Origin of the sequence: Streptomyces tritici (assembly GCF_048500665.1) — a bacterium.
In the GTDB taxonomy this organism is placed as follows: domain Bacteria; phylum Actinomycetota; class Actinomycetes; order Streptomycetales; family Streptomycetaceae; genus Streptomyces; species Streptomyces tritici.
Genome location: NZ_CP183183.1, coordinates 3,393,190 through 3,842,707, shown reverse-complemented (window position 1 = coordinate 3,842,707; position 449,518 = coordinate 3,393,190). Strand labels below are relative to the sequence as shown.

Here is a 449,518-nt window from a genome sequence, read left to right as displayed (position 1 = left end):
CCCTGGACGGCCCGGAAGCCGATGAGCTGGCCCATGTCCTGGGCCATGCCGCTGAGCGCGGAGCCGATCAGGAAGATCACGATGGAGGTCAGGAAGACGCCCTTGCGGCCGTACATGTCGCCGAGCTTGCCCCAGAGGGGCGTGGAGGCGGCGGTGGCCAGGGTGTAGGCGGTGACGACCCAGGAGAGGTGCGCCAGGCCGCCGAGTTCGCCGACGATCGTCGGCATCGCCGTACCGATGATCATGTTGTCCAGCATCGCGAGCAGCATCGCGATCATCAGCGCGAGCAGGACGACGCGGACGCTGCGCGCCGGCGGCTCCTGCTCCGGTGGTGCGGCCGGCTCCCCGGAGGGTGCCTGTTTCACGGTCTCGGTGCTCATCGTCATCCCCTGGTCCCGCGCCCGTCCCCACGGACGCGCACTTACTTGCCGCCCGGCTAGTTACTACACTGGGGACGGTAGACGCGGCACTAGCCGGGCGTCAAGTAAGTTTCGTAGGAGCCGGGAGCACACCGTGGCCAGAGGCAACACCCGCCAGCGCATCCAGGACGTCGCGCTCGAGCTCTTCGCGGAGCAGGGGTACGAGAAGACCTCGCTCCGGGAGATCGCGGAGCGGCTCGACGTCACGAAGGCGGCGCTCTACTACCACTTCAAGACCAAGGAAGACATCCTCATCGGGCTCTTCGAGGACCTCACCCGGCCCATGGACGAGCTGATCGCCTGGGCCCAGGAGCAGCCGCGCACCCTGGAGACCCGGCAGGAGGTCCTGCGCCGCTACCAGGTGGCCCTCGTCCACGCGGCCCCGCTGTACCGCTTCATGCAGGAGAACCAGGCGACGGTCCGCGAGCTGAGCGTCGGCCTGACGTTCAAGGAGAGGATGCTGACGCTGACCGAGCTCATCCAGGAGCCGGACTTCGCACTCAAGGACAAGGTCCGCTGCATCAGCGCCATGTTCACCATGCACGCGGGGATGTTCTTCCTGCAGAACGTCGAGGGCGACCCCGAGGAGAAGCACGAAGCCGTCCTCGAGGTCGCCCTCGATCTGCTCGCCCAGGCCCACGGGGCCTGACGGTCGGGTCGGGTCAGATGGTGACGCCGACGGAGCGCAGGAACGCCGCCGGGTTCAGCGCCGAGCCGTAGTTCGGGGTGGTGCGGATCTCGAAGTGCAGGTGCGGGCCGGACGAGTTGCCGGTGTTGCCCGACAGCGCGATGCGCTGACCGGCGCCGACCTTCTGGCCGACGTGCACGTTGATCTTCGACAGGTGGGCGTACTGCGAGTACTTGCCGTTGGCGTGCTTGATCACGACGGCGTTGCCGTACGCGGGGCCGTCGCCGCCGCCGTACGGGCCGGCCTTGACGACGGTGCCGGCGCCGGCGGCCTTGACCGGGGTGCCGACCGGGACGGCGAAGTCCTGGCCGGAGTGCTTGTGGGCCCACATGGCGCCGCCCTGGTTGTAGCTGGCGGTCAGGGTGTAGCCGTTGACCGGCTTGACCCAGGCGGCCTTCTTCTTCGCGGCCTTCTTCGCCGGCTTCACGGCCTTCGCCTTGGCGACGGCCTTCTTCACGGCGGCGGCCGTCTTCGCGGCGGCCTGCGCCTGGGCGTCGGCCTGGGCGGCGACGGCGGCGGACGCGGGCGCCGCGGCGAGGGCGCGGACCGGAGCCTGACCCTCGGCGGCGAAGGCGGACCCGGCTCCGGCCACCACAGACGCTCCCAGTCCCGCAGCGGCGAGGGCGACGGCGACGGTACGGGTGGGGTTCATGACGCGCTTCGACATACGGGGGAAAACCTCCGGACAGAACGATCCCGACGCGAGCGGTGCGTCGGGCTGGCTGTTCCTTGGTAACCCGCACCCCAGCCCATCCCAAAACGCCCCATCTACGACATCGCGTCGTAGCGGACGGAGGAGCGAATCGACTCTTGACGGGGTCGCAGGGGCGCTTGAAAAACGGACAAAAGCTGCCGAACGAATCGGTTTAACCCCATGTGGGGACCGGTCGGATCCGACCGAAATGCGGGGTGGGACCCCACCCGCGACCCCTCGGGACCAAAGTCCCGCCCGGCTTGCACGGAACGTCCCGATCGGGGCGGAAAGAACACCACTATTCCGGCTAGTACCCCCGAAAACGCCTGTGCGCCTTGTCACGAACGCCCGCCCCCGATTGCGACCTGGGTCACGCGACCGGGCCGGTCCGGGCGCCCTCCGCCGCTAGGCTGATCCGCAGTGATCAGCGCGCGCCGCACGCTCCGGGGGGACATGTGGATCCAGCAGTCATCGGCACCCGACTGGCCTCGGCGGCGATCGGGCCGCTGCTGAAGAAACTCCTGGTCCAGGAGACGCCGGGTGCCGGTCTCGCGGGCAGAGCCCCGGTCCGCCTGTCCCGCCTGGTCTCCTTCCGCGGCGAGAAGCGCACCCTGACGGAGGCCGACGTCCGCAGGCTCGCGGGGGCGCTGGTCCGCGAGGCCGTCGCCGCTCCCGGGGAGCCGCCGTTCCCGGCGGACGAGACCGAGGCCGTGAAGGACGCCCTGGCCCGGTCCCTGGTGGCCCTCGGCGACCTCGACATGGACGACGTCCAGGCGGTCCGGCTCGGGCACTGGGAACTGGCCCGCCGTCTGAAGGAGGCGGCGGGCGGACCCCCGGCCGGGCTCTCGGCGGACTCCGCCTACTTCCTGGACTCCCTGACGGAATGGGCCTGCCTGCACATCCTGGATTTCTTCACCCGGCGCTCCACCTTCGTGGCCCGCACCCTGGTCGAGCAGGCCCGGGACCAGCAGGAGCTGATCGCGAAGATCGACGAGCTGATCCGCCGCGTCCCCCGGCAGGACGGCCGGGACATGGAGTTCGAGCGCCGCTACCGCGCGTACGTGGCGAAGAAGTACGGCCGCCTCACCATCTACGGCATCGACCTGCACCACTCGGCCGAACAGTGGCCGCTGGACGTGGCGTACCTGTCGCTGGAGGCGACGGCATCCCCACCGCGCCTGCACTTCGTGGGGACCCTGGCGAGCGAGGTGGAACGTGCGGCGCTCGACCCGGACGTACGCGCGGCGGCCGTTATCGCCACGGGCGCCGACGCAGCCCGCGCGCTCGCCGCAGAGCGCGAGTCCGCGATCTTCGATGCGGTCGCCGAAGGCGAAGCCGACACACAGCTTTTCGCCCGCCTCTTCAACGACCCTCGGGCCTATCAGCAGGCGATGGCGGATGCTCACGTCCTGGCGCGGAGATACCTGCATCGCCACTTCGACGGCCCCGCCCGCGCCGACCTCGCCCTCGCGCGCCACGACAAGGTCCTGCTGCGCGGGCTCGCCGGGTCCGGGAAGACGACCCTCGTCCAGTGGCTGGCCGTGTCCGCCGTGCGCGACGACCTGCCCGAGGACATGGCGTACCTGCGGGACCGCATCCCCTTCGTGCTGCCCCTGCGCGCCCTCACCCGGCACGGCGAGCGGCTGCCCGAGCCCGACCGGTTCCTGTCCGCCGCCGGCTGCCCGCTCGCGCCGCCGGAGGGCTGGACGGACCGGGTGCTGACGGCCGGGCGCGGCCTGGTCCTCGTCGACGGGATCGACGAGATCCCCGAGGCCGAGCGCGACCGCGCCCGCCGCTGGCTGCGGGACCTGCTCGACACGTACGACGGCGACAACCGCTGGCTCGTCACCTCCCGCCCCACCGCCGTGGGGGACGACTGGCTGGGCCAGGACGGCTTCGCGGAGCTGACCCTCTCCCCCATGTCGGCCGCCGAGGTCACCACCTTCGTCGAGCGCTGGCACCGGGCCGCGGGCCCGGAGGCGCAGCCGTACGAACAGCCGCTCCTCGACGCCCTGCGGACCACCCCCGACGTCGCGGCGCTCGCCACCAACCCGCTCATGTGCGGGCTGATCTGCGCCCTGCACCGCGACCGCCGCGGCTTCCTGCCGCGCGGCCGCAAGGCGCTGTACGACGCGGCGCTGTCGATGCTGCTGCTGCGCCGCGACCGCGAGCGGGACATGGGCAACCCGTACGGGATCGAGCTCGGCGAGGCCGCGCAGATCCAGCTGATCCAGCGCCTGGCGTACTGGCTGACGCTCAACGGGCGGACGCAGATGGACCGTTCGCACGCGCAGCAGGTCGTACGGTCCGCGGTGCCGGCCGTGCCGGAGGCGGCGGCGTACGGCGACCCCGACGCGGTCTTCACGCACCTGCTGCACCGCAGCGGACTGCTGCGCGAACCGACCGCGGACACCGTGGACTTCGTCCACCGCACCTTCCAGGACTACCTGGCCGCGAAGGCCCTGGTCGACCAGTGGGACATCGGCGTCCTCGTCGCGCACGCGGCCGACGACCAGTGGGAGGACGTCGTCCGCATGGCCGTCGCCCACGCGCGGCCGCGCGAATGCGCGGAGATCTTCCGCGAGTTGCTGAACGCGGCGGACGCGGCGCCGGACCGGCGCACCCGGCTGCGGATCGTCGTGGTGGCGGCCACGGCCCTGGACCACGCGACGGAGGTCGCGCCGGACGTCCGGGAGCGGATCCTGGGCCGGACGGCAGCCGTCATCCCGCCGAGCGCCCCGGACGAAGCCCGGGAACTGGCCTCGGTGGGCCGCGCGGTCCTGGACCTGCTGCCGGGCCCGGAGGGGCTGGACGACGCGGCGGCCCGGGGCGTCGTGGTCACCGCCACGTACGTCACCGACGATGCGGCGCTTCCCTACCTGGCGAGATTCACGGACCACGCCGACCTGAGCGTCCGTTCCCAGCTGATGTGGGGCTGGTCGCGGTTCGAGACGAGGCGGTACGCGGAGGAGATCATCGCCCGGCTGGACCTGGAGCTGATCCACGCCACGCTCCAGTCCGACGAGCAAGCCCTCGAAGTCGCGAGGCTCGGCCTGTTCCCCAGGCATCTGGACATCCGCGCCGGAGTGACCGATCAGGGAATGGCCGCTCTGCGCGCCCAGCTCGGCGCGGCGACGAGCCTGCACTTCGTGGACCGGGACACCCCGCCCCTGGCGTCCGTACCTCCGGACAACCGCCTGCAGGCTCTCTCGCTGCTCCACGCGCCCCAGGAAGGATGGGCGGCCCTGCGCCGCCTCCCCTCCCTGGCCCACCTGATTCTGCACCGCCCGGACGAACTCGCTCGGGAGCAGTGGCTGGACCTGGCCTCGCTCGGACAGCTCGTCAGCCTGTCCCTGCCCGCCGTGCCCGCCGCCCCCGGCGGCCTCCCGGAAGGGCTCCGGCTGCCCCAGCTGGACCGGCTCGAGCTGTACGCCGAGAACAGCCCCCGCCCGTTCGGCGAGATCGCCCGGTGCTTCCCCGGCCTGCGCACCCTGCTCGTCGACGGCGACCCCGTCGAGCCCTACGACCTCGCCCCGCTGGCGCGGCTCGCGAACCTCGAACTCGTCGATGTCGCAGGCCACTCGGTAATCGGCACCGAACATCTCCCGCCCGCCCTCCGACTCCTCACCTGAGCCGATACCTTCGCGATCATGACCACGAACGACATCGAACTCGCCGACGCCATCGCATCCGTCCGCGACCAGCTGATAGCGGCCGCCTCCCGGGCCACCGGGCAGGACGTCGCCTTCGAAGTGGGCGACATCGAGATGGAGTTCACCATCGAGCTGCGCAAGGAGGTGAAGGGCGGCACCAAGGTGAAGGCCTGGGTCGTCGAGGCCGGCGCGGACGCGGGCCGGACCAGGGGCGAGACGCACCGGGTCTCGTTCACGCTCAAGCCGCGCAACGCCACGACCGGCGGCGCCTGGCTCGTCGGGAACGACGAGGCCGCCGACCTGTCCGGTCTCGGCGGAGGGAGCGAGGCGCCGTGACCTCCGGCCGCCAGGTATTCGCTGTCCTCGGGCAGCAGCAGGGCAGCGGCGTGCTGCTCACCCCGCACCTGATCCTGACCAGCGCCCATGTCGTCGGCGGACGCGACACCGCCGAGGTCGCCGCCGCCGGCGGGGGCGGACCGGCCGCGTTACGCGTCATCCGCTCCGACGACGAGCTCGACTTCGCCCTCCTGCACAGCGAGGACCCCCTCGGCCCCGCCCCCGGCCTCGGCGCCCTCGCCACCGACCGGCCCGTGCCCGGCTGCGAGATCCTCGGCTTCCCGCGGGTCCAGCGGTACGAGGGCCGGAAGCTCGACCTCGACCAGTACACCGGCACCGTCCTGCCCATGGCCGGTCTCGTGCGCCGGACGCTCACCGTCGAGCTCGACCACCCGCCGGCCGAGCCCGGCGACGACGCGCCCTCGCCGCTCGCGGGGCTGTCCGGCGCGCCCGTCTACGCCGACGGCGGGCTCATCGGCATCGTGCGGGCCGTGCCGCGCGGCCGCGGCCACGGACGCCTGGAGTGCGTGCCGCTCACCGCCGTCCTCGGCCACCCGGACGTCCGCCGGCTCCTGCCCCGCGACTTCACCCCGCCGGCGCCGGTCGTCCGGACCCACCCCGAGGACCGGCCGTACGAGGCGGAGTACGCCGAGGCCCTCGGCGCCGCCTACCGCCGCACCAAGATCTTCGGCCTGGACGAGCTGGACCGCCGGGCCTCCGAATGGGACCTCGACACCGCCTACCTGTCGCTGGAGGCCGCCGCCAAGGGCCGCGGCGGCGACACCGCGTCCGTGCCGCAGCGCATCGACGACCTGCTCGCCTCCCGCCCCCGCGTGCTGATCCGGGGCGACGCCGGCGCGGGCAAGACCACGCTCGTGTGGTGGCTGGCCGCGCACGCCGCCGCCGGCACCCTCGGGCCGAACCTCGCCGAGCTGAACGGCCTGGTCCCCTTCGTCGTCCCCCTGCGCACCCTGCGCGCCCGCGGCGAGGGCTTCCCCGGCCTCGCCGGGCTCCCGGGCGTCGCCGGGCTCGTGGTGGACCCCGCCCCGGACGGCTGGGCCGGCCGGGTGCTCGCCGCCGGCCGCGGGCTGCTGCTGGTCGACGGGCTCGACGAGGTGCCGCAGGAGGAGCGGGAGGCCGCCCACGCCTGGCTGTCCGGGCTGCTCGCCCGCTACCCGCGCACCCGCTGCGTGGCGACCGTACGGCCGCTGGCGGTCGACCCGGACTGGCTCGGCGCGGAGCGGTTCGAGGAACTGACGCTGCTGCCGATGCGCGACGCGGACATCCAGGCGTTCGTCGCCGCCTGGCACGAAGCGGCCCGGCTCGACGACGTCGACCCGGCCGGACTCGACGTGCTCGAACGGGACCTGGCCCTGCAGTTCCGCCACAACCCGGTGCTCGCCGACCTCGCCCGCACCCCGCTGCTGTGCGCGGTGATCTGCGCGCTGCACCGGCTGCGGGAGGGCTTCCTGCCGGAGACCCGCTGGGCGCTGTACCAGTCGGCACTGCAGCTGCTGCTCGGCGACCGCGACAAGCGCCGCCGGATCGACGCCCCGGACGGCATCCGCATGTCCGTGGAGGAGCACCAGCAGCTGCTGCAGCGGATCGCGGCCTGGCTGGTGCGCGGCGGGCAGACGGAGTTCACCCGGCAGCAGGCGCTGCACCAGCTGACCCGCGCCCTGCCGGGGATGCCGCGGGTCGCCGCCCAGGGCACTCCGGCGGAGATCCTGACGCACCTGCTCAACCGCAGCGGGCTGCTGCAGGAACGCGCGGACGACGTCTTCCAGTTCGCCCACCGCACCTTCCAGGACTTCCTGGCCGCCAAGGAGTTCGTCGAGGACGACCTCGTGTCCGAGCTGCTGCGGCACGTCCGGGAGCACCAGTGGCACGACGTGCTGCTGCTCGCGGCCGGGCACTGCTCCCGCCGCGAACTGCCGGTCCTGGTGGAGGGGGTGCTCGCCGCGGGCTCGGCGGTCCGGGACCGGGGCCGGAAGACGACGCTGTACGTGCTGGCGGCGCGCTGCGCCCAGCACGCCGCCTGGCTGGCGGAACCGCTGCACGCGCGCGTGCGCAAGGCGGTGAAGTCGGTGCTGCCGCCGCGGAACGCCACCCAGCTCACCGAGCTGGCGAGCCTCGGCCCGTACGTGCTGCCGCTGCTGCCGCACCCGCAGAAGGTCGCCGAGGACGCCGTGCACCAGGTCGTGTCGCTGATCTGCGAGGTCGGCGGGTCGGAGGCCGTCCCGTACGCCCGGGAGTTCGCGGGGACGGCGGCCACGACGGTCGCGCTGACCACGGACTGGGCGAGGTTCCCGACGGAGGTCTACGCCCGGGAGGTGCTGGCGCGGCTCGATCTGTCGCAGCATCTGCTCACCGTGACCGAGCCCGGTCAGCTGCCACTGCTGCGGACGCTGCCGCACGCCCGGCACTTCGCCTTCCGCGGCGACTTCACGGCCGGTGCGCTGGCGGAGGCGCTCGACGGGCTCACCGTGCACACGGTGGTGATCTCCGACAACGACGTGCTCGACGACCTCGGGTTCCTGCATGTCTGCGGGGCGGAGCTGCGGCGCGTACGGGTCAGCCGCCCGCCGACGGGCTGTCTCGGCGCGCTCGCGGGACTCGACGCGCTGGAGGAGCTGGAACTGGTCCTGCCGCAGCTGGACGCCGGGGACCTGCGGGCCGTCGCCGAGCTGCCCGGCCTCGGCCTGCTGAGCCTGGGGCGGCCCCGGCCGTGCGACGAGGGGCTGGACCTGACGCCCCTGCACCAGGCGTCCCGCACCCTGCAGGTCCGCGTCACGGGCCTCCCCGAGCGCCGGATCACCGGCCGCGCGGCCCTCGGCTCGCGGCTGACGGTGGAGAAGTAGCGAAAGGGGCGGCCCCCGGAACCCTGTCGGTTCCGGGGGCCGCCCCTTCGGCGTTCAGGAAACGCCTCACGCCTCCTTGGAGAGGTTCGGGCCGGCCGAGCCGCCCGTCGCCTGCTCGATCGGCGGGACGTCGGGCAGCGCCGACTTCTCCTCGCCGCGGAAGGTGAACTTCTGCTCCGCGCCCTCGCCCTCGGTCTCCACGACCACGATGTGACCGGGGCGCAGCTCGCCGAAGAGGATCTTCTCGGAGAGCGTGTCCTCGATCTCGCGCTGGATCGTCCGGCGCAGCGGCCGGGCGCCCAGGACCGGGTCGTAGCCCTTCTTCGCGAGGAGCTCCTTCGCGGACTGGGAGAGCTCGATGCCCATGTCCCGGTCCTTCAGGCGCTCGTCCACGCGGCCGATCATCAGGTCGACGATCTTGAGGATGTCGTCCTGGGTCAGCTGCGGGAAGACGATGATGTCGTCCACACGGTTGAGGAACTCCGGGCGGAAGTGCTGCTTCAGCTCGTCGCTGACCTTCGCCTTCATCCGCTCGTAGTTGGACTTCGTGTCGCCCTGGGCCGCGAAGCCGAGGTTGAAGCCCTTCGAGATGTCCCTGGTCCCGAGGTTGGTCGTCATGATGATGACCGTGTTCTTGAAGTCCACGACCCGGCCCTGGGAGTCGGTCAGGCGACCGTCCTCCAGGATCTGGAGAAGGGAATTGAAGATATCGGGGTGGGCCTTCTCGACCTCGTCGAAGAGGACCACGGAGAACGGCTTGCGGCGCACCTTCTCGGTGAGCTGGCCGCCCTCTTCGTAGCCGACGTATCCCGGCGGGGAGCCGAAGAGCCGCGAGACGGTGTGCTTCTCGCTGAACTCCGACATGTCGAGGGAGATCATCGCGTCCTCGTCGCCGAAGAGGAATTCGGCGAGCGCCTTGGACAGCTCGGTCTTACCGACACCGGACGGGCCGGCGAAGATGAACGAGCCACCGGGGCGCTTCGGGTCCTTCAGACCCGCACGGGTGCGGCGGATCGCCCGGGAGAGACCGATGACGGCGTCGTTCTGCCCGATGACGCGCTTGTGGAGCTCCTCCTCCATGCGGAGCAGGCGGCTCGACTCCTCCTCGGTCAGCTTGAAGACCGGGATGCCGGTGGCGGTCGCGAGGACCTCGGCGATCAGCTCGCCGTCGACCTCGGCGACGACGTCCATGTCGCCGGCCTTCCACTCCTTCTCCCGCTTGGCCTTGGCGGCGAGGAGCTGCTTCTCCTTGTCGCGCAGGGAGGCGGCCTTCTCGAAGTCCTGCGAGTCGATCGCGGACTCCTTGTCCCGGCGGACGGCGGCGATCTTCTCGTCGAACTCGCGGAGGTCCGGCGGCGCGGTCATCCGGCGGATGCGCATCCGGGAGCCGGCCTCGTCGATCAGGTCGATCGCCTTGTCCGGCAGGAAGCGGTCCGAGATGTACCGGTCGGCCAGGGTCGCGGCCTGGACGAGGGCCTCGTCGGTGATGGAGACCCGGTGGTGGGCCTCGTACCGGTCGCGCAGACCCTTGAGGATCTCGATCGTGTGCGGCAGCGACGGCTCGGCGACCTGGATGGGCTGGAAGCGGCGCTCGAGGGCCGCGTCCTTCTCCAGGTACTTGCGGTACTCGTCGAGCGTGGTGGCACCGATGGTCTGCAGCTCGCCGCGGGCCAGCATCGGCTTGAGGATGCTGGCGGCGTCGATCGCGCCCTCGGCGGCGCCCGCACCGACCAGGGTGTGGAGCTCGTCGATGAACAGGATGATGTCGCCGCGGGTGCGGATCTCCTTGAGGACCTTCTTCAGGCGCTCCTCGAAGTCACCGCGGTAGCGGGAGCCGGCGACCAGCGCGCCGAGGTCGAGGGTGTAGAGGTGCTTGTCCTTGAGGGTCTCGGGCACCTCGCCCTTGACGATGGCCTGCGCCAGGCCCTCGACGACGGCGGTCTTGCCGACGCCGGGCTCGCCGATGAGGACCGGGTTGTTCTTGGTGCGGCGGGACAGCACCTGCATGACCCGCTCGATCTCCTTCTCGCGCCCGATGACCGGGTCGAGCTTGGACTCGCGGGCCGCCTGGGTGAGGTTCCGGCCGAACTGGTCGAGGACCAGGGACGTCGAGGGCGTGCCCTCCGCAGGGCCGCCGGCCGTGGCGGCTTCCTTGCCCTGGTAGCCGGAGAGCAGCTGGATCACCTGCTGCCGGACCCGGTTGAGATCGGCGCCCAGCTTCACGAGGACCTGGGCGGCGACGCCCTCGCCCTCGCGGATCAGGCCGAGCAGGATGTGCTCGGTGCCGATGTAGTTGTGGCCGAGCTGGAGCGCCTCGCGGAGCGACAGCTCCAGCACCTTCTTGGCGCGAGGGGTGAAGGGAATGTGCCCGGACGGGGCCTGCTGGCCCTGACCGATGATCTCCTCCACCTGCTGGCGGACCGCCTCGAGCGAAATCCCGAGGCTCTCCAGGGCCTTAGCGGCGACACCCTCACCCTCGTGGATAAGGCCCAGAAGGATGTGCTCGGTGCCGATGTAGTTGTGGTTGAGCATCCGGGCTTCTTCCTGAGCCAGGACGACAACCCGCCGCGCGCGGTCGGTGAACCTCTCGAACATCGTTAATCGCTCCTCAGAGCGGTCAGTCAGTTAGGGGTCGATCCCCTCCCTGTCCTTCCGCAGCTTAGTCCCGCAAGCGGGGACCGCTCATTCCAACTGCCGACACCCGTACTTGGCCTCCTGACCCCGAACGCCGACAACCGTCCTAACCCGATGGTGCGAGACGATGTTCCCGCAGGCCAGGCAGTTACCCGTGCCACCAGTACGCCGATGGCGAACGGGAGCCGCCGAAGACCGCGTGTCGTCCCTTCCCACAAGGAATGTCTTACCCGTAAGCACTGACACTCCATGCGGCACACCCGGGTTCCCTCCGCTATGGGCGAACACCCTTGCGTCATCGAATGCGCCCGCACACCGCCGTGCGGACACGGTGTGCGATCGGACGGGGACGCGGTGTCACCGCTGGCGTAACCATTCGGCAGCCTCGGGAGTTCCCCGGGCATGGCACTGACGGTTCCGCTCCCCCGCACGCCGTCCGAGGAGGGCGTCGCGCGGTGGTACGAGCAGGCGCTCGGCTGGGCTACGGCCCCCGGTCCCCCGGTGCTGCTGCCGACCGGGCTCCGGTTCGACGTGCTCGAACTGCCCGCGGCGGCCGGTCACGCCGTGCTGCGGAGGGTGGGCGGCACGGGCCCGGTGGCCCTCATGGGGCGCCGGATGCGGCTGCTCGTGGCGGCCGGGAGCGCCGAGGAGCTGCCGGGGCTGCTCGACTGGCTGGAGTGGGGCGGGATCGCCCTGGACCTCGCCGGCATCGGCCCCGGCGGCCGGATCACCGCTCCCGTTCCCCCAGGATGGCGCGGTTCCGGCCGGCCGGGCGCCGCCGTGTGGCTGCGGCCCCCCATGCCCGGCCGCGAGGTCGAGTCGTCGCTGCCGGCGCTGCCGGCGGTCACGGGTCCGGGGGACGCCCCGGGCCTCGTACGACTGGTGGAGGCGGCGGCGACGGAGTGCCACCGGCTCCGGCTGACGCGTGGCCGTCAGCCGTTGGCCTTCTCGTAGGCCTCGCGCACCGTGGCCGGGACGCGGCCGCGGTCGTTGACCTCGTAGCCGTTCGCCTTCGCCCAGGCGCGGATCTCCGCGGTGTCCTTGTTGCCGCCCGCGGCGACGCGGCCCTTTCCTCGGCCGGAAGCAGCGCGGCCGCCGGTGCGCCGGCCGTTCTTGGTGTACGGCTCGAGCAGGCCGCGGAGCTTGTCCGCATTGGCGGTGGTGAGGTCGATCTCGTAGGACTTGCCGTCCAGCGCGAACGTCACGGTCTCGTCCGCCTCGCCGCCGTCGAGGTCGTCGACAAGAAGGACCTGAACCTTCTGTGCCACCGGATTTCCTTTCATCGAAAATGCAGTACGCGGAAAGGAAACCGCTTTTCCGGGAAAAACACAAACCCCTGGGAGAGGTTCAGAAGCCCGGCGGTGCGGGAAACGTGCGCGATTCGGACATAGGGATCCGCGGAGCGCTTACGCTCACAGGTGCAGAAGCATCCGGCTGTTGCCCAAGGTGTTCGGCTTCACTCGTTCGAGACCGAGGAACTCCGCGACGCCCTCGTCATAGGAACGCAGGAGCTCGCTGTAGACATCTCCGTCGACCGGCGTCTCACCGATCTCGACGAAGCCGTGCTTCGCGAAGAAGTCCACTTCGAAGGTGAGGCAGAAAACCCGCCGGACACCGAGCCATCGGGCGGTGTGCAGCAACTTGTCCAGCACCTGGTGTCCCACGCCGGCGCCCTTGAAGTCGGGATCCACGGCGAGAGTGCGCACTTCCGCGAGGTCTTCCCACATCACGTGCAGGGCGCCGCAGCCGACGACGACTCCGTCGGTGTCGCGTTCCGCGACCCAGAACTCCTGGATGTCCTCGTAAAGGGTCACCGTGGCTTTGTCGAGCAGGATGCCGCGGCGCACGTACGGGTCCACGAGGCGGCGGACCGCGGCGACATCGGAGGTGCGGGCGCGGCGTACGGTGACGGCTTTCGGCGCGGTGGCGGGGACGGAGGCGGAGGACGTCGACATGGAGGGACGTTATCGCCCCGGACCGGCGGCGCCGGAGTCGCCCTCGGCCGGGCCCTCGGCGAGGCTCTCGGGGGGATTCGGGGTGTCGCGCTGGACGATCCGCACGGCGTCGTCGAGGGCTTCGCGCTGCTCGGCGGACATCATCCCGAAGAAGGCGACGAGTGCGGCGGCGGGGTTGTCGCTCTGCGACCAGGCCTCGTTCATGAGCGCGGCGGAGTAGGCGGCCCGGGTGGAGACCGCCGTATATCGATAGGCCCGGCCCTCGACTTCCCGTCGCACCCAGCCCTTCTGATGGAGATTGTCCATTACGGTCATGACGGTGGTGTAGGCGATGGACCGTTCCTGCTGGAGATCCTCCAGGACTTCCCGGACGGTCACCGGGCGGTTCCATTGCCAGACGCGCGTCATGACGGCGTCTTCGAGCTCTCCCAATTGACGGGGCACATGGCCACCTTAGTCCGCTTTGTCGGAATGGCCGGTCATTGACGTACAAAAAGGGCGTACGACCGCGACACGGTCGTACGCCCCTCGGGGTGCGACGGAGCGGGGCCCGGGAGCCCCGGACGGGCCCTAGCGGGCGCCGCCCTCCGTCTGTGCCTGGCGGGTGGCCTCCGCGCGGGCCAGCGCGGCGTCCACGGCCGCGTCCTCCTTGGCCTTGTTCGGGCCGCCCTGGCTCTTCACGATCGTCACGACGAGGCCGATGAAGAACGCGGCCATCACGACGGGGGGCAGGAGCGCGGATACGTATTCCATGGCGTCCAGAGTAGCTATCCGGCGGCGCGTTCCTCGGGCGGGGGCGGCGGGACGGGCCGCCGGCGCGGCGGGAACACCTCGGACGGCTTGGGCACCGGCCGCTCGCCGGGCTTCGGCGCGGGCGCGGGCTTCGGCTTGGGCTCCTCGGCGGAGCGCCCGCCCGGCAGCGCGAGCAGCCGCGTCCGGGGCGCGGGCGCGGTCACCGCGGCGAGGCGGGCGCGCAGCGACCGCTCGGCGAGCACCGCGCACCGCGCGAGGAGCGCGGCGGCCACCGGCCGGTCGCGCAGCGAGCGCAGCGCCGCCAGGTCCTCGGGGCGGGGGTCGTAGCCGGCGGCCAGGGCGTCCTGGAGCAGCTCCAGGTAGCCGGGGGCGGAGCCGGGGAGGGCAGCGCGGTAGCGGCCGAGGTCGGCGAGCAGGAAGGCGCGCAGCCGCCCGGCCTCGCGGGCGGCCTCGTCGAGTGCGTCCGCGAGGCGCAGGCATTCCTGCACGTCCTCGTCGTCGAGAGGGGCCGGGCACAGGGCGCCGGCGAGCGCGCGGCGCAGCACGCGCAGCTCGTCGGCGCCGAAGGCCAGGCCGCCGCGGGATCCGTATGGCGTGGGCATGCGGCGACGATACGCGCTAATCAGACAAACTTCGCGAAACCCGACACGCGCGGCGCGCCGGTGCTCCCGTGGGCGCGGCCCGGGTCCTCAGAGGCGGCTGACGTTCCGCTCGTAGACCAGGCGCAGGCCGATCAGGGTGAGCCAGGGCTCGTGGACGTCGATCTCCGACGACTCGCCCAGCACCATCGGCGCCAGCCCGCCCGTCGCGATCACCGTGACGTCCGAGGGGTCGCCGGAGCCCGCCAGCTCGCGCTTCATCCGCGCCACCACGCCGTCGACCTGGCCGGCGAAGCCGAACACGATGCCGGACTGCATGCACTCGACGGTGTTCTTGCCGATCACGCTGCGCGGCCGGGCCAGCTCGATCTTGCGGAGCTGGGCGCCCCGGACGCCCAGCGCCTCCACCGAGATCTCGATGCCCGGGGCGATCGCGCCGCCCGCGTACTCGCCGCGGGCGGTGATCGCGTCGTACGTCGTCGCCGTCCCGAAGTCGACGACGATCGCCGGACCCCCGTACAGCTCGACCGCGCCGACCGTGTTGATGATGCGGTCCGCGCCGACCTCCTTGGGGTTGTCCGCGAGGACCGGCACGCCCGTCTTCACGCCGGGCTCGACCAGGACCGCCGGGACGTCCCCGTAGTACCGCCGCGTCACCTCGCGCAGCTCGTGCAGCACCGCCGGCACCGTCGAGCAGATCGCGATGCCCTCGATGCCGTCGCCCAGCTCCTCGCCGAGGAGCGGATGCATGCCCATCAGTCCCTGCAGCAGGACCGCCAACTCGTCGGCCGTGCGCCGCGGGTCCGTGGAGATCCGCCAGTGCTCGACGATCTCCTCGCCGTCGAAGAGGCCGAGGGTCGTCTGGGTGTTGCCGACGTCGATGGTGAGCAGCATCAGACGGCCGCCTCGCGCAGGTCGAGGCCGATGTCCAGGATCGGGGAGGAGTGGGTGAGCCCGCCGACGGCCAGGAAGTCCACGCCGGTCTCGGCGTACGCCCGCGCGTTCTCCAGCGTCAGCCGCCCGGAGGACTCCAGGATCGCCCGGCCGGCGACCAGGGTGACCGCCTCCTCCGTCTCGGCGGGGGTGAAGTTGTCGAGCAGGATCAGGTCCGCGCCCGCGTCCAGGACCTCGCGGACCTGGTGCAGGGTGTCGACCTCGACCTCGATCGGGACCTCGGGGAACTGCTCGCGCACCGCCTCGAAGGCCTGCTTCACGCCGCCGGCGGCGACCACGTGGTTATCCTTGACCAGCGCCGCGTCCGACAGGGACATGCGGTGGTTGACGCCCCCGCCGCAGCGCACCGCGTACTTCTCCAGGGCGCGCAGGCCCGGGGTGGTCTTGCGGGTGTCGCGGACCTTGGCCTTCGTGCCCTCCAGGGCGTCGGCCCAGCGACGGGTGGCGGTCGCGATGCCGGACAGCCGGCACAGGATGTTCAGCGCGCTGCGCTCGCCGGTCAGCAGGTCGCGGGTGCGGCTGGTGACGGACAGCAGCTTCTGCCCGGCCTCGACCCGCTCGCCGTCCTCGACGTGCCGCTCGACCTCGAACTCCTCGGTGCACACGATCGAGAGGACCGCCTCGGCCACCCGCAGACCGGCGACCACGCCCGCCTCGCGGGCGGTGAAGTCGGCGGTGGCCACCGCCTCCTCGGGGACGGTCGCCACGGTGGTGACGTCCACGCCGCCGTCCAGGTCCTCGGCGATCGCGAGATGGGCGACGTCCTCGACCTGGATCGGGTCGAGGCCCGCCTCGGCCAGCAGCTCCGCGAGCGCCGGGTCGAGCCCGCACTCGTACACCTCGTCGCCGCCGGCGCAGCCGCAGCCGTCGCCGCAGCCGCCGGCCTCGGCAGGGGCGTTGATGTGGATCAGGGGCACGTCCACGGGCTCCGGACGTGCTTCTTCGGGCGTGCTCACGACTGCGGCTCCCTGGTTGCTTCGGGGGTTACGGGCGGAAAGTCTGCGCTGGCGGTGGGGGTGACGGCCAGTCCCCCGGCGGTCTGCCGCACGATCAGGTGGCGTTGCCAGGTTCCGTCGTCGCGGCCGGGGAAGTCCTCGCGCCAGTGGCAGCCACGGGTCTCCTCCCGCTCCCGCGCGGCGGCGACCAGGGCCTGGGCGACGGCAAGGAGGTTGGCGGTCTCCCAGGACTCGGTGCCGGGCACGGCCGGCTTGTCGCCGAGGGACGCCACGGTCGCGTCCAGGCTCAGCTCGTCCAGGGCTTCGGCTGCGGCGCGCAGGCTCTCCGCGGAGCGCAGCACTCCGGCGTGCGTGCTCATGACGCGCTGGATCTCCGCGCGCCGGTCGGGGTCGACGGCCGGCATCACGTGCGGGACGGACGGCGCGGCCGGCGCGCCCGCGCGGTGCGGGCCGTGCGCCGCGATGTCCTCGGCGATGCGCTCGGCGAAGACCAGGCCCTCCAGGAGGGAGTTCGAGGCGAGCCGGTTCGCTCCGTGGACGCCCGTGCAGGCGACCTCGCCGCAGGCGTACAGGCCCGGCACGGTGGTCCGGCCGTGCAGGTCGGTGCGGATGCCGCCGGAGGCGTAGTGCGCGGCCGGGGCGACCGGGATCGGCTCGGTCACCGGGTCGATGCCGTGCGCCCGGCAGGCGGCCAGGATCGTCGGGAAGCGGTGCTCCCACATCTCGGCGCCGAAGTGCCGGGCGTCGAGGTACATGTGGCGCGCGCCCTGCTCCTGCATCCGGCGCATGATGCCCTTGGCGACGATGTCGCGGGGCGCCAGCTCGGCCAGCTCGTGCTGGCCGGCCATGAACCGGACGCCGTCCGCGTCGACCAGGTGGGCGCCCTCGCCGCGTACCGCCTCGGAGACCAGCGGCTGCTGGCCCCGCGAGTCCGCGCCGAGGAACAGCACGGTCGGGTGGAACTGGACGAACTCCAGGTCGGACAGCTCGGCCCCGGCGCGCAGCGCGAGGGCGACGCCGTCGCCGGTGGAGACGGCCGGGTTGGTGGTGGCGGAGAAGACCTGGCCCATGCCGCCGGTGGCGAGGACCACGGCCGGGGCGTGGACGGCGCCGACGCCGTCGTGCTGCCCCTCGCCCATGACGTGCAGGGTGACGCCGGCCGTGCGGCCCTCGGCGTCGGTCAGGAGGTCCAGGACGAGGGCGTGCTCGACGGTGCGCACGCCCCGCTCGCGTATCGCCTCGACCAGGGCCCGGGAGATCTCCGCGCCGGTCGCGTCGCCGCCGGCGTGCGCGATCCGGCGGCGGTGGTGGCCGCCCTCGCGGGTCAGCGCGATCGTGCCGTCGGCGGTCCGGTCGAAGTCCGCGCCGGTGGCCATGAGCCGGCGCACGGCGTCCGGGCCCTCGGTGACCAGGGCGCGCACGGCCCGCTCGTCGCAGAGCCCGGCGCCGGCGACGAGGGTGTCGTCGAGGTGCTGCTCGGGGGTGTCGCCCTCGCCGAGCGCGGCGGCGATGCCGCCCTGCGCCCAGCGGGTGGAGCCGTCGTCCAGGTTGGCCTTGGTGACGACGACGGTGCGCAGCCCGGCTGCGGTGCAGCGCAGGGCGGCGGTCAGGCCGGCGACGCCGGAGCCGACGACCACGACGTCGGCCTCGACGGCCCAGCCGGGAGCGGGGGCGTCGAGGCGTATGCCGGACGCCGGGGCGCCGGCGTCGGCCGGGCTGCCGGTCGCGGGGCTTCCGGTCACTGGGCGGCTCCGAAGTTCAGGGGGAGGTTGTCGATCAGCCGCGTGGTCCCCACCCGCGCGGCGACGGCGAGGATCGCCTCGCCGTCGTGGTCGTCGGCGACCTCGGTGAAGTCGGCCGGGTCGACGAGGGCCAGGTAGTCCAGGGTCAGCGGCGGGTGCGCCTCGGCCGCCTCGTTCAGCACGGCGCGGGCCGCGGCCCGTACGGCGTCGGCGCCGCCGCCCTCGCCTGCCTGCGCGACCGCGTGCGCGTCGGCGGCGGCGCGGGCCTCGCCGATCTGCGACAGCGCCTCGGCTCGGGTCTCGGAGGCGGGCAGCGAGGCCGCGCGGGCCCGCAGCGCCTGCTGGGCGCCGAGCCGGTCGCGGGCGGCGAACAGGGCCCGCGACAGGGCGAGCGCGGTGCGCCGCTCGGCGGGCGAGAGGTAGCGGTTGCGGCTGGACAGGGCCAGGCCGTCGGCCTCGCGGACGGTCGGCACGCCGACGACCTCGACCGGGAAGTTCAGGTCGCGGACCATCCGCCGGATCAGGGCCAGCTGCTGGGCGTCCTTCTGGCCGAAGAAGGCCGCGTCCGGACGGGTCAGGTTCAGCAGCTTGGCGACGACGGTGAGCATGCCGTCGAAGTGGCCGGGCCGGGACGCGCCCTCGAGCAGCTCGCCCATGGGGCCGGCGGTGATCCGGACCTGCGGCTGTCCGCCGGGGTAGACCTCGTCGGCGGACGGGGCGAACACGGCGTCCGCGCCGGCCTCCTCGGCGACCTTCAGGTCGGCGTCGAGGGTGCGCGGGTAGCGGTCGAGGTCCTCGCCCGCGCCGAACTGGAGCGGGTTGACGAAGACGGTGACGAGGACGTAGCCGTCCTTGCCGACGTGGGCGCGGGCGGTGCGGACCAGCGTCGCGTGGCCCTCGTGGAGGGCGCCCATGGTCATGACGACGGCGGTGCGGCCGCGGGGGGCGAAGTGCTCCAGGACGTAACCGAGGTCGTCGGTCGTGGGGACGAGTTCGAAGTCGCGCTTGCGGCTCATCGGCGGCTGTCTCCTTCGGGTCCCGCCGCGGGCGGGTCGGCGGCCTGCGGTCCGGTGGCGAGGACGCCCAGCAGGTCCTCGGCGAATTCGGGCTTGAGCAGTCCGTGGGCGAGGGCCCGGTCGGCGGTGGCGCGGGCCATGGCCAGGTAGCCGGCGACCGTGCCGGGGGCGTGCTTGCGCAGCTCGGTGACGTGGGCGGCGACCGTGCCCGCGTCGCCGCGGGCGACCGGGCCGGTCAGGGCGGCGTCGCCGGAGCGCAGCGCGTTGTCGAGGGCGGCGCCGAGGAGCGGGCCGAGCATCCGGTCGGGGGCGGCCACTCCGGCCGTGCGGAGCAGCTCCATCGACTGGGCCACCAGGGTGACGAGGTGGTTCGCGCCGAGGGCGAGGGCCGCGTGGTAGAGCGGCCGGTTCGCCTCGGCGATCCACTCGGGCTCGCCGCCCATCTCGATCACCAGGGCCTCGGCGGCCAGCCGCAGCTCCTCGGGCGCGGTCACCCCGAAGGAGCAGCCGGCCAGCCGCTGGACGTCGACGGGGGTGCCGGTGAACGTCATGGCGGGGTGCAGCGCGAGCGGGAGCGCGCCGGCCCGGCGGGCCGGGTCGAGGACCTGGACGCCGTACCGCCCGGAGGTGTGCACGATGAGCTGCCCGGGCCGTACGGCTCCGGTCTCGGCGAGGCCCTGGACGAGGCCCGGCAGGGCGTCGTCGGGCACGGTCAGCAGGACCAGCTCGGCGCGGGCCAGCACCTCGGCGGGCGGCACCATCGGCACGTCCGGCAGCAGGGCGGCGGCGCGGCGGCGGGAGGCGTCGGAGACCCCGGAGACGGCGACCGGGCGGTGCCCGGCGAGCTGCAGGGACGCCGCGAGCGCGGGTCCGACGCGGCCGGCGCCGACCACGCCGACGGCGAGCCGGGCGGGGCGGTCCTCGGCTCGGGTTTCTGGTGCTGCGTTCACGCTGACGGCGGCCTTCCGTTCCAGTCCGCGGGGGGTACCGGACGATTTCTGGCCATGCTACGCCAGCGTTTCGCCCTCTCCAGCGACCATCCACAGGCTGTGGGCGGCAGTGTGATGATCAGCGCATGGACGATGACGATGCGCAGCAGAGAGCGGAGCTCGTACGGATCTGGGGCGGCGCGCGCCGCCGGCTCGGGAGCTCGTCGGCGGACGGCGCCGTCGGCCCCCGGCTGCGGGAGCTGGCCGCGTGGGCGGAGTCCTCGCCGTACGGGGACGAGGCGCTCGACCTGTACGGCGACGGGGTCGTGGCCGCGCTGGAGCGGCGGGTGGCGGAGCTGCTGGGCTTCCCGGAGGCCGTGTACTTCCCGACCGGGACGATGGCGCAGCAGGTGGCGCTGCGCTGCTGGGCCGGGCGGACCGGCAGCGACGTGGTCGCGCTGCACCCGCTGGCCCATCCGGAGGTGCACGAGGAGGGCGCGCTCGGCGCGGTGAGCGGACTGCGCACGGTCCACCCGACGACCGCGCCCCGGCTGCCGACGGCCCAGGAGGTCCGGGACCTGCCGGAGCCGTTCGGCACGCTGATGCTGGAGCTGCCCCTGCGGGACGCGGGCTTCGTGCTGCCGTCGTGGGAGGAGCTGGTGGAGACGGTCGACGCGGCGCGGGAGCGGGACGCGGTGGTCCACTTCGACGGGGCGCGGCTGTGGGAGTGCGGCCCGCACTTCGGCGGCCGGGATCCGCGGGAGATCGCCGGCCTCGCGGACAGCGTGTACGTCTCGTTCTACAAGTCGCTGGGCGGGATGGCGGGCGCGGCGCTGGCCGGCCCGGAGGACGTGACGGCCGAGGCGAGGACCTGGCGCCACCGCTACGGCGGCCTGGTGTTCCAGCAGTACCCGGCGGCCCTGTCGGCCCTGCGCGGCCTGGAGGAGGAGCTGCCGAGGCTGCCGTCGTACGTCGCGCACGCGCGGGTGGTGGCGCAGGCCCTGCGGGAGGCGCTGGAGGAGTCACCGGCGCCCTGGTTCCGGATCCACCCGGAGGTCCCGCACACCCACCAGTTCCAGGTGTGGTTGCCGTACGAGCCGGAGGCGCTGACGGCCGCGTCGGTCCGTCTGGTGGAGGAGACGGGCACGCTGCTCTTCCGCCGCTGGTTCCCCGGCCCGGCGGGCGGCCCGCCGGGCGTGGCGACGACGGAGGTGACGGTCGCGGCGCCGGGCCTGGAGTGGACGCCGGAGGACGTCCGCGAGGCGGTCCGGGGGTTCCTGGCCGGCCTGTGATCCGGGCGGCCGGCCTGTGAACCCGGCCGGCCTTCCGGGGGGCGGCGCGCGGCTCGGCCCGGGGCGAGCCGCGCGCCGCTCAGCCCGCGCCCCCGCCCGCCCGGACCAGGCCCGTCTCGTAGGCGAGCACGACGACCTGGACGCGGTCGCGCAGGGCGAGCTTGGTGAGGATGCGGCCCACGTGCGTCTTGACGGTGGCCTCCGACAGGACCAGGCGGGCGGCGATCTCGCCGTTCGACAGGCCCTGGGCGACCAGCATCATCACCTCGCGCTCGCGGTCCGTCAGCTTCTCCAGCTCCTTGTGCTGCGGCTCCTTGCCGGAGGACGGGAGCATCGGGGAGAAGCGGTCGAGGAGCCGGCGGGTGGTCGACGGGGCGACCACCGCGTCGCCGCTGTGCACGGAGCGGATCGCGCCGAGCAGCTCGCCCGGCGGCACGTCCTTGAGCATGAAGCCGCTCGCGCCCGCCTTCAGACCGGAGAAGGCGTACTCGTCGAGGTCGAAGGTGGTCAGGATGATCACCTTCGGCGGGTTCGGCCCGGCGCAGATCCGCCGGGTCGCCTCGACCCCGTCGAGTTTCGGCATCCGGACGTCCATCAGCACGACGTCCACCTCCGTGCCGGCCAGGGTCTCGATCGCCTCCGCGCCGTCGCCCGCCTCGGCGACCACGTCCATGTCCGGCTGGGCGGCCAGGACCATGCGGAAGCCGGTGCGCAGCAGCACCTGGTCGTCGACGAGCATCACGCGGATGGACATGGGGTTTCCTTTTCGTAGCGGCTTCGGCAGCCTCAGCGGCTTCAGGCGGTTTTCAGAGGGAGCAGGGCGCTGATCCTGAAGCCGCCCCCCGGCCGCGGGCCCGCGTCCAGGGTGCCGCCGACCATGCCGACCCGCTCCCGCATGCCGATCAGACCGTGGCCCCGCCCGTCGGCGCCGCCGTCCTCGTACATCTCCTGCGGCGCGCCCCGGCCGTCGTCCTCGACGAGCAGGCCGAGGCCGTCGTCGAAGTAGACCAGGCGCACGCTGGCCCCGGCCTCGGGGCCGCCGTGCTTGCGGGTGTTGGTGAGCGCTTCCTGCACGATCCGGTACGCGGTGAGCTCCACGCCGCTGGGCAGCGGCCGGGGCGAGCCCTCGATCTTGAAGTCGACGGTCAGCCCGGCCTGCCGGACCTGCTCCACCAGCTCCTCGATCTGCTGGACGTCCGGCTGCGGCACGTACTCGCCGGCCTCCTGGTGCTCGCCGGTGCGCAGCACCCCCAGCAGCCGGCGCATCTCGGCGAGCGCCTGCCGGCCGGTGCCCGCGATGGTCTCCAGGGCCTGCCGGGCCTGGTCCGGGGAGCTGTCGAGCACATAGGCGGCGCCGTCCGCCTGGACGACCATCACGGACACGTTGTGCGCGACGACGTCGTGCAGTTCGCGGGCGATCCGCGCCCGCTCGGCGGCGACCGCGACCTTGGCCTGCGCCTCGCGCTCCTTCTCCAGGCGCGAGGCCCGCTCCTCCAGCTGCGCGAAGTAGGCGCGGCGGGTGCGGATCGAGTCGCCGAGCACCCACGCGAGCGCGAACGGCACCGTCATGATCACGGTGAAGAAGACGTGCGCGGCCGTCGACCCCGGGCCCTCCGTCGGCCATCTGAGCTGCGCGAGCGTCGCCGCGCTCAGTCCGCCGGCCAGCGCGAGCCGGGACGCCCAGCGCGGCCCGTCGTGCGCGGCGACCGTGTAGATGATCACCAGCATCGCGAAGTCGGCGAGGAACGGCATCAGGCCGAGCACCAGCTGCGCCACGCCCAGTGCGACCGCGAGCAGCAGCATCCGCTCCGGCATTCTGCGCCGCAGCCCCACGACGACCGCGAACAGCGCGCCGACCACCCCGTACGCGAGCGGCAGTTCCACCGTCGGGTAACTCGTGGCGACCCACAGCACGGAGAACCCGAACAGGACGACGGCCCAGAAGCCGTCGACACCCGTCGGGTGTCCGCGGAGGAAGTCGTAGACGCGCTGCACGTGCCCCAGCGTAGGGAAGGGCGACAGGTGCAGGGGTCAACCGGAGGGCCGATCCTTGCCGTGAGCACCGTACTCCGCAAGGTGGAGACTGGGCGCGTGACGGATGAGACGTGTCAGCGGGAACGGTGGAGCGGATGGCGGCTCGCCGCCGAGCGGGCGCTGTACGGGCCCGGCGGCTTCTATCTGCGGCCCGAGGGCCCGGCCGGCCACTTCCGCACGTCGGTGCACGCCTCGCCGCTGTTCGCGGGCGCGGTGGCCCGGCTGCTGACGGAGGTCGCGGACCGGCTGGGGACGGGCGAGGTGGACCTCGTCGACGTCGGCGCGGGGCGGGGCGAGCTGCTGGCCGGGGTGCTGGCGGCGGTCCCCGAGGGGCTCGCGGTCCGCGCGTACGGCGTGGAGCGCGCGCCCCGGCCGGCGGGGCTGGACGCCCGGATCACGTGGACGGACCGGGTGCCGGAGGGCGTGCGCGGGCTGCTGTTCGCGAACGAGTGGCTGGACAACGTGCCGGTGGACGTCGCGCAGCCGGACGAGGCCGGGGCCGTCCGGTACGTGGAGGTGCGGGCGGACGGCGCGGAGCGGCCGGGCGCGGAGGTGACCGGCGCGGACGCGCGGTGGCTTGAGCGGTGGTGGCCGCCGCTCGCGCCCGGGGAGCGGGCGGAGCTGGGGCGGCCGCGCGACGAGGCGTGGGCGGCGGCCGTCTCCTGCCTGGCCGCCGGGACGGCGGTGGCGGTGGACTACGGGCACGTGCGCGCCTCCCGGCCGCCGTTCGGGACGCTGACCGGCTTCCGGGACGGGCGCGAGGTCGCGCCGGTGCCGGACGGCTCCTGCGACGTCACGGCGCATGTGGCGATGGACGCGTGCGGGGCCGCCGCCGGGGGCGGCTCGCTGGTGACGCAACGGGAGGCACTGCGGGGGCTGGGGGTGACCGGGGAGCGGCCGCCGCTGTCGCTGGCGTCGGCCGACCCGGGGGCGTACGTGCGGGCGCTGGCCTCGGCGGGCGAGGCGGCGGAGCTGACCGCGCGCGGCGGGCTCGGGGACTTTCTCTGGCTGCGGCACGACGTGTGACGCGCCTAGGGACGGTCGCCTCCGGCTCCACGTGAACGGCCCCGGCCAGGAGCCCCGCACCTGGCCGCCCGTCCGGGTCCCGGAACGGGTGGCCGTCCCCCCGGCCCCGGCGGGGATACTGTCCCCATGACGGAGACGACCATCGGTATCGGCGGGGCGGCGGAGAGCACCGACATGGTGCTGAACATCGGGCCGCAGCATCCCTCGACCCACGGTGTGCTCCGTCTGCGGCTCGTGCTCGACGGCGAGGTCGTGCGGCAGGCCGAGCCGGTCGTCGGGTACATGCACCGCGGCGCGGAGAAGCTGTTCGAGGCGCGTGACTACCGGCAGATCGTGATGCTGGCCAACCGCCACGACTGGCTGTCGGCGTTCTCCAACGAGCTCGGCGTCGTCATGGCCGTCGAGCGGATGCTCGGCATGGAGGTGCCCGAGCGCGCGGTCTGGACGCGGACGCTGCTCGCCGAGCTGAACCGGGTGCTCAACCACCTGATGTTCCTCGGCTCGTACCCGCTCGAACTCGGCGGCATCACCCCGATCTTCCACGCCTTCCGGGAGCGGGAGGAGCTGCAGGCCGTCATGGAGGAGGTCTCCGGCGGCCGGATGCACTACATGTTCAACCGGGTCGGCGGCCTGAAGGAGGACCTGCCGGCCGGCTGGCTCGGCCGGGTCCGCACCGCGGTCGCGGACGCGCGGGCGCGGATGGACGTGTACGACCGCCTGGTCCTCGGCAACGAGATCTTCCGCGGCCGCACCCGCGGCGTCGGCACGCTGTCCGCGGAGTCGGTGCACGCCTTCGGCGTGACCGGGCCGATCGCCCGCGCCTCCGGCGTCGACTTCGACCTGCGGCGCGACGAGCCGTACCTCGCGTACGGGGAGCTGCGGGACACGCTGAAGGTGGTCACCCGCGAGGAGGGCGACTGCCTGGCCCGCTTCGAGTGCCTCCTGGAGCAGACGCACAACTCCCTGGACCTGGCCGACGCCTGCCTGGACCGGATCGCCGAGCTGCCGCCCGGGCCGATCAACCAGCGGCTGCCGAAGGTCCTGAAGGCCCCGGAGGGCCACACGTACGCCTGGACCGAGAACCCGCTCGGCGTGAACGGCTACTACCTGGTGTCCAAGGGCGAGAAGACGCCGTACCGGCTCAAGCTCCGCTCGGCCTCGTACAACAACATCCAGGCGCTGACCGTGCTGCTGCCGGGGACGCTGGTCGCGGACATGGTCGCGATCCTCGGCTCGCTGTTCTTCGTCGTGGGCGACATCGACAAGTAGGCGCGCCCCGGTTGGTCCCCGGACACGCGAAACGGCCGCCGGTCCGCTGCTGCGGACCGGCGGCCTTCGCGTGTCGTCAGGAGTTGACGGCGCCGCGGAGCTCGGCCACGTCGAGCTGCTCGGTCTCGTCGTGCGCGGTCAGGTCGATGACCTGGCCGATGACCCGCTGCGGCGCGGGCCGGGCGGTGTCCGCCTCGGCGAGGACCTCCTCGCCCACCACGTCGGCGAGGTCCTCGTGCTGCACGGCCTCGATGGCGGCCACGGCCTTCTGCTGGCCGCTCTGCAGGGCCCTGGCGCTCTGCCCCGGCTGCACCGGCCTCCCGGCCGGCGGGACCGGCTTGGCGCCCTGGGTGCCGAAGAAGTCGAAGCTGCCCTCGGGGCGCGGGGCGGGACGGCGGGCGTGGTACGGGACGACGGCGGCCGCGGCCGGGACGGTACGGACGGCCGGAACGGCCGCGGGCGCGGCCGCGGTCGGCGCGCCGGCCGTACGCGCGTGCTGCTCGGTCCCGGCGGCGGCCGCGTGCTTCCCCTGCGGCTCCTCCGCCTCCCGGGCCCGCTCGGCCAGGTCGCGGCTGCGGGCGGCCTCGGCGGTGCGCCGGGCCTCCTGGGCCGCGGCGTTGCGGGCGAGGTCACGCAGGGCCTCGGCGGCCTGGCGGTACGCCTCCGGGGTCGGCGAGGACCCGGCGGCGGGCAGCTCCTTGGCCGGGGCGGACGCCTCGAGGGCGAGCCGGCGACGGCCCTCCAGGGCGCTGGCGCGGGCGGTCTCCGCGGTGGCGTACCGGCGCAGCAGCTCGGCGTGCTCGTTGCGCAGGCCCGCCAGTTCGACGCGCTTGGCGCGCAGCTTGGTCTCCAGGCGGACCCGCAGCTCGCGCGACTCCTCCAGGTCGGACTCCAGCTCGGCGATCCGCTCCTCGGACTTCCACTGGTCGGCGGTGCGGGCCCGGCCCAGCTCGGCGACCTTGCGGCCGGCGCTCCGGTCCCAGCTGCGCATGAGGACGGAGCCGGTGACCGCGGCGCCGGCGGCGGCCGCCACGAGCAGGCGCAGGACCAGCGGATCGGTGAACAGCCAGGCGCCTACCGCACAGACAGCGGAAGCGCCGGCGACCGCGGAGGGCGGCAGGAGCTTGTGCAGGGGCGGGGAATGACGGTGGCGTCCACGTGGCATGGCCTGAAATTTACCGTGCGTAGGCGGCCCGTGGGGGGCCGCCCCCGCAAACTCTTCGGCCTTCTCTGCCGAGCCTGTCGGAATGACCGATTCCCTTTGCTCCGGCGTTACTTCCCGAGCAGCCCCTTCGACTCCAGATAGGCCTTCGCGACGTCCTCGGGCTTGGCCCGCTCGGCGTCCACCTTGCGGTTCAACTCGGCGAGATCGGCAGTGGTGAGGACCTTGGTGATCTTGTCGAGCGCGGCGGCGATCTCCGGCGCGCCGGCGTCCTTCGCATTGAGCACCGGCAGCACATTGTCGGCGTTCTGCAGCTTCTTGTCGTCGGCGAGAAGGACGAGGCCGAAGGAGTCGATCGTGGCGTCGGTCGTGGTCGTCAGGACCAACTGGTCCACGCCGTCCTTCACGGCCTGCTTGGCCTGCGGGGTGCCCACGCCCTTGGGGTCGACTCCGGCGACGTCGATGCCGTACACCGACTTCAGGCCCGGCGCGCAGAAGGGCCGTACCGCGCATTCGTCGCCCGCCGCGATCTTCACCTTCAGCTTGGCGCGGCCGAGATCGGAAAGGCTGGTCAGCTTGTTCTTCTCGGCGAATTCCCGGCTCACCGCGAAGGCGTTCTGGTCGACCGCCTCCCCGTGCGCCCCGACCTTCAGTCCGCGCGGTTCGGCGAGCTTCTTCAGCGCCGCCACCGTCGCCGCCGCGTCGCCCGAGGCGACCGGCTTCTCCTCGGGCGCCTTCGGGCCGTTCACCTTGGCGTTCAGGAATTCCGCGAGCGTCGCCGCGTATTCCGGAACGACGTCGATCTCGCCCTTCTCCAGGGCGGGTTCGTACAGTTCGCGGTTCTTCACCGTGGTCACCGAGGCGTCGTAGCCGGCGTCGTCGAGGAGCTGCGCGTACAGCTCCGCCAGCACCTTCGACTCGGTGAAGGCGGCGGCGCCGACGACCAGCGTGCCCTTCTTCCCGCCGCCGGCCGCGCCGGTGCCGCCCGTGCCGCCGGCCTGCTCCAGGCTGTCGCCGCCGCAGGCGGCCAGCCCGCCGGTCAGCGCCAGGGCGGCCAGCGCCGCTCCGGCGGCGCGCGAGGTCCTGCTCACGAGATCACCCATTCCGTTCGTCGATCGGTCGTCGGCCCAGCAGCCGGTCCGCGGCCACCAGCGCCGCCTCCACCAGCAGCGCGAGCAGCGCCACGAGGAGCGCGCCCGCCACCACCTGAGCGGTGTCGTACGTGGCGAAGCCGGCCGTGATGATCCGGCCCAGGCCGCCCTGGCCGACCATCGCGGCGATGGTCGCCGTGGCGATGACCTGCACGGCCGCCGAGCGCAGACCCGTCATCAGCTGCCCGCGCGCGAGGGGCAGTTCCACCCGCCGGAACAGCTGCCCGCCGGACATCCCCATCCCGCGCGCCGCCTCCACCACCGCCCGGTCCACCTCCCGCACCCCCACGTAGGCGTGGGTGAGCAGCGGCGGCACCGCGAACAGCACCAGCGCGGTCACGGTCGGCACGTAGCCGGCGTTGCGCAGCGGCGACACCATGAACAGGGCCAGCACCGCGAACACCGGAACCGCCCGGCCCACGTTGGACACGTTGATCGCGAGCGTGCCGCCCCGGCCCCGGTGGCCCAGCCACAGCCCGAGCGGCAGCGCCAGCGCACCGGCCAGCAGCAGCGCCAGCCCGCTCACGTACAGATGCTCGCCGAGCCGCTGCCAGACCCCGTCGGCCCCCGCCCAGTGGGCGCCGTCGGCGAGCCAGGCCCAGGCCCCGGACACGGCGCTCACGCGACCGCCCCCCGGGCCGTGCGTATCCGCGTCCAGGGCGTCAGCAGCCGCTGGACGCCCAGCAGCGTCAGGTCGGCGGCCACCGCGAGCAGCACGCACAGCACGGACGCGGCCAGCACCTGCGCCTTGAAGAACGTCGGCAGCGCGTCCTCGATCAGATTGCCCAGCCCGCCGCGCCCGACGATCGACCCGACCGTCGTCAGCGCGATCGTGGACACCGTCGCCATCCGCACCCCGGCCATCACCGACGGCAGCGCCAGGGGCAGTTCGACCTCCCACAGCAGCCGGCCCGGACCGTACCCCATGCCGCGCGCGGCCTCCCGCGTCCCGGCCGGCACCGCCTCCAGGCCGGCCAGGATGTTCCGCACGAGGATCGTCAGCGAGTACAGCACCAGACCGGTCACCACGAGCGAGGCCGAAAGGCCGAAGAACGGCAGCAGCAGCGAGAACATCGCGAGCGACGGGACCGTGTACAGCAGCGTGGTCAGGCCCAGCACCGGCGCGGCCAGCCGGGGCCTGGCCCGCACCAGCAGGGCGAGCGGGAAGGCGACCAGCAGGCCGAGCAGCACGGAGGCGGCGGTGATGCCGACGTGCTGGAGCGTGGCCTCGGTCAACTCGCCGCCCCGGGTGCGCAGATACTCGCCGCAGATCCAGTCGTTCGTGACCAGGCAGTTCGTCGTGCTCATGCGCCTCCCCCCGGTCGCCCCGGCCCTCCGAACATCAGTGCTTGCGACCCTAACCCCGGCCACCGACAATCACCGAGGACCGCCACGAGGCGGCAACACGCCCTTCACACGCTCCCCCGGGCGAGCGGCCACAATGGGGCGCATGATCCGGTTCGAGCACGTGACCAAGCGGTACGCCGACGGCACCACGGCGGTCGACGACCTCTCCTTCGAGGTCGCCGAGGGCGAAGTGGTCACGCTGGTGGGGCCGTCCGGCTGCGGCAAGACGACCACCATGAAGATGGTCAACCGGCTGATCGAACCCACGGCGGGCCGGATCCTGCTCGACGGCGAGGACGTCGCCGGCGTCGACCCGGTCGCCCTGCGCCGCCGCATCGGCTACGTCATCCAGCAGGTCGGCCTCTTCCCGCACCGCACCGTCCTGGACAACACCGCGACCGTGCCCGCCCTGCTCGGCTGGAAGAAGAAGCACGCCCGGGAGCGCGCCGCCGAACTCCTCGACCTGGTCGGCCTGGACCCGGGCACGTACGGCCACCGCTACCCGGAGCAGCTCTCCGGCGGCCAGCGCCAGCGCGTCGGCGTGGCCCGCGCCCTCGCCGCCGACCCGCCGGTGCTCCTGATGGACGAGCCGTTCGGCGCGGTCGACCCGGTGGTCCGCGAGCGGCTGCAGAACGAGTTCCTGAACCTCCAGGCCACCGTCCGCAAGACCGTCCTGCTCGTCACCCACGACCTGGAGGAGGCGGTCCGCCTCGGCGACCGCATCGCCGTCTACGGCCAGGGCCGCATCGAGCAGTACGACACCCCCGCCGCCGTGCTCGGCGCTCCGGCCACCGCGTACGTCGCCGACTTCGTCGGCCGGGACCGCGGCCTCAAGCGGCTCGCCGTCACCCCGATCACCCGTCAGGACCTGGAGGAGCGCGGGAAGTCCGGGCCGGGCGCCCCCGCCGTCCCCCTCGGCGCGCCGCTCAAGGACGCCCTGTCCGCGCTCCTGCTCCACGACGCGGACCACGTCGCGGTCACCGACCCGGAGCAGGACGGCCGCGAGCTGGGCGTGCTCACCGCGGCCGCCCTGCACCGGGCCCTGCGCCGCTCCGTGGGCGCCGGGGCCGTCAGCTCGCGCTGAGGCGGCCGCTCATCCACACCAGGGTCGGCGGGATCTCGCGGTTCCAGGTGTTGAAGTTGTGGCCGCCGCTGTCCAGCATGATCGAGGAGACCCGCGCCGGGGCCTTGACCCGCTTGATGAACTCCAGCGTCCCCTTGAGGTTCCCCTCGCCCTCCCGCGACGAGGTCACCAGGAACGAGGAGCGGCCCTGCGGCCGGTGGTTCAGGCTCCACAGCAGGTTGGCCCGCTTGCGGGCGCGCTCGTCGCCGTGGAACAGATCGCCCGTCGTCACGTCCTCGGCCGCCTTGTAGTACGCCGACAGGCCGGCGCCCGCCGCGTACCGCTCCGGGTGGTGCAGGGCGATCTTCAGCGCGCAGTAGCCGCCGGTCGAGTTGCCGATGAAGCCCCAGTTCCGCGCCTTCGTGCCGACCCGGTACGTCGCCGAGACGGCCGTCGGCAGGTCCTGGGCGAAGAAGGTCTCGGTCTTCGGGCCGCCCTTGATGTCCACGCACTCGGTGTCGCGCGGCGGGGCGACCGTCGGCCGCAGCATGACCAGGACCATCGGCCGCATCTTCCCGTCCTTCACCTGCTGGTAGGCGGTCCGCGGGTACTTCAGGCCCTTCAGCAGGTTCTCCGCCGTGCCCGGATAACCCGTCAGGACGACCGAGGCCGGAAAGGTGGCCTTCGCGTACGCCGGCTGGAAGTACTCCGGCGGCAGGTACACGTACGCGGGGCTGGTGATCCCCGACTTCGCGCCGGTCACCACGACCTTCTGGATCTGGCCGCCGACCGCGGGCCGCTGCCCGCCGGGCACGTCCAGCCGCTGGGTGCCGACCACCTTCACGCCGTTCTTCCCCGCCCCGTGGTCGACGACCACGCCGAGCTCCTGCTCCTGGCCGAACAGGTCCGCCCAGGAGCCGTAGAACAGGAAGGACTTGTTGGCCGCGAGCCCGACGGAGGCGAACAGCATCAGCTGGGTCGCGAGCAGCAGGCCGACCCGGCCGAGCACGGCGCGCCAGTTCCGGCGCGAGAGCCGCGGCCACAGCCAGACCGTGGCGACGAAGCACACCACGGCCAGCGTGACCGCCAGCGCCAGGACCTTGTTGCTGGTGAGACCCATGAGGCGATCGAACTTTCTTCGTGAGATTTTCCTGTGAGCGAGTGAACCCGCCTCCGCGAAGCGCCGTCCTAGAGGGCGCAACTCCTCCGGCAGGGCCCGCTGGCCGCCGGAGCCACAAACTCTCGCGGAGCCACGGGAAGCGATGTCTGTCACGGTAGATGGGGACAAATCACGATCGGTTCCGCTTTGGGTACGACGGATCCTCAGCGGACCGCGACCCGAGGCGGTGCCGTCCCTCGTCGGCACGGCCTGCTCGGTCATCGGTCTGATCGACATCGCCGCCGGGGTCTTCCCCCGGTTCCGGGCCAGCCGCATGCACGCCCTCGCCGAGGTGCTGCCCGGCACCCTCGGCCCGCTGTCCGCCGCGCTCTCCCTCAGCGCCGGCGTCCTGCTCCTGCTGCTCGCCCACGGCCTCAAGCGCAACAAGCGCCGCGCCTGGCGGGCCGCGGTCGTGCTCCTCCCGGTGGGCGCCGCCGCCCAGTTCACCTGGCGGCACTCCGTCCTGGGCGCGCTGCTGTCCCTCGCGCTGCTGGTCCTGCTGCTGCGCCACCGCGACCAGTTCGCCGCCCTGCCCGACCCACGCAGCCGCTGGAAGGCGCTGGCCAACTTCGTCCTCATGGGCGCCGGCTCCCTCGCCCTCGGTCTCGTCGTCGTCAGCGCGCACCCGCGCCGCATCATCGGCAGCCCGGGCCTGACCGACCGCCTGGAGCACGTCCTGTACGGACTCGTCGGCATCGAGGGCCCCATCGGCTACACCGGCAACGCCGACTGGGTCGTCGGCTACTCGCTCGGCGCGCTCGGCATGCTCACCGCCCTCACCACCGTCTACCTCGCCTTCCGGCCCGAGCACCCGGCCGCCCGGCTCACCGAGGACGACGAGGCCCGGCTGCGCGCCCTGCTCGCCAAGCACGGCGGCCGCGACTCCCTCGGCCACTTCGCGCTCCGCCGCGACAAGGGCGTCGTCTTCTCCCCCAGCGGCAAGGCCGCCGTCTGCTACCGCGTCGTCTCCGGCGTGATGCTCGCCAGCGGCGACCCCATCGGCGACGTCGAGGCCTGGCCGGGCGCCATCGAGCGCTTCATGGACGAGGCCAAGGCCCACTCCTGGACCCCTGCCGTCATGGGCTGCTCCGAGACCGGCGGCGAGGTCTGGACCCGCGAAACCGGCCTCGACGCCCTCGAACTCGGCGACGAGGCGGTGGTGGACGTCAAGGATTTCTCCCTCTCCGGACGGGCCATGCGCAACGTCCGGCAGATGGTGAAGCGCATCGAACGGAACGGTTACACCACCCGCGTCCGCCGCGCCCGTGACCTCGACGAGGACGAGCTCGACCGCATCCGCCGCGCCGCCGCCGACTGGCGCGGCACCGACACCGAGCGCGGCTTCTCCATGGCCCTGGGCCGCATAGGCGACCCGGCGGACGGCGACGCCGTCATCGCCACCGCGCACAGGGCGGACTCCGCCGAGGAAGCAGACTCCCCGTACGGGGACCTGAAGGCGATCATCCACTTCGTGCCCTGGGGCCCCGACGGCATGTCCCTGGAACTCATGCGCCGCGACCGCTCCGCCGACCCCGGCATGAACGAACTCCTCATCGTCGCCGCCCTGCAGGAGTCCCCGCGCCTCGGCATCGAGCGGGTCTCCCTCAACTTCGCCATGTTCCGCGCCGCCCTCGCCCGCGGCGAGAAGATCGGCGCGGGCCCGGTGCTCCGCGTCTGGCGCGGCCTGCTGGTCTTCCTCTCCCGCTGGTTCCAGATCGAGTCGCTGTACAAGTTCAACGCCAAGTTCCAGCCCCGCTGGGAACCGCGCTTCGTCGTCTACCGCAAGAGCCGCGACCTGCCCCGCATCGGCTTCGCCGCCATGCAGGCCGAGGGCTTCGTCACCCTCGCCCTGCCCCGCCCCTTCGCCCGCCGCCGCCCCGCACCGGCGCCCCGGCCCTGCGCCCACATCGGCCGGGCCGTCGCCGAGCAGGAGGCGCGCGCGGCGTGACCGTACGCCCGGTCGGGGGGCCGGGCGTGCAACGGCCCGTGGGGCCCGTCCGAAGGGCGGGCCCTACGCTGGACGTATGAGTACGTTGCGCGGACGGGGCACGGCCTGGGGCCTGCCGGAGTGGGACCGCTGTGCGGTCATGGGCGTCGTCAATGTGACGCCGGACTCCTTCTCCGACGGCGGCCGCTGGTTCGACACCACGGCAGCCGTCAAACGCGGCCTCGACCTGGTCGCCGAGGGCGCCGACCTCGTCGACGTCGGCGGCGAGTCCACCCGTCCCGGCGCCACCCGCGTCGACGAGGAGGAAGAGCTGCGCCGGGTCGTCCCCGTCGTCCGCGGCCTCGCCGCCGAAGGCGTCACCGTCTCCGTCGACACCATGCGCGCCACCGTCGCCGCCCGTGCCGTCGAGGCCGGCGCCACCCTCGTCAACGACGTCAGCGGCGGCCTGGCCGACCCGCGGATGGTGCCCGCCGTCGCCGCCGCCGAGGTCCCCTTCGTCGTCATGCACTGGCGCGGCTTCAGCGAGAACATGAACGACCTCGCCGTCTACGAGGACGTCGTCGGCGAGGTCCTGGCCGAACTGCGCGCCCGCATGGAGGCCGTCGTCGACGGCGGCGTCGCCCCCGAGCGCGTCGTCCTCGACCCGGGCCTCGGCTTCGCGAAGCTCGCCCCGCACGACTTGGCCCTCGTGGCGCACCTGCGGGACTTCCGGGCACTGGGCCGGCCGCTCCTGGTCGCCGCCTCCCGCAAGCGCTTCCTCGGCGCCGTGCTCGCCGGGCCGGACGGCGCACCGCCGCCCGCCCGGGAGCGCGACGCGGCCACCGCCGCCGTCTCCGCGATAGCCGCCCACGAGGGCGCCTGGGCCGTCCGCGTCCACGAGGTCCGGGCCACCGCCGACGCCGTCCGGGTCGCCCGCGCCGTCGAGGGAGCACGGTGACCCACGAGACCGAGACCGAGGCGGTCACGGCCGCCAACACCGCCTTCTACGAGGCCATGGAGCGGGGCGACCTGGAGACGGTCTCCGCCCTCTGGATCTCCGACGCGGACGGCCCCCCGTACTCCGGGATCTCCTGCGTCCACCCCGGCTGGCCGATGCTCTTCGGCCGGGGCCAGGTGCTCCGCTCGTACGCGGTGATCATGGCGAACACCGAGTACATCCAGTTCTTCCTGACCGACGTCCGCGTCTCCCTCGCCGGCGACGTGGCCGTCGTCACCTGCACCGAGAACATCCTCAGCGGCGGCCCCGCCGAGGACGAGGGCGAACTCGGCCCGCTCGTGGGACAGCTCGTCGTCGCCACGAATGTGTTCCGCCGCACAGCCGACGGCTGGAAGCTCTGGTCCCACCACGCCTCCCCGGTGCTCACCGAGGACGAGGACGAGACCCCCTCCGAAGGCGGCTCCTGAGCAGGTCGTACGGCCCTCCGGAGCAACCCGGGGATTGGAATCGCAGGCGTGGGGTAGGCGCGACCTTCAACCTCCGCGGCCCTCGGCCACGCCCCCATGGGACAACGCTGTCGGACCCCGCAGGTAGATTCGAAGTGGACACCCGGCCGTCCGCACCCGGCCGGTGTGTGCACCGACCTACGACAGCAGGAGTGATTCGCGTGGATCGTGTCGCGCTGCGCGGCCTCAAGGCCCGAGGGCACCACGGCGTCTTCCCCAAGGAGCGCGAGGAGGGCCAGACCTTCATCGTGGACCTGGTCCTCGGCCTGGACACCCGCCCCGCCGCGGCCGACGACGACCTCACCAAGACGGTGCACTACGGCGTCGTCGCCGAGGAGGTCGTCGACGTGGTGCAGGGCGAGCCGGTCGACCTGATCGAGACGCTCGCCGAGCGGATCGCCCAGCAGTGCCTCAAGCACCCCGGCGTCCAGGAGGTGGAGGTCGTCGTGCACAAGCCCGACGCCCCCATCACCGTGCCCTTCGACGACGTGACCGTCACCATCACCCGGAGCCGCGTATGAACGCCACGCACAGCGACCCGACCGTGCAGCCCGTACCGGCCTCCGTGGTCGCGACCGTCGACGCCGCGGACAGCACCCTGTCCAACCCCAAACGGGCCGTCCTCGCCCTCGGCGCCAACCTCGGCAACCGCCTGGAGACCCTCCAGGGGGCCGTCGACGCCCTGGAGGACACCCCCGGCGTCCGGGTCAAGGCCGTCTCCCCCGTGTACGAGACCGAGCCCTGGGGCGTCGAGCCCGGCAGCCAGCCCTCCTACCTCAACGCGGTCGTCGTCGTGAAGACGACCCTGCCGCCGTCCTCGCTCCTGGAGCGCGCCCACGCCGTCGAGGAGGCCTTCCACCGCGTCCGCGAGGAGCGCTGGGGCGCCCGCACCATCGACGTCGACATCGTCGCGTACGCCGACGTGGTCTCCGACGACCCCGTCCTCACCCTGCCGCACCCCCGCGCCCACCAGCGCGCCTTCGTGCTGGCCCCCTGGCACGACGTGGACCCCGAGGCGCGGCTCGCCGGCCACGGCCCCGTCGCCGAGCTCCTGGCCGCCGTCGGCCGGGCCGGCGTCGAAGCCCGCCCGGACCTGGAACTCCGACTGCCCGAGTAGCCGTTACGCTCAGCGAGAGCTGAGCCGACGACCGACCACGAAGGGCACCCGGTGAAACAACTACGGCTGAAGGTCCTCGCCGGGCTGTTCCTCGGGGCCGGGATCCTCTCCTGGGGCGCGGCCCGCCTCTGGGACTCCTTCGGCACCCTGCCGAGCGTCCCGCTCGCCGCGCCCATCGTGCTCGCGGCCATCGCGGCGGTCCTGTCCGCCACGGCCCTGTCGATCCGCTCCCGCCTGAAGGCCCAGCGGGACCGCCGTCCGGGCGCCAAGGGCGTCGAGCCCCTGATGGCGGCCCGTGCGGTGGTCTTCGGCCAGGCCAGCGCCCTGGTGGCCGCCCTGGTCTCGGGCATGTACGGCGGCGCCGGCGTCTTCCTGCTCGGCTCCCTCGACATCCCGGCCCGCCGCGACCAGGCCGTCTACGCCGGCTTCTCGGTCGTGGCGGGCATCGCGGTCATCGCGGCGGCCCTGTTCCTGGAGCGCGTCTGCCGCCTCCCCGAGGACGAGAACGGCACGGGCGGCGGCACGGCCACGTCGGCGTCGTAGCGGCCCGCCTACCACGGCTCCCGCACAAGGTGCCCGTTCACCAGGAACGTGGGGTGCGGTGCAAGCCGGTAGCTGTAGAACGTGAAGGGCTTGGCCCCGAGTGCGGGGCGGGGGCGGACTTCGCGGACTTGGACCCACGAGGACTCGGGCGGGTCGAGGGGGTGATGCTCAGGCACGAAGGTGCCGCGGCTCTGCCAGCGGTTCGACACGTAGAGCTGCGATGCCAGGCCTCGCTTCGACGGCGTGAACCGCGCTCCGATGATCCGTGCCAGCTCGACCAGGAACGGAACATTGGCGCTCGTGATCATGCGGCCCCAGCCATGCTTGATGTCGCAGCCGTCACCATCAATGTATCCGTCCAGGAACCCCTGGAAGGTCGTGATGTCCCTCAGCACTACCCGAGGGAAGCCCTGCCGCATGTGGTGGGCGTCACCACCCACGTAGGACCGCATGGCGTCCGAGAGGTACGAGGAGACCATCCGGACGCGGAAGCCCGGCAGATCGCGCTTGAGGAAGCCAGACGGACGCGTCACCGCCTCCAGGCGCGCGGGCAGGCCAGTACAGGCAGTCAGCGCGGCCGCGTACCGCGACGCGAACCACTCCTCGTTAACGATCAGCGACACGTAGTTCTTCCCGACCGTGCCGTCCGCACACGTGGCGCCCACGAAGTAGCCGAACTCGTACCCCGGCCAGATCGTCAACCGCTCCCGGCACAGCTTCCTCGCATGCGTCCAGGCGACAGTCGTCCCCGCCGCATCTGCGGCGTGTGTCCAGCCGTCCGGCGTGGCCAGTAGCACATCGGGGCTGGCCTGAAACGCTGTATGGTCCGTGACCACCTCAACGGCCTCGCGCCCCTTGACCGCCGTCACGTCCGCGACGGTGGTCTGCACCGTCCGGTCACCGTCCAGTGTCCACAGCACACTGCCGGAAGCCACGTTCTTCGCCTGAGCCCAGCCGTCTACCAAGTTCACCAGCATCTTGCTGGTCAGCCCGTACCCCATACCGACCCCCTTGATCAGCGATCAACTCCACTGATCGAGGACGGTATGGAGCAAGACGGACGACTGTCCCCTAACGGGCCAATATCAGGGACATGGCCTCAGCTCGTGTAGTAGCGTCACGAAGTTGCCCTCGCACCGCCGAGGTCGTCGTCTTCGCGCCCGGCTTACGGATGCCACGGAGCGACATGCACATGTGCTCGGCCTCGATGACGACGATCGCACCCCGCGCCTCAAGGATTCGCATCAGCGAATCAGCGATTTGCGTTGTAAGCCGCTCCTGCACCTGGGGGCGGCGGGCGAAAACGTCGACCAGTCGGGCCAGCTTGGAAAGGCCTGTGATTTTGCCGGTCTCGGCCGGGATGTAGCCCACGTGAGCAACGCCATGGAACGCCAGCAAATGATGTTCGCAGAAGCTAACGAATTCGATGTCCTTCACGAGGACCATCTCGTCGTGCCCCAGGTCGAACGTCGTGGTCAGGACGTCCTCGGGCTCCATGTGCATCCCCGCGAGAAGCTCTCTGTACGCCCGCGCCACCCGCGCCGGCGTCTCGCGCAGCCCCTCGCGGTCCGGGTCCTCGCCGACCGCGATGAGGAGCTCCCGTACGGCGTTCTCGGCGCGCTTCTCGTCGAACTCGCCGATCCTGCCCTCGCCGTCCAGCGTCACCGGGTCGGTCATCTGTGCCTCGTTCCGTCTGTCTGACTTGGCGCGAAAAGAGCCGCGCCCCCACAGGCTAGAACCTGTGGGGGCGCGGCTTCCATTCCGGGTCCGGGGGCGCTACGCCTCCGGGGTCTCCTCCGGGGCGACCTCGATCGCCTTGGTGGTGTCGACCGTGGCCGCGGGGGTCGCGCCGTTCGTCAGGGCCAGCTCCTTGGGGGAGAGGACCGGCGGACGGGTCGAGGGGGTGCGGCGGGCGGAGCCGGTCCACGCGGGGCGGGCCGGGCGCTTCACGATCGGGGCGAAGATCTCGGCGATCTCCTCCTTGCCGAGGGTCTCCTTCTCGAGGAGCGCGAGGACCAGGTTGTCCAGGACGTCGCGGTTCTCGACCAGGATCTCCCAGGCCTCGTTGTGCGCGGTCTCGATGAGCTTCTTGACCTCTTCGTCGACGAGCGCGGCGACCTCTTCCGAGTAGTCGCGCTGGTGCGCCATCTCCCGGCCGAGGAACGGCTCGGTGTTGTCGCCGCCGAACTTGATCGCGCCGAGGCGCTCGGTCATGCCGTACTGGGTGACCATCGCGCGGGCCGTGGCGGTGGCCTTCTCGATGTCGTTCGCGGCGCCCGTGGTCGGGTCGTGGAAGACCAGTTCCTCGGCCGCGCGACCGCCCAGCATGTAGGCCAGCTGGTCGAGCATCTCGTTGCGGGTGGTCGAGTACTTGTCCTCGTCGGGCAGGACCATGGTGTAGCCCAGGGCCCGGCCGCGGGACAGGATGGTGATCTTGTGGACCGGGTCGGAGTTCGGCGAGGCCGCCGCGACCAGGGCGTGACCGCCCTCGTGGTACGCGGTGATCTTCTTCTCCTTGTCCGACATGATCCGGGTCCGCTTCTGCGGGCCCGCGACCACGCGGTCGATCGCCTCGTCCAGCGCCTTGTTGTCGATCAGCTTCTGATCGCTGCGGGCGGTGAGCAGCGCCGCCTCGTTGAGCACGTTGGACAGGTCCGCGCCGGTGAAGCCGGGGGTGCGGCGGGCGACCGCGCCCAGGTCGACGTCCGGGGCGACCGGCTTGCCCTTCTGGTGGACCTTGAGAATCTCCAGACGGCCCTGCATGTCCGGGCGGTCGACGGCGATCTGCCGGTCGAAGCGGCCGGGGCGCAGGAGGGCCGGGTCGAGGATGTCGGGCCGGTTGGTGGCGGCGATCAGGATGACGCCGCCCTTGACGTCGAAGCCGTCCATCTCGACGAGCAGCTGGTTCAGCGTCTGCTCGCGCTCGTCGTGGCCGCCGCCGAGGCCCGCGCCGCGGTGCCGGCCGACGGCGTCGATCTCGTCGACGAAGACGATGGCCGGGGCGTTCGCCTTGGCCTGCTCGAACAGGTCGCGGACGCGGCTGGCGCCGACACCCACGAACATCTCGACGAAGTCGGAGCCGGAGATCGAGTAGAAGGGCACACCGGCCTCGCCGGCGACGGCGCGCGCGAGGAGCGTCTTGCCGGTGCCGGGCGGGCCGTACAGCAGCACGCCCTTGGGGATCTTGGCGCCGACGGCCTGGAACTTCGCCGGCTCCTGGAGGAACTCCTTGATCTCCTGGAGCTCCTCGACGGCCTCGTCCGAGCCCGCGACGTCGGCGAAGGTCGTCTTCGGGGTGTCCTTGGTGATGAGCTTGGCCTTGGACTTCCCGAAGTTCATGACCCGGGAGCCGCCGCCCTGCATCTGGTTCATCAGGAACAGGAAGACGACCACGATGAGGACGAAGGGCAGCAGAGAGAGCAGCACCGAGACGAAGGGCGACTGCTTGGAGGGCGAGACGGTGTAGCCGTTCTCGATCTCACCGGCCGCGTACTTCTTCTGCAGGGTGGCGGCGAGGTCGGCGCCCTGGGTGCCGATGTAGCTCGCCTGGATCTTCTCGCTGCCGCCGTACTTGTTCTTGTCGGCGCCGTTCTTGAGTTCGACCTTGATGATCTGATCGTCGCCGGTGGTCAGCTTGACCTGGTCGACCTGGTTGTCGTCGATCGCCTGGACGACCTTGGCGGTGTCCACCGTCTTGTAGCCGCCGGACGAGCCGACGACCTGCATCAACACGACCACGGCGAGGACGGCCAGCACGATCCACATGACCGGCCCACGGAAGTATCGCTTCACGTCCATCCATACGGAGCGAAATCGCTCCGTCCCTCCTGCCCGTAGGTAAATGCTGCTCTGAGAAAAAGCCTATGAGAAAAGCTGTCCTTCGGACGGTACCTCAGCAGGGGCACCCGCGACCGCCTTCGTCCGGTTCAACGGCGGGAGGGCGGCGCGGGTTCCCGTGCGGCGTCCGTGGCGGGCCGAGTCGCCTCAGCCGCCGTAGACGTGCGGGGCGAGCGTGCCCACGAAGGGGAGGTTGCGGTACTTCTCCGCGTAGTCGAGGCCGTATCCCACGACGAATTCGTTGGGGATGTCGAAGCCGATCCACTTCACGTCGATCGCGACCTTCGCGGCGTCCGGCTTGCGCAGCAGGGTGCAGACCTCCAGGGAGGCCGGCTCGCGCGAGCCGAGGTTCGACAGCAGCCACGACAGGGTCAGGCCGGAGTCGATGATGTCCTCGACGATCAGGACGTGCTTGCCCTTGATGTCGGTGTCGAGGTCCTTGAGGATGCGCACCACACCGGAGGACTGGGTGCCGGCGCCGTACGACGAGACGGCCATCCAGTCCATGGTGACGGGGGTGGACAGCGCGCGCGCCAGGTCCGCCATCACCATCACGGCGCCCTTGAGGACGCCCACGATGAGCAGGTCCTTGCCCGCGTACTCCGCGTCGATCTTCGCGGCCAGCTCGGCCAGCTTCGCGTCGATCTCTTCCTTGGTGATGAGCACCGACTTGAGGTCGGTGCCCATGTCCTTCTCGTTCACCCGGGTCACTTTCGTTGCAGCTTGCGTCAGCCTTGCCGGATGACCAGTCTGCCACCCTGGCGTCGTGCCTCGACGCGTCCGGGCAGATTGATGGCGCCCTGGCCGCGCCATCCGGTGATCAGCCGGTCGACTTCCTCGATGTGCCGGGCGAACAGCGAGCCGGCCGGTGCGCCCTCGGCGATGACGGCGCGGCGCAGGACGCGGCGGCGCACGGCGGGGGGCAGGCCGAAGAGTTTGGCGCACTCGAGGAACCCGGTCTCGTCGCGGACGGCGGCCTCCGCGTCGGCGGCCCAGGTGTCGAGGGCGTCGGCGTCGTCGCGGGAGAGCTGGGCCGTCCGGGCGAGGGCCTCGACGACGCCCTTGCCGAGGGCCTTCTCCAGGGCGGGCAGGCCCTCGTGGCGGAGCCGGGAGCGGGTGTAGGCGGGGTCCGTGTTGTGGGGGTCGTCCCAGACGGCGAGTTCCTGGGCGACGCACGCCTTGCGGACGGTCTGCCGGTCGAGCTGGAGGAAGGGGCGGCGGTAGCGCCCGTCGGCGCCGCTGACGGCGGCCATGCCGGACAGGGAGCGGATGCCGGAGCCGCGGGCGAGGCCCAGCAGGACGGTTTCGGCCTGGTCGTCGCGGGTGTGGCCGAGGAGCACGGCGGCGGCTCCGTACCGGTCGGCGGCGGCGTCGAGGGCGGCGTACCGGGCGTCCCGGGCGGCGGCCTCCGGGCCCCCTTCGCGGCCGACGGTCACGGCGACGGATTCGACGGGGTCGAGGCCGAGCGCGGTCATGCGGACGCAGACCTCGGCGGCGCGCAGGGCGGAGCCCTCCTGGAGGCCGTGGTCGACGGTGATGCCGCCGGCGCGGACGGCCAGCTTGCGGGCCTCGAAGGCGAGCGCGGAGGCGAGCGCCATGGAGTCGGCGCCCCCGGAGCAGGCCACGAGCACGAGCGGGGGCTGCTGCCCGGGCCGATGGGGCTGCTGGGGGTGGGCGGCCGGGTGTGCCGCCTGGTGTTCGGTGATGACGTCGTGGAGTACGCGGCGGACCGCCAGGCGTATCGCCGCGACCGCAGGATGGGGACCCATGTCCGGTGCCCTTCGTGGAGAGGGGAGGGGTTGCTCGGTCGGAGTCTTAACGGTCGGAAGTCGGGGTTCGGTCACTCAGAGTGCGTCGATGGTGACAGAACTCGGCCGTTACCCGAGCATTGCACGCCTTACCCCTCGCCTACGGTCCCTCGGATGGGTGATGGCCCGCGCTTTCTTCCGTCATCGGCCTCACCAGACTCACGAGTCTGCCTTACGGTGCACCCTCGCCACCCAGTCCGCGGGTTCGGCGATCTCCGCCTTGGTGGGCAGGGTGTTCGGCGAGGTCCAGATCCGGTTGAAGCCGTCCATGCCGACCTGCTCGACGACCGCGCGGACGAAGCGCTCGCCGTCGCGGTACTGGCGGAGCTTGGCGTCGAGGCCGAGCAGCCGGCGCAGGGCGAGGTCGAGGCGGGAGGCTCCACGGGCCCGGCGCTGCTGGAACTTCTCGCGGATCTCCTGGACGGAGGGCACGACCTGGGGTCCGACGCCGTCCATCACGTAGTCGGCGTGGCCTTCGAGCAGGGACATCACGGCGGTGAGCCGGCCGAGGATCTCGCGCTGCTCGGGGGTCTGGACGATCTCGACGAGGGACTGGGTCGGCTCGCCCTCCTCGCCCTCGGGCCGGCCGCCGACGAAGGCCTGGGCGGCCTGCCGGAGCCGTTCGAGGACGGTGGCGGGGTCGACGTCGGTGGCGGCGAGGAAGGCCTGGATCTCGCCCTGCAGGTGGTCGCGCAGCCAGGGCACGGCGGTGAACTGGGTGCGGTGGGTCTCCTCGTGCAGGCAGACCCAGAGCCGGAAGTCGTGCGGGGCGACGGCGAGTTCGCGTTCGACGTGGACGATGTTGGGGGCGACCAGGAGCAGCCGGCCGCCGCCGTCGGAGGCGGGCAGGTCCCGGCCGGCGGGGGCGAAGGTCTCGTACTGGCCGAGGACGCGGGAGGCGAGGAACGACAGGAGCATCCCGAGCTCCACGCCGGTCACCTTGCCGCCGACCGCGCCGAGCACGGCGCCGCCCGGGGTTCCGGCGCGGCGTTCCTGCATCTTGCCCAGGAGCGGGGAGAGCAGTTCGCGGAAGCCGGCGACGTTGGCGCGGATCCAGCCGGCCCGGTCGACGACGAGGACGGGCGTGTCCTCCGGCTCGTGGCCCTCGGGGATCATGCGGGTGAAGGCCCGTACGTGCTCCTCGGACGCCTTGGCGTGCCGGCGGAGTTCGGCGACGACCGCGCGGGCCTCGTCGCGGCTCACCTCCGGGCCCGGGCGCACCAGCCGGGTCGCGGTCGCGACCGCGAGGTTCCAGTCGACCATCTCGGCACCACCGATGCTCGTCATGCGTCAACCGTACGTTCTCGGGGCGCGTTCGGTGAGGGTTCGCGCCGGTCGGCCGCCGGGGCGCGGTCCGGTCAGCCGTTCGGAGCCAGCGCGGCGGCGAGCCGGTCGAGGGCGGGCTGGGCGGTGTACGGGGACGCGGTGCGGCCGGCGAGGAAGGCGAAGGCGAGGAGCCGGCCGTCGGCGGTGACGACGGTGCCGGCGAGGGTGTTCACACCGGTGAGGGTGCCGGTCTTGGCGCGGACGGCGCCGGCGCCGGGGGCGGTGCCGGGCTCGTCGTAGCGGCCGGTGAGGGTGCCGGTGAAGCCGCCGACGGGCAGTCCGGTGAGGACGGGCCGCAGCTCGGGGCGGGCCGGGTCGGCCGCGCGGGTGAGCACGGCGGTGAGGGCGGCGGCGGAGAGCCGGTCGGTGCGGTCGAGGCCGCTGCCGTCGGCGAGACGGGCCCCGGCGAGGGGGACGCCGAGCGCCTTCAGGCGGGCGCGGACGGCCTGCTCGGCCCCGGCGAAGCTCGCGGGCTTCCCGGCCGCGACGGCGGTCTGGCGGGCGAGGGCCTCGGCGAGGTCGTTGTCGCTGTTCGTGAGCGTCCGCTCGACGAGGGCGGCGAGCGGACGCGAGTACGTCCTGGCCACGACGGCCGACTTCGCGGGGGCGCGGCCGGGGGCCGGGGCGCCGTGGACGGTGACGCCGGCCCGGGTGAGCAGGTCGGCGAAGGCGGCGGCCGCGTCGCGGGCGGGGTCGGCGCTGCGCGGCGCGGGCCCGCTGGTGGAGCCGTCGGTGCGGCCCTCGTCGAGCATGAGGGCGCTGACCGGGGCGAGGTTCTCGTTGGGGCCGATGCGGTGCACGGCGGGGCCTGCGTAGAGGGAGGCGTCGTACGTGAGGGTGACGCGGGTACTGCCGCGGTCGCGCAGGGCGCGGGCGGTGCCGGCGGCCAGCGCGCGCAGGCCGGCGCGGTCGAGGGTCGGGTCGCCGCCGCCGACGAGGGTGACCCGGCGGCCGTCGGGGGCGGCGGCGACGGTGGTGGGGATGCGGTGGCCGGGGCCGAGGGCGCTGAGCGCGGCGGCCGCGGTGGCGATCTTGATGGTGGAGGCGGGCGTCATCGGGGTGGCGGCGCCCTGCCCGTACAGCTGCCGGCCGGTGGTCACGTCGACGACGGAGGCGGTGCGCAGCGGGCCGAGGCCGGGGTCGCCGAGCAGCGGTACGAGGACGGCGGCGAGGTCCTTGGGGCGGCCGGCGGCCGCGGGCGCCGGGTCGCCGGGTCCGAGCGCGGCAAGGACGGCCGGGGCGCTGGGGGCGGGCTCCGGAGCGGGCGGCAGGCCCTTCGCGGCGCGGGCGGCGGCGTGATGTGCGCCACCTGTCGGTTCCACGGCGGCTGCCCTGGCGCGCTCGGCCTTACGCTGACCGTTGTCCCAGGGACCGGCCGCGGCCACCGCTCCGGCGGCCAGGACGAGCCCCAGGACGGCCGAGCCGGCCGTGAGCTGCCACAGTCTCGGCTCCGGCATGGCTGACCAGCCCCTTTCGCGATCACACACCTGCGTGAGGGACACTTAATCACCGCGCGCCGTCGCGAGCATGGACATGTGTTGATTCAGGAGGAGCCACCCGTGGAGTTCGACGTTCTCATCGAGATCCCCAAGGGGTCCCGCAACAAGTACGAGGTCGACCACGAGACCGGCCGCATCCGCCTCGACCGCCGCCTCTTCACGTCGACCGCCTACCCGACGGACTACGGCTTCGTCGAGAACACCCTCGGCGAGGACGGCGACCCGCTGGACGCGCTGGTGATCCTCGACGAGCCCACCTTCCCGGGCTGCCTGATCAAGTGCCGCGCCGTCGGCATGTTCCGCATGACCGACGAGGCCGGCGGCGACGACAAGCTGCTGTGCGTCCCGGCGACGGACCCGCGCATGGAGCACCTGCGCGACATCCACCACGTGCCGGAGTTCGACCGCCTGGAGATCCAGCACTTCTTCGAGGTCTACAAGGACCTGGAGCCGGGCAAGTCGGTCGAGGGCGCCGACTGGGTCGGCCGCACCGAGGCCGAGGCCGAGGTCGAGAAGTCGTACAAGCGCTTCCAGGAGCAGGGCGGCCACTGAGCCCGTCCCCTTCCGCTGTCCGTGACGGGCGGCGCACCCGCGTCGGGTGCGCCGCCCGTCGCGCGTTCATACTGGGACCGACCGAGGCCGGGCGGACCGGGTGCCGGACAGGGAGTGAAGGCGGAGCGAGTGGTGGCGAGTCCGGAGGGCCCCGAGGGCCCGGACGAGACCGCGGAGGACCGCAAGCCGCGGTCGGACGAGGCGCACAGCGCGTTCACGCCGCCCGCAGGGGTCGAGCAGCCTCCTCCGCCGGAGGAGGACCACCCGACCTCCGAGTTCGCGGTGCCGGAGGGCGTGGCGGCCCCGGAGCCGGAGCCCGCCCCCGAGCAGGAGGGGTCGGCCTTCGCCACTCCGTCGGGGTACACGGCGAAGAGCACCCCGCCGGCGTTCACCCCGGCGCAGGGTTTCCCGATGGTGCGGCTGTCGAAGGACGCGCCGTGGCAGGACCGGATGCGGACCATGCTGCGGCTGCCGGCCGCGGAACGTCCCGAGCCGGAGCAGGCGGCGGCCGAGGGCGGTTCGGGGCCGAACGTGCCGCGCGTGCTGGACCTGACGCTGCGCATCGGCGAGCTGCTGCTGGCCGGCGGCGAGGGCGCGGAGGACGTCGAGGCGGCGATGCTGGCCATCTGCCGCAGCTACGGGCTCGACCGCTGCGAGCCGGGCGTGACGTTCACGCTGCTGTCGATCACGTACCAGCCGTCGCTGGTGGACGCCCCGGTGACGGCGAACCGCACGGTGCGCCGGCGCGGCACGGACTACACGCGCCTGGAAGCGGTGTACCACCTGCTCGCCGACATCAACGCGCCGGACCACGACGTCTCGCCGGAGGAGGCGTACCGGCGGCTCGCGGTGATCCGCCGCAACCGGCACCCGTACCCGGGCTGGGTGCTGACGCTGGCGGCGGGTGTGCTGGCGGGGGCGGCGTCGGTGCTGCTGGGCGGCGATCTGACGGTGTTCCTGGTGGCGGCGCTCGGCGCGATCCTCGGCGACCGGCTGGCGTGGCTGTGCGCGGGGCGCGGGCTGCCGGAGTTCTACCAGTTCCTGGTGGCGGCGATGCCGCCGGCGACGCTGGGGGCGCTGCTCACGCTGCTGCACGCGGATCTGCGGCCCTCGGCGGTGATCACCGGCGGTCTGTTCGCGCTGATCCCGGGGCGGGCGCTGGTCTCGGCGGTGCAGGACGGCCTGACCGGTTTCTACATCACGGCCTCGGCGCGGCTGCTGGAGGTCGGGTACTTCTTCGTGGCGATCGTGGTGGGCGTGCTGTCGGTGCTGTACGTGGCCGTGCAGTTCGACGCCAATCTGAACCCGGAGGGGGCGCTGCAGCCGGTCGAGCGGCCGGTGGTGCAGATCGCGGCGGCGATGCTGCTGTGCCTGACGTTCGCGATCCTGTTGCAGCAGAGCCGGGCGACGGTGTGGTTCGCGACGCTGAACGGGGGCGTGGCCTGGGTGGTGTACGCCTCGATCGCGGTGACGGCGAACGGTTCGTCGGTGATGGCGACGGCGGTGGCGGCCGGCCTGGTGGGTCTGTTCGGCCAGCTGATCGCCCGGTACGAGCACACGTCCTCGCTGCCGTACGTGACGGCGGCGATCGGGCCGCTGCTGCCGGGTTCGGCGACGTACTTCGGTGTCCTTGCGATCGCGCAGAACAACCTGGACCAGGGCTTCACCTCGCTGGCGAAGGCGGCGGCGCTGGCCCTGGCGATCGCGATCGGGGTGAACCTGGGCGGCGAGCTGGCCCGCATGTTCATGCGGGCCCCGGGCTTCGGCGGGGTGCGCCGCGCGGCGAAGCGCACGCGCGGCTTCTAGAGGGTCCGGACGCGGGCCCCGGCTCCGCGGGGCCCGTACCCGTATGCGACGGCTACCGCTTGGCGTGGCGGCCGCGCTGGGCGCCCTCGGCCGCCTCGGCCTTCTTGGCCTGGGAACGGGCCCGCAGGACCTCGATCACGATCGGGATCACGGAGATCAGCACGATGAGGATGAGGATGGCCTCGATGTGGTCGTGCACGAACTGGATCTTGCCGAGGGAGGCGCCGAGCAGCGTCACGCCGGCGCCCCAGAGCACGCCGCCGATGATGTTGAACGTGATGAACGAGCGGTAGTTCATGCGGCTCACACCGGCGATGATCGGCGTGAACGTGCGCACGATCGGCACGAAGCGGGCCAGGATCAGCGACTTCGGGCCGTGCTTCTCGAAGAAGACGTGCGCCTTCTCCACGTTCTCCTGCTTGAACAGCTTGGAGTCGGGGCGCTTGAACAGGGCGGGGCCGACCTTGCGGCCGAAGAGGTAGCCGACCTGGTCGCCGATGATCGCGGCGGCGACGATGAGGGTGCACACCAGCCACAGCGGGGTGTCCAGCTTGCCGGTGGTGACCAGCAGGCCGGTGGTGAACAGCAGCGAGTCGCCGGGCAGGAAGAAGCCGATCAGGAGTCCGGACTCGGCGAAGACGATGACCAGGACGCCGATCAGACCGAAGGTCTGGATCAGATAGTCGGGGTCCAGCCAGCTCGGGCCGAGGGCAAGCGTGTTCACGGGTTGCGGGCTCCAGACTCGCGTGCGGGGGCGGGGACGGCCGCCCCAAGGTACCAACGCTTGCCGAACGGCCCGGGTTCCACGGGTGGCCCCGGGGTTCCCGGCCGGTCACGCCCGGATGCGGCGCGCACGCTCCGGGGCGAGTCTGTCGCCATGAGTATCGACGAGTACGGCGGCGGTCAGGGCCCGCACTCCGACGTCCTGGTGGTCACGACGAACGACGTCCCGGGCCACGAGGTCCGCCAGGTGATCGGCGAGGTCTTCGGCCTGACCGTCCGGTCCCGGCACCTCGGCAGCCAGATCGGCGCGGGTCTGAAGTCCATGATCGGCGGCGAGCTGAAGGGCCTGACGAAGACCCTGGTGCAGACCCGCAACCAGGCGATGGAGCGCCTCGTGGAGCAGGCGCGGGCCCGCGGGGCGAACGCGGTGCTGATGTTCCGCTTCGACGTGACGGAGGCCGCGGACGTGGGCACGGAGGTGTGCGCGTACGGCACGGCCGTGGTGATCGAGCCGAAGGGCTGAGCCGTGCGGGGGCGGCGCGCCGGCTGCGCCGTCCCCCGCACGGACTAGCCGGCCTCCGGGGTGTGCCCGTTGCGCCGCGCGTTGGCGTGGATCGCGTCGCGCAGGTGGGCGGCCATGCCGGGGCGGATGGCGTCGTAGAACGCCGTGAAGCGCTCGTCCGCCACGTACATGTCGCCCAGGCACGTGTGCATCCGGTGGTCGCACGGATAGAACCAGTCGTGGATGTGCCGCCGGTGCTCCTCGGCGAGGTCCATGGCGCGCTCGCCGTCCGCGGGCTCGCCCTCGGACATGAGCGCGTCGTAGCGGCGGCCCCAGTCGGCGTTCTGGTCCTGCATGCGCTGCCAGTCCGCCTTGGTGTAGCGGGCCGCGCGGCGCTGCGACTCCTTGTACGCGTCGGTGTCGCCCCAGCGGGCCTCGGTCTCCTCCGCGTACTGCTCGGGGTCGTTGTCCCCGAAGACCTCGAACCTCTCCTCGGGCGTGAGGTTGATGCCCATCTTCTTCGCCTCCATGGCGTGCTCGACGGCCTCGGCCATCTTCTGGAGCTCGGCGATCCGCGAGGTGAGCAGTTCGTGCTGGCGCCGCAGGTGTTCCCGCGGGTCCGTCTCGGGATCGTCGAGCAGGGTCGCGACCTGGTCCAGCGGGAAGCCGAGCTCCCGGTAGAACAGGATCTGCTGCAGCCGGTCGAGGTCGCCGTCGTCGTAGCGCCGGTGTCCCGCGTGGCTGCGCGCGCTCGGGGAGAGCAGTCCGATCTCGTCGTAGTGGTGCAGCGTGCGCACCGTGATCCCGGCGAAACCGGCGACCTGTCCCACGGAGTAACTCACTGTCTCCCGCTCCCTTCGCGCGTTCGAGATCCAGCGTGCCGCCTCACGCGGCGTGAGGTTCAAGCCCGAATTCTCGGGATGTTATGCCGGATTCGCCCCTTTATGGTGGGGCGGTGGTCCCTGACAGCCCCTCAGCCGCCCCGGGGGACGCCGCCGCCCCGGCCGCGTCCCCCGCCCACGCCCGTCCGGCGACGCCGGCACGCGTCCTGCTCCGGCTGCTGCTGCCCGCGATCGTGGTCGGCGTCCTGGCGAGCCTGCTGTTCCTGACGGTCAGCGGCCTCGCCGAGAGCCTCCGGGACGTGCTCTGGGAGACGGTGCCGGACGCCCTGGGCATCGGCCGGTACTCCTCCCTCTGGATGATCACGATGCTCACCGCCACCGGCATCGCGGTCGGCCTGATCGTCTGGAAGGGGTACGGGCACGCCGGCGCCGACCCCGCGACCACCGGGCTCGGCGGCCCGCCCGCCCCGCCCGGCACCGTGCCCGGCCTGCTGGCGGCCACCATGCTCGCCCTCGCCGGCGGCGTGAGCCTCGGCCCCGAGAACCCCATCATCGCCGCCAACATCGCCCTCGCCTACTGGCTCGGCCGCCGCGCCGCGCCCGCCGTGCCGGGGGCCCTGTGGGTCGCGCTGGCCTCCGCCGCCACCATCGGCGCCCTGTTCGGCACCCCGGTCGCGGCCGCCCTGGTGATCTCCGAGGCGCTCACCCAGCAGCCCGGACCCGGGCGCGCCTCGCTGTGGGACCGGCTGTTCGCGCCGCTGGCCGCCGCCGGGGCCGGGGCGATGACCACCACCCTCGTGGCACACCCCACCTTCGCCATGGACCTGCCGGTCCTCACCCACCCGGGCTGGGGCGACCTGCTGGCCTCCCTGGTGATCGCGACCCTCGCGGCGCTGTTCGGGCTCGTCGGCTGCTACGCCTTCCCGCCGCTCCACGCCGCCTTCCGGCGGCTGCGCCACCCGATGGTCATGCTGCCGCTCGGCGGCCTGCTGCTGGGGCTTCTGGGCGCCCTCGGCGGCCGTCTGACGCTCTTCAAGGGCCTGGACGAGGTCCGGGAGCTGACCTCCGACGTGGACGCCTGGTCCGCCGGGGAGCTGGCGAAACTGACCGTGGTCAAACTCGCCGCGCTGCTGATCGCCGCCGCCTGCGGCTTCCGGGGCGGCCGGATCTTCCCCGCCGTCTTCGTGGGCTCCGCCTTCGGCCTCCTCGCGCACGCCCTCGTACCGGAGGTCCACCCGGCGGTCGCGCTGGCCTCCGGCGTCCTCGGCGTGCTGCTCGCGACCACCCGGCAGGGCTGGGTGAGCCTGTTCACCGCCGCCGTGCTCGCCGCCTCCCCCGCCATGCTCGCGCTGCTCTGCCTGGCCACCCTGCCCGCCTGGCTGGTCGTCACCGGCCGGCCGCAGCTCGAACTCGACGACGCCGGACACAGCCTGCACTGACCCCGCCCTTCCGAGGAGTTCCCCATGCCGCTGCACCAGGGCCCCCAGGGCCCGTACCGCCGCCCTTCCCTCAATCCGTTCTTCGGCCAGGCCGACCCGGTCGGCGGCATGACCGAGGCCCCGCCGCAGCACCGGCTGCCCGACGGCCCGCTGCCGCCGGAGAGCGCGTACCGGCTGGTGCACGACGAACTGATGCTGGACGGCAACGCGCGGCTCAACCTCGCCACCTTCGTCACCACCTGGATGGAGCCCCAGGCCGGGGTGCTGATGTCCGAGTGCCGCGACAAGAACATGATCGACAAGGACGAGTACCCGCGCACCGCCGAGCTGGAGCGCCGCTGCGTCGCCATGCTCGCCGACCTCTGGCACGCGCCCGACCCCGCCGCCGGCATCGGCTGCTCCACCACCGGCTCCAGCGAGGCCTGCATGCTCGCCGGCATGGCCCTCAAGCGCCGCTGGGCCGCCCGCAACAAGGACCGCTATCCGAGCAGCGCCCGGCCCAACCTGGTCATGGGGATCAACGTGCAGGTCTGCTGGGAGAAGTTCTGCAACTTCTGGGAGGTGGAGGCCCGCCAGGTGCCGATGTCCGGCGACCGCTTCCACCTCGACCCGCAGGCCGCCGCCGACCTCTGCGACGAGAACACCATCGGCGTGGTCGCCGTGCTGGGCTCCACCTACGACGGCTCGTACGAGCCCGTCGCCGAGATCTGCGCCGCCCTGGACGCCCTCCAGGAGCGCACCGGCCTCGACATCCCCGTCCACGTCGACGGGGCCTCCGGCGCGATGGTCGCGCCCTTCCTCGACGAGGACCTGGTCTGGGACTTCCGGCTCCCCCGCGTCTCCTCGATCAACACCTCCGGCCACAAGTACGGCCTGGTCTACCCGGGCGTCGGCTGGGCCCTGTGGCGCACGGCCGCCGACCTGCCCGAGGAGCTGGTGTTCCGGGTGAACTACCTGGGCGGCGACATGCCGACCTTCGCGCTGAACTTCTCCCGGCCCGGCGCCCAGGTCGTCGCGCAGTACTACACGTTCCTGCGGCTCGGCCGGAAGGGCTACCGCCTGGTCCAGCAGACCAGCCGGGACGTCGCCCGGGGACTCGCCGAACGGATCGAGGCCCTGGGCGACTTCCGGCTGCTCACCCGCGGCGACCAGCTGCCGGTGTTCGCCTTCACGACCACCGACGACGTCACCGCGTACGACGTCTTCGACGTCTCCCGCCGGCTGCGGGAGCGCGGCTGGCTGGTGCCCGCGTACACCTTCCCCGCCGACCGGCAGGACCTGTCGGTGCTGCGGGTGGTCTGCCGCAACGGCTTCTCGACGGACCTGGCGGGGCTGCTGCTCGACGACCTGAACCGGCTGCTGCCCGAACTGCGCCGCCAGCCGCATCCGTTCACCGCGGACCGGCAGGCGGCGACGTCGTTCCACCACTGACGGCGGGCGGCCGGGCGCTGTTACGGGCGGGGCCGCTCGCCTCGCGCTAGCGGCTCAGGCGGGTGAACCGCCGGACCGCGAGCGGGAAGAACACCGCGAGCAGCGCCAGCGGCCACAGCACCGCCGCGGCGGTCCAGCCCGGCTCGCCGCCCGGGTTGCCGAACAGCTCGCGGACCGCCGTCGCCGTCGCCGACAGCGGGTTCCACTCCACGAACGCGCCCAGCCAGCCCGGCATCGTCTCCGGCAGTGCGATGGCGTTGGAGAGGAACCCGACCGGCCACACCAGGATCTGCACCGTCTGCACCAGCTCCGGCCGCCCCGCGACCAGGCCCAGCCAGATGCCGATCCAGAGCATCGCGAACCGCAGCAGGAGCAGCAGCCCCAGCGCCCCCAGGAAGGCGCCGGGCCCGGCGGAGGTCCGCCAGCCCATCGCGTACCCGGCTCCGAGCATCAGCAGCAGGCCCGCCGCGGACTGCGCCATGTCGGCCGCCGACCGCCCCACCAGGACCGCGCCGTCGGCCATGGGCATCGCGCGGAACCGGTCGACCACACCCTTGTTCAGGTCCTGGGTGACCGCGGTCAGCGTGCCCTCCAGGCCGAACACCATGGTCAGCGCGAGCATCCCCGGGACCAGGAAGTCCACGTACGCGCCCTCGACGCCCCGGCCGCCGCCGATCAGATAGCCGAACATCAGCAGCGTCATCACCGGGAACACCAGGCCGACCACGACCTGCACCGGCTGCCGCGCCCAGCGCGCGAACTCCCGCCGGGTCATCGTCCAGCAGTCGCTCACCACGTACGCCGCGCTCATGCGGCCACCTCGCTCTCCTCGTGCTTCTCGCCCGTCAACCGCAGGAAGACCTCGTCGAGCGTGGGCCGCCGCAGCGCCAGGTCCTCCACCTCGATCCCGGCCGCCTCCAGGGCCCGTACGGTCTCGGCGAGCGCGGCCGTCCGGTCGGTCACCGGCGCGCCGACCCGCCGCCGGTCCGGGTCCACCGTCACCTCGTCGGGCGGGACGGGCAGCAGCCCGGCCGCCTCGGCGAGCCGGTCCGCGTCCCGGACGACCACGTCGATCCGGTCCTGCCCGACCCGTGCCTTCAGCTGGTCCGGCGTGCCGTCGGCGACCACCCGGCCGCGGTCCACCACCGCGATCCGGTCGGCCAGCCGGTCAGCCTCCTCCAGGTACTGCGTGGTCAGCAGCACCGTCGTGCCGCCGCCGACGAGGGAGCGCACCGACTCCCACACCTCCGCGCGGCCGCGCGGGTCGAGCCCGGTGGTGGGCTCGTCCAGGAACAGCACCTCCGGCTCGGTGATCAGCGAGGCCGCCAGGTCGAGCCGGCGCCGCATGCCGCCGCTGTACCGCCCGACGGGCCTGCGCCCGGTGTCGGTCAGCCCGAACCGTTCGAGCAGTTCGTCGGCCCGCCGGCCGGCCCGCTTCGCGCCCAGGTGGTACAGCCGGCCGAACATCTCCAGGTTCTGCCGTCCGCCCAGTTCCTCGTCGAGCGCCGCGTGCTGGCCGAGCAGGCCGATGCGCCGCCGCACCTCGGCCGCCTCGGTCCGCACGTCGTGGCCGGCCACCCGGACCACGCCCTCGTCGTGCCGGAGCAGGGTCGCCAGGATCCGCACCGTCGTGGTCTTCCCCGCCCCGTTCGGGCCGAGAACCCCTTGGACCGTGCCGCGCCGCACGGTCAGGTCGAGTCCGTCGAGCGCCTGCTTGTCGCCGTACCGCTTCCGTACGCCCTCGACGACGATCGCGTCTGTCGTCCCACCAGTCATACCGCCCACCTCCCAGCAGGTAGTCAAATTTGATCACCGGAGGAAGGTAATGCCCGCCAGTCGATTGGTCAAACTTGATTAGTCGGTTTCCTCGCCCGTCGCGTACGGGTTCTCCTGGCCCTCGGCCAGCACGCCGACGAAGGGATCGCCCTCGCCCGCGAACACGTACGCCCCGCCCTCGATCCGCTCGATCAGGCCCAGCGTCCACGCCTTGCCCGCGTCGGCGGTGGCCACCCAGTAGTGCATGATCTCGCCGATGTGCCCGAGCTGCCCGGGCCCGCCCTCCGGCGTGTAGTACTCCGTCACCGAGGCGCGCCACTCGTCGAGCGCCCGCACCCGGCGGCGCAGCAGCTCCACGGCCTCCGCCCGCGGCAGGTCGACGATGAAGCCGATGCCGGCCGAGAGCACGTCCATCTTCTGGTCGTAGGTGGTCAGGGCCTCGCGCAGCAGCGCGAGGTACTCCTCCCCGCCGCGCTCGGTGAGCTCGTACTCGACGCGCGGCGGGCCGCCGGCCGTGCTCGGCGCGATCTCGTACGCGTGCAGCAGGCCCTGCTTGGCCATCTGCTTGAGCGCGTGGTAGATCGAGCCGGGCTTGGCGTTGGACCACTCGTGCGCGCCCCAGTACTCCAGGTCGTTGCGGACCTGGTAGCCGTGCGCCCGTCCGTGCTGCTTGACCGCGCCCAGGACGAGGAGCCGGATCGCCGACATCGCCTGCACCTCCCTACTCAACTTTGACTAGGGTAGAGGCACAGGTTCGGCCCTGCTGCAAGCCCTGCTGCTCCCGGGCCTCAGCCCTGCTGCTCGCGCGCGATCAGCTCGAAGGAGGTCGCCCCGTCCAGCGACTCGCGGACGATGTCCGCGTGCCCCGCGTGCCGGCCCATCTCCTGCACCAGGTGCAGCAGCATCCAGCGGATGCTGACCCGTCCGTCCTTGGGGAACCAGGGCGCGGTCGGGAGCGGGAAGGTCTCGTCCAGGCTCGGCACCGTCCGGACGAACTCCTCGGTCTGCTTCGCCACGTCGTCCCAGAAGGCCAGGATCTCCGGGATCGTCTCGCCGTCGACCAGCCGGAACGCCTCGTTCCAGGTCTCCTGGGTGCGCTGCTTCTCGTTCGGCCTCTGCTGGGCCAGCCGCAGCCAGTTCAGCTCCACCTCGGCGACGTGCTTGATCAGCCCGGAGAGGCTGAGCTCGCTGGCGCTCGGGCGGCTCGCCGCCTGCTCCTCGGTCAGACCGAGGGCCGCCCGGCGCAGGGCGGCGCGCTGGACCTCGACGAAGTTCAGGAACGCACCGCGCTCGTCGCCGGGCGCCTCTGCGGGAACAAGAGCCACCATGGGAACCACCTTCCGTTCGGGGAGGGCCTCCCAGGCCCTCCCTCTCGACACCACTCACGTTAGGAGCCCTTGCGGACAGGTACGGTCCTCAATGGCCCTGAGGGCTCCGTGCCGTCACACAGGGGGCGCGACGGATCAGAACGGGAAGCGGCTGCGGCCGTGCTGCACCGAGATCCACTTCTGGGTGGTGAACGCCTCGACCATCGCCTCGCCGTTGAGCCGCCCGACGCCCGAGTGCTTCTCGCCCCCGAAGGGCACGATCGCCTCGTCGTGCACGGTGCCGTCGTTGATGTGGATCATGCCGGTGTGGATGCGCCGGGCGATCCGTACGCCCCGCTCCACGTCGCCGGTGTGCACGGCGCCGCTGAGCCCGTACGGGGTGTCGTTGGCGATCCGCACGGCCTCGTCCTCGCCGTCGAACGGCAGGATCAGCGCGACCGGGCCGAAGATCTCCTGGCTCAGGACGGGCGCGTCGGCCGGGATGCCGGTCAGCACGGACGGGGAGACCACGTTGCCGTCGGCGGAGCCGTGCAGCAGGGCCGTCGCCCCGGCGGCCACGGTCTGCTCGACGGTCGAGGAGACGGCCGCCGCCTGCTGGGAGTTGATCAGCGGGCCTATGAGCGTCGCCGGGTCCTCCGGGTCGCCGACCGGCAGCCCCTTCACCCGGCCGACGAACTTCTCGGTGAACTCCTCCTCCAGCCTGCGGTCCACCAGGATGCGGTTGGCCGCCATGCAGACCTGGCCCTGGTGCACGAAGCGGCTGAAGACCGCCGCGTCGACCGCGTAGTCCACGTCCGCGTCGTCGAGCACGATCAGGGCGTTGTTGCCGCCGAGTTCGAGGATCGCGTGCTTGAAGTGGGAGGCGCAGACCGTCGCCACGTGCCGGCCGATCCGGTCGGAGCCGGTGAAGGAGATGACCTTGGGGACCGGGTGCTCGATCAGCGCGTCGCCGATCTCGGCGATGTCGGTCACCACCACGTTGAGCAGCCCGGGCGGCAGCCCCGCGTCCTCGAAGATCTTCGCGACCAGCGTGCCGCCGGTGATCGGGGTGTTCTGGTGCGGTTTGAGGACGACGGCGTTGCCGAGGGCGAGCGCCGGCGCGACCGACTTCAGCGACAGCAGGAAGGGCACGTTGAACGGGCTGATCACTCCGACGACGCCGACCGGCACCCGGTAGACCCGGTTCTCCTTGCCGTCCACCGGCGAGGGCAGGATCCGCCCCTCGGGGCGCAGCGAGAGCTGAACGGCCTCCCGCAGGAACTCTTTGGCGAGGTACAACTCGAAGGCGGCCTTCCCGCGGGTGGCGCCCTGCTCCGCCACCATCGTCTCGGCTATCTGCTCCTCGCGCTCCTCGACGATCCGCAGCGCGCGCTCGAACACCGCCCGGCGCGCGTACGGGTTGGTCTCCGCCCAGGCGGCCTGGGCGCGCTCGGCGGCCCGGTACGCGCGGTCGACCTCGTCGACGGTGGCGATGGTGATCGAGGCCAGTTTCTCCCCGTTGTACGGGTTGAAGTCGATGATGTCCCAGGAGCCGCTGCCCGGCTTCCACTCCCCGTCGATGTACTGGAGCGCGAGCTCGGTGAAGTAGGACATTCGACGAGACCCCCTGACCGCGGTGGCGGACATCGGAAACACGACTGCGCTGATGTCACGTCATCGTACTTATGTATCAGGAGAGTTGAAGGAGACCTCGGAGAAGATCGCGCGAACCTTCGGGATCGGGGCTGTCCTTCTGCAGCCGTTCCATCACCCGCTCGTACTGGGCGACCTCCTCGCGCTTGTCCAGGTACAGGGCGCCGGTCAGCTGCTCCAGATAGACCACGTCCGACAGGTCCGACTCGGGGAAGCTCAGCATGGTGAACGCCCCGCTCTCGCCGGCGTGCCCGCCGAAGCTGAAGGGCATCACCTGGAGCGTGACGTTGGGGTGCTCGGAGATCTCGATCAGATGCCGCAGCTGCCCCTGCATGACCGTGCGGTCGCCGTACGGGCGGCGCAGCGCCGCCTCGTCGAGCACCGCGTGGAAGTGCGGGGCGTTCTCCGCGACGAGCACCTTCTGGCGCTCCAGGCGCAGCGCGACCCGGCGCTCGATCTCGGCGTGCGGGGCGCCGGGCATGCCGCGGGTGACGACGGCGTGCGCGTACGCCTCGGTCTGCAACAGGCCGTGGACGAACTGGACTTCGTAGGTCCGGATGAGGGAGGCCGCGCCCTCCAGGCCGATGTACGTCTGGAACCAGCCGGGCAGCACGTCGCCGTAGCTGTGCCACCAGCCCGCCACGTTCGCCTCGCGGGCGAGTCCGAGCAGCGCGCCGCGTTCGAGCTCGTCGCTGACCCCGTAGAGGGTGAGGAGGTCCTCGATGTCCCTGGCCTTGAAGCTCACCCTTCCCAACTCCATACGACTGATCTTCGATTCGGATGCGCGGATCGCGTAGCCGGCCGCCTCGCGCGTGATGCCCCGCGACTCGCGCAGCCGCCTGAGCTGTGATCCCAGCAGGATGCGTCGCACGACGCTCCCGCTCGTCCCGCCGGTTTCGCCTGCGGTCACGGCTCCGGCCTCCCCTTCGCGTCGGTTGGTGTTCTCTCCCGGGAGCACCCCCGAGCTCTCCGAGCCCCGGATTCTGCCACCAAAACGCTTCACCCCGTACACATTCGATTACGGAAAGAGGGCCTCTTCGGCCGACGCACGAAAGTGGTCCGCAGAAGATATGCACAACAAACGGCACGGGGACGGACGGGTCGGGCGCGTGCACGTGCATCTGCCCTTGCATCCGTAGGTCGCTTTCGGAACCATGGTGCTCGCGCACCTGCGTGCTCGTTCGTGTTGTAGCGCCACCGCCGCGATTCCCGGGAGTGCCTCGCATGGGGACGAATGGATCGACCATGCTCGAGCCGTTACGGCAGGGGCTTCCGCCGATCGATCCCGCGACCGTCTCCAGCTCCGCCTCCTGCGCCCTTCCGCCCCGCTACGAAGCGGTGCGCGGGGCCCGGAAGTTCACCCGGTCGACGCTCGACCAATGGGATCTCCACGACCGTTTCGACGACGTCGCCCTGGTCGTCTCCGAACTCGTCACCAACGCGCTGCGCCACGCACTCCCGGCCGACGCCCCGCACGAGGACGGCCAGGCCACGGCGGTACGGCTGCACCTGATGCGCTGGACGGGGCGGCTCGTCTGCGCGGTGCGCGACCCGAGCCGGCAGAGCCCGGAGGCCCGCTCCGGCGGCGAGGACTTCGCCGCCGAGTCGGGCCGCGGACTGTTCCTGGTGGACTCGTTCAGCGACAGCTGGGGGTGGCACCCGCTGGCCGGGACGCTGCAGGGCAAGGTGGTCTGGGCGCTGTTCCGGCTGGGGTCGCCGGAGTAGGAGCGGCGCGCCGGGCCGGTGCGGCGCGGAAACGGCCGGGAAGGGCCGTCGGCGCGCGCCGAATGTGTCAGGTTCTGCGGGGAGGGCCCCGGTGACCGCGGTCACCGGGGCCTGATTCGTACGCGGGGAGGGGTCGGGGACTCGTCGGCTGCTGCTGGCTGCTGCGCGTTGCTGCACGTGCATATGCCACGTGCACGACCGCCTCTTGGGGACCGCGATTCAGACGAGGTGGTCGAACTCCCCGTCCTTGACGCCGAGCAGCATCGCCTCGATCTCGGCCCTCGTGTAGACCAGTGCCGGCCCGTCGGGGTAGCGGGAATTGCGCACGGCGACGTTCCCGCCCGGCAACTTCGCGAACTCGACGCAGGACCCCTGCGAGTTGCTGTGCCTGCTCTTCTGCCAGACGACACCCTGCAGCTCCGTGGCCGCCATGCCGTTGTACGCGTGGTTCGCGTGATGCACTGGTAGCTCCCCGAGACGGTTGGTGCAGATGTCAACTGTCTCGGATCATAGCTGCGTTCGCTCGAGCCGTGCATGAGCAGACGCACGAGCAGATGCACGTGCACGAGGCGTCGCGTGGCGACTACGCCACCCTCTGTTCCTGCGTGCTTTCCCGCGTGCTTTCCCGCGTGCCTTCCCGTGTGGTGCCGCCTTGTGGGACGCGTCCGGGGGCTCGCGGGTTCCTCTCCCCGCCACGGGCTACTCCTTGGTAGCTTGGCGCGATGTCGTCCAGGTACCGGAGCACCGTCGCGGCGAGCGTGGCCGCCGCGACGCTCGTCGTCCTGACCGGGTGCAGCGGGGAGGGCAAGCCCGGCGCGGCGGGGCCGGAGGGCCCGACCGCCTCCACGTCGGCGTCCCCGTCCGCGTCCTCCTCCCCCAGCCCCTCCGCGCCGCCCGCGCTGGAGGGCTCCTGGGCGGGCATCACCGACGGGAAGCCCGTCGGGCTGTCCATCGGGCAGCGGCACGCGGTGGTCATCGCCGGCGCGCAGATCTGCCAGGGCAAGCTGACCGACGCGGTCACCCTCCGCCTGACCTGCACCGACGGCGCGACGCAGCGCACCGAGGGGACCGTCGAGTCGAACGACGGGACGACCCTGGTGGTCGCCTGGAAGGGCGGCCCGAAGGACACCCTGAAGGAGGCGGACCCGGGCCCGTCCGGGTCACCGACGGGGTCCCCGTCCGGATCCCCCTCGGGCTCGCCCTGACGCTCAGCCCCGGGCCCGTCCGGAGGGCGGGACCTCGGGGCGGCGCGGGTGCAGGGCGGCGGCGTCGGCGGCGGAGGTGCCGTGCGACCAGCCCGCCTCGTCCCAGGCGGCGCGCACCCGCGTCGTACGGGTCTGCGGGAACATGGCGTCGGCCCGCTCCGTCACCGCGACCTCGCGGGAGGCGAGGGCCGGGAGCAGTGTCGGCTCGGCGGCGGCGACCCGCCGCGAGGTCGCGGCCAGCCGGGCGCCGAGCCGGTTCGCGTACGCGAGCAGGAACGACTGCCGGAAGGACTTGGTGCGCTTGCGCCCGCCGGCCCGCTGCTCGGCCTCGGCGCGCGTCATGGCGGCGGTGCCCTGCACGAGCAGGGAGGTGTAGAGGAGTTCGACGGGTTCGAGGTCGGCCTCGAAGCCGACGACCGTGGAGAAGCCGTACGCCTCGTTCCACACGGCCCGGCAGTGGTTGGCGCCCGCGACCGCGTCGAGCAGGATCGCCTTGGCCGTCTCGTACGGGGCGTCCACCCCGATCCGCACCGCGCCCGGCGTCTCGCGCGCGGCCTCGGGGCGGCGGGCGGCGAGCGCGGCCTCGTCCAGGCTGTGCCGGGCCATCAGCTCCTGCGCCTTGGCGGTCAGCGCCTCCGCCTCGTCGGGGAACGTGGTGGCCTCGGCCTTGGCGAGCAGCGCGCGCACGCGGGTGAGCATGCGCGGCTCGCCGGCGGTGGGCGGCGGCAGGAGCGAGTCGCCGGGGACGGGCCCGACGGGCTCCAGGGCGGGCAGCCGGACGAGGAGCCGGTACAGCTCCAGGACGGCGGTCGCGTACGAGAACCGGTCCGCCCGCCAGGGCTGGGCGTCCAGCTCCGCGAGCTGCGCGTCCCAGCGGGGCGGCAGGGCGGCGTACCGGCGGGTCTCGGCGCGCACCAGCCCGGCGAGCAGCCGCGCGTGGTGCGGCTCCGGCAGCTCGCGCCGCACGAACCGCGCGAGGTCCGCGGGCTGCCACCCCCGCTCCCACGCGGCCCGCACGAACTCCTCGCCGCGCCGCGCGAGTTCCGCGTCGGCCGCGGGGGCCGCGGCGAGCAGCGACGCGGCCGTGTCCAGCGCCGCGTCCCCCTCCGCGTACAGAGCCTCGAACGCCTTCTGAACCGTGCCGCTCACGTCACCCCTCGATCGTGGAAACCCCTCTCATGGTCTCCCAGGCCGCCTCCTGCTGTCGCGCGCACCTGGAAGTCCTTCGCCGCCATCAAGTAGCGCGGCACGACCCTGGGGGTAGGGCCAGGCCTACCCCCAGGACGCCCTCCAGGGGTCGTGAACGCGGGCGTCGGCGGCGGTTGGCTGGGGGCATGACCTCAGCAGCAGCAACCGCCGTACGTCTCACCGGACTCCGTCGCCATTACGGCAACCTGCGCGCCCTCGACGGCGTCGATCTCGCCTTCCCCGCCGGGTCCTTCACCGCCGTCATGGGGCCGTCCGGCTCGGGGAAGTCGACCCTGCTCCAGTGCGCCGCCGGGCTCGACCGGCCGACCGCCGGGCGGGTCGAGGTGGGCGGGGTCGCCCTGGAGGGCCTGAGCGAGCGGCGGCTGACGCTGCTGCGCCGGGACCGGATCGGTTTCGTCTTCCAGTCCTTCAACCTGCTGCCGTCGCTGACCGCCGCCCAGAACGTCGCGCTCCCGCTGCGGCTCGCCGGCCGCCAGCCCTCGCGGGCCGAGGTGCGGGGCGCGCTGGAGCGGGTGGGGCTCGGCGCGCGGGCCGGGCACCGGCCCGGCGAACTGTCCGGCGGCCAGCAGCAGCGCGTCGCCCTCGCCCGCGCCCTGATCACCCGGCCCGCCGTCCTGTTCGGCGACGAGCCGACCGGCGCCCTGGACACGGCGACCAGCCGCGACGTCCTCGCGATGCTCCGCGAACTGGTCGACCGCGACGGTCAGACGATCGTCATGGTCACCCACGACCCCGTCGCCGCCTCGTACGCGGACCGGGTGGTCTTCCTGGTCGACGGCCGCGTCCACGGCGAACTGACGTCGCCGACGGCGCAGGAGGTGGCGACGCGGATGGCGCGGCTGGAGACGGCGCCGGAGGCGGCCTTCGGTGCGGCCGCCCCCGATGCGGCCTCGGGTGCGGCGCCGCGCGCTGCCTCCGGTGCCGCGCCGGGCGCTGCCTCCGACGCGGCCCGTGCCTCGGAGCTCTCCGGTGCGGCGCAGGCCGGAGGTGTCGCGTGCTGACCGTCGTGCTCTCCGGCCTCCGCACCCGCTGGTCGGCGTTCGCCGGCAGCTTCGTGGCGCTGGCGCTCGGCGTCGGGCTCGTCGCCACCATGGGGCTGGGACTGGCCTCCAGCCTCGACGCGCCCCAGCGGCAGCCGGAACGCTTCGGCACCGCGCCCGTGGTCGTACGGGGTCAGGACACCGTCACCGTCGACGTACGGCGCGGTCCGGACACCGCCCGCGTGTCCCGGCCGCTCGACCGTCCACACCCTGTGGACACCGCACTGCTGCGCGAACTGCGCGCCCACTGGCCGGTCACCGTCGCCGGCGGCCCCGACGCCGTCGGCGTGCACGGCCCCGCCGACGCGGTCCGCGCCCTGGTCGGCGCGCGCGCCCAGGTGCTCACCGGGGACGCCCGGCGGCTCGCGGACCCCCGCACCGAGCGCGACGCCCAGGCACTGATCGCGCTGAACTCGCTGCTCGGCACCGCCGGCGGCGTCACGTCCTTCGTGTCCGTCTTCGTCGTCGCGTCCACGTTCGCCTTCGCCGTCGCGCTGCGCCGCCGCGAGTTCGGCCTGCTCCGCACCGCCGGCGCGACCCCCGGACAGGTCCGCGGACTGCTGCTCGCGGAGGCCGCCGGCGTCGGCGTCCTCGCGTCCGCCGCGGGCTGCGCGCTCGGCGCATGGGCCGCGCCGCGGCTGGCCCGGCTGCTCGTGGACCACGAGCTGGCCCCCGCGTGGTTCGCGATCGGCGAGGCCCGCTGGCCGTACCACGCGGCGTTCTGGACGGGCGTGACCGTCGCCGTCGCCGGCGCGGTCGCCGCCTCCCGCCGGGCCGGCCGCATCGGCCCGACCGCCGCGCTGCGCGAGGCCGACGTCGACAGCGGCGTCCTGCCGGCCGGCCGCCGCCTGCTGGGTGCGGCGCTGCTGCTGACGGGGGCCGGGCTCCTCGTGTGGACGTTCCTGGACGACCCGTACGCGCTGCTGAAGCGCAAGACGTACACGACGCAGCCCATGCTGCTGATCACCGGCGTGGCCCTGCTCGCGCCGCTGCTCGTCCGGCCCGTCGCCCGGCTGCTGCCGCTGCCCGGCGCCACGGGACTGCTGGTGCGCGCCAACACCGCCGCCGCGCTGCGCCGCACCTCGGCCGTGGCCGCGCCCGTCCTGGTCACGGTCGCGCTGGCCGGCACGCTGTTCGGCTCCGCCGTCGGCGTGACGACGGCGAAGGGCGCGGAGGCGCGGGAGCAGACCGCCGCGCGGTACGTGATCACGCCGGGCGGCGGGGACGGGCAGGGCGGCGGGGGCCATCCGGACAGCCGGGGCCGCAGTGAGCTGGACGCGCGGGGGCTGCGGGCCGTGGCCGGCGCCACCGTGTCCCCGACCGGGGACACCTCCGTCTTCGTCCGGGACGGCGAGTCCGCGCTGGTGAAGTACCGGGCGCGGGCCGTCTCCGACCCGGCCGCCTTCGCGGACCTCGCCCGGCTCCCGGTGCTCGCCGGGGACATCCGGGACCTCGACGACCGCTCGATCGTCGTGAACGAGGAGTGGGAGCGGCGGCGCGTCGGGGAGCGCGTCCAGGTGTGGCTGGCGGACGGCCGGACGGTCACGCTGCGGGTCGCGGCGGTCCTCGCGCCCGGCACCGGTGACAACGGACCGTACGTGACCATGGCGAACGCCCCGGGCGCGGTCCCGGACCGGATCGACGTCGGCACGGCTCCTGAGGCGGGCGGCGCGGCGCTGGACCGGGCCATGGCCGCCACCGGGGGCACCGTCCGGACCGCCGACGCCTGGGCCGCCGAGACGCACCCGCCACTCAGCCGCACGACACGGCTCGGACTGCTGCTCGTGCTCGGCATCGCCTTGGTCTACACGGTGATCGCGCTGGCGAACACGCTGGTCATGGCCACTTCGGTCCGGGGTGCGGAACTGGGCGCGCTGCGCCTCGCGGGGGCGACGCGGGCGCAGGTCCTGCGGGTGGTGACGGGCGAGGCGCTGCTCGCGGTGGCGATCGGCGCGCTGCTCGGGGCGGCGGTGGCGGCGGTCTGCCTGGGCGGGCTCGCGGCGGCACTGGCCGCGCTGTCCGCGCCGGTGGCGGTGGCCGTGCCGTGGGGCGTGGCCGGTGTGGCATCAGGGGCCTGCGCGGTCGTCGCGGCGGCGGCCGCGCTGCTCCCCGCGTGGCGGCTGACGCGCTGAGCGGGGATCGTGGACGGAGCGGGGCGGAGGGCCGGGGTCGGAGCCGGGCCCTCCGCCCCGACCCGTGGGGGCTGGGGCCGGGGTGCTCGGGCCGGGGTGCTGGGGCGGCCGGGGCGCTGGGGCCGGGCGCATTATTCGCACTAATGTCCGGTACTCGCCATCCGTGCGTACGGCTGTCCGACCCCCGGGTAGATCACCTGCGACTCGGTGAACCACGGGAGGGGACGGGACGATGGGCGAGAACAAGCGGCGGATGCTCGCCGGAGAGTGGTACCTGCCGGACGACCCGGAGCTGGCCGCCGAAGCGCGGCACGCGGCCCGGCTGTGCGCCGCGTACAACGCGACGGGCGACGCGTACGCGGATCCGGAGGCCCGGCCGAAGATGCTGGCGGAGCTGCTGGGCTCGGTGGGCGAGGGGGTGAAGGTCCGGCCGCCGTTCCACTGCGACTTCGGGCGGTACATCAGCATCGGCGACGGCACGTTCGTGAACTTCGACGCGGTCTTCCTCGACACCGCGCCCATCACGATCGGCGCGGACGTGCAGATCGGCCCCCATGTGCAGCTGCTGACCCCGACGCACGAGCTCGACGCGGAGCGGCGGCGAGCCGGCTGGGAGAAGGGCATACCGATCACCATCGGGGACAACGTGTGGCTCGGCGGCGGGGTGATCGTCTGCCCCGGCGTGACGATCGGGGCGAACACGGTGGTCGGCGCGGGCTCCGTCGTCGTCAAGGACCTGCCCGAGGGGGTGCTCGCGGTCGGCAACCCGGCCCGCGTGGTGCGCACGCTGCACTGAGGCGGCGGACACGGCCCGGGGCGGCGGACGGGCGACGGACTGGGCCGCGGACGGGGCAACGGACCGGGCGGGGCCGGGACGGACCGGGCCGGGGCAGGGCCGGGGCGACGGACACGAACGGCCGAGGGACGCGGACCCCGGGGCGGGGGACGCGGTCGGGGCGGCGGACACGGCCCGGGGGCGGCGGACGCGGCCGCGGCTCCCCGCGCTTGTCAGTGCCGGGTGCGAGACTCGCACCCATGAACGAACGGTGGGCGCTCGCGCCGGACGCGGAGGGGGAGGGCGCGCGGCTCGTCCCCCTCGGTCCCGAGGGCACGCCCGCCGGGGAGGTGCGGCACGAACCGGACCTCGTGGCGGCCGTGCGCGCCCGGCCCGAGGTGACCCGCTGGGTGTGGCGGTCCACCGCCGAGGTGTACCCGCGGCTGCTGGCCGCAGGGGTCCGGGTCGAGCGCTGCTACGACGTCGAGGACGCCGAGCTGCTGCTGCTCGGCCACGAGGGGCGGCTCGGCGAGCCCCGGTCCGCGGCCGCCGCCTGGGCCCGGCTGCACCGCGCCCCCGTACCGCCGGACCCGCCCGCCCGCACCGCCGAACCGGGCTCGCAGGACTCGCTGTTCGAGCCGCGCCCCACGGCCCGGCTGCCGTTCGAGGCCCTGCTGGAGGTGTACGCGGAGCAGCAGCGCCGGCACGACGCGGCCGAGCACCCCGGCCGCATGCGGCTGCTCACCGCCGCCGAGTCCGCCGGCATGCTGGTCGCCGCGGAGATGCACCGCGCCGGGCTGCCCTGGCGGGCCGACGTGCACCGCGAGCTGCTGCGGGGGCTGCTGGGCGAGCGGTACGCGGGCGGCGGGGAGCCGCGCCGGCTGGCCGAGCTGGCCGACGAGGTGTCCGCCGCGTTCGGCCGCCGGGTCCGGCCCGACCTGCCGGCGGACGTGCTGCGCGCCTTCGCGCAGGCCGGGATCCGGCTGCGGTCCACCCGGCGCTGGGAGCTGGCCGAGATCGACCACCCCGCGGTGGAGCCGCTGCTCGCGTACAAGAAGCTGTACCGGATCTGGACGGCGCACGGCTGGAGCTGGCTGCAGGACTGGGTGCGCGACGGCCGGTTCCGGCCCGAGTACGTGCCCGGCGGCACGGTCAGCGGCCGCTGGACGACCAACGGCGGCGGCGCGCTGCAGATCCCGAAGGTGATCCGGCAGGCCGTCGTCGCCGACGAGGGCTGGCGGCTGGTCGTCGCCGACGCCGACCAGATGGAGCCCCGGGTGCTGGCCGCCATCTCCCGCGACCCCGGCCTGATGGAGGTCGCCGGTCACCACGACGACCTGTACACGCGCCTGTCCGACCGGGCCTTCTCCGGCGACCGCGAGCACGCGAAGCTGGCGTTGCTGGGTGCGATCTACGGCCAGACCAGCGGCGACGGGCTGAAGAACCTGGCCGCGCTGCGCCGCCGCTTCCCCCGCGCGGTGGCGTACGTCGACGAGGCGGCGAAGGCCGGCGAGGAGGGCCGGCTGGTCCGCACCTGGCTCGGCCGCACCAGCCCGCGTGCCGCGGGTGCGGCGGACGCCGACGAGGCCGGCATCCCGCAGGACCAGGAGCCGGAGTCCGGCGCCGAAACGGCGGGCGGGGAGGGCGGGTTCGTCCCCGGGTACGCCTCCGGCGACGCCCGGGCCCGGGGCCGCTTCACGCGGAACTTCGTGGTCCAGGGCAGCGCCGCCGACTGGGCGCTGCTGATGCTCGCCGCGCTGCGCCGCGCGACCGCGGGGCTGCGGGCCGAGCTGGTCTTCTTCCAGCACGACGAGGTGATCGTGCACTGCCCGGCCGAGGAGGCCGAGGCGGTGGCGGAGGCGATCCGCGCGGCCGGGAACGAGGCCGGACGGATCGCCTTCGGCGAGACGCCGGTCCGCTTCCCGTTCACGATCGCGGTGGTCGAGCGGTACTCGGACGCGAAATGAGCCGGTCCCCGGCGGCACGCATCGCACCGCCGGGAACCGGCGTCCCCCGTCACCTCTGGGTGGGCAGCGCCTTCCACTTCGGGCTGAGCGCCATGGCCTTCAGCTGCTCCAGCGTCAGCGCCGGCTCCTCGCGCGTCGCCCGCTCGTGCTGCGCCGCCGTGTTGAACGCGGAGATCACGACCCGGAACCCGTCCGTGCGCATGGTGTCGGCCGACCACCAGACGACGTTCTTGCCGCCCTTCTCGCCCGGCTTCTTCTCCAGGGAGACCAGCGTCCCGTCGGGCAGGGTCTCCACGCCGTCACCGGCGTAGAGCTGGTGCGCCACGTCCCGCATGTCCGGCTGCACATTGACCTGGACGAGGCTCGGGCCGCGCCCGTCGTCGACGACCAGGTAGCCGTACCCGTCGTCGGCGTTCGTGCGGACGACCTTCAGCCCCTTCGGCAGCAGTGAGCGCAGCGTCGCCTGGATGTCCGCTCCGGACGGCTCGGCCGGCGGCTGCTTCGGGACGGCCGAGCCGGCGCGCTGGGGCTTCGTCAGCGGCGGCAGCTGCTGGAGCAGCGGGCGCCAGCCGCTCGCGGTGACCAGGGTCTTGAGCTGCGCCGGGGTGAACGGCGGGTCGGTGCGGCTGACGGGAGCGCCCTTCTCCGCCGCCGCGTTGTGCTCGCTCGCGTCGATCAGGAAGCCGTCCTGGGTGAGCAGCACCGCCCGCCAGACCTTCGTGTCGACGCGCCGGTCCGGGTACTCGTAGCCCTGGAGAACCATCAGGCGCCCGACGCCGGGCAGCTTGGTGCTGGTGCAGGCGTCGTACGCGAGCTGTGCCTTGTCCGGGCAGACGACCTGGCCGCGCCCGGCCTCCTCGCTCCTGCCGGCCCGGTACAGGCCGACAGAGACGTTCGCCTCGCCCTTGCCGTCGTCGTACACGCCGCGGACGGACTGGCCCTTGCCGTCGAGGTCGTCGATCGCCCAGTCGCCGGCGGGGGTGTTCGCTCGCAGGACCGCGGCCAGGTCCTTCACCGGGATCTGCGCCGGCGGCCCGGGCTCCTCGCCCCGGCCGTCGGGCGCGGCCTCGCCGACCGAGGCCGGCGCGGGGACGTCGGCGGGACCGCCTCCGCCGAGCAGGCCCGCGCTGTACGCGCCGCCCGTGCCGACCAGGGCGAGCGCCAGCACGCTGCCGCCCACGGCGGCGGCGCGGCGGCGCGCCAGCCGGCGGCGGCCGCGGCTCAGGCCGGCGGACGCGAGGTCCGGCAGGGCGGCGGCGCTGAAACCGGCGCCCGTGCGGTGGAGCACCGCTCCGAGCTCCTCCTCGAACGGGTTCGGGTTCGAGTCCTGTTCCTGGGGCATGCCGAATCAACTCCGGTCGGTGCGTCGGTGATGTGGTCGTGTGGGCGGGTCCGGGTCCGGGTCCGGGTCCGGGTCCGGAGGCGGTACCGCAACCGAGGTGCCGTGCAGGATCCGGGCGTCAGCGGCTCGCGTACTCCGCGATGCTGCCGCCGAGCCGTTCCCTGAGCTTCGCCAGGGCCCGCACCGACCGGGTGCGGACCGCGGCGGAGCTGACGTGCAGGGCGTCGGCGGTCTCCTCGATGCTGCGGTCCTCCCAGTACCGCAGCACCACGACCGCCCGGTCCTTCGGCGCCAGCGCGGCCAGCGCGTCGAGGAGGGCGACCCGCAACGCCGGATCGTCCCCATGGTCCGTGCCCCGGTCCGGCAGCTCGCCCAGCGGCCGCTCGGTCGCGGAACGCCGACGCCGATGGCTGAGAAACGTCCGCACCAGCACGGTGTGGGCGTAACCCGCGGGGTTGCCGATCCGGCTGACGCGCCCCCACAGCGCGTACATCCGGCCCAGCGTCTCCTGTACGAGGTCCTCGGCCAGATGGACGTCCCCGCTGGTCAGCAGGCACGCCGAGCGGAAGAGGTGCCCGGACCGGGCGGAGGCGAACTCCATGAACTCGTCCGTGCGGGACCTTCTCATGCGTCGCGCTCCCCCGTCGTCGTCGGCCTTCCACCTCACTGACGCGATGGCCCACCCGGAATGTTTCAGACGGATCCGGAAAGGCGCGACGACGGCGGTGAGCAGGACTGACCCGCAACCGAACCGGGTATTTGTCAGGGTATGAACGCATTTGCCCTGCACTCCGCAGACATGATGCCGCTCGCCGGGGTCTGGCAGTCGGGACTCGGACAGGTCCTGGGCGGTCTGATCCTCGTCGCCGTCCTGCTCGGCGCCTTCGCCTGGGGGTGGTACCTCCGCAAGCGTGAGTCCCGTACCCCGAAGCCGCAGGAGCAGCCGCATCGGCCGCCGACGGAGCGGCTGCCCGGAGAGATGTCCGAGTACCGCCGGCCCGCCGAGATGCCGAAGACGGACGGGGAGCACCGGCTCATGCCCTACCAGCTCAACGACTCGGGCACCTCGGGCACCGAGACCTCCCCGGAGCCGCCGAGCGAGGAGAAGCGGCGCTGGGGCGGCATCTCCAGCGGCGGATTCGGCAGCGGCGGCCCCGGTCACGGCGACTGAGCCGCGCCGGAGCGGACCATGCTGTCGCAGGAGACGGCGCCCGCCGCGTTCGAGGAGCACCGCCCGCGGCTGCGGGCGGTGGCGTACCGGATGCTCGGTTCGTTCGCGCAGGCGGACGAGGCGGTACGGGAGGCCTTGCGGCGCCTCGACCGTACGGCCGGCCTCGATCGTACGGACGGCCCCGACCGTACGGACTACGGGGCGGCCGGCGATCCGGGCCGACGGCTGATCACGGCCGTCGGCCGGGTGTCGCTCGACATGCTGCGCGCCCGGCCGACGCGGAGCGAGCCGCAGGAGCCCGAGAACGGGGACCTCGGCCCCGAGGAGCGCGCGCTGCTGGCCGACACGGCGGATCACGCCGTGGTGGAGGTCCTGGACACGCTCACACCGGCCGAGCGTCTTGCCTTCGTGCTGCACGACCTCTTCTCCGTACCCATCGACGAGATCGCGCCGCTCGTCGACCGCACCCCGGCGGCCACCCGTCAGCTCGCCGCGCGGGCCCGTCGCCGTACGCAGGGGCTGGACGATCTGCCGGAACCCGACCCGGAGCAGCAGCGGGAGGTCGTGACCGCGTTCCTCGCGGCCGCCCGCGGCGGCGACGTCGAGGCGCTGACCGGCCTCCTGGACCCGGACGCGGTCCTGCGCACCGACGAGACGGCCACCGCCCACGGCGCGCAGCCGGTCGCCCGGGCCCTCGCCGAGCGGGCGGCGGCAGCGGTCCCGGCGCTGGTGAACGGCGTCACGGGGCTGGTGCTTCCGGCGGAGGAGCGGCCGAGGACGGAGGGGCAGCCCCCGACCGAGGAGCAGCCCGAAACCGCAGGGCAACCCCGGACCGTCCTCGCGTTCACCGTCCTGGACGGCCGGATCACCGCCGTCGACCTCATCGAGGCAGAGCCTCATCGGGCCCGCGTGACCCTGGCCCCGATGCCGGACGCTCCTGGGACCGCGTGACGACGCCGGGACCTTCGGCGGGCAGCTCGCGCCGGGTCCGTACCGGCGACAGCAGCACCGGGACGAACGAGGCGGCGATCAGGACGCCGCCGGCCCACAGGGCGGCCCGCAGTCCGGCGAGCTCACCGAGCAGGCCGGAGGCGGCGGCGCCGACGGCGAGCGCACCGGTCAGCAGGAAACGGAAGGTCGCGTTCATGCGGCCGAGGAGGGCGTCGGGGGTCATCCGCTGACGCAGGCTGACGGCGACGACGTTGTTCGTACCGATCTTGAACATGGTGAGCAGCCAGCCCGCCCCAGCGACCCACAACCACCCGCCCCGGCCGATCAGAGGGACGAGCAGCCCCGCCGGGGCCAGGACGAGCCCGACAACGGCGAGGGACCGCCCGTACCCGAGGCGCGTCGCGAACCACCCCGCGCACCGCGACCCGAGCAGGACGCCCACCCCGCCGACCGCCCAGAACGCCCCCAGGACGCCTGCCGACAGGCCGAGTTCGCGGACGAACAGCACGGGCAGCATCGTGTTGACGATCTGCAGGCCGAAGTTGACCAGCGTGGCGGACAGGGCGAGCGCCCGCAGCTCGCGGTTGCCGAGCACGTGCCGCAGCCCCTCGGCGATCTGCGCCCCGAGCCCGCCGCCCGCCTTCCCGGCCGTCGGGCCGGGGCAGCTGCCGTGCCGCACTCCGGCGAGCCGGACCGCGGAGCCGAGGTGGCTGAGCGCGGTCCAGACGAGGGCGAAGGGCGCGGTCAGCCACTCCACGAGCGCGCCGCCCGCACCCCGGCCGGCGACGTTCCCGGCGGCCTGGAGGCCGACCATGGCGGAGTTCGCCGCCACGAGCCTTTCGCGGCCGACGAGTCGGGGCAGCACACTCTGCGAGGTGACGTCGAAGAACACGGTCGCACAGCCGTTGAGGAAGACGACGGCATACAGGTGGCCGAGGGTGAGCACGTCCAGCCACCAGGCGAGCGGTACGGACGCGAAGAGCAGCGCGCGGGCGAGGTCCGCGGCGATCAGCACCCGCCGCTGCCGCATCCGGTCCACCCAGGCGCCGGCGGGCAGTCCGATCAGCAGGAACGCCACCGTGCTCAGCGTGGCCAGCGCCCCCACCTCCCCGGGCCCGGCGTCCAGCGAGGAGACGGCGACGAGCGGCACGGCGACGTATCCGACGTTGGTCCCGAGGTTGCTGAGCACGGAGGCCGTGAACAGGGCCCGGAAGTCGGCCACGTGCCAAGGCGATTCAGAGCGCATGTATCCGACGCTGCCGGAGAAGACCGGTCAGCACAATCAAATAGTCCTCCGACGACCCTTAAGCAATGCTGAATCACCGAACCCCAGGTCAGAAGCATCTGACCTGGGGTTCGGAGGGGAGAGACTTTTCCGACCGCTCAGCTGCACGCCTCGATGGGCATGAAGGACCTGGTCCCCTGGGCGCCCGCCGGGGCTCCCATGAACTCGGCCTTCTGGAGCTTCGCCGTCTCCGACTCCTGCTTCGTGGTGTAGCCGAGCGAGAGGCCGGCCTTCAGCTCGAAGCCGCCCTCCGTGCTGTCGACGTCCACGAGGTGGGTCGTCTTGGTGCTGATGGCGGAGTCGTGAAGGAGTCGGGCGTACGGGTTCTTGCTCGCGCTGAGCGGGGTTCCCGGCTTGTCGGGCGAGGTCGCCGGAGGCGTGTCGGTCATCATTCCCGTCAGCGTCTGGCCGTCCACGTTCGGCTTGCCCTCGGAGTCGCCGACGATGTCGTTGTTGCCCTCGCCGATGGCCTTCTCCACCATCTCCCGCTGCTCGCGCTGCTCGGGCGTGATCTCCGTCTCCGGGGGGAAGGCGAGGGTCGTGGTGGTGGTCTCCACTTCCTTCAGGCCGTCCTTGTTCCCGCCCTTGACGGTGCCCTTGGGGTCGGCGTCCTTCCGGTGCTTGCCCTTGCGGTGCTTGCCCGTGCCGGGCTTCGCCTCCTTCGACTGGTCGATGGTCGTGGCGAGGCTGCCCTCCTTGGTGACGGTCTTGACCACGTCGATCCGGGCCAGCTTTCCCTTGTTCGGACCGTCGGTGTAGCGCGTGACCGTGATGGAGCCGTTGAACGTGCCGCCGGCCTCGCCCTTGAGCTTGCCGCCCAGCGGTTTCGAACCCCAGCCGGCCTTGCCCTTGGCGCTGACCTCGAAGTCGCGCGTGGTGGAGACGACCGGCGGGTTCAGCCAGTTGTTGACCTGCGTGCGCTTCATACCGCTCGCGTCGACGGCTCCCGAGATCCCGTAAGCGGCGTTCTTGCGCTCGCCTTCGAGCCCGAGTTCGGCCTTTCCTTTGACCTTCGTCTCTTCGGTGGTGATGTGGTTGTCCTTGTAGTCCTTGCTGAAGTTCTTCCGCTCGTCCTTGTCCAGGTCGACTCCGAAGACGCGCAGGAATCCCTTGCCGAGCTCCTTCGGAGCGGAGTCCTGAAGGTCCTTGACCCTCTTCTGGAACTCGTCGGCCTCCTTCGGGTCGGAGAAGACCCAGGTGTCCCCGTCCTTCACCTCGACCCCGGCACCGAGTTCGAGGACCTTCGCCTTGTTGCTCCCGAGCTTCCCCTTGAGCCCGGTTTCGAGGCCGGCCTCACCGCTCCCCTGGACGGTGATCATGATGCGCTTTCCGGTGCCCGGCGAGCCGTCCGGAAGTTTCTCGGACGTGTCCGTGAACTCCTCGCGCTTCATGGTGAACTTGCTGCCCAGCTTGACGACGGCGACCTTGAGCTCCTGCCCGGAGTCGCTCTGCTCGTTCTTCGTGTTGCACAGCGCGGGCCGGTAGGCCTTGTCCCTGTCCAGGCTGTTCGGGCCCTTGGCGCTGATGGAGACGATGTCGCAGTTCGATCCGCCCATCGCCCTGCATATCTGGGCCTGGAAGGTCGCCGCGAGATCGCCCCCGACGTTGGTGGCCAACAATCCCGTGACGACCGCGGCGGCCACGACCACGACGCCCACGTAGTCAAGTGCGCCTTGTCCGGTGTCGGTTGACATCCTGTCCGCAACCGACCGCGACCCCTCTAAGGGTCCCATTCCCCTGCCCCTCTCCCCCGTGGGCATGCCGCACCGCACGGTGATGACGTTCTCCCAGAACGGATGAATTGCCCCGCCGGGCATGCGGCCGGCGGGGGCCGGCCTCACTCGGACTCGATGACCTGGACGCTCTCCGCGACCTTCTCCAGCTCGTCGGCGCTCAGAGCGGACGCGGCGGCGTTGATGCGCACGAGAAACGTCTCGCCCCTCTTGTCCGTGGCCACGACGTCGACCCCGTTGACGAGCTCGCCCTGGGGAGGAGTCGTCCCGCTTCCCGTGGACTTGAAGGCGTAGTCGATGCGCTGGCCGTCGTCCGCACCGCCGACGGGGAAGTCCTTGAACCCCTTGATCTGCGCCTGCAGTTCGTGGTCGCCGAGAGCGGAGGCCGCCGCCTTCTCGGCGTCACGGGTGTCGTCGTACTCGAGCACGACCGCGATCTTCCCGAGCTGGCGTCCGCCCTGCTCCAGCACGACCGCCCCGTCGGCGAGCTCGGGCCGCTCCGCCTCGGACTGGACCTTCCACCCCTGGGGGAAGTCCACGGTGACGTGGGGCGTCTTGAGGCGCTCGTAGCCCTGGGGCACCGGCTCGTCCGCAGCGCCGCCGCCCCCACAGCCGGCCAGCAGCAGCATCGCGACCGCCGCACCGCCCGTCGCCCAGGCGCGCGTCGCCGTGGGGCGCGTCACCGTGGGGCGCGTCGCCGTGGGGCGCGTCACCGTGGGGCGCATCGCCTCGCCGCTCCGCCGGAGTCCGCGTTCTCGCCTTCGCGCCGCTCCGTCTGCCGGTCCGCGGTGCTCCATGCTGGTGGTTCCTTCCGTACGGCGTGCTCCGTGCGCGGGGACGGGTCTCCTGGGACAGCTGTGACCCGTGAGGTAGTTGGTGTCCGAGAATCGTGTCAGAGCACGACCGGTCGACGCATGGGCCCACGGGCCCAATTCGCCTCTGCGTACGAAGACTTACCGCTCCGGCGTGCAGGTCTGCCTGGGCCTCACGCCGAAGCCGCGACCGAGACCGCGCTGACGCGGCCGTCCGCGAGCACGTACACCCTGCCGTCGGCGATCAGGGGGACGCCCTCCGCACCCGGCTCGCCCTTCGCGCGCCAGCGCGCCGCTCCCGTACGGGCGTCGTAGGCCCACACCTCCGAGGACTGGCCCACCAGGACGAACGCACTCCCCGCCGCCGCGGGCGCCGAGGTGCAGCCGTCGGACGGCGTACGCCACAGTCGCCGGCCGTCCGACGCGGCTCGTGCGCTGACGTAGCCGCCGGGCTCCGTCCTCCCGTCCGAGAAGGGGTTCTGGAAGCCGGAGTCGACGGAGTGCGCGCCCCGGTAACCGTCGCTCGTCGCCAGGAAGACGGCGGACCCGCCCGACGCGGCCTCGGGAGTCGACGGCGAATCGACCGTGGCGCGCCAGCGCCGGTCGCCCGTCGCGGCGTCGTAGGCGTACACGGCCCCGGTCCCGCCCTCGCAGGCGTACACCGTGCGCCCGTCGGCGGAGACGGTGATCCGCGCGCCCGACCCCTCCGCCCTCTCCTTCGGAGGTGCGGGGGCCTTCCAGCGCCGCTCCCCGGTGGAAAGGTCGTACGCGGCCAGCTCGTTGGCCTTCCCCGACCCGATGGCGTACATCAGCTTCGTATCCGTCGCCGGCACGACACTGTCCTGCTTCGGCAGCGACCAGCGCTCGTCCCCCGAACCCGCGTCGAGCGCGACGATCCGTTCGCCGTCCCGGGTGTCCGCGATCACCTGTCCGCGCGAGGGGTCCCCGAGCAGCAGGCGGTTCACCTCGGTCCGCCACGTGACGCGCCCCGTGGCCGTGTCCAGCCCGCACAGCACGCCCTCGACCAGGGTGCGGGTGGAACCGGCCTCGTCCGCCGCCTTCTCCGTCCCCGTCAGCACGCACACCGTGGAGCCGATCACCACCGGCGCCGCGGGAGGACCGCCGCCCAGCGGCGCACTCGCCCAGCGGCGGCTGCCGTCCTCGTCCGAGAAGGCGCTGACGTGCCCGCCCTCGACCGCCGCATAGACGGTTCCGCCGGCGACGGCGACCGGCCCGAGCACCGCGTCCCCCTGGGTGCCGCCGTTCACCTCGGCCACCCACCGCCCGCGCCCGGTCCGGGCGTTCACCGCGTGCACGGACAGCGGGCCGGCGGTGGCGACGTAGAGGGAGCCGCCCGCGCTGCTCAGCCAACTCACCCCGGCGGCAGCAGCGTTCATCGCGTACGTCCAGACGGGCTGCCGCTCGGGCGGCGCCGGAATGCCCGCGTCCTCATCCCCGCCGAAGACCTTCCACGCCGCGAAGGCTCCGACGCCCACGACCCCGGCCCCGAGCACTGCCCGGCGACCGACGTGCCGCCCCTGCCGTCCGCCGTGCCCCCGTGCGTTCATTGCTTCACCTTTCGCGTCGCGCGACTTCGGATGGTCACACGATCGACTGAGATAGCGTGTGCGGCTCCGAGGAAGGGAGACGTACAAGATGTACGGCACGCGCAGCAACCAACCCTGGACGCCAGCACATCACATGCAGGCACGGGGGATCCAGGGCCGCAAGCGGTTCTTCGCGCTGACCCGCTCGTGGGCCGTCGGCCTGGTGACCCTGACGCTGTTGAGCTTCGCGGTGGGCTATGCCGTCCAGGGCGTCTTCGACTCCCGCCTCTACTCGTTCGGCTGGCGGCTCGCCCTCGTCTATCTCCCCAACGTGCTGACGATGACCGCCTGCGCCCTGGCCGCCGCCCGCGTCCACCGCGCCCCGCACCGCGACTCCCTCCCCGGCCATCTCGCGGCGACCCTGGGCGTCCCGGTCTTCACCCTGATCGTCTCGCTGATCAACGGCTGGGGCGCCCTCGGCGCGGAGGTCGGCTCGATGATGGTCGCCGCGGTGCTGCTGGGGAGCGTCCTGGCGCTCGTCCTGGACCGGCTCCTGGAGAGCCGCCGCTGAACTCCTGGCGACCGGCACCCCGCCGCTGAACCACAAAACCCCAGGTCAGAAGCTTCTGACCTGGGGTTCCAGTGGAGCCGCCTTCGGGATTCGAACCCGAGACCTACGCATTACGAGTGCGTTGCTCTGGCCAACTGAGCTAAGGCGGCGCGGCCTGCGTTCCCATGGTGGGTGCAGCAGCCTCGCCAAGTCTACACAGTTAATCGGGGTGCTCCGACCAACCCCCGGAGCGGCTCATGAGCAGCGCTTTCCGGCCGGCGGGGGTGTGCCCTCCAGGAGGTAGGCGTTGATGGCGGTGTCGATGCAGTCGCTGCCGCGGCCGTAGGCGGTGTGGCCGTCGCCGTCGTAGGTGAGCAGGACGCCGGAGGAGAGCTGGGCGGCGAGGGAGCGGGCCCACTTGTAGGGGGTGGCCGGGTCGCGGGTGGTGCCGACGACCAGCAGCGGGGGCGCGCCCTCGGCGGTGATGCGGTGGGGGCGGCCGGTGGCGGGGGCGGGCCAGTACGTGCAGGTCAGCGCCGCCCAGGCCAGGCCCCGGCCGAACACCGGGGAGGCCTTCTCGAAGGACGGCACCGCCTTCTGCGCCTCCGCCGGACCGGCGAAGGCGGGCGGGAGGTCCAGGCAGTTCACGGCCGCGTTCGCGTACATGAGGTTCGAGTACGTGCCGTCCGCCTCGCGCTCGTAGTAGCTGTCGGCCAGTGCCAGCAGCGCCGCGCCCTCGCCGTCCATGGCCCGGGTGAGCGCCTCCCGCAGCTGGGGCCAGGCGGCCTCGTCGTACATCGCGGCGATCACCCCGGTCGTGGCCAGCGCCTCGCCCAGCTCGCGGCCCTCCCCCGTCGGCACCGGCTTCGCGTCGAGCTCGCGGAAGAAGGCCCGCATCCGGGCCGTGGCCGCCTGCGGCGACCCCGTGCCGAGGGGGCAGTCCGCGACCTCCACGCAGTCCGCCGCGAACGCCTGGAACGCCGTCTCGAAACCGGCCGTCTGGTCCCGGTTCAGCTCGGCCGCCGGCAGCGACGGGTCCATCGCCCCGTCCAGGACCAGCCGCCCCGTCCGCTTCGGGAACAGCTCGGCGTACGTCGCGCCGAGGAACGTCCCGTACGAGGCCCCCACGTACGTGAGCCGCTCGTCGCCGAGCACCGCGCGCAGGATGTCCATGTCCCGCGCCGCCTCCACCGTCGAGACGTGCGGCAGCACCTTCCCGGCCCGTTTCGCGCACCCGTCCGCGAAGGTCCGGAACGAGGCGGCGAGGGCCGACGTCTCCCCGGCGTCGTCCGGCGTCGTGTCGACCTGCGTGTACGCGTCCATCTGCGGCCCGGTCAGGCACTCCACCGGCTCGCTGCGCGCCACGCCCCGCGGGTCGACGGCCACGATGTCGTACCGCGCCCGCACCGGAGCCGGGTAGCCGATGCCCGCGTACCCCTGGAGGTAGCCGACGGCGGAGCCGCCGGGCCCGCCCGGATTGACCAGCAGCGAACCGAGCCGCTTCCCCGGGCCGGTCGCCCGCACCCGGGAGACCGCCAGCTTCACGTCGCCGCCGCCCGGCTTCGCGTAGTCCAGGGGCGCCCGCAGCGTCGCGCACTGGAACTCCGGCACACCGCAGTCCCGCCAGCTCAGCTTCTGCGCGTAGTAGCGCTCCAGACCCGCCGTACCTGAGAGCGAGGGCGCGCCGGCCCTCGGCGCGGCCCCGTCACCGCCGGCCGAGCAGCCCGAGGCGAGGAGCCCGGCCACGGCCAGGGCGAGGGCGGAGGTGCGGAGCAGGCGGCTGGACATCATGTCCGGAGCGTATCGGGGCCGGTACGCAACGTGTCCAATCCGGTACCTCCGGTACCTCCCGCACCGCTCAGCCGCGCAGCTCCATCGCCATCGCCTCGACGGCGAGCAGCGGCGCGACGTTGCTGTCCAGCGCCTCGCGACAGGCCAGGACCGCCTCGATGCGGCGCAGGGTCCGCTCGGGGGTGGTCTCGCGGGCGATCCGGTCCAGCGCGTCCCGTACGTCCTCGTTGGCGAGGGGCGTACGGGCGCCGAGCTGGAGCGCGAGCACGTCGCGGTAGAAGCCGGTGAGGTCGGTGAGGGCGAGGTCGAGGCTGTCGCGCTGCGTCCGCGTTCTTCGCCGCTTCTGCTTCTCCTCCAGCTCCTTCATCACGCCCGCCGTCCCGCGCGGCATCCGGCCGCCCTGGGCCGCGCCGAGCGCCGCCTTCAGCTCCTCGGTCTCCTTGACGTCGATCTCCTCCGCGACCTGCGCCGCGTCCTCCGCCGCCGCGTCGATCAGCTCCTGCGCGGCGCGCAGCCCGCCGCCCACGTCCGCGACCCGCAGCGGCAGCTTCAGGACCGTCGCGCGACGGGCCCGGGCCCGCTCGTCGGTGGCGAGCCGGCGCGCCCGGTCGATGTGGCCCTGGGTGGCGCGGGCCGCCGCGTGCGCCGCCTCGGGCTCGATGCCGTCGCGCCGTACGAGCACGTCGGCGACGGCCGACACCGGCGGCGTACGGAGCGAGACGTGCCGGCAGCGCGAACGGATCGTCGGGAGCACGTCCTCCAGGGACGGCGCGCACAGCAGCCAGACCGTGCGCGGCGCGGGCTCCTCGACGGCCTTCAGGAGCACGTTGCCCGCGCCCTCGGTGAGCCGGTCCGCGTCCTCCAGGACAATGACCTGCCAGCGGCCGCCGGCCGGGGAGAGCTGGGCCCGGCGGACGAGCTCGCGGGTCTCCTTCACGCCGATCGAGAGCAGGTCGGTCCGGACGACCTCCACGTCGGCGTGCGTGCCGACCAGCGCGGTGTGGCAACCGTCGCAGAACCCGCAGCCCGGCGCCCCGCCGAGCGCCCGGTCGGGGCTGACGCACTGCAGCGCCGCGGCGAACGCCCGCGCGGCCGTCGCCCGGCCCGAGCCGGGCGGGCCGGTGAACAGCCAGGCGTGCGTCATCTTGGACGCGTCGGGACCGGGCTCGCCGGCGGCCTGGGCGGTCACGAGCGCGTCGGCGTCGCGCGCGGCCGCGGCCAGCTGCTCCTCCAACCGCTCCTGTCCGACCAGGTCGTCCCACACGGCCATGTCCGCCCCGCCTCCTCAGGCCTCAGGTACGCCCTCCATTGTGGGGCACCCCGCTGACAACGCCGGACAGCGCCGGCGACGCGGACCGGCCGCACCCCAGGCGCGGGGTGCGGCCGGTCCGGTGGCCGTGGGCGGACGGTCAGCGCCGGCGGCGCCGGCCGGCGTCGTCCTCGTCGTCGTGCGGCCCGAGCAGTTCGTCGGCGAGGCTCGGCAGGTCGTCCAGCGGGGTCTCCTCCGCCCAGTCCGAGCGGCGCCGCGGCCGGCCCTGCTCGTCCACCTGCGGCAGCTCGGCGGTCCGGTCGTCGGCGCCGGCCGACGCCTGGTCGCGCGGCTCCTGCTCGTCGCGGAAGTAGCCGGGCGGCACCCGGTCGGCCGGGGCGTCGTCGCGTACGGGCGGCAGCACCGCGGTCTCGTCGGCGGCGCGCGGGTCGCGCACCGGCGGCAGCACGGCCGTCTCGTCGGCCGCGGGGACCTGCGGCAGGACCGTGGTCTCCTCCTCCGGCCGCACCACCGGCGTCGGGACGGTCTGCGTCACGTCGTCCGGCTGGACGACCGGCGTCGGCACGGTGATCTCGTTCGGGGAGACGACCGGCGTCGGGACGGTCACCTCGTTGGGGGACACGGTCGCGGCCGCCTCCGCCTCCGCGGCGGCCTTGCGCGCGGCCTCCACGGCGCGCGCCCGCTCCTCGGCCTCGGCCACCGCACGAGCCTCAGCGGCCGCCTTCGCTTCGGCCGCCGCCTTCGCCTCCGCAGCAGCACGGGCCTCTGCTGCCGCCTTCGCCTCAGCCGCGGCCTTCGCCGCCGCCTCCGCCTCCGCGGCCCTGCGGGCCTCCTCGGCGCGGCGCAGCGCCTCCTCGGCCTTCCGCTGCTTCTCCAGCCGGCGCGCCTCGGCCTCGGCCCGCAGCCGGGCCTCCTCCTCGGCCTGCTTGCGCAGCCGCTCCTGCTCCTCCCGGTGCGCCTTCTCCTCGGCCTCGCGCCGCCGGCGCTCCTCCTCGGCGGCCTTCCGCGCCTCCTCGGCCCGCAGACGGGCCTCCTCCGCCTGGCGCTCGGCCTCGCGACGGCGGGCCTCTTCCTCCTCGGCCTGGCGGCGGGCCTCCTCCTCGGCGCGCAGCTTGGCGAGCTGCTCCTGGCGCTCACGCTCCAGGCGCTCCTCCTCCGCCTTGCGCGCGGCCTCCTCCTCGGCCTTCCGGCGGGCCTCCTCCTCGGCCTTGCGCCGCGCCTCCTCCTGGGCCTTCACCTCGGCCTCGGACAGCGGCAGCATCTGGTCGAGCCGGTGCCGGACGACGGTGGTCACGGACTCCGGGTCCTGGCCGGCGTCGACGACGAGGTACCGGGCGGGGTCGGCGGCCGCGAGGGCCAGGAACCCGGCCCGCACCCGGGCGTGGAACTCGGGCGGCTCGGACTCCAGCCGGTCCGGGGCCTCGGTGAACCGTTCCCGCGCGGTCTCCGGGGAGACGTCGAGCAGCACGGTGAGGTGCGGGACGAGACCGCCGGTGGCCCAGCGGTTGATCCGCGCGACCTCGGTCGGGGACAGGTCGCGGCCGGCGCCCTGGTAGGCCACGGACGAGTCGATGTACCGGTCGGAGATCACGATCGCGCCGCGCTCCAGGGCCGGCTTGACCAGCGAGTCGACGTGCTCGGCGCGGTCGGCGGCGTACAGCAGCGCCTCGGCGCGGTGGGACAGCCCGGCGCTCGACACGTCGAGCAGGATCGAGCGCAGCCGCTTGCCGATCGGGGTCGCGCCCGGCTCGCGGGTGACGACGACCTCGTGGCCCTTGGCGCGGATCCAGTCCGCGAGCGCCTCGACCTGCGTGGACTTGCCGGCGCCGTCGCCGCCCTCCAGGGCGATGAAGAAGCCGGTGGCCGCCGGAGCCTGGACCGGGTCGGCGCCGCGCACCGCGTCGCGCAGGTCGCGGCGGAGCGGGACGCCGGCGCGGTCGTCGGTCTTGGCGAGGACGATCACGGCGACGGGCAGCAGCAGCGCGCCGACCAGCATCAGCGTGAAGGCCGCCCCGCCGTGCGCGAAGACGAAGTCGCCGGAGGCCAGGCGGTGCGGGCCGATCGCGGCCGCGAGCAGCGGCGCGGCGACCGCGCCGAGCGCGATGGCGACGCGGACGACGGCCTGCAGGTGCTCGGTGACCCGGGCCCGGCGGAACTCCTCGGTCTCCTGGTCGATCAGGGTGTGCCCGGTATTGGCGGCGACGCCCGCGGCGAACCCGGCGAGCGCGGCGATCCCGAGGACGGTCGCGGTGTCGGGCACCAGCCCCATCGCGAGCAGCGCGACGCCGGTCAGCGCGATGGCGAGGGCCAGCAGCCGGCGGCGCGACAGCACCCTGAGGACGGACGGCGCGGTGCGGATGCCGACGCCGACCGCGCCGGTCAGCGCGAGGATCAGCAGCGCGTACGTGACGGGGCCGCCGTCGAGGTCGAAGGCGTGCAGCGCGGCGACGGCCGCGGCGGAGGCGATCGCTCCGGCGACGGTGGCGCAGGCGAGCACGAGCAGCGGCACCGCGCCGGTGCGGCCCTTGTCGGGGCCGTCGCCGGTGGTCGGGCGGCGCAGGCCCTCCAGCGGGGAGCGGGGGCGCGGCGTCTGCGCGTCGGGCAGTTCGACGAAGTACAGGACGGACAGCGAGGCGGAGAACAGCCCGGCCGCGACGTACGAGCCCAGCGCGGCCTGGTGCTGGGCGAACCAGTCGACCGCGGTGGCGAGCAGGTTGCCGATCAGGGTGGCGACGAGCAGGGCCGCCGCCGCGGCCGGGACGACGAGGAAGCTCGTCCGCAGCGAGAGCCGGCGCAGCGCGTCGAGATGGTCCGGCAGCGGCCGCACGGCCGCGCCCTCCAGCGGCGGCGCGGGCAGCAGCGCGGGCGCGACGCTCTCCTTGGCGATCGTCCAGAGCCGCTCGGCGAGGCCGAGCACGAAGACGGTGCCGAGCAGGAACCAGACGGCCCGCCCCGGCACCCAGTCGATCCACAGCGGCGCGACGACGAGCAGCGCGAGCCGCAGCCCGTCCGCGACGATCATGGTCCAGCGCCGGTCGAGCGGGCCGCCGGTCCGGGTCAGCGCGGTGAGCGGGCCGAGGAGCACGGCGCCGAACAGCACGGTCGCCGCCAGCCGCGCCCCGAGCACGGCGGCGACGCCGAAGGCGAGCCCGCGGTACCCGCCGCCGAAGGCGTCCTCGGTGGCGGTGGCCTGCAGGACGAGAAGGACGGTGACGAGCAGCGCGAGGGCGTCGGCCGTGCCGCCGACGAGCTGCGCGCTCCACAGCCGGCGCAGCGGCTGATGGCGCAACAGCGCCCGTACGGCGCGCTCTCGGGAGTCCGCGACGAGTGCGGCGTCGAAGTCTGGCTGCTCGGCTCGCGTCATCCGCCCAGCCTATCCGGAGCGCCCAGCTCCCCGGGCTCCCCACCCGAACATTTGCCTGGCCCGCCGGGACGACCGGGGCGTGGCCCGTGGCGGGGTGTGCGAAAGGTCCGGAGGCCGACCGCGGCCTCCGGACCCTCCGGTCACGCCTACTCGTCCGCCGACGCCTGCGCCGCCGCCGTCTTCTTGGCGGTCGTCTTCTTCGCCGTCGTCGTCTTCTTCGCGGTCGTGGTCTTCTTCGCCGCGGTCTTCTTGGCAGCCGTCGTCTTCTTCGCGGCCGTCTTCTTGGCGGCGGTCTTCTTCGCCGGCGCCTTCTTGGCCGTCTTCTTCGCCGGCCCCTTGGCCCGCTTCTCGGCGAGCAGCTCGTAGCCGCGCTCCGGCGTGATGTCCTCCACCGAGTCGCCGGTCCGCAGGGTGGCGTTCGTCTCGCCGTCCGTCACGTACGGGCCGAACCGGCCGTCCTTGACCACGACGGGACGCTCGCTGACCGGGTCGGTGCCCAGCTCCTTCAGCGGCGGCTTGGCCGCCGCCCGGCCGCGCTGCTTGGGCTGGGCGTAGATCGCCAGCGCCTCTTCCAGCGTGATCGTGAAGAGCTGGTCCTCGCTGGTCAGCGACCGGGAGTCGGTGCCCTTCTTCAGGTACGGGCCGTAGCGGCCGTTCTGCGCGGTGATCTCCACGCCCTCGGCGTCCGTGCCGACGACGCGCGGCAGCGACATCAGCCGCAGCGCGTCCTCCAGCGTCACCGTGTCCAGGGACATCGACTTGAAGAGCGAGGCGGTCCGCGGCTTCACCGCGTTCTTGCCGGTCTTCGGCGTGCCCTCGGGCAGGATCTCGGTCACGTACGGGCCGTAGCGGCCGTTCTTCGCGACGATCTGGTTGCCGGTGACCGGGTCCGCGCCCAGCTCGTAGTCGCCGCTCGGCGCCGCGAGCAGCTCCTCCGCGTACTCGACCGTCAGCTCGTCCGGCGCGAGGTCGCTCGGCACGTCGGCGCGCTGGTGGCCCTCCGCGTCCTTCTCGCCGCGCTCGATGTACGGGCCGAAGCGGCCGACGCGCAGCACGATCCCGTTGCCGACGGGGAACGAGGAGATCTCCCGGGCGTCGATCGCGCCCAGGTCGGTCACCAGCTCCTTCAGGCCGCCGAGGTGGTCGCCGTCGCCGTTGCCGGCGTCGGCCGCGGCCCCGGTGCCGGAGCCCTCGCCGAAGTAGAAACGCTTCAGCCACGGCACGGACTGGGCCTCGCCGCGCGCGATGCGGTCGAGGTCGTCCTCCATCCGGGCGGTGAAGTCGTAGTCGACGAGCCGGCCGAAGTGCTTCTCCAGCAGGTTGACCACGGCGAAGCTCAGGAAGGACGGCACGAGCGCCGTGCCCTTCTTGAACACGTAGCCGCGGTCGAGGATCGTGCCGATGATCGACGCGTACGTCGACGGGCGGCCGATCTCCCGCTCCTCCAGCTCCTTGACCAGCGTCGCCTCGGTGTAGCGGGCCGGCGGCTTGGTGGCGTGGCCCTCGGGGGTGATCTCCTCGGCGCGCAGCGCGTCGCCCTCGGCGACCTGCGGCAGCCGACGCTCGCGGTCGTCGAGCTCGGCGTTGGGGTCGTCGGCGCCCTCCACATAGGCCTTCATGAAGCCGTGGAAGGTGATCGTCTTGCCGGACGCGGAGAACTCGACGTCCCGGCCGTCGGCGGAGACGCCGCCGATCTTCACGGTGACGGAGTTGCCGGTCGCGTCCTTCATCTGGGAGGCGACGGTCCGCTTCCAGATCAGCTCGTAGAGCCGGAACTGGTCGCCGGTCAGACCGGTCTCGGCGGGGGTGCGGAAACGGTCGCCCGAGGGGCGGATCGCCTCGTGCGCCTCCTGCGCGTTCTTGACCTTGCCGGCGTACAGGCGCGGCTTGTCCGGCAGGTAGTCGGCGCCGTACAGCTGCGTGACCTGCGCCCGGGCCGCCGCGACGGCGGTGTCCGAGAGCGTCGTGGAGTCGGTACGCATGTAGGTGATGAAGCCGTTCTCGTACAGCTTCTGCGCCACCTGCATGGTCGCCTTCGCGCCGAAGCCCAGCTTGCGCGAGGCCTCCTGCTGGAGCGTGGTGGTACGGAACGGGGCGTACGGCGAGCGGCGGTACGGCTTGGACTCGACCGAGCGCACCGCGAACGCGGAGTCGGCGAGTCCCGCCGCCAGCGCGCGGGCGTTCGCCTCGTCGAGGTGCAGCACCTGGCCGGGGCTCTTGAGCTGCCCGTCCGCGCCGAAGTCGCGGCCCTGCGCGACGCGCTTGCCGTCGACCGTGTTCAGCCGCGCGACCAGCGACGACGGGTCGGAGGGGTCGCCTGCGCGGCCGGTGGAGAAGGTGCCGGTGAGGTCCCAGTACTCGGCGGAGCGGAAGGCGATGCGCTCGCGCTCGCGCTCGACGACGAGGCGGGTCGCGACGGACTGCACGCGGCCGGCGGACAGCCGGGGCATGACCTTCTTCCACAGGACCGGCGAGACCTCGTAGCCGTAGAGGCGGTCGAGGATGCGGCGGGTCTCCTGCGCGTCGACCATGCGCTTGTTCAGCTCGCGCGGGTTGCGCACGGCGTCCTGGATCGCGTCCTTGGTGATCTCGTGGAAGACCATCCGGTGGACGGGGACCTTGGGCTTCAGGACCTCCAGGAGGTGCCACGCGATGGCCTCGCCCTCGCGGTCCTCATCGGTGGCGAGGAAGAGCTCGTCCGACTCGGCAAGCTGCTCCTTGAGTTTCCTGACCTGCGCCTTCTTGTCCGCGTTCACCACGTAGATCGGCTGGAAGTCGTGCTCGACGTCCACGCCGAGCCGGCGCACCTCGCCGGTGTACTTCTCCGGCACCTCGGCGGCGCCGTTGGGGAGGTCACGGATGTGCCCGACGCTCGCCTCGACGACATAGCCGGGGCCGAGGTAACCCTTGATCGTCTTCGCCTTGGCAGGCGACTCGACGATGACGAGTCGGCGGCCGCCCTGTGCGGTCTCGCTGGTCGGGGACAACTTCGCTCTTCTCTCGGGTCGACGCTCGGTGAACGTACGGCGCAGGGTGCGTGGCGCGTGCGTGGCCGCGGCGTGGCACCTGCTGTCGCTGCGGAGTGTGACGGTACAACCCGCACCCGTGTCAAACGGCAAAAGCCCACAACGGCCACTCGAACGGTAACCCGACTCCGGGCATTCCTGCCGCCCGGACCCTGCGTGACATCGAGCGGATCTTGTTCGACCCCCCGGCCGGGGGTGCCGGTCCGGTTCCGGGCCGGGACGGTTCCGGGTCGGTTCCGGCTCGCTGCCCGATCGGTTCAGGTTCGGTTCCGCTTCCGGGGCCGGAACCCCACGGGTCCTGTTCCGCTTCCGGCCGCGTTCCGTCAGACCCGGCTGAAGCACCACACCCCGAGAGCGAGGAAGATCACGCCGGAGACGGTGGTGAAGGCCACGGCCGCGACCGGCCCGACGCCGTGGGCCACCGGCGCGCGGTGCAGCAGGCGCGCCCCCGTCCAGACCAGCAGCGCGGCCCCGAACAGCGCGAACGCCGCTCCGGCGAAGATCGCAGGTCCGCTCTCCATGCCCGTACCCCGTTCCGTGTCCCGTCGCCGACGGCCGCGGCGGTCTGCGCGGGTGGCGGCCGCCGGGTGTCCCCGGCCCCGAGGCTGGCACCTCCGGGCGTCGTGGACGCGAATTCCGGGTGAACGACGCGGGCCTTCTCGGACGAGTTCACGAAGATGGCCGGTACTGAACGCAACCTTCCGGGCACCGGGCGACCGAACGACCGGGCCGCCCGGCTCGACGGCGGTGTGGCCGGACGCCGGTGCGGCGGTGTGGCCGGGCGCCGGTGCGGCGGTGCGGCCGGAGGCCGGTGCGGCGGTGCGGCCGGACGCCGGTGCGCCGGTGCGGCCGGACGCCGGTGCGCCGGTGCGGCCGGACGCCGGTGCGCCGGTGCGGCCGGACGCCGGTGCGCCGGTGCGGCCGGACGCCGGTGCGCCGGTGCGGCCGGACGCCGGTGCGCCGGTGCGGCCGGACGCCGGTGCGCCGGTGCGGCGGGATCGCCCGGCCCGTACGGGCGGTGCGGACGCGCCCGTACGGGCGGTCAGTCCGCCGCCGGCTCCAGGAAGCCCTCCTCCACCAGCAGCCGGATCGCCTGCGGGGTGCGGTCCCGCAGCATCACCGGGTCCTCGCCGGTCAGCTGCCCGATCGCGTCGAGGATCCGGCCCGCGCTGAGCGTGCCGTCGCACACCCCCGCGAACCCGGCCCCGACGTGGTCGACCCGGGTGGCCCGCCGCATCCCGCGGTTCTGCCGCAGCACCACGTGCTCCGGGTCCTCGGCGCCGGGCAGTCCGACCTGCTCCTGCACGACCTCGGGCACCAGCCGGAACGCGTCGGCGAGCAGCGCCGCGTCGTCACGGGTGCGCAGGTAGTCCTGGCGGTCGAAGTGGGCCCGCACCGCGTCCCCGAGCGGCTGCTCGACCGGATGCGGCCACTCCTCGATCACGATCGACGGCTCGACCTCGCCGGCCTCGACCGCCGCCGATCTGCGCAGCGTGATCCAGCCGAAGCCGACCGCCTTCGTGCTGCGGGCCTCGAACTCCTCCAGCCAGCCCTCGTACCGCCGGGCGTACGCCTCGGGGTCCTCGCGGTGGTCGCCGCTGTCCCGCAGCCACAGCTCCGCGTACTGGGTGATGTCCTGCACCTCGCGCTGCACGATCCAGGCGTCGCAGCCGCGCGGCACCCAGGACCGCAGCCGGTCCTGCCACGGCTCGCCCTCGACGTGCTGCCAGTTGGCGAGGAACTGCGCGTAACCGCCGTCGTTCAGCCGGGCGCCGGCCTGCTGGACCAGCGTGCGGCACAGGTCGTCGCCGCCCATGCCGCCGTCGCGGTAGGTCAGACGGGCGCCGGGGGAGATGACGAACGGCGGGTTGGAGACGATCAGGTCGAAGGTCTCGCCGTCGACCGGCTCGAACAGCGAGCCCTCCAGGAGTCTCGCCTCGTGCGCCCCGGAGAGCGCGAGGGTCAGCCGGGTGAAGCCGAGGGCCCGCGGGTTGAGGTCGGTGGCGGTGAGCCGGGTGGCGTGCTGGGAGGCGTGCAGCGCCTGGATGCCGGAGCCCGTGCCGATGTCGAGCGCCGAGGCCACCGGCGTACGGACCGTGATGCCGGCGAGCGTGGTGGAGGCCCCGCCGACGCCGAGCACGACCCCTTCGTCCTTCTTCCCGATGCCGCCGGCTCCGCCGACCGCGCAGCCGAGGTCGGAGACGATGAACCAGTCCTGCCCCTCGGGCCCGCCGTACGGCCGTACGTCCACGGCCGCGGCGACCTCCTCGCCGGCCGCGCCGGGGGCCCGGACCAGCCAGCCGTCGGCGAGGGCCTCCTCCAGCGGCAGCGCGGCGGAGGCCCGTTCGACGGGGACGGAACGCTGCAGCAGGAAGAGCCGGACGAGGCTCTCCAGCGGGCTGTCGCCGCGAGTGGCGCGCAGCGCGGGCACGGTCTCGCTGCGGGCCAGCGCGGCGTAGGCGGGGGCGCCGAGCAGCTCGAGCAGGCCGTCGGCGGTGAAGTCGGCGGCGAGGAGCGCGTCACGGAGGCGGCCGGCCCGCTCGGGCGCGGGGAGGCCGGGGATCTGACCGGGGGTCTGGCTGGTCGTACTCACCACCCCATTGTGACCGCCGCCACCGACAATCCCGCCAGGCGGGACCGCCGGTGGCGGCGACGCACGACCTACGGCGTACGGCTTCGGCCTACGGCTCGGGCGTACGCCTTCGACTTGCGGCGTGGGCGTACGCCTTCGGCTGTGACTTCCGCTCAGGACTTCGGCTTCGCCGACGCCGAGGCCGACGCGGACGCGGAGGGCTTCGAGGACGCCGGCGCGCCGGGCTTGGCGCTCGGGGAGCCGGACGGCTGGGGCGCGGCCGACGGCGTCACCTTCTGGCAGCCCGGCTGCTTGGCCATGGCGGTGCCGAGTTCGCCGGACTGCAGCTTGGCCAGCGCGTCCTGGTCCATCTTCTCGATCTTCTTCAGACCGTCGGCGACGCCCTGCAGCCCGTCCGCGAACTTCTGCTGGTTGTTCGGGTCGAGCGCGTCGACCTGCTTCTTCAGGTTCTCGTACGCGAGGGCGGTGGCGTTGAGTTCCTTCACCGCTTCCTGCTGGAGCTTGTCGCCGTTCTCGACCGGCGGTGCGCCGGCGCCCTGAACGGCCTTGGCCAGCGCGCGGTCGGCGTCGGCGATGTCCTGGAAGGCCTTCGAGTCGGCGGCCTGGATGTCGGCGGGCTTGCCGTCCGCCGCGGTCGAGATGATGACCTGCTGGGCGTTGGCGCGCTTCTGCAACTGGGGCTTGGCCTGGTCGCACACCGTCTTGGCCCAGGCGTTCACCTTGTCCGCGTCGCCGTCGTCGCTGCAGCCCGACAGCGCCAGCATCAGTACCGCACCACCGGACAGCGCGGCCGCAAGCTTCTTGTTCACGATCGGTCCCTTCCAAGGCTCTCGGCCCGGAACATACACGCCGATCGGGGGACATCCACCTTTCGTGGGACCGGTCTCTCCCTCATTGCAGCCATTTGCACCAGGCGCGAGGGGGCGGACGACACGTCAGAACGCGTCGCCCGCCCACTGTCTGACCAGGTGTTACGACACCACCGCGGGATCGGCCGCGCCGGAGCCGCGTTCGGCGGTGTTGTCCTCGTCACCCATGGCCACCGTGCGGCGCTTGGAGACGTACACCGCGGCGACGATGACGAGCCCCGCGAGCACGGCGATCGTCGCCCGCAGTGCCGGGCTCGCGTCGTCGCCGTAGCTGAACTGCACCACGGCGGGCGCGATCAGCAGCGCGACCAGGTTCATGACCTTGAGCAGCGGGTTGATGGCCGGGCCCGCCGTGTCCTTGAACGGGTCGCCGACCGTGTCGCCGATCACCGTCGCGGCGTGGGCGTCGCTGCCCTTGCCGCCGTGGTGACCGTCCTCGACCAGCTTCTTCGCGTTGTCCCACGCGCCGCCGGAGTTGGCGAGGAAGACGGCCATCAGCGTGCCGGTGCCGATCGCGCCCGCGAGGTACGAGCCGAGGGCGCCGACGCCCAGCGTGAAGCCGACCGCGATCGGGGCCATCACGGCGAGCAGGCCCGGGGTGGCGAGTTCGCGCAGCGCGTCCTTGGTGCAGATGTCGACGACGCGGCCGTACTCGGGCTTCTCGCTGTAGTCCATGATCCCGGGGTGCTCGCGGAACTGGCGGCGCACCTCGAAGACCACGGCGCCGGCCGACCGCGAGACCGCGTTGATCGCCAGGCCGGAGAAGAGGAACACCACCGCCGCGCCGAGGACCAGGCCGACGAGGTTGTTGGGCTGGGAGATGTCCATCGACAGGTTCATTCCGGAGGCCCTCGCGCCGACGTCCGCGACCGCCGAGGCGATCGCGTCCCGGTACGAGCCGAAGAGCGCCGCCGCCGCCAGGACGGCGGTGGCGATGGCGATGCCCTTGGTGATGGCCTTGGTGGTGTTGCCGACGGCGTCGAGGTCGGTGAGGACCTGCGCCCCGGCGCCCTCGACGTCCCCGGACATCTCGGCGATGCCCTGGGCGTTGTCGGAGACCGGGCCGAAGGTGTCCATGGCGACGATGACGCCGACCGTGGTGAGCAGGCCGGTGCCGGCCAGCGCCACCGCGAACAGCGCCAGCATGATCGACACGCCGCCGAGCAGGAACGCGCCGTAGACGGCCAGGCCGATGAGCAGCGCGGTGTAGACGGCGGACTCCAGGCCGATGGAGATGCCGGCGAGGACGACGGTGGCGGGGCCGGTGAGCGAGGACTTGCCGATGTCCCGGACGGGGCGCCGGCTGGTCTCGGTGAAGTAGCCGGTGAGCTGCTGGATCAGGGCGGCGAGGACGATGCCGATGGCGACGGCGACCAGGGCGAGGATCCGCGGGTCGCCGTCGTGCGCGAGGACGCTCCGGTCGGTGACGCCGTCGAGGTCCGCGTACGAGGACGGCAGGTAGGCGAAGACCGCCGCGGCGACGAGGACGAGCGAGATCACCGCGGAGATGAAGAAGCCGCGGTTGATCGCGGACATGCCGCTGCGGTCGGCGCGCCGCGGGGCGACCGCGAAGATGCCGATCATCGCGGTGACCACGCCGATCGCCGGGACGATCAGCGGGAACGCGAGCCCCAGATCGCCGAAGGCTGCCTTGCCGAGGATGAGCGCCGCGACGAGCGTCACGGCGTACGACTCGAAGAGGTCGGCGGCCATGCCGGCGCAGTCGCCGACGTTGTCGCCCACGTTGTCCGCGATGGTGGCGGCGTTGCGCGGGTCGTCCTCGGGGATGCCCTGCTCGACCTTGCCGACCAGGTCGGCGCCGACGTCGGCGGCCTTGGTGAAGATGCCGCCGCCGACGCGCATGAACATCGCGATCAGCGCGGCTCCGAGGCCGAAGCCCTCCAGGACCTTGGGTGCGTCGGCGGCGTAGACCAGGACGACGCAGGAGGCGCCGAGCAGGCCGAGGCCGACGGTGAACATGCCGACGACACCGCCGGTGCGGAAAGCGATCTTCATCGCCTTGTGGGCGACGGCCGTCAGATCCTTTTCCGGTCCGTCCTCCGCCGGAGTCGCCTCGCGGGCGGCGGCGGCCACCCGCACATTCGCCCGTACGGCGAGCCGCATGCCGATGTATCCGGTGGCCGCCGAGAAAAGCGCGCCCACCAGGAAGAACAGCGAGCGGCCGAGCCGCTGCGACCAGTTGTCGGCCGGCAACAGCATCAACAGGAAGAACACGACGACGGCGAAGATCCCGAGCGTACGCAGCTGCCGGGCCAGATACGCGTTCGCGCCTTCCTGCACGGCGGCCGCGATCTTCTTCATCTTGTCCGTGCCCTCGCCGGCGGCCAGGACCTGGCGCACCAGCAGCTGGGCGACGAACAGGGCCGCCAGGGCGACGGCCGCGATGACGATCACGATGATCCGGTTCTCGTCCGTGAGTACCGCCGCGGCGAGAGGGGGGTGGTGGTCGATCAGTGAGGGAGAGAAGAGCCCCGTCATTCGTCCTCCTTGACGCTCAGAGCTCAAGATGTGGACGGATTGTAGGGAGCGGAACCCGATCAAAACAGGGCGCCGCAAAACTCATCGGGCACTACCTGCACTTACCCATCAAAAGTAGTAATGGTGCTGAACCATTTGACACCGGTCGACGAACGGGAGAAACGACCAACGGGAGAAACGAAAAGAGGCCCTGCGCGGGCAGGGCCTCTTTTTCGGATCTTCCGTCGGGCGGGTCGGGCGGGTCGGGCGGGTCGGGCGGGTCGGCTCAGGGCATCGCGATCGCCGGGTTCGTCGGCCAGCTCATCCGAATGACCCCGCCCAGTTCGCCCGCGCGCACCTCGACGTCGTCGACGAGCCCGCTGATCACGGCGAGCCCCATCGAGTCCTCACCGTCCGCGTCGTCGTACTCCTCGGCCGGAGCCGAGGACCGGGCCCCGGGCACCCCCGCCGCATCGGCGGCGGCGACGCCCGCGCCCGGCACCTCGTCGCCGACCTCGATGGAGAACGACTTCTCCTCCTCGGTCAGCACGACGTGGATCGGAGCGGCCACACCGTTGCTGCGGTGCAGCCCGACGGCGCGCGAGCACGCCTCGCCGACGGCGAGCCTGACCTCGTCGAGGACCGCCTCGTCCACCCCGGCCCGGCGCGCCACCGCGGCCGCCACGAGACGGGCGGTGCGGACGTGCTCGGGCTGGGCGCTGAAGCGGAGTTCAACGGTGGCCATGCAAGTCCCCCTCGGCGAGGTCAGTCGGTGGCGTTGACGGCCTCGTCGACCGAGGTGTGGATCGGGAACACCTTGGTGAGGCCGGTGATCCGGAAGATCTTGAGAATGCGCTCCTGGTTGCAGACGAGACGGAGCGAGCCCTCGTGGGCACGCACGCGCTTCAGGCCGCCCACGAGCACGCCGAGACCGGTGGAGTCGAGGAAGTCCACGCCCTCCATGTCGACGACCAAGTGGTAGCTGCCGTCGTTCACCAACTCGACCAACTGCTCGCGCAGCTTGGGCGCGGTATACACATCAATCTCGCCGCCGACCTCGACGACCGTACGGTCGCCGGTGGGTCCAGGCACGGTTCGAGTCGACAGGGACAGGTCCACGGATCCTCCAGCACCTTGCTATCGAGCGGTCGCCCCATGGGGCTCCCCGGCGGAGCCAGGGGACAGATCGCCAGCCGCGATGGCATTCAATCACTTACCAGCAGCCATGCACGACGCCTTGGGAGCATTGTCCGTCACGCCAGTGACACACTCGGTGCCGATGGCCAGGAATCACCGCCCCAGCAGGCGCGCGGAGATCGGGGGAACACGCCCCTCTCCCCGCGCGGTCCTCGACCGGCTCACCGCTACGGAGAGCCGGGCCGCGCGCATCACTCATACGGAGCACTTGCCCCCGAGAGCGGGTCGTCATGCAGTCTGGCCGCACCGCATCCGCCCGGAAGTGATCCGCGCCGTCCAGGACGCCGGGATCGAGCACCCCTGGGCCCACCAGGCCGAGGCAGCCGAGCTCGCCCTCGACGGCACGTCCGTCGTGATCGCCACCGGCACCGCGTCCGGAAAGTCCCTGGCGTATCTCGCGCCCGTCCTGTCCACCCTGCTCGACGGCTCCGAGGCCGCGAACGGCCGCGGGACCACCGCGCTCTACCTCGCCCCCACCAAGGCCCTCGCCGCCGACCAGCGCCGCTCCGTGCGGCAGCTGGCCGCCCCGCTCGGCAACCGGATCCGGCCCGCCGTCTACGACGGCGACACGCCGGTCGAGGAGCGCGAATGGGTCCGGCAGTACGCGAACTACGTGCTGACCAACCCGGACATGCTGCACCGCGGCATCCTGCCCTCCCACCCCAAGTGGTCCTCCTTCCTGCGCTCGCTGCGCTACGTCGTCATCGACGAGTGCCACACCTACCGGGGCGTCTTCGGCTCGCACGTCGCCCAGGTGCTGCGCCGGCTGCGCCGCGTCTGCGCCCGGTACGGCGCCGACCCCGTGTTCCTGCTCGCCTCCGCCACCGCCGCCGAGCCCGCCCTGGCCGCGGGCCGGCTGACCGGGCTGCCCGTGTCCGAGGTCGCCGACGACGCCTCCCCACGCGGCGAACTGGTCTTCGCCCTGTGGGAGCCGCCGCTCACCGAGCTGCACGGCGAGCACGGCGCCCCGGTCCGCCGCACCGCCACCGCCGAGACCGCCGACCTCCTCACCGATCTGACCGTGCAGGGCATCCGCTCGGTCGCCTTCGTCCGCTCCCGGCGCGGAGCGGAGCTCATCTCCGTGATCGCCCAGGAGCGCCTCGCCGAGGTCGACCGCTCCCTGGCCCGGCGGGTCGCCGCCTACCGGGGCGGCTACCTCCCCGAGGAGCGCCGCGCCCTGGAGCAGGCACTGCACTCGGGCGAGCTCCTGGGCCTGGCCGCCACCACCGCCCTGGAGCTGGGCATCGACGTGTCGGGCCTGGACGCCGTGGTCATCGCCGGCTACCCGGGCACCCGGGCCTCGCTGTGGCAGCAGGCCGGCCGGGCGGGCCGCTCCGGCGAGGGCGCCCTCGCCGTCCTGGTCGCCCGCGACGACCCGCTGGACACGTATCTCGTCCACCATCCCGAGGCCCTGTTCCGGCGGCCGGTCGAGTCGACCGTCCTGGACCCCGACAACCCGTACGTCCTCGCCCCCCATCTGTGCGCCGCGGCCGCCGAGCTGCCGCTCACCAAGGCCGACCTGACCCTGTTCGGGCCCGCCGCGGCCGGGCTGATGCCCCAGCTGGAGGCCGCGGGCCTGCTGCGCCGGCGCGCCGGCGGCTGGTACTGGACCCGGCGCGAGCGGGCCGCCGACCTCGCCGACATCCGGGGCGGCGGCGGCAGTCCGGTACGGATCGTCGAGGCGGGCACCGGCCGGCTGCTCGGCACCGTCGACGAGGCCGCCTCGCACGCCTCCGTCCACGAGGGGGCCGTCCACCTCCACCAGGGCCGTACGTACCTGGTGAGGGAGCTGGACCTGGAGGAGTCCGTGGCCCTGGTCGAGGAGGCGAACCCGCCGTACTCCACCGTCGCCCGCGACACCACCTCCATCTCCGTGCTGGACACCGACGTCGAGATCCCCTGGGGCGCCGGCCGGCTCTGCTACGGCTCCGTCGAGGTCACCAACCAGGTGGTCTCCTTCCTCCGCCGCCGGCTGATCACCGGCGAGGTGCTCGGCGAGGCCAAGCTCGATCTGCCGCCGCGCACCCTGCGCACGCGCGCCGTGTGGTGGACGGTCACCGAGGACCAGCTCGACGCCGCCCGGATCACCCCGGAGATCCTCGGCGGCGCGCTGCACGCCGCCGAGCACGCGTCCATCGGCATGCTGCCGCTGTTCGCCACCTGCGACCGCTGGGACATCGGCGGGGTCTCCGTCCCGCTCCACCCGGACACCCTGCTGCCGACGGTCTTCGTGTACGACGGCCATCCGGGGGGTGCGGGCTTCGCCGAGCGGGCCTTCCACACCGCCCGCGCCTGGCTGGCGGCCACGCGCGAGGCCATCGCGTCCTGCGAGTGCGAGGCGGGCTGCCCCTCCTGCATCCAGTCCCCCAAGTGCGGCAACGGCAACGACCCCCTCCACAAGCGCGGCGCGGTCCGGCTCCTCACGGAACTCCTCCGGGGCGCTCCGGAGGACGAGGAGTCCCCAGAGGAGCCGGAGGTCCCGGAGCGCGCCCCGGAGGCTCCCGCGGCCCTGGAGGCTCCGCCGAGGGAGGACCCGCGGCAGGAGGGCCCGAGGCCGGAGGAACCGCGGCCGGAGGGCCCGGAATGGGGAGGCCCGGGTGCGGGGCCGCCGTCGGAGGCCCCGCCCGGGCCCTGACCTCCGGCGCGTACGGCCCGAAGCGCGCCCGGGCGGTCACGTCCGCGACGTCGCCGCGCACCGAGCACCGCACGACCTCCGCCTCCTGACCGGCGGCCACCCGTGCCGCCGCGGCGCAGGCGTCGGCCTCGCCCCACAGCGCCCGGTCCGCGGCGGCCAGCGCCGCCAGGTCGGCGGCCCCGCCCGCGCGGTGCCGTGCGGCGACGGCCTGCACGAGCAGCAGCACGGCGCCGAACACCGCGCACAGCGCGCAGGCCGCGAACGCCGTCCAGACGGTCGCCAGGCCCCGGTCGCCCCTCATGGCTCCACCCCCACGGTGTCCTCGGCGAGCGCGGCGGCCTCGGCGCTCAGGGTGAGTCCGAGACCGCCCGGTCCGGGCGCCGGCGCCCGGACCGTCACCCGCCACAGCTCCCCGGCCCGGATGACCGACACCGCGGCCCCTTCGGGCGCCGCCTGCCGGGCGACGGCCTCCGCGGCCGCCACCGGCTCCGAGCGGGCCGCGGCCCGGGCGCCGGCCCGTGCCGCGTCCACGCACTGGATCTGCGCGGCGGCCGCGCCCAGCGCCCAGAGCAGGGCGGCGGCGAAGGCCACGAGCGCGGGCAGCGCCGTCGCCGCCTCCGCGGTCACCGACCCTCTGTCAGAACTGCGCATCGAGCGCCTTCCCGATCACCGCTTCGAGGGCCTTCGAGACGGGCCCGCTCGTGACGATCTTGTAGAGCACCGTCCCGAACATGGCCGTGGCGATGGTGCCCATCGCGTACTCGGCCGTCGTCATCCCTCGGTCCTGCCGCCGCCGGAGCGCCTCCAGCCGGCGCTTCGACCACTTCCGGATCGACCACTTCCAGTCTCGTGCGTACACACCAACCCCCTTGTCACGTATGTCTTTTGCGTCTCATGCCATGCTTTATGGCTCTTGCCATGTGCTGTGCGCGGTCAGCCGCGCAGGAGCCCGCCCAGGAGCCCGATGACCACCGGGGCCACGCCCAGCGCCAGGAAGGCGGGCAGGAAGCAGAGCCCGACCGGCGCGGTGATCAGCACCTGGGCCCGCTGAGCGCGGGCCTCGGCCTCACGGGCGCGGGCGTTCCGCAGCCCGGAGGCGAGCCGCGCGACCGCGTCGGCGGCAGGCGCTCCCGAGGACCCGGCCCGCTCCAGACAGCGGGCGAGACCCTCGGCTCCCGGTATCGCGCCGAACCTCCGCCACACGTCGGTCGGTTCGCCGCCGAGTCTCAGCTCGGCGGCCGTGCGCAGCAGCGCCGCGCCCACCGGCCCGTCCAGCGAGCGTCCGACCGCCTCGGCCGCCTGCCCCGGCCCCGCGCCCGCCGAGACGCACGCGGCCAACAGATCTGCCGCGAGGGGAAGTTGCCGAACCGCGTCCTCACCGCGATCCGCCGGGGGCCGACGGGCCCGCCAGTGCCGCAGCCCGTATCCGGCGGCGACGCCCACCAGGCATCCCGCGAGTCCGCCGATGACCACCCAGCAGGCGAGCAGGGCGCCGAGGGGCGCGAGCCAGGACCGCGGCCACTCAGGACAGCCCGGTCGCCACCGTCCGCGGCGGTACTCGGCGACGAGCAGTTCCGCGACCCGTTGCCGGGTCCGCCGTTCGCGGCGGCGGCGCGCCACCGCCGTCACGGCCCACCACAGCCCGGCCAGGACGGCGGCCGCCGTCCCCAGCCTGTGGACGAGCTCGACCGGCCATGCGCTCATGCCGCCTCCCCCTTGCGCACGATCCACGTCGCCCACCGCAGCCCCGCGCACTGCAGCAACACCCCGATCACGAGGCACGCGAGGCCGGCGGGTGTGTGCAGCAGCACCCGCAGCGGGTTGGCGCCCATCGCCGTCCCCAACAGCAGTCCCACCGCGGGCAGCGCCGCGAGCACCGCGACGGTGGCCCAGGTCCCGGCCAGCTGGGCGCGCAGCCGCTCTCTGCGGTCGCGGGCACCGCACAGCGCGGACTCCAGCCGGTCGACGCCCGAGGCCAGGCCCGCGCCGCCGTCCACCGCCACCTGCCAGCACGCCGCGAGCCCGGCCAGCCCCTCGGCTCCTTCCCGGTTCGCCGCCCGCCGCAGCGCTTCGGGCACGTCCCCGCCGAACCTGGCCGCGGCCAGGACCTCCGCCTCGTCCGGGCCCAGCCCGCCGGTCGAGGCGGCCGCGAAGCAGAGCGCCGGTCCGGGCTGCCGGCCCGCGCGCAGTTCGCCCGCGAGCGTCCCGCAGAGGGCGGCCACCGCGTCCTGGCGCGCCTCGTGCTCCTTCCTGAGCCGTGCCGCGCGCAGCCGGCGCCGCGCGAGCGGCACGGCGAGGGCCCCGGCCACCAGCGGCACCGGCGACCCGCCGAGGACGGCGAGCACCCCCGCCGCCACGAGGCAGAACCATTCCGGCCGCGTCCTGAGCGCCGCCCACCACCGCAGCACGCTCCCGGCCCACCGGGGCGCGTCGTGCGGCAGGCCGCCCTCGGCGCCCCCGCCCGCCAGCACCAGCCTGGCCCTGCGCAGCCCGCGCCGCCGCCCGTCCACGACGAGCCAGGCGGCCACGACCGCGCACCCGAGCGCCGCGCTCATGGCGGGGGCCGGCTGCCCGGTCAGCACGCCGCACCTCCCGCGGTCAGCGACCGCAGCCGCTCCCACCCGCGTTCCCGTACGAAGCCGTCCTCGGCCCACCTCAGGGCCGGCACGGTCAGCACCAGGCCGGCCGCGTCCCGTTCCAGTACGTGCACCTCGGCGATCCGCCGGCGCCCCGCCGCGTCGCGGACCAGGTGGAGCACGACGGACAGCGCCGCGCCCAGCTGACTGTGCAGGGCGGCGCGGTCGAGTCCGGCGGCCGTCCCGAGCGCTTCGAGGCGGGCGGGCACGTCCGCGGCGGTGTTGGCGTGCACCGTGCCGCAGCCGCTGTGCCCCGTGTTCAGCGCGGCCAGCAGATCCACCGCCTCGCCGCCGCGGACCTCGCCGACGACGAGCCGGTCCGGCCGCATCCGCAGCGCCTGCCGTACGAGGTCCCGCAGGGTCACCAGGCCCGCGCCCTCCTGGTTGGCGGGCCGGGCCTCCAGCCGGACCACGTGCGGGTGGTCAGGCCGCAGTTCGGCCGAGTCCTCGGCGAGCACGATGCGCTCGCGCGCGCCGACCAGGCCGAGCAGCGCCGCCAGGAGCGTCGTCTTCCCCGAGCCCGTACCGCCGCTGATCAGGAACGAGACCCGCCCCTCGACCAGGGCGCGCAGTACCCGCTCGCCGCCGGGCGGCACGGTGCCCGCCGCGGCCAGTTCGGCCAGCGTGAACGCCCGGGGCCGCACGACGCGCAGGGACAGGCAGGCCGAGCCCACCGCGACGGGAGGCAGCACCGCGTGCATCCGTGTGCCGTCCGGGAGCCGGGCGTCCACCCAGGGCCGCGCGTCGTCCAGCCGCCGTCCGGCGACCGCGGCGAGCCGCTGGGCCAGCCGGCGTACCGCCTCGGCGTCGGCGAAGCGGACGTCGGCCGGTTCGAGTCCGGAGCCCCGGTCCACCCACACCGCGTCGGGCGCGGACACCAGCACGTCGGTCACCGACGGGTCGGCGAGCAGCGGCTCCAGCGGTCCCGTGCCGACCAGTTCGCAGCGCAGCTCCTCGGCCGCGCCGAGCACTTCCGCGTCGCCCAGCAGCCGACCCTGCGCGCGCAGAGCGGCGGCCACCCGCGCCGGTGTCGGTTCGGCGCCGCTCTCCGCGAGCCTGCGCCGGACCGCGTCGAGCAGTCGCGCCCCGCTCTGGGGCCCCGCGACCGCCGCCGCGCTCATGAGACACCGTCCGGGACCAGGGCCTGCTCCCAGAAGGCCGCGCAGAACCGGGCCAGCGGACCGCGGGCCGCCGCTCCGGGCGGCAGACCGGCGTCCAGCGCCGCCGCCAGCCCGGGGTCCAGCGGCAGTTCACCGGCGAGGGGCAGGCGCAGCGCCTGCGCGACCCACTGCTCGTCGAGCCCCGCCGCGTACGGGCCGCGGACCACCACGCGGAGGTCCCGCAGCACCATGCCGACCAGCGAGGAGACCCGGCCCGCCGCCGCGACCGCGCGCAGTTCGCCGGGGACGACCAGCAGGCCGAGGTCGAGCTGGGCCAGCGCCTCCGCCGCCGCCTCGTCGACCCGGCGCGGCAGGTCCACGACGACCACGCCGCCGCGCCTGCGCGCCGCCGCGAGGACGGACCGCATCGCGTCGGGCGGCACGGCCACCGAGTCGCCGCGGTCCCAGCTGAGCACTCGCAGTCCGCGCACCGCGGGCAGCGACTCCTCCAGCGCACCGCCGGCCACCCGCCCCTTCGAGGCGGCGAAGTCCGGCCAGCGCCGGCCCTCGGCGCGCTCGCCGCCGAGCAGCACGTCCAGGCCGCCGCCGAGCGGATCGCCGTCGACGAGGAGTGTCCGCCGCCCGGCGCGTGCGGCGGCCAGCGCCAGGCCGCAGGCCAGCGTCGAGGCGCCCGCCCCGCCGCTGCCGCCGATCACACCGACGGTCAGGGCCTGCCGCCCCACGCCCTCGGCGACGTCGGCGATCCGGTCGACCAGCCACCCCTCGGAATCCGGGAGCCGCAGCACTCCGTCCGCTCCCAGTTCCACCGCCTGCCGCCACACGTCGGGCCGGGGCTGCTCGCGGCCGACCAGCAGGACGCCCGAGCGGCGGGCGGCTCCCCGACAGCGCGCCGCCGCGTCGTCGCCGATCAGGACGAGCGGCGCGTCGTCCCAGCTCGTGCGGCGCTCGGGCACCGCGTGGTGGACCTCGGGCTCGGCGCCCGCGGCGGCGCACAACCGCAGCAGATCGTCGAGAAGGACCAGGTCCTCCGTCACGATCAGCGGTCCGGCCCGCCGTCCCTCGCCGGCCCGCGCCCGCTCGGCAGCGATGGTTCCGGTCATCGTCCACGCCCCTCTCCCCCGTGATCCCTTCCGCGCTTCGGTCGCGCGGGGCGAGATCCGTGATTCCTGTCGTCCGCGAACTTCGCGACAGGAATCACGATGGAGCGATCCCGGAAATAAAGTGGATCTTGCTCAAAAACTGTGGATAACTCGCCGGTTGTGAATATCCGCACCGCCCAAACAGGCGACTTCCGGAGCGCAGCCCATCGACTACGCTGAGTGATGCAGGCAGAACCGCGGATCGTCGCCGACGTGCGGCGGAGGGGAGGGCGTCATGGGCGGCTACGAGGCCGGAAAACGCGTCCGGACATGCGACGACCCCCGCCGGGGGGGAGAGCGGGGGTCGTCTCTCCGGCCGACTCGGGGGGGGAGGAGCCGGACCGGGTTAGCACGGTCGCGAACGATCCGTGACTTCCATGGTGTACCCGAGAGCCTTCTCAGGCAAACCCACGCGCCTCAGCGTACGCCGAATGGCTGCACCTATGCTCTGGCTCGTGGAAAACCACTCGTTGCCGCGCACAGCTGCCTTCTTTGACCTGGACAAGACGGTCATTGCGAAGTCGTCGACGCTGACCTTCAGCAAGTCCTTCTACCAAGGCGGGCTGATCAACCGCCGCGCCGTCCTGCGGACGGCCTACATCCAGTTCGTCTTCCTCGTGGGCGGCGCCGACCACGACCAGATGGAGCGGATGCGCCAATATCTCTCGGCGCTCTGCAAGGGCTGGAACGTCGCGCAGGTCAAGGAGCTCGTCGCCGAGACCCTGCACGACCTGATCGACCCGATCATCTACGACGAGGCCGCCTCCCTCATCGAGGAGCACCACGCCGCCGGCCGGGACGTGGTGATCGTCTCCACCTCCGGCGCCGAGGTCGTGGAGCCGATCGGCGAGATGCTCGGCGCCGACCGGGTCGTCGCCACCCGCATGGTCGTCGGCGACGACGGCTGCTTCACCGGGGAGGTGGAGTACTACGCCTACGGCCCCACGAAGGCGGAGGCGGTCCGGGAGCTCGCGGAGTCGGAGGGGTACGACCTCTCGCGCTGCTACGCGTACAGCGACTCGGCGACCGACATCCCCATGCTGGAGGCCGTCGGCCATCCGTACGCCGTCAACCCGGACCGGGCCCTGCGCCGCGAGGCGACCGCCCGGGACTGGCCGATCCTGGTCTTCAGCCGACCCGTCCGGCTCAAGCAGCGGCTGCCGGAGTTCAGGATGCCGCCGCGGCCCACCCTGCTGGCCGCCGCGGCCGTGGGCGCGGCCGTCGCCACGGCGGGTCTCGTCTGGTACGCCAGCCGCCGGCGCCAGGCCAGAAAGGCGAGCCTGCCCATGTGACCGCTTTGCCCGGACATAGGGCCAATGGCAAAGAAGTGGAACTTAGGGCTTCCGCTTCCCATTCGGGAGAGGTACAAAGGAATCAGGCCCGCGAGACCTAGGACATCCGAGAGGATCACCTGTTGAGCATGAAGGCCCCACGGACCTGAGCACAGAAGTCCGGCACCCACGCGACGTCGACCCGTCGATTACGGGCCAGCCGCACCAGGCACAGGGCAAAGATCCCCGCCTGATGGGCACTTATCGAGGACGCTTGGTAACTGGGCAGACGTGCCAGCGGCGGTACCGAAGGACCGGTACCGCCGCAACCCTTTCCGGGGAGATGTCAGGCCGCGCCGCGCTGCAGCGCCTCGCAGACCGCGGTCGACTCCCGGACGCCCAGCTCGACCGAGCGCCCGCAGTGCGCGATCCAGGACGCCATGCCCTCGGCGGTCCCTGAGAGATAGCCCTCGAAAGCCTTCAGGTACGCCTCCGCACCCTGCTCCGCGTGCCCCACCTCCGCCGGGCAGATCGCCTTCGGGTCCAGGCCGCTGCCGATCAGCACGATCCGCTCCGCCGTCCGCGCGATCAGCCCGTTGTACGAGGTGAAGGGACGCAGCGCCAGCAGCTCGCCGTGCACCACCGCCGCCGTCACCAGCGCGGGAGCGTCCCCGCCCGCGATGATCAGCCGCGAGAGGCCGTCCAGCCGGCCCTCGACCTCCGCCGCGCCCGGCAGCGGGGCCTCGACCAGCGGCTCCTCCACCGCCTCGCCGTCCCGGCGCGGGCGGCCGGTCGAGTCGGTCGGCTCACCGGAGGCGACCAGGTGCAGCCGGGCCAGCACCCGCAGCGGCGACTGCCGCCAGATCGAGAGCAGCTGACCGGCCTCGGAGCCCAGGCGCAGCGCGGCGCCGACGACCCTGGCCTCCGCGTCTCCGCTGAAGTCGGTGCGCCGGCGGACCTCCTCCAGCGCCCAGTCGGCGCCGGACAGCGCGGCCGAGCCGCGAGCCCCGCGCAGCGCCGCCTCCGCGGTGATCTCGGTGCTGCGGCGCCGCATGATGCGGTGCCCGTAGACGCGGTCGACGGCCTTGCGTACGGAGTCCACCGAGTCGGCGACGCCCGGCAGGGAGGCGAGGGCGGCCAGGGGGTCAGAGGCGTGCGTACTCATAGGTAGCGAGGCTACGCGCCCGGGGGCCGCACCCCACCTTGGAGTGGTCTTCTTCACGCACTTCGACCACCCACAGCGATGGAGGAGCTACCGTAGGTGAACATGAAGATCGCTTTCGTAGGGAAGGGCGGCAGCGGCAAGACCACGCTGTCCTCGCTCTTCATCCGTCATCTCGCCGCGAACGAGGCGCCGGTCGTGGCGGTGGACGCGGACATCAACCAGCATCTCGGCGCCGCGCTCGGCCTCGACGAGGCGGAGGCTGCCGCCCTGCCCGCGATGGGCGCGCAGCTGCCGCTGATCAAGGAGTACCTGCGGGGGGACAACCCCCGGATCGCCTCCGCCGACACGATGATCAAGACGACCCCGCCGGGCCGGGGCTCGCGGCTGCTGCGGGTCCGCGAGGACAACCCGGTCTACGAGGCCTGCGCCCGGCCCGTACGGCTCGACGACGCCGAGGTCCGGCTGATGGCCACGGGCCCGTTCACCGAGTCCGATCTCGGGGTGGCCTGCTACCACTCGAAGGTCGGCGCGGTGGAACTGTGCCTGAACCATCTGGTGGACGGGCCCGACGAGTACGTCGTGGTCGACATGACAGCCGGCTCGGACTCGTTCGCCTCCGGCATGTTCACCCGCTTCGACATGACCTTCCTGGTGGCCGAACCGACCCGCAAGGGCGTGTCCGTGTACCGCCAGTACAAGGAGTACGCCCGGGACTTCGGCGTCGCGCTGAAGGTCGTCGGCAACAAGGTGCAGGGCCCGGACGACCTGGACTTCCTGCGCGAGGAGGTCGGCGACGACCTGCTGGTGACCGTGGGCCACTCGGACTGGGTGCGGGCGATGGAGAAGGGCCGGCCGACCCGGTTCGAGCTCTTGGAGGCGGACAACCGGATGGCGCTGCAGAGCCTGCAGAACGCGGCGGACGACTCGTACGCCCACCGTGACTGGGAGCGCTACACCCGCCAGATGGTCCACTTCCACCTGCGGAACGCCGAGAGCTGGGGCAACGCGAAGACGGGGGCCGACCTGGCGGCCCAGGTCGACCCCGACTTCGTGCTCGGCGAGGGGCTCAGCGCTCCTCAGCCCGCTTGACGGCTGGCGCGGGCGCCGCCGGCGGGCCGGCTGCGAGGAAGGACTTCCAGCCGCCCGCCGGCGCCTGACCGACCTTCAGGGTGCGGAGCTTGGCCAGGACCTGCGGGTCCTGGGCGTCCAGCCAGTCGGCGAGCTGGCGGAAGGTGACGCAGTGGACCTCCTGCTTCACGCAGACGGTCGCGATCGTCTCCTCGATGGCGCGCATGTACGTGCCGCCGTTCCAGGACTCGAAGTGGTTGCCGATGATCAGCGGGGCCCGGTTGCCGTTGTAGGCGCGCTCGAAGGCCTGGACGAGGCCGTCGCGCATCTGGTTGCCCCAGTACTGGTGCATGGACCGGGCGCCCTGGGTGGTCTTGCCGGACTGGTTGACCATGAAGTTGTAGTCCATCGACAGCGTCTCGAAGGCGCGGCCGGGGACCGGGACGAGCTGCATCGACAGGTCCCACAGGCCCTGGTCCTTCTTGGGCCAGATCTGGTTGTTGACGCCGCTGGTGTCGTAGCGGAAGCCGAGCCGGCTCGCCGCCTGGACGAAGTTCTTGCGCCCCTCCAGGCAGGGGGTGCGCGCCCCGATGAGCTCCTTGTCGTAGTCGAACGGCAGCGGCGCCTCGGCCGTCAGGCCGGTGTTCGTCCGCCAGTTCTTCACGAAGGACTTGGCCTGGGCGATCTCGCTCATCCAGTCCTCCACCGACCAGTTGCCGACACCGCTCTCCGGGCCGCAGAAGTGGCCGTTGAAGTGCGTGCCGACCTCGTTGCCCTCCTGCCAGGCGCCGCGCAGCTCGCGGACGGTGGCGCGGATGCCCTCGGTGTCGTTGAAGCCGATGTCCGAGCTGCCGGGAGCGTGCTGCGGCGGCTTGTAGAGCTGCGACTTCCCCTCGGGGAGCAGGTAGACCCCGCTGAGGAAGTACGTCATCTTCGCGTTGTACTTCTTGCCCACGGTCCGGAAGTGCGAGAACAGCTTCTGGCTGTCCTCGCCGGCGCCGTCCCAGGAGAAGACCACGAACTGCGGCGGCTTCTCGCCGGGCTTGAGGCGCTTCCAGGTCGGCTGGTGCGGCTGGGCCCCGGTGTACGCCGTGGAGCCGTCGCCGATCAGGCGCACCGGGCTCTTCTTCGGCGCCGCACCGGCCGCGCCCTTCTCGGGGGTCTGCCCGGCGGGGCCCTCCTTCACGGGCGCCGCGCCGTCGGAGCCGGAGCAGCCGGCGAGGCCGACGGCCAGCGCCACGGCGAGCGCGCCGGCGGCGAGCGTTCTCCTGCGGACCGTGTTCCTTGTCCCGGCGACTGTCATCGCCCACCTCTCCTCGGTTCCGTGGTAGCGGCGTCAACGTCGCACCACGGCCGCCGGAACGATGAAACGACAAGCGGCACAAAGTCCGGCAATCACCGGAATCGGTGAATCATTGCCCTGTTTGCCCCGAAAATAATGCCGGAGACTTTACTCTGCATTACGATCCATTTACTGAGCGTAGAGATTCGGTCGAACGGGCCCGCCGCCCGGACCGAGTACGACGCGCAGCATCCCGCCACCGCACACCGTGACCCACGGCCGCGCCCCACGCTCGCCCTCGCGAGCCGCGACCGCGCTGCCCCGGAGGAAAGACGGGACATGACTCTCTGCACGCCGAACCGCACGACCACCCGACCCCGCTCGCAGCGGCCGCACAGCCCACCGGGCGGCGGCCGCCGCTTCCGCATCGCCGGCGCGGACCTCTCCGCGTCCGTCACCGTGTTCCTCATCGCCCTGCCGCTCTCCCTCGGCATCGCCCTCGCCACCGGCGCCCCGCTCCAGGCCGGCCTGGTGGCCGCCGCCGTCGGCGGCATCGTCGCCGGACGCCTCGGCGGCTCCCCCCTCCAGGTCAGCGGCCCCGCTGCCGGACTGACCGTCGTCACCGCCGAGCTGATCCAGCAGTACGGCTGGCGCACCACCTGCGCGATCACCGTGCTCGCCGGCTTCGCCCAGCTCGCTCTGGCCGCCGCCCGCGTCGCCCGCTCGGCGCTCGCCGTCTCCCCGGCCATCGTGCACGGCATGCTGGCCGGCATCGGCGTCACCATCGCCCTCGCGCAGCTCCACATCGTCCTCGGCGGGACGCCGCAGAGCTCCGCCGTCGCCAACGTCCTCGGGCTGCCCGCCCAGCTGGCCGCGGCGCACCCCGCGGCGCTCTCCGTCAGCGGGCTGACCGTCGCCCTCCTGCTGCTGTGGCCCAGACTCCCCGGCAGGACCGGGGCCTACGCGAGAAAGCTGCCCGCCGCGCTCGCGGCCGTGGCGGCCGCGACGGCGCTCGCCACGTTCGCCGGCCTCCGGGTCCCCCGCGTCGACCTCGGGTCCTGGCGCAGCCACGCCCTGCCCGGACTGCCCGAGGGGCCGGTGCTCGGCCTGCTGGCCGCGGTCCTCACGATCACCCTGGTCACGAGCGTGCAGTCGCTGCTCTCGGCGGTCGCCGTCGACAAGCTGGTGGCGGCCCGCGCCGACCACGGCCACGGCGTGCCCCGCTCGCGGCTCGACCGCGAACTCGCCGGTCAGGGCGCCGCCAACATCGTCTCCGGAGCCCTCGGCGGGCTTCCGGTCGCGGGCGTCGCCGTCCGCAGCGTCGCCAATGTCACCGCGGGCGCGATCAGCAGGAACTCCACGATGCTGCACGGCCTGTGGGTCGTCCTCGCCGCGCTGATCCTCGTTCCCGTGATCGACCTGATCCCGCTGCCCGCCCTGGCCGCCCTGGTGATGGTGGTCGGCATCCAGATGGTCAGCATCACCCACATCCGCACGGTCACCCGGCACCGCGAAGTCCTCGTCTACGCCGTCACATTGAGCGGCACGGTCCTGATCGGCGTCCTGGAGGGCGTGGCTCTCGGCATCGCCGTCGCCGTCGCCGTCGCGCTGCACCGGCTCACCCGCACCCGGATCACCCACGAGGAGCGCGGCGACTTCCATCTGGTCCGGGTACGCGGCCAGTTGACCTTCCTCGCCGTACCCCGGCTCAGCCGGGTGCTGCATCAACTGCCGCCGGGCGGCCACGTCGTGGTGGAGCTGGACGGCTCGTTCATGGACCACGCCGCGTACGAGTCACTGACCGAGTGGCAGGCCACGTACGTACGGCACGGCGGCACGGTCGACACCACCGGCCCCGCCGGCGGACGGATCGCCGAACCGGCCTCAGAGGCGCACACCTGCTGCCGCCCCTGGACGCCCTGGCGCAACCACCACTGCGGCGAGCAGCAGCCGGCCGAGGGGACCGAGCGCACCAACGGACAGCAACTGGCCAGCGGTATCGGCAAGTTCCAGCGGAACACGGCCCCGCTCGTCCGCGACGAACTGGCCCGGCTCGCCCGCGAGGGCCAGAGACCGTCCCAGCTCTTCCTCACCTGCGCCGATTCGCGCCTGGTCACGAGCATGATCACGGCCAGCGGTCCCGGCGACCTGTTCACCGTGCGCAACGTCGGGAACCTGGTGCCGCCGCCCGGCACGGAAAGCGGCGACGACTCGGTCGCGGCCGCCATCGAGTACGCCGTGGACGTGCTCCGCGTCGAGTCGATCACGGTCTGCGGGCACTCCGGCTGTGGAGCCATGCAGGCACTGCTCTCCGCGAGCCCGGACGGCCCGCAGACTCCGCTGCGCCGCTGGCTGCGGTACGGACTGCCCAGCCTCGAGCGGATGGCGAGCCGGGATCACGCGCAGGCTCGGATCTCCGGCAGACCCGCGGCCGACGCCGTGGAGCAGCTGTGCCTCACGAACGTGGTGCAGCAGCTGGAGCATCTGAGGGCGTACGAGCCGGTGGCGCGGCGCATCGCCGAGGGCACCCTGCAACTGCAGGGCATGTACTTCCACGTCGGCGAGGCACAGGCGTACCTGCTCACGGACCCGGCCGATCCGGCGGAAGCCGCCCAGGCCGTACCCACCAGAGCCGCCGGCCCCTCCGCCACCGCAGAGCGGGCCGCCACATCCGGCACCTCCCGCCACGGCGACGTCTTCGCCCTCGTCCCGCCCCTGGAACGAGCCGGAGCCTGACGCCGGAACGGTCAGACACGACGCCCTGACCTGCGCCTTTCCGCGCGTCCTGAACCTTTCCCCACCCCGCTCCGTGAGACGGTGTGGCCCCCTCTCCCTGCCGCTCGGGGAGTCGGGGCCACCCGTACCGCGCCCAGTTCGCTCACAGGTCTAAACCAATTCCCGGGAGGCTCTTGTCACCCGGGCATCTGGCTGATGAGCTATGACCTGGGACACAGAGGCACATAAGACGCCCTGGGAAAGGGAGATGTCGTGAGCAACGAAAGCCTGGCCAACCTCCTCAAAGAGGAACGGCGGTTCGCCCCGCCGGCCGAGCTGGCCGCGCACGCCAACGTGACGGCGGCGGCGTACGAGCAGGCCGCTTCGGACAGGCTTGGCTTCTGGGCCGAGCAGGCGAGGCGGCTCACCTGGGCCACCGAGCCGACCGAGACCCTCGACTGGTCGAACCCGCCGTTCGCCAAGTGGTTCGCCGACGGGAAGCTCAACGTCGCGTACAACTGCGTCGACCGGCACGTCGAGGCGGGCAACGGCGACCGGGTGGCCATCCACTTCGAGGGCGAGCCCGGCGACAGCCGCGCGCTCACCTACGCCGAACTCAAGGACGAGGTCTCCCGCGCCGCCAACGCGCTCACCGAACTCGGCGTCACCAAGGGCGACCGCGTCGCGATCTACCTGCCGATGATCCCCGAGGCGGTCGTCTCGATGCTGGCCTGTGCCCGGATCGGCGCGGCGCACTCGGTGGTCTTCGGCGGCTTCTCCGCCGACGCCATCGCCACCCGCATCGAGGACGCCGACGCCAGGCTGGTCATCACCGCGGACGGCGGCTACCGCCGGGGCAAGCCCTCCGCCCTCAAGCCGGCCGTCGACGAGGCCCTGTCCCGCGTCGACCGCGTGAACAAGGTGCTGGTCGTCCGCCGCACCGGCCAGGACGTCGCCTGGACCGAGGGCCGCGACGTGTGGTGGGACGACATCGTCGCCCGCCAGTCCGCCGAGCACACCCCCGAGGCGTTCGAGGCGGAGCACCCGCTCTTCATCCTCTACACCTCCGGCACCACCGGAAAGCCGAAGGGCATCCTGCACACCTCCGGCGGCTACCTGACCCAGGCGGCCTACACCCACCACGCCGTCTTCGACCTCAAGCCGGAGACCGACGTCTACTGGTGCACCGCCGACATCGGCTGGGTCACCGGCCACTCGTACATCACCTACGGCCCGCTGGCCAACGGCGCGACGCAGGTCATGTACGAGGGCACCCCGGACACCCCGCACCAGGGCCGGTTCTGGGAGATCGTCCAGAAGTACGGCGTCACGATCCTGTACACCGCGCCCACGGCGATCCGCACGTTCATGAAGTGGGGCGACGACATCCCCGCGAAGTTCGACCTGTCGAGCCTGCGGGTCCTCGGCTCGGTCGGGGAGCCGATCAACCCCGAGGCATGGGTCTGGTACCGCGAGCACATCGGCGGCAACAGGACCCCGATCGTCGACACCTGGTGGCAGACCGAGACCGGCGCGATGATGATCTCGCCGCTGCCCGGCGTCACCGAGACCAAGCCGGGCTCCGCCCAGCGTCCGCTGCCCGGCATCTCCGCCACCGTAGTGGACGACGAGGCCAACGAGGTGCCGAACGGAGGCGGCGGTTACCTGGTGCTGACCGAGCCGTGGCCGTCGATGCTCCGCACCATCTGGGGCGACGACCAGCGCTTCCTCGACACCTACTGGTCCCGCTTCGAGGGCAAGTACTTCGCGGGCGACGGCGCGAAGAAGGACGAGGACGGCGACATCTGGCTGCTCGGCCGGGTCGACGACGTCATGCTCGTCTCCGGGCACAACATCTCCACCACCGAGGTCGAGTCGGCGCTCGTCTCCCACCCGGCGGTCGCCGAGGCGGCGGTCGTCGGCGCGGCCGACGAGACGACCGGCCAGGCCATCGTGGCGTTCGTGATCCTGCGCGGCGCCGCCGGCGAGGCAGCGGCATCAACCGCTGACGCGGAGGGGGACCTCGTCGCGGAGCTGCGCAACCACGTCGGGACGACGCTCGGCCCGATCGCCAAGCCGAAGCGCGTCCTGCCGGTGGCTGAGCTGCCGAAGACCCGCTCCGGCAAGATCATGCGCCGGCTGCTGCGCGACGTCGCGGAGAACCGCGAGCTCGGCGACGTCACGACGCTGACGGACTCCTCGGTCATGGACCTCATCCAGTCCAAGCTGCCCGCCGCGCCGAGCGAGGACTGACCCGGCCGAACACCCCCCACAGCGGCGCCCGCCCCGGACCTCCGACGGACCTCCGGGACGGGCGCTGCTTCCGTTATGCACCTAAAGTGACACTTCGCCGGACGCCACCGCGCATCTTTAGGTAGGGTAAGAATCGCGTCAGCAACGCGACAAGAACACCAAGGTGCGCCGGGAAGTCTGGTCGGCATGTGCTCAGTCCTGCCCACCCGACCGGAGGTTCCCCATCGTGGCCGCGCCCGCCCCCACCCGCCGCAGGATTCTCGGACGACTCCCGCTGCCCGAGCGGCGCTTCGTGGCCGACGCCCTGCGCACCGAGACCGTCGGCGGCGTCCTCCTGCTGCTCGCCGCCATCGCCGCCCTCGTCTGGGCCAACACACCGCTGCACGAGAGCTACCAGACGGTCCGAGACTTCCACATCGGCCCGGCGGCCCTCGGCCTCGACCTCTCGATCCAGCACTGGGCCGCCGACGGCCTGCTCGCGGTCTTCTTCTTCGTCGCCGGCATCGAGCTCAAGCGCGAACTCGTCGCCGGTGAACTGCGCGACCCCAAGGCCGCCGCCCTGCCCGTCGTCGCCGCCCTGTGCGGCATGGCCGTGCCCGCGCTCGTCTACACGCTCGTCAACGTCGCCGGCGACGGCTCCCTGGCCGGCTGGGCCGTGCCGACGGCCACCGACATCGCCTTCGCGCTGGCCGTGCTCGCCGTCATCGGCACCTCGCTGCCGTCCGCCCTGCGCGCCTTCCTCCTGACCCTGGCCGTCGTCGACGACCTCTTCGCCATCCTGATCATCGCGGTCTTCTTCACCGGCGACCTGAACTTCCTCGCCCTGGGCGGCGCCTTCGCCGGACTGGCCCTCTTCTGGCTGCTGCTGCGCCTCGGCGTGAAGGGCTGGTACGTGTACGTGCCGCTCGCCCTGGTCGTCTGGGGCCTGATGTACAACAGCGGCGTCCACGCCACCATCGCCGGTGTCGCCATGGGCCTGATGCTGCGCTGCACGCGGCGCGAGGACGAGGAGCACTCCCCCGGCGAGCACATCGAGCACCTGGTCCGGCCGCTGTCCGCCGGGCTCGCCGTCCCGCTGTTCGCGCTGTTCTCCGCCGGGGTCGCCGTCTCCGGCGAGGCCCTCGGCGACGTGTTCACCCAGCCGGTCACCCTCGGCGTCGTCCTCGGCCTCGTCGTCGGCAAGACGATCGGCGTCTTCGGCGGCACCTGGCTCACGGCCCGGTTCACCCGAGCGGAGCTGAACGAGGACCTCTCCTGGCCGGACGTCCTCGCCGTCGCCTCCCTCGCCGGCATCGGCTTCACCGTCTCGCTGCTCATCGGCGAGTTGGCCTTCGAGGGCGACGCCGCGCTCACGGAAGAGGTCAAGGCCGCGGTCCTGGCCGGCTCCCTTATCGCCGCGCTGCTGGCCGGCGTCCTGCTCAAGCTCCGGGTGCGGAAGTACGCGGCCCTGTGCGCCGACGAGGAGCGCGACGAGGACGAGGACGGGATCCCCGACATCTACGAGGAGGGCGACCCGGACTACCACCTGCGCATGGCCGCGATCCACGAGCGGAAGGCCGCCGAACACCGGGCGAAGGCCGAGGCCGCCCGGGACCGCGCGGACGTGTAACTGGCGGGGGCACCGCGCGACGACGGCGACAGTCCGGCATGATCTGTGTTCGGACCGTAGAAGACAAGAGGGAGCAGCGATGAGCGAGCCGTTCGACGGAACCGAGCGCAGCCTCGGTCAGCTGGTCGCCTCGGCGACCGCCGAGATGTCCGCACTGGTGCACGACGAGATCGCCCTGGCGAAGGCCGAGATCCGCCAGGACGTGAAGCGGGGCGTGATGGGCGGTGCCGCCGGAATCGCGGCGGCCACCGTGCTGCTCTTCTCGCTGCCGATGCTCAGCTTCGCCCTGGCGTACGGCATCCAGGCGTGGACCGGCGGCCACAACGGCGAGGGCGGCTGGAACCTGGGCTGGTGCTTCCTGCTGTCGTTCGCGGCGAACGTGCTGCTCGCCGGGCTGCTGGGGCTCGTGGCCTACGCCAAGTTCCGCAAGGTGAAGCCGCCGGAGAAGTCCATCGCCTCCGCCAAGGAGACGGCCGCGATGCTGCAGAACGTCAAGCCGCATCCGCGTCCCGCCGGCACGGCCGCCCTCACGTCCGGGGACAGGGCCCCCATTGTGGCACGCTCGTCCGCATGACCGTACCGGAGAGCAGCAACGGCAACGGCGGAGGGCCCGTACGGATCGACGGTCCCTGGACCCACCGCGACGTGGCCGCCAACGGCGCCCGTTTCCACATCGCCGAGATGGGCGACGGGCCGCTGGTCCTGCTGCTGCACGGCTTCCCGCAGTTCTGGTGGACCTGGCGGCACCAGCTGCCGGCGCTCGCCGACGCGGGGTTCCGTGCGGTGGCGATGGACCTGCGCGGGGTCGGCGGCAGCGACCGCACCCCGCGGGGTTACGACCCCGCCAACCTCGCGCTCGACATCACCGGCGTGATCCGCTCGCTCGGCGAGCCGGACGCGGCGCTCGTCGGGCACGACCTCGGCGGCTATCTCGCCTGGACGGCGGCCGTGATGCGGCCGAAGCTGGTCCGCCGGCTGGCCGTCTCCTCGATGCCGCATCCGCGCCGCTGGCGCTCGGCGATGGTCTCCGACTTCGCCCAGTCGCGGGCCGGTTCGCACGTGTGGGGCTTCCAGCGGCCCTGGCTGCCGGAGCGTCAGCTCGTCGCGGACGACGGGGCGCTGGTCGGCCGGCTGATCCACGACTGGTCCGGGCCGCGGATCCCGGACGAGGAGGCGATCGAGGTGTACCGGCGGGCCATGTGCATCCCGTCGACGGCGCACTGCTCGATCGAGCCGTACCGGTGGATGGTGCGCTCGCTGGCCCGCCCCGACGGCATCCAGTTCAACCGGCGCATGAAGCGCCCGGTGCGGGTGCCGACGCTGCACCTGCACGGTTCGCTGGATCCGGTGATGCGCACGCGCAGCGCGGCCGGCTCGGGCGAGTACGTGGAGGCCCCGTATCGCTGGCGCCTGTTCGACGGCCTCGGGCACTTCCCTCATGAGGAGGACCCGGTGGCCTTCACGACGGAGCTCGTCAACTGGCTGAAGGACCCGGAACCGGACCGGTAGACCCGGCGGTCTCCGAACCTCCGTTCAGGAACCGGCCATGTGCCCGGCGCATACTCCAATTGGCGGGCCTCCGGGCGGTTACCGACCTTGGGCCCCGGGCAGACGTCGGGGTATGGGCTGGACGCACGACTACGGTGACGCCGCACGCAACCGCCGCTCGGCCACGGGGCCGATGACCCAGGAGAGGGGCGGCCCGCAGGACGAGAGCCATGCGGGCTCCGCGCAGGGGATCGGGATCCCCCGCATCCTGCGCCGCAGAGCGCGGTGGGTCTCGGCGCGGCTGAGGCACACCCGCGACTGAGACGCGCTCGGTGCGCCGGCGTGTCCCGCCGGCGCACCCCATCACAGCGCGCAGCCCTGGCTGTCGACCTGCTGGGTGGCCGTCGCACCGCGCACGATGTCCTCGCGGATCTCGTCCGCCGTCAGCGCGTAGCCGGTGTTCGCGTCGTCGAGGGACCGCGCGAAGATCACGCCGTACACCTGGCCGTCCGCCGTGAGCAGCGGGCCGCCGGAGTTGCCCTGACGGACCGTCGCGTACAGCGAGTACACGTCACGGCGCACCTCACCCCGGTGGTAGATGTCCGGGCCGTCGGCGTTGATCCGGCCGCGCACGCGCGCCGATCGGACGTCGTACGCGCCGTTCTCCGGGAAGCCCGCGACGATCGCGCTGTCGCCGCTGCGGGCGTCCCCCGCCGTGAAGCGGAGGGGCTGGGCGTCGAGTTCCGGCACGTCCAGGACGGCGATGTCGCGCTGCCAGTCGTAGAGCACGACCTTCGCGTCGTAGAGCCGGCCCTCGCCGCCGATCTGCACGGTCGGCTCGTCGACGCCGCCGACGACGTGCGCGTTGGTCATGACGCGGCGGTCGGCGAAGACGAAGCCGGTGCCTTCGAGGACCTTGCCGCAGCTCGGCGCGGTGCCGACGACCTTCACGATCGACCGCTGGGCGCGCGCCGCGACCGGACTGTTCACCAGGGCGGGGTCCGGCGGCCGGACCTCCTTGATGGGCTCGTCGGCGAACGGGCTGAAGACCTGCGGGAAGCCGCTCTGCGCCAGCACGGAGGAGAAGTCGGTGAACCAGGTGGATGCCTGAGCCGGCATCACCCGTGAGACGCCGAGCAGCACCTTCGAGGTGCGGACCTCCTTGCCGAGCGTCGGCAGGGACGTTCCGGCGAGCGCGGAGCCGATCAGCCAGGCCACGAGCAGCATCGCGACGACGTTCACCAGCGCGCCGCCGGTGGCGTCCAGGGCGCGCGCCGGCGACCAGGTGATGTGCCGGCGCAGCTTGTTGCCGAGGTGCGTGGTGAACGCCTGCCCCACCGAGGCGCAGACGATCACGGCCACGACGAAGACGATCACCGCGGTCATCGACGCCTGCGAGCCGTCGGTCAGCAGATCCCAGAGCAGCGGCAGCAGATAGACGGCGACGAGACCGCCGCCGAGGAAGCCGATCACCGACAGGATGCCGACGACGAATCCCTGGCGGTAGCCGACGATCGCGAACCACACGGCGGCGAGCAGCAGCAGGATGTCCAGCACGTTCACCGTCAATAGCCTCGCAGATTCGTCTTCGGTCGACCCCGGTCAGGGTGTCATGAGCGCCAGTCCAGCGGGACCTGCCTGGAGCGGTCCCAGGGGCGCTCCCAGCCCGCGTAGTGGAGGATCCGGTCGATCACTCCCGCGGTGAAACCCCAGACCAGAGCGGATGCGACCAGGAAGGCGGGGCCCTGGTGACCGCTCGGGTGAACGGACATGGCGCGGTTGGCCGGGTCCGTGAGATCCGCCACGGGGACCGTGAAGACCCGGGCGGTCTCCGCCGGGTCCACCACGCCGACCGGTGACGGGGTCCGCCACCAGCCGAGTACGGGCGTGACGACGAAATGACTCACCGGGATGTAGAGCCGGGGCAGGACGCCGAAGATCTGGACGCCGGAGGGGTCGAGGCCGGTCTCCTCCTGCGCCTCGCGCAGCGCCGCCCGAAGGGGCCCGTCGCGCTCCGGGTCCCCGTCCTCGGGGTCGAGGGCGCCGCCGGGGAAGGACGGCTGGCCGGCGTGCGAGCGGAGGCTGCCGGAGCGCTCCATGAGCAGGAGCTCCGGGCCCCGCTCGCCCTCGCCGAAGAGGACCAGCACGGCGGACTGGCGGCCGGCGCCGCCGGCGGGCGGCAGGAAGCGGCTCATCTGCTCGGGCGCGACGGTGCGCGCGGCCCGGTCTACGGGCTCCAGCCAGTCGGGCAGGCCCTCGCTCGTCACGGCGATCCCGCCGTCGTACGTCTCTGTCTCTCCAGCGCGCGTCATAGGCACCCCCGTCCGTCCTGTGCAACGCCCACGGCGCCCGGGATCGTTCCGGGGTCCGTGCCGGTCCCCCGGAGGTGGCGTGGATACGCCACGAAGCCGCACGCCGCCGGACCGTACGCCTCGGGGCTGTACGCCTCGGGCCCCTGCGCCACCGGGGCGTACGCCCCGCGACCGGCCGTCACGCGGCGCCCAGCGGAGGCGCGGGCAGGCCCGGGTAGTCCGGCGGCGGGTTCAGCCGCTGGCCCGGGTAGCCGCCCTTCTCGTACTTGAGCAGCTTCCTGGCCTTCTCCGGGTCCGTCTCGCCCTCTCCGTAGGCGGGGCAGAGGTGCGTGATCGGGCAGGCGCCGCAGGCGGGCTTGCGGGCGTGGCAGATGCGGCGGCCGTGGAAGATCACGCGGTGCGAGAGCATCGTCCAGTCGCTCTTGGGGAAGATCGTCGCGACCTCGGCCTCGATCTTCACCGGGTCGTCCGACTCGGTCCACCTCCAGCGCCGCGCCAGCCGCATGAAGTGCGTGTCGACGGTGATGCCGGGCACGCCGAAGGCGTTGCCGAGGACGACGAAGGCGGTCTTGCGGCCCACGCCCGGGAGTTTCACGAGGTCGTCCAGGCGGCCGGGCACCTCGCCGCCGAAGTCGTCCCGCAGGGCCGCCGCGAGGCCCATGATCGACTTGGTCTTGGCCCGGAAGAAGCCGGTCGGCCGGATCAGCTCCTCGACCTCCTCCGGGTTCGCCCCGGCCAGGTCCTCGGGCGTGGGGTACTTCGCGAACAGCGCGGGCGTCGTCTGGTTGACCCTCAGGTCCGTGGTCTGGGCGGAGAGCACCGTGGCGACGAGCAGCTCGAAGGGGTTGCGGAAGTCCAGTTCGGGGTGCGCGTAGGGGTAGACCTCGGCGAGCTCCCGGTTGATCCGGCGGGCCCGGCGCACCATCGCGAGCCGCGACTCGGGCTTGGCGGGCCTGGCGGCCGGCTTCACGGTCGCCTTCTTCGGCTTGGCCGTCGCCTTCTGCGGCTTCGCCGTCGTGACGTTGCTCTCTGCCATGCCTGAAGGCTACGCCGGGACGCGGACGGCGATCGCGAGTCGGGCTATTCACCCGTTTTGCTCTACTTTCGACTACTCTGAAGGCCGATGTTCGCCCACGGCTGAATTCCGCGTTCCGGAAGGGCCCCGGCCTGCGTGCCACCCCCTCAACCCGCCCCCGCCGAGGCGGATCAGCACACGAATCCGGCCCTCGGGCACTGTCCGGGTCGCCGGTACGTCAGACTTGTGGTGGATCCTTGTGATCGATCGCACTGTTTTGCGGTGCGGCATCATGGGGACCTACGCCCCCTGAGCAGGTCGACAAGGAGAGAACTCGTGGACGACGTTCTGCGGCGCGCCCCGCTCTTCGCGGCGCTCGACGACGAGCAGGCCGCGGAGCTGCGCGCCTCGATGAGTGAGGCGACGCTCGCCCGTGGGGACGCGCTCTTCCACGAGGGCGACCCCGGCGACCGCCTCTACGTGGTCACCGAGGGCAAGGTGAAGCTCCACCGCACCTCCCCCGACGGCCGGGAGAACATGCTGGCCGTGCTCGGCCCCGGTGAGCTCATCGGCGAGCTGTCCCTGTTCGACCCGGGCCCGCGCACCGCGACCGCGACCGCGCTGACCGAGGTCAAGCTGCTGGGCCTCGGCCACGGCGACCTCCAGCCCTGGCTGAACGCGCGGCCCGAGGTGGCCTCCGCGCTGCTGCGCGCCGTCGCCCGCCGCCTGCGGAAGACCAACGACCAGATGTCCGACCTGGTCTTCTCCGACGTCCCGGGCCGTGTCGCCCGTGCGCTCCTCGACCTGTCGCGCCGCTTCGGCGTGCAGTCGGAGGAGGGCATCCACGTGGTGCACGACCTCACCCAGGAGGAGCTGGCCCAGCTGGTCGGCGCCTCCCGCGAGACGGTCAACAAGGCGCTCGCCGACTTCGCCCAGCGCGGCTGGCTCCGCCTGGAGGCCCGCGCCGTGATCCTGCTGGACGTGGAGCGCCTCGCGAAGCGCTCCCGCTGAGCCTCCCCCGCCGCGTACGTGAAAGGCCGCCCCGGTCCGACCGGGGCGGCCTTCCGCGTGTCCGTGCGGGTTACCTCTTCGAGTCGACGATCACCGGGGTGCCGCTGCCGCTGCCGCAGGGCACCGCGTACACCGGGTTCTTCGCCGCCGCCTCCTTGTAGGCCTCGATGCACTGGTTCATCAGGACCTTGTCGGTCAGCGAGTTGTTGATGATCTTGTTGGCGCGGGCGATGCCCTCGGCCTCGATTCGGCGCCGGTCCGCCTCGGCCTTGGCCGTCCGGGCGGCCTCGGTGGCCCGCTCGGTGGCCTGCTGCTGCTGGATCTTGCTGTCGATCTGGTCCTGCAGCTTCTCGGACGGCTTCACGTTGCGCAGGTTGACGGCGGTGACGTCGATGCCGCGGGGAGCCAGCCGCTCCTTGATGAGGCTCGCGAGCTCCGCGTTGATCTTCTCGCGGTCGGTCGCGTAGCCCTGCTCGCTGGTGTAGCGGGCGAAGACGTTGCGGACGATCTCACGGCTGTCCGGGTAGACCAGGCGCTGCTGGATGGCCTCCTCGTTGCCCGCGAGCTTGTAGAGCTCGACCGCCTTCGACGGGGTCACCGCCCACTTCACGGTCACCTCCGCGTACATGACGCCGCCCTGCGAGGAGCGGACCTCGATCACGTCCTTGTCGGAGAGGTTGAGGTCGACCGGGCGGGTCGAGAACGTCGTGACGTCCGTGAACGGCGACTTGAAGTGCATGCCCGAGGTCATCGGCGAACCGACCTTGCCGAAGGCGACCGGGACGCCGACCTCGTAGGCGCTCACGACGTACAGCGTGCTGCCGAGCAGCGAGAACACGCCGGCCAGCAGGGCGCCGAGGGAGCCGAGCTTCAGACCGCGGCTGTCGTTGCCGCGGCCCACGAAGAACAGCACCACCGCGGCGATGAGCAGCAGGATGGATATGACGAACACCGGGCTTCCCCCCGAGAAGTAAGGCCAGAAGTAAGCGGAGCGTAAAGCACGGCCGGAAAGATCCACTTCTCGGGGTTTGAAACGGACGCCGCCTCAGATGAGGCCGTGCTCCTTCAGGTACTCCAGTTGCGCCCGCACCGACAGCTGCGCCGCCGGCCACAGGGACCGGTCCACGTCCGCGTAGACGTGCGCCACGACCTCGGCGGCCGTGGTGTGGCCGTTCTCGACCGCCGTCTCCACCTGGGCCAGCCGGCCCGCGCGGTGCGCCAGGTAGAACTCCACGGCCCCCTGCGCGTCCTCCAGGACCGGACCGTGGCCCGGCAGGACCGTGTGGACCCCGTCGTCGACCGTCAGCGAGCGCAGCCGCCGCAGCGAGTCGAGGTAGTCCCCGAGCCGGCCGTCCGGATGCGCCACGATCGTCGTGCCGCGCCCGAGGACGGTGTCCCCCGTCAGGACCGCCCGGTCGGCGGGCAGGTGGAAGCTGAGCGAGTCCGAGGTGTGCCCCGGCGTCGGCACGACACGCAGTTCCAAACCACCCGTCGTGATGACGTCGCCCGCCGCGAGCCCCTCGTCGCCCAGCCGCAGCGCCGGATCCAGCGCCCGCACATGAGTCTTCGTCAGCTCGGCGAACCGGCCCGCGCCCTCCGCATGGTCGGGGTGGCCGTGCGTGAGCAGGGTCAGTGCGATCCGCTTGCCCAGCTCCTCGGCCGTCCGGACCACGTTCCGCAGATGGGCGTCGTCCAGCGGACCCGGGTCGATCACCACGGCGAGGTCGGAGTCCGGCTCGGACACGATCCAGGTGTTCGTGCCGTCCAGGGTCATCGCGGACGGGTTCGGCGCCAGGACGTTGACCGCGCGGGCGGTCGCGGGCCCGGAGACCACGGCGCCGCGCGGCTGGCCCGGCAGGGCAGCTGCGTCGCTCATGCGGCGCCTCCCTCCGCGCGGGACGGGATGTGCTTGGTGAACTCGTCGTGCCCCGGCCAGCTCAGGACCAGCTCCTCGCCGTCCATCCGCGCCTGTGCCAGCACCGGCGTCAGGTCCTGCTCCCGCGCCGCCCCCAGCGCCTCCGCGGCGCTGCCGAAGCGCTCCAGGCCGCGCAGCGTCGAGATGGTCGGCGGCATCATCGTCAGCTCGCCGCGGTCGTAGCCGGCCGCCGCGTCCGCCGGACGGATCCAGACCGTGCGGTCCGCCTCCGACGAGGTGTCGCGGGTCCGCTGCCCGGCCGGCAGCGCGGCCACGAAGAACCAGGTGTCGTACCGCCGCGGCTCGAACTCCGGCGTGATCCAGCGCGCCCACGCGCCCAGCAGGTCCGAGCGGAGCACCAGACCGCGCCGGTCCAGGAACTCGGCGAAGGGCAGCTCGCGGGCGATCAGGGCCTCCCGGTCCCGCTCCCAGTCCTCGCCCGTGGTGTCGCCGACGACCGTGTCCGCGGTCTCGCCGGCGAGCAGCACGCCCGCCTCCTCGTACGTCTCGCGGACCGCGGCGCAGACGATCGCCTGGGCCTCCGCCTCGCCCGTTACGCCGAGCCGCCCGGCCCACTCCTTCAGGGAGGGCCCGGCCCAGTGCACCGGCTGCTCGTCGCGCGGGTCGACGCCGCCGCCGGGATAGGCGTACGCGCCGCCCGCGAACGCCATGGAGGCGCGGCGGCGCAACATGTGGACGCTGGGCCCGCCGGCCCCGTCCCGCAGCAGCAGGACGGTCGCGGCCCGCTTCGGCACCGCGGGCTCCAGCTCGCCGGCGGCGAGGGCGCGGATGCGGTCGGGCCATTCCGGGGGGTACCACTGACCATTCGCCATGGGCGGATGGTATGCGGTGCGGAGCGGTTGTTCGAGGGCCGATCCCGGTGCGCGGCGCCCGGCCCGCCGGTACCCGTGCGCAGGCAGCCGGGTGACGAGTACGCCGTATCCCGGGCACGCGTACGGCCCCGCACGCGAGGTTTCGCGCACGGGGCCGTGACGTAAGGCAGTGGCCGTCAGCCCTGCTCGAGCTCCACCTGGATCTCGACCTCGACCGGGGCGTCCAGAGGCAGCACCGTGACGCCCACGGCGCTGCGCGCGTGCACGCCCTTGTCGCCGAGCACGGCGCCGAGCAGCTCGCTCGCGCCGTTGAGGACGGCCGGCTGGCCGGTGAAGTCGGAGGCCGAGGCGACGAAGCCGACGACCTTGACGACGCGCTTGATCCGGTCCAGATCACCCGCGACCGACTTGACCGCCGCCAGCGCGTTCAGCGCGCAGGTCCGGGCCAGGTCCTTGGCCTCCTCGGGCGTGACCTCCGCGCCGACCTTGCCGGTCACCGGAAGCTTGCCCGCCACCATCGGGAGCTGGCCCGCGGTGTACACGTACGGGCCCGACTGCACGGCCGGCTGGTACGCGGCCAGCGGCGGCACGACCTCCGGAAGGGTCAGCCCCAGTTCGGCGAGCTTCGCCTCGACGGCCCCGCTCACGGCTTCGGCCGCTTCAGGTAGGCCACGAGCTGCTCGGGGTTCGGCCCGGGGACGACCTGGACGAGCTCCCAGCCGTCCTCGCCCCAGGTGTCCAGAATCTGCTTCGTCGCGTGCACGAGGAGGGGCACGGTCGCGTATTCCCACTTGGTCATGGAGCCGACTGTAGCCGCTGCCACAGGCAGCCTCCTGCTTGGACCGCCCTGGCAGTGGTTAGGCTCGATGACGTGAGCAGGCTCCAGGTCGTCAGCGGCAAGGGCGGTACCGGTAAGACGACGGTCGCCGCCGCCCTCGCGCTCGCCCTCGCGACCGAGGGCAAGCGGACCCTCCTCGTCGAGGTCGAGGGCAGACAGGGCATCGCGCAGGTCTTCGAGACGGAGGCCCTGCCGTACGAGGAACGCAAGATCGCCGTCGCTCCGGGCGGCGGCGAGGTGTACGCGCTGGCGATCGACGCCGAGCTGGCGCTTCTGGACTACCTCCAGATGTTCTACAAACTGGGCGGCGCGGGCCGGGCGCTGAAGAAGCTCGGCGCGATCGACTTCGCGACGACCATAGCGCCGGGCGTCCGGGACGTGCTGCTGACCGGCAAGGCGTGCGAGGCGGTGCGCAGGCGCGAGAAGAGCGGCGGGTTCACCTACGACTACGTCGTCATGGACGCGCCGCCGACTGGCCGCATCACCCGCTTCCTGAACGTCAACGACGAGGTGGCCGGGCTGGCCAGGATCGGCCCGATACACAACCAGGCGCAGGCGGTGATGCGCTTCCTCAAGTCCCCGGACACGGCGGTGCATCTGGTCACGCTCCTTGAGGAGATGCCGGTCCAGGAGACCGCGGACGGCATCGCCGAGCTGCGCGAGGCCGAACTGCCCGTCGGCCAGGTCATCGTGAACATGGTGCGCCCGCACGTCCTGGACGAGGACGCGGTACGGGCCGCCGCCGGCGACCGCCGCGAGGGCATCGCGGCCGCACTGGCGGCCGCGGGCGTCGCGGGCGGCACGACCCTGGTCGAGCCGCTCCTGGAGCAGGCGGCGGAGCACGCACAGCGGGTCGCCCTGGAGCGGGAGCAGCGGACCGTCCTGGCGGGCCTGGACGTGCCGACGTACGAACTGCCCTTCCTCGGGGAGGGTGCGGACATCGCCGGGCTGTACCGGCTGGCCAAGGAACTGCGGAAGCTGGGGGTCGGCGCGTGACGGAGGGGTTTGAGGCGGCGGGAGGCACAGAAGGACCGGGGATCGGCTCCGCGCCCGTCCTCGCCCTGGACCCGATCATCGACGACCGGGGCACCCGGATCATCGTCTGCTGCGGCGCCGGCGGCGTCGGCAAGACCACCACGGCGGCGGCCCTGGGGGTCCGCGCGGCCGAACGGGGGCGGCGGGTCGTCGTGCTGACCATCGACCCGGCCAAGCGGCTGGCGCAGTCGATGGGCATCGACTCGCTCGACAACGTCCCCCGCAAGGTGGAGGGCATCAAGGGCTCCGACGGCGGCGAGCTGCACGCCATGATGCTCGACATGAAGCGCACCTTCGACGAGATCGTCGAGGCGCACGCGGACGCCGACCGGGCACGGGCGATCCTGGAGAACCCCTTCTACCAGTCCCTGTCGGCGGGTTTCGCCGGTACGCAGGAGTACATGGCGATGGAGAAGCTCGGCCAGCTGCGCGCGAAGGACGAGTGGGACCTGATCATCGTCGACACGCCGCCCTCGCGCTCGGCCCTGGACTTCCTGGACGCGCCGAAGCGGCTCGGCTCGTTCCTGGACGGCAAGTTCATCAAGCTGCTGATGGCGCCGGCGAAGGTGGGCGGCCGGGCGGGGATGAAGTTCCTCAACGTCGGCATGTCGATGATGACGGGCACGCTGGGGAAGCTGCTGGGCGGTCAGTTCCTGAAGGACGTCCAGACGTTCGTCGCCGCGATGGACACGATGTTCGGCGGCTTCCGGACGCGCGCCGACGCCACGTACAAGCTGCTGCAGGCGCCCGGTACGGCCTTCCTCGTGGTCGCCACGCCCGAGCGGGACGCGCTGCGGGAGGCGGCGTACTTCGTGGAACGGCTGGCGGCGGAGCGCATGCCGCTGGCCGGTCTGATCCTCAACCGGGTGCACGGCAGCGGGGCCGCGCGGCTGTCCGCCGAGCGGGCGCGGGCCGCCGCGGAAAATCTTGACGAGGACCGCATTGTGGATCAGGGGGCCGGGAAGACTGACGGGCGTGGCCCTGATGCCCCCGGGGCCGCCTCTCCCGAACCGTCCGCGTCTGCCGCCATGTCCACCGCGTCCTCAACGGGCCCCACTGTCGAGGAGTTGACCGCGGGTCTGCTCCGGCTGCATGCCGAGCAAATGCAGGTGATCGCGCGTGAACAGCGCACGCGGGATCGCTTCACCGCGCTGCACCCCGAGGTTGCGGTGACCGAAGTGGCCGCGCTTCCCGGTGACGTGCACGATCTCGCCGGCCTCCGGGCCGTGGGAGATCGCCTCACGGCCGGACCGCTGTCCGGCCGTACGACGGGGGCCTGACCGGCCCACCGCGGCGTACCAGTGCCTGGCAGGGGGCCCAGCGGGGCCTAGCCCACCGCGGCGTACGCCTCGTACGTCTCGTCGTCGTTCATGGCGACCGGCAGCAGGCCCGCGCCGCGCTCGTACTCGGTCCGCGCGGTCTCCAGGAGCCGGCGCCACGAGGTGACGGTCGGCCGACGGCGCAGCAGCGCACGCCGCTCGCGCTCCGTCATCCCGCCCCACACGCCGAACTCGACGCGGTTGTCCAGCGCGTCGGCCAGGCACTCGGTCCGCACCGGGCAGCCGGTGCACACCGCCTTGGCCCTGTTCTGCGCCGCACCCTGCACGAAAAGTTCATCCGGATCGGTAGTGCGGCAGGCCGCCTGCGCACTCCAGTCAGCTACCCAGCCCATACCGGCGCCGTCCTCTCCCGAATCGAGGCTCCCCCACGGCGGCAGCGGCATATTCACCGCTGCCAGTTGAGGACGTTACGGAAGGCACGCACAGCGCAACACCCCCTTCGGGCCCAATCTTGAATGGTCCGAACGGACTATGCGTACGCGGCAGATCACCCAGGGGAGTGACCGCAGGACATAAAAGACTTCCCGCTTGAATTCCGGGCATAAAGCCCGGCCAGGAAAGGGCGATCCATGACACAAGCAGCGGAATCGGGCACGCCGACCCGCGTTTCGGGATACGGGTCGGCGCTGATAGCGGTGTCGCCACCGGGGTCTTGATGCAGAACCACACAGCTGTGACAGTTGAGAGCAGCTTAGGCCAAGGCATATACGCGTGTCCGGCGAATGAGAACGTAGGCTGCCCTCATGGCAAAGAAGCGCTCGGGCGGTGGTCTGACCGGGACCCAGCAGGCCGCCAAGTTCCTCGGTGTCAGTGTGCTCGCGGGAGCGGTGCTGGCGGGAATCGCCCTGCCCGCGGCCGGCGCGCTGGGGCTCGCGGCCAAGGGAACGGTCGAGGGGTTCGACGAGATCCCGGCGAATCTGAAGACGCCGCCGCTCAGTCAGCGCACCACCATTCTCGACGCGCAGGGCGGCAAGATCGCCACGGTCTACTCGCGTGACCGCACGGTCGTCCCGCTGGAGAAGATCTCGCCGTTCATGCAGAAGGCGATCATCTCGATCGAGGACTCGCGCTTCTACGAGCACGGCGCGATCGACCTCAAGGGCGTGCTGCGCGCGATCAACCGCAACGCCCAGTCCGGCGGCGTCGCCCAGGGCGCCTCCACGCTGACCCAGCAGTACGTGAAGAACGTCTTCGTCGAGGAGGCCGGCGACGACCCCGACAAGGTCGCACAGGCCACCCAGCAGACCATCGGCCGCAAGGTCCGCGAGCTCAAGTACGCGATCCAGGTCGAGGAAGAGCTGGGCAAGAAGAAGATCCTGGAGAACTACCTCAACATCACGTTCTTCGGGCAGCAGGCGTACGGCATCGAATCGGCCTCGCAGCGGTACTTCTCCAAGCACGCCTCCGAGCTGACCGTCGAAGAGGCGGCAATGCTCGCCGGCATCGTCCAGTCGCCGAGCCGCTACGACCCCGTGAACGACGCGCAGGAGGCGACCAAGCGCCGCAACGTCGTCCTGCAGCGCATGGCCGACCTGAAGCACATCACCCAGGCGGAGGCGGACCGCGCGAAGGCCAGCCCGCTGAAGCTGAAGGTGTCCAAGCCGAAGAACGGCTGCATCACCGCCGTCAGCGGCGCCGGCTTCTTCTGCGACTACGTCAAGCAGGTCTTCCTCTCCGACCCGGTCTTCGGCAAGACCCGCGAGGAGCGCGCCAAGATCTGGAACCAGGGCGGCCTGACCGTCCGGACCACCCTGGACCCGCAGGCCCAGGAGGCGGCCCAGCAGTCGCTGAAGGACCACGTGAACCAGGACGACAAGGTCGCCGCCGCGGTGACCATGGTCGAGCCGGGCACCGGCAAGGTCCTGGCGATGGGCCAGTCGAAGCCGTACGGCTTCGGCGAGCACGAGACCACGATCAACTACTCGGTCAACAAGAAGCAGGGCGGCTCGAACTTCGGCTTCCCGGTCGGTTCGACCTTCAAGCCGTTCCTCGCCGCCGCCGCCCTGGAGCAGGGCCGGCCGCCGACGCAGGTGTACTCGGCGCCGTACGAGATGCCGTACCCGGCGTCCATCCCGACCTGCTCCGGCAACCCGTGGGTGAACGACGGCGGCTACCGGCTGGAGAACGAGAACGAGTCCGAGGTCGGCCCGTACGCGCTGAAGGAGGCGATGGCCAAGTCGGTCAACACCTACTTCGTGCAGATGATCCAGGACATCGGCCTCTGCCCCGTCGTCGACGTGACCGACAAGATGGGCGTGGTGCAGGGCAACGGCAAGAAGCTGCCGGTCTCCCCCTCCGCGCTGACCCTGGGCTCCACCGGTATCTCGCCGCTGACGATGGCCACGGCCTACGCGGCCTTCGCCAACCGCGGCACGTACTGCACGCCGACCGCGATCGAGTCGATCAAGACGGCGGACGGCAGGAAGCTCGACGTGCCGCAGTCCAGCTGCAGCAAGGCGATGACCGAGCGCACCGCCGACACGATCAACTCGCTGCTGCGCGGTGTGGTCGACTCCGGTACGGGCCAGCAGGCCGGTCTGACCGGCCGTGACAACGCGGGCAAGACCGGTACGACGGACGAGCGGAAGAACGCCTGGTTCGTCGGCTACACGCCGAACCTGTCGGGCGCGGTCTGGGTCGGCAGCGCCAGCCAGCAGGTCTCCATGGAGAACATCACCATCGGCGGCGTCTACCACGCCAAGGTCTTCGGCGGTCAGGTCCCGGGCCCGATCTGGAAGGACGCGATGACGGGCGCGCTGGACGGCAAGCCGGCCGGCCAGTTCGTACGCGTCGACATCCCGGACGCACAGCCGAAGGACCCGAAGGACCGGGACCGCGGCCGCGACCGGGACCGGCGCGGCGACGACAAGCCCGACGACGACGGCAACATCTTCCCGGACATCCAGCTTCCGCCGGACCTGATCGGCGGCCAGCGCGGCGGCCAGGGCAACGGCGGCCGCGGGCGCTGACGCGGCGGGCCGGAGGACGACGGATGGGGCGCTCCCTTTATGGGGGGGCGCCCCATCTGCGTACGGTCTCGGGATGTGCGGCCGGGTCAGCTGTGGGCCGGTTGGGCTGTGGGCGGCGGTCGTCGGCTGCCGGCGTCGGCCGTCAGCCGGTCGGCTGTGGGGGCTGTGGGCCGTGGGCCGTGGGCCGCGGGTCAGCCGGCGAGGAGCTTCTTCACGGTGGCGGCCACGCGGCCGCCCTCGGCGCGCCCGGCGACCTTCGGGTTCACCAGCTTCATGACGGCGCCCATCGCGCGCGGGCCCTCGGCCCCGCCCTCGCGGGCCTCGGCCACCGCCTCGGCGACGATCTGCTCCAGCTCCGCGTCGCTCAGCTGCTGCGGCAGGTACGCGTCGAGGACACCGCCCTCCGCCTTCTCACGCTCCGCCTGCTCGGCGCGGCCGCCCTGCTCGAAGGCCTCGGCCGCCTCCCGGCGCTTCTTGGCCTCCTTCGCGATGACCTTCTGCACCTCGTCGTCGGAGAGCTCGCGCTTCTCCTTGCCCGCGACCTCCTCCTTCTGGACGGCGGCCAGGGTCAGCCTGAGCGTGGACGAACGCAGCTCGTCACGCTCCTTGATGGCGGCGTTGAGGTCTGCCTGCAGCTTGGACTTGAGCGTGGTCATGGCTACTTCTTAGCCCTTTTCTCAGGACCCGGTCAAAGACCTTTCGGCTCCGCCGGCGCCCGGCGAGGGCCGGCGGATGCGCGAATGACGTCCTCGGCGACGCCGGGCGGGCCCTGTGCCGTTCACCGGTCCCCCGCGGTCTGCGACGATGGGACGCATGCGCGCACGCTACGGAATTCCCCTGAAAATCACGGCCGGTGTGGCGGCGACGGCCGCCGCGGGCCTGATCTACTCGGCCGGCTTCGAGGCCCGTTCGTTCCGGCTGCGCCGGATCACCGTGCCCGTGCTGCCGCGCGGGATGCGGGACCTGCGGGTGCTGCAGGTGTCGGACGTCCACATGGTGTGCGGGCAGCGCAAGAAGCAGCGGTGGCTGCAGTCGCTCGCGGGCCTGCGGCCCGACTTCGTCGTGAACACCGGGGACAACCTCTCCGACACGGAGGCGGTGCCGGAGCTGCTCGACGCGCTCGGCCCGCTGATGGAGTTCCCGGGCGTGTACGTCTTCGGCTCCAACGACTACTACGGGCCGCGGCTGCGCAACCCCGCCCGGTACCTGATGGAGAAGGCCCAGGGCCGGCACGGCCTGAACGGCAACGCTCCGGTCGTCGGCGCCGTGCACAACCCGTGGGAGGGCATGCGCGACGCGTTCGACGAGGCGGGCTGGCTGAACCTCACGAACACCCGCGGCCGGCTGAAGCTCAACGGCGTCGAGCTCGCCTTCACCGGTCTGGACGACCCGCACATCAAGCGGGACCGGTACGAGCGGGTGGCCGGCGGCCCCGACGACTCGGCCGACTTCTCCATGGGCGTGGTGCACGCCCCGTACCTGCGCAGCCTGGACGCGTTCACGGCGGACGGGTACCCGCTGATCCTGGCCGGGCACACGCACGGCGGCCAGCTGTGCATCCCCTTCTACGGGGCGCTCGTGACCAACTGCGACCTGGACACGGACCGGGTGAAGGGCCTGTCGACGCACACCGTCGGGAACCGGACCTCGTACCTCCACGTCTCGGCGGGCTGCGGCACGAACCGGTTCACGCCGGTGCGCTTCGCCTGCCCGCCGGAGGCGACGCTGCTCACCCTCACCGCGCGGAGCTGAGGGGCCCGTACGGCACCGGGCCCGTACGTCCCCGTGCCGGGCTACGCCGGCGTCCTCACCAACGCCCTGGTCCTGGGCGCCGCCTTCTGGCCCTGGGCCTGGCCCTCGTCGCCCTGGACCGCGTCCGACCTGCCCGGAGGCCCGTCGAAAACCGGATTTCGTCCTGACGCGCGCGTGGGCTAAAGTAATCGATGTCGCCGCGACGAGCAGATCAGAGCAGCGACATCGGGGTGTAGCGCAGCTTGGCAGCGCGCTTCGTTCGGGACGAAGAGGTCGTGGGTTCAAATCCCGCCACCCCGACAGCCGAAACACCAGGTGAGGCACCTAGGAACGTTCCTAGGTGCCTCACCTGTTTTCGCTTGCGTGTCCACGGCCGGGGCGGGGCCGTTCAGCCGTGGGTCGGGCCGGTGAGGCCTTGGCGGCGACCGCGGAGGGCCTCCAGGAGTGCTCCCAGGGCAAGGGAGTGGATCAAGGCGCTGATGACGAACACGACAGCCAAGATCCAGACGGGTGCGTCCAGGCCCCAGACAGCCTCGACGCCCGCTGCTCCCAGCAGGGAGGTGGGGGCGGTGAGAAGGAACGGCCATATCCCGACGATTCCCGGGTCCCCGAACAGCGCGGCCGCCACCTCGAACACGACGGCCGCACCGACGAGTCCCAGGTAGGCAGCGGAAGCGGCATTGGCAAAGGTCAGACGGAGCAAGGTGCGAGCGTTCATCGATACCCCCGGAGATGTGGTGCTCCCCATGCTCCTGGCCAGCCATGACGCCGGCGTGAGTATCCGTACTCAATTCGACTCGGCTCGACCCCATGGGGCGTGAACGACCGCTCCTGAGCGTGCAGTTGTGCCAGATGTCGAGCACCCACTCGGTGCCCTGCCCGTGGAGCCTCCCGTGACGCAACCGCCGGGCGGTGAGCGCTGCCGTCAGGACTGGATGTGTTTGGCTTCGAAGCGGCCGGGGCCGAGGACGAGGACGAAAGAGACCTGCTGCCCCTCGGAGAGGGTGCGGGGGTCGGATTCGATGTCGTCGGCGGTGAAGAAGACCGGCTCCTGCGAGCCGACGGGGAGTACGAAGCCGTAGCCGTGACGGCGGTCGAACGACTTCACGAAACCGATGCTTCTGTCTTCCATGGCGGCCTCCTCCCTCTATCTGTACCCCGTGCGCCGGAGGGCGGTCAGGGCCGTACGGACGGTGCGGTGGAGTTCGGCGAGGGGCGCGCCGGCGCGGGAGCGGAGGTTCACGCCGTACGCGAGGAGGCCCAGGACCTCCGCGGCCGCGCGAGGGTCCGCGGCGGGGGCCGGGGCCAGGTCGCCCAGGCGGTTCGCCGTGCGGAGGGCCTGTTCCAGGGCCTCGGTCAGGCTGCGGTACTGGCCGTCGGTGACCGCGGCCACCTCTGGGTCGCCGGTCTCGCCCGCCGCGACCGCGTTGGTGAGCATGCAGCCCCAGCCGGCGTAGTCGCCGGTGCAGCGCAGCTCGACGAGGGCGTCGAAGAACTCCTCCACGGCGGGCAGACCGCGCTCGTCCTCGGCGAGGGGGCGGAACGCCGCCTCGGCGCGCTGCTCGGCGTAGCGGCGCAGGGCGGACAGGTAGAGCTGCTGCTTGCCGCCGAAGGTGGCGTAGAGGCTGGAGCGGTTGAGGCCGGTGGCGGTGACGACGTCCTGGATGCCCGTCGCGGCGGCCCCGCGCCGCCAGAACAGGCGCATGGCCGTCTCCAGCGCCGCGTCAGGGTCGAAGTGCTTGATGTCCGGCATGGTCCACCTGCGGAAACGGTCAAGTTGGAATGAGGGTTTCAAGATTATGCCGTCGAGAGGTGGTGCGGCGACCTTCCCGCGTCTATCTTGAAACGGTCGTTTCAAGATTGGGGAGGGAACGTCCTATGGATCTCGACGCTCAGTTGCGTGCGGTGTTCGATCTGCGTCACACCCGTATCGCCGCCGACGATCTGGCCGTCATGGAGCGGGCTGCCGAGCAGCTCGCGCGGTCGGGGCTCGCCGAGGGGGCGCTCGCGGTGGGGGCCACCGCCCCGGGCTTCACGCTGCCGTCCGCGAGCGGATCCGCCGTCTCGCTCGACGCGCTGCTGGCCGAGGGGCCCGTGGTGCTGACCTTCTATCGCGGCGCCTGGTGCCCGTTCTGCAACCTCGCGCTGCGCGCGCTGCAGGAACGGCTCGGTGAGATCACCGCGCGCGGGGCGCGGCTGGTGGCCGTCTCGCCGCAGGTGCCGGACGAGTCGCTGTCCCTCAGCGAGAAGCACGGCCTGGCGTTCGACGTGCTCAGCGACCTCGGCTCCGGCGTCGCGAAGCAGTACGGGCTCGCCTTCGACCTGCCGGAGGAGCTGGCCGAGGTGTACGGGCGGCTCGGCTTCGATCTCCAGCGGGTCAACGGCGGCCACGCGCGGACGCTCCCGCTGCCGGCGACGTACGTCATCGACCGCGACGGCACGATCCGCTGGGCGTTCGTGAACAGCGACTACGTGCGGCGGGCGGAGCCGGACGACATCCTCGCCGCGCTGGATTCCCTGGATGCCCTGGATGCTCTACGCCGCGAGTGACTCCCGGAGTTATCCACAGATTTCTTTCGGGGAGATCGACGGGGCTCGGCGCGGAGCATCATGAACTCATGACCGAGAGCAACCAGAACCCCACCGCCGTACCCGTCTGGGAGCAGCGCTTCCGCGCGCCGCGGGTGTCCCTGCCCGAATGGGCCGAGGAGGCCCCGGAGCGATCGCTGTTCGTGTCGAACGCGACGGGGACGTACGAACTGTACGCGTGGGACCGGGCCACCGGCATACAGCGACAGGTGACGGACCGGCCCAACGGCACCACGGACGGCGCGCTGCCGCCGGACGGGCGCTGGATCTGGTGGTTCGCGGACACGGACGGCGACGAGTTCGGAGTGTGGATGCGCCAGCCCTTCGAGGGCGGCGCGGACGAGCCGGCCGTTCCCGGGCTCGGGCCGTCCTATCCGGCGGGGCTGGCGCTGGGCCGGGACGGCACGGTGGTCGTGGGGCGGTCGACGGACGAGGACGGCTCGACGGTGCACGTGGTGCGCCCGGGACGCCCGGAGCCGGTGGAGATCTACCGGCACCGGGAGTCCGCCGGGGTCGGCGACCTCTCGTACGACGCCTCGCTGATCGCGATCGAGCACACCGAGCACGGCGACTCGATGCACGCCTCGCTGCGGGTGGTCCGCGCCGAGGACGGTTCGACCGTGGCGGAGCTGGACGACAGCAAGGGCGGCACGCAGGAGCTGGGCCTGTCCGTGTGGGGCTTCGCCCCGGTCGCCGGTGACACGCGGCTGCTCGTGGGGCACCAGCGGCGCGGCCGGTGGGAGCCGCTGCTGTGGGACGTGGCGACGGGCGAGGAGACCGATCTCGCCCTGGAGCTGCCGGGTGACGTCTCCGCGGAGTGGTACCCGGACGGTTCCGGGCTGCTGGTGGCGCACGATCACGAGGCACGCAGCGACCTGTGGCGGTACGAGATCGGCACCGGCGCCCTGGTGAAGGTCGACACGCCCGTGGGCTCGGTGTCGGGCGCGACGGCCCGGCCCGACGGTTCGGTGGAGTACCTGTGGTCGTCGGCGGCGCGGCCGGCGGTGCTGCGGTCGACGGCCGGGGGCGTGGTGCTCGAGCCTCCGGGGCCGAAGGCCCCTGGCTCGGTGCCGGTGGAGGACGTGTGGGTCGAGGGGCCCGGCGGGCGGATCCACGCCCTGGTGCAGCGGCCCGAGGCCGGCGAGGGCCCGTACCCGACGGTCTTCGAGGTGCACGGCGGACCGGCCTGGCACGACAGCGACTCCTTCGCGGCCGGCCCGGCGGCCTGGGTGGACCACGGTTTCGCGGTGGTGCGGGTCAACTACCGCGGGTCGACGGGCTACGGGCGGGAGTGGACGGACGCGCTCAAGCACCGGGTCGGGCTGATCGAGCTGGAGGACATAGCGGCCGTACGGGCCTGGGCAGTGGACTCCGGGCTCGCCGACCCCCAGCGGCTGGTGCTCTCGGGCGGTTCCTGGGGCGGCTACCTGACGCTGCTGGGCCTGGGGACGCAGCCGGACGACTGGTCGCTGGGGCTCGCCGCGGTGCCCGTCGCCGACTACGTGACGGCGTACCACGACGAGATGGAGGCCCTGAAGGCGCTGGACCGCACGCTGTTGGGCGGTTCGCCGGAGGAGGTGCCCGAGCGGTACGAGGCGTCCTCGCCGCTGACGTACGTGGACGCGGTGAAGGCACCGGTGCACATCTCGGCCGGGGTCAACGACCCGCGCTGCCCGATCCGGCAGGTGGAGAACTACGTGGACCGGCTTGCCGCCCGGGGCGCGGTGCACGAGGTGTACCGGTACGACGCGGGGCACGGCTCGCTGGTGGTGGAGGAGCGGATCAAGCAGGTGCGCCTGGACCTGGACTTCGTACGCAGACACCTCGGGGTCCCGTCGGAGGTCCAGGGCGGGAACGCGGCGGGGGCCGCGGCAGACGCTCCCGCGGACGGCGCTCCGGCGGGGACCCCGGCGGAGGGGAGGTGAGGGCGCTGCGTACCGTGGAGGGGTGTACCGGTTCCTGAGAACGCCCCGCTGGTGGGGGATCAACGTCTTCGTCCTGCTGGCGATCCCGTTCTGCGTGTTCATGGGGACCTGGCAGCTGGGGAAGTTCGAGGAACGCGTCGACACCCATGAGGCGGCCTCGCAGCGTCCGGACCCCGCCGACCGGAAGGCGGTGCCGCTGGACTCCCTGCTCCCGGTGGACAAGGAGACCTCGGGCCGGATCGCGCAGGCCACGGGCCGGTACGGCGAGCAGTTCCTCGTACCGGACCGGCAGCTCGACGAGCGGGACGGGTCGTACGTGCTCACGCTGCTGAAGACGGACGGCGGCCGGTCGCTGCCGGTGGTGCGGGGCTGGCTGCCGGCCGGCGCGAAGGCCCCGGCCCCGCCGTCCGGAGAGGTCACGGTCACCGGGGCGCTGCAGGCCTCGGAGAGCGCGGGCAAGGGCGCGCGCGTGGCGGGCGGGCTGCCGCAGGGCCAGCTGGCGGTGATCAGCGCGGCGGCGCTGGTGAACGTCGTCGACGACGAGGTGTACGACGCCTGGGTGACCCAGACGGACTCCCCCGCCGGTCTGACGCCGGTGCCGCCGAAGGCGGCGGCCGGGACGGGGCTGGACGTCAAGGCGTTCCAGAACCTCGGCTACACCGCCGAGTGGTTCGTCTTCGCCGGGTTCGTGGTCTTCATGTGGTTCCGGCTGTTCCGCCGGGAGGCCGAGGCCTCCCGCGACGCGGCCCTCGGCCTCACCGGCTGAGCCTGTCCTGACGGGCCCTCGGACCGGGCCTCACGGGCGGGCCGGCTGCCCGGACCCCGACCGCAACGCCTCGCCCTCGCCCTCGCCCTCGCCTTCAGGATCGCCCGGCCTCACGGCCCCGTCCGACCAGCGCCCCCGTCCGAGCCAGCCCCCGTCCGACCAGCGCCCCCGCCCCAGCACGGCCGGTGGTGCCGCTCGCCTCCGGGGGTCAGGAGGGGAGGATGCCGGTGCGGTAGATGGTGCCGGCGCAGGCGTTGGTGATGGTGGTCATGGCGAAGGCGCCGCCCGACTCGGCGGTGTGGGTCACCGAGACGCTGCCCTCGGCGAGGCCGCCGTCCTCCGCGACCAGCTGGGGCTGCTCGCCGGTGGTGCCGTCCGTGCCGGTGGAACCGGTGGAGCCGGTCCCGCCGTCCGTGGCCGGGGGCGTCGGGGTCGGCGAGGTGTCGGTGGTCGGACAGGTCTCCGAGGGGACCCAGGCGAACTGCACCTCGTACGTCGCGTCCGGCTTCAGCACCAGCGACGGGGACTCCTGCGCGGGGTCCGGCAGACCGCCGGCCGCGTCGCCCGCGTGGTGGGTGACGACCGAGATCTTGCCCGGGTCGGCCGCGCCCGAGGTCTGGAAGCCGACGCTGCCCGCGCCGGTGACGGCGCAGGTGCGGCCGGAGACGTTGGAGACCCGGAAGGTCCCGTAGACCCTGCCCTCCGAGTCCGGCGCGCCGGTGTACGCGGAGGCGACGCCGAGCTGGTCGGCCCGGCAGGACGGGGCGGAGACGGGAACGGAGTCCGGGACCTGCTCGCCGGTGCCGTCGTCCCAGCCGCCGCCGGTGCGCGGACCGTTCCGGCGGGGCTTCTCGGACGCCGGGTCGTCGCGGGTGGGCGAGGCGGAGGCGCTCGGGGCGTCGCTGCCCTTGCCGCCGCCCTCGACGCCGGTCTCGCTGCCGGTGCCGCCCTGCGCCTGCTCGCCGTGGCCGGCGTTGATGGCGCTGGCGTCGGTGACCCCGTCCGAGTTCGCGACGTGCACGAAGGCGGGGACCGCCGTACCGATCAGCACCGCGGCGGCCGCCATGCCGACGAGGGCCTGCCGCTTGCGGGCGCGCCGCGCGGGCACCGCCCGGCGCAGGTGGTCCAGGGCTCCGTCGGAGGGCTCCAGATCGCTGACCGCGGTGGCGAACAGCCGCCGCAGCGCCTCCTCGTCCCCGCGCTGACTCTTCCCGAAGCCGGCGCCCAGCAGGTCGCCCAGCTCCGTCTCCGGCCGCGGACCGTCGTTCACGATGTCGTCGTTCCCACTCAGCTTGTCCTGCTCGCTGTTCAGCTTGTCGTGCCCGCTGTTCAGCGGTTCGTGCTCGTCGTCCCGGGGGCCGGTCATGTCGTGGCCTCCATGGCGACCCGCAGCGCCGCGATGCCGCGCGAGCCGTACGCCTTGACCGACCCCAGGGATATCCCAAGCGTCTCGGCGACCTGCGCCTCGGTCATGTCGGCGAAGTACCGCAGCACCAGCACCTCGCGCTGTCGCCGCTGCAGCCCGCGCATCGCCTTGATCAGCGCGTCCCGCTCCAGCTGGTCGTACGCGCCCTCCTCGGCGCTCGCCATGTCGGGCATGGGCTTCGACAGCAGCTTCAGGCCGAGGATCCGGCGGCGCAGGGCGGACCGGGACAGGTTCACCACGGTCTGCCGCAGGTACGCCAGCGTCTTCTGGGGGTCACGGACCCGCGAGCGCGCCGAGTGCACGCGGATGAACGCCTCTTGGACCACGTCCTCGCAGGCCGCGGTGTCGTCCAGGAGCAGGGCGGCGAGACCGAGCAGCGACCGGTAGTGGGCGCGGTAGGTCTCGGTGAGGTGGTCGACGGTGGTCCCGGCGGCGGCACCGGCGGCAGCGCCGGACGTCCCGGCGGCACCGGCCGTCTCGGTGGTTCCCGCGGTCATCGTGTCGTCAGCGCCCTCGCGCGGCGACGGGATGCCGGTCGTACGGGTGGGTGGCATGGGAGCGATCACCGGCATGCCGCCGGCCGGCCGCGGCCGCCGGAGCGGGCGCACCACGGCTCCGCCTGCGGGAGCGCCGACCGGGCCCCGGACGGGGACCAGCGGTTCGCCGCGCACCGGGACCAGCGCCTCGCCGCGCCCCGGAACGCGCGGTTCGCCCCGGACCGGGGCGAGCGCCGTGCCCCGTGCGGGGGCGAGGGCCGCGCCGCGGAGCGGGACCACCGCAGTGATGTCGAGTACCTCTGCCACGCCTGTTGGACACGTTCCCCCCCGTCAGGGTTGTACGCGTACGCCACCGTTTTTGGCGGTGCGTCGTTCGTCCTCATGCGTACCCGATCTTCCCCACTACCCCGTTCGTACCGTCGCCGTCGGCCACCCCGGGGGTGCCCACAGAGACGCCCCCGTCCGGCCGGCGGTTGCCGACAGGGGGAAGAGCATCGTCGGACATGACAACGCCGCAGTTCAAGAGGCATTTACTCGTGAACGTACGACGACCTGCCCACAGCCGGTGCACCGATCCTACAAAGCGGAAACGACGGCTTCCGCGATCTGGACGACATTCAGGGCGGCCCCCTTGCGCAGGTTGTCGCCGCAGACGAAGAACTCCAGCGCCCGTTCGTCGTCCGGCGCGCGGCGCACCCGGCCCACCCAGGTCGGGTCCGTGCCCACGACGTCGGCCGGCGTCGGGAAGTCCCCGGCGCCCGGTTCGTCGTAGAGGACGACGCCCGGCGAGGTGGCGAGGATCTCGTGGGCCCGCTCCACCGTCACCGGGTGCTCGAAGCGGGCGTGCACGGACAGCGAGTGCGCGGTGAGCACCGGCACCCGGACGCAGGTGGCGACGAGCGGCAGCGCCGGCAGGTCCAGGATCTTGCGGGTCTCGGCCCGCAGCCCGGACTCCTCGGAGGACCAGCCGCCCTCCTCGGGCGCGCCGGACCAGGGCACCACGTTCAGCGCGACCGGCGCGGCGAACGGACCGGTGTCCTCGCCGACGGCCCGCCGTACGTCGCCGGGGTGCACGCCCAGTTCCGTGCCGGCGACCAGGGAGAGCTGCGAGCGCAGCGCGGCCACGCCCTCCTGGCCGGCGCCGCTGACCGCCTGCAGGGCGGTGACGACGACCTCGCCGACGCCGAACTCGGCGTGCAGCGCGCCCAGGGCCACGATCAGCGCCAGGGTGGTGTCCCCGGGGCTCGCGACGATCCCGCGCGGTCGGACGCGTACGGCGTGCGGGTTGATCTCGGGCACGACCAGCGGCACGTCCGGGTCCAGCCGGAACGCCGCCGAGTTGTCCACGACCACCGCGCCCTTGGCGGCGGCGATCGGCGCCCAGTGCGCCGCCACGTCCTGCGGGACGAGGAAGAGGGCGACGTCCACCCCCTCCAGTACCTCCTCGGAGAGGGCGACGACCTCGGTCTCCTCGCCGCGCACGGCCAGCTTGGCGCCGGCCGAGCGCGGGGAGGCGACGAGTCGGATCTCGCCCCAGACGTCCGCGTGCTGCGAGAGCAGCTGGAGCATCACGGCGCCGACGGCTCCGGTCGCACCGACGACCGCGAGCGTCGGCCCGCGGTTCATCGGCCGGTGCCTCCATAGACCACGGCCTCGTCGGAGTCGCTGTCCAGGCCGAAGGCCGTGTGGACGGCGCGGACCGCCTCGTTGACGTCGTCCTGGCGGGTGACGACCGAGATGCGGATCTCGGAGGTCGAGATCAGCTCGATGTTCACGCCCGCGTCGGACAGCGCCTTGAAGAAGTCGGCGGTGACGCCCGGGTTGGTCTTCATACCCGCGCCGACCAGGGAGATCTTGCCGATCTGGTCGTCGTAGCGGAGCGAGTCGAAGCCGATCGCGGCCTTCGTCTTCTCCAGGGCCTCGATGGCCTTGGGGCCCTCGGTCTTGGGGAGGGTGAAGGAGATGTCCGTCAGGGCGGTGGCCGCGGCGGACACGTTCTGCACGATCATGTCGATGTTGATCTCGGCGTCCGCGATGGCGCGGAAGATCGCCGCGGCCTCGCCCGGCTTGTCCGGGACGCCGACGACCGTGATCTTGGCTTCGGAGACGTCGTGGGCGACTCCGGAGATGATGGCGTGCTCCACCTGCTCGTCCCCATTCGGCTTTTCGTTGCTGACCCACGTGCCCGGCAGCCCCGAGAAGGAGGACCGCACGTGGATCGGGATGTTGTAACGGCGCGCGTACTCGACGCAGCGGTGCAGCAGCACCTTGGAGCCGGAGGCGGCGAGCTCCAGCATGTCCTCGGAGGAGATCCAGTCGATCTTCCGGGCCTTCTTCACCACGCGCGGGTCGGCGGTGAAGACGCCGTCCACGTCGGTGTAGATCTCGCAGACCTCGGCGTCCAGCGCCGCCGCGAGGGCGACGGCGGTGGTGTCCGAGCCGCCGCGGCCGAGGGTGGTGATGTCCTTCGAGTCCGCCGAGACGCCCTGGAAACCGGCGACGATGGCGATGTTGCCGCCGTCGAGCGCGGTACGGATCCGGCCCGGCGTGACATCGATGATGCGCGCTTTGTTGTGGACCGAGTCGGTGATGACGCCTGCCTGGCTGCCGGTGAACGACTGGGCCTCGTGGCCCAGGTTTTTGATCGCCATGGCCAGCAGCGCCATGGAGATCCGCTCTCCGGCGGTCAGCAGCATGTCGAACTCACGCCCGGCAGGCATCGGGGAAACCTGCTCGGCGAGATCGATCAGCTCGTCCGTCGTGTCGCCCATCGCGGACACCACGACGACGACCTGATGGCCGGCCTTCTTGGCATCCACGATCCGCTTGGCGACGCGCTTGATGCCTTCGGCATCGGCAACGGAGGAACCTCCGTACTTCTGCACGACAAGGCCCACGTGCGCTCCTCGCTCAGTCCCTGCCGCAGTCATCACTGCGGTCCGCGCCAGTTTATCGACCGGTACCGATTCACCCATGGGGTACCACATGCTGAGATGTACTGATCAAAGCTTGGGCGGACCCGGCCCGGGGCCCCAGCCCGCGGCTCAGCGCTTGAGCGGGCGCAGGCCCAGCGGCCCCGCGATCTCCTGCACCATCACCCGGCCGGCCTCCTCCGCGAGGTCGTCCTCGGCCAGGTCCTCGTCCGTGTCCAGCCCGTCGAGCTCCGCCAGCGGCTGGTCCAGGCGGACGTGCGCGACCAGCGACTGCAGCGCCCGGAGGGTCGCCGAGGCGGTCGGGCCCCAGTTGGAGAAGTACGAGAACTGCCACCACCACAGCGCCTCGGTGGTCCGCCCGGCCCGGTAGTGGGCGAGGCCGTGCCGCAGGTCGGTGACGATGTCGGCCAGGCTGTCGGAGATCCGCGAGGGGACCGGCGCCTTGCGCGGCTCGTACGGGTCGAAGACCTCGGAGAACACGTCCACCGGGTCGAGCATCACCGCGAACCGCTCGCGCAGCTCGTCGACGTCCGGCTCCGGGCCCGTGTCCGGCTCGTAGCGCTCCTCCGGGAGGATGTCCTCGTGGGCGCCGAGCCGCCCGCCGGCCAGCAGCAGCTGGGAGACCTCCAGGAGGAGGAAGGGGACCGCGCTGTCCGGCTCGTCGCCCTTGGCCACCTCGGTGACCGCGACGATGAAGGACTCGATCGAGTCCGCGATCTGGACGGCGAAGTCGTCCGGGTCCTGCGTGATCGAGTGCAGCGTGGCGTCAGACATCGAGGGTGCCTCCCTTGGGCGCGGGGTGCGCGCGTGCCCTGTCGTCATACATCTAGCAGGCGCCGCCCCTCGAAGGCACGGCCCAGCGTGACCTCGTCGGCGTACTCGAGATCGCCGCCGACGGGGAGCCCGCTCGCGAGCCGCGTCACCTTCAGTCCCATGGGCTTGATCATCCGCGCCAGGTACGTCGCGGTGGCCTCGCCCTCCAGATTGGGATCGGTGGCCAGGATCAGCTCGGTGACCGTGCCGTCCGCGAGCCGGGCGAGCAGCTCGCGGATCCGCAGGTCGTCCGGGCCGACGCCCTCGATGGGGCTGATGGCGCCGCCGAGCACGTGGTAGCGGCCGCGGAACTCGCGGGTCCGCTCGATCGCCACGACGTCCTTCGGCTCCTCGACCACACAGATCACCGCGGGGTCCCGGCGCGGGTCACGGCAGATGTTGCACTGCTCCTGCTGGGCCACGTTGCCGCAGACCGCGCAGAACCGGACCTTCTCCTTGACCTCGAGCAGGGCGTGCGCCAGCCGGCGCACGTCGGTCGGCTCGGCCTGGAGGATGTGGAAGGCGATCCGCTGCGCGCTCTTGGGACCGACGCCGGGCAGCCTGCCCAGTTCGTCGATGAGGTCCTGAACCACGCCTTCGTACAACGGAACGCCCTTCTGGGGAGTGCTTGTTTCTTACGGTAGTGGGCGGGACTGTCAGAAGCCCATGGGCGGGACTGTCAGAAGCCCAGGCCCGGCATCCCGCCGAGGCCCTGCGCGAGCGGGCCGAGCTTGGCCTGCTGGAGCGCCTGGGCGTTGTCGTTGGCGGCCTTGACCGCGGCGACGACCAGGTCGGCCAGGGTCTCGGTGTCCTCGGGGTCCACCGCCTTCGGGTCGATCACGAGGGCGCGCAGCTCGCCGGAACCGGTCACGGTCGCCTTGACGAGGCCGCCGCCGGCCTGGCCGTCGACCTCGGTCTCGGCGAGCTCCTGCTGGGCGCGCGCGAGGTCCTGCTGCATCTTCTGCGCCTGCTGGAGCAGCTGCTGCATGTTGGGCTGGCCACCACCGGGGATCACGTTCACTCACTCCTGCGGGTCACTGCGGACGACTCGTCGGTATCGCTTCGGTACGCCGAGCCTACGTGGTCCAGGCCCCCGCTGCCGCCCAACTCTTTCGAGTGAGAAACTCGGGGCTCCTCTACCTGATCAAGGCCCTCTTGCGGGCGGAAATCCCGGGAATGCGGGCCCACAGCCCACCATTCGGCGGTAGGAAGGGCAGGCACCACGTGCACCGCACGTCACGCTCGACGCATCGCACGACGTATCGGACGCATCGCACGACGTTTCGCACGACGCAACCATGCAGAGGAGTGCCCCGGTGAGCCAGCAGCCGGACATGCAGCCGCCGGAGATGCAGCCGGAGCAGCCGGAGCAGTCCGGGCAGTCCGGGCAGCCCGGCGAGGCCCGGGACGGCCGGCCCGATCTGACGGGCGCGCCGTTCCCGCACGGCGACTGGGGCGAGCCCGCGGAGCGTCTCGACGAGCTGTACCGCTGGGTGGAGTCCAACGCGCTGCGGACCGCGGAGTGGTACCTGTCCGACCGGGTCCGCAAGCGACGTGCCGCGGTGACGCTGCGCGTCGGGACGGCCGTCGGGGTCGTCGCGGGCGCCGCGCTGCCGCTGCTCGACCTCACGGGCGTGGCGGCGGACGGGGCGGCCGGCTGGGGGTACCTGTCGCTGCTGCTGGGGGCGGCGTGCGTGGGCTGCGACCGGTTCTTCGGGCTCACGTCGGGCTGGATAAGGAACGTGGCCACGGCCCAGGCGATCCAGCGGCGGCTGCAGGCGCTGCAGTTCGACTGGGCGTCGGAGAGCGTCCGGGAGGTGCTCGGCCCGACGGAGGGCACGGCGAGCGAGGCGGCGGAACGCTGCCTGGGGATTCTGCGGCGGTTCTCGGAGGACGTGACGGAGCTGGTGCGGGCGGAGACGGCGGACTGGATGGTGGAGTTCCGGTCCGGGCCCGCGCCGCTGGTGATGCAGTCGGTGGGGGCGCCGGGGGTGCGGGCGGAGTCGGCGCATCCGTCGGCGCGGTTTCCGCTGCCGCCGGGGACTCGGCCGAACATGCCGCGGCAGCGGCCGCCTGAGCCTCGCTGAGGCTGCGTGGGGAGGGCGGTGAGCCCGTGCGGGTGCGGGGGGGGGTGTTGCGCGGTTCCCCGCGCCCCTAGTCCGGTGCGGTCGGCTTTTGCCTGCGGGTGCGTTGTGTGTCTCGCGCGGTTCCCCGCGCCCCTGTCGGGTGCGGTCGGCCTTTCCCTGCGGATGCGTTGTGGTTTGTCGCGCAGTTCCCCGCGCCCCTAGTCGGCTGCTCCCCGCTCTCACCTGCGGGTGCGTGGTGGGTTCTTGCGCAGTTCCCCGCGCCCCTGGTCGGCTGCTCCCCGCTCTCACCTGCGGGTGCGTGGTGCGTTTCGCGCGGTTCCCCGCGCCCCTGTCGGGCGCGGGGTGCTTCCCGTCAGCTGAAGATGATCATGGAGCCTTGGCTGAGGCTTCGGGTGGCGGCGGCGTGGAGGCCCAGCCAGACGTGGCGTTCGCGGGCGAAGGGGCTGTCGTCGTACGGGACCGGGCCGGCCGGCTCCTCCAGGGCCGTGGGGCGCTCCGGGGGGAGCGGGGCGGCCGGGGGGTTCGCCGGGTCGATGCCGATCGCCGGGGCGACGAACTGCAGCTCCCGCAGCAGCCCGTGCGAGGAGCCGAGCGGTCCGCCGCCCTCCAGGAGCTCGTCGTTGGAGAGCGGGGCGGCGAAGTCCACGGGCACGTACGCGCCGGCGTGGTCGTAGTGCCAGACGAGGTGGGACTGCTGCGCGGCCGACTCGAACATCTCCAGGAGCTGTTCGTAGTCCCCGCCCAGCTCGCCGACCGGCTCGACCGGCAGCCCGCACAGCTGGAGCAGGTAGGCGCGGCGCAGGAAGTGCAGCGCGTCGTAGTCGAAACCGGCCACGGGCGCGACGTCGCCGGAGAGGCCCGGCATGTACGCGAAGACGGGCACGGTGGGCAGACCGGCCTCGGTCAGGGCCTTGTCGTAGGCGGCGATCTCTTCGGCGAAGGGATTGTCGGGGCTGTGGCACAGCACGTCGACGAGGGGGACCAGCCACAGGTCACAGGCCAAGGCGGGGCTCGCTCTCCGTTGTCTGTCGTCGTCACGCGTCGGGTCGGGACAGCGTAGTGGCCTCCGTACCCTCCGCACAGGCCGGGTACGCGTCGCTCCCGCGAAGCGCGGCCGCCGCGGTCAGCGCGCGAGCCGGTCCGCCCACTGCAGGGCGTGCGCGTTGTACGCCTCCACGACGGCGAGCGCGGCCGTCGCGTCGCCCAGGGTGATCGCGTCCACGAGGTCGGTGTGCCCGCCCCACAGCCAGTCGACCAGCTCGTCGTCGGCGCGCAGGTACGGCACGGCGAACACCCAGGCGTGCACGCGCAGCCGGTGCAGGAAGTCGGCGACGTAGTCGTTGGCGGCGACCAGCCGGCTCAGCTCGCGCCAGAAGCGGATGTCGTAGCCGACGAGGACGTCCAGGTCGCCGGTGCGGGCGGCGCGCGCGGCGGCCTCGGCGCGGCGGCGCACGGAGGCGAGGGCCACGCCGAAGCGCACGTCCGGCTCGCCGTTCGGGAGGGCGGGGTGGGGTTCGGCGAGGGCGGAGAGGTGGCGGCGGAATATGCCGTCCACGATCATCATGCGGGCCTCGACCATGCCCCGGTAGTCCTCGACCGTGAAGCGGTGGACGCAGAAGCCGCGGTGGTGGTCGGAGTCGAGCAGCCCCTGCGCGGAGAGGTCGACGAGGGCCTCGCGCACGGGCGTCGCCGAGACGCCGTACTGCTCGGCGATCTGTTTGACGGTGAACGTGTCACCCGGACGCAGACGCCCCGCGAGGATCTCGTCACGCAGCGCGTCCGCGATCTGCTGTCGCAGGGTGCTCCGCGTCACGCTCGCGTTCGTGGCCATGGTTCGGCCCCCTCCGTCCGGCTCCGGGACACAGTAGTCCAGGCGGAGGGGGCGCCATGATCGTCGCGGGCGTCAGACCGTGTGCTCGTCCGCGACCGAGAGGGCGGCGTCGAGGGCGGCCAGGCCCTCCTTCGCCTCGGCCTCGGAGACGTTGCAGGCCGGGACGGCGTGGGTGCGGTTCATGTTGATGAACGGCCACAGGCCGTGCTTCTTCGCCGCCGCGCCGAAGGCCGCCATGGGGGCGTTGGCCTCGCCGGACGCGTTGTACGGGACGAGCGGCTCGCGGGTCTCCTTGTTCCTGACCAGGTCCAGCGCCCAGAACGCGCCCATGCCGCGCACCTCGCCGACGGACGGGTGGCGCTCGGCCAGCTCGCGCAGGCCGGGGCCGAGGACGGTCTCGCCGATGCGGGCGGCGTGCTCGACGACCTTCTCGTCCTCCATCACCTGGATCGTGGCGACGGCGGCGGCGCAGGCGAGCGGGTGGCCGGAGTACGTGAGGCCGCCGGGGTACGGGCGGGTGGCGAAGGTCGCGGCGATCTCCTCGCTGATCGCGACGCCGCCGAGCGGCACGTACCCGGAGTTCACGCCCTTGGCAAAGGTCATCAGGTCGGGGACGACGTCGAAGTGCTCGGCGGCGAACCACTTCCCCGTGCGGCCGAAGCCGGCCATGACCTCGTCGAGGACGAAGACGATGCCGTACCGGTCGCAGATCGCGCGCACGCCCGCGAGGTAGCCGGGCGGCGGGACCATGATGCCGGCGGTGCCGGGGACGGTCTCCAGGACGATCGCGGCGATGGTGGCCGGGCCCTCGAAGGCGATGGTGTCCTCGAGGTGCTGGAGGGCGCGCTCGCACTCCTGCTGCTCGGTCTCGGCGTAGAACGGCGAGCGGTACAGGAACGGCGCCCAGAAGCGGACGACGCCCGCGGAGCCCGTGTCGGAGGCCCAGCGGCGCGGGTCGCCGGTGAGGTTGATCGCGGTGGAGGTCGCACCGTGGTACGAGCGGAAGGCCGAGAGCACCTTGTGGCGGCCCGTGTGCAGACGGGCCATCCGGACGGCGTTCTCGACGGCCTCGGCGCCGCCGTTGGTGAAGAAGATCTTGTTCAGGTCGCCGGGGGTGCGCTCGGCGATGAGGCGGGCGGCCTCGGAGCGCACGTCGATGGCGAAGGCGGGCGCGAAGGTGGTGAGCTTCGCGGCCTGCTCCTGGATGGCGGCGACCACGCGGGGGTGCTGGTAGCCGATGTTGGTGTAGACGAGGCCGCTGGTGAAGTCGAGGTAGCGGTTGCCGTCGTAGTCCCAGAAGTACGAACCCTCCGCGCCGGCGACGGCGAGCGGGTCGATCAGGCCCTGGGCGGACCAGGAATGGAACACGTGCGCACGGTCGGCGGCCTTCACGGCCGCCCCTGCCTGCGGGTCGGGTTCGACATGAGGGGTCATGCGGCCAGGGTAAGGACGCGCAGGTCGGAGCGGCCATGACCATCTTGTCCACCGAGACCCGGGGCGACGCGACACCTTGCTGCGCGTACGGAGCGCGGCGCCGCCACCGGCCCGCCCCGCCCCTCACCGCAGCGGCGCGACCACCGCCCGGGCCAGGGCCTCGGCGCGGGCGCGCGGGGCGGCCTCCGCGTCCGGGCCCCCGGCGTAGTACCGCAGGAACGCCTCCTGGAAGCAGGCGCCGATCAGCAGCGCGGCGGACGCCTCCGGGTCCGCGTCGGCGGCGATGCGCCCGAGCTCCTGCTCGGCGCGCAGGTACGCGGCGAAGCCGGCGACCGGCCGGTCCGGGCCGCCGCCGTGCCGGCTCATGGCCACGCGGTGCGCCGCCATGCGCTGCGGGTCGGCCAGCAGGGCGCCCAGCATGGGGAAGGAGCGCTGGTAGAAGACGAGCGCCGCGTGGGCCAGCTCGGCGAGGTTCGCCTCGACGTCGCCCGCTCCGGGCCGGACGTCGACCTGCGACAGGCCGGGCACCCGCTCCTCCAGGACGGCGAGCAGCAGCCGCTCCTTGTCGCCGAAGTACTTGTACAGCGTGGGCTCCGAGACGCCGGTGGCCTGCGCGATCTCCTTGGTCGTCGCGCTGACGACGCCCCGGGCGCGCAGGATCTCCGCGGCCGCGTCGAGGATCCGCTCCCGTGTGCTCATCGCCGTCCTGCCCCTCTTCGCCGAGCTCCGTCCCTTGACAGGTTAGTGAACACTAGCGCAGCCTGGGGCTAGTGTTCACTAACCCCGTGAGCCCTGGCGAAACCCCGCGGAACCCCGTTGATCTGGAGGGCCAGCATGCGCATCACCGTTTTCGGAGCGACCGGCGGCACGGGAGAGCACCTGGTGCGCCTGGCGCTGGAGGCCGGGCATCACGTCACCGCCGTCGTCCGCGACCCGGCCCGGGTCCGGCAGGCCGGGCACCCCGCGCTCGATGTCGTCCGGGCCGACGTCATGGACCCCGCGGCGATCACCGAGGCGGTGACGGGCCGGGACGGCGTCGTCTCGGCCCTGGGCCCGCGCGGCACGGGCGAGACCACCGTCTGCAGCGACGGCGCGCGGTCGATCATCACCGCGCTGCGGGCGGCCGGCGGACGCCGACTGGTCGTCGTCACCGCGTCGGGTCACGTCGTGGACGAGGGCGACGGCCCGTTCACCCGGAGCGTCGTCAAGCCGGTGGTGGGCCGCTTCCTGCGGCACGCCTTCGCGGACTTCGTCCGCACCGAGGCGGCCGTCCGCGCGAGCGGCCTGGACTGGACGCTGATGCGCCCGCCCCGCCTCACCGACGGCCGGCCCCGCGCCTACCGCACCGCCACCGACCGCAATGTGCGCGGCGGCCACTTCCTGTCCCGCGCCGACCTCGCCCGTGCGTCCCTGGACGCGCTCGCGAACCCGAGGACGGTCGGCCACACCGTCGGACTGGGGTACTGACCGTGGGCCGCGTCCTCACGGGGCGGTCGCGGGCGCCCTGCTCCTCGCCCTCCTGACCGCCGCGGGCACGGTCGGGTACCTGACGTTCCCGACGTTCCTGCGCGCCCCCGCCGGCGCGCCCGCCGCGGCCCGCGCCGAGGGCCGGCCGGCGGGCGACGGCCCGGTGGTCGTCGCCGCCGGGGCGAGGATGACGCGCGGCAACGGCCTCGACCTGACCGTCGACCACATCCACCTCAGCGACCGCGGCGCGGCGCTGCTCGCGGGCGCCGCGGCGGACTGGCTCCGCGGCGGACTGGCTCCGCGGCGTCGAGGACAGTGAGCGCCGAGGCGACCATTGACAGCACGCTGCCAACATGACAGTCTGCTGTCATACACCGGACACCGCAGGAGGCCCGCCATGACCGGCACCGTGCACCTCGCCGTCTACGACACCCTCGCCGACTGGGAGACCGGCCACGCCACCGCGTGGCTCGCCCGCAGCGGCCGCACCGTGAAGACCGTCGGCCTCGTCGCCGACCGCCCCGTCACCACGATCGCCGGGATCCGGATCGTCCCGGACCTCGCCCTCGCCGACCTCCGCCCCGAGGACAGCGAGCTGCTGATCCTGCCGGGCGCCGACCTGTGGGACACGGGCGACGAGCTCGCGCCCTTCGCCGCGAAGGCCCGCGCGTTCCTCGACGCGAAGGTCCCCGTCGCCGCCATCTGCGGCGCCACCGCCGGCCTCGCCCGCGAGGGCCTGCTCGACGACCGCGCCCACACCAGCGCCGTGAGCTTCTACCTCGCCGCGACCGGCTACCGGGGCGGCGACCGGTACGTCGACGCCGACGCGGTCACCGACGGCGAGCTGATCACCGCCGGCCCCACCGAGCCGGTCGCCTTCGCCCGCGAGATCCTGGGGAAGCTCGGGGCCTTCGAGGGCTCCCGGCTGGACGCCTGGTACCGCCTCTTCCACGACTCGGACCCGGCGGCGTACGAGGAACTGAACGCGGACGACGAGGAGTAGACGACCCATGACCCGGGCGCAGCAGGACGCGCTGTCGCAGACCGCGCTGGCCGTGTTCCGGCTGAACGGCCAGTTCCTCTCCGTCTCGGAGAGACTGGCCGAGCCGGCCGGCCTCACCGCCGCGTGGTGGCAGGTCCTCGGAGCCGTCCTGCCGGAACCGCTCCCCGTCGCCGGGATCGCCCGCGTCATGGGCATCACCCGCCAGAGCGTCCAGCGCATCGCGGACCTCCTGGTCCGCGAGGGCCTCGCCGCGTACGAGCCCAACCCGGCGCACCGCCGCGCCAAGCTCCTCGCCCCCACCGCCGAGGGCCGCGCCGCCATCCGCCGCATCGACCCCGGCCACGCCGAACTGGCGGCCCGCCTGATGCGCGAACTCGGAGGCCAGGACGCCTTCGACGAGACCGTGCGCGTCCTCCACCGCCTCTCCGCGGCCCTGGACGCGATCGAGTCGGAGCCGACCGGCGAGTGACCTGGGGGACTCCCCCGGACACCCCCTAGGGGGTGTCTTTTCGATCAGGCCGGATCAGCGAGCGGCGTCCGGTGCCGTGCATCGCAAGGCGGAGGAGGGAGGCTACGCAGCGCGTCGGCGACCGACGACAACCCGGCTGGGGGTCCCCCCGCGCCTTTCGGGCAGCGGGGGAGCGGCACCAGGCGCCGGGAGCCCGGCATGATCGACGAGACACCCCCTAGGCGAGCGCGTCCATCACCCCCGTACCGAACGCCGCGAGGACAAGGCCCAGGAACAGCCCGAGCAGCAACAGGATCCACCGCTTGCGGGCCGTACCGTTCCCGCCGACAGGGTTGAGGCGCATGGTCCGCACCCTCTCACCCCGGCAGGACCCCGCCGCGCGACTCAGCCGCCGATCACGTCGACCTTGCACCGAATGCCGGAGGCGCGCGCCAGCCGGCCGTCCGTGGTCACCAACGCGCACCCGTACGCCTCCGCCGCCGCCACATAGGCGGCGTCGTACACAGTGAGGTTCCCGCGCAGCTCCCAGACCCGCGGCAGCAGCACCTTGGACCGGGGAACGACCGGCTCCAGCTCCGCCAGCGCGGCGACGGCGTCGTCCGCGTGCGCCTTGGAGATCTTGCCGCCGAGCAGGTTCCCCCGGATCACGGACATGACCTCGATCGTCCAGTGCTCCGGAGCGATCCACCTGCTGTCGGCCATGAGGGCAGCTCTGCACCGTCCGCCCATTGCCCCCTCGTCGAGCAGCGAGAACGCGAACACGGAGGCGTCGACGACGATCACTCCTCGGCTCCGGGCACACCGAGCGAGGTGTCCCGCTCCTGACGGCCGGCCCGCAGCACGTCCAGCACGTCGGCGGTGCCGAGGGCGGTCCCGTGGCGCCCCCGGGAGAACCTCTCCAGGACGGCCAGGTTGTCCCGCCGCCGCACCTCGTCCGTGAGCACGTCGAAGAGATACGCCTGAAGCGACTGACCACGCTCTCCCGCTATGGCCGCCAGCCGGTCCCGCATCTCCTCGGGTACGTCACGAATCTGCAGTGCCACCATGCATGCATTTTCGCATGCATGCACCGGACGGGGCAACGCGTCACCCCAGCAGCACCGTCGCCACGCTCCGCAGCAGCAGCGCGTGCACGTACCGGCCCGGCCGCGTCGGCGGGAACCGCCACGACAGCGGCCACGTCCGCCCCTGGAGCGCCGGCACCGGCACGTACCCCACATGGGTGGGCCCCGCGTTCAGCCGCGTGACGCCTCGGGGCCAGGCCCGGTGCGTCGTCGTCCCCGGCGGGACGAGGAAGTACACCGCGCGCCGCCCGTTCGCCTCCACCACCACGGGCCCCGGGTCCCCGCCCGTCAGCCGCTCCATGTGGTCCGCGAGCTCCCTGCCCTCGTCGCCGTCGACCCGCACGGCGTCGAATTGCACGCCGGCCTTGCGGAGTTGGAATCCGGAAACTGGAATCCAATCCATGTTTTCTTCCCGATTCGCTGCTTTCACGGAGACAGGATCCCGTGTCGTCGCTAGCGTTTTCCAGGACTGACGAGGGCGCGTCGGAAACCCCTTGACCTGCATGAACGCGCCTTGCAGGCAGTCGAATTCGGCGGGGAGCAGTTGAGACCGGTTGAGTCCGGTCGAGTCCGAATGGGGATCGCGGATGGCGCGGGCGGAGAACAAGGAATCGGCGGGCCCGGCGGCCCGCATGGCAGCGAGCATCGCGAAGCGATTGCGCCTGCGGAGGGGGCTCACGCAGGAGCAGCTGGGCCAGATGATGGGCTACTCCGGCGCGGCGATCAGCGCGATGGAGACGCTGGCCCAGCCGGTGAGCGACGAGATGCTGGTGAAGCTGGAGGAGGTGTTGGGCGGCGGGACGGGAGTGTTCGAGGATCTGCGGCTGTGGGTGCGGCTGGAACGGTTGCCGGTGTTGTTCCGGGAGTACGCCCTCATCGAGCAGCAGGCGGCCACCCTGAGCCTGTTCTCCGTGCAGAACGTGCACGGCCTGTTCCAGACGGAGGCATACGCGCGTGCGCAGATCGCAGGCGGCTACCCGCCCGTGAGCGACGAGCGCGTCGAGGAACTGGTGGTCGCGCGCGTGGCGCGCAAGGCCCTGTTCGACAAGCAGCCGCTGTGCCTGATCGAGCTGATCCTGGACGAGTCGGCATTGCACCGTAAGTTCGGCAGCGAGAAGGTCATGCGTGGGCAGTACCGCTGCCTTGCGGAGTACGCACGGCGCAAGAACGTGACCCTGCAGATCCTGCCTCTGGACGTCGGGCTGCGCGGCGAGAACGCTGGTGACCGAGGCGGTATGACTTTCATCGAGACGTGCGACGGCGACCGTCTCGTCTACCTGGAGATCGGGGACGAGAGCGTGCTGATCACCGACCAGACAAAGGTGCGTACGTACGCCCAGCGTTATGCGAAGATCCGGGCACAGGCCCTGGACCCTCGCGAATCACTGGGGCTCATCGAGCAGTTGGCGGGAGAAGGAACATGAGCGAGACCCTGCACTGGTTCAAGTCGAGCTACAGCAGCAGCGCCGGCGGGGAGTGCATCGAGGTCGCCTTCGGCGACGAAGTCGCCGCCCCCCACTCCGTCCACCTCCGTGACTCCAAAGTCCCCCACGGCCCCACCTTCGCCGTCGCGCCCGACGCGTGGTCGGCGTTCGTGGCGTGGCAGGGCTGAGGGGGACCGGGGAGCGTCGGGTCAGCAGTACAGGTTCGCGCCCGTCGGGACGCCGAGGAGCGTCGTGAACTGGCGGTACTTGCTGACCCGGCTCTCGACCTGCGCCGGGTTCTTCCCGTCGCACTCCAGCGCGCCGTTGATGGAGCGGATCGTCTGGCCGAAGCCCGCGCCGTTGACCATGGCGTTGTGGCCGGTCATCGTGCCGGGGCCGTTCTGGGTGTTCCAGTACCAGAGGCCCGTCTTCCAGGCGACGGCCGCGTCGCGCTCGACGCGGTACGGGTCGTTCAGCAGGTTGATGCCGAGCGCGTCACCCGCCGCCTTGTAGTTGAAGTTCCAGCTCAACTGGATCGGCCCGCGGCCGTAGTACGCGGCCTGGCCGGCCGGGCAGCCGTAGGACTGGCTCCAGTCGCAGTAGTGCGGGTAGTTCGCGGTGTTCTGCTCGACGATGTGGACCAGCCCGCCCGTCTCGTGGCTGACGTTGGCGAGGAAGGCCGCGGCCTCCTGCTTCTTCACGGTGTCGCTGCCGGTGTTCGCGAAGGCGGGGTACGCGGAGAGCGCCGCCTTGAGGCCCGCGTACGTGTAGAAGGAGTTCCGGCTCGGGAACATCTGGTTGAACTGGGCCTCGGAGACCACGAAGCCGGAGGACGGCGGCGGTGTCGTGCCGCCGCCGTCGCCGCAGACGCCCTCGTCGCGCCAGACGTCGGCGGTGCCGGGGCGTTCGTTCTGGGTCCACCACTTCGCGTACCAGTTGTGGCCGTTGTACGAGGCGGTCATGCCGCCGGTGTAGACGCCGGTCGAGTTCCAGGGGGCCGCGCACGCCGCCGCGGCGGCGCCGGTCGCGGTGGCGGCGGGCAGGAGTACGGCGACGGCAACGGCCGTACAGAGGGCGGACATGAGGGTGAGCAGGCGTCGCAGCATGCGCTCCGTCCTTCCGTGTGGGGGAAGGCCAGAGAACCGAGATTGGTCTGTACCTGTCAAGGTCTGGACCAAGGTTGTGACAGTCGGCGTTCCGCGTGCGGTGCGACCCATGACGAAAAGGAGACCGCCGGTCCTCCCGGCGGTCTCCCTCCTCAGGAAACTGGCGTCACATCACGAGCACGATGCGGCCCAGCCGGCCGCCGCCCTCCGCGCGGCGGTGGGCCTCGGCGGCCTCCTCCAGGGGGAGGACGTCGGCCACGCGGGTGGTGAGCCGGCGTTCGGCCAGGCGCTCCAGCATCTCCTTCAGCCGCGCGCCGTCGGGGGCGGTCGAGAACGTGTGGGCCCTGATGTCGCGCTCCGCGACCGGCACGGAGGACTCGTGGCCCGCGATGAAGACGCCGCCGTCCCTGACCACGCGCATCAGCGGGTCGGCCATGCGCGCCGGGTCGAAGACGCCGTGCACGCCCTCCGGCGTGTGCCGCAGCACCTCCGTGACGACGGCCTCCGGCTCGTCGCGGCGGACGACGTGCTCCGCGCCGAGCACCTTCAGTTCGTGCTCGCCGCCCTCGTGGGAGAGCGCGATGACGCGCAGCCCGCGCTCGGCGGCGTGCTGGACGGCGAACCGTCCGACGACACCGCTCGCGCCGGAGATGAAGACCGTCGAGCCCTCCGGCAGCGCCAGGTGCTCCAGGGCCTGGTGCGCGGTCAGGGAGCTGAACGGGAGGGAGGCCGCGTCGACCGCGTCCACCGCGTCGGGGACGGGGGCCACCCAGGCGGGGTCGACGGTGACGACCTCCGCGTACGTGCCCCGGCCGGGCCGCTGGAACCAGGGGACGAAGCCGGCGACGCGCTGGCCCTCGGACAGCCCGGGGGCCGGGTCGAGGAGCCGGCCGACGAAGTCGAAGCCCAGCACGAACGGGAGCCGGAGGTCGGGCATGACGTCGGCGAACGCGCCCGCGCGGATCGCGAGGTCGGCCTTGTTGACCGTGGTGGCCTTGAGCCGGACGCGTACCTCGCCGGGCACCTCGCCGGTCTCCGGCTCGGGGCGGTGGGCCATCCGCAGCACTTCCGGACCGCCGTAGGCGGAGACTTCGACCACGCGCATCGGGGTTCCTCTCGGACGGACTCGGACCGCTCGTACTGATTCCGGCTGATTAGTGCGGAATGTTCCCTCCCGGGCCATTGAACCCAGCGCCCGCACCCCCGGCAACGCGTGTGCGCCGGACGAACGAGGGCCGAACACGGGTCCCGCGGCGACAACAGGAACACCTTCTGGGGCACCGCGGGCGTCTGGCATGCTCTTTCGACGTGGACCCCTTGCATCCCGAAGACCCGCCCGCCATCGGACCGTTCCGCCTGCTCGGCCGGCTCGGCGTGGGCGGCATGGGCCGGGTGTTCCTCGCCCGTTCGGAGGGCGGGCGGACCGTGGCGGTGAAGGTCGTGCACGCCGAGCTGGCGGAGCAGGACGAGTTCCGGCGGCGGTTCGCCCGGGAGGTCGCGGCCCTGGAGCGGGTCGGCGGCACGGGCACCACGCCCGTGCTCGGCTCGGACACCTCGGCACACGCGCCTTGGGTGGCGATCGGGTACGTGCCGGGGCCGTCGCTGCGGACGGTCGTGGCGGACGAGTACGGGCCGCTGCCGCCGGCCTCCGTACGGGCGCTGGGCGCGGGACTCGCGCGGGCGCTCGGCCACGTGCACGCGGCGGGGCTCGTCCACCGGGACCTGAAGCCGTCCAACGTGCTGCTGACGGTCGACGGGCCGCAGATCATCGACTTCGGCATCGCGCGCGCCGTCGACACCATCACGGACGGCGGGCTGACGAGCACCGGCGCGGTCGTCGGCTCGCCGGGGTTCATGTCGCCCGAGCAGGTGCGCGGGGAGAAGCTGACGCCGGCGTCGGACGTGTTCTGCCTCGGTTCGGTGCTGGTGTACGCGGCGACCGGGCGCGCGCCGTTCGGGACCGTGGACAGCGGGGTGCACGCCACGATGTTCCGGATCGCGCACGACGAGCCGGATCTGACCGGGCTTCCGGCGGAGCTGGCGGGCCTCGCGCGGGCCTGTCTGGCCAAGGAGCCGGCGGACCGGCCGACGGCCGTGGAACTGGCCGAGGCGCTGCCCGTCGCCGAGCCGTGGCTCCCGGCGGACGTGCTCGCCGGGCTCGGGCGGCACGCGGCGCGGGTCCTGGAGGCGGAGGCGGCCGCGGCGGCCTCCCCGGCCGCCGAGCCCGCGCCCCCGGAGCCGACGCCGCCTTCGGCGCCCCCGGCCCGCCGCCGGCGCAGGGGCCCGGTCGCGCTGCTGGCCGCGCTGGTGGTGGCCGCGGCGGCCACCGTCACGTACGTGCTCTGGCCCGATCCGGAGACCGGGACCGACGCGCAGAAGAACCTTCCCTCCGGCACGACCGACGGGGTGGCGGCCCGCCCGGCGGGCGTCGTCCCGGCGGCGCTCATCGGCGCCTGGGAGGGCGTGCTGCGGGGCTCGGCGGACGCCCCGTACGAGACCGCGCGGGTCGAGATCACGCAGGGCGCGGTGGGCGCGAAGGCCGCCGTCCACGTGCAGGTCTCCGGGGACCGGCTGTGCATGGGGCGGTCGGTGCTGGTCTCGGCGGACGAGGACAAGGTGGTCCTCGGGGACTCCGACGTGACGACCAGCGTGCCCGCCGGGCGCTGCACGGCGGTGGCGCAGCAGACGCTCACGCTGCGCGGCTCGAACGTGGCGGAATGGACCTCGGGCGCGGTGAAGGCCACCTTCCGCAAGGCCCGGACGGGCCAGGACGTCGTCCCGGCCGCCTTCGTCGGGAACTGGCGGGAGCTGCCGTTCCCGAACCTGCCCGAGGGGGAGACGGTGCCGGGCGCCGACCGCTACGAGCGGCGGCTGATCATCACGCAGGGCCCGGTCGGCGCGCCCCTCGTCCGGTACGAGCAGACGTACCCGCGCACCGACAACGAAGGCAACCTGAGCGACGAGACGTACAGCTGCACCGCCACCGCCGTCCTCGGCGGCACGGCCCCGTACCTGGTGCTGGGGCCGGAGGTGCGCGATCCGGAGGTCTGGGACCCGAAGGACTGCGCGGAGAACGGCTCGGCGACGTTGCACCTCCAGCGGCGCAAGGGCAAGGAGCAGCTGCTCGTCTACGGCATGTCGGCGGACGGCGAGCCGGGGGTCTTCGTCCGCCCGTGATCCGCCGGCGGCCGGCGAGCCGGGGGTCTTCGTCCGCCCGTGATCCCGCCGGTTCGTGACGCAGGCCGACGGGGCGACTGTGATGCAGCTCACGTACACGGCTGTCACAGGACGGTGAGGGCGCTTGTCCTATGGGCGTCACCGGCACGGAGGCCGGTGCCCGACCCAGGGAGACCGAAATGACCAACGCCCACGGCCACCACGTCGTCGTCCTCGGCGGCGGTTACACGGGCATGTTCACCGCGATCCGGCTGGCGCACCGCACCCGCCGCACCGGCGTGCGCATCACCTTGGTCAACCCCTCGGGCCGGTTCGTGGAGCGGCTGCGGATGCACCAGACCGCCGCCGGGCAGGAGCTGCCCGTCCACCGGATCCCCGACCTGCTGGCCGGCACCGGCGTGCAGTTCGTCCAGGGCGCGGCCACCGCCATCGACCCCGAGGCCCGCCGGATCACCCTCGACGGCTCCCTGACCGTCGGGTACGACACCCTCGTCTACGCGCTGGGCAGCGCGACCGACACCGGGAACGTCCCCGGCGCCGACGCGCACGCGTGCACGCTGAACGGCCCGCGGGCCGCCGGCCGGTTCGCCGCGCGGCTCACCGAGCTCGCCGCGACCGGCGGCACGGTCACCGTCTGCGGCGGCGGCCTGACCGGCATCGAGGCCGCCACCGAGGTCGCGGAGGCGCACCCGGGCCTGAACGTGACCCTGGTCAGCACGGAGGAGCCCGGCGCGATGATGGGCCCGAAGGCCCGCGCGTACCTGCACCGCTCGCTCGCCCGCCTCGGCGTCGCGCTGGAGACAGGGGTGCGGGTCGCGAAGGTGCTGCCGGACGGCGTGGAGCTCGCCGACGGGCGGATCCTGCGCTCCGACGCCTGCCTGTGGACCGCCGGCGTGAAGGTGTCGCCGCTGGCCGCCGAGGCGGGGATCGCCACCGACGACCGGGGGCTGGTCCTGACCGACGGCACGCTGCGGTCGGTGTCCCACCCCGAGATCCACGCGGTCGGCGACGCGGCCGCCGTCCGCATGGACTACGGGCTGCTCCACGGCTCCTGCCAGAGCGGGCTGCCGACGGCCCAGTACACCGCCGACACGATCGCGCGGCTGGTGCGCGGCAAGGCCGTCAAGCCGTTCCGCTTCGGCTACTTCCACCAGCCGGTGAGCCTGGGCCGGCGGGACGCCGTCATCCAGTTCACCCGGGCGGACTTCACCCCGATCGACCGGCTGCGCCTGACGGGGCGCGCGGCGGTCCGGTACAAGGAGTTCGTCAGCGGCAGCCCGCTCATGACCTTCCGCTGCAGCAAGCGCATGAACGTCAGCACCGTCGTCTCCCGGGGCGGCCGAGCGGCCGCCGCGCCGAAGCCGGCGGTATGAGGGGCCGGCGGGCCGGCCTCACTCGCCGAGGAAGCGCCGACGAAGCGCGCAGGAGACGCGAAGGAAACGCGAAGGGCCCGCACGGCGGCGCGTGCGGGCCCTCGGTGTGCGCGGGCCGCCCCGGGGAGACGGGATCGGGAGCGCGGGTCTCCTACAGGAAGGAGTTGATCTCGATGGTCTCGTCGCGGCCGGGGCCGACGCCGATGGCGGAGATCGGGGCGCCGGACATCTCCTCCAGCGCCTTCACGTAGCCCTGCGCGTTCTTCGGCAGGTCGGAGAAGGTCTTGGCCTTGGTGATGTCCTCCGACCAGCCCGGCAGCATCTCGTAGATCGGCTTCGCGTGGTGGAAGTCCGTCTGCGAGTACGGCAGCTCCTCGACGCGCTTGCCGTCGATCTCGTACGCGACGCAGACCGGGATCTGCTCCCAGCCGGTGAGCACGTCGAGCTTGGTGAGGAAGAAGTCCGTCAGGCCGTTGACGCGGGTCGCGTAGCGGGCGATGACCGCGTCGAACCAGCCGCAGCGGCGGTCGCGGCCGGTGGTGACGCCCCGCTCGCCGCCGATGCGGCGCAGCGCCTCGCCGTCCTCGTCGAACAGCTCCGTCGGGAACGGGCCGGCGCCGACACGGGTGGTGTACGCCTTCAGGATGCCGATGACGCGGCTGATCTTCGTCGGGCCCACGCCCGCGCCGGTGCAGGCGCCGCCGGCGGTCGGGTTCGAGGAGGTGACGAAGGGGTACGTGCCGTGGTCGACGTCGAGCAGGGTGCCCTGGCCGCCCTCGAAGAGCACGACCTTGCCCTCGTCGATGGCGTTGTTCAGGATCAGGGTGGTGTCGGCGACGAACGGGCGGATCTGGTCCGCGTACTGGAGCATCTCCTCGACGATCCGGCCGGACTCGATCGCGCGGCGGTTGAAGACCTTGGCGAGCAGCTGGTTCTTCTGCTCCAGGGCCGCCTCGACCTTCTGGGTGAGGATCGACTCGTCGTACAGGTCCTGGACCCGGATGCCGACGCGGTTGATCTTGTCCGCGTAGGTCGGGCCGATGCCGCGGCCGGTGGTGCCGATCTTGCGCTTCCCGAGGAACCGTTCCGTCACCTTGTCGAGGGTGACGTTGTACGGGGTGATCAGGTGCGCGTTGCCGCTGATGAGGAGCTTGGACGTGTCGACGCCGCGGTCGTTCAGCCCGCTCAGCTCGGAGAGCAGGACCGCCGGGTCGACGACGACACCGTTGCCGATGACCGGGGTGCACCCCGGCGAGAGGATTCCGGAAGGGAGAAGGTGCAGCGCGTACTTCTGGTCGCCGACGACGACCGTGTGGCCGGCGTTGTTGCCGCCCTGGTAGCGCACCACATAATCGACGGATCCACCGAGGAGATCGGTGGCCTTTCCCTTGCCCTCGTCACCCCACTGAGCACCGAGCAGCACAAGTGCGGGCACAGGCGTACACCCCTTCCGGGCGGGGCATGTCCAAGGTCAGGGGCGTACGCCGCCTCACCGGTGTGCCCCGGAATAGACGAAGCCCCTGGCGCAATAGCGCAAGGGGCTCTTGCACAAAGATGCTACCCGAGGAAGGACCGAGGTGTCGGATACCGACCAGCTGCTGGTCATCGTCGACCCGGTCGCCCGCCGAAGCGACGGCGAGTCCGTGCGGATCGCGAAGGATGTTCTGTCCGCGGCGGCGGAAACGAAAATCTGCCTGCCGGACAGTCCCGAGGAATTCGCCCGGGCCCTGGCCCGGCGGGGCTCGCGCCGCCCCGTGGTGGTCGGTGACGACCGGGCGCTGCTGCGGACCGTGACCCTGCTGCACCGGGAGCGTGCGCTGGCGCACGGGGCGCTGTCGGTGGTCCCGATCGGCGCTCCGGGATCACTCGAACTGGCCAGGGCGCTCGGCGTGCCGCAGAGCGCGGTGGCGGCGGCTCGGGCGGTGGTGGACGGCGTGGCGCGGCGGTGCGACCTGCTGGTGGACGACGGGGACGGGGTGGTGCTCGGGGGCGTGCGGATCGGGACCGCGGCGCCCGTGCCGTCGCCCGCGCCGGCGACGGTCTGGAACACCTGCCGCACGCTGGTCCGGACGCTGGCCCGCGTCCCGGCGCAGGGCGGCCTGCGCACGCACCGGCTCCGGGTGGAGGCGGACGGGGTGCTGCTGCGGGACCTGGACGAGCCGGTGGAGTCGGTGACGGTCCGCTCCCTCGGCGGCGTCGCGGAGGTCGTCCTCCGCCCCCCGCAGGCCCCTCCCCTCCGCACGGAGGCCCGCACCCTCACGATCTCCGGCCCCGACTTCCGCTACCACGCCGACTCCCACACCTCCCCCCCGGTCCGCCGCCGCACCTGGACGGCCCGCGCGGGCGCCTGGAGCCTGACCCTGCCGGGTCAGCCGGAGGCTTCCGCGGCGGACTGAGCGGTGCGGTGGGTGTGCCAGCGGGTGAGCATGGCTTGCAGTTCGTGCTGGATGAACTCGAAGAACTCGGCCGTTTCGGCGACGCGGGCGCCTGCGGGCGTGTCCGGGCCGAGGATCTCGGCGCCGTCGCGCAGGACCTTCTCCCAGCGGGTCAGGATCTGGTCGCGGCGGGTGAAGGTCTCGTACCAGAGCTCGTGGTGCAGGACGTAGCGGTCGCGGCGGGTGCCGGGGTCGCGTTCGCGGCCGACCATGCCGACCTGGGTGAGGTAGCGGATCGCGCCGGAGACCGCCGCGGGGCTGATCCGGAGCTGTTCGGCCAGCTCGGCCGAGGTCAGTGAGCCCGACTCCGAGGCGAGCAGCGCCGCGAAGACGCGGGAGGCCATGCGCTGCATGCCCGCCTCGGTCATCTCGGCGGCGAAGCGCTCGACGAAGCGCGCGACGTCCTCTTGCTGCTTGCTGCTGGTCATGCGGTCATCGTCTCCCTCGCTCACCCTGGCGCCTCGACTTTATACGCTTTCTTAACTTCACAACTTTGTGAAAGTAGCGTACGTTCTGAAGCATGACGAAGGCAATCAGCGTCGCCGGACTGCACAAGTCGTTCGGCCGGACGCACGCGCTGGACGGCCTCGACCTCACCGTCGAGACCGGCGAGGTCCACGGCTTCCTGGGCCCCAACGGGGCCGGGAAGTCCACCACCATCCGGGTCCTGCTCGGGCTCCTGCGCGCCGACTCCGGCGCGGCGCGGCTCCTCGGCCGCGACCCGTGGCAGGACGCCGTCGCACTGCACCGCCGGATCGCCTACGTCCCCGGAGACGTCACCCTGTGGCGCAACCTCTCCGGCGGCGAGGTCATCGACCTCTTCGGCCGACTGCGCGGCGGCCTGGACAAGGCGCGGCGCGCCGCGCTGATCGAACGGTTCGAGCTCGACCCCACGAAGAAGGGGCGGACGTACTCCAAGGGCAACCGGCAGAAGGTCGCCCTGGTCGCCGCCTTCGCCTCCGACGTCGACCTGCTGATCCTCGACGAACCCACCAGCGGGCTCGACCCGCTGATGGAGGGCGTCTTCCAGGAGTGCGTCGCGGAGGCGCGGGAGCGCGGGGCGACCGTCCTGCTGTCGTCCCACATCCTCAGCGAGGTCGAGACCCTCTGCGACCGGGTCAGCATCATCCGCAAGGGCCGCACGGTGGAGAGCGGTTCGCTCGCGGACCTGCGCCACCTCACCCGTACGAGCGTCAGCGCGGAGCTGGCCGGCGCGCCGAACGGGCTCGCGCACCTGCCCGGCGTGCACGGCCTGGACGTCCAGGGCCGGCGCGTCCGGCTCCAGGTCGACACCGACAAGCTGGACGCGGTGCTCCGGTCGCTGACCGAGTCCGGGGTGCGCTCGCTGACCAGCACCCCGCCCACCCTGGAGGAGCTGTTCCTCCGTCACTACGCTGACGACGAGGCGATGGCGCGATGAGCACGCTCACGGTTCCCCTGGCCGGGACCTTCGGCCTCGCGCGGCTCGCGCTGCGGCGCGACCGGCTGATGATGCCGCTGTGGGTGCTGGTCGTCGGCGGGATCGTGGCCGGCGGGGTCGGCTCCCTGGAGAGCCTGTACGGCACCGAGGCGACACGGGAGCAGCTCGCGGCCTCGATGAACGCCAACAGCTCGCTCCGGTCCCTGTACGGGCCGGTGTTCTCGGACTCGCTCGGCGGGCTCGCCGCCTGGCGGTTCGGGGTCCTCGCGGCGACGCTCGCGGCGGTGATGAGCCTGCTCGTCGTCGTCCGGCACACCCGCGAGGAGGAGGAGACGGGCCGTCAGGAACTGCTCTCCGCCGGGGCAGTGGGGCGGCGCGCCCCGCTGACGGCGGCGCTGCTGGCGGCGCTGCTCGCCAACACGGCCGTCGCGCTGATCGTGACCGCCGGCCTCGCCCGCCTGGGCGCGGGCGGGGCGCTCGCCCTGGGGCTCGCGGTGGGCGGCACCGGCATGCTGTTCGCCGCCACGGCCGCGATCGTCGCCCAGCTCACCGAGAGCGCGCGGCTCGCGAAGGGCCTCACGGGCGCGGTGCTGGGCCTGGCCTTCGTGCTGCGGGCGGCGGGGGACGCGGGGACGGCCGGGGGTTCGTCGGCGCTGACCTGGCTGTCGCCGGTCGGGTGGGCGGAGCACGTCCGGGCGTACGGCGGCGAGCGCTGGTGGGTGCTGCTGCTGATCGCCGGGGCCGTGCTCGCGCAGACCGGGCTCGCGTACGTGCTGACCGGGCGGCGTGACGTCGGCATGAGCTTCCTCCCGGCCCGCCCCGGCCCGGCGGAGGGACGGCTCGCCACCGCCGGCGGGCTCGCGTGGCGGCTCCAGCGGGGCGGTCTGCTGGGCTGGTCGCTCGGGTTCCTGGTGGTGGGGCTGGTCTTCGGCGGGATGGTCGAGGGCGCGGCGGACATCGTCGGGGACAACGCGCAGGCGCAGCAGATCTTCGAGCGGATGGGCGGACAGAGCGCCCTCACGGACGCCTTCCTCGCCACGATGGTGGGCCTGTTCGGGATGATGGCCGGCCTGTTCGTGGTCGGCTCGGTGCTGCGGCTGCACAGCGAGGAGACCTCGGGGCGCGCCGAACCGCTGCTCGCCAACGCCCTCGGCCGGCTGCGCTGGGCCTCCGGACACCTGGCCGTCGCCTTCGGCGGCGCGGTGCTGATCATGGCCCTGGCGGCGGTGGGGCTCTCCGCCTCGTACGGCCGGGACTTCGCCGGCATCCTCGGCGCGGCGCTGGCCCAGCTCCCGGCGGTCTGGGTCCTCGGCGGCCTGGCGGTCCTGCTCTGGGGCGCGTACCCGAAGGCCGCGCCGGCGGCCTGGGGCGCGGCGGGCCTGACGCTGCTCCTCGGCTGGATCGGCCCGGCCCTGAACCTCCCGCAGGCGGTGCTGGACCTCTCCCCCTTCAGCCACCTCCCGAAGCTCCCGGGCCCGGACATGTCCTGGACGCCGCTGGCCGTCCTGACGGGCCTCGCGACGGCCCTGACCACGGCCGGCCTGTGGCGCCTCCGCCGCCGGGACGTGGCCTGCTGAGGCCGCGGCCCACGGGATGGCCGGTGCTCGTGACGCGCACCGGCCATCAGGCGCATCGCGCAGTCCGTCAGACCTCCACCAGCAGCTTCTCCACGCCTCTGATCACGTAGCCGTCCTTCCGGCGGGGTTCCTCGGTCAGGTGGAGGGTGGGGGCCTGGTGGAGGAGTTCGGTGAAGAGGGCCGTCAGTTCGAGGCGGGCCAGGGGGGCGCCGAGGCAGTAGTGGATGCCGGCGCCGAAGGTGATGTGGGGATTCTCGGCGCGGGAGAGGTCCAGGACGTCGGCCGTGGGGCCGAAGCGGGCGGGGTCGCGGTTCGCGGAGCCGAAGAGGAGGGCCACCTCGGAGCCGCGGGGGATCACCTGGCCGCCGACCTCGATGTCGTCGAGAACCCAGCGCTCGAACATCTGCAGCGGGGTGTCGTAGCGGAGGAGTTCCTCCACGGCGGTGGACAGCAGTCCGTCCGGGTCGGCGCGCAGGGCCGCCAGCCGGTCCGGGTGCCGCAGCAGCGTCCACCAGCCGTTCACGGTGGTGTTGACGGTCGCCTCGTGGCCCGCGTTCAACAGGAGCACGCAGGTGGAGATCATCTCCTGTTCCGTCAGGCGTTCGCCTTCGTCGTGCGCCTCGATCAGCGCCGAGATCAGGTCCTCGCCGGGGTCGGTGCGGCGGCGGGCGATCAGTTCGCGGAGGTAGTCGGAGAACTCCAGCGACGCCCGCACCGCCCGGCGCGCCGTCTCCTCCGTCGGGTTCAGCTCGAACATCCCGCAGATGTCCGCCGACCACGGCCGCAGCCGGGCCCGTTCCTCGTCGTCCTCCGGGATGCCGAGCAGCTCCGCGATCACCGCCACCGGCAGCGGCTCCGCCACGTCCGCGAGCAGGTCGCCGCCGCCGCGCGCCACGAGTCCGCCGACCAGGTCCGCGGCCAGCCGGCGCACCGTCGGCGCCAGGTTCTCCACCGTCCGCGGGGTGAACGCCTTCGACACCAGCCGGCGGATCCGGGTGTGGTCCGCGCCCTCCAGGTCCAGCAGCCCGTGGTCGTTCAGCGTGTGGAACGGCTCGTGCGCGGCGGGCGGGGCCGTGCGGCCGAACTCCTCGTGGGTGAAGCGGTGCCGGTACGTACGGCCCAGGCGCCGGTCCCGCAGCAGCGCCGAGACGTCCGCGTGGTGCGGGATCAGCCACTGCCGCGTCGGCGCGTACCAGTGCGCCCGCCCGCGCGCCCGCAGCTCCGCGTACGCGGGGTACGGGTCGGCGACGAAGTCCGGGGAGTACGGGGCGAAAAGCTGCTCGACGGAAGACTGCGCGGTGTCCATGACCGGACGTTACCCGCCGACCCGCGCCGGACGTCACCCGCCGACCTGCACCAGCCGCGCCTCGTAGGCGAAGACCGCCGCCTGCGTGCGGTCCCGCAGGCCCAGCTTCACCAGGATCCGGCTCACATGCGTCTTGATCGTCGACTCGGCCACCACCAGCCGGTCGGCGATCTCCGCGTTCGACAGGCCCTGCGCGATCAGCACCAGCACCTCCGTCTCGCGCTCCGTCAGCTCCCCGAACTGGGCCAGCGCCGGCATCCGCGGAGTCTCCGCCGCCTTCGCGAACTCGGTGATCAGCCGCTTCGTCACGGTCGGCGCGAGCAGCGCCTCCCCCGCCGCGACCACCCGCACGCCCTCGGCGAGCTGCCGCGCCGAGGCGTCCTTGAGCAGGAAGCCCGAGGCCCCGGCGCGCAGCGCCTGGTACACGTACTCGTCGAGGTCGAAGGTGGTCAGGACCAGCACCTTCGCGTCCGGGTCGGCGGCGACGATCTCGCGGGTCGCCTCGATGCCGTTCAGCTCGGGCATGCGGATGTCCATGAGGACCACGTCCGGGCGGAGCACCGCCGCCTGCGCGACGGCCTCGCGGCCGTCGACCGCCTCGCCGACGACCTCGATGTCCGGCATGGCGCCGAGCAGCACGGAGAAGCCCTCGCGGACCATCATCTGGTCGTCGACGATCAGCACCCTGATCACTGCCCCTCCCCCTCCTCGCGCGGCACGGGGATGAACGCGGTGACCTCGTAGCCGCCGTCGGCGGTCGGACCGGCGTGCATCTCGCCGCCCAGCATCGCCACCCGCTCCCGCATGCCGGTGATCCCGTGCCCCGCGCCCGGCGAGGGCGCGGTGGACGGCGCGGCCGGGCGGCCGTTGACCACGCGCAGCCCGAGGCCGCCGAGGACGTGGCTGATCTCGACCTTCGCGGGCGCGTCCTTGGCGTGCCGGAGGGCGTTGCTCAGGGCCTCCTGCACGATCCGGTACGCGGACAGCTCGACGCCCTGCGGGAGTTCCCGTACAGCGCCGGTCACCGTGGTCTCGACGGCGAGCCCGGCCTCGCGGACGTTGCGGATCAGGGCGTCGAGGTCGGCGAGCGTCGGCTGCGGGGCCTCGGGGGCCTCGTAGTCCTCCGCGCGGACGACGCCAAGGACGCGGCGCAGCTCGGTCAGGGCCGCCACGGCGTTCTCCCGGATCGTGGCGAAGGCCTGCTCCAGCTCGGGCGGCGGGTTCTCGACGCGGTACGGGGCTGCCTCCGCCTGGATGGCGACCACGGACATGTGGTGGGCGACGACGTCGTGCAGCTCGCGGGCGATCGTGGTGCGCTCCTCCAGCAGGGTCCGCTTCGACCGCTCCACCGCGGTCACGGTCTGCTGCGCGGTGACCTCGGCCACGGCCTGACGGCGCACGTGCACGACGGTGACGGCGAGCAGCGAGAGCGCCGCGAGGAACAGCAGCGGGACGGAGACGCCGGCCCCGCCGATGCCGAGGAACCCCTCGGCGAACACCGCGTACCCGGCGGTCACCGCCCACATCCAGGCGCCGGTGCGGGGCCCGGTGCGGGCCGCGACGACGGTCAGCACGACCAGGTGCGCGGCGAAGACGTTCGGCGGCCAGGGCCCGTCGCCCAGCGAGGCGACGACCGCGAAGACCGGGGCCAGGAGGAGCGAGGCCCAGAACGCGAGCACCGGCCGGACGAGCGTGAGCAGCACGGCCGCGGCCGGCAGGCCGGCGAACAGCAGCCCGAACAGGCCACCGCCGCCGGTCGTGGCCATCCCGAGCAGGAACACCAGGAAGGCGCAGCCGCCGACGACGGCGTGCGGGAAGTGGCCGGTGTACGCGCGTATGCGCTCCGGAAGGTGGCGGGTGGGGGCCCGGTCCACGTCCATCCGCCGCAGCGGCCGGTACGCGAACGCGTCCTCGAACAGATCCTGGCGCAGCCCCCGGAGCGCGCCCATCACCAGGCGCGCTTCGGGACTGCGGCTCTTGCCCTGCGGCATGTGCGTCGTCTCGGTCACGCCAGCCAAGGTACGGCCGGCGGGGGGCCCGGGGCGTCCGGCGCAGTACGGATCCCGCGGTGTCCGTCGCAGGTACTACGCGGGCCGGGCGCCCCCTAGTAGCCGGCCGGGCGGACGAGGCCCGTCTCGTAGGCGAAGACGGCGGCCTGGGTGCGGTCGCGCAGGCCGAGTTTCACCAGGATGCGGCCCACGTGCGTCTTCACGGTCTGCTCGGCGACGACCAGCTCGCCGGCGATCTCCGCGTTCGACATGCCCTGCGCGATCAGCGAGAGCACCTCCGTCTCGCGCTCGGTGAGCTCGCCCACCCGCCGCATCAGCGGCCGGCGGGGCGCCTCGCCGCTGAGCCGGGAGAACTCGGCGATGAGCCGCCGGGTGATCCCGGGGGACAGCAGCGCGTCCCCGGCCGCGACGATCCGGACCGCCTCCGCCAGCTCGTCCGCGGAGGCGTCCTTGAGCAGGAAGCCGGACGCGCCGGCGCGCAGCGCCTCGTACACGTACTCGTCCAGGTCGAAGGTGGTCAGCACCAGGACCCGGATGTCCGGATGCGCGGCGGTGATGCGGCGCGTCGCCTCGATGCCGCCGAGCTCCGGCATCCGGATGTCCATGAGGACCACGTCCGGCAGCGTCGCGGCGACCCGCGCGACCGCGTCGAGGCCGTCCACCGCCTGGCCGACGACCTCCAGGTCCGGTTCGGCGTTCAGCAGCACGGTGAAGCCCTGCCGCACCATCATCTGGTCGTCGGCGATCAGTATCCGGATCGTCATGCGTCCCCCTCCGTCGGCGTCATGCGTCCCCCTCCGTCGGCAGGAACGCCGACACCTCGAAACCGCCGTCGGGCGTCGGCCCGGCGGCCAGGTCGCCGCCCAGCATGGCGGTCCGCTCCCGCATCCCGAGCAGCCCGTGCCCCGCGCCGGGGCCCGCCGGACGGGCCCGGCGGCCCGCCCGCGGCGCCGAGTTGACGACCCGGACGCGCAACCCCGGTGCGGTGTACGCGAGTTCCACGCGGGTCGCCGCGCCGGGGGCGTGCCGGAGAACATTACTCAGGGCCTCCTGGACGATCCGGTACGCCGACAGCTCCACGCCGGGCGTGGACGCCCGCTGCTCGCCGACGATCCGGCAGGTCACGTCCAGGCCGGCCGCGCGGGCGTTGTCGAGCAGCGCGTCGAGCCGGCCGAGGGTCGGCAGCGGGGCGTGCGGCGCGGCCTCGCCGCCCTGCTCCTCCGCGCGCAGCACCCCCAGCACGCGGCGCAGTTCGGTCAGCGCGTCGAGCGCGTTCTGCCGGATGCCCGCCAGGTTCTCCCGCAGCTCCTCCGGCGGGTCGGGCACGAGGTGCGGGGCGACCTGCGCCTGGATGGATATCACCGACATGTGGTGGGCGACGACGTCGTGCAGCTCGCGCGCGATGCGGCTGCGCTCCTCCAGGAGTGTGCGCCGGGCGCGTTCCTCCGCCGTCAGCACCTCCTGCGCGACGAGCCGGGCGCCGGCCTCCCGCCGGCCGCGCAGCGACACGCCGACGACGACCACGACCACGAACACCAGGGACGCCGGGGCCGTCGTCGGCACGTGCGGGTGGTCCCCCGTCGCCGCTTCGAGCAGCGGGCCGAGGAGCAGGCTGAGCAGCAGCGCCTCGGCGGCGACGCGGACGCGGACCCGGAGCGCGAGGAGCAGCAGGACGAGCGCGTGCGCCAGCATGCCGCCGACCTGCCACGGCCAGGGCCCGTCCCTGAGCCACGGCCAGATCGCGTAGAAGACCGTCTCGTCCACGCCGTACGACTTGGCCGTCACGGCGGTCACCAGCGCGAGCGTCAGCGCCAGCCAGAACGCGTTCAGCGGACGGCGCAGCGCGAGCAGCACGCAGCCGGCCTGGGCGAGGGCCAGGACCGCCGCCACCGCGGCGCTCACCCCGAGCCGGGAGGTCAACTCCTTGAACTCGTACGTGGCGAGAGCGGCCGCGAGCAGCACGACGAGGCCGTGCGGCAGCCACCGCACCCAGCGCACGGCCCACGGTCCGCGCGGCCCGCCGAACGGGGGCAGCGGGTCGGGCCCGGTCGCGCCGAGGTCGGCGCGCAGGGCCCGTCCGATCCTGGCGGCGCTGGTCACGGCGTCCACCTTAGGCATGCGACGCCTCCCTCCTCCGGGGGACGGCGGCCGGAGCCGTCCGCCCCGCGCCGCGCTCCCCCGTCTCGTACGTCCGGAACGCCGTCCAGCACACCGCCAGCGCGAGCGCGAACACCGGCAGCCAGGCGAGCCGCGCGAGGATCCAGTCGGGGCCGTCCGGCGCGGTGTGCAGCCCGGCGAGCGGCCGGCCGGCCAGCAGCCCGGCGGCGGTGACCGCCATCAACGCCGTCTGGTGCCAGAGGAACACCGTCATCGCGGACAGGTTGAGCAGCGCGATCGCCGCCCAGACCGCCGGCCGGCGCATCGCCCGGCGCAGCGGCCCGAGCAGCATCAGGGCCAGGCCGCACTGGGCGAGGCCGAAGGCGACGGCCGCGAGGGTCGGCGGGTTGAGGTTCGACACGGGGGCGCCCGGTACGCCGACCATCGAGGCCGGGTACCCCGCCCAGGCGACCAGCGCGGCCGTCGCGGCGCCGCCGGCGATCAGCAGGGTCCGGCCCGCGCGGGGGCCCAGTCCGCCGCGCGCCCACAGGGCGCCGAGCGTGTACGGGACGAGCCAGCCCGCCGCGACGTTCAGCCAGCCGAGCTCCTGCGGTCCGCCGAAGCCGAAGCGGATCAGGTCCACGTGCGCGACGACCGCCAGCGGCCACAGCGGGTGCAGCCGCGCGACCAGGGGCGTCGCGGCGGTCAGCGCGGCGAACACCAGCAGGAACCACAGCGGGGACAGGACGAGTTTCCCCAGGGTGTGGACGGTCCGGAGCTCCGCCCCGGAGACCAGGAGCAGGCCCGCGGCCACCGTCCACAGGACCAGCACCGCGGGCACCGGCCGGAACAGCCGCGCGGTGCGGGCCGCCAGCCAGGTCCGGTACGCGGTGCCGCGGGCCTGCGCGGCGAGGTGGCTCTTCACGGCGACGTGTCCGCCGACCAGGAAGAACACCGCCAGGGTCTGGAAGACCCAGGAGACCGGGACGAGTTCGGGCCGGTGCCGGAGCGGGCTCGCGGTCCGCAGGGTGCCGGTGTCGGCGACGAGGGCGGTGACCAGCCAGTGGCCGAGGACGACGCCGAGGATCGCCAGCGCGCGCAGCGCGTCGACCGCGCGGTCCCGGTCCGGCGGGGTCGACGCCTCGACGCGGCGGACGAGGGCGCGGACGCTCATGCCGCCTCCACCAGCGCGGCGATGGCGCGCAGCCCGGCGCCGCCGGGCTCCAGATAGTCGCCGTGGCCGCCGTCGCCCACGGCGAACCGGCGTGCCCCGAAGGCCGGTTCGGCCGGGTCGGGGCCGAGGCCGAGCGTGGTCCCGAACAGCTCGACCCGCGCGTGCGGCAGCCGCGCCACCCAGTCGCCGGAGGCCCGCCCGGCCCACACCCGGGCGCCGGTCCCGAGCTGCGCGGCGGTGTCGGCGCCGGTGCCGGGGCTGCCGTACAGGACGAGGTCGGTGACGTCGAGGCCGCGCGCGGCGCGCCCGCAGACCACCGCGCCGTACGAGTGGCAGAGCGCCGCGACCGGCGCGTCCGCGTTGAACGCGCGCAACAGGCCCACGAAGGCGCGGAGTCCGGGCGCGGCTTCCTCGGCGCGGCCGGGGGTGAGCACCTCGGGGCCGGCGGTGTCGGGGGTGTCGTAGCCGAGCCAGGTCACCACGGCCGCGTCCGGGCCGAGCCGCGCGCTCAGCGCCGCCGCCCCGCGCCGGAAGCGGCCGCCGTACGTGTCGAGGCGGACGTCGGAGCCGGGGACGAGCACCGCGATCCGCCGGGCCCGCTCCAGGTCTCCGAAGACCTCGGCGATCCGGCCCCGGCCGCGTCCGTCGAAGGCGAGCAGCCGGCCGCCGGCGAGTGCGCGCAGGTTCGTGGCGCGGCGCCGGTCGCCGTGGGCGGCGGCGAGCCGGGCGGCCTCGGCGAGGGCGGTCCGGTTCGCGGCGTACCGCTCGGCGGGCCGGTCGGCCGCCGTGAACGCGAGCGCGGCGGGCGCGGGGACGGCCGCGCGGGTCGCCGCCCCGGACAGCGGCACGGCGACGGCGGCGACGAGGAGGGAGGCGAGCAGCGTGCGTCGGAGCCGGTGCGTCTTCATGGTGCCGACGCTAGGAAGGACCCTTCGTCGCGGGCGTCACACCAGGGGGGACACTCGCCGGGTAGTCCCCAGGTATGACGGGTACGACGGAGTGTCACCCGACCGTGTCACCAGGCGAGTTGGGCCAGTTCCTCCGCCACGACCGCGCAGGCGTCCGCCGCCGGGTCGATCAGCGGGAAGTGGCCGGCCTCCTCCAGGAGCGTCAGGCCCACCGTCTCGCCGGCCTTCGCCGCCGCGTCGGCGTACGCCTCGGCGACCTGAGCCGGGACCACGATGTCGTCGCGGCCCTGGACCAGGGTCGTGGCGATGCCGGTGGGCAGCAGGGCGGCGGGGTCCGCGTACGGGACGCGGGCGTCGAACTCCGCCGGGCCGCCGAGGAGTTGCTCCACCGCGCCGCCGCACACGCCGAGCTCGACGGAGCGGGCGAAGTGGGCGATGGGCGCCAGGGCGACGACGCCGCGCAGGGCCGGCGGTGCGGGCAGGCGCCAGGGGGCGTCCTGCGGCAGACAGTGCCGGGCGGCGGCCCAGAGGGCCAGATGGCCGCCCGCGGAGTGACCCGTCAGCACGATGCGCCGCGGGTCCGCCTGCGGCAGGTGCGCCGCCGCCAGGCCGGGCAGCGCGTCCATCGCGGCGGCCACGTCGTCGAAGGTCTCCGGCCAGCGGCCGGCCACCGGGGCGGCGGCGCCCTGCCGGGGGATGTCGCTGCCGCGCCGGTACTCGACGTTGGCGACGGCGAAGCCGCGCCGCGCCAGATAGTCCACGAACGGGGTCAGGTGCTGCCGGTCGTACGGGGCCCGCCACGCGCCGCCGTGCAGGGCGACGACCAGCGGGGCCTGCCGCCGCCCGTCGCGCGGGGCGTAGAAGTCGACGACCTGGTCCGGGTGTCCGCCGTACGGGGCGGACGCGTCGGGGGCGACGGCCGGGTGCGAGAAGGCCGAGGCTTCTTCGGCGGCGTCGCGCGCGGCAGGGTCGGGCATGGCGGTTCCAACCTCTCGTGGACGGGGCCGAATCGGCCTGACCTGCGGGGACGGTACCAAAAGCCCGCCCCCGCGGATCAGCCGATCATCAGACCGTCCGACCGCCGCCGGACGCCTCGTCCCGAGCCCCGCCCAGGACCTCGGCGACGACCTCCGCCAGCACCCGCGCCGCCCGCTCCGCGTCCGCGAAGCCGACGTACAGCGGCGTGAAGCCGAAGCGCAGCACGTCGGGCCGGCGCAGATCGCCGACGACGCCGCGGGCGATCAGCTCCGCCATCACCGCGGGCGCGGCGTCGCAGCGCAGCGCGACCTGGCTGCCGCGCTCCGCGTGCGCCTCGGGCGTCAGGGACTCCACGGCGCCCTCGGGCACGTACGCGCGCACGCACCGGAGGAAGAAGTCCGTCAGCGCGAGCGACTTGGCGCGCACGTCCTCGATCGAGACCCCGTCCCACACGTCGAGCGCCGACTCCAGGGCCAGCATCGACAGGATGTCGGGGGTGCCGACCCGGCCGCGCAGCGCGCCCTCGGCCGCCGTGTAGCCGGGGGTCATGCCGAACGGGTCGGCATGCGAGTTCCAGCCGGGCAGCGGCGAGTCGAAGGCCGCCTGATGGCGCTCGGCGACGTACAGGTACGCCGGCGCGCCGGGTCCGCCGTTGAGGTACTTGTACGTGCAGCCGACCGCGAGGTCGACGCCGTGCGCGTCCAGGCCGACCGGCAGGGCGCCCGCGCTGTGGCACAGGTCCCAGACCGCCAGCGCGCCCGCCGCCCGCAGGGCCTCGGTGATGCCGGGCAGGTCGTGCAGCCGGCCGGTGCGGTAGTCGACGTGGTTGACCAGCGCGGCGGCCGTACGGGGGCCCGCCGCCGCGGCGACCTCGTGCGGCGCGACCGGCACCAGCCGCCGGCCCGTCATCCGGGCCGCGGACTGCGCGATGTACCCGTCCGTGGGAAAGGTCGTCGCGTCGACGAGGATCTCGTCCCGGTCGTCCCCGGCGAGCCGGGCCGCCGCGACGACCGCCTTGAAGACGTTCACGCTCGTCGAGTCGCCGACGACGATCTGCCCGGGGGCCGCCCCCACGAGCGGGGCGATCCGGTCGCCGATCCGCTCCGGGGCGGTCCACCAGCCCGACTCGTCCCACGAGCGGATGCGCAGCCGCCCCCACTCGCGGGCGATGACGTCGGCCATCCGGTCCGGGACGTGCGCGGGCAGCGCGCCCAGCGAGTTGCCGTCCAGGTAGACGGCCTCGTCCAGGGCGAACAGCTCCCGCCGCTTGGCCAGCGGGTCCTCGGAGTCGAGCCGCAGCGCGGTCTCGCGCAGAGTGGTCTCAGACATGGCTGCGCGCCGTCCACAGCTCGGGGAACACGTTCTTCTGCGCCCGCTTCTCCAGCCAGGCCACGCCCGCGGAGCCGCCGGTGCCGGTCTTCGAGCCCATGGCCCGGCGGGTGGCGACCAGGTGGTCGTTGCGCCAGCGCCAGACCAGCTCGGCGACGTCGCTCAGCGCCTCGCCGAGCCGCACCAGCTCCGCGTTCTGGTCGGGGTCGGCGTAGATGCCGGCCCAGACCCGCTCGACCTCGGGCGACGGCTCGTACCGCAGCGACGGATCACGGCGGAGGACGGCCTCCGGCACCGGCAGTCCGCGCCGCGCGAGCAGCCGCAGCACCTCGTCGTACAGGCTCGGCTCCTGCAGCGCCTTCTCCAGCTCCGCGTGCACCCGCGGGGCGCCGCGGTGCGGCACCAGCATGGACGCGGACTTCTCGCCGAGCAGGAACTCCATCCGCCGGTACATCGCCGACTGGAAGCCGGAGCCCTCGCCGAGGGCGCCGCGGTAGGAGTTGAACTGCGCCGGCGTGAGGTGGGCCAGCGGACGCCAGGAGTGGTTCAGCGCCTCCAGCTCGCGCACGGAGCGCTTGAGCGCGTCCATCGCGACGGGCACGCGGTCCTCGCGCAGCGCCCGGCCGGCGGTCTCCCACTCGTGGACGATGACCGTGAACCACAGCTCCATGACCTGGGTGGTGACCAGGAAGACCATCTCGCCCGGATCGTCGGAGCGAGGGTGCTGGAGATGGGTGAGGACGTCCGCCCGGACATAGTCCTCGTACGGCGTCGTGCCCGCGAAGTCGAGGTTCGGGTCGTCGACCGAACCGGCTCCGGAGGCATCGGGGAAAGTAGACATTTCTGTCTCCTCGATACGTACTACCGGGTAGCGGTCCGCTCCTTCCGTGTGGTGATGGAGCCCCGGTCCCCTCGGGGCGCGAACGACGTCGTACGCGCCCCACGCGCATCATGGCACGACTGGCCCCGTGATGTAGCTACCGTCTTCGTCATACGGATACGCGTTCGAACGGCAGCCGTTCAGGCCCTTGATCTGCTGCATCATGACCGGCGCGAGCTTGCCCGGTCCCGGGCAGCTCATGTGCATCCGAATGCCGATCTCGTGCCCGACCTCGTGGTTGATGATCAGGTGCCGGTACTCCTCGGGCGGCCCGGAGAACGTCGGCGAGCCCAGCATCCAGCGCTTGAGGTTCACCACCACGCCCTGGGTGGTCTCGCAGTTCAGCTCGCCGCGGGTGTTCAGGCCCTGGGCCAGGCAGAGGCGGTCGGCGGTGTCCGGGGTGGCGATCCGGATGACGAAGTCGGCGTTCTCCGACACCAGCTGGAAGCGACCGCGGCCGTGCGCGGCCCAGCCGCGCGGATGCGCCAGGATCTCCTGGATCTCGGCGGCCGCCTCGCGCGCCGAGATGTCGACGCCGTCCTCGACCTGCACCCGGTAGCGGCGCAGCGTGCCGCCCGTGCCGACCGCGTCGCCGGAGGACCGGGCTGTGGTGAAGGTGCCCCGGCCCGACTGCGGCACGGTCGTCCTCTTCGGCTTCGGCGAGGGCTTCGGGGTCGGCGTGGGGCTCGGACTCGGCTTCGGGCTGAGCACCGGCTTCGGCGTGGGCGTCGAGCTCGGCGCCGGCCCGGCCGACACGTCCCGCTCCTGCGCCTTCTTCCAGTACGCCAGCGCCACCCCGCCGCCGAGCGTCACCCCGGCCAGGACGGCCACGAACAGCAGCAGCCGCGCCACGGGACGGCGTCTGCTGCGGGCCCGACGGCGCCCCTGCGCCCGTCTGCGCCCACGACTGCCGGCACCCCGCTTGCCCACGACAGTTTCCCCCCTGCGCCGGCCGGGTGGGCCGGTTGGTCCAATCGATGGTGTGTGCGATCGTACCGGCCGCCCCTGTCACCCCCGACGGCCCGTCACGACGGACCGGGGGCCCGGAGTCCGCTCCGAGCCCCCGGCCTGCGGCATTGCCCCCGCGGTCAGTTGAGGGTGTCGGCGGCCGTGGCCGAGGAGTCGCGCAGGAACGTCGAGCAGCGCTCGTACTCCTCCTGCTCGCCGATCGCCTGCGCGGCCCGGGCCAGCGCGTGCAGCGCGCGCAGGAAGCCGCGGTTCGGCTCGTGCTCCCACGGCACGGGGCCGTGGCCCTTCCAGCCGGCGCGGCGCAGCGCGTCCAGGCCGCGGTGGTAACCGGTGCGGGCGTACGCGTACGACTCGACGACGCGACCGCCCTCGTACGCCTCGTCGGCGAGCCGGGCCCACGCCAGCGAGGACGTCGGGTACTTCGCCGCGACGTCCGCGGGCGCGGTGCCCTCGGCGAGCAGCTCGCGCGGCTCGGGGTCGTCGGGCAGGTGGGTGGGGGGCGGTCCCCCCAGCAGGTTCTCGTGGATGGCCATGGGGCCAGTCTGCCTCAGGCGGCCGCGGGGCCCCGCTTCCCGGGTTCCTCCTGGCCCGCGCCCGGCTCCAGCGGCGGGGCGGACACCCCGCAGTGGACCTTGCAGCCGGGATGGCAGCCGGCCGGTTCGGGCGTGCGGATCGTCAGCCACGCCAGCAGCGCGCCCGCCACCAGCAGCCCGGCGCACATCGGCATCGCCCGCTCGAAGGTCGCGCCGAACTCCTCGGCCGAGCGGTACGCCGTCGGGCCCATGCCCGTCAGCAGCGGCAGCGCGGCCACCGCGAGCAGGCCCGCGGCCCGCGCGGCGGCGTTGTTGATGCCGCTGGCCAGGCCCGCCCGGGACACGTCCACGGAGGACAGCACCGTCGCGGTCAGCGGGGCGACCAGCGTGGTCATGCCGAGCCCGAGCACCACCATCGCCGGCAGCACGTCCCCGACGTACGAGGCGTCCTCGCCGACCCGCAGCATCAGCAGCATCCCCACCGCGCACAGCAGCGGCCCGACCGTCAGCGGGATGCGCGGCCCGATCCGCTCCCCCAGCTCCCCGGCCCGCGCGGAGAGCAGCAGCATCAGCACCGTCGTCGGCAGCAGTGCCGTGCCTGCCTCCAGCGCCGAGTACCCGGAGACCACCTGGAGCTGGAGCGCGGCCAGGAAGAAGAAGCCGCCGAAGACCGCGTACACGCACAGGGTGACCAGGTTGACCGCGGTGAACAGCCGGGAGCGGAAGATCGACAGCGGCAGCATGGGCTGCGGGGAGCGCCGCTCCTGGAGCACGAACGCGACGCCCACGGCCACCCCGGCCACGCCCGCGGGCCAGCTCTCGCCGATGAGGGCGTAGGTGACCAGGCCCAGCGAGGCCGCGCCGAGCAGGGCGCCGAGCACGTCGAAGCGCCCCCGGCCCGCCTGCTCGTCACGGGTCTCCGGGACGTGCCGCAGCGCGATCGGCACGCAGAGCGCGGCCAGCGGCACGTTCAGCAGGAAGACCCAGCGCCAGCCGGGGCCGTCGACGAGCCAGCCGCCCACGAACGGCCCCACCGCCGCGCCCACCCCGCCGAAACCGGACCACAGGCCGACCGCCCGCGCCCGGTCGTCGGGATGGAAGCTGGCCTGGAGGATCGCCAGCGAGCCGGGGGTGAGCAGCGCGCCGCCGACGCCCTGCAGGGCGCGGGCGGCGATCAGGATCTCCGCGTTCGGCGCCAGGCCGCAGAGCAGCGAGGCCAGCGCGAACCAGACCACGCCCAGGACGAAGACCTTCCGCCGCCCGTAGCGGTCGCCGAGCGCCCCGCCGAGGAGGATCAGCCCCGCGAGGGTGAGCATGTAGGCGTTGACGGTCCACTGGAGGGCCGCGAGGTCCGTGCCGAGGTCCTCGCCGATGTGCGGCAGGGCGACGTTGACGACGGTGGAGTCGAGCAGCACCATCCCGGAGCCCAGCACCGTGACGACGACGACCCAGCGCCCCGCCGGGGACCGCAGCCGCATGTCCGTTCCGGCCATACCCGCCATCCTCGCGTACGCGGACGGGCCCGGCACGCCGCGAGGCGCACCGGGCCCGTCGAGCCCCTACGGGGTCACTTCACGTGCGTACCGGCGGAGCGCAGCGCCTCGCAGGCCTCGACGACGCGCTTGGCCATGCCGGCCTCGGCCAGCTTGCCCCAGGTGCGCGGGTCGTAGGTGGACTTCTTGCCGACCTCGCCGTCGACCTTCAGGACGCCGTCGTAGTTCTTGAACATGTGGTCCGCGACCGGACGGGTGAAGGCGTACTGGGTGTCGGTGTCGAGGTTCATCTTGACGACGCCGTTCTCCAGCGCGGTGGCGATCTCCTCCTGCGTGGAGCCGGAGCCGCCGTGGAAGACGAAGTCGAACGGGCTGGCCTTGCCGAACTTCTCGGCGACACCGGCCTGCAGGTCCTTCAGCAGCTCGGGGCGGAGCACGACGTTGCCCGGCTTGTAGACGCCGTGCACGTTGCCGAAGGAGGCGGCCAGCAGGTAGCGGCCCTTCTCGCCCAGGCCGAGGGCCTCGGCGGTGCGGACGGCGTCCTCGACGGTGGTGTACAGCTCGTCGTTGATCTCGTGGCTGACGCCGTCCTCCTCGCCGCCGGTCGGGGTGATCTCGACCTCGAGGATGATGTTCGCGGCGGCGGCCTTCGCGAGCAGCTCCTGGCCGATGGCCAGGTTGTCGGCGAGGGTCTCGGCCGAGCCGTCCCACATGTGCGACTGGAACAGCGGGTTCTCGCCGCGGGCCACGCGCTCGGCGGAGATCTCCAGCAGCGGGCGGACGTAGCCGTCCAGCTTGTCCTTGGGGCAGTGGTCGGTGTGCAGCGCGATGTTGATGTCGTACTTCGCGGCGACGATGTGCGCGAACTCGGCCAGGGCGACGGCGCCGGTGACCATGTCCTTGTTGTGCTGGCCGCCCAGGAACTCGGCGCCACCGGTCGAGATCTGGATGATGCCGTCGCTGTTGGCCTCGGCGAAACCGCGCAGGGCAGCGTGCAGCGTCTGGGACGAGGTGACATTGATGGCCGGGTAGGCGAACTTGCCAGCCTTCGCCCGGTCGAGCATCTCGTTGTAGACCTCGGGGGTTGCGATGGGCATTCGTCCGCTCCTTGTGATGTGCGGGTGAGTGTGGTGCTAGCCCTGACCTGGGGTCGACGTCATCGTCGGTGGGGCCATCTTTCCAGACTCTTGACCTCCGCCTACAGGTCAGGGCGGAGCGTTTCACGTGAAACGCTCCGCCCTGACCGAAAACTGCAGGTCACACCTTGATCAGGTGGTTCGGTTACTCGCCGGTTCAGCCGAGGCCGAGCTCGTCGAGCGCGTAGGCGTACAGGTAGGGCACGCCCGCCGTACCGCTGATCTTCTCGCCGGCGCCGGTGGCCCGGTCCACGATCGTCGCCACCGCGACGACCTCGGCGCCGGCCGCGCGGGCCGCCTCGACGGCGGTGAGCGGCGAGCCGCCGGTGGTGGAGGTGTCCTCGACGATCAGGACCCGGCGGCCCTTGATGTCCGGGCCCTCGACCTGGCGCTGCATGCCGTGCGCCTTGGCGGCCTTGCGGACGACGAAGGCGTCCAGGCGGCGGCCGGCGGCCGCGGCGGCGTGCAGCATCGAGGTGGCGACCGGGTCGGCGCCGAGGGTGAGGCCGCCGACCGCGTCGAAGTCCAGCTCGGAGGTCAGGTCGAGCATGACCTGACCCACCAGGGGCGCCGCGGAGCCGTCCAGCGTGATCCGGCGCAGGTCCACGTAGTAGTCGGCTTCCAGACCCGAGGAGAGGGTCACCTTGCCGTGCACCACGGCCTTGTCCTTGATCTGCTGGAGCAGCTCAGCGCGTACGTCAGTCATGCTCATGAGCTTAAAGGCGTCGCCAGGCGAAGGTCGCCTCGATCTCCAGGGGGTCGATCGGGGTGACGAGCCGGGGGTGGGTGTTGAGCCCGTTCGGCGGACCGGACTGCGGTTCGACGCAGACCGCGGCCTCCTGCTCGTCGTAGATCACCACCCACTCGGCGCGGGAGCTCACCGTCAGCTCCAGCCGCTCCGGCCAGGTCAGCGTCACGGACACGCCGTCGGGCATCCCGAAGCAGTCGTCCCACGGGCCCGGGAGGGGCTCGATCCGGCGCCCGGTGGGCAGGTGGTCGTCGCCGCGCTCCTCCTGCCAGGCCGCGGTGAAGTCGAGCCGCACGGGCTCCGAGGCGCCCTGCGGGCCGTCGAGGACCCGGAGGAACCAGGGGTGCCAGCCGGCCTGTGCCGGGAACGAGACGTCGGCCGCCTCGACGCCCATGCGCAGGGTGAGCGCGTCCTCGGTGAGCTCGAAGACCTGGGTGACCCGGCCGGCGTAGGGCCACGGGTCGCCGAGCTCGCAGGTGAAGCTCGCGCTGCGCTCGTCGACGGCGGCGGTGCGCCAGGCGCCGTCGCGCACGGTGCCGTGGATGGCGTGCGGCGGGGAGTTCAGAGGCAGTTGGTGCTTGTCGCCGCCGTTGCGGAACTCGCCGTGGGCGGTCCGGCCGCACCACGGGGCCATGGGGAAGCTGCCGTACTTCGCTCCCTGGCGCAGGAGTTCGGTGCCGCCGATGCGGAGGCCGGCGAGGCGGCAGCCGTTCTCGGGGTCGATGGTCACCTCGGCGTCGCCCGCCGTCAGTCGCGTCTGCATGCTCACGGACCCGACCTTAGGCGCTGTCAGCGCCGGCGACGCAGTGCACGCCCGACGACCACGGCGGACGCGATCGCCAGCGCGGCGGCGGGCGCCACCCAGCGCAGGGCCGCCCCGGCCCGTGCGGCCTCCGGCGCGGGCACCGGGGCGTACCGGCCGCGCGGCGGCGCGTGGTCCACCTCCTCGGCGCTCCGCCCGATCATCGTCCGCCGCGCGTGCGCCGCCTCGGCGGGCGGCTCGGCGTCGAACTCGTCGTCGAGCAGCGGCTCCAGCGAGGAGGGCGGCACGGGCACCTCGAACACGGAGGCGGGCTCGGGGGCGTCGGAGGCGGGGACCTCGGGGGAGACGTCGGCGTCCGAGGCGTCGTCGGCGTCCGCCGCGCGGGGGCCGGTCGTCTCGTCGGCGTCGGGGTCGGCTTCGGCTTCGGCGGCCGGGCCACCGTCGTCCTCCGCGCGCGCCTCCGGCACCGCGCCGGACGGAGCCCCATCGGCCGTACCGGCGTCGGCAGGGCCCGCCTCCACATCCGCCTCCGTGCGGCCTGCCTCCTCCGCCAAGGCGGAGGCGAGGCGGTCGAGGAGGCGGTGGGCGGCTGTGGTGGCGGTGTCCGGGGGGACGTCCGCGAGGCGGCCGTCGGCCGTTGCGGTGCCGGTGACGGTGAGCGTGGTGCCGCCCTCGGCCGGGGTCAGGCGGAGGCTCAGGGTGAGTTTCACCCCGCCCGGCCCGCGGGCCTCGTTCCCCTCGCCCTCCACCGTCCAGGTGTCGTCCGTCCCCGTGAGGCGCAGCGCGCCGCGGTACGTGATGGTGTGGCCGCCCACGCGGACCCTCAGCCGGCCGGCGAGCGGGCCGGCGGCCGCGTCGGCGTCCTGCTGGAGGCCGGGCACGCAGCGCGCCACCCGTGCGGGGTCCGCCAGCGTCTGGCGGAGCAGTTCGGGCGTGACCGGAACGAACACCTCATGCTCCATAAAAACCGAGCCTACTCAGCCCGTCCGCCCCCGTCTGCGCTTTGGACCCGCCGCGCTCACTCCGCGTACCGCGGGTGCACCAGCGTGGAGGCGGGCAGCCCCCCGCGCACGCGGGTCCGCTCGACGCGCGCCGAACCGGCCGCCAGGGCCTCCGGCGTCAGGAAGCGCAGCCCCGGGACGTCCTTTGGCAGGGCCGGGCGGGGCGCCGGGCCGCGCGCGGCGAGCAGGTACCCGCAGTCGGGTCCCGTGACGGCCGCCCCGTACGGGCGCGTCGTGAAGCCGGCCGCCCGGAGCGTCGCGTCGACGGTCCAGTACGCGGCCGGCCGCTCCGCCGGGGAGCCGGCGTGCACCGCCGTCCGGCCGCCGGGGGCAAGGACCCGCGCCGCGAGCCCGTAGAACTCCTCGGAGTACAACTTGGCGCTCGCGGCGGCCCCGGGTCCGGGCAGGTCCGAGACGACCACGTCGTACGCGCCGGGCTCGCGCAGCGCCTCCTCGCGCAGCCAGCGGAACGGGTCCGCGATCTCCACCCGCACCCGCGGGTCGCGCAGCGCGCCGTCGTTGAGCGCGGTCAGCTCGGGCCGGACGCGGGCGAGCCGGACGATGCCCGGGTCGAGCTCGACCACGGTGACCGAGACGACGTCCGGGTACTTCAGCACCTCGCGCGCCGCGAGACCGTCGCCGCCGCCGAGGACCAGGACCCGGGTCCGGGGGCCGTCCATCGCGGGGTGCACGAGGGCCTCGTGGTGCAGGCGCTCCTCCGCGCCGCCCCCGCGCAGCCGGCCGGCCACGAACAGGGCCGACGGCCCCTCGGGGGCGCCGGTGACCACGACCTCCTGGAGGCCGGTCCGCACGGCGACGCGCACGTCCTCGCCGTACACGGCCCGCCGCGCGGCCCGCTCGAAGTCGTCGACGAGCACCGTGGCGGTGGCGAGCAGCGCGAGCACGCCCACGGTGACGGCGAGCAGCAGCGCCCGGGTCCGCCGGGTGAGGTCGCGCCGGAACAGCCAGAGCACCAGCGCCCCGCCCGCGACCGCGTTGACCGCGCCGGTCACCAGCGCGCCGGTGAGCTGGCCGAGCCAGGGCAGCAGGAGGAACGGGAAGGCCAGCCCGCCGACCAGCGCGCCCACGTAGTCCGCGGCGAACAGGTCGGCGACGGTGCCGGCCGGGTCGTCCGCCCCGCCCGCCGAGCGCCGCCGGGCCCCGCGCACCCGCTCGCGGGCGCCGCCGCCCGGCGCCGGGTCGTCTCCGCTGGTCGCGGCGCGCTGGATCAGCGCCATCAGCAGGGGGATCTCGGCGCCGATCAGCACCCCGGTCGCCAGCGAGAACGCCACCAGCACGTACCGCGCCTCGCCGAACCAGGCGAACGCCGCGTACAGCACGAGCGCCGAACAGCCGCCGATGAGCGCGAGGCCCGCCTCGACCAGGCCGAAGCCGACGGCCGCGCGGCACCGCAGCCGCTTGGCGAGCAGCGAGCCGACGCCCATCGCGAAGACCATGACGGACAGCACGACGGACGCGTGGGTGACCGAGTCCCCGATCAAGTACGAGGCGAGCGCCACGAGTTCGAGCTCGTAGACCAGCCCGCAGGCGGCGCAGACGAAGACGACCGCGAGCACCGGGTACCGCACCGCGGCGGCCGGCCGCACGGGCGGCGCGGCCGGCCGCTGCCTCCGCCGCTGCCGCTGTCGCTCCGCGGGCTCGGTCAGCCGGTCCGCGGGTGGGGGCGACAGGAACAGGGGCGGGTCGATCATGTTCGTAACGCTACGTCACATATGCGGAGCGCCCTGTCACCCACACGAGTGCAATGGGCGACCCTCCGGCACCGCGGCCCGCCCTACAGGGCGGCGGGCGTCCGTGCGCCGATGCGGGTGCGCGTCACCACCAGCTGGCCTTCCTCCGGGTAGGCGTGCCAGGTGCGCCAGCGCACCTGGCCGTCGTGCTTCTGCGCCAGCATGGCGGTGAACGCGTACGGCGAGCCCGGGAACATGCCGGCCAGGCCGTTCGGGTGGTCGGCGACCAGGGCGAGCAGCTCCTGGGCGCGGCCGGCGAACGAGCCCTGCGACAGGTTCTCGACGCGGGCGGCGAACTCGTACTCCCACTCCCCCACCCGCTTGGAGACGCCGAGCGGCAGGGGTGTGCTGCTGCCGGGCATACAGGCGACGGTCTCGGAGCAGTTGCCCTGCTCGTCCTCCAGGAGCACCTGGTGGGAGGCGCCGAGGAGGCGCAACTGGAGCTTCGCTCCGGTCAGTTCGAGATCGAGCACGGCGAGGGCCGGCAGCGGTTCGCGCCCCAGGGCCCAGGCCAGGTCGGCCGCGCACGTGTCGGTATAGGTGGTCTTCAGGGTTTTGAGCATGGGTCGGCTCCGCAAACACGGTTTGACGGGTGGGCCGGGGGCGCCCCGGAGAAGGATTCAACGGGAGTGGGGGATCGCCGTCTCGGGTCCACACACGGTCCGAGGGCTGGATGTTCTCAACAGCGAGGGAACCATGAAGTCCGGTAACCGTGCAGCGTTTTTGCCCAACTTGGCGTGGTTTCCATCCCCTCGGGGGCCCCTGGGTTCAATTGTTCAATCAGAACCGATCGCCGGATCCCACAAGAAAGGACGCATCTGGCCCAACAGAAGGGCCCCCGGCGGTCATTGAGTCCACCGGCCACAGGGCCGGCGGGACCGCCGGGGGCCGTGCCGCCGGCGGCGGACCGACTGCCCCGTGTCAGTCGCCTCCGCCGCCGCCCCCGCAGCCGCCGCCCCCGCAGGACGAGGAGCCGCACGAGCTCCCGCCGCCGCAGGAGCTGCCGCCCCCACCGTCCCACCAGCTGCGCCGCCGGCCGCTCCGCCGGCGCCGCCGGTTGCCGACCGCGGACGCGAGGCCCCCGAGGACGAACAGAAGCGCCACCGCGATCACCAGTACTTCCATGTCGGTCTCCCCCGTCTTGTGCGTGTGGGGGAGATGCCCCCGCCGCTTCGCGCCCCAACAGGACTTGAGCAACTCCAGAGCTTCAGCTGCAGGAGGAGGAACTCGACGAGCAGGAGGAGGAGCAGGACGAGCTCGAACACGACGAGGTCGAGCAGGACGAGGAGCTCGTCGAGCACGACGACGAGGAGGCCCCGTAGGACGAGGACCGGGTGGAGGACGACGAGGAGGACGACGCCCCGGCCCACCAGCTGCCGGCGGACCCCGGCCCGGACCCGAGCGAGGGCTTCCGCAGCCCGAGCCACAGGACCCACACGACGGTCGCGAGGACGGCCGCCAGCGCGGCCACGAAGAGGAGGACTGCTGTCATGCCGCGGAGATCCCCCCGCCGCGCTCACGCCAAAGCGCTCTTGAGGAACTCCAGAGCTTCGGCCCAGGATGACCGTCATGACACGACCGCTGCTCAATCGCCGGCTCGCGGAGTTCGGCACGACGATCTTCGCCGAGATGTCCGCCCTCGCCGTGCGGACCGGGTCGATCAACCTGGGCCAGGGCTTCCCCGACACCGACGGCCCCGAGGAGGTGCGCGAGGCCGCGGTGCGCGCGCTGCGGGACGGGCGCGGCAACCAGTACCCGCCCGGCCCCGGGGTCCCCGAGCTGCGCCTGGCCGTCGCCGAGCACCAGCTGAAGCGGTACGGACTGTCCTTCGACCCCGACACGGAGGTCCTGGTCACCGCGGGTGCGACGGAGGCGATCGCCGCCACGCTGCTCGCCCTGCTCGAACCGGGCGACGAGGTGGTGGCCCTGGAGCCGTACTACGACTCGTACGCCGCCTGCATCGCGATGGCCGGCGCGACCCGCGTCCCGGTCACCCTCCGCCCGCACGACGGGGCGTACCGGCTCGACCTCGACGAGCTGCGCGCCGCGGTCACCGACCGCACGCGGCTGCTCCTGCTCAACACCCCGCACAACCCGACCGGCACGGTGCTCACCCGCGAGGAGCTCACCGCGATCGCGGAACTCGCGGTCGAGCGCGATCTGCTGGTCGTCACGGACGAGGTGTACGAGCACCTGGTGTTCGACGGCGCCGCGCACGTGCCGATCGCCACCCTCCCCGGCATGCGCGAGCGGACCGTCACCATCTCCTCCGCCGGCAAGACCTTCTCCTTCACCGGCTGGAAGGTCGGCTGGATCACCGCCCCGCCGGAGCTGACGAGCGCGGTCCGGTCGGCGAAGCAGTTCCTCACGTACGTGTCGTCCGGGCCCTTCCAGTACGCCATCGCCGAGGCGCTGCGGCTGCCGGAGACGTACTTCGACGGGCTGCGGGCCGATCTGGGCGCCAAGCGTGACCTGCTGAGCGACGGGCTCGAACAGGCCGGGTTCACGGTGTACCGGCCGGCCGGCACGTACTTCGTCACCACCGACATCCGGCCCCTGGGCGAGACCGACGGCTTCGCCTTCTGCCGCGCGCTGCCGGAGCGCTGCGGGGTGGTCGCCATTCCGAACGCGGTCTTCTACGACCACCGCGAGGAGGGGGCGCCGTTCGTCCGCTTCGCGTTCTGCAAGAGGGCGGACGTGCTCGAGGAGGCGGTGGGCCGGCTCCGCGGGCTGCGGTGATCCTCGGCGCGCCCCCTCCGTGCCTCACGGATCGTCGGGTAGACCGATTTGTCGGATAGACCCGATTGATTCGTTTCGCGTGTCCGGAGGTGCGCCCTGTCCGCCGAAACCCTCGAACGCGCGGCCCCCACGGCCGCGGGCGCCGTCGTCCGGGCGCTGCCGCGCCCGCGGGCGGCGCTGCGGCGGGCCGTGCCCGCGCTCGGGCTGTTCGCCGCGGCGCGGCTGACGGGGATGCTGGTGCTGGCCCTGTGGGCCTGGCACATCGACCGGTCCCCCCGCGCGCTGCTCGCCACCTCCCTGGACTCCGAGTGGTACGCCGGGATCGCCGCCCACGGCTACGGCCGCACGCTGCACCTGCCGGGCGGGGCCGTCCACTCGGACCTGGCGTTCTTCCCGCTGTACCCGGGGCTGCTGCGCGCCGTCTGCACCGTCCTGCCGGTCACCGGCGGCACCGCCGGGCTGCTGGTGTCCTGGACCGCGGCCGGCGCCGCGGCCTGGGGCGTGTACCTGGTCGCCGAGCGCACCGCCGGGCGGACCACGGCGACCTGGCTGGTGCTGCTGTGGGGCCTGCTGCCGCACTCGATCGTGCTGTCCATGGCGTACACCGAGCCGCTGATGACGGCGCTGGCCGCCTGGTCGCTGTACGCCCTGCTCACCCGTCGCTGGCTCTGGGCCGGCACGCTCGCCGCGCTCGCCGGGCTGTCCCGGCCGAGCGGGATCGCGGTCGCGGCGGCGGTGCTCGCGGCGGCCGCCTGGGAGGTGTGGCGGCGGCGGGGCCGGGCCCGGCCGCGGGTGTGGGCCGCCGCGGCCGTCGCGCCGGCGGGCTGGCTGGCGTACGTGCTGTGGGTGGGGGTCCGTCAGAAGGACCTGCTCGGCGGCTACTTCACCGTCCAGGAGGGCTGGACCTCCCGCTTCGACTTCGCCCGGGGCGCGCTGCGCGTCGTCCGGGACATGCTGCTGCGGCCCACCCAGTTCGGCTTCGCGATGGCGCTGGTGATCACGGCGGCCGGGGTGCTGCTGTTCGCGCTGCTCCTGCTGGGCGAGCCCGGGCAGCGGCCCCCGCTGCCGGTGCTCGTCTACACCGGCGTGCTGGTGCTGATCACCGTCGGCGGCTCCGGCTTCTTCGAGTCGAAGCCGCGTTTCCTGCTGCCGGCCTTCCCGCTGCTGCTGCCGCTCGCGGCCGCACTGACGAGAGCCCGGCCACGGGCGGCGATCACGGTCGCCGTCGCCCTGGCCGGGCTCTCGTTCTGCTACGGGGCGTACGCGCTGACGCTCGCCCAGATGGCGCTGTGAGCGCCCGGCGGGGCCTCGGCCGCGTCCGGTGTCACTCGGCGTCGGACGCGCCCGGCTCGCCGCCGTCCTTGTCCTCCGGGGACGCCAGGCCGAACTGGTCCACCAGCCACTTGTCGAACTCGATCGACGCGCGGACCCAGCTGACCGTGGACGACACGAAGTGCTCCAGGGAGACGCCGGTGCCGATCAGCATCTGCGCCTCGCCGATGAGCCGGAGGGTGGCGGAGCCGTCCTCCTCCTCGTGCAGGTGCGTGTAGATCTTGGGCCACAGGGTGCGGCGGTTCCAGTCGTCGATCGCGTCCAGGACCTTGACGCGGTCGTCGGCGGAGTGGGGGCGGTCGTAGAAGGTCCGCACGGAGAAGACCTGCTGCTCGCCCTCACCGCGGAACATGAAGTACGTGCGGAAGTCCTCCCACGGGGCGGCGAGGTCACCCTCGTCGTCCACGACGTACTTCAGCTCCATCTGTTCGAGGAGCTGCTTGACCAGGTCCTGGTCGGGGACGACGGGGCCCGCCGGTCCTGCGGCCTGAGGCTGGGGCTGGGCCCCGAAAGACGGAATCGAGGACGGGTCGATGCTCACCGAGGAATTTCCCTTCGTACGGATGTGGTCATCCTCTCCCATGCGGGGCGGGGGGTGGCAAGCCCACTGGGCCGTATCGGCGGCCGTATCCGCTGCGAGCTGACATGATCTCCTGCCATGGGGGAGACACGGCGGCGCGGCCGCAGGCGGCTCTGGATCGCGCTCGGCGTGTCGACCGTGCTGTGCGGGCTTCCCGTCGGCTTCGTCGTGTGGACCGCGGCCTCGTTCGAGCGGGCCGGTGAGCCGCAGCCCGTCGACTGCGCCGAGGCCATGGCCTGGGCCGGGGCCACCCTGCCGAAGAGCGCCGAGGGCGCGCGCTGCTCGGGGACGAGCTGGCTCGACACCCACCTGAGCGCGGAGTTCCGGATGCCGCGCGACGAGGTCGCGGGCTGGCTGGCCGGCACCTGGCCGTCGGGCGAGCAGCGGACCGAGTTCTGCGCCGGCGACGCCGACCTGTGCGTCGCCGTGGAGCGCGAGCAGCTGCCGCCGGACCCGGCGGGGCCCGCCGCCGTGAACGTCCGGGTGCGGTGGGAGGGCGCCGACACGGCCTTCGTCGACGTCAGCGCCTTCACGGTCTGAGGGCCCGCACAGCCGTCAGCCGCACAGCCGTAGGGCCGCAGCCGTAAAGCCGTACGGCCCCGGGACCCGGCCCGTCACCGCCGGGCCCCGGGAAGCGCGCCGTCACTGCGCGGCGCCGACGATCAGGCCGTCCTCGAAGCGGTCGACCCGCACCGTGTCGCCGTCGCGGACCTCGCCCGCGAGGATCTCCTTGGCGAGCCGGTCGCCGATGGCCGTCTGGATCAGACGGCGCAGCGGCCGGGCTCCGTACGCCGGGTCGTTGCCCTCGTCGGCCAGCCACTCCAGGGCGGCCGGGGTGACGTCGAGGGTGAGCCGGCGCTCGGCGAGCCGCTTGGCGAGCCGGTCGATCTGGAGCCGCGCGATCCGGCCCAGCTCGGTCTTGTCCAGCGCGGAGAAGACCACCAGGTCGTCCAGCCGGTTGAGGAACTCGGGCTTGAAGCTCGCCCGGACCACCTCCAGGACCTGCTGCTTCTTCTCCTCCGCACTGGTCAGGGGCTCCATCAGGAACTGGCTGCCCAGGTTGGACGTCAGGATCAGGATCGTGTTGCGGAAGTCGACCGTGCGGCCCTGGCCGTCGGTGAGCCGGCCGTCGTCGAGGACCTGGAGCAGGATGTCGAAGACCTCCGGGTGCGCCTTCTCCACCTCGTCCAGCAGCACGACGCTGTACGGCCTGCGGCGCACCGCCTCGGTGAGCTGGCCGCCCTCCTCGTAGCCGACGTAGCCGGGGGGCGCGCCGACGAGCCGGGCGACGGAGTGCTTCTCGGAGTACTCCGACATGTCGATGCGGACCATCGCCCGCTCGTCGTCGAAGAGGAAGTCCGCGAGCGCCTTCGCCAGCTCGGTCTTGCCGACGCCGGTCGGGCCGAGGAAGAGGAACGAGCCGGTCGGCCGGTCCGGGTCGGCGATCCCGGCGCGGGTGCGGCGCACGGCGTCGGAGACGGCGCGGACGGCCTCGGTCTGGCCGATGAGCCGCTTGCCGAGCTCGTCCTCCATCCGCAGCAGCTTCTGCGTCTCGCCCTCCAGGAGCCGGCCGGCGGGGATGCCGGTCCAGGCGCCGACCACGTCCGCGATGTCGTCCGGGCCGACCTCCTCCTTCACCATCGTGTTCTTCGACGCCTCCTGCTGGGCCTCGGCCTCGCTCGCGGCCTCCAGCTCGCGCTCCAGCGCGGGGATCTCCCCGTACAGCAGCTTGGAGGCGGTGTCGAAGTCGCCGTCGCGCTGGGCGCGCTCGGCGCGGCCGCGCAACCCGTCGAGCTGCTCCTTCAGCTCGCCGAGCCGGTTGAGGGACTGCTTCTCCTTCTCCCAGCGGGCGGTCAGTCCGCGCAGCTCCTCCTCGCGGTCGGCGAGGTCGCGGCGGAGCTTGTCCAGGCGCTGCTTGCTCGCCTCGTCGGTCTCCTTGGAGAGCGCGAGCTCCTCCATCTTCAGCCGGTCGACGGTGCGCTGGAGCTCATCGATCTCGACGGGCGAGGAGTCGATCTCCATGCGGAGCCGCGAGGCGGCCTCGTCGACGAGGTCGATGGCCTTGTCCGGCAGGAAGCGGGAGGTGATGTACCGGTCGGACAGGGTGGCGGCGGCGACCAGCGCGGAGTCGTTGATCTGGACCTTGTGGTGGGCCTCGTACCGGCCCTTGAGGCCGCGCAGGATCGCGATGGTGTCCTCGACGGTCGGCTCGGCGACCAGGACCTGCTGGAAGCGGCGCTCCAGGGCGGGGTCCTTCTCGATCCGCTCGCGGTACTCGTCGAGGGTCGTCGCGCCGACCATGCGCAGTTCGCCGCGGGCCAGCATCGGCTTGAGCATGTTGCCGGCGTCCATGGCGGAGTCGCCGCCGGCGCCCGCGCCGACGACGGTGTGCAGTTCGTCGATGAAGGTGATGATCTGGCCGTCGCTGGACTTGATCTCGGCGAGGACGGTCTTCAGCCGCTCCTCGAACTCGCCGCGGTACTTCGCGCCGGCGACCATCGCGCCGAGGTCCAGGGCGACCAGCCGCTTGTCCTTCAGGGACTCGGGGACGTCGCCCTTGACGATGCGCTGGGCCAGGCCCTCGACGACGGCGGTCTTGCCGACGCCGGGCTCGCCGATGAGGACCGGGTTGTTCTTGGTGCGGCGGGAGAGCACCTGCACGACGCGCCGGATCTCGTGGTCGCGGCCGATGACGGGGTCGAGCCGGCCCTCGCGGGCGGCCGCGGTGAAGTCGGTGCCGAACTTCTCCAGGGCCTTGTACGAGCCCTCGGGGTCGGCGTTCGTGACGCGGCGGGCGCCCCGGGACTTCTCGAAGGCCTCCTGGAGGCGGCGGGCGCCGGCGCCCTGCTGGTCGAGCAGCCGGCCGGCCTTGCCGCCCTTGGCGGCGACGCCCATGAGCAGGTGCTCCGTGGACACGTACTCGTCGCCGAGCCTGCGCGCGCGCTCGGTGGCGTCCGCGACCACGGCGAGCAGCTCGCGGTCGGGCTGCGGCGGGGCGACCGTGGACCCGGTGACGCTCGGCAGCGCGGCGAGCAGCCGCTCCGCGCCGGAGCGCACGGCGGCCTGGTCGGCCTCGACGGCGGCGAGCAGATCGGTGATGTTCTCGTTGTCCTGACCGGCGAGCAGCGCGAGGAGCAGGTGCGCGGGGGTCAGGTCCGGGTGCCCCTGGGACACGGCGCGGCTGGTGGCCGCGTTCAGCGCGTCCCGGCTCTTGTTGGTCAGTTCGGCGTCCACGTACGTCGTCTCCTCCTCGGGGTGCGGGCCGGCGCCCGGCTCAGACTGCTATGACTTCTCTGACTCATCCAACATACACAAAGTTGAGTCCATTCCGCTCAAGGTGTCGGAGGGGGCGGTGCGGCGGGTAGCTTCCGGGCATGGCGATTGACCCGAGCAACCCCGGCGACTCGTATCTCGGCTTCTGGCGCGAGTACCACATGTCCACCCTGACCACCCCGCGGCCGGACGGCACGCCGCACGTGGTGGCGGTGGGCGTCACGTACGACCCCGAGGGCGGCGAGCGGGGCATCGCGCGTGTGATCACGAACAAGCACAGTCACAAGGTCGCCAACGTCCTGGCGGCGGGCCCGGAGGGCGCGCGCGTGGCGGTGTGCCAGGTGGACAAGGGCCGCTGGGCGACGCTGGAGGGCGTGGCGCGGATCCGCACGGAGGCGGACGTCGTCGCGGACGCGGTGGCGCGCTACGCGGAGCGGTACGGGCGGACGCCGGCGCCGAACCCGGACCGCGTGGTCATCGAGATCGCGCTGACCCGCGCGATGGGCCGGGCCTAAGGGGGACACCCCAGGGATCGCGGGACGGGAAAAGCACAGCGGCGCCATCGTGTTTCAGGTCCACGATGGCGCCGCTGTGTGGGGGAAGCACCTGAGCGATCTGGAACGACGGGGGAACCGCTCAGGCACTGCGGGGGGTGGCGGTGATGGTCTCCGGTTCGACCAGCTGGTGGTCGCGCTGGTCGAGGTTGACGAAAATCATGCCGTACCGAATGGCACAGCGGACGGGCTGCGGAGCGCCGCGGGGCCGCCGCAGACAGCGGTACGCGCGGACGTCCTCGTCCTGTTCGCGAGCGACGACGATCGGTTCTCCGAAGAGGGTGACCATCAACGAATCGCCACGGTGGGGGATGGCCGTGACGAGGTCGATGAAATGCCACCCCGAGCGGTAGGCCGAGGCCATCTCCCGTCGGAAGACCCGGTCGTCCGGCGGCACGGTCATGCGCCCGAACCTGCCGGAGCGGAGTCCCACGTCGGCTCGCCGTCCGCGGTGGCCGGCGTCGAGTCCCACGTCGGCTCACCGTTCACGACGGCCGAAGCGAAGTCCCACGTCGGCTCGCCCAGCGGCGCCATGTCCCACGTGGGCTCGCGCTCGGCCGTCGGAGCGAAGTCCCACGTCGGCTCGCCCGGAGCGGCGACGACGTCGCCCGCGGGCGGCGTGTCCCACGTCGGCTCACCGTTCGCGGCGAAGACGCCGAGAGCAGCCGCCGCGGCAAAAGCTATGGCACCAAGTGCTCGAACCATCCTGGTCATGGCCGATCTCCACCTCTTTTGATCACAACCTCCTCCCCCGCGATTAAGACGATGGCTCACTCCGAACCCTTCCACCAGCAGGGCCAGGCATCATGTTCCTGTAATTCAGGACCCTGAGGGGGGTGCAAATGGAGCCTAATCAGATCGAATCGGGCGACGGGCACGGTCCTGGCGAGCTGTGCGACGACGGAAAGCGTCTCTATGCCGCCGCGTTGAAGAACGGGCGCATCGCCCGCGCCGACGTGGAATCGACCCCGTGCCTGCTCGAACTGGCCCTGCTGCACCCGGATCCCGACGAGCCCACGTGGCTGCGCCCGGTGCCGCCGTCGATCGCCCTGAACAAGCTGATCCACCCGATCGAGCAGGAGATCCAGCAGCGCCGGCAGCTGGCCATCACGCTCGCGGACACGTTCGAGCCATTCATGACGATCAACGCCCCCGATCCGGCGGGCACGCAGGCGATCACCGTCATCGAGGGCCTCAGTCTCATCAACGCCACGCTCGACCGCGTCATCAACGAGTGCACCGAGGAGCTGCTCACCATCCAGCCGGGCAGCGGCCGCAAGCCCGAGGTGGTGCAGGCGGGCCTGCGCCGCGTGGAGCCGCTGCTCGAACGCGGCATCCGCATGCGGACGTTGTACCAGCACACGGCCCGGCACCACTCCGCCACGATGGGGTACGTCGAGCGCATCGGCCCGTACGGGCTCGAGGTGCGCACCCTCGAGGAGATCATCGACCGGCTGATCATCGTCGACCGCCGGGTCGCCTTCATCCCCGCCCGGCGCGACCGCCGGGTGGCGCTCGAACTGCGCCACGAGGGCCTCGTGCAGTACCTGGTGGGCGTCTTCGACCAGTTCTGGCTCCACGGGGTGCCCTGGGAGGACGAAGTGCCGTACAGCCCCGCCGTGGACGGCGTGGGCGGCGTCCAGCGCTCCATCGCCAAGCTGCTCGTCGAGGGACACGTCGACGAGGCCATCGCGCGGCGGCTCGGGATGAACGTGCGGACCTGCCGGGCGCACATCGCCAAGCTCGCCTCCGCGCTCGGCAGCGGCAGCCGGGCCCAACTCGGCTACCTCATCGCCCAGTCGGGCATTCTGGAGCAGGACCAGTGACCGTACTTTCACCGCGCGTAGACCTCGACACCGCCGCCGGTCTCGTACGCGTCGGCGGCGAGGGGCTGCCCGAGGTCGTCGTCACGCGCACGGGCGAGGGCGAGACCGACGACGCGATTCCCGTCGGCACCCGCGACCCCGCCCGGCTCCGGCTCACCGTCGACGGCCGGGAGGCGGAACTCCGGCCCGCCAAGGGGCGGTTGTCCCGCCGGTCCTTCCGCGTCGACGCGGTCGTGGACGGCGTCGCGTACCGGCTCGTGCCCTGCTCGTACGCCGAGAGCCGGCTCAGCCGCGACGGCCGGGTCCTCGGGCGGCTCGACTGCACGGGGGACGGCCGCGTCGGCGCCGAGTGGGACACGGAGCCCGGTCCGGCGGACCTCGCGATCGGCACGGCCCTCGCCGCCGCCTTCGGCACCGGCGCCGCGCCCTGGTGGGAGATCCTGGCCCAGATGCTCGCCGAGCTCATCCCCTGACCGGCCGCGGACGTCAGAAGGCCCCCTCGGACGGCCGAGGGGGCCTTCTGACGGACAGGAGGAGCTACTCCGGGCGCTTCGGGCGCCAGACCACGAGCGCGCTCGTCTGCTGGACGTCCTGGTACGGGACCAGGTCGCGCCGGTACGAGGCGTGCACCTGGGCCTCGCGCTGGCGCAGCGTCGCCGCCGCGCCCTCGACCGCGGACTGCAGCTCGGCGACCCGCGCCTGCAGCGCCGCGACCTGGTTCTCCAGCTCGATGATGCGCTTGATGCCGGCCAGGTTGATGCCCTCGTCCTGCGACAACTGCTGCACCTGGCGGAGCAGTTCGATGTCGCGGGCCGAGTAGCGCCGGCCCCGGCCGGCCGTGCGGTCCGGAGAGACCAGGCCGAGCCGGTCGTACTGCCGCAGGGTCTGCGGGTGCAGGCCGGAGAGCTGGGCCGCCACCGAGATGACGTACACCGGCGTCTCGTCGGTCAGTTCGTACGGGTTACGGCTCCGTCCCGGACGGCTCTCCATGTCCTCATGCTCCCTTCGCGGCCTGGAACAGCTCTGCCCGCGGGTCCACGTCCGCGGTCGCCTCGCGGTACGTCTCCAGGGCCTCGCGCGCCTTGTCGGTCAGGTCCTTCGGGACCTGGACCTCCACGGTCACCAGCAGGTCGCCGCGCGTGCCGTCCTTGCGGACCGCGCCCTTGCCGCGGGCCCGCATCGTCCGGCCGTTGGGCGTGCCCGCCGGCAGCTTCAGGGTGACCGGGGGACCGCCCAGCGTCGGGACCTTGATCTCGCCGCCGAGCGCCGCCTCGTCGAAGCTGACGGGGACGGTCACGGTCAGGTTGTCGTCCTTGCGGCCGAACACCGGGTGGGCGTCGACGTGCACGACGACGTACAGGTCGCCGCTCGGTCCGCCGCGCTCGCCCGGCGCGCCCTTGCCGCGCAGCCGGATCCGCTGGCCGTCAAAGACACCCGCGGGGATCCGGACCTGCATCGTCCGGGACGACTTGGCCCGGCCGCTGCCGTGGCAGACCTCGCAGGGGTGCTCCGCGATCAGGCCGCGGCCCTTGCAGTCCACGCACGGGTCGGTGAGCGAGAAACCGCCGCCCGAGCCGCGCGAGACCTGGCCGGTGCCGACGCAGGTCGGGCACACCCGCGGCGTGCCGTTCTTGTCGCCGGTGCCGGAGCAGGCCTTGCAGGGCTGCTGGCTGGACATCCGCAGCGGGACCGTGGCCCCGTCGACCGCCTCGGTGAAGCTGAGCGTCACCTCGGACTCGACGTCCTGCCCGCGCCGCGGCTGGGTGCGCGTGCCCGCGCCGCCCGCGCCGCGGTTGAACAGGCCGCCGAAGACGTCCCCGAGGCCACCGCCGCCGAAGCCGCCGGCCCCGCCCTGGGCGCCGCCTCCGAAGAGGTCGCCCAGGTCGAAGTTGAAGGAGCCGCCGGGGCCGCCGGCGCGGAAGCCGCCGTTGCCGAACAGGGCGCGGGCGTCGTCGTACTCCTTGCGCTTCTTGGGGTCGCCGAGGACGTCGTTCGCCTCGGAGATCTCCTTGAAGCGCTCCTCCGCCTTGGCGTCCCCCTTGTTGGCGTCCGGGTGGTTCTCGCGGGCGAGCTTCCGGTACGCCTTCTTGATCTCGGCGTCGGTGGCGTCCTTGGGGACGCCGAGAACCTTGTAGTAGTCCTTCTCGACGAAGTCCTTCGTGCTCACCGGCGTCCCTCCTCTCGGACGATCCTCGCGTCAGCCCTCCTGGGGGCCACCGCTCTCCTCGTCGGCCTGCTTCTTCTCGTCCTTCGCGGCCGGCGCCGCCCCCGGCTGGGGCTCCGCCACCGCGACGCGCGCGGGCCGGATGGTCCGCTCGCCGATGCGATACCCGGGCTGCAGGATCGCCACGCAGGTCGTCTCGGTGACGTCCGGCGCGTACGAGTGCATCAGGGCCTCGTGGATCGTCGGGTCGAAGGGCTCGCCCTCCTTGCCGAACTGCTGCAGGCCCATCTTGGCGACGACCGTCTCCAGCGATTCGGCCACCGACTTGAACCCGCCCACGAGCTCGCCGTGGTCCCGGGCCCGGCCGATGTCGTCGAGCACCGGCAGGAGGTCCGACAGGAGGCCCGCGACGGCGATCTCCTTGACGGTGATCCGGTCGCGCTCCACCCGGCGGCGGTAGTTCTGGTACTCGGCCTGGAGCCGCTGGAGGTCCTGGGTGCGCTCGTTGAGCGCGGTGCGGACCTGGTCCAGCTCGGCCGTCAGACCGGCGGTCTTGTTCGCGTCCCCGGCCCGGGGCGCCGAACCCTCCTCCGTGGAGGGGGACTCGGCGGCCTCGGCGGCGTCGTCAGGGCCGGCGCCGGAGGGGACGTCGGGCTTCTCCTCGAAGCCCGGGGTCTCCTCCGTCATCAGGCAGCGCCGCCCTTCGGCTTCTCGTCGTCGACGATCTCGGCGTCCACCACGTCGTCGTCGGCCTTCGGGGCCTCGGCGCCCGCGGCGCCGGCGGCCTGCGCGTCGGCGTACAGGGCCTGGCCGAGCTTCTGGGAGACGGCCGCGACCTTCTCGGTGGCGGTGCGGATCTCCGCGGTGTCCTCGCCCTTCAGCTTCTCCTTGAGCTCGGCCACCGCCGTCTCGACCTCGGTCTTGACGTCGCCCGGGACCTTGTCCTCGTTGTCCTTGAGGAACTTCTCGGTCTGGTAGACGAGCTGCTCGCCCTGGTTGCGGGTCTCGGCGGCCTCGCGGCGCTTGTGGTCCTCGTCCGCGTAGCGCTCGGCCTCCTCGCGCATGCGGTCGACCTCGTCCTTCGGCAGCGAGGAGCCGCCGGTGACGGTCATCTTCTGCTCCTTGCCCGTGCCCAGGTCCTTCGCGGTCACGTGCATGATGCCGTTGGCGTCGATGTCGAAGGAGACCTCGATCTGCGGGACGCCGCGCGGGGCCGGCGGAAGGCCGGTCAGCTCGAACATGCCGAGCTTCTTGTTGTACGCCGCGATCTCGCGCTCGCCCTGGTAGACCTGGATCTGCACGGACGGCTGGTTGTCCTCGGCCGTGGTGAAGATCTCGGACCGCTTGGTCGGGATCGTGGTGTTGCGCTCGATGAGCTTGGTCATGATGCCGCCCTTGGTCTCGATGCCGAGGGACAGCGGGGTCACGTCGAGGAGCAGGACGTCCTTGACCTCACCCTTGAGGACACCGGCCTGGAGCGAGGCGCCGATGGCGACGACCTCGTCCGGGTTCACACCCTTGTTGGCCTCCTTGCCGCCGGTCAGCTCCTTGACGAGCTCGGCGACGGCCGGCATACGGGTGGAGCCGCCGACGAGAACGACGTGGTCGATCTCGGAGAGCTGGATGCCCGCGTCCTTGATGACGTTGTGGAACGGCACCTTGCAGCGCTCGAGCAGGTCCGCGGTCAGCTGCTGGAACTGGGCGCGGGTGAGCTTCTCGTCCAGGTGCAGCGGGCCCTCGGCGGACGCCGTGATGTACGGCAGGTTGATCGTGGTCTCCGTGGAGGAGGACAGCTCGATCTTCGCCTTCTCGGCGGCCTCGCGCAGACGCTGCAGCGCCATCTTGTCCTTGGACAGGTCGACGCCGTGGCCGTTGGCGAACTGCTTCACCAGGTAGTCGACGACGCGCTGGTCCCAGTCGTCACCACCGAGGTGGTTGTCACCGTTGGTGGCCTTCACCTCGACGACGCCGTCGCCGATCTCCAGGAGGGACACGTCGAAGGTGCCGCCACCGAGGTCGAAGACGAGGATCGTCTGGTCGTCCTTGTCGAGGCCGTAGGCCAGGGCGGCCGCGGTCGGCTCGTTGACGATGCGCAGGACGTTGAGGCCCGCGATCTCACCGGCCTCCTTGGTGGCCTGGCGCTCGGAGTCGTTGAAGTACGCGGGGACGGTGATGACCGCGTCGGTCACCTTCTCGCCCAGGTACGCCTCGGCGTCGCGCTTCAGCTTCTGGAGGATGAAGGCGGAGATCTGCTGCGGGTTGAAGTTCTTCCCGTCGAGCTCGATCTTCCAGTCGGTGCCCATGTGGCGCTTCACGGACCGGATGGTCCGGTCGACGTTGGTGACCGCCTGACGCTTGGCGACCTCGCCGACGAGCACCTCGCCGTTCTTCGCGAAGGCGACGACGGACGGCGTGGTCCTGGCGCCCTCGGCGTTGGTGATGACGGTGGGCTCGCCGCCTTCCAGAACGCTGACGACGGAGTTAGTCGTGCCCAGGTCGATGCCGACCGCACGTGCCATTTCGATTCCTCCAGCTGACCTGACTTGAGTGGAACTGACTCAAGGATGCACCACCCGTCCCATCGAGTCAACAGACCTGAGCGGGGGCGACTCAACTCTTCATCGGGCAGGCGGCTCAGGAAGGCTCGGGGAGCGGTGTGGCGGCCGGGGAATCTGCGGCCGGCCGTGAGAGAGTCGGGGCATTCGACGCCCCAAAGCCGGACATATACCGAGAAGGACCGCGACGGCTCTCTCGCAGGATCCCATGAACCGGCATGAAGCGGAGGTAAGGGCATGGCGAAGGGCCCGGACGCCAAGCGCGCACTCGACCTCACCGCCGCCCTGATCCTGCTGGCCCTGCTCTCCCCCGTCCTGCTCGCCGTCGCGGCGGCGCTCGCGCTCGGCGCGCTCGGCCCCCTGGAGCCTCCCGGCGGGGTGCTGCGCCGCGAGGTGCGGGCGGGGCTCGGCGGACGCCCGTACGAGCTGCTGAGCTTCCGGCGGGGCGGCCGGCTGGTCACCCGGCTGCCGCAGCTGCTGCACGTGGTGCGCGGCGAGATGTCGTTCGTCGGACCCGTGCCCCTGGCGCCGGACGACGAGGAGTGCCGGGGCGACGGCGTCCGGCGGCTGGCGGTCCGGCCCGGGCTGACCGGGCTGTGGCAGGTCAGCGGCCGCTCGGAACTGCCCTGGGAGGAGATGACCCTGCTGGATCTCCACTATGTGGACCACCACTGGCTGGGCATGGATCTGGCGATCCTGGGACGTACGATTCGAGCCTGGGCAAGGGTCGCCTGAGCGACACAGATCACCGCCGGCTCAACTACAGCAGGGCGGAATATCTGGGTACCCTCAAACGGACCTCAATAAGTTACCGCTTAGTACGTTCTACAGCCTCCGCCTCGCAGGCCCGCCCGAGGAGCCCGTCATGCAACTCGCCGCGATCATCGTGTCGATCGCCATCACGGTGGTGGCCGTCGCGCTGTTCGGCCGCGCCATCGCGCAGATCTACCGCTTCGTACGGCTCGGCCAGCCCGTGCCCGCCGGCACGCGCACCGGGGACCCGAAGCAGCGCACCATCACCCTGGCCAAGGAGTTCTTCGGCCACACCCGCATGAACCGCTGGGGCATCGTCGGCATCGCCCACTGGTTCGTGGCCATCGGCTTCTTCGCCCTGCTGCTGACGATCGTCAACGCCTTCGGCCAGCTCTTCCAGGCCGACTGGCTGATCCCGATCATCGGCGACTGGCTGCCGTACGAGATCTTCACCGAGTTCCTCGGCCTGATGACCGTGCTCGGCATCGTCACGCTCATCGTGATCCGCCAGCTCAGCAAGCCGACCAAGGCGGGCCGCAAGTCCCGCTTCGCGGGTTCCAAGACGGGCCAGGCGTACTTCGTCGAGGGCGTCATCCTCATCGTCGGCGTCTGCATCATGATGCTGCGCGCGCTCGAGGGCGCCCTGCACCACGTGGACGGCTGGGAGCCGGGCTTCTTCGCCTCGTACCCGGTGATCGCGCTGCTCGACGGCGCGGACGTGAGCACGCTGCAGAACCTCACGTACTTCTTCGCGGCGCTGAAGATCGTCACCTCCTTCACCTGGATGATCACGGTCTCGCTCAACACCAACATGGGTGTGGCCTGGCACCGCTTCCTCGGCTTCCCGAACATCTGGTTCAAGCGCAACGCCGACGGCTCCACCGCCCTCGGCCCGCTGCAGCCGATGACCACGGGCGGCAAGGAGATCGACTGGGAGGACCCGGCCGACGACGCGGTCTTCGGCGTCTCCCAGGTCGAGCAGTTCTCCTGGAAGGGCATCCTCGACTTCTCCACCTGCACCGAGTGCGGCCGCTGCCAGTCGCAGTGCCCCGCCTGGAACACGGGCAAGCCGCTCTCCCCGAAGCTCCTCATCATGTCGCTGCGCGACCACGCGCACGCCAAGGCGCCGTACCTGCTCGCGGGCGGCGGCAAGACGATGGAGGGCGAGGAGAAGGCCACCGAGGAGCAGCTCAAGGACGTGCCCGCGGCCGCGCTGGCCGAGGCCGAGCGCCCGCTGATCGGCACCGCCGAGGAGAACGGCGTCATCGACCCGGACGTGCTGTGGTCCTGCACCACCTGCGGCGCCTGCGTCGAGCAGTGCCCGGTCGACATCGAGCACATCGACCACATCGTCGACATGCGCCGCTACCAGGTGATGATCGAGTCCGCGTTCCCGTCCGAGGCGGGCACGATGCTCAAGAACCTGGAGAAGAAGGGCAACCCCTGGGGCCTGGCCAAGAAGCAGCGGGTCGAGTGGACCAAGGAGGTCGACTTCGAGGTCCCGATCGTCGGCAAGGACGTCGAGGACCTGTCGGAGTTCGACTACCTGTACTGGGTCGGCTGCGCCGGCGCCCTGGAGGACCGCGCCAAGAAGACCACCAAGGCCTTCGCGGAGCTGCTGCACATGGCGGACGTCAAGTTCGCGATCATGGGCGGCGAGGAGAAGTGCACGGGTGACTCCCCGCGCCGCCTGGGCAACGAGCCGCTGTTCCAGCAGCTCGGCCAGGAGAACGTCGCGATGCTGAACATGGCGTTCGGCGAGGACGACGAGGACGAGGCGACGAAGAAGCCGAAGTCGGCGAAGAAGATCGTCACGACCTGCCCGCACTGCTTCAACACCATCGCGAACGAGTACCCGCAGCTCGGCGGCGAGTACGAGGTCATCCACCACACCCAGCTGCTGCAGCACCTCATCGACGAGGGCCGCCTGCTGCCGGTGACCCCGGTCGACGGCCTGATCACCTACCACGACCCGTGCTACCTGGGCCGGCACAACAAGGTCTACACGCCGCCGCGCGAGATCATGTCCGCCGTCCCCGGCCTGCGCCAGCAGGAGATGCACCGCCACAAGGAGCGCGGCTTCTGCTGCGGCGCCGGCGGCGCGCGGATGTGGATGGAGGAGCGCATCGGCAAGCGCATCAACAACGAGCGCGTCGACGAGGCGCTGTCCCTCAACCCGGACATCGTCTCCACCGCCTGCCCGTTCTGCCTCGTCATGCTCACGGACTCCGTGAACGGCAAGAAGAACGACGGCAAGGCCAAGGAGAGCGTCCAGGTCGTGGACGTCGCCCAGCTGCTGCTGGAGTCGGTGAAGAAGCCGGTCGAGGAGCTGCCGGCGGAGGCCGAGGCCGAGCCGGAGCCCGCGCAGTAGGACAGCAGGACGCGGTACGTGGAAGGGGCCGCCCCCGAGGAGGGGGCCGGCCCCTTCGGCGTCCCCGGGCGCGTACCCGGCCGGGGCCCGGGCGCGTACCCGGCCGGGCCCCGGGCGCGTGCCCCCTAGGGGATGTCACAGGTCGGCCGCAAAGGCCCCCGTATCCCCCCGCGTGTGCACCGCGCACAGCGGGAACGGGTACGTTCGAGGACGTGGCTGGATTCAGGATCGGACGCGGCCGGGACAACCGCACCCCGCAACAACACCCGCAGCAGGCCCCGCAGTACGGGCGGCCGGCGGCCCCGCCGCCGTACCCGCAGCAGCAGTGGCAGCAGCCCCCGCAGCCGTACGGGGAGCCGGAGTACTTCGGGGACCCGTACCCGCAGCAGGCCCCGCAGGGCCACCCGCAGCAGGGTCACCCCCAGCAGGGGCACGGCCGGCCGGGCCACCCCCAGCAGGGTTACGCGGCGAACAACCCGGGCCACACCCGCGCGTTCAGCATCCACGACGACCCGTACAACGACGGGTCCGCCTACCAGGCGGCCCCGGTCGCCCCGGCCGGCCCCCGGCTGCCGTGGAAGGCCCTGCTGAGCGGCATGGTGCTGCGGCCCGGCCCGACGTTCCTGCAGATGCGGGACTACGCGGTGTGGGGCCCGGCGCTGGTCGTCACCTTCCTCTACGGCCTGCTGGCGATCTTCGGCTTCGACCAGGCGCGCGAGGAGGCGATCAACGCGACGCTGTCGAAGGCCATCCCGTACGCCCTGATGACGGGCGCGGGCTTCGTCGTCGGCGGTCTGATCCTCGGCGCGGTGACGCACACCCTGGCCCGTCAGCTGGGCGGCGACGGGGCCTGGCAGCCCACCGTCGGCCTGTCCATGCTGATCATGTCCATCACGGACGCGCCCCGGCTGGTCTTCGCCCTGTTCCTGGGCGGCGAGAACCCCCTGGTGCAGGTGCTCGGCTGGGTGACATGGCTGGCGGCGGGCGCGCTGTTCACCTCGATGGTGAGCAAGTCCCACGACCTGCCGTGGCCGAAGGCGCTGGGCGCCTCGGCGATCCAGCTGATCGCGCTGCTGTCGCTGATCAAGCTCGGCACGATCTAGAGAGACGCGTGGCACGAGGCCGCCGCCGGCTGTCCCCGACAGCCTGCGGCGGCCTTCGTCGTACGCGGCGCTCCACGCGCCTCGCGCGGTTACAGGGTCGAGGTCTGCAGCAGCAGGTTCGGGGAGCCCTTCGAGACGCTCAGGACGTCCGGCACCGCGTGCCCGACGACCCAGTCCTGGACCTCGGCCGCGCTCGCCGAGGGGTTGGCCTGCTTGTACAGGGCCGCGACGCCCGCCACGTGCGGCGCCGCCATGGAGGTGCCGTTCAGCGCCTCGCTGCCGCCGCCGAGGCGGGCCGAGACGATCTGCGCGCCGGGGGCGTAGATGCCCAGGCAGGGGCCGAAGTTGGAGAAGTCCGTCTCCAGGTCACGGTGGTCGGTGGCCCCGACGGTCAGGACGCGCTCGGCGCTCGCCGGCGAGACCTCGCAGGCGTCGACGGAGCTGTTGCCCGCGGCGATCACGGGCAGGATGCCCTTGGCCGCCACGGCGTCGGCCGCGTCGTTGACGGCCTGGCTGCGGCCGCCGCCGAGGGAGGCGTTGAGGACGCCGACGACGCCCTCGTCGGCCTGCCGGCCGACGTAGTCGAAGCCCGCGATGATGCCCGACCACGAGCCGCTGCCCTCGCAGTTCAGCACGCGGACGCTGACCAGGTCGGCGGAGCGGGCCACGCCGAAGGTGTCGCCTCCGACGGTGCCCGCCACGTGGGTGCCGTGCCCGTTGCAGTCGGCGCCCTCGCGGCCGTCGCCGATCGCGTCGTAGCCGAAGTAGGTGCGGCCGTCGTACTCCGTGTGGTCGTAGTCGATGCCGGTGTCCAGGACGAAGACGCTGACGCCGCGGCCGTCCGATGCGGCGTCGAAGCGGTTGTCGAGCGGCAGGTACGGCTGGTCGATGCGGTCGAGCCCCCAGCTCGCCGCGTCGGCCTTCTTGGTCCGCGGGGCCACGGGCGCGACCGAGACCGTCGCGTCCTCCTCGACGGCCGCGACGCCCGGGGTCCGGCGCACGGCGTCCACCTGGGCGGGCGTCAGCCTCGCGGCGAAGCCGTTGAGCACGGAGGCGTACTGGTACAGCGGCTTCACGCCCGGCAGCCGGCCCGCGAAGGCGGTCGCGTCCTGGCCGCGCTCGAGGGTGACGATGTACTGCCCCGGGATCGCGTTCGCCGAGGTGCGCAGCGGGGCGGGGCTGGGGGCGCCGCTCTCGCCGGCCGAGGACGGCGCGGCGGCGAGCAACGGGAGGGCGACCAGAAGGGCTGCGGACGTGGCCAGCGCAGGCAGGCGCATGGGGGAGTGCTCCGTTCGGGAGAGAACCGCGCGCCCCGGCCGGTTCCGGGGCGCGTATCACAGCGCTGCCAAGCAAGCACGGCACGGACGCGCGAAAACGTTCACTCGCGGCGCGACATCACGACTCCCGGGACGAGAACCCGGATGCCGCGCCCGCCCGAGTGAGCCACTCCCCCACCCGGCCGACGCCCCCCGCACACGACGAGGCCGCCGCTCCCGGGTGGGTGCGGCGGCCTCGGCCGGGGCTCCGCTCAGCCGTAGCGGCGGGGCGTCCAGGTGAGGGTGCGGCCGTCGGGGCGTTCCACCGCTCGGGTCTGGGAGGAGCCGATGAGGAGGAGGGTGCGCATGTCGACCTCGGAGGGTTCCAGGGTCTTCAGGGTGACCACGCGGACCGACTCCTCCGGGCCGCCGACGTCGCGGGCGACGACGACCGGGGTGTCGGGGGAGCGCAGTTCCAGGAGCAGGTCGCGGGCCGCGGCGACCTGGTGGGTGCGGGACTTGGAGCCCGGGTTGTACAGGGCGAGGACGAGGTCCGCGCGCGCGGCGGCGCGCAGGCGCGCGGCGATGACGTCCCACGGCTTGAGCCGGTCGGAGAGGGAGATCGTCGCGTAGTCGTGGCCGAGCGGCGCGCCCGCCGCCGCGGCCGCCGCGTTCGCGGCCGTCACGCCCGGCACCACGCGCACCGGCACGTCCGCGTACGCGGGCTCCGCGGCGACCTCCAGGACCGCCGTGGCCATGGCGAACACGCCCGGGTCGCCGCCGGAGACCACCGCGACGCGGCGGCCCCGCCGGGCCAGGTCGAGCGCGAACTCGGCGCGCTCCGACTCGACCTTGTTGTCCGAGCCGTGCCGCCGCTGACCGGGCCGCAGCACCGGCACCCGGTCCAGGTAGGTGGTGTAGCCGACCAGGTCGTCCGCGTTCTGCAGCACGCCCCGGGACTCCGGGGTCAGCCAGCGCGCCCCGGCCGGGCCGGTGCCGACGACCACGACCTCGCCGGGCGTCTCCCGGGACTCCGGGACCTCCGCGTCGATCCGGGACGGCAGCACGGCCACCGAGAAGTACGGCACCGACTCCGGGTCCACGTCCGCGAGCCGCCCGGTCCGCTCGCCCGCCATCGTGGCGCGCTCCACGTACCGCGCGTCCTCCAGCCGGCCCGCCCGCTCCAGGGCCCGCTTCACGGCGGGGAAGGTCCGGCCGAGCTTCATCACGACCGCGGAGTCCGTACCCGCCAGACGGGCCGTCAGCTCCTCCTCCGGCAGCGTGCCGGGGACGATCGTCAGCACCTCCTCGGCCTCGCACAGCGGCTCGCCGAGCCGGGCGGCCGCCGCGCTGACGGAGGTGACGCCGGGGATGACCTCGGTGTCGTAGCGGTGCGCGAGCCGCTTGTGCATGTGCTGGTACGAGCCGTAGAACAGCGGGTCGCCCTCGGCGAGCACGGCGACCGTGCGGCCCGCGTCGAGGTGGGCGGCGAGCCGCGCCGACGCCTCCTCGTAGAAGTCGTTCAACGCCCCCCGGTAGCCGCCGGGATGGTCGGTGGTCTCCACGGTGAGCGGGTACATCAGCCGCTCCTCGACGTGGTCCTCGCGGATGTGCTCGGCCGCGATCGACCGGGCGATGGACCGGCCGTGCCGGGCGGAGTGGTACGCGATCACGTCGGCGGCCGCGATGGCCTTCACCGCGGCCACGGTCATCAGGTTCGGGTCGCCGGGGCCGAGGCCGACGCCGTACAGCTTGCCGCGCTGCTCGCTCATGCCTGGATCTCCGCTTCGTGCGCGAGGGCGTTGAGCGCCGCCGCCGTCATGGCGCTGCCGCCACGCCGGCCCCGTACGACCAGGTACTCCAGCCCGAGTCCGTTCGCCGCGAGGGCGTCCTTCGACTCGGCGGCGCCGATGAAGCCGACCGGGATGCCGAGCACGGCGGCGGGCCGGCCGGCGCCCTTCGCGATCATCTCCAGGAGGTGGAACAGCGCGGTGGGCGCGTTGCCTATGGCGACGACCGAGCCTTCGAGCCGGTCGCGGAGCACCTCGAACGCGGCGGCGCTGCGGGTGGTCCCCAGCTGCGCGGCCAGCTCCGGCACCGACGGGTCCGACAGGGCGCAGAGCACCTCGTTGTCGGCGGGCAGCCGCCTGCGGGTGACGCCGCTGGCGACCATCTGCGCGTCGCACAGGATCGGCGCGCCGGCCTGCAGCGCCGTCCGGGCGGCGGTGACGACGCCGGGCGAGTACGCGAGATCGCGGACGAGGTCCGTCATGCCGCAGGCGTGGATCATCCGTACCGCGACCTGGCTCACGTCGGCGGGCAGACCCGCGAGATCCGCCTCGGCGCGGATCGTGGCAAAGGACTGGCGGTAGATCTCCGCCCCGTCCTTCTCGTAGTCGAACATCCTGTTGCTCTCGCTCATCTCGTCGTACGGGCCGTGGCGACGGCTTCGGGCAGGGAGGTACGGGGGACGGGAACGCCGTTCACCAGGTAGTCGTCCTCGCCGGTGGCGACGACGTCGGCCCAGGTGCCCTGGGGGTGCCCGCAGCGGCGCTCGCAGCCGGAGAAGTACACGGGGAGCAGCCCGGCCGTGCCGGCGCTCGCGCGGGCGGTGCGCAGCGCGTCGGCCCGGACGTCCGCCAGCGACTTGGCGCAGCCCGGGCGGCCGGTGCACGCGCCGACCCCCACCCAGGGCGAGTCGGGGCTCGTGATCAGGCCGTACGCGGCCAGCGTGGGCAGCCGCTCGGCGCCCGCGCCGGTCACGACCACCCCGCGCCAGGGCGTGAACCGCACGGGACCGGTGGCCGCGAGCGCCCGCAGCTGCGCGGAGGTGAGCCGCCCGAGCGGCGCGAGCACGTACAGCCCGCGCTCGCCGAGCTCCCCGAGCGCGGGCGGCGCGCCCTGCGGCAGCGGCGGCGGGACGGGGACGGGCTCGGCGGCCACGTCCGCGCGGGCGAGCGCGGCGGCGAGGTCGGGCGCCCCGCCGTCGGGCAGCTCACGGACGCGCCAGGCGCCGCTGTCGCGCGCCGCGCGCAGGAACGCGTCCGCGGCGGCGAGGGCCGCGCGCGGCGCGTCGGCGGCGGCGACGCGGTACGCCGCACCGCCGACGTACAGCAGGGCGCCGCCCCCGGGCTCTGCGATCAAGGTCACATCGCCGCCGAGGCCCGCCACGTCGCCGCGGCCGTCGTCCAGGACGAACAGGAAACGGCCCGAAAGGGACGTCGTCCACTCCTGTGCGCACAGCAGCGCGTCCAGCTCCCGCGCCCACAACTGCACGTCGGCGTGGCCGAGTCCGTCCAGGCCGGCGGCCGGGGAGGCGACGATGTTGCGGATCCGTTCGTGCGCCGCCGACGGCAGCAGGCCGGCCCCCGCCAGCAGCTCCGCCAGCTCCGCCCCGCAGCCCTCGCCGAGGCCCCGCAGCTCCGCGTTGCCGCGCGAGGTGACGGACACCTGCCCGTCGCCGAGCCGGAGCGCCGCGTCGGCCAGGACCTCCGCCTGACGCTCCGTCAACACACCTGCGGGCAGGCGCAGTCGGGCGAGACGCCCGTCGTCGGCGGGGTGCAGGCGCAGCGCCCCCGGGCAGGCGTCGCCTCGGTCCCGTACGAGCGGTTCGCCCGGCTCGGGCGAGGTGGGTGGGGTGGGCGGCATGGCGGCGAGCATACCCACGGGAAACCGGCCTTCCACGAGGTGTGATCCGGTCGACTCCCCGGCCCCGCCCGGCCCGGCGCGGCCAGGATCTACTATGCAGACGGCATGGGGTCGAAGGACCCCGGGGAGGAAGCCCGGTGAGATTCCGGCGCGGTCCCGCCACTGTGAGCCGGCCCCGGCGACGGGGACGGTGAGTCAGGAACTCCTTGCCGTCCACACGACCACCCGGGGCGCGGACAACCCCGAGGAAGGCCTGCGCTCGCATGCGAATTCTGTTGCTGTCGCACTCCGACACCGACCTGCTCAGCGCCCGCGCGGCCGGCGGTCCGGTCGCGTACCGGTACGCCAACCCCTCCCGGCTCCCCCTGGACGACCTGCCCGGTCTGCTCGACGGCGCCGACCTGGTCGTCGTCCGGCTCCTCGGCGGCATCCGCGCCTGGCAGGAGGGCCTCGACGTTCTCCTCGCCGCGCAGAAGCCGGTCGTCGTGCTCACCGGCGAACAGGCCCCCGACGCCCAGCTCATGGCCACCTCCACCGTGCCGATCGGCGTGGCCACCGAGGCGCACGCCTACCTGGCGCACGGCGGCCCGGCCAACCTGGAGCAGCTGGCCCGCTTCCTGTCCGACACCGTGCTGCTCACCGGCCACGGCTTCGAGGCCCCGGCCGCCGCCCCCACCTGGGGCCCGCTGGAGCGCACCCCGCGCCACGAGACCGGCCCCACCATCGCCGTGCTCTACTACCGCGCCCACCACATGAGCGGGAACACCGCCTTCGTCGACGCCCTGTGCGCGGCGATCGAGGACGCCGGCGCGCAGGCCCTGCCGCTGTACGTGGCGTCCCTGCGCGCCCCCGAGCCGGAGCTGCTCGACCGGCTGAGGACCGCGGACGCGATCGTGACCACCGTCCTCGCCGCCGGCGGCACCAAGCCCGCCGAGGCGCAGGCCGGCGGCGACGAGGAGTCCTGGGACGCGGGCGCGCTGGCCGCGCTCGACGTGCCCGTGCTGCAGGCGCTGTGCCTGACCGGCTCGCGCGCCGCCTGGGAGGAGAACGACGAGGGCCTGTCGCCGCTGGACGCGGCCAGCCAGGTCGCCGTCCCCGAGTTCGACGGCCGCCTGATCACCGTCCCGTTCTCCTTCAAGGAGATCGACGAGGACGGCCTGCCCGCGTACGTCGCCGACGCCGAGCGCGCCGCCCGCGTCGCCGGCATCGCCGTTCGCCACGCCCGCCTGCGGCACATCCCGAACGCCGAGAAGAAGCTGGCGCTCGTCCTGTCCGCGTACCCGACCAAGCACTCCCGCATCGGCAACGCGGTCGGCCTGGACACCCCCGCCTCCGCGGTGGCGCTGCTCGACCGCCTGATCGCCGAGGGCTACGACTTCGGCCCCAGGGCCGAGATCCCCGGCCTGGTCTCCGGCGACGGCGACGAGCTGATCTACGCGCTGATCGAGGCCGGCGGCCACGACCAGGACTGGCTCACCGAGGAACAGCTCGCGCGGAACCCGGTCCGCATCCCGGCCGCCGACTACAAGCGCTGGTACGCGCAGCTGCCCGAGGAGCTGCGCGCCGAGGTCGAGGAGCACTGGGGCCCGCCGCCCGGCGAGATGTTCCTCGACCGCTCGCGCAACCCCGAGGGCGACATCGTCCTCGCCGCCCTGCGCCGCGGGAACCTGCTGATCCTCATCCAGCCGCCGCGCGGCTTCGGCGAGAACCCGATCGCGATCTACCACGACCCCGATCTGCCGCCCTCGCACCACTACCTGGCCGCCTACCGCTGGATCGCCGCCCGCGCCGAGGACGGCGGCTTCGGCGCCGACGCGATGGTGCACCTCGGCAAGCACGGCAACCTCGAATGGCTGCCCGGAAAGAACGCCGGCCTGTCCGCGGCCTGCGGCCCGGACGCGGCGCTCGGCGACCTCCCGCTCGTCTACCCGTTCCTGGTCAACGACCCGGGCGAGGGCACCCAGGCCAAGCGGCGCGTCCACGCCACGCTCGTCGACCACCTCGTGCCGCCGATGGCCCGCGCCGACAGCTACGGCGACATCGCCCGCCTGGAGCAGCTGCTCGACGAGTACGCGCAGATCAGCAGCATGGACCCGGCGAAGCTGCCGGCGATCCGGGCGCAGATCTGGACGCTGATCCAGGCCGCGAAGCTCGACCACGACCTCGGCATGGAGGAGCGGCCCGACGACGACGGCTTCGACGACTTCCTGCTGCACGTCGACGGCTGGCTGTGCGAGGTCAAGGACGCCCAGATCCGCGACGGCCTGCACGTCCTCGGCGGCGCGCCGGCCGGCGAGGCCCGGGTCAACCTGGTCCTCTCCATCCTGCGGGCCCGTCAGATCTGGGGCGGCACGCAGGCGCTGCCCGGACTGCGCGAGGCCCTCGGCCTGGACGAGTCCGCCGCCACCCGCACCACCGCCGACGAGGCCGAGGCGCGGGCCCGCGAGCTGGTCGAGGCCATGGAATACGCCGACTGGTCCGTGGACGCCATCCCCGACGCGTACGGCCCCGAGGTCGCGGCGGTCCTCCGCTTCGCCTGCGAGCAGGTCGTGCCGCGGCTGGCCGCGACGACGGACGAGCTCGACCACGCCGTGCACGCCCTCAACGGCGGCTTCGTGCCGGCCGGCCCCTCCGGCTCGCCGCTGCGCGGTCTGGTCAACGTGCTGCCGACGGGCCGGAACTTCTACTCCGTCGACCCCAAGGCCGTGCCCTCGCGGCTCGCCTGGGAGACCGGCCAGGCGCTGGCCGACTCGCTCCTGGAGCGGTACCGCACCGACAACGGCGAGTGGCCGACCTCGGTGGGCCTGTCGCTGTGGGGCACGAGCGCGATGCGCACCGCCGGCGACGACGTCGCCGAGGCCCTGGCGCTGCTCGGCGTCCGCCCCGTGTGGGACGAGGCGTCGCGCCGGGTGAAGGGCCTGGAGGCCGTGCCGCTCGCCGAGCTGGGCCGGCCCCGGATCGACGTGACCCTGCGCATCTCCGGCTTCTTCCGGGACGCGTTCCCGCACGTCATCGGGCTGCTCGACGACGCGGTCCGGCTGGTGGCCGGGCTCGACGAGCCCGCCGAGCAGAACCACGTCCGGGCGCACGCCCAGGCCGACCTGGCCGCGCACGGCGACGAACGCCGCGCCACCACGCGCATCTTCGGCTCCCGGCCGGGCACGTACGGCGCGGGCCTGCTCCAGCTGATCGACTCCCGCGACTGGCGCACCGACGCCGACCTCGCCGAGGTGTACACGGTGTGGGGCGGCTACGCGTACGGCCGCGGCCTCGACGGCCGCCCGGCGCGCGAGGAGATGGAGACCGCGTACAAGCGGATCGCGGTGGCCGCGAAGAACACCGACACCCGCGAGCACGACATCGCCGACTCCGACGACTACTTCCAGTACCACGGCGGCATGGTGGCGACCGTGCGCGCGCTGCGGGGCACCGCCCCGGAGGCGTACATCGGCGACTCGACCCGGCCGGAGACCGTGCGCACCCGCACGCTGGTCGAGGAGACCAGCCGGGTCTTCCGCGCCCGCGTCGTCAACCCGCGCTGGATCGAGGCGATGCGCCGGCACGGCTACAAGGGCGCGTTCGAGCTGGCGGCGACGGTCGACTACCTCTTCGGCTACGACGCCACGACCGGGGTGGTCGCCGACTGGATGTACGACAAGCTCACGCAGGAGTACGTCCTCGACCCGGAGAACCAGGCCTTCCTGAAGGAGGCCAACCCGTGGGCGCTGCACGGCATCGCCGAGCGTCTCCTGGAGGCCGAGTCCCGGGGCATGTGGGAGAAGCCGGACGCCGAGACCCTGGCCGCCCTCCGCCAGGTGTTCCTGGAGACGGAGGGCGACCTCGAAGGGGCTGCGGACTCCGACGACTAGCGGGTGTACGCGCCCGCCGGGGCCGTCAGTTCCAGACGGCGGCCCCGGAAGCCCGCGCGGATCCTCCGGTCGTGGGTGACGATCACCAGCGTGCCGGCGTAGGGCGCGACGGCCGCCTCCAGTTCCTCCACCAGGCCGGGCGCCAGGTGGTTGGTCGGCTCGTCGAGCAGCAGCAGGTCGAGCGGGCGGGTCACCAGCCGGGCCAGCTCCAGCTTGCGGCGCTGCCCGGTGGACAGCTCCCGCACCGGCGTGGCCAGGTCGGCGGCGGCGAACAGCCCGAGCCGCAGCAGCTCCTCCGCCCGCTCCGCGCCGTACGCGACGGCGAGCGGGCGCGGGTCGTCCGGCGGGGCGGTGTCCTGCCGGAGCAGGCCGACGCGTTCGGGGGGCGGCGCGGTCACCGTGCCGTCGTCCGGGGCGAGTTCGCCGGCGAGGACCTTGAGCAGGGTGCTCTTGCCGGCGCCGTTCGCCCCGGTGACGAGCAGCCGCTCCCCCGGCTCCAGCCGCAACTCGTCCAGCGCGAGCCGGCCCCCGACCCGCAGGCCGGTCGCGGCGACGGCCGCGCCCGTGCCGGCGACGCGGGCCGTGAACCGCAGCGGCTCGGGCGGCGCCGGGACCGGGTGCCCGGCGAGCCGGCGCTGCCGCTCCCGGGCCGCGCGGATGCGGCTCATCGCACCGTGCGCCCGTGACCGGGCCCGGAAGGCGCCCGCGCCGCTGAAGGACGCCGGGGCCTTGCGGGGGATGGCGGTGAAGCGGTCGATGTTCGTGTCGGCGAGCGCGGAGTACCGGGCGTGGCGCGCCTTCCACTCCTCGTACTCCCGCTCCCAGCGGGCCCGGGCCGCGGCGCGGCCGGCGAGGTAGCCGGCGTATCCGTTGCCGTACCGGCGGACGGTGCGCCGCTCGTGGTCCACCTCCAGGACGGCGGTGGTGACCCGGTCGAGGAACGTCCGGTCGTGGCTGACGGCGACGACCGTGCCCCGGTGGGCGCGCAGCCGTTCCTCCAGCCAGGCCACGGCCTCGTCGTCGAGGTCGTTGGTCGGCTCGTCGAGCAGCAGCAGCTCGGGGTCGGCGGCGAGGACGGCCGCGAGCGCGAGCCGGGAGCGCTGCCCTCCGGAGAGCGTGGCGAGCGGGCGGTTCCGGTCGAGCGCGGTCCGCTCGCCGAGCCGCCGCAGGGTCGTTCCGACCCGCCGGTCGGCGTCGGCGCCGCCGCGCGCCTCGTACGCGGCGAGCAGCGCGGCGTATCCGTCGAGGTCCCCGGTCGCGTCCAGCGCCGCCTCGGCCTCCCGGATGCGCCGCTCCAGCCGGCGCACGTCGGCGAGGGCGACGTCGATCGCCTCGCCGACGGACGCGGTGCCGGGCAGGTCCAGGGTCTGGGCCAGGTGGCCCGTGCCCCCGGGGGAGACGACGGCCACGGCTCCGTCGTCCGGCCGCTCCAGGCCGGCGAGCAGCCGGAGCAGCGTGGACTTGCCGGAGCCGTTGTCGCCGACGACGCCGACGCGCTCGCCGGAGCGGACGGAGACGGTGACCCGGTCGAGCACGGGCCGGGTGTCGTAGCGCTTGGTGACGTCGGTGAGATGAACGCGGAACAAGGGCGCCTCCGTTGGCCGTCGATCAACGAGACGGGACGTCTCGTATCGACGACCGTACGGCAGTCGCGGCGCGTTCGCAAGACGTTCCGTCTCGCGAGTTCGAAGATCAGGCGGAGAGCAGCCGCAGGGCGAGCGCCGCCACCGCGAGAAGGGTGAGCACGACGACCGGCGCGACCGCGTAGTCCTTCTTGCGCAGGTGGGTGATCAGAGCGCCGACGAAGTACAGGACGACGCCCACCGCCGCCGCGCCGCCGAGCAGCGGGACCGCGAGTCCGGCGAGCAGGCCGAGGGCGCCGGCGAGCTTGGCGGTGGCCAGCCACGGCAGCCAGGTCTCGGGCACGTCGAGCTTGGTCATGCTGCCCACGATCTGCGGGTTCCTGGTGAAGGTCAGGAAGGCGGAGGCGGACAGGGCGAAGGCCAGCAGGGCGGCGACGGCCGCGTAGCCGATGAACATGGGGATACTCCAACTGTCTCAATGGTCTGGGGACGAAAACCATTGACGACTATAAATGATTTCCTCGGCTCCACAATGGGCCCGCCGCTACGATGGGGCCATGGCAGCAGCTGACTCGACCGACCGCCTCGGCTTCCTCCTCTCGTACCGGGGGGAGCTCACCGGCGCCCGCATCCGCGCGGCGCTGGCCGTCGCGGGGCTGCACCCCAGGAACGCCATGACGCTGATGCAGCTCGCGCCCGGGGCCATGAGCCAGCGGGACCTGGCCGCCGCTCTGGAGGTCGACCCCAGCCAGCTGGTCGCGATCCTCAACGACCTGGAGAGCGCCGGCCTCTGCGAGCGGCGGCGCGACCCGGCGGACCGGCGCCGGCACATCGTGGAGCTGACGGACGCGGGCTCGGCCGCGCTCGACCAGGTGGACGCGGCGGTCGGCGAGGCCGAGCGCGAGCTGTTCGCCGATCTGACGGCCGAGGAGCAGGACGTCCTGCGCCGCCTGCTGGACCGCGTGGTCGTGGAGCGCGGCGACCACGAGTGCGGGGCGGAGTAGAACCCGGACCCCGGATCACGGACCCCGGATCAGGAAGACCGGATCAGGAAGAAGTGACGTCCGTGGCCTCCCTGTCAGGCCATTGTTCTAGTAGAGTGCGAACAACTCGAACTATGAACCATGAATGGGGGGCCGACCATGACGTCCGACCCGAGGCACACGAGCCGCCGCGGCCGCGTCCGGCCGCTGGCCGCACTGCCGTTCCTGCTCGCCCTCGCGGCGTACGCGACGGTGCTCGTCCTCTGGTGGGGGCGGCTGCCGGACCCGCTGGCCACACACTTCTCGGCAGCGGGCGGCCGCGCGGACGGCTGGACGTCCCGCACCGGAGCGGCCGTGACCGGCGCGGTCCTGCTGGGCGCGGCCGGCGCCGCCTGGACCGCTCTGGCCGAACGGCGGTCGCCGGCCGGTGCGTGGGCGACCGCCGGGTTCCTCGGTGGCCTGCTGGTGCTGATGCTGCACGGCAACCTGGACGCCGCCGATCCGCGGACCGTCGCCGCGCCGCCGAGCCACCTCGCCGTGGCGGCCGCCGTCGCGGGGCTCGCGGCGCTCGCCGGATGGGCGGCGAGCCGTCTCGTACCCGAGGAGGAGCGGCCGGCGGCGGCGGGCGGGGAGCCGTACGAGCGGCTGCCGCTGGGGCCGGGCGAGGTGGCCGGCTGGTCCCGGGACACCGGCTCCGGAGTGCTGACCGCGCTCGGCGCGGGCCTGCTGCTCGGCGGCCTGGTCGCGCTGGTCCTCGCGCCGTGGCCGGTGGCGCTCGCCCTGCTCGCGGTCGGCGTGCCGGGGCTCGCGCTCGCGCGGGTGCGGGTCACCGCCGACCGGCGCGGGCTGACCGTGGCGCCGGCACCGGCCGGCCGGCCCCGGATCCGGGTGCCGCTGGACGAGATCGAGAGCGCGAGCGTGTGCGAGGTGCGGGCCGTGACAGACTTCGGGGGCTGGGGCTACCGGGTCCGCGCCCACCGCACCGGCCTGGTCCTCCGCTCCGGCGAGGCCCTGGTCGTACGGCGGTCCGACGGCCGGGAGTTCGCGGTCACCGTCGCCGACGCGCGGACCGCGGCGGCCCTGCTCAACACGCTGGTCGCGCGCCGGGAAGGGGACTGACCGTGCTGTTCCGGGTGGATCCCGCCTCCGCCGTCCCGCTGGGCGACCAGATCGCCGCCTGTGTACGGGCCGCGCTCGCCGACGGCGCCGCCGAACCCGGCGAACGCCTGCCGGCGGCCCGCCAGTTGGCCGACTCCCTCGGCGTCAACGTGCACACCGTCCTGCGCGGCTACCAGCGGCTGCGCGAGGAGGGCCTCATCGAGCTCCGCCGTGGCCGCGGCGCCGTCATCGTCCCCGGCGTCACCGCTCCCGCCCGGGCCCGCCTGGTGGACCGGGTAAGGGAAGTCGTCGCCGAGGCACGGGAGTTGGGCGTCTCGGAGGACGAGCTGCTGACCCTCGTGCGGACGGAGCTCACGGCGCCGTAGGCGCGATCGGCCCGCCGGGCGGCACTCGCACGGGTGCGGTGGTCGAGTCGCCGGGCGCAGGGTGCGCTCTTAGACTGGCCGAGCCCGTACATGTACGACAAAGGGAGACAAACCCCATGTCCAAGCGAGGCAACAAGCGACGCGCGCGCAAGGGCAAGAAGGCGAACCACGGCAAGCGTCCCAACGCCTGACGACGCCTGACGGCACCAGACGCCCCGGGCCCCCGGCCCGGGGCCGGCCGCTGCCGGTGAGGAGGGTCCGCGATGGCCGCCGCCATAGCCGTGCACAGCGCCCGCCTGGGCGACGGCCGCCCCACCCTCCCGTACGCGGAGGCCGGCGGCCCCGACGGCATCCCGGTCGTCCTCGTCCACGGCTACGTGGACTCCTGGTGGACGTTCGAGCCGATGCTGCGCCGCATGCCGTCCGCCCTGCACGCCTACGCCCCCACGCAGCGCGGCCACGGCGACGCGGACAAACCGCCGGACGGGTACCTCCCCGAGGACTTCGCCGACGACCTCGTCGCCTTCCTCGACGCCCTCGGCCTGGACCGGGTGGTCCTCGTGGGCGGGTCGAGCGGCGGGGTGCAGGCGCGGATCACGGCCGGCCGGCGCCCGGACCGGGTGGCGGGGCTGGTCCTGCTCGGCACCCCGGCGGTGCTCGCGGACAAGCCGGGCGTGCGGGAGGTCTGGGAGACCGTGCGCACGCTGGAGGACCCCGTGGACCGCGCGTTCGCGGAGGACTTCGCCCGGGGACTGACGGCGGCGCCGGTGGGCCGCGGCTTCCTGGAGACCGTGATCGACGAGAACCTCAAGGCCCCGGCCCGTGTCTGGCGCGCGGCCCTGCGCGGCCTCCTGGAGACCGACCTGAGGGCGACGCTGACCGGCATCCTCGTCCCGACGCTGGTCGTCTGGGGCGACCGGGACCCCCTGCTGCCCCGCACGGACCAGCAGACGATCCTCGACACCGTCCCCGACTCCCGCCTGACGGTGTACGAGGGCGTCGGCCACGTCGCGTACTGGGAGGCCCCCGACCGCGTACTCCGCGACGTGACCGCCTTCGCCACGGCCGTTACGCTCCCCCGGTGAACGACGACACGCCCGCCGCCCTCCCCTGCTTCTGCCTGCTCTGCGCCCCCACGGAGTGGGGTGGACCGGTCCACGAGGAGCGCGACCGCCGCGTCATGCGGAGCGTGACGGACTTCGGCTGGCACGTCATGGGTGTCTTCGGCGACGACGCCCCCGGCGACTGGGGGTACTCCATCGGCCTCTGGCACAGCCTGCGCAGCCCCGAGATCAGCGTCTTCGGACTGCCCCAGGAGACCGCGATGCGCGTCGTGAACGCGGCGGGAGCGGCGGTCCGCGACGGCGCGCCCCTCGCCCTCGGCGAGCGCCGCGACGACGTCCTGAACGGCTACGAGGTCGTCGTCCACCCGGTGCATCCGAGCTGGTACCACGCCTTCTTCGGCGCGGGCATCGACTTCTACCAGACCCCGCCGCTGCCGATCGCCCAGCTCTTCTGGCCCGACCGGGCCGGCCGCTTCCCCTGGGACGACGACGCGGACGAGCAGTGCCGGACGCTGCAGCCCCTGCTGTGGCTGCCGAAGGAGGAGTCCCGTGGCCCGTGGGCGCAGGTCACGCCGTAGCGGGCGGGACGGACGGCGGACCGGCGGCGGGAACTCCCCGTTCCGCCGGGCGACTTCGACCGGTCAGGATCGGAGAAGCGAAGACGGTCCGTCAGAACTAACGTGAGCTGCATGGACATCACGATTCACACCACGGTCCTCCCGCACGAGGACCCGGACGCCTCCGTCGCCTTCTACCGCGACGTCCTCGGCTTCGAGGTCCGCAGCGACGTCGGCCAGGGCAAGATGCGCTGGATCACCGTGGGCCCGGCCGGCCAGCCCGGTACGTCGATCCTGCTGGCCCCGCCAGCCGCCGACCCCGGCATCACCGAGGCCGAGCGCCGCACCATCACCGAGATGATGGCCAAGGGCACGTACGGCTGGATCCTGCTGGCCACGCCGGACCTCGACGGCGTCTTCGACAAGGTCCAGGCCCGTGACGCCGAGGTCGTCCAGGAGCCCACCGAGCAGCCGTACGGCGTCCGCGACTGCGCGTTCCGCGACCCGGCCGGCAACCTCGTCCGCATCCAGGAAGTCCGCTGACGCATGTGCCGACCCGGCTGGGCCAGGGCCCGCACCGAGGCGCGGCGCCTCGCGGAGTACGCGCGGCTGCGCCGCGTCCGCGACCGGATCGACCGCGAGTACGCCCGCCCGCTGGACGTCGAGGCCCTGGCCCGGGCCGCGGGCATGGCGCCGAGGCCGCTGAGCAGCTCGTTCCGCGAGGCGTACGGGCTGTCGCCCTACGCGTACGTGACGGCGCGGCGCGCGGAGCGCGCGCGGGCGCCGCGACCGAACCACGACAGGAGAGTCCGATGACGACCACGAACCGCGGCAAGAGCGGCACCACCGACGGGAAGTCCTACGACGGCTTCACGGAGGAGGAGCGGGCGGCGATGAAGGAGCGGGCCAAGGAGCTGAAGGCCCCGGCCCGTCGCGGCGCGCGCGCCAAGGCCGACCCGGAGCCCGAGGTCCTCGCGAAGATCGCCGAGATGCCGGAGGCGGACCGCGTCCTGGCGGAGCGCGTCCACGCGCTCGTCCGGGAGGCGGCCCCGCAGCTGACGCCGAAGCTCTGGTACGGAATGCCGGCCTACGCCAGGGACGGCAAGGTCGTCGTCTTCTTCCAGAGCGCCGACAAGTTCAAGGCCCGCTACGCCACCCTCGGCTTCAACGACGCCGCCCGGCTCGACGAGGGCACGATGTGGCCGACCGCCTTCGCCCTCACGACCCTGACCACGGAGGACGAGGCCCTGATCAGCACCCTGGTGAAGAGGGCGGCGGGCTAGGGGGTGTCCGGAAAGTAGCGTCGTCTGCCCGAAGGGCAGGGCTCGCGGCGTCCGGTGCGTGTCATCGCAAGGCGGAGGAGGGAGCCATGGCGTGCCATGGCGACCGACGACAACGCCGCGAGGACGCGTGCCGGACGCCGCGAGCCAGGCGGGACTTTCCGGACACCCCCTAGGACCGGTCACGCCGCCGGCGGACGGGGCCGGCCCCAGGGCCGGGGCCGACGCGGCGGGCGGCGGCCCGGAGTCGACGCGGGGCGTCGCACGGGGCCGGCCGAGCGGGCCCGGCGCACGGGCCCGCAGGCACGGGGCCCGCAGGCACGGGCCCGCAGGCACGCGGCCGCGTGCGTCACGCGGCCGAGCCGGACGTGGCGGCGAGGGCGGTGAGGCCGGTGGCGCAGTCGGCGTACCGGGGGGTCCAGCCGAGTTCCGCGCGCGCCTTGGCGTTGGAGACGCGCAGGCTCGTGGTGCCGACCCGGTGCGCGTACGACAGGGGCCGCATCAGCCAGGCCGGCACCGTCCTCGGCCGCGGCGTGCCGAACGCCGCGGCGACCGCGCGGACGTGCGCCCCGAAGCCGGTCGGGGTGTCGTCCGCGATGTTGTACGCCTCCCCGGCGCGGCCGCGCTCGACCGCGAGGACCACCGCCCGCGCCGCGTCGCCCAGTTCGACCCACGACAGGACGCGCCCCCGGTCCGCCACCGCCGGCAGCTTCCGCCGGCGCAGCAGCTCCACGAGCCCCTCGGTGCCGCCCGCCCCGTAGAACAGTCCGAAGCGCAGCGCGACGCCCTCGATCCCGTCGGCGCCGAGCATCAGTTCCTCCTTGATGCGCACCGCGTCCATGTGCGCCTGGGCGTGCCGGTCGGAGCCGGGGGGCCCGAAGGGGTCGTTCTCGCCGAGCACCCGGTCGCCGAAGTCCCGGTACCCGTACCCGAAGACCATCGACTCGGCGATCATCCGCCGCGCCCCCACCGCCCGCGCCGCATCGACGAGATGCGCGGTGCCCCGGATCCGCAGGGCGTCGGTGGCGGCCAGGTCCCGGTGCCTCATCGGGGCCTCGCGCAGCGCGGTCGCCGCGTGGACGACGGTGTCGACCTGCCGTCCGTCGACGGCCCGCAGCAGGGCGTCGCGGTCCATCAGATCGGCGACGAGGTCGTTGCCGGGGCCCCGCCCCAGGCTCAGCACGCGATACCCCGTGCGGGTCAGCTCCGCGGCGACGTGACGCCCGAAGACCCCACTCGCCCCTGCCAGCAGCACGTTCTTGGTGTCCGTCATGCCCATCGGACACCGGGGCCGCGCCGGACGTGACATCCGCCGGTGTGACCCGCCCCACCCGCCGCCCTCCGCGACCTCGGACGGCCGGCCGTCAGGGAGCCGCCTCGACGGCCGGCGCGGCCTCGGAGGCGTCCTCCTCCGGTTCCCAGCGCAGGAGGTCTCCGGGCTGGCAGTCGAGCACCTCGCACAGCGCGGCGAGCGTGGTGAAGCGGACCGCCTTGGCCCGCCCGTTCTTGAGCACGGCGAGATTCGCGGGGGTGATGCCGACCCGTTCGGCGAGCTCGCCCACCGACATCTTGCGCCGGGCCAGCAGGACGTCGATGTCCACGACGATCGGCATCAGATCACCTCGTCGAGCTCGGCCCGCATCCGCGTGGCCTCGCCGTCGCGGGCGACCGCCTGGGCGAGCAGCATCCGCAGGACGAGGACGACGAGGGCGACGCCGAACACCGCGAGGCTCGCCCCGCAGATCAGCAGGACGACGCCCGGGGCGACGGCCTCGCCGGGGGCGAGGAGGACGGCGAACGCGAAGACGACGAGGGCGCCCGCCGCGAACGCCCCGGTGATGACGTCCACGTAGCGGAAGGCGGCGTGGGAGAACACCGTGCCCCGGCGCACCATCGTGACCAGCCGCCACACGCACACCAACACGACCTGGGCGGTCACCACACCCAGGACGACGATCACGAGCAGCGGCGTCCGCAGGTACGCGTACTCCGCCGCCAGCCCGTCGAGGTCGGCCGCCAGCAGCGGCACCATCACCGCCTCGACGAACACCGACCCCGCGAGCAACACCCCGAGCACGGCCCGCAGCGCGAGCACCGTCAGCTTCCCCATCCCCGCCTCCACGCACCGATGAGCTGTCAACTATCGACTGTCGACATGAATCTATCGATATTCGATAGACGAGGCAAGGTGGCGGGGACCGGGGGCCCTGCGCCTCAGCCCACCCACACCCCGTCCCGCATCAGATCGCGCCCCCGCAGTTCGTTCGCCTCGCGCCACGCCTGGACGCGGTGCGGGCGGATCAGGAAGTACTGGTAGGCGTCGAGGTCGCGCGGGTCGAACCCGGTCCGGTCGCGGAACCGGTCGCCGGTCCCGGCGGGGAGGCCGGCCAGGTCCACCGCCTCGGCGGTGCCGTCGACCACGACGACGTCGCGGGTGTGCCCGAGGCTGAGCCGCACCCGGCCGTCGGCGAGCAGGTTGCGGCCGGTGACGGAGGCGCGCGGCGTGGACACGAGGAACGCGTCGCCGTCCCAGAGGAACGAGAGCGGGACGAGGTACGCCCCGTCCGGGCCGGCGCTCGCGAGCCAGAGGTCGATGTCGTTCTCCAGCCGCTCGCGGGTGTCCCGCAGCCTCTCCGCGAGGGCGCGCGGCGCGGCGGCGGTCACGCCGTCGCCCCGGCGGCAGCGGCGACGGCCTCCCAGGCGAACCCGTCCGGGTCGGCGAAGGGCTCGACGGCCTCGCCGCCGATGGCCAGCCGGCGCGCGCCCGAGCCCTCGGGGCCGACGCCGAGGTCCTTGGCGAGGGCGCGGCGCCGGTAGAGGGCGAGCCTGACGGGGCCGGTCCCGGCGGCGAACTCGGCGTAGACGCGCCCGAAGCTCTTGTCGACGGTCATGCCGCGCTCCACGTAGAACCGCCGGCTCGCGGCCACGTCGGCGACCCCGAGCAGCAGCACGAACGCGTCGATCCGGCCGGTGGCGGGCCCGGTGTCCTTCCTGGCGGAGGTCGCGACCTTCCAGATGGTCCCGTCCGGGGCGCGGAAGACGCCGCCGTACCCCCACAGCGACTTCGCCGCAGGCTTCAGCGAGGTGGCGCCGGCGGCGAGGGCCGCGCCGAGCAGCAGATCGACGTCGGCGGGCTGCGCGACGGTCAGCGCCAGGGTGTACCCGCGGAACCCCTCCGACGGCTCCTCCGAGCCCCGCAGGCGCACGAGGCCGGTCAGACCGGCCTCGTCGTAGAAACGTCCGGCGGCCTCGACGTCGGCCACTTCCAGGGTGAGACACGCGATGTTCGTCATGCCCCGAACGCTACAAACGGCCGGCGCCCTCGGGCTTCTCGATTCCTGACCGACTGCCCGGGGCGCGCTCCTCCGCCGTGGCGAGCCAGAAGTAGAGCGGGGGGAGGGCGAGTTCGAGGACCGTCAGGAAGATCTGGAAGCCGTGCGGGCGACCCTCGGCGGCGAGGGAGAGCAGGCGGCCGATGCCGCCCAGGAGGAAGACGGCGGCCAGCCAACGCACCGCGTACGCCGGGATCGGGCGCTGCCGGGCGGCCCACAGCCAGGCCAGCCCGTACCCGGCGAACGCGGCGCCCATGAAGCGGCCCCAGCTGTCGACGGTGGGGCCCGCCTCGGCGGCGCCGGGGAGCGCCGCGTTGCCGAGGGCCACGTGGGCCAGGCCGATCGCCACGCAGGCCCAGCCCATCAGGAGTGTCAGTACGCGCAGAGCCTTGGCCACGGTGCCTCCCGGCGGTCCCGGCGGAGCTTGGTCGACGTGTGTCTACTTACACAGTGGCGCTGCTAGTAGACGTGTGTCAACTAGACTGGGCGGGTGCCTCCCCGCCAGCGGCTCTCCCCCGCCGACCGTCGCGCCCAGCTCCTCTCCGTCGGCGCGCGGCTCTTCGCCGCGCACCCGTACGACGACGTGCGGATGGAGGAGGTCGCCGCGCAGGCGGGCGTGTCCCGCGCGCTGCTCTACCGCCACTTCCCCAGCAAGCACGCGCTGTTCGCCGCCGTCTACCAGCAGGCCGCCGACCGGCTGCTCGCCGAGACGCGGCTCGATCCGGCCGACTCCCTGGCGGAGCAGCTCGCCCAGGGCATGGACGTCCACCTCGACTACTTCGTGGCGAACCGCAACGCCGTCCTCGCCGCGAACCGGGTCCTCGCGGGCGACCCGGTGGTCCAGACGATCATGACGAACGAGCTGGACGCGCTCCGCACGCGGCTGCTCACCGTCCTCCCGCTCGCGGACGACGGCGCCCACGACGCCGTCTCCGGCGTCCTGAAGAGCTGGCTCGTCTTCGTCCGGGTCCTCTGCGTCGACTGGCTCACCCACGAGACCTGCCCCCGTGACCAGCTGCGTGACGTCTGCGTCGGCGCCGCCCTCGGCGCCCTCCGCTCCCTCCTCGCCGAGGACCCGGACGGGCGGATCGGTGAGCTTCCCGGCGCGTAGCGCTCGTAGGAAGACACGAACCTCGGCGCTGAGGCCGCTCAAGTTTCATGTTTTCAACGCCTGCCTGAAACAGGCCAGTTGACGATCTACTCGACGGACAAGCCGAACCAACGAACGGGAAAAGCCTTGTCCGAGAAGCTGCCCGGCCGTCAGGTCGAGATCTCCTGGCCCGACCTCGGCATCACGGTCGCCGCCGACCTCGACGACCGCAACCCGGCGCTCGCCGACGCCCTCTGGGAGTCCCTGCCCTACCAGAGCCTCCAGGGACACGCCCTCATCGCGGGCGAGCACCTCTACCACGTGGCGCCGATACCGAGTCTGCTCCACACGCCCCACACCACCCGCATCCCCGACCGGCGCGACGCCCCCGACGGCACCGTGTTCTGCTCGGGTCTGCAGCACCTCGGCATCAAGTACGGCACCCTGACCGAGCCGATGCCCGCCACGCCCGTCGGGCGGATCCGCGAGGCGGACATGTCCGCCCTGCGGGAGGCCGGCGCCGCGGTCTGGGACGCCGTCTACTCCACGAAGAAGCAGATCCTCGTCGAGGTCCGCCGCGCCGGCGGACCGAGCGGCCACCGCATCCCGCGGCTGCACGCGTCCCACGCGGACGCCGGGCGCCTGATCGCCGACATCGTCGCCGAGACCGAACGGATCTGGCTCGCGCCGCCCGCCGAGCTGGACGACCTGCACCGGGGCGTCATCCCCTCCGGCGCGGGCAACTTCGGCACCGTCCTGCCCACCCTGCTGTTCGTCAACGGCGAGACCAGGCCACTGGGTTACGCGTCGTACGGCGGTCTCGTCCGCGCCGCCGTCCAGGGCATGCCGATGGACTCGCTCGTCCACATGACCCGCCTGCTCGTCGGCGTACCGGCCGAGTTCCTGGGCTACTGCGGGCTGGAGAAGCTCTGGGCGTTCACGCAGCGCTTCCTCGACGTCCTGGACGTCCTCGACCGTGACGACTTCTACGCCGTCACCAGCCAGATGGCCCTCTACATCAACTGCCTCGGCGGCTGGAACCTGCAGCTGTACCCGTGGGAGACCGGGGACCACCTGCGCCGGCAGGACGTGCGGGTGGAGGCGTGAGCGCGCTGCCCGCCCGCGCCGACGCCGTCGTCATCGGCGGCGGGGTCGTCGGCACCTCGGCCGCGTTCCACCTCGCCGAAGCCGGCGTGGACACCGTCCTGCTGGAGCGCGGCGGCCTCGGCGGCGGGGCCTCCGCGCACACCGCCGGCATGGTCCGCACGTACTTCCCCGGCGCCCCCGCCACCGGGCGGCGGGCCGTGCGCAGCCTGGAGGCGTACCGCGCCTTCGCCCGCCGCACCGGGGCCCCGCTCGCCCTCGGGCGGCTCGGGTTCCTGGTGCTGTTCACCGACGAGCGGCAGATCGCCGACTTCGAGGCCGACCAGGAGGCGCAGCGGGCCGCCGGCGTGGAGGTCGGCCTGATCGGCGCCCGCGAGGCGGCCGGGCTCAACCCGCTGGTCGGGGAACGCGCCGTGCTGGCCGCCGCCTGGTCCCCCGAGGCGTACCACGTGGACGGCCTCGACATCGTGCGCGGCTACGCCGCCGGCGCCCGCGGCCACGGCGCCCGCCTGTACACCCACACCCCCGTCGTCCGCATCGACGACGACAACACCGTCCACACCCCGCGGGGCAGCGTCAGGGCGGACACCATCGTGTGCGCGGCCGGGCCCTGGGCCGGCGAGGTGGCGTCGCTGGCGTCGGTCGACCTGCCGCTGGCGCCGCACGCGATGGAGATGCTGTTCACCGACGTCCCGCCCGCGCCGCACCCCGAGCTGCCGATGACCCTGGACGCCGGCTCCGGCCTGCGGATCCGCTCGTGGCGGGACCGCATCCTGCTCGCCATGGGCGCGCCGAAGGCCGACGAGACGCGCGACGCCTGGCTCGGCCGCGTCTCCGGCCGGCTCGGCGCGCTCTTCCCCGCCCTGGACGGCATCGGCCTGCACCGCGCGTGGAGCGGCGACTTCGACGCCAGTCCCGGCAACACCGCCTTCATCGGCGCCCACCCCACCCGCCGCTTCCTGTACGCGGCCGGGTTCACCGGCGCGGGCCTGTGCCAGGCGCCCGCGGCCGGGGAGCAGCTCCGCGACCTGCTGATCGCCGCGTAGCCCCGCGCAGCCGCACGTCGCCGCACATAGCGGCACGTCGCCACGCGAGCAGCCCCAGTCCCCGACAGGAAAGAATGCCGTGATCGTTCTCGGATGTAATGGTTTCACCCGGGTGTCGGAGTTCTTCTCCGAACGCCTCGGTGCGACCGGCATCAACAAGCACTACCTCCTGGGCCACGACGCCGCCGCCGCGCTCCTGATCGACGGCCGCCTCGTCGCCGCGGTGGAGGAGGAACGCCTCAACCGGGAGAAGAAGACCACCGACTTCCCCGCGCACGCGATCGACTGGTGCCTGAAGGAAGCCGGCATCACGTTCGACGACGTCGACCTCTTCGCCTTCCCCTGGAACTGGACGCCGCAGGTCCTGGACGAGATCCGGGACGGCATCCGCGCCTCCGCGCTGCCGGAGGCCGCGAAGACCCGCCTCGTCGGCGACATGGCCGACCTGTACGACCAGGTCGTCGGCCACGAGGCGATCCTCGCGGACTTCGAGGCCCGTACCGGACACCGCCCCGACCGGGCCAAGGTCCGCTTCGTCCCGCACCACCTGGCCCACGCCACGACCGGCTACTACCTCGCCGGCATGAAGGACGCCGCGTTCCTCGTCAGCGACGGCCGCGCCGAGCGCTACTCGACCCTGGCGGGCGAGATCCGCGACGGCCGGATCACCGTCTTCGACGACACGGTCACCGGCGCCCAGTACTCCATGGGCACCCTGTTCTCCTCCCTCACCCGCTTCCTCGGCTTCGTCCCCAACAACGACGAGTACAAGGTGATGGGCCTGGCCGGGTACACCGAGCCGCCGGTGCCGAACCCGTTGGTCGAGCGTCTCCTGCGGCTGCACGACGACGGCCGCTACAGCTTCACCCAGCCGCTGCGGACCGACGACCTGCACAGCCACGACGCCCTGTTCGAGGAGTACTTCGGGCCCTTCTCGGACAGCCTCGCGTACAAGGCCCGCGTCGCCGCGGCCGCGCAGCAGATGCTGAACGTCGCCACCGCCCACCAGGTCCGCCACCTGGAGAAGCGGACGGACCTCGACCGGCTCCTCTTCGAGGGCGGCGTCGCCCTCAACTGCCTCAACAACACACCGCTGTTCGAGGGCTCCCGCTTCACGGACATGCAGGTCAGCTTCGGCGCGTCCGACACCGGCATCACCATCGGCGCGGCGGCCCACGCCTGGCTCGACGACCCCGGCACCGGCCCCGAGGACATCCTCGCCGCCGCCTCCGCCCCTGTCACGCCCTACCTGGGCCCGGCGTACGACGAGGCCGCGATCGAGGAGGCCCTGGAGGGCTTCGCCGGGCGCGTCACCGTCTCGCGCCTGGACGACGACGAGATCGTCGAGCAGGTGGCACGACTGCTCACGCGGAAGGTCGTCATCGGCTGGTTCGAGGGCCGCGTCGAGCACGGACCGCGCGCGCTGGGGCACCGCAGCATCCTCGCCAATCCCGGCTTCGGCGACATCAAGGACATCATCAACACCCGGGTGAAGCACCGGGAGCCGTTCCGCCCGTTCGCCCCTCTGGTCCTCGAAGAGCGAGCACCGGAGATCTTCGAGATGGGCCGCAAGACCAGCTCCCCGTACATGACGTTCGTGTTCCCCGTCCGCGAGGAGTGGCGGGACCGCATCCCCGGCGCGGTGCACGTGGACGGCACCTCACGCGTCCAGACGCTGACGGACGAGGGGACCCCGCGGCTGACGGCGCTGCTGCGCAGGTTCACCGAACTCACCGGCACGCCCTGCCTGATCAACACCTCGTTCAACGTCGCCGGCGAACCCATCGTCTGCAGCCCCACCGACGCCCTGAACTGCTTCCTCGGCACCGAGATCGACCACCTGATCCTCGGCAACCACCTGATCACCAAGAACTAGGAGCACCCCATGCCCGACCGGATCCAGATCCAGCGCAAGCACACCATGTACCACTCCACGATCCTGGACGCCGACCCGGACACCGTGTGGGCGACCATCCGCGACGCCATGCAGATCCTGGAGATCGTCTCCCCCGGCGACCTGGACGTCCACCGGGACGTCAGCTGGGTGGAGGGCGGCTCGGTCGAAACGGTGCCGGCCCGCTACGACTTCAAACTCACGCTCAGCGACAAGGTCGTCCAGCAGGAGATCGCCGCCCGCGACGAAATCAACCGGACCCAGTCGTACCGCGCCGTCGCCCCCACCAGCGGGGTCGCGAACTACGAGGCCACCATCCGCGTCTTCCCCATCACCAACGACCCGGCCCGCAGCTTCTTCGACTGGTCGCGGACGCTGGAGATCGCCGAGGACGCCGACCTGGGCGTCGTCGAGGGCATCATCGGCATCATGGAGAAGCAGACCGACGCCGTACGCGACCACTTCGCGCGGACGGTTCGGTGAGCGACGTGACGACGCTCGTGCTGCTGCGGCACGGCGAGACCCTGCTCACGCCCGAGCGGCGGCTCTCCGGCAGCGGGGGCTCCAACCCGGGGCTCTCGCCGGAGGGCCGCCGCCAGGCTCAGGCGGCGGCGGACGCCCTCGCGCGCCGCGGCGGCATCGACGCGGTCGTCACGTCCCCGATGCGGCGCTGCGCGGAGACCGCGCGCGCCGCGGCCGCCCGCCTGGGCCTGGGCGTCCGGGCCGAACCGGACCTGCGGGAGGCGGACTTCGGCGCCTGGGAGGGCCTGACCTTCGCCGAGGTCCGCGCCCGCCACCCGGAGGACCTGGACGCCTGGCTCGCCTCCTCCGAGCACCGCCCCACGGGCGGGGGCGAGACCATGCAGGAGGTCACCCGCCGGGTCGCCGCCGTACGCGACGGCCTCCTGTCCCGCCACGCCGGCGCCACGGTGCTGGTCGTCTCCCACGTCGGCCCCCTCCGCACGCTGATCCGCCTCGCCCTCCAGGCCCCGCCCCACACCCTCTTCCGCCTGGACCTCGGGGCAGCCTCCCTGACGACCCTCACCTACACCCCCTCCGGCACCGCCACCCTCCACACCCTCAACGACACCCACCACCTGCCGACGGCGCCGTAGCCGAGCGCGGTCAGACCGCGTCGAGCAGCCTCCTGGCCGCGGCCGGCGTCCCGTCGGTGCGGGTCAGACCGGCCACGGCCCGTGCGCGGTCGCGGGTCCCGGGCGTCAGGACCGCCTGCAGGGCCTCCGAGAGGGACTCCGCGGTCGGTACCGGACCGTCATGTGCCGCACCGATGCCCAGTTCCGCCACGCGGCCGGCCCAGTAGGGCTGGTCCGCCCCCTGCGGCACCACGACCTGGGGCGCGCCGGCGCGGGCGGCCGTGGCCGTGGTGCCGGCGCTGCCGTGGTGCACGACCGCCGCCACCCGGGCGAAGAGGGCCTGATGGTTGACCTCGTCGACGGCGAAGCAGTCCTCGTCCCCGTCGACCGGGTCGAGTCCGGCCCAGCCGCGGGACAGGACCACGCGTCGCCCCAGCGCCCGGGCCGCCGCCACGGCGGCACGGGCGACGGCCACGGGCTCTCGCAGCGGCGTGCTGCCGAAGCCCACGTACACCGGCGGCTCCCCGGCTTCCAGGAACGCCACGAGTCCGGGCGCGAGCGGGCGCTCGTCCCGCCGTATCCACGTGCCGGTCTGCACCACGTCGAGGTCCGTCGGCGGACAGGGGCTCAGCACCGGGTCCGTCGCCAGCCACGGACTGCCCGTGAAGGCGTAGTCGCGTACGTGCGCGACCGGCGGCAGACCGGCCGCCGCCCGGCGGGCGTTCAGCGCCGCTCCGAACATCTCGTTCGCGTTGCGGGCGTCCAGCTCCCACAGGGCGCGGTTGTCCTTCACGCCCGGGGGCAGCGGCCGGCCCCGCCGCGCCGGCGGCGGCTGGTGCGGCGACGGCAGGATGACGGGCGTGTGGCTCGCGTGCACGTAGCGGGCGCCCAGCTTCTCGGCCACCGACCGTGCACTGGCCGTGACCGGCAACGGCCCGGTCGCCACCAGGACGTCGCATCCCTCGGCCACCGCGGCCATCGTGCCGAACTGCGCGTCCATCAGGTCGGCCATGCGTCGGGCCAGACCCGCCGCCGACCCCGGCACCACCGTCGTCACCAACGGGCGCACCGGCGCGCCGACCGGTACCAGCGGCACACCGGCGCCGGCCGACAGCTCCGCGAACTCCTCGTCCGGCGGCGCGCACATCCGCACCTCGGCGCCCAGCTCCCGCAGCCGCACCGCGAGCCCCACCATCGGCTCGACGCTGCCCCGCGCCCCGTACATCGACAACAACACACGCACCGCGCGCCCCCCATGCCCCGTGTTCCGGCTCAGGTCCGTGATTCTGCGCGATCACCGGCACCTTGCCGCAAGCCCCCCTGCCCGCTGTACGGTGATCATGGAGCAGGCCGCGACGGAGGCCCGGGCGCGTTCGGGGGTCCGTGGGCGCCAGGCTCTCGGGCGCGGGTCGCGGTGTGCGGTCAGGTGGCGTCGGAGGGCGGAGTTTCGGAGGCGGCGCGGCGGTATTGCTCGTTGATGCGCTGGGCTTCTTCGAGCTGGTCCTCGAGGACGATGATGCGGCAGGCGGCCTCGATGGGGGTGCCCTGGTCGACGAGTTCCCGGGCGCGGGCCGCGATGCGCAGCTGGTAGCGGGAGTAGCGGCGGTGGCCGCCCTCGGAACGCAGCGGAGTGATCAGCCGGGCGTCTCCCAGCGCACGCAGGAAGCCGGGCGTCGTACCGATCATCTCGGCGGCCCGGCCCATCGTGTAGGCGGGGTAGTCGTCGTCGTCGAGCCGGCCGAGCGGATCCTCTGCTGTCATTCTCACCTCTCCGTCGAACACTCCGGTGGACGCGTCGGCGCTCCGGCACGTTCACCGAGGGTAATGCTGCCATCCGCCACCCAGGACACGAGAAGGCCCGACCGGTGTGCACCGGTCGGGCCTTCTCGGGTCGGGCGTCGTGTCCGCCCGTCGGGCGTCAGGCCGCGGGAGGCGCGCCCAGCAGCGCGGAGGCCTGCCGGACGGGGTCGTAGGCGGCCGAGGGGGCGACCGTCGGGCGGGTGCCGCAGGTGAAGCCGAGCCGGGTCATGGCCCGCAGCACCTCGTCGGCGCCGAAGTCACGGCGGTCCTGGCGCGTGATGACCGCGCCGACCTGCTTGGGCGGGTAGTCCCGGCGTCCGATGGTCACGAACGCACCGGTCACCGGTTCGGGCTTGACGCCCTTCATCGCCTCCAGGACACCGCTCTTCGTCAGTTCGAACGGGAAGCGGGCGATCACGCAGCGCATGGGACCTCACAGGGTGATGAGAAAGGGCCGGGAAGGGGGGTCCGAGCGGCGGGCGGTCGTCCGCGGCTCGCGTGGTGCAGGAGGAGGGTTCAGGCGCGGGGCGCGGCGCCCGCGGGGCAGAGTTCGCTCAGCCGTACCCGGTCGGTGTACGCGGCGCTGGCGCGGAAGCCGGCGAGCTGGTCCCGGGTGACGAGGCCGGTGCGCCGGCCGTCGCCGTCGCGGATGACCAGGTGCCCGGTACGGGCTCCGCTCATCACCGCGAGGGCCACTTCGACGGTCATGTCCGCCCAGACGTGTGGTTCGGCGGCGGCCTGGCTGTGGATCGGTGTCACAAGCGGCTCCAGGGGTCTGGTGGCTAGGAGGCCCGGGCGGGCGGTACGTGCGGCGGGGCGGCCGCGGGTCGCGGGCCCCGGGAAGGGCGGCCGTGACGCCCGGGGTCGGGCGGCTCCGTCGCGAGGACGGGGACGCCCGACGGCGTGCGGGCGCCGGTGATGCGGTTCAGCTCCGCCTCCCCGGGGCGGACCCGGGTGATCCGCGGCTGGACGCCCGCCTCGGACATGACGCGGGCGGCGCTGCGCCGCTGGTTCGGCGTGACCAGGGTGACGACGCTGCCGGGGTTCCCGGCCCTGGCGGTGCGGCCGCTGCGGTGCAGATATTCCTTGGCGTCGGTGGGCGGATCGACGTTGACGACGAGGTCGAGCCCGTCGACGTGGATCCCGCGGGCGGCGATGCTCGTCGCGACGAGCACCGGCACCTGACCGCTCCTGAACCGTGCGAGCGCCCGGGTGCGCTGGCCCTGCGGCCGGCCGCCGTGCAGCGCGGCGGCGAGCACCCCGCAGGCCAGCAGCTCGCCGGTGAGCCGGTCGACGGCGTCCTTGGTGCCCAGGAACATGATCACGCGGCCCGTCCGGGCGGCGATCGCGGCGGTCGCGGCCTGCTTGTCGTCGGCGTGGACGTGCAGCACGTGGTGTTCCATCGTGGCGACGGCCCCGGCGGCGGGGTCCACGGAGTGCACGACCGGGTCGGACAGGTACCGGTCGACCAGCCGGTCGACGGTCCGGTCCAGGGTGGCGGAGAAGAGCAGCCGCTGACCCCCCGCGGGCACCTGGTCGAGCAGCTCGGTGATCTGCGGGGTGAAGCCCATGTCGGTCATCTGGTCCGCCTCGTCCAGGACGGTGACGGCGACCCGGTCCAGCAGGCAGTCGCCGCGTACGACGAGGTCCATGAGCCGGCCGGGGGTGGCGACGACGAGGTCCGTGCCCTTCCGGAGGGCGTACGTCTGCCGGCTGAGCGGCGCGCCGCCGACGACGGTGGTCAGCCGCGACCCGACGGCGCGGGCGTACGGCGCGAGCGCGTCGGTCACCTGCTGCGCCAGCTCGCGCGTGGGCACGAGGACGAGGCCGCGGGGCCGCCGGGGCTGGGCGCGCGGACCGGCCGTGCGGGCCACCAGGGCCAGGCCGAAGGCCAGCGTCTTGCCGGATCCGGTACGGCCCCGCCCCAGGACGTCCCGGCCGGCGAGAGCGCTCGGCAGGGTCGCGGCCTGGATGGGGAACGGCGCGGTGACGCCCTGCGCGGCGAGCGCGGCGAGCAGCCGGTCGGGGAGGTCCAGCTCGGCGAACGCCTCGACGGCCGGCAGCGCGGGGGCGGCCCCCTCGCCCGGGGCGGAAAGAAGGCCGGTCGGTGGTGTCCTGTTCATGCGGGACCTTCCTCGGCACGGGGCGCAGCAAGGAATTTCCGCGACGAACGAGCGGAATGGAGAATTTCCCGACGGCTTCGAATGGGGGCGTGAAAGCGTGAGCGGTTCCCTGGGGCATATGCAGCCGGGGCCCGCACCCCGAAGGATGCGGGCCCCGGCTACGTCGTGTGCGTCAGGCTCAGACGGAGACGATGTTCTCGGCCGTCGGGCCCTTCTGGCCCTGCGCGATGTCGAAGCTGACCTTCTGGCCTTCACGCAGCTCGCGGAAGCCCTGCGAGGCGATGTTCGAGTAGTGGGCGAACACGTCGGGGCCGCCACCGTCCTGCTCGATGAAGCCGAAGCCCTTTTCCGCGTTGAACCACTTCACGGTACCCGTGGTGCTCATGTGTATCTCCTTTGAGGCTCATCGGCGTCCGCACCGTGCGAAGGCCGTGTCGCCGCGATGATTACCCCGCCGGAGAGTCCGGAGATGAAAAAGTGCTCCCCTCGCCCCGGGGACGAGTGAGGGCACTTGAAGTTCGGGAACCACAACTGCAACTGAAATCGACAGTAGCACGGCACCGCACGGAAAACGGGTCGGAATATCCCGCTCTTTTTCCGCGCCACAAATCCTCACCGCGTCGCCGGCCGAATCCTCAGCGCGCCGCCCACCGAATTCTCATTCCGCCGCGACAGATACGGCGCCCGCGCCCGTCCCCGTCGCGGCCTCGTACGGAGGAGCGCGCGGAGGGCGTGCGTACGGGAGCCGGGGGTACCGTGAAATCACGGCACAGTCGCACCGCCCGCGGCCCGGCGCCCGCCGGGTGTCGCGCGACGGCCGCGGCAGCTCACCCGTAGACGGGCGGACCCATCATGGCCGACTCCGAAACCCCGCACCCGCCCCCGCTGCTCCTGCCGGACGCGATCCACCAGGCGGTCCGCCCCGGCACGGCGCTGCTCCGGCTGGAGACGACACGTTCCCGGCAGGGCGTCCTCGACGGGGCGTGGTGGCCGCGCACCCGCGAGGTGGAGCGGGAGCTCCCCGCGCTGGTGTCGGTCCTGACGGAGCATCTCGGCCCCATCACGCGGGTGGGCCTGGACGCCTCGGCCTGGGACGCGATCCCGACCCGTCTGGTCGTCGACGAACGGGTCGTCCACCTCGACTCGTTCCCCGTCGGCGACGACACCGTGCTGATCAGCCGTGGCGACAAGGACCACTTCGTGCTGATGGTGGTGCCGCCGGACACCGAGCCGGAGGCCGCACGGGCAGCCATGGCCCGCGCGGTCCGCGCCGACAACGTCACGCGGGCCGCGGAGCTCCTCGTCGCCCCGATTCCCCCACCGACGAGCGAACGGGAGGAGCCGGCATGATCCGGACGGCGGACATCCGCGAGTGGCGTTCCCAGGACGTGGTGGACCCGCGCGGCAAGAGAATCGGGGAGCTGGAGGCCGTCTACGTCGACACGCGCACCGACGAACCGGCCATGGCCACCGTCCGGGTCGGCCTGCCCACCCGGCACCGCCTCGTGTTCGTCCCCCTGGAGGGCGCGACGGTGGGGCCCGGATACGTACAGGTCGCCCATGACAAGGCGCTGGTCAAACGCGGCCCCTCGATCGGCACCGACGACGTCCTGCCTTTCGAGGACGAGGAAGCCGTCTTCCGTCACTACGGCCTCGCCTACGAGCCCGGGGCGAGGGGCGAACGTCAACTGGCCCGACGCTGAGCCGAGGAGCCCGCCCCATGTCACTCTTCCTCGCCCTGATCATCGTCGCGATCGTGCTGGGCCTCATCGGCGCCGTCGCCGACGGACTGCTCTTCCTCCTCTTCATCGGCATCGCGGTGCTCGCGGCGGACCTCGTCTACCTCACCCTGCGCACCCGCCGCTCCATCCGCCGCCGCCCGGCCCGCTGACCCGGGGACGGACGGCCGGCCGTGGTCATCGGGTGGGCCGGTAATAGGCCGCCACGGGGGCGCGCGCCTCGTCGTGGAGGGCCGGGCCGTCGTGCGGCACCGTCGGCCAGGCGCCCGACGCGGGGTTGAGCGCGACCAGTTGCTCGGTCGACAGCGCGTAGACGACCCGTCCGAGGCCGGAGCGGGCGATGCCTCCGTCGCACATGCCGCACGGCTGGCAGCTGGTGTAGAGGGTGGTACGGGCGGCCGTCTCCGGGTCGAGTTCGCGGGCCGCCCAGCGGGCGAGCTTCAGCTCCGGGTGGGCGGTGATGTCGTCGTCCCGCCGGACCGTGTTGTGGGCCTCCGCTAGCACGGTGCCGTCCGGTCCGGCCAGGAGGGAACCGTACGGCGCGTCGCCCAGGGCGACCGCGTGGGCGGCGACGGCGATGGCGCGCCGCAGAAGGGCCTCGTCGGCCGGGGTGATCATGATCGAGTGCTCCAGTGGGTGGCCACGAGGGTGAGCGCCCGCCATGCCGCGTCCGGCCGACGGGTCTCCTCCGGATCTCCGTGGTAGGGGTCGAGTACGACCGTGTCCGCGCCCAGCAGGCGCAGCTGGTCGAGATCGTCCAGGATCTGTTCGACGCTGCCGACGCCGGCGAGCCGGTCGGGGGCGTCGACCGGTGCGTCGGTGACGCGCAGGGCGATGCGGGGCGCGAACCCCGGCAGCGCGTGCCGCCGCAGGACGGCGCGCATGTCGGGGACGGAGAGCCGCAGCGGGTGCCAGGCGTCGCCGAACCTCACGGCACGCCGCAGGGCCGCCTCGCTGTGGCCGCCGATCCAGAGCGGGACGTCGCCCTCCGGGCGCCCCGCGTCCCGGGCCTCGCGGAGGACGCCGAGACACTCGTCCGTCAGCCGGCCACGGGCGGTGAACGGGACGCCCAGCGCCTCGAATTCCTGCCGGGCCCAGCCGACGCCCACGCCCAGGACGAAGCGGCCTCCGCTCAGTTCGTGGAGGTTGGCGGCCATCCGGGCCACCAGCAGGGGATGCCGGTACGGCAGGACGAGCACGGTCGTGCCCAGCCGCACGGTGCTGGTGAGACCGGCCAGCCAGGACAGCGTGGTGAACGGCTCGTAGAACGGCTCCGGATACCGCTCGGCCACGTCCGGGGTGACGGCCACGTGGTCCGACACCATGAGGACGCCGAGGCCGAGATCCTCCGCGAGCCGCGCCCCTTCGCGCAGGACGCCGGGATCGGTCCCCGGGCCGAAATTCGGTACGTTGACGCCGAGTTGCATGGCCCGAGGCTATCCCGGTGATCACGGACCAAGGAACCGGAAGCTCCCTGCGTATACGCCGTTTCTCCGTGGAATTGCTGGTACTTTCATCGGATGGCCGGGAATCTTGACGACGTCGACTGGGCGATCATCGAACAGCTGCAACAGGAAGCCCGCATCTCGCTCAGCGAGCTGGGCCGGCGCGTGAACCTCAGCCCGTCGGCCACCACCGAACGCGTCCGCAGCCTGGAGACCCAGGGCGTCATCACCGGCTACCGCGCCGAGATCGACCTGGCCAAGGTCGGCTACCCCGTCCTCGCCGTCGTCCGCCTCAAATATCCGGGCAACCGCCACGAACCGCTGCGCCGCCTCCTCGCCGAACGCCGGGAGATCCTGGAATGCCTGCGCACCACCGGCGACGACTGCTACACCCTGAAGGTGGCCGCGACCTCCATGGAACACCTGGAGACCCTCATGGACGAACTCGCCGGCTTCGGCAGCACCACCACGAGCGTCGTCTACAGCCGGACCCTCCCCTACCGGGGCCCCATCGCCCCGAACCGGACACGCGAGACCCCATAGGCCCGGACGACCCCGGACGACGACGGAGGTGCTGCAGCCGCACCGGGGGCGTCCCGGCAGCCCTCCAGCTTCCGGCAGTCCTACAACTTGCTCATCCTGGCGTAGGGACTCACGATCCGCTCTTGCGTCGAACCGAAATCCACGACCGCCGCGATCCCGTCCTCGACGCCGATGACCCGGCCGAGGCCGTGCACGTCGTGGGTGACCTGGTCGCCTATGGCGAACTGCTTGGGAGGCAGTGTGACCGGGGGCTTGAAGGGGCTGGTGGGCAAATGGCGCTTCGGTGCATGTGGCTTTGTCATTGACGCCAGTATGCGCCCCCTCGCGCCCGTCCACTGTGGCCGCGCACACGTCCGCAGCGCGAGGTGGCCGAGACCCCGACCGATACCGGAGGGGCCGTACTCGCCTCAGGCCTGCACCGGGGGCGTGCCGGATTCGGCGGCGCGGCGGTACTCGGCGTTGATGCGCTGGGCCTCCTCGAGCTGGTCCTCGAGGATGATGATGCGGCAGGCCGCCTCGATCGGCGTGCCCTGGTCGACGAGCTCGCGGGCACGGGCGGCGATGCGGAGCTGGTAGCGGGAGTAGCGGCGGTGGCCGCCCTCGGAACGCAGCGGAGTGATCAGGCGGGCTTCGCCGATGGCCCGGAGGAAGCCCTGGGTGGTGCCGATCAGCTCGGCGGCTCTGCCCATGGTGTAGGCAGGGTAGTCGTCGTCGTCGAGACGGTCGTACGAGTCGTCTGCTGTCATTTGCACCTCTCCGTGACACACATAGAGGGGCCCTGGTGCCAGTACTGGCACCAGGGCCCACGAGGAACTTCTACACCACCTGCCGGCCCTGATGAAGCGCCGGCGTTCTGTGTCCGCTCACCCGGCCTGACTGCTGCCGGGAGCGCGGGGATCGCGGTTGCTTGACCGGAGACCACCTCGCTGTCGATGTGCTGCGGTACCCGGGCTCCAGACTTCCGCCCGGGCGATCCCGATGGCGCCGTGTTCCTCCGTTCTCTCTCGCTGATCAACCTCTTGCCTTGCGGGACTGCGTCTGCCAAGACCGCGGTCCCGCTCTCGGCGGCCCCTGATCACTGCGGGCCGCCCGGTCCAGCCGCCAGTTTCGTCACCGTCCTGCGAAAGCCCTGGCTCCGAAACTCCGCCGCCGCACCGTCCTGCTCAAGGGGACTACCTGTCCTGCTTGCCGGCAGTTCGTCTCTGCCAGGCCCTGCTGTCTCTTCTGGTTACGAGAGAAAACATAACCCGAGGACTTTCCAAAGTCTACTGCGGCCGACATAGATTTTTGTGTCACGGGCGGGCGGACGACACCGGCACCCGCGCGCCCGGTCGTCCTTCCCACCCGGCAGGACGACCTGTGAACGGGGCGGAGCGGCCCGTAGGATCGGCTTTCATGTCGAAGATTGACGAGCTGCTCATCGACGTCGCCAGGCTGGTGGAGTCGGGGCAGAGCAACCAGATGTCGCTGACCGTGGTCACCGGGGGCGCTGTCATCACAGGCCGGCTGGCACCCGAAGCGGTGTGGCGACAGCGGGTCTCGGAGGTCCTGGCGGACTCCGACCGGCTGGCCGAGTTCTCCGCCGTCTTCTCCGCCGCGGCGAAGAAGGACGGGCCGCCCACCCACCTCCACTTCCACCTGGCCCGGATCCTCCAGGGCCCGGTCGCGATCCCGGAGACGGGAGGGATGTACCGCGTCTCGATCGCGGACATCAGCGCCTGGACCATGGGCGACGTCAGCTACTCCGAGCACTGACCGCCTCCGCGGAGGATCCACCCGTCGGCACACGAGAAGACCCGACCGGCACGTGCCGGTCGGGCAGTTCCGGACAACGACGAAGCCCCGGGTCACTGACCCGGGGCTTCGTGGAAGAACGGGTGACGGGAATCGAACCCGCGCCACAAGCTCGGGAATCACCGCCGCTGTTGTTGCCGACAAGCCCCCTCAGTACGCCGGCCCGCGCTCCGGCACCGGCACCGTGGCCTCCTGCGGCACGGCCGGCGGAGCGATCACCGAGCTCATCGTCGCGGCCGGGTTGAGGTTCTTGTGCACGGCGCGCGCGACACGCTGGATGGTGTCGACGCCATAGTTCATCGTCGTGCTGTCGTGGGTCAGGACGGTGATCGTGTAGTTCTTCGTACTGCTGGTGAAGGCCCCGATGCTGTGCACCCGCCAGCCGTGGGTGGCCCGCGACAGCCAGCCGTTCTTGACGTGGACCTTCAGCGTGCTGGGCGCGCCGGCCGGGGTGCCCCAGCGCTGGGCCGGGACGACCGCGTTCATCAGCTGCAGGATGTACGTTCGCGAGGCGTCCGTCAGCAGGCTGTTCTTCACCGTGATGCGCGACAGCAGCTTCTGCTGGTCATAGGCGGTGATCTGGGTGAGCCCCCAGTAGCCGCCGGAGCCCGGGACGGTGTTGGTCAGCCCGGCGGCCCGGAGGAAGTTCTGGATCTTGGTCACGCCGAGCTGGCGCCACAGGGCACTGGTCGCGGTGTTGTCCGACTGGGTGATCATGGCATGGGCGCGGGACTTCTCGGTGGCCGTCAGCGCCCGGCCGGTCCTCTGCGCGTCCCACAGGAGGGTGGCGAGCACGATCACCTTGACCACGCTGGCGGAGTCGAACTTCTGGTCCTTCCGCAGCGAGCAGCTCGTCCCGGTGACCCGGTCGTTGACGAAGACGGCGGTCGTCGAAGCGCGGCCCGCCAGGGCGGCGTTGACGTCCGCGGTGAGCTTGGCGGCGAGGCCCGGCGTGAGCGACGTGCAGGTCGCGGCAGGGGTCGCGGCGGTGGCAGGCGTCGCCGACAGGGCGGTCGGCGCGAGCACTCCCACGGCGAGGGCCGCACCGAGAGCGCCGCGTCCGCGGCGGCGGGTTATGGAGTCGTGAGTCACGCAACGGAAGACGCACCGACGGCCGAACGGTTGCACGGAAAACGAGCACGATTTCCTCCGCCCAAGGGCCACGGCTCCCACGACCCTGGACAACGACGAAGGCCCAGGTCTCTGACCTGGGCCTTCACAGAAGAGCGGATGACGGGAATCGAACCCGCGCTATAAGCTTGGGAATCACCGTCGCCTTGGCCGCCCACATGGCCTCTGACCTGCGGGCAAGCATCTTCGCAGGGTGCTCCGAGGGGTTCCGCCCGCACCCCTGGTGACCGCTGTTCACCGCCGTGAAGGGCACGGATGGGGCACGCGACGGGTCTCCAGCAGGGTGCCCGGGGAGACGCTCCCCCTCGCAGCCGCTCCCACTCGGGGCTCGGTCGCGGCGATTCCGGAGGACAGCGGTCGCGTCATGGGCGTCCGCCTGCCTCGTTCGGGTGGAAACTTTCCCCTTGCCGGGGATCGGGGCTGGTCACTTGGGGTGAAAGGGTCGCGTGGCTCGTTCCCCGGTCCCGGGCGGGAGGCGTTGATGGGGATGTGAGTACTTCAAGCACCGCACCGATACTGTCCGCCGCTCTCGCCACCCCCGCTCCTCCCGTCGTGCAAGACTCGGGCGCGGACACCGCGCCCGGCGTCATAGTCGTCGACTCCTGCACCACCCTCGGCACCACCCTCGTCCTCCGCCTCGCCGGAGAGATCGACCACTTCAGCGCCGCCCCGCTGCGGGCACTGCTGGCCTCGGCGGCCGACGAGGGCTGCACCGGGCTCGTCCTGGACACCTCGCGGGTCACCTTCTGCGACTCCGGCTTCCTGGCCGTCCTCGACTGGTGGCCCCAGCGGGGACGCCGTCTCAGACTCGCGAACCCTTCACGGGCCGTTCAGCACCTTCTGGACGCCGTTGCACCAGCACGACGGCAGCGGGCCCATGGCGGCTCCCTGACGGCGGCAGGCAGGTCATGACGTTCCTGCTCCTGACCTGCCTCCCGATGCCCGCAGCGGTTCTCCTTGCCCACGGGGACCGCGCGAACCAGGGCACCGCCGTCCCGCCCCACCTCAGCGCCCCGCACCTCGCAGGACCCTGATCCACTGCCGCCTGACGCCCCCGCTCCACTGCGCCATGCAATAGACGACGGAAGGGGTCGGGGCCCGCGACAGCGCGCGGGCCCCGACGGCGGATCTCCGGGCCCGGCGCTGACTGGCGTCGCGAGGGACGACGGGCGCCGACGTACCGGCCGGTGCCACGTCCGAGACGCCGGGTGCGCGGGCCTGGCGGCGGTCGTCACAACGGCCCCGGCGCATTCACTCCGCCGGGGCCGCCCTTCCGGATCGTCACACGTGAGCGTGCTCGATCCGTGTTCAATCGTACGACTTCTCGGCCGGGCGGGCCGGGCGAGAGCGGGACGTCGGGGTGGTCCGGCTCAGCCGCGCTCTTGTTCTTCGGCCTCCATACGGCGGATTCCCTGGTGGGTGAGGGAGACCATCGCGGGTGTGTTGCCCGGTTCCCAGTCGACGGTGATCAGGCCCTCGCCGGCGAGGTAGGCGCAGGCGGCGGCCAGGTCTTCCTCCGGGATGCGCAGGTCGTTGCGCAGCTTCCGTCCCGTGATGCCGAGGAGCCGGTTGCCTTCGGTGGCTTCGTAGAGGGCGGTCAGGACCCGCTCGCGGTAGAGCTGTCGCTCGTGGAGTGTGGCCATGACCGGGTCCTTTCGTCGTGTGAAGGTCCGATTCCGCTCAGACTTCGTCGACGTGGGTGCCGGTGAGAGGGGACGATCTGCTGGTGGTGAGCCAGGAGCGGGCGGGCTCTGCGGCGGTTTCGGTGTCGACGGTGAGGTGGAGCCGGGTGCCGCCGTCGAGGACGGGGTAGCTGCGCTGTTCCGTCCCGGCGAACGAGCGGCGGATCACCTCGGCGACCGCGCGGGCGGCTTCGGGGGTGGCGGCGACGATGCGGATCTCGGCCTGTCCGGCCGAGGGCAGGGCCGCGGTGTCGGTGCGGTACAAGGGGCGTGGTCCCTTCACGGGTGAGCGAGAGGCCGGCGGGTGGGTTGTCCCGGATGTCGGGTGCCCCACCCGCGGCCTTCGGTCGGCGGAGTGGTCTCTGGAGCGGTCAGGGCCAGGTGCCCATGGCCCTGCGGCGGGCTGCTTGCTCTGTCGGCGTGCGGGGGCTGTGACCGGGCGGTCGGAAGATGGCCGGGAAGGGGTCGCTGTAGTGGCGGGCGGCGATGCGTGCGTCGTGCTGGGCGTTGAGCCGGTGGACGATGCGCGTGCCGAGTGTGATCAGCACAGCGGCGGCCACGAGCGCGATCAGGGTCTCCATGTCGTCACCACCGCGTGTTCTTCGGCAGCGGAATCATCCGCGCGCCGACGACCGGGTGCCGGAGGGGCGGCAGGGCGGCTCCTCCGTCCGTCTCCCAGGCGTCCTCGCTGCTGCGGGCGTCGCGCATGCGGCGGCCGGTCGCGGCTTCGTCGGACATCAGGGCACCAGCGGTGAGGACGCTGCCGGGGACGGCGGCGGCCGCCATGAGCCGGGTGGCCGCGGCGGGTTCGGTCTCGGGCGGTATCACCAGCAGGTCGACGCGGCCGACGGTGTAGGAGAGCAGGATCATCTTGTCGGGATCCTGTTCGGTGAACCAGCCGACGTGCACGGTGTGCCCGGTGACGGCGACCTTGTGCGGGACGACGGGCCAGCGGGTGGGGTTCACCGTGACCCGTGTGATGCGTCCGAAGCGCTCTTCCAGCGCGTCGACCAGGGGCGGAAGCTCAGCGGCGAGGTCACGCGAGCGAGGCCACCAGGCGCCGTCCAGGAGACCGGCGAGTGTGGTCTCCGGTGTCAGCGAAAGGCGCGCCGAATGCGAGGGTGCGAGGGTGGTGGTCATGATCGCGGACCCGTCTCCGGGCCGCCCTGCAGGGCGGCCCAGTGTCTTGATCGCCGGAAACGACGTCCGCGTGGGAGCGGGTGTTCGACTTACTCCCGGTACCTTCAGCCTACTCCGCGCCGGGGGCGGACGAGTGGTGTCCGTCCAGCCGATTTCCCGGGCCGGGAGCATCCGCCCGGTCGGCGTCGGTGACCTCACCTCGCGGCACGTCCCTCCGTCACCCGCGCCACTCGACCAGGAGGAGCGTGGCGTCGTCCGAAGTGGCCTCGCCACGTGCCCGCTTGAGGGTGTGGGACAGGTCCCGCGCCACCGCGTGCACCTCCCGGTCCGCCCTGTCCAGCTGGTTCACCCAGTTGATCAGCTGTTCCTCGCCGAACTCCTGCTGACCGCTCTCGTGTTCTTCGATCAGGCCGTCGGTGAAGCAGAGGATCCGGTCCCCGGGTTCGAGCGCCACCTCGCTGACCTGCGGCTGGTCTCCGCCGAAGCCGACGGGGAGGGTGGTGGGGCTGTCGAGGCGGCGTACGACGCGGTGGTGGCGGATCAGCATGGGGGCGGGGTGTCCGGCGTTGACCCACTGGAGGCGGCCGGTGCCGGTGTCGAGCCGCAGCATCTGCGCGGTGACGAAGTGGTCGGGGGCGAACTGCTCGGCGACGGCCCGGTCCATGAAGAGGTAGATCTCGGAGAGCTCGACGCTGGTGCGGCGGGCGTGCCGGTACGCGCCGATGGTGACGGTCGCCATGGTCGCCGCGTCCAGGCCGTGGCCCATGGCGTCGATCATGGCGAGGTGGAGGACGTCGCCGTTCAGGGCGTAGTCGAAGCTGTCGCCGGCCACGTCGTAGGCGGGTTCCAGGACTCCGGCGACGGCGACGCGGGGCATCGTCATGGCGAGGGGTGGCAGGAGCGACCACTGGATCTCGGCGGCGACGCTCATCGCTTCGCCGCGGCGGGTGCGGAAGAAGAGGTCGGTGTAGCCGTTTTTGGTCCGGATGATGTCGGAGCCCAGGGCCGCGAGCCTGCGCAGGAGGCGGCGGGCGTCGTCGTCGACCGCGTCCAGCGTGACGGCCAGGACGCCGGCCTGGTCGCCGCCGTCGAGGAGCGGGACGTGGACCCGCACCCCCTCGACCACCGGCACCTCGACCGGACGCGAGGTGAGGAAGCAGCGACCGGCCGCCGAACCGTCGATGGGCACGGGATCGCCGTCCGCCAGTCCGTCCCCGGCGAGGGGGACCAGATTCCGCTGGCCGTAGTCCTGGAGCAGGATCCGCACCTCGCGGCCCCCGATCTGTACGATCGCGTCGGTGAGGGCCGATCCGACCCGGTCGGGCGGCAGCGTGTGGGCGTGGTCCAGGAGCCCGCCCAGCAGCATCTCCCCGAAGCTCTCCGAGCGACCGGGATCCCCGTCCTCGTACCGTCCGACGGTCATCCGGGGCCTCCAGGCGAGCGGCGGGGCGACACTGTGGACCGGTGCCGACGGGCCGATCCGACGGCATCGCGGTGCGGCTTCCAGGATGCTTCGCGGAGGCCGGGGCCGCCACGCGCATCCGCCGAATCCGGCTGCCCGGTCGGGGTTCCTCGGCGTGGGGCCCGGTGCCCCGCTGGGGACGGCCGGTGGCCAGTCAGGCCCGGCCCGGCGGTGCGGGTGGTGTCGACGGTGGGACGCAGGCGGGTGCCCTTGCCCGGGGCGGGTCAGCCGCACCGCTGACCGTCGGCGAGACGGTGGCGCAGGGTGTCGGCCACTCTGCGGGCGGCGTCCGTGGAGGCGGAGACGATCCGGACTTCGGCGTCCCCGGCGGCGACGGGGCTCCGGCGTCCGGCTCGTTGCGGTCCAGGACGGCACAGTCCTTCCCCCGGGGCCTGCCCGGGCGACCGAAGTGAGGCGGGTACGCCCCCATACGTCCACGGCACGTCCGGAGCCCGGGCGCCGATCGGTTCCCCGACGGAGAGCTGCGCGTCCGCGCGTCCTCCCGGAGTACGGTGAAAGTGCGGGGCCGTCGCCCCGCCCGCCGGCCCGGCGTCCGCTGCGGCACCGACCCGGGCGGAAGCGGCACCACCCGTGGACGGGCGGACCACCATGACCGACGCAAACGTTTCCCCCCACCAAGCCCCCGCGCCCCCGCGCCTCCTGCCGGACGAGATCCACCGCTCGGTCGAACCGGGCACCGCGCTGCTCCGGATGGAGACGACCGGGTCCCGGCAGAGCCTTCTGGACGGCGCGTGGTGGCCGCGCTCGCGTGACGTCGAGCGGGAACTCCCGCCGCTGATCACCGCCCTGACCGAGTACCTCGGGCCCGTCACCCGGGTCGGCCTGGACGCCTCCGCCTGGAACGCCATCCCGACCCGCCTGGTGGTCGACGGCCGGGTCGTGCACCTCGACTCCTTCCCCGTCGGCGACGACACCGTCCTGGTCACCCGCGGCGACAACGACCACTTCTCCCTGATGGTCGTCCCGCCGGACACACCACCGGAGGCCGCCCGCGAGGCCATGGCCCGCGCCGTCGACGCCGACAACGCCACGCAGGCCGCCGAGATCCTCCTCGCCGGGCCGCCCGGGTCGGCGGGCCCGCCGCGGGAGTCGGCCTGATCAGAGGGTAAAACTCAGACGAAGCCGGAGGCGCCGCGGGTCCGTCGAGCCCGGCGGGTCCGCGATGCGCCTCGACCAGTGCGCGGAGGAAGGTGGGGTCTCCCCGAAGCCCACCTGGGAGACATCGAGCAGGATTCGCTTGGCGTCGTCCCGGCGGGCATCGCCGAGTGCCTCGCGCAGGCAAGCGACGGTGTTGGTGTCGAACTCGCCCGCTGCGCGGAGAAACCACGTCGAGGGTGCCTCGTTGCCCCCATGCTCGACGCGTGCGTATCCGTTAACCGCTCGGTAGACGCGCCGCGCGGAGTGGAGGGAGACACCCGGCGCCTCGCTGCTCGGGATTCGTGGGTCGTTCGCTTCCACCACCATTCGACCCCCTCGCCTGTGCGTGCTGGCTTGAGGATCCTTCGGCTGTTTTTCCAGTGTGCGTCCCCGCGTCATCGTCTGTCAGCGGGGTAGGTCGATCCGGGCATGGACGGTCTTGCCGCTCCCGTGGCACATCACGGTCAGCTCGCTGGTCAGACGGGCGATGATGCCCCAGCCGTATCCGCCGTCCCCGTCAGGGCTGGGGCTCCTGGGATGCGGTGGTTCGCGGCTTTGATCGCTCACGTCGATGTCCATGGCGTCCGGTCGCAGGGTGAGGTCCACGGAGCATCCGCCTCCGGCATGACGGACGGCGTTGGTCACCAGTTCGCTGACCACCAGCATCGCGTCGGCCTCGGTCACCTCACCGACCGCCTTGCCCGCCAGGAGGGCATCGGCCACGAGGCCGCGCATCTCGCGACGTGCCTCGGCGGCGGCCCACGGGCCTCGGATGGTGCGGTGCCGTCGAATCGAGGCCACCATGTCGGTCCTCTCCGCGAGCGAGTGCGCCGGCTCTTAACAGGCCGTCTGCCCACATCCGGGCCGCCGATGCGCAGCCCTGCCGGGAGACGGCGGTTCCCGGACGGCTTTCCGGGGGACGACGCGAAGGCCCTGATCGTGCCGTTCGTGGACGTCCTGCACCGGGTGTCGTTGCGGATCGTCACCATGCCCCTCCAGTCCCAGGGGATCATCACCCGCGAGTCAGCGTCGACGTCTCCGCGGTCGCCTACTACCGCGTCGTCGACGCCGTGAAGTCCGTCATCGCCGTCGAGAACGTCGGCGCGGCCATCAACCAGATCGTGCAGACCACCCTGCGCAAGGTCGTCGGGCAGCACACCCTCGACGAGACCCTCTCGGAGACCGACAGCATCAACATCGACATCCGCGAGATCCTCGACTTCACCACCGCCGACTGGGGCGTCGAGGTCACCCTGGTCGAGCTGAAGGACATCCAGCTGCCCGAGAGCATGAAGCGCGCCATGGCGCGCCAGGCGGAGGCCGAGCGGGAGAAGAGGGCGAAGATCATCAGCGCGGAGGGCGAATCGATGGCCGCAGCGGCGAACCACGGCGCCTCCGTCCGTCCAGCCCCGCAGGGCCCTGATCCCCTGCCACTTGGCGACCCCGCTCCTCTGCTCCACGGAATAGACGAGAAAGCCGTTGGGGCTCGCGCCGTACCGCGGGTTCTCCAGGCTGGCGCTGTTCGGTTTCGCGAGGCAGGCTGAGAAGGGCACCGGCTCGGGCGCCGCCATCGTGTGAAGGGAGTCCGGGGATGTTTCGAACCGCGGATATCCGTGAGTGGCGGACGTACGACGTCGTCGACGTGGGCGGCCACAAGATCGGTGTGCTGGAAGCCGTCTATGTGGATACCAGTACCGATGAGCCGGCCATGGCTACCGTTCGCGTCGGTCTGCCCACCCGTCGCCAGTTGGTCTTCGTTCCGCTGACCGACGCGATCTTGGGGCCGAGCTACGTCAAGGTGGACTACGACAAGTCGCTGGTGAAGAGGTGCCCGGCGATCGGCACGGACGACGTGCTACCCGCCGAGGACGAGGCCGCGGTCTTCGCGCACTACGGCCTGCCCTACCAGCCCGGCGCGGACGGTGAGCGGCAGCTCGCCCGCCGCTGACCGGCCCATCGAGGAGGTGCTCAGCCGTGACGCTGTTCCTGATCCTCGTCATTGCCGCGATCGTGCTGGGCATCATCGGCGCGGTCGCCGAGGGACTGTTCTACTTGCTGGTCATCGGCATCGTCGTGCTCGCTGCGGCCTTGGTGTACCTGGGGATGCACCTGCGGCGCTCCGGCGGCCAACGCACACTCCGCTGAGCCGGGGGTCCCGGAAAAGGCAGGTGGCGTTGTACCCGGCGTGACGACGATGCGGCTCATGCCGCCCGCGTGCCCCTGGAGCGAGCCACTGTGGCCGATCGTCTGCGCTCCACCTGCCCGTGCGGCAGATCAGGGAGGTCAGAACCTCATCTTCGCCGTTTCAGGGCATGCGCCAGGCGGGGGAGTCCCTCGTGGAGGAGACGGCCGGTCAGTGCGCCGCCGAAGAAGACGACGCCGACGCCGACCAGCCAGGACTGGATGACCAGGACGGTTCCGATCGGTCCGTAGGTGACGGCGCTGGATGCGATCAGTGGTGAGAAGACGAGCCGGGAGAAGACTCGCAGGCCGAGCAGCCCGGCCATGGTGGTCACCGCACCGGGCAGCAGGGCGGGCCAGGGAACCCGGCCGCCGAGCAGCATCCGCTGGGACCACCAGAAGAACAGGACGCCGCTCAGCAGAGTGATCACCCCGCGGGCCGGTGCCGCGCGCCACAGCGGCGTGACCGCGGACAGGAAGAGGACCCCGATCAGGACGGCGAGCCACACCACATGCCGCCACCTGGCCCACCAGCGGGCCGGAGGCAGATCCCACACCTTCTCGTAGCCGCTCTGCACCGTCGCGCCGAACGACACCCCGAACACGGCGAGCACCGCGAGGCCGAACGCCGTCGTGGTCCGCAGCGTCTGGCCCGGCAGAGCGAACAACCGCTCGATGTCCCCCCTGGCAGCCTCCGATACGCCCAGCCCGTCTCCCAGCCACTGCGCGAACCCCCGCCCGCTCCCCGGATCCGCAGCGGACACGACGATCAGCAGGGGTACCAGGGTCAGGAAACCGAGGGCGGCGAAGCCCAGCGAGCGCTGCCACAGCTCGAGCTCGACGACCTGCCCCCACCGGTGCCCGGCCCGCACACGGCGGATCGCGCGGCGCAACCGTCCGAACGGAGACGAACGGCCCGCTCCGTCGGACGAGTTCCCCTTGTCAGGGTGCACCGGGGCGTGCTCCCGGGTCCGCGGCCCCGGTCGGCTGTTCCGCCGGAGTCCCGTGCTCGGCGGCCTTGCGCCAGCGGGCTTCGCAGAACGAGTACAGGCCGAACAGCAGGAGGCCCACGGCGGCGGCGATCAGCAGGGCGGGCCCTGCGGGCGTGGCGGCGAACGAACGCAACGTCTCGTCCAGGCCCTTCGCCTGGTCGGGGTCGTACCGCACGGCGGCCAGCAGGACGGACAGGCCGGCCCCGGCCGCGACCACGCCGCACGCCGCGCCGCCGACGATGCCCAGTATCGCGACGACCCGCCGCGTCGCCGGGCGCATCTCGTCCGTCCGGAGATTCTTCTCGAACTTCCGCATCAGGCTGCGCACCAGGATCACCACGCCCACGACGATCAGGACGACCCCGAACACGCCGACGATCACCCGGCCGCCCGGCCAGTCCAGCACCCTGGCGGTGTACTCCTTCGACGTCTCGTCGCCGGGGCGGCCCCCGGCGGATCCGCCGACCAGCGCCGTCTGCACCACGCCGATGCAGATCACCGCGTAGAACACCGCCATGCCCAAGGAGCCCAGACGCCGGCTCCATTTGTCGCCGCCCTCCACCGTCTGACCGAACGCCGCCTCGGACAGACGCCACAGCGCCATCGCCGCCAGCCCCACCACCAGCGCCCACAGCAGAGCCCGGCCGAACGGCTGCTCGCCGAGGGTTCCCACCGCGCCGGACCGGTCGGCCTCCTGGCCGCTGTCGCTGCCGAGGCCGATCCGCACGGCCAGAATCCCCACCAGCACGTAGATCACTCCCCGGGCGCAGAGCCCGACCCTGGACGCGACCTCCACCGCACGACTGTCGGCCACACGCCGCCCCCGCGACTTGGGCTGAGCCGCAATGTCCTGACCGTGCTCCATATTCGGCACCTCCATGTGCCGGGCCCCACCGGACGGCGCACCGTCGGTCGGGAGGGGCGTGGCGGGTCAGAGCCAGGGTCCGAAGGTGTCCCCGACGTGCCCGCTGTCCACGGACCGCGACGCCACGACGGTCGATGTCACGGCCAGGTCCGGGTCTCCGAGGCTGACCGGCATGACACCACCCCGGGTCTGTTCCCCGTCTTTCCACGGTAGGGCTGTCCCCTATCGGAAGTCACGACCCACATGCGGACCGTCCTGCACAGGGATCTGGAATCGCTCCGGGGGATCGGAGCACGTCTACGGGTGTCCTCGAAGCCATCCTGCGGGGCGACGGCTACGTGGCCGGCTTCGCTCCCCTGCGGACCGTCGGGATCAACCTGGGTCGCGAAACGCGCCCCCCACCGGTTCCCTGAGTACCGATGGCCCGCGCAACACCGACGGCGCTCGGGGGCCCGCCCCATCCGCACTGCCGCGGTCCCGGTCGTCGGCAGGCAACCGGGTACGGATTCGTACGGTGCCTAAAACGACTACGCGCGATGAGCTGGGCTTCTGGGGCTCCTGTTACGGTCAGGTTCCCAGCATGTGCGCATGGTCTCCCGTGATACCCAGCAGTCAGATTCGGGAGGGGCAGTGACCCGAGAAGACGTCGAATCCCGCAGTGCCGGCCTTTCCTCGGAACCACCGCGTGACGAGGCAGCCGACGGTTCCCGCCCGGTGGCCGAGCTGGTCGATCGGGCGGCCGACCTGGTGGACCCGATCAAGCCGAGGCTGCGTGGCTGGCTCCACGCCGGCATGGTCCCCACGTCGCTGGCAATGGGCATCGTCCTCATCTGCCTGGCGGGGACGCCACAGGCCGTGCTGGCCTGCACCGTGTACTCCGTCACGGCCTGGCTGCTGTTCGGGACGAGCGCCGTCTACCACCTCGGCACCTGGGGACCACTCGGTGAGGCCGTTCTGCGCCGCCTCGACCACGCCAACATCTTCCTGATCATCGCCGGCACGTGCACCCCGCTCGCCGTGCTCCTGCTCTCCCCGGACCAGTGGTCCGTCCTGCTGTGGATCGTGTGGACGGGCGCGCTGGTCGGCATCGCCTTCCGTGTCCTGTGGGTGAGAGCTCCCCGCTGGCTGTGCACCCCCTGCTACCTGGCCCTGGGCTGGGCGCCCGTGCGCTACCTGCCCGACTTCCTGCACAGCGGCGGCGTGGCCGTGGTCTCCCTCATCGTGACCGGCGGGCTTCTCTACAGCGCGGGCGCGGTCGTCTACGCTCTCCAGCGCCCCGACCCCTCGCCCCGCTGGTTCGGCTTCCACGAGGTCTTCCACGCGCTGACAGTGGCGGCCTTCACCGCCCACTACATCGCCATCTTTCTCGCCTCTCACTGAGCGGTCGAGGTGTGGGCCGCCGCACCCACTCGCCGGCCATCCGGAGGGCCCCGCGAGGCTGGTCCCCACCGTCAGAACGCGGTGGGCCTGCCCCGGCGCGAGCGCAGTATCGAGCGCACCAGCAGGTACAGCACGGCGACGACGAGAAGCAGCACCCCGGTGGAGAGCAGGTAGAGCATCCCGTCCACGACAGCGCCGATGACGATCAGTGTGATGGCACCGCTGAGCAGGATCAGGAAGAAGACCATGGCGCTGCGCCTCCCTGAGGCGGGACGGCCTGGTGAAGACTGGACCACGGGTGCTGCGTCGGCTCGGGGCCGAGCCGACTACCAGTAATGACGGCGTCCGCCGACCGCGTGACCGACCGCCCCGAGAATCCACAGGATGAGGCCGATCACGACCAGGACGATCCCGATCGTCCACAAGATGGAAATGCCGGCCACGAACCCGATGACGAGCAGGATCACTCCGAGAATGATCATGATGACCTCCGACCTCTCGGATACCTCAACTTCAGAGTAGGCGCAACCCGCCGAGGTGGCCTGTCAGGCTGTCACACTTCTGCCGCTTCCAGCGGGCAGGAACAGAAGCCGTCCGACCAGCAAGCCGATCAGGCGCGATGTGACGGCCGCAGCGACCGGGAGCCAGCGGGTGGGATTCCGTCCCTGGACACGGCGGAGAATTCTCCGTCGACCCGACGGGCTCCCATGGAAGTCGCCCGGGCCGTCCGGGACGCCGTGACCGTCGCGGCCACGCGTGACGTCCGGGTCCCGACGACCGCTGCCGTTCTCATCACAGGGACCGCGGCGTACCCTCATCGACGTTGAGGGTCCTCAGGCGGGGCGGCCTTCTGCAGCCGTTCGGAGTGCTGCGGCGGGGAGTCGGTGGAGCAGCCGCTGTTCAGTCGAAGGCGAGCTCGCGGAACGCGTTGCGGACGTCGGTCAGCGGTTGGCGGTCGCGGGTGTAGTAGAGCTTGTTGGTCAGCAGTACCGCCCACCAGTCCTGGGTGGGGGAGATCCACATGCCGGTGCCGGTGAAGCCGTAGTGGACCCAGACGTCCTGCTCCTCGGTGGTGCCTGGGGCCGGGTGCCAGAACAGGCCGCGCTCGGGCTGGAGGCCGCCGGTCTGCGCGGTGAGGGAGTGGGCGCTCCACTCGGCGCCGAAGCCGGCTCCGGCGGGGGCGGTGGTGTGGTCGAGCATGTAGCGCAGGAAGACGGCCAGGTCGTCGAGGACGGTGAAGGTGCCGGCGATGCCGCACACGCCGCCGAGGAGCCGGGCGGAGAAGTCGTGGGCGGTGCCCTTGAGGTGGGTGCCGGTGTCCTGGGCGAGTTCGGTGGGAGCACATCGGGCAGCCAGGTGGGCGGGCAGGGGGCCGAAGTGGGTGGTGTTCATGCCGAGCGGGTGCCAGGTCCTCGTCTCGGAGAGCTGGTCGAGGGGCTGGCCGGAGAGGTGCTCGGCGAGGTAGCCGAGGATGAGGGCGGCGCGGTCGGTGTACTCGACGGCTTCGCCGGGCGGTCGGTTGAGGGCTTCGTGCAGGACTCCGCGGCGGATGCCGTCGGGGCCGGTGCCGTAGAGGTTCTTCAGCTGGGCCCGGAGGGGGAGGCCGGCGGTGTGGGTCAGGAGCTGGCGGGCGGTCACGGCGCTGAGGGGGTGGCCGGTGACCTCGTCCCAGAACGTGCCGAGTGGGGCGTCGAGGTCGAGGACGTTGTCCTCCCACAGGGCTCCGATGGAGGCCCAGACCGCGAGGATCTTGGTGAGGCTGGCGGCGTCGAAGACGGTGTCCGGCCGCATCCTCACGTCCGGTTCGTCGGGGTCCAGGACGCCCGTGGCACCCGTCGCCCGGACACCGGCGGAGTCGCCGACGGCCCACACCGCACCCGGGTAGACCTTGTCGCGGACGCCTTCGTCCAGCAGGGCTTCGATGCGGTCGGTCATGATCTCCCTGTTCGCCGGAGGGCTTCCCGGCGGCCAGCGTATTGACGTGGCTGGGCGCAGCCGAGCAGCAGCGTGTCGAACGAGTTAGCAAGTGCTCCGCGTTCGGGTCATGAGCTTGGCCGTTCTGCCGCCCGGCTAGACCGGGGCGGTAGGTCTTGGAAGAAGAAGGCCGGTCCGACGAGGAAGCCCTGATTGACCAGCCGGGTGGGCCGCCCGCGGGTTGGCCGATCCGCTACTTCCAGCCGTCGAGTGACACCTGTTGTCCGTTGGCAAGGTAGTGGTGGAGCGCGCTGGCTGTGGTGTCCACGAACGCCTCGGGGATGGCGTCGGTGTTGACCCAGCGGACCTGGGCGTGCTTGCGGGGTTCGCGGTTCTCGGGTTCGCCGGTCCATTCGTGGGCGGCGAAGACGACCGTAAGGAAGCCGTTGGGGGCTTCGACGCCCCAGGCGCCGTGGATGATGTGGGCGACCTTGAGGGACTCGGGCTTCACGGTGAGGCCGGTCTCCTCGTAGAGCTCGCGGACCGCGGTCTCGGTGATGGGCTCGCCCGGTTCGCTCTTGCCGACGGGGAGGTCCCACAGGCCCTGGGCGAACTTGGCGTTCTCACTGCGCTGGAGGAGGACGACGCGGTTGGTGGCCTTGTCGTGGACGATGACGGCGGCGACCAGCAGGGTCATCGAGTCGAGCGCCGGCTTGAGGGCTTGGGAGCGTTCGTCGGTCTGCTGGGCCACGGGGTTCCCTTCGTCGGGCGGGTTGTTGGGCATGTTAGGCGAGGGCTTCGCGTGCGCGGCGGGCGAGATCGGCGGCGCCGGGAACGCGGCGGCGCTGGTAGACCGCGAGGGTGGAGCGGATCGAGGAGATGGCCTTGCGGGTGCGATCTGAGGTCATGCCCTCCATGAGGACCAGGGCCTGGGTCCAGGCGGCGACCGCTTCGTCGGCGCGAGCCTGGGCAGCGAGGCTGTCGCCAAGGTCGGCGTGGGTGAGGGCGTGGACGCGCTTGTACTTCTCGGGGTCCCAGCGGGTGAGGGCGTCGCGGTGCTGCTGCTCGGTGCCGATGTGGTCGGCGAGGTCGGTCAGGGTGCGGGCGGTGTGGCTGGCCACGGTGCCGGCGGCGGACCCGCTGACGCGGGAGTAGCTGGGTTGGGGGCCGTCGTCTCGTAGGAGGGCGTCCTCAGCGGCGAGTAGGGCGCGTGCGGCCGAGGGGCTTTCGTTCACGGCGGCGTAGGCGCGGGCGTGGGTGATGTGGAGGAGGGCCTCGGTCTGGCCGTCGACGTGGCCGAGTCCAGCCCGGAGGGCGCGTTCGACGAGGTCGACGCAGTGGTGGGGTTGCTTGAGGCTGAGGGCCTGGTGGGCGAGTGCGCGCATCATCCAGGCGGCGTGGCCGTGGGGGTCGGCTTCGCAGGCGAGTTGGTAGCCGACCTGGTAGTAGCGCTGTGCGGCGCCTTCGTGGCCGAGGTCGTGGTGCTTCCAGCCTGCGAGGTAGGCGAGCTCGGCGACGGCTCCGAAGGCGGCTCGGCGTAACGCTTCGCTGGGGAAGCGTCCGCGGAGCATCGGGGCGGCGGTGTCGGCGAGGTAGGCCGTGACCGTGGTCAGGCCGTGCCCGCCGCCGAGGCGCTCGTCGGCCGCGCTGAAGGCCGCCGTGATCTGCCGTACGACGTCCACGTCCTCCGCGCCGATTAGGGACGTGCCGGTGCGGGCGCGGAGCATGCGGGTGGTGGCTTCGTGGTCGTATCCGAGCGGCATGGCGACGCCGGCGGTGGTGAAGGCCGCGATGGAGAGGAAGCGGCGGCGCTCGACGTCGGCCCGGCCCAGGTCGGTGACGGCGAGGACGGGGTCGGATTCCGCCTGCTGTTCGGCCTCGCCGGAGCGGAGGCCGATCTCGGTCTGGGTGATCGTGCGTCCCGCTCGGCGGGACAGTGCTTCGGCGAGGTACTGGCCTACCCGGCCCGACGGGGCACGGGTGCCGTTCACCCAGTGCGAGATGGCCGACTTGTTGGTCTGGAGGATCTCGCCGTTCTCGGCGGCGATACGCCGCACGTCTCTGGCGAGGGCCTCGTAGGTGCAGCCGGCCGCGTCGATGGCGTCGCGCAGACGGGAGTTGGGTTCTCTCTGCGTCGCCACGATCGCCTCCACTCCGGAGCTGTAAACCGCGTATACCGCTTCAACTTCCTTCCACCGTACCCACTGAGCGTGACCACCGGTTCACTTATCAGCAGCCGCCCGGAACGGCACGACCGTGATCCAGGCTCCCCCTTGGTCCGGGCGGCAACCCGAAGTTCCGTACGCCCACACCGGGGTTCGGGCATTCCTGTGCCCGAATCCGGCCGATCAGAGACGGAGATACGGTGACCACCATCGACACCAAGGCCATCACGGTCGAGCTGCCCGAGGCGTTCGACCCGCGATGGAGCCGCCTGCCCGGCGTTCAGGTCGACGGCCGGCGCATCACCATCGACCCGGCCGAGTACTTCTTCCGCTTCGAGTCGAACACGTGGCTCGTCGCCGACTGGGAGCTGGTCAAGGCCCAGCTCCTGGACGTGGACGAGACGACCGAGAGCGCGGTCGAGCAGCTCGCGTTGGACTTCATCAAGCAGCACGGAGAGTCCACCTCCGACGCGGCCCGCGTCCTGGTCACCGCGTACGAGGTGTACGAGTACCTCTTCCGGGAGGAGCACCTGGCCGGCCTCGGCCTGCCGCAGATCACCGCCGACCACCTGCGGATGCTCCGCGAGGCCGCGACGCTCATGGCGCTCAACAAGGTGGAGCTGGACGGGCACATCTCCAACGTCGGCCCGTGCTGGTTCTTCCCCGCCGCCACCTCCGTCGTTTTCGACCTGGACGACGAGATAGGCGGCATGCTCGACGAGGTCTACCACGGTGGCTGGTTCAACGAGCACCGCCGGATCGAGTCCATCAAGGCCCACACGGCGCTCGGCGGCCGGCTCGTGCACGGCTGCCAGTCCGTGCCGGACCAGACCGGCGGCGTCGTCGCGCCCTACGGTGCCTCGATGGCCAACTTCCGCGACGACCTCGCCGCGTTCAAGGCGGGCTGGATCGAGCAGGTCTACGCCCACCGCGTAAACCCCGCCGCGTAACCCCACCCACCAGGCTCCGGGGCGGGCCGGCGTCACCCGCCCGCCCCGGACGCCGCAACATCCCCGGAGCCCTCACGTGACCGCGAACCCCAGCGCCGAACTCCTCGACAGCCTGCTCACCGCGACTGGCCAGACCACCGCCGTACGGGAGGAGGTGCGCGTGTGGTCCATGTCCGGCGTCGAGCGCGTGACCTTCCCCGACGGTGCCACGGCCATCTTCAAGTACGCCAAGAGGCCCTTCGACAACGAGGGCCAGGCCCTCCGCCTGGCCCGCACCCTCGGTGTCCCCGTCCCCCAGGTCCACGCCTCCGCCGTCCTGGACGGCTGGCTCGGCATGCTCATGGATGACCTCGGCCCCACCGTCCGCGAGGCCGACGACCTCGACGGAGTCGCCGCGGCCGTGGTCCTGCACGGCGCCCGTACGGCTCCCGCGCTTCCCGTACTCGACCAGGAGCGCTTGCGCACGCTGCCGGCCCGTGCGCTGGAGCATCTCGAACGGCTGCGTAAGGCCGAGCGGTGGCAGGACGCCGACGACGTCGAGGACGCACTCGACCGAATCGCCCAGGCAGCCGAGAGCCGCTCGGCCGGAGCGACGATGGGGCCGTTCGGCTGGGTGCACTCCGAGTTCCACCCCACCAGCCTCCACATCGGGCAACAGGGCTGGATGCTGCTCGACTTCGCCCGCGCCTTCACCGGTCCCGGCCTGCTCGACCTCGCCAGCTGGCACGGCACCATCGAACCTCCGCACTCCGTGCGTCTTCGCGTCTTCCTGGAGCAGTACGTCACCGCCGGCGGGACCCCCGACGCCCTCTCCCGACGCGGCGGACTCACCGCCGAGAACTGGGCTCTCGGCTGGCACCGCATGTGGGCCGTCGAGTGGTTCATGGAGCAGTCCATCCGCTGGATCGACGACCCGGCCACCGACCCCGCCTACATCAAGACCGTCCGCCGCCACCTCACCGACGTCCTCCACCACCTGGAGATCTGACGTGCTCGCCCAGGCATCCCCATGGCACGCCCACGCCCTCCAGCGCACAGCCGCCGGGCTGGCCGAACCCCTGTCCGCGCCTTCGCGGATGGAATGGACCACGAGGCCCGGCCAGGGTCCCGGGGCAGAGATCCTCGGTCCCGACCTGCGCGGCAAGCGACTCCTGGAACTCGGCTGCGGCCCCGGCCACAACGCCGCCCACCTCGCCACTCGCCACGGCGCTCACATCACCGGCGTCGACCTCGTCGGCCTCCAGATCCGCCGCGCCCGCTCCCACTACGGACGGCTGAACAACCTCACCTTCGTCGCCGGCCACGCCCTGCACTACCTCCAAGCCTCCGACGAGCAGTTCGACGCGATCTACTCCGTCTTCGGCGCCGTCGGACTCGTCGCCCCCGAACTCCTGCTCCCGGCCATCGCCCAGCACCTCACGCCCGGCCGGGTGCTCGCCTTCTCCGTCCCCCACCCGCAACGCGGCGGCCGCAGCCCCTCCAGCGACGACCGACCCCGCCGCGACCACGTCACCCTGCCCGACCGCACACGGCTCCCCATCGCCCGCTGGGAGTTCGATACCGACCGCTGGGAGAAGCACCTCAGCCAGGCCGGCTTCTGGCTCACCTCGGCCCAGGAATTCCACGACCCCCGCATGGGCCACTGGCCCGTCACCCTGCTGATCCGCGCTCGCAAGCTCTGACCGCCGCCCTCGCCCTGGCCCCTGGAGGACCGATGCGCTCGCCCTACCTGCTCCTCGACATCGACGGCGTCCTCATACCCTTCCCTGATGCCGACGGGACCACCCCGGCCACCCACGCCCGCCACGACGTAGTCCCCACCGGCCGCAGCGCCGACAACCCCGTCACCATCTGGCTCAACCCCGACCACGGCCACCTGCTCATGGACGTCATCCGCACCGGCCTGGTCACCCCGGTCTGGTGCACCAGCTGGCGCCAGGACGCAGCCACGCTGGTCGGACCGCTCCTCGGCCTCCCCGTCCTGCCGTACGTCGACCTCCCCCGCCCGCAGATCACCACCAGCCACCCCGACGGCTACCTGTGGAAGCGCGACCACGTCGACACCTGGCTGGGCGATGCACCCGCCATCTGGATCGACGACGACTTCACCCGCCTCGACCACGGCTGGGCCGCAGCCCGTACGGCCCGAGGTGCGGCGACCCTCCTCGTCCAGCCCGACCCCCACATCGGGCTCCAGCCCGAGCACCTGGCCCAGGTCACCACGTGGGCAGCCCAGGTACCCGCCATCCGAGCCGCGTGACGCCCGATGCCCTCACTGCCACGAGCAGCGAGGGCATCGGCGCAGCCGGCCGAAGGCGATCAGCGCCGCCGTGCCTGCGGCGGCGGCTGCACAACGGCTGGCGTGCCTGCCGTCGTGTGGATGAGAGCGTTGGGGCGTCGTGTGGTGCTGCGGGCCATGGCTGCCTGGGCGCGGGGTCCGGGTGTGTGGCGTTGCCCGAGGCGGTGGATGCGCCAGGTCAGGGCGCGGGCGGGGTTGCGGGCGTCGTCGAGGGTGCGCTGGCCGAGAGCCTGGTCGAGGACGGTGGCCGCGTTGTGGCCGGTGGCTTCCGCCTGGGCGAGGACGGCGGCGAGGGCATCCCAGGCGGGGTCCTGCAGGATGCTTTCGGCGTGCTCAGGGACGGCCTGCTGGAGGTGGCGGGCGTAGCGGTCCCTGGTCTGGATGCCGGGGGTGCGGCGGGCGAGGCCGTCCAGGACAGGGACGGCGACCTGGGCGTATGCGGTCTGGAGGTGGACGAGGGTCTGCTGCGCTGCCGCCTCCTGCTGGGCGTGCTGACGAGTGCGGTGCCAGTGCCTCGCGAAAGCTACGGCGATGAGGGCGGCGTCCAGCAGCATCGCCAGCCCGGCCCCGTCGCCTGTCGCGGTGGGGGTGCGCAGGATCGTCTGGACGCTGCGACGCAGGACGCGGGTGCTGTCGAGGTCGGCGGTGATGCGGGAGCGGGTGGCGCGCTCGAAAGCGGCGGCGGCCCGTTCGAGTTCGGTCCTTGCTGCGGCTGGTGCGGTGAGTGGCAGCAGGTCGAGGGCTCCGCCGAGCACGACGAGCTGGCCTTGGGCGATGTGGTCGCTGCTGCGCGTGAGATGGTCGGGGATGCGTTCGGTGGCGGCGGTGGCCTGGTGCCAGGGGTCGGCCGGGCGGGCGGTGGCCGGTTCGGGGGCGGTGTCGGTGAGGCGTTGGCGGATCTTGGGCAGGGAGAGGTCGCCGGCGAGGGTGGAGCCGGAGAACCAGACGGGTTCGCCGTGTTTGTTGAGGTCGCCCGGTAGGGCGACGCTGTAGCCGAGGACGTCGCCGGACGGTCCGGTCTTGGGGCGCACGTTTACGCCGGTCGCGTTCAGGAGTGCGAAGAGCTCGGTCTCGGTGGAGGCGGCGGCCACGGCACGGCGGACGCGCATGCGCAAGATCTCGCGGGTTGTGGTGTCCTGGCCCTGGCGCTTGGCCTTGAAGTGTTCCTTGCTGGTGGGGCGTTTGGCGGCGGTGCCGTCGCCGGGGTTGAGGCGGCGCAGGCCGAGGTCGGCTTCGATCTTGCGGGCTTCGCGCTGGACGGCGCGGATGTCATGGTCGCGGCGGGGGCGGCGGCCGTCCTGGCGTACGAGGGTGGCGGCGATGTGGATGTGGTCGTCGGCGTGGCGGACCGCAACCCAGCGGCAGGCTTCCTCGTCGCCTTCGGGGGCGATGCCGGCGGCGGCCACGATCCGGCGGGCGATGTCCGCCCACTGCGCGTCGGTCAGGATCGGATCCTCCGGGGCGGCACGGACCGGGCAGTGCCACACCGTGGTCGTCGGGGCCTCGTCGCCGAGCATCTTCACGGGCTGGTCGAGCTGCGCGGCGAGCTGGTCCTCGACGTCCCTGGGGTTGCGGCGGGGGCTGCGGCCGGGGTCGGGAGCGAAGCCGTTCCAGGACGCCACCAGGTGGGGGTCGATGTGCTCGTTGGCGGAGCCCGGGCCGTAGAGGTAGCCGATGAGGCGGCGGGTGGCACGGGCGCCCTTGCCGAGGATGATCTTCGGTATCACGTGGTCACCGCCCCGAGATCACCTGGGCGACGGCCAGGTCCACATCGTCGACCGATGCCTCGACCCGGTCCAGCAGCCGCGCCACGATGTCCGACGCGGGCCACGCGCCGTCCTTGTTGAGGTGCCAGGCGAGCTGGTTGAGGTTGTTGCCGATCAGTGCGAGCTGGCGATTGGCGCCCATCAGCGCCTTGACCATGGCTCGGTAGTCGGCGACCGCGGCGGTGGGGTCGTCGGAGCGGGCGGCAGCGAGCGAGGTCTCGGCGACGTAGCCGCCGACCGACATGCGGCTGAGGTGGGCGGCTGTCGCGAGGAGGGCGAACTCATCGTGGCTGTAGCGCGGGTGGACGCGCTTCTCACGCAGCGTGGGTTCGCGAAGACGGCGGCGCGGCGCGGACGGCTGTGTGGCTTCTCCCCGAGTCGGCTCCCCCGGGCCGGCCGACACCGGTGCCCCCTCGGCGCCGGACGCCTCCGCCTCCCCTGGGGCGGAGGCCGGGTAAGGACTCCTTACCCGACAACTTGCTGCGCGGTCGAGGCCGGCAGTCGTCTCCTGCTGGGTGGTGGGGAGTTCGTGGTTCGGGTCGTGCATGGGCCGGTTCTCCGTGGGTGCTTGGCTGTGTGCGGCCCCGTGGCCCCGTGCTCGGCTGCACGGGGACACGGGATGCGTTGGAGGGCGGGTCAGGGCGCTGTGAGGGTCAGCCGGTGCCGACGGGGGAGGCGGCTTCGTTCAGTCCGCCGAGTGGTCCGGCCTCGAAGCCGTCGTCCGTGGCGTGCTGGGCCTGGCCGGTCCGCTCGGCCTGCAGTCGGTCGCGCAGGGTGCGGGCCCGGGGCAGGCCGATCCGTAGTTCGCGGCGCAGACCCTCGGCGGTCAGCTGGTCGTCGGTCCAGTCGGCGGTCAGGAGTCGGGCTTTGTCGAGGAGGTCGGCGTCGGTGCGGGTGCGGTCGGCGGTCGACTTGGCGGCGTCGGGGACCCGACCGGTCGCTCGGCGCGGTGTGGCTCCGGTCGACTGCGCCACCGTGGCCGACCGAGGCGGTCGGGTGTCGGGAGCCGCTTCGGTTCCTTCGGTCGGCCCCGTGGCAGGTGCCTTGGTGACCCCCACGGGGGCCGACTCGGTCAGCTGCTCCGAGGCCGATTCGGGCCGGTCAGGCGTCGACCGTAGGGCCTGGTCGCCGACCGACCGGGCAGAGGCCGCTTCGGGGGAGTCGGCTGACTCGGGGTTGTGGTGCAGCACCTTGGCCACGAGGTCGGATCCGAAGTAGATCGACCCGACCGGGAGTGAGGTCGCCAGCAGGACGAGGGCCCAGTTCGCGTAGTCCAGGTCGGTCAGTCGGCCCCACTGGATCGAGTCGGTGTGCAGGGCCGGTACGAGGCCGTGCACGTAGTTCAGCAGGAGGCTCGCGATCGTGTAGGTCGCCAGGACCCGCAGCGCGAACGTCCGATCGGCACCGGTCAGCACGAGCGTGGCGATCAGGGCGAGGGCCATCAGGCCGTCGACGACGATCGGGTAGAGGAAGGCGGCGGTGGAGTCGGCGCCGATGGCGCGGGCCACGTCGGACAGCGCGTTCCACGAGACCCGGAAGGCCATGAGGACGACGGCCACCAGGCCGATGACGAGGGCGATGCGTCCCGTGCGGTTCACACGCCGACCCCCCGCGGATGCGGGTGCTCGGCGAGCGTCGCCAGAGTCATCGCGCTGCCTGAGGTCGTCGTTCGTGGCACCGAAGGTGAGACGCGCGATGCCGGCGCAGATGGCTGCTGGGGCGCTTGGGGCAGGGAAGTGCAAGGGGGCGGTCTCCAGGGTGGGGAAAGGGCGCTTGCGTAGGGCTGGGTGCGGTCATCCCAGCGTGGGCGGCCGTGGGCGGTGGGTACTCGTCCCACTCGTCCCATCGCTGGTCAGGGCAGGTACGGGTGGGTCGGTGATGTCGAGTCGACTCGTTGCGGGTCGGTGACTCGTCCCCGCGCTGACCTGCGCGGGGACGAGTGGGACGAGTCGGGGAGGGTCAGGCGCCCGGGTCGACGGGGAGGGTGGCGGCTGCCTCGGGCGGGCAGTAGCGGGTCCAGGCGTCGGTGAACTGGGCGCGGGTGAAGCCCTTGGCCTGGGTGCCGCCGGGGAAGCGACGGTTGGCCGACTTGATGCCGTAGTCCTGGAGCAGAATCTGCAGGCCGCGCGGGGTGAGCCCGTTGGAGCTGTGCTCGGCCCAGGGCGCCTCGGGGTCGGCGTTGAGGATCTCCAGGAGGCGGCCGGTGCGGATCGCCGGTTGGTCCCCTTCGGAGGCGAAGGCGCGGCGGATGTCGGCGAGGATGCGGATCTTGAGCCCGCCGTCCTCGTCGCGCCCGGCCTCGTAGTCGGTCATGGCCGTGCACGCGGTGCGGGCCAGGACGGGCCAGTGCCCGCCAGCGAGGTCGGCGACGCTGACCAGCGGCGCCCAGGTGTCGGCGGCGCGGTCCTCGACCGGCATCTTCGGCTCCAGGGCGAGTGCCTGCTCGCGTACGGAGGCCAGCCAGGCCGCCAGCCGCGTGCGGAGCTCGCGGACCGCCAGGTCGTCACGGCCGTAGCGCCAGAAGCTGACCTTCTCGGTCTCGGCCCGGCGGCGCATGCGGATGACGACCGACCGGTCCATGATCGTGTCGGGGAGGTCGCCGATTCCGGCGAGGGCGGCCATGGCGAAGGTGTCGAACTTGACCACCTCGTGGTTGGGGCCGGTGACGCGCAGGGTGGGCCGGTTGCGCTGGTGGCCGGCGTTGAGCAGGCCGCGCATCTCCTCGTTCTTCTCCGCGACCTTCGCGCTGCCGAAGATGGTGTCGACCTCGTCCACGAGGAGCGTGGGCGGGTCGCCCTCGCCGATCGACCGGAAGATCGCGGCGGCGGAGGCGTTGACCGTGATCAGCGGCTCGTGGACCGCCTCGATCAGGACTTCGAGCAGCCGCGACTTCCCGCAGCGCTTGGCAGGTCCGACCACCGCCAGGCGCGGCGCGTGCTGCCACACCGTCTGCAGGTGGGTCGCCGCCGCCCACAGCGTGGTCGCGGTCAGGGCCTCGTCGCTCGGCATCACGACGTAGCGCCGGATCGCGTCCCGGAGCAGGTCCAGGACCTCTATGCCCTCGGAGTGCGCGTCGGGCGGCGGGGCGGTCGGCTGGCCGGGGACGGCGGTCGGCGGCCACTCGACGGGAAGCGATGGCGTGTTCGGGGTGGCTTCGTCCATACTGGACATGGAGCTCCTCAATCTGCGGCCATATGGGACGGCAATCCCGGCTCTGCAGGTAGTCGTTCAGGGATGGGCGGCGTGAGGTTTGCGCTTTGAGCCCCTCGGTGTCGCAAGCACTGGGGGGCTTTTTGCATGTCTGGATAGGTGCTGGCGGTCTCCTGCGGACAGCAGCGGTCCAGTACAACAACCATGCTACATGCAGAGCAGCTATGCAAACAGCAGAACGTGGTGTACTGTTTAGGTTGCTGCAAATTGCAGGGACATGATGCGAGAGGAAGGAGGGGTCGATGCCCGACGACAACGGCGAGGACGCATCCGAGGGTGTCCTGCTCAAGGGCGAGGACAACGCCGCCAAGCGGATCAAGGCCGAGCGCGAGAACCGTGGCTGGAGCACCACCACGCTCTCCGACCGCCTCAACGAGGCCGGCTATGAGATGAACCCGTCGGCGGTCTGGCGGATCGAGAACGGCAAGCGCCGCATCAACCTCGACGAGGCCATCGGCTTCGCCGAGGTCTTCGGGGTGTCGCTGTCCAACCTCGTCGGCCCGCCGGCCCTGGCCGCCGCCGGCCGCGCCATGGAGCTGATCGACACCGTCGTGGCCGCCAGCGCGGCCGCCCAGCGCGCCCAGCACGCGTACCGCCGGGTCAACGCCGAACTCATCGCCTACCTCGAAGAGCACCCGGACATCCGCGAGGAGGCCAATGCGGTGGTCAGCAACGCCATCGCCGAGAGCACCATGAAGATCAACCAGGAGGAGTTCGGCCTGCCGCCCCAGCCGTAGTCCGCTCCTTTGGCCGCCCTGGCCCGCAAACCCCAGGGACCCCGGCCGCATCACACGCCCATCCCATCCCATCCCTGAACGACACGGCCCGGCCGGGGTTGCCGCCCCATCAGCCGAGGCCAGGAGAGGACCCCGCTTGCGCCACACGGCAATACCCCACACCTCCGCCCAGCCCCGCACGGCGAAGGAGGTGAACAACAACGACCGTCTGCTCACGGTCGACGAGGCCGCCGAACGCCTCGGCACCGGAGTCCGCTTCATCCGCCGGCTCATCCAGGAACGCCGGATCCGCTACGTGAAGCTCGGCAAGCACGTCCGGATCGCCGACAGCGTGCTGACCGCGTACGTCGAGGAGCGCACGGTCCCCACGCTTCGCGACGCGCGCTCCCGCTTCGGGAAGGCGGCCTGATGGCGGGCCGCAAGCCGCAGAGGCGGCGCGAGTTCGGCACGGTGCGTCAGCTGCCTTCGGGGCGCTGGCAGGTGCGCTACTGGGCGCCGGACGGGTCCCGGCGTACCGCGCCGGAGACCTTCGAGACGAGGACCGACGCCCAGGACTGGCTCACCCTCACCAAGGCGGACATCCAGCGCAACGTCTGGGTGGACCCGGAGGCCGGGGCGGTCAACTTCCAGGAGTACGCCTTGAAGTGGGTGGCCGAGCGCGGCCTGTCCGCCACGACGGACGAGCTGTACCGCCGCCTCCTGCGGCTGCACCTCCTGCCCTTCTTCGGCGAGGTGGACCTCGATGAGATCACCCCGCCGACCGTGCGGACCTGGCGGACCGAGCGCTTGGCCGCCACCGGGGCCACGACCGTCGCCAAGTCCTACCGCCTGCTCAAGGCGATCATGGAGACGGCGGCGGACGACGAGTTGATCCGCCGCAACCCGTGCCGTATCAGGGGCGCCGGCAGCGAGAAGGCGAAGGAGCGCACGACGGCCACCGTCGAGCAGGTCGACGCCCTCGCCGAGGCCATCGGGATCCGCTGGCGCCTGATGGTGTACCTCGGCGCGTACGGCCCGATGCGCCCGGAGGAGCTGGCGGCCCTGCGCCGGACCTCCGTCACCCTCGACCCGCTCGCCGTGCGGGTCACGGAGGCTGCTCCGGAGCTGAACACCGGCCGCCGTGTCGAGGGCGACACCAAGTCCGTGGCCGGCGTCCGCACCATCCACTTGCCGGCCTTCCTCTATGTCGAGGTCGAGCGGCACCTGGACTGGTTCGCGGAGAAGGAGTCCGACGGGCTGTTGTTCGTGGGGGAGAAGGGAGCGCCGTTCCGGCGGACCACCTTCGGGCGGAAGTGGGCGAAGGCCCGCGCAGCGGTCGGCCTGCCGAAGGACTTCCGCTTCTACGACCTCCGGCACACGGGCCACACGCTCTCCACCCAGTCCGGCGCCACGCTCAAGGACACGATGGTCCGCGCCGGCCAGTCCTCGGAGAAGGCCGCGATGATCTACCAGCACTCCAATGACGAACGTCAGCAGGAGGTCGCGGGGGGTATCGACGCCAAGGTTCGCGAGTTGCGCGGACGTGAGACTGGCGGCGAGTTCGCCTGAGATCCGTTACGTCCCCGGTCAGAGCAGTTCACGACCAGCTCTGACCGGGGATGGTCAAGCCCTGACGGTCTGCTGACCAGCAGGGCTTCTTGATTTTCGCCCTCGAATGAGGGAGGATTTCCGGAAATCGCACTCCGTGGTCAGGGGCTGAATATGGCAGTCATGCACGTTGAGGACTCACGCGGTCAGAGCCGTCTCGCAGACCTGGGGCTCTCGGCCGAAGCCATCGAGAACGTGCTGCGGCGCGCCGAGGCAGAACGCAACTTCTGCACGCCCCTCGACCCGGTCTCGCTCCCAGGCAACATCTTCTGGGGCAGGACCATCCGCTTCCTGCGCGAGGCGTACATCCCTGACGGGTGGCGGAGCGTGAGCCCTCAGAACGTCTCGCTCCTGCTGTCACCGGAGGAGGACTTCGCCATCACCGCCTCCAGCGGCAACAAAGCCACCGGCTACGCCGCGCTCACCCCTGCCACCCGCTACGCGAAGGGCACGGCGGTCATCCGCCGGGTTGAGACCAACCGACAGCTGGTGTTCCCTGGCTACGAGGCCGATCCCGAGCCTCAGGGGGTCGGGGAGGGGATCCCGACCTGGTTCCTCCTGTACCAGCACGTGAACACCCTGACGGGTACGCGGCTCTACTACGAGCTGTCACTGCCGACCAACCCGGGGAGCCGTGGCAAGATCGACAGCTGGCACGAGCGGATCATCTTCCCCTACATCGACTTCGAGGGCTTCAACCCGTTCCCGAACGACGACGACGGCGAGGGCGGCATCGACATCCCGATCGAGCGTCTGGGCTGATCGTCCACCCCACAACCATTGGCACTCCCATGACCACCGCATCCCGGCTCGTCCTGGCGCGCAAGCGCCGCGGGCTCACCGTCACCCGTCTCGCCCAGATGGTCGGACTCACCGCCCGCCGGCTGTCCGACTACGAGAACGGCCGGGCCTACCCTCCCCCGGCCTCCCTGGCCAGCCTTGCTGAGGCTCTGGAGTTCCCTGAGTCCTTCTTCGTTGCCGAAGAGGTTGCCGACCTGCCCGTCGAATCGGTCAGCTTCAGGGCGCTGAGCAAGATGACGGCCTCACAACGGGACATCGCCCTGAGCAGTGGTCGCCTCGCCCGGATCTTGCAGGACTGGATCCGGGCTCGCTTCAAGCTGCCGGCGCCAGACCTTCCGTCCTTGACCTCGTTCAGCCGTCTCGGTAGCGACAACGAACCGGTGTTTCCGGGCGAGGCTGGCGCCGAGAACTGCCCCGCCGAGCGCGCAGCCGAACTGGTCCGCACTCGATGGGGGTTGGGGGTCACCCCGATCCCCAACATGGTTCACCTGCTCGAAGCGCACGGCGTGCGCGTGTTCTCGCTGTCCCGGGACTGCCCGGAAGTGGACGCCTTCTCCTTCTGGGACCGCGGGATCCCGTTCGTGCTGCTGAACACCGAGAAGACCGCCGAGCGCGGACGCTTCGACGCCGCACATGAGCTGGGGCATCTGGTTCTGCATGGCGAGGAACAGGTCCCCCATGGACCTCAGGCCGAAGGGGAAGCGCACCGCTTCGCTGCCGCCCTGCTCATGCCAGCCGCAGACGTCTTGGCGCATGCCCCTCGCAACCCGAGCACCACCTGGATCCTGCAGGCGAAGCGCCGGTGGAAGGTCGCCGCCATGGCACTCGCCCACCGCCTGCACGAACTCAACCTCACCACCGAATGGCAGTACCGCACACACTGCGTCGAGCTCAGTCGCATGGGCTATCGGAAGTCTGAACCCCAGAGCACACTCACCCGGGAGACCTCCCAGGTGTTGGGCAAGGTCTTCGCCGCCCTTCGAGCGGAAGGCACGCCACTGGCGGAAGTCGCCCGCGACCTCGACCTGCGAGCAGCCGACCTCAGTGACTTGATCTTCGGCCTGGTGGTCATGGCCCAGGAGGGCGGGCGCGGTGGTGCCCGTGGTGCGGCCGCCTCCCACAGGCCGCAACTCTCCGTCGTGCGTTGACGCTTGCATTTGCGCCTACGGAGGAACGTTCCCTCGGTCGGAAGTGGTGCGGATCACAGAGCTACCCGCCCGCATATTGAGACGGCGCTGCCCCCGCACCACCTAAATGGTGCGGGGGCAGCGCCATGGGCAGGGCATAAAGCCGAGTTGGGGCACGCGGAGGGCACGACAGCCCCCAATAGGTCTAGACAACAAAGAAGGCCCAGGTCTCTGACCTGGGCCTTCTTTCAAGAGCGGATGACGGGAATCGAACCCGCGCTATAAGCTTGGGAAGCTCATGTTCTACCATTAAACTACATCCGCACAACGGTCCGGTGATCCGTACCGTAGCGTCACACACTGTACCTCATTCCGGGCTCCCGACGTATCGCGTCGTGGGGTCCTTCGTGTTTCCGGGAGGAGGAGTTGGCGTGCGGGCGGGGGAAGTTGGGGCGTAGCGTGGGGGGCGGAGTGCCGGATGGAGCGGCGTCCCCTTTATCCCCTAATGTGGCAGTCTCGTCCATGCTGGTTGGGGAAGGGACTTGATGGGTTCCATGGAGCGCACCGTCGTCCGTTGTGCCGAGGGGCACGTGTTCAGTACCGCGACGTTCCCGCTGCAGCAGCTCGGGGCCGGGCGGATCGGGCCCGGGCGGCTCGTTCGGTGTCCCCGGTGCGCGCGGCTGCGGCACGCCGTCCCGGTGGAGCTCGAGCAGCGCTGAGACGGTGGGCGGTGGGCGCGGGGCCTCTCGAATTGGGGCGCCCGCGCCCTCTGCGTATCGTGGGGGCGTGCTTCTCTCAGACAAGGACATCCGCGCCGAGATCGACTCCGGCCGGGTGCGCATCGACCCGTACGACGAATCCATGGTGCAGCCCTCGAGCATCGACGTGCGGCTCGACCGCTTCTTCCGCGTGTTCGAGAACCACCGGTACCCCCACATCGACCCCGCCGTCGAGCAGCTGGACCTCACCCGCGAGGTCGAGCCGGAGGGCGACGAGGCGTTCATCCTGCACCCCGGCGAGTTCGTTCTGGCCTCGACGTACGAGGTCATCACCCTGCCGGACGACATCGCCTCCCGGCTGGAGGGGAAGTCCTCCCTCGGGCGGCTCGGGCTCGTCACCCACTCCACCGCCGGGTTCATCGACCCCGGGTTCTCCGGGCACGTGACCCTGGAGCTGTCGAACCTCGCCACCCTGCCGATCAAGCTCTGGCCGGGCATGAAGATCGGCCAGCTGTGCATGTTCCGGCTCAGCTCTCCGGCCGAGTACCCGTACGGCAGCGAGCGCTACGGCTCCCGGTACCAGGGCCAGCGGGGGCCGACCGCCTCCCGCTCGTATCAGAACTTCCATCGGACGCAGGTGTGAGCAGCATGAGTGACGTACGGGAGAACCTGACCTACGAGGGCTTCGGGCGCGCGATCCGCGAGCTCGCCCAGACCATCGCCGACGACGGCTACGAGCCCGACATCGTGCTCTCCATCGCCCGCGGCGGCGTCTTCGTCGCCGGCGGTCTGGCCTACGCGCTCGACTGCAAGAACATCCACCTGGTCAACGTGGAGTTCTACACCGGCGTCGGCACCACGCTCGAGATGCCCGTCATGCTCGCGCCCGTCCCGAACGCGATCGACTTCTCCGACAAGAAGGTCCTCATCGCGGACGACGTCGCCGACACCGGCAAGACCCTCAAGCTGGTCCACGACTTCTGCGTCGACCACGTCGCCGAGGTCCGCTCCGCGGTCATCTACGAGAAGTCGCACTCCCTCGTGAAGTGCGAGTACGTGTGGAAGAAGACGGACGACTGGATCAACTTCCCCTGGTCCGTCTTGCCTCCAGTAAGTAAGTCGGGCGAGCCGATCAAGGAGAACAAGGAGGCTCTCTAGGAAGGAGAGCCTTTGGTGCCGACACTCGTGCCCGCCGAGTGTCGGTGCCGACAGATATGCTTCTGCCGTCCACTTCCGGTCCATCCCGATCTTCGGACCTAAGAGCCGAAGACCCCGTCAGGGGTTAGCACGACCGGACTGGGAGTGTGACATGGCAGATCTGCGTAAGCCGGACGAGCCGGACCGTGATCATCGTCGGAGCCTCACGAGGGCCGAGTTGGTGATCGCGATCCTCGCGGCAATTTCGGCGGTCGCAGGCTGTGTGGAGCAGTTCGCGCGATAGGGCGCGATGGTAGGGGAGCCGGACGATAGGGCCCAAGAGAAACGGGCCCGACCGTTTGTTGGTCGGCCGGACCCGCTTCTGTAACTCCACGCACGAGCCCGGTTCTGGTCTTGCCCACCAGAGCCGGGCCTTCGTGCCGGAGGATCTAGGCACAGGGCGCGCTCGCGAAGATCGCTGGGCCAAGGCGCTTGGCCAACCCTGTCGTGCCTAGTCACTATAGCTGTCTCGCCCATAGCTAGCCTTAGATGGCCCGAGCTAGCCCTGCGGGCAGCTAACAACGCCTAACCACAAATGTGGTCCCAAACCGATGTTTGCGCTGGTCAGAGGCTCGGCGTGACCGATTTTCCGGTCGGAGCGAATGCGCCTCCAAGCCCCGCCAAATGTGCTATGGGTGATGCACGTGAGCGAGCGCCGCGCACCTGGCAGTCCCACCCCTCACCCCGAACTCCCATCCCGTCTGCCGTCGACCCACACACCGTGGAGCAGGCGCGGTGCCGGGCGTCCAGGTGGAGCGCGCCACTGTACGAACGACCTGGACGCCCGGCACCGCGTCTGCTCGGCTTTGCCTGGGTCGATGGCAGGCGGGATGGGAGTTCCCCGCCTCAGCCCTCCACGGCCGGCACCCGCGTACGGGCTCCCGCCATCCCGGAGCCTGAGGCCCCCGCCGGAGGCATGTCGGTGACGGATGGCAACCGCGGCGCCGGTTGGGGCTCGACTCATGCCCTCGGGCCTATCCCACTCGCAGGGGCGGGCGTCGGCGCAGCGCGCGCGGAGCGGGCCGAAGGCAGGAGCGTCGCGCGGAGCGGAGCCGGGAAGCCCGCCCGGCGGAGCGGTAGCGGAGCCGGGTGCTTGATGAGGTAGAGAAACCTGTAACAGCTCGCTGCTAGAAGCGGGCGAAGACCACCGTGGCATCGTCATGCCCCTTGGAGCGGGGCCATCGCTTCCGGTCGGGGTCGCTCAGCTCGGCTTCGCGGACCTGGCTGATGAGTGAGGCTGTGCCGTGGTGCTCCAGGACGTCGAGGAAGTCTGCCCAGTCGCCAAGCCCGAAGGTGTCGACGTACCGGGCGGAGCCGTCGGTGAGGAGCGCTGCTCGCTTCAGGTGGGCGATCGGGGTGCTGCCCGTCAGGGCCTCGGCTGCGGCTTCAGGATCGGCAGCGGCCACCCAGAATCCGCCCTGCCGGTTGCGCAGTGCCCGCTCTTCCTCGACCAACGCGGTATGCACCGCTCGTTCCTCAGGTGACCCCGGCTCGGCCGCGCGCAAGGCGGCTCGCTTCTCGCCGGCCACCGCCTTCAAGCGTTGATCGGAGACGACCGAGGGCTCTTGCCCCTCGTCGAGGACGAGGGTGCCGTCACCCAGTACCAGCCACTCGGCTTGCTCGTCCCGGACCCGAAGCATCGCGACCATCGCTGACGGCGAGAACGGGCTGTCCACCTCGCAGGTGTCCCGGTGGAGATCCGCTGTCCGATCGATGGCGGTGGCCAGGCAGTGGGCCAAGTCCTGCTGGCTCTCGGTGGCTTCTCTGTGCAGCGAGTTGCCCAGCCGCCGGACGTACCAAGCCACGCCGTGCTCGCAGCCGGTGGGCAGACCCTTCGGCATGCCGGCCCCGTCCAGCACCACGACACACTCGGCGCTGCCAATGGCGAAGTCTTCGTTGGGTCCGCCAGGTCGAGGAGTGCTGGACAGGGCGAAATCCACGTCAGCTCACCTCGTGCGGAAGCAGCTCGCTGAGCGCGCGGCTGTCGGCGATCGTCTTGGTCCCCGGCTCGTAGTCGCAGCCGATGACCATGGAGAACTCGGCCGTTCCGGCCTGCTGGTACAGCTCGGCCAGGTGCTCCGTGAGGAAGTGCGCGACTCCCAGAGAGCCGACCGCGTGCACACCGGCGATCAGCAGGAACGTGCCCTGCCCGTCGGGCCTCGGGAGCCGGCCCAAGTACGCGACATCCGACGATGCGGGGCTGTCGGGGTCATCGCTCGGAGACGTGTACGTCTGCCCGCTGTCCCGCTCGATCAGGGCCCAACGACCGTCCGGCAGAGTCTCGAACGAGAGACGGGGGTCGGCCTGGAGAGCGGCCGCGGTCACCGGAGACGTCTTGGGGCCGCAGACCACGATGAGATCGTCGCGGTTCAGGTCGATCTCGCCCGACGTCGGGATGTACCCCAGGTCTCCTTCGAGCTGGAGCTGATGAGCCAAAGCCAAGAGCTTCTGGCCCGTGGAGCTGTCTTCGAGCGCCACGTACTCGCGCTCGCCCGGCCGCATGGGCACGAGTACCTGAACGGCTCCGGTCCCGATGAACGCTCGTTCCGGCGGGGGGCCGGCGTCACGCAGCTGCGCGACTCGCGCCCGGCTGACTCCCATCAGCTTCGCCACGTCGGCCATCGAGTGCCCGTGATCGCGAAGCCAAGCGATGCTTTCCTTGCGCATCCGTGAGGTCTCCACGACGGCGGCTTGGAGCTCCCCCATCAGGTCCACAGCGGCTTTCACGCGAAGCGCGTGATCTTGCATGGCGGCGACGCGTCGCACCTCTTCAATCACGGCGAACACCTCGCGGGACCGGACGGAGAACTGTCTTCATACCCAGCATGCTAAGGGGGGCTTGACACCTCGCACCAGTCGCGTGCATCTTGGGCTGGTAACCCCCCCTTAACGGAGTCGGGGTTCCGCGCCTGGGGTGTTAAGCCCCCCTTACCGGGAGAGTGGACATGCCGTCCTTCAAGATCGACCTTTCGACCGCAGTCGTCTTCGTCGCCACCGCTCCGACGCCCAAGCTCGTCAGCAAGCAGACCGGGGAGCGCGCCATGGACCGGGAGACCGGTGCCGGGCTGTCCACGGTGGGCCTCCTCATCTCCGACGAGGGTGAGGGCAACCTCTACCAGGTGACCGTCCCGGAGACCGGGCTCCCCGAGGGCCTGGCACCCGGAACTCCCGTCTCGGTGATCGGCCTCAAGGCGCGCGACTGGGAGAACACGTTCAACGGCCAGACCCGTCACGGCATCTCGTTCCGCGCCGTCGCCGTGACGCCGATGGGGGCCTGACCGTGGCTGACCTGTCGCTGCTCTGGGAGGTCGGACTCCCCATGGCCGGTGCGGGTGGTCTCGGCCTCGCGAAGGTCCGCGCTCCGCGCGTGTTCTGGTCGCTGGTCGGACTGCCGGTCACGCAGATGCGGTTCACGATGACGTACCGCTCCACGATGGACGTGTGCGGGCTGACGGTGCAGCCGTCCCGCCTGAGGGCGTTCATGGTCCGCACGGTCGCCCGCCGCAGTGACGTCCAGCCCGTGCCGCCGAAGATCCGTCGGGTACGGGGTTCCTCGACGGGGATGCGGGTCACGCTCCGCCTCCCTGCCGGGCTGGAGCCCGCCGACGTGGTCGCCGCCTCCGAGCGACTGCGGCACGCCTGGGGCGTCCACTCGGTCAACGTGGTGGAGATCAAGCCGGGATTCGTCGAGCTGCGTATGACGGGCTACGACGTGCTGCGGCGGGTGAAGTTGCCTCGTCGCGTCCCCACCGGGCCGATGACGGTCCCCGTGGCTCTGCGGGAGGACGGGACCGCGTTCGTCCGGGACTACCTGAAGGTGCCGCACGCGCTGACGCTCGGTGCCAACCAGTCGGGCAAGTCCATGTATCAGCGCAACTTGATCGCCGGACTCGCACGGCTCCCGGTCGCCCTGGTGGGGATCGACTGCAAGCGGGGCGTCGAGCAGCGGGGATACGCGCCGCGACTCTCGGCGCTGGCCGTCACGCCCGAGGAAGCAGCCGGGGTCCTGGACGCGCTCGTGGGCGAGATGGAGGACCGCTTCGACCTGCTCAGCGAGCACGGAGCCTCCGACATCTGGGCACTGCCCGAGGACGTTCGCCCTGTGCCCATCGTGGTCCTGGTGGACGAGGTCGCGGAGCTCTTCCTCGTCGCGGGCAAGAAGGACGAGGAACGCCGGGACCGGATGGTCACCCAGATGATCCGACTCGGGCAGATGGCCCGCGCGGCCGGCATGTATCTGGAGGTCTGCGGCCAGCGGTTCGGAGCCGACCTCGGCAAGGGCGCGACCACCCTTCGCGCCCAGCTCACCGGCCGCGTCGTGCACCGCGTCAACGACAAGCAGACCGCCGACATGGGCCTGGGCGACATCGCCCCGGACGCCGTGGTGGCCGTGACGACGATCCCGCCCGACCGGCCCGGTGTCGCGGTGGCCGGCGACTCGTCCGGCGGCTGGTCCCGCATACGAACACCCGAGTTGAGCGCGGCCAAGGCCGCTGCGATCTGCGCCGAGCACGCACACCTCACCCCGGACATTCCCCGGCTCGCGCCGTACCGGCCGGCGATGCCCGCCCCGGTCACGGACGCCGAGCCCGTCCCGCTGGTCAAGCCGATCCCGACGACGGACCAGTGACGTCCCCGCCCGAAAGAAGGTGACCACGTGTTCCGCACCTTCCGCCTCGACGCTGTGCTCGTCCAGGCCGTCATCGCCGGTGCCCTGTCCTTCGCCCACCTGCACGACCTGGCTGCCGCAGCGGGGCAGGACGGCTGGAAGGCGTGGGCCTATCCGGTGAGCGTCGACCTGCTGTTGGTCGCCGCCTGGCGCCGCATGCGTACGGACTCGGGAAACCGAGACGCGTGGCTGTGGTTCGCCATCTCCCTCACGGCGTCGCTCGGCGCCAACGTCGCCACCGCCGGACTGCTCGACATGCAGCACGTCCCGGACTGGCTGCGCATCCTCGTCGCCGGATGGCCGGCCCTGGCCTTCCTCGGCGGCACGCTCCTCGCCCACGCACCCGCTCCGGTGCCGAAGGCGGAGCCCGTGCAGGAGGAGAAGCCCGACGTCGTACCCACGCAGGCCGTGACGGTCGAGCGCACTCCGGAACCGGCGCCCGAGCTGCCGCCTGCTGAGCCCGAGCCGCAGGACACCCAGCCGGAGCCTGCCTCATCCGTACCCGCCGTGCCCGTCCCGCCGGCGCTGCTCGATCACGCCCGCAAGCTCGCGGAAGCCCACCGCGCTCAGACCGGGACCCCCATCGACGCGGCGACCCTCCGAAGCCGCCTCGGTGTCCCCGCCGCCCTGGCGGACTCGATCGCAGTCCAACTCGCCTGAGACGAAAGGAGACCGAACGATGCGCCCGAACCGCTTCTACAACGTCGCCCGCTTCGGCCCGGTACAGGTCGGCACCCACTGCGACGGCCGGGGCCGCACCAAGCACACCGCCGTGTGCACCGCGCCCGGCTGCGACTTCTCCGCCGACTACCTCACCCGTGCCGCCGCCGAACTGGCCGCCCGTACCCACCGCTGCAAGGCCTGAGAGGAGAACGCCCGTGTTCACCCCGAAGTACCCGGCACCCGATACCTACACCCCGGTCCACCACACGGTCCCGAACCAGTCGGCCGCCCCCGTGCCCACCACCCCGGCACCGGCACCGGTCGCCCTGGCCCGCTCGACGATCCAGCTCACCCCCGGCAGCGCGCTCGCCCTCGCGGCCGGCGGCGGGGCTGTGGTCCTGGTCGTCGGCGCGGTGCTCGTGTCGCTGCTCCTGGCGGTCGCGATCGCCGGTGTGTCCGTCGCCGTGGTGGCGGTGGTGCTGCGCCTGCTCGTCACGGACATGCAGAAGGGCCGGTGACCACCGTGGACACGTACACGATGGCAGCCGCGGGCTTACCGGCCCTGGGCTGGGCCCTGCACGGCAGCCTGCTGCTGCGCCGCCTGTCCAACGCCCGCCGCGACCCCTTGACCGGCCTGCACACCCGCGCCGGTTGGACCGCCCGCGCCGAACACCTCATGGCGAAGCACGCGAACGCGCTCGTGCTCCTGGTCGACCTGGACGACTTCAAGGCCGTCAACGACACCCACGGCCACGCCGCCGGCGACACCGTCCTCACCGCGACTGCCCGCCGTCTGTCCGGCTGGTGCGGACGCCACGGCATCGCCGCCCGCCTCGGCGGCGACGAGTTCGCGGCCATCGTCACCGACCCCGCCCGCACCGCCGGCCTCCAGGCCCTGCGGGCCGCGCTGGACGAACCGGTCACCCATCACGGGATCGAGCTGCCGGTCTCGGCATCGGTCGGCCACTGCCACCGCGACGAACTGCAGTTCCCGGCCCTGACCGACGCACTGTCCGCCGCCGACGTCTCGATGTACGCGGCCAAGGGCCACGGCAGGCGCAACACACGCTGAGCGGCCCCCGGAGCGGCCTCGGTCGCCAAACTTCCGCCGCCCCGGGCGCCTGAACCCCTCCAGATCCAACGGACCCGAAAGGGACAGCCCATGATGCCCGAGACCAACCCGCTCCGGCGTGTCTGCCGCGCCTGCGACGGCTTCGCCACCGTCACGATCACCACGGGCCTTCAGGCCGCCGATGGCACCCGAGACACCGTCCGCGTCCACTGCCCGACCTGCCGGGGCCTCGGTCACACCACCCCCGTGGCCTTCGCCCGGACGGGGAAGTGACCGCATTGACCGACGCCGCCACCCTGGCGGGCCTGGACCCGGCCACCCTGAGCGACCTGCTCCGGGTGGCCGGGGCCCCCGGCTTCGACCGCCTCACCGAACAGATCCGCCGTACGGGAGGATGCGCCGCCCCCATCCGGCTCGCCGGCGGAACCAAGCTCCTCGACCCGAGCACGCGGACCGTGCTCCACGCGTACAGCACCGAGGGCGAACCCGGCGGCGTCCTGCGCGTCGCCTGCGGAAACCGCCGTGCCTCCCGCTGCCCCTCCTGCGCCTGGACGTACGCCGGAGACACCTACCACCTCATCCGCGCCGGACTCGTCGGTGACCCCGACAAGGGCACTCCGCACACGATCCGCGACCACCCCCGCGTCTTCGCCACCCTCACCGCGCCCTCCTTCGGAGCGGTCCACAACCGTCCCGGCACCCGGCCCTGCCGCTGCGGCGTCCACCACCAGGAGGACGCGCCCGAACTCGGCACCCCGCTCGACCCGGCCACGTACGACTACGCGGCGGCGGTGCTCTGGAACAACCACGCCTCCGAGCTGTGGCGGTACTTCACGATCTACCTGCGCCGGGAGATCGCTCGTCGCGCCGGGCTGACGCAGAAAGCGGCTCGGGAACAGTCACGCGTCTCGTTCGGCAAGGTCGCCGAGTACCAGAAGCGCGGAGCGGTGCACTTCCACGCCGTGATCCGCTTCGACGGACCGGACGGCCCCGACACCCCGCCCCCGGCCTGGGCCACCCTCGACCTGCTCACCGACGCCATCCGCGCCGCCGCCGCTCGCGTGCGCGTCGTGGTGTCGGCCAACGCGGACCACGGCTTCGTGAAGGACTGGACCCTGCGGTGGGGCGACCAGCTCGACATCCAGCCCATCGGCGCGTTCGGCGCCGGAGAGGACCTGACGGAACAGGCCGTCGCGGCCTACGTCGCCAAGTACGCGACCAAGGCCGCCGAGACCACGGGCACCGTGGACCACCCCGTGGGCAACAAGGAAGCGCTCGTCCTCCTGGGCGTCCCGGACCACCCGCGACGGCTCATGGAAGCCTGCATGGACCTCGATGCGGCCTACCCGGACCGACGGCTCAGAGCCTGGGCCCACATGCTCGGCTTCCGCGGCCACTTCTCCACGAAGTCCCGCCGCTACTCCACCACGCTCGGGGCACTCCGCCAGGTCCGCGCCGACTACCGCGCCGCCCAGCAACGCACCGCCCTCGGCCTGCCCGACCCCGACGACCACCCGGAAGCCACCGTCCTCGTCGTCGCCCACTGGGCGTACGCCGGCCACGGCTCCACTCCCGGCGAGTCCTGGCTCGCCGCCAACATCCGCCGCGACATCCAACAGAACCGCGAACTTGCACGCGAGGAAAGCGGAGGGGGCGAGTTGGATGCCGACGAGCGCTGATCCCAAGGAGCGTCCCAAAGTCATGTCCACTGAAGAATGGCTCCGGAAACACCTTCGGCGTGCACCGGCCCGGGACGAGGAGTGGGTCCGCCGTGCTCGCCTGCTCCACGGGTGCCCGTAGGCCTACCGCCAGACAGGGTCGACCAGAGAGGGATCAAAAATCCGCCGGCCGCGCCCTGCGGGATGAATGATCACAGCCGACAGGCTGTGCAACACGATCTCCTGTTGACGCTCGATCGGGAGATCGAAGAACTCGGCCAAGGACAGGGCGCCCGCCGCTTCTTGGGCTGCGGCCTGCTTCTGATCCTTGTAGAAGCGCGCTCGCTCCAACTTGAGCTCGTCGCGCTCCCGCTCTTTAGCCGGGAGGAGCTGTAGCAGCGTGGAGACTGTGATCTGCTTCGACCTCTCGGCCTGAAGCAGTTGGCCGATGTCAGCCTGGATGGCCTCCAGCTCTGCTTCTCGCGGCCACTGTTGCTCGACCGGTACGCCTCGTGCGGCTGCCTTCTCGCGCTGCTCTTCGAGGACGAGTTCCGCGATCAGCCTATCCACGGGCTCACCGGTGCGTCCGACCTTGCCGCACCCGCCGTTGACCACGGAACACTGATACGTGAACTTTGCAGCCTTCGAATCAGGCTTCCAACGGGCATTGACCTGCCCCCTGATCTTGGTCTTGCAGAGACCGCACCGCGCGATCCCCGAAAGCAGATACTTGCGAGCCAGGGACTTCCCCTGCCGCTCCTGCTTTCGCTCGGCGATCGCGGCGCACACTGCCTCCCATTCCGCGACGGTGTTGAGCGGCTCCCAAACACCCTTGACGGGCTCCCCGTTGCTGTCGGTAAGGATCTCTCCGTGGTACGTCCGGTAGCCGACCAATCGTGGGTTGGTCAGGATGTGCTCGACGTGGTGGTGAGCCATGCGCTTTGTGCCCGCGCGAGGGTTGCCCAACCCCTGTTCCTGCCATCGCGTACGGATGGTGCCGATGCGCACCCCGGCCAAGATCTCCTGTTGAGCCTCTCGGATCGCTCGTGCGGCCTCTGGGTCGACCTTTGTCCGGTCGTCCTTGCGCCAGCCGTAAGGTGCCGGCCCCCCGCTGTCCTTGCCCTGCTGGGCCAGCTCCAGATGCTTGCGCTTCGTGCGACGGGACGCGTCATGGGAGGCCTTGTTGGCGAACGCGACCATGATGCGGGCCATCGTCCGCCCGTCCGGTGTCCCCAGGTTCACGTCGTTCGTGACGGTGGCGAACTCTGACCGCGGCCGCTCGTCGAAGATCTCGATCAGCCGCTCCAGGTCGCGCGGCTGACGGGCAAGGCGGTCCAGGTCGTACGCCACAACGCCATCGATCAGGCCGGCGCGGAGATCCTTCAGCATGAGCTCAAACTCGTCGCGCACGACGTTCCGCTTGAACGCCGAGACGTCGTTGTCCTCGTAGACCTTCACGACCTGCCACGACCGGAGATCGGCCAAGCGCTCGCAGTCCTGCTGCTGACGAGCAACGCCGAGCGCGTCCCCCTCGTCGTCCCGTGAGATTCGGGTGTAAATCCCCACTTTGCGCGCCACGGTGAACGCCTCCCCTGCGTCTCGGAGCAGGGCAAGGCTACTACCGTCATCGAGTCAAGTCAGCCTGGTCCGTCGAGCCGCCGGTCGTGCAGCGCGCCGGGCAGGTCCTCGACGCCTGAGGCGCCGGGTCTCAGGGCTTCGTCGTCGAGGCCGGGAGTTTGTCGTGGCCCCGGGGGTTCTCCCCGAGGGCCACGAACCATGTGCGGCCGTGGCGGGTGAGCGTCAGGCGCTCGCCGTACCGCTGTCCGTGCCGGTCCGTGGCCGCCAGCGCCGCCGTGGCGACGTCGGGGCCGAAGTCGTGCGCGATGTCGACCTTCGTCACCTCCAGGGCCCGGCCGCCGCTCGCGCGGACGCGGGCCTCGGCCTCCGCGTCCGCCTCGTTGCCGGGCGGGGCGAGGGCCGCCAGTGCGGCGGGGTCGCTCGCGTTGAGCGCGGCGACGTAGGCGTCCACCGCACCGCGCTCGTCCACCGCGCCGCCGGCCCCCGGGCCCGTGCCGTCGTCACAGGCGGCCGGCAGAGCGAGCGCGAGCAGTGCTCCGGCCGAGCCCGTCATCAGGCGGGATTTCTTCACGCGGTCCTCCTGCGCAGTACGAGGGGAAAATCCGTGCGGGACGAGAGCAACCCTGCCCCCTCCTCGTGAGTCTCACTGGCATTACTACGCAACACGTGTTTCACGTCGGTCCGGAAAGGGCCCTCTGTCTGTGATGACTCGCTCCCGGCTGAGCGCACTGGCCGTCACGGCCGCGCTCGCCGCCTCCGGCGGCCTGATCACCGCCGCCCCCGCCTCCGCCGTCACCTGCACCTCCCCGGTATGGACGGCCCAGTACTACGCCAACACCAGCTTCAGCGGCACCCCGAAGCTCACCGCCTGCGACTCGGCCATCGCCGAGAACATGGGCAGCGGCGACCCCGCCGGCGTCACCCTGCCCAACGACAACTTCTCCATCCGCTGGTCCCTGACCCGCGACTTCGGCTCCGGCGGACCCTTCCGCCTCAACGCCGCCACCCAGGACGGCATGCGCGTCTACGTCGACGGCGTCCGCAAGATCGACATGTGGAGCAACGTCTCCACCACCGCCCGCAGGACGGTCGACCTGACCATTCCCGCCGGGCGGCACACCATCCGCGTCGACTACGTCGCCTGGACCGGCTACGCCTACGCCGCGTTCACGTACGCCCCGCGCACCGAGGCCACCGTCGACACGGTCAAGCCGCTCGCCCCGACCGGCCTGAGCGCCACGTACGACACCACCACCGCCAAGACCACCCTGCGCTGGGCCGCCAACAAGGAGATGGACCTCGCCGGGTACCGCGTCTACCGGCGCCTGAGCGCCACCAGCTGGGCCAAGGTCAGCGGCACGTCCCTGCTGACCGCCCGCTCCTACGTCGACGCGCCGCCCGCCACCGGACAGACCTACCTCTACGAGGTCCGCGCCGTCGACAAGGCCGGACGCGAGTCCACCGGCAGCCTGGACGTGACGGCGACGTCCGTCGACCGCACCGGGCCGGCCGCCCCCGCCGGGCTCACCGTCTCCACCGGCGACGCGTGGTTCGACACCCTGAACTGGACGGGCGTCGCCGACGCGGCGAAGTACGAGGTGTACGCCTCCTCGGCGGCCGCCGGGCCGTTCCAGCTGCGCGGCACGACGACCACGACGTCGTACCGGACCAGCGGCGTCCCGAACACGCCCACGTACTACCGGGTCCGGGCCCTCGACGCGGCCGGCAACCCCGGGGCGTACGCGACGGTCGCCAGCGACGGCGTCGACCGGATGGCGCCGCAGCCCCCGACCGGTCTCAACGGCTTCGCCGAGGTCGATTACGTCCACGTGGCCTGGACGGCCCCCGAGCGCTTCTACGAGGACTACGACAACGGCGGCACGTTCCGCGTGTACCGCTCACCGGGCAAGACCTTCGACCCGGCGACGGCCACCCCGGTCGTCTGCGACGACGAGCACAGCGACTTCAGCAGCTCCCGCGGCCACTGCCGCGACCTGGACGCGCCGACCCACACGTACGTGACGTACGCCGTCACGGCGGTCGACCCGTACGGCAACGAGTCGGCGTACTCCGCGCCGCTCGTCGTCCGCACCGGCGACAAGGTCGCCCCCGGCCCGGTCACCGGCGTGAAGGTCACCCCGCGCGGCGACGGCATGCTCGTCAGCTGGGCCGCGTCGCCCGAGGACGACATCGAGGACTACGTGGTGTGGGCCGGCGTCCGGCAGGCCGACGGCACGGTCACGTGGGCGCCCGAGCGCTGCTGGGACAGCTCCGCCAACCCGTTGGCGATCCTCTGCGGCGACCTGCCGGACGGCGAGACCCGCGTGTACGCGGTCATCGCCCACGACCGCTGGGGCAACAAGCTGCACCCGACCGCCCCCGGCGTCACCGTCGTCGAGGCCACCGAGCTCGACGTCCGGCCGTCCGTCACCGTCACGCGGGACTGGACGATCGGCACCGTGAGCCACAACCCGACGGACGCCCGCCCGTCCGTGTACTGGCAGTGCACCGACACGGCCCGCTGCGCCACGGTCACCGGCTACCGGGTGAGCCGGTGGAACCCGGCGACCCAGGCGTACGAGCCCCAGCACGAGGGTCTGCTCCCGGCCGACACCCGGACGTGGATGGACATGACGGGGACGAAGGGGAACACGTACTTCTACACGCTGGAGGCCGTGACGGCCGACGGCGGCGTGGTGGGCACGTACCCCTGGTACACCATCTTCCAGGACCGCGTCTAAAGCCCGGTCCGACCGAGCGCCCAAGCGGCCGCCTCCTCCGGGGAGGCGGCCGTTTCCACGCCCGCCGGGACCGGGGGGCGGCGGACCACGACGACCGGGACGCCGGCCTCGCGGGCGGCGGTCAGTTTCGCGGCGGTCGCCGCCGCGCCGCTGTCCTTCGTCACGAGGACGTCGATCCGGTGCCGGGCCAGCAGCGCGCGCTCGCCGTCGAGGGTGAACGGGCCCCGGTCGAGGAGGACTTCCGTCCGGGGCGGCATCGGGGGCTCCGGGGCGTCCACGGAACGGACGAGGAACCACTCGGGGCGGTCCGCGAAGGCGGCGAGGCCCATGCGGCCGGTGGTCAGGAACACGCGGTCGCCGAGGCCGTCCAGCGCGGCCGCCGCCTCCTCCAGGGAGGCCACGTCGCGCCAGTCGTCCCCCTCCACGGGGACCCAGCCGGGGCGGCGCAGGGCGAGCAGGGGAACATGGGCGGTGGCGGCCGCCCGGGCCGCGTTGAAGCTGATCCGCTCGGCGAAGGGGTGCGTGGCGTCGATGACCCGGTCCACACCGTGCTCGGCGATCCACCGCGCCAGCCCGTCCGGGCCGCCGAACCCGCCGATCCGCACCTCGCCCTCGGGCAGCCGGGGGTTCGCCACCCGGCCGGCCAGCGAACTGGTCACCCGCAGCCGCGGGGCGAGCAGTCCGGCGAGGGCGCGGGCCTCGGCGGTGCCGCCGAGAATGAGTACGTGCACGGGAGTCCCTTCATGAGTCCAGACGCCGGGGGTCACGGCGGTACGAGTCCGGGCGGCGGGCGCGACGCCCAACTCAAGCACACCGGTCTGCGGCCGGGCTGGACGACCGGGGCGTGCGCGACGGCGGCGACCACGGCCGCGTACACGGCGCTGCTCTCCGGGGAGTTCCCGGACCCGGTGACCATCACCCTGCCCAAGGGGCAGACGCCGTCCTTCGCGCTCGCCGCGGAGTCCCTGACGGGCGACGCGGCCATGGCGGGCATCGTCAAGGACGCGGGCGACGACCCGGACGTGACGCACGGGGCGCTGGTCCGGGCGACGGTGCGGCTGCTGCCGCCCGGGTCCGGGGTGGTGTTCCGGGCCGGACCGGGCGTGGGCACGGTGACGCTGCCGGGGCTGCCGCTGGAGGTGGGCGAGCCGGCGATCAACCCGGTGCCGCGGCAGATGATGCGGGACCACGTGGCGCGGGTCGCCGCGGCACACGGCGGCACGGGCGACGTCGAGATCACGGTGTCCGTGGACCATGGGGAGGAGCTGGCCCGTTCCACGTGGAACCCGCGGATCGGCATCCTGGGCGGGCTGTCCATCCTGGGCACGACGGGGATCGTGGTCCCGTACTCCTGCTCGGCGTGGATCGACTCCATCCGGCGGGGCGTGGACGTGGCCCGCGCGGGCGGGCTGACGCACGTCGCAGGGTGCACCGGCTCCACGTCCGAGCGGACGGTGACGGAGCTGTACGAGCTGCCCGAGATCGCCCTGCTGGACATGGGCGACTTCGCGGGCGCGGTGCTGAAGTACGTACGGCAGCACCCGGTGGACCGGCTGACGCTGTGCGGCGGCTTCGCCAAGCTGTCGAAGCTGGCCGCCGGTCATCTGGACCTGCACTCGGCCCGTTCGCAGGTGGACAAGCCCTTCCTGGCCGAACTGGCGCGGGCCGCGGGCGCCTCGGAGTCCCTGGCGGCGGAGATCGCCGCCGCGAACACCGGCCTGGCCGCGCTGCGCCTGTGCGAGGCCGCCGGCGTCCCCCTCGGCGACGCGGTCGCCGCCCGTGCCCGCGACGAGGCCCTGGCGGTCCTGCGCGGCGCGCCCGTCACCGTCGACGTGGTCTGCATCGACCGCGCGGGCACGGTGGTGGGCCGCTCGGCGCCGAAGGGGCCGTAGCCCGGGACAGGGGGCCGCTCAGTCCCACTGCTGGTCGGCGAGGGACTCGACCGGCTTCGGCTTGCCGATGAGCGCCAGGGCGATGAAGAAGTTGATCTGGCCGATCGCGACGGTGAGGGTGGCCATCGCCTTCCCGTCGTAGTGCTTCGCCGCCTCCGCGTAGATCTCGTCGGTGACGCGCTCCCGGCCGTGCGGCGCGGGCTGGAGGGTGGCCTCCAGCGGATGTGACCGCGACCGTGAAGTTTTTTCCGGAGGAGTTCCGGAAGGAGCCGCCGCGGACCAGGGCGAGGGCCGTGACCAGGGCCGATGCGCCCGCCGCGCAGCTCAGGACGAAGGCCGCCCGGTGACCGCCCGCCTGGGCGAACCGGCCCGCGGCGAGGGCCGCGACGCCCTGGCCGGCGATCAGCGCGCTGCCGAGGAGCGCCATCGCCTCGCTGAGCGGGAGGCGTGCCCTTGAGCGGGCGGCCGTCGCGTCCGCGTCAGCAGACGTGGCGCTCGCGGGCCGGGTCGTAGAGGTGGCTGTCGCGGAACTGGGAGGCGGCGAGGGTGCGGCCGACGATGATGACGGCCGTCTTCGTGATGCCCGCGTCCTTCGTCTGCGCCGCGATGTCGTCGAGCGTGCCGCGCAGGACCACCTCGTCGGGCCGGCTGGCCATCGCCACGACCGCGGCGGGGCAGTCCGCGCCGTAGTGCGGGAGCAGTTCGGCGACGACGCGGTCGACGTACCGGGCCGCGAGGTGCAGCACCAGCAGCGCGCCGCTGCGGCCCAGGGTGGCGAGGTCCTCGCCCTCCGGCATGGGCGTGGCCTGCTGGGCGATGCGGGTGAGGATGACGGTCTGGCCGACGGTCGGCACCGTCAGCTCGCGCTTCAGCGCCGCCGCGGCCGCGGCGAACGCCGGGACGCCGGGGACGACCTCGTACGGGACGCCCGCCGCGTCGAGCCGTCGCATCTGCTCGGCGACCGCGCTGAAGACGGACGGGTCGCCGGAGTGCAGCCGGGCCACGTCGTGGCCCTCCTCGTGGGCGCGGACGATCTCGGCGACGATCCGGTCGAGGTCGAGGTTCGCCGTGTCGACCAGCCGGGCGTCCGGCGGGCACTCGGCGAGCAGTTCGCGCGGGACGAGGGAGCCCGCGTACAGGCAGACCCCGCAGGACGCGAGGGTGCGCGCGCCGCGCACGGTGATCAGGTCGGCCGCGCCGGGGCCCGCTCCGATGAAGTAGACGGTCATCCCTGTTCAGTACCTTTCGTTACGGACCACTGCGTCACCGGCATCGCCTGCCGCCAGCCGGTGAAGCCGCCCACGGGGACGGCCTGGGCGACCGCCAGGCGGATCAGCTCGCCGCCGTGCCGGGCGTACCACTGGGCCAGCAGCGCCTCGGACTCCAGCGTGACGGTGTTGGCGACGAGCCGGCCGCCGGGCGGCAGCGCGGCCCAGCAGGCGTCGAGCAGGCCGGGGGCGGTGAGCCCGCCGCCGATGAAGACCGCGTCGGGGGTGGGCAGCCCGGCCAGGGCCTCGGGGGCGGGGCCGGTCACGATGCGAAGCTTGGGGACGCCGAGGGCCAGCGTGTTGCGGGCGATGCGGTCGGCGCGCTCGGGGTGCTTCTCGACGGCGATCGCCCGGCAGGTGCGGTGCGCGCGCATCCACTCGATGCCGATGGAGCCGGAGCCGCCGCCGACGTCCCAGAGGAGTTCGCCGGGGGCGGGGGCGAGCGCGGCGAGGGTGGCGGCGCGCACGTACCGCTTGGTGAGCTGGCCGTCGTGCTCGTACGCCTCGTCCGGCAGGCCCGGCACCGCGCCGAGGCGCAGCGCGTCCGGGTCGCGGACGCAGTCGACGGCGACGACGTTCAGGGCGTCGAGGCGTACGGCGTCGTCCCAGGTGGCGGCGGTGCCGTCGACGATCCGCTCGTAGGGGCCGCCGAGCTGTTCGAGGACCCGCATCCGGCTGCCGCCGTAGCCCTTCTCCCGCAGCAGTTCCGCCACCCGCCCCGGGGTGTGCCGGTTCGCGCTGAGGACGAGGAGCCGGCGCCGGTCGTGCAGGGCGGCGGTGAGGGAGGCGAGCGGCCGGCCGACGAGGGTGACGGTCTCGACGTCCTCCAGCGGCCAGGACAGGCGGGCGCAGGCGTAGGAGACGGAGGAGGGGTGCGGCAGGACGTGGATCCGGTCGGCGCCGATCGTCTCGGCGAGCGTGCGGCCGATGCCGTGGAACATGGGGTCGCCGCTGGCGAGCACCGCGATCCGGCGGCCCTCGTGGGCGGCGATCAGTCCGGGGACGGACTCGCGCAGTCTGTGGGGCCAGGTGACGCGGGCGCCGAGGCAGGTGTCCGTGGGCACCAGCCACAGCTGCCGGTCCCCGCCGATCAGGACCTCGGCCTCGCGCAGAACCCGGCGGGAGGCTTCGGGGAGTCCGTCCCAGCCGTCCGCGCCGATGCCGACGACCGAGACGGGGGGCGCGGGAGCGGGGGCGGGCGGGGGTACGGAGCTCACGCCCGGAACTCTACGTGACCGGAACATGACCTCCGAGGTGAGTCGGATCACCCGCCGGGGAGGCCGGGAAAGGCCGGGGACCGGCCTCCGGGACGGCCGGGAATAGGGGCGCGAGGTCCGCCGTTGAGCGAGTCAGTTCAACTTTCAACTACCATGGTGAGAGCTGGACGAGCTGGACGAACGAACGACAGGCAACGAAAGGCGAGAGGTGAGCACGATGCAGTTCGGCATCTTCACCGTCGGCGACGTGACGACCGACCCCACCACCGGCCGCACCCCCACCGAGTACGAGCGCATCAAGAACACCGTCGCCATCGCGCGGAAGGCGGAGGAGGTCGGCCTCGACGTCTTCGCGACCGGCGAGCACCACAACCCGCCGTTCGTGCCGTCGTCCCCCACGACGCTGCTCGGGCACATCGCGGCCCGCACGGAGAACCTGATCCTCTCCACGTCGACGACGCTGATCACCACCAACGACCCGGTGAAGATCGCCGAGGACTACGCGTACCTCCAGCATCTGGCCGACGGCCGCGTCGACCTGATGATGGGCCGCGGCAACACCGGCCCGGTGTACCCCTGGTTCGGCCAGGACATCCGGCAGGGCATCCCGCTCGCCATCGAGAACTACGCGCTCCTCCACAGGCTGTGGAGGGAGGACGTCGTCGACTGGGAGGGCAAGTTCCGGAGCGCGCTCCAGGGCTTCACCTCGACCCCGCGCCCGCTGGACGGCGTGCCGCCGTTCGTCTGGCACGGCTCGATCCGCTCGCCGGAGATCGCCGAGCAGGCCGCGTACTACGGAGACGGCTTCTTCGCCAACCACATCTTCTGGCCCAAGCAGCACACCGAGAAGATGGTCCGGCTGTACCGCCAGCGGTACGCGCACTACGGCCACGGCACGCCGGAGCAGGCCATCGTCGGCCTCGGCGGGCAGGTCTTCCTGCGCAAGAACTCGCAGGACGCGGTACGGGAGTTCCGCCCGTACTTCGACAACGCGCCGGTCTACGGCCACGGTCCGTCGCTGGAGGAGTTCACCCAGCAGACGCCGCTGACCGTCGGCTCGCCGCAGGAGGTCATCGAACGGACCCTGTCCTTCCGGGAATACGTCGGCGACTACCAGCGTCAGCTGTTCCTGGTGGACCACGCGGGACTGCCGCTGAAGACCGTCCTGGAGCAGCTCGACCTCCTGGGCGAGGAGGTCGTCCCGGTGCTCCGCAAGGAGTTCGACAACCTGCGCCCGGCGGACGTCCCGTCCACGGCGCCGCTGCACCCCGCCGTACTGAAGCAGCAGGAGGCGTAAGTCCCATGCAGACCCTGAAGCTCGTCGCCGTCTCGGCCGGTCTCAGCTCGCCGTCCTCGACCCGGCTGCTCGCCGACCGCCTGCTCCAGGCGGCCCGGTACGAGCTGGCCGAGCAGGAGTACGCGGTCGACGCCGAGGTGATCGAACTGCGCGACCTGGCCGTGGACATCGCGAACAACTTCGTCACCGGCTTCCCCTCGGAGAAGCTGCAGGCGGCGATCGACGCGGTGACCGGGGCGGACGGGGTCGTGGCGGTCACGCCCGTCTTCACCGCCTCGTACAGCGGCCTGTTCAAGTCCTTCTTCGACCTGATCGACCCGGCGGCGCTGACCGGGACGCCGGTGCTGGTCGCCGCGACCGGCGGCACCGCCCGCCACTCCCTGGTCCTCGACCACGCCCTGCGGCCGCTCTTCGCCTACCTGCGCGCCCAGGTCGTGCCGACGGCCGTGTACGCGGCCTCGGAGGACTGGGGCTCGGGCGGCGACGAGTACACCGAGGGCCTCCCGGCCCGGATCGGCCGGGCCGGGAAGGAACTCGCCGCGGCGGTCGCGGCCCGCCCCGCCCCGAAGCGGGACGACGAGGAGGTCGTCCCCTTCGAACGGCAGCTGGCGGACCTGCGGCTGGACTGAGCGGGACGGCTCCGCCCCGGCCGTGACGACGGCCGGGGCGCGGCCGTGCCCGTCCGCTACGCCGCCGCCGTGACGTCGGCGACGACGCAGGTCAGGTTGTCCGGGGCGCCCAGGCCGCGGGCCAGGGCGCCCAGGGCGTCGGCGGTGGGCTCCGGCTCGCCGCCGTGCGCCAGCGCGCGCCGGATCTCGTCCTCCGGCACCAGCGCCGACAGGCCGTCCGTGCACAGCAGCAGCCGGTCCCCCGCCCGGACCTCGCGCACCCCCACCTCCGGCTCGGGCGGCACGTCCGCGCGGATCGCGCGCGCCGCGGCCGAGGGGTCCGTCTCGTACAGCGCGCAGACCCGGCCGACCTCGGCGAGCGGCATCCCGATCCGCCGCAGCCAGCGCACCAGACGGGCCCGTTCCAGCTGCGCCTCGGCGTAGTACCGGTAGCCGGTGAACGGATCCACCCGGGCGGGCGGCAGCAGGCCGAGCTCGTCGTAACGGCGCAGCGCCTTGGCGGAGAGACGGGACGCGCGGGCGAAGTCCCCGATGGTCAGCAGCACCGTTCCACCCTCGCGCATCTCCGCTCCCCTCCCCGTACCGGGCCCTTCGCCCGGCCCCGCCGATGCTGGGCCTTCCCCGCGGGGGAAGGTCAACGGCCGGCCGTGTCGGCGCGCGAACGGGTCGGACCGCGGCGGATGATGGCCGGTATGGACATCAAGCTCGAGCTCATCGGCGTTCCCGTCTCCGACGTCGACCGCGCCAAGGCCTTCTACGAGCAGGTCGGGTTCCACGCCGACCACGACGTGACCGTCAGCGACTCCATCCGGTTCGTGCAGATGACGCCGCCGGGCTCGGCCTGCTCGATCGCGTTCGGGAAGGGGATCACCGAGATGACGCCGGGGTCGCTGGACAACATGCAGGTCGTCGTCGCCGACATCGAGGAGGCGCACGCCGAGCTGAGCCGGCGGGGCATCGACGTCAGCCCCATCGACGACCAGCCGTGGGGCTCGTTCACCTACTTCGCCGACCCCGACGGCAACCGCTGGGCCGTGCAGCAGACCACCCCGCGCGGCGCCTGAGCCGCGTGCGGCGGGACCCGGCGCGGGCTACTTGCGGTTGTACAGGCGCATCGTCGCCGTGCCGAAGAGGGCCGTGAGCAGGAGCGACCAGCCCAGGGACCAGGCGATCTCCGTCGCCGGCCAGTGGCCGGCCATCAGCTCGCGGACGGCCGTGGCCACGTGGGTGACCGGGTTGTTGTTGACGAACGCCTGGAGCCAGCCGGGCATCGTGCTCGGGTCGACGAAGACGTTGGAGAGGAAGGTGACCGGGAAGATGACCATCATCGAGACGCCCATCACCGACTTCTCGCTGCGCAGCAGCAGGCCGAACATCGTCCAGATCCACGAGAAGCCGAACGAGAACACCATCAGCAGCGCCACCCCGAGCGCCACGCCCGCCACGCCGCCGTCCGGGCGGTAACCGATGATCAGGCCCACCGACAGCATGACCACCGAGGCGATCAGGTAGCGCACCACGTCGCCGAGCAGATAGCCGACCATCGGCGCCGGGCGCCAGATCGGCAGGGTGCGGAAGCGGTCGAAGACGCCCTTGTCGATGTCGTTGTTGACCGACACCCCCGTGTACATCGTGATCATCACGACGCTCATCACGAGGATGCCCGGCAGCAGGAACTGGATGTACTCCGCGACCGAGCCGGCCAGCGCGCCCCCGAAGAGGTACGTGTACATCAGCACCATCATGATCGGGAACGCGGTCACGTCGAAGAGCTGCTCGGGCACATGCTTGATCTTCAGCATGGCCCGCCACCCGAAGGTGAGCGACGCCGACAGCGCGCTCGGCCGCTTCGGGCGCTCGTGCCCGACGAGCAGCGCGGCCAGCTCGTCGGCCTTCGGCGCGACGAAGTCGAGGGCCGCGGGGTCCTTGTCCTTGCCCTGGTCCGTGGTGACGGTGGTCATGCCGCCGGTCCCTTCCGTCCCTCCGCGCGCCCGTCCGTGAGCGCCAGGAACACCTCGTCGAGGCTGGGCTGCCCGAGCGCGAAGTTGTCGACCGTGATCCCGGCCCGGGCCAGCTCCGACAGCGCCCGCGCCGCCTGCTGCGCCGCGCCCAGCTCCGTACCGTGGCCGTTCACCGTCGCGGTCAGCGCCACCGGGTCCGGGTCGAGCTGGACCGACGCACGCAGCTCGGTCGCGAGGACCCGCTCCGCGTCCGGGCGCTGCGCCGCGTCCCGCAGCCGTACGTGCACCGAACCGGAGCCCACGGACGCCTTCAGCTCGCCCTTCGTGCCCTCGGCGATGACCCGGCCGTGGTCGATCACGGCGATCCGCGACGCCAGCTGGTCCGCCTCGTCCAGGTACTGCGTGGTGAGCAGCACGGTCGTGCCCTGCGCGACGACGGCCCGCACGATGTCCCAGACCTGGTTGCGGCTGCGCGGGTCGAGGCCGGTGGTCGGCTCGTCGAGGAACAGCAGGTCGGGCACGTTCAGCAGGGAGGCCGCGATGTCGATGCGCCGCCGCATGCCGCCGGAGTAGTTCTTCACCTGCCGGTCCGCCGCCCCCGCGAGACCGAACGCGGCGAGCAGCTGCGCCGAGCGTTCCTTCGCGGCGGGGCGGGTCATGCCCAGCAGCCGGCCCAGCAGGACGAGGTTCTCGGCACCGGTGAGGTCCTCGTCGACGGAGGCGTACTGGCCGATGAAGCCGACCCGGTCGCGTACGGCGTCGGCCTCCCGCACCACGTCCCGGCCGAAGACGCGGGCGCTGCCGCCGTCCGGGCGGAGCAGCGTCGCGAGCATCTTCACGGCCGTTGTCTTGCCGGCCCCGTTGGGGCCGAGCACCCCGTAGACCGTGCCGGCCGGGACACGGAGGTCGACGCCGTCGACGGCGCGGTTGGCGCCGAAGACCTTGACGAGTCCGTCGGTCTCGATGGCGAGCTCGGACATGCGTTTCCTCCGGGCCTGGGCGTCTTCGGGTCGCTTGTCCCAGTACCCCAGTCTCCATCCCACCGCGCCGGCGTGCCAGACGGCCCGCCCGTCGGAACGGGCGGGCCGGGCGTGGACAAGAAGGGCGTCGCGGACTAGGCGCGGCGGACGCTGTGGGACGGCAGGGAGCGGCTGACGCGGTGCGGCTCGGGCGGGGAGGGGCGGGTCGGGTCGATCCGGCGGCCCTCGGCGTCCTCGTGCGTGTAGAACAGGTAGAACGCGCCCATGGCCGTCCCCGCGGCGATGATCAGCCCGAGGACAGACGACGACAGGACGCTCTTGCCGGACAGGCTGAGCAGGAAGCCGATCGCGCCGCCCGCGAGGGCGCCGACGGCGGCCGCGCGCGGCTCGCGCGGCAGGACGCGCCCGTACCTGCGCAGTGCGTACACCGCGCCCGCGAGCAGCGCCCCGGAGATCAGGCCGAGCCAGAACTGGCCCCAGGACCAGCCGCCGCCGGAGCGGGCGACGGCCGAGGCGTAGAGGCCGTAGACGACGCCCAGCGTGAGGGGCATCGCCAAGCCGTGCGGTGCCGCGTGCCGACGGCGTTGGCGCCGGACCGGCGCTGCTTGTGCGGCCATGGCAGGAGCTCCTTCACTCTCGCCCCCCGGTGGACCTCACCCTCCAGGGCACACCCCGGGCCCCGGCCCCGCAACCCGGAGCGGTCGCCCACCCGTTCGGCTCAGCAGAAAGTTCGTTCGGGAACGAAGGCCCCGACGATGAGGCCATGAGCCAGAACACCGCACCCACTCCCGCGCCCACCCCTCCCCAGGGGCGGGCGGACACGTCCGGCGCCTGGGCGGCCGGCGGCACCGTCTTCGCCGGCACGCTGATGATGGTCACCGGCATCGTGGACATCTTCCAGGGCATCGCCGGCATCGCCGAGGACAAGACGTACGCCCGCGTCGGCGACTACGTCTACCGGTTCGACCTCACCACCTGGGGCTGGATCCACCTGATCCTCGGCATCGTCATCGCCGTCACCGGCTTCGGCATCCTGCGCGGCGCGGGGTGGGGCCGGTTCGCCGGCATCGCGCTCGCCTCGCTCAACATCGTGGCGCAGTTCCTGTTCCTGCCGTACCAGCCGTGGTGGGCGCTGTTCTCCATGGCCGTCTCCGTCTTCGTGATCTGGGCGCTGGCGTCGGACGAGTCGTACGGCCGAAATCCGATGATGTGAGCCCGCACGGCGCCCGGGCGAGCTCGACCTGCACGCCGGCGGCTGATTTGTCACCCTTGTGACATGAGCGCCATGAGCAACGAGCAGATCCTGGAGAACATCGGGCAGCTCGTCGAGGAGGAACGCTCCCTGCGGCAGCGGGCCGGCGGGCTGCTCCCCGACGAGCTGACCCGGCTCGCGGAGCTGGAGGTGCAGCTGGACCAGGCGTGGGACCTGCTGCGACAGCGGCGTGCCAAGGCGGAGTTCGGCGAGGACCCGGACACCGCGGCGCTCCGCCCCGCCGCCGAGGTGGAGGGCTACCGCAGCTGACCCGCCCCCGCTCCCGACCGCGCACGCGGCCCGGAACGGAGGCGGCCCCTAGGGTGGGGCGCATGGGTCGGCTCGGTCAGATCTCCCCGCCCGCGTGGCTCACCGAGGGCCTGCGGCCGCAGCCCGCGCCCGTGCCGTGGGCGGCCGTGGTCCGCGCGTCCGTCGCGCTGTCCGCGCCGCTCGCCGTCGGGATGGCGGCCGACCGGCCGGTGTACGGCGCGCTCGTCTCCATGGGCGCGCTGTCCGGCGTCATCGGCGACACCGCCGACGCCTACCGCATGCGGCTGCTCAACATCGCCGTCCCCCAGGTGTTCGGCGCCCTCGGCGTCACCCTCGGCGCGCTGGTCTTCGGCCACGGCTGGGTCGCCGTCGGCGTGGTCACCCTGGTCGCCCTCGTCTCCGGGATGATCTCCTCCATCGGGGCCATCGCCTCCGTGTCCGGGCTCCTCCTGCTCCTGAACACCGTCGTCGGGGCCGGTCTGCCGATGCCCGACCCGTGGTGGCTGCCCGCCGTCCTCCTCGGCCTCGGCGGGGTCGTGGTCCTCGCGCTGACCCTGCTCGGCTGGCCGCTGCGCCGCGGCGCCCCCGAGCGGGCCTCGGTGGCCGCCGCGTACCGGACCGTCGCCGACCTGCTGGAGGCGGCGGGCACCGACGCGTACGAGGAGCGGCGGCGCGCCGTGACGCAGGCCCTCAACCAGTCGTACGACCTGGTGCTCGGCCGCCGCGCCCGCGAGCACGGCCGGGCGCCCGTCCTGATCCGGCTGCTCGCCCAGCTCAACGCCCTGATCCCGCTGGTCGAGGCCGCGCCCGCGGCGAACCTGAAGGCCCGGCGCACCGGCCCGCCGCCGCCCGCCGTCCCCGCGGCCGTCCGCGCGCTCGCCGACGCCGTCGAGCAGGGGCGGACCGGCGACCCCGTGCTCGACCTGCCGGCGCCCGAACTGCCCTCCGAGCGCGCCGTCGACCACGCCCTGCGCTACGCCGCCACCGTCGTCCACAAGGCCGAACCCAACCCGTACAACGTCGACGACCGCCTCGGCCGGCCCGCCGCGCTGCGCGTCCGCGTCCGCCGCACCGCCCGCGGCGTGCTGTTCTCCGGCGACTCCTGGCGCTACGGGCTGCGGCTCGCCCTGTGCATCGGGCTCGCGCAGGCCCTGGTCTCGCTCATCGCGGTGCCGCGCTCGTACTGGGTCGCGCTCACCGTCACCTTCGTGATGAAGCCGGACTTCGGCTCGGTGTTCTCGCGCGCCGTGCTGCGCGCCTTCGGCACCGCCCTCGGCCTGGTCACGGCCGCGATCGTGCTCGCCGAGGTGCCGCGCGGCTGGTGGGACGTGCCCGTGATGGTCGTGCTCGCCGCGCTGATCCCCGCCTTCTCCGCGAAGGGCTACGCCTTCCAGACCGCGGCGATCACGCCGGTGATCCTGCTGCTCTCGGACCTGATCAACCGCCAGGGCTTCGACCTGATCCTGCCCCGCCTCTACGACTCGCTCATCGGCTGCGCGATCTCGCTGATCGCCGGCTATCTGCTGTGGCCGGAGTCCTGGCACACCCGCATCGGCGACCGGCTCGCCGACGCCGTCGCCGACGCCGCCGCGTACGTGGCCCTGGCGTTCTCCCCGAAGGGGGACACCGGGGACCAGGCCGCCCGCGTTCGCTCGCGCCGCAAGCTGTACCGCGATCTGTCCTCCGTGCGCGCCGAGTTCCAGCGGGCCCTGACCGAGCCGCCGCCGACCGGCGCCCGCGCCGCCGCCTGGTGGCCGCTGCTCGTCGCCGTCGAGCGGATCGTCGACGCCACCACCGCCGCCCGCGTCCGCGTCGACCACGGAGCCCCGCCGCCCGACCGCGCCGAGGCCGCCGCGATCGAACGCGAACTGCGCGAACTCGCCTCCGGACTCCGCGAGTCGGAGATCCTCGTCGAGGTCCGCGCCGAACTGACCGGGCCCGACGACAGTGTGCTCAGACCCGTGCGCGAGGAGGTCCGTGCCGCCCGCGCGATCGCCACGCCGAACCCCCCGTAGCGGGCCCCGGAAGGCCGTCCGTCCCAGGGAGCGGAATCCCCGCCACCGCCGTCACCACCGACCGGCCGGTACGACTACGATGCGCCCCATCACGCGCACACCGGAAGGCACCCGCACCAGGCGGCCAACGGCGCCGGAGGCGCGCACCCTTCGGCACGCACCCACCCCTCCGCACGCACGCTCCCGTCCCCGCGCCCCCGGCTCCGTACCCGCACGTCCATCGCTCCGTACCCCGCTCCGTATCCCGTCCTGCACCACCTCCGGACCTCCGGCTCCCCCGGTCACACAAGGACATCCGCCATGCGCAGCTCCCCCGGCAGAGGGCTCCAGCCCAACGTCCTCGGCACGTTCGACACCGTGGTCATGGCGGTCGCCGGCAGCGCCCCGGCGTACTCGCTCGCCGCCACCACCGCCGTGCTGTTCGGCGCGGTCGGCCTGGCCGGGCCCGCCGCCCTGCTGTACTGCGCGCTGCCCATGCTCGGCATCGTCCTCGCGTACGCCCGGCTGGGCCGCATCGACGTCAACGCGGGCGCGGCGTACTCGTGGGTGGGCCGCACCCTGCACCCGTTCCTCGGCTTCCTGTCCGGCTGGGCGCTCGTGGTGTCGGCGACCGTGTTCATGGTGGCCGGTTCGCTGCCCGCCGGGGTGCTGACGCTCTCCCTGATCGACCCGGCCCTCGCCGGGAACACCCCGCTCGCCGCCGCCGTCGGCGCGGGCTGGTTCCTGATGATGCTGCTCGTGGTGCTCGGCGGCACCCGGCTCACCGTCCGCGCCCAACTCCTCCTCACCGGCGTCGAGCTGGTGATCCTCGTCGTCTTCCTGCTGGCCGCCCTGCTGCACCGGGGCGCGGCGACCGCCTTCGACTGGTCCTGGTTCGGGTTCGGCGGCTTCGACGGCACCGCCGGTTTCGCGTCCGGCGCGCTGATCGCCGCGTTCTACTACTGGGGCTGGGACGTCACCGGCAACCTCAGCGAGGAGACCCGCGACAGCCGCCGCACCGCCGGCCGGGCCGCGCTGATCGGCTTCGCCGTCGTGTTCCTGCTCTTCGAGGCGGTCACGGTGACCGTGAACGTGCTGCTGAGCGCCGAGCGGATCGAGGCGAGCGGCGCGAACCTGCTGGCCGTCCTCGGCCAGGAGATCTGGCCCGGCGTGGGCGGGAAACTGCTGGTCGCGGCCGTCCTGCTGTCGACCGTCGCCACCCTGGAGACCACGCTCATCCAGGTCACCCGCTCGCTGTTCGCGATGGGCCGGGACCGCGCGCTGCCGGAGCGGCTCGGGGCGGTGCACCGCCGCTGGAACACCCCGTGGGTGGCGATCACCACCGTCGGCGGGGCCGCGCTGGTGCTGTTCGGCGCGGCGGCCGCGGCCGGCTCGGTGCAGTCGGTGCTGCGGGACGCGGTCGCCGCGATCGGGCTGCTGATCGCGTTCTACTACGCCCTCGCCGGCCTCGCCGCCGTCGTCGCCTACCGGGGCCTGCTGCGGGCGTCCGTACGGGACTTCGTGCTCGGCGGGGTCTGGCCGCTGCTCGGTTCGGCCTTCATGCTCTGGGTGTTCGCCGAGTCGCTGGGCGCGCTGTCCGGCACCTCGCTCACCATCGGCCTCGGCGGGCTGCTCCTCGGCCTCGTGCCGATGGTCGTGTACTGGCGCAGGGGCAGCGCGTACTACCGCCCCGCCGCCCTGGACGCGGCCCGCTGTCTCGCCGCCGACCCGCCGGGCACGGCACGGGGCCTGCGGCGGCCGGCGAGGGACAACGGCGTACCGGCCACGGACTTCTGACCCGCGACGCGCGCCGGGCGCCCCGACGCTCACCGCGCCCGCCCCGATCGCCCGACCGACCGCCCCGCTCGCCCGCCCCAACCGCCCGACCGACCGCCCCGCTCGCCAGATTGACCGCCTGTTCACCCGCCCCGATCACCGATCGACCGCCCACTCGCCTGCCCCGACCGCCCGCTCGCCCCGCTCAGCCCACTCCCCACCCGCCCGCACCCGCCGCGCCCGCCGGAAGGAGACCCGATGGCCGCCCGCCGCCGCCCCGCCCGCTTCGTACCGGACTTCGACCCCGACCACGGGGACCGGCCGCTCACCGCCGCGCGTCAGGACATGGTCATCGGCCGCTGGCAGGGCGTCCGCGACCTGCTGCGGGCCACCGGGACGGACTGGCCGCGCCGCACCCACCGGCTGCGGCTGCTGTCGCACGCCGCCGCCGACAGCTCCGCCGTGGAGTCCTGGCGGGCCGCCGAGCCGGACGACCCGGACGCGGCCGTGCTGCGGGCGGCGACCGTGGTCGTCCGGGCCTTCAACGAGGCCATCGCCATCGGACGCGGCACCGCCGTCGACCGCGGACGCCTGGACGCGGCGGTGGAGACCTGTCTGCAGGCGGCCGAGGCCGCGCCCGCCGACCCGATGCCGTGGGTGTCGCTGCTGACGGTGGCGCGGCTGTACGAGGGCGGGGTGGCGCGCGGCGAACTGCGGCACTGGTTCGACGAGCTGCGCCGCCGCGACCCGTACAACCTGGAGGGCCACGCGCAGGTCATGCGCTACTGGTCGGCCCGCTGGCACGGCACGCACGGCGCGATGTACGACTTCGCCCGCAACGCCGCCGGGATCGCCCCGCCCGGTTCGCCGCTGCCGGTGCTGGTGCAGGTGGCGCGGGTCGAGGAGTACCGCTACATCGCGGACGCGGCGCGCGGCCGGGGCCCGGTGCGGGGCTTCGACCAGCACTGGAAGCACGAGCTGGCGGTGACGGAGCTGCGGCGCACCGCCGAGCGCTGGATCGGCGGCCGGGACCCGGCCCGTCCGGTGGCCCCGGAAGAGGTCGCCGACCTCAACTATCTGGCGCACGCCGCCTGTTACGCGGGCGAGACGGAGGTGGCCCGGCGAGTGCTCGGGATGCTCGGGGCGCGGGCGGCGTGGGTGCCGTGGGCGTACACCGGGGACCCGGAGGAGCAGTTCACCCGCTTCCGGCAGGGCCTGGACGTCACCTGACGGCGAGGGGCGCGGGCCGAGGACCCGCGCCCCTCGCGTCGTGCACGGCGGTGGCCCGGCTCAGACGCCGATGTCGCGGCCGTCCGTGCGGTAGACCGCGACGACCGACGGGCGGACCAGCGTGCCGGGGCCGTCGGGCCAGACGGACGCCGGGTTCTCGACGGTCGCGCCGTCGATCTCGCCCGGGTGCTGGACCGCGACCAGGACGCGGCGGTCCTGGATGATCGGGCCGCAGGTCTCGGCGCCCTTGGGCACGGTCAGGAACTGCTTCAGCTCACCGCGGCGCTCGCCGTGCGTGGCGACGCCGAACAGGCCGTCGTGCGAGCCGAGCTGGTTGCCGTCCGTGGAGATCCACAGGTTGCCGTACGGGTCGAACGCCACGTTGTCCGGGCAGGAGATCGGCGACACCCGGTCCTTGGGGAAGCCCGCGAAGTACGTGGCCGGGTCGTTCGGGTCGCCGGCGACGAGGAACAGGCGCCAGGCGAAGCCGTCGGAGGCCGGGTCGTCCCAGTGCTCGGCGAGCTCCAGGATCTGGCCGTGCTTGTTGAGGTTGCGCGGGTTGGCCTCGTCCGCGCCCGGGTTGGTTCCCTTGCCGCGGTTGGAGTTGTTGGTCAGCGCGACGTACACGCGGCCGGTGCGCGGGGACGGCTCGACGTCCTCGGGGCGGTCCATCTTGGTGGCGCCGACCTTGTCCCCGGCGACGCGGGTGAAGACGAACACCTCCTCGGCGGTCATCCCGGGCACGTGCGAGACCGCGCCGTCCGGGCCGGCCGTGGCCAGCGGGATCCACACGCCGGAACCGTCGAACTCGCCGTCGTTCGGGAGCTTGCCGGTGCCGTCGATCTCGGCGGCCGGGGAGTCGCCGGACAGCTTGGCGACGTACAGGGTGCCCTCGTCGAGCAGGGTCAGGTTGTACGCGCGGGCGGCCCGCGAGGAGCCCTTCTTCATCCGCTTGCTCGACACGAACTTGTAGAAGTAGTCGAAGCGCTCGTCGTCGCCCATGTAGACGACCGGGCGGCCGTCCTCGGTCAGGCGCGGCTGCGCGGCCTCGTGCTTGAAGCGGCCGAGAGCGGTGCGCTTGCGGGGCGTCGACTCCGGGTCGTACGGGTCGAGCTCGACGACCCAGCCGAAGCGGTGGACCTCGTTGGGCTCCTGCTTGAGGTCGAAGCGCTTGTCAAAGCGCTCCCACTTGCGCTCGGTGGCGCCGGTGCCGACGCCGTAGCGCTTGTCGGTGGCGGAGGAGCCGTTGGCGAAGTACTGGTTGAAGTTCTCCTCGCCGTGGAGCGTGGTGCCCCAGGGGGTGGTGCCGCCGGCGCAGTTGTTGAGCGTGCCGAGGACGGTGCGGCCGGCCGGGTCCGCGGAGGTCCTCACGAGGGCGTGGCCGGCGACCGGGCCGGTCAGCTCGAACGCGGACGAGGTGTGCAGACGGCGGTTGAGCGGGTGCCGGCGGACCGGGGTGAGCTTGCCGCTGCGGTGCTCCTCCTGGACGACGACGACCGACAGGCCGTGCGCGGCCCAGGCGATCTCGACCTGCTCGCGGGTCGGGTTCTCCGGGTCGTAGCCGCGGAACATCAGGACCTCATCGGTGTACTCGTGGTTCGCCACGAGCACCTGACGGCCGTGCTCGCCGCGGAGCGGGAGCAGGGAGAGGAAGTCGTTGTTGTAGCCGAACTGACCGGCCTGGGCGGCGGCGGTCTGCTTCTCGGCGTCGAAGGCCGGGGCGCCGCGGAGGATCGGCTCGCCCCAGCGGATCACCACGTTCTGGCTGTAGCCGGCCGGGACGGTGACCTGGTCGGCGGTGTTGGGGGCGACCGGCTCGAAGCGGAGGCCGCGGGCGCCGTCCTTGCGGCCCGGCCGGTACGCGGCGGCCTCGGCGGCGACAGCGGGGCCGGCCGCGCCCTGGGCGACGACCGCGCCGCCGGCGGCGGTGGCCACGGTGACGACGGCGGCGGCGCGCATCATCGAACGGCGCGAGAACGCACCGGCGATGACGTCGCCGACGTACTCGTTGTCGCTGGTGTTCGGCACCTCGTGGAAGCAGGCGTCGCCGCAGCGGTAGCGGCAGGTGAGCGCGGAACGTCCGCCCCCGTGGGGGTTGGTGCTCAGCAGCGGCAGCAGTTTGCGCACGAGGTCCTCCTTCGGCGCACGCCTGCGCCGACACGGTGTCGGGAATGTGTTCGGCGGCGACGCTATGCGCGCAGATCTGCACGCGAGCGGCCGTGGAATGAACGCCCGATGAACCCGGAGCGACCGGGCGCGGCGAAGGGCCGACCGGGGCGCGGTCGGCGACACGGCAGGCCGCTAACCTTACGTGTCCGCCCTGGCCAGGGATGATTCCCCCCAGTACGGACATAGACGGCACCCCACTCATGCGAAAGGCCTCGCCCATGGGCATCCGGAGTTTGCTGCGCAAGGTGTTCGGACGCGACCGCGCGGAGCAGAGCGAGTCGCCGGCAACCTCCGTCCCGCCCCAGACGGAACCGTCACCCACGACCGGGACCACGACGAAGACGACGACGAAGACGACGTCGAAGACGTCGACGTCGACCACGGCAACGGCCACCGCCACGGACCAGGCCCCGACGGTCCCGGCCCAGTCCCAGGCCGAGAAGGCCGCGCAGGCCCTGGTGGCCGCCGCCTTCGACAACCCGAAGCCCAAGGTCCCCGAAGCCCGTACCGAACAGCCCACCTCTGCGGCAACGGACTCCCAGCAGCAGCCGGTTGCCGAGGAGCCGACCGAACCCCCGGTGACGGTCGAGGAGTTGACCGCCCTGGTGGACACGGCGGGCGTGGACCCGTCGGGCCCGGACACCGAGGCGAAGGCCGGGGCCGAGACGAAGGCCGAGGCTGAGCCGGAGGCCGAGGGCGAGGCGAAGGCCGAGGCGGACGTCGAGGCGGACGTCGAGGCCGGGGCCGAGGGCGAGGCGAAGGCCGACGAGCCGAAGGCCGAGACCGCCGCCGAGGCGAAGCCGGAGGCTGAGGCCGAGGTCGTCGCCGAGGCTGACGAGGACCGGTCCGCCGAGGCGGAGACGCCGGCCGAGCCGGTCGTCCCCGAGACCGCGGCGGAGCCGCAGGCCGAGGACGAGGCGGCCGAGGTCGTCGCCGAGACCGAGACCGCCGTCGCCGCCGAGCAGGAGGCCCCGGTGGCCGAGGCGGAGCCGGCAACGTCGGCCGAGCCCGCCGTCGCCGAGACCGAGACGAAGCCGAAGTCCGAGGACGAGGCGGCCGAGGACGCCCCGGCGCAGGCCGAGGTTGTCGCCGAGACCGAGGCGGCCCCGGCCGCCGAGCCGGAGACGTCGGCCGAGGCGGTCGTCGCCGAGACCGCGGCGGAGCCGCAGGCTCAGGCGGAGCCGGAGGGCGAGGCTGCCGCCGCGTCCCAGGAGCCGCAGGCCCAGGACGAGGCCGGCGACGAGCCGGAGGCCCCGGCCGAGACGCCGGCGGAGCCGGAGGCCGTCACGACGGCGGACGCCGAGCCGGTCACCGAAGCCACCGAGGCCGAGGCCCAGGTCGAGCCGGCCGCCGAGCCGACCGCCGCTGAGACCGAGGCCGAGGCCGTCGCCGAGACGGCCACCGCAGCCGACGGCGCCCCGGCCGCCGCCGAGCCCGCCGTCGCCCAGCCCGAGGCGCAGCCCGAGCCCGTCGCCGCCGCTGCCGGCACCGACGAGTCCGCTGCCGACGCCGACGAGCCGGTCGTCATCGCCGACGACGCCGACGAGTCGGCCGTCCCGGCCCCCCTCGGGTCCGCTCTCGGTGTCGCCGAGGTCAAGGGGCGGGCCGTGGGTGAGGTGCTCGCGGCGTACAAGGCGGCCGGGCGGGTGCTGGAGGCGCAGGGGCTGGGAGGGGCGCGGGCCGCGGTGTACCTCGTGCTCGACCGGTCGCTGTCCATGCGGGGCTACTACAAGGACGGCTCCGTCCAGCGCCTCGCCGAGCAGACGCTCGCGCTCGCCGCGCACCTGGACGAGGCGGCGACCGTGCCGGTCGTCTTCTTCTCCACCGAGGTCGACGGCACCGGCGACCTCACCCTCGACAACGCCGACGGCCGCATCGCCGAGCTGCACGAGTCCCTCGGCCGCATGGGCCGCACGAACTACGACCGCGCGATCGCCGAGGTCCTGGCCCACCACGAGAAGGCCGACGCCGCCCGCCCCGCGTTCGTCGTGTTCCAGACGGACGGCGCCCCCGAGTCCCGTACCGCCGCGACGAAGGCGCTCGCCTCCGCCGCCGACCGCCCGATCCACTGGCGGTTCGTCGCCTTCGGCGACGAGGACGCCAAGGGCTTCGACTACCTGCGCAAGCTGGACGTCCCGAACGCCGCGTTCTTCCACGCCGGCCCCACCCCGGCCGAGACCCCGCACCCGGCCTTCTTCAAGGGCCTGCTGGACGGCTACGCGCTCTGACCGGCCGGCACGTCACCGCCACCGCGAGCCCCGCCCCCTCGAAGGGGGCGGGGCTCCGCCGTCTCGCCCGCGTCCGCCCGGACGTAATCGCGGTGAGTGGATCTTCGGCGGGCCGATAGGATTTCGACCATGGCGGCCACTGGATCCGAGAAGCAGGGGGCGAAGGCGTACTACGTCTCGACCCCCATCTACTACGTCAACGACGCTCCTCACCTGGGCCACGCCTACACGACCGTCGCAGGCGACGTGCTCACGCGCTGGCACCGTCAGCGCGGCGAGAAGGTGTGGTACCTCACCGGCACGGACGAGCACGGTCAGAAGATCATGCGCACCGCGGAGGCGAACGGCGTCACCCCGCAGGAGTGGTGCGACAAGCTCGTCTCCGAGGCGTGGAAGCCCCTCTGGGAGCACCTGAACATCGCGAACGACGACTTCATCCGGACGACGGAGAAGCGGCACACGGACCGTGTGCAGGAGTTCGTGCAGGACCTGTACGACAAGGGCGAGATCTACAAGGGCGGGTACGAGGGCCCGTACTGCGTGGGCTGTGAGGAGTACAAGCTCCCCGGCGACCTCATCGAGGCCGAGGACGGCACGAAGCTGTGCGCCGTCCACAAGAAGCCGGTGGAGATCCTCAAGGAGGAGAACTACTTCTTCAAGCTCAGCGAGTACGGCCCGAAGCTGCTCGAGTTCTACGAGGCGAACCCGGGCTTCATCCAGCCCGAGTCGGCCCGCAACGAGGTCGTGAACTTCGTGAAGCAGGGCCTGGAGGACCTCTCGATCTCCCGGTCCACGTTCGACTGGGGCGTCAAGGTCCCGTGGGACGACCAGCACGTCATCTACGTGTGGATCGACGCCCTGCTGAACTACGCCACGGCGGTCGGCTACAACGAGAACCCGGAGAAGTTCGCGTCGACCTTCCCGGCGAACGTGCACCTGATCGGCAAGGACATCCTCCGCTTCCACGCGGTGATCTGGCCCGCCATGCTGATGGCGCAGGGTCTGCCCGTCCCCGGCCGGGTCGCCGCGAACGGCTGGCTGATGGTCGGCGGCGAGAAGATGTCGAAGTCGAACCTGACCGGCATCAAGCCGCAGGACCTGACCTCGCACTTCGGCGTGGACGCGTACCGCTGGTACTTCCTGCGCGCGATCGCGTTCGGCCAGGACGGTTCGTTCTCCTGGGAGGACTTCACCGCCCGCTACACCTCCGAGCTCGCCAACGACTACGGCAACCTCGCCTCGCGCGTGGCGGCGATGGTCGGCAAGTACTTCGGCGGGGAGCTGCCGGCCGCGACTTCCGATGGCGACGCGGAGAAGGCCGTCCACGAGGGCCTGGCCAAGGCGGTCGCCGAGGCGGACCGGAAGATCGGCGAGGAGCTGGACTTCCAGGGCGGCATCCTGGCGATCTTCGACTTCGTGAAGCAGGTCAACGGCTACATCACGGAGCAGGAGCCGTGGAAGGTCGCCAAGGACGAGTCGGAGGAGGGCCGGGCCCGTCTCGCGACGATCCTGTACACGGCCGCCGAGTCGCTGCGCGCGGTCGCGGTCCTGCTGAACCCGGTCATGCCGGAGACCTCCCAGAAGCTCTGGGACTCCCTCGGCGCGGACGCCGCCCTCGGCGCCCTCGCCGACCAGTCCGTCACCGAGGCCGGCACCTGGGGCCGGCTGCCCGCCGGCGCGACGGTCACCAAGGGCGCGGTGCTCTTCCCGCGCCTTGAGGAGCCGAAGAAGGACTGACGCCCGTCCCCGCAGCACCCGCGAAGGCCGCCGCCCCCTGTTGTGGGGCGGCGGCCTTCGCCTTTCGGGGCGGCTAGGGGCGCACGACGTCCCTGACGTACAGGAGGGCGTCCGCGGCGGGCAGGTGGGACGGGTCGTACGGGGCGTAGCCGAACCAGGGGGAGACGCGGGGAGCCGGGAGCTCGGGGCCGAGCACCTCGGCCAGGCGGCGGGCGTCCACGAGGCAGCGGTCCTCCGGCAGGGCGTACAGGGCGCCCTCCAGGGTGTGCGGCTCCGGCGTGCCGACGCCCTCGTGGCGGAGGGTGCCGAGGGCCATGGGAACGAAGCGGTACTCGTCGCCGAGCACGGCGTGCGCCAGCGCGCCGGCGCTCCACCAGTGCAGCGGCGCGCCGCCCATCCGCATCGTGCTCCGCTCGCGCTGCAGATGGCCGTTGTGGGCGTACACGAGGACGGGGCCGCGGGCGGCGAGGGCCAGGAGGTTGTCGGCCATCATCCGGTCCCGGACGCCGACCAGCCGGGTCAGGCGGGACGGGGAGGCGTCGGCCATCGCGTGGTGGTAGCGCAGCAGGCCGGTGGCGGTGCGGGCGTACAGGCGGGCCCGGTCCCAGTCGTCGCGGGAGGTCGCCGTGAGCAGGTGCGGGGTCTGCTCGTCGAGCACGGCGGTGAGTTCGTCGGCGAGCAGCCGCAGCTCCGCGGCCTCGGCCGACCGGCCCACGGAGCGGGACGGGTCCCGCATCGCCGCCGGCTCCGTCCACCGGCCGTCGGGGCCGAGCAGCGCGTCGAGGCGGGCTGCGGTGCAGGGCAGCAGGTCCGCGTCGCCGTGGGCGGCGAGGTACGCGTGGAGGGCGGTGAGGGCCTCGCGGGGACTCTCGGCGGCGGTGATCTCCAAGGGGCCGTCGAAGCCGGCGAAGCGGACCTGTTCGGCGGCGGGCCGGCCCTCGTTGAAGGCGCGCATCCAGCGGACCAGTTCGCGGTTGGCGGGCAGCTGACCCCAGTCGTGGCTGAAGCCGTGCGCCACGACCTCGTCCAGGGTGCCGGCGCCCGTGGTGACGTACGCGTCCACGAGCAGGCCGTTCAGGCAGTCGGTCTCGATCGCCAGCGTCCGCCGGCCTTCCTCGGCCAGCTGCCGGAAGAGCTCGTTGCGCAGGTCGAGCAAAGAGTTCTCGCGGTGCGTGGGCTCGCCGAGGGCGAGCACCCGCGGCCGGTCCGGGAGCAGCCCCAGCAGGGCCGCCGCGTCGACGGGGTACGTAGTGTCCTTGATGTCGGTCGCCATGCCTTCGACGCTATCGTTGAACTTTCGGTGGAGACCTGGGCCGTGACATGGCCCGGAAAGTCGGGGGTCGTGCCGGATAACCTTCAAACCGGGGTGCGGCTGCGGCCCGTCGATCTGGCGCGCGCCCACGGACTGTCCACGCAGGCGGTCCGCAACTACGAGGAGGCCGGCATCCTGCCCGCCGCCGCCCGCACCCCGAGCGGTCACCGCCGCTACACCCCGCTGCACGCGGCCGCCCTGCGGGCGTTCCTCGCGCTGCTGCCGGGCCACGGGCACGCGACGGCGACGGCGATCATGCGGGCGGTGCACGACGGCGCGGCCGAGGAGGCGTTCCGGCTCGTCGACGAGAGCCACGCCCAGCTCCTCGACGACCGGCGCACCCTGCGGGCCGTGGAGGGCGCCCTGCGGGACCTGGAGCCGGTGCCGGAGCCCGAGGCGGGCGGCGTGTTCATCGGGCCGCTGGCGCACCGGCTGGGCGTCCGCCCGGCGACGCTGCGCAAGTGGGAGGCGGCCGGTCTGGTGAGCCCGCGCCGCGACCGGGTGACCGGCTACCGGATGTACGACGAGGCCGCCGTACGGGACGCGCGGCTGGCCCACCAGCTCCGGCGGGGCGGCTACCCGTTGGCGCGGATCGCCCCGCTGATCGCGCAGGTGCGGGCGGCCGGGGGGCTCGCGCCGCTGGAGGCCGCGCTCGGCGACTGGCGCGGCCGGCTGACGGCCCGCGGGCGGGCGCTGCTCGCGGGGGCCGCCGCACTGGACGCGTACCTCCGCGCCCGCGGCTGAGACGCGGAAGGGGCCCGGGATCGTCGTGATCCCGGGCCCCTTCCGCAGACGTGCGGCCTAGCGGCCGGCCTCCGGGTGGACCGCGTCGGTCACCGGGCGGCCGTCCGCGGGCTTCTCCTTGGCGACCGGCTTGCGGAGCTGGATGTTCAGCTCCTTCAGGCGGGCCTCGTCGAGCTCCGTCGGGGCGCCCATCAGCAGGTCCTGCGCGTTGCCGTTGAGCGGGAACGCGATGGTCTCGCGGATGTTGGGCTCGTCGGCGAGCAGCATGACGATGCGGTCGACGCCCGGGGCGATGCCGCCGTGCGGCGGGGCGCCGTACTCGAAGGCGCGGAGCATGCCGGCGAACTCGTTCTCGACGGTCTCGCGGCTGTAGCCGGCGATCTCGAACGCCTTGAACATGATCTCGGGCTCGTGGTTCCGGATCGCGCCGGAGGACAGCTCGATGCCGTTGCAGACGATGTCGTACTGCCAGCCGAGGATGTCCAGCGGGTCCTGGGTCTCCAGGGCCTCCAGGCCGCCCTGCGGCATGGAGAACGGGTTGTGCGAGAAGTCGATCTTGCCGGTCTCCTCGTCCCGCTCGTACATCGGGAAGTCGACGATCCAGGCGAAGCGGAAGACGTTCTCCTCGAACTGGCCGGCGCGCTTGGCGGCCTCGACCCGGACCGGGCCCATGATCTTGGAGACCTCGTCGAACTCGCCGGCGCCGAAGAACACCGCGTGGCCCGGCTTCAGGCCGAGGCGCTCGGTGAGGACCTTGACGTTCTCCTCGGTGAGGAACTTGGCGATCGGGCCGGTCAGGGCGCCCTCCTCGCCCACGCGGATCCAGGCCAGGCCCTTCGCGCCGAGCGAGATCGCGTACTCGCCGAGGCCGTCGAAGAACTTGCGCGGCTGGTCGGCGGTGTCCGGCACGGCGAGGGCGCGGACGTGCTTGCCGGCGAAGGCCTTGAACTCCGAGTTCTCGAACACGTCGGTGATGTCGACGAGTTCGAGCGAGGTGCGCAGGTCCGGCTTGTCGTTGCCGTACTTCAGCATCGACTCGCGGAACGGGATCCGCGGGAACGGGGAGCTGACGTGGCGGCCGCCGCCGAACTCCTCGAACAGCTCGGTCATCAGCTTCTCGACCGGCCGGAAGACGTCCTCCTGCTCGACGAAGCTCATCTCGATGTCGAGCTGGTAGAACTCGCCCGGCGAGCGGTCGGCGCGGGCGTCCTCGTCGCGGAAGCAGGGCGCGATCTGGAAGTAGCGGTCGAAGCCGGAGATCATCAGCAGCTGCTTGAACTGCTGGGGCGCCTGCGGCAGCGCGTAGAACTTGCCCGGGTTGAGGCGGGACGGGACGACGAAGTCGCGGGCGCCCTCGGGGGAGGTCGCGGCGAGGATCGGGGTCGCCATCTCGTTGAAGCCGAGGGCGGTCATCTTCTGCCGGATCGCGGCGATCACGGCCGTGCGCAGCATGATGTTGCGGTGCATGCGCTCGCGGCGCAGGTCGAGGAAGCGGTACTCCAGGCGCCGCTCCTCGTTGACGCCGTCGTCGGCGTTGATGGTGAACGGGATCTGCTTGGCCGCGCCGAGGATCTCGACCTCGGAGACCTCGATCTCGATCTCGCCGGTGGCGAGCTCCGGGTTGACGTTCTCCGCGCCGCGGGAGACGACCTTGCCGTCCACGCGGACGACGGTCTCCTTGGTCAGCTTGTCGAGCACCTCGGCGGCCTTGGTGCCGGGGCGGGCGACCAGCTGGGTGATGCCGTAGTGGTCGCGGAGATCGATGAAGAGGATGCCGCCCAGGTCGCGCCGATTGTGCAGCCAGCCGCTCAGCCGGACGTCGGTGCCGACGTCAGAGGCGCGGAGCTCGCCGCAGGTGTGGGACCTGTACCGATGCATCGTCGTTCATCCAGTCTTCGGAATCGGTGGGTGGGCCCGGATACATCCAGGCCCGTCAAGGGTACCGGGCGGGCCACGATCGATCGTCGGACCGTCTCAGTGGCACGCTGCGGTCCGATATTCATAAAGTGGGGCAATGCGCACCGAGGATGTGCTGGCCGCGATCGCGACCGGTCTGTGGCGCTGGGACAACGCGACCGGGACCGTCTCGCTCGACGCCGAGGCGGCCCGGCTGCTCGGGCTGCCCGCCGAACCCGCCCGGCTGACCGAGGCGGCGGTGCGTGCCCGTTTTCATCCCGTCGACTGGAACGAGAACGGCGGGGTCGTCGGCCTCGCCCGCGCGGAGGGCACCCTCGCCGAGTCGCGGCTGCGGGTCGTGGGCCCCGACGGCCGGGTGATCCGCACCGTCCGCAGCCGCGCCAAACCGCTGGCCGAGGAGCTCGGCCACCCGCTCGTCGGCAGCATCCAGGAGGTCGCCGAACCCGCCCCGGGCACGGCCGCCCGCAGCCCCGTCACCGGCGACTGGCGGCGCTCCCGGGAGGCGTTCCTGCTGGACGCCGGACGCGCCCTCGCGGAGGCCCGGTCCACCGCCGAGGTGCTGCGGGTGGCCGCCTCCCTGTCCATGCCGGGCTTCTCGCCGGACGGGCTCGCCGTCTTCGGCGTGGCCGGCGACCGGCTCACCGTCACCGGGCACCACGGGCACAGCGACGGCGACGAGGGCCCGTTCACCGAGATGCCGCTCGACACCGACTACCCGGCGGCCGAGGCGGCCCGCACCGGGCGGGCGATCTACCTGCCGTCGCCGGAGGAGTACAAGCGCCGCTTCCCGCTGACCTGGCCGCTGGCGCAGCGGTTCGGCCGGCAGTCGTGGGCCTTCCTGCCGCTGATCGTCGCCGGGCGGACGATGGGCGCGTGGATGGCCGCGTTCAAGCACCCGGTGGCCTTCACCCCCGACGAGCGGTCCGTGCTCACCACCGTCGCCCGGATGCTCGCCCAGGCCCTCGCCCGGGCCGGCGTCGCCGAGTCCGAACGGGAGCTGTCGCTGGGGCTGCAGCGCACGATGATGCCCGCGCTCGGGCCCGGCATCCCCGGCCTCGCGGTGGCCGGCCGGTACGTGCCGACCGGCGGCGGCCTGGAGATCGGCGGCGACTGGTACGACATGATCCAGCTGCCCGGGGGCCGGATCGCGCTGGTCATCGGCGACGTCCAGGGCCACGACGTCCGGGCCGCCGGGCTGATGGGCCAGCTGCGGATCGCGCTGCGCGCCTACGCCTCCGAGGGCCACCGCCCCGACGCGGTGCTCTCGCGGGCCTCCCGCTTCCTGCACGGGATCACCGACGGCTCCGACGACCCCGGCGGCCCGCGCTTCGCGACCTGCCTGTACCTGGAGGTCGACCCGGAGACCGGGAGCCTGGACATCGCCCGGGCCGGGCACCCCGAGCCGGCGGTGCGCACCGCCGACGGCACGGTCCTGCAGCAGCCGACCGCGGGCGGGCTGCCGCTGGGCGTCGACCCGGACAGCGACTACCCGACGACCCGGCTGCGCCTGGAGCCCGGCGAGACGCTGATGGTGTGCACCGACGGGCTCCTGGAGACCGGCGGGCACGACCTGGACAGCGGCTGGAACCGCGTCCGCGCGCTCCTGGAGCGGCACGAGGGCGACTCCCTGGAGGAGCTCGCGGACCGGCTCGTCGAGGCCGTCCACGGCCCCGGCTCGCACCACACCACCGGCCCGCTCGCCGACCGCCGCGAGGACGACATAGCGGTGCTGCTGCTCTCCCGCACCGGCGACCGCACGGCCGTGCCCGCCCCGCGCCGCGCCGTCATGACCGTCGCCCAGGCCGAGCCGGAGCGGATCGCCGACGCGCGCCGGCAGCTGCGCCAGCTGCTGCACGACTGGACGGACGAGGACCAGGTCGACTCGGCGGTCCTGATGGTCTCCGAGATGGTCACCAACGTGCTCATCCACACCGACGGCGACGCGCTGCTGGTCGCCGAGGTGGTCTGCGGCGACCGCACCCGGCGGGTGCGCGTGGAGGTCTCGGACGCAAGCGACGACCTGCCGCACAAGCGCCACCCGGGCGAACTCGCCTCCAGCGGCCGGGGGCTGCTGCTGATGGAGATGCTCGCCGACGCCTGGGGCGTCGACCCGCGCGGCGAGGGCAAGTGCATCTGGTTCGAACTCCACGAACCGTCCTCGGGGCGGGGCTGCTGCCAGTAGGACGCGCGCGGGGCGGGGACGCGGCGCAGACTGGTGGGGTACGGCCGCCCGGGGGGACCACGGAGCACCGTCATGGACACGCACAAGGTGGGCAGTGACACCACCGTCATCGCAGACAGCCTGGAGATTCCGGGGATGGGGCACATCCCCGTCAACGCGTACGTGCTCACGTCCCGCGAACCGGTCGTCGTCGACACCGGTCTGTCCGTCTCCGACCGGGACTTCGTGGCCGCGCTCCGCGAGGTGATCGACCCGGCCGACGTCCGCTGGATCTGGCTCACCCACCCCGACCGCGACCACACCGGCGGGATCTTCGACCTGCTGATCGCGGCCCCCGAGGCACGCGTCGTGACGACGTTCCTGGGCGCCGGGATCATGACCACGGAACGGCCGCTGCCGATGGACCGGGTGTACTTCCTCAACCCCGGGCAGTCCCTGGACGTCGGCGACCGGATGCTGCGGGCGTTCCGGCCGCCGCTGTTCGACAGCCCGGCGACCGTCGGCTTCTACGACGACCGCACCCGCATCTGCTTCAGCTCGGACTGCTTCGGCGGGCCCATGCCCTCCGCCGAACTGGCCGAGAGCGGCCACGCCAACGACCTGAAGCCGGAGGAGCTGCGGGGCGCCCAGCTGATCTGGGCGACGCTGGACAGCCCCTGGGTGCATGTCGTCGACCCGGCGAAGTACCGGGCCACCATCCAGCCGCTGCGGTCGCTGAACCCCGAGATCGTGCTGTGCACGCATCTGCCGCCTGCGGTGCGGATGACCTCGCAGATGATCGACACGATCTCGATGGCGCCGGACGCCGACCCGTTCGTCGGCCCGGATCAGGCGGCCCTGGAGGCCATGCTGAAGTCCTTCGAGCCGGGCAGCACACCGGCCGCGGCGACCTAGGGGATGTCGGGGGGCCGGGCCTCGGGCGGCCCGGTCTCCCGGGCCCCCGCGTCCGGGGGCGCGTACCGGCTGCGGAGTTCGCCGACGACGCCGAAGGCCGCCGCGGCGACGGGCACGGCGAGGAGCATGCCGAGGATCCCGGCGACGGAGGCGCCGGCGGTGATCGCCAGCAGCACCACGGCCGGGTGCATCTGGACGGTCCGGCTCTGCACCAGCGGCTGGAGCACGTTCCCCTCCAGGACCTGCACGGCCAGCACCACCCCCAGCACCCACAGCGCGATCACGAAGCCCCGGTCGGCCAGGGCCACCAGCACCGCGACCGCGCCGGACAGGAACGCGCCGAGGTACGGGATGTACGCGGTCACGAAGACGAGCGCGGCCAGCCCGACCGCGCCCGGGACGTCGAGCACGAGCAGCCCGACGCCGATCAGCACCGCGTCCACGAGCGCGACGAACGTCGTCCCGCGCATGAACCCCTCGACCGCCTCGAACGCCCGCCGGGCCATCGCCTCCAGGGCGTCGCCGGCGGACCGGGGGGCCAGGGAGCGCAGGGACGCGGCGGCCCGGTCGGAGTCCCGCAGGAAGAAGAAGATCAGCAGCAGCGCCAGCACGGCCGTGGCCAGCATCTGACCGACGACGCTCAGCCCCGAGATCACCCCGGACGCCGCCGTCCCGCCGAACTTCTGCAGCAGCTCCCGGGCGTTGCGCGCGAGGTCGTCGAGCGAGGTGCCGGCGGCGCCGAGATGTTCGGTGATGTCCGACGAGGCGCGGCGCACGGAGGCGACGATCTGGTCGCCGCTGTCGATCAGCGCCGCGACGACGATGTACGTGGCCCCGCCGACGACCACGAGGACGGCGACGCAGGTCAGGGCGGCGGCCAGGGAGCGCTGCACCTTCAGCCGCAGGAGCCGCCGGTGCAGCGGCCCGAGCAGCGCGGCGCCGAGCACCGCGAGCAGGACCGGCGTGACGACGGTCCTGAAGACGACGCAGAGCCAGATCCCGACGGCGGCCACCGCCGCGAGCAGCAGCAGGACCACGCACCAGGCGGCGGTCCGCCGGGCGGCCTCGGGAAGGAGCGGTCGCGTCGTCTGCACCCCTCCACCGGACCACCCCGCCCGGCGCGCCGTCCTGCGCTGCGGGTCCGCCCGGGTGACGCGACGTCAGCCCGGGCGGTCCCTTCGTACGGGTACGCGGTGCTACTCGCCCATGCCGTGGACGGCCGGGATGGTGCCCAGCCGGCCCGCCTGGAAGTCCTCGAACGCCTGGCGGAGTTCGGCCTGGGTGTTCATCACGAACGGGCCGTAGTGCGCCATCGGCTCGCGGATCGGGCGGCCGCCGAGGAGCACGACCTCCAGGTCCGGCGTGTGCCCGTCCTGCTTCTCGTCCGCGCGGACCGTCAGCGAGGCCCCGTCCCCGAAGACCGCGGTCTGGCCCATGTGGACGGGCCGGCGGTCGGCGCCGACCGTGCCGCGTCCGGCGAGGACGTACGCGAGGCCGTTGAAGTCCTCGCGCCAGGGCAGCGTCACCTCGGCGCCCGGCCTGAGGGTCGCGTGGACCATCGTGATCGGGGTGTGGGTGATGCCCGGTCCGGCGTGCCCGTCGAGCTCGCCGGCGATGACGCGGAACAGCGCGCCGCCGTCGGGGGAGGTGAGCAGCTGGACCTGGCCGCCGCGGATGTCCTGGTAGCGGGGGGCCATCATCTTGTCGCTCGCGGGCAGGTTCACCCACAGCTGCAGCCCGTGGAACAGGCCGCCGCTGACGACCAGCGACTCCGGCGGGGCCTCGATGTGCAGCAGGCCGGAGCCGGCCGTCATCCACTGGGTGTCGCCGTTGGTGATGGTGCCGCCGCCGCCGTTGGAGTCCTGGTGGTCGAAGACGCCGTCGATGATGTACGTGACGGTCTCGAAGCCGCGGTGGGGGTGCCAGGGGGTGCCCTTGGGCTCGCCCGGGGCGTACTCCACCTCGCCCATCTGGTCCATCATGATGAACGGGTCGAGGTACCGGTAATTGATCCCGGCGAACGCGCGGCGCACCGGGAAGCCCTCCCCCTCGAAGCCGGAGGGCGCCGTGGTCACGGCGAGGACCGGACGCGGCGCGGCATCGGCCGGCGCGGCGACCCGGGGCAGGGCGAGGGGATTCTCGACAGTCACAGCCGGCATGGCGGACCTCCTTGGGTGCGACGTACGTCCAGTTTAGTTGAACACTGAACTTCTTGCCACCCGGAACGCGGAACGCCCGGGAGGAATTCCTCCCGGGCGCTCTCCCTTGCCTTCCAGCCTGCGTCAGCCGTACATCCGGCGCATCGCGAAGTCCACCATCTGCTCCACGGCCTTCGCGTCGAAGACCATCCGGTGGTCGCCCTCCATGTCGAGCACGAAGCCGTAGCCGGTCGGCAGCAGGTCGATCACCTCGGCCCCGGTGATCACGAAGTACTTGGACTCCTTGCCGGCGTACCGGCGCAGCTCCTTGAGCGAGGTGAACATGGGGATCACCGGCTGCTGCGTGTTGTGCAGCGCCAGGAAGCCGGGGGTGTCGCCGCGCGGGCAGTACACCTTGGACGTCGCGAAGATCTGCTGGAAGTCCTCCGCGGCCATCGATCCGGTGGTGAAGGCGCGAACCGCGTCGGCCAGCGTCGGCGGCGAGGGCTCGGGGTACAGCGGCGGCTGCTGCGCGTACCCGCCGCCCGCCATGCCGGCCTGCATCCCGGGCTGCATGCCGGGCTGACCCTGGGGGTCGTACGGCGCTTGCGGAGGCGGCGCGTACTGCTGCTGGGCACCCGGATTCTGCTCGTAGCCGTACATGGGGGCGAGCCTACTGCGTCACACCGTCCGGGTTTGGGGTTGCTCTTATTACCGGTGGGTAGCATCATCGGAGAGAGCGTTTTGCTACTAGCCGGTACGTGTACGAGGAACCTCCCTCCCCGAGCCTTACGGAGCCGTCGCCATGGGGCACTACAAGTCGAATCTCCGCGACATCGAGTTCAACCTCTTCGAGGTCCTCGGCCGCGACAAGGTGTACGGCACCGGTCCGTTCGAGGAGATGGACGTCGACACCGCCAAGAGCATCCTCGACGAGATCCGCCGCCTCGCCGAGAACGAGCTCGCGGAGTCCTTCGCCGACGCCGACCGCAACCCGCCGGTCTTCGACCCGGAGACCAACACGGCCCCGGTCCCGGCGTCCTTCAAGAAGTCGTACAACGCCTTCATGGAGTCCGAGTACTGGCGTCTGGGCATCCCCGAGGAGATCGGCGGCACCGTCTCCCCGCGCTCCCTGATCTGGGCCTACGCGGAGCTGCTGCTCGGCTCGAACCCGGCCGTCTGGATGTACTCCTCCGGCCCGGCCTTCGCCGGCATCCTCTTCACCGAGGGCAACGAGGCGCAGAAGAAGGTCGCCAAGATCGCCGTCGAGAAGCGCTGGGGCTCCACCATGGTGCTCACCGAGCCCGACGCGGGCTCCGACGTCGGCGCCGGCCGCACCAAGGCCATCCAGCAGGAGGACGGCTCCTGGCACATCGAGGGCGTGAAGCGCTTCATCACCTCCGGTGAGCACGACATGGAGGAGAACATCCTCCACTACGTCCTCGCCCGCCCCGAGGGCGCCGGCCCCGGCACCAAGGGCCTGTCCCTCTTCCTCGTCCCGAAGTACGAGTTCGACTGGGAGACCGGCGAGCTCGGCGCCCGCAACGGCGTCTACGCCACCAACGTCGAGCACAAGATGGGCCTCAAGGCGTCCAACACGTGCGAGATGACCTTCGGCGACAAGCACCCCGCCAAGGGCTGGCTGATCGGCGACAAGCACGACGGCATCCGCCAGATGTTCCTCATCATCGAGTTCGCCCGCATGATGGTCGGCACGAAGGCGATCTCCACCCTCTCCACGGGCTACCTCAACGCCCTGGAGTACGCCAAGGAGCGCGTCCAGGGCACCGACCTGGCGAACTTCATGGACAAGGCCGCCCCGAAGGTCACCATCACCCACCACCCCGACGTCCGCCGCTCGCTGATGACGCAGAAGGCGTACGCCGAGGGCATGCGCTCCCTCGTCCTCTACACGGCCGCCGTGCAGGACGAGATCGCGATCAAGGAGACCGCCGGCGAGGACGCGAAGGCCCTGCACGGCCTGAACGACCTGCTGCTGCCGATCGTCAAGGGCTACGGCTCCGAGAAGGGCTACGAGCAGCTCGCCCAGTCGCTGCAGACCTTCGGCGGCTCCGGCTTCCTGCAGGAGTACCCGATCGAGCAGTACATCCGGGACGCCAAGATCGACACCCTCTACGAGGGCACCACCGCCATCCAGGGCCAGGACTTCTTCTTCCGCAAGATCGTCCGCGACCAGGGCGCGTCCCTGAACGCCCTCGCCGAGGAGATCAAGAAGTTCCTCGCGGCCGGCACCGGCGGCGACGACCTGGCCCCGGCCCGCGACGCGCTCGCCAAGGCCGCCGTCGACCTCGAGGGCATCGTCGGCAAGATGCTCACCGACCTCACCGCCACCGGCGAGGACGTCAAGAACATCTACAAGGTCGGCCTCAACACCACCCGCCTGCTGATGGCCTCCGGCGACGTCGTCGTCGGCTACCTGCTCCTCAGGGGCGCCGCCGTCGCCGCGGAGAAGCTGGCCGCCGGCGCCTCCGGCAAGGACGTCGCCTTCTACCAGGGCAAGATCGCGGCCGCGAAGTTCTTCGCCGCCAACGTCCTGCCGGGCGTCAGCACCGAGCGCGCGCTCGCCGAGGCGGTCGACGGCTCGCTGATGGACCTCGACGAGGCCGCGTTCTAAGCGGCGCGCCCGTCCACCATGCTGGAACGGCTCGCTCCCGGGGAGGGGGGCGGGCCGTTCCGTGTTCCCGGGGCGGCAGGGGGTTCCGGGTTCCGGGGCGGCAGCCGGTTCCGGCCGTCCCGGCGCGGATTCCCCGGCCCCCGTCCGCATGTCGAGACCTGCGTAAGGTGAAGGCCATGAGTAGCGCACCCTCCAGCCCGGCGACGGCACCCTTCGACCGCGGGCACACCGATGACCTCATGACCTTCCTCGCGGCGTCCCCGTCGCCGTACCACGCCGTGGCGAACGCCGCCGAGCGGCTGGAGAAGGCCGGCTTCGCCCGCGTCGAGGAGACCGCCGCCTGGGACGGGACCAAGGGCGGCAAGTACGTCGTCCGCGGCGGCGCGATCATCGCCTGGTACGTGCCCGAGGGCGCCACCCCCCACACGCCCTTCCGCATCGTCGGCGCGCACACCGACTCCCCCAACCTGCGGGTCAAGCCGCGCCCCGACATGGGCCGGGAGGGCTGGCGGCAGGTCGCCGTCGAGATCTACGGCGGACCGCTGCTCAACAGCTGGCTCGACCGCGACCTGGGCCTCGCCGGCCGGCTGACCCTCCGGGACGGCAGCCACCACCTGGTGAACGTCGACCGCCCGCTGCTGCGCGTCCCGCAGCTCGCCATCCACCTCGACCGGCAGGTCAACGAGGGCATGAAGCTGGAGCGCCAGCGCCACATGCAGCCCATCTGGGGCCTCGGCGACGCCCACGACGGCGACCTGCTCGCCTTCGTCGCCGAGGAGGCCGGCGTCGACGCCGAGGACGTGGCCGGCTGGGACCTCATGGTCACCGCCACCGAAGCCCCCGCGTACCTCGGCCGCGACCGCGAACTGCTCGCCGGCCCGCGCATGGACAACCTCATCTCCGTGCACGCCTGCACCGCCGCCCTCGCCGCCGTCGCCGGCCGGGAGGACCTCCCGTACATCCCGGTCCTCGCCGCCTTCGACCACGAGGAGAACGGCTCCGAGGCCGACACCGGCGCCCACGGCCCGCTCCTCGGCAACGTGCTGGAACGTTCGGTCTACGCCCGCGGCGGCGGCTACGAGGACAAGGCCCGCGCCTTCGCCGGCTCGGTCTGCCTCTCCTCCGACGTCGGCCACGCCGTCCACCCCAACTACAGCGAACGGCACGACCCCACGCACCACCCCCGCCCCAACGGCGGCCCGATCCTCAAGGTCAACGTCAACCAGCGCTACGCCACCGACGGCACCGGCCGCGCCGTGTTCGCCGCGGCCTGCGAGCGGGCGGGCGTGCCGTGGCAGTCGTTCGTCTCCAACAACGACCTGCCCTGCGGCACCACCATCGGCCCGATCACCGCGGCCCGCCACGGCATCAGCACCGTCGACATCGGCGTCGCCTGCCTGTCCATGCACAGCGCCCGCGAACTCTGCGGCTCCGACGACCCGTACCTCCTGGCCAACGCCCTGGTGGCCTTCCTGGAGGGCTGAGCCCGGACACGGAGACGGCCCGCCCGACGGAGGTCGGAGCGGGCCGTCGGCGTCCTCGGGCTCAGCCCGCGTCCATCCCCGCGAGGATCAGCGGCAGCCGGGAGGCGCCCTCGGAGGTGATCCGGACCGGAACACCCCAGTCCTGCTGGTGGACATGGCAGGCCGGGTACTCGTTGGCCGGGTCGTCGTCGCAGGACGCGGCCATCGCGGAGACGTGCAGGACGCCCTCGGTGACGTCCGGGTTCAGTTCCAGCTCGCGGAACAGGTCCGTGCCCGTGCCCTCGCCGGAGAGCAGCAGCTCGGGCGGGGTGGAGGAGACCAGGAGCCGCGTGGACGGCCCGTACCGGTCGTCCAGCTTCTGGCCCGTCGGCGCCTGGAAGACCACGTCGAGCCGGAGCCGCCCCGGGGCCACCTCGGTCGCCTCGCGCTGGGTGCGGTGCGCCACCGACTCGACCTGCACGGCCTCCTCCGGCAGCCGCAGCCGGGTCAGCCGGTGCCGGGCGGACTCCACGACCGCGATCTCGTCGCCGACCAGCACCGCGTCGCTGGGCTCGCGCAGATCGGTGGCGAGCGTGGTGACCTCGCCGGTCGCCGGGTCGTAGCGGCGCAGGGCGTGGTTGTACGTGTCGCTGACCGCCACCGAGCCGTCGGGCAGCGCGGTCACGCCCAGCGGGTGCTGGAACAGCGCCTGGCCGGCCGCGCCGTCGCGGTGCCCGAAGTCGAACAGGCCCGTGCCGACGGCGGTGTGCACGACCCCGTCCGGGTCGATCCACCGCAGCGCGCTGGTCTCGGAGTCGGCGATCCACAGCCGGTCCTCGGTGGCGGCGAGCCCGGAGGGCTGCGCGAACCACGCCTCGGCGGCGGGCCCGTCGACCAGGCCCTCGTTGGTCGTGCCGGCGGCGACCTCGACGGTCCGCGTGGCGGGGTCGTACGTCCACAGCTGGTGGACACCGGCCATGGCGATCCACACCTTGCCCTGCCACCAGGCCACGTCCCACGGCGACGACAGGTCGACGTCGAGGGCGGGCCCGGAGGTGGGCGACCCCTGCCACCACTGACGCCCGGTCCCGGCGATCAGCTCGACGGCGCCGGTCTGCGGGTCGAAGGTCCGCAGCGCGTGATTCACGGTGTCGGCGACGACGACCTTGCCGTCCGGCAGCAGCGCGAGCCCCTGCGGCTCGCGGAACTCGCCGTCCCCGATGCGCCGCACGACGCTCTCGCCGTCGGCGGCCAGCTCGACGAGCTGGTGCCGGGTGGTGTCGGAGACCAGGAAGTTCCCGGACGGCAGCAGCACGGCCTTCCCCGGGAACCGCAGATCCGTCGCGACCGGCTCCGGCGCCACGTACGGCCCGTCCCCGCGCCGCAGCGTCCCCTTCGCCTCGTGCTCGGCCTCCAGCTCCTCCACCAGCGTCCGGATCGCGTTGGCGTGCCCCTCACCGGCGTGCTGCGCGACGACGTACCCCTCCGGGTCGATCACCACCAGCGTCGGCCAGGCCCGCACGGCGTACTGCTTCCACGTCGCCAGCTCGGGATCGTCCAGCACGGGGTGCTTCACCTCGTACCGCTCCACGGCGTCCACCACGGCCTGGTGCTCCGCCTCGTGCACGAACTTCGGCGAATGCACCCCGACGATCACCAGCGTGTCCCGATGCTTCTCCTCCAGCTCCCGCAGCTCGTCGAGGACGTGCAGGCAGTTGATGCAGCAGAAGGTCCAGAAGTCGAGGACGACGATCTTTCCGCGCAGGTCGGAGAGCGTCAGGCTCTCGCCGCCCGTGTTCAGCCAGCCGCCCTTGCCGATCAGCTCGGGGGCACGGACACGGGCACGACGGGCGGGCTTGGGCGCGGGGGTGGGCGCCGGGACGGCATCGTTCATGGTTAAAGCTTGCCAGGGCCCCGGGGGAAGGTTCGGGTCGGGGATTGACCTCGGGAGGGTGAAAGAGGGCGGGCGGGTGGTGGGGTGGGCGTGTCTTGACGGTGGCATGTGTCGGCGGGCTGGTGAGCATGACTGAGTGATCATCGGATCAACGCCGAGGGGTGCCATGAACGGTCGACGCGTGGCGGGGCCGCTGCTGGCGGCGCTGTTGCTGGGGGTGGTGCCCGTCGCCGGGGCCGGTGGCGGCGACGCCGTGGCCGGCGGGGTGGGGGACGGGGCGCTGCGGCTGGGGGTCACCGTCAACGGGCGGGGCGGGGTGCCTCTGGTGCGCGTCGGGAGTCCGGTCGTCAAGCGGTACCGGGTCGTGAACCGGAGCGAGGCGCATCTGTACGGGGTGCGGGTCGTCGATCCCTCGGCCGGCGGCCGCGTGCGGTGTCCCTCGCGGACGCTCGCCGCGCTGGCGGCGATGGAGTGCACGGCGCGGTTCGCCGCGCGGCCCGGGCGGTACGCGGGGACGGCGACCGCGACGGGCGACGTGCCGTCGCTGCGGCGCCGGCTGACGGCCGCCGCGCGCTCCGGGTACGAGGGCGTGGGCGGCGCGCTGGCGCTCGCGGAGACCGTACGGGTGCGGCCGCCCCGCTCGGCCGTCGTCGCGTACACGGTGACCAATCGCGGCAACCGCGCCGTGCACGCCGTACGGCTCACCGACGCGGCCCTCCGGCCGGGCCGGATCGACTGCGGCGCCGGGCGGGCCGGGGGCGTGCCCGTCCTGCCGCCGGGCGGCTCGGTGCGGTGCACGGCCACCGTGCAGCGGCCGCCGGGGGTCCACCGGAGCACGGGGCTGGCGACCGGCGGCGACCGCCTCGCCACGGTGGCGCCCGGCGGGCGGCGGGCCGCGGCGCCGCTGCTCGTGGCGCGGGCGGCGGCGGGGTTCAGGGTGGCGGCCGTGCCGACGCCGGCGCCTGGGGCTACGCCGCCGCCGGTGGCCCGGGGGCCGGTGCGGCCGCCTTCGCCGACTGTGTCGCCCGCGTCGCCCGCCTCACCTGTGTCGCCTGTGCCTCCTGCTCCTTCTGCTGCCTCTGCTCCCTCTGCTGCGGCTTCTGTTCCGGCTGGTGCGGCCGGTGCCGCTGCGCCCGCTCCCGGGGCCTCGGCCGGTGCTCCTCCGCCTCCGCCGTTGTTCCTCCCGTCCGTGCCCGCCGCCGGGCCCGTGGGGCCGCTCGCCGTGCCGGGTGCGGCGGCCGGGGCGGCAGCCGGTACCGGGGCCGGTGCGGGTTCGGCTGCCGGTGCCGGGGCCGGGGCCGGAGCCGCTGCCGGGGAGGCCGGAGCCGCGGCGGCCGGTGCGGGAGCCGCCGCCGGAGAGGCCGGGGCGGGGGCCGCGGCCGCTGGGACCGGGGCCGTGGCGGGCGCGGCCGCCGGAGCCGTACCGCCTGGTGCCGCCGGAGCCGTACCGCCCGGAGCCGCCGGAGCCGTACCCCCCGGCACCGCCGCCGTGCCGCCCGCCGCGCGGCCCCTCGCCCCGCCCCCCGCGCAGTCGCAGGCGCAGACCCCGCCCGAGCGGCCCGTCGCGGGCGACGACGAGGGCGGGCTCCTCTCCCGGGTCCGGCGGCGCTCCTCCGAACTCGCCGACATGGGCGTGGCCCTGACGCTCCTCCTGATCCTGATCCCCGCCGCCGTCGCCGCCGCCCTGCTGGGCTCCCGCCGCCCCTGACCCGCCCGGAGCCGGAACCCATGCCCCACCTGCTGGAAACCCTCGGCATCGTCCTCGCCGTCGGACTCCTCGCCGCCGCCGTCGTCCTGCTCAAGGACCGCTTCGCGCCGGTCTCGGAGGCGGCCGAGCAGCGCGAGGACGTGGCCGAGTACATCGCCATGATGGTCTCCGTCCTGTACGCCCTCGTGCTCGGCCTGTGCATGGTGTCCGTCTGGGAGAACCGCTCCGCCGCCGGCGACCACGTCCAGGCCGAGGCCAGCGCCCTGCACCAGACGTACCTGCTCGCCGCCTCCCTCCCGGAGGCGCAGCGCGAGCCGGTGCGCGCGACGGCGCGCTCGTACGCCGCGCATGTCGTCGACGTCGAGTGGCCGCGCATGGCCGCCCACGAGGAGCTCCGGAACGAGGGCTGGACGCTGCTCGACCGACTCCGTGTCGTCAGCGAGGTCGACGACTCCGCCACCGACGCGCAGAAGATCGCCGCGCAGGAGGTCCTGGCCCAGATCGGCTACGTCGACGACGCCCGGCGCGGCCGCGAGGCGGCGGCGCAGGAGACCCTGTCGCCGGTGCTGTGGACGGGCCTGCTCCTCGGCGGCGTGCTCACGCTCGCGTTCATGTTCCTCTTCGGGGTCAACCGCAGCGGCGGCCACGTGTTCATGGTCATGGGCCTGGCCGGCTTCATCGCGTTCACGGTGCTGCTGGTCCACCAGCTCGACTCGCCCTTCGGGGGTATGTTCGGCGCCCCCGCCGACCCCTTCATCCGCTACTTCGCGTTGGAACGGTCATGAAATACCTCGTGCGGGACAAGATCTTCGCGATCGGCGACGACTACTGGATCGAGGACGAGCAGGGCCGGCACGCCTTCCTCGTCGACGGCAAGGCGCTGCGGCTGCGCGACACCCTGGAGCTGAAGGACCCGGCCGGGCGGGTGCAGATCGTGCTGCGGCAGAAGATGTTCAGCCTGCGCGACACGATGACGGTCGAGCGGGACGAGAAGGTGCTCGCCACCGTCCGCCGCAAGCGGCTGTCGCTGCTGCGCAACCACTACCGGATCACGCTCGTCGACGGCACCGAACTGGACGTCAGCGGACGCATCCTGGACCGGGAGTTCACCGTCGAGTACGACGGCGAACTCCTCGCCCACATCTCGCGCCAGTGGTTCCGGGTGCGGGACACGTACGCGGTGAACGTCGTCCGGGACGACGCCGACCCGGCGCTGATGATCGCCGTCGCGGTGTGCGTGATCCGCATGGCGGAACGGGAACGGGAGGACTGAGCCCGCGCCCCCGCCGACGAGCCCGGTCCGGCCACGGCCCGGGCCCGTCGGGGCCGGCCCGGCCCCGGTCGCTCGCCCCGGCCCTCGGCCCCGGTCTAGGTCTAGCCCTTCCCCGCCCGCTCCAGCGCCTGCTCCAGGTCCGCCCACAGGTCCTCGACGTGCTCGACGCCGACCGACAGCCGGACCGTGCCCGGCCCGATGCCCGCCCGCTCCAGCGCGGCGGCGTCGAGCTGGCGGTGGGAGGTGGAGGCCGGGTGCATGATCAGGGTCTTCACGTCCCCGAGCGAGACGCTCAGCGCGGCCACCCGGACCGCCTCCATCAGCGTCCGCCCGGCCTCCCGGCCGCCGGCGAGGTCGAAGGAGATCACCCCGCCGCCGCCCGCCGGCAGCAGCCGGGCGGCGACGGCGTGGTCGGGGTGGCTCGGCAGCGACGGGTGACGCACGGCCGCCACGGCGGGGTGGTCCTCCAGGCGGCGCGCCAGTTCGGCGGCGTTGGCGCAGTGCCGCTCCATGCGCAGCGGCAGCGTCTGCATCCCGCGCAGGGTCAGCCAGGCGGCGAACGGGTCGGTGATCGCGCCCTGTTCGACGCGGGCGTGGCGGACCCGGTGGTACAGCTCCTCGTCCTTGAAGACGGCGACCCCGCCGAGGACGTCGGCGTGGCCGGCGAGGTACTTGGTCGCCGAGTGGACGACGACGTCCGCGCCGAGTTCGAGGGGGCGGCAGAGCAGCGGGGAGGCGAAGGTGTTGTCGACGGCGGTCGGCACCCCGGCCTCGGCGGCGACGGCGGCGAGGCCGGCGAGGTCGGAGACCCGGGCGGTCGGGTTGGCGATGGTCTCCAGGTACAGCAGCCGGGTCTCGGGGCGCAGGGCCGCCCGCACCTCGTCGGGGTCGGTGCCGGAGACGTACGTGACCTCGACGCCCCAGCGCGCGGCGAGGTCGGTGAGCAGGGCGTACGTGCCGCCGTACACGCAGGTCTGGGCGACGACGTGCGCCCCGGAGCCGAGCAGGGTGAGCAGGACGCCGCTGATCGCGCCCATGCCGGAGGCGTACGAGAGGGCGGCGGCGCCGCCCTCCAGGCGGGCGACGGCCTGCTCCAGGGCGTGGACGGTGGGGTTGCCGACGCGGCTGTAGAGGTAGGTGTCGGTGCGCTCGAAGGCCTCGGCGAGGGCGTCGGCGCTGTCGAAGGCGAAGACGTGGCCCTGGTGGAGCGGGACGCCGAGGGGGCGGCTGCCGGTGATCTCGGGGACGGGCGGGTGGACGGCGACGGTCTCGGGGCGGAGGGGCCGGATGGGGCGGGAGGGATCGGCCGGCTGGGCGCTGTGGTCGGTCATGTCCTCCAGTGAACGGCTCAATCCCTTTGCCCCACAGGGCCAATCACCGGCAGATTGGTCTGCCGATGGAGCCGGTGAACCTTTCTGACGACGACGCCCTGGTGACGCGGCTCGGCCGCTGGTCGGCCGGGCGCGGGCCGCTGTACCTGCTGCTGGCCGCGCGGCTGGGCCGGCTGATCGACGAGGGGCTGCTGCCGCCCGACGCCCCTCTGCCGCCGGACCGGCGGTTCGCCGCGGCGCTGTCGGTGGGGCGGTCGACGGTGGTCGCGGCGTACGAGACGCTGCGTCAGGAGGGGCGGGTGGTGCGGCGGCAGGGCAGCGGGACGCGGGTGGCTCCTGCGGCGGCGCTGCTGCCGGGGCCGCGGGTGCGGGAGACGTCGAACCCGCTGTTCCTGAACCTGCTGGAGCCGTCGGACGGCGTGATCCTGCTGAGCTGCGCGGCTCCGCTCGCGCCGCCGCCCGCGCTGGCGGAGGCGTACCGCTCGCTGGTGCTGCCGCAGGACGACCTGGGCTACCACCCGGCGGGCCTGCCGGCGCTGCGCGCGGCGCTGGCCGAGCGGTACGCGCGGCGGGGCGTGCCGACGGATCCGGGGCAGATCCTGGTCACCACGGGCGCCCAGCAGGGGCTCTCGCTGCTGACCCGGCTGCTGCTGGCGCCGGGGGACGGGGTGCTGGTGGAGGCTCCGACGTACTCGGGGGCGCTGGACCTGTTCCGGGAGGCGGCGGCGGTGCCGCGTCCGGTGGCGGTCGGGCCGGACGGGGTGGACGTGGCGGAGGCGGTGCGGGTGATGGAGCGTCACCGGCCGGCGCTGGCGTACGTGATCTCCCGCTTCCACAATCCGACGGGCGCGGTGCTGCCGCCGCTGGCCGGGCGGCGGCTCGTGGAGGCGGCGAACGCGCTGGGGGTGCCGCTGGTCGACGACGAGGCGCGCGCGGATCTGGGTTTCGAGACCGATGCGGCGCAGAGGGACGCCGGGGCGGGTGCGGCGCAGAAGGAGTGGGCGACGCTGTGCGCGTACGGCGAGGTCTTCTCCGTGGGTTCGCTCAGCAAACCCGTGTGGGGCGGGCTGCGGATCGGCTGGATCCGCGGGCCGGCGCCGGCGGTCGCGCGCCTGGCCCGCCTGAAGGCCATCCACGACCTCGGTTCGGACGTGCCGGGGCAGTTGGCGGCGGTGCGGCTGCTGACGGGGTACGGGCCGGTGCTGCGGGAGCGGGTGCGGTCGATGCGCGCGGGCCACGACCACCTCGTGGCGGAGCTCGCGCGGCGGCTCCCGTCCTGGACGCCCGCCCCCACGGCCGGCGGCCAGACGCTGTGGGTGCGGCTCCCGTACGGCGACGGGGTCTCCTTCGCGCAGGTGGCGCTGCGGCACGGGGTGGCGGTGCTGCCGGGGTCCACGATGGACGCCCTGGGCGGCAGCACCCGCTGCCTGCGGCTGCACTTCCTGCTGCCGGACGACGTCCTGTCGGAGGCCGTCCGGCGCCTGGCCGCGGCCTGGCACGCGTACGCGCCGGAGACCGCCCGCCCCGAGCGGCCCCTCGCGGCGTGACCGTCGGCCGGTGCCAGGGCCCGGCTCGGGCGTCCGGTGACCGGCGGCCCGTGTCAGGCGGCCCGTGTCAGGCGGCCGGTGTCAGGCGGCCCGTGTCAGCCGTGCCGCGGCGGCCGGGGCAGGCCCAGGACGCGGTCCTTCAGGGCCGGGAACTGCTCGCGGGTGGCCGTCACCTTCTCCGGGTCCAGCTCCACCCGCAGGACCTCCTCGTCCGGGCCCGCCTCCGCGAGGACCTCGCCCCAGGGATCGACGACGATCGAGTGGCCGGCCTGCTCCACGCCGGCGTGGGTGCCCGCGGTGCCGCAGGCCAGCACGTACGCCTGGTTCTCCACCGCCCGCGCCTGCGCGAGCAGCGTCCAGTGCGCCCGCCTGCGGGCCGGCCAGCCCGCGGGAACGACCAGCGCCTGCGCGCCCGCGTCGACCAGGCCCCGGAACAGCTCGGGGAACCGCAGGTCGTAGCAGGTGGCGACGCCCAGGGTCAGTCCGGGCAGCGGCACGGTCACCAGTTCCTCGCCGGCCGCCATCATGACCGCCTCGCCCCGGTCGAAGCCGAAGCGGTGGATCTTGCGGTACGCGGCCGCGCGGGTGCCGTCGGGGCCGTAGACGAGCGAGGTGTTGTACAGGTCGTCGCCCGCCGCCTCCACGACCGAGCCGGCGTGCAGCCAGACGCCCGCGTCGCGCGCCGCCGCGGCCATCGCCTCGTGCGTGGGGCCGTCCAGCGGCTCCGCCTCCGCCGCGAACGACTCGTACGCGAACGCGCCCACGGTCCACAGTTCCGGCAGGACGACGAGATCCGCGTCCCGTTCCGCCCGTACCAGCTCCGCCACGCGCTCCCGGCGCGTCTTGACCGGTTCGTCCTGGTCTACTGCGATCTGGATCAGCGAGGCGTGCACACTACCACCGTCCTGGCATTCGAGCCGTCAACACGGGCCTACGATCGTCACACGAAAGCACTGCCGGGGTGCCTTCGGGCAGCGTAACTTAGCGTCCGAACCTCCCACGCCGACTTGTTTTCAGCCCGCGCACCAGCAGAACCGCCGAGGGGTCCCGTGACCGTCCATCCCAGCCTTCAGACCTACGCCGACGCCTGGACCCACTCCATCGAAGCGATATCCGAGCTGGTGCAGCCGCTCGTGGAAGGCGAATGGAACCGGGCGACGCCCTGCCCGGGCTGGTCGGTGCGCGACATCGTGTCCCATGTCATCGGCATGGAGTGCGAGATGCTCGGCGACCCGCGGCCCATCCACAGCCTGCCGCGCGATCTCTACCACGTGCGCAGCGACTTCGCGCGCTACATGGAGATGCAGGTCGACGTGCGCCGGCACCACACCGCGCCGGAGATGACGGCCGAGCTGGAGTACGTGCTGATCCGCCGGGCCCGTCAGCTGCGCAACGAGAACCGCTCGCCCGACCACAAGGTGCGGGCCCCGCTCGGCGCGGAGCAGACCCTGGAACTGGCGTACCGGATGCGCGCCTTCGACGTCTGGGTGCACGAGCAGGACCTGCGGCTCACGCTGAACCAGCCGGGCAACCTGGACTCGCCGGGCGCGCTGGTGACCCGCGACGTGCTCCTGGAGGCGCTGCCGAAGGTGGTCGCGAAGGACGCGGGCGCGCCGACGAGTTCGGCGGTCGTGTTCGACGTGAGCGGTCCGGTGGAGTTCCTGCGGACGGTGCGGGTGGACGCGGACGGCCGCGGTTCGGTGGACGGCGCGCCGTCGCTGGGGCCGGCGGTCACGCTCGCGCTGGACTGGGAGACGTACGTGCGGCTGGCCTGCGGCCGGGTGCGGCCGGCGGCGGTCGCGGACCGGATCAAGGTCGAGGGCGACGCGGCGCTGGCGCAGGCGATCCTGGACAACTTCGCGGTCACCCCGTGACGGCGGGGCGGACTCCGCCCCGCCCTCGGGTCCCCCAGGGACGCCGGCGTCACACCGGGACGTGCACCGCCTCGACGCGGCTGGCGACCAGCCGTTCGCGTTCCCGGCGCGCGGTCCGGCCGCGCAGCCGCAGGATCTGGACGAGGCCCAGGGCCTGCAGCACGAACACGGACGCGAACGCGATCCGGTAGTCGTCGCCGGTCGCGTCGAGCAGGACGCCCACGGCCAGGAGCGTCGTCATCGAGGCGACGAAACCGCCCATGTTGACGATTCCGGAGGCGGTGCCCTGACGCTCGGGCGGGTTGGCCGGGCGGGCGAAGTCGAAGCCGATCATCGACGCGGGCCCGCAGGCCCCGAGCACCACGCACAGCGTGACCAGGAGCCACATCGGGGCCCGGTCGCCGGGGTACAGGAGCGTGGCGCCCCACAGCAGCGCGGTCGCGGCGACGGTGCCGAGCGCGAGCGGGGCGCGGGCGCTGTGGTGCCGGGCGATGATCTGCCCGTACGCGAGGCCCACGCCCATGTTGGACAGCACGACGAGGGTGAGCAGTTCGCCGGCGGTGCCGCGGGACAGCCCCTGGTCCTCGACGAGGAACGGCAGCCCCCACAGCAACAGGAAGACCATCGCGGGGAACTGCGTGGTGAAGTGCACCCACATGCCGAGCCGGGTGCCCGGCTCGCGCCAGGACTCGGCGATCTGCCGGCGGACGAAGGCGGCGCCCGCGTGCGTGGCCGGGGCCGGCTCGTGTCCCTCGGGGTGGTCCTTCAGGAAGAGCAGGAGCAGCACGAGCACCAGCACACCGGCCATCGCGCTGCCGGCGAAGGTGGTCGTCCAGCCCAGGCCGTGCAGGAGCCGGGAGATCACGATGGTGGAGACGAGGTTGCCGGCCATCCCGAAGAGCGCGGCGACCTGGGCGATCAGCGGGCCGCGGCGGGCGGGGAACCAGCGGGAGCCGAGGCGCAGCACGCTGATGAAGGTCATCGCGTCGCCGCAGCCGAGCAGCGCGCGGGCGGCGAGCGCCATCCCGTACGAGGGGGAGAGCGCGAAGCCGAGCTGCCCTGCGGTGAACAGGACCACGCCGAGCGTGAGGACCTTCTTGGTGCCGAGCCGGTCGACCATGAGGCCGACGGGTATCTGCATGCCCGCGTAGACCAGCAGCTGCAGGATCGAGAAGGTGGACAGCGCGGAGGCGTTGACGTCGAAGCGGTCGGCGGCGTCGAGTCCGGCGACGCCCAGCGAGGTGCGGAAGATGACGGCGACGAAGTACACCGCGACGCCGACGCCCCAGACGAGGGCGGCGCGCCGGCCGCCGGGCGGGTCGCCGGGCAGGGCGGCGGAGGAGCCGCTCACCTGTCCTCACCCCGCACCAGCACCTTGACCCAGCTCAGGTGCCGGCGCACGCACTGGGCGGCGCCCTCGGCGTCCTCGGCCTCGATCCGTTCGAGGATCTCGGCGTGCTCGGCGATGTTCTTGGCGATGCGGTCGGGGTGGGACTGCATGACGGCCACGCCCATCCGCAGCTGGCGGTCCCGGAGCTGGTCGTAGAGGCGGGCGAGGATCTGGTTGCCGGCGTGCTGGACGATCTCGGCGTGGAAGCAGCGGTCGGTGACGGCCACCTCGGCGAGGTCGCCGGCCTCGGCGCGCCGCTTCTGCTCCTCCAGGAGCTCCTTGAGCCGGGCGATCAGCGCGGGCGGGGCGGGGACGGCGCGGCGGACCGCGAACTCCTCGACGAGCAGCCGGGTCTCGACGACGTCGCGGATCTCCTGAGCGGAGACCGCGAGCACGAGGGCGCCTTTCTTGGGGTAGAGCTTGAGCAGCCCCTCCATCTCCAGCTTCAGCAGCGCCTCGCGCACGGGGGTGCGGGAGACCCCCACGGCCTCGGCCAGTTCGCCCTCGGTGAGCAGGGTCCCGCCCTCGTAGCGGCGGTCGAGCACGGCCTGTTTGACATGCGTGTAGACCCGGTCGGCGGCGGGTGGCCGCCTGACGGGGCCGGCGGGCGCTGATGGCATGCGCACAGCATAGATACAAGCAGTGTTCAACAAACAGGCCCGTCCGCATGACGGACGGGCCTGTTCTCACGACTGGGCCTGTTCTCACGAACAGGCCCGTCTCAGGGACGGGCCTGTTTCACGTGAAACGTGGCGAGCCGGGCATCACGCCCAGGTCATCAGGCGCTTCGGCTGCTCCAGGACGGCGGCGATGTCGGCCAGGAACTTGGAGCCGAGCTCGCCGTCGATCAGGCGGTGGTCGAAGGACAGCGCCAGCGTCGTGACGTGACGCGGCTTCACCTTCCCCTTGTGGACCCAGGGCTGGAGCCTGATCGCGCCGACCGCGAGGATCGCGGACTCGCCCGGGTTGATGATCGGGGTGCCGGTGTCGACGCCGAAGACGCCGACGTTGGTGATGGTGAAGGTGCCGCCCTGCATGGCCGCCGGGGTCGTCTTGCCCTCGCGGGCCGTGGCGACCAGCTCGCTCAGGGAGCCGGACAGCTCGGCCAGGGTCTTGGCCTGCGCGTCCTTGATGTTCGGCACGATCAGACCCCGCGGGGTGGCCGCGGCGATGCCCAGGTTCACGTAGTGCTTGAGCACGATCTCCTGGTTCGCCTCGTCCCAGGCCGCGTTGACCTCCGGGTTGCGCTTGATGGCGACCAGGACGGCCTTGGCGATGAGCAGCAGCGGGTTGACCCGCAGACCGGCCATGTCCGGGTTGGCCTTGAGCTCGTCGACCAGCTTCATCGTGCGCGTGATGTCGAAGGTGATGAACTCGGTGACGTGCGGCGCGGTGAAGGCCGAGCCGACCATCGCCGCCGCCGTCGCCTTGCGCACGCCCTTGATCGGGACCCGGGTCTCCCGAGCACCCGGCTCCACGGCCGGCGCCGCGACCACGGGGGCCGGAGCCGGGGCGGCGGGCGCCGCGGTCTCCACCGCGGGGGCGGCGGGGGCCTCAGCCGGAGCGGCGGCCTTGTGCACGTCCTCGCGGGTGATGATGCCGTCCGGGCCGGTCGGGACGACCGTGGCCAGGTCGACGCCGAGGTCCTTCGCCAGCTTGCGCACCGGCGGCTTGGCCAGCGGGCGCGCGAGGGTGGCCGTACCGGCGGCGGCGTGGCCGTTCGCGCCGCCGTGGCCGTTCAGCTCGCCCTGGATCGCGGCGGCGGCCTGGGCGGGCACACCGGCGTCCTTGCGCGCGCGGCGCTTGGTGGAGCTGGCGGCGACGCCGTAGCCGACGAGGACCGGCTGGCGGCCCTCCGGCTCGGCCTCGGCGGCCGGCTCGGCGGGGGCCTGCGCCGGGACCGGCTCGGCGGGCGCGGCGGCCTGCTCGGGGGCCTCGGCGGGCGCGGCGCCGCCGACGTTCACCGAGATGATGACCTCGCCGACGTCCACCGTGGTGCCCTCGGGGAAGCGCAGCTCGTGCACGGTGCCGTCGAACGGGATCGGCAGCTCGACGGCCGCCTTCGCCGTCTCGACCTCGCAGACGACCTGGCCGTCGGTGACCGTGTCACCGGGCTGGACGTACCACTTGAGGATCTCGGCCTCGGTGAGGCCCTCGCCCACGTCGGGCATCTTGAATTCGCGGATGGTCACGGGGGCTCTCCTCAGTACGCCAGCGAGCGGTCGACGGCGTCGAGCACCCGGTCCAGGCCCGGCAGGTACTCCTCCTCCAGGCGCGCCGGCGGGTACGGCGCGTGGTAGCCGCCGACCCGCAGGACCGGGGCCTCCAGGTGGTAGAAGCAGCGCTCGGTGATCCGGGCGGCGATCTCCGCGCCGGAGCCGAAGAACACCGGGGCCTCGTGGACGACGACCAGCCGGCCGGTCTTCTCGACCGACGCCTGGATGGTGTCGAAGTCGATCGGGGAGATCGAGCGCAGGTCCACGACCTCGACCGACTTGCCCTCCTCGGCGGCGGCCGCGGCGGCCTCCAGGCAGGTCTTCACCATCGGGCCGTACGCGGCGAGGGTGAGGTCCGTGCCCTCGCGGGCGACGCGGGCCTTGTGCAGCTCGCCGGGGATGGCCTCGGTGTCGACCTCGCCCTTGTCCCAGTAGCGGCGCTTGGGCTCGAAGAAGATGACCGGGTCGTCGCTCTGGATCGCCTGCTGGAGCATCCAGTACGCGTCGGAGGGGGTCGCCGGGGTGACGACCTTGAGGCCCGCGACGTGCGCGAAGAGCGCCTCGGGGGACTCGGAGTGGTGCTCGACGGCGCCGATGCCGCCGCCGTACGGGATGCGGATGACGACCGGCATCTTGACCGTGCCGAGCGAGCGGGCCCGCATCTTGGCCAGCTGGGTGACGATCTGGTCGTACGCCGGGAAGACGAAGCCGTCGAACTGGATCTCCACGACCGGCCGGTAGCCGCGCAGCGCGAGACCGATGGCGGTGCCGACGATGCCGGACTCGGCGAGCGGGGTGTCGACGACCCGGTCCTCGCCGAAGTCCTTCTGCAGGCCGTCGGTGATCCGGAAGACACCGCCGAGCTTGCCGACGTCCAGGCCCATGATGACGACCTTCGGGTCGGTCTCCAGGGCCTTGCGGAGCGACTCGTTGAGCGCCTTCGCGAGGGGAAGCTTCTGCACAGCCATGATTACTCGGCCTCTCCGCCCGCGAAGGACGCCTGGTAGGCGGCGAACTGCGCGCGCTCCTCGTCGACGAGCGCGTGCCCGTCCGCGTACACGTTGTCGAAGATCGCCATGTGCTCCGGGACGGGCATGGCGCGGACGACCTCGCGGACGTGCTTGCCGAGCGCCTCGCTCTCCGCCTCGAGCTCCTCGAAGAAGGCCGCGTCGGCGTGGCCCTCGTTCACCATGTACGTCTTCAGGCGCTGGATCGGGTCCTTCGCCTCCCACGCCTCGCGCTCCGCGTCCCGGCGGTAGCGGGTGGGGTCGTCGGAGGTGGTGTGGGCCGCCATCCGGTAGGTGAACGCCTCGACGAACGTCGGGCCCTCGCCGCGGCGGGCGCGCTCCAGGGCCGAGCGGGTGACCGCCAGGCAGGCGAGGACGTCGTTGCCGTCCACGCGAACGCCGGGGAAGCCGAAGCCGCGGGCGCGCTGGTACAGCGGGACGCGGGTCTGCCGCTCGATGGGCTCGGAGATGGCCCACTGGTTGTTCTGGCAGAAGAACACGACCGGGGCGTTGTAGACCGCGGAGAACACGAACGACTCGTTGACGTCGCCCTGGCTGGAGGCGCCGTCGCCGAAGTACGCGAGCACGGCGGAGTCCGCGCCGTCCTTGGCGATGCCCATGGCGTAGCCGGTGGCGTGCAGGGTCTGCGAGCCGAGGACGATCGTGTACAGGTGGAAGTTGTTGCTGTTGGGGTCCCAGCCGCCGTTGTTCACGCCGCGGAACATGCCCAGCAGGTTCGTGGGGTCGACCCCGCGGCACCAGGCGACACCGTGCTCGCGGTAGGTCGGGAAGACGTAGTCGTCGTCGCGCAGGGCGCGGCCCGAGCCGATCTGCGCGGCCTCCTGGCCGAGCAGCGAGGCCCACAGGCCCAGCTCGCCCTGCCGCTGCAGCGCGGTGGCCTCGGCGTCGAAGCGGCGGGTCAGGACCATGTCCCGGTAGAGCCCGCGCAGCTCCTCGGCGCTCAGGTCGATGTCGTACTCGGGGTGCTGGACGCGCTCCCCTTCGGGCGTCAGCAGCTGAACGAGCTCGGGCTCGGCGTTCTGCTCGGCCTGAGCCTTCTTCGCGCTCGCGCTGGTGGTGCGCTTGGTGCCGCTGCTGCGTCGCGTCGTCTTGCGCGCGGCAGTGCTTTCCACGGTCACGTGCGTGCTCCTCCGTCGGTCCGGCCCCCGGGTTCGCCGGGCAAGGCCAGTGCGGCTCGCCTTATCCGTGCCCGCGCACGGGGTGGGTGCGACGCGGCCGGGGTCGGGCGTGACAGGTGCCCCGGCGAGCGCCCTGTCATAGGCACGTTACCCAGAGTCCCGCATTACTGCGAAACCCCATTTGACCTGCGATTTTGCTTGGATTTCCAAGTAAATCGAGAAATCACTGGTAACAGCCTTGCAGGCCGCCGGAACACGGGCACGTTATCCCGCGCACCCCGGGCGCGGGAAGAGCCAATATGTGAGACTGGGCCCGTGCCCGAAGAAGGAAAAATCACGGTATTTCTGCTGGATGACCACGAAGTCGTCCGGCGCGGCGTCCACGAGCTGCTGTCCGGGGAATCCGACATCGAGGTGGTCGGCGAGGCCGGTACCGCCGAGGACGCGCTGGTCAGGATCCCTGCGACGCGCCCCGACGTGGCCGTGCTCGACGTGCGGCTGCCGGACGGCAGCGGCGTGGAGGTCTGCCGCGAGGTCCGCTCGCGGGACGAGTCCGTCAAATGTCTGATGCTCACCTCGTACGCCGACGACGAGGCCCTCTTCGACGCGATCATGGCCGGTGCCTCCGGGTACGTCCTCAAGGCCATCCGCGGCAGCGAGCTGCTCACGGCGGTCCGGGAGGTCGCGGCCGGCAAGTCGCTGCTCGACCCGGTGGCCACCGCCCGGGTCCTGGAGCGGCTGCGCGACGGCGGCGCGAAGCGCGACGACAAGCTGGCCGGCCTGACCGACCAGGAGCGGCGGATCCTCGACCTGATCGGCGAGGGGCTGACGAACCGGGCCATCGGCGAGCGGCTGCACCTCGCCGAGAAGACCATCAAGAACTACGTCTCCAGCCTGCTGTCCAAGCTGGGCATGGAGCGCCGCTCCCAGGCCGCCGCGTACGTGGCCCGACTGCAGGCCGAGCGGGGCTGAGGGGGCGGGCGGGCCACGGGCGGGCGGCTTCGGGCCGTCGTCCCCGGCGGCGGTACGGGCCGTCGCGGCAGGCGGTTCGGGCCGGCGGCCGCGGGCCGTCACGACCACCGGTTCCGGCCGGGGTACGGGCCGTCGCGGCCACCGTTTCCGGCCGGCGGTTCGGGACCTAAGTCCCGGAGAACCGGGGCGGCGGCCCCTTATGCCGGCCCCCCGGGCGGCGCAGAGTGGAGAACATGCCCTCCGACGCCTCCGCCGACGACCGGCACGCCCCCGACGCGCGACCCGCTCCCCCGTCCGCCGACGAGCAGCGGCGCGCCATCGAGCTGCTGGCCCGGGTGGCCTACGGCCGGGTCGCCACCAGCATGCGGGCGCTGCCCTTCGTCGCCCCCGCCCGGCACGTCGTCGACGACGGCCGGCCCCTGCTGCGGCTGCACCGCTGCCTCGGCTACCACGAGGCCTGCGACGGCAGCGTCGTCGCGTACGAGGCGGACAACCTCGGCTCCGGCGCCCGCGACGCCTGGTCCGTGCAGTTCACCGGCACCGCGTCGCTGGTCGACCCCACCCCCGCCCAGCTCGCCGCCTTCGGGCCGCCTCCGATGTCCGCGGACGGCGATCCCGAGGAGACGGTCTACCTCCGGATCGAACCCCGGTTCGCGACCGTGCACCGGCTCTCCGAAGAGCGACGGAACCACCACTCCGGGTGATCTAACATCTGACGGGTGCCGCGCTCATCTGCAACACTGGCTCCGCCCTCCGCACCACTGGCTCCGCCCTCCGCACCACTGGCTCCGCCCTCCGCACCACTCGCTCCGCCCTCCGCACCACCGGCTCCGCCCGTCGGCGCGCTCCTGCGGCGCTACCGCGAGGCCGGCGAACCGCTCTCCTGCGTCCCCGTCACCCAAGGACTGCTCAACCGCGGCTACCGCCTCGCCACCACGCGCGGCGCGTACTTCCTCAAGCAGCACGTCGACGCCCCCACCGCCGACCGCGCCACCATCACCCGCCAGCACCAGGCCACCCAGCGGCTGCACGCCCTCGGCCTGCCCGTCGCCCCGCCGCTCGCCGACTCCGCCGGCCGCACCGTCGCCGTCGTCGACGGCCACTGCTACGCCCTGCACCCCTGGGTCGAGGGCCGGCACCGCGACGGCGCCCAGCTCACCGCCTCCGGCTCGCACCGCCTCGGCGCCCTGCTCGGCCACGTCCACACCTGCCTGGCCCAGGTGATGGAGACCCCGCCGCCCGGCGGCGCGTACGAGAGCGCCGACCCCGAGCGCACCGTCCGGGTCGTCGACGACCTGCTCCGGCTCGCCCGCGCCCACCGGCCCCGCGACGGCTTCGACGAACTCGCCGAACACCGGCTCACCGAACGCCGCGCCCTGCTCGCCGAGCACGCCCACCGCCGGCCACCGCCCGCCTCGGCGGGCGGCTGGGTGCACGGCGACTTCCACCCGCTGAACCTGCTCTACCGGGGCGCGAAACCGGCCGCGATCGTCGACTGGGACCGGCTCGGCGTGCAGCCGCGGGCCGAGGAGGCGGTCCGGGCCGCCGCGATCTTCTTCGTCGGCCCCACCGGCCGCCTCCCGCTGGCGAAGGTCCGGGCGTACGCGCGGGCGTACCGGCGGGCCGCCGGCGCCGACGCGGCCGAACTCGCCGCGGCGGTGCACCGGGTGTGGTGGGAGCGGCTCAACGACTTCTGGATACTGCGCTGGCGCTACCAGCTGCACGACCGAAGGGCCGACCCGCAGTTCCCCGCGGTGTCGGCCCTGGCGGTGTGGTGGACGAAGGAGTACGAGGCGGTGCGCGACGCGTTCACGGGGTGACGCGCCCGCCGGCTCACCGGGTGACGGCGTGCCAGGAGCCCATCACGGCGTCGTCCCGCCCGAGTTGGTCTCCCCGCCGTCGGACTGGCCTCCGTCGTTGCCCGTCGACGTGCCCTGGTCGGTGCCGGGGTCGGTGTCGCCGCCGTTGTCCCCGCCGTCGGTGGGCTGCCCGGTGTTCGTCGGCTGGCCCGTCGGCTCGCCCGTACCGCCCTGGTCGGCGCTGCCCTCGGACGTTCCCGTCCCGTCGGTGGGGGACGGCTCGCCGGTCGGCGAGGGCGTCCAGCTGGGCTTCGGCGGCGGCACGTACGTCGGGGAGTTCCAGTTGCCCTGGTCGCCGCCCGTGGAGTCGTCCGGCTCGCCCGTGTCCTGGCTCTGGTCGTCCGACGGCGAGGGGGAGTTCTGCGGCGTGGACGGGGCGGTGGTGGCCGGCGGGTTCTCCGTCTTGGTGCCGTTGCTGTCGTTCGCCTTGTCGATCGCGTACACCACGCCCGCCACGATCGCGATCAGTGCGAACGCGACGAACAGCAGCACCTTGCCGCGCCCGCCGCCGTTCCCGCCGTGCGGGCCGTAGCCGCCGGTGTCGTACCCGCCGACGCCGCCGTCGTCCGGGTTCATCGGCGGCAGGATCGGGCGCTGCGAGGTGGTGCCGTGCACCGGGTGGCCGAGCGCGGCCGTGGGCGCCGTGCCACCGCTGGGGGTGTGCGGGCCCTCGTGCATCGCGACCGGGCCGGTGTTCCACCCGCCCGAGTGACCGCCCTGCTGCTCGAGCATCTGCAGGGCGTACTGGACCAGTCCGCGCATCTCCTCGGCGCTCTGGAACCGGTCGTCCGGGTCCTTCGCGAGGGAGCGCATGACCAGGCCGTCGAGCTCCGGCGGCGCCCCGTCGGCGACCTCGGACGGCGGGATCGGCGCGTCCTGGACGTGCTGGTAGACCACCGACAGCGGCGTCTCGCCGGTGAACGGGGGCCGCGAGGCGAGGAGTTCGTAGAGCAGGCAGCCCGTGGCGTACAGGTCGGAGCGGTGGTCGACGGCCTTGCCGAGCGCCTGCTCCGGGGACAGGTACTGCGGCGTGCCCATGACCATGCCGGTCTGCGTCATCGTCGTGGACGCGCCGTGCAGGGCGCGGGCGATGCCGAAGTCCATCACCTTCACCGCCCCGTTGTGGGTGATGATGACGTTGGCCGGCTTGATGTCGCGGTGCACGATGCCGTGCTGGTGCGAGTACGCCAGCGCCTCCAGGACGCCGGAGACGATGATCAGCGCCTGCTCGGGACCGGGCGCCTCGGCGCTGATCAGCAGGTCGCGGATGGTGCGGCCCTCGACCAGCTCCATGACGATGTACGGCACGGACTGGCCGCCGACGAAGTCCTCGCCGGAGTCGTACACGGCGACGATCGCATGGTGGTTGAGGCCCGCGACGGACTGTGCCTCGCGCGTGAACCGGGCCTTGGAGACCGGGTCCTCGGCGAGGTCGGCGCGGAGCAGCTTGACGGCGACCGTGCGGCCGAGACGGACGTCCTCCGCCGCGAACACCTCGGCCATGCCGCCTCGTCCGAGACGGTGCGTCAGCCGGTAGCGGCCGTCACCGACCAGACCGCCGACGCCCCATGACTCCGCGGCGGCGTCCGGCACTCCGTTGCCGCCTGCTTCGGGTTCGGGTGCCATCAGTCCTCGCCGTCGTGTGTTGCCGTGTGTCGCCGTGACGTTCTCTGTCCCGTCACGCTACAGGCTTCCTCGGACACCTCGGTCCGAGATGGACCGGCCATCCAACCGCTTTCGCATACACCGATGCAAATTCGGTGCCGTTCCGGTAACGCTTCCGAGACGCTTCTTGTGCTGAGTGTCACGGAACGGGCACCCGGCTTGACGTGTCCGAGCCCTCGGGCAGACTTGGCCAGTAAATTCCGGATCATCGCGCGCCGCGCGCGTACGGGGGAGATCAGACAATGAGCCAGGACGGCGCACAGGGCCGCTACGCGGGCGGTTCGGTAGCGGGCGGCCGTTACCAGCTCCGCGATCTGCTCGGCGAGGGCGGGATGGCGTCGGTCTACCTGGCGTACGACTCCGCCCTGGACCGCCAGGTCGCCATCAAGACCCTTCACACGGAACTCGGTCGCGAACAGTCGTTCCGCGAGCGGTTCCGGCGCGAGGCCCAGGCTGTGGCGAAGTTGTCGCACACCAACATCGTCTCCGTCTTCGACACCGGCGAGGACTCCCTCGACGGCGCGCTCATGCCGTACATCGTCATGGAGTACGTGGAGGGCCAGCCGCTCGGCTCGGTGCTCGCCGCGGACGTCCGGCAGTACGGTGCGATGCCCGCCGACAAGGCGCTGAAGGTCACCGCGGACGTGCTCGCCGCGCTGGAGACCAGCCACGAGATGGGCCTGGTCCACCGCGACATCAAGCCCGGCAACGTGATGATGACCAAGCGCGGCGTGGTCAAGGTGATGGACTTCGGCATCGCCCGCGCGATGCAGTCCGGCGTCACCTCCATGACGCAGACCGGCATGGTCGTCGGCACCCCGCAGTACCTCTCCCCCGAGCAGGCGCTCGGGCGCGGCGTGGACGCCCGCTCGGACCTGTATTCGGTCGGCATCATGCTCTTCCAGCTGCTGACGGGCCGGCTGCCGTTCGACGCGGACTCGCCGCTGGCGATCGCGTACGCGCACGTGCAGGAGGAGCCGGTCGCGCCGTCCTCCATCAACCGCTCCGTGACCCCGGCGATGGACGCGCTCGTCGCGCGGGCGCTGAAGAAGAACCCGAACGAGCGCTTCCCGAGCGCCGCCGCCATGCGCGACGAGTGCCTGCGGGTGCTGTCGGCGGGGCAGACCGGCGCGCCGGTGATCGTCGCGGGCGGCCCGGTGGCCAGCGGCTCGGGCGTGGGCTCCGCGGTGTTCCCGCCGGTCGGCCAGCAGACCCCGGCGCCGCAGAGCGTGCAGCAGCCGTACCAGGCCCCGCACACCCCGCAGCCCGGCCCGTACGGCCCCCCGACGCCCGCCCCCTCCTACGGCTACCCGCAGCAGGCCGCGACCCCGGCCCCGTCGTACCCGACCCCGCAGCCCTACACGACGGCCCCGACCCCGGCCCCCACCACGACCGGCGGCGACAAGAAGAACCTGCCGGTCATCGTCGGCGCGATCGCGGTGGCCCTGGTCGCCATCGGCGGCGTGATCACCGCCATCCAGCTCAGCGGCGACGACGACCCCGGCACCACCGGCGGCTCCACAGGCGCCCAGAGCGCCCCACCGGTCCCGGGGCACAAGGGTCCGGACCTGAGCAAGACGATCGACAAGAAGGAATGCACGGAGCCGAACGAGTCGAGCGACGACCCCGAGAAGATCGAGCTGCCCGACTTCCGCTACAAGAACATCCTGTCGGTGAAGGCCTGTGTGCAGGCCGCCGGCTGGAAGATCATGAAGCAGCTGGACTACCAGGAGAACGCGTACGGCGAGGGCACGGTCATGAGCCAGTTCCCGCCCGCCGGCAGCGAGGTGAAGGACGACGAGGTCGAGCTGACGCTCGAGATCTCCACCGGCAACCCGCAGCAGTAGTCCGGACGGTTTGTCCGGGATGCCGGGTGCGGCCCGTCATGTGACGCTGAGTTGAACGACTCGGCGGCTCGGTACGGGAGGGGGACACCCGGTGACTCCAGCACTCCGCAGGGCGCGGACCTGGGCGGTCTGCGGGCCCGTGGCGGCCGGTGCGCTGCTGATGACGGGCCTCGCGCCGACCGCGTACGCGGACCGGGGGCCGTACGGCGAGGGGCGCGGGCAGGCGTTCGTGCGCGGGCCGGGGTCCGGCCTCGCGCCTTGGGCGGCGGCGCACGGGCTTCGGCGAGGGTACGCGCCGGGGCCGTCGGGGGAGGCGTCGGGGCAGCCCGGTGGGGCGCACCACGGAGCGCCTGCCGCTCCCACCGTCGCGCCGCCCTTCGTCGTACCGCCGTCCGCTCCGCCCCCGGGTGCCCCGTCCGCCCTGCCGTCCGCCGGGCCGTCGGTCGGTGTGCCGTCCGTTGCGGCCTCCGGAGTCGCCGAGCCGGTCGGGCGGTCCGAGGCGGTGCAGCCGCGGCCCACGCCGACGCTGGCCGGGCGGCCCGCGGGGGAGGGGCGCGAGCGGCCGGGGCGGCCCACCGGTTCGGGCAGGCCCTCGGCCGACGGGAGCGACGCCGCGCCGAGCCCCTCGCGTACCAGAACGGCAACAGAGCCCGCGCCCGGTGAGGTCGAGCCGGAGCGCGAGGAGGTACCTGCGGAGGAGCCCGCCCCGGCGTCGTCCTCCCCCGCCGCCACGCCCGCCGCGGCCGTCCGGCTGCCCGGCCCGCACACCTCCGTCACCGTCGCCGACCAGCGGATTCCCGTACTGACGCTGGGAGTCGGGCTGGCCCTCGTGGGGCTCGGGATCGGCTTCCTCGGGGTGCGGATCCGTCGCCGCTGAGCCCGCCCGCCTCCGTCCTCCGCACCGCCGTCCTCCTTGAGTCGGACGGCGCGGTTCCGTCTCAGGTCGCTTGTGGACGGCTCGACATACTCGGTATACATACTGAGTATGTCGATCCGCCACGGGCTCCTCGCCCTTCTCGAACGCGGCCCGCGCTACGGGTCCCAGCTCCGCACGGAGTTCGAGTCCCGCACCGGCCAGACCTGGCCGCTCAACGTCGGGCAGGTCTACACGACCCTGAACCGCCTGGAGCGCGACGGACTGGTCGCGCAGGGCGGTGAGGACGACGCGGGCCACGCGCTCTGGACGATCACGGAGTCCGGCCGGGGCGAGCTGCGGACCTGGTTCGAGCGGCCCGTCGACCGGACCAGCCCGGCCCGGGACGAGCTGGCCATCAAGCTCGCCATGGCCGTCGGCGCGCCCGGCGTCGACATCCGGGCCGTCATCCAGTCGCAGCGCCGGCACACCGTGAAGGCCATGCAGGACTACACGCGGCTCAAGCGCCAGGCCGTCGAGGCCGTGGAGCGCGGCGGGACGGGGGAGCGGGACGACGTCGCGTGGCTGCTCGTCCTGGAGCAGCTGATCTTCCAGACCGAGGCCGAGGCCCGCTGGCTGGACCACTGCGAGGCGCGGCTGATCCGTCTCTCGCACGCGGAGGCGAGGGACCCGGGCCCCGGCCCGGGCTCCGAACCTCCGGACCCCGGCCCGTCGGCCACCCGCACCACCGCCGCGCCGTCCGTCCGCGGGACGGCCTGAGCACCACCACCCGCGCGCCGGGCCCACGCACGTAGGGCGCATGGCCGTAGGGCGCATGGCCGTAGGGCGCACGCCCGTACGGCCCGTCGCCGGCGGCCGTAACCCACCGCACGACTCTCCGCCGGTCCTACCGGCCCCAAGGCCCGAGGGCCGTCCCGACCAGTCGGCCCACGAGCCGTTCCGTTCCACATGGCGTCCACCGCTCCGGACGCCCCATCCGCCGCGTACGCGCCTTCGCCCGTACGCCCGAGGGGGGAACCCACCCATGTCCGCAACCACACCGGACCGCTCGGCGCAGCCCGTGCTGCAGCTGCAGAGCCTGACCCGGGTCCACGGCTCAGGAGCCACCGAGGTGCACGCCCTGCGCAGCATCGACCTCGACGTCCACGCCGGCGAACTCGTCGCCGTCATGGGCCCGTCGGGCTCCGGCAAGTCCACGCTGCTGACCCTCGCGGGCGGGCTCGACGCACCCACCTCCGGCCGGGTCCTGGTCGAAGGCCAGGACATCACCGCCGCCGACCGCAAGCAGCTCGCCGCCCTGCGCCGCCGCAGCATCGGCTACGTCTTCCAGGACTACAACCTGATCCCGGCGCTCACCGCCGCCGAGAACATCGCCCTGCCCCGCGAGCTGGACGGCGTCTCCGCGCGCAAGGCCCGCGTCGAGGCGGTCGCGGCGCTGGAGGAGATGGAGCTGGCGCACCTCGCCGACCGGTTCCCGGACGAGATGTCCGGCGGTCAGCAGCAGCGCATCGCGCTCGCCCGGGCCCTCGTCGGCGACCGCCGCCTGGTGCTGGCCGACGAGCCCACCGGCGCGCTGGACTCCGAGACCGGCGAGGCCGTGCTCGCCCTGCTGCGCAGCCGCTGCGACGCCGGCGCCGCCGGCATCCTCGTCACCCACGAGCCGCGGTTCGCCGCCTGGGCCGACCGCGTGGTCTTCCTCCGCGACGGCGCGGTCGTCGACCAGACCGTCCGCAGCGACGCCGACTCGCTCCTCAGCGGCCGGGCGGGCCGACCGTGACGCACTGGTTCCACTCCTGGCGCGCCGCGGTGCGCATCGCCCGCCGCGACGCCTGGCGCGCCAAGGGACGCAGCCTGCTCGTCCTCGCCATGATCGCCCTGCCGATCCTCGGCGTCAGCGCCGCCGACCTCACCCTGCGCAGCGCCGAGCTCTCCACCGAGGAGTCGCTGTCCCGCTCCATCGGCACCGCCGACGCCCGGCTCCGGGACTCCGGCTACGGCGGCGTGCCGATCTACCAGGACCCGCCCGGCGAAATGAGCACGCCGGTGGCCGACGAGGACGACAAGGTCTCCTCGCCGGGCCCCAAGCCCGGCGCGGCCCCGCTCGCTTCCGTCCTCCCGGCCGGCGTCACGACCCTCTCCGACAGCTCCGGCAACGCCAAGCTCACCACCGAGCACGGCCTGCTGCAGACCGAGGTCCGGGAGCTGAAGGCGGCCGACCCGATGGCCAACGGGCTGCTGACGCTGCTCGACGGCCGGTACCCACAGCGGGCGGACGAAGTCGCCGTCACCGAGCACTTCCTCGACACGAGCGGTCTGAAGGTCGGTTCGTCCGTGGGCGTGCGCGGCTTCGACCGTACGTACCGGATCGTCGGCGTGTACGAGCTGCCGGGCGAGCTGACGACGCTGCAGGTCAACGCCCTGCCGGGCGCGTTCCTCGCCCCGTACGCCAAGGCCGCCGAGAAGGCGGGCCTGCAGCCGGTCGACATCCAGGCCACCCAACTGGTCCAGGTGCCCGGTGGTTTCACGTGGAACATGGTCAAGGCGGCCAACGAGAAGGGCGTCGTGGTCATCTCGCGAGCCGTCGCGCTCGATCCGCCGGCCCGCTCCGAGGTCCCGCTCTACCAGAAGGACGGCTGGACTCCCTGGGAGCAGAGCCTGGCCGCTCAGGCCGGGGTGCTCGTCATGGTCGCCACCGTCGTCGGCCTGGCGATGCTGGAGATCTGCCTGCTGGCGGGCCCCGCGTTCGCCGTCGGCGCCCGGCGCTCGCGCCGGCAGCTCGGCCTGGTCGGCGCCAACGGCGGCGACCGGCGGCACATCCGCGCCATCGTCCTCTCCGGCGGTCTGGTCATCGGCGCGGCCGCGGCCGTCGTCGGCACCGGCCTCGGTCTGGTGCTCACCTACGCCCTGCGGCCCGTCCTCGAGGGGTACATCGGCCGCCGGTTCGGCAGCTTCGACGTCCGCCCGCTGGAGCTGCTCGGCATCGCCCTGCTCGCCGTCCTGACCGGCCTGTTCGCGGCGATCGTGCCGGCGATCACCTCCTCCCGGCAGTCCGTGCTGGCCTCGCTCACCGGCCGCCGCGGAGTGCGCCGCAGCAACCGCGTGCTGCCGCTGGTCGGCCTCGGCGCGGTCCTGCTCGGCGCGGCGATCGCCCTGTACGGGGCTGTGATCTCCGACCACTTCGCGGTCGTCGCGGGCGGCAGCGCCCTCGCCGAACTGGGCGTGGTCGCCATGACCCCGGCGCTGGTCGGCCTGTTCGGCCGCGTCGGCCGCTGGCTGCCGCTGTCACCGCGCCTCGCGCTGCGGGACGCGGTGCGCAACCGGGGCCGTACGGCCCCCGCCGTCGCCGCCGTGCTCGCTGCGGTCGCGGGCACCGTCGCCGTCGCCACGTACACGGCCAGCGACGAGAGGCAGCAGCGGGCCGAGTACACGGCGGTGCTGCCGCACGGCGCGGTCTCGGCGCTGGTCGCCGAGGAGGGCGGCCGCGACGCCCCGGCGGCCCGGGAGGCCGTACAGCGCCTGTTCCCCGTGGACGTGCGCGCCGACCTCGAACGGGTCTCCGTCGGCCGGGCCGACTGCTCGATGCACGACGGCAGCGAGGGCTGCGGCCGCTCCGAGGTGGTCGTCCCCAAGGCGAACGAGTGCCCCCTGTGGGTCTCCACGAAGGAGCACCCGGACCCGGCGCAGCGGTTCAGCCGCGAGGAGGCCCGCAAGCTCGCCAAGGACTGGCGCTGCAAGGAGTACGACGACTACGGGATCAACGTCGAGGGCGGACTGCTCGTCGCTGACGCCAAGGTCCTGAAGGTGCTCGGCATCGAGGACGCCGGCGCCGCGCAGGCGCTCGCCGCGGGCAAGGTCGTCACCTTTCGCAAGCCCATGGTCGACGCGTCCGGCAAGGTCGGCATCCGCCTGATCACCGACATCCCGGCGGCCGACGAGGCCCAGATGGAGGGCAAGGAGCCCCCGGGGCGGGTCGTGTCCCTGCCCGCGCATCTCGTGGACGACGGCCGGCGCAGCTACGGCGTGACGGCGCTCGTCAGCCCCGCGACCGCCAAGGCGGCCGGGCTGACCACGGTCCCGCTGGGCGCCCTGTTCAGCACCGAGCGGATGCCCGACTCCGAGCAGCGCCAGAAGCTCGACGCGGCACTCGCCAAGATCGGCAGCGACGTCGAACTCCATCTGGAGGAGGGCTACGTCTCGCAGAACGACATCGTGCTGCTGGCGCTCGCCGTGTTCGCGGGGCTCGTCACCATCGGCGCCGCCGGCATCGCCACCGGTCTGGCCCAGGCCGACGCCGAGGCCGATCTGAAGACGCTCGCCGCGGTCGGCGCCCCGCCCCGGGTCCGCCGCACCCTGAGCGGCTTCCAGTGCGGGGTGGTCGCCACCATGGGCGTGGTCCTGGGCTCCGCGATGGGCGTGCTACCGGCGATCGGGCTCCGGCTCACCGAGGCACGCCAGCAGCAGAAGTGGTACGAGCAGGCCTTGGAGGAGAACCCGGCGGGCGCGGCGTTCCTCGGCGATCCCCCGTACGTGCCGATCGTCATCCCGTGGGAGACCCTCGGGGCGCTCCTGGTGCTCGTCCCGCTCGGCGCGGCGGTCCTGGCCGCCCTGGTCACCCGCTCCCGCGGCGCGCTGGCCCGTCGCGCGGCGACCTGACGGCCGTCACGGGCCCGTTGCACGACTGTGCCCCCGGAGGAGGGTGGATCACCCCGCTCCGGGGGCACACCGTCTCGTGAGGTTGGTGTGCGAGAGAATGGGCGGCATGGAGATGCCGAGGAGTGAACGGTCGCAGGAGAGCCCCCAGGTCCTGGTGGTAGGCCAGGACGGAATGGCGATCGGCGGCGCGGACGACGAGTCGCGCGAGGTTCCCGTGACGGACATGGTTGAACAACCGGCGAAGGTCATGCGGATCGGCAGCATGATCAAGCAGCTCCTTGAGGAGGTCCGCGCGGCCCCTCTGGACGAGGCGAGCCGGGTCAGGCTCAAGGACATCCACGCGAGTTCCGTGAAGGAGCTGGAGGACGGGCTGGCTCCTGAGCTGGTCGAGGAACTGGAGCGGCTCTCCCTGCCGTTCACCGACGAGGCGATCCCCTCGGAGGCGGAACTGCGCATCGCGCAGGCCCAGTTGGTCGGCTGGCTGGAGGGCCTGTTCCACGGCATCCAGACCGCGCTGTTCGCCCAGCAGATGGCGGCCCGGGCCCAGTTGGAGCAGATGCGCCGCGCCCTTCCCCCGGGCGGCGCCCCGCACGACGACGAGCAGGAGCGCGGCGGCCACGGCGGCGCCCGCTCGGGTCCCTACCTGTAGGAACGCGTCCCGCGGCCGCGCGGGGGCATGGACCGTACGGCGAAGGCCCGGCACCTGGTGGTGCCGGGCCTTCGCCGTACGGTCGTCCTCCGGTGCGTCAGAGCGCCTTCGGGGCCAGCAGCAGCACCTTGCCGACGTGGCTGCCGGAGTCGAGCGCCCGGTGGCCCTCGGCGGCCTCCTCCATCGGCACCGTCGTGTGGATCACCGGGCGGACCGTGCCGGCCGAGATCAGCGGCCAGACGTGCTCCCGCACGGCGGCCACGATCGCCGCCTTCTCCTGCAGCGGCCGGCTGCGCAGCGTCGTCGCCGTGATCGCGGCCCGCTTGCCCAGCAGCGCCGCCAGGTTCAACTCGCCCTTCACACCGCCCTGCAGGCCGATGATCGCGAGCCGGCCGTTGACCGCGAGCGCCTGCACGTTGCGCTGCAGGTACTTCGCCCCGACGATGTCGAGGATCACGTCCGCGCCCGCGCCGTCGGTGGCCTTGCGCAGCTCCTCGACGAAGTCCTGGCGCCGGTAGTCGATCAGGATGTCCGCGCCCAGCTCGGCACACCGCTCCAGCTTCTCCGGGCCGCCCGCGGTGACCGCGACCTTCGCCCCGACCGCCTTCGCCAGCTGGATCGCCGTGGTGCCGATGCCGCTCGCACCGCCGTGCACCAACAGCGTCTCGCCCGGCCGGAGATGGGCGATCATGAACACGTTCGACCAGACCGTGCAGACGGCTTCGGGCAGCGCCGCCGCCGTCACCAGGTCCACGCCCTCCGGCACGGGCAGCAGCTGACCGACGGGGACGACGACCTTCTCCGCGTACCCGCCGCCGACCAGCAGCGCGCACACCTCGTCGCCGACGGACCAGCCCGAGACCCCGGGCCCGAGGGCCGCGATCCGGCCGGAGCACTCCAGGCCGGGGTAGCGGGACGAGCCGGGCGGGGGGTCGTAGAAGCCCTGGCGCTGCAGCAGGTCGGCGCGGTTGACCGCGCTCGCCACCACCTCGACGAGCACCTCGCCCTCGGCGGGCACGGGTTCGAGCACCTCGGCCCAGACGAGGGCCTCGGGGCCGCCGGGTTCCGGAATCGTGATCGCATGCATGGCGGCGAGGCTACTCCGGCTGCGGAGCGGTCAGCGGGGTGACGGGGGCGGCCCGCACGATCGTGATCACCCGGTCCGTCAACTGCAGCGGACTGGCCTTCGGATCGTCGTAACCGAGCAGCCGGTGGCCGCGCAGCACGCTCACCACCAGGTCCTCGGTCTCGCGGACGTTCTTGCCCACCTCGGCCTTGGTGACCGGCCGTTCGACCAGATCGAGGCCGGAGCCCTGCTGGATCAGATCCTCCATGACCGTGCCGGCGCTGGGGCTGAGCACGGAGAGCCCGAGCAGCCGGCCGGCGGCGCTAGCGCTGGTGATCACGGCGTCGGCGCCGGACTGGCGCAGCAGCGGCGCGTTCTCCTCCTCGCGGACCGCGGCCACGATCTTCGCTCCCCGGTTCATCTGGCGGGCCGTCAGCGTCACCAGGACGGCCGTGTCGTCCCGCTGGGTGGCGACGATGATCTGACGGGCCTTCTGCACCTCGGCCCGGAGCAGGACGTCGCTGCGGGTGGCATCGCCTATCACGCCGACGAAGCCGTCCGCGTTCGCCGCCTCGATGACCTTGCTCGACGGGTCGACGACGACGATCTGGTCCTTGGCCAGGCCCGTCGCGTACAGCGTCTGGATCGCGGACCGTCCCTTGGTCCCGAAGCCGACGATGACGGTGTGGTCGCGCAAGTGGGTCCTCCAGCGGTTCAGCCGCCACTCCTCCCGGGTCCGTTCGGTGAGGACCTCGAGAGTGGTGCCGACCAGGATGATCAGGAACAGCACGCGCAGCGGCGTGATCAGCAGAATGTTGGTGAGCCGGGCGCTGTCGCTGTGCGGCACGATGTCGCCGTACCCGGTGGTGGAGAGGGTCACCGTCGAGTAGTAGGCCGCGTCGAGGAAGTCGACGCTGCTGTCGGCGTTGTCGTGGTAGCCCGCGCGGTCGATGTAGACGATGACCACCGTCAGCACCAGCACGCCCAGGGCCATCAGCAGGCGTTTGGCGACCTGGCGCAGCGGCTGCTCGACGACCCGGCGGGGCAGTTTCACCCGCGCGTTCTCGTCGGCCCGCCGGGCCATGGCGTCCTGTCCGGGAAGTTTCACGTGAAACACGCTCCTCTGGCGGCGGTGCCCGCCGCAGCGGACAGCGCCTGAGGCGCCGACCAGGGCAGATCGAGTACGTCGAGAGTGTCACCGGGCCGCGCCCCGCCCGGTGGGACCACGGCCATGCCGGCCGCGGCGGCGATGCCGCGGAGCATGGCGGGCCCGTTGTAGTGCAACGGCACAAGGTGGTCGCCCCGGTGGACGACGGGGACCAGGCGGGTGTCCTGGGGATGGCCCTGCACCTCGTCGCGGACAGGTCCGCGATACGGCTCGGAGGCCGGGCGCCCCGACCGGGCGCGCAGCAGCGGTTCGGCGAGGGTCAGCAGCCCGGAGACGGCCGCGAGCGGGTTGCCGGGCAGCCCGACGAGATGACGACCCTCCCCCAGGCGGGCCAGCAGCATCGGATGACCCGGGCGCACCTTCACCCCGTCCACCAGCAGCTCCGCGCCGGCCTTCGCCAGGACGGGGTGGACGTGGTCGACGGGGCCGGCCGCGGTGCCGCCCGTCGTGATCACCAGATGCGCGGGGGAGCCGGTGACGGCGGCGTACAGGGCGTCGGCGTCGTCCCCGATGCGGTGGGTGCCGAGGACGTCCGCGCCGAGGGCCTCCAGCCAGGGTCCGAGCATGGGGCCGAGGGCGTCGCGGATCAGACCCTCGTGGGGGAGTCCCGAGGTGAGCAGCTCGTCGCCGAGCACCAGGACCTCGACGGTGGGACGGGGCAGGACGAGCAGCTCGTCGTACCCGGCGGCCGCGGCCAGTCCCAGCACGGCCGGGCTGACCGGCGTCCCGGCGGGCAGCAGCGGGTCGCCGGTACGGCACTCCTGGCCGCGCGGGCGGATGTCCTGGCCCGGGACGACCTCGCGTTCGGCGTACAGCCGCCCGCCGGTGCCGGTGCGGGCGTGCTCGCTGCGGATCACGGCCGTGGCGCCGGGCGGCACCCGGGCACCGGTGGCGATGCGTACGGCGGTGCCGTCGTCCAGGGCGGCGGCGGGCGCGTGTCCGGCGAGGACGGCGCCGTCCTCGTCGACGCGCCACGGGCCGGGACCGGCGACGGCCCAGCCGTCCATGGCGGAGCTGTCGAAGGACGGCAGGTCGGTGAGCGCGGTCAGCGTCTCGCCGAGCAGCCTCCCGAGCGCCTCGCCGAGCGGTACGGAGCGGGGCGCGGGCCCTACGGCCGCCCCGGCCTTCCGCGCCGCTTCCCTGGCCTCCGGCCAGGGCGTGGCGCGATGGCGCTCCGGGGGCGCGGGGGCGGATTCGGGCGGGGGCGGCGACGCCGGGGCGGGGGCCTGGAGGGCCAGGGCGTCGTCGAGAGCACCGTCGAGGGCGTCCGGGACGCCGCCGGAGACCTCGCCAGGGTCGCTCGTGCCCGCCGTGCCGCTGTCGGCCGCGGGGTCCTGCGGGGTCATTCGGCCTCGTCCTGCGCCGCCTCCGCGGCCCAGCGTCCGGCGAGTGCGGCCGCCTTGCGGGCCGCCTCGGCGACGGCCTCCGGGCCGCCGTTCGCCTGCGCCGCCGCGTAACCGACCAGGAAGGTGGTCAGCGGGGCGGCCGGTCGGGCCACTCCGTGGGCGGCGTCGCGCGCCAGGTCGAGCAGGACGCCGGTGTCGACGTCGAGTTCGATGCCCAGTTCGGCCTTGACTGCGGTGATCCATTCTTCCAGCACGTTCCCATGCTCCCTGATCCGTGCCCGGGCCGCGGCAAGGTCCTCCCAGGTGTCGCAGTCGAAGGAGGCCAGGGGGTCCGCGGCGAGCCGGGCGAGCCGGAGTCCCCGGGTCAGCCGTCGCAGCGGCAGCCCGGCGAGCCCGCCGTGCTCCTCGGCGACGGAGTCGAGCAACTGCCGCACGGGCGCACTCCGGTACGCGGCCACGAGCGGCTGGTCACGGCCGTCGGCGTCGACGGCCAGGACGGCGTCGGCTCCCGGGTCGCCGGCCAGGGCGTCCACGAGCCGTCGCACCATCGCCTCGTCGAGGAACGGCAGGTCCGCGGAGAGCACCAGCACGAGGTCGGCGCCGCTCCGCCGCAGCCCCGCGTCGAGCGCGGCCAACGGGCCGCCGCCCGGCGGCTCCTCGCGCGCCCAGTCCACCGGCCGGACGGTGGGACGGGGCTCGCCGACGACGACGGTCCGCCCGGCGGTCCGGCATCCGGCGAGCACGCGGTCGAGCAGCGCGCGCCCGCCGACGCTCAGCGCGGGCTTGTCCGCCCCGCCGAGCCGCGTGGCCGCGCCCCCGGCGAGCACGATGGCGTCATACGAGGTCGTCACCCCAGCAGTATGAGCCGCCGCCCCGAACGGCGACGCCCGGGCCGAGGCAGGGGAAGGTGCCTCGGCCCGGGCGTCCGGGCGGAATCGGTCGAACGGACCGGTCTGTTCGAGCACGGACCTGTCCGGTCGAGCACGGACCGGTCGAGCAGGGTCCAGTCGTGCACGGACCGGTCGTGCCCGGACCGGTCGGTCTTCGCCGACCGGCTGGGCGCGGTCCGGCCGTCAGAGCGTGCGGAGCAGCACCGCCGGGTTCTCCACGCAGTCGGCCACGTAGCGCAGGAAGCCGCCCGCGGTGCCCCCGTCGCAGACGCGGTGGTCGAACGTGAGCGACAGCTGCACGACCTGGCGGACCGCCAGCTCGCCCTGGTGCACCCACGGCTTGGGCATGATCCGCCCGACCCCCAGCATCGCGGCCTCGGGGTGGTTGATGATCGGCGTGGAGCCGTCGACCCCGAACACCCCGTAGTTGTTCAGGGTGAACGTGCCGCCGGTGAGGTCCGCCGGGGTCAGCGTGCCCTGCCGGGCGGACTCCGTCAGCCGCGCGAACTCGGCCGTCAGCGACTCCGCCGACCGCGTGTGCGCGTCGCGGACCACCGGCACGACAAGCCCGCGGTCGGTCTGCGCGGCGAAGCCGAGGTGCACGGACGGCAGCCGGACGATCTCCCGCGCGGCCGTGTCCACCGTCGAGTTCAGCTCCGGGAACCGGGCGAGCCCGGCCGTGCAGATCCGGGCCAGCAGCGCCAGCACGGAGATCTTCGGGCCGCCCGCCGCGTTCATCGCGGCGCGGGCCGCCATCAGCTCCGTCGCGTCCGCGTCGACCCAGCAGGTCGCGTCCGGGATCTCCGTCCGGCTGCGGGACAGCTTGTCCGCGACCGCGCCCCGGATCCCGCGCAGCGGAACCCGCTCGCCGGCGGCCGCGACCGCCGGGGCGGGAGCGGCGGCCGGAGCGGGCACGGCGGCGGTGGGAGCCTCCGCGTCGCGGATCGCGCGCTCCACGTCGGCCCGCAGGATCAGACCCTCGGGGCCCGAGCCGCGCAGCGACCGCAGGTCGAGGCCCTTCTCCCGGGCCAGCTTGCGCACCAGCGGCGAGATGACCGGCACCGGCCCGTCGACCGCGTCGGGCGCCGCGGCCACAGGGGCCACGGGAGCCGCGGTCGCCGCCGGAACCGCGGCGACCGGAGCCGCCGGGCTCTCCCGGCGGACCCGGCGGCGGCGTGCCGCGGGACCTGCCGTGCCGTAGCCGACCAGCACGTTCCCGGAGTACTCCGAGGACTCCGCGTCCTTCGCCTCGGCCTTCGGCGCGGCGGAGGCCGCCGGCGCGGCCGGGGCCGCCCCGTCGCCGTCGGAGGGCTCCCCCACGGCGACCGTCAGCAGCGGGGCGCCGACGGGCAGTTCGGTCCCTTCCTCGCCGAACCGGGCGGTGACCACACCGCCGTACGGGCAGGGCACCTCGACCATCGCCTTGGCCGTCTCGACCTCGACCACCGGCTGGTCGATGGCGACGACGTCGCCGACGGAGACCAGCCAGCGCACGATCTCCGCCTCGGTCAGCCCCTCGCCGAGGTCGGGCAGCTTGAACTCGAGCACCTGGGCCATCAGCTCTCCGCCTCCCACTGCAGCCGCGCCACCGCGTCCAGGACCCGGTCCACGCCCGGCAGGTGGTGCCGCTCCAGCATCGGCGGCGGGTACGGGATGTCGAAGCCGGCGACCCGCAGCACCGGGGCCTCCAGGTGGTGGAAGCACCGCTCGGTCACCCGGGCGGCGATCTCCCCGCCGGGCCCGGCGAAACCGGGCGACTCGTGGACCACGACCGCCCGGCCGGTGCGCCGCACGGACGCGCAGACCGTCTCGTCGTCGAACGGCACCAGCGAGCGCAGGTCCACGACCTCCAGGTCCCAGCCCTCCGCAGCGGCGGCCTCGGCCGCCTCCAGGCAGACCGGCACGGACGGGCCGTACGTGATCAGGGTGGCGCTGGTGCCGGGGCGGCGCACGACCGCCTTGCCGAGCGGCTCGACCGCGGCCGGCGACTCCGGCGACCAGTCGGACTTCGACCAGTAGAGCCGCTTGGGCTCCAGGAAGACCACCGGGTCGTCGGAGGCGATCGCCGCCCGCAGCAGCCCGTACGCGTCCTCGACCGTGGCCGGGGTGACGACGTGCAGGCCGGGGGTGGCGATGTAGTACGCCTCGGACGAGTCGCTGTGGTGCTCGACGCCGCCGATGCCACCGCCGTACGGCACGCGCACCACCAGCGGCATCGGCATCGCGCCGCGGGTCCGGTTGCGCATCCGGGAGACATGGCTGATCAGCTGCTCGAACGCCGGGTAGGCGAAGGCGTCGAACTGCATCTCGACGACCGGCCGCAGCCCGTACATCGCCATGCCCACGGCCGTGCCGAGGATGCCGGCCTCCGCGAGCGGGGTGTCCGTGACGCGGTCCTCGCCGAACTCCTTCTGCAGCCCGTCGGTGACCCGGAAGACACCGCCGAGCGTGCCGACGTCCTCGCCGAGGACGTGCACCGTCGGGTCCTCGGCCATCGCGTCGCGCATGGCGCGCTGCAGCGCCTGCGCCATGGTCGCCGGACGGGGCTTGGCCGCCACGGTCTTCGCGACCGTCGTCGCCCTGGTCATCACGCCTCGCTCTCGGCGTCGAGCTCGGCCCGCAGCTGCGCCGCCTGCTCCCGCAGCTGTGCGGTCTGCTCCGCGTACACATGGGCGAACAGGTCCATCGGGTCGAGGACCGGGTCCGCGTTCATGCGCTCGCGCAGCCGCGCCGCCATCGTCTCCGCGGCCTCGGCCGCCTCCCGGACGCCGTCCTCGTCGAGCACTCCGCGCTCCGTCAGGTCCCGCTCCAGAATCCGGATCGGATCGTGCGCCCGCCACGCCTCGACCTCGCTCTCGCCGCGGTAGCGGGTGGCGTCGTCGGCGTTGGTGTGGGCGTCGATCCGGTAGGTGACCGCCTCGACGAGGGTCGGGCCGCCGCCGCGCCGGGCACGGGCCACCGCCTCGGTGAGCACCTGGTGCACCGCCACCGCGTCGTTGCCGTCGACCAGCCGGCCCGGCATGCCGTAGCCGACCGCCTTGTGGGCCAGCGACGGCGCCGCGGTCTGCTTGGCGAGCGGCACGGAGATGGCGAAGCCGTTGTTCTGCACGAGGAAGACCACCGGGGCCTGCCAGACCGCCGCGAAGTTCAGCGCCTCGTGGAAGTCGCCCTCGCTGGTGCCGCCGTCGCCGACCATGGCCAGGGCGACCACGTCGTCGCCCTTGAGGCGGGCGGCGTGCGCCAGGCCCACGGCGTGCGGCAGCTGCGTGGCCAGCGGCGTGCTGAGCGGGGCGATGCGGTGCTCGCGCGGGTCGTAGCCGGTGTGCCAGTCACCGCGCAGCAGCGTCAGGGCCTGCACGGGGTCCAGGCCGCGCGCGACGGCGGCGAGGGTGTCCCGGTACGAGGGGAAGAGCCAGTCCTGCTCCTGCAGGGCCAGCGCGGCCGCGACCTCGCTGGCCTCCTGGCCCGTGGTGGAGGGGTAGACGGCGAGCCGGCCCTGCTTGGTGAGGGCCGTGGCCTGCGCGTTGTACCGGCGGCCGCGGACCAGCTCGGCGTACAGCCGGAGCAGCAGCTCCCGGTCGACGTCGGCCATCGCGTCCGTGCCGATCACCCGGAAGGGCGAGGCGTCCGGCAGCAGCGGCGCGGGGTCGGTGCGCGGCTGCCAGGCGGGCGGTGGGGTGGGCCGGTACGCGACGGCAGCCGGCGGCGCTTGGACTGTCGAACTGCGCTGTTGCAACGAGTCCACCTCCTCGTGGGAGCGGGCACTAGACCCGAGGGCAGGGGGCGGCGCGAGTGTGGCGCGCCTCACCTACCGATTGTTCGGTCGTGGACGCATTTTGGCTACAGGCGGCCCGAGCCTGTGGACAATCGGTTCTCCACAGCCTGGGATAGAGGCAGGTCGTCCATGCGAGAGAGGCGGGGGGACATGGCGGATGAACAAATGGCCGACGGCGGGGAGGACGCGCTCGCGCCGCGTCCGCTGGACGCGGTCGACAAGGCGATCCTGCGCATCCTGCAGACGGACGGGCGCGCCTCGATACGGTCGGTGGCCGAGCGGGTGCACGTCTCCCGGGCGAACGCCTACGCCCGGATCAACCGGCTGATCGACGACGGGGTGATCCGCGGCTTCAGCGCGCGGCTGAACCACGAACGGGCCGGCCAGGGCGCGTCCGCGTACATCACTCTCAAGATCGTGCAGAACTCCTGGCGCACCGTGCGGGAAAAGCTCCAGGAGCTGCCGGGAGCCGCGCACATCGCTCTGGTCAGCGGGGACTTCGACGTCCTGCTGCTCGTGCACACGCCGGACAACCGCACCCTGCGCGAGCTCGTCCTGACGCGGATCCAGGCCATCCCCGAGGTGCTCTCGACGCGCACGCTGCTGGTGTTCGAGGAGACGGACCTGGACCCCGACGGGCCGTAGACCCGCCGGGGAACGACCGGGCGCGCTCGGGGACGCCCCCGGCGCGCCGGCCTCCACAGGGCCTCTTCAGCGCGCTCAGCTCGCCGTGCGCAGCCCGTCGAACGCCAGATGCACCACGGTGTCGGCGAGCTGGGCGCGGTCCGCCTCGCCGCCCGGACCCGTGTGCGGGCGGTACCACTCGACCAGCGAGTTCACCATGCCGAACAGCAGCCGCGTGGCGAGCCGGATGTCCACATCGGCCCTCAGGTCCCCGTCGGCGACGGCCGCCTTCAGCAGCTCCGCCACCCGCTGGTCGAACTCCCGGCGCCGCTCCAGCGCCCACCGCTCCGTCGTCGTGTTGCCGCGCACCCGCAGCAGCAGGGTCACGTACGGCAGTTCCGCCGTCAGCACCTCGACGGTCCGCCGGGTCACGTACTCGACCCGCTCCACGGCCCGGCCCTGCTGCGCCCCGGCCTCGTCGAGGATCGCGAACAGCCCGTCGAGCGCCCGGCTCACCGCCCGCCGCAGCAGCTCCTCCTTGCCCGCCACGTGGTGGTAGATCGAGGACTTGGAGATGCCGGCGGCCTTGGAGAGGTGCTCCATGGAGGTGCCGTCGTAGCCGCGCTCGTTGAAGACCCGCACCGCCACGGAGAGCAGCGTCTCGGGGGTGTAGGTGTCACGCTTGGGCGTCGCCACGGTCACTCGCCCCCCTCGGCGTAGGCGCGGCGGTAGAGGGCCAGGGAGGGCTGGTAGCGGCCGCCGGGGATCCGTGCGTTCAGCTCCCCGAGCAGGTCGTGCGCCCAGCCGGCGCCGAGCCGGCGGCCCCATTCGACGGGTCCGAGGGGGTAGTTGACGCCCAGGCGCATGGCCGTGTCGATGTCCTCGGCGGAGGCGACGCCCTTCGCGACGGCGTCGGTGGCCAGGTCGATCAGCATCGCCACCGTGCGGGCGACGATCATGCCGGGGACGTCCTCGATGACGCTGACCTTCTTGCCGAGGGCCTGGAACAGGCCTATCGCCTCGCGCAGCGTCTCCCAGGGGGTGTCCTCCGAGGCGGACAGCGCGATCCGGGTGGCCGTGCGGTAGTCGAGCGCCAGGTCGTAGAAGACGACGTCGCGGAACTCGATCGCGGTCTGGCCGTCCGCGAGCGCCAGCTGCCCGCCGCTCGGCAGCACGATGCGGCTGCCGCGGTCCTCCTCGACCTCGTGGACGGTGATCCCGGCCTCCCGGGCCATCGCGACCAGCTCCTGCGCCGGCCCGAGGTCGCCGCCCTCGACGGTGATCTCCGCGGGAGGCTCGGTCAGCGGGGCGGTGTGCGGCTCGGGGGCGGCGGCGCCCTCCCTGTACGCGTACCAGCCCTGGCCCGTCTTACGGCCGAGCCGGCCCGACTCGACGAGCCGGCGCTGGGCGAGCGAGGGGGTGAACTTCGGGTCCTGGTGGAAGGACTCCCAGACCGAGCGGGTGACCGCCTCGTTCACGTCCTGGCCGATCAGGTCGGTCAGCTCGAACGGGCCCATCCTGAAGCCGCCGCACTCGCGCAGCACCGCGTCGATGGTGGCGGGGTCCGCACCGCGCTCCTCGTGGATCCTCAGCGCCTCGGCGTAGAAGGGGCGGGCGATCCGGTTCACGATGAAGCCGGGGGTGTCGGCGCAGCGCACCGGCGTCTTCCCCCAGCCCTTGGCCGTGTCGTACGCGGTCGTCGCCGCGGCCTCGTCCGTGGCGTGCCCGCTGACCACCTCGACCAGCGGCAGCAGGGGCGCCGGGTTGAAGAAGTGCAGTCCGACGAAACGCTCCGGCAGGCGCAGCGCCCCGGCGACGGCGGTGACGGACAGCGAGGAGGTGTTGGTCGCGAGCAGGCAGTCGTCCGCGACGACCTTCTCCAGCTCGGCGAACAGCTCCTGCTTGACGTCCAGACGCTCGACCACGGCCTCGACCACGAGGGCGCTGTCGGCCAGGTCGGCGAGCTGCCCGGCCGGGTGCAGACGGGCGACGGCGGCGGTGCGCGCGTCCGCGTCCAGCCGACCCTTCTCGACCAGGCGGTCCAGCCGGGCGGCGATCGCCGCGACGGCGGCCTCGGCCCGTCCGGGAACGGTGTCGTGGAGCCGGACCGGGTGGCCCGCGACCAGCGCGACCTGGGCGATTCCCTGGCCCATGGTGCCGGCGCCGACGACGGAGACGGTTCGGCTGTGCTCGATGGCGGTCATGTCGGTGATCCTCCCCTACTCGGTTATCCACAGGTTCTGCGGACCCCCTTGTACCGACCGATCGTTCGGTTACTCTAGCCCTGTCCGCACATTCCTGCCCACCCGTCCTCCACCACCACCCGTCGAGGGGCGCCCCGCGCGCCGCATCGGATTGAGCTCACCGAGGAGTTGGTCCTTGATGGCCGCCGCTCAGCTGACCACCGACACCCTGGCCGACAGGCACCGGCCGACGCTCGACCAGGCGCTCGAGACCATTCGCACGCGCGCCTACTGGTCCCCGCACCCCGAGCACCCCAAGGCCTACGGGGAGAACGGCTCGCTGAGCGCCGCCGAGGGCCTGGCCGCGTACCAGGCGCTGCTCGACGGCCGCTTCGAGCTCGACCAGCCCGGCACGGACGGCTGGACCGGCGGCGAGATCTCGCCCTACGGCCCCGTCCTCGGCGTCGAGTACCCGCACGCCGACATCGACGTGCTGCTGCCGGCGATGCGCGCCGGCATGGCCGCCTGGCGCGAGGCCGGGCCCGAGACGCGCGCCCTGGTCTGCCTGGAGATCCTCGCCCGGATCTCCGCCCGCACGCACGAGTTCGCGCACGCGGTCATGCACACCAGCGGCCAGGCGTTCATGATGGCGTTCCAGGCCGGCGGCCCGCACGCCCAGGACCGCGGCCTGGAGGCGGTGGCGTACGCGTACGCCGAGCAGACCCGCACGCCGTCCGGCGCGGCCGCCTGGTCGAAGCCGCAGGGCAAGCGGGACCCGCTGGAGCTGAGCAAGCAGTTCACCCCGGTCGCCCGCGGCATCGCGCTGATGATCGGCTGCAACACCTTCCCGACGTGGAACGGCTACCCGGGCCTGTTCGCCTCCCTCGCCACCGGCAACCCGGTCCTGGTCAAGCCGCACCCGCGGGCCGTGCTGCCGCTGGCGCTGACCGTGCGGGTGGCGCGCGAGGTGCTCGCCGAGGCCGGTTTCGACCCGAACCTGGTCGCGCTGGCCGTCGAGCGGCCCGGCGAGGGCATCGCCAAGACGCTGGCCGTCCGCCCCGAGATCAAGATCATCGACTACACGGGTTCGACCGCCTTCGGCGACTGGCTGGAGGAGCACGCCCGCCAGGCCCAGGTGTACACGGAGAAGGCCGGCGTCAACACGGTGGTCGTCGACTCCACCGACGACTACAAGGGCATGCTCTCCAACCTGGCCTTCTCGCTGTCGCTGTACAGCGGCCAGATGTGCACCACCCCGCAGAACCTGCTGATCCCGCGCGACGGCATCACCACGGACGCCGGCCCCAAGTCGTACGACGAGGTCGTCGCCGACCTCGCGGCCGCGGTCGGCGGGCTGCTCGGCGACGACGCCCGGGCCAACGCGCTGCTCGGCGCCCTGGTCAACCCCGATGTGAAGGCCCGCCTGGAGGCGGCCGCGGGGCTCGGCGAGGTCGCCCTGGAGTCGCGCGAGGTGGAGAACCCGGACTTCCCCGGCGCGGTCGTCCGCACCCCGGTGATCGTGAAGCTGGACGGCGGCAAGCCCGAGGCGCAGGCCGCGTACTTCTCCGAGTGCTTCGGCCCGGTCTCCTTCGCGGTCCGCGTGGACTCCACCGACGACGCCCTGGAGCTGCTGCGGCGCACGATCCGCGAGAAGGGCGCGATGACCGTCGGCGCGTACACGACGTCCCCGGACGTCGAGCGGGCCGTCGAAGAGGTCTGCCTGGACGAGTCGGCGCAGCTCTCGCTGAACCTGACCGGCGGGGTGTACGTCAACCAGACCGCGGCGTTCTCCGACTTCCACGGCTCCGGCGGCAACCCGGCGGCCAACGCGGCCCTGTGCGACGGCGCGTTCGTCGCCAACCGCTTCCGCGTCGTCGAGGTCCGTCGCCAGGCCTGACCACGCCGAAAGGGCCCGTCCGCGTGCCGGACGGGCCCTTTCGCACGGGCGTCACACAGCGCCGGGCGCGTCCGTGATCTCGGCGTACCGCTGGACCCAGGCGTGCATGGCGATCGCCGCCGCCGCGCCCGCGTTGATCGAGCGGGTCGAGCCGAACTGCGCGATCGAGCACACCATCGCGGCGTGCGTGCGGGCCTCCTCGGTCAGGCCCGGCCCCTCCTGCCCGAACAGCAGCACACAGCGGCGCGGCAGCACCGTCCGCTCCAGCGGCACCGCGCCCGGCAGATTGTCGATCCCGATGATCGGCAGGTCCTCGGCCGCGGCCCAGGCCGTCAGCGCCTCCGTGTCGGGGTGGTGGCGGACGTGCTGGTACCGGTCGGTGACCATCGCCCCGCGCCGGTTCCAGCGGCGCCGGCCCACGATGTGGATCTCCTTCGCCAGGAACGCGTTCGCGGTCCGCACCACCGAGCCGATGTTGAAGTCGTGGCCCCAGTTCTCCACCGCCACGTGGAAGTCGTGCCGCCGGGTGTCCAGGTCGGCGACGATCGCCTCCCGCGTCCAGTACCGGTACCGGTCCACGACGTTGCGCCGGTCGCCGTCGGCCAGCAGCTCCGGGTCGTAGCGCTCGTCCTGAGGCCAGGGCTCCGGGTGCGGTCCGACGCCGACCTCCTGCCCGAACCCCTCGTCGTACTGGAGGGGCTCGTCGGGACGGTTCGGCTGTTCGGCGGTACTGGTGCTCACCCGACGAGGGTACGGGCAGCGGGCTCCTCCTCGGGGTCCCGCTGCCGCGGCACAGCGCCCCGGCCCAGCCGCGCCAGCGCCCGGTCCCGGCCCCGCGCGGCCCGCGCGCCGAGCCACACGAGGAAGGCGGTGGGCAGGAAGACGGCGTCCGCGGCGATCATCGCCATCGAGAAGAACGGCAGCCCGAGCAGCACCGCGATGCCCGCGTGCTCCAGCATCATCGCGACCAGCAGGACGTTCTTGACCTTGCGGTTGAACAGCGTGAACGGGAACGCGACCTGGACCAGGACCGTTCCATAGGTGAGCAGCATCACCATCACGCCGCCGGAGGCCAGCAGGTCCGAGAGCGCCGGCCAGGGCGTGAAGTAGTCGAGCTTGAGGGGGTAGTACAGGGCGGTGCCGTCCTGCCAGCGCGAGCCCTGGATCTTGTACCAGCCCGCCGTGGCGTAGATCAGACAGACCTCCGCCATGATCACGACGAGTGCGCCGTTGTGCACGAGGTTGGCGATCACGTCGAGCAGCGTGCGCGGCTCGCCCGGCCCGTACCGGCAGGCCAGCCACCACAGCGCCTGGCCGAGCCAGAGCAGCCACAGCAGCGTCAGGAACCAGATCTCGCCGGTCCGGTCGGAGAAGTACGTGGCCGCGAGGAGGAAACCGCCGAGCACCGTCCACAGCAGCGGACCCACGAGGTCCCGGCGGCGCTCTTCCTCCGCCGTCCGCGCGGTGCGGGCGGCGCGCCGGGCGTCGAGCGACCAGACCTGCCCGCAGCGGGTCAGGACGAGGTAGAGCGCCATGAGATGGATGACGTTGTCGCCGCCGTCGCCCATGAAGACGGAGCGATTCTGCAGCGACAGCACCCCGGCCATGAAGACCACGGACATGGCCCGGGTGCGCCAGCCGACCAGCAGCAGGGCGCTGGAGAGCACGGCGAGCACGTAGACGAGCTCGAACCACAGGTGGCTGTCCGACCACATCAGGGCCGTGAAGGAGCCGTTGTCGGCGATCAGCCGGCGCCCCATCTCCCAGGACCAGGGGCCGTCGGGACCGTAGAGCTCATGGCGGTGGGGCAGCTCGCGCAGCAGGAAGAGCAGCCAGGTCAGCGAGAAGCCGATGCGGACGATCGCGGTCTGGTACGGGCCGAGGGCGCCGGCCGTGACGCGCTGCACCGCGCGGGCGAGCCGGCGGTCGGGGGCGGTGTGCGGTGTTCCGGTCACCGGGCTGCCTCCGTCCCGGCACGGCCAGGGGCGGGGTCCTGGGCGAGGAGCCCGGCGCGGTCCTGGCGCGCGCCGTCGGGCCGGTCCGCGGCGGTCACCGTCCACCACGGCAGGGTGCGGTACTCGGTCGCGCGGCGGCTCTTGTCCGTGCTCCACGGCGGCCTGGCGACCCAGCGGGTCTCCGAGCGCACCTGGATCCGTTCGACGCGGCCGCCGACCCGGTCCTCGCCGAGGCGGAGCATCACCATGCGGCGGACGTACTGCTCGGAGAGCCGGCCGCGCATGCCGTTGGGCTCGTTGTCGGCGTTGTGGGTGTTCACGAAGAAGTCCCAGCCGCGGCGGAGCTCGTTCTGGAAGGCGTGGCTCGGCAGCGGGTTGCCGCGTATGTGCTCGGCGTCCTGGGCGGAGAGGTCGATCCAGCCGGTGGTGCGCCGCCCGCCGTCACCGGTGGCGACGACCGCCCGGACCTGGACGGCGATGTTGGTCTGCAGCGGGTTGGGGGCGAAGAGCTTCCAGTTCTGTTCGAACTCGGGGTAGACCCACTCGTCCACCGCCTCGCCGTTCTGCTTGGTCAGCGTGTTCGACGGCGCGACGTGCAGGAACACCATCGACAGGTGCCAGCAGGCGAGGACCGCGACCACCGCGAGCGTCACGGCGGCGACGACCTGGTACGGCAGGGACAGGGCGGCCATGCCGCCGCGGGCACCGCCTCCGCGCGCGGTCCCGTCGTCGTACGAGTCCATCCCCGCCCCGATCCCGATCGGCCCCGTCAGTTATCCACAGGGTTGACACCTTACGGGCCGCCGACCCACCATTGAAGTCATTCAACCGAACGATCGGTCGGTAGGGGGTCCGATGACCACAGGGACGTCAGCGGCAGAGGCGACGATGGACGCGTCCGCCCTCGAGGCGGTGTTCGACGCCGCCGTCGCGGCCGACGAGCGCATCGAGCCGCGCGACTGGATGCCGGACGCCTACCGGGCCACGCTCGTCCGCCAGATCGCCCAGCACGCGCACTCCGAGATCATCGGCATGCAGCCCGAGGCCAACTGGATCACCCGCGCCCCTTCGCTGCGGCGCAAGGCGATCCTCATGGCCAAGGTGCAGGACGAGGCCGGCCACGGCCTGTACCTGTACAGCGCCGCCGAAACCCTCGGCACCAGCCGCGACGAGCTCCTCGACAAGCTCCACGCCGGCCGCCAGAAGTACTCCTCGATCTTCAACTACCCGACGCTGACCTGGGCCGACGTCGGCGCCATCGGCTGGCTCGTGGACGGCGCGGCGATCACCAACCAGGTCCCGCTGTGCCGCTGCTCCTACGGGCCCTACGCCCGCGCCATGGTCCGGATCTGCAAGGAGGAGTCCTTCCACCAGCGCCAGGGGTACGAGGCCCTGCTCGCCCTCTCCCAGGGCACGCCCGAGCAGCACGCCATGGCGCAGGACGCGGTCGACCGCTGGTGGTGGCCCTCGCTGATGATGTTCGGCCCGCCCGACGACGAGTCGTCCCACTCCGCCCAGTCCATGGCCTGGAAGATCAAGCGGCACTCCAACGACGAACTGCGCCAGCGCTTCGTCGACATCGCCGCCCCGCAGGCCGAGGCCCTCGGCCTCACCCTCCCCGACCCCGACCTGCGGTGGAACGAGGAGCGCGGGCACTACGACTTCGGGGCGATCGACTGGACCGAGTTCTGGGAGGTCCTCAAGGGCAACGGCCCCTGCAACGAGCAGCGGCTGAGCAAGCGGCGCCAGGCCCACGAGGACGGCGCCTGGGTCAGGGAAGCAGCGGCGGCATACGCCGGGAAGCACGGGGAGGCGCAGCGATGAGCACCGACGGATGGCCGCTGTGGGAGGTGTTCGTGCGCTCGCGCCGCGGACTGTCCCACACGCACGCGGGAAGCCTGCACGCGCCGGACGCCGAGATGGCCCTGCGCAACGCCCGCGACCTGTACACCCGGCGCAACGAGGGCGTCTCGATCTGGGTGGTCCCGTCCACGGCGATCACCGCCTCCTCGCCCGACGAGCGGGACCCGTTCTTCGAGCCCTCGGCCGACAAGCCCTACCGGCACCCGACCTTCTACGAGATCCCCGAGGGGGTGAAGCACCTGTGACCGCCGAGACCACCACGACCGGAACGCCCGCCACCGAGTCCGCCGTGCCCGCCGCGGCCGCGCTGGCGCTCGGCGACGACGCCCTCGTGCTCGCCCAGCGCCTGGGGGAGTGGGCCGGCAACGCGCCCGTCCTGGAGGAGGACGTCGCCCTCGCCAACATCGCGCTCGACCTCCTCGGCCAGGCCCGCGTCCTGCTCACCCTCGTCGGCGACGAGGACGAACTGGCCTACCTCCGCGAGGAACGCGCCTTCCGCAACGTGCAGCTCGTCGAACAGCCCAACGGCGACTTCGCGCACACCATCGCCCGGCAGCTGTACTTCTCCACCTACCAGCGCCTGCTGTACACGGAGCTGGCCGCCGGGAACAGCCCGCTGGCCGGCCTCGCCGCCAAGGCCGTCAAGGAAGTCGCCTACCACCAGGACCACGCCGAGCAGTGGACCCTCCGCCTCGGCGACGGCACCGACGAGAGCCACGCCCGCATGCAGCGCGCCGTGAACGCCCTGTGGCGCTACACCGGCGAGCCGTTCCAGCCCGTCGAGGGCCTCGACGTCGACCGCACCGCCATGGAAGCCGCCTGGCTGGAGTCCGTCTCCTCCGTACTGCGGCGCGCCACCCTGACCGTGCCCGAGGGGCCGCGGCTCGGCGCCTGGAGCGCCGGAGCCGGCCGCCAGGGCCTGCACACCGAGTCCTTCGGCCGGATGCTCGCCGAGATGCAGCACCTGCACCGCAGCCACCCGGGGGCGACATGGTGACCATGACGGCGCTCGAACAGGAACTGAGCCGCATCGCCGGCGCCGTTCCCGACCCCGAGCTGCCCGTCCTCACCCTGGAGGAGCTCGGCGTCCTGCGCGGCGTGCACTACGTCGGCCCCGGCAGCGTCGAGGTCGAACTCACCCCCACCTACACCGGCTGCCCCGCCATCGAGGCCATGTCCTGCGACATCGAGCGCGCCCTGCACGAACACGGCGTCCCCGAAGTCAGCGTGAAGACCGTCCTCTCCCCCGCCTGGTCGACGGACGACATCACCGAGGAAGGCCGCCGCAAGCTCGCCGAGTTCGGCATAGCCCCGCCCCGCCCGCAGGCGGCCACCGCCGGCGGACCCGTACCGCTGAGCCTGGCGATCCGCTGCCCCCACTGCGGCTCCACCGACACCGAGCTGCTCAGCCGCTTCTCCTCCACCGCGTGCAAGGCCCTGCGCCGCTGCGTGACCTGCCGCGAACCGTTCGACCACTTCAAGGAGTTGTAGATGCAGACCCCCCGCTCCGGACGGGCTGAGTTCCATCCGCTCCGGGTGAGCGCGGTCGAACGGCTCACGGACGACGCGGTGGCCGTGACCTTCGAGGTCCCGCCCGAACTGCACGACGCCTACCGCCACGCCCCCGGCCAGCACCTCGCGCTGCGCCGCACCGCCCGGACCGGCGAGGAGATCCGGCGCACCTACTCGATCTGCGCCCCCGCCGTGCCGGCCGGCCGGGCGCCGGTGCTGCGGGTGGGCATCCGCCTGGTCGACGGCGGCGAGTTCTCCACCTACGCGCTCAAGGAACTGGCCGTCGGCGACACGGTCGAGGTCATGGAACCCATGGGCCGGTTCGTCCTCGAACCGCGGCCCGGGCACTTCGCCGCCGTCGTCGGCGGCAGCGGCATCACGCCCGTGCTGTCCATGGCGGCGACCCTGCTGGAGCGGGAACCGGACGCCCGGTTCTGCCTGATACGGAGCGACCGCACAGCGGCCTCCACCATGTTCCTGGACGAGGTCGCGGACCTGAAGGACCGCTACCCCGACCGCTTCCAGCTGGTAACCGCGCTCTCCCGCGAGGAACAGCAGGCGGGCCTGCCCTCCGGCCGGCTCGACGAGGAACGGCTCACCACGCTCCTCCCGACCCTGCTGCCCGTCGACGCGATCGACGGCTGGTTCCTGTGCGGCCCGTACGGACTGGTCACGGGCACGGAGCGGGCCCTGCGCACGCTCGGCGTACCGCGCGGCCGGGTCCACCAGGAGATCTTCCACGTCGACGACGGCTCCGCCCCCAAGCCCGCCCCGATGGCCGGCGCACCCGTGCACGCGACCCTGACCGCGACCCTGCACGGCCGCTCCGGCAACTGGCCGGTGCAGGAGGGCGAGACGCTCCTCGACACGGTGCTCCGCGCCCGCGCCGACGCGCCGTACGCCTGCAAGGGCGGCGTGTGCGGCACGTGCCGGGCGTTCCTGGTGCAGGGCGAGGTGCGGATGGACCGGAACTTCGCACTGGAACCCGAGGAGACCGAGGCCGGCTATGTGCTGGCCTGCCAGTCCCATCCGGCCACGGCCGACGTGGAGCTGGACTTCGACCGCTGAGCCACGGCCATTCCCTTCCCCTAGAACCTGTTCTATCTTGACGCTCCGTCAGCGGCAGCGTCAGGACGGCAACAGGAGGGCACGGCTGTGGACTTCACCTTCACCGAGGAGCAGCAGGCAGCCGTCGAGGCGGCCCGAGGCGTCTTCGCCGACGTCCCGCCCGACGGCGTCCCCAGCCCGGCGCTCACACCAGGCGCCGTGTCCGACACGTACGACCGACCCCTGTGGTCCCGCCTCGCCGACGCCGACCTCCTCGGACTCGTCCTCGACCCGCGGCACGGCGGCGCCGGCCTGGACCTGCTCGCCCTCTGCCTCGTCCTGCGCGAATCCGCCCGCGTCCTGGCCCGCGTCCCGCTCCTGGAGCACTGCGCCGTCGCCATGACCGTCGAACGGTACGGCAGCCCCGCCCTCGCCGACGCCCTCCTGCCCGACGCCGGACGCGGCACCCCCGTACTCACCGCCGGCGCCCACGGCCGCACCGGCCACGAACCCGCCGAACTCGCCGCCACCGCCCGCCACGACGGCGACACCTGGACCGTCGACGGCCTCCACTCGACCATCCCCTGGGCCCACTCCGCCGACCTGATCGCCCTGCCCGCGCACACCCCCGAAGGCCGCGCCGTCATCGCCCTGATCCCCCGCGGCCACGACGGCCTGACCCTGTCCGAGCAGTACTCAACCAACGGCGAACTGCTAGCCGAAGCCCGGCTCGACGCGGTACGCCTCGACGCCGACCGCATCATCGACGCCGACGGCGCCTGGAACTGGCTCCGCGACGTCCTCGCCACCGGCACCTGCGCACTCGCCCTCGGACTCGGCGAGCGCGTCCTCGACATGACCGCCCGGTACACCGGCACCCGCGAACAGTTCGGCTTCCCCGTCGCCACCTTCCAGGCCGTCGCGATGCAGGCCGCCGACCGCTACATCGACCTGCGCGCCATGGAGGTCACCCTCTGGCAGGCGGCCTGGCGGCTCGCCGGCGGCACGAACGGGGCACTCCCCATCGCCGCGGACATCGCCGTGGCAAAAATCTGGGCCGCGGAAGGAGTGCGCCGCGTCGTCCAGACCGCGCAGCACCTCCACGGCGGCTTCGGCGCCGACACCGACTATCCGCTGCACCGCTACCACGCCTCAGCCAAGCATCTGGAACTCTCGCTCGGCCCCGCCGCCGCCCACGAGGAGACCCTGGGCGCCCTCCTGGCCGCCCACCCGCTCAGCTGACGAGCGCCGCCGCTACAGGACGAACGGTGCGCTGCCGTTCTCGCTGACCATCGGCCGTTCCGCGCCGTCCCAGGCGAGCATGCCTCCGTCGACGTTCACCGCGTCGATGCCCTGCTGCGTCAGGTACTGGGTGACCTGCGCGGAGCGCCCGCCGACCTTGCACATCACATACGCGCGGCGACCGTCGGCCACGGCCTCGGTCACCTCGCCGAAACGCGCCACGAATTGGCTCATCGGCACGTGCAGCGCGCCGTCGACGTGTCCGGCCGCCCACTCGTCGTCCTCACGGACGTCGATCACCAGGGCATCCGCCGGCACGGAGGCGACGTCCACCGAGGGAAGCGGGGCGAAGTTCATGGGTCAGGCCTTCTCTCGTCGGGGAGGGATACCGAAAACCTACTCCACCGGCTGCGTCAGCGCGGAAAGCTCGGCCTCGCGCTCGGCGACCTGGGCGAGCAGCTGCTCGGCGATCTCCTCCAGCAGCCGGTCCGGGTCGTCCGGGGCCATCTTCAGCATCTGCCCGATGGCACTGTCCTCCAGGTCCCTGGCGACCACCGTGAGCAGCTCCTTGCGGCGCGACAGCCACTCCAGGCGCGCGTACAGCTCCTCGCTCCCGGACTGCTCGCTCTTCGGCGCCGGGCCCGCCGCCCACTCCTCCGCCAGCTCCTGCAGCAGGGCGACGTCACCCCGCCCGTAGGCGGTGTTGACGCGGGTGATGAACTCCTCGCGGCGGACCCGCTCCGCCTCGTCGCGGGCGAGGTCGGGGTGGGCCTTGCGGGCGAGCTCGCGGTAGAGCTTGCGGGCCTCCTCGCTGGGCCGCACGCGCTTCGGCGGCTGCACGGGCCGGCCGGTGAGCATGGCGGCGGCCTCCGGGGACAGCCCGTCGGAGTCCAGCCAGTCGTGGAAGAGCTCCTCGACGCCAGGCATCGGCATGACCGCGGCCCGCGCCTCCCGCGCCTTGCGCAGGTCCTCCGGGTCACCGCTCCGCTCGGCCCTGGCCTCGGCGATCAGCGCGTCCAGCTCGTCGAGCCGGGTGTACATCGGCCCCAGCTTCTGGTGATGCAGCCGGGAGAAGTTCTCGACCTCGACCTTGAACGTCTCGACCGCGATCTCGAACTCGATCAGCGCCTGCTCGGCGGCTCGCACGGCCCGCTCCAGCCGCGCCTCGGGCCGCTCCTCGTTCACACCGCTCACGTCCCCGCCATCACTCACCACCACGTCACCCCCCACCCTACGGCCGGGGGAGGGGCCCCCTCCCCCTCCCCTCCCCACCCACCCCGCCCCTCGTTGGCCTAGACGCCCAGCTCGGCCGGCATGCGGCCGGTGCGGACGGCTGTCAGCAGGTCCGCGTGGTCGGCCTCCGTGCGGTCGGCGTAGGCGACGGCGAAGGAGGCGACGGCCTCGTCGAACTCCTCGTTCTTGCCGCAGTAGCCGGCCAGCAGCCGGGGGTCGACGCTGTGGGCGTGTGCGCGGGCCAGCAGCGCGCCGGTCATACGGCCGTAGTCGTCGAGCTGGTCGGCGGTGAGCGCCGCCGGGTCCACGCTTCCCTTCCGGTTGCGGAACTGCCGCACCTGGTACGGCCGACCCTCGACCGTCGTCCAGCCGAGCAGGATGTCGCTGACGACCTGCATCCGCTTCTGTCCCAGCACCACGCGCCGGCCCTCGTGGCCGACCTGCGGTATCTCGAAGCCGACCGCGGGGAGGTGCGGAAGCAGCGCCGACGGCCGGGCCTCCTTCACCTGCAGCACCAGCGGCTCGCCCCGGTGGTCGAGCAGCAGCACCACGTACGACCGGGTGCCCACGCTGCCGGTGCCGACGACCCGGAACGCCACGTCGTGGATCGCGTACCGGGCGAGCAGCGGCAGCCGGTCCTCCGAGACCGTCTCCAGATACGCGCCCAGCGAGCCGGCGACGGCCGCCGCCTCCGCGTCGGACACCCGCCGCAGCACCGGCGGCGCGTCGACGAAGCGCCGGCCGACCGTGCCGGCGGCGTCCGTCAGCGTCTCCGTCGACTTGGCGGCGAACCGGGCGCTGGTGTTGTTCCGTGCCTTCTCCGCCACCCGCTCCAGGGTGCCCAGCAGGTCGCGCGCGTCGGTGTGCGAGACCAGTTCCTCGTCGGCGATCGCGTTCCAGGCGTCGAGCGCCGGGAGTTTCGCCAGCAGCCGCATCGTCCGCCGGTACGCGCCGACGGCGTCGAACGCCGCCGCCCGGCAGGTGTCCTCGTCGGCCCCGGCCTCGCGCCCGGCGAGGACGAGGGAGGCGGCGAGCCGCTTGACGTCCCACTCCCACGGCCCGACGACCGTCTCGTCGAAGTCGTTGAGGTCGATGACGAGCCGGCCGCGCGCGTCTCCGTACAGGCCGAAGTTGGCCGCGTGGGCGTCGCCGCAGATCTGCGCGGGTATGCCGGTCACCGGCGAGCCGGCGAGGTCGTGGGCCATCAGTCCGGCGCTGCCGCGCAGGAACGCGAAGGGACTGGCGGCCATGCGGCCGACGCGTATCGGCGCGAGTTCCGGCACGCGGCCGCGGCTGGACTCCTCGACGGCGCGCACCGCGTCGGGCCGGTCGTCGGCGAGGACCAGCGCCGCGTGGTCGGAGCGCGGGACGCGCTCGCGCAGCAGTTTGCCGAGCCCCCTGGGGGAGTCCGTCGCTCCCGCCGCCGCGCGTCGCGCGAACCCGGGCACGAACGGAACGCGCTCGTCTCCCCCGGCACTTCGCTGTTCCGGCACCGCCACCAGGACCTCGTCCATGGGACGCCCTCCCCGCTCTCGTACAGTGCCGCGACGCGGCCGCTGAACATCAACTGCGAAGACGGTACCCGCGCCGCCGAACAGGCGTCTGCCCCTGTGGACAGCGGGTTCTCCTGGGGAAAACTCCGTCACTCAGACGGGGACGACCTCCTCGAGTTCCTCCTCGATCTCGTCGTGGGCCGGGCGCTCGACCGGGGCGTCCGTCCGCCGCCGGGCCGACTCCGTGCGCCCCGCGACGGCCATCAGCACAAGACCTGCCAGCAGCCAGCAGACGAGGACGGCCACGTTCCGGCCGAGGCCCTGGCCGTCGAAGTAGACATGGCCGCGCAGTCCTTCGACGAAGCCCGCGCCGTTCCAGAACGCGTGGAGGGAGCCGAAGAAGCCCGGTTGCAGCTCGGGCCGGTAGATGCCGCCGGAGCTGGTGAAGTTGAGCATCACGAACAGCACCATCACGCCGAGCGTCGTCCACCGCTTGAGGAAGGTGTGCAGTCCGACGCCGATCAGCAGCACGCCGGCCGCGTAGAGCCAGGACAGCGCCCACAGGCCGCCCAGTCCCCGGTCGACGAGGTGGAACACGGGCCCGGCGAAGGCGGTGCCGATCAGGCTGACGACGAACGAGGTGCCGACCGCCAGCAGGGCCCTGATCCGCAGCGGCAGCGCGGCCCCCGCGCCGCCGATCACGGCGACGGAGGCGTACGACCCGATGCTCACCGCGACGAGCAGGAAGAAGAGGCCCTGTCCGGTGGGGTCGCCCTCCGAGACGGGCGCGACGTCCGTGACCTTCAGCGGGGCGCCCTGGCCCGCCGCGACTTTGGTGAACACCTTCTCGACCGCCATGGCGCTGGTGTCGGAGGAGGCGGAGGCGACCAGCAGTTCGGGCCGCTCCCCGGGCAGGTAGGCACCGAAGCTGGAGCGGTCCCGCAGCGCCGCCACGGCCGCGTCCCGGTCGGGCTCGGTCCGTACGTCGAGGGCTCCGGCGCCCTTGTCGTGCAAGGTCTGGGCGAGCACCTGCGCGGAGGGTCCGGAGCCGACGACGTCGACCCGCAGGTCGTGGGGTTCGGGGGCGTGGAAGGCGCCGAGGTAGGCCAGTCCCATGCCGAGGCACATCAGCAGGGGCGTGATCAGGTGCGTGAGCACGTGCCGAAGCGGTGGCGGCGTCGGTGTCATCGGTGCCGTCGGTGTCCCTGCCGACATGGGAGACCTCCATAGTGGTTGGCTTTTACAACTGAACAACCGTTGCACGATACATTCAACTCGTTGTGTTATACAACTGAGGAGTCGGGTCGCAGGCCGGCCGCGGCTCAGCGAAGTGGGAAGAAGGTACGTCCATGTCGGGTGCGCGTGACGCCTCCGTCGACATCATCCAGCGCGAGCTGACCGCGTTCGCCCGCCGTGCCCGCGCTGCCGCCGCCCGCGTCCACCCCGAGCTGTCGCTCGTCTCCTACACCCTGCTCTCGCACATCGCAGACCAGCAGGGCTGTCGGGCCACGGACCTCGCCGCCCATTACCTGCTGGACAAGTCGACGGTCAGCCGGCAGATCGGGGCCCTGGAGAAGCTCGGCCTGGTGGAACGCCGCCCCCACGCCGACGACCACCGCGTCCAGGTCCTGCACACCACCGAGAAGGGCAGCGCCATGCTCGCCGCCGCGCAGGCCAGCCGGCTCGCCGCGTACCAGGAGCGGCTCAAGGACTGGTCCTCCGACGACCTCGCCCGCTTCGCCGACCTGCTCCTGCGCTACAACGCCGCCGGCACCACGGTCACCGCGCCACCCGCCCCCTAGCCCACCCGCCCCTGGGCCGCCCGGTCCCGTCCGCCGCCGGCCTACGCGCCCTCCAGGCCCGCGTCACGTGCCAGCAGCGCGGCCTGGACCCGGTTCTCGCAGCCGAGCTTGGCGAGGATGCGGCTCACGTACGTCTTCACCGTGCCCTCGCTCATGTGCAGCCGCCGGCCGGCGTCCGCGTTGGACAGGCCCTCGCCGAGCAGCGCGAGCACCGCACGCTCCCGTTCGCTCAGCGCCTCGACCCGGCCGCGCGCCTCCTCCGCCCGGGCCGCCTCCCGGCCCGAGGCCAGCCGGTCCACCACGTGCCGGGTCGCCGCGGGGGAGAGATAGGCGTCTCCCGCCGCGGTCGCGCGTACCGCCCGGATCAGTTCGGCGGGTGCCGTGTCCTTCAGCAGGAAGCCGACGCTGCCGTGCTCCAGTGCCCGCAGCACGTTGTCCCGCTCGCCGAACGTGGTCAGCACGACCACCCGTGCCGTCGGCACGGCCCGGCGCAGCTCCGGCAGCGCCGCGAGCCCGTCGAGTACCGGCATCTGGATGTCGAGCAGCACCACGTCCGCCGCGTGGGCCCGGGCGGCGTCGACCGCCTCCCGGCCGTTCGCGGCCTCCGCGACCACCTCGATCTCCGGGTCGGAGGTGAGGATCATCCGGATCCCGGCTCTGATCAGCGGCTCGTCGTCGGCGACCACGACCCTGATGCGCCGCCCCGTCACGGCCTCCCCCTTCCCGGCGGCCTCCCGGGGATGCCCCCGGCGTCCCGGCCGCTACCGCCTGACGTCGTACGCCTTCTTCTCGATCAGCTTGCCGTCCTTGAAGCAGAACCGGAAAACCGGCTCCGTCTCGACGGTGATGTCCTCCGGCACGTCGGACGACATCAGCACCAGGCACCGCGACCCCTCGGGCTCCTTCGGTCCCTTGCCGCGCAGCCCCGACATGGCCACCGAGTCCCCGCTGGGCAGCCGGTCGCGGACCTCCTGCTCGCTCGCGCCGACCGATATCGCGTCGTACTCCGCCGGGTCGATCATCGAGTTTCCCACCGCCCGCACGAGGAAGAACGCCCCGAAGCCGACCGCGAGGACCAGCAGCACCACCGCCGCGGCCGCGATGCCGCAGCCCAGCGCGACCCCGCTGCCCCTGCTCCTCGTCCTGTTCTCGCGCAGCGCCATCGTCAGCTCCCGTTCCGTGCGGCTCAGGTCGGCCCACGGGTCCGACCTCCAGTCCATGACGGGTTCAGAGTGGCTCCGCGGAAGGGTCGTCGACTGCTGCCGGAAGTCGTCGGCCGCATCCACCAAAGGCGCGGCCTGGGGAAGGCTCTCGCCCCCGCCGCCGTACGGAAGGACGCCCGCGACGCGGAAGCCGCCGCCGTCCACCGGCCCGGCGTGCACCATGCCACCGACGAGGCGGGCCCGTTCGTGCAGGCCGGTGAGGCCCTGCCCGCCGCTGATCACCTCGCCGGCGGGCCGCGCCGGGGCCGCGTTCACGACCTCCACGACGAAGGCGTCGGGCTCGTACCGCAGCTCCACCTCGATCGCCGCGCCCGGCGCGTGCTTGTACGCGTTCGTCAACGCCTCCTGGACGATCCGGTACGCGGCATGGCCCGCGGCCGCCATCAGCGGCGGTCCGTCGCCGGTCCGCTTCAGCGCGACGGTGTTCCCCGCCGCCCGCCCGGCCTCCACCAGCGCCTCGATGCCGGCCGTCCCGCGCCGCGACTCGTCCGGCGCGCCCGCGCCGCCAGTCCCCGCGTCGACCGGTGCCTCCGTCCCGTCGCGCAGGATGCCGACGACCTCCCGCAGCTCGTGCATGGCCGTCACCGAGGCGTTGCGCAGCACGCCCACGACCTCGCGCTGGCGGTCGGTCAGTTCCGGGTCGACCTCCAGCGCGCCCGTGTGCACGGAGATCAGCGCCAGCTGGTGGCCGAGGCTGTCGTGCATGTCCTGCGCGATCCGCTGCCGTTCCCGCAGCCGCGCCTGCAGCGCGACCATCGACCGCTCCCGCAGCAGCCGGCGGTTGCGGTCCTGCAGCGCGTGCAGCAGCGTCCGGCGCTGCGCCCAGTAGCGGCGGGCGAGTCCGGGAACGACCGTGGTGGCCAGGAAGTAGATGGTGCTGACGAACGCCAGGCGCAGGGCTCCCTGCCAGTCCCAGGCGTCCAGCAGGGTCGTCGCCATGTAGAGCACGTACGCGCCCGCGAGCGCCGCGAGTGCCCGGCCGGCGTCGGAGATGTGCCGGCCCGCCGACCAGCCGACCAGCATGAGCAGCACCACATAGCCCGGCAGCACGGGCGCGAGGGCGCCCGTGACGACGAGCACAGTGGCGGGGAATCTGCGGCGCAGCAGGGACAGCACCATGGCGCTCGCCGCGACGGCGGCCGGCCGCCAGCCGTCCCCGCCGATGATCTCCTCGGTGCCGGCCGCCAGGACCGCCATCAGCAGGGCGAGGACGGCCTCCCCCGCGGTCCTCCGCCGGGTCCACCGCTCCGGGCCCGCCAGCCACCGCCACGCGGCCACCGCCGCACCCCTGAACTCCGTAGCCGCTTCCACGCCCGCACCCTAGGCACCGGGCCGCCCCTGCGGCGTCCCACTTTCGTCCCCGCCCGCGACGACGAAGGTCTCGACCGATACCGACGACCGGCCGACCTGACCAGCGACCAGACCGCCGACCGTCCGCCCGACGCGGCGACCCGCACAACGCAGAAGCCCCGTAGGTCTTTCGACCTACGGGGCTTCCGTCTGGTGCGCGAGGGGGGAGTTGAACCCCCACGCCCTTGCGGGCACTGGAACCTGAATCCAGCGCGTCTGCCTATTCCGCCACCCGCGCATTGGGTGTGTCCCCTGTGCTTCCCGGTTTTTTCGGCCGGTCTGCCTGGCGACATCTGAAGATTAGCACGTCGCCGGCCGTGGATTCACATCCGTTTGTTTGGACCCCGTCTCCGGCGAACAGGACCAGCGGCGGGAGGGGCTGCGGGACACTGTCCCGAGGCCGCCTCTACGATCCGTGTGAGAGGTGACACTCGTCCACAGGGCAGAGAAGGGGAACCAGCCGATTTCCCGACGCGTGGATACGATCAGTAAGCAGTACCAGGACGGCGACGACGGAGGAGGTGCCCCATGGGAGTCCTGAAGCGGTTCGAACAGCGACTCGAAGGTCTGGTCAACGGCACCTTCGCCAAGGTCTTCAAGTCCGAGGTCCAGCCCGTCGAGATCGCCGGCGCCCTCCAGCGCGAGTGCGACAACAACGCGACGATCTGGAACCGCGAGCGGACGGTCGTCCCGAACGACTTCATCGTGGAGCTGAGCGCCCCGGACTACGAGCGCCTCAGCCCCTACTCCGGCCAGCTCGGCGACGAGCTCTCCGGCCTGGTCCGCGACTACGCCAAGCAGCAGCGGTACACCTTCATGGGCCCGATCAAGGTCCACCTGGAGAAGGCCGAAGACCTCGACACCGGTCTGTACCGGGTGCGCAGCCGGACCCTGGCGTCCAGCACCTCGCAGCCGCAGCCGGCGGGCGGCCCGGGCCCCGGCCAGGCGCCGCTCGGCCAGCAGCCGCCGCGCCCCGGCTACGGCTACCCGCCGGCCGCACCGCCGATGCCGGCGGGCCCGCCGCCGGGCGCCCGCCCGGCCGCTCCCGGCCCCGGCTCGCTCCCCGGCGCGCAGGTGCGCCGCTGGATCGAGATCAACGGCACCCGCCACCAGATCTCCCGCCCGACGATGGTGCTCGGCCGCAGCACCGACGCCGACGTGCGGATCGACGACCCCGGCGTCTCCCGCCGGCACTGCGAGATCCGGACCGGGACGCCCTCGACGATCCAGGACCTCGGATCGACCAACGGCATCGTGGTGGACGGGCAGCACACCACCCGCGCTACGCTCCGCGACGGCTCGCGGATCGTCGTGGGCAGCACCACCATCGTTTACCGGCAAGCCGAAGGGTGAAGCGGGGGCAATGTCAGAGCTGACCCTCACGGTCATGCGGCTGGGTTTCCTGGCCGTACTGTGGCTGTTCGTGATCGTGGCCGTGCAGGTCATCCGTAGCGACCTGTTCGGCACGCGTGTCACGCAGCGCGGCTCCCGCAGGGGAGAGGCGCGGCCGCAGCAGGCCGCCGCCCGCCAGGCCGCCGCGCCGCCGCCGCAGCGCGGCCAGCAGGCCGCCGGCCGGCAGCGCCGTGGCGCCCCGACGAAGCTGGTCGTGTCCGAAGGCACCCTCACCGGCACCACCGTCGCGCTCCAGGGGCAGACCATCACCCTGGGCCGCGCGCACGACTCCACGATCGTGCTGGACGACGACTACGCCTCCAGCCGGCACGCCAGGATCTACCCGGACCGGGACGGCCAGTGGATCGTCGAGGATCTCGGGTCCACCAACGGCACGTATCTCGACCGGACCCGCCTCACCACTCCCACGCCGATTCCGCTGGGCGCGCCGATCCGCATCGGCAAGACCGTCATCGAGCTGCGGAAGTAGTGCTACATCATGATTAGGCGCGAGCGGAGCGAGCGGGACGGGCTCCCGACCGGAGGGTGGGCAGTGTGGCTCGAGACCGGCTGTACCCCGAGGCAGCAGCGACAGGGCAGGTCGGCATGACACTGTCTCTGCGTTTCGCCGCGGGCTCGCACAAGGGCATGATCCGCGAGGGCAACGAGGACTCCGGCTACGCCGGTCCGCGGCTGCTCGCCATCGCCGACGGCATGGGCGGCCAGGCCGCCGGCGAGGTCGCCTCGTCCGAGGTGATCTCGACGCTGGTCCAGCTCGACGACGACATCCCCGGCTCCGACATCCTCACGTCCCTCGGCGCCGCGGTGCAGCGCGCCAACGACCAGCTGCGCATGATGGTCGAGGAGGACCCGCAGCTGGAGGGCATGGGCACCACGCTCACCGCCCTGCTGTGGACCGGTCAGCGCCTCGGCCTGGTCCACGTCGGCGACTCGCGCGCGTACCTGCTGCGCGACGGCGTCCTCACGCAGATCACGCAGGACCACACCTGGGTGCAGCGGCTCGTCGACGAGGGCCGGATCACCGAGGAGGAGGCGACCACCCACCCGCAGCGCTCGCTCCTGATGCGCGCGCTCGGCAGCGGCGACCACGTCGAGCCAGACCTGTCGATCCGCGAGGTGCGGGCCGGCGACCGGTACCTGGTCTGCTCCGACGGTCTGTCCGGCGTCGTGTCGCACCAGACGCTGGAGGACACCCTCGCCAGCTACCAGGGCCCGCAGGAGACCGTGCAGGAGCTGATCCAGCTCGCGCTGCGCGGCGGCGGCCCCGACAACATCACCTGCATCGTCGCCGACGTGCTGGACACCGACTCCGGCGACACCCTCGCCGGCCGGCTCAGCGACACCCCGGTGGTCGTCGGCGCGGTCGCCGAGAACCAGGTGCAGCTGGGCGACGGCGGCGCCATGCAGACCCCGGCCGGCCGCGCCTCCGGCCTCGGCCGCCCGCAGGCCGCCGAGCCGCCCGCCGGCGGCTTCGGCCCGCCCGGCAGCGGCGACCACGGCTACGGCGGCATGCCGCCGCAGGGTTCCTTCGGCGCGTACACCGACGACGACTTCACCAAGCCCCGCACCGGCCGCAAGTGGCTCAAGCGCTCGTTCCTGTTCGTCCTCACGCTGGGCGTGGTGGGCGGCGCGCTGTACGGGGGCTGGCGCTGGACCCAGACGCAGTACTACGTCGGCTCCAAGGACGAGCACGTGGCGCTGTACCGGGGCATCAGCCAGGACCTGGCCTGGGTGAAACTGTCGGAGGTCGAGAAGGACCACCCCGAGATCGAACTCAAGTACCTGCCGCCGTACCAGCGCAAGCAGGTCGAGGAGACCATCGCGGGCGGCACCCTCGGCAAGGCGCAGACCAAGATCCAGCAGCTGGCGACGCAGGCCTCGGCCTGCAAGAAGCAGGAGCAGCGCAAGGCCGCCGCCGACGGCGCGGCCGACAAGGCTCCGCCGCCCGCCAAGGGCACCGCCACCCCCGACTCCAAGCCCACCACAGCCGCTCCCTCCCCGGGCCCCACCCTCTCCGAGGAGGAGCAGAAGCTGGCCTCGAACTGCGGCAAGCAGTAACCGGCCCGTAGGGGGGCCTTCCACCACCATGAGCGTTGTCACCAACACGACCACCATCGGCGCCATCGAGGCGCCGAGCCGCCGCAACACCGAGCTGTGGCTGCTCGGCTTCGCCGTCGCCATCCCGGTGTTCGCCTACCTCAACGTCGGCCTGGCCATCGACGGCGCCGTGCCGGCGGGCATGCTCGGCTACGGGGCGGGCCTGACCCTGCTGGCGGGCGTGGCCCACCTCGTGGTGCGCAAGTGGGCGCCGTACGCGGACCCGCTGCTGCTGCCGCTGGCCACACTGCTGAACGGCCTCGGTCTGGTGCTGATCTGGCGGCTGGACCAGTCGCCGCGGATCATCGCCCGGTACGACACGTTCACGCCGGACGCGCCGAAGCAGATGATGTACTCGGCGATCGGCATCGCGATGCTGGTCGGCGTGCTGCTGCTGCTCAAGGACCACCGCGTCCTGCAGCGCTACACGTACATCTCCATGGCCGCGGCGCTCGTGCTGCTGCTGCTGCCGCTGGTGCCGGGCCTCGGCGCGGACGTCTTCGGCGCGAAGATCTGGATCAACATCGGCGGCTTCTCGATCCAGCCGGGTGAGTTCGCCAAGCTGGTCCTTGCCGTGTTCTTCTCCGGCTATCTGATGGTGAAACGCGATGCGCTGGCGCTGGCCAGCCGCCGTTTCATGGGGCTCTACCTGCCGCGTGGCCGTGACCTCGGCCCGATCCTGACCATCTGGGCGATCAGCCTGCTCATCCTGGTCTTCGAGAACGACCTCGGTACCTCGCTGCTGTTCTTCGGCATGTTCGTGATCATGCTGTACGTGGCCACCGAGCGGACCAGCTGGGTCGTCATGGGTCTGCTGATGTCCACCGCGGGCGCGGTCGTCGTCGGCTCGACCGCGACCCACGTCCAGTCCCGTGTGGCCGCCTGGCTCGACCCGTTCGGCTGTCTGGAGACGGCCCCCGAGGGGTCGAACATGCTGGCCGCCTGCGACCAGATGACGCAGGTGCTGATGTCGTTCGGCTCCGGCGGCATCCTCGGCACCGGCCTCGGCCAGGGCAACTCGGACCTGATCGGCTTCGCCGCCAACTCCGACTTCATCTTCGCCACGGTCGGCGAGGAGCTCGGTCTGGCCGGCGTGATGGCGTTCCTGCTGCTGTACGGGCTGATCATCGAGCGCGGTGTGCGCACGGCGCTGGCCGCCCGCGACCCGTTCGGCAAGCTGCTGGCCATGGGCCTGTCCGGCGCCTTCGCGCTGCAGATCTTCGTCGTCGCCGGCGGCGTCATGGGCCTGATCCCGCTGACCGGTATGACGATGCCGTTCCTCGCGTACGGCGGTTCCTCCGTGATCGCGAACTGGGCCCTGATCGGTGTGCTGATCCGGATCAGCGACACCGCGCGCCGCCCGGCGCCCGCCCCCGCCCCGTCCCCCGACGCCGAGATGACCCAGGTGGTCCGACCGTGAACAAGCCCCTGCGCCGGGTCGCGATCTTCTGCGGCCTGCTGGTCCTCGCCCTGCTCATCCGCGACAACTGGCTCCAGTACGTCCGCGCCGACGAGCTGAACTCGCACCCGAAGAACAAGCGGGTCACGATCGAGCGGTACGCCCACGAGCGCGGCAACATCATCGTGGACGGCAAGCCGATCACCGGCTCCGTCGACACCAAGGACCCGTACTACGCGTTCAAGCGCACGTACGTGAACGGCCCCATGTGGGCGCCCGTCACGGGCTTCGCCTCGCAGGCGTTCGGCGCCACGCAGATCGAGTCGATCGAGGACGGCATCCTCACCGGCAACGACGACCGGCTGTTCTTCGACCGCACCCTGTCGATGTTCACCGGCGAGAAGAAGACCGGCGGCGACGTCATCACCACCCTGAGCGGCGCGGCCCAGAAGGCCGCGTTCGAGGGGCTCGGCGACAAGAAGGGCTCGGTCGTCGCGATCGAGCCGGCGACCGGCAAGATCCTCGCGCTGGCGTCCACGCCCTCGTACGACCCGTCGACCTTCGCCGGCTACCACAACGCGGACGCCAAGGCGTGGCAGGCGCTGGAGAAGGACCCGGACAAGCCGAAGCTGAACCGCGCGCTGCGCGAGATCTACCCGCCCGGCTCCGTGTTCAAGGTCGTCACCGCCGCCGCCGCGCTGGAGAACGGCAAGGTCACGAACATCGACGCGGCGACGGACACCCCGGAGCCGTACAAGATCCCGCTGTCCACCAGGAACATGAAGAACCACGCCCAGGGCTGCGAGAACGCCAGTCTGAAGCGGGCTCTGGAGGTCTCCTGCAACTCGGTCTTCGCCAAGCTCGGCGACGAGGTGGGCCGGGACAAGATGGTCGAGATGGCGGAGAAGTTCGGCTTCAACAAGGAGCAGTTCGTCCCGGTGCGCGCCGTGGCCTCCGTGTACGACAAGAACATGGACCGCGGTGGCAACGCGCTGTCGTCCATCGGCCAGTTCAACACCGCCACCACGCCGCTGCAAATGGCCATGGTCGCGGCAGCGGTCGCCAACGACGGCAAGCTGATGAAGCCGTACATGATCGACGAGCTGCGTGCCCCGAATGTGGACCTCGTCACCAAGACCGAGCCGGAGGAGCTGAGCCGCCCGGTCTCGCAGGAGAACGCGCAGCTGCTGCAGACGATGATGGAGGCCGTCGTCAGCGACGGCACCGGCGGCAGGGCCGACGTGAACATGCAGGGCGTGCGGGTCGGCGGCAAGACCGGCACCGCGCAGCACGGCGAGAAGAACAAGGCCCGCCCCTACGCGTGGTTCATCTCCTACGCGAAGACCGACCAGGGCTCCCCCGTGGCCGTCGCCGTGATCGTCGAGGACGACGCCGGCACCAACCGCGAGGACATCAGCGGTGGCGGTCTGGCCGCCCCGATCGCCCGGGACGTCATGAAGGCGGTCCTGAAGAGCAGGAGCTAGGCGTCCCCTGAACCCCGACCGGCCGGGCACAGTCGGATACCGGTCCTGTATCAGGTACCGGTCACGGGCGGAACGCCTTCCCGAGGCCGGTACCGTATGCGCGAACAGCTATACCGCCGGACCACGCACGGGTGCGGTCGGGACAGACGGAGAGGGCTGGTAAAGGCTATGGAAGAGCCGCGTCGCCTCGGCGGCCGGTACGAGCTGGGCTCGGTGCTCGGCCGTGGTGGCATGGCGGAGGTCTACCTCGCGCATGACACCAGGCTCGGCCGCACCGTTGCCGTGAAGACGCTGCGGGCGGATCTCGCCCGTGATCCGTCCTTCCAGGCCCGGTTCCGCCGGGAGGCCCAGTCCGCCGCCTCGCTCAACCACCCGGCGATCGTCGCCGTCTACGACACCGGCGAGGACTACGTCGACGGGGTCTCCATCCCGTACATCGTGATGGAGTATGTCGACGGCTCCACCCTCCGTGAGCTTCTTCACAGCGGCCGCAAGCTGCTGCCCGAGCGCACCCTCGAGATGACCGTCGGCATCCTGCAGGCGCTGGAGTACTCGCACCGCGCCGGCATCGTGCACCGCGACATCAAGCCGGCGAACGTCATGCTGACGCGTACCGGCCAGGTCAAGGTCATGGACTTCGGCATCGCCCGCGCCATGGGCGACGCCGGCATGACCATGACGCAGACCGCCGCGGTGATCGGCACGGCCCAGTACCTCTCCCCGGAGCAGGCCAAGGGCGAGCAGGTCGACGCCCGCTCCGACCTGTACTCCACGGGCTGCCTGCTGTACGAGCTGCTGACCGTCCGGCCGCCGTTCATCGGCGACTCGCCGGTCGCGGTCGCGTACCAGCACGTGCGCGAGGAGCCGCAGCCGCCGAGCACCTTCGACCCCGAGATCACGCCCGAGATGGACGCCATCGTCCTGAAGGCGCTGGTCAAGGACCCCGACTACCGCTACCAGTCCGCCGACGAGATGCGCGCGGACATCGAGGCCTGCCTCGACGGCCAGCCGGTCGCCGCCACCGCGGCGATGGGCGCGGCCGCGTACGGCGCCGCCGGGTACGGCGGCTACGGCCCGGACGACCAGCCGACGACGGCGCTGCGGCCGACGGACCCGGCCGGGCAGACCTCCATGCTCCCGCCGATGAACCCGGACGACGGCGGCTACGGCTACGACGACCGCCCCGGCGGCCGTCGCGGGAACCGGCCTCCGAAGAAGTCGAACACCTCGACGATATTGCTGGCCGTGGCGGGCGTTCTCGTGCTCGTCGGCGCGATCCTGATCGGCCAGGCCCTGTTCGACCAGGACAACGGCTCGAACGAGGTCCCGGTGCCGCAGCTCGTCGGCAAGACGCTGCAGGAGGCGCAGACCAGCGCCACGAACGTGGGCGTGAAGGTCCAGCAGAGCGGCACGGCCCGCTGCGAGCAGCCGAAGGGCGCGATCTGCACCCAGGACCCGGCGGCGACCGAAGGTGCCCAGATGGCCAAGGGCGCCACGATCACCGTCCAGGTCTCCGAGGGCGCCCCGCTCCAGGAGGTCCCGGACGTCCTGGAGAAGTCCCAGCAGCGCGCGCAGGAGCTGCTGGAGAACAAGGGCTTCAAGGTGAAGGTCGAGGAGAAGGAGTCCGACGAGGAGCCGGGCACGGTCATCGACCAGAACCCGAAGGGCGGCTCCCAGGCGGAGAAGAACTCCGAGGTCACGATCACGGTCGCGAAGAAGTCCCTCAAGACGGTGCCGCCCGTCGTGGGCAACCAGTTCGACCAGGCCAAGGCACAGCTCGAGACGCTGGGCTTCACCGTCGCCCGGGTCGACGTCGACTCGAACCAGCCGGCCGGCACGGTGACCGAGCAGGACCCGAAGGGCAACTCGAAGGCCGGCGAAGGCTCGCAGATCACCCTGAAGGTCTCCAAGGGCCCCGCCCAGCAGCAGACCATCCCCGGTGACATCCAGGGCAAGAAGGTCAAGGACGTGAAGGCGCAGCTGGAGGGCATGGGCCTGGTCGTCCAGTTCGCCCCGGGCTCGTCCGACCGGGACAACGCCACGGTCCTGAACAGCAACCCGGGCCCCGGGCAGCCGGTCACGCCGGGCCAGACGGTCACCCTGTGGACCGTCGGCGGCAGTGACGGCGGCGACGGGGACAACGACAACGGCGGCTTCTTCGGCGGCACCAACGGCTAGCCGAAGGCCACGACGCAGAAGGGCCCGCCTCCCGGAGGAGGCGGGCCCTTCTGCGTGTGACGAAAGTCAGCGCAGTTCCGCCGGCGGGGTGCGCTGGTTGTCGACCTTCTCGGTGCGCTCCAGTTCGCCCCAGACGATGAAGCGGTAGTCGGAGGTGTACATCGGCGTGCAGGTCGTCAGGGTGATGTAGCGGCCGGGCTTCTGCTTGCCGGACTGCTTGGGGACCGGCTGCAGGACCTCGACGTTGTACTTCGTCGTCTGCGGCAGGGTCTTGAAGACCTTGTAGACGTACCAGGTGTCCTTGGACTCGAAGACGATCGAGTCGCCGGTCTTCAGCTTGTGGATGTTGTGGAACTTCGCGCCGTGGCCGTCGCGGTGCGCGGCCAGGGTGAAGTTGCCCTGCTTGTCCTGCGGCAGCGCGGACTTGACCGGGTCGGTGTAGTAGCCGGCGACGCCGTTGTTCAGGGTCTTGCTGTCGGTGCCCTGCTTGACGAGTATCTCGCCGTTCCCCATGGCGGGTACGTGCAGGAAGCCGATGCCGTCCTTGGTGTCCAGGGCCCCCGGGCCGCCGGCCCAGCGGTCGCGGACCTGGTCGCCCTCCTTCGCCGCCGCCTGGTCGGCGAGGACGTTCGTCCACCACAGGGAGTAGACGACGAACAGTCCGAGCAGGACGCCTGCCGTGATGAGCAGTTCGCCGAAGACGCTGACCGCGGTGGCGATCCGCTCGCGCGCACGTGACACTGTGTCGGTTTCCTCTCAGCCTACGAGCGCGTCCGGTTTCCCCTTGCTGCGCGGGCGTTCCTCGACCATCTTCCCCCACACGATCATCCGGTAGGTGCTCGTGAACTCGGGGGTGCAGGTGGTCAGTGTGATGTATCGGCCGGGCCGAGTGAACCCCGACCCCTTCGGAACGGGCTCGATGACGGAGACGTTCGACGGGTGGGTCTGCGGCAGGATGCTCGCCATCTCGTACGTGTAGTACGCGTCGGCGGTCTCGACGACGATCGGGTCGCCGGGCTTCAGCTGGTTGATGTACCGGAACGGTTCGCCGTGGGTGTTGCGGTGGCCGGCCACCGCGAAGTTGCCCTGCTTGTCCTGCGGCATGGCGGTCTTCAGCTTGCCCTCGCCGTAGTGGCCGACCATGCCGCGGTCGAGGACCTTGGGCTTGCTGATGCCTTCGGCGATCGGCACGACCACGTCCAGCTTCGGGATGTACATGATCGCGAAGCCCTGGCCGGGTTCGAAGGCGTCGGGCTTGCGGCCCTTGGCCCACTCCTCGGCGATCTGCTCCTTCGCCGTGTTCGCCTCCTGGCCGGCCCGGACGTTCGTCCACCAGAGCTGGTACGCGACGAACAGCAGCATGACGACGCCGAAGCTGATGAACAGCTCGCCCACCACCCGGCTCGCGACCACGCCCACGCTCTCCTTGCGGGCGCGGGCGGCCCTGCGGGCCTCCACGCGGGACAGGGGCCGGGAGTCGTCGCGTTCGGGCGCGGAAGGGGCCGTGGGGGCCCCTCTGCGGCCCCGGGCCTTCGCCGCCCGGCGGCGTTCCGCCCGGCCCGGTCCGGGGACGGACGGGGCGGCGGGCGGGGCGACGGTCCGCAGGGCCATCGTCTCGTCGTGGCGCACCGGCGCGTCCGCCTCGGGGTCCACCTCGGGTATCGGCTCGTACACCGCAGTCGGCTCCGGCTCGTACGGGGCGGGAGGGTCGTACGGGGCGGGAGGGTCGTAGGCGCCGGGGGCTTCGTACGCGGCGGGGGGCTCGTACGGAGCGGGCGGTTCCGGGGCGTACGCGTCCGGGGGCTCCGGGGCGTACGCGGCGCCCGGCTCCGGCTCGTAGGCCGCCGGGGGCTCGTACGGGGCGGCCTGGGGCTCCGGCTCGTAGGCGTACGCCGCGGGCTGCCGGTCCTCGTGCCCGTACGGCTCCGGCCGCTGCCGCTCCTCCGGGTCCGGCGCGTTCGCCGCCCGGAACCAGGGCGACCCCGCCGTCACGCGACGGCCTTGCCCACCACCGGCGCGAGGCCCGTCGAACGGGCCACCGCGCCCGTGTCGCCGCACTGTTCCAGCCAGTTGGCGAGCATCAGGTGACCGTGCTCGGTCAGCACCGACTCGGGGTGGAACTGCACGCCCTCCACCGCGAACTCCCGGTGCCGCAGGCCCATGATGATGCCGTCCTCGGTGCGCGCGGTGACCTCCAGTTCGTCCGGCAGCTCGGCGGGCTCCGCGGCCAGCGAGTGGTACCGGGTCGCGGTGAACGGCGAGGGCAGGCCGGCGAAGACGCCCTTGCCCTCGTGCGTCACCAGGGAGGTCTTGCCGTGCAGCAGCTCGGGGGCGCGGTCCACCACACCGCCGTAGGCGACGGCCATCGACTGCATGCCGAGGCAGACGCCGAAGACGGGCACGCCCGTGGCCGCGCAGTGCTTCACCATGTCGATGCAGACGCCGGCCTGTTCGGGGGCGCCGGGGCCCGGGGAGAGCAGGACGCCGTCGAAGCCGTCCTGGGCGTGCCCCAGGGCCACCTCGTCGTTCCGCAGGACCTCGCACTCGGCGCCGAGCTGGTACAGGTACTGGACGAGGTTGAAGACGAAGCTGTCGTAGTTGTCGACGACGAGAATGCGCGCGCTCACTGACCGTCCACCGTCACATCGTTGAACGGAAGCAGCGGCTCCGCCCAGGGGAACACGTACTGGAAGAGCACGTAGACGACAGCGACGATCAGCACGAGCGAGATGAGCGCCCGCACCCAGGTGTTGCCCGGCAGATGCCGCCAGATCCAGCCGTACATGACGTCTGCCGGTCCTTCTCTCTCGACTGTGTCCCGATGCCCGTCGGGACCAGGGTAAGGGGCGGAGGTGTCGGCGTGGGTCAGCTGTTCAAAGCTGCGGGCCTGCCCTTCGTCACAGGCTGGGTGGCGTCCAGCCGTGCCCAGACGATCAGCCGGTGGCTGCTGCCCCACTCGGGCTCGCAGGTGGTCAGGGTCAGATAGCGCCCGGGGCCGGCGAATCCGGACTTGCGCGGCACCGGGTCGACCACGCCGGTGTCGCCGGGCACGGTCCGGTACGGCTTCCTGGTGATGCGGTACGTGTACCAGGTCGTCCCGTCGGTCAGGACGACCGCGTCCCCGGGGCGGAGCCTCGGCACGTCCTTGAACGGGTCGCCGTAGGTGCGGCGGTGGCCGGCGACGGCGAAGTTGCCGGTGGCGCCGAGGCGGGCGGAGCCGGCGTAGTGGCCGAGGCCCTTCTTGAGCGTGCCGGTCCTCGTGCCCTCCAGGACCGGCCAGTCCCATGCGGGCCCGAAGCGGGGGATGTACATGACGGCGATGCCCTTGCCGTCCCGGTACGGGGGCGGGGGCGGCGGCTCCGTGGCCGGCTGCGCGGAGGGCGCTGCGGACGGCTCCTGGGCGGGCGGGGCCGCCTGGGCGACCCATTCGTCCTGGAGGAGCCGGAGCTCGCCGTCCGTGGCGGCCTCGGCCTTCACGCCGGTCCAGAACATCAGGTAGCCGACGAAGAGGACGATGACCGCGCCTATGGTGATGCACAGCTCGCTGAAGGTCCTCACGACCAGTCGTACCGACAGCACCACCGAACCCCCTCGGGCCGCCGGGCGCCCCTCAGCCGCTCGGCTCGGCGTAGTGGAGATCCACTGTGCCGGAGTACCCCGGCAGAGTCACCGTCTCGTGCTCGTCGACTTTCCAGCCGAGGCCGTACGCCTTCACGTAGAGCTGGTAGTTCTGCAGCGCCGGGGAGGCGGCCAGGGCCTTGTTGAGCGCGCCCCGGTCGCCCACGGCGGTGATCCTGTAGGGCGGCGAGTAGACCCGGCCCTGGAGGATCAGGGTGTTGCCGACGCAGCGGACGGCGCTGGTGGAGATCAGTCGCTGGTCCATGACCTTGATGCCGGTCGCGCCGCCCTTCCACAGGGCGTTGACGACGGCCTGGAGGTCCTGCTGGTGGATGACGAGGTCGTTGGCCTGCGGCTCGGGGTAGCCGGGCGCGGCCTGGGCGTCGGGCGGGGCGTCGTTGAGGGTGACGGTGAGGCCCTGGCCGGTGACCTTCGTGGTGCCGGCGGCGGCCTCCAGGGCGCGCAGTTCGGCGTCCTCGGCCTTGGTGGAGCCGTCGTCGCGGCGGGCGAGGGTGTCCACCTGGTCGCGTACGGCCGCGGTCGACTCGTCCAGCTGCGCGTTCTTCTGGCTCCGTGCCTGGATCAGGTCGGAGAGGCGCAGCAGGGAGTCGTCGGTGCGGATGTTGGTGCCCTTGGCGGTGTTGAAACTCGTGACGAAGATCAACCCGGCGAGCGCGAAGACGGCAGCCGTGAGTACCCGGACCGGGCTGAAGCGGGCGCGCCGCCCCGGTCCGGCGGCGGAGTCGGCAGAATTGCTCAACGTACCCTGATCCCCTTCGGTGCCGCGGAAGCACTACGCTAACGGACGCCCCGGAGGGCCGGTGGTGCTCCCACCCCGTCCGGTGCCAGCCCAAGTTCCCTGCGCGGTCACGCAGCGCATCGACAGGAGAGTCCCTCGTGCCGAAGTCACGGATCCGCAAGAAGGCCGACTACACGCCGCCGCCGGCGAAGCAGGCGACCAACATCAAGCTGACCAGCAGCAGCTGGGTGGCCCCGGTGATGCTGGCGCTCTTCCTCATCGGCCTGGTGTGGATCGTGGTCTTCTACGTCACCGACGGCACCCTGCCCATCAAGTCGCTGGCGAACTGGAACATCGTCGTCGGCTTCGGCTTCATCGCGGCCGGGTTCGGCGTCTCCACGCAGTGGAAGTAGCGTCCCGACGCCTCCGGGACCGGCTCGCCCACCGTCGGGACAAGCTCACCCCAAAACTTATCCACATACTTGTCCACAACACTGGGGACAAAGTTACGACGATCTGTGGATAACTCACATGAGGTTGACGCCGATGTGACTGGTGAGAGCTCGGCAGCTTCCTCGCACGCCCCTCGCCTCGCTTGGGAAACCCCAGGTCAGAGGCGAGGGGCGTGGGCGTTTGGCACGCCGTGCACAAGATCCGGTACACGCTGTGGACAACTCTGGGGAAAGCTTGCACGGGCGGTGTCCGCCCGGTAGGAGCGCCGGGCCGGTACGCGGGCCCGGCGGCCCGGTCTCGGACCCGCGCGGACCCCGTCGCGGAGCCGCGCGGCCGGTCTCAGACCAGCGCGGCCGACCGGGCCAGCACGATCCCCAGGTCCACGGCGAGCAGCAGCCCGCAGGCCCCGTACTGCACCAGCCGGCGCCGCTCGCGCGGCGCGTACACCATCACCAGGGCCACCAGCGCACCGCCGATCAGACCGCCCACATGGCCCTCCCAGGAGATGTTCTCCCGGGTGAAGGTCAGCAGCAGCGACAGACCGACGAAGAGCGCCACCGGCCGCATGTCGTGCCGGCGCCGCTTGGCCAGCACCGCGTACGCGCCGATCAGGCCGAAGACGATGCCGGAGGCGCCCAGCGAGGGCTGGTTCGCCGCGGACACGAGATAGATCAGCACCGAGCCCGAGAGCCCGGAGAGCAGGCACAGCAGCGCGTAGCGGGTGCGGCCGAGCTCGGGCTCGACACTGCCTCCGATGATCCACAGGCCCAGCATGTTGAAGAGGAAGTGCGGGATCTCCTGGTGCAGCACCGTGGAGGTGAGCAGCCGGTACCACTCGCCGTCCGCGACCCCGACCAGTTCGCCGAGCGCCGGGTCGTACGCGTACCCGATCATCCACAGCTCGTCGACGAGCCGGTCGCCGGCCACCAGGACCGCGATGAAGACGGCCAGGTTGATCCCGATGAGGATCTTGGTGACGAAGCGGCCGTCGGCCGCGACCCGGCCGCCCGCGATCGTCCGCGGCTGGTTGGCGCCGGGCGCGTGGCCCGTGCCGGAGCCGTTGCGCACGCAGTCCGGGCACTGGAAGCCCACGGAGGCGCTGACCATGCACTCCGGGCAGATCGGCTTCTCGCACCGGGTGCAGCGGATGCCGGTCTCCGCCTCCGGGTGGCGGTAGCAGTGCGACAGACCGGACTCCATCGGAGGTCCCTCCCAGGGTGGTGGGCGACGACGAGGGCAAGACACCGCCCCGCCCATCCATACGGACGGGCGGGGCGAAAAGGTTCCCCGTTCGGGGTCGCGCCCCGGCGGGCGCGGAGCGCCGGGGTCAGCGCTTCTCGATCACCACGGACTGGATGATCACGTCGTTGACCGGACGGTCGGTGCGCGGGTTGGTGTCGGTGGTGGCGATGGCGTCCACGACCTTCTTGCCCGCCTCGGTGGCGACCTCGCCGAAGATGGTGTGCTTGCCGGTCAGCCAGGTGGTCGGCGCGACGGTGATGAAGAACTGCGAACCGTTCGTGCCCGGGCCGGCGTTGGCCATGGCCAGCAGGTACGGCTTGGTGAACGAGAGCTCCGGGTGGAACTCGTCCGCGAACTTGTAGCCCGGGCCGCCGGTGCCGTTGCCCAGCGGGTCACCGCCCTGGATCATGAAGCCCTCGATGACCCGGTGGAAGACCGTGCCGTCGTAGAGGGGGGCCGTGGACTTCTGACCCGTGGCCGGGTTGGTCCACTCGCGCTCGCCCGTGGCGAGCTCGACGAAGTTCTTGACCGTCTTCGGGGCGTGGTTCGGGAAGAGCTCGATCTCGATGTCGCCCTGGTTGGTCTTGAGGGTGGCGTAAAGCTTCTCGGCCACGATGTGCCTTCCGTGAGTCTGCGCTTGCGTCCACCGATCCTCGCACGGAAGGCGCACGGGGGCAGAAGCATGACCCGGATGGCTGCCCCGCATGCCGTGCGGGGAATCTGCGGGCATGATTTCGCGAAGGGCGGATATGCGAACTGTGCCCTGTTCGGGACGTGCCGTTCGGCTGCGTCCCGGAGCTCGTGAAAACGCCACCGAGGAGGAGGATCCCGTGACCCGCATGGACAGCGTGCGCGCCGCGACCGGTTCGGCGAAGGACAGCGTGCGTCACGCCGCGGACGTGGTGGCGCCCTACGCAGACACGGCCAGGGAACAGGCCGCGCTCTATGCGCACGAGGCACGCGCCAAACTCGTGCCGAAGGTCTCCAAGGCCGCTCATCAGGCCCGTGCCCAGGCCCGTACGCAGTACAGGGCGCATCTCGCCCCGCACGTACCGCCGCGGGTGGACGCTGCCGCCCAGGCCGCCGCGGACCGTACCCGCAAGGCCGCCCGTGTGGCGGCCGACTACACCGTTCCCCGCGTCGAGCAGGCGGTCGCCGCGACCGGGCCCGTCCTGGAGGAGGCCGGTCAGCGTTCCACCGCCGCCTGGGCCGCGCTGCGCGGTCAGGTGACGCCGAAGGAGATCCGGAAGCTGGTCAGGAAGCACGAGCGCCGGGCCAGGGCCGGACGCGCCGCCAAGGGGGTGCTGATCCTCGGGGTGCTGTTCGGCGGGGCCGTCGCCGCGTGGAAGTGGTGGGACAAGCAGGCCAATCCCGACTGGCTGGTCGAGCCGCCCGCGCCCACCGAAGTCTCGGAGGGTTCTGCGAGGACCGAAGGGTCCGAGGGGTCCGGTCGTTCCCCGTTGTCGTCCGTGGACGGCAGTGGCTCCCTCGATGCCGAGGTGGAGGCCAAGCAGGCCGAGTCCGATGCCGCCGATCGTGACGACCGCCGCTGAGCACTGACAGGTGCTCGGACGGGTAGGCGCTCAGGCGCAAAGGCGCTTGGGACGCGTGGGCCGGATGACCGGTCCGGACGCCGGGAGTCTGTGCGCTCCCGGCGTCTAGGCCGTCGCGGCGCTGCCGGCGAGGGCCTCGGCCCGCTCGTCCCGCTCGTCCCGTCCCTCGCGCTCCGTGCGCTCCGTGCGCTCCACCGGGTCCGTCCCCAGGGCGGCGTCGGCGGGCAGATGGCGGACCGAGGGCGTGGCGTTGTGCGCCTCGGCGCGGATGCGCTGCTTGATGGTGGGCGGCAGGGCCCTGGTGCGCACCACCGGGGCCGACGGGGCGAACGTCGCTCTCCGGTCCGTCTGCGCCGGCACCGTCGCGAGCACGCGGCGGGCGGCGGCGTCCGAGGCGGCCGGCTCCTCCGGGCGGCTGACGGCCGGCTGCTGGGCGGCGGTGGCGGGGGTCGCGAATCCGAGGGCGCCCAGGAGGGCGACGAGTACGGAGACGAAGGCGGTCCAGAACTGCTTGACCTTGGCGGTGGCCATGGCTCCTCGCTTTCGACGGTGCGCCGGGGTCCGGCGCGTCATTCGGACGGGTCTGCGGTGATTCATTTCGGGTTGCGCGATCTACATACCTTTCTCATGATGTGTACGCCGCCCGGTAAAGCCGGGAGCGACGCCGCAGCCGCGCAGTTATTCCGATGAACACCACCCGTGCGGCTCAACCCGCCGCCGCGAGCTCCCGCTCCGCCGTGGTCTCCCGCCGGGCCGCGGCCGCCTCGGCCCACCGCACCGCGGGCCCCGTCGCGAGCGCCGCGACCAGGAAGATCCCGCCCAGCACGAACCAGCCCGGCACGCCCCAGGTCATGAGCAGCGCCGTCACCAGCAGGGGCCCCGCCGTACGGGCGACGGGCACGCCGGTGCCGAAGAAGCCCTGGTACTGGCCGACCCGGCCGGCCGGAGCGAGGTCGAAGGACAGCTGCCAGGAACCGGCGGAGTGCCGCAGTTCCCCCGCCACCTGGAGCACCGCGCCGGCGACGAGCACCGCGAGCGCCGCCCCGACCGGCAGGGCGAGCGCCGACAGCGCGAACACGGCGCAGGAGACGAGCATCAGCGCGCCGGAGGTCCGTACCGCGCGGGTGGCCGACGCCAGGTCCGTCACCGAGCGGGCGACGCGCACCTGAAAGAGCATCACGGCGGCGGTGTTGAGCACGAACAGCGCCGAGACCGTCCAGCCCGGCGCGCCCGTCCGGGCCGGGATCCACAGCGGCAGCGCCAGGCTCAGCAGCGGCAGCCGCAGCAGCAGGACGGCGTTGAGCAGGCCGACCACCGCGTACGGCCGGTCCCTGAGCACCGCGAACCCGGGCCCGGCGTCCGCCGGGGCGGGGGCGGCGGTGACCTGCGGCAGCCCGGCCAGGACCAGCGCGCAGACCAGGAAGGCCGCCACGTCCAGCGCCAACACCGCCAGGAACGCCTCCCGGGTGCCCAGGTGCAGGGCGAGCCCGCCGAGGCCCGCGCCGACCGCGAGGCCCGCGTTGAGCGTGGACTGCAGCCGGGCCATCACGCCGGTGCGCTCCTCCTTGTCCACCAGGCCGGCGAGCAGCGCCTGCCGCGCCGCGGCCAGGCCGCACTGGGCGGTGGCGTACACGGCGGCCGCGGCGAGGAACGGCCCGTACGAGCGGATGAAGAGGAACGCCGCGACGGCGCCTGCGGTCAGCAGCGCGAGGACCACCGCGGTGCCGCGCGCCCCGCGCCGGTCGGCCAGGTGGCCCAGCGGGACCCCGGCGAGGGAGCCGACGGCCCAGGCGAGCGTGAGGGCGAGGCCGATCTGGCCCGCGGACAGCCCGACGATCCGGGAGAAGTACAGCGCGGAGCAGACGTAGAAGGCGCCGTCGCCGACGGAGTTGCTCAGCTGCGCGGCGGCGAGCGCGCGGGGCGCTCCGGGCGGGGGCAGGAGTCTGAGGGCCATGTCCATGACGGTAGGGCGGCACTGGCCCGCCGACCTGGTCCACTCGGCGGCCCGGAGACTGGGCCACTCAAGGGCCGGGCGAAGCCGCTCCCGTCCCGTTCCCCGGGCGCTCCCACCGCCTCTCACAGGGCGAAATGCATAATGACCGTCCCCCACGGAGAGCGTCTCTGCGAACACCGTCCCCCGACGAGAGAGCTGCCATGACCATCGAGTGGCGTTACACCATCCAGCCGGACCTGGGCGTGCTGTCCCTGGCCGGGTTCCTCGGCACGGACGCCGTGGGCCGCTTCGCGGGCGCGGTGGGCTGGGCGGTGGCCCGCGGCACCGGGCCGGTCATCCTCGACCTGACCAGCCTGCGGGGCTGGTCCGACGGCGGCCGCGCCGCGGTCGCCGAGGCGGCGGCCCGGCTGGCGGCGCAGGGGCGGAGCCTGGAGCTGGCCGCGGCGCCCGACGGCGGCTGCCCGCCGATACCGGGGCACCCCGATCTGCCGGCCGCGCTCGCCGCGCACCGGGGCGGCGGCGAGGAGCAGCGCGCCTGGAGCACCGGCGACTGGCCCGCCGCGGAACGGCCCGTTTGAAGTGACGTGAGTCACAAAAAGTCACAGACATGACCCGACCGGTGTCTTGATGCCGAACCCCCTGGGAGACGGACCCAGAGGCGACGGAGGAGACACACCATGGCCGAGCACACGGACGTCGTCGTGATCGGCGGCGGATACGCCGGAGTCATGGCCGCCAATCGCCTGACGCAGCGCGCCGACGTGACGGTGACCGTGATCAACCCGCGCCGGACCTTCGTCCCGCGCCTGCGCCTGCACCAGCTGGTCGCCGGGACCCACGAGGCCGTCGTCGACTACGCCGCGGTCCTGGCGGACGACGTCCGCCTCGTCGTGGACACCGTGACCCGCATCGACGCGGCCGGACGGCGCGTCACCCTCTCGAACGGCGACGCCCTCGCGTACGACTACCTGATCTACGCGGCCGGCAGCGGCAGCACCGCTCCCCAGGTGCCCGGCGCCGGCAAGCCGGGTTCGCACTCCTGGCTCCGGGACGACAAGCACCGCCGTACGCTGCTGGCCGCCCGCGGCGCGGCGCCGGCCGCCCCGACCGAGGCCGTGGCGGACGCCGGGGCCGCCGAGCGCGCGGCCTGACGGCCGCCGAGGAAGGGGGAGAGCCATGACCGACCGGGCCACCGACCGGGCGACCGACATGTTCGTCGAGCACCGCAATCTGCTCTTCACCGTCGCGTACGAGGTACTGGGCTCCGCGGCCGACGCGGAGGACGTCCTGCAGGAGACCTGGCTGCGCTGGGTCAAGGTCGACCCGGACCAGGTCACCGACGACCGCGCCTACCTGGTCCGCATCACGACCCGTCAGGCGCTCAACCGGCTGCGCACCCTGAAGCGCCGCAGGGAGGCGTACGTGGGGCAGTGGCTGCCGGAGCCGATGCTCACCGCGCCCGACGTCGCCGAGGACGTCGAGCTGGTGGAGAGCGTGTCGATGGCGATGATGCTGGTCCTGGAGAGCCTCTCCCCGACCGAGCGGGCCGTCTTCGTGCTCCGGGAGGTCTTCGAGACCGACTACGACGAGATCGCCGAGGCCGTCGGCAAGACCCCGGCGGCCGTCCGGCAGATCGCCCACCGCGCCCGCCGGCACGTCGACGCCCGCCGCCCCCGCCGCACCGCCTCCCCGAGCGTGGCCCGGGCGGCGCTCGACTCCTTCCGCCGCGCCCTGGAGACGGGCGACCCGCAGGAGCTCCTCGACGTGCTCGCCCCGCAGGTCGTGCTGGTCAGCGACGGCGGCGGGGTGAAGCGGGCCGCGCTGCGGCCCGTCGTCGGCGCGGAGAAGGTGGTCCGCTTCTACCTCGGCGGCACCGCCAAGCACGGCGTCACGATCACCACCGAGCCGACGGAGGTCAACGGCGGCCCGGCGCTCACCGTCCACGTGAACGGCGAGCTGGACGGCGTGATGGCCCTGCGCGTCGAGGACGCCCGCATCACCGGCCTGTATTACGTCCGCAACCCCGAGAAGCTCACCCACGTGGGCTCCGAGACACCGCTCACCCTGCGCTGAGGTCCACGGCGCCCAGGGCTGAGCCCGCAGACACGCACACATGCCCTCTGATCCGCGTTTTCGCAGATCAGAGGGCATGTGAGGAAGTGGAGCCTAGGGGAGTCGAACCCCTGACATCTGCCATGCAAAGACAGCGCTCTACCAACTGAGCTAAGGCCCCGAAAGACGTCGGCGACCGGTCCTCACCGGAACCGGGCCGCGCCGCAGACCAGACTACCGGGTCACCCCCCCGATCCGGCAAAAACATTGGGGCTCCCGGTGCGCGAGCACTCTCCGTAAGATGCTTGGCGAGGTTCGCAGTGGCGAACCGCAGGGATGGGGAGAAGCAATGGATGCAGCGCAGCAGGAAGCCACGGCAAGAGCCAGAGAGCTTCAGCGCAGTTGGTACGGAGAGCCGCTGGGGGCGCTCTTCCGCCGGCTGATCGACGATCTGGGGCTCAACCAGGCCCGGCTCGCGGCCGTACTCGGCCTGTCCGCGCCCATGCTGTCCCAGTTGATGAGCGGCCAGCGGGCCAAGATCGGCAACCCGGCGGTCGTCCAGCGCGTCCAGGCGCTCCAGGAGCTGGCGAGCCAGGTCGCCGACGGCAGCGTCAGCGCCGCCGAGGCCACCGACCGCATGGAGGAGATCAAGAAGTCGCAAGGCGGCTCGGTCCTCACCGCCACCAGCCAGACGACGAACAGCTCGGGCGCGCCGACCGTCCGCCGGGTGGTCCGCGAGATCCAGTCGCTGCTGCGCTCGGTCGCGGCGGCCGGCGACATCATCGACGCGGCGGACTCCCTCGCCCCGACGCATCCGGAGCTGGCAGAGTTCCTCCGGGTGTACGGCGCGGGCCGTACCTCCGACGCGGTCTCGCACTACGAGTCGCACCAGAACTGACGCCGACACGGCACGACGGGAGCGGGCGCAGCGCAATGGGTGAGGTCTTCGCGGGCCGGTACGAACTGGTCGACCCGATCGGACGCGGCGGCGTGGGCGCGGTGTGGCGCGCCTGGGACCACCGCCGGCGGCGCTACGTGGCCGCGAAGGTGCTCCAGCAGAGCGACGCGCACACCTTGCTGCGTTTCGTCCGCGAGCAGGCACTGAGGATCGACCACCCGCACGTCCTGGCCCCGGCCAGCTGGGCGGCCGACGACGACAAGGTGCTGTTCACCATGGACCTGGTGAGCGGCGGCTCGCTGGCGCACCTCATCGGCGACTACGGCCCGCTTCCGCCGCGCTTCGTCTGCGTCCTGCTCGACCAGCTGCTGTCCGGTCTGGCCGCGGTGCACGCGGAGGGGGTCGTGCACCGCGACATCAAGCCGGCGAACGTGCTGCTGGAGGCCACCGGAACCGGGCGGCCGCATCTGCGGCTGTCCGACTTCGGCATCTCCATGCGCAAGGGCGAGCCGCGGCTCACCGAGACGAACTACGTCGTGGGGACGCCCGGTTACTTCGCGCCGGAGCAGCTGATGGGCGCGGAGCCCGACTTCACCGCCGACCTGTTCGCGGTCGGCCTGGTGGCGCTGTACCTGTTGCAGGGCACCAAGCCCGACGCGCAGGCCCTCGTCGACCACTTCACCGCGCACGGCACGCCCGGGGCCCCGCAGGGCATCCCGGAGCCGCTGTGGCGGGTGCTCGCGGGGCTGCTGCAGCCGGACCCGCAGGCCCGGTTCCGGTCCGCGACCGGCGCGCGCAAGGCGCTGGCCACGGAGGTGGAGCTGCTGCCCGAGCCCGGTCCGGACGAGGAGCCGGTCGAGGTCTTCGACCAACTCGGCCCGCTGCCGGCCGGTTTCGGCCCGAACGGGCCGGAGGCCGCCGCTCCGGCGCGCGCCGCCGCGCCGCCGGAGGCCCCGTCCGCCGCGAGCACGTCCGAGACCGGCGGCTTCCACCTGCCCCCGCCTCCCGCACAGGCCGCCCAGCCTCAGGCCCAGGCACCGGCTCCCGCGCCGTACCAGGCGTCCCCCACCCCGCCGGCGCACCCCCTGGCCGCCCACGCGCACCCGCCGGCCCCGGTGCCCTCGCACCCGGCCGCCCCCCACCCCGCCGCCGCGGCGGAGTACGGCCCGACGGCCGGCGCCGCGGCGGACTTCGCCCAGGCCCCCACTTCCGCCGTGCCGTACGACCAGCCGGCGACCCGTCAGTACACGGCGCACGCCCCCGTGCAGGGCCCCACGGCCGCCGTGCCCGCGCAGCCCCGCCCGGCCGCGCCACCGGCCCCGCGCACACGACCGGGACCGCCCCCGAAGGTGGCGGTCCCGGTGCTGATCGTCGCGCTGCTGTGCCTGGCGGTCGGCGTCTGGGCCCTCACCCAGGTCTGAGCCGGCCGCCCCACGGGCCTACCAGGCCGGCGGCGGCCCGTACTGCGTCGGCCCCTGGGCCGTCCGTGCCGCGGCCGCCTCCTGGGCCGCGCGCCGCCGGGCGGCCAGCGTCCAGCCGCCGAGCCCGAGCAGCAGCACGGCGCCCGCGCCGATCCCCGTCGCCGCGACCACCTTCATCGTCCCGCTCGTCGCCTCGGCCTCCGCGCCGCTCTGCCCGCTGGCGGCCGCGTCCCGGTCGTCGTCGGTGACCGCGAACGGGCCGGGGTCGCCGACGTACCCGGGCCCGTTGTTCGCCTTGCCGACCACGTTCACCCGCAGCGTCAGCGGCACCGGCTTGTCGCCGTACTCCGCCGCCAGGTCCGGGTTCAGCGTCGCCGACAGGTAGTACCAGCCGGCGAACCGGACGGCGCTGACGCTGTTGTCGGAGTCGAACCGGTTCGCGTAGGCGACCGGCGGATTCGGGTCGAGGGCGAGCGTCGCCTGCTTGCCGTTGTACGAGAGCGTGTTGTCGTCGACGTGGCCGCCGGCCGGGTTGTCCAGCGACAGCACCAGCGCGTTGCTCACGTACTCGTCGCCGGTCGGGCTGCTGCCCAGCTCGGCCGTGGCGAACAGCTGCTGCCCCCAGTTGACCGGCACCCGGTAGAACAGCGTCTCGCCGGGCTTGATGTCGTCGCGCCACTCGCCCTCGGTCACGCTGGCGGCGTCGTGGAAGCTCGTCCCGCCCTTCCGTTTCTGCGGGCCGCCGCCGGGCGGCTGCGGGGAGGCGGACGGCCAGTCCTCGGGCGCCTCGGTCGGGCCGGCCGTCTTCACCTCCGGCTCGGTGACGTGCCGGATCTCCAGGCCCCAGTCCTCGGGCGTGGCAGCCGACTTGCTGGTCCGCTCGACGAGCACGTAGTACGCGCCGGGGGACTGGCAGCTGCCGCCGTCGTGGCCGGGCTCGACCTCCCGGACGGCGTACGCGGTGAGGGGCCGTGTGTAGCCCGCCGGCCCGAACTGGGTCTCCTGGGCCCCGCACTGGGAGCCGGAGCCGTCCTGCAGGCTGACCTTGATCCCGTCGCTGTAGTCGGTCTTGGCGCCCGGCGGCGGCACGGCCACGACCGAGACGTACGCGTGGTGCACCCCGTCCAGGTCGACCCGGTAGTAGAGCTTGCCGTCCCGCGCGATGCTGTCGCGGTAGACCGAACCGGCCTTCAGCCGCGGCGAGTCCGTCGTCGTCGCCGCGCCCTTGACCCGCTGCGCGGCGCTGTCGTACGCGTACGGGGCCTCACCGGCCGCCCAGGCCGGCCCGGGCAGTGCGGCCACCGCGCAGAGCGCCGCCACCGCGGCCGCGGTCGCACGGCCCGTGCCGCGCACTGTCCGGTTGCGCTGCGTCGTCACGCGCTTCTCCTCGTCGTCTCCGTGGTGCCGGTCCATCCTGCCCCGCCCGCTCCCGTGCTGTCTGCGCGCCCCGGCGAACTCACTTGACCGTGACCACGCAACTTTGCCCTTGCAAGCTAATGATTTGCGTGGGCGAACTCAAGACGGTGGCCGTCACGGTCCTGGAACAGCGAGAAGCCCCGGCCGCTTCGAGCGACCAGGGCTTCATCGACAGACTGTGCGCGTCTCACACACCCGAACCTGCGGGCACGGAGTCGGTCGCCTCCGTCCACAGATCCTGCTCGGCGCGATCCGCCTGGATCTGGCGGTACACGAGGAGCCCGCCGATGGCGGCCAGTGCGACCAGGAGAAGCTTCTTCACCGCGCGACCTCGTCTTTCCTTGACGTATGAGGACTTCTGGCGCCCGACTATACACACCGATCGATACCGATCGGTGACCTGCCTCGAGGTATCCATCACCTCGCGGCCCCGGGCCTCACGGCATAAAACGATCGGCCCGGGCGGGAAGTTCCGTCCGGGCCGATCGATCTGTGGGGCTAACAGGATTTGAACCTGTGGCCTCATCCTTATCAGGGATGCGCTCTAACCAACTGAGCTATAGCCCCGCCGCGCTCTGCGGTGTGTGTCCCGCGCGCTGACTCCTGAAGATTAGCGCACGTGGGGGCCAGTCCCAAAATCGGTTGTCCGCGGCCCCCCGAGGAGCTGCGGGCCGGCCCCTGCGCAGGTCACTCGTCCTCGGCCAGCGTCAGCTCGACACCGCCGACGAAACCCGCGGCCAGGTTGTAGATGAACGCGCCGAGGGTCGCCAGGGCGGTCATCAGGACGACGTCGATGACCGCGATCACCGAGGTGAACATCAGGACGCGCGGCAGCGACAGGAAGGACTGCAGGTCGAAGCCGTTGGACTCGTTGGAGCCGGTCGCCTCGCTGATCGTCCCGCCGACGGTCGAGAAGACGCCCATGGCGTCCATGACCATCCACAGCACCGCCGCCGCGACGACCGTGCAGATGCCCAGCGCGATGGAGAGCAGGAAGCTCACCTTCATCACCGACCACGGGTCGGCCTTCGCCACCCGCAGCCGCGCCTTGCGCGTGCGGGGCGTCGTCCGGGCCCCCGTACGCGGCCGCCGCACCGCCGCGCCGGCGGCCGGGGCCTGCTGGCCCGGGTACGCCTGCGGCGGGTGGTACGGCTGCGCCGCCTGAGCGCCCCCGGGGCGCTCACCGGGCAGCGGACCGTTGTCTCCGTATGACACGCCCACCCCCTGGGAGTCCGTGGCGGGGCCACGGGCACCGTTCGCTCCAGCAGCAGCTCCAGCAGCGGCCGATCCGGCGCCCATGGCTCCACTCACGCTCTACTCCTCGTGCTCCCCGGCCGAGGACTCCGTGTCCCCGGCCGTCTCGACCGTGGCAGCCGCCTCGGCACCGTCGCCGGCCACGACGCCCTCCGCGTCCTCGCCGTCGACCTCCGCGGCCTCGCTGCCCGCCTCGGCGTTCCGCGCGATGCCGACGACGGCATCCCGCTTCCCCAGATTGATCAGCTGGACGCCCATGGTGTCACGGCCGGTCTCCCTGACTTCATTGACGCGCGTGCGAATCACACCGCCGGACAGCGTGATGGCGAGGATCTCGTCGGTCTCCTCGACCACCAGCGCGCCCACGAGCGAACCGCGGTCCTCCACGATCTTGGCGGCCTTGATGCCGAGGCCGCCGCGACCCTGGACGCGGTACTCGTCGACGGCGGTCCGCTTCGCGTACCCGCCGTCGGTGGCGGTGAAGACGAACGTACCGGGCCGGACGACGTTCATCGAGAGCAGCTCGTCGTCCTCGCGGAAACTCATGCCCTTGACACCGGAGGTGGCACGGCCCATGGGGCGCAGCGCGTCGTCCGAGGCGGTGAACCGGATCGACTGCGCCTTCTTGCTGATGAGCAGCAGGTCGTCCTCGGCGGACACCAGCTCCGCGCCGATCAGCTCGTCGTCGCTGCCGTCCTCCCGCTCGCGCAGGTTGATGGCGATGACGCCGCCGGAGCGGGGCGAGTCGTAGTCCTTCAGCGCGGTCTTCTTCACCAGACCGGCCTTGGTGGCGAGCACCAGGTACGGCGCGGCCTCGTAGTCGCGGATCGCGAGGATCTCGGCGATCTGCTCGTCCGGCTGGAAGGCCAGCAGGTTCGCCACGTGCTGGCCGCGGGCGTCGCGGCCGGCGTCCGGCAGCTCGTACGCCTTGGCCCGGTACACGCGGCCCTTGTTGGTGAAGAACAGCAGCCAGTTGTGCGTGGTGGTGACGAAGAAGTGGTCGACGATGTCGTCCTGCTTCAGCTTCGTGCCGCGCACGCCCTTGCCGCCGCGCTTCTGCGAGCGGTAGTCCTCGGTCTTGGTCCGCTTCACATAGCCGCCGCGCGTGATCGTGACGACGATGTCCTCCTCGGCGATCAGGTCCTCGATGGACATGTCGCCGTCGAACGGCACCAGCTTGGACCGGCGGTCGTCGCCGAACTTCTCGACCAGCGCCGCCAGCTCCTCGCTGACGATGCTGCGCTGCTTCTCCGGCGAGGCCAGGATCGCGTTGTACTCGTTGATCTTCGCCTGGAGCTCGTCGTGCTCCGCGACGATCTTCTGGCGCTCCAGGGCGGCGAGCCGGCGGAGCTGCATCTCCAGGATCGCGTTGGCCTGGATCTCGTCGATCTCCAGCAGGCCCATCAGGCCCTCGCGGGCGACGTCGACCGTGTCGCTGCGCCGGATGAGCGCGATGACCTCGTCGATCGCGTCCAGCGCCTTGAGCAGACCGCGCAGGATGTGGGCGCGCTCCTCGGCCTTGCGCAGCCGGAAGCGGGTCCGGCGCACGATGACCTCGATCTGGTGCGTCACCCAGTGGCGGATGAACGCGTCGAGGGAGAGGGTGCGCGGCACGCCGTCGACGAGCGCCAGCATGTTGGCGCCGAAGTTCGTCTGCAGGTCGGTGTGCTTGTACAGGTTGTTGAGGACGACCTTGGCGACCGCGTCGCGCTTGAGCACGATGACCAGGCGCTGGCCGGTCCGGGAGGAGGTCTCGTCGCGGACGTCGGCGATGCCGCCGATCCTGCCGTCCTTCACCAGGTCGGCGATCTTCTGCGCGAGGTTGTCCGGGTTGACCTGGTACGGAAGCTCCGTGACCACCAGGCACTGGCGGTTCTGGATCTCCTCGACCTCGACCACGGCGCGCATCGTGATGGAGCCGCGGCCGGTGCGGTACGCCTCCTCGATGCCCTTGCGGCCGACGACGAGCGCGCCGGTCGGGAAGTCGGGGCCCTTGATCCGCTCGATGAGCGCGTCGAGGAGCTCCTCGTGGCCGGCCTCGGGGTGGGCCAGGTACCACTGGGCGCCCTCGGCGACCTCGCGCAGGTTGTGCGGCGGGATGTTGGTGGCCATGCCGACCGCGATACCGGCGGAGCCGTTGACCAGCAGGTTCGGGAACCGGGCCGGCAGGACGGTCGGCTCCTGGTTGCGGCCGTCGTAGTTGTCCTGGAAGTCGACGGTCTCCTCGTCGATGTCCCGGACCATCTCCATCGACAGCGGCGCCATCTTGCACTCGGTGTAGCGCATGGCGGCGGCCGGGTCGTTGCCCGGGGAGCCGAAGTTGCCGTTGGAGTCGACCAGCGGCATCCGCATCGACCAGGGCTGGGCGAGCCGGACGAGGGCGTCGTAGATCGAGGTGTCGCCGTGCGGGTGGTACGTGCCCATGACGTCGCCGACGACGCGGGCGCACTTGTAGAAGCCCTTCTCGGGCCGGTAGCCCCCGTCGTACATCGCGTACAGCACGCGCCGGTGGACCGGCTTCAGACCGTCCCGGACGTCGGGCAGCGCGCGGGACACGATGACGGACATCGCGTAGTCGAGGTACGAGCGCTGCATCTCGGTCTCGAGCCCGACGGGCTCGATCCGCAGCTCCGGACCCTCTTCTTCTTCGGTGGTCACAGGGGTGTTTTCGTCGGCCATTGCTGGTCGTCAGTCCTTTCGTACGGTCAGCTGAGACCGACTCAGATGTCGAGGAAGCGAACGTCCTTGGCGTTGCGCTGGATGAACGAGCGGCGTGCCTCGACGTCCTCGCCCATCAGCACCGAGAACAGGTCGTCGGCCTGCGCGGCGTCGTCCAGGGTGACCTGGCCGAGCACGCGGTGCTCGACGTCCATGGTGGTGACGCGCAGCTCCTCGGCGTTCATCTCGCCGAGACCCTTGAAGCGCTGGATCGAGTCTTCCCTGATCCGCTTGCCGTTCTGCTTGCCCAGCTCGACCAGGGCGTCGCGCTCGCGGTCCGAGTACGCGTACTCGAAGTCGTCCTTGCCCCACTTGATCTTGTAGAGCGGCGGGCGGGAGAGGAAGACGTGCCCGTGCTCGATCAGCGGCCGCATGAAGCGGAAGAGGAAGGTGAGCAGCAGGGTGTTGATGTGCTGACCGTCGACGTCGGCGTCCGCCATCAGGATGATCTTGTGATAGCGGAGCTTCTCGATGTCGAAGTCCTCGTGCACACCGGTGCCGAAGGCGGAGATCAGCGCCTGGACCTCGGCGTTCTGCAGGATCTTGTCGACCCTGGCCTTCTCGACGTTCAGGATCTTGCCTCGGATCGGCAGGATGGCCTGGTACATCGGGTTGCGGCCGGACTTGGCGGAGCCGCCTGCGGAGTCACCCTCGACGATGAAGATCTCGCACTTGACCGGGTCGTTCGACTGGCAGTCGGACAGCTTGCCCGGCAGGGACGCCGACTCCAGCAGGCCCTTGCGGCGGGTCAGGTCGCGCGCCTTGCGGGCGGCCACCCGGGCGGTGGCGGCCTGGATGCCCTTGCGGACGATGTCCGCGGCCTCGTTCGGGTTCCGGTCGAACCAGTCGGTGAGGTGCTCGAAGACGACCTTCTGCACGAAGGTCTTGGCCTCGGTGTTGCCGAGCTTGGTCTTCGTCTGGCCCTCGAACTGCGGCTCGCCCAGCTTGACCGAGATGATCGCGGTCAGACCCTCGCGGATGTCGTCGCCGGTGAGGTTGTCGTCCTTCTCGCGGAGCAGCTTCTTGTCGCGCGCGTACTTGTTGACGAGCGTCGTCAGCGCGGCGCGGAAGCCCTCCTCGTGCGTACCGCCCTCATGGGTGTGGATCGTGTTCGCGAAGGAGTACACGCCCTCGGTGTAGGACGAGTTCCACTGCATCGCGATCTCGACCGAGAGCATGCGCTCCTTGTCCTCGGCCTCGATGTCGATGACGGTGGGGTTGATCAGCTCGCCCTTGCGCGAGTTGAGGTACTTCACGAAGTCGACGATGCCGCCCTCGTAGTGGTACTTCACCGTGCGCGCGGCCGGCTCGGCGGCGGCCTCCGCGTCCGGGTCGTCGGCGCCGACCGTGGCCTTCGCGGACTCGCGCTCGTCGGTGAGCGTGATGGTGAGGCCCTTGTTGAGGAAGGCCATCTCCTGGAAGCGGCGCGAGAGCGTCTCGAAGGAGTACTCGGTCGTCTCGAAGATGTCCGGGTCGGCCCAGAAGGTGACCGAGGTGCCGGTCTCGTCGGTCGCCTCGTGCTTCGCGAGGGGCGCGGTCGGGGCGCCCATCTTGTAGTCCTGCGTCCAGCGGTGGCCGTCGGTCCTGACCTCGACGGCGACCTTCGTGGACAGGGCGTTCACGACGGACACGCCGACGCCGTGCAGACCGCCGGAGACCGCGTAGCCGCCGCCGCCGAACTTGCCGCCCGCGTGCAGCACGGTCAACACGACCTCGACGGCCGGCTTGCCCTCGGACGGGACGATGCCGACCGGGATGCCGCGGCCGTTGTCGACGACGCGTACGCCGCCGTCGGCCAGGATCGTGACGTCGATGGTGTCCGCGTGCCCGGCCAGGGCTTCGTCGACCGAGTTGTCGACGACCTCCTGCACCATGTGGTGCAGGCCGCGCTCTCCGGTCGAGCCGATGTACATGCCAGGGCGCTTGCGCACCGCATCCAGACCCTCGAGGACCTGGATGTTGCTGGCGGTGTACTGGTTGTTCTCGTTGGGGTTGCCGGAATCGGCCACGAAGCGCCCTTTCTGGCACAGCACAGGCCGTCTCCTGGCATGCGGGAGCGGCTGCGTCGTTCGACATGTTCCGCAGGGTGGCGGGATTGTCTTCCAGTCTACCGGTACCACTGACACTCATGGGGGTTTGCCGGTACCTGAATGCTCATGTGCCGCCCTGAGCGGGAGCGAGACGACTCCCCATATACGGACAGGGGCTCCAGAGGGCTCTGACGGCCACCCAGCGCTTCGAGCGGTGACACCTTGCTGTGGGGGTAGCGCCGCATTTTCGCGGGACCGGTCCTGGCCCGCCGCGGGCAGTCGCTTCCGCCCTGGAGGAGGAGGTGGATCCTCCCGGGAGAAAGGGGTGGGCATAACCGGGCGGCACCCTTCGCGGGCGTGCTCCGCACCTGTACGTGACCCGCACCGCAGGAGCGGCTAGCCGTACGTGTCCCCCGGGCCCACCGACCCCGGCGCCCGCAGCGACCCGTACCGCCGGGGCCCCGCGGAGGGCCCCAGCACCTTGATCACCCGCACCGTCCCGTGTCCCAGGTCCTCGTTCAGCCGGGCCACCAGCCGGGGTGCCAGCAGCCGCAGCTGCGTGGCCCACGCCGTGGAGTCGCACTGCACCGTCAGCACCCGGGCGTCGGGCTCCTCGTCGTACCGGAGCGGCACACAGTGCTTCGCCAGGTCCTCGCCCACGATCTGCGGCCAGCGCCCCATCACCCCGCCCACCGCCGCCGGCGTCTCCCAGCCGCGCTCGGTGATCAGCCGGTTGATCGCCGCGCCGAGCGCCATCGGGTCACGCCCGTCCGCGTGCGCGCCCGACCGCAGCCCGCCCCCGCGCCGCGCCTGCTTCTTCTGCTGCGCCGCCGCGCCCCGCGCCCGCGCCTGCTCCTTCGCCGCGCGCAGCGCGACCCGGGCGAGATCCACACCCGAGGGCTCGGGAGTCACAGACTTGTCCCCAGCCTGGGGACGACGCTCCTCGCTCATACCCGCCGTACCTCTCCGCCGGACACCTCGTACCGCGCCCCGGCCAGAACCCCCGGCACGTCGTCGTCCACCGCCGCCGTGACCAGCACCTGCTCGCCCGGCGCGACCAGCTCCGCCAGCCGCTCCCGGCGCCGCGCGTCCAGCTCCGCGAACACGTCGTCGAGCACCAGCACCGGTTCGTTGCCCTCGGAGCGCAGCAGGTCGTACGAGGCGAGCCGCAGCGCCAGCGCGTACGACCAGGACTCGCCGTGGCTCGCGTACCCCTTCGCCGGCAGCTCGCCCAGCTTGAGCAGCAGCTCGTCGCGGTGCGGGCCCACCAGCGTGACGCCGCGCTCGATCTCCTGCTTGCGCACGTCCGCCAGCGCGGCGATCAGCTGGCCGTACAGCTCCTCACGGGTGTGACCGGCGCCCGGCGCGGAGGGCCGGTACTCCAGCTGGACCGGTCCGCCGCCCGGCGCCAGCTGCTCGTACGCCTTGTCCGCCAGCGGCTGCAGCGTGGCGATCAGGTCCAGCCGCTGGGCCAGCAGTTCCGCGCCCGCCCGGGCGAGGTGCTGGTCCCACACGTCGAGGGTGGACAGGTCCATGGACCGTCCGCCGTGCCGCCGGGCCATCGCCGCGGACTTCAGCAGCGTGTTGCGCTGCTTGAGCACCCGCTCGTAGTCGGACCGCACGCCCGCCATCCGCGGGGAGCGCGCCGTGATCAGCTCGTCCAGGAACCGCCGGCGCTCCCCGGGGTCGCCCTTCACCAGCGCCAGGTCCTCCGGCGCGAAGAGCACCGTCCGCACGATCCCCAGCACGTCCCGCGGCTTGACCTGCGAGGACCTGTTGATGCGGGCCCGGTTGGCCCGCCCGGGGTTGAGCTCCAGCTCCACCAGCTGGGAGCGCTCGCCCTGCGTCACCGCGGCCCGGATGATCGCCCGCTCGGCGCCCATCCGCACCAGGGGCGCGTCCGAGGCGACGCGGTGGCTGCCGAGGGTGGCGAGATAGCCGACCGCCTCGACGAGATTGGTCTTGCCCTGGCCGTTCGCCCCCACGAACGCGGTGACGCCCGGATCGAGGGGCACCTCGACCCGGGCGTAGGAGCGGAAGTCGGCCAGCGACAGATGCGTGACGTGCATGGTGTGCGCCGACCTTCCCCCGGCTGCTGTGCACCGCCGGGTGCACAGCCTGTGGATTACTTCTTCGTCTCGACCGCGTGGCCGCCGAACTGGTTGCGCAGCGCGGCGATCATCTTCATCTGCGGGGAGTCGTCCTGACGCGAGGCGAACCGCGCGAACAGCGAGGCGGTGATCGCCGGCAGCGGCACCGCGTTGTCGATGGCGGCCTCGACCGTCCACCGGCCCTCGCCGGAGTCCTCGGCGTAACCGCGCAGCTTGTCGAGGTGCTCGTCCTCGTCCAGCGCGTTGACCGCCAGGTCGAGCAGCCACGAGCGGATGACCGTGCCCTCCTGCCACGACCGGAAGACCTCGCGGACGTCGGTGACCGAGTCGACCTTCTCCAGGAGCTCCCAGCCCTCGGCGTAGGCCTGCATCATCGCGTACTCGATGCCGTTGTGGACCATCTTCGCGAAGTGGCCGGCGCCGACCTTGCCCGCGTGGACCGAGCCGTACGGGCCCTCGGGCTTCAGCGCGTCGAAGACCGGCTGGACGCGGGCCACGTGCTCGGCGTCGCCGCCGTACATCAGCGCGTAGCCGTTCTCCAGGCCCCAGACGCCGCCGGAGACGCCGCAGTCGACGAAGCCGATGCCCTTCTCGGCGAGCTCCTTCGCGTGCTTCTCGTCGTCGGTCCAGCGCGAGTTGCCGCCGTCGACGACGACGTCGCCGGGCGAGAGCAGCTCGGCCAGCTCGTCGATGGTCGACTGGGTCGCCTGGCCCGCGGGGACCATGACCCACACGACGCGCGGGCCCTTGAGCTTGCCCACAAGCTCCTCGAGGCTGTGGACATCCGCGAGGTCCGGGTTGCGGTCGTATCCGATGACGGTGTGGCCTGCGCGGCGGATGCGCTCACGCATGTTGCCGCCCATCTTGCCGAGACCGACGAGACCGAGCTCCATCAGAGATTCCTTAAGCGTCGTGTGCGGTTGTACCCGGGTCCGAGCCTACGCCCGGACCCGCGTGCACACCTGTGGGGTCAGCCGCTCAGTCGACGCGACCTCCGGACCCCCGGCAGAGGGCGTCAGCCGCTCAGCCGCACCGGCATGATCAGGTACTTGTACGCCTCGTCCGCCTCCGCGTCGAGTGCCGGCTTGCCGCTCAGCAGCGCGGGCTTGGTGGACGTGGTGAACGAGAGCTGGGCCACCGGGGAGTCGATGGCGCTCAGGCCGTCCAGCAGGAAGGTCGGGTTGAAGGCGATCGAGATGTCGTCGCCCTCCAGTTGCGCGTCCAGACGTTCCACAGCCTGTGCGTCGTCGCTGGAGCCGGCCTCCAGGATCAGCACGCCCTGCTCGAAGCTGAGCCGCACCGGGGTGTTCCGCTCGGCGACCAGGGCCACACGCTTGACGGCCTCGACGAACGGGGCGGTCTCGATCACGGCGACGGAGTTGAACTCGGTCGGGAAGAGCGTGCGGTACTTGGGCAGGTCACCCTCGAGCAGACGCGTGGTGGTCCGTCGGCCCGCGCCCTCGAAACCGATCAGGCCCTCGCCCGCGCCGGAGCCGGAGAGCGCCAGGGTGACGGTGTCGCCGCTGGTCAGCGACTTGGCCGTGTCCAGCAGCGTCTTCGCGGGCACCAGGGCGACGGCGGAGGCGTCCGGGGACTCCGGCTTCCACAGGAACTCGCGGACCGCGAAGCGGTAGCGGTCGGTGGAGGCCAGGGTGACCGTGTCGCCCTCGATCTCGATGCGCACACCGGTCAGCACCGGCAGGGTGTCGTCACGGCCGGCGGCGATGGCCACCTGGGCGGCGGCCGCGGCGAAGACCTCGCCGGGGACGGTGCCGGTCGCGGTCGGCATCTGCGGCAGCGCCGGGTACTCCTCCACAGGCAGGGTGTGGAGGGTGAAGCGGGAGGAGCCGCAGACCACGGTCGCCCGTACACCGTCTGTGGAGATCTCGACGGGGCGGTTGGGGAGGGCGCGGCAGATGTCGGCGAGCAGGCGGCCGGAGACCAGGACCGTGCCGTCCTCCTCGACCTCGGCCTCGACCGATACCCGCGCCGAGACCTCGTAGTCGAAGCTGGAGAAGCTCAGCGCGCCGTCCTCGGCCTTCAGCAGAAGGCCCGCGAGCACGGGCGCCGGCGGACGGGCCGGGAGGCTCCGGGCCACCCAGGCCACCGCCTCCGCGAGTACATCGCGCTCCACCCGGATCTTCACCGGAACCGCCTCCTGCTGTTGCTGGCTCTTCGTCGACTGGCAGGGATCCAGTCTGACGTACGCCACCGACACTCGGTGCGGCTCGGGGTCAAGTCGTGACGAGCCGCGCCTGGCGGTCCGGCCTCGAGTTGTGCACAGCACCGACTTCGAAGCGGATTCCCCGGTAACTCTGAGTGGGAGTAGTAGTAGGCCTTGTGGAAACCGTGGATAACGGGATCCGTGCAGGTCAGGCCTCGTTTTTTGTCCACCGGTCCTGTGGGCGGCAGCCGTGGACAACCCGGGGTTTCTGTGGACACCCGAAAGTTCTGCACACCCCATGCACAGGCGGCAGTGACTTCTCCCCAGTGCTGTCCCCAGCTTTCCCCACGTTCCCCACAGCCAAACCCTCGGCTTCGGTGTGACGCCTTTCACTCGACCCGGTGAGGCGGGGTGTTTCCTTGCCGAACAGTGGACAGGGATGTGGGAAACCTGGGGACAACCGGCTCGGGCCTGTGGGCTGCCCGTGGACAACTTCGCGGGCCTCCTGTGGACGGCAGATTCATCCACAGTCTGTGGAACCCGGTTGATCACAAATCCACAGCCGCGTGACCTGCTGAGATGATCATTCCCCCAGCCGTGCTGTGGACACAAACTGGACAACTCGGTGGTCCCCAGGCTGTGGACGGAAGATCTTCCCCACTTCTGTGGAGAACCCGGTCCGACCAGCTGGTATTCGAACAGCGCAGGTCCGTACAGGGGTCCGCGCGCCGGTGTGCACAGACGGGCGCACCGGCGCCCACAGACGCGAAAGCGCCCCGGGACGGTGTCCCGAGGCGCTGTGACGGCCGCGCCGGCGGCCCGCGTCAGCCGTTCTTGATGCGGTTGGTGAGCTCCGTGACCTGGTTGTAGATGGAGCGCCGCTCCGCCATCAGGGCGCGGATCTTCCGGTCCGCGTGCATCACGGTCGTGTGGTCCCGCCCGCCGAACTGGGCGCCGATCTTCGGCAGCGACAGGTCCGTCAGCTCCCGGCACAGGTACATGGCGATCTGGCGGGCCGTCACCAGGACCCGGCTGCGCGAGGATCCGCAGAGGTCCTCCACCGTCAGCCCGAAGTAGTCGGCCGTCGACGCCATGATGGCGGGGGCGGTGATCTCCGGAGCGGAGTCCTCGCCGCCCGGGATCAGGTCCTTGAGCACGATCTCGGTGAGCCCGAGGTCCACCGGCTGCCGGTTGAGCGAGGCGAACGCCGTCACCCGGATCAGCGCGCCCTCCAGTTCGCGGATGTTCCGCGAGATCCGCGAGGCGATGAACTCCAGGACCTCCGGCGGGGCGTTGAGCTGTTCCTGCACGGCCTTCTTGCGGAGGATCGCGATCCGCGTCTCCAGCTCCGGCGGCTGCACGTCGGTGGTCAGACCCCACTCGAAGCGGTTGCGCAGCCGGTCCTCCAGGGTCATCAGCTGCTTCGGCGGCCGGTCCGAGGAGAGCACGATCTGCTTGTTCGCGTTGTGCAGGGTGTTGAAGGTGTGGAAGAACTCCTCCTGCGTCGACTCCTTGCTCGCGAGGAACTGGATGTCGTCGACGAGCAGGATGTCCACATCCCGGTAGCGCTTGCGGAACGCGTCGCCCTTGCCGTCGCGGATCGAGTTGATGAACTCGTTGGTGAACTCCTCGGAGCTCACGTACCGCACCCGGGTGCCCGGGTAGAGGCTGCGCGCGTAGTGCCCGATGGCGTGCAGCAGGTGCGTCTTGCCGAGGCCCGACTCCCCGTAGATGAACAGCGGGTTGTACGCCTTGGCGGGCGCCTCGGCCACGGCGACCGCGGCCGCGTGCGCGAACCGGTTCGACGAGCCGATGACGAAGGTGTCGAAGAGGTACTTGGGGTTCAGCCGGGCGTGCGGCTCGCCGGGGCCGCCGGCCTGCTGCCCGCCGCCGGAGGAGTGCCGGGGCCCGGGGCCGGACTGGGAGGCGGAGGGCCCGGGGCCGATCTGCGGCTCGGGCAGCTCGGCGCGCTCCGGCCGGCCCGGCTCGTACGGCGCGGGGCGCTCGTCGTAGCGCGGGGCGGAGGGCTGCCGGTCGCGGCCGCCGTACGGCTCGTGCCACTGCTCGGCCGGAGCCTCGCGCTCCTGGTAGCCGCCGAGCCGCGGCTGCTGCCAGGACAGCTCCTCCTGGGTGTGCGGCCAGACGCCCGGGTCGGGGCGCTGCTGCTGGTACTCGGGGTAGGCGGGGCGCACCGACGGCAGGTCGTCGCCGCCCGGACGGTGCCCGTAGCCGCCGGCGTCGTACTTGTCGTACGCGTCGGAGGGGCCGCGGTCGTCGTAGCGGGGGTGCTGCGGCTGCGGGGCCGGGGGCGCCGGAGGCCCCGCGGGCTCGCCGGCGGAGTCGTCGACCGTGATCGCGATCCGGATCGGCCGGCCGCACTCACGGCTGAGGGTGTCGCTGATCAGCGGGGCGAGCCGGCCCTCCAGGACGCGCTTGCCCCACTCGTTGGGGACGGCGAGGAGTGCGGTGTCGGCCACCAGTGCGAGAGGCTGGCAGCGCTCGATCCACTGCTTGTCCTTGGGCTCGATGCCCTGCTGGCCTTCTCCGAGGAGCTGCTCGAGCACGCGTGGCCACACTGCGGCAAGATCAGCAGGTACGTCAGCCACGGGGCACGCTTCCTCATTGGTCCCACGAATGTGTGGTTCTCGGGACGGTCGGTCGGGTCCGTCCGGTGCCCGTCAGGACAGGTAAGGACAGAACGGAAAAAGATTCAGGAGTTCAGCCACGGTAGTCGGGGCGGCTGACGTGGTTCAAGTTGTTGTCCACAGCCTGTGCATATCGGGCCCTCCTGTGGGGCCGGTTTGACCGGATGGCGTAGCCGCGCGTACCGTAACCAGGTCGAGTTGTCGATGGCTGCTGCCGCCTGCCTCCGATGGGCAAAGATCATTTCACGTGATCGTTCAGCGGTGCACTCGGGCGTATTGCGAGCTACTCGTGGGCGCACGGTGACAGCCAGGCGATGCCCCGCCACCCCACGATTCATTACTGGAGCCCCCGAGTGAGCAAGCGCACCTTCCAGCCGAACAACCGTCGTCGCGCGAAGACCCACGGCTTCCGCCTGCGCATGCGTACCCGTGCCGGCCGTGCCATCCTGGCCGCCCGCCGTGGCAAGGGTCGCGCCCGCCTGTCCGCCTGATCCGCGTACAGGTCATGACGTGCTGCCTACCGAGAATCGGCTGAGGCGGCGCGAGGACTTCGCGACCGCGGTACGCCGAGGACGCCGGGCCGGACGCCCGCTTCTCGTCGTCCATCTACGCAGCGGTGCTACGGACCCGCACGCGCCTGGGGAGAGCGCTCCTCCGGCTCGTGCGGGTTTCGTCGTGAGCAAGGCAGTGGGTGGCGCGGTCGTCCGCAACCAGGTGAAGCGGCGTCTTCGCCATCTGGTCCGTGACCGGCTGTCCGAGCTGCCCCCCGGTAGCCTGGTGGTAGTACGGGCGCTGCCCGGAGCGGGCGACGCCGATCATCCTCAGCTGGCCCGAGACCTGGATGCCGCTCTCCAGCGGTTGCTGGGAGGGGGCACGCGATGAAGTACCCGCTGCTGGCCCTGATCAAGCTGTACCAGTGGACGATCAGCCCGCTGCTGGGGCCGGTGTGCCGGTACTACCCGTCGTGCTCCCACTACGGATTCACGGCCATCGACCGGCATGGCGCGTTCAAGGGGACGGCCCTGACCGCCTGGCGCATCCTGCGGTGCAACCCGTGGTCGCCCGGAGGCGTGGACCATGTCCCCCCGCGCAAACGTCCGCGCTGGCACGAAATGCTGCGGAACGCACTGCGTGGCGAGAAGGGCGGGTCCTCCGCCGACACGAGCCCGGCCGCAGAGACCTCGCCCAATGCTCAAGGAGCCTGATTAGTGGACACGATTGCCAGTCTGTTCGCCTTCATCACCACACCCGTCTCATGGGTGATCGTCCAGTTCCACAAGGTGTACGGGGCGATCTTCGGCCCTGACACCGGCTGGGCCTGGGGCCTGTCCATCGTGTCCCTCGTGGTCCTCATCCGGATCTGCCTGATCCCGCTCTTCGTGAAGCAGATCAAGGCGACCCGGAACATGGCCGCGCTCCAGCCGAAGATGAAGGCGATCCAGGAGCGCTACAAGAGCGACCGGCAGCGTCAGTCCGAAGAGATGATGAAGCTGTACAAGGAGACGGGTACCAACCCGCTCTCCTCGTGCCTTCCCATCCTGGCGCAGTCGCCCTTCTTCTTCGCGCTCTACCACGTGCTGAGCAAGATCGCCGAGGGTGAGCAGATCGGCGAGCTCAACCAGTCGCTGGTCAACAGCGCGCGTCAGGCCCACATCTTCGGCGCCCCGATCGCGGCGAAGTTCATGGACAGCCCCGAGAAGGTCGAGGCGCTCAACGCCTCCCTGACCGATGTGCGCATCGTGACCGCGGTCATGATCATTCTGATGTCGGCCTCGCAGTTCTTCACGCAGCGCCAGCTGATGACGAAGAACGTCGACCTCTCGGTGAAGACCCCGTACATGCAGCAGCAGAAGATGCTGATGTACATCTTCCCGGTGATCTTCGCCGTCATGGGCATCAACTTCCCCGTCGGTGTCCTCATCTACTGGCTGACCACCAACGTGTGGACCATGGGCCAGCAGATGTACGTGATCAACCAGAACCCGACCCCGGGATCCAAGGCCCAGGACGCGTACCTGCAGCGCCTGCTGAAGAGCATCACCCACCACGGCGAGGTCCGCGGCCGGCGCCGGAAGAACATCGTGAAGCTGGTCGTCGAGAAGGGCAGCGACCGCAACGAGCAGGAGCGCCGCTTCGTCACCGGTCTGGCCAAGGCCGGCTTCGCGCCGCAGGCCGACGGCACGGTGGTGAAGAGCGACACGATCACGGCCGAGGCCGAGGGCGGCGCGGTCGCCAAGCGGCAGCAGCCGAAGCGGCAGACCAAGGCCAAGCGCCAGTCGGGCGGTGCCGCGGTGAGCGGCTCGCACAAGGCCGAGGAGGGCTCCGCCGAGCCGACCTCGCTGGAGAAGAAGCCGCAGGAGCCGACCGGCGAGGCCCAGCCCGGCCGGCCCAGCCGCGCCAACTCCGGCAACACGTCCCGCCAGGCCAAGTCCGGACAGCGCAAGGGCCAGCAGCGGCCCAAGCACCCGTCGTCCAAGAAGTAAGTAAGGAGTCCATCCGTGACGGAAGGCACCACCTCCGCCGCCGCTGAGGGTGGCGACACCCTGACCCGCCTGGAGCAGGAGGGTGAGATCGCGGCCGACTACCTCGAAGGTCTGCTCGACATCGCCGACCTGGACGGCGACATCGACATGGACGTCGAGGCGGACCGGGCTTCGGTCTCGATCATCAGCGACTCGGGCAGCCGCGATCTGCAGAAGCTCGTAGGCCGGGACGGCGAGGTGCTGGAGGCGCTCCAGGAGCTCACGCGCCTGGCCGTGCACCGCGAGACCGGTGACCGCAGCCGCCTGATGCTGGACATCGCCGGCTTCCGCGCCAAGAAGCGCACCGAGCTCGCCGAGCTGGGCGCCAAGGCCGCGGAGCAGGTGAAGGCCACCAAGGAGCCGATGAAGCTGGACCCGATGACGCCGTTCGAGCGCAAGGTCGTGCACGACGCGGTCGCCGCCGCCGGTCTGCGCAGCGAGTCCGAGGGCGAGGAGCCGCAGCGCTTCGTCGTCGTACTCCCCGCCTGACCGCTTTCTTGTGGTGTCGGCCCCGTCTGTTCGCAGGCGGGGCCGATCTTTGTCAGCCTGATAGCCAGCCCACCCCATGCGGTGGCGCGGTACGGAAGGATGGTTCCCGTGACGGAGTCAGCAGAACTCCCCCAGGCACCGGAGCAGGCGCGGACGGTTTTCGGCGAGTACTTCCCGGAAGCCGTCCGGTACGCCGAGCTGCTCGCGGACGCGGGAGTGAAGCGTGGGCTGATCGGCCCGCGTGAGGTGCCGCGCCTGTGGGAGCGGCATCTGCTGAACTGTGCGGTGCTCTCCGAGGTGGTGCCCGAGGGCGTCACGGTCTGCGATGTGGGCTCGGGCGCCGGTCTGCCGGGGATTCCGTTGGCCCTGGTGCGCCCCGACCTGAAGATCACGCTGCTGGAGCCGCTGCTGCGGCGGACGAACTTCCTGCAGGAGGTCGTCGAACTGCTGGGGCTCGAGCATGTGACCGTCGTGCGCGGCCGCGCCGAAGAGGTGCTGGGCAAGCTGCAGCCGGTGCATGTCGTGACCGCCCGCGCGGTGGCCCCGCTGGACCGGCTGGCCGGCTGGGGTGTCCCGCTGTTGCGTCCCTACGGGGAGATGCTGGCGCTCAAGGGGGACACCGCCCAGGAAGAGCTGGACGGTGCCCGCTCGGCGCTGTCGAAGCTCGGTGTGGTGGAGACCTCGGTGCTGCACGTCGGCGAGGGCATCGTGGACCCGATGTCGACGGTGGTCCGGGTGGAGGTCGGGGAGAGCCCCGGCGGTGTGCGGTTCGCGGCCAAGCGCGCCAAGGCCGCCCGTCCCAGCCGGACGCGCCGCCGCCGCTAGTACCAGTCGTTACGTCACGCGAACAGCCATACGTACCTATTTCGGAGTGTCGGGCGGTCGCGGCGGAGCGGCGCGTGCATCGTGTTTCACGTGAAACGTCGCTCACTGCTGCAGGGGATCATCAGCCGCGGCCGCGCGGCCGCCACGCCCCGAGACCGCAAGCCCAAGCCGCCGGTGAAGCCACCCGTGAGGGTCACGGAGTTGTCCACAGAGGTGGATTCATCCACAGAACCACGGGCCTCGCTGGTTCACGACCCCGAAAGCATGGCAGGCTCTGTTCATCGCGAGCCTGAAGCCGAGGAGAGTGAATCCTTGCGGTCCGACGCCAACATCGCGGGACCGATGACCGATCCGGTCCCCGGTCCCCGAACCGAATCGGCGGGGTCCGATGTTTCACGTGAAACATCGCCTCCGATGGACGACACCCCCATTGGTCGTGCTGCCCAGCTGGCAGTCGAGGCCCTGGGCCGTGCCGGAGAGGGACTTCCCCGGCCTGCGCAGACGCGCATCATGGTGGTCGCCAACCAGAAGGGCGGCGTGGGCAAGACGACCACGACGGTCAACCTTGCCGCCTCCCTGGCGCTGCACGGCGCCCGCGTCCTGGTGATCGACCTCGACCCGCAGGGCAATGCCTCCACGGCGCTGGGTATCGACCACCACGCCGACGTGCCCTCGATCTACGACGTCCTCGTGGAGAGCAAGCCGCTCTCCGACGTGGTGCAGCCCGTGACGGACGTCGAGGGGCTGTTCTGTGCCCCGGCGACCATCGACCTTGCGGGTGCGGAGATCGAGCTGGTCTCGCTGGTGGCGCGCGAGAGTCGGCTGAAGCGGGCGATCGAGTCGTACGAGCAGCCGCTGGACTACATCCTGATCGACTGCCCCCCGTCCCTCGGTCTGCTGACGGTCAACGCCCTCGTGGCGGGAGCCGAGGTGCTGATCCCGATCCAGTGCGAGTACTACGCGCTGGAGGGCCTCGGCCAGCTTCTGCGGAACGTCGACCTGGTGCGCGGTCACCTCAACCCGGCGCTGCATGTGTCGACGATCCTGCTCACCATGTACGACGGCCGGACCAGGCTCGCCTCCCAGGTCGCCGACGAGGTGCGCAGCCACTTCGGCGAAGAGGTCCTGCGAACCAGCATCCCTCGGTCGGTGCGCATCTCCGAGGCCCCCAGCTACGGGCAGACGGTCCTCACCTACGACCCGGGCTCCAGCGGCTCGCTGTCGTACCTGGAGGCGGCCCGCGAGATCGCCCTGCGCGGCGTCGGTCTGCACTATGACGCCCAGCACGCCCATGTGGGCATCCAGAACAACCAGCACAGCATGTCGGAGGGGATCCAGTGAGCGAGCGACGGAGGGGGTTGGGGCGTGGGCTCGGTGCGCTGATCCCGGCGGCTCCGCAGGAGCGGCAGGTACCGGCGGTCAGCGCCGCGGCGGGGGCGGCCTCGCCGGGGACGATCCCGGTCCTGGCCCCGGAGCGGGGCGTCCCGGCGGCGAAGATGGCGACGCTGCCGGCGAGCGCACAGGCGCCGGAGGCGTTGGTCCCGGAGGTCGAGCCCGAGATCGCTGTGGAGCCGGAGGCCCCGGCCGGGGCGCACTTCGCCGAGCTGCCGCTGGACTCGATCACGCCGAACCCGCGCCAGCCGCGTGAGGTCTTCGACGAGGACGCGCTGGCGGAGCTGGTCACCTCCATCAAGGAGGTCGGTCTGCTGCAGCCGGTCGTCGTCCGACAGCTCGGCCCGGAGCGCTACGAGCTCATCATGGGCGAGCGGCGCTGGCGGGCCTGCCGTGAGGCGGGCCTGGAGCGGATCCCGGCGATCGTCCGTGCCACGGAGGACGAGAAGCTTCTCCTGGACGCGCTCCTGGAGAACCTGCACCGCGCCCAGCTGAACCCGCTGGAAGAGGCCGCCGCCTACGACCAGCTGCTCAAGGACTTCAACTGCACGCACGACCAGCTGGCCGACCGGATCGGGCGTTCGCGTCCCCAGGTGTCGAACACGCTGCGGCTGCTGCGTCTTTCGCCGCCGGTGCAGCGCCGGGTGGCGGCCGGGGTGCTGTCGGCCGGTCACGCGCGGGCGCTGCTCTCCGTGGAGGACGCGGAGGCGCAGGACAAGCTGGCGTACCGGATCGTCGCCGAGGGACTCTCGGTGCGGGCGGTCGAGGAGATCGTGGCCCTCATGGGTTCCGAGCCCGAGGCGGCCAAGAAGCCGCGCGGCCCGCGGGCCGGCGCCCGGGTGTCCCCGGCGCTGACCGATCTGGCCTCCCGACTGTCGGACCGCTTCGAGACGCGGGTGAAGGTCGACTTGGGGAAGAGCAAGGGCAAGATCGTCGTCGAGTTCGCCTCGATGGAGGACCTGGACCGCATCCTGGGCACCCTGGCGCCCGGCGAGGGACGGGTGATGGAGCGCCCGCTCTCCGAGCCCAACGAGGGCGAGGACGAGGGCTGAGGCCCTCGGAGGCTTACTTCCGGTCCTGGGGCGGACCGTGTTCCGGCTGAAGCCGGAACACGGTCCGCCCTTTGCCTTCGTTCGGTATCCGCCCGAGTGTCCGATGGATACGATGCGTTCAGATATGGCATATCCACCGTGATCCGGCTCAGAGAGGGGCGGGGCCATGCGAGAGGTGAGCCGCGGTCGATGGGTGACGGCCGGCTTGGGCCTGGGTGTGGTCGGTGGCTTCCTCGGGAGTCTGCTGAGGGAGCGCACCGCGTTGGCACAGGCTCGCGGTGCGGCACGTGAGGGAAGTGAGGACCTGTGGGGCGTCGACTCGTACCGCTCACCCTGGACAACCTTCCGGACCTCCCGAAGCGCTGCCGCTCGTGTGTCTTCTGGGAGCTCGACCCGGTCAGCGGAGAAGCTGCGGTAAAAGCGGGCCGGCCGGACCTGGAGAAGGAGGCCTGGATCTCCGCTGTCCTCCTGGAGTGGGGCTCCTGCGGCCGGGTCGTCTATGTCGACGAAGTGCCCGTCGGCTTCGTGCTCTACGCACCACCCGCCTACGTGCCCCGGTCGATGGCCTTCCCCACGAGCCCGGTGTCGGCGGACGCCGTTCAGCTGATGACGGCCTGGATCATGCCGGGCTACCAGGGGCAGGGCCTGGGGCGGGTGATGGTGCAGACGGTCGCGAAGGACCTGCTGCGGCGGGGCTTCCGGGCGATCGAGGCGTTCGGGGATGCGCGCTGGAAGGAACCGGCCTGTGTGCTGCCGGCGGACCATCTCCTGGCAGTGGGCTTCAAGACGGTGCGGCCGCATCCGGCGCACCCCCGACTGCGGTTGGAGCTGCGGACGACGCTCTCCTGGAAGGAGGACGTCGAGATGGCGCTGGACCGGCTGTTGGGGGCGGTACAGAAGGAACCCGCCCTGCGTCCGCTGTGACGACAACGGCCCACCCCGATGGGGGCGGGCCGTTCGTGTTTCACGTGAAACACGGAGACGTCGTACCGACGTGCCTACTCCGCGATGAAGTCCGCGAGGTCGCGCTCGATGGCGGCCTTCGGCTTGGCGCCGACGAGGGTCTTCACGACCTCGCCGCCCTGGTAGACGTTCATGGTCGGGATCGACATGACGCCGTACTTGGCTGCCGTGGCCGGGTTCTCGTCGATGTTCAGCTTGACGATCTCGATCTTGTCACCGTGCTCCTTGGCGATGGCCTCGAGCGCCGGCGCGATCTGGCGGCAGGGGCCGCACCAGGCCGCCCAGAAGTCCACCAGGACGGGCTTGTCGCTCTTGAGGACATCCTCGTCGAAGGATGCATCGGTCACGTTCTTCAGATCGGCCACGGCGGCCTCCTAACTTCGCGGGGTGTGGGGGTGGGGAGGGGGCCTCAGACGGCGGTCGTCCGGGCGGGCTCGGCCGCCTTCTCACCGTCGGCGAGAGCGGCGAGGAAGCGCTCGGCGTCCAGGGCGGCGGAGCAACCGGTGCCCGCAGCGGTGATCGCCTGGCGGTAGGTGTGGTCCACGACATCGCCGGCACCGAAGACACCGGACAGGTTGGTACGGGTCGAGGGGGAGTCCACCTTCAGGTAGCCCTCCTCGTCCAGCTCCAGCTGACCCTTGAACAGCTCCGTGCGCGGGTCGTGGCCGACGGCGATGAACAGACCGGTGACGGGCAGCTCGCTGGTCTCGCCGGTCTTGGTGTTGCGCAGGGTCAGACCGGAGAGCTTCTGCTCGCCGTGGATCTCGGCGACCTCGCTGTCCCAGGCGAACTTGATCTTCGGGTCGGCGAAGGCGCGCTCCTGCATCGCCTTGGAGGCGCGCAGGGAGTCACGGCGGTGGACGATCGTCACCGACTTGGCGAAGCGCGAGAGGAAGGTGGCCTCCTCCATCGCGGTGTCGCCGCCGCCGACCACGGCGATGTCCTGGTCCTTGAAGAAGAACCCGTCGCAGGTGGCGCACCAGGAGACGCCACGGCCGGAGAGCACGTCCTCGTTGGGCAGACCGAGCTTGCGGTGCTGGGAGCCGGTCGTGACGATGACGGCCTTGGCGCGGTGCACGGTGCCGGCGGTGTCCGTGACGGTCTTGATGTCGCCGGTCAGATCCACGGCGACGACGTCGTCCGGGACCAGCTCGGCGCCGAAGCGCTCGGCCTGGGCGCGCATGTTGTCCATCAGGTCCGGGCCCATGATGCCGTCACGGAAGCCGGGGAAGTTCTCCACGTCGGTCGTGTTCATCAGCGCGCCACCGGCGGTGACAGCACCCTCGAAGACCAGCGGCTTCAGCGACGCGCGCGCCGTGTAGAGCGCTGCGGTGTAGCCCGCGGGCCCGGAGCCGATGATGATCACGTTACGGACGTCGCTCACGGGTTTCTTCCTCGTCTCTGCAGACTGCCTACTGCCTACGGGGCGGGTTCGGTGACTCTCACCCCACCCAACGGATCCTAAGGGTGATGCATTCCCGGATCCGCCGCGCGGCACGGCGAAGCGTCAGGTGCGAGGGTAGGCGTGCGTCAGGAGCACGTCCGCGGCAGCGGTGCCACCGCCCTCGGCGCAGGAGGCGTCGAGGACATACGCCTGGACCTGAGAGCTGTCCGTGGCGTGTGGGAGGACGACGAGATAGGCCCGTGTGCCCTGGTAATCGCCGGACTGGAAACCGAGGACCGGACCCGTGCGGTCGATACCGGCGCGGACACACTCAGGCAGCGCCGCGTCCTGCTGACGCATCGGGGTCTGCTCGGACTCGGACTTCAAGGACTCGGGTGCCGCGTCTTTGGGCACGCTGCGGGTCGCGTCGCGGGACAAGAGTTCCTCGACACGCTGATCGATGCCGGTACCGGAGAACCGGTCGTCCGGGCTGCTCACCGCGGCGTCGAGCTTTTTGTCGGTGCTGTCCGCGGCGTGCTGCAGCCCGCCGCCCTGGAGGAGCAGGGTGCCCAGGCCGAGAATCGCGGCGCCGAAGACACCACCGAGCACGGCGACTCGACGGCGCCTGCGGCCGGAGGGACGGCCCGGGCCCGTGGCCGCCTTGGGACGTCCAGCCGGCCGGTCGGCGGCCATGGACGCCTGGCCCACGGGCTCGGGGGCCGAAGCCCTGCCGGAGGACTCGGTCGGCGTTTCACGTGAAACATGCGCCGCGGCATCCGGGACGGTGGCGCTGAGGAGCGCCTCCGCGGCGAGTGCCGCGTCGATGCGGCCCGCGATGTCCGCCGGCATCCGGGCGGGACCGGGGAGCGTGCCGAGCAGGCCGCGGATCTCCTCCAGGCTGGTGCGGACATCGGCGCACAGCGAACAGGCTTCGAGGTGCCTGCGCACGGCGGCGGTCCGGGCCGGTGGCAGCAGGCCCTCGGTGAGGTCGGAGATCTCCGAGACATCCGGGTGCTGTGTCGTGTCGGCCCTGCCGGTCGTGGATGTCACGCGCGCCCACCTCCGCCCTTCACAGCAGCTGGACCGTTGGGTCCCGTATCCGTTCGCCTCGACACCGGTGGGACGGATGTCCCTGGCGTCCGGTTCCTTCCCCGGTCAGGTGCCTCGTTACCCCCGGTGTCCGCGCGCAGATGAGTGAGCAGCGGCAGCAGTCGGGCCCGGCCGCGTGCGCAGCGGCTCTTCACCGTCCCGGTGGGCACGTCGAGGATGCGCGCGGCCTCGGCGACGGGGTAGCCCTGCATGTCCACGAGGACGAGCGCGGCGCGCTGGTCGGCGGGGAGGGTGGCGAGGGCGGCGAGCAGTTCCCGGTGGAGGTCCTGCCGCTCGGCGGGGGCTTCGGCGGATTCGTGGGGTTCGAGGAGCTGTTCCAGGCGGGTGGTGTCGTCGACGGGGGAGGTCTTCCGGGAGGCCGCCTTGCGGACCCGGTCGAGGCAGGCGTTCACCGTGATCCGGTGGAGCCACGTCGTGACGGCCGACTGGCCCCGGAAGGTGTGGGCGGCCCGGAAGGCGGACACCAGCGCGTCCTGGAGGGCGTCGGCGGCTTCCTCGCGGTCGCCCAGGGTGCGCAGGGCCACCGCCCACAGCCGGTCCCGGTGCCGGCGGACGAGCTCACCGAAGGCGTCCGGATCTCCGGCCACGTGGCGTGCCAGGAGTTCCTGGTCGCTGAGACCGCCTTGTTCGTCCACCGGTGAGCCCCCTCCCCTGCGACGTCAGCTCGTGATCTTGATTTCTGCGACCCTGCCTCGGTAGCCGCCCTCGCTGCTGGGCAGCTCGGTCAGCCAGACCAGAACGTAGCGTGTCTTCACCGGTGACTTCGGGGTGAGTGCCACATCCGATCCGGCGCCCGAGGTGAGCTTGGTGAAGCCGCCGAGAGACGTCGGCTGGGACGAGGCGTCCTCAGGGGCGGCGTGGAGTTCCACCTTGGTGTCGCCCTGGAAGGCGACGTCGACCTTGCCGACCTGCTGGACCGAGCCGAGGTCCAGTACGACACCGACGCCGTCCTTCAGCCGTCCGAAGTTCGGGTACGTGTAGTACTTGGCGGTCTGCCAGTGTGTGTTGCGATCGCCGTCGAAGACGTTGTCTATCGCGCGGGGGTTCTCCGAGCCGTCACTGAACGGGTCGAAGTCGTGCGCGTCCTTGATGGCGACGGGCTTGCCCGACTCGGGCTGCTTGTTCTCGGTGGGCTCGGGCTGCGTGGTCCGGGGGGCCTCCCGGCCCTTGTTCCGGTCCAGCAGCTTGTCCGCCACCTGCCAGCTGCCCAGGCCGAGCGCGGCGATGAGCAGGGCCGACACGGCCCACTTCAGCGCCTTGCCGGTGCGGGACTGCAGAGGCGCAGGCGGCTGTGGCATCGGCTGCGTGACGGGCGGGCCGGGCTGCGGACGCCCGTAGGTGCCCTTCTGATACGTGGTGCGCTGGTACTCGGCCGGGGCCGGGAACTCGGGCTCCGGGGGCCGGATCCGGGGCATCGCCGCGACGGCCTTGGCGAGCTCGTCCGGCGTGGTGCACGGCGGCTCCTGGCGGGAGGCCGTGGCACCGTCGTTGGCGAGGGCGCGCATGGCGAGCTCGGAGAGCCCACGGTGCACCCCGGCCCGCACCTGGTCGGGAGCGATCAGACCGATGTCCTTCGGGAGCCCGGTCAGACCGTACGCGTCGTTCTCGTACGGCCAGCGCTGGGTGAGCGCGGCGTACAGCAGGGCGCCGATCGCCTCCGTGTCGGTGCGCTGGGGGCGCTCGGCGCTGATGCCGCGCAGGGCGGCGTTCACGGCCAGCCCGCGGATCCGGTACTGGCCCGTGGAGCTGCGGAGCACCGCGCTCGGCGTGAGCCGGAGGTGGGCCAGACCCTCGCGGTGGGCGGCGGCCATGGCCTGGGAGACCTGCGAGACGAGCTGATAGGCGTCGTGCGGCTCCATCGGCCCGGCCGCGAGCAGGGCGGTCAGTTCGGTGGAGTCCGGGAGCCACTCGTGCACGACATAGACCAGGTCGTTCTCCTCGACGGCGTCGAGGACCTGCACGAACCGGGGGTCGCCGAGCAGAGCGGCGGACCGGGCGGCGGCGAGCACCGACCGGGCGCGGGGGTGATCGGCCGGCAGGACGTGGACCCCGACGGCTCGGCGGAGCTTCTCGTCGACGGCGCGCCAACTGCTGAAACCGTCCAGACGAGTGACGCACTCCTCCAGCCGGTAGCGTCTGGCCAGCTTGTGGCCGCTGTGGAGTTCGGGCGCCTCGATGACCGGGGGCGTGTCGTCCTTCTTCTCGTCCTTGCCGTCCGCCTCCGCCGCGGTTCGTTCCGCCGTGTCCTGCGTGTCCGCCACCCCGTCGGTCGCGGCCGTGTCCGCCTGGGCGGTCAGCGGGTCGTCACCGCTGTTGTCGGCCACGTCGACGGCAGCCGTGCTACGTTCCGCCACCGTCGTTCCTGCCTCCCCATCCGTTGCGCCACATCCAACAGCCATGCCAATTGTGCCCACAGTCCGGCGCTATGCACGACACGCGGCGGCGGACGATGGTTGTGCGAGGCCCGCCGGTCAGCGGCCCAGGCGGCCGCGCACCATGCCGACCATGGAGTTGAGCTCCGCGATCCGCATGCGGCGGGCCGCGACGAAGAACAGTCCGAACAGCACCACGGTGCCGACGACGAGCGCGACCAGCGAGCCGAACGCGCCGTTGCCGAGCGCCTTCAGCAGGCCGTAGCCGACCGCTCCCGCCACTACCGCGGCCGGCAGCGACGCCAGGCTCAGCCGGGCGTAGGTGCGCAGTACGTGCGCGCCGTCCAGGTCCCCGCCGAGCCGGTTGCGCAGTCGGCGCCAGGCGATGCCGACGCCCACGGCGTAGGCGAGACCGTACGAGGCGGCCATGCCGACCACCGCCCACTGCGAGGGCAGGACGAAGTAACAGGCCGCCGAGGCCGCCGCGTTGACGCCGGCGACGATGACCGTGTTGTAGAAGGGCGTCCGGGTGTCCTCGTAGGCGTAGAAGCCGCGCAGGACGACGTACTGGACGGAGTACGGGATCAGGCCGAGGCCGAAGGCCATGAGGATGAAGCCCATGCCCTGCGCCGCCTCGACGCCGCTGGACGCGTAGAGCAGGGTGCACATCGGGACGCCGAGCGCCAGGAAGGCGAAGGCGACCGGGACGATCGCCACCGCGGAGTTCCGCAGGCCCTGCGAGATGTCGTCGCGGACGGCGCCCGGGTCGTCGTCGTGGGCGGCGCGGGAGATGCGGGGCAGCAGCGCGGCCATGACGGAGACCGTGATGATCGCCTGCGGCATGCCCCAGATCAGCTGGGCGTTGGAGTAGGCGAGGAAGCCCGCGCCGTCCTTGCCCGAGGCCTCGCCCGCGGCGGTGGCCAGCTGGGTCACGACGAGCACGCCGGCCTGGTTGGCGAGGACGAACAGGACGGTCCACTTGGCCAGTTTGACGGTCTTGCCGAGACCGTGGCCCTTCCAGTCGAAGCGGGGACGGAAGCGGAAACCGGCCTCACGCAGGTAGGGGATCATCGCCAGCGCCTGGACCACCAGGCCGAGCAGGGTGCCGATGCCGAGGAGCCGGACACCCTCGTCCGGGATGGTGGTGACGCCCATCTGGGACTCGGCGGACGTGCCGTAGACCCAGATGAACAGGCCGAACGTCACGATCATCACGATGTTGTTGAGGACCGGGGTCCACATCATCGCGCCGAACTTGCCGCGTGCGTTGAGGATCTGACCCATCACCACGTGCACGCCCATGAAGAAGATGGTGGGCAGGCAGTAGCGGGCGAAGGTGACCGCGACGCTGTTGGCGTCGGGGTTGTCGGCGATGGTGTTGGACATCAGCCGGACCAGCAACGGCGCCGCGAACACGGCGATCGCCACGATCGCGCCGAGGGACACCATGACGAGGGTGAGCAGGCGGTTGGCGTACGCCTCGCCGCCGTCCTCGTCGTTCTTCATGGAGCGGACCAGCTGCGGCACGAAGACCGAGTTGAGGCCGCCGCCGATGGTCAGGATGTAGATCATCGTCGGCAGCGTGTACGCGACGGTGTAGGTGTCGCCCAGCAGCGCGGCGCCGAGCGCACCGGTGATCACCAGACTGCGGACGAAGCCCGTCAGCCGGGAGACGAGGGTGCCGGCCGCCATGACGGCGCTGGACTTGAGCAGCCCGGAGGCGCGGCCCCCCGACTTCTTCGGTGCGGGCGCGGGCATCGGATCCGGCTCCGGGGCGGGGGGCGGCACCTGGCCGCCGGGCGTCTGCTGGTCCCGGTACAGGTGCGCGAAGGCGTCAGGCTCAGGGGTCTCCTCGCCGGCCCGGGTCACCAGGTCGTCGACGCCGGTGAACTGGACCGTGCGGGCGTCGTCGCCGTACGGGAGGTGCCGGGAGGGCCCGTCGGGCTCGGGCGCGGGCGTCTGCGCCCACACCCGTGGGTCGGGGGCGTGCTGGGGGGCCGCGGGCTGCTCGTAGAGCGGCTGGGGCTCGGCATAGGTGCCCGGCGGGGGCGGGGGGTGCGCGGCCCGGTCGTAGAGCGCCTCCGTCACCGGATCCTGGGCGGACAGGTCCCGCTCCCGGTACGGATCGTGGTCGTAGGCGTCCTGGACGTAGGGGTCCTGAGCGTCGGGGGCGCCCGGCGTCGCCGGGTCCTCGCCGGGCCCGGGCGGCGGCGCGGGCGTCCCGCCGGACGGCGCAGCTGCGCTGCCCGCGCCCTGACCGCGGTCACCGTCGTACGGCGCGTTCATGCTTACCCCACCTCATCGTCCCCGGCCGACCGGCCACGACATCGCTCAACGGTCCACTTTCTCACCCGTGCCCGACGGGTCGCCGCTTTCGGGACCGGTGTCCGGCGTCGGGTCACTCGGCTGCTCGGGATCGTCGCCCTCCGCAGCCTCGGCCTCGCTCTCCGTACCGTTCTCCGCGGCCTCGGCCTCCTCGGCGGCCTCCGCCTCCGCGTTCCGTGCGGCGGCGCGCTTGCGCTGGCTGTACATGCGGACGCCGGCGAGCACCAGGAGCAGGACGCCGCCCGCGATGACGAGCATCACGGTCGGGGTGATCTCGGAGACCTTCACGGTGAAGGCCATCGGGCGGCCGTACGGCTTGCCGTCCTCCGTGTACAGCTGGGCCGTCATCGAGACCGGGCCGTTGGCGTTCGCCGACGCGGTGAACTTCACGGACTGGCTGTGCCCGCCGTCGATCTTCACCGGCTGCTCGGCCCACTCCTTGCCGTCGTCGAGGTGCAGACGGGTCGGCTTGGTCGAGGTGAGCCGGAGGACCAGGTTGTCGACCCCCTGCAGGAGCCTGTTCTGCACGGTGACCGGGATCGTCGCACTCCGGCCGGAGAGCGTGAGGTCGGACTTGTCGATCAGCCGGACCTGCTCCGTGAGGCCCTGCAGGTAGTCGAGGACCTCGATCCGGTACAGCGCGGCGGCCGGGGCCTGGCCGCGCCAGGAGGTGGACATCATGCGGCTGGTCGCGTTGCCGAACGGGGTCACCACCCGGTACGGCATGGTCAGGATGACTTCGAAGCCGTCCAGCTCTTCCTGGGTCTTCTTCATGTCGCGGAACGCCTCGACCGGCAGCTCCCGCTTGCGCAGCTTCTGCGGGTACCGGGAGGCGCTCGGCACGTCCGTCTCCGCCTGCGGGTCCGGGCGGACCGCGGAGGCGGCGATCAGGTCCATGGACTGGGTCCAGCGCTGCGGGGCCAGACCGCGCAGTGCGGTCGCCATCGTCTGGGCCTGCGCCGCGGTCGGCATCCGCTGGGGAGCGACGACGACGCTGCGGGACTTGTCAGGGGCCTGCAGGGTGATGGCCAGGGTCTGGGCGAGGAAGCGCTGCACCGCGAGCGTGGAGTTCTCGGCCCGGGTCAGGTCGCTCTGGAAGCCCGTGGAGAGCGAGGCGTCCGCGACGACCGCGGTGGTGCCGCCGCCGATCGGGCGGGCCGCCGTGGGCGTGTAGCTGAGGTCGTCGCGGAGGCTGTCGCTGCGGGCGATCACCTTGCGGGCGCCCGCCGAGGTGGCGACGTCCACGATCGCCGGGTCGACGGCCCCTTCGACCGGCCAGGCGAAGTCGGTGGACGGGGTCACGTGGAGGACCGTCTCCACGGTGGTCCGGGCGACCTCGGTGGCCGGCTTCAGCTGGCCGAGCGAGCCCGAGACGTCCTTGCCCCGATGGGCGAGGGAGGCGAGGTCCGGGTCGGCGAAGGGCAGGGCGACCACCTTCTTGCCGGCCACCGCCTGCTCCAGGGAGCTCAGCCACCGTTCGGCGACTTCCTGGTTCCGGCCCGGCTCCGTGTCCGTGCCGCTCTTGACGTTGTAGGGGCGCGTCATGGCGTCGACGGTGGCCAGGAGGTCCGGGTCGACGACCCAGGTGACGGGCAGCTCCTTGCCGAGCGCGACCATGCGCTCCAGCCGGCCGCCGGGGGCCAGCTCGGCGGCGAGGTCGTCGTTCTCGAAGACCGGGGTCTGCTGGTCGTCGGGGCCCGTCTCGGCCGAGACACGGGACGAGGAGATCAGCGGCCACAGGTACGTGAGCTGGGTCTTCTTCTTGGTGGCCTCGGGCTGCCAGGGCAGGAAGGTCCGCTCGATGCCGAGGACCCGGTCGTACCCCTGGGACGAGGTCCGCCCGGAGAGGGAGACGCCGAGCTGGTAGACGCCCGGATCGTCCAGGCCCAGCTTGGCGACCGGCACGGACAGGGTGAAGTCCGCGCTGAGCCCGGAGCCCAGTCGCGGGATCTTGACCGTGTAGGGACCGCCCAGCGGGGCGGGGTCACTGTCCGCGCGGTAGCCGGTGCGGCGCGCCGCCTCGTCGATCGAGCTGCGGTTGTCGAGCGGGGGACCGACCCGCAGATCCACGGTCGCGGTGGTGACGGCCTGACGGCTGTTGTTGGTCACCGTGCCGCTGACCGTGAGGGTGTCGCCCTCCAGCGGGGCGCTCGGCGTCAGTGTGTCGAGGGACACGTCCACGGTCCGGGAGCCGGTGGGCTCCTTCTCGGCCACGGGGCCGGCCGTGGGCGCGGCCGAGGCGACGGGTACCTGGAGCAGGCCGGCGAGCAGCGGCGCCGCGGCGGCCAGGGTCGCCGTGCGCCGGAGCCACCGGCGGGCAGGTGAGGGAGAGGACCCCTGGATGTCTGCCGCCTCGGCCACGCGTTCGCCCGTCCTCGTCGTTGTCAGTGGTGTCGGTGCTTGCCCGTGCTGTGTCCACGCATGGTAACGAGGCACGCTGTGGCGAAGTGCTGGGGACTGCTCCAGCAGTTGTGATCAACGCCGGGGCGGGGCGGAAACCCGGACGCCCCGGGCGGCGGGGACACGTACCCTTTTCTGTTGTGCCGAACGCCAACGAAGACAACCCGACTGCACTGAGCCAGGTGCAACGCCGCGCGGTCAGCGAACTGCTGCGCGTCTCCCCCGCCGCCGACGACCTCGCCCGCCGTTTCCAGGAGGCGGGTTTCCGCCTCGCGCTGGTCGGCGGCTCGGTTCGGGACGCGTTGCTCGGGCGGCTCGGCAACGACCTCGACTTCACCACCGACGCCCGGCCCGAGGACGTGCTGAAGATCGTCCGGCCGTGGGCGGACGCCGTCTGGGAGGTCGGGATCGCCTTCGGGACGGTCGGCTGCCAGAAGGACGCGCGTGTCGGCGACACGGTGCAGCGCTTCGAGATCGAGATCACCACGTACCGCTCCGAGGCGTACGACCGGACCTCGCGCAAGCCCGAGGTCTCGTACGGCGACTCCATCGAGCAGGATCTCGTCCGCCGGGACTTCACGGTGAACGCCATGGCGGTCGCGCTGCCCGAGAAGGAGTTCATCGACCCGCACGGCGGTCTGGAGGACCTCGCGGCCCGCGTGCTGCGCACCCCCGGCACCCCTGAGGAGTCCTTCTCCGACGACCCGCTGCGCATGATGCGTGCCGCGCGCTTCGCCGCCCAGCTCGACTTCGAGGTGGCGCCCGAGGTGGTGACGGCCATGAAGGAGATGGCCGAGCGCATCGAGATCGTCTCCGCGGAGCGGGTCCGGGACGAGCTCAACAAGCTGGTGCTCGCCGCCCACCCGCGCAAGGGCCTTGGGCTGCTCGTGGACACGGGGCTAGCCGATCACGTTCTGCCCGAGCTTCCGGCGCTGCGTCTGGAGAGCGACGAGCACCACCGGCACAAGGACGTCTACGAGCACTCGCTGACGGTCCTGGACCAGGCGATCGCGCTGGAGGACGAGGGGCCGGACCTCGTGCTGCGTCTGTCCGCCCTGCTGCACGACATCGGCAAGCCGCGTACCCGCCGCTTCGAGAAGGACGGCCGGGTCTCGTTCCACCACCATGAGGTGGTCGGGGCGAAGATGACGAAGAAGCGCATGACGGCGCTCAAGTACTCAAACGAGATGATCAAGGACGTCTCGCGTCTCGTCGAGCTGCACCTGCGCTTCCACGGCTACGGCTCCGGGGAGTGGACCGACTCGGCGGTGCGGCGCTATGTGCGTGACGCCGGCCCGCTGCTGTCGCGCCTGCACAAGCTGACGCGCTCGGACTGCACCACGCGGAACAAGCGCAAGGCCGCCGCCCTGTCCCGGACCTATGACGGCCTGGAGGAGCGGATCGCCCAGCTCCAGGAGCAGGAGGAGCTCGACTCGATCCGGCCCGACCTGGACGGCAACCAGATCCAGGAGATCCTCGGGATCCGCCCGGGGCCGGCCGTCGGCAAGGCGTACAAGTTCCTGCTGGAGCTGCGCCTGGAGAACGGGCCGATGGAGCATGACGAGGCGGTCGCCGCCCTGAAGGAATGGTGGGCGGCTCAGGACTGAGCCGCCGCGCGCTTCCATGTTTCACGTGAAACATGGGGCGGCGATGCGAGCAAGGGGCGATGTTTCACGTGAAACATCGCCCCTCATGCTGTCCGGCGGAGGAACAGCGCCGTGCCGCCGTAGAGGACGGCGACCATCACGACCAGCGGGACGGAGCGGCCGTCCGGCGGGAGCATCAGGGCGGCCACCCCGGCCGCGGCGACGAAGGCGACGTTGAACAGAACGTCGTAGAGCGAGAAGATCCGGCCTCGGTACGCGTCGTCCGCCGCGGTCTGCACGACGGTGTCGGTCGCGATCTTCGCGCCCTGCGTGGCGAGCCCCAGGATGAACGCGGCGACCATGAAGGGCGCAGGGGCGAAAGTCAGGCCCAGTGCCGGTTCGAGAACAGCGGCCGTCGCCGCGCAGGCCGTCATCCAACCGAAAGCGCCGAGCCTCCCCACGGTCCACGGTGAGATCACCGCCGCGGCGAAGAACCCCGCGCCCGAGATCGCGACAGCCAGCCCCAGGAGCGCCAGCCCGTCCGACTCGGTCTTGCCCCAGGTGTATCGGCAGAGCATGAGCACGGCTACGGTGAGCGCCCCGTAGCAGAAGCGCATCACCGTCATCGCGCCCAGCGCACGCGCCGCCGGACGGCGCTCGGCCAGATGGCGCAGCCCCTCCCGCAGCCCCCGGGCGGTCGAGGCGACGGCGGCCGCGATCCGGGGCTGCGGCCGAATGTCGTCGGGCCCGAGCAGGGCGCGGGACATGCGCAGGGCCGCGAGGGCCGCGCAGAGGTAGAGGAGCGCGCCGACCGCCACGACCACGGCGTCCGAGTCGGAGGCGAGCAGCCGTACCCCGAAGGCGATGCCGCCCCCGAGGGTCGCAGCGAGAGTTCCGGCGGTAGGCGACAGCGAGTTGGCGACGACCAGCCGCTCGGAGTCCACGACACGGGGCAGCGCTGCCGAGAGCCCCGCGAGGACGAAGCGGTTGACGGCGGTGACCGAGAGCGCCGAGGCGTAGAAGATCCAGTCCGGGACGGAGGCCAGGATGAGGAAGGCCGTACCGGTGGCGAGCAGAGCCCGGAGCAGATTGCCGTACAGGAAAACCTGCCGGCGCGGCCAGCGGTCCAGGAGAACCCCGGCGAAGGGGCCGACGAGCGAGTACGGCAGCAGGAGCACCGCCATCGCCGAGGCGATGGCCGCGGGCGAGGTCTCCTTCTCCGGGGAGAAGACGACGTACGTGGCCAGGGCGACCTGGTAGACGCCGTCGGCGCACTGCGACAGCAGCCGGACGGCGAGCAGACGACGGAAGTTCGTCAGGCGCAGGAGTACGCGCAGATCACGTACGACGGGCATGGCAGCAAGACTCACACACCGTGACGCGCAAACGGCAGAGGGTCCCCGGGCGTTTGCCGCGGGGACCCTCTGCCGTCGGTCACGACTCAGCGCTCCTGGGGAGTGCTCAGCGCTCGACCTCGCCCTTGATGAACTTCTCGACGTTCTCGAAGGCCTCGTCGTCGAAGTACTGCACCGGCGGGGACTTCATGAAGTAGGAGGAGGCCGAGAGGATCGGGCCGCCGATGCCGCGGTCCTTGGCGATCTTCGCGGCGCGCAGGGCGTCGATGATGACACCGGCCGAGTTCGGGGAGTCCCAGACCTCGAGCTTGTACTCCAGGTTCAGCGGGACGTCGCCGAACGCACGGCCCTCCAGTCGGACGTACGCCCACTTGCGGTCGTCCAGCCAGGCCACGTAGTCCGACGGGCCGATGTGGACGTTCTTCTCGCCCAGGTCGCGGTCCGGGATCTGCGAGGTGACGGCCTGCGTCTTCGAGATCTTCTTGGACTCCAGACGCTCGCGCTCGAGCATGTTCTTGAAGTCCATGTTGCCGCCGACGTTCAGCTGCATGGTGCGTTCCAGGCGGACACCGCGGTCCTCGAAGAGCTTCGCCATGACGCGGTGCGTGATGGTGGCGCCGACCTGGGACTTGATGTCGTCGCCGACGATCGGGACGCCCGCCTCGGTGAACTTGTCCGCCCACTCCTTGGTGCCGGCGATGAAGACCGGGAGGGCGTTGACGAACGCGACCTTGGCGTCGATGGCGCACTGCGCGTAGTACTTCGCCGCGTCCTCGGAGCCCACGGGCAGGTAGCAGACGAGCACGTCGACCTGCTTGTCCTTCAGCACCTGGACGACGTCGACCGGCGCCTCGGCCGACTCCTCGATGGTCTCGCGGTAGTACTTGCCGAGACCGTCGAGCGTGTGGCCGCGCTGGACCGTCACGCCGGTCTGCGGGACGTCGCAGATCTTGATGGTGTTGTTCTCGCCGGCGCCGATGGCGTCCGCCAGGTCGAGGCCGACCTTCTTCGCGTCCACGTCGAAGGCGGCCACGAACTCGACGTCGCCCACGTGGTAGTCGCCGAACTGGACGTGCATCAGCCCCGGCACCTTGGACGCCGGGTCGGCGTCCTTGTAGTACTCGACGCCCTGTACCAGCGAGGCGGCGCAGTTGCCCACGCCGACGATGGCTACGCGAACCGAACCCATTCCGGTTGCTCCCTGTGTGATCTTCGAGGGCCTGCTGGAGGCAGTCCCTCACTTGGTGGTGTCGTCGGACGGATCCGGCCGGGTACTGCCCCCGTGCCGGGGCAGGCCGCCCGTGTCTCCAGAAATCCTGTCGTGTCGAGCGGGGTCCTCGGGGGTCTCGGGGCCGGACCGCTGGTCCCGCCCCGCCCGCTCGCTCTCGATGAGCTCGTTCAGCCAGCGCACCTCGCGCTCCACGGACTCCATGCCGTGGCGCTGCAGCTCGAGTGTGTAGTCGTCGAGACGCTCCCGCGTCCGGGCGAGGGAGGCCCGCATCTTCTCCAGGCGCTCCTCCAGCCGGCTGCGCCGGCCTTCGAGGACGCGCATCCGGACTTCGCGCTCGGTCTGGCCGAAGAAGGCGAAGCGGGCGGCGAAGTGCTCGTCCTCCCAGCTGTCCGGACCGGTGTGGGAGAGGAGCTCCTCGAAGTGCTCCTTACCTTCCGCGGTCAGCCGGTACACGATCTTCGCGCGACGCCCGGAGAGGGTCGTGGCCAGAGCGTCCTCGGGGGCGCTGCCGGGCTCCTCGATCAACCAGCCGTTCGCGACCAGCGTCTTGAGGCACGGATAGAGGGTGCCGTAGCTGAACGCGCGGAAGATGCCCAGCGAGGTGTTGAGCCGCTTGCGCAGCTCGTACCCGTGCATCGGGGCTTCACGGAGCAGTCCGAGCACGGCGAACTCGAGGATTCCGGAGCGTCTGCTCATGCATCGCCTCCTCCGTCGCCGGGCTCATATGCCGCACTGATGTATCGACTCGATACATCCTGACGATAGAACGACCCCTTGATCGCGACAAGTGGGGCTCGCGTGACCGGCGTCACATTGTCAATTCGTCGCACACGACTTGCCTGATTTGAGGTGAACTTCAGCCCTAGGCGGGTTTTGGCCGTGCGTAGTCTGTGCGGCATGCAGACCACCGGGAACCACGAGGCGCCGATGTTCGTCAGTGCTCTCGATGCACCGGCTGCAGTGAAGCGGATGAGCCCCTCCGGAGGCCCGTCCGTATTCATTTCGGGGGGACCGGAACCAATTGCCGCTTCCAGGCCAACGCGCCTGCCCGAGGAGTAGTCGTTCGATGAGCGAGCACCGTCGCAAATCGCCGCAGCCGCAGCCGCCCGCCGGCGGACGGGCAGCGGCCCGGCGCGCCGCCCAGCAGCCGATGGGCCGCAGGTCCCAGGCGCGTGATGTCAGCATGGGATCCCCCTCCTCGCCCTACGGCGACGAGGCCCCCTACGGCGGCCGGGCCGCGGCTCGGCGCGCCGCCCAGCAGCGTGGCGGAAGGCGCGCGGCCGGCGGCGGTGCGGGCGGCCACGGCGGCGGTGGTCGGCGTGGCGGCGGAGGCGGCGGTTACGACGGCGGCCGGGGCCGCGGCGGCGGTCGTCCGCCGGGCCGGAAGCGCATGATCGACTACCCGCGCTACGGGAAGTACGGCTGGCGCCGCTGGGTGCCCTCCTGGAAGCTGGTCTCCGGCCTCACGCTGGGGTTCCTGGGCCTGCTGATGGGCGGTGCGACGATCGCCTACTCGATGGTGGTCGTGCCCAACGAGGACGACGGCGCGAAGGCCCAGAACAACGTCTACTACTGGTCGGACGGCACCCAGATGGCCGCCACCGGTGGTGAGGTGAACCGGCAGATCCTCGCGTACGACGCCATTCCGAAGGCGATGCAGGACGCGGTGGTCTCCGCCGAGAACAAGACGTTCTGGACCGACTCCGGCATCGACCCGATGGGCATCGGCCGGGCCGTGTTCAACATGGCCAGGGGCGGACAGACCCAGGGTGGCTCGACCATCACCCAGCAGTACGTGAAGAACAACCGCCTCGCAGACCAGTCGCAGACCCTGAGCCGCAAGGTCAAGGAACTCTTCATCTCGATGAAGGTCGGCAACACCTACAAGAAGCCCGAGATCATGGCGGGCTATCTCAACACGGCGTACTACGGCCGCGGCGCCTACGGCCTCCAGGCCGCGGCGCGTGCCTACTACAACAGGGACGCCAGCCAGCTCACCGTCAGTGAGTGCGCCTTCCTCGCTTCGGTGCTGAAGGGCGCCACGTACTACGACCCCGCCGGTGCCCCCGAGATCGACACGGAGGCGAGCCCCGAGAAGAACACCGCGCGCGCGGTCAAGCGCTGGAAGTGGATCCTGGACGAGATGGTGAAGGACGGGAGCCTGCCCGCTGCGGAGCGCGCCAAGTTCCCCGAGTTCCCGATGCCGGTCCTGCCGAAGAAGGACGCCGCGCTCAGCGGGCAGAAGGGCTACTTGGTGAGCCTCGCCAAGGCGTACTTCCTCAACAACAACGACCAGGGCATCACCGAGGAGCAGCTCTCGCGGGGCGGCTACGAGATCTACACGACCTTCGACAAGGACAAGGTCACGGCGCTCGAAGAGTCGGTCAAGAAGATCCGCCAGGAGTACATCGACCCGCAGAAGCGCCCCAAGTACGACACGCACGTCCAGTTCGGCGGCGCCTCGGTCGACCCGGCGAGCGGCGCCATCGTCGCGATCTACGGCGGCGAGGACGCGACCAAGCACTTCACGAACAACGCCGACCAGACCGGTGCGATGGTCGGTTCGACGTGGAAGCCGTTCGTCCTGGCGGCGGCCATGAACGACGGCGTCCGCGACCCGAAAGACCCGTCCATCCGCAGGAAGGTCGACCCGGACAAGAGCCGCTACGACGCCAAGCACAACCTCGTGGTCAAGAACTACGACGGCACGATCTGGCACGACGAGAACGGCAAGGAGTGGAAGCAGGCCAACGAGGGTGACAGGAGCTACGGGCCCATCAGCCTGCGCCGCGCCATGGTCAAGTCGGCCAACTCGCCGTTCGTGCAGCTGGGCATGGACGTCGGCATCGACAAGGTGCGCGAGGCGGCCAAGAACGCGGGCCTGAAGGACGACAACTCGATGGTCAAGGGCGAGGTTCCCTCGTTCTCCCTGGGCATCTCCCACCCGAGCGCCATCCGCATGGCCGGCTCCTACGCCACCTTCGCGGCCAACGGCGAGCAGCGTGAGCCGTTCTCCGTCAAGGAGGCGAAGAAGGCGGGCAAGATCGTCTTCAAGCACGAGGTCAAGACGAAGCAGGGCTTCACCACCGCCGTGGCCAGCAACATCACGGACGTCCTGCGGTCCGTGGTCGAAGACCCCGAGGGCACCGGCACCAAGGCCGCCATCCCGGGCCGACAGGTCGCCGGCAAGACCGGTACCACCGACGACAACATGTCGGCCTGGTTCGTCGGCTACACGCCGCAGTTGTCGACGGCGATCGACATGTACCGCCTCGACGACAACGAGAAGAACACGAAGCGCGAGTTCCTCCCGATGTACAACACGGGTGGGCAGCAGACGATCCACGGTTCGTCGTTCCCCTCGCGGATCTGGAAGGACTACATGACCAAGGCGCTCAAGGGCCAGCCGGTCAAGACCTTCCCCGAGCCGGAGGACCTGCCGGACGCCGAGGCCGTCTACGGCGGCGGCGCCGCCAGCCCGACGCCGACGCCGACGAACTCCCCCTCGGGCACCCCGTCCGACATGCCGTCCACGCTTCCGTCGCAGCGTCCCTCCGACCGGCCCAAGCCGGGCAAGACCTGCGACATGCTGGACTGGGACTGCGAGCCCACGGGTGGCCAGGACGGTGGCACGACCGACGGCGGAACGACCGACGGGGGCACCACCGACGGAGGAACAACCGACGGAGGAACCGGCGGACTGCCGTCACCCACAGAGACCGCAGGCAACGGCGGCAACGGCAACGGCGGCAAGACCGACGGCGGCGGAGGCTTCTTCGGCGGCGTCGACGGCTAGCCGCCCCAGCGGACAGCTCCTGTGAGGGCCGCCGTGACCGGACGTACACCCCGTACGAGCCGGCCACGGCGGCCCTCGCCGCGTTCCGGGGCGCGTACGGCAGGATGTCCCCCATGCCGAGCCACCAGAACACGCGCCCGCGGCAGGACCGGCCCGTGGTGCAGCCCACCCGACAGGACGAGGTCGCAGCCAGAGGCAGCGAGCTGCTCGGCGGACCGATCGGCCGCTGGGCCCGGGCCGGCGGGCACTCGCTGACGCCCGTGCGCGTGGTCGCGCTGGTGGCCATCGGCATGTTCGCGCTCGGCATGGTGCAGAAGCTGCCCTGCTACAACTGGGCCTGGTTCCGCGGGGCCACCTCGCAGTACATGCACGCCTGCTACTCCGACATCCCGCACCTGTTCGTCGGACGTGGCTTCGCCGACGGGCTGATCCCCTACTTCGACCGGCTCGGCGGCGACATGGAGTACCTCGAGTACCCCGTGCTCACCGGTCTTTTCATGGAGGTCGCGTCCTGGCTGACGCCGGGCGGCGACGACATCGTGCACCGCGAGCAGATGTACTGGATGGTCAACGCGGGCATGCTGCTGGTCTGCGCGGCCGTCATGGCCGTCTGTGTGGCCCGCACGCACCGCCGCCGCCCCTGGGACGGCCTGCTGGTCGCCCTCGCGCCGGCCTTCGCGCTGACCGCCACCATCAACTGGGACCTGCTCGCCGTGGCCCTCACGGCCGCGGCCATGCTCATGTGGTCGCGCGGCCGGGCGCTCGCCTTCGGCATCCTCATCGGCCTGGCCACCGCCGCCAAGCTCTACCCGGTGCTGCTGCTCGGCCCGCTGCTGCTGCTGTGCTGGCGGGCCTGGAAGTGGCGGGAGTTCGGGGTGGCGCTGCTCGGCGCCGCCGGGTCCTGGCTCGTGGTGAACCTGCCGGTGATGGTGCTGGCGCCGGTCGGCTGGAAGAAGTTCTACACGTTCAGCCAGGAACGGAACGTGGACTTCGGCTCCTTCTGGCTGATCATCACCCAGCGCACCGGCCGGCCGATCGAGCCCGAGACCGCCAACACCTACGCCATCCTGCTGATGCTCCTGGCCTGCGCCGGGATCGCCGCGCTGGCGCTGACCGCGCCGCGCCGGCCGCGGTTCGCCCAGCTCGCCTTCCTGGTGGTGGCGGCGTTCGTCCTCACCAACAAGGTCTACTCGCCGCAGTACGTGCTCTGGCTGATCCCGCTGGCCGCGCTGGCCCGGCCGCGCTGGCGCGACTTCCTGGTCTGGCAGACCTGTGAGGTGATGTACTTCCTCGGCATCTGGACGTACCTCGCGTACACGACCAGCGGCAACAAGCAGGGACTGCCGACCGAGGGCTACCAGTTCGCGATCCTGCTGCACCTGCTCGGCACGCTGTTCCTGTGCGCGATGATCGTCCGCGACATCCTGATGCCGGAGAAGGACGGCGTGCGGCGGGACGGCTCGGACGACCCCTCCGGCGGCGTCCTGGACGGCGCGGAGGACGTGTTCGCCCTCGGCAGGGCGGCCCGCCCGGCCCGGCACGCGGCGCACGCCGTGGAGGGGCCGCGGGTGGAGTGGGGTGCTCCGCAGGAGCTCGCCGACGGGCCCGGGGACCAGGGCCTTCCCGGCCCCGGTCCGGCGGCGCGGCCGTGAGGGACCGGACCTAGCGGTCGACCAGCCGGTCGTACTGGGTGGTCGTGTGGCGCAGGTGCGCGACGAGCTCGTCGCCCACCTTCGGCTCCTGGGCGTCCGAGGGGACGAACAGGATCGACACCTGCATGTGCGGCGGCTCGGCGAACCAGCGCTGCTTGCCGGCCCAGACGAACGGCGAAAGGTTCCGGTTGACCGTCGCGAGGCCGGCGCGGGCCACGCCCTTGGCGCGGGGCATCACGCCGTGCATGGCCTTCGGGGCCTCCAGGCCCACGCCGTGCGAGGTGCCGCCCGCGACGACGACGAGCCAGCCGTCCGAGGCGGCCTTCTGCTGGCGGTAGCCGAAGCGGTCGCCCTTGGCGACGCGGGTCACGTCGAGCACCGCGCCGCGGTACTCGGTGGCCTCGTGGTCGCCCAGCCACAGCCGGGTGCCGATCCGGGCGCGGAACCGGGTCTGGGGGAACTGCTGCTGCAGCCGGGCCTGCTCCTCGGCCCGCAGGTGGCTGACGAACATGGTGTGCAGCGGCAGCCGGGCGGCGCGCAGCCGGTCCATCCAGCCGATGACCTCCTCGACGGCGTCCGTGCCGTCGGTGCGGTCGAGCGGAAGGTGCAGGGCGAAGCCCTCCAGGCGCACGTCCTCTATGGCGCTGTGCAGCTGGCCGAGGTCCTCCTCGTGGATGCCGTGCCGCTTCATCGAGCTCATGCACTCGATGACGACGCGGGCGCCGACCAGGGCGTGCACCCCGTCCACCGACGAGACGGAGCGGACGACCCGGTCCGGCAGCGGTACGGGCTCCTCGCCGCGCCGGAACGGCGTGAGGACCAGCAGGTCGCCGCCGAACCAGTCCTTGATGCTCGCCGCCTCGTACGTGGTGCCCACGGCCAGCATGTCCGCGCCGAACCGGGCGGCCTCGTCGGCCAGCCGCTCGTGCCCGAAGCCGTACCCGTTGCCCTTGCAGACCGGCACGAGGCCCGGGAACTGCTGGATCACGGACTTCTGGTGCGCCCGCCAACGAGCGGTGTCGACGTAGAGGGAGAGCGCCATGGCCGGCCCGGAGCCTTTCTGTGGGTGCGGTGGATCAACGACGTGCACGAGCGACGAGGTGCAGGAGCGCGTCGACGTGCAGGAGAGCTACGAGACTACGCAACCCTCAGCGGCGCGACATGTAGATGTCGAGAGCCTTGTGGAGCAGCTTGTTCAGCGGGAAGTCCCACTCGCCGACGTACTCGACGGCCTCGCCGCCCGTGCCGACCTTGAACTGGATCAGGCCGAAGAGGTGGTCGGTCTCGTCGAGGGAGTCGGAGATGCCCCGGAGGTCGTACACCGTGGCGCCCATCGCGTACGCGTCGCGCAGCATGCGCCACTGCATCGCGTTCGACGGCCGCACCTCGCGGCCGATGTTGTCGGAGGCGCCGTACGAGTACCAGACGTGGCCGCCGACGACGAGCATGGTCGCGGCGGACAGGTTCACCCCGTTGTGGCGGGCGAAGTACAGCCGCATGCGGTTGGGGTCCTCGGCGTTGAGGACGGTCCACATGCGCTGGAAGTACGAGAGCGGGCGCGGCCGGAACTTGTCGCGGACGGCGGTGATCTCGTACAGGCGCTGCCACTCGGCCAGGTCCTCGTAGCCGCCCTGCACGACCTCGACGCCGGCCTTCTCGGCCTTCTTGATGTTGCGTCGCCACAGCTGGTTGAAGCCCTTGAGGACGTCGTCCAGGGAGCGGTTGGCGAGCGGGACCTGGAAGACGTAACGGGGCTGCACGTCGCCGAAGCCGGCGCCGCCGTCCTCGCCCTGCTGCCAGCCCATGCGGCGCAGCCGGTCGGCGACCTCGAAGGCACGCGGCTCGACGTGGGTGGCCTGGACGTCCTTGAGACGCTTCACGTCCGGGTCCTGGATGCCGGACTTGATGGCGGCCGCGTCCCAGCGGCGGATGACCACCGGCGGGCCCATCTTCACGGAGAAGGCGCCCTGCTGCTTCAGGTGCGCCAGCATCGGCTGCAGCCAGTCGTCGAGGTTGGGCGCGTACCAGTTGATGACCGGGCCCTCGGGCAGGTAGGCCAGGTAGCGCTTGAGCTTGGGCAGCTGCCGGTAGAGCACCAGGCCCGCGCCCACGAGCTCACCGCTCTTGTCGAACCAGCCGAGGTTCTCCGAGCGCCACTCGGTCTTCACGTCCGCCCATGCCGGGACCTGGCAGTGGCTCGCCGCGGGCAGGCTCTGGATGTACGCCAGATGCTGCTCTCGGCTGATGGTCCTCAGGGTCAGGCTCATGCGGGGCGCTCCTCGGCAGGTGTGTCCCCATCGGTACAGGGGTTCCGGCTCTCGCGCGAAGCCTACTGTGACCGAAGGGCGCCCCGAATGGCCGTGTGGCTCTCGGCCGTGCGGACGGGGAGGGGCTCTAGCCGATCACTCCGCCGAACAGGCCGCCCTGGGCCATGCCGAGGAGGAAACCGACCGCCGAGGCGCCGAGGCCCACGATCAGGGCGAAGCGCTCGCGTGTCGTGACGGAGATGAACTGGCCGTACCCGCCGGTGACGATGCCGATGAGCCCCGTCCAGGAGCTCAGCAGGTGCAGGTGGTGGAACTGGGCGGTGATGAAGGAGATCGCGCCCAGGACGAGCGTCACCGCGACCAGGGTGTCCTGGACCGGGTGCGGCTTGCCGTCGGTGGCGAAGAGGGAGTGACCGGACTGGGGTCGCATTGCCTGTGCCATGGAGCACCTCCTGGCGTGCCTGCCGGAAGGCGGCGCATCGTAGCGCCGCCCTTATCCGTTGTGTACAGATTGCGTCCCCTCACCGCCGGATTTCAACCGGAAGCAGTTGTGCGGGTACTCTGTACGGTCTGCGCCGGTGTCTGCCCAGGCCCGTCCACGGGCTCCGACAGAGCCCCTCGTCGAGGGGGACTGTCAGTGGTAGCCGATACCGTCGCTACGCATCACGACCCTCCTGCCACGGAACGACCGTGGCCGCTGAGTCCAAAGGAGGTGGGTTCCACATGCGTCACTACGAGGTGATGGTCATCCTCGACCCCGATCTCGAGGAGCGCGCTGTCTCCCCGCTGATCGAGAACTTCCTCTCCGTCGTCCGTGAGGGCAACGGAAAGGTCGAGAAGGTCGACACCTGGGGCCGTCGTCGTCTCGCCTACGAGATCAAGAAGAAGCCCGAGGGCATCTACTCGGTCATCGACCTGCAGGCCGAGCCTGCGGTCGTCAAGGAGCTCGACCGCCAGATGAACCTGAACGAGTCGGTCCTCCGGACCAAGGTCCTCCGCCCCGAGACCCACTGAGCGTCTAGCTCAGAGGTCAACGGGTTCGAGTAGCAGCAAGCAAGCAGCCAAGCAATCCCGCCGAGAGGTTCACCATGGCAGGCGAGACCGTCATCACGGTCGTCGGCAATCTCGTCGACGACCCCGAGCTGCGCTTCACCCCGTCCGGTGCGGCGGTTGCGAAGTTCCGCGTCGCGTCCACTCCCCGCACCTTCGACCGTCAGACGAACGAGTGGAAGGACGGCGAGAGCCTGTTCCTGACCTGCTCGGTCTGGCGTCAGGCGGCGGAGAACGTCGCCGAGTCGCTTCAGAAGGGCATGCGCGTCGTCGTGCAGGGCCGGCTGAAGCAGCGGTCGTACGACGACCGCGAGGGCGTCAAGCGCACGGTCTTCGAGCTGGATGTCGAGGAAGTCGGCCCCAGCCTGCGCAACGCCACGGCCAAGGTCACCCGCACCACCGGTCGCGGTGGCCAGGGCGGCTACGGCGGCGGTGGGCAGCAGCAGGGCGGCGGCTGGAGTGGAAACTCCGGCGGCGGCCAGGGCGGTGCGCCCGCTGACGACCCCTGGGCGACCGGAGCTCCCTCCGGTGGCCAGCAGCAGGGCGGCGGGGGCGGCTGGGGTGGAAACTCCGGCGGCGGCTACTCGGACGAGCCTCCCTTCTAGGGCCCTGCCCCGGAAGCAGCTCGTACCCCCACTTCTTGATCACACAGGAGAAACACCATGGCGAAGCCGCCTGTGCGCAAGCCTAAGAAGAAGGTCTGCGCGTTCTGCAAGGACAAGACCGCGTACGTGGACTACAAGGACACGAACATGCTGCGGAAGTTCATTTCCGACCGCGGCAAGATCCGTGCCCGTCGCGTGACCGGCAACTGCACGCAGCACCAGCGTGACGTCGCCACGGCCGTCAAGAACAGCCGTGAGATGGCGCTGCTGCCCTACACGTCCACCGCGCGATAAGGGAAGGGTGACCGACCAATGAAGATCATCCTCACCCACGAGGTCTCCGGCCTCGGCGCTGCCGGCGACGTCGTCGACGTCAAGGACGGCTACGCTCGCAACTACCTGGTCCCGCGCGGTTTCGCGATCCGCTGGACCAAGGGCGGCGAGAAGGACGTGGCGCAGATCCGCCGCGCCCGCAAGATCCACGAGATCGCGACCATCGAGCAGGCCAACGAGATCAAGGCTCAGCTCGAGGGCACGAAGGTGCGCCTGGCCGTTCGCTCCGGCGACGCCGGCCGTCTCTTCGGCTCCGTGACCCCGGCTGACATCGCTGCGGCGATCAAGACCGCGGGTGGCCCGGACGTGGACAAGCGCCGCGTCGAGCTCGGTTCGCCGATCAAGACCCTGGGCTCGCACCAGGTGTCCGTGCGTCTGCACCCCGAGGTTGCCGCGAAGCTCGGCGTCGAGGTCGTCGCCGCGTAACGCTGCTCCAGCAGTACAGAAGGGCCGCACCCCCGGGTGCGGCCCTTCTGGCATCCGCGGCCGTTTCACGTGAAACGGCGTGTTTCACGTGAAACACCCGAGACCCGTCAGCGGGTGGCCCCTGTGACGATCCAGCGACCGGAGCGGGCGCGGAGCCACAGCGTGAGCAGCCGGACGACCATCATCAGGGTCATCGCCCACCAGACCGCGGTCAGTCCGCCGCCGAACGACGGAACCAGGAGAGCGACCGGAGCGAAGACCGCCAAGGTCAGCAGCATCGCCCAGGCGAGGTACGGGCCGTCGCCCGCGCCCATCAGGACGCCGTCGAGGACGAACACGACGCCGGCGACGGGCTGGGAGAGCGCCACGACGAGCAGCGCCGGAAGCAGGGTGTCGCGTACGGCCGGGTCGCTGGTGAAGAGCGGGATGAACAGGGGACGGGTCAGGACGATGAGGACGCCGAGGACCACCCCCGAGACCACGCCCCACTGGACCATGCGACGGCAGGCCTGGCGTGCGCCCTCCGCGTCGTCGGCCCCGAGGTAGCGGCCGATGATGGCCTGGCCCGCGATGGCGATGGCGTCCAGGGCGAAGGCCGTGAGACTCCAGAGCGACAGGAGGACCTGGTGGGCGGCGACCTCCGCGTCGCCGAGCCGGGCCGCGACAGCGGTGGCGATCATCAGCACGGCGCGGAGCGAGAGGGTGCGCACCAACAGGGGGACGCCGGCCTGGGCGCTGGCGCGGATGCCGGCCGCGTCGGGGCGGAGGGATGCGCCGTGCCTCCGGGCGCCGCGGATCACCACGACCAGATAGGCGGCGGCCATGCCGCACTGGGCGGCGACGGTGCCCCAGGCGGAGCCGGCGATGCCCAGTCCCGCGCCGTAGACCAGCCCCAGGTTGAGCACTGCGTTGGCGGCGAAGCCGGCGACGGCCACGTACAGGGGGGTGCGGGTGTTCTGCAGTCCGCGCAGGACGCCGGTGGCCGCCAGGACGACCAGCATGGCCGGGATGCCGAGGCTGGAGATGCGCAGATAGGTGACGGCGTACGGGGCGGCCGTGTCCGAGGCGCCGAAGAGGCCGACGAGCCACGGTGCGGTGGGCAGGGTGAGCGCGACGACGGCCGCACCGAGGAGGAGGGCGAGCCAGATGCCGTCCATGCCCTGGCGTATCGCGGCCTGGAGATCGCCCGCGCCGACGCTGCGGGCGACGGCTGCGGTGGTGGCGTAGGCGAGGAAGACGAAGACGCTGACGGCGGTGGTGAGCAGGGCGGCCGCGATGGCGAGACCGGCGAGCTGCGGGGTGCCGAGATGGCCGACGATGGCGCTGTCGACCATCACGAACAGCGGCTCGGCGACGAGCGCGCCGAAGGCCGGGACGGCGAGGGCGATGATCTCGCGGTCGTGCTGCCGGCGGACGGCCTTGGGGGTCGCGGGGGCCTGGGTCATATGCACAATCTAATCTTCCACAGGTAAGAGATGCAACGCGCAAGCATCCCTTACCGTTCATGGGATCGGAGCTCCGTGTGTGGGCCGTTTGTTCTGATCTTGGTCCGGCGGCGAAACTTTTTCTCTCCCACAGCCCGTGGACGGAAAACGCCCAGGTCAGATGGGTGTCGCGGGCACCGGTATGAACTTGTCCACATGGCTGTCCCCCGGTCCGTGCACAGGATCTGCCGGGTTCTCCACAGCATCTGGGCGTTCACCCACAGGCCCTGTGGATAACCAGATTGGCTGACGGTGCCCGCGGGCCTACCGTGGTCCGGCGCCCGACGCGCCAGAAGCGGAGCCAAAGTCTCTTGGTTGTCCGAGCCGTGGCGTAAGAAAGAGTGGCACGGTGAGGTCCGCGGTGCGGACGGGAGGAGGTGGCTGGGTGAGCATTCCCGAGCCCTTGGACGACCCCTGGGCGGACACCGGGCCCAGTGACCGTCTGCCCGTCACCAGGCAGCGCGGCGACGGCCGGGGCCGCGGCCGGGGCCGGGACGACCAGCATGACCGGGGCCCCGAGGGCGGCCCGTGGGACGGCGGTCTCTCGGCCTTCGAGCGGGTGCCTCCGCAGGACCTCGACGCCGAGCAGTCGGTGCTCGGCGGCATGCTGCTCTCCAAGGACGCCATCGCGGACGTCGTGGAGATCATCAAGGGCCAGGACTTCTACAAGCCCGCCCACGAGATCGTCTACAGCGCGATCCTCGACCTGTACGCGAAGGGCGAGCCCGCCGACCCCATCACGGTCGGCGCCGAGCTGACCAAGCGCGGCGAGATCACCCGTGTCGGCGGTGCCTCGTACCTGCACACCCTGGTGCAGTCCGTGCCGACGGCCGCCAACGCCTCGTACTACGCGGAGATCGTCCACGAGCGGGCGGTGCTCCGTCGGCTGGTCGAGGCCGGCACCAAGATCACGCAGATGGGCTACGCCGCCGACGGGGACGTCGACGAGATCGTGAACTCCGCCCAGGCGGAGATCTACGCGGTCACCGAGCAGCGCACCACCGAGGACTACCTGCCGCTCGGCGACATCATGGAGGGCGCGCTCGACGAGATCGAGGCGATCGGCTCCCGCAGCGGCGAGATGACCGGAGTGCCCACCGGGTTCTCCGATCTCGACGCGCTCACCAATGGGCTGCACCCCGGTCAGATGATCATCATCGCGGCCCGTCCCGCCATGGGTAAGTCCACGCTCGCGCTGGACTTCGCCCGGGCGGCCTCCATCAAGCACAACCTGCCCAGCGTCATCTTCTCTCTCGAAATGGGCCGCAACGAGATCGCGATGCGCCTGCTCTCGGCGGAGGCCCGGGTCGCGCTGCACCACATGCGCTCCGGCACCATGACCGACGAGGACTGGACCCGCCTCGCCCGCCGGATGCCGGACGTCTCCCAGGCCCCGCTCTACATCGACGACTCGCCCAACCTGTCGATGATGGAGATCCGCGCCAAGTGCCGGCGGCTCAAGCAGCGCGCCGGGATCAAGCTGGTCGTCATCGACTACCTGCAGCTGATGCAGTCCGGCGGCTCCAAGCGGGCCGAGAGCCGGCAGCAGGAGGTCTCGGAGATGAGCCGTAACCTCAAGCTGCTGGCCAAGGAGCTGGAGCTGCCGGTGATCGCGCTCTCCCAGCTGAACCGTGGCCCCGAGCAGCGCACCGACAAGAAGCCGATGGTCTCCGACCTCCGTGAGTCCGGCTCCATCGAGCAGGACGCCGACATGGTCATCCTGCTGCACCGCGAGGACGCCTACGAGAAGGAGTCCCCGCGCGCCGGCGAGGCCGACATCATCGTCGGCAAGCACCGTAACGGCCCGACCGCCACCATCACCGTGGCCTTCCAGGGCCACTACTCCCGCTTCGTGGACATGGCCCAGACCTGACCGCCGGTGGGGTGACGGCCCCGTTCGGCGGTGGGTGAAATGGAGTCGACGGGGGTCGGGGAACGGCGTTGGATCGCTGCATGACCTCATCCTTCGAAGCCCTGCTGCCTTCCACCGAGCGGGCCTTGCTGCACCGCGTCGCCGTCGCCCAGGCCGAGGGCCGGGCGCCGTCCCTCGTCGGCGCCGTGGCCCGGGACGGGCGGACCGTCTGGTCCGGATCCCGCAGCTGTGTGGACGGGCACGCCCCGGACGCCGACACCCAGTACCGCATCGGCTCGATCACCAAGGTTTTCACGGCCGTCCTCGTCATGCGACTGCGCGACGAAGGACTGCTCGACCTGGCCGATCCGCTGGAGAAGCACCTGCCGGGCACGGGCGTCGGGGAGGTCACCGTCGCCCAACTCCTCGGGCACAGCGCCGGTCTGGCCGCCGAGTCGCCCGCACCCTGGTGGGAGCGGACCCCGGGGACGGAGCGGCCGACGCTCGACGACGTGCTGGGCGACAAGCCCCTGCTGCACCCCTCCGGTCGCGGCCACCACTACTCCAACCCCGGCTACACGCTGCTCGGTTCGCTCGTCGAGGCGGTCCGCGGGGTGTCCTGGGAGGAGGCGCTGCGCACCGAGATCCTGGAGCCGCTGGGGCTGACCCGGACGAGCGTGCACCCGGTCGCCCCGCACGCCGGGGGCTGGGCCGTCCACCCCTGGGCCGATGTGATGCTCCCCGAACCGGCCCAGGATCTGGGGCTGATGGCCCCGGCCGGCCAGCTCTGGTCGACGGCCGCCGACCTGTGCCGGTTCGCCGCCTTCCTCGCCGAGGGCGACGACCGGGTCCTGGCGGCGGCGACCGTCGCCGAGATGCGCACGCCCGCCGCGCCACCGGCCGCGGGGGACTGGGAGGGCGGCTATGGGCTCGGCGTGCAGTTGCTGCGCCGGGACGGGCGGACCTACATCGGCCACACGGGGTCGCTGCCGGGCTTCGTGGCCTGCCTGTGGGTGAGCGTCGAGGACGGTGTCGCCGCGGTCGCGCTCGCCAACGCCACGTCCGGCCCGATGGTCTCGGCGGTCGCCGGCGATCTCGTACGGATCGTGGCCGAGGCGGAGCCCCGGATCCCCGAGCCGTGGCGGCCCCTGCCGGAGGTGGACCAGGAGCTGCTCGCGCTGACCGGCCCCTGGTACTGGGGCACCTACGCCTACGGCCTGCGGCTGGAGGCCGACCGTGGCGTGACCCTGGAGCCGCTGCGCGGCGCGGCCGGCCGCCGGGCCCGCTTCAAGGCGCTGCCCGACGGCAGCTGGGTCGGGCTCAACGGCTACTACAAGGGGGAGACCCTGCGGGTGGTGCGCCGGGAGGACGGCTCGGTGAGCCATCTGGACCTGGGTTCCTTCGTCTTCACCCGGGAGCCGTACGAGCCGGGCGACGCCGTACCGGGCGGGGTGGACGAGGGCGGCTGGCGCGGCCTGTGAGCCGCTGTTTCACGTGAAACGGGTCGCCGGGGCGGAAGTCACCGCCCCGGCGGCCCGTTCGTGGCCTTGGAGGTGCTCAGAGCGCCATCTTGAACCCGACGTGCGAGGCCGTGAAGCCGAGCCGCGTGTAGAAGCGGTGGGCGTCCTCGCGGCTGGCGTCGGAGGTCAGCTGCACCAGCTGGCAGCCCAGACGACGGGACTCCTCGATCGCCCACTCCATGAGCTGCGTCCCGAGGCCGCTGCCCCGCTCGTCGGCGTGGACCCGCACCGCCTCGATGACCGACCGGGTCGCGCCCTTGCGGGACAGCCCGGGGATGACGGTCAGCTGCAGGGTGCCGACCACCCGGTCGGCGCGGACGGCGACGACCAGGTGCTGGTTCGGATCCTGATCCAGCCGGTCGAAGGCCGCCTCGTACGGAGTGAGGTCGTCGGGGGACTCACGCTGCTCGCCCAGCGGGTCATCGGCGAGCATCGCCACGATCGCCGGGATGTCCTCGCGCTGGGTGTGCCGTATTTCAAGATCGCTCATGGAGCGCACCCTACGCCTCGGCAGGCACGGGGTCACCGGGGGTCCTGAGCGCCTCGACGGCCCGGACCAGAGGAGCCAGTTCGGAGTCCTCGGCCGCCTTGTCCAGGGCCTCGCGCAGTGCGGCGTCGTTGGTGGGCCGTGCCTCCTCCAGGAGCGCGCGCCCGGCCTCGGTCACGTCGGTATAGATGCCCCGACGGTCGGTGGCGCAGATGTAGCGGGTGAGCAGGCCGCGGTCCTCCAGCCGGCTCACCAGCCGCGTGGTGGCGCTCTGGCTCAGGACGACGGCATCGGCGACCTGCTTCATCTGGAGGTGGCCGCCCGGGCCGGAGTGCTGGCGGGCGAGGACGTTCAGGAGGGAGTACTCGCGCAGGCTGAGCCCGTGTCCGGCCTCCAGGGCGCGCTCGATGTGGGACTCGATCCTGCCGTGGAGCAGCGAGAGCGCGCACCAGCCCTGGGCGAGGGCGGTGAGCGCGGGGTCGGTCGCTGTCATGGTCTCTCTCCTCGGATACGCGTCGGCCTCCCCCAGGGTAAACGAGCGCGCAATAGTCGGCGTCTGCAAGGACTCGCCGGTCAGTCCGCGGAGACTCGACGAGCGGTCCGCCGCGGACTCGGGTCAGCCCGCCGCGACCGTCAGCGGAGCGAATCGCCGGCTCCAGTCGCCCGGCAGCGCCGGGAGGCCACGGGTCATGACTGCGTTGAACGCCACGGAACCGAGGCCGTTCGCCTTGAGCCAGGACAGCAGCTCCTCGTGGCGGGTGTCGACGTCGGTGCGCAGCGGGCGGTCCGTGCCTTCGGCCAGGGCGGCGACCAGAGCCTGCGCGGTCGCCGTGTCGCGGGCGATCAGCGGGCCGATGACGTGGGTCTCCATGTTGGGCCAGGCGGCCGCGTAGCCGGTGATCGCGCCGTTCTCCTCGGCCACCCGCAGCTGGTCCGCGAAGGCGGGCAGCCGGGTGAGCATGTGGGTGCGGTCGGTGCCGAAGACCTCCGCGTCCAGGCGCAGGATCGCCGGGAGGTCCTCCGCCGTGGCCGGACGGGTGGCGAGCGCGGGGGCCGCCACCGCGCGCGTGAAGTGGCCGCGGACCATCTCGGCGCGACCGGTGAGGGCGAACCCGAGCTGCTCGTACAGCGGCTGTCCGTTCGGCGTGGCGTGCAGGGTGAGCGGGGTGTCGCCCGTCTCCTCCAGGACATGGCGCATCAGACGGCGGCCGACTCCCCGGCGGGCGTACCGCTCGGCGACCAGCACCATCCCGATGGCGGCCAGTCCGGGCCCGTACGAGGTGACCACGCAGGCCGTGACGAGTCCCGCGCCCTCCGGGTCGTCGATGCCGTAGCCCGTGCCCGCCGCGAGCAGCAGTCCCCACTTGTGCTCCTCCCGGGGCCAGCCGCGGTCCTCGGAGAGATCGGCACAGCGCGTCAGGTCGTCGAGGGTGAGGCGCCGGACGGGGAGTGCGTCGAGGGACACGGACGAGGGGAGAGGAGTAGCCATGGGGGTCAGGCTGACGGAATCGATGATCGTTCGTCCAGCGCTTTACCCGAACCGGTCCGGTGGAGCCGCAGTCGGTGGCCTCGGCGGGTGAGTCCCCACGGCTTCAGCATGGAGACGGCCGTCATGAACAGGTAGGCCGAGGCGGAGACGCTCGGCGCGGCGACGAGGCTGGCGTCCGGTACCCCTACGGCGGCCGCGTGGGCGATCTCAGGCCGCAGTGCGAACACGGTCGCGGCCGCGGTGGCCAGTGTGATCCAGAACTTGATCCAGACCCAGCGGTGGCGGGCGAGGCCCCAGGGCGTGCCCAGGGAGAGCACCAGGCCGCTGCCGAGGGCGGTGAGGGAGACCGGGACCAGGAGCCAGTCGGCGAACACCTTCATGGCCCGGTACGAGGCCGCCGTCAAGGAAGGGTCGGCGGTCGCGTAGGCGGTGATGCCCAGGGCCAGCAGCCCCAGGGAGAGGCCGAGCCAGCTCACGGAGACGGCGACATGGACGACGAGGAGCGCCCGCCGGGCGGGCCGCTGGAGTGGTTTCACGTGAAACACCGTGCCGTGGGCACCCCTCCGCCCGCGTCTGACAGCGGGAGCAACCCCGCATACGAGCCGGGGAGTACACGGCTCGCCCTCGGGCGGAGGCACGCCCTCGGGCAAAGCCCCACCCTCGGGTGAAAGAGCGCAGCCTAGCCGGACGCGGGGCGGAATTGGGCGGGAATTCCACTCTCTGTCCGCACCGGCCACCTGGACTGCCATCCTGCGCCCATGACCGAGACCGCGGAGCCGCGGATACCTCCTGCGTCCGCGCAGGACCCGTCGCCCGACGCCCTGCTCGTCCGGCGGACGCTCGCCGAGATCGCCCCTGTCGCCGACAAGGTCACCGGGTACTTCTACGCCCTGCTGTTCATCCACCACCCGGAACTGCGCGGCCTGTTCCCCGCCGCGATGGACACGCAGCGGGACCGGCTGCTCAAGGCTCTGCTCACGGCGGCCGAGCACATGGACGACCCCGACACGCTCGTTCCGTACCTCGAGAACCTGGGACGCGGGCACCGCAAGTACGGGACCGAGGCCGCGCACTACCCGGCGGTGGGCGAGGCGCTGATGGGCGCGCTGGTCCGCTACGCCAGCACCTGGGACCAGGAGACCGAAGGCGCCTGGGTCCGCACGTACACGACGATCTCGCAGATCATGATCGACGCGGCCGCCGAGGACGAGGAGCACGCGCCGCCCTGGTGGCACGCCGAGGTCGTCTCGCACGATCTGCGGACCCCCGACATCGCCGTGATCACCCTGCGCCCCGACCAGCCCTACCCGTTCCTCGCCGGTCAGTACACGACGCTGGAGACGCCGTGGTGGCCCCGGGTCTGGCGGCACTACTCCTTCGCCTCCGCACCGCGCCCCGACGGTCTGCTCTCTCTGCACGTGAAGGCCGTGCCCGCCGGCTGGGTCTCCAGCGCCCTCGTCCACCGCGCCCGTCCCGGGGACGTCCTGCGCCTCGGCCCGCCGGCCGGTTCCATGACCGTCGACCACTCGACCGACAACGGGCTGCTCTGCCTCGGCGGGGGCACGGGCATCGCGCCCATCAAGGCGCTCGTGGAGGACGTGGCCGAGCACGGCGACCGCCGCCCGGTCGAGGTGTTCTACGGGGCGCGCAACGATCAGGACCTGTACGACATCGACACGATGCTGCGGCTGCAGAAGAACTTTCCCTGGCTCTCCGTCCGCCCGGTGACCGAGCGACAGGGCCGGCTGCCGGAGGCCGTGCGCCAGTACGGCCCGTGGGCCGAGTACGACGCCTATCTGTCCGGGCCGCTCGCCATGATCCGCAGCGGCGTCGACATCCTTCCCGCCGTGGGGATCCCGGCCGACCGGATCCGCCATGACTTCCTGGCGGAGCTGGCCGGTACGCCCTGAACCGGCGGGAGCGCGTCAGCCCAGGTCGGGCGCGTGCATCGCGCGGACGCCCTCGATGTTGCCGTCGAGATAGTGCCGCAGCGACAGCGGCACCAGGTGGACCGCGGCGATACCGACGCGGCTGAACGGCACCCGGACGATCTCGTACTCGCCCTGGGGTTCGTCGACCTCGGGGCCGTGCCGCTGTGCGGGGTCCATGGACTCCAGCCGGCAGACGAAGAAGTGCTGCACCTTCACGCCGGACACCCCGCCGTCGGTGCCGATGTGCTCGACCGTGTCGACGAAGCAGGGCACCACGTCGGTGATCTTCGCCCCGAGTTCCTCGTGGACCTCGCGGTGGAGGGCCGCGACGACGGTCGAGTCCGAGGGCTCCACGCCACCGCCGGGCGTCACCCAGTAGGGATCCATCCCCGGCTTGGTGCGCTTGATAAGGATGAGGTCGTCTCCGTCGAGCAGGATGGCGCGCGCGGTGCGCTTGACCACGGGCCTGGGCGGTGCGGGGGTCTGTTCCCACGAAACATTGCTGCCGGTCATGTGAGGAAAATGGCCCGGCGCCGCCGTCCTGAAACGCCTGGGACTCACCACTCCCCGGCCGCTCGCAGCAGACACTCGTGGGCGCGCGCGATGTGCGGCAGCGCCAGCGTCCCCGTACGGACTACGAGGAAGTACGTCCGCAGGGGCGGCACCGGAGGATCGAGCAGGGCCACCAGCTCGCCCCGCTCCAGCGCCTCCCGGCACAAGTACCGCGGCAGCACCGCCAGGCCCGCCCCGGCGGCGGCCGACTGCAGCACGGCGCGCAGATCCGGGACGATCACCGCGGCGGAGGCAGCCGGCTTGCTCTCGAAGACGGCCGCCCAGTACCGGGCCACGAAGGGCAGCGACTCGTGCACCTCCACCACGGGAAGCCGCTCCAGCGCCACCGCACCCCTGGACGGCAGCACCCCGGGTTCCAGCCGGTCGGCCCAGCGCGGCGCGGCGACCAGGACGTGCTCCTCGTCGCACAGCGGCGTCGCGGCGAGCAGCCCGCCGCGCGGCCGTGCCGTGGCGACGGCCAGGTCGTGGTGCCCGGCGGCCAGCCCGTCGAGGGTCTCCTCCGTGTCGCCGAGCAGCGAGGTGCGCAGCGCCAGGCCCTGCGCGACCAGCGGGGTCAGCGCGGGAACGGCGCGGGCCGAGAGGAACTCCGGCGGACCGGCGAGGTGGAGGGTGCGCGATCCGCTCTCCTCCTCGAGCCCGGTCTCCACGATCTCGACCAGCGCGTCGAGATGCGGAGCGGCCCGGTGGGCGAGCTCGTCGCCGACGGTGGTGGGAGTGACGCCGCGGGCCTGGCGCAGGAAGAGCGGCCGTCCCAACTGCCGTTCGAGTGTGCGTATCTGGCTGGTGACCGCCGGCTGGGAGAGACCGAGGAGCGCGGCGGCGCGGGTGAAGGAGCCGGCCCGGTGCACCGTGACGAACGTGCGCAGCAGGGCGAGATCCATGTCCGCCCCTCTCCGGCCGCCCGCATGACCGTCCAACTATAAATAAGTCGATAGGCCTCTGTCGCTACAGTGATTGGACACTGACGCAGAGTCAACTAGCCTTGTACGCGCGGGTTCTCCGCGCGTGGAACCGGGGCGTTCCGAGCCATGAGGGGGGAGGCTCGGAGCACCCCGTTCCCGTTCCGCGGGGTCAGCCGGCGGCCTTGTCGAGCGCCCGGAGCACGTCCTCGACCAGGTCCTCCGGATCCTCCGCGCCCACCGAGAGCCGGATGAAACCCTCCGGCACGGCGTCGCCGCCCCACCGCCCGCGCCGCTCCGCCGTGGATCGCACGCCGCCGAAGCTGGTCGCGTCGTCCACCAGCAGCAGTGCGTCCAGGAAGCGCTCGGCCCACTCCTTGTCCGGCAGCACGAACGACACCACCGGACCGAATCGCCGCATCTGCGCCGCCGCCACCGCGTGCGAGGGGTCGCCCGGCAGGCCGGGGTACCGCAGTCCGCTGACCTCCGGCCGCGCCGCCAGCGTCTCGGCGAGCGTCAGAGCCGTCGCGCACTGCCGGTCCACGCGCAGGCGCAGCGTCGCCAGCGAGCGGTGCGCCAGCCACGCCTCCATGGGGCCCGGGATGGCCCCGGCGATCTTGCGCCAGCGCCGCACGCCCGCCGCCAGTTCCGGATCGCGGCAGGTCACGTGGCCGAGGAGGATGTCGCCGTGCCCGGTCATGCCCTTGGTGTCGCTGGCCACGGAGAAGTCCGCGCCCAGCTCCAGCGGCCGCTGCCCGAGCGGAGTGGCCAGGGTGTTGTCGACGGCCACGAGCGCCCCGCCCTCGTGCGCCGCGCGCACCAGCCGCCGCACGTCGCAGACGTCGAGCCCGGGGTTCGAGGGCGTCTCGATCCACAGCAGCCGCGCCCCGTCCAGGACCTCCAGCTGGGCGTCGCCCCCGGTCGGGGCGGTGCGCACCTCGATCCCGTACGCCCGCATCTGCTCGCGCAGCAGGGCCAGCGCCTGGTAGCCGTCGCCGGGCAGGACCACGGCGTCGCCGGCCTTCAGCTGGGACAGCAGCACGGCCGAGATCGCGGCCATGCCGGAGGCGAAGACGACCGTCTCCACGCGCTCCCCCGGGGCCTCGAGCTCGCCGATGGCGCGCTCCAGATGGGTCCAGGTGGGGTTCTCGTCGCGGCCGTACGTGTAGGGGCCGGTCGGTTCCCCGGGCAGGTGGTAGTGGGCGGCGAAGACCGGGCCGGGCAGCGTCGGCTCGTACTTCACCGGCTCCGGCAGTCCGGCCCGTACCGCCCGCGTCCCCTCGCCGTACTCGCTCACGCCGTCCGCTCCTTCACGTTCTCGCGCACCGCGGCCAGCAGGCCCTCGCTCGCCGCCTCCACCATCGTCAGGCACTGCTCGAACTCGTCCGTCCCGCCGTAGTACGGATCGGGCACGTCGAGGTCGGAGGCGTCCGCCGCCGGGTCGTACGAGCGCAGCAGCCGTACCTCCCGGCGTCGTCCGGCGTCGGGGCGAGCCGCCGCAGCGCGCGCAGGTGTCCCTCGTCCAGGGCGATCACCAGATCCAGGGCCGGGAACCACGAGGCCAGGAACTGCCGGGCCGTGTGCTCCGAGGCGTACCCGCTCTCCCGCAGGACCGCGACGGTGCGCGGATCGGCGGGGTCGCCCTCGTGCCACCCGCCGGTCCCGGCGCTGTCCACCTCGATCACGCCGTCCAGACCCGCCTCGGCGACCCGCGCCCGGAACACCGACTCGGCCATCGGCGAGCGGCAGATGTTCCCGGTGCAGACGAAGCAGACGCGGTACGCGGTACGCACGCGGCTCAGTCCTTGCCGTCGGGGAGCAGCACGTTCAGCGCCCACGACACGACCGAAATGATCAGGCCACCGAGCACGGCGGTCCAGAAGCCCTCGACGTGGAAGGGCAGGTCCGCCTGGTCCGCGAGCCAGGAGGTCAGCAGCAGCATCAGGGCGTTGATCACGAGGGTGATCAGGCCCAGGGTCAGAATGAACAGGGGCAGCGCGAGCAGGCTCACGAGCGGCTTCACCAGGAAGTTGACCAGGCCGAAGACCAGCGCGACGAGGATCAGCGTCCAGATCTTCTCGCCGGTGCCGGAGCCGGTCAGCGTGATGTCGTCGAGCAGCCAGGTCGCGACGGCGAGGGCGCCCGCGTTCGCGATCGTCTTGACTACGAAATTCTTCATGTGTCTGATCGTGGCAGACAGGATCGGGCCAAGGCAGGGGTGGGCGGACACACGATGAAGGCATTCCGAATGGACGAGCTGGAGGCGGAACGGCGTGCCAACGACGGCGCGTACCTCCAGTTCCTCCGCGAGCGGAACATGTCCGCCGGGCTGTACGCGCTGGACGCCGGGGAGCTCGACCCGCAGAGCCCGCACACGGAGGACGAGATCTACTTCGTCGTCAGCGGGCGGGCCTCGATCACCGTGGGCTCCGAGACCACGCAGGTGGGGCGGGGCAGTGTCGTGTACGTGCCGGCCGGTGTGCCGCACAAGTTCCACCACATCACCGAGGACCTTCGGGTGATGGTCGTGTTCTCCCCGCCGGAGAGCTGAGCCGCCGGAGAGCTGAGCCGCCGGAGAGCTGAACGGCCCGGAGAGCTGAACCGCTGGGGCGCGGGGAGCTCTCGGGGTTCCCTAGGGGGCGGATCAGGGGAGAGCAAGGGCCGCGAGGCCCCCGCCGGACCCCCGGCCGCCCCTAGCATCGGGGGTGTCGGATGCGGGAGGACTCACAAGGAGAGGCGGCGTCATGGCGGTTCGGGAGATTCTCGCGGGAATGCCCTGGTGGGTGAAGTGGGTCGCGATACCCGTGATCGCCCTGTTCGTGTTCGGCGGGCTGATCACCAGCGTTCTCGGCTTCCTGATCGGTCTTCTGTTCAAGGTGCTGCTCTTCGTGGCCCTTGTCGGTGGACTCGTTTTCGCCGTCCGTAAGTTCATGGCGTCGTGACGTCGAAGAGCGACTGGTAGCACAAGCTACTGATCGGTATGCCGTCCTGGCCGGGGTATTAGCCCGGCCGAGGGACAAGCCCCGGGCGAAACCCCTGCATCCCAGGGGCTGCCATTAGAGTGGAAATCCGCTGCCGCCCGGGGAAATTGAGGCGTCGTCGAACCCCGTGACCGGTGGATCCGGCGTCCGGTCCGCACAGTGCGGCAGGTGAGCGGGGGAGGCCC

At 72.3% G+C, this 449,518-nt stretch carries 433 protein-coding genes, 6 tRNA genes, 4 pseudogenes and 1 riboswitch (1 of these 444 cut by a window edge); of the genes and pseudogenes, 188 read left to right on the top strand and 255 right to left on the bottom strand.

Translation table 11 applies throughout. The features are described 5' to 3' along the window. On the bottom strand, nt 1-380 hold the 5' end (the start) of the coding sequence (locus tag ACNJ93_RS17860) for an MDR family MFS transporter (RefSeq protein ID WP_418958402.1). The gene continues 1,213 nt to the left of window position 1, outside the view; only the first 380 of its 1,593 coding nucleotides appear in the window; it begins with the start codon at nt 378-380; its stop codon lies off the left edge, out of view. 133 nt (nt 381-513) lie between these two features. On the opposite strand from ACNJ93_RS17860, the gene ACNJ93_RS17855 reads away from it, so the two are divergent. Further along, nucleotides 514-1,068, top strand: coding sequence for a TetR/AcrR family transcriptional regulator (locus tag ACNJ93_RS17855; RefSeq protein ID WP_418958401.1), 555 nt, complete (start codon nt 514-516; stop codon nt 1,066-1,068). Between the two features lie 13 nt (nt 1,069-1,081). On the opposite strand, the gene ACNJ93_RS17850 is transcribed toward ACNJ93_RS17855, so the two are convergent. Then, nucleotides 1,082-1,774 (bottom strand): M23 family metallopeptidase, encoded by a 693-nt coding sequence (locus tag ACNJ93_RS17850; protein ID WP_418958400.1) that lies wholly within the window; start codon nt 1,772-1,774, stop codon nt 1,082-1,084. A 482-nt stretch (nt 1,775-2,256) separates the two neighbouring features. On the opposite strand from ACNJ93_RS17850, the gene ACNJ93_RS17845 reads away from it, so the two are divergent. From ACNJ93_RS17845 to ACNJ93_RS17835, 3 genes are read left to right on the top strand one after another with little or no spacing between them, the layout of a single operon-like run. Further along, on the top strand, nt 2,257-5,433 hold the full coding sequence (locus ACNJ93_RS17845; RefSeq protein WP_418958399.1) for an NACHT domain-containing protein: 3,177 nt from the start codon (nt 2,257-2,259) through the stop codon (nt 5,431-5,433). Between the two features lie 18 nt (nt 5,434-5,451). After that, complete coding sequence (locus ACNJ93_RS17840; RefSeq protein ID WP_418958398.1) at nt 5,452-5,790, top strand: trypco2 family protein; 339 nt, start codon at nt 5,452-5,454, stop codon at nt 5,788-5,790. Further along, a complete protein-coding gene (locus ACNJ93_RS17835) occupies nt 5,787-8,651 on the top strand; it encodes an NACHT domain-containing protein (RefSeq protein ID WP_418958397.1) in 2,865 nt (954 codons plus the stop codon). The genes ACNJ93_RS17840 and ACNJ93_RS17835 overlap by 4 nt, the downstream gene beginning before the upstream one ends. A gap of 66 nt (nt 8,652-8,717) precedes the next feature. On the opposite strand, the gene ACNJ93_RS17830 is transcribed toward ACNJ93_RS17835, so the two are convergent. Next, on the bottom strand, nt 8,718-11,246 hold the full coding sequence (locus ACNJ93_RS17830) for an ATP-dependent Clp protease ATP-binding subunit (RefSeq protein ID WP_418958396.1): 2,529 nt from the start codon (nt 11,244-11,246) through the stop codon (nt 8,718-8,720). A gap of 441 nt (nt 11,247-11,687) precedes the next feature. Here ACNJ93_RS17830 and ACNJ93_RS17825 point away from each other — a divergent pair, with 441 nt between their 5' ends. After that, nucleotides 11,688-12,239, top strand: a complete 552-nt coding sequence (locus ACNJ93_RS17825; RefSeq protein WP_418958395.1) for an SCO3374 family protein — start codon at nt 11,688-11,690, stop codon at nt 12,237-12,239. Here the strand turns inward: ACNJ93_RS17825 and ACNJ93_RS17820 are convergent. The 10 genes from ACNJ93_RS17820 to ACNJ93_RS17775 form a co-directional block, all read right to left on the bottom strand. Then, a complete protein-coding gene (locus ACNJ93_RS17820; RefSeq protein WP_418958394.1) occupies nt 12,218-12,553 on the bottom strand; it encodes a histone-like nucleoid-structuring protein Lsr2 in 336 nt (111 codons plus the stop codon). The genes ACNJ93_RS17825 and ACNJ93_RS17820 overlap by 22 nt on opposite strands. 144 nt (nt 12,554-12,697) lie before the next feature. Beyond that, complete coding sequence (locus ACNJ93_RS17815; RefSeq protein WP_418958393.1) at nt 12,698-13,240, bottom strand: amino-acid N-acetyltransferase; 543 nt, start codon at nt 13,238-13,240, stop codon at nt 12,698-12,700. Nucleotides 13,241-13,249: 9 nt separating this feature from the next. Continuing rightward, nucleotides 13,250-13,684 carry a BlaI/MecI/CopY family transcriptional regulator gene (locus ACNJ93_RS17810; protein ID WP_418958392.1) on the bottom strand — a complete coding sequence of 145 codons (435 nt, stop codon included), beginning with the start codon at nt 13,682-13,684 and terminating at the stop codon, nt 13,250-13,252. Nucleotides 13,685-13,810: 126 nt separating this feature from the next. Continuing rightward, complete coding sequence (locus tag ACNJ93_RS17805) at nt 13,811-13,993, bottom strand: hypothetical protein (RefSeq protein ID WP_418958391.1); 183 nt, start codon at nt 13,991-13,993, stop codon at nt 13,811-13,813. A gap of 14 nt (nt 13,994-14,007) precedes the next feature. After that, nucleotides 14,008-14,565 carry a hypothetical protein gene (locus ACNJ93_RS17800; RefSeq protein ID WP_418961445.1) on the bottom strand — a complete coding sequence of 186 codons (558 nt, stop codon included), beginning with the start codon at nt 14,563-14,565 and terminating at the stop codon, nt 14,008-14,010. Nucleotides 14,566-14,682: 117 nt separating this feature from the next. After that, nucleotides 14,683-15,486: a type III pantothenate kinase gene (locus ACNJ93_RS17795; protein WP_418958390.1), complete on the bottom strand. Its 804-nt coding sequence runs from the start codon at nt 15,484-15,486 to the stop codon at nt 14,683-14,685. Beyond that, entirely contained in the window at nt 15,486-16,502 is a 1,017-nt protein-coding gene (nadC, locus tag ACNJ93_RS17790; RefSeq protein WP_418958389.1) for a carboxylating nicotinate-nucleotide diphosphorylase, read from the bottom strand. The genes ACNJ93_RS17795 and nadC overlap by 1 nt, the downstream gene beginning before the upstream one ends. Further along, entirely contained in the window at nt 16,499-18,244 is a 1,746-nt protein-coding gene (locus tag ACNJ93_RS17785; protein ID WP_418958388.1) for an L-aspartate oxidase, read from the bottom strand. Before ACNJ93_RS17785 ends, nadC begins: the two co-directional genes overlap by 4 nt. Next, nucleotides 18,241-19,260, bottom strand: coding sequence for a pantoate--beta-alanine ligase (panC, locus tag ACNJ93_RS17780; protein ID WP_418958387.1), 1,020 nt, complete (start codon nt 19,258-19,260; stop codon nt 18,241-18,243). The genes ACNJ93_RS17785 and panC overlap by 4 nt, the downstream gene beginning before the upstream one ends. After that, nucleotides 19,257-20,210: a Rossmann-like and DUF2520 domain-containing protein gene (locus ACNJ93_RS17775; protein WP_418958386.1), complete on the bottom strand. Its 954-nt coding sequence runs from the start codon at nt 20,208-20,210 to the stop codon at nt 19,257-19,259. The genes panC and ACNJ93_RS17775 overlap by 4 nt, the downstream gene beginning before the upstream one ends. A gap of 125 nt (nt 20,211-20,335) precedes the next feature. Between ACNJ93_RS17775 and ACNJ93_RS17770 the strand changes: the two genes are divergently transcribed. After that, on the top strand, nt 20,336-21,481 hold the full coding sequence (locus ACNJ93_RS17770; protein ID WP_418958385.1) for a threonine aldolase family protein: 1,146 nt from the start codon (nt 20,336-20,338) through the stop codon (nt 21,479-21,481). 79 nt (nt 21,482-21,560) lie between these two features. On the opposite strand, the gene ACNJ93_RS17765 is transcribed toward ACNJ93_RS17770, so the two are convergent. Together ACNJ93_RS17765 and ACNJ93_RS17760 are read right to left on the bottom strand one after the other, a co-directional pair. Next, complete coding sequence (locus ACNJ93_RS17765) at nt 21,561-22,235, bottom strand: response regulator (protein WP_418958384.1); 675 nt, start codon at nt 22,233-22,235, stop codon at nt 21,561-21,563. A gap of 41 nt (nt 22,236-22,276) precedes the next feature. After that, nucleotides 22,277-23,476 carry a sensor histidine kinase gene (locus ACNJ93_RS17760; protein WP_418958383.1) on the bottom strand — a complete coding sequence of 400 codons (1,200 nt, stop codon included), beginning with the start codon at nt 23,474-23,476 and terminating at the stop codon, nt 22,277-22,279. Between the two features lie 96 nt (nt 23,477-23,572). On the opposite strand from ACNJ93_RS17760, the gene ACNJ93_RS17755 reads away from it, so the two are divergent. Further along, on the top strand, nt 23,573-24,541 hold the full coding sequence (locus tag ACNJ93_RS17755; protein ID WP_418958382.1) for an SAM-dependent methyltransferase: 969 nt from the start codon (nt 23,573-23,575) through the stop codon (nt 24,539-24,541). 126 nt (nt 24,542-24,667) lie between these two features. Further along, nucleotides 24,668-25,810 carry an NADH-quinone oxidoreductase subunit D gene (locus tag ACNJ93_RS17750; RefSeq protein WP_418958381.1) on the top strand — a complete coding sequence of 381 codons (1,143 nt, stop codon included), beginning with the start codon at nt 24,668-24,670 and terminating at the stop codon, nt 25,808-25,810. 76 nt (nt 25,811-25,886) lie between these two features. On the opposite strand, the gene ACNJ93_RS17745 is transcribed toward ACNJ93_RS17750, so the two are convergent. From ACNJ93_RS17745 to ACNJ93_RS17730, 4 genes are all read right to left on the bottom strand, one after another. Further along, entirely contained in the window at nt 25,887-26,975 is a 1,089-nt protein-coding gene (locus tag ACNJ93_RS17745; RefSeq protein ID WP_418958380.1) for a hypothetical protein, read from the bottom strand. A 107-nt stretch (nt 26,976-27,082) separates the two neighbouring features. Continuing rightward, nucleotides 27,083-28,075 carry an ABC transporter substrate-binding protein gene (locus ACNJ93_RS17740; protein WP_418958379.1) on the bottom strand — a complete coding sequence of 331 codons (993 nt, stop codon included), beginning with the start codon at nt 28,073-28,075 and terminating at the stop codon, nt 27,083-27,085. Continuing rightward, nucleotides 28,068-28,745, bottom strand: a complete 678-nt coding sequence (locus tag ACNJ93_RS17735) for an ABC transporter permease (protein WP_418958378.1) — start codon at nt 28,743-28,745, stop codon at nt 28,068-28,070. Before ACNJ93_RS17735 ends, ACNJ93_RS17740 begins: the two co-directional genes overlap by 8 nt. Then, nucleotides 28,742-29,431, bottom strand: coding sequence for an ABC transporter permease (locus tag ACNJ93_RS17730; RefSeq protein WP_418958377.1), 690 nt, complete (start codon nt 29,429-29,431; stop codon nt 28,742-28,744). Before ACNJ93_RS17730 ends, ACNJ93_RS17735 begins: the two co-directional genes overlap by 4 nt. 142 nt (nt 29,432-29,573) lie before the next feature. On the opposite strand from ACNJ93_RS17730, the gene ACNJ93_RS17725 reads away from it, so the two are divergent. Continuing rightward, nucleotides 29,574-30,554 carry an ABC transporter ATP-binding protein gene (locus ACNJ93_RS17725; RefSeq protein WP_418958376.1) on the top strand — a complete coding sequence of 327 codons (981 nt, stop codon included), beginning with the start codon at nt 29,574-29,576 and terminating at the stop codon, nt 30,552-30,554. On the opposite strand, the gene ACNJ93_RS17720 is transcribed toward ACNJ93_RS17725, so the two are convergent. Continuing rightward, entirely contained in the window at nt 30,541-31,653 is a 1,113-nt protein-coding gene (locus ACNJ93_RS17720; RefSeq protein ID WP_418958375.1) for an alpha/beta hydrolase, read from the bottom strand. The two genes, ACNJ93_RS17725 and ACNJ93_RS17720, sit on opposite strands and share 14 nt — an antisense overlap. Before the next feature lie 142 nt (nt 31,654-31,795). Here ACNJ93_RS17720 and ACNJ93_RS17715 point away from each other — a divergent pair, with 142 nt between their 5' ends. The 6 genes from ACNJ93_RS17715 (at nt 31,796) to ACNJ93_RS17690 (ending at nt 36,743) form a co-directional block, all read left to right on the top strand. Then, nucleotides 31,796-33,640: a phosphatidylglycerol lysyltransferase domain-containing protein gene (locus ACNJ93_RS17715; RefSeq protein ID WP_418958374.1), complete on the top strand. Its 1,845-nt coding sequence runs from the start codon at nt 31,796-31,798 to the stop codon at nt 33,638-33,640. 76 nt (nt 33,641-33,716) lie between these two features. Further along, complete coding sequence (gene folP / locus ACNJ93_RS17710) at nt 33,717-34,577, top strand: dihydropteroate synthase (protein ID WP_418958373.1); 861 nt, start codon at nt 33,717-33,719, stop codon at nt 34,575-34,577. After that, entirely contained in the window at nt 34,574-35,044 is a 471-nt protein-coding gene (locus ACNJ93_RS17705) for a nuclear transport factor 2 family protein (protein ID WP_418958372.1), read from the top strand. Before folP ends, ACNJ93_RS17705 begins: the two co-directional genes overlap by 4 nt. 200 nt (nt 35,045-35,244) lie before the next feature. After that, nucleotides 35,245-35,604 (top strand): dihydroneopterin aldolase, encoded by a 360-nt coding sequence (gene folB / locus ACNJ93_RS17700; RefSeq protein WP_418958371.1) that lies wholly within the window; start codon nt 35,245-35,247, stop codon nt 35,602-35,604. Beyond that, on the top strand, nt 35,601-36,200 hold the full coding sequence (gene folK, locus ACNJ93_RS17695; RefSeq protein WP_418958370.1) for a 2-amino-4-hydroxy-6-hydroxymethyldihydropteridine diphosphokinase: 600 nt from the start codon (nt 35,601-35,603) through the stop codon (nt 36,198-36,200). Before folB ends, folK begins: the two co-directional genes overlap by 4 nt. A 51-nt stretch (nt 36,201-36,251) precedes the next feature. After that, nucleotides 36,252-36,743: a DUF3180 domain-containing protein gene (locus ACNJ93_RS17690; RefSeq protein WP_418958369.1), complete on the top strand. Its 492-nt coding sequence runs from the start codon at nt 36,252-36,254 to the stop codon at nt 36,741-36,743. 8 nt (nt 36,744-36,751) lie between these two features. On the opposite strand, the gene ACNJ93_RS17685 is transcribed toward ACNJ93_RS17690, so the two are convergent. From ACNJ93_RS17685 to dacB, 7 genes are all read right to left on the bottom strand, one after another. Beyond that, entirely contained in the window at nt 36,752-37,744 is a 993-nt protein-coding gene (locus tag ACNJ93_RS17685; protein ID WP_418958368.1) for a hypothetical protein, read from the bottom strand. Nucleotides 37,745-37,814: 70 nt separating this feature from the next. Next, nucleotides 37,815-38,420 (bottom strand): GTP cyclohydrolase I FolE, encoded by a 606-nt coding sequence (gene folE / locus ACNJ93_RS17680; RefSeq protein ID WP_418958367.1) that lies wholly within the window; start codon nt 38,418-38,420, stop codon nt 37,815-37,817. A 99-nt stretch (nt 38,421-38,519) separates the two neighbouring features. After that, nucleotides 38,520-40,541, bottom strand: coding sequence for an ATP-dependent zinc metalloprotease FtsH (ftsH, locus tag ACNJ93_RS17675; RefSeq protein WP_418958366.1), 2,022 nt, complete (start codon nt 40,539-40,541; stop codon nt 38,520-38,522). A gap of 186 nt (nt 40,542-40,727) precedes the next feature. After that, on the bottom strand, nt 40,728-41,267 hold the full coding sequence (gene hpt / locus ACNJ93_RS17670) for a hypoxanthine phosphoribosyltransferase (RefSeq protein WP_132917781.1): 540 nt from the start codon (nt 41,265-41,267) through the stop codon (nt 40,728-40,730). Nucleotides 41,268-41,308: 41 nt separating this feature from the next. Next, nucleotides 41,309-42,349: a tRNA lysidine(34) synthetase TilS gene (gene tilS / locus ACNJ93_RS17665; protein ID WP_418958365.1), complete on the bottom strand. Its 1,041-nt coding sequence runs from the start codon at nt 42,347-42,349 to the stop codon at nt 41,309-41,311. Between the two features lie 198 nt (nt 42,350-42,547). Then, entirely contained in the window at nt 42,548-43,675 is a 1,128-nt protein-coding gene (locus ACNJ93_RS17660) for a zinc-dependent metalloprotease (protein ID WP_418958364.1), read from the bottom strand. Between the two features lie 71 nt (nt 43,676-43,746). Then, nucleotides 43,747-45,171: a D-alanyl-D-alanine carboxypeptidase/D-alanyl-D-alanine-endopeptidase gene (dacB, locus tag ACNJ93_RS17655; RefSeq protein WP_418958363.1), complete on the bottom strand. Its 1,425-nt coding sequence runs from the start codon at nt 45,169-45,171 to the stop codon at nt 43,747-43,749. Between the two features lie 102 nt (nt 45,172-45,273). On the opposite strand from dacB, the gene ACNJ93_RS17650 reads away from it, so the two are divergent. Both ACNJ93_RS17650 and ACNJ93_RS17645 read left to right on the top strand, forming a co-directional pair. Next, nucleotides 45,274-45,765 (top strand): inorganic diphosphatase, encoded by a 492-nt coding sequence (locus tag ACNJ93_RS17650; protein WP_418958362.1) that lies wholly within the window; start codon nt 45,274-45,276, stop codon nt 45,763-45,765. Between the two features lie 129 nt (nt 45,766-45,894). Further along, on the top strand, nt 45,895-47,571 hold the full coding sequence (locus tag ACNJ93_RS17645) for a threonine/serine ThrE exporter family protein (RefSeq protein ID WP_418958361.1): 1,677 nt from the start codon (nt 45,895-45,897) through the stop codon (nt 47,569-47,571). 52 nt (nt 47,572-47,623) lie between these two features. On the opposite strand, the gene ACNJ93_RS17640 is transcribed toward ACNJ93_RS17645, so the two are convergent. Beyond that, a complete protein-coding gene (locus ACNJ93_RS17640) occupies nt 47,624-48,295 on the bottom strand; it encodes a DedA family protein (protein ID WP_418958360.1) in 672 nt (223 codons plus the stop codon). Between the two features lie 153 nt (nt 48,296-48,448). Between ACNJ93_RS17640 and ACNJ93_RS17635 the strand changes: the two genes are divergently transcribed. Further along, nucleotides 48,449-48,817 (top strand): YbjQ family protein, encoded by a 369-nt coding sequence (locus ACNJ93_RS17635; protein ID WP_418958359.1) that lies wholly within the window; start codon nt 48,449-48,451, stop codon nt 48,815-48,817. A 44-nt stretch (nt 48,818-48,861) separates the two neighbouring features. On the opposite strand, the gene ACNJ93_RS17630 is transcribed toward ACNJ93_RS17635, so the two are convergent. Continuing rightward, nucleotides 48,862-49,638, bottom strand: a complete 777-nt coding sequence (locus ACNJ93_RS17630) for a MerR family transcriptional regulator (protein ID WP_418958358.1) — start codon at nt 49,636-49,638, stop codon at nt 48,862-48,864. 113 nt (nt 49,639-49,751) lie between these two features. Between ACNJ93_RS17630 and ACNJ93_RS17625 the strand changes: the two genes are divergently transcribed. Then, the gene (locus tag ACNJ93_RS17625) at nt 49,752-51,077 is read left to right on the top strand and encodes an ion channel protein (RefSeq protein ID WP_418958357.1); all 1,326 of its coding nucleotides are present in this window, start codon (nt 49,752-49,754) and stop codon (nt 51,075-51,077) included. A 24-nt stretch (nt 51,078-51,101) separates the two neighbouring features. After that, nucleotides 51,102-52,508 (top strand): glutamate decarboxylase, encoded by a 1,407-nt coding sequence (locus tag ACNJ93_RS17620; RefSeq protein WP_418958356.1) that lies wholly within the window; start codon nt 51,102-51,104, stop codon nt 52,506-52,508. Nucleotides 52,509-52,554: 46 nt separating this feature from the next. Here the strand turns inward: ACNJ93_RS17620 and ACNJ93_RS17615 are convergent, their stop codons facing one another. From ACNJ93_RS17615 to ACNJ93_RS17590, 6 genes are all read right to left on the bottom strand, one after another. Then, nucleotides 52,555-53,319 carry an ABC transporter permease gene (locus ACNJ93_RS17615; RefSeq protein ID WP_418958355.1) on the bottom strand — a complete coding sequence of 255 codons (765 nt, stop codon included), beginning with the start codon at nt 53,317-53,319 and terminating at the stop codon, nt 52,555-52,557. Next, nucleotides 53,316-54,284 carry an ATP-binding cassette domain-containing protein gene (locus ACNJ93_RS17610; protein WP_418958354.1) on the bottom strand — a complete coding sequence of 323 codons (969 nt, stop codon included), beginning with the start codon at nt 54,282-54,284 and terminating at the stop codon, nt 53,316-53,318. Before ACNJ93_RS17610 ends, ACNJ93_RS17615 begins: the two co-directional genes overlap by 4 nt. 78 nt (nt 54,285-54,362) lie before the next feature. Next, nucleotides 54,363-54,992 (bottom strand): PadR family transcriptional regulator, encoded by a 630-nt coding sequence (locus ACNJ93_RS17605; RefSeq protein WP_418961444.1) that lies wholly within the window; start codon nt 54,990-54,992, stop codon nt 54,363-54,365. A gap of 80 nt (nt 54,993-55,072) precedes the next feature. Further along, nucleotides 55,073-55,612 (bottom strand): DinB family protein, encoded by a 540-nt coding sequence (locus tag ACNJ93_RS17600; protein WP_418958353.1) that lies wholly within the window; start codon nt 55,610-55,612, stop codon nt 55,073-55,075. Between the two features lie 135 nt (nt 55,613-55,747). After that, the gene (locus ACNJ93_RS17595; protein WP_418958352.1) at nt 55,748-57,205 is read right to left on the bottom strand and encodes an aldehyde dehydrogenase family protein; all 1,458 of its coding nucleotides are present in this window, start codon (nt 57,203-57,205) and stop codon (nt 55,748-55,750) included. A gap of 76 nt (nt 57,206-57,281) precedes the next feature. Next, entirely contained in the window at nt 57,282-58,154 is an 873-nt protein-coding gene (locus ACNJ93_RS17590) for a helix-turn-helix domain-containing protein (protein WP_418958351.1), read from the bottom strand. Nucleotides 58,155-58,468: 314 nt separating this feature from the next. Between ACNJ93_RS17590 and ACNJ93_RS17585 the strand changes: the two genes are divergently transcribed. Beyond that, the gene (locus ACNJ93_RS17585) at nt 58,469-58,969 is read left to right on the top strand and encodes an ATP-binding protein (protein ID WP_418958350.1); all 501 of its coding nucleotides are present in this window, start codon (nt 58,469-58,471) and stop codon (nt 58,967-58,969) included. A 219-nt stretch (nt 58,970-59,188) separates the two neighbouring features. Here ACNJ93_RS17585 and ACNJ93_RS17580 read toward each other — a convergent pair whose 3' ends face one another. Next, entirely contained in the window at nt 59,189-59,401 is a 213-nt protein-coding gene (locus ACNJ93_RS17580) for a DUF397 domain-containing protein (protein ID WP_418961443.1), read from the bottom strand. A 290-nt stretch (nt 59,402-59,691) separates the two neighbouring features. Here ACNJ93_RS17580 and ACNJ93_RS17575 point away from each other — a divergent pair, with 290 nt between their 5' ends. Beyond that, nucleotides 59,692-60,174, top strand: coding sequence for a hypothetical protein (locus tag ACNJ93_RS17575; protein ID WP_418958349.1), 483 nt, complete (start codon nt 59,692-59,694; stop codon nt 60,172-60,174). A 3-nt stretch (nt 60,175-60,177) separates the two neighbouring features. Here ACNJ93_RS17575 and ACNJ93_RS17570 read toward each other — a convergent pair whose 3' ends face one another. Further along, nucleotides 60,178-61,323: a DUF2786 domain-containing protein gene (locus ACNJ93_RS17570; RefSeq protein WP_418958348.1), complete on the bottom strand. Its 1,146-nt coding sequence runs from the start codon at nt 61,321-61,323 to the stop codon at nt 60,178-60,180. Between the two features lie 185 nt (nt 61,324-61,508). Between ACNJ93_RS17570 and ACNJ93_RS17565 the strand changes: the two genes are divergently transcribed. The 4 genes from ACNJ93_RS17565 to ACNJ93_RS17550 all read left to right on the top strand — a co-directional run bounded on the left by ACNJ93_RS17565 (nt 61,509) and on the right by ACNJ93_RS17550 (nt 67,297). Continuing rightward, nucleotides 61,509-62,384 (top strand): ABC transporter ATP-binding protein, encoded by an 876-nt coding sequence (locus ACNJ93_RS17565; RefSeq protein ID WP_418958347.1) that lies wholly within the window; start codon nt 61,509-61,511, stop codon nt 62,382-62,384. After that, entirely contained in the window at nt 62,378-64,555 is a 2,178-nt protein-coding gene (locus ACNJ93_RS17560; protein ID WP_418958346.1) for an FtsX-like permease family protein, read from the top strand. The genes ACNJ93_RS17565 and ACNJ93_RS17560 overlap by 7 nt, the downstream gene beginning before the upstream one ends. 232 nt (nt 64,556-64,787) lie before the next feature. Further along, nucleotides 64,788-65,351 (top strand): sugar O-acetyltransferase, encoded by a 564-nt coding sequence (locus tag ACNJ93_RS17555; protein ID WP_418958345.1) that lies wholly within the window; start codon nt 64,788-64,790, stop codon nt 65,349-65,351. Between the two features lie 239 nt (nt 65,352-65,590). Then, a complete protein-coding gene (locus ACNJ93_RS17550; RefSeq protein WP_418958344.1) occupies nt 65,591-67,297 on the top strand; it encodes a bifunctional 3'-5' exonuclease/DNA polymerase in 1,707 nt (568 codons plus the stop codon). 49 nt (nt 67,298-67,346) lie between these two features. Here ACNJ93_RS17550 and ACNJ93_RS17545 read toward each other — a convergent pair whose 3' ends face one another. Next, nucleotides 67,347-68,639, bottom strand: a complete 1,293-nt coding sequence (locus ACNJ93_RS17545; RefSeq protein WP_418958343.1) for a hypothetical protein — start codon at nt 68,637-68,639, stop codon at nt 67,347-67,349. 118 nt (nt 68,640-68,757) lie between these two features. After that, entirely contained in the window at nt 68,758-69,267 is a 510-nt protein-coding gene (locus ACNJ93_RS17540; protein WP_418958342.1) for a SigE family RNA polymerase sigma factor, read from the bottom strand. A 141-nt stretch (nt 69,268-69,408) separates the two neighbouring features. Between ACNJ93_RS17540 and ACNJ93_RS17535 the strand changes: the two genes are divergently transcribed. Together ACNJ93_RS17535 and ACNJ93_RS17530 are read left to right on the top strand one after the other, a co-directional pair. Next, on the top strand, nt 69,409-69,810 hold the full coding sequence (locus ACNJ93_RS17535; protein WP_418958341.1) for a DUF6479 family protein: 402 nt from the start codon (nt 69,409-69,411) through the stop codon (nt 69,808-69,810). 18 nt (nt 69,811-69,828) lie between these two features. Continuing rightward, the gene (locus tag ACNJ93_RS17530) at nt 69,829-70,761 is read left to right on the top strand and encodes a sigma factor-like helix-turn-helix DNA-binding protein (RefSeq protein WP_418958340.1); all 933 of its coding nucleotides are present in this window, start codon (nt 69,829-69,831) and stop codon (nt 70,759-70,761) included. Here the strand turns inward: ACNJ93_RS17530 and ACNJ93_RS17525 are convergent. The 4 genes from ACNJ93_RS17525 to ACNJ93_RS17510 all read right to left on the bottom strand — a co-directional run bounded on the left by ACNJ93_RS17525 (nt 70,691) and on the right by ACNJ93_RS17510 (nt 76,159). Beyond that, nucleotides 70,691-72,007 carry an MFS transporter gene (locus ACNJ93_RS17525; protein WP_418958339.1) on the bottom strand — a complete coding sequence of 439 codons (1,317 nt, stop codon included), beginning with the start codon at nt 72,005-72,007 and terminating at the stop codon, nt 70,691-70,693. The two genes, ACNJ93_RS17530 and ACNJ93_RS17525, sit on opposite strands and share 71 nt — an antisense overlap. 137 nt (nt 72,008-72,144) lie before the next feature. Beyond that, the gene (locus ACNJ93_RS17520; RefSeq protein WP_418958338.1) at nt 72,145-73,704 is read right to left on the bottom strand and encodes a hypothetical protein; all 1,560 of its coding nucleotides are present in this window, start codon (nt 73,702-73,704) and stop codon (nt 72,145-72,147) included. A gap of 179 nt (nt 73,705-73,883) precedes the next feature. After that, a complete protein-coding gene (locus tag ACNJ93_RS17515; protein WP_418958337.1) occupies nt 73,884-74,462 on the bottom strand; it encodes a hypothetical protein in 579 nt (192 codons plus the stop codon). A 302-nt stretch (nt 74,463-74,764) separates the two neighbouring features. Further along, entirely contained in the window at nt 74,765-76,159 is a 1,395-nt protein-coding gene (locus ACNJ93_RS17510) for a PQQ-binding-like beta-propeller repeat protein (protein ID WP_418958336.1), read from the bottom strand. Nucleotides 76,160-76,292: 133 nt separating this feature from the next. Between ACNJ93_RS17510 and ACNJ93_RS17505 the strand changes: the two genes are divergently transcribed. Further along, the gene (locus tag ACNJ93_RS17505; protein WP_418958335.1) at nt 76,293-76,709 is read left to right on the top strand and encodes a hypothetical protein; all 417 of its coding nucleotides are present in this window, start codon (nt 76,293-76,295) and stop codon (nt 76,707-76,709) included. 72 nt (nt 76,710-76,781) lie between these two features. Here the strand turns inward: ACNJ93_RS17505 and ACNJ93_RS17500 are convergent. From ACNJ93_RS17500 to bldG, 11 genes are all read right to left on the bottom strand, one after another. Next, a tRNA-Thr gene (locus ACNJ93_RS17500) sits at nt 76,782-76,858 on the bottom strand. Between the two features lie 85 nt (nt 76,859-76,943). Continuing rightward, nucleotides 76,944-78,479: an alpha/beta hydrolase gene (locus tag ACNJ93_RS17495; RefSeq protein ID WP_418958334.1), complete on the bottom strand. Its 1,536-nt coding sequence runs from the start codon at nt 78,477-78,479 to the stop codon at nt 76,944-76,946. A gap of 67 nt (nt 78,480-78,546) precedes the next feature. Next, nucleotides 78,547-79,749 (bottom strand): DNA polymerase III subunit delta', encoded by a 1,203-nt coding sequence (locus ACNJ93_RS17490; protein ID WP_418958333.1) that lies wholly within the window; start codon nt 79,747-79,749, stop codon nt 78,547-78,549. A gap of 139 nt (nt 79,750-79,888) precedes the next feature. Next, entirely contained in the window at nt 79,889-83,113 is a 3,225-nt protein-coding gene (gene tmk, locus ACNJ93_RS17485; RefSeq protein ID WP_418958332.1) for a dTMP kinase, read from the bottom strand. Between the two features lie 146 nt (nt 83,114-83,259). Continuing rightward, a complete protein-coding gene (topA, locus tag ACNJ93_RS17480; RefSeq protein WP_418958331.1) occupies nt 83,260-86,100 on the bottom strand; it encodes a type I DNA topoisomerase in 2,841 nt (946 codons plus the stop codon). Nucleotides 86,101-86,462: 362 nt separating this feature from the next. Continuing rightward, on the bottom strand, nt 86,463-86,660 hold the full coding sequence (locus ACNJ93_RS17475; RefSeq protein WP_418958330.1) for a hypothetical protein: 198 nt from the start codon (nt 86,658-86,660) through the stop codon (nt 86,463-86,465). A gap of 521 nt (nt 86,661-87,181) precedes the next feature. Next, on the bottom strand, nt 87,182-88,732 hold the full coding sequence (locus ACNJ93_RS17470; protein ID WP_418958329.1) for a DUF7059 domain-containing protein: 1,551 nt from the start codon (nt 88,730-88,732) through the stop codon (nt 87,182-87,184). Nucleotides 88,733-88,884: 152 nt separating this feature from the next. Next, nucleotides 88,885-89,541: a small secreted protein gene (locus tag ACNJ93_RS17465; protein WP_418958328.1), complete on the bottom strand. Its 657-nt coding sequence runs from the start codon at nt 89,539-89,541 to the stop codon at nt 88,885-88,887. Between the two features lie 162 nt (nt 89,542-89,703). Further along, nucleotides 89,704-92,100 (bottom strand): sodium-translocating pyrophosphatase, encoded by a 2,397-nt coding sequence (locus ACNJ93_RS17460; RefSeq protein WP_418958327.1) that lies wholly within the window; start codon nt 92,098-92,100, stop codon nt 89,704-89,706. Nucleotides 92,101-92,365: 265 nt separating this feature from the next. After that, a complete protein-coding gene (locus tag ACNJ93_RS17455; protein ID WP_418958326.1) occupies nt 92,366-92,824 on the bottom strand; it encodes an ATP-binding protein in 459 nt (152 codons plus the stop codon). Between the two features lie 20 nt (nt 92,825-92,844). After that, nucleotides 92,845-93,198, bottom strand: a complete 354-nt coding sequence (gene bldG / locus ACNJ93_RS17450; protein ID WP_393645297.1) for an anti-sigma factor antagonist BldG — start codon at nt 93,196-93,198, stop codon at nt 92,845-92,847. A gap of 79 nt (nt 93,199-93,277) precedes the next feature. Here bldG and ACNJ93_RS17445 point away from each other — a divergent pair, with 79 nt between their 5' ends. After that, a complete protein-coding gene (locus ACNJ93_RS17445) occupies nt 93,278-95,911 on the top strand; it encodes a DEAD/DEAH box helicase (protein WP_418958325.1) in 2,634 nt (877 codons plus the stop codon). Between the two features lie 40 nt (nt 95,912-95,951). Here the strand turns inward: ACNJ93_RS17445 and ACNJ93_RS17440 are convergent. The 7 genes and pseudogenes from ACNJ93_RS17440 to ssd form a co-directional block, all read right to left on the bottom strand. Continuing rightward, nucleotides 95,952-96,212 (bottom strand): annotated as a pseudogene (locus ACNJ93_RS17440) (Rv3654c family TadE-like protein); the annotation flags it as partial. Next, nucleotides 96,209-96,562, bottom strand: a complete 354-nt coding sequence (locus tag ACNJ93_RS17435) for a TadE family type IV pilus minor pilin (RefSeq protein ID WP_418958324.1) — start codon at nt 96,560-96,562, stop codon at nt 96,209-96,211. The gene ACNJ93_RS17435 and the pseudogene ACNJ93_RS17440, both read right to left, overlap by 4 nt. Continuing rightward, a complete protein-coding gene (locus ACNJ93_RS17430; RefSeq protein ID WP_418958323.1) occupies nt 96,549-96,770 on the bottom strand; it encodes a DUF4244 domain-containing protein in 222 nt (73 codons plus the stop codon). Before ACNJ93_RS17430 ends, ACNJ93_RS17435 begins: the two co-directional genes overlap by 14 nt. Nucleotides 96,771-96,844: 74 nt before the next feature. After that, nucleotides 96,845-97,615 carry a type II secretion system F family protein gene (locus ACNJ93_RS17425; protein WP_418958322.1) on the bottom strand — a complete coding sequence of 257 codons (771 nt, stop codon included), beginning with the start codon at nt 97,613-97,615 and terminating at the stop codon, nt 96,845-96,847. Continuing rightward, nucleotides 97,612-98,466 carry a type II secretion system F family protein gene (locus ACNJ93_RS17420; protein ID WP_418961442.1) on the bottom strand — a complete coding sequence of 285 codons (855 nt, stop codon included), beginning with the start codon at nt 98,464-98,466 and terminating at the stop codon, nt 97,612-97,614. The genes ACNJ93_RS17425 and ACNJ93_RS17420 overlap by 4 nt, the downstream gene beginning before the upstream one ends. A gap of 20 nt (nt 98,467-98,486) precedes the next feature. Further along, nucleotides 98,487-99,668, bottom strand: coding sequence for a TadA family conjugal transfer-associated ATPase (locus tag ACNJ93_RS17415; RefSeq protein ID WP_418958321.1), 1,182 nt, complete (start codon nt 99,666-99,668; stop codon nt 98,487-98,489). Then, the gene (ssd, locus tag ACNJ93_RS17410; protein WP_418958320.1) at nt 99,665-100,768 is read right to left on the bottom strand and encodes a septum site-determining protein Ssd; all 1,104 of its coding nucleotides are present in this window, start codon (nt 100,766-100,768) and stop codon (nt 99,665-99,667) included. The genes ACNJ93_RS17415 and ssd overlap by 4 nt, the downstream gene beginning before the upstream one ends. 482 nt (nt 100,769-101,250) lie before the next feature. Here ssd and ACNJ93_RS17405 point away from each other — a divergent pair, with 482 nt between their 5' ends. Next, nucleotides 101,251-102,099: an HAD family hydrolase gene (locus tag ACNJ93_RS17405; protein ID WP_418961441.1), complete on the top strand. Its 849-nt coding sequence runs from the start codon at nt 101,251-101,253 to the stop codon at nt 102,097-102,099. A 325-nt stretch (nt 102,100-102,424) separates the two neighbouring features. Here the strand turns inward: ACNJ93_RS17405 and ACNJ93_RS17400 are convergent, their stop codons facing one another. Continuing rightward, the gene (locus ACNJ93_RS17400; RefSeq protein WP_418958319.1) at nt 102,425-103,243 is read right to left on the bottom strand and encodes an oxidoreductase; all 819 of its coding nucleotides are present in this window, start codon (nt 103,241-103,243) and stop codon (nt 102,425-102,427) included. Nucleotides 103,244-103,345: 102 nt separating this feature from the next. On the opposite strand from ACNJ93_RS17400, the gene ACNJ93_RS17395 reads away from it, so the two are divergent. Next, nucleotides 103,346-104,332, top strand: a complete 987-nt coding sequence (locus tag ACNJ93_RS17395; RefSeq protein ID WP_418958318.1) for an ATP-binding protein — start codon at nt 103,346-103,348, stop codon at nt 104,330-104,332. On the opposite strand, the gene ACNJ93_RS17390 is transcribed toward ACNJ93_RS17395, so the two are convergent. Then, nucleotides 104,310-105,614, bottom strand: coding sequence for a hypothetical protein (locus ACNJ93_RS17390; RefSeq protein ID WP_418958317.1), 1,305 nt, complete (start codon nt 105,612-105,614; stop codon nt 104,310-104,312). The genes ACNJ93_RS17395 and ACNJ93_RS17390 overlap by 23 nt on opposite strands. Before the next feature lie 318 nt (nt 105,615-105,932). Between ACNJ93_RS17390 and ACNJ93_RS17385 the strand changes: the two genes are divergently transcribed. The 6 genes from ACNJ93_RS17385 (at nt 105,933) to ACNJ93_RS17360 (ending at nt 113,980) form a co-directional block, all read left to right on the top strand. Then, nucleotides 105,933-108,329 (top strand): bifunctional SulP family inorganic anion transporter/carbonic anhydrase, encoded by a 2,397-nt coding sequence (locus tag ACNJ93_RS17385; RefSeq protein WP_418958316.1) that lies wholly within the window; start codon nt 105,933-105,935, stop codon nt 108,327-108,329. 252 nt (nt 108,330-108,581) lie between these two features. After that, nucleotides 108,582-110,561 (top strand): acetate--CoA ligase, encoded by a 1,980-nt coding sequence (acs, locus tag ACNJ93_RS17380; RefSeq protein ID WP_418958315.1) that lies wholly within the window; start codon nt 108,582-108,584, stop codon nt 110,559-110,561. A gap of 226 nt (nt 110,562-110,787) precedes the next feature. Next, on the top strand, nt 110,788-112,170 hold the full coding sequence (gene nhaA, locus ACNJ93_RS17375; protein ID WP_418958314.1) for a Na+/H+ antiporter NhaA: 1,383 nt from the start codon (nt 110,788-110,790) through the stop codon (nt 112,168-112,170). Nucleotides 112,171-112,249: 79 nt separating this feature from the next. Continuing rightward, nucleotides 112,250-112,744, top strand: coding sequence for a phage holin family protein (locus ACNJ93_RS17370; RefSeq protein WP_418958313.1), 495 nt, complete (start codon nt 112,250-112,252; stop codon nt 112,742-112,744). Next, the gene (locus ACNJ93_RS17365; RefSeq protein ID WP_418958312.1) at nt 112,741-113,679 is read left to right on the top strand and encodes an alpha/beta fold hydrolase; all 939 of its coding nucleotides are present in this window, start codon (nt 112,741-112,743) and stop codon (nt 113,677-113,679) included. Before ACNJ93_RS17370 ends, ACNJ93_RS17365 begins: the two co-directional genes overlap by 4 nt. Nucleotides 113,680-113,791: 112 nt before the next feature. Beyond that, nucleotides 113,792-113,980, top strand: a complete 189-nt coding sequence (locus tag ACNJ93_RS17360) for a hypothetical protein (RefSeq protein WP_418958311.1) — start codon at nt 113,792-113,794, stop codon at nt 113,978-113,980. A 41-nt stretch (nt 113,981-114,021) separates the two neighbouring features. Here the strand turns inward: ACNJ93_RS17360 and ACNJ93_RS17355 are convergent, their stop codons facing one another. The 3 genes from ACNJ93_RS17355 to nth form a co-directional block, all read right to left on the bottom strand. Further along, nucleotides 114,022-115,221 carry a MarP family serine protease gene (locus ACNJ93_RS17355; protein ID WP_418958310.1) on the bottom strand — a complete coding sequence of 400 codons (1,200 nt, stop codon included), beginning with the start codon at nt 115,219-115,221 and terminating at the stop codon, nt 114,022-114,024. Nucleotides 115,222-115,268: 47 nt separating this feature from the next. Further along, nucleotides 115,269-115,970 (bottom strand): NUDIX hydrolase, encoded by a 702-nt coding sequence (locus ACNJ93_RS17350; protein ID WP_418958309.1) that lies wholly within the window; start codon nt 115,968-115,970, stop codon nt 115,269-115,271. A 178-nt stretch (nt 115,971-116,148) separates the two neighbouring features. Next, on the bottom strand, nt 116,149-117,006 hold the full coding sequence (gene nth / locus ACNJ93_RS17345; protein ID WP_418958308.1) for an endonuclease III: 858 nt from the start codon (nt 117,004-117,006) through the stop codon (nt 116,149-116,151). Between the two features lie 315 nt (nt 117,007-117,321). On the opposite strand from nth, the gene ACNJ93_RS17340 reads away from it, so the two are divergent. Then, complete coding sequence (locus tag ACNJ93_RS17340; protein WP_046910193.1) at nt 117,322-117,996, top strand: Crp/Fnr family transcriptional regulator; 675 nt, start codon at nt 117,322-117,324, stop codon at nt 117,994-117,996. 70 nt (nt 117,997-118,066) lie between these two features. Here ACNJ93_RS17340 and ACNJ93_RS17335 read toward each other — a convergent pair whose 3' ends face one another. The 5 genes from ACNJ93_RS17335 to ACNJ93_RS17315 all read right to left on the bottom strand — a co-directional run bounded on the left by ACNJ93_RS17335 (nt 118,067) and on the right by ACNJ93_RS17315 (nt 121,543). Next, nucleotides 118,067-118,948: a prohibitin family protein gene (locus ACNJ93_RS17335; RefSeq protein WP_418958307.1), complete on the bottom strand. Its 882-nt coding sequence runs from the start codon at nt 118,946-118,948 to the stop codon at nt 118,067-118,069. Between the two features lie 93 nt (nt 118,949-119,041). Continuing rightward, entirely contained in the window at nt 119,042-119,872 is an 831-nt protein-coding gene (locus ACNJ93_RS17330) for an MBL fold metallo-hydrolase (protein ID WP_418958306.1), read from the bottom strand. Next, nucleotides 119,869-120,744 carry an NUDIX hydrolase gene (locus ACNJ93_RS17325; protein ID WP_418958305.1) on the bottom strand — a complete coding sequence of 292 codons (876 nt, stop codon included), beginning with the start codon at nt 120,742-120,744 and terminating at the stop codon, nt 119,869-119,871. The genes ACNJ93_RS17330 and ACNJ93_RS17325 overlap by 4 nt, the downstream gene beginning before the upstream one ends. A 176-nt stretch (nt 120,745-120,920) precedes the next feature. Next, nucleotides 120,921-121,391 (bottom strand): RidA family protein, encoded by a 471-nt coding sequence (locus tag ACNJ93_RS17320; RefSeq protein ID WP_418958304.1) that lies wholly within the window; start codon nt 121,389-121,391, stop codon nt 120,921-120,923. Continuing rightward, nucleotides 121,388-121,543 (bottom strand): hypothetical protein, encoded by a 156-nt coding sequence (locus ACNJ93_RS17315; protein ID WP_393645251.1) that lies wholly within the window; start codon nt 121,541-121,543, stop codon nt 121,388-121,390. The genes ACNJ93_RS17320 and ACNJ93_RS17315 overlap by 4 nt, the downstream gene beginning before the upstream one ends. Nucleotides 121,544-121,615: 72 nt before the next feature. On the opposite strand from ACNJ93_RS17315, the gene ACNJ93_RS17310 reads away from it, so the two are divergent. Both ACNJ93_RS17310 and ACNJ93_RS17305 read left to right on the top strand, forming a co-directional pair. Further along, the gene (locus ACNJ93_RS17310; RefSeq protein ID WP_418958303.1) at nt 121,616-122,578 is read left to right on the top strand and encodes an ArsA family ATPase; all 963 of its coding nucleotides are present in this window, start codon (nt 121,616-121,618) and stop codon (nt 122,576-122,578) included. A gap of 41 nt (nt 122,579-122,619) precedes the next feature. Next, the gene (locus ACNJ93_RS17305) at nt 122,620-123,897 is read left to right on the top strand and encodes an ArsA family ATPase (RefSeq protein ID WP_418961440.1); all 1,278 of its coding nucleotides are present in this window, start codon (nt 122,620-122,622) and stop codon (nt 123,895-123,897) included. Between the two features lie 47 nt (nt 123,898-123,944). Here the strand turns inward: ACNJ93_RS17305 and ACNJ93_RS17300 are convergent, their stop codons facing one another. Then, entirely contained in the window at nt 123,945-124,289 is a 345-nt protein-coding gene (locus tag ACNJ93_RS17300) for a WhiB family transcriptional regulator (RefSeq protein WP_331910866.1), read from the bottom strand. A 411-nt stretch (nt 124,290-124,700) separates the two neighbouring features. Between ACNJ93_RS17300 and ACNJ93_RS17295 the strand changes: the two genes are divergently transcribed. Beyond that, nucleotides 124,701-126,926: a transglycosylase domain-containing protein gene (locus tag ACNJ93_RS17295; RefSeq protein ID WP_418958302.1), complete on the top strand. Its 2,226-nt coding sequence runs from the start codon at nt 124,701-124,703 to the stop codon at nt 126,924-126,926. A 191-nt stretch (nt 126,927-127,117) separates the two neighbouring features. Here the strand turns inward: ACNJ93_RS17295 and ACNJ93_RS17290 are convergent, their stop codons facing one another. Beyond that, a complete protein-coding gene (locus ACNJ93_RS17290; RefSeq protein ID WP_418958301.1) occupies nt 127,118-127,582 on the bottom strand; it encodes a GatB/YqeY domain-containing protein in 465 nt (154 codons plus the stop codon). Nucleotides 127,583-127,739: 157 nt separating this feature from the next. On the opposite strand from ACNJ93_RS17290, the gene ACNJ93_RS17285 reads away from it, so the two are divergent. Continuing rightward, nucleotides 127,740-128,678, top strand: a complete 939-nt coding sequence (locus ACNJ93_RS17285) for a metallophosphoesterase (RefSeq protein ID WP_418958300.1) — start codon at nt 127,740-127,742, stop codon at nt 128,676-128,678. A gap of 226 nt (nt 128,679-128,904) precedes the next feature. Then, nucleotides 128,905-128,978, top strand: a tRNA-Pro gene (locus ACNJ93_RS17280). 88 nt (nt 128,979-129,066) lie between these two features. Here the strand turns inward: ACNJ93_RS17280 and ACNJ93_RS17275 are convergent. The 3 genes from ACNJ93_RS17275 to ACNJ93_RS17265 all read right to left on the bottom strand — a co-directional run bounded on the left by ACNJ93_RS17275 (nt 129,067) and on the right by ACNJ93_RS17265 (nt 130,431). After that, nucleotides 129,067-129,396, bottom strand: a complete 330-nt coding sequence (locus ACNJ93_RS17275; RefSeq protein WP_418958299.1) for an SCO4225 family membrane protein — start codon at nt 129,394-129,396, stop codon at nt 129,067-129,069. Between the two features lie 207 nt (nt 129,397-129,603). Next, entirely contained in the window at nt 129,604-129,810 is a 207-nt protein-coding gene (locus tag ACNJ93_RS17270; RefSeq protein ID WP_418958298.1) for a cold-shock protein, read from the bottom strand. A gap of 15 nt (nt 129,811-129,825) precedes the next feature. Next, nucleotides 129,826-130,431: a TetR/AcrR family transcriptional regulator gene (locus ACNJ93_RS17265; protein WP_418958297.1), complete on the bottom strand. Its 606-nt coding sequence runs from the start codon at nt 130,429-130,431 to the stop codon at nt 129,826-129,828. Between the two features lie 125 nt (nt 130,432-130,556). Between ACNJ93_RS17265 and ACNJ93_RS17260 the strand changes: the two genes are divergently transcribed. The 3 genes from ACNJ93_RS17260 to ACNJ93_RS17250 all read left to right on the top strand — a co-directional run bounded on the left by ACNJ93_RS17260 (nt 130,557) and on the right by ACNJ93_RS17250 (nt 133,958). Then, on the top strand, nt 130,557-131,228 hold the full coding sequence (locus ACNJ93_RS17260; protein WP_418958296.1) for a peroxiredoxin-like family protein: 672 nt from the start codon (nt 130,557-130,559) through the stop codon (nt 131,226-131,228). 68 nt (nt 131,229-131,296) lie between these two features. Beyond that, nucleotides 131,297-133,192 carry a prolyl oligopeptidase family serine peptidase gene (locus tag ACNJ93_RS17255; RefSeq protein ID WP_418958295.1) on the top strand — a complete coding sequence of 632 codons (1,896 nt, stop codon included), beginning with the start codon at nt 131,297-131,299 and terminating at the stop codon, nt 133,190-133,192. Nucleotides 133,193-133,214: 22 nt separating this feature from the next. Further along, nucleotides 133,215-133,958, top strand: a complete 744-nt coding sequence (locus ACNJ93_RS17250) for an SURF1 family protein (RefSeq protein WP_418958294.1) — start codon at nt 133,215-133,217, stop codon at nt 133,956-133,958. A 208-nt stretch (nt 133,959-134,166) separates the two neighbouring features. Here ACNJ93_RS17250 and ACNJ93_RS17245 read toward each other — a convergent pair whose 3' ends face one another. The 7 genes from ACNJ93_RS17245 to ACNJ93_RS17215 all read right to left on the bottom strand — a co-directional run bounded on the left by ACNJ93_RS17245 (nt 134,167) and on the right by ACNJ93_RS17215 (nt 140,642). Continuing rightward, nucleotides 134,167-135,324, bottom strand: coding sequence for a hypothetical protein (locus ACNJ93_RS17245; RefSeq protein WP_418958293.1), 1,158 nt, complete (start codon nt 135,322-135,324; stop codon nt 134,167-134,169). Then, on the bottom strand, nt 135,321-136,187 hold the full coding sequence (locus ACNJ93_RS17240) for a SigE family RNA polymerase sigma factor (RefSeq protein WP_418958292.1): 867 nt from the start codon (nt 136,185-136,187) through the stop codon (nt 135,321-135,323). The genes ACNJ93_RS17245 and ACNJ93_RS17240 overlap by 4 nt, the downstream gene beginning before the upstream one ends. A 270-nt stretch (nt 136,188-136,457) precedes the next feature. Continuing rightward, on the bottom strand, nt 136,458-137,507 hold the full coding sequence (locus ACNJ93_RS17235) for an aspartate-semialdehyde dehydrogenase (RefSeq protein WP_418958291.1): 1,050 nt from the start codon (nt 137,505-137,507) through the stop codon (nt 136,458-136,460). Beyond that, a complete protein-coding gene (locus tag ACNJ93_RS17230; RefSeq protein ID WP_418958290.1) occupies nt 137,504-138,778 on the bottom strand; it encodes an aspartate kinase in 1,275 nt (424 codons plus the stop codon). Before ACNJ93_RS17230 ends, ACNJ93_RS17235 begins: the two co-directional genes overlap by 4 nt. 147 nt (nt 138,779-138,925) lie before the next feature. Then, nucleotides 138,926-139,588: a DUF5063 domain-containing protein gene (locus tag ACNJ93_RS17225; RefSeq protein ID WP_418958289.1), complete on the bottom strand. Its 663-nt coding sequence runs from the start codon at nt 139,586-139,588 to the stop codon at nt 138,926-138,928. A 44-nt stretch (nt 139,589-139,632) separates the two neighbouring features. Then, a complete protein-coding gene (recR, locus tag ACNJ93_RS17220) occupies nt 139,633-140,232 on the bottom strand; it encodes a recombination mediator RecR (RefSeq protein WP_418958288.1) in 600 nt (199 codons plus the stop codon). Between the two features lie 74 nt (nt 140,233-140,306). Next, complete coding sequence (locus tag ACNJ93_RS17215) at nt 140,307-140,642, bottom strand: YbaB/EbfC family nucleoid-associated protein (protein ID WP_418961439.1); 336 nt, start codon at nt 140,640-140,642, stop codon at nt 140,307-140,309. A gap of 319 nt (nt 140,643-140,961) precedes the next feature. Between ACNJ93_RS17215 and ACNJ93_RS17210 the strand changes: the two genes are divergently transcribed. After that, entirely contained in the window at nt 140,962-141,714 is a 753-nt protein-coding gene (locus tag ACNJ93_RS17210; protein ID WP_418961438.1) for an SLATT domain-containing protein, read from the top strand. A gap of 352 nt (nt 141,715-142,066) precedes the next feature. Here the strand turns inward: ACNJ93_RS17210 and ACNJ93_RS17205 are convergent, their stop codons facing one another. The 4 genes from ACNJ93_RS17205 to ACNJ93_RS17190 all read right to left on the bottom strand — a co-directional run bounded on the left by ACNJ93_RS17205 (nt 142,067) and on the right by ACNJ93_RS17190 (nt 145,678). Then, entirely contained in the window at nt 142,067-142,717 is a 651-nt protein-coding gene (locus tag ACNJ93_RS17205; protein WP_418958287.1) for a hypothetical protein, read from the bottom strand. A gap of 120 nt (nt 142,718-142,837) precedes the next feature. Then, nucleotides 142,838-143,545, bottom strand: coding sequence for a GntR family transcriptional regulator (locus ACNJ93_RS17200; RefSeq protein ID WP_418958286.1), 708 nt, complete (start codon nt 143,543-143,545; stop codon nt 142,838-142,840). A 72-nt stretch (nt 143,546-143,617) separates the two neighbouring features. Beyond that, nucleotides 143,618-144,979 carry an aspartate aminotransferase family protein gene (locus ACNJ93_RS17195; protein ID WP_418958285.1) on the bottom strand — a complete coding sequence of 454 codons (1,362 nt, stop codon included), beginning with the start codon at nt 144,977-144,979 and terminating at the stop codon, nt 143,618-143,620. Between the two features lie 123 nt (nt 144,980-145,102). Continuing rightward, entirely contained in the window at nt 145,103-145,678 is a 576-nt protein-coding gene (locus tag ACNJ93_RS17190; RefSeq protein ID WP_418958284.1) for a TetR/AcrR family transcriptional regulator, read from the bottom strand. 135 nt (nt 145,679-145,813) lie between these two features. Between ACNJ93_RS17190 and ACNJ93_RS17185 the strand changes: the two genes are divergently transcribed. The 4 genes from ACNJ93_RS17185 (at nt 145,814) to ACNJ93_RS17170 (ending at nt 147,918) form a co-directional block, all read left to right on the top strand. Next, entirely contained in the window at nt 145,814-146,446 is a 633-nt protein-coding gene (locus ACNJ93_RS17185; RefSeq protein WP_418958283.1) for an NAD(P)-dependent oxidoreductase, read from the top strand. Nucleotides 146,447-146,633: 187 nt separating this feature from the next. Then, nucleotides 146,634-146,765: a hypothetical protein gene (locus tag ACNJ93_RS17180; protein ID WP_418958282.1), complete on the top strand. Its 132-nt coding sequence runs from the start codon at nt 146,634-146,636 to the stop codon at nt 146,763-146,765. A 78-nt stretch (nt 146,766-146,843) separates the two neighbouring features. Further along, entirely contained in the window at nt 146,844-147,449 is a 606-nt protein-coding gene (locus tag ACNJ93_RS17175) for a DJ-1/PfpI family protein (RefSeq protein ID WP_418958281.1), read from the top strand. Between the two features lie 7 nt (nt 147,450-147,456). Beyond that, nucleotides 147,457-147,918, top strand: coding sequence for a MarR family winged helix-turn-helix transcriptional regulator (locus ACNJ93_RS17170; protein ID WP_418958280.1), 462 nt, complete (start codon nt 147,457-147,459; stop codon nt 147,916-147,918). Between the two features lie 217 nt (nt 147,919-148,135). Here ACNJ93_RS17170 and ACNJ93_RS17165 read toward each other — a convergent pair whose 3' ends face one another. Genes ACNJ93_RS17165 through ACNJ93_RS17150 form a run of 4 tightly spaced genes read right to left on the bottom strand, consistent with a single transcriptional unit; the run spans nt 148,136 to nt 149,385 of the window. Next, nucleotides 148,136-148,261 carry a hypothetical protein gene (locus ACNJ93_RS17165; RefSeq protein ID WP_418958279.1) on the bottom strand — a complete coding sequence of 42 codons (126 nt, stop codon included), beginning with the start codon at nt 148,259-148,261 and terminating at the stop codon, nt 148,136-148,138. A gap of 41 nt (nt 148,262-148,302) precedes the next feature. After that, nucleotides 148,303-148,701 (bottom strand): type II toxin-antitoxin system VapC family toxin, encoded by a 399-nt coding sequence (locus ACNJ93_RS17160; RefSeq protein WP_418958278.1) that lies wholly within the window; start codon nt 148,699-148,701, stop codon nt 148,303-148,305. Beyond that, nucleotides 148,698-148,964: a hypothetical protein gene (locus tag ACNJ93_RS17155; protein ID WP_418958277.1), complete on the bottom strand. Its 267-nt coding sequence runs from the start codon at nt 148,962-148,964 to the stop codon at nt 148,698-148,700. The genes ACNJ93_RS17160 and ACNJ93_RS17155 overlap by 4 nt, the downstream gene beginning before the upstream one ends. 40 nt (nt 148,965-149,004) lie before the next feature. Then, the gene (locus ACNJ93_RS17150) at nt 149,005-149,385 is read right to left on the bottom strand and encodes a hypothetical protein (protein ID WP_418958276.1); all 381 of its coding nucleotides are present in this window, start codon (nt 149,383-149,385) and stop codon (nt 149,005-149,007) included. 184 nt (nt 149,386-149,569) lie between these two features. Between ACNJ93_RS17150 and ACNJ93_RS17145 the strand changes: the two genes are divergently transcribed. Beyond that, a complete protein-coding gene (locus tag ACNJ93_RS17145; protein ID WP_418958275.1) occupies nt 149,570-150,406 on the top strand; it encodes a helix-turn-helix domain-containing protein in 837 nt (278 codons plus the stop codon). Further along, nucleotides 150,403-150,594: a DUF397 domain-containing protein gene (locus ACNJ93_RS17140; RefSeq protein WP_418958274.1), complete on the top strand. Its 192-nt coding sequence runs from the start codon at nt 150,403-150,405 to the stop codon at nt 150,592-150,594. Before ACNJ93_RS17145 ends, ACNJ93_RS17140 begins: the two co-directional genes overlap by 4 nt. A gap of 21 nt (nt 150,595-150,615) precedes the next feature. On the opposite strand, the gene ACNJ93_RS17135 is transcribed toward ACNJ93_RS17140, so the two are convergent. After that, the gene (locus ACNJ93_RS17135) at nt 150,616-151,512 is read right to left on the bottom strand and encodes a glycoside hydrolase family 19 protein (RefSeq protein ID WP_418958273.1); all 897 of its coding nucleotides are present in this window, start codon (nt 151,510-151,512) and stop codon (nt 150,616-150,618) included. A gap of 166 nt (nt 151,513-151,678) precedes the next feature. After that, nucleotides 151,679-152,617, bottom strand: a complete 939-nt coding sequence (locus ACNJ93_RS17130) for an NADP-dependent oxidoreductase (protein WP_418958272.1) — start codon at nt 152,615-152,617, stop codon at nt 151,679-151,681. 203 nt (nt 152,618-152,820) lie between these two features. On the opposite strand from ACNJ93_RS17130, the gene ACNJ93_RS17125 reads away from it, so the two are divergent. Continuing rightward, nucleotides 152,821-154,689 (top strand): protein kinase domain-containing protein, encoded by a 1,869-nt coding sequence (locus ACNJ93_RS17125; RefSeq protein WP_418958271.1) that lies wholly within the window; start codon nt 152,821-152,823, stop codon nt 154,687-154,689. Between the two features lie 179 nt (nt 154,690-154,868). Then, entirely contained in the window at nt 154,869-156,062 is a 1,194-nt protein-coding gene (locus ACNJ93_RS17120; RefSeq protein ID WP_418958270.1) for an NAD(P)/FAD-dependent oxidoreductase, read from the top strand. A gap of 151 nt (nt 156,063-156,213) precedes the next feature. Here ACNJ93_RS17120 and ACNJ93_RS17115 read toward each other — a convergent pair whose 3' ends face one another. Then, nucleotides 156,214-157,497, bottom strand: coding sequence for an adenylosuccinate synthase (locus ACNJ93_RS17115; RefSeq protein ID WP_418958269.1), 1,284 nt, complete (start codon nt 157,495-157,497; stop codon nt 156,214-156,216). Between the two features lie 142 nt (nt 157,498-157,639). Between ACNJ93_RS17115 and ACNJ93_RS17110 the strand changes: the two genes are divergently transcribed. Then, nucleotides 157,640-158,458 (top strand): diacylglycerol kinase, encoded by an 819-nt coding sequence (locus ACNJ93_RS17110; RefSeq protein ID WP_418958268.1) that lies wholly within the window; start codon nt 157,640-157,642, stop codon nt 158,456-158,458. On the opposite strand, the gene ACNJ93_RS17105 is transcribed toward ACNJ93_RS17110, so the two are convergent. After that, entirely contained in the window at nt 158,431-158,925 is a 495-nt protein-coding gene (locus ACNJ93_RS17105) for a GbsR/MarR family transcriptional regulator (RefSeq protein WP_418958267.1), read from the bottom strand. The two genes, ACNJ93_RS17110 and ACNJ93_RS17105, sit on opposite strands and share 28 nt — an antisense overlap. A gap of 92 nt (nt 158,926-159,017) precedes the next feature. Here ACNJ93_RS17105 and ACNJ93_RS17100 point away from each other — a divergent pair, with 92 nt between their 5' ends. After that, the gene (locus ACNJ93_RS17100) at nt 159,018-159,917 is read left to right on the top strand and encodes an ATP-binding cassette domain-containing protein (RefSeq protein ID WP_418958266.1); all 900 of its coding nucleotides are present in this window, start codon (nt 159,018-159,020) and stop codon (nt 159,915-159,917) included. Next, entirely contained in the window at nt 159,914-161,494 is a 1,581-nt protein-coding gene (locus ACNJ93_RS17095; protein ID WP_418958265.1) for an ABC transporter permease, read from the top strand. Before ACNJ93_RS17100 ends, ACNJ93_RS17095 begins: the two co-directional genes overlap by 4 nt. A 67-nt stretch (nt 161,495-161,561) precedes the next feature. On the opposite strand, the gene ACNJ93_RS17090 is transcribed toward ACNJ93_RS17095, so the two are convergent. From ACNJ93_RS17090 to ACNJ93_RS16990, 21 genes are all read right to left on the bottom strand, one after another. Continuing rightward, complete coding sequence (locus tag ACNJ93_RS17090) at nt 161,562-162,800, bottom strand: cytochrome P450 (RefSeq protein ID WP_418958264.1); 1,239 nt, start codon at nt 162,798-162,800, stop codon at nt 161,562-161,564. A gap of 33 nt (nt 162,801-162,833) precedes the next feature. Next, on the bottom strand, nt 162,834-163,493 hold the full coding sequence (locus ACNJ93_RS17085) for a response regulator (RefSeq protein ID WP_418958263.1): 660 nt from the start codon (nt 163,491-163,493) through the stop codon (nt 162,834-162,836). After that, entirely contained in the window at nt 163,490-164,818 is a 1,329-nt protein-coding gene (locus ACNJ93_RS17080) for a sensor histidine kinase (protein WP_418958262.1), read from the bottom strand. Before ACNJ93_RS17080 ends, ACNJ93_RS17085 begins: the two co-directional genes overlap by 4 nt. A gap of 86 nt (nt 164,819-164,904) precedes the next feature. Continuing rightward, nucleotides 164,905-165,573, bottom strand: coding sequence for a response regulator (locus ACNJ93_RS17075; protein WP_418958261.1), 669 nt, complete (start codon nt 165,571-165,573; stop codon nt 164,905-164,907). A 19-nt stretch (nt 165,574-165,592) separates the two neighbouring features. Further along, nucleotides 165,593-166,927 (bottom strand): sensor histidine kinase, encoded by a 1,335-nt coding sequence (locus ACNJ93_RS17070; protein ID WP_418958260.1) that lies wholly within the window; start codon nt 166,925-166,927, stop codon nt 165,593-165,595. Further along, the gene (locus ACNJ93_RS17065; RefSeq protein WP_418958259.1) at nt 166,920-168,080 is read right to left on the bottom strand and encodes an acyltransferase family protein; all 1,161 of its coding nucleotides are present in this window, start codon (nt 168,078-168,080) and stop codon (nt 166,920-166,922) included. The genes ACNJ93_RS17070 and ACNJ93_RS17065 overlap by 8 nt, the downstream gene beginning before the upstream one ends. After that, on the bottom strand, nt 168,077-168,988 hold the full coding sequence (locus ACNJ93_RS17060) for an alpha/beta hydrolase (protein WP_418958258.1): 912 nt from the start codon (nt 168,986-168,988) through the stop codon (nt 168,077-168,079). The genes ACNJ93_RS17065 and ACNJ93_RS17060 overlap by 4 nt, the downstream gene beginning before the upstream one ends. A 107-nt stretch (nt 168,989-169,095) precedes the next feature. Further along, the gene (locus tag ACNJ93_RS17055; RefSeq protein ID WP_418958257.1) at nt 169,096-169,965 is read right to left on the bottom strand and encodes an alpha/beta hydrolase family protein; all 870 of its coding nucleotides are present in this window, start codon (nt 169,963-169,965) and stop codon (nt 169,096-169,098) included. An 88-nt stretch (nt 169,966-170,053) separates the two neighbouring features. Then, the gene (kynU, locus tag ACNJ93_RS17050) at nt 170,054-171,295 is read right to left on the bottom strand and encodes a kynureninase (protein WP_418958256.1); all 1,242 of its coding nucleotides are present in this window, start codon (nt 171,293-171,295) and stop codon (nt 170,054-170,056) included. Then, on the bottom strand, nt 171,288-172,136 hold the full coding sequence (locus ACNJ93_RS17045; RefSeq protein ID WP_418958255.1) for a tryptophan 2,3-dioxygenase: 849 nt from the start codon (nt 172,134-172,136) through the stop codon (nt 171,288-171,290). The genes kynU and ACNJ93_RS17045 overlap by 8 nt, the downstream gene beginning before the upstream one ends. 108 nt (nt 172,137-172,244) lie before the next feature. After that, the gene (locus ACNJ93_RS17040) at nt 172,245-173,027 is read right to left on the bottom strand and encodes a DUF3152 domain-containing protein (RefSeq protein ID WP_418958254.1); all 783 of its coding nucleotides are present in this window, start codon (nt 173,025-173,027) and stop codon (nt 172,245-172,247) included. A gap of 236 nt (nt 173,028-173,263) precedes the next feature. Beyond that, a complete protein-coding gene (locus ACNJ93_RS17035; protein ID WP_418958253.1) occupies nt 173,264-173,677 on the bottom strand; it encodes a DUF3151 domain-containing protein in 414 nt (137 codons plus the stop codon). A gap of 14 nt (nt 173,678-173,691) precedes the next feature. Further along, the gene (locus ACNJ93_RS17030; RefSeq protein WP_418958252.1) at nt 173,692-175,170 is read right to left on the bottom strand and encodes an MFS transporter; all 1,479 of its coding nucleotides are present in this window, start codon (nt 175,168-175,170) and stop codon (nt 173,692-173,694) included. A gap of 74 nt (nt 175,171-175,244) precedes the next feature. Next, a complete protein-coding gene (fbaA, locus tag ACNJ93_RS17025; RefSeq protein WP_418958251.1) occupies nt 175,245-176,267 on the bottom strand; it encodes a class II fructose-bisphosphate aldolase in 1,023 nt (340 codons plus the stop codon). A gap of 196 nt (nt 176,268-176,463) precedes the next feature. Then, a complete protein-coding gene (gene pyrE / locus ACNJ93_RS17020) occupies nt 176,464-177,012 on the bottom strand; it encodes an orotate phosphoribosyltransferase (RefSeq protein WP_418958250.1) in 549 nt (182 codons plus the stop codon). Between the two features lie 10 nt (nt 177,013-177,022). Continuing rightward, on the bottom strand, nt 177,023-177,817 hold the full coding sequence (locus ACNJ93_RS17015) for an aldose 1-epimerase (protein ID WP_418961437.1): 795 nt from the start codon (nt 177,815-177,817) through the stop codon (nt 177,023-177,025). A 26-nt stretch (nt 177,818-177,843) separates the two neighbouring features. Then, nucleotides 177,844-178,779 (bottom strand): SRPBCC family protein, encoded by a 936-nt coding sequence (locus ACNJ93_RS17010; RefSeq protein ID WP_418958249.1) that lies wholly within the window; start codon nt 178,777-178,779, stop codon nt 177,844-177,846. A gap of 56 nt (nt 178,780-178,835) precedes the next feature. After that, a complete protein-coding gene (locus tag ACNJ93_RS17005) occupies nt 178,836-180,530 on the bottom strand; it encodes a polyamine aminopropyltransferase (RefSeq protein ID WP_418958248.1) in 1,695 nt (564 codons plus the stop codon). Between the two features lie 83 nt (nt 180,531-180,613). Then, entirely contained in the window at nt 180,614-181,132 is a 519-nt protein-coding gene (locus tag ACNJ93_RS17000; RefSeq protein WP_418958247.1) for a DUF2617 family protein, read from the bottom strand. A gap of 358 nt (nt 181,133-181,490) precedes the next feature. Beyond that, entirely contained in the window at nt 181,491-181,694 is a 204-nt protein-coding gene (locus ACNJ93_RS16995; RefSeq protein ID WP_418958246.1) for a hypothetical protein, read from the bottom strand. Further along, complete coding sequence (locus ACNJ93_RS16990) at nt 181,679-181,996, bottom strand: hypothetical protein (protein ID WP_418958245.1); 318 nt, start codon at nt 181,994-181,996, stop codon at nt 181,679-181,681. The genes ACNJ93_RS16995 and ACNJ93_RS16990 overlap by 16 nt, the downstream gene beginning before the upstream one ends. A gap of 133 nt (nt 181,997-182,129) precedes the next feature. Here ACNJ93_RS16990 and ACNJ93_RS16985 point away from each other — a divergent pair, with 133 nt between their 5' ends. Both ACNJ93_RS16985 and ACNJ93_RS16980 read left to right on the top strand, forming a co-directional pair. Further along, entirely contained in the window at nt 182,130-183,308 is a 1,179-nt protein-coding gene (locus tag ACNJ93_RS16985) for a pyridoxal phosphate-dependent aminotransferase (protein ID WP_418958244.1), read from the top strand. 156 nt (nt 183,309-183,464) lie between these two features. Next, nucleotides 183,465-184,601 (top strand): hypothetical protein, encoded by a 1,137-nt coding sequence (locus tag ACNJ93_RS16980; RefSeq protein WP_418961436.1) that lies wholly within the window; start codon nt 183,465-183,467, stop codon nt 184,599-184,601. 31 nt (nt 184,602-184,632) lie between these two features. Here ACNJ93_RS16980 and ACNJ93_RS16975 read toward each other — a convergent pair whose 3' ends face one another. Beyond that, nucleotides 184,633-185,181 (bottom strand): YbjN domain-containing protein, encoded by a 549-nt coding sequence (locus ACNJ93_RS16975; RefSeq protein ID WP_418958243.1) that lies wholly within the window; start codon nt 185,179-185,181, stop codon nt 184,633-184,635. A gap of 117 nt (nt 185,182-185,298) precedes the next feature. Here ACNJ93_RS16975 and ACNJ93_RS16970 point away from each other — a divergent pair, with 117 nt between their 5' ends. Then, nucleotides 185,299-185,760 carry a hypothetical protein gene (locus tag ACNJ93_RS16970; protein ID WP_418958242.1) on the top strand — a complete coding sequence of 154 codons (462 nt, stop codon included), beginning with the start codon at nt 185,299-185,301 and terminating at the stop codon, nt 185,758-185,760. Between the two features lie 102 nt (nt 185,761-185,862). Here ACNJ93_RS16970 and clpB read toward each other — a convergent pair whose 3' ends face one another. Continuing rightward, a complete protein-coding gene (gene clpB / locus ACNJ93_RS16965; RefSeq protein ID WP_418958241.1) occupies nt 185,863-188,454 on the bottom strand; it encodes an ATP-dependent chaperone ClpB in 2,592 nt (863 codons plus the stop codon). A 140-nt stretch (nt 188,455-188,594) separates the two neighbouring features. Here clpB and ACNJ93_RS16960 point away from each other — a divergent pair, with 140 nt between their 5' ends. Further along, nucleotides 188,595-189,008, top strand: coding sequence for a pyridoxamine 5'-phosphate oxidase family protein (locus ACNJ93_RS16960; RefSeq protein WP_418958240.1), 414 nt, complete (start codon nt 188,595-188,597; stop codon nt 189,006-189,008). A 121-nt stretch (nt 189,009-189,129) separates the two neighbouring features. On the opposite strand, the gene ACNJ93_RS16955 is transcribed toward ACNJ93_RS16960, so the two are convergent. Further along, the gene (locus ACNJ93_RS16955) at nt 189,130-189,450 is read right to left on the bottom strand and encodes a (2Fe-2S)-binding protein (RefSeq protein WP_331916590.1); all 321 of its coding nucleotides are present in this window, start codon (nt 189,448-189,450) and stop codon (nt 189,130-189,132) included. Then, nucleotides 189,447-189,761, bottom strand: a complete 315-nt coding sequence (locus tag ACNJ93_RS16950) for a hypothetical protein (RefSeq protein WP_418958239.1) — start codon at nt 189,759-189,761, stop codon at nt 189,447-189,449. Before ACNJ93_RS16950 ends, ACNJ93_RS16955 begins: the two co-directional genes overlap by 4 nt. A gap of 128 nt (nt 189,762-189,889) precedes the next feature. Here ACNJ93_RS16950 and ACNJ93_RS16945 point away from each other — a divergent pair, with 128 nt between their 5' ends. Further along, nucleotides 189,890-190,873 (top strand): helix-turn-helix transcriptional regulator, encoded by a 984-nt coding sequence (locus ACNJ93_RS16945; RefSeq protein WP_418958238.1) that lies wholly within the window; start codon nt 189,890-189,892, stop codon nt 190,871-190,873. Then, nucleotides 190,870-191,346, top strand: coding sequence for a hypothetical protein (locus tag ACNJ93_RS16940; protein ID WP_418958237.1), 477 nt, complete (start codon nt 190,870-190,872; stop codon nt 191,344-191,346). The genes ACNJ93_RS16945 and ACNJ93_RS16940 overlap by 4 nt, the downstream gene beginning before the upstream one ends. 64 nt (nt 191,347-191,410) lie before the next feature. Here ACNJ93_RS16940 and ACNJ93_RS16935 read toward each other — a convergent pair whose 3' ends face one another. From ACNJ93_RS16935 to dnaK, 4 genes are read right to left on the bottom strand one after another with little or no spacing between them, the layout of a single operon-like run. After that, on the bottom strand, nt 191,411-191,863 hold the full coding sequence (locus tag ACNJ93_RS16935; RefSeq protein WP_418958236.1) for a heat shock protein transcriptional repressor HspR: 453 nt from the start codon (nt 191,861-191,863) through the stop codon (nt 191,411-191,413). 4 nt (nt 191,864-191,867) lie between these two features. Beyond that, nucleotides 191,868-193,040, bottom strand: coding sequence for a molecular chaperone DnaJ (dnaJ, locus tag ACNJ93_RS16930; protein WP_418958235.1), 1,173 nt, complete (start codon nt 193,038-193,040; stop codon nt 191,868-191,870). A gap of 30 nt (nt 193,041-193,070) precedes the next feature. After that, entirely contained in the window at nt 193,071-193,724 is a 654-nt protein-coding gene (grpE, locus tag ACNJ93_RS16925; RefSeq protein WP_418958234.1) for a nucleotide exchange factor GrpE, read from the bottom strand. Continuing rightward, nucleotides 193,724-195,556 (bottom strand): molecular chaperone DnaK, encoded by a 1,833-nt coding sequence (gene dnaK, locus ACNJ93_RS16920; RefSeq protein WP_418958233.1) that lies wholly within the window; start codon nt 195,554-195,556, stop codon nt 193,724-193,726. Before dnaK ends, grpE begins: the two co-directional genes overlap by 1 nt. 273 nt (nt 195,557-195,829) lie before the next feature. Here dnaK and ACNJ93_RS16915 point away from each other — a divergent pair, with 273 nt between their 5' ends. The 3 genes from ACNJ93_RS16915 (at nt 195,830) to ACNJ93_RS16905 (ending at nt 199,819) form a co-directional block, all read left to right on the top strand. Next, on the top strand, nt 195,830-196,327 hold the full coding sequence (locus tag ACNJ93_RS16915; RefSeq protein WP_418958232.1) for a sugar transferase: 498 nt from the start codon (nt 195,830-195,832) through the stop codon (nt 196,325-196,327). Between the two features lie 130 nt (nt 196,328-196,457). Next, nucleotides 196,458-198,716: a (Fe-S)-binding protein gene (locus ACNJ93_RS16910; protein WP_418958231.1), complete on the top strand. Its 2,259-nt coding sequence runs from the start codon at nt 196,458-196,460 to the stop codon at nt 198,714-198,716. Between the two features lie 212 nt (nt 198,717-198,928). Further along, nucleotides 198,929-199,819, top strand: a complete 891-nt coding sequence (locus tag ACNJ93_RS16905) for a Yip1 family protein (protein ID WP_418958230.1) — start codon at nt 198,929-198,931, stop codon at nt 199,817-199,819. An 89-nt stretch (nt 199,820-199,908) separates the two neighbouring features. On the opposite strand, the gene ACNJ93_RS16900 is transcribed toward ACNJ93_RS16905, so the two are convergent. From ACNJ93_RS16900 to ACNJ93_RS16885, 4 genes are all read right to left on the bottom strand, one after another. Beyond that, nucleotides 199,909-201,096 (bottom strand): S8 family peptidase, encoded by a 1,188-nt coding sequence (locus ACNJ93_RS16900; protein WP_418958229.1) that lies wholly within the window; start codon nt 201,094-201,096, stop codon nt 199,909-199,911. 251 nt (nt 201,097-201,347) lie between these two features. Beyond that, nucleotides 201,348-202,847, bottom strand: a complete 1,500-nt coding sequence (locus ACNJ93_RS16895) for a precorrin-2 C(20)-methyltransferase (RefSeq protein ID WP_418958228.1) — start codon at nt 202,845-202,847, stop codon at nt 201,348-201,350. Then, nucleotides 202,844-203,497 (bottom strand): precorrin-8X methylmutase, encoded by a 654-nt coding sequence (locus tag ACNJ93_RS16890; protein WP_418958227.1) that lies wholly within the window; start codon nt 203,495-203,497, stop codon nt 202,844-202,846. Before ACNJ93_RS16890 ends, ACNJ93_RS16895 begins: the two co-directional genes overlap by 4 nt. After that, on the bottom strand, nt 203,494-204,735 hold the full coding sequence (locus tag ACNJ93_RS16885) for a cobalamin biosynthesis protein CobG (protein ID WP_418961435.1): 1,242 nt from the start codon (nt 204,733-204,735) through the stop codon (nt 203,494-203,496). Before ACNJ93_RS16885 ends, ACNJ93_RS16890 begins: the two co-directional genes overlap by 4 nt. 75 nt (nt 204,736-204,810) lie before the next feature. After that, nucleotides 204,811-204,949, top strand: a riboswitch (cobalamin riboswitch). 37 nt (nt 204,950-204,986) lie between these two features. Here ACNJ93_RS16885 and cobN point away from each other — a divergent pair. After that, on the top strand, nt 204,987-208,592 hold the full coding sequence (cobN, locus tag ACNJ93_RS16880; protein WP_418958226.1) for a cobaltochelatase subunit CobN: 3,606 nt from the start codon (nt 204,987-204,989) through the stop codon (nt 208,590-208,592). On the opposite strand, the gene abc-f is transcribed toward cobN, so the two are convergent. Continuing rightward, on the bottom strand, nt 208,589-210,178 hold the full coding sequence (gene abc-f, locus ACNJ93_RS16875) for a ribosomal protection-like ABC-F family protein (protein WP_418958225.1): 1,590 nt from the start codon (nt 210,176-210,178) through the stop codon (nt 208,589-208,591). The genes cobN and abc-f overlap by 4 nt on opposite strands. A gap of 106 nt (nt 210,179-210,284) precedes the next feature. Beyond that, on the bottom strand, nt 210,285-210,632 hold the full coding sequence (locus ACNJ93_RS16870; RefSeq protein ID WP_418958224.1) for a DoxX family protein: 348 nt from the start codon (nt 210,630-210,632) through the stop codon (nt 210,285-210,287). A gap of 100 nt (nt 210,633-210,732) precedes the next feature. Between ACNJ93_RS16870 and ACNJ93_RS16865 the strand changes: the two genes are divergently transcribed. From ACNJ93_RS16865 to ACNJ93_RS16825, 9 genes are all read left to right on the top strand, one after another. Then, nucleotides 210,733-211,179, top strand: a complete 447-nt coding sequence (locus tag ACNJ93_RS16865) for a MarR family winged helix-turn-helix transcriptional regulator (protein ID WP_418958223.1) — start codon at nt 210,733-210,735, stop codon at nt 211,177-211,179. Between the two features lie 138 nt (nt 211,180-211,317). Continuing rightward, a complete protein-coding gene (locus ACNJ93_RS16860) occupies nt 211,318-212,277 on the top strand; it encodes a DUF1648 domain-containing protein (protein ID WP_418958222.1) in 960 nt (319 codons plus the stop codon). A 2-nt stretch (nt 212,278-212,279) separates the two neighbouring features. After that, the gene (locus ACNJ93_RS16855; protein WP_418958221.1) at nt 212,280-212,642 is read left to right on the top strand and encodes a GntR family transcriptional regulator; all 363 of its coding nucleotides are present in this window, start codon (nt 212,280-212,282) and stop codon (nt 212,640-212,642) included. 116 nt (nt 212,643-212,758) lie between these two features. Continuing rightward, the gene (locus tag ACNJ93_RS16850; RefSeq protein WP_099048249.1) at nt 212,759-212,833 is read left to right on the top strand and encodes a 50S ribosomal protein bL37; all 75 of its coding nucleotides are present in this window, start codon (nt 212,759-212,761) and stop codon (nt 212,831-212,833) included. A gap of 72 nt (nt 212,834-212,905) precedes the next feature. Next, on the top strand, nt 212,906-213,727 hold the full coding sequence (locus tag ACNJ93_RS16845) for an alpha/beta fold hydrolase (protein WP_418958220.1): 822 nt from the start codon (nt 212,906-212,908) through the stop codon (nt 213,725-213,727). Further along, nucleotides 213,724-214,284: a DUF4262 domain-containing protein gene (locus ACNJ93_RS16840; RefSeq protein WP_418958219.1), complete on the top strand. Its 561-nt coding sequence runs from the start codon at nt 213,724-213,726 to the stop codon at nt 214,282-214,284. The genes ACNJ93_RS16845 and ACNJ93_RS16840 overlap by 4 nt, the downstream gene beginning before the upstream one ends. A 111-nt stretch (nt 214,285-214,395) precedes the next feature. After that, nucleotides 214,396-214,806, top strand: a complete 411-nt coding sequence (locus ACNJ93_RS16835; protein ID WP_418958218.1) for a VOC family protein — start codon at nt 214,396-214,398, stop codon at nt 214,804-214,806. A gap of 3 nt (nt 214,807-214,809) precedes the next feature. Further along, complete coding sequence (locus ACNJ93_RS16830; RefSeq protein ID WP_418958217.1) at nt 214,810-215,079, top strand: hypothetical protein; 270 nt, start codon at nt 214,810-214,812, stop codon at nt 215,077-215,079. After that, the gene (locus tag ACNJ93_RS16825) at nt 215,076-215,546 is read left to right on the top strand and encodes an iron chaperone (protein ID WP_418958216.1); all 471 of its coding nucleotides are present in this window, start codon (nt 215,076-215,078) and stop codon (nt 215,544-215,546) included. Before ACNJ93_RS16830 ends, ACNJ93_RS16825 begins: the two co-directional genes overlap by 4 nt. Nucleotides 215,547-215,892: 346 nt before the next feature. Here ACNJ93_RS16825 and ACNJ93_RS16820 read toward each other — a convergent pair whose 3' ends face one another. From ACNJ93_RS16820 to ACNJ93_RS16795, 6 genes are all read right to left on the bottom strand, one after another. Continuing rightward, the gene (locus ACNJ93_RS16820) at nt 215,893-216,816 is read right to left on the bottom strand and encodes an NAD-dependent epimerase/dehydratase family protein (RefSeq protein WP_418958215.1); all 924 of its coding nucleotides are present in this window, start codon (nt 216,814-216,816) and stop codon (nt 215,893-215,895) included. 91 nt (nt 216,817-216,907) lie between these two features. After that, on the bottom strand, nt 216,908-217,156 hold the full coding sequence (locus tag ACNJ93_RS16815) for a helix-turn-helix domain-containing protein (RefSeq protein WP_418958214.1): 249 nt from the start codon (nt 217,154-217,156) through the stop codon (nt 216,908-216,910). Then, nucleotides 217,156-217,653 carry a DUF2975 domain-containing protein gene (locus tag ACNJ93_RS16810; protein WP_418958213.1) on the bottom strand — a complete coding sequence of 166 codons (498 nt, stop codon included), beginning with the start codon at nt 217,651-217,653 and terminating at the stop codon, nt 217,156-217,158. Before ACNJ93_RS16810 ends, ACNJ93_RS16815 begins: the two co-directional genes overlap by 1 nt. A 104-nt stretch (nt 217,654-217,757) precedes the next feature. Further along, the gene (locus tag ACNJ93_RS16805; RefSeq protein WP_418958212.1) at nt 217,758-218,207 is read right to left on the bottom strand and encodes a pyridoxamine 5'-phosphate oxidase family protein; all 450 of its coding nucleotides are present in this window, start codon (nt 218,205-218,207) and stop codon (nt 217,758-217,760) included. Next, nucleotides 218,204-218,836, bottom strand: coding sequence for a glyoxalase (locus ACNJ93_RS16800; protein ID WP_418958211.1), 633 nt, complete (start codon nt 218,834-218,836; stop codon nt 218,204-218,206). Before ACNJ93_RS16800 ends, ACNJ93_RS16805 begins: the two co-directional genes overlap by 4 nt. A gap of 10 nt (nt 218,837-218,846) precedes the next feature. After that, a complete protein-coding gene (locus ACNJ93_RS16795; protein WP_418958210.1) occupies nt 218,847-219,272 on the bottom strand; it encodes a DUF4345 domain-containing protein in 426 nt (141 codons plus the stop codon). 93 nt (nt 219,273-219,365) lie between these two features. Here ACNJ93_RS16795 and ACNJ93_RS16790 point away from each other — a divergent pair, with 93 nt between their 5' ends. The 6 genes from ACNJ93_RS16790 (at nt 219,366) to ACNJ93_RS16765 (ending at nt 225,124) form a co-directional block, all read left to right on the top strand. After that, complete coding sequence (locus ACNJ93_RS16790; protein WP_418958209.1) at nt 219,366-219,986, top strand: TetR/AcrR family transcriptional regulator; 621 nt, start codon at nt 219,366-219,368, stop codon at nt 219,984-219,986. Between the two features lie 126 nt (nt 219,987-220,112). Beyond that, nucleotides 220,113-221,072 (top strand): hypothetical protein, encoded by a 960-nt coding sequence (locus tag ACNJ93_RS16785; RefSeq protein ID WP_418958208.1) that lies wholly within the window; start codon nt 220,113-220,115, stop codon nt 221,070-221,072. Beyond that, a complete protein-coding gene (locus ACNJ93_RS16780) occupies nt 221,069-222,115 on the top strand; it encodes an NAD(P)/FAD-dependent oxidoreductase (protein ID WP_418958207.1) in 1,047 nt (348 codons plus the stop codon). The genes ACNJ93_RS16785 and ACNJ93_RS16780 overlap by 4 nt, the downstream gene beginning before the upstream one ends. A 79-nt stretch (nt 222,116-222,194) precedes the next feature. Further along, complete coding sequence (locus tag ACNJ93_RS16775) at nt 222,195-223,991, top strand: carbamoyltransferase (protein WP_418958206.1); 1,797 nt, start codon at nt 222,195-222,197, stop codon at nt 223,989-223,991. A 9-nt stretch (nt 223,992-224,000) separates the two neighbouring features. Further along, on the top strand, nt 224,001-224,492 hold the full coding sequence (locus ACNJ93_RS16770) for an SRPBCC family protein (RefSeq protein WP_418958205.1): 492 nt from the start codon (nt 224,001-224,003) through the stop codon (nt 224,490-224,492). 5 nt (nt 224,493-224,497) lie between these two features. Beyond that, the gene (locus ACNJ93_RS16765) at nt 224,498-225,124 is read left to right on the top strand and encodes a histidine phosphatase family protein (protein WP_418958204.1); all 627 of its coding nucleotides are present in this window, start codon (nt 224,498-224,500) and stop codon (nt 225,122-225,124) included. Between the two features lie 10 nt (nt 225,125-225,134). On the opposite strand, the gene ACNJ93_RS16760 is transcribed toward ACNJ93_RS16765, so the two are convergent. From ACNJ93_RS16760 to ACNJ93_RS16735, 6 genes are all read right to left on the bottom strand, one after another. Beyond that, nucleotides 225,135-226,340 (bottom strand): glycosyltransferase, encoded by a 1,206-nt coding sequence (locus tag ACNJ93_RS16760; RefSeq protein WP_418961434.1) that lies wholly within the window; start codon nt 226,338-226,340, stop codon nt 225,135-225,137. Between the two features lie 185 nt (nt 226,341-226,525). Next, entirely contained in the window at nt 226,526-226,864 is a 339-nt protein-coding gene (locus tag ACNJ93_RS16755; protein ID WP_418958203.1) for a MerR family transcriptional regulator, read from the bottom strand. Nucleotides 226,865-227,021: 157 nt separating this feature from the next. Then, nucleotides 227,022-227,330 carry an SCO5918 family protein gene (locus tag ACNJ93_RS16750; RefSeq protein ID WP_418958202.1) on the bottom strand — a complete coding sequence of 103 codons (309 nt, stop codon included), beginning with the start codon at nt 227,328-227,330 and terminating at the stop codon, nt 227,022-227,024. An 89-nt stretch (nt 227,331-227,419) separates the two neighbouring features. Then, nucleotides 227,420-227,662, bottom strand: coding sequence for a CBS domain-containing protein (locus tag ACNJ93_RS16745; RefSeq protein WP_418958201.1), 243 nt, complete (start codon nt 227,660-227,662; stop codon nt 227,420-227,422). A 23-nt stretch (nt 227,663-227,685) separates the two neighbouring features. After that, nucleotides 227,686-229,026, bottom strand: a complete 1,341-nt coding sequence (locus ACNJ93_RS16740) for a DEAD/DEAH box helicase (RefSeq protein WP_418958200.1) — start codon at nt 229,024-229,026, stop codon at nt 227,686-227,688. 178 nt (nt 229,027-229,204) lie between these two features. Next, nucleotides 229,205-229,411 (bottom strand): cold-shock protein, encoded by a 207-nt coding sequence (locus ACNJ93_RS16735; protein ID WP_418958199.1) that lies wholly within the window; start codon nt 229,409-229,411, stop codon nt 229,205-229,207. A 467-nt stretch (nt 229,412-229,878) separates the two neighbouring features. On the opposite strand from ACNJ93_RS16735, the gene ACNJ93_RS16730 reads away from it, so the two are divergent. From ACNJ93_RS16730 to ACNJ93_RS16720, 3 genes are read left to right on the top strand one after another with little or no spacing between them, the layout of a single operon-like run. Next, complete coding sequence (locus tag ACNJ93_RS16730) at nt 229,879-230,376, top strand: DUF5994 family protein (protein ID WP_418958198.1); 498 nt, start codon at nt 229,879-229,881, stop codon at nt 230,374-230,376. Next, entirely contained in the window at nt 230,373-230,729 is a 357-nt protein-coding gene (locus tag ACNJ93_RS16725; protein ID WP_418958197.1) for a PRC-barrel domain-containing protein, read from the top strand. The genes ACNJ93_RS16730 and ACNJ93_RS16725 overlap by 4 nt, the downstream gene beginning before the upstream one ends. A 17-nt stretch (nt 230,730-230,746) precedes the next feature. Beyond that, the gene (locus tag ACNJ93_RS16720) at nt 230,747-230,917 is read left to right on the top strand and encodes a hypothetical protein (protein WP_418958196.1); all 171 of its coding nucleotides are present in this window, start codon (nt 230,747-230,749) and stop codon (nt 230,915-230,917) included. 25 nt (nt 230,918-230,942) lie between these two features. On the opposite strand, the gene ACNJ93_RS16715 is transcribed toward ACNJ93_RS16720, so the two are convergent. Beyond that, entirely contained in the window at nt 230,943-231,383 is a 441-nt protein-coding gene (locus ACNJ93_RS16715) for a nucleoside deaminase (protein ID WP_418958195.1), read from the bottom strand. Then, nucleotides 231,380-232,192 (bottom strand): LLM class flavin-dependent oxidoreductase, encoded by an 813-nt coding sequence (locus tag ACNJ93_RS16710; protein WP_418958194.1) that lies wholly within the window; start codon nt 232,190-232,192, stop codon nt 231,380-231,382. Before ACNJ93_RS16710 ends, ACNJ93_RS16715 begins: the two co-directional genes overlap by 4 nt. 93 nt (nt 232,193-232,285) lie before the next feature. On the opposite strand from ACNJ93_RS16710, the gene ACNJ93_RS16705 reads away from it, so the two are divergent. Next, complete coding sequence (locus ACNJ93_RS16705; RefSeq protein ID WP_418958193.1) at nt 232,286-232,753, top strand: Lrp/AsnC family transcriptional regulator; 468 nt, start codon at nt 232,286-232,288, stop codon at nt 232,751-232,753. Between the two features lie 80 nt (nt 232,754-232,833). Here the strand turns inward: ACNJ93_RS16705 and ACNJ93_RS16700 are convergent, their stop codons facing one another. Then, nucleotides 232,834-233,055: a hypothetical protein gene (locus ACNJ93_RS16700; protein WP_418958192.1), complete on the bottom strand. Its 222-nt coding sequence runs from the start codon at nt 233,053-233,055 to the stop codon at nt 232,834-232,836. 105 nt (nt 233,056-233,160) lie between these two features. After that, complete coding sequence (locus tag ACNJ93_RS16695) at nt 233,161-233,499, bottom strand: MerR family transcriptional regulator (protein WP_418958191.1); 339 nt, start codon at nt 233,497-233,499, stop codon at nt 233,161-233,163. Nucleotides 233,500-234,148: 649 nt separating this feature from the next. On the opposite strand from ACNJ93_RS16695, the gene ACNJ93_RS16690 reads away from it, so the two are divergent. Beyond that, nucleotides 234,149-234,508: a hypothetical protein gene (locus tag ACNJ93_RS16690; RefSeq protein WP_418958190.1), complete on the top strand. Its 360-nt coding sequence runs from the start codon at nt 234,149-234,151 to the stop codon at nt 234,506-234,508. A 189-nt stretch (nt 234,509-234,697) separates the two neighbouring features. Here the strand turns inward: ACNJ93_RS16690 and ACNJ93_RS16685 are convergent, their stop codons facing one another. Next, a complete protein-coding gene (locus tag ACNJ93_RS16685; RefSeq protein WP_418961433.1) occupies nt 234,698-235,573 on the bottom strand; it encodes a serine hydrolase in 876 nt (291 codons plus the stop codon). Nucleotides 235,574-236,230: 657 nt separating this feature from the next. Between ACNJ93_RS16685 and ACNJ93_RS16680 the strand changes: the two genes are divergently transcribed. Then, on the top strand, nt 236,231-236,590 hold the full coding sequence (locus ACNJ93_RS16680; protein ID WP_418958189.1) for an STAS domain-containing protein: 360 nt from the start codon (nt 236,231-236,233) through the stop codon (nt 236,588-236,590). 458 nt (nt 236,591-237,048) lie between these two features. Here the strand turns inward: ACNJ93_RS16680 and ACNJ93_RS16675 are convergent, their stop codons facing one another. The 5 genes from ACNJ93_RS16675 to ACNJ93_RS16655 form a co-directional block, all read right to left on the bottom strand. Beyond that, on the bottom strand, nt 237,049-237,321 hold the full coding sequence (locus ACNJ93_RS16675; protein WP_283852583.1) for a hypothetical protein: 273 nt from the start codon (nt 237,319-237,321) through the stop codon (nt 237,049-237,051). Between the two features lie 37 nt (nt 237,322-237,358). Beyond that, nucleotides 237,359-237,625 carry a hypothetical protein gene (locus ACNJ93_RS16670; RefSeq protein WP_030747627.1) on the bottom strand — a complete coding sequence of 89 codons (267 nt, stop codon included), beginning with the start codon at nt 237,623-237,625 and terminating at the stop codon, nt 237,359-237,361. A gap of 106 nt (nt 237,626-237,731) precedes the next feature. Beyond that, nucleotides 237,732-237,941 carry a hypothetical protein gene (locus ACNJ93_RS16665; RefSeq protein WP_319009454.1) on the bottom strand — a complete coding sequence of 70 codons (210 nt, stop codon included), beginning with the start codon at nt 237,939-237,941 and terminating at the stop codon, nt 237,732-237,734. A 4-nt stretch (nt 237,942-237,945) separates the two neighbouring features. Further along, nucleotides 237,946-238,500 carry a DUF5994 family protein gene (locus ACNJ93_RS16660; RefSeq protein ID WP_319009455.1) on the bottom strand — a complete coding sequence of 185 codons (555 nt, stop codon included), beginning with the start codon at nt 238,498-238,500 and terminating at the stop codon, nt 237,946-237,948. Between the two features lie 217 nt (nt 238,501-238,717). After that, a complete protein-coding gene (locus ACNJ93_RS16655) occupies nt 238,718-239,923 on the bottom strand; it encodes a PP2C family protein-serine/threonine phosphatase (RefSeq protein ID WP_418958188.1) in 1,206 nt (401 codons plus the stop codon). 648 nt (nt 239,924-240,571) lie between these two features. On the opposite strand from ACNJ93_RS16655, the gene ACNJ93_RS16650 reads away from it, so the two are divergent. Beyond that, nucleotides 240,572-241,081, top strand: a complete 510-nt coding sequence (locus tag ACNJ93_RS16650; protein WP_319009457.1) for a DUF5994 family protein — start codon at nt 240,572-240,574, stop codon at nt 241,079-241,081. Nucleotides 241,082-241,525: 444 nt separating this feature from the next. Here the strand turns inward: ACNJ93_RS16650 and ACNJ93_RS16645 are convergent, their stop codons facing one another. Next, nucleotides 241,526-241,924, bottom strand: a complete 399-nt coding sequence (locus ACNJ93_RS16645; RefSeq protein WP_319009458.1) for an ATP-binding protein — start codon at nt 241,922-241,924, stop codon at nt 241,526-241,528. A 266-nt stretch (nt 241,925-242,190) separates the two neighbouring features. Between ACNJ93_RS16645 and ACNJ93_RS16640 the strand changes: the two genes are divergently transcribed. From ACNJ93_RS16640 to ACNJ93_RS16630, 3 genes are read left to right on the top strand one after another with little or no spacing between them, the layout of a single operon-like run. Beyond that, nucleotides 242,191-242,664 carry an SPFH domain-containing protein gene (locus ACNJ93_RS16640; RefSeq protein ID WP_319009459.1) on the top strand — a complete coding sequence of 158 codons (474 nt, stop codon included), beginning with the start codon at nt 242,191-242,193 and terminating at the stop codon, nt 242,662-242,664. A gap of 47 nt (nt 242,665-242,711) precedes the next feature. Then, a complete protein-coding gene (locus ACNJ93_RS16635) occupies nt 242,712-243,068 on the top strand; it encodes a PRC-barrel domain-containing protein (RefSeq protein ID WP_319009460.1) in 357 nt (118 codons plus the stop codon). 26 nt (nt 243,069-243,094) lie between these two features. Next, nucleotides 243,095-243,265, top strand: coding sequence for a hypothetical protein (locus tag ACNJ93_RS16630; RefSeq protein WP_319009461.1), 171 nt, complete (start codon nt 243,095-243,097; stop codon nt 243,263-243,265). Between the two features lie 146 nt (nt 243,266-243,411). On the opposite strand, the gene ACNJ93_RS16625 is transcribed toward ACNJ93_RS16630, so the two are convergent. Together ACNJ93_RS16625 and ACNJ93_RS16620 are read right to left on the bottom strand one after the other, a co-directional pair. Then, the gene (locus ACNJ93_RS16625; protein WP_418958187.1) at nt 243,412-244,194 is read right to left on the bottom strand and encodes a ribonuclease BN; all 783 of its coding nucleotides are present in this window, start codon (nt 244,192-244,194) and stop codon (nt 243,412-243,414) included. A gap of 49 nt (nt 244,195-244,243) precedes the next feature. After that, nucleotides 244,244-245,089, bottom strand: coding sequence for a DUF1206 domain-containing protein (locus ACNJ93_RS16620; RefSeq protein WP_418958186.1), 846 nt, complete (start codon nt 245,087-245,089; stop codon nt 244,244-244,246). A 657-nt stretch (nt 245,090-245,746) separates the two neighbouring features. Here ACNJ93_RS16620 and trhA point away from each other — a divergent pair. After that, the gene (gene trhA / locus ACNJ93_RS16615; RefSeq protein ID WP_418958185.1) at nt 245,747-246,538 is read left to right on the top strand and encodes a PAQR family membrane homeostasis protein TrhA; all 792 of its coding nucleotides are present in this window, start codon (nt 245,747-245,749) and stop codon (nt 246,536-246,538) included. 71 nt (nt 246,539-246,609) lie between these two features. Here trhA and ACNJ93_RS16610 read toward each other — a convergent pair whose 3' ends face one another. The 5 genes from ACNJ93_RS16610 to ACNJ93_RS16590 form a co-directional block, all read right to left on the bottom strand. Then, nucleotides 246,610-246,786: a hypothetical protein gene (locus ACNJ93_RS16610; protein WP_418958184.1), complete on the bottom strand. Its 177-nt coding sequence runs from the start codon at nt 246,784-246,786 to the stop codon at nt 246,610-246,612. A gap of 78 nt (nt 246,787-246,864) precedes the next feature. Beyond that, complete coding sequence (locus tag ACNJ93_RS16605) at nt 246,865-247,020, bottom strand: DUF6131 family protein (protein ID WP_150162223.1); 156 nt, start codon at nt 247,018-247,020, stop codon at nt 246,865-246,867. A 418-nt stretch (nt 247,021-247,438) separates the two neighbouring features. Beyond that, nucleotides 247,439-248,473: a serine hydrolase domain-containing protein gene (locus tag ACNJ93_RS16600; protein ID WP_418958183.1), complete on the bottom strand. Its 1,035-nt coding sequence runs from the start codon at nt 248,471-248,473 to the stop codon at nt 247,439-247,441. Between the two features lie 232 nt (nt 248,474-248,705). Continuing rightward, entirely contained in the window at nt 248,706-249,236 is a 531-nt protein-coding gene (locus tag ACNJ93_RS16595) for an NUDIX domain-containing protein (RefSeq protein ID WP_418958182.1), read from the bottom strand. Between the two features lies 1 nt (nt 249,237). Beyond that, the gene (locus ACNJ93_RS16590; RefSeq protein WP_418958181.1) at nt 249,238-250,593 is read right to left on the bottom strand and encodes a tetratricopeptide repeat protein; all 1,356 of its coding nucleotides are present in this window, start codon (nt 250,591-250,593) and stop codon (nt 249,238-249,240) included. Nucleotides 250,594-250,817: 224 nt separating this feature from the next. Here ACNJ93_RS16590 and ACNJ93_RS16585 point away from each other — a divergent pair, with 224 nt between their 5' ends. The 4 genes from ACNJ93_RS16585 to ACNJ93_RS16570 all read left to right on the top strand — a co-directional run bounded on the left by ACNJ93_RS16585 (nt 250,818) and on the right by ACNJ93_RS16570 (nt 253,827). Next, entirely contained in the window at nt 250,818-251,567 is a 750-nt protein-coding gene (locus tag ACNJ93_RS16585) for a hypothetical protein (RefSeq protein ID WP_418958180.1), read from the top strand. Nucleotides 251,568-251,643: 76 nt separating this feature from the next. Then, nucleotides 251,644-252,555, top strand: a complete 912-nt coding sequence (locus tag ACNJ93_RS16580; RefSeq protein WP_418958179.1) for an aminoglycoside phosphotransferase family protein — start codon at nt 251,644-251,646, stop codon at nt 252,553-252,555. A 1-nt stretch (nt 252,556) separates the two neighbouring features. After that, complete coding sequence (locus ACNJ93_RS16575; protein WP_418958178.1) at nt 252,557-253,249, top strand: class I SAM-dependent methyltransferase; 693 nt, start codon at nt 252,557-252,559, stop codon at nt 253,247-253,249. 32 nt (nt 253,250-253,281) lie between these two features. After that, on the top strand, nt 253,282-253,827 hold the full coding sequence (locus tag ACNJ93_RS16570; RefSeq protein WP_418958177.1) for an HAD domain-containing protein: 546 nt from the start codon (nt 253,282-253,284) through the stop codon (nt 253,825-253,827). A 59-nt stretch (nt 253,828-253,886) separates the two neighbouring features. Here the strand turns inward: ACNJ93_RS16570 and ACNJ93_RS16565 are convergent, their stop codons facing one another. From ACNJ93_RS16565 to ACNJ93_RS16550, 4 genes are all read right to left on the bottom strand, one after another. Then, the gene (locus tag ACNJ93_RS16565) at nt 253,887-255,593 is read right to left on the bottom strand and encodes a relaxase/mobilization nuclease domain-containing protein (protein ID WP_418958176.1); all 1,707 of its coding nucleotides are present in this window, start codon (nt 255,591-255,593) and stop codon (nt 253,887-253,889) included. A gap of 4 nt (nt 255,594-255,597) precedes the next feature. Next, on the bottom strand, nt 255,598-256,179 hold the full coding sequence (locus tag ACNJ93_RS16560; RefSeq protein WP_376412542.1) for a plasmid mobilization protein: 582 nt from the start codon (nt 256,177-256,179) through the stop codon (nt 255,598-255,600). A gap of 106 nt (nt 256,180-256,285) precedes the next feature. Then, nucleotides 256,286-257,230 (bottom strand): DUF2637 domain-containing protein, encoded by a 945-nt coding sequence (locus tag ACNJ93_RS16555; RefSeq protein ID WP_418958175.1) that lies wholly within the window; start codon nt 257,228-257,230, stop codon nt 256,286-256,288. Between the two features lie 361 nt (nt 257,231-257,591). Next, nucleotides 257,592-258,794: a DUF3631 domain-containing protein gene (locus ACNJ93_RS16550; protein WP_418961432.1), complete on the bottom strand. Its 1,203-nt coding sequence runs from the start codon at nt 258,792-258,794 to the stop codon at nt 257,592-257,594. A 290-nt stretch (nt 258,795-259,084) separates the two neighbouring features. Here ACNJ93_RS16550 and ACNJ93_RS16545 point away from each other — a divergent pair, with 290 nt between their 5' ends. The 5 genes from ACNJ93_RS16545 to ACNJ93_RS16525 all read left to right on the top strand — a co-directional run bounded on the left by ACNJ93_RS16545 (nt 259,085) and on the right by ACNJ93_RS16525 (nt 263,115). Further along, a complete protein-coding gene (locus ACNJ93_RS16545) occupies nt 259,085-259,579 on the top strand; it encodes a helix-turn-helix domain-containing protein (protein ID WP_418958174.1) in 495 nt (164 codons plus the stop codon). Nucleotides 259,580-259,769: 190 nt separating this feature from the next. Beyond that, on the top strand, nt 259,770-259,988 hold the full coding sequence (locus ACNJ93_RS16540; RefSeq protein WP_189944833.1) for an excisionase family DNA-binding protein: 219 nt from the start codon (nt 259,770-259,772) through the stop codon (nt 259,986-259,988). After that, nucleotides 259,988-261,127, top strand: a complete 1,140-nt coding sequence (locus ACNJ93_RS16535; protein ID WP_418958173.1) for a tyrosine-type recombinase/integrase — start codon at nt 259,988-259,990, stop codon at nt 261,125-261,127. Before ACNJ93_RS16540 ends, ACNJ93_RS16535 begins: the two co-directional genes overlap by 1 nt. Nucleotides 261,128-261,280: 153 nt before the next feature. Continuing rightward, nucleotides 261,281-261,928 (top strand): hypothetical protein, encoded by a 648-nt coding sequence (locus tag ACNJ93_RS16530; RefSeq protein WP_418958172.1) that lies wholly within the window; start codon nt 261,281-261,283, stop codon nt 261,926-261,928. A gap of 29 nt (nt 261,929-261,957) precedes the next feature. Beyond that, a complete protein-coding gene (locus tag ACNJ93_RS16525; RefSeq protein ID WP_418958171.1) occupies nt 261,958-263,115 on the top strand; it encodes a helix-turn-helix domain-containing protein in 1,158 nt (385 codons plus the stop codon). A 232-nt stretch (nt 263,116-263,347) separates the two neighbouring features. On the opposite strand, the gene ACNJ93_RS16520 is transcribed toward ACNJ93_RS16525, so the two are convergent. Beyond that, nucleotides 263,348-263,418, bottom strand: a tRNA-Gly gene (locus ACNJ93_RS16520). Between the two features lie 462 nt (nt 263,419-263,880). Between ACNJ93_RS16520 and dcd the strand changes: the two genes are divergently transcribed. Next, a complete protein-coding gene (gene dcd / locus ACNJ93_RS16515; protein WP_418958170.1) occupies nt 263,881-264,456 on the top strand; it encodes a dCTP deaminase in 576 nt (191 codons plus the stop codon). A gap of 5 nt (nt 264,457-264,461) precedes the next feature. Next, entirely contained in the window at nt 264,462-264,971 is a 510-nt protein-coding gene (locus ACNJ93_RS16510; RefSeq protein ID WP_418958169.1) for a phosphoribosyltransferase, read from the top strand. Nucleotides 264,972-266,137: 1,166 nt separating this feature from the next. On the opposite strand, the gene ACNJ93_RS16505 is transcribed toward ACNJ93_RS16510, so the two are convergent. Further along, the gene (locus ACNJ93_RS16505) at nt 266,138-266,950 is read right to left on the bottom strand and encodes a protein phosphatase 2C domain-containing protein (protein WP_418958168.1); all 813 of its coding nucleotides are present in this window, start codon (nt 266,948-266,950) and stop codon (nt 266,138-266,140) included. A 1-nt stretch (nt 266,951) separates the two neighbouring features. Continuing rightward, the gene (locus ACNJ93_RS16500) at nt 266,952-267,788 is read right to left on the bottom strand and encodes a sigma-70 family RNA polymerase sigma factor (protein WP_418958167.1); all 837 of its coding nucleotides are present in this window, start codon (nt 267,786-267,788) and stop codon (nt 266,952-266,954) included. Nucleotides 267,789-267,955: 167 nt separating this feature from the next. Between ACNJ93_RS16500 and ACNJ93_RS16495 the strand changes: the two genes are divergently transcribed. From ACNJ93_RS16495 to repSA, 8 genes are all read left to right on the top strand, one after another. Continuing rightward, complete coding sequence (locus ACNJ93_RS16495) at nt 267,956-268,288, top strand: hypothetical protein (protein WP_365346116.1); 333 nt, start codon at nt 267,956-267,958, stop codon at nt 268,286-268,288. 2 nt (nt 268,289-268,290) lie between these two features. Next, nucleotides 268,291-269,640 (top strand): FtsK/SpoIIIE domain-containing protein, encoded by a 1,350-nt coding sequence (locus ACNJ93_RS16490; RefSeq protein ID WP_418958166.1) that lies wholly within the window; start codon nt 268,291-268,293, stop codon nt 269,638-269,640. A 27-nt stretch (nt 269,641-269,667) separates the two neighbouring features. Further along, nucleotides 269,668-270,339 carry a DUF2637 domain-containing protein gene (locus tag ACNJ93_RS16485; protein WP_418958165.1) on the top strand — a complete coding sequence of 224 codons (672 nt, stop codon included), beginning with the start codon at nt 269,668-269,670 and terminating at the stop codon, nt 270,337-270,339. 19 nt (nt 270,340-270,358) lie between these two features. Next, nucleotides 270,359-270,544, top strand: a complete 186-nt coding sequence (locus tag ACNJ93_RS16480; protein WP_418958164.1) for a mobile element transfer protein — start codon at nt 270,359-270,361, stop codon at nt 270,542-270,544. A gap of 13 nt (nt 270,545-270,557) precedes the next feature. After that, nucleotides 270,558-270,860, top strand: a complete 303-nt coding sequence (locus ACNJ93_RS16475; RefSeq protein ID WP_418958163.1) for a SpdD protein — start codon at nt 270,558-270,560, stop codon at nt 270,858-270,860. A 5-nt stretch (nt 270,861-270,865) separates the two neighbouring features. After that, nucleotides 270,866-271,414 (top strand): GGDEF domain-containing protein, encoded by a 549-nt coding sequence (locus ACNJ93_RS16470; protein ID WP_418961431.1) that lies wholly within the window; start codon nt 270,866-270,868, stop codon nt 271,412-271,414. Nucleotides 271,415-271,504: 90 nt separating this feature from the next. Continuing rightward, the gene (locus ACNJ93_RS16465; protein ID WP_418958162.1) at nt 271,505-271,687 is read left to right on the top strand and encodes a hypothetical protein; all 183 of its coding nucleotides are present in this window, start codon (nt 271,505-271,507) and stop codon (nt 271,685-271,687) included. A gap of 5 nt (nt 271,688-271,692) precedes the next feature. Next, the gene (gene repSA, locus ACNJ93_RS16460; protein WP_418961430.1) at nt 271,693-273,093 is read left to right on the top strand and encodes a replication initiator protein RepSA; all 1,401 of its coding nucleotides are present in this window, start codon (nt 271,693-271,695) and stop codon (nt 273,091-273,093) included. A 123-nt stretch (nt 273,094-273,216) separates the two neighbouring features. Here the strand turns inward: repSA and ACNJ93_RS16455 are convergent, their stop codons facing one another. Further along, the gene (locus ACNJ93_RS16455; protein WP_418958161.1) at nt 273,217-274,650 is read right to left on the bottom strand and encodes a recombinase family protein; all 1,434 of its coding nucleotides are present in this window, start codon (nt 274,648-274,650) and stop codon (nt 273,217-273,219) included. Between the two features lie 130 nt (nt 274,651-274,780). Then, nucleotides 274,781-275,221: a hypothetical protein gene (locus tag ACNJ93_RS16450; protein WP_418958160.1), complete on the bottom strand. Its 441-nt coding sequence runs from the start codon at nt 275,219-275,221 to the stop codon at nt 274,781-274,783. Nucleotides 275,222-275,354: 133 nt separating this feature from the next. Here ACNJ93_RS16450 and ACNJ93_RS16445 point away from each other — a divergent pair, with 133 nt between their 5' ends. Beyond that, nucleotides 275,355-277,391 (top strand): PA14 domain-containing protein, encoded by a 2,037-nt coding sequence (locus ACNJ93_RS16445; protein WP_418958159.1) that lies wholly within the window; start codon nt 275,355-275,357, stop codon nt 277,389-277,391. Here the strand turns inward: ACNJ93_RS16445 and ACNJ93_RS16440 are convergent. Then, entirely contained in the window at nt 277,388-278,122 is a 735-nt protein-coding gene (locus ACNJ93_RS16440; protein ID WP_418958158.1) for a cobalt-precorrin-6A reductase, read from the bottom strand. The two genes, ACNJ93_RS16445 and ACNJ93_RS16440, sit on opposite strands and share 4 nt — an antisense overlap. A gap of 12 nt (nt 278,123-278,134) precedes the next feature. Between ACNJ93_RS16440 and ACNJ93_RS16435 the strand changes: the two genes are divergently transcribed. Then, entirely contained in the window at nt 278,135-279,283 is a 1,149-nt protein-coding gene (locus tag ACNJ93_RS16435) for a cobalt-precorrin-5B (C(1))-methyltransferase (protein WP_418958157.1), read from the top strand. 479 nt (nt 279,284-279,762) lie between these two features. On the opposite strand, the gene cobM is transcribed toward ACNJ93_RS16435, so the two are convergent. Together cobM and cbiE are read right to left on the bottom strand one after the other, a co-directional pair. Beyond that, entirely contained in the window at nt 279,763-280,512 is a 750-nt protein-coding gene (cobM, locus tag ACNJ93_RS16430; protein ID WP_418958156.1) for a precorrin-4 C(11)-methyltransferase, read from the bottom strand. Then, on the bottom strand, nt 280,509-281,768 hold the full coding sequence (cbiE, locus tag ACNJ93_RS16425; RefSeq protein ID WP_418958155.1) for a precorrin-6y C5,15-methyltransferase (decarboxylating) subunit CbiE: 1,260 nt from the start codon (nt 281,766-281,768) through the stop codon (nt 280,509-280,511). Before cbiE ends, cobM begins: the two co-directional genes overlap by 4 nt. Nucleotides 281,769-281,985: 217 nt before the next feature. Between cbiE and ACNJ93_RS16420 the strand changes: the two genes are divergently transcribed. Both ACNJ93_RS16420 and ACNJ93_RS16415 read left to right on the top strand, forming a co-directional pair. Further along, nucleotides 281,986-283,065 carry an LLM class flavin-dependent oxidoreductase gene (locus ACNJ93_RS16420; RefSeq protein WP_418961429.1) on the top strand — a complete coding sequence of 360 codons (1,080 nt, stop codon included), beginning with the start codon at nt 281,986-281,988 and terminating at the stop codon, nt 283,063-283,065. Between the two features lie 5 nt (nt 283,066-283,070). Continuing rightward, complete coding sequence (locus ACNJ93_RS16415; RefSeq protein ID WP_418958154.1) at nt 283,071-283,694, top strand: FMN reductase; 624 nt, start codon at nt 283,071-283,073, stop codon at nt 283,692-283,694. 287 nt (nt 283,695-283,981) lie between these two features. Here ACNJ93_RS16415 and ACNJ93_RS16410 read toward each other — a convergent pair. After that, nucleotides 283,982-284,257: pseudogene (locus ACNJ93_RS16410) on the bottom strand (MerR family transcriptional regulator); the annotation flags it as partial. Nucleotides 284,258-284,386: 129 nt separating this feature from the next. On the opposite strand from ACNJ93_RS16410, the gene ACNJ93_RS16405 reads away from it, so the two are divergent. Continuing rightward, nucleotides 284,387-284,758: a VOC family protein gene (locus tag ACNJ93_RS16405; RefSeq protein ID WP_418958153.1), complete on the top strand. Its 372-nt coding sequence runs from the start codon at nt 284,387-284,389 to the stop codon at nt 284,756-284,758. Nucleotides 284,759-284,785: 27 nt separating this feature from the next. Here ACNJ93_RS16405 and ACNJ93_RS16400 read toward each other — a convergent pair whose 3' ends face one another. The 3 genes from ACNJ93_RS16400 to ACNJ93_RS16390 all read right to left on the bottom strand — a co-directional run bounded on the left by ACNJ93_RS16400 (nt 284,786) and on the right by ACNJ93_RS16390 (nt 287,186). Next, entirely contained in the window at nt 284,786-285,655 is an 870-nt protein-coding gene (locus tag ACNJ93_RS16400; RefSeq protein WP_418958152.1) for an ABC transporter permease, read from the bottom strand. Beyond that, nucleotides 285,652-286,635, bottom strand: coding sequence for an ATP-binding cassette domain-containing protein (locus ACNJ93_RS16395; RefSeq protein WP_418958151.1), 984 nt, complete (start codon nt 286,633-286,635; stop codon nt 285,652-285,654). Before ACNJ93_RS16395 ends, ACNJ93_RS16400 begins: the two co-directional genes overlap by 4 nt. A gap of 134 nt (nt 286,636-286,769) precedes the next feature. Then, nucleotides 286,770-287,186: a hypothetical protein gene (locus ACNJ93_RS16390; protein WP_418958150.1), complete on the bottom strand. Its 417-nt coding sequence runs from the start codon at nt 287,184-287,186 to the stop codon at nt 286,770-286,772. A gap of 212 nt (nt 287,187-287,398) precedes the next feature. Between ACNJ93_RS16390 and ACNJ93_RS16385 the strand changes: the two genes are divergently transcribed. The 5 genes from ACNJ93_RS16385 to ACNJ93_RS16365 all read left to right on the top strand — a co-directional run bounded on the left by ACNJ93_RS16385 (nt 287,399) and on the right by ACNJ93_RS16365 (nt 293,157). Beyond that, on the top strand, nt 287,399-287,848 hold the full coding sequence (locus ACNJ93_RS16385; RefSeq protein ID WP_418958149.1) for a DUF7144 family membrane protein: 450 nt from the start codon (nt 287,399-287,401) through the stop codon (nt 287,846-287,848). Between the two features lie 72 nt (nt 287,849-287,920). Beyond that, nucleotides 287,921-288,157 (top strand): DUF2630 family protein, encoded by a 237-nt coding sequence (locus ACNJ93_RS16380; protein ID WP_418961428.1) that lies wholly within the window; start codon nt 287,921-287,923, stop codon nt 288,155-288,157. A gap of 62 nt (nt 288,158-288,219) precedes the next feature. Next, entirely contained in the window at nt 288,220-290,172 is a 1,953-nt protein-coding gene (locus ACNJ93_RS16375) for an FUSC family protein (protein ID WP_418958148.1), read from the top strand. A gap of 300 nt (nt 290,173-290,472) precedes the next feature. Beyond that, nucleotides 290,473-291,948, top strand: a complete 1,476-nt coding sequence (locus ACNJ93_RS16370; protein WP_418958147.1) for an APC family permease — start codon at nt 290,473-290,475, stop codon at nt 291,946-291,948. A gap of 237 nt (nt 291,949-292,185) precedes the next feature. Further along, on the top strand, nt 292,186-293,157 hold the full coding sequence (locus tag ACNJ93_RS16365; protein ID WP_418958146.1) for a hypothetical protein: 972 nt from the start codon (nt 292,186-292,188) through the stop codon (nt 293,155-293,157). A 60-nt stretch (nt 293,158-293,217) separates the two neighbouring features. Here ACNJ93_RS16365 and ACNJ93_RS16360 read toward each other — a convergent pair whose 3' ends face one another. Further along, the gene (locus ACNJ93_RS16360; protein ID WP_418958145.1) at nt 293,218-295,284 is read right to left on the bottom strand and encodes a PhoX family protein; all 2,067 of its coding nucleotides are present in this window, start codon (nt 295,282-295,284) and stop codon (nt 293,218-293,220) included. 260 nt (nt 295,285-295,544) lie between these two features. On the opposite strand from ACNJ93_RS16360, the gene ACNJ93_RS16355 reads away from it, so the two are divergent. Further along, nucleotides 295,545-297,554 (top strand): VWA domain-containing protein, encoded by a 2,010-nt coding sequence (locus ACNJ93_RS16355; RefSeq protein ID WP_418958144.1) that lies wholly within the window; start codon nt 295,545-295,547, stop codon nt 297,552-297,554. A gap of 129 nt (nt 297,555-297,683) precedes the next feature. Further along, a complete protein-coding gene (metG, locus tag ACNJ93_RS16350) occupies nt 297,684-299,291 on the top strand; it encodes a methionine--tRNA ligase (protein WP_418958143.1) in 1,608 nt (535 codons plus the stop codon). Between the two features lie 73 nt (nt 299,292-299,364). Here the strand turns inward: metG and ACNJ93_RS16345 are convergent, their stop codons facing one another. Further along, nucleotides 299,365-300,564 (bottom strand): erythromycin esterase family protein, encoded by a 1,200-nt coding sequence (locus ACNJ93_RS16345; RefSeq protein ID WP_418958142.1) that lies wholly within the window; start codon nt 300,562-300,564, stop codon nt 299,365-299,367. Nucleotides 300,565-300,633: 69 nt separating this feature from the next. On the opposite strand from ACNJ93_RS16345, the gene ACNJ93_RS16340 reads away from it, so the two are divergent. After that, nucleotides 300,634-301,347 (top strand): MerR family DNA-binding transcriptional regulator, encoded by a 714-nt coding sequence (locus ACNJ93_RS16340; protein ID WP_418958141.1) that lies wholly within the window; start codon nt 300,634-300,636, stop codon nt 301,345-301,347. A gap of 57 nt (nt 301,348-301,404) precedes the next feature. On the opposite strand, the gene aspS is transcribed toward ACNJ93_RS16340, so the two are convergent. Next, nucleotides 301,405-303,225: an aspartate--tRNA ligase gene (gene aspS / locus ACNJ93_RS16335; RefSeq protein ID WP_418958140.1), complete on the bottom strand. Its 1,821-nt coding sequence runs from the start codon at nt 303,223-303,225 to the stop codon at nt 301,405-301,407. A gap of 136 nt (nt 303,226-303,361) precedes the next feature. Here aspS and ACNJ93_RS16330 point away from each other — a divergent pair, with 136 nt between their 5' ends. Both ACNJ93_RS16330 and ACNJ93_RS16325 read left to right on the top strand, forming a co-directional pair. Further along, nucleotides 303,362-305,446, top strand: a complete 2,085-nt coding sequence (locus tag ACNJ93_RS16330; protein WP_418958139.1) for an ATP-binding SpoIIE family protein phosphatase — start codon at nt 303,362-303,364, stop codon at nt 305,444-305,446. Nucleotides 305,447-305,518: 72 nt separating this feature from the next. Further along, on the top strand, nt 305,519-306,340 hold the full coding sequence (locus ACNJ93_RS16325) for an MBL fold metallo-hydrolase (RefSeq protein ID WP_418958138.1): 822 nt from the start codon (nt 305,519-305,521) through the stop codon (nt 306,338-306,340). On the opposite strand, the gene ACNJ93_RS16320 is transcribed toward ACNJ93_RS16325, so the two are convergent. From ACNJ93_RS16320 to ACNJ93_RS16310, 3 genes are all read right to left on the bottom strand, one after another. Then, nucleotides 306,337-307,434, bottom strand: coding sequence for an AI-2E family transporter (locus ACNJ93_RS16320; protein WP_418958137.1), 1,098 nt, complete (start codon nt 307,432-307,434; stop codon nt 306,337-306,339). The two genes, ACNJ93_RS16325 and ACNJ93_RS16320, sit on opposite strands and share 4 nt — an antisense overlap. A 102-nt stretch (nt 307,435-307,536) precedes the next feature. Then, nucleotides 307,537-308,499, bottom strand: a complete 963-nt coding sequence (locus tag ACNJ93_RS16315; RefSeq protein ID WP_418958136.1) for a pirin family protein — start codon at nt 308,497-308,499, stop codon at nt 307,537-307,539. Nucleotides 308,500-308,622: 123 nt separating this feature from the next. Continuing rightward, nucleotides 308,623-309,141: an SseB family protein gene (locus tag ACNJ93_RS16310; protein ID WP_418958135.1), complete on the bottom strand. Its 519-nt coding sequence runs from the start codon at nt 309,139-309,141 to the stop codon at nt 308,623-308,625. Nucleotides 309,142-309,283: 142 nt separating this feature from the next. Here ACNJ93_RS16310 and ACNJ93_RS16305 point away from each other — a divergent pair, with 142 nt between their 5' ends. Together ACNJ93_RS16305 and ACNJ93_RS16300 are read left to right on the top strand one after the other, a co-directional pair. After that, nucleotides 309,284-311,113, top strand: coding sequence for an acyl-CoA dehydrogenase (locus ACNJ93_RS16305; RefSeq protein WP_418958134.1), 1,830 nt, complete (start codon nt 309,284-309,286; stop codon nt 311,111-311,113). Between the two features lie 176 nt (nt 311,114-311,289). Next, nucleotides 311,290-312,597, top strand: coding sequence for a M18 family aminopeptidase (locus tag ACNJ93_RS16300; protein WP_418958133.1), 1,308 nt, complete (start codon nt 311,290-311,292; stop codon nt 312,595-312,597). 61 nt (nt 312,598-312,658) lie between these two features. Here the strand turns inward: ACNJ93_RS16300 and ACNJ93_RS16295 are convergent, their stop codons facing one another. After that, entirely contained in the window at nt 312,659-314,470 is a 1,812-nt protein-coding gene (locus tag ACNJ93_RS16295) for an NHL domain-containing thioredoxin family protein (protein ID WP_418958132.1), read from the bottom strand. Nucleotides 314,471-314,636: 166 nt separating this feature from the next. Here ACNJ93_RS16295 and ACNJ93_RS16290 point away from each other — a divergent pair, with 166 nt between their 5' ends. The 3 genes from ACNJ93_RS16290 to ACNJ93_RS16280 are packed head-to-tail and all read left to right on the top strand — an operon-like array spanning nt 314,637 to nt 317,451. Further along, complete coding sequence (locus ACNJ93_RS16290) at nt 314,637-316,178, top strand: hypothetical protein (protein WP_418958131.1); 1,542 nt, start codon at nt 314,637-314,639, stop codon at nt 316,176-316,178. 20 nt (nt 316,179-316,198) lie between these two features. Then, nucleotides 316,199-316,963, top strand: a complete 765-nt coding sequence (locus ACNJ93_RS16285) for a hypothetical protein (RefSeq protein WP_418958130.1) — start codon at nt 316,199-316,201, stop codon at nt 316,961-316,963. After that, nucleotides 316,960-317,451: an LURP-one-related/scramblase family protein gene (locus ACNJ93_RS16280; RefSeq protein ID WP_418958129.1), complete on the top strand. Its 492-nt coding sequence runs from the start codon at nt 316,960-316,962 to the stop codon at nt 317,449-317,451. Before ACNJ93_RS16285 ends, ACNJ93_RS16280 begins: the two co-directional genes overlap by 4 nt. A gap of 101 nt (nt 317,452-317,552) precedes the next feature. Here ACNJ93_RS16280 and ACNJ93_RS16275 read toward each other — a convergent pair whose 3' ends face one another. After that, nucleotides 317,553-318,782 (bottom strand): trans-sulfuration enzyme family protein, encoded by a 1,230-nt coding sequence (locus ACNJ93_RS16275; protein ID WP_418958128.1) that lies wholly within the window; start codon nt 318,780-318,782, stop codon nt 317,553-317,555. 65 nt (nt 318,783-318,847) lie between these two features. On the opposite strand from ACNJ93_RS16275, the gene ACNJ93_RS16270 reads away from it, so the two are divergent. Next, the gene (locus tag ACNJ93_RS16270) at nt 318,848-320,329 is read left to right on the top strand and encodes a PLP-dependent aminotransferase family protein (RefSeq protein ID WP_418958127.1); all 1,482 of its coding nucleotides are present in this window, start codon (nt 318,848-318,850) and stop codon (nt 320,327-320,329) included. Between the two features lie 95 nt (nt 320,330-320,424). Here the strand turns inward: ACNJ93_RS16270 and ACNJ93_RS16265 are convergent, their stop codons facing one another. Continuing rightward, nucleotides 320,425-321,222, bottom strand: coding sequence for a carbon-nitrogen family hydrolase (locus ACNJ93_RS16265; protein WP_418958126.1), 798 nt, complete (start codon nt 321,220-321,222; stop codon nt 320,425-320,427). Nucleotides 321,223-321,378: 156 nt separating this feature from the next. On the opposite strand from ACNJ93_RS16265, the gene ACNJ93_RS16260 reads away from it, so the two are divergent. Further along, nucleotides 321,379-322,203, top strand: a complete 825-nt coding sequence (locus ACNJ93_RS16260) for a maleylpyruvate isomerase family mycothiol-dependent enzyme (protein WP_418958125.1) — start codon at nt 321,379-321,381, stop codon at nt 322,201-322,203. Nucleotides 322,204-322,252: 49 nt separating this feature from the next. Here ACNJ93_RS16260 and ACNJ93_RS16255 read toward each other — a convergent pair whose 3' ends face one another. The 5 genes from ACNJ93_RS16255 to pdhA (ACNJ93_RS16235) form a co-directional block, all read right to left on the bottom strand. After that, entirely contained in the window at nt 322,253-323,554 is a 1,302-nt protein-coding gene (locus ACNJ93_RS16255; RefSeq protein WP_418958124.1) for an MFS transporter, read from the bottom strand. Further along, nucleotides 323,551-324,213 carry a GntR family transcriptional regulator gene (locus ACNJ93_RS16250; RefSeq protein WP_418958123.1) on the bottom strand — a complete coding sequence of 221 codons (663 nt, stop codon included), beginning with the start codon at nt 324,211-324,213 and terminating at the stop codon, nt 323,551-323,553. The genes ACNJ93_RS16255 and ACNJ93_RS16250 overlap by 4 nt, the downstream gene beginning before the upstream one ends. A gap of 144 nt (nt 324,214-324,357) precedes the next feature. Next, complete coding sequence (locus ACNJ93_RS16245; RefSeq protein WP_418961427.1) at nt 324,358-325,764, bottom strand: dihydrolipoamide acetyltransferase family protein; 1,407 nt, start codon at nt 325,762-325,764, stop codon at nt 324,358-324,360. 32 nt (nt 325,765-325,796) lie between these two features. After that, nucleotides 325,797-326,777, bottom strand: a complete 981-nt coding sequence (locus tag ACNJ93_RS16240; protein ID WP_418958122.1) for an alpha-ketoacid dehydrogenase subunit beta — start codon at nt 326,775-326,777, stop codon at nt 325,797-325,799. A 2-nt stretch (nt 326,778-326,779) separates the two neighbouring features. Continuing rightward, entirely contained in the window at nt 326,780-327,955 is a 1,176-nt protein-coding gene (gene pdhA / locus ACNJ93_RS16235) for a pyruvate dehydrogenase (acetyl-transferring) E1 component subunit alpha (protein WP_418958121.1), read from the bottom strand. A 315-nt stretch (nt 327,956-328,270) separates the two neighbouring features. On the opposite strand from pdhA (ACNJ93_RS16235), the gene ACNJ93_RS16230 reads away from it, so the two are divergent. The 3 genes from ACNJ93_RS16230 to ACNJ93_RS16220 all read left to right on the top strand — a co-directional run bounded on the left by ACNJ93_RS16230 (nt 328,271) and on the right by ACNJ93_RS16220 (nt 330,747). Beyond that, complete coding sequence (locus ACNJ93_RS16230) at nt 328,271-328,927, top strand: response regulator (RefSeq protein WP_418958120.1); 657 nt, start codon at nt 328,271-328,273, stop codon at nt 328,925-328,927. Between the two features lie 233 nt (nt 328,928-329,160). Further along, complete coding sequence (locus ACNJ93_RS16225; protein ID WP_418958119.1) at nt 329,161-329,631, top strand: pyridoxamine 5'-phosphate oxidase family protein; 471 nt, start codon at nt 329,161-329,163, stop codon at nt 329,629-329,631. A gap of 78 nt (nt 329,632-329,709) precedes the next feature. Then, the gene (locus tag ACNJ93_RS16220; RefSeq protein WP_418961426.1) at nt 329,710-330,747 is read left to right on the top strand and encodes a phosphotransferase; all 1,038 of its coding nucleotides are present in this window, start codon (nt 329,710-329,712) and stop codon (nt 330,745-330,747) included. 42 nt (nt 330,748-330,789) lie between these two features. Here the strand turns inward: ACNJ93_RS16220 and ACNJ93_RS16215 are convergent, their stop codons facing one another. Then, nucleotides 330,790-332,412, bottom strand: a complete 1,623-nt coding sequence (locus ACNJ93_RS16215) for a protein kinase domain-containing protein (protein WP_418958118.1) — start codon at nt 332,410-332,412, stop codon at nt 330,790-330,792. A gap of 281 nt (nt 332,413-332,693) precedes the next feature. Between ACNJ93_RS16215 and ACNJ93_RS16210 the strand changes: the two genes are divergently transcribed. The 6 genes from ACNJ93_RS16210 (at nt 332,694) to ACNJ93_RS16185 (ending at nt 340,474) form a co-directional block, all read left to right on the top strand. Next, the gene (locus ACNJ93_RS16210; RefSeq protein WP_418958117.1) at nt 332,694-334,298 is read left to right on the top strand and encodes a protein kinase domain-containing protein; all 1,605 of its coding nucleotides are present in this window, start codon (nt 332,694-332,696) and stop codon (nt 334,296-334,298) included. Nucleotides 334,299-334,389: 91 nt separating this feature from the next. After that, complete coding sequence (locus ACNJ93_RS16205) at nt 334,390-335,175, top strand: hypothetical protein (protein ID WP_418958116.1); 786 nt, start codon at nt 334,390-334,392, stop codon at nt 335,173-335,175. Nucleotides 335,176-335,283: 108 nt separating this feature from the next. Beyond that, on the top strand, nt 335,284-335,931 hold the full coding sequence (locus ACNJ93_RS16200) for a PadR family transcriptional regulator (RefSeq protein WP_418958115.1): 648 nt from the start codon (nt 335,284-335,286) through the stop codon (nt 335,929-335,931). 265 nt (nt 335,932-336,196) lie between these two features. Beyond that, complete coding sequence (locus ACNJ93_RS16195; protein WP_418958114.1) at nt 336,197-336,949, top strand: ABC transporter ATP-binding protein; 753 nt, start codon at nt 336,197-336,199, stop codon at nt 336,947-336,949. After that, nucleotides 336,946-339,825, top strand: a complete 2,880-nt coding sequence (locus tag ACNJ93_RS16190) for an FtsX-like permease family protein (protein WP_418958113.1) — start codon at nt 336,946-336,948, stop codon at nt 339,823-339,825. Before ACNJ93_RS16195 ends, ACNJ93_RS16190 begins: the two co-directional genes overlap by 4 nt. Before the next feature lie 106 nt (nt 339,826-339,931). Then, the gene (locus ACNJ93_RS16185) at nt 339,932-340,474 is read left to right on the top strand and encodes a bacterial proteasome activator family protein (protein WP_418958112.1); all 543 of its coding nucleotides are present in this window, start codon (nt 339,932-339,934) and stop codon (nt 340,472-340,474) included. 97 nt (nt 340,475-340,571) lie between these two features. Here ACNJ93_RS16185 and ACNJ93_RS16180 read toward each other — a convergent pair whose 3' ends face one another. From ACNJ93_RS16180 to pdhA (ACNJ93_RS16150), 7 genes are all read right to left on the bottom strand, one after another. Next, nucleotides 340,572-341,561, bottom strand: coding sequence for an NAD(P)H-quinone oxidoreductase (locus ACNJ93_RS16180; RefSeq protein WP_418958111.1), 990 nt, complete (start codon nt 341,559-341,561; stop codon nt 340,572-340,574). 10 nt (nt 341,562-341,571) lie between these two features. Next, a complete protein-coding gene (locus ACNJ93_RS16175) occupies nt 341,572-342,624 on the bottom strand; it encodes a potassium channel family protein (RefSeq protein ID WP_418961425.1) in 1,053 nt (350 codons plus the stop codon). A 20-nt stretch (nt 342,625-342,644) separates the two neighbouring features. Further along, on the bottom strand, nt 342,645-344,054 hold the full coding sequence (locus tag ACNJ93_RS16170) for a molybdopterin molybdotransferase MoeA (protein ID WP_418958110.1): 1,410 nt from the start codon (nt 344,052-344,054) through the stop codon (nt 342,645-342,647). Beyond that, complete coding sequence (locus ACNJ93_RS16165) at nt 344,051-344,905, bottom strand: NTP transferase domain-containing protein (protein WP_418958109.1); 855 nt, start codon at nt 344,903-344,905, stop codon at nt 344,051-344,053. The genes ACNJ93_RS16170 and ACNJ93_RS16165 overlap by 4 nt, the downstream gene beginning before the upstream one ends. A gap of 222 nt (nt 344,906-345,127) precedes the next feature. Then, the gene (locus tag ACNJ93_RS16160; protein ID WP_418958108.1) at nt 345,128-346,501 is read right to left on the bottom strand and encodes a dihydrolipoamide acetyltransferase family protein; all 1,374 of its coding nucleotides are present in this window, start codon (nt 346,499-346,501) and stop codon (nt 345,128-345,130) included. Next, a complete protein-coding gene (locus ACNJ93_RS16155) occupies nt 346,501-347,532 on the bottom strand; it encodes an alpha-ketoacid dehydrogenase subunit beta (RefSeq protein ID WP_418958107.1) in 1,032 nt (343 codons plus the stop codon). The genes ACNJ93_RS16160 and ACNJ93_RS16155 overlap by 1 nt, the downstream gene beginning before the upstream one ends. Beyond that, complete coding sequence (gene pdhA, locus ACNJ93_RS16150; protein WP_418958106.1) at nt 347,532-348,689, bottom strand: pyruvate dehydrogenase (acetyl-transferring) E1 component subunit alpha; 1,158 nt, start codon at nt 348,687-348,689, stop codon at nt 347,532-347,534. Before pdhA (ACNJ93_RS16150) ends, ACNJ93_RS16155 begins: the two co-directional genes overlap by 1 nt. Before the next feature lie 180 nt (nt 348,690-348,869). Between pdhA (ACNJ93_RS16150) and ACNJ93_RS16145 the strand changes: the two genes are divergently transcribed. After that, on the top strand, nt 348,870-349,364 hold the full coding sequence (locus tag ACNJ93_RS16145) for an Lrp/AsnC family transcriptional regulator (protein WP_418958105.1): 495 nt from the start codon (nt 348,870-348,872) through the stop codon (nt 349,362-349,364). Nucleotides 349,365-349,439: 75 nt separating this feature from the next. Here the strand turns inward: ACNJ93_RS16145 and ACNJ93_RS16140 are convergent, their stop codons facing one another. Beyond that, nucleotides 349,440-350,039 carry a TetR/AcrR family transcriptional regulator gene (locus tag ACNJ93_RS16140; RefSeq protein WP_418958104.1) on the bottom strand — a complete coding sequence of 200 codons (600 nt, stop codon included), beginning with the start codon at nt 350,037-350,039 and terminating at the stop codon, nt 349,440-349,442. Nucleotides 350,040-350,041: 2 nt separating this feature from the next. Then, nucleotides 350,042-351,547: a 3-hydroxyacyl-CoA dehydrogenase gene (locus ACNJ93_RS16135; protein WP_418958103.1), complete on the bottom strand. Its 1,506-nt coding sequence runs from the start codon at nt 351,545-351,547 to the stop codon at nt 350,042-350,044. Nucleotides 351,548-351,725: 178 nt separating this feature from the next. Between ACNJ93_RS16135 and paaN the strand changes: the two genes are divergently transcribed. Further along, nucleotides 351,726-353,423, top strand: a complete 1,698-nt coding sequence (gene paaN, locus ACNJ93_RS16130; protein WP_418958102.1) for a phenylacetic acid degradation protein PaaN — start codon at nt 351,726-351,728, stop codon at nt 353,421-353,423. A gap of 51 nt (nt 353,424-353,474) precedes the next feature. Here paaN and ACNJ93_RS16125 read toward each other — a convergent pair whose 3' ends face one another. From ACNJ93_RS16125 to ACNJ93_RS16115, 3 genes are read right to left on the bottom strand one after another with little or no spacing between them, the layout of a single operon-like run. Then, nucleotides 353,475-354,164: a TrmH family RNA methyltransferase gene (locus tag ACNJ93_RS16125; protein ID WP_418958101.1), complete on the bottom strand. Its 690-nt coding sequence runs from the start codon at nt 354,162-354,164 to the stop codon at nt 353,475-353,477. Then, nucleotides 354,161-355,378, bottom strand: a complete 1,218-nt coding sequence (locus tag ACNJ93_RS16120; protein WP_418958100.1) for an HTTM domain-containing protein — start codon at nt 355,376-355,378, stop codon at nt 354,161-354,163. Before ACNJ93_RS16120 ends, ACNJ93_RS16125 begins: the two co-directional genes overlap by 4 nt. After that, a complete protein-coding gene (locus ACNJ93_RS16115; protein WP_418958099.1) occupies nt 355,375-356,121 on the bottom strand; it encodes a DUF5819 family protein in 747 nt (248 codons plus the stop codon). The genes ACNJ93_RS16120 and ACNJ93_RS16115 overlap by 4 nt, the downstream gene beginning before the upstream one ends. Before the next feature lie 112 nt (nt 356,122-356,233). Between ACNJ93_RS16115 and paaA the strand changes: the two genes are divergently transcribed. From paaA to ACNJ93_RS16085, 6 genes are all read left to right on the top strand, one after another. Beyond that, nucleotides 356,234-357,202 (top strand): 1,2-phenylacetyl-CoA epoxidase subunit PaaA, encoded by a 969-nt coding sequence (gene paaA, locus ACNJ93_RS16110; protein ID WP_418958098.1) that lies wholly within the window; start codon nt 356,234-356,236, stop codon nt 357,200-357,202. Then, nucleotides 357,199-357,486 carry a 1,2-phenylacetyl-CoA epoxidase subunit PaaB gene (paaB, locus tag ACNJ93_RS16105; protein WP_418958097.1) on the top strand — a complete coding sequence of 96 codons (288 nt, stop codon included), beginning with the start codon at nt 357,199-357,201 and terminating at the stop codon, nt 357,484-357,486. The genes paaA and paaB overlap by 4 nt, the downstream gene beginning before the upstream one ends. Beyond that, on the top strand, nt 357,483-358,238 hold the full coding sequence (gene paaC, locus ACNJ93_RS16100; protein ID WP_418958096.1) for a 1,2-phenylacetyl-CoA epoxidase subunit PaaC: 756 nt from the start codon (nt 357,483-357,485) through the stop codon (nt 358,236-358,238). The genes paaB and paaC overlap by 4 nt, the downstream gene beginning before the upstream one ends. Beyond that, nucleotides 358,232-358,732, top strand: coding sequence for a 1,2-phenylacetyl-CoA epoxidase subunit PaaD (gene paaD, locus ACNJ93_RS16095; RefSeq protein ID WP_418958095.1), 501 nt, complete (start codon nt 358,232-358,234; stop codon nt 358,730-358,732). The genes paaC and paaD overlap by 7 nt, the downstream gene beginning before the upstream one ends. Beyond that, nucleotides 358,733-359,821 (top strand): 2Fe-2S iron-sulfur cluster-binding protein, encoded by a 1,089-nt coding sequence (locus tag ACNJ93_RS16090; protein ID WP_418958094.1) that lies wholly within the window; start codon nt 358,733-358,735, stop codon nt 359,819-359,821. Nucleotides 359,822-359,908: 87 nt separating this feature from the next. Further along, nucleotides 359,909-361,042 carry an acyl-CoA dehydrogenase family protein gene (locus tag ACNJ93_RS16085; RefSeq protein ID WP_418958093.1) on the top strand — a complete coding sequence of 378 codons (1,134 nt, stop codon included), beginning with the start codon at nt 359,909-359,911 and terminating at the stop codon, nt 361,040-361,042. A 12-nt stretch (nt 361,043-361,054) separates the two neighbouring features. On the opposite strand, the gene ACNJ93_RS16080 is transcribed toward ACNJ93_RS16085, so the two are convergent. From ACNJ93_RS16080 to ACNJ93_RS16065, 4 genes are all read right to left on the bottom strand, one after another. Next, the gene (locus ACNJ93_RS16080; RefSeq protein WP_418958092.1) at nt 361,055-361,399 is read right to left on the bottom strand and encodes a rhodanese-like domain-containing protein; all 345 of its coding nucleotides are present in this window, start codon (nt 361,397-361,399) and stop codon (nt 361,055-361,057) included. A gap of 39 nt (nt 361,400-361,438) precedes the next feature. After that, complete coding sequence (locus ACNJ93_RS16075) at nt 361,439-362,272, bottom strand: J domain-containing protein (RefSeq protein WP_418958091.1); 834 nt, start codon at nt 362,270-362,272, stop codon at nt 361,439-361,441. A gap of 62 nt (nt 362,273-362,334) precedes the next feature. Beyond that, entirely contained in the window at nt 362,335-363,789 is a 1,455-nt protein-coding gene (locus ACNJ93_RS16070) for a DUF2252 domain-containing protein (protein ID WP_418958090.1), read from the bottom strand. Nucleotides 363,790-363,921: 132 nt separating this feature from the next. Continuing rightward, nucleotides 363,922-364,983 (bottom strand): hypothetical protein, encoded by a 1,062-nt coding sequence (locus ACNJ93_RS16065; protein WP_418958089.1) that lies wholly within the window; start codon nt 364,981-364,983, stop codon nt 363,922-363,924. 134 nt (nt 364,984-365,117) lie between these two features. On the opposite strand from ACNJ93_RS16065, the gene ACNJ93_RS16060 reads away from it, so the two are divergent. Next, nucleotides 365,118-365,570: a MarR family winged helix-turn-helix transcriptional regulator gene (locus tag ACNJ93_RS16060; RefSeq protein ID WP_418958088.1), complete on the top strand. Its 453-nt coding sequence runs from the start codon at nt 365,118-365,120 to the stop codon at nt 365,568-365,570. Nucleotides 365,571-365,611: 41 nt separating this feature from the next. Here the strand turns inward: ACNJ93_RS16060 and ACNJ93_RS16055 are convergent, their stop codons facing one another. The 3 genes from ACNJ93_RS16055 to ACNJ93_RS16045 form a co-directional block, all read right to left on the bottom strand. Beyond that, nucleotides 365,612-366,280: a response regulator gene (locus ACNJ93_RS16055; protein WP_418958087.1), complete on the bottom strand. Its 669-nt coding sequence runs from the start codon at nt 366,278-366,280 to the stop codon at nt 365,612-365,614. Between the two features lie 51 nt (nt 366,281-366,331). Next, complete coding sequence (locus tag ACNJ93_RS16050) at nt 366,332-368,104, bottom strand: sensor histidine kinase (RefSeq protein ID WP_418958086.1); 1,773 nt, start codon at nt 368,102-368,104, stop codon at nt 366,332-366,334. Between the two features lie 190 nt (nt 368,105-368,294). Further along, a tRNA-Leu gene (locus ACNJ93_RS16045) sits at nt 368,295-368,381 on the bottom strand. A 290-nt stretch (nt 368,382-368,671) separates the two neighbouring features. On the opposite strand from ACNJ93_RS16045, the gene ACNJ93_RS16040 reads away from it, so the two are divergent. The 6 genes from ACNJ93_RS16040 to pknB all read left to right on the top strand — a co-directional run bounded on the left by ACNJ93_RS16040 (nt 368,672) and on the right by pknB (nt 376,714). Beyond that, nucleotides 368,672-369,496 (top strand): FhaA domain-containing protein, encoded by an 825-nt coding sequence (locus tag ACNJ93_RS16040; RefSeq protein WP_418958085.1) that lies wholly within the window; start codon nt 368,672-368,674, stop codon nt 369,494-369,496. A 10-nt stretch (nt 369,497-369,506) separates the two neighbouring features. Beyond that, on the top strand, nt 369,507-370,025 hold the full coding sequence (locus ACNJ93_RS16035) for an FHA domain-containing protein FhaB/FipA (RefSeq protein WP_418958084.1): 519 nt from the start codon (nt 369,507-369,509) through the stop codon (nt 370,023-370,025). A gap of 116 nt (nt 370,026-370,141) precedes the next feature. Beyond that, complete coding sequence (locus tag ACNJ93_RS16030; protein WP_418958083.1) at nt 370,142-371,614, top strand: PP2C family protein-serine/threonine phosphatase; 1,473 nt, start codon at nt 370,142-370,144, stop codon at nt 371,612-371,614. A 28-nt stretch (nt 371,615-371,642) separates the two neighbouring features. Then, a complete protein-coding gene (locus ACNJ93_RS16025) occupies nt 371,643-373,073 on the top strand; it encodes an FtsW/RodA/SpoVE family cell cycle protein (RefSeq protein ID WP_418958082.1) in 1,431 nt (476 codons plus the stop codon). After that, nucleotides 373,070-374,536: a peptidoglycan D,D-transpeptidase FtsI family protein gene (locus tag ACNJ93_RS16020; RefSeq protein WP_418958081.1), complete on the top strand. Its 1,467-nt coding sequence runs from the start codon at nt 373,070-373,072 to the stop codon at nt 374,534-374,536. The genes ACNJ93_RS16025 and ACNJ93_RS16020 overlap by 4 nt, the downstream gene beginning before the upstream one ends. A 168-nt stretch (nt 374,537-374,704) precedes the next feature. Continuing rightward, nucleotides 374,705-376,714, top strand: a complete 2,010-nt coding sequence (pknB, locus tag ACNJ93_RS16015; RefSeq protein ID WP_418958080.1) for a Stk1 family PASTA domain-containing Ser/Thr kinase — start codon at nt 374,705-374,707, stop codon at nt 376,712-376,714. A gap of 66 nt (nt 376,715-376,780) precedes the next feature. On the opposite strand, the gene ACNJ93_RS16010 is transcribed toward pknB, so the two are convergent. The 6 genes from ACNJ93_RS16010 to ACNJ93_RS15985 form a co-directional block, all read right to left on the bottom strand. Continuing rightward, complete coding sequence (locus tag ACNJ93_RS16010) at nt 376,781-377,455, bottom strand: class E sortase (RefSeq protein ID WP_418958079.1); 675 nt, start codon at nt 377,453-377,455, stop codon at nt 376,781-376,783. Nucleotides 377,456-377,470: 15 nt separating this feature from the next. Further along, nucleotides 377,471-378,706, bottom strand: coding sequence for a class E sortase (locus ACNJ93_RS16005; protein ID WP_418958078.1), 1,236 nt, complete (start codon nt 378,704-378,706; stop codon nt 377,471-377,473). Beyond that, nucleotides 378,703-379,341: an aminodeoxychorismate/anthranilate synthase component II gene (locus ACNJ93_RS16000; protein ID WP_418958077.1), complete on the bottom strand. Its 639-nt coding sequence runs from the start codon at nt 379,339-379,341 to the stop codon at nt 378,703-378,705. The genes ACNJ93_RS16005 and ACNJ93_RS16000 overlap by 4 nt, the downstream gene beginning before the upstream one ends. Beyond that, complete coding sequence (locus ACNJ93_RS15995; protein WP_418958076.1) at nt 379,338-379,499, bottom strand: hypothetical protein; 162 nt, start codon at nt 379,497-379,499, stop codon at nt 379,338-379,340. The genes ACNJ93_RS16000 and ACNJ93_RS15995 overlap by 4 nt, the downstream gene beginning before the upstream one ends. An 80-nt stretch (nt 379,500-379,579) precedes the next feature. Beyond that, complete coding sequence (locus ACNJ93_RS15990) at nt 379,580-380,290, bottom strand: class E sortase (RefSeq protein ID WP_418961424.1); 711 nt, start codon at nt 380,288-380,290, stop codon at nt 379,580-379,582. A 34-nt stretch (nt 380,291-380,324) separates the two neighbouring features. After that, entirely contained in the window at nt 380,325-381,092 is a 768-nt protein-coding gene (locus ACNJ93_RS15985) for a DUF881 domain-containing protein (protein WP_418958075.1), read from the bottom strand. A 137-nt stretch (nt 381,093-381,229) separates the two neighbouring features. Between ACNJ93_RS15985 and crgA the strand changes: the two genes are divergently transcribed. Further along, entirely contained in the window at nt 381,230-381,484 is a 255-nt protein-coding gene (gene crgA / locus ACNJ93_RS15980) for a cell division protein CrgA (protein WP_418958074.1), read from the top strand. A gap of 379 nt (nt 381,485-381,863) precedes the next feature. Here the strand turns inward: crgA and ACNJ93_RS15975 are convergent, their stop codons facing one another. Next, nucleotides 381,864-382,724, bottom strand: coding sequence for a rhomboid family intramembrane serine protease (locus tag ACNJ93_RS15975; protein ID WP_418958073.1), 861 nt, complete (start codon nt 382,722-382,724; stop codon nt 381,864-381,866). A gap of 127 nt (nt 382,725-382,851) precedes the next feature. After that, complete coding sequence (locus ACNJ93_RS15970) at nt 382,852-383,379, bottom strand: peptidylprolyl isomerase (RefSeq protein ID WP_418958072.1); 528 nt, start codon at nt 383,377-383,379, stop codon at nt 382,852-382,854. A gap of 217 nt (nt 383,380-383,596) precedes the next feature. Here ACNJ93_RS15970 and ACNJ93_RS15965 point away from each other — a divergent pair, with 217 nt between their 5' ends. After that, nucleotides 383,597-384,319 (top strand): DUF5324 family protein, encoded by a 723-nt coding sequence (locus ACNJ93_RS15965; protein WP_418958071.1) that lies wholly within the window; start codon nt 383,597-383,599, stop codon nt 384,317-384,319. Nucleotides 384,320-384,424: 105 nt separating this feature from the next. Here ACNJ93_RS15965 and ACNJ93_RS15960 read toward each other — a convergent pair whose 3' ends face one another. Together ACNJ93_RS15960 and ACNJ93_RS15955 are read right to left on the bottom strand one after the other, a co-directional pair. Continuing rightward, nucleotides 384,425-384,850 (bottom strand): DUF6344 domain-containing protein, encoded by a 426-nt coding sequence (locus ACNJ93_RS15960; RefSeq protein WP_418958070.1) that lies wholly within the window; start codon nt 384,848-384,850, stop codon nt 384,425-384,427. Nucleotides 384,851-385,025: 175 nt separating this feature from the next. Then, nucleotides 385,026-386,273 (bottom strand): MFS transporter, encoded by a 1,248-nt coding sequence (locus ACNJ93_RS15955; RefSeq protein ID WP_418958069.1) that lies wholly within the window; start codon nt 386,271-386,273, stop codon nt 385,026-385,028. 200 nt (nt 386,274-386,473) lie between these two features. Between ACNJ93_RS15955 and ACNJ93_RS15950 the strand changes: the two genes are divergently transcribed. The 3 genes from ACNJ93_RS15950 to ACNJ93_RS15940 all read left to right on the top strand — a co-directional run bounded on the left by ACNJ93_RS15950 (nt 386,474) and on the right by ACNJ93_RS15940 (nt 388,346). Further along, nucleotides 386,474-386,851 (top strand): anti-sigma factor antagonist, encoded by a 378-nt coding sequence (locus ACNJ93_RS15950; RefSeq protein ID WP_418958068.1) that lies wholly within the window; start codon nt 386,474-386,476, stop codon nt 386,849-386,851. A gap of 99 nt (nt 386,852-386,950) precedes the next feature. Then, nucleotides 386,951-387,424, top strand: coding sequence for an FAD-dependent oxidoreductase (locus ACNJ93_RS15945; RefSeq protein WP_418958067.1), 474 nt, complete (start codon nt 386,951-386,953; stop codon nt 387,422-387,424). A 25-nt stretch (nt 387,425-387,449) separates the two neighbouring features. Then, complete coding sequence (locus ACNJ93_RS15940) at nt 387,450-388,346, top strand: RNA polymerase sigma-70 factor (protein WP_418958066.1); 897 nt, start codon at nt 387,450-387,452, stop codon at nt 388,344-388,346. 87 nt (nt 388,347-388,433) lie between these two features. Here the strand turns inward: ACNJ93_RS15940 and ACNJ93_RS15935 are convergent. Further along, nucleotides 388,434-388,506: transfer RNA gene (locus ACNJ93_RS15935), tRNA-Ala, on the bottom strand. A 168-nt stretch (nt 388,507-388,674) separates the two neighbouring features. On the opposite strand from ACNJ93_RS15935, the gene ACNJ93_RS15930 reads away from it, so the two are divergent. Then, on the top strand, nt 388,675-389,223 hold the full coding sequence (locus ACNJ93_RS15930; RefSeq protein WP_418958065.1) for a helix-turn-helix domain-containing protein: 549 nt from the start codon (nt 388,675-388,677) through the stop codon (nt 389,221-389,223). 35 nt (nt 389,224-389,258) lie between these two features. Further along, the gene (locus tag ACNJ93_RS15925; protein WP_418958064.1) at nt 389,259-390,644 is read left to right on the top strand and encodes a serine/threonine-protein kinase; all 1,386 of its coding nucleotides are present in this window, start codon (nt 389,259-389,261) and stop codon (nt 390,642-390,644) included. A gap of 18 nt (nt 390,645-390,662) precedes the next feature. On the opposite strand, the gene ACNJ93_RS15920 is transcribed toward ACNJ93_RS15925, so the two are convergent. From ACNJ93_RS15920 to dnaA, 11 genes are all read right to left on the bottom strand, one after another. Then, the gene (locus ACNJ93_RS15920; protein WP_418958063.1) at nt 390,663-392,021 is read right to left on the bottom strand and encodes a hypothetical protein; all 1,359 of its coding nucleotides are present in this window, start codon (nt 392,019-392,021) and stop codon (nt 390,663-390,665) included. Nucleotides 392,022-392,247: 226 nt separating this feature from the next. Next, nucleotides 392,248-392,382: a DLW-39 family protein gene (locus ACNJ93_RS15915; RefSeq protein WP_003958712.1), complete on the bottom strand. Its 135-nt coding sequence runs from the start codon at nt 392,380-392,382 to the stop codon at nt 392,248-392,250. Nucleotides 392,383-392,553: 171 nt separating this feature from the next. Beyond that, nucleotides 392,554-392,627: transfer RNA gene (locus ACNJ93_RS15910), tRNA-Ile, on the bottom strand. A 120-nt stretch (nt 392,628-392,747) separates the two neighbouring features. Next, a complete protein-coding gene (locus tag ACNJ93_RS15905; protein ID WP_418958062.1) occupies nt 392,748-393,371 on the bottom strand; it encodes a DUF3566 domain-containing protein in 624 nt (207 codons plus the stop codon). Between the two features lie 3 nt (nt 393,372-393,374). Continuing rightward, nucleotides 393,375-395,993 carry a DNA gyrase subunit A gene (gene gyrA / locus ACNJ93_RS15900; RefSeq protein ID WP_418958061.1) on the bottom strand — a complete coding sequence of 873 codons (2,619 nt, stop codon included), beginning with the start codon at nt 395,991-395,993 and terminating at the stop codon, nt 393,375-393,377. Nucleotides 395,994-396,034: 41 nt separating this feature from the next. Next, a complete protein-coding gene (gene gyrB / locus ACNJ93_RS15895) occupies nt 396,035-398,065 on the bottom strand; it encodes a DNA topoisomerase (ATP-hydrolyzing) subunit B (protein WP_418958060.1) in 2,031 nt (676 codons plus the stop codon). A gap of 393 nt (nt 398,066-398,458) precedes the next feature. Then, nucleotides 398,459-399,013 (bottom strand): DUF721 domain-containing protein, encoded by a 555-nt coding sequence (locus tag ACNJ93_RS15890; RefSeq protein ID WP_418958059.1) that lies wholly within the window; start codon nt 399,011-399,013, stop codon nt 398,459-398,461. Next, the gene (gene recF, locus ACNJ93_RS15885; protein ID WP_418958058.1) at nt 399,010-400,131 is read right to left on the bottom strand and encodes a DNA replication/repair protein RecF; all 1,122 of its coding nucleotides are present in this window, start codon (nt 400,129-400,131) and stop codon (nt 399,010-399,012) included. Before recF ends, ACNJ93_RS15890 begins: the two co-directional genes overlap by 4 nt. 56 nt (nt 400,132-400,187) lie before the next feature. Continuing rightward, nucleotides 400,188-401,066 carry a phosphogluconate dehydrogenase (NAD(+)-dependent, decarboxylating) gene (gene gnd, locus ACNJ93_RS15880; RefSeq protein WP_418958057.1) on the bottom strand — a complete coding sequence of 293 codons (879 nt, stop codon included), beginning with the start codon at nt 401,064-401,066 and terminating at the stop codon, nt 400,188-400,190. A gap of 122 nt (nt 401,067-401,188) precedes the next feature. Continuing rightward, nucleotides 401,189-402,319 (bottom strand): DNA polymerase III subunit beta, encoded by a 1,131-nt coding sequence (gene dnaN / locus ACNJ93_RS15875; RefSeq protein WP_418961423.1) that lies wholly within the window; start codon nt 402,317-402,319, stop codon nt 401,189-401,191. 842 nt (nt 402,320-403,161) lie between these two features. Next, nucleotides 403,162-404,943, bottom strand: coding sequence for a chromosomal replication initiator protein DnaA (dnaA, locus tag ACNJ93_RS15870; protein WP_418958056.1), 1,782 nt, complete (start codon nt 404,941-404,943; stop codon nt 403,162-403,164). A 392-nt stretch (nt 404,944-405,335) separates the two neighbouring features. On the opposite strand from dnaA, the gene rpmH reads away from it, so the two are divergent. From rpmH to ACNJ93_RS15825, 9 genes are all read left to right on the top strand, one after another. Further along, on the top strand, nt 405,336-405,473 hold the full coding sequence (gene rpmH / locus ACNJ93_RS15865; RefSeq protein WP_125638610.1) for a 50S ribosomal protein L34: 138 nt from the start codon (nt 405,336-405,338) through the stop codon (nt 405,471-405,473). A gap of 19 nt (nt 405,474-405,492) precedes the next feature. Then, the gene (gene rnpA / locus ACNJ93_RS15860) at nt 405,493-405,864 is read left to right on the top strand and encodes a ribonuclease P protein component (RefSeq protein WP_418958055.1); all 372 of its coding nucleotides are present in this window, start codon (nt 405,493-405,495) and stop codon (nt 405,862-405,864) included. Beyond that, entirely contained in the window at nt 405,861-406,187 is a 327-nt protein-coding gene (gene yidD / locus ACNJ93_RS15855) for a membrane protein insertion efficiency factor YidD (RefSeq protein ID WP_418958054.1), read from the top strand. The genes rnpA and yidD overlap by 4 nt, the downstream gene beginning before the upstream one ends. 3 nt (nt 406,188-406,190) lie before the next feature. Further along, on the top strand, nt 406,191-407,465 hold the full coding sequence (yidC, locus tag ACNJ93_RS15850; protein ID WP_418958053.1) for a membrane protein insertase YidC: 1,275 nt from the start codon (nt 406,191-406,193) through the stop codon (nt 407,463-407,465). Between the two features lie 15 nt (nt 407,466-407,480). Beyond that, the gene (locus ACNJ93_RS15845; protein WP_418958052.1) at nt 407,481-407,993 is read left to right on the top strand and encodes a protein jag; all 513 of its coding nucleotides are present in this window, start codon (nt 407,481-407,483) and stop codon (nt 407,991-407,993) included. 108 nt (nt 407,994-408,101) lie between these two features. Further along, nucleotides 408,102-408,818 carry a 16S rRNA (guanine(527)-N(7))-methyltransferase RsmG gene (gene rsmG / locus ACNJ93_RS15840; protein ID WP_418958051.1) on the top strand — a complete coding sequence of 239 codons (717 nt, stop codon included), beginning with the start codon at nt 408,102-408,104 and terminating at the stop codon, nt 408,816-408,818. Nucleotides 408,819-409,082: 264 nt separating this feature from the next. Then, nucleotides 409,083-410,159, top strand: coding sequence for a ParA family protein (locus ACNJ93_RS15835; protein WP_418961422.1), 1,077 nt, complete (start codon nt 409,083-409,085; stop codon nt 410,157-410,159). Beyond that, a complete protein-coding gene (locus ACNJ93_RS15830; RefSeq protein ID WP_418958050.1) occupies nt 410,156-411,262 on the top strand; it encodes a ParB/RepB/Spo0J family partition protein in 1,107 nt (368 codons plus the stop codon). The genes ACNJ93_RS15835 and ACNJ93_RS15830 overlap by 4 nt, the downstream gene beginning before the upstream one ends. 306 nt (nt 411,263-411,568) lie before the next feature. Then, a complete protein-coding gene (locus tag ACNJ93_RS15825) occupies nt 411,569-412,186 on the top strand; it encodes a GNAT family N-acetyltransferase (protein ID WP_418958049.1) in 618 nt (205 codons plus the stop codon). Between the two features lie 74 nt (nt 412,187-412,260). Here ACNJ93_RS15825 and trxA read toward each other — a convergent pair whose 3' ends face one another. The 7 genes from trxA to ACNJ93_RS15790 all read right to left on the bottom strand — a co-directional run bounded on the left by trxA (nt 412,261) and on the right by ACNJ93_RS15790 (nt 421,777). Further along, nucleotides 412,261-412,590: a thioredoxin gene (gene trxA / locus ACNJ93_RS15820; RefSeq protein ID WP_418958048.1), complete on the bottom strand. Its 330-nt coding sequence runs from the start codon at nt 412,588-412,590 to the stop codon at nt 412,261-412,263. A 44-nt stretch (nt 412,591-412,634) separates the two neighbouring features. Further along, nucleotides 412,635-413,609 (bottom strand): thioredoxin-disulfide reductase, encoded by a 975-nt coding sequence (gene trxB / locus ACNJ93_RS15815; protein WP_418958047.1) that lies wholly within the window; start codon nt 413,607-413,609, stop codon nt 412,635-412,637. Between the two features lie 123 nt (nt 413,610-413,732). Continuing rightward, nucleotides 413,733-414,659 carry a hypothetical protein gene (locus tag ACNJ93_RS15810; protein WP_418958046.1) on the bottom strand — a complete coding sequence of 309 codons (927 nt, stop codon included), beginning with the start codon at nt 414,657-414,659 and terminating at the stop codon, nt 413,733-413,735. Further along, on the bottom strand, nt 414,656-415,354 hold the full coding sequence (gene sigM / locus ACNJ93_RS15805) for an RNA polymerase sigma factor SigM (protein WP_418958045.1): 699 nt from the start codon (nt 415,352-415,354) through the stop codon (nt 414,656-414,658). Before sigM ends, ACNJ93_RS15810 begins: the two co-directional genes overlap by 4 nt. A 24-nt stretch (nt 415,355-415,378) precedes the next feature. After that, on the bottom strand, nt 415,379-417,073 hold the full coding sequence (locus ACNJ93_RS15800) for a serine/threonine protein kinase (RefSeq protein ID WP_418958044.1): 1,695 nt from the start codon (nt 417,071-417,073) through the stop codon (nt 415,379-415,381). A gap of 117 nt (nt 417,074-417,190) precedes the next feature. Continuing rightward, the gene (gene murJ / locus ACNJ93_RS15795; RefSeq protein ID WP_418958043.1) at nt 417,191-419,377 is read right to left on the bottom strand and encodes a murein biosynthesis integral membrane protein MurJ; all 2,187 of its coding nucleotides are present in this window, start codon (nt 419,375-419,377) and stop codon (nt 417,191-417,193) included. Between the two features lie 45 nt (nt 419,378-419,422). Next, nucleotides 419,423-421,777 carry a DUF6049 family protein gene (locus ACNJ93_RS15790; RefSeq protein WP_418958042.1) on the bottom strand — a complete coding sequence of 785 codons (2,355 nt, stop codon included), beginning with the start codon at nt 421,775-421,777 and terminating at the stop codon, nt 419,423-419,425. 179 nt (nt 421,778-421,956) lie between these two features. Here ACNJ93_RS15790 and ACNJ93_RS15785 point away from each other — a divergent pair, with 179 nt between their 5' ends. After that, nucleotides 421,957-423,423: a CCA tRNA nucleotidyltransferase gene (locus tag ACNJ93_RS15785; RefSeq protein ID WP_418958041.1), complete on the top strand. Its 1,467-nt coding sequence runs from the start codon at nt 421,957-421,959 to the stop codon at nt 423,421-423,423. A gap of 83 nt (nt 423,424-423,506) precedes the next feature. Here the strand turns inward: ACNJ93_RS15785 and ACNJ93_RS15780 are convergent, their stop codons facing one another. From ACNJ93_RS15780 to ACNJ93_RS15770, 3 genes are all read right to left on the bottom strand, one after another. Continuing rightward, the gene (locus ACNJ93_RS15780) at nt 423,507-424,757 is read right to left on the bottom strand and encodes an MFS transporter (RefSeq protein ID WP_418958040.1); all 1,251 of its coding nucleotides are present in this window, start codon (nt 424,755-424,757) and stop codon (nt 423,507-423,509) included. Nucleotides 424,758-424,863: 106 nt separating this feature from the next. Beyond that, nucleotides 424,864-425,946 (bottom strand): inositol-3-phosphate synthase, encoded by a 1,083-nt coding sequence (locus ACNJ93_RS15775; protein ID WP_418958039.1) that lies wholly within the window; start codon nt 425,944-425,946, stop codon nt 424,864-424,866. A gap of 48 nt (nt 425,947-425,994) precedes the next feature. After that, nucleotides 425,995-426,684 (bottom strand): helix-turn-helix transcriptional regulator, encoded by a 690-nt coding sequence (locus tag ACNJ93_RS15770; RefSeq protein WP_418958038.1) that lies wholly within the window; start codon nt 426,682-426,684, stop codon nt 425,995-425,997. A gap of 370 nt (nt 426,685-427,054) precedes the next feature. Here ACNJ93_RS15770 and ACNJ93_RS15765 point away from each other — a divergent pair, with 370 nt between their 5' ends. Together ACNJ93_RS15765 and ACNJ93_RS15760 are read left to right on the top strand one after the other, a co-directional pair. Beyond that, entirely contained in the window at nt 427,055-429,784 is a 2,730-nt protein-coding gene (locus tag ACNJ93_RS15765) for a transglycosylase domain-containing protein (RefSeq protein WP_418958037.1), read from the top strand. 113 nt (nt 429,785-429,897) lie between these two features. After that, nucleotides 429,898-431,436 (top strand): glycosyltransferase family 87 protein, encoded by a 1,539-nt coding sequence (locus ACNJ93_RS15760; RefSeq protein ID WP_418958036.1) that lies wholly within the window; start codon nt 429,898-429,900, stop codon nt 431,434-431,436. Between the two features lie 10 nt (nt 431,437-431,446). Here ACNJ93_RS15760 and ACNJ93_RS15755 read toward each other — a convergent pair whose 3' ends face one another. The 3 genes from ACNJ93_RS15755 to ACNJ93_RS15745 all read right to left on the bottom strand — a co-directional run bounded on the left by ACNJ93_RS15755 (nt 431,447) and on the right by ACNJ93_RS15745 (nt 434,145). Then, nucleotides 431,447-432,478, bottom strand: a complete 1,032-nt coding sequence (locus tag ACNJ93_RS15755) for an alanine racemase (RefSeq protein ID WP_418958035.1) — start codon at nt 432,476-432,478, stop codon at nt 431,447-431,449. Nucleotides 432,479-432,584: 106 nt separating this feature from the next. Next, on the bottom strand, nt 432,585-433,703 hold the full coding sequence (locus ACNJ93_RS15750) for a lipid II:glycine glycyltransferase FemX (protein ID WP_418958034.1): 1,119 nt from the start codon (nt 433,701-433,703) through the stop codon (nt 432,585-432,587). Between the two features lie 127 nt (nt 433,704-433,830). Next, a complete protein-coding gene (locus ACNJ93_RS15745) occupies nt 433,831-434,145 on the bottom strand; it encodes a hypothetical protein (RefSeq protein WP_418958033.1) in 315 nt (104 codons plus the stop codon). Between the two features lie 281 nt (nt 434,146-434,426). Here ACNJ93_RS15745 and rpsF point away from each other — a divergent pair, with 281 nt between their 5' ends. The 4 genes from rpsF (at nt 434,427) to rplI (ending at nt 436,117) form a co-directional block, all read left to right on the top strand. Then, nucleotides 434,427-434,717 (top strand): 30S ribosomal protein S6, encoded by a 291-nt coding sequence (gene rpsF / locus ACNJ93_RS15740; RefSeq protein WP_004950685.1) that lies wholly within the window; start codon nt 434,427-434,429, stop codon nt 434,715-434,717. Between the two features lie 74 nt (nt 434,718-434,791). After that, nucleotides 434,792-435,358: a single-stranded DNA-binding protein gene (locus ACNJ93_RS15735; RefSeq protein ID WP_418958032.1), complete on the top strand. Its 567-nt coding sequence runs from the start codon at nt 434,792-434,794 to the stop codon at nt 435,356-435,358. Between the two features lie 57 nt (nt 435,359-435,415). Then, entirely contained in the window at nt 435,416-435,652 is a 237-nt protein-coding gene (rpsR, locus tag ACNJ93_RS15730) for a 30S ribosomal protein S18 (RefSeq protein ID WP_005315025.1), read from the top strand. An 18-nt stretch (nt 435,653-435,670) separates the two neighbouring features. Beyond that, a complete protein-coding gene (gene rplI, locus ACNJ93_RS15725) occupies nt 435,671-436,117 on the top strand; it encodes a 50S ribosomal protein L9 (protein ID WP_365343988.1) in 447 nt (148 codons plus the stop codon). Between the two features lie 107 nt (nt 436,118-436,224). Here the strand turns inward: rplI and ACNJ93_RS15720 are convergent, their stop codons facing one another. Beyond that, complete coding sequence (locus ACNJ93_RS15720; RefSeq protein ID WP_418958031.1) at nt 436,225-437,562, bottom strand: MATE family efflux transporter; 1,338 nt, start codon at nt 437,560-437,562, stop codon at nt 436,225-436,227. A gap of 424 nt (nt 437,563-437,986) precedes the next feature. On the opposite strand from ACNJ93_RS15720, the gene dnaB reads away from it, so the two are divergent. Continuing rightward, entirely contained in the window at nt 437,987-439,474 is a 1,488-nt protein-coding gene (dnaB, locus tag ACNJ93_RS15715) for a replicative DNA helicase (protein WP_418958030.1), read from the top strand. Between the two features lie 80 nt (nt 439,475-439,554). Next, a complete protein-coding gene (locus tag ACNJ93_RS15710; protein ID WP_418958029.1) occupies nt 439,555-440,934 on the top strand; it encodes a serine hydrolase domain-containing protein in 1,380 nt (459 codons plus the stop codon). Nucleotides 440,935-441,010: 76 nt separating this feature from the next. On the opposite strand, the gene ACNJ93_RS15705 is transcribed toward ACNJ93_RS15710, so the two are convergent. From ACNJ93_RS15705 to ACNJ93_RS15690, 4 genes are all read right to left on the bottom strand, one after another. Next, on the bottom strand, nt 441,011-441,463 hold the full coding sequence (locus ACNJ93_RS15705; protein WP_418958028.1) for a GNAT family N-acetyltransferase: 453 nt from the start codon (nt 441,461-441,463) through the stop codon (nt 441,011-441,013). A gap of 10 nt (nt 441,464-441,473) precedes the next feature. Then, complete coding sequence (locus ACNJ93_RS15700; protein WP_418958027.1) at nt 441,474-441,953, bottom strand: MarR family winged helix-turn-helix transcriptional regulator; 480 nt, start codon at nt 441,951-441,953, stop codon at nt 441,474-441,476. A 123-nt stretch (nt 441,954-442,076) separates the two neighbouring features. Beyond that, nucleotides 442,077-442,949 carry a GNAT family N-acetyltransferase gene (locus ACNJ93_RS15695; RefSeq protein WP_418958026.1) on the bottom strand — a complete coding sequence of 291 codons (873 nt, stop codon included), beginning with the start codon at nt 442,947-442,949 and terminating at the stop codon, nt 442,077-442,079. A gap of 5 nt (nt 442,950-442,954) precedes the next feature. Then, nucleotides 442,955-443,485 carry a DUF2269 domain-containing protein gene (locus ACNJ93_RS15690; protein WP_418958025.1) on the bottom strand — a complete coding sequence of 177 codons (531 nt, stop codon included), beginning with the start codon at nt 443,483-443,485 and terminating at the stop codon, nt 442,955-442,957. Nucleotides 443,486-443,707: 222 nt separating this feature from the next. Here ACNJ93_RS15690 and ACNJ93_RS15685 point away from each other — a divergent pair, with 222 nt between their 5' ends. Continuing rightward, nucleotides 443,708-444,859, top strand: a complete 1,152-nt coding sequence (locus ACNJ93_RS15685) for a globin domain-containing protein (protein ID WP_418958024.1) — start codon at nt 443,708-443,710, stop codon at nt 444,857-444,859. 15 nt (nt 444,860-444,874) lie between these two features. Here ACNJ93_RS15685 and ACNJ93_RS15680 read toward each other — a convergent pair whose 3' ends face one another. The 5 genes and pseudogenes from ACNJ93_RS15680 to ACNJ93_RS15660 all read right to left on the bottom strand — a co-directional run bounded on the left by ACNJ93_RS15680 (nt 444,875) and on the right by ACNJ93_RS15660 (nt 448,531). Continuing rightward, entirely contained in the window at nt 444,875-445,393 is a 519-nt protein-coding gene (locus ACNJ93_RS15680) for an NUDIX domain-containing protein (RefSeq protein WP_418958023.1), read from the bottom strand. Between the two features lie 44 nt (nt 445,394-445,437). Then, on the bottom strand, nt 445,438-446,334 hold the full coding sequence (locus ACNJ93_RS15675; RefSeq protein WP_418958022.1) for a LysR family transcriptional regulator: 897 nt from the start codon (nt 446,332-446,334) through the stop codon (nt 445,438-445,440). Nucleotides 446,335-446,524: 190 nt separating this feature from the next. Then, on the bottom strand, nt 446,525-447,649 hold the full coding sequence (locus ACNJ93_RS15670) for a cystathionine gamma-lyase (protein ID WP_418958021.1): 1,125 nt from the start codon (nt 447,647-447,649) through the stop codon (nt 446,525-446,527). Next, nucleotides 447,646-448,088, bottom strand: a pseudogene (locus ACNJ93_RS15665) (low molecular weight protein-tyrosine-phosphatase). The gene ACNJ93_RS15670 and the pseudogene ACNJ93_RS15665 overlap by 4 nt, the downstream one beginning before the upstream one ends. 62 nt (nt 448,089-448,150) lie before the next feature. Continuing rightward, nucleotides 448,151-448,531 carry a phage holin family protein gene (locus ACNJ93_RS15660; protein WP_418958020.1) on the bottom strand — a complete coding sequence of 127 codons (381 nt, stop codon included), beginning with the start codon at nt 448,529-448,531 and terminating at the stop codon, nt 448,151-448,153. A 54-nt stretch (nt 448,532-448,585) separates the two neighbouring features. Here ACNJ93_RS15660 and ACNJ93_RS15655 point away from each other — a divergent pair, with 54 nt between their 5' ends. Both ACNJ93_RS15655 and ACNJ93_RS15650 read left to right on the top strand, forming a co-directional pair. After that, nucleotides 448,586-448,903, top strand: coding sequence for a cupin domain-containing protein (locus ACNJ93_RS15655; protein WP_393644754.1), 318 nt, complete (start codon nt 448,586-448,588; stop codon nt 448,901-448,903). A gap of 193 nt (nt 448,904-449,096) precedes the next feature. Beyond that, nucleotides 449,097-449,314: pseudogene (locus tag ACNJ93_RS15650) on the top strand (DUF5326 family protein). Nucleotides 449,315-449,518: the final 204 nt, after the last annotated feature.

Bases quoted from the DNA above. Each gene is read 5' to 3' on its own strand.
- ACNJ93_RS16090 (WP_418958094.1), top strand. From the start codon at position 358,733: ATGCAGACCCCCCGCTCCGGACGGGCTGAGTTCCATCCGCTCCGGGTG.
- ACNJ93_RS17290 (WP_418958301.1), bottom strand. From the start codon at position 127,582: ATGACCACGCTCAAGTCCAAGCTGCAGGCAGACCTCAACGCCGCCATC.
- ACNJ93_RS16970 (WP_418958242.1), top strand. From the start codon at position 185,299: ATGGGGGAGACACGGCGGCGCGGCCGCAGGCGGCTCTGGATCGCGCTC.
- ACNJ93_RS16380 (WP_418961428.1), top strand. From the start codon at position 287,921: ATGAGCAACGAGCAGATCCTGGAGAACATCGGGCAGCTCGTCGAGGAG.
- ACNJ93_RS17395 (WP_418958318.1), top strand. From the start codon at position 103,346: ATGAAGATCGCTTTCGTAGGGAAGGGCGGCAGCGGCAAGACCACGCTG.
- ACNJ93_RS16530 (WP_418958172.1), top strand. From the start codon at position 261,281: ATGGCAGTCATGCACGTTGAGGACTCACGCGGTCAGAGCCGTCTCGCA.
- ACNJ93_RS16825 (WP_418958216.1), top strand. From the start codon at position 215,076: ATGACGACCACGAACCGCGGCAAGAGCGGCACCACCGACGGGAAGTCC.
- ACNJ93_RS16675 (WP_283852583.1), bottom strand. From the start codon at position 237,321: ATGGCCACACTCCACGAGCGACAGCTCTACCGCGAGCGGGTCCTGACC.
- ACNJ93_RS15680 (WP_418958023.1), bottom strand. From the start codon at position 445,393: ATGACCGGCAGCAATGTTTCGTGGGAACAGACCCCCGCACCGCCCAGG.
- ACNJ93_RS15975 (WP_418958073.1), bottom strand. From the start codon at position 382,724: ATGGAGTCCGGTCTGTCGCACTGCTACCGCCACCCGGAGGCGGAGACC.
- ACNJ93_RS16400 (WP_418958152.1), bottom strand. From the start codon at position 285,655: ATGACCACCGTCACCACGGACCAGGGCAAGGACAAGGACCCCGCGGCC.
- ACNJ93_RS16250 (WP_418958123.1), bottom strand. From the start codon at position 324,213: ATGCCATCAGCGCCCGCCGGCCCCGTCAGGCGGCCACCCGCCGCCGAC.
- ACNJ93_RS17510 (WP_418958336.1), bottom strand. From the start codon at position 76,159: ATGAACGCACGGGGGCACGGCGGACGGCAGGGGCGGCACGTCGGTCGC.
- ACNJ93_RS17555 (WP_418958345.1), top strand. From the start codon at position 64,788: ATGGGCGAGAACAAGCGGCGGATGCTCGCCGGAGAGTGGTACCTGCCG.
- ACNJ93_RS16870 (WP_418958224.1), bottom strand. From the start codon at position 210,632: ATGTTCATCGGCTACGCGGCCGTCGCCGCCCTGCTGGCCTTCGCCCTG.
- ACNJ93_RS17685 (WP_418958368.1), bottom strand. From the start codon at position 37,744: ATGGGGTACGGGCTGACCAGCAAGATGCTGGTGAACTTGGTAGACGGC.
- ACNJ93_RS16705 (WP_418958193.1), top strand. From the start codon at position 232,286: ATGGCCGGGAATCTTGACGACGTCGACTGGGCGATCATCGAACAGCTG.
- ACNJ93_RS16420 (WP_418961429.1), top strand. From the start codon at position 281,986: ATGCAGTTCGGCATCTTCACCGTCGGCGACGTGACGACCGACCCCACC.
- ACNJ93_RS17235 (WP_418958291.1), bottom strand. From the start codon at position 137,507: ATGAACCGCGGGCCGACGCTCGCGGTCGTCGGTGCGACCGGAGCCGTC.
- ACNJ93_RS17405 (WP_418961441.1), top strand. From the start codon at position 101,251: ATGCTCTGGCTCGTGGAAAACCACTCGTTGCCGCGCACAGCTGCCTTC.
- ACNJ93_RS17300 (WP_331910866.1), bottom strand. From the start codon at position 124,289: ATGGGCTGGGTAGCTGACTGGAGTGCGCAGGCGGCCTGCCGCACTACC.
- ACNJ93_RS17575 (WP_418958349.1), top strand. From the start codon at position 59,692: ATGTCGTCCAGGTACCGGAGCACCGTCGCGGCGAGCGTGGCCGCCGCG.
- ACNJ93_RS15945 (WP_418958067.1), top strand. From the start codon at position 386,951: ATGGCCGAGCACACGGACGTCGTCGTGATCGGCGGCGGATACGCCGGA.
- ACNJ93_RS17325 (WP_418958305.1), bottom strand. From the start codon at position 120,744: ATGGCGAATGGTCAGTGGTACCCCCCGGAATGGCCCGACCGCATCCGC.
- ACNJ93_RS17315 (WP_393645251.1), bottom strand. From the start codon at position 121,543: ATGACCAAGTGGGAATACGCGACCGTGCCCCTCCTCGTGCACGCGACG.
- ACNJ93_RS16725 (WP_418958197.1), top strand. From the start codon at position 230,373: ATGATCCGGACGGCGGACATCCGCGAGTGGCGTTCCCAGGACGTGGTG.
- ACNJ93_RS17105 (WP_418958267.1), bottom strand. From the start codon at position 158,925: ATGACCAGCAGCAAGCAGCAAGAGGACGTCGCGCGCTTCGTCGAGCGC.
- ACNJ93_RS16730 (WP_418958198.1), top strand. From the start codon at position 229,879: ATGGCCGACTCCGAAACCCCGCACCCGCCCCCGCTGCTCCTGCCGGAC.
- ACNJ93_RS16995 (WP_418958246.1), bottom strand. From the start codon at position 181,694: ATGGAAGTACTGGTGATCGCGGTGGCGCTTCTGTTCGTCCTCGGGGGC.
- ACNJ93_RS17140 (WP_418958274.1), top strand. From the start codon at position 150,403: ATGAGCGAGACCCTGCACTGGTTCAAGTCGAGCTACAGCAGCAGCGCC.
- ACNJ93_RS17720 (WP_418958375.1), bottom strand. From the start codon at position 31,653: ATGGGTCTCACCAGCAACAAGGTCCTGGCGCTGGCGGTCACGCTGGCC.
- ACNJ93_RS16465 (WP_418958162.1), top strand. From the start codon at position 271,505: ATGATGCCCGAGACCAACCCGCTCCGGCGTGTCTGCCGCGCCTGCGAC.
- ACNJ93_RS17055 (WP_418958257.1), bottom strand. From the start codon at position 169,965: ATGCCCGACCCTGCCGCGCGCGACGCCGCCGAAGAAGCCTCGGCCTTC.
- ACNJ93_RS16325 (WP_418958138.1), top strand. From the start codon at position 305,519: ATGGACACGCACAAGGTGGGCAGTGACACCACCGTCATCGCAGACAGC.
- gyrA (WP_418958061.1), bottom strand. From the start codon at position 395,993: ATGGCCGACGAAAACACCCCTGTGACCACCGAAGAAGAAGAGGGTCCG.
- ACNJ93_RS16740 (WP_418958200.1), bottom strand. From the start codon at position 229,026: ATGAACAGGACACCACCGACCGGCCTTCTTTCCGCCCCGGGCGAGGGG.
- ACNJ93_RS16405 (WP_418958153.1), top strand. From the start codon at position 284,387: ATGGACATCAAGCTCGAGCTCATCGGCGTTCCCGTCTCCGACGTCGAC.
- ACNJ93_RS17180 (WP_418958282.1), top strand. From the start codon at position 146,634: ATGACGCGCGGCAACGGCCTCGACCTGACCGTCGACCACATCCACCTC.
- ACNJ93_RS17620 (WP_418958356.1), top strand. From the start codon at position 51,102: ATGCCGCTGCACCAGGGCCCCCAGGGCCCGTACCGCCGCCCTTCCCTC.
- ACNJ93_RS15695 (WP_418958026.1), bottom strand. From the start codon at position 442,949: ATGGCTACTCCTCTCCCCTCGTCCGTGTCCCTCGACGCACTCCCCGTC.
- ACNJ93_RS17330 (WP_418958306.1), bottom strand. From the start codon at position 119,872: ATGAGCGACGCAGCTGCCCTGCCGGGCCAGCCGCGCGGCGCCGTGGTC.
- ACNJ93_RS16390 (WP_418958150.1), bottom strand. From the start codon at position 287,186: ATGCCCCTCACGCTGGGCGTCGTCTACGGCCTCTACGCCTCGGCCGTC.
- ACNJ93_RS16635 (WP_319009460.1), top strand. From the start codon at position 242,712: ATGTTTCGAACCGCGGATATCCGTGAGTGGCGGACGTACGACGTCGTC.
- yidD (WP_418958054.1), top strand. From the start codon at position 405,861: ATGAAGTACCCGCTGCTGGCCCTGATCAAGCTGTACCAGTGGACGATC.
- ACNJ93_RS16295 (WP_418958132.1), bottom strand. From the start codon at position 314,470: ATGAACGATGCCGTCCCGGCGCCCACCCCCGCGCCCAAGCCCGCCCGT.
- ACNJ93_RS17295 (WP_418958302.1), top strand. From the start codon at position 124,701: ATGGCAAAGAAGCGCTCGGGCGGTGGTCTGACCGGGACCCAGCAGGCC.
- ACNJ93_RS17770 (WP_418958385.1), top strand. From the start codon at position 20,336: ATGGACGATGACGATGCGCAGCAGAGAGCGGAGCTCGTACGGATCTGG.
- ACNJ93_RS16820 (WP_418958215.1), bottom strand. From the start codon at position 216,816: ATGACGGACACCAAGAACGTGCTGCTGGCAGGGGCGAGTGGGGTCTTC.
- ACNJ93_RS16025 (WP_418958082.1), top strand. From the start codon at position 371,643: ATGAGCGTTGTCACCAACACGACCACCATCGGCGCCATCGAGGCGCCG.
- ACNJ93_RS17805 (WP_418958391.1), bottom strand. From the start codon at position 13,993: ATGGAATACGTATCCGCGCTCCTGCCCCCCGTCGTGATGGCCGCGTTC.
- ACNJ93_RS17000 (WP_418958247.1), bottom strand. From the start codon at position 181,132: ATGCTCAAAACCCTGAAGACCACCTATACCGACACGTGCGCGGCCGAC.
- ACNJ93_RS16910 (WP_418958231.1), top strand. From the start codon at position 196,458: ATGCAACTCGCCGCGATCATCGTGTCGATCGCCATCACGGTGGTGGCC.
- ACNJ93_RS16900 (WP_418958229.1), bottom strand. From the start codon at position 201,096: ATGCGCCTGCCTGCGCTGGCCACGTCCGCAGCCCTTCTGGTCGCCCTC.
- ACNJ93_RS15675 (WP_418958022.1), bottom strand. From the start codon at position 446,334: ATGGATCTCGCCCTGCTGCGCACGTTCGTCACGGTGCACCGGGCCGGC.
- ACNJ93_RS17840 (WP_418958398.1), top strand. From the start codon at position 5,452: ATGACCACGAACGACATCGAACTCGCCGACGCCATCGCATCCGTCCGC.
- ACNJ93_RS17495 (WP_418958334.1), bottom strand. From the start codon at position 78,479: ATGATGTCCAGCCGCCTGCTCCGCACCTCCGCCCTCGCCCTGGCCGTG.
- ACNJ93_RS17525 (WP_418958339.1), bottom strand. From the start codon at position 72,007: ATGCGCTCTGAATCGCCTTGGCACGTGGCCGACTTCCGGGCCCTGTTC.
- ACNJ93_RS16610 (WP_418958184.1), bottom strand. From the start codon at position 246,786: ATGGTCTTCTTCCTGATCCTGCTCAGCGGTGCCATCACACTGATCGTC.
- ACNJ93_RS16135 (WP_418958103.1), bottom strand. From the start codon at position 351,547: ATGACCGCCATCGAGCACAGCCGAACCGTCTCCGTCGTCGGCGCCGGC.
- ACNJ93_RS17635 (WP_418958359.1), top strand. From the start codon at position 48,449: ATGAGTATCGACGAGTACGGCGGCGGTCAGGGCCCGCACTCCGACGTC.
- ACNJ93_RS17285 (WP_418958300.1), top strand. From the start codon at position 127,740: ATGCGCGCACGCTACGGAATTCCCCTGAAAATCACGGCCGGTGTGGCG.
- ACNJ93_RS16830 (WP_418958217.1), top strand. From the start codon at position 214,810: ATGTGCCGACCCGGCTGGGCCAGGGCCCGCACCGAGGCGCGGCGCCTC.
- ACNJ93_RS17530 (WP_418958340.1), top strand. From the start codon at position 69,829: ATGCTGTCGCAGGAGACGGCGCCCGCCGCGTTCGAGGAGCACCGCCCG.
- ACNJ93_RS17795 (WP_418958390.1), bottom strand. From the start codon at position 15,486: ATGCTGCTCACCATCGACGTCGGCAACACCCAGACGACCCTCGGCCTC.
- ACNJ93_RS17270 (WP_418958298.1), bottom strand. From the start codon at position 129,810: ATGGAAGACAGAAGCATCGGTTTCGTGAAGTCGTTCGACCGCCGTCAC.
- ACNJ93_RS16225 (WP_418958119.1), top strand. From the start codon at position 329,161: ATGCCCTCCGACGCCTCCGCCGACGACCGGCACGCCCCCGACGCGCGA.
- ACNJ93_RS15960 (WP_418958070.1), bottom strand. From the start codon at position 384,850: ATGGCCACCGCCAAGGTCAAGCAGTTCTGGACCGCCTTCGTCTCCGTA.
- ACNJ93_RS16605 (WP_150162223.1), bottom strand. From the start codon at position 247,020: ATGATCATTCTCGGAGTGATCCTGCTCGTCATCGGGTTCGTGGCCGGC.
- ACNJ93_RS17815 (WP_418958393.1), bottom strand. From the start codon at position 13,240: ATGTCGACGTCCTCCGCCTCCGTCCCCGCCACCGCGCCGAAAGCCGTC.
- ACNJ93_RS16495 (WP_365346116.1), top strand. From the start codon at position 267,956: ATGCCGTCCTTCAAGATCGACCTTTCGACCGCAGTCGTCTTCGTCGCC.
- ACNJ93_RS17095 (WP_418958265.1), top strand. From the start codon at position 159,914: ATGAGCACGCTCACGGTTCCCCTGGCCGGGACCTTCGGCCTCGCGCGG.
- ACNJ93_RS16215 (WP_418958118.1), bottom strand. From the start codon at position 332,412: ATGGCACCCGAACCCGAAGCAGGCGGCAACGGAGTGCCGGACGCCGCC.
- ACNJ93_RS17660 (WP_418958364.1), bottom strand. From the start codon at position 43,675: ATGACGAGCATCGGTGGTGCCGAGATGGTCGACTGGAACCTCGCGGTC.
- ACNJ93_RS15705 (WP_418958028.1), bottom strand. From the start codon at position 441,463: ATGAGCGATCTTGAAATACGGCACACCCAGCGCGAGGACATCCCGGCG.
- ACNJ93_RS17425 (WP_418958322.1), bottom strand. From the start codon at position 97,615: ATGAGCGCATGGCCGGTCGAGCTCGTCCACAGGCTGGGGACGGCGGCC.
- ACNJ93_RS16300 (WP_418958133.1), top strand. From the start codon at position 311,290: ATGAGTAGCGCACCCTCCAGCCCGGCGACGGCACCCTTCGACCGCGGG.
- ACNJ93_RS16345 (WP_418958142.1), bottom strand. From the start codon at position 300,564: ATGGCGACCGACATCAAGGACACTACGTACCCCGTCGACGCGGCGGCC.
- ACNJ93_RS16715 (WP_418958195.1), bottom strand. From the start codon at position 231,383: ATGATCACCCCGGCCGACGAGGCCCTTCTGCGGCGCGCCATCGCCGTC.
- ACNJ93_RS17260 (WP_418958296.1), top strand. From the start codon at position 130,557: ATGGATCTCGACGCTCAGTTGCGTGCGGTGTTCGATCTGCGTCACACC.
- ACNJ93_RS17830 (WP_418958396.1), bottom strand. From the start codon at position 11,246: ATGTTCGAGAGGTTCACCGACCGCGCGCGGCGGGTTGTCGTCCTGGCT.
- ACNJ93_RS16280 (WP_418958129.1), top strand. From the start codon at position 316,960: ATGAAATACCTCGTGCGGGACAAGATCTTCGCGATCGGCGACGACTAC.
- ACNJ93_RS16645 (WP_319009458.1), bottom strand. From the start codon at position 241,924: ATGGTGGCCTCGATTCGACGGCACCGCACCATCCGAGGCCCGTGGGCC.
- ftsH (WP_418958366.1), bottom strand. From the start codon at position 40,541: ATGGACGTGAAGCGATACTTCCGTGGGCCGGTCATGTGGATCGTGCTG.
- ACNJ93_RS17130 (WP_418958272.1), bottom strand. From the start codon at position 152,617: ATGCGCGTGGTCGAAGTCTCCGCCTACGGCGGTCCGGAAGTGCTGCGG.
- ACNJ93_RS16960 (WP_418958240.1), top strand. From the start codon at position 188,595: ATGGCGATTGACCCGAGCAACCCCGGCGACTCGTATCTCGGCTTCTGG.
- ACNJ93_RS16310 (WP_418958135.1), bottom strand. From the start codon at position 309,141: ATGTACGGCTACGAGCAGAATCCGGGTGCCCAGCAGCAGTACGCGCCG.
- ACNJ93_RS16365 (WP_418958146.1), top strand. From the start codon at position 292,186: ATGGCCGCCCGCCGCCGCCCCGCCCGCTTCGTACCGGACTTCGACCCC.
- ACNJ93_RS17595 (WP_418958352.1), bottom strand. From the start codon at position 57,205: ATGTCCTACTTCACCGAGCTCGCGCTCCAGTACATCGACGGGGAGTGG.
- ACNJ93_RS17385 (WP_418958316.1), top strand. From the start codon at position 105,933: ATGACTCTCTGCACGCCGAACCGCACGACCACCCGACCCCGCTCGCAG.
- ACNJ93_RS16355 (WP_418958144.1), top strand. From the start codon at position 295,545: ATGGGCATCCGGAGTTTGCTGCGCAAGGTGTTCGGACGCGACCGCGCG.
- ACNJ93_RS16240 (WP_418958122.1), bottom strand. From the start codon at position 326,777: ATGGCTGTGCAGAAGCTTCCCCTCGCGAAGGCGCTCAACGAGTCGCTC.
- ACNJ93_RS16060 (WP_418958088.1), top strand. From the start codon at position 365,118: ATGTCGGGTGCGCGTGACGCCTCCGTCGACATCATCCAGCGCGAGCTG.
- dacB (WP_418958363.1), bottom strand. From the start codon at position 45,171: ATGCCGGAGCCGAGACTGTGGCAGCTCACGGCCGGCTCGGCCGTCCTG.
- ACNJ93_RS15835 (WP_418961422.1), top strand. From the start codon at position 409,083: ATGGCAGGCTCTGTTCATCGCGAGCCTGAAGCCGAGGAGAGTGAATCC.
- ACNJ93_RS16185 (WP_418958112.1), top strand. From the start codon at position 339,932: ATGGAGATGCCGAGGAGTGAACGGTCGCAGGAGAGCCCCCAGGTCCTG.
- ACNJ93_RS17045 (WP_418958255.1), bottom strand. From the start codon at position 172,136: ATGTCTACTTTCCCCGATGCCTCCGGAGCCGGTTCGGTCGACGACCCG.
- cobM (WP_418958156.1), bottom strand. From the start codon at position 280,512: ATGACCGTCTACTTCATCGGAGCGGGCCCCGGCGCGGCCGACCTGATC.
- ACNJ93_RS16210 (WP_418958117.1), top strand. From the start codon at position 332,694: ATGAGCCAGGACGGCGCACAGGGCCGCTACGCGGGCGGTTCGGTAGCG.
- pyrE (WP_418958250.1), bottom strand. From the start codon at position 177,012: ATGACTGACGTACGCGCTGAGCTGCTCCAGCAGATCAAGGACAAGGCC.
- trhA (WP_418958185.1), top strand. From the start codon at position 245,747: ATGGTCTCCCGTGATACCCAGCAGTCAGATTCGGGAGGGGCAGTGACC.
- ACNJ93_RS16845 (WP_418958220.1), top strand. From the start codon at position 212,906: ATGGCCGCCGCCATAGCCGTGCACAGCGCCCGCCTGGGCGACGGCCGC.
- ACNJ93_RS16895 (WP_418958228.1), bottom strand. From the start codon at position 202,847: ATGAGCGAGCAGCGCGGCAAGCTGTACGGCGTCGGCCTCGGCCCCGGC.
- ACNJ93_RS17745 (WP_418958380.1), bottom strand. From the start codon at position 26,975: ATGCCACGTGGACGCCACCGTCATTCCCCGCCCCTGCACAAGCTCCTG.
- ACNJ93_RS16275 (WP_418958128.1), bottom strand. From the start codon at position 318,782: ATGACCGACCACAGCGCCCAGCCGGCCGATCCCTCCCGCCCCATCCGG.
- ACNJ93_RS16445 (WP_418958159.1), top strand. From the start codon at position 275,355: ATGACTCGCTCCCGGCTGAGCGCACTGGCCGTCACGGCCGCGCTCGCC.
- ACNJ93_RS16115 (WP_418958099.1), bottom strand. From the start codon at position 356,121: ATGGACTCGTACGACGACGGGACCGCGCGCGGAGGCGGTGCCCGCGGC.
- ACNJ93_RS16720 (WP_418958196.1), top strand. From the start codon at position 230,747: ATGTCACTCTTCCTCGCCCTGATCATCGTCGCGATCGTGCTGGGCCTC.
- ACNJ93_RS16385 (WP_418958149.1), top strand. From the start codon at position 287,399: ATGAGCCAGAACACCGCACCCACTCCCGCGCCCACCCCTCCCCAGGGG.
- tilS (WP_418958365.1), bottom strand. From the start codon at position 42,349: ATGGGTCCCCATCCTGCGGTCGCGGCGATACGCCTGGCGGTCCGCCGC.
- ACNJ93_RS17090 (WP_418958264.1), bottom strand. From the start codon at position 162,800: ATGGACACCGCGCAGTCTTCCGTCGAGCAGCTTTTCGCCCCGTACTCC.
- grpE (WP_418958234.1), bottom strand. From the start codon at position 193,724: ATGACGGAGGAGACCCCGGGCTTCGAGGAGAAGCCCGACGTCCCCTCC.
- ACNJ93_RS17605 (WP_418961444.1), bottom strand. From the start codon at position 54,992: ATGTCGGCGATCCGGCTCCTCGTCCTGGGCGCGGTCAAGCAGCACGGA.
- ACNJ93_RS16145 (WP_418958105.1), top strand. From the start codon at position 348,870: ATGGCGGATGAACAAATGGCCGACGGCGGGGAGGACGCGCTCGCGCCG.
- ACNJ93_RS16065 (WP_418958089.1), bottom strand. From the start codon at position 364,983: ATGTCGGCAGGGACACCGACGGCACCGATGACACCGACGCCGCCACCG.
- ACNJ93_RS15755 (WP_418958035.1), bottom strand. From the start codon at position 432,478: ATGGCGCTCTCCCTCTACGTCGACACCGCTCGTTGGCGGGCGCACCAG.
- ACNJ93_RS16915 (WP_418958232.1), top strand. From the start codon at position 195,830: ATGGCGAAGGGCCCGGACGCCAAGCGCGCACTCGACCTCACCGCCGCC.
- ACNJ93_RS17065 (WP_418958259.1), bottom strand. From the start codon at position 168,080: ATGAGCGTCCGCGCCCTCGTCCGCCGCGTCGAGGCGTCGACCCCGCCG.
- ACNJ93_RS17370 (WP_418958313.1), top strand. From the start codon at position 112,250: ATGAGCGAGCCGTTCGACGGAACCGAGCGCAGCCTCGGTCAGCTGGTC.
- ACNJ93_RS16270 (WP_418958127.1), top strand. From the start codon at position 318,848: ATGGAGCCGGTGAACCTTTCTGACGACGACGCCCTGGTGACGCGGCTC.
- ACNJ93_RS16545 (WP_418958174.1), top strand. From the start codon at position 259,085: ATGCCCGACGACAACGGCGAGGACGCATCCGAGGGTGTCCTGCTCAAG.
- ACNJ93_RS16600 (WP_418958183.1), bottom strand. From the start codon at position 248,473: ATGACCGACCGCATCGAAGCCCTGCTGGACGAAGGCGTCCGCGACAAG.
- ACNJ93_RS17075 (WP_418958261.1), bottom strand. From the start codon at position 165,573: ATGACGATCCGGATACTGATCGCCGACGACCAGATGATGGTGCGGCAG.
- ACNJ93_RS17445 (WP_418958325.1), top strand. From the start codon at position 93,278: ATGGCATTCAATCACTTACCAGCAGCCATGCACGACGCCTTGGGAGCA.
- ACNJ93_RS16245 (WP_418961427.1), bottom strand. From the start codon at position 325,764: ATGCCCGACGTGGGCGAGGGCCTCACCGAGGCCGAGATCCTCAAGTGG.
- ACNJ93_RS16690 (WP_418958190.1), top strand. From the start codon at position 234,149: ATGTCGAAGATTGACGAGCTGCTCATCGACGTCGCCAGGCTGGTGGAG.
- folK (WP_418958370.1), top strand. From the start codon at position 35,601: ATGAACGCCACGCACAGCGACCCGACCGTGCAGCCCGTACCGGCCTCC.
- ACNJ93_RS17145 (WP_418958275.1), top strand. From the start codon at position 149,570: ATGGCGCGGGCGGAGAACAAGGAATCGGCGGGCCCGGCGGCCCGCATG.
- ACNJ93_RS16550 (WP_418961432.1), bottom strand. From the start codon at position 258,794: ATGGACGAAGCCACCCCGAACACGCCATCGCTTCCCGTCGAGTGGCCG.
- ACNJ93_RS15745 (WP_418958033.1), bottom strand. From the start codon at position 434,145: ATGGCACAGGCAATGCGACCCCAGTCCGGTCACTCCCTCTTCGCCACC.
- ACNJ93_RS17550 (WP_418958344.1), top strand. From the start codon at position 65,591: ATGAACGAACGGTGGGCGCTCGCGCCGGACGCGGAGGGGGAGGGCGCG.
- ACNJ93_RS17490 (WP_418958333.1), bottom strand. From the start codon at position 79,749: ATGGCCGTGTGGGACGACCTGGTCGGACAGGAGCGGTTGGAGGAGCAG.
- ACNJ93_RS16950 (WP_418958239.1), bottom strand. From the start codon at position 189,761: ATGACCAGGATGGTTCGAGCACTTGGTGCCATAGCTTTTGCCGCGGCG.
- ssd (WP_418958320.1), bottom strand. From the start codon at position 100,768: ATGACCGGAACCATCGCTGCCGAGCGGGCGCGGGCCGGCGAGGGACGG.
- ACNJ93_RS16835 (WP_418958218.1), top strand. From the start codon at position 214,396: ATGGACATCACGATTCACACCACGGTCCTCCCGCACGAGGACCCGGAC.
- ACNJ93_RS17210 (WP_418961438.1), top strand. From the start codon at position 140,962: ATGCAGCCGCCGGAGATGCAGCCGGAGCAGCCGGAGCAGTCCGGGCAG.
- ACNJ93_RS17015 (WP_418961437.1), bottom strand. From the start codon at position 177,817: ATGCAGACGCGACTGACGGCGGGCGACGCCGAGGTGACCATCGACCCC.
- ACNJ93_RS17600 (WP_418958353.1), bottom strand. From the start codon at position 55,612: ATGGTGGCTCTTGTTCCCGCAGAGGCGCCCGGCGACGAGCGCGGTGCG.
- ACNJ93_RS16155 (WP_418958107.1), bottom strand. From the start codon at position 347,532: ATGACCAGGGCGACGACGGTCGCGAAGACCGTGGCGGCCAAGCCCCGT.
- ACNJ93_RS17155 (WP_418958277.1), bottom strand. From the start codon at position 148,964: ATGGTGGCACTGCAGATTCGTGACGTACCCGAGGAGATGCGGGACCGG.
- ACNJ93_RS17615 (WP_418958355.1), bottom strand. From the start codon at position 53,319: ATGAGCGCGGCGTACGTGGTGAGCGACTGCTGGACGATGACCCGGCGG.
- ACNJ93_RS16195 (WP_418958114.1), top strand. From the start codon at position 336,197: ATGTCCGCAACCACACCGGACCGCTCGGCGCAGCCCGTGCTGCAGCTG.
- ACNJ93_RS16815 (WP_418958214.1), bottom strand. From the start codon at position 217,156: ATGCCGATCGTCGTGGACATCGACGTCCTGCTGGCCCGGCGCAAGATG.
- nth (WP_418958308.1), bottom strand. From the start codon at position 117,006: ATGGCAGAGAGCAACGTCACGACGGCGAAGCCGCAGAAGGCGACGGCC.
- ACNJ93_RS16370 (WP_418958147.1), top strand. From the start codon at position 290,473: ATGCGCAGCTCCCCCGGCAGAGGGCTCCAGCCCAACGTCCTCGGCACG.
- ACNJ93_RS15735 (WP_418958032.1), top strand. From the start codon at position 434,792: ATGGCAGGCGAGACCGTCATCACGGTCGTCGGCAATCTCGTCGACGAC.
- rpsF (WP_004950685.1), top strand. From the start codon at position 434,427: ATGCGTCACTACGAGGTGATGGTCATCCTCGACCCCGATCTCGAGGAG.
- ACNJ93_RS17265 (WP_418958297.1), bottom strand. From the start codon at position 130,431: ATGCCGGACATCAAGCACTTCGACCCTGACGCGGCGCTGGAGACGGCC.
- ACNJ93_RS17725 (WP_418958376.1), top strand. From the start codon at position 29,574: ATGATCCGGTTCGAGCACGTGACCAAGCGGTACGCCGACGGCACCACG.
- ACNJ93_RS16070 (WP_418958090.1), bottom strand. From the start codon at position 363,789: ATGGACGAGGTCCTGGTGGCGGTGCCGGAACAGCGAAGTGCCGGGGGA.
- ACNJ93_RS16755 (WP_418958203.1), bottom strand. From the start codon at position 226,864: ATGACAGCAGAGGATCCGCTCGGCCGGCTCGACGACGACGACTACCCC.
- ACNJ93_RS17420 (WP_418961442.1), bottom strand. From the start codon at position 98,466: ATGAGCGCGGCGCTCGGGTGCGCGGTCGTGGCCGCCTGGCTCGTCGTG.
- ACNJ93_RS16395 (WP_418958151.1), bottom strand. From the start codon at position 286,635: ATGTCCGAGCTCGCCATCGAGACCGACGGACTCGTCAAGGTCTTCGGC.
- ACNJ93_RS17350 (WP_418958309.1), bottom strand. From the start codon at position 115,970: ATGACGCGCGCTGGAGAGACAGAGACGTACGACGGCGGGATCGCCGTG.
- ACNJ93_RS17175 (WP_418958281.1), top strand. From the start codon at position 146,844: ATGACCGGCACCGTGCACCTCGCCGTCTACGACACCCTCGCCGACTGG.
- folP (WP_418958373.1), top strand. From the start codon at position 33,717: ATGAGTACGTTGCGCGGACGGGGCACGGCCTGGGGCCTGCCGGAGTGG.
- ACNJ93_RS16200 (WP_418958115.1), top strand. From the start codon at position 335,284: ATGTCGATCCGCCACGGGCTCCTCGCCCTTCTCGAACGCGGCCCGCGC.
- ACNJ93_RS16865 (WP_418958223.1), top strand. From the start codon at position 210,733: ATGGCAGCAGCTGACTCGACCGACCGCCTCGGCTTCCTCCTCTCGTAC.
- ACNJ93_RS15930 (WP_418958065.1), top strand. From the start codon at position 388,675: ATGGATGCAGCGCAGCAGGAAGCCACGGCAAGAGCCAGAGAGCTTCAG.
- ACNJ93_RS17010 (WP_418958249.1), bottom strand. From the start codon at position 178,779: ATGGAGCATGAGGTGTTCGTTCCGGTCACGCCCGAACTGCTCCGCCAG.
- aspS (WP_418958140.1), bottom strand. From the start codon at position 303,225: ATGCATCGGTACAGGTCCCACACCTGCGGCGAGCTCCGCGCCTCTGAC.
- ACNJ93_RS16415 (WP_418958154.1), top strand. From the start codon at position 283,071: ATGCAGACCCTGAAGCTCGTCGCCGTCTCGGCCGGTCTCAGCTCGCCG.
- ACNJ93_RS15775 (WP_418958039.1), bottom strand. From the start codon at position 425,946: ATGGGTTCGGTTCGCGTAGCCATCGTCGGCGTGGGCAACTGCGCCGCC.
- rplI (WP_365343988.1), top strand. From the start codon at position 435,671: ATGAAGATCATCCTCACCCACGAGGTCTCCGGCCTCGGCGCTGCCGGC.
- ACNJ93_RS16660 (WP_319009455.1), bottom strand. From the start codon at position 238,500: ATGACCACCACCCTCGCACCCTCGCATTCGGCGCGCCTTTCGCTGACA.
- pknB (WP_418958080.1), top strand. From the start codon at position 374,705: ATGGAAGAGCCGCGTCGCCTCGGCGGCCGGTACGAGCTGGGCTCGGTG.
- fbaA (WP_418958251.1), bottom strand. From the start codon at position 176,267: ATGCCCATCGCAACCCCCGAGGTCTACAACGAGATGCTCGACCGGGCG.
- folE (WP_418958367.1), bottom strand. From the start codon at position 38,420: ATGACCGACCCGGTGACGCTGGACGGCGAGGGCAGGATCGGCGAGTTC.
- ACNJ93_RS17730 (WP_418958377.1), bottom strand. From the start codon at position 29,431: ATGAGCACGACGAACTGCCTGGTCACGAACGACTGGATCTGCGGCGAG.
- ACNJ93_RS17365 (WP_418958312.1), top strand. From the start codon at position 112,741: ATGACCGTACCGGAGAGCAGCAACGGCAACGGCGGAGGGCCCGTACGG.
- metG (WP_418958143.1), top strand. From the start codon at position 297,684: ATGGCGGCCACTGGATCCGAGAAGCAGGGGGCGAAGGCGTACTACGTC.
- ACNJ93_RS16595 (WP_418958182.1), bottom strand. From the start codon at position 249,236: ATGCCCAACAACCCGCCCGACGAAGGGAACCCCGTGGCCCAGCAGACC.
- ACNJ93_RS16525 (WP_418958171.1), top strand. From the start codon at position 261,958: ATGACCACCGCATCCCGGCTCGTCCTGGCGCGCAAGCGCCGCGGGCTC.
- cobN (WP_418958226.1), top strand. From the start codon at position 204,987: ATGCGAATTCTGTTGCTGTCGCACTCCGACACCGACCTGCTCAGCGCC.
- hpt (WP_132917781.1), bottom strand. From the start codon at position 41,267: ATGGGCACCGACCTCAAGTCGGTGCTCATCACCAAGGAAGAGATCGAC.
- ACNJ93_RS16770 (WP_418958205.1), top strand. From the start codon at position 224,001: ATGCCCGACCGGATCCAGATCCAGCGCAAGCACACCATGTACCACTCC.
- ACNJ93_RS17135 (WP_418958273.1), bottom strand. From the start codon at position 151,512: ATGCTGCGACGCCTGCTCACCCTCATGTCCGCCCTCTGTACGGCCGTT.
- ACNJ93_RS15710 (WP_418958029.1), top strand. From the start codon at position 439,555: ATGACCTCATCCTTCGAAGCCCTGCTGCCTTCCACCGAGCGGGCCTTG.
- ACNJ93_RS17565 (WP_418958347.1), top strand. From the start codon at position 61,509: ATGACCTCAGCAGCAGCAACCGCCGTACGTCTCACCGGACTCCGTCGC.
- murJ (WP_418958043.1), bottom strand. From the start codon at position 419,377: ATGAACGCGCCGTACGACGGTGACCGCGGTCAGGGCGCGGGCAGCGCA.
- kynU (WP_418958256.1), bottom strand. From the start codon at position 171,295: ATGTCTGAGACCACTCTGCGCGAGACCGCGCTGCGGCTCGACTCCGAG.
- ACNJ93_RS17275 (WP_418958299.1), bottom strand. From the start codon at position 129,396: ATGAACGCTCGCACCTTGCTCCGTCTGACCTTTGCCAATGCCGCTTCC.
- ACNJ93_RS15765 (WP_418958037.1), top strand. From the start codon at position 427,055: ATGAGCGAGCACCGTCGCAAATCGCCGCAGCCGCAGCCGCCCGCCGGC.
- tmk (WP_418958332.1), bottom strand. From the start codon at position 83,113: ATGACGCGAGCCGAGCAGCCAGACTTCGACGCCGCACTCGTCGCGGAC.
- ACNJ93_RS16160 (WP_418958108.1), bottom strand. From the start codon at position 346,501: ATGGCCCAGGTGCTCGAGTTCAAGCTGCCCGACCTCGGCGAGGGGCTG.
- ACNJ93_RS17170 (WP_418958280.1), top strand. From the start codon at position 147,457: ATGACCCGGGCGCAGCAGGACGCGCTGTCGCAGACCGCGCTGGCCGTG.
- ACNJ93_RS17415 (WP_418958321.1), bottom strand. From the start codon at position 99,668: ATGAGCGCGGCGGCGGTCGCGGGGCCCCAGAGCGGGGCGCGACTGCTC.
- ACNJ93_RS16695 (WP_418958191.1), bottom strand. From the start codon at position 233,499: ATGACAGCAGACGACTCGTACGACCGTCTCGACGACGACGACTACCCT.
- paaA (WP_418958098.1), top strand. From the start codon at position 356,234: ATGACCACAGGGACGTCAGCGGCAGAGGCGACGATGGACGCGTCCGCC.
- ACNJ93_RS16030 (WP_418958083.1), top strand. From the start codon at position 370,142: ATGACACTGTCTCTGCGTTTCGCCGCGGGCTCGCACAAGGGCATGATC.
- rpsR (WP_005315025.1), top strand. From the start codon at position 435,416: ATGGCGAAGCCGCCTGTGCGCAAGCCTAAGAAGAAGGTCTGCGCGTTC.
- ACNJ93_RS17200 (WP_418958286.1), bottom strand. From the start codon at position 143,545: ATGGCCACGAACGCGAGCGTGACGCGGAGCACCCTGCGACAGCAGATC.
- ACNJ93_RS15655 (WP_393644754.1), top strand. From the start codon at position 448,586: ATGAAGGCATTCCGAATGGACGAGCTGGAGGCGGAACGGCGTGCCAAC.
- ACNJ93_RS15770 (WP_418958038.1), bottom strand. From the start codon at position 426,684: ATGAGCAGACGCTCCGGAATCCTCGAGTTCGCCGTGCTCGGACTGCTC.
- ACNJ93_RS15890 (WP_418958059.1), bottom strand. From the start codon at position 399,013: ATGAGCGAGGAGCGTCGTCCCCAGGCTGGGGACAAGTCTGTGACTCCC.
- ACNJ93_RS16655 (WP_418958188.1), bottom strand. From the start codon at position 239,923: ATGACCGTCGGACGGTACGAGGACGGGGATCCCGGTCGCTCGGAGAGC.
- ACNJ93_RS17005 (WP_418958248.1), bottom strand. From the start codon at position 180,530: ATGATCGACCCGCCCCTGTTCCTGTCGCCCCCACCCGCGGACCGGCTG.
- ACNJ93_RS17585 (WP_418958350.1), top strand. From the start codon at position 58,469: ATGGGGACGAATGGATCGACCATGCTCGAGCCGTTACGGCAGGGGCTT.
- ACNJ93_RS17100 (WP_418958266.1), top strand. From the start codon at position 159,018: ATGACGAAGGCAATCAGCGTCGCCGGACTGCACAAGTCGTTCGGCCGG.
- ACNJ93_RS15950 (WP_418958068.1), top strand. From the start codon at position 386,474: ATGACCATCGAGTGGCGTTACACCATCCAGCCGGACCTGGGCGTGCTG.
- ACNJ93_RS17190 (WP_418958284.1), bottom strand. From the start codon at position 145,678: ATGAGCACACGGGAGCGGATCCTCGACGCGGCCGCGGAGATCCTGCGC.
- ACNJ93_RS17390 (WP_418958317.1), bottom strand. From the start codon at position 105,614: ATGACAGTCGCCGGGACAAGGAACACGGTCCGCAGGAGAACGCTCGCC.
- ACNJ93_RS16510 (WP_418958169.1), top strand. From the start codon at position 264,462: ATGAGTGACGTACGGGAGAACCTGACCTACGAGGGCTTCGGGCGCGCG.
- ACNJ93_RS17545 (WP_418958343.1), bottom strand. From the start codon at position 68,639: ATGCCCCAGGAACAGGACTCGAACCCGAACCCGTTCGAGGAGGAGCTC.
- panC (WP_418958387.1), bottom strand. From the start codon at position 19,260: ATGAGCCGCAAGCGCGACTTCGAACTCGTCCCCACGACCGACGACCTC.
- ACNJ93_RS16570 (WP_418958177.1), top strand. From the start codon at position 253,282: ATGCGCTCGCCCTACCTGCTCCTCGACATCGACGGCGTCCTCATACCC.
- ACNJ93_RS16435 (WP_418958157.1), top strand. From the start codon at position 278,135: ATGAGTCCAGACGCCGGGGGTCACGGCGGTACGAGTCCGGGCGGCGGG.
- ACNJ93_RS17460 (WP_418958327.1), bottom strand. From the start codon at position 92,100: ATGACGGGGCTCTTCTCTCCCTCACTGATCGACCACCACCCCCCTCTC.
- ACNJ93_RS16290 (WP_418958131.1), top strand. From the start codon at position 314,637: ATGAACGGTCGACGCGTGGCGGGGCCGCTGCTGGCGGCGCTGTTGCTG.
- ACNJ93_RS16710 (WP_418958194.1), bottom strand. From the start codon at position 232,192: ATGCAACTCGGCGTCAACGTACCGAATTTCGGCCCGGGGACCGATCCC.
- ACNJ93_RS15760 (WP_418958036.1), top strand. From the start codon at position 429,898: ATGCCGAGCCACCAGAACACGCGCCCGCGGCAGGACCGGCCCGTGGTG.
- ACNJ93_RS16885 (WP_418961435.1), bottom strand. From the start codon at position 204,735: ATGCTCGCCGCCATGCCGCCCACCCCACCCACCTCGCCCGAGCCGGGC.
- ACNJ93_RS16175 (WP_418961425.1), bottom strand. From the start codon at position 342,624: ATGGCCCGGCGGGCCGACGAGAACGCGCGGGTGAAACTGCCCCGCCGG.
- ACNJ93_RS16945 (WP_418958238.1), top strand. From the start codon at position 189,890: ATGGAGCCTAATCAGATCGAATCGGGCGACGGGCACGGTCCTGGCGAG.
- ACNJ93_RS17255 (WP_418958295.1), top strand. From the start codon at position 131,297: ATGACCGAGAGCAACCAGAACCCCACCGCCGTACCCGTCTGGGAGCAG.
- ACNJ93_RS16700 (WP_418958192.1), bottom strand. From the start codon at position 233,055: ATGACAAAGCCACATGCACCGAAGCGCCATTTGCCCACCAGCCCCTTC.
- ACNJ93_RS16955 (WP_331916590.1), bottom strand. From the start codon at position 189,450: ATGACCGTGCCGCCGGACGACCGGGTCTTCCGACGGGAGATGGCCTCG.
- ACNJ93_RS17850 (WP_418958400.1), bottom strand. From the start codon at position 1,774: ATGTCGAAGCGCGTCATGAACCCCACCCGTACCGTCGCCGTCGCCCTC.
- ACNJ93_RS16480 (WP_418958164.1), top strand. From the start codon at position 270,359: ATGCGCCCGAACCGCTTCTACAACGTCGCCCGCTTCGGCCCGGTACAG.
- ACNJ93_RS16735 (WP_418958199.1), bottom strand. From the start codon at position 229,411: ATGAGCACCACGGGTACCGTGAAGTGGTTCAACGCGGAAAAGGGCTTC.
- ACNJ93_RS15925 (WP_418958064.1), top strand. From the start codon at position 389,259: ATGGGTGAGGTCTTCGCGGGCCGGTACGAACTGGTCGACCCGATCGGA.
- ACNJ93_RS17360 (WP_418958311.1), top strand. From the start codon at position 113,792: ATGGGCTGGACGCACGACTACGGTGACGCCGCACGCAACCGCCGCTCG.
- ACNJ93_RS17540 (WP_418958342.1), bottom strand. From the start codon at position 69,267: ATGAGAAGGTCCCGCACGGACGAGTTCATGGAGTTCGCCTCCGCCCGG.
- ACNJ93_RS17035 (WP_418958253.1), bottom strand. From the start codon at position 173,677: ATGGCCATCCACGAGAACCTGCTGGGGGGACCGCCCCCCACCCACCTG.
- ACNJ93_RS16170 (WP_418958110.1), bottom strand. From the start codon at position 344,054: ATGACCCCGCAGGACCCCGCGGCCGACAGCGGCACGGCGGGCACGAGC.
- dnaK (WP_418958233.1), bottom strand. From the start codon at position 195,556: ATGGCACGTGCGGTCGGCATCGACCTGGGCACGACTAACTCCGTCGTC.
- ACNJ93_RS16890 (WP_418958227.1), bottom strand. From the start codon at position 203,497: ATGAGCGAGAGCAACAGGATGTTCGACTACGAGAAGGACGGGGCGGAG.
- ACNJ93_RS17455 (WP_418958326.1), bottom strand. From the start codon at position 92,824: ATGGCCACCGTTGAACTCCGCTTCAGCGCCCAGCCCGAGCACGTCCGC.
- paaB (WP_418958097.1), top strand. From the start codon at position 357,199: ATGAGCACCGACGGATGGCCGCTGTGGGAGGTGTTCGTGCGCTCGCGC.
- ACNJ93_RS16080 (WP_418958092.1), bottom strand. From the start codon at position 361,399: ATGAACTTCGCCCCGCTTCCCTCGGTGGACGTCGCCTCCGTGCCGGCG.
- ACNJ93_RS17825 (WP_418958395.1), top strand. From the start codon at position 11,688: ATGGCACTGACGGTTCCGCTCCCCCGCACGCCGTCCGAGGAGGGCGTC.
- ACNJ93_RS16810 (WP_418958213.1), bottom strand. From the start codon at position 217,653: ATGGGGAAGCTGACGGTGCTCGCGCTGCGGGCCGTGCTCGGGGTGTTG.
- ACNJ93_RS16180 (WP_418958111.1), bottom strand. From the start codon at position 341,561: ATGCATGCGATCACGATTCCGGAACCCGGCGGCCCCGAGGCCCTCGTC.
- ACNJ93_RS17740 (WP_418958379.1), bottom strand. From the start codon at position 28,075: ATGGGTGATCTCGTGAGCAGGACCTCGCGCGCCGCCGGAGCGGCGCTG.
- ACNJ93_RS16860 (WP_418958222.1), top strand. From the start codon at position 211,318: ATGACGTCCGACCCGAGGCACACGAGCCGCCGCGGCCGCGTCCGGCCG.
- ACNJ93_RS17120 (WP_418958270.1), top strand. From the start codon at position 154,869: ATGACCAACGCCCACGGCCACCACGTCGTCGTCCTCGGCGGCGGTTAC.
- ACNJ93_RS17435 (WP_418958324.1), bottom strand. From the start codon at position 96,562: ATGCGCAGTTCTGACAGAGGGTCGGTGACCGCGGAGGCGGCGACGGCG.
- gnd (WP_418958057.1), bottom strand. From the start codon at position 401,066: ATGGAGCTCGGTCTCGTCGGTCTCGGCAAGATGGGCGGCAACATGCGT.
- ACNJ93_RS16035 (WP_418958084.1), top strand. From the start codon at position 369,507: ATGTCAGAGCTGACCCTCACGGTCATGCGGCTGGGTTTCCTGGCCGTA.
- ACNJ93_RS16305 (WP_418958134.1), top strand. From the start codon at position 309,284: ATGGGGCACTACAAGTCGAATCTCCGCGACATCGAGTTCAACCTCTTC.
- ACNJ93_RS17765 (WP_418958384.1), bottom strand. From the start codon at position 22,235: ATGTCCATCCGCGTGATGCTCGTCGACGACCAGGTGCTGCTGCGCACC.
- ACNJ93_RS16560 (WP_376412542.1), bottom strand. From the start codon at position 256,179: ATGCACGACCCGAACCACGAACTCCCCACCACCCAGCAGGAGACGACT.
- ACNJ93_RS17185 (WP_418958283.1), top strand. From the start codon at position 145,814: ATGCGCATCACCGTTTTCGGAGCGACCGGCGGCACGGGAGAGCACCTG.
- ACNJ93_RS17225 (WP_418958289.1), bottom strand. From the start codon at position 139,588: ATGTCTGACGCCACGCTGCACTCGATCACGCAGGACCCGGACGACTTC.
- ACNJ93_RS16285 (WP_418958130.1), top strand. From the start codon at position 316,199: ATGCCCCACCTGCTGGAAACCCTCGGCATCGTCCTCGCCGTCGGACTC.
- ACNJ93_RS17505 (WP_418958335.1), top strand. From the start codon at position 76,293: ATGCAGGCACGGGGGATCCAGGGCCGCAAGCGGTTCTTCGCGCTGACC.
- ACNJ93_RS17610 (WP_418958354.1), bottom strand. From the start codon at position 54,284: ATGACTGGTGGGACGACAGACGCGATCGTCGTCGAGGGCGTACGGAAG.
- ACNJ93_RS17245 (WP_418958293.1), bottom strand. From the start codon at position 135,324: ATGACCGGCCCCCGGGACGACGAGCACGAACCGCTGAACAGCGGGCAC.
- ACNJ93_RS17580 (WP_418961443.1), bottom strand. From the start codon at position 59,401: ATGGCGGCCACGGAGCTGCAGGGTGTCGTCTGGCAGAAGAGCAGGCAC.
- ACNJ93_RS15940 (WP_418958066.1), top strand. From the start codon at position 387,450: ATGACCGACCGGGCCACCGACCGGGCGACCGACATGTTCGTCGAGCAC.
- ACNJ93_RS17195 (WP_418958285.1), bottom strand. From the start codon at position 144,979: ATGACCCCTCATGTCGAACCCGACCCGCAGGCAGGGGCGGCCGTGAAG.
- ACNJ93_RS15685 (WP_418958024.1), top strand. From the start codon at position 443,708: ATGACCGAGACCGCGGAGCCGCGGATACCTCCTGCGTCCGCGCAGGAC.
- ACNJ93_RS17030 (WP_418958252.1), bottom strand. From the start codon at position 175,170: ATGGCCGGAACGGACATGCGGCTGCGGTCCCCGGCGGGGCGCTGGGTC.
- ACNJ93_RS17060 (WP_418958258.1), bottom strand. From the start codon at position 168,988: ATGAAGACGCACCGGCTCCGACGCACGCTGCTCGCCTCCCTCCTCGTC.
- ACNJ93_RS17475 (WP_418958330.1), bottom strand. From the start codon at position 86,660: ATGGAGAGCGGACCTGCGATCTTCGCCGGAGCGGCGTTCGCGCTGTTC.
- ACNJ93_RS16750 (WP_418958202.1), bottom strand. From the start codon at position 227,330: ATGCGCTGCGTGATCGCCCGCTTCCCGTTCGAACTGACGAAGAGCGGT.
- ACNJ93_RS17750 (WP_418958381.1), top strand. From the start codon at position 24,668: ATGACGGAGACGACCATCGGTATCGGCGGGGCGGCGGAGAGCACCGAC.
- ACNJ93_RS15780 (WP_418958040.1), bottom strand. From the start codon at position 424,757: ATGCCCGTCGTACGTGATCTGCGCGTACTCCTGCGCCTGACGAACTTC.
- ACNJ93_RS17070 (WP_418958260.1), bottom strand. From the start codon at position 166,927: ATGCCTAAGGTGGACGCCGTGACCAGCGCCGCCAGGATCGGACGGGCC.
- ACNJ93_RS16935 (WP_418958236.1), bottom strand. From the start codon at position 191,863: ATGGAGAGCCGTCCGGGACGGAGCCGTAACCCGTACGAACTGACCGAC.
- ACNJ93_RS17535 (WP_418958341.1), top strand. From the start codon at position 69,409: ATGAACGCATTTGCCCTGCACTCCGCAGACATGATGCCGCTCGCCGGG.
- ACNJ93_RS16040 (WP_418958085.1), top strand. From the start codon at position 368,672: ATGGGAGTCCTGAAGCGGTTCGAACAGCGACTCGAAGGTCTGGTCAAC.
- recF (WP_418958058.1), bottom strand. From the start codon at position 400,131: ATGCACGTCACGCATCTGTCGCTGGCCGACTTCCGCTCCTACGCCCGG.
- ACNJ93_RS16985 (WP_418958244.1), top strand. From the start codon at position 182,130: ATGACCGTCATGACACGACCGCTGCTCAATCGCCGGCTCGCGGAGTTC.
- paaN (WP_418958102.1), top strand. From the start codon at position 351,726: ATGGCCGCCGCTCAGCTGACCACCGACACCCTGGCCGACAGGCACCGG.
- ACNJ93_RS16375 (WP_418958148.1), top strand. From the start codon at position 288,220: ATGGGTCGGCTCGGTCAGATCTCCCCGCCCGCGTGGCTCACCGAGGGC.
- ACNJ93_RS15995 (WP_418958076.1), bottom strand. From the start codon at position 379,499: ATGTACGGCTGGATCTGGCGGCATCTGCCGGGCAACACCTGGGTGCGG.
- ACNJ93_RS15750 (WP_418958034.1), bottom strand. From the start codon at position 433,703: ATGAGCCTGACCCTGAGGACCATCAGCCGAGAGCAGCATCTGGCGTAC.
- ACNJ93_RS16330 (WP_418958139.1), top strand. From the start codon at position 303,362: ATGCGCACCGAGGATGTGCTGGCCGCGATCGCGACCGGTCTGTGGCGC.
- ACNJ93_RS15720 (WP_418958031.1), bottom strand. From the start codon at position 437,562: ATGACCCAGGCCCCCGCGACCCCCAAGGCCGTCCGCCGGCAGCACGAC.
- ACNJ93_RS15700 (WP_418958027.1), bottom strand. From the start codon at position 441,953: ATGACAGCGACCGACCCCGCGCTCACCGCCCTCGCCCAGGGCTGGTGC.
- ACNJ93_RS17400 (WP_418958319.1), bottom strand. From the start codon at position 103,243: ATGAGTACGCACGCCTCTGACCCCCTGGCCGCCCTCGCCTCCCTGCCG.
- ACNJ93_RS16800 (WP_418958211.1), bottom strand. From the start codon at position 218,836: ATGACGAACATCGCGTGTCTCACCCTGGAAGTGGCCGACGTCGAGGCC.
- paaD (WP_418958095.1), top strand. From the start codon at position 358,232: ATGGTGACCATGACGGCGCTCGAACAGGAACTGAGCCGCATCGCCGGC.
- ACNJ93_RS16535 (WP_418958173.1), top strand. From the start codon at position 259,988: ATGGCGGGCCGCAAGCCGCAGAGGCGGCGCGAGTTCGGCACGGTGCGT.
- ACNJ93_RS15660 (WP_418958020.1), bottom strand. From the start codon at position 448,531: ATGAAGAATTTCGTAGTCAAGACGATCGCGAACGCGGGCGCCCTCGCC.
- ACNJ93_RS17150 (WP_418958276.1), bottom strand. From the start codon at position 149,385: ATGGATTGGATTCCAGTTTCCGGATTCCAACTCCGCAAGGCCGGCGTG.
- ACNJ93_RS17165 (WP_418958279.1), bottom strand. From the start codon at position 148,261: ATGCGCCTCAACCCTGTCGGCGGGAACGGTACGGCCCGCAAGCGGTGG.
- ACNJ93_RS16650 (WP_319009457.1), top strand. From the start codon at position 240,572: ATGACCGACGCAAACGTTTCCCCCCACCAAGCCCCCGCGCCCCCGCGC.
- ACNJ93_RS17715 (WP_418958374.1), top strand. From the start codon at position 31,796: ATGTCTGTCACGGTAGATGGGGACAAATCACGATCGGTTCCGCTTTGG.
- ACNJ93_RS15955 (WP_418958069.1), bottom strand. From the start codon at position 386,273: ATGGCCCTCAGACTCCTGCCCCCGCCCGGAGCGCCCCGCGCGCTCGCC.
- ACNJ93_RS16315 (WP_418958136.1), bottom strand. From the start codon at position 308,499: ATGCCGGCTGTGACTGTCGAGAATCCCCTCGCCCTGCCCCGGGTCGCC.
- ACNJ93_RS16665 (WP_319009454.1), bottom strand. From the start codon at position 237,941: ATGGAGACCCTGATCGCGCTCGTGGCCGCCGCTGTGCTGATCACACTC.